The following is a 461,373-nucleotide window of genomic DNA, read 5'->3' as shown; positions in this document are numbered from 1 at the left end:
AGCTGATCTTTCTTCAAATGGAACGATAGAGTTGAGAAAAGAAGAAGCGAAGGTCGCAGCTCGTATAATGGGAGTAAAAACGAGGCTGAATTTAGCGATGCCAGACCGTGGTTTGTATATGAAAGAAGAGTATATACGTGAAATTGTCAAGGTGATCCGTACATATAAACCAAAACTAGTTTTTGCGCCGTACTATGAAGATCGCCATCCAGATCATGCAAATTGTGCAAAGCTTGTGGAAGAGGCTATTTTTTCAGCAGGAATCCGTAAATATATGCCGGAACTTTCACCACATCGTGTGGAGTCTTTTTATAATTATATGATTAATGGTTTTCATAAACCGAATTTTTGTATAGATATAAGTGAGTACCTCTCTATAAAGGTGGAAGCATTAGAAGCGTATGAAAGTCAGTTTTCAACAGGGAGTGATGGTGTTAAGACACCGTTAACAGAAGGTTACGTTGAAACTGTGATTGCTCGTGAGAAGATGTTTGGAAAAGAAGTTGGAGTCTTGTATGCCGAGGGATTTATGAGTAAGAAACCGGTTTTATTACATGCTGATTTATTAGGGGGATGTAAATGAAATTAAAAATAGGTATTACATGTTATCCTTCTGTAGGTGGTTCTGGAGTTGTTGGAACAGAATTAGGAAAGCAATTGGCGGAACGTGGGCATGAAATTCACTTTATTACATCGGGTTTACCATTCCGGTTAAATAAAGTATATCCAAACATTTATTTTCATGAAGTGACGGTAAATCAATACTCTGTATTTCAATATCCACCATACGATTTAGCGTTAGCAAGTAAAATGGCCGAGGTTGCACAAAGAGAAAACTTAGACATTTTACATGTGCATTACGCAATACCACATGCAATTTGTGCATATTTAGCAAAACAAATGATCGGAGAGCGTATTAAAATTGTTACAACCTTACATGGAACAGATATTACTGTGTTAGGTTCCGACCCTTCGTTAAATAATTTAATTCGTTTTGGTATTGAGCAATCGGATGTTGTTACTGCTGTCTCGCATTCATTAATTAACGAAACACATGAGCTTGTAAAACCAAGTAAAGAAATTCAAACGGTATATAACTTTATAGACGAACGTGTATATTTCAAGCGTAATATGTCTCAATTAAAGAAAGAATATGGTATAAGTGAGAGTGAAAAAGTACTTATTCATATTTCGAATTTCCGTAAAGTGAAACGTGTGCAGGATGTTGTTCAGGCATTTGCTAAAATTGTTAAAGAAGTAGATGCGAAGTTGCTTCTTGTTGGAGACGGACCAGAATTCTGTACGATTTTACAGATAGTGAAGAATTTACATATTGAAGATCGCGTTTTATTCCTAGGGAAGCAAGATAATGTTGCAGAACTACTTGCGATGAGTGATTTAATGTTGCTTCTATCAGAGAAGGAAAGTTTTGGTCTTGTTTTATTAGAAGCAATGGCGTGTGGTGTACCTTGTATCGGAACACGGGTTGGAGGTATTCCAGAGGTTATTCAACACGGGGAAACAGGATATTTATGTGAAGTTGGCGATACAACAGGAGTGGCAAATCAAGCTATTCAGCTATTAAAGGACGAGGAACTTCACCGTAATATGGGAGAACGAGCAAGAGAAAGTGTTTATGAGCAATTTCGCTCAGAAAAAATTGTTTCACAATATGAAACGATTTACTATGACGTACTAAGGGATGACAAAAATGGAAAGATTTAAAAAAGCTAGTTCTATTATTGAGACATTAAAGCAACAAGGACATGAGGCTTACTTTGTTGGTGGGAGCGTACGAGATCTTATTATCGATAGGCCGATTGGAGATATTGATATTGCGACATCTGCTCTACCAGAAGAAGTGATGGCTATATTCCCAAGAAATGTTCCTGTTGGTCTTGAGCATGGAACTGTAATTGTTGTAGAAAATGGTGAGCCCTATGAGGTAACTACTTTTCGAACAGAAAGCGAATATGAAGATTTTCGAAGACCTAGTAGTGTTCAATTTGTTCGTTCATTAGAAGAGGATTTAAAACGTCGTGATTTCACGATGAATGCAATTGCTATGACAGAAGAAGGCAAAATGGTCGATTTATTTGCTGGACAGGAAGCCATTCAACAGAGAGAAATTGTGACAGTTGGAAATGCTGCGGATCGTTTTCAAGAAGATGCCCTGCGAATGATGCGTGGTATTCGGTTTGTAAGCACGTTAGGTTTTTCATTAGAAATGAAAACGAAGCAAGCGATTGAAACGTATGGGCATTTGCTAGAACATATAGCAATTGAGCGTATTACAGTAGAGTTTGAGAAACTGTTAACTGGTACATATTGTGTGAAAGGTCTCAAAGAATTAGTAGAGACGAAGCTATTTTCTCATTTGCCATATTTACAAATGTCAGAAGAGAGACTGTTAAAAGCTACGCAGTATAAATGGGATTCTTTCGAAACGGATATTGAGGCGTGGGCATTTTTCTTATATTGTATCGGAGAAGAACATCCATCTGTCTTTTTACGTCAATGGAAGTTTTCGAATAAAAAAATAAAAGATATTGTTGGAGTTTTATTGACAATCCGTACTAGAAAGGAGAAGGATTGGGATACAGTCCTTCTTTATAAAACGGGAATTCATATCGCTGAAATGGCAGAGAGAGTATATGAAGCGATGATTGAACGCTATGACCCTACATCTGTTGAACGAGTACAATCAATGTTTCATGCATTGCCAATCCAGGAGCGTCAAGAAATGAATGTGACTGGTAATGATTTATTAAACTGGGCAAACAAAAAGCCTGGTCCGTGGGTTGCTGAGATGCTTCAGAAAATCGAAGAAGCAATCGTACAAGGAAACGTAGTTAATGAGAAAGAGCGTATAAGGGAGTGGCTACAAGGATGCAATCTACTATAAGAAAGCAGTTATTGCAAGTTTTTTCTGAAGCGGATGGCGAGTTTGTATCCGGCCAAACAATTAGTGATAAACTTGGTTGTTCAAGAACTGCTGTGTGGAAACATATGGAGGATCTGCGGAGTGAGGGATATGAACTTGAAGCTGTGCGTCGATTAGGTTACCGAATTGCAAGTAAGCCAGACAAAGTGACCGCTAATGAAATTCAGTTAGGGCTACAAACGAAGCGGATTGGTAGAACAGTGTATTTTGAAGAAACTGTTGAATCAACGCAGCACATTGCAGCAAAACTTGCTTATGAAGGTGCAGAAGAAGGAACAGTCGTTGTAGCAGAAGAACAAACAGCGGGAAGAGGTCGTTTAAGCAGAAAATGGCATTCACCAAAAGGAACAGGGATTTGGATGAGTATTATTTTACGCCCATCAATCCCAGTTCATCATGCACCGCAACTTACTTTGTTAGCGGCCGTTAGTGTTGCACAGGCAATTGAAAAATGCACGGGTGTAAACGTAGGAATAAAATGGCCAAATGATATTTTAATTCAAGGTAAAAAGGCTGTAGGTATATTAACAGAAATGCAAGCGGATCCTGATAAAATTAATGCTGTCATTATGGGCATCGGTATTAATGCGAATCAAAAGCAAGAACATTTTGATGAAGAAATTCAGCACATTGCTACTTCATTAGCGATTGAATCAGGTAAGCCGATTGTTCGTGCAGAACTTATGCAACAAATCTATTTACAACTAGAAAAATTATATGAAGAGTATTTACAAAATGGTTTCTCTGTCATTAAAATTCTTTGGGAAAGTTACGCTGTGAGCATCGGGAAAGAAATTACCGCTCGAACGATGAGAGAGACAATTACGGGGTTAGCAAAAGGAATCACAGAGGATGGTGTATTACTTCTGGAGGATCATGAGGGGAAAGTACATCATATTCATTCTGCAGATATTGAAATTAAGTAAAAGAAGTTCCTCTTTTGGAACTTCTTTTTATTTCAATAGTTTTGAGTTGAATTTGTAACATGATAATAAATTTTTTTCATATTTAAAGTTCATTTCAAAATATCTTCCGCCTAATTGGCAGGGCATGTTATTTGACGATTACTTTGCCTGCCATTCCTTTAAGAAGATGGTATCGACATATTAATTCATATGTACCAGTATTTTTAGGTTTCACGGTAATATTCTTTTCTTTTCCTGACTCGATTACGACGTCAATGCCGAGTTTTTTCACTGTAAAGGTGTGCTCGTTTTTACCTTTATTTTTCAATAGTAATGTTGTTGATCCTGCAAGCGGAATCGTGATAACATTTGGATTAAAGTAATCATCATTTAGTTCAACCTCAATCACTTTCGTTAAATCGGTGGGGGGTGTTACGACAGTAACTGAGGCAAATACATGGGAGGATCCTAAAGACATCCACCATACAATCATTACAAGCAAACTGCTGAATCGAAATAACCACCTGTTCATAGACATCTGCAATTCTCCTTTGTTAAGTACTTTCCTCAATTAACCTGCATCATTAGTTTAAGAGTTATACTATACAGTTAAATGGATTACAGAAAAAATTAACTTGGACTTTTTTAGCATGCGTTGAAAAAACATGTATCTTTTCAGGATAGAATTCTCCATAAAAACTGTATAGCATATATACTCTCGTGTTAAATTTCATATACCGTAATAAGAATAAAAAATTATTTTTTCAAAAAAATGTAGTAATTCCTTTTTGTAGTTTGCTATAATTAGTTCGAATGTGGGCAGTATCAGAGCGAACTGCACCATGATTCGAAGTCATACGAAAAATAATAACTTGGATTCTGCCTTGATCCAATAACGGACTGGGACAGAGGGATGAATAATGCCGACTAACACACAACCCTTCTGCCCTTTTATGGTCAGAGGGGTTTTTTATATGATTTCGGCCATCTCCTCTCTCCTGCATAAAGGAGGAGTAGTTTTTGAAAACAAAAACAGATTTTTTGAAGATGAAAGAGCAAGGTGAGCCGATTACAATGCTAACGGCGTATGATTATCCATCTGCTAAATTAGCAGAAGAAGCTGAAGTTGATATGATTCTAGTTGGAGATTCTCTTGGAATGGTTGTACTCGGATACGATTCAACAGTACCTGTAACAGTAGAGGATATGATTCATCATACGAAAGCTGTACGCCGTGGAGCGAAAGAGACGTTTATTGTAACTGATATGCCATTTATGTCGTATCACGTATCATTACAAGAAACGATGGTGAATGCACGTCGCATCGTTCAAGAGAGCGGGGCACACGCACTGAAGGTAGAAGGTGCTGGAGAAGTTATATCGACGATTCAATATTTGACGAACGCAGGAATTCCTGTTGTAGCGCATTTAGGTTTAACCCCTCAATCGGTAGGAGTGTTGGGTGGATATAAAGTGCAAGGAAAAGATGCGGAGAGTGCAAAAAAATTAATAGAAGATGCAAAGAAATGTGAAGAAGCTGGTGCAATAGCGCTTGTGTTAGAATGTGTACCAATGCAGTTAGCAGAACTTATTTCAGAGCAACTAACAATACCAACAATTGGGATTGGTGCAGGACAAAAAGTAGATGGACAAGTGCTTGTTTATCATGATCTTATCTCATACGGCGTAAATCGTGTTCCGAAATTTGTGAAGCAATATACGTCTGTTCAAGAGGAGATTGTGCGTGGGATTTCACAATATGTTACTGAAGTAAAGACAAGGCAATTTCCTGAAGAAAAACATTCGTTCACAATGAAAGAGGAAGAATGCTTAGCGTTATACGGAGGAAAACAATAATGAAAATCGTAACTACAGTGCAAGAGATGCAGCAAATTACAAGCGAACTTCGTGCAAGTGGAAAGAGTATTGGTTTTGTTCCAACAATGGGTTATTTACATGAAGGCCATGCTACTTTATTACGTAAGGCAAGAGAAGAAAATAAAATTGTAGTTTTAAGTGTATTTGTAAACCCGCTACAATTCGGCCCAAATGAAGATTTAGATCGATATCCTCGTGATATTGATAGAGATGAAAATGTAGCAAAAGAAAACGGTGTAGATTATTTATTTTATCCGAGTGTAGAAGAAATGTATCCAGCAGAACAAACAACAACAGTAGAAGTTGTGAAGCGCACGGACGTATTATGCGGTCAACAAAGACCTGGTCATTTCGCTGGTGTTGCAACTGTACTGATGAAACTATTTAATATTACGGTGCCAACGCGTGCTTATTTCGGTATGAAAGATGCTCAACAAGTTGCAGTAATTGAAGGATTTGTAACTGATTTCAATATTCCAGTTACAATCGTACCAGTTGATATTGTAAGGGAAGAAGATGGTTTAGCGAAAAGTTCTCGTAACGTGTACCTATCACAAGATGAACGTGAAGAAGCTCTTCATTTATACCGCAGCCTATGTATAGCGAAAGAAAGAATTGAGGCAGGTGAACGTAATCCGGAAATCATTACAAATCTTGTGAAAGATTATATTGAGACGCATACGAAAGGCACTGTAGATTATGCGGATTTATATGCATATCCGTCATTAACAATGGTAGAGAAAGTCGAAGGAAGAATCATTTTAGCTATTGCAGTTAAGTTTGAAAATGTAAGATTAATTGACAATATAACATTAACGGTTAAATAAGGGGGAGCATCTATGTTTCGCACAATGATGAGAGCAAAGTTACATCGTGCAACTGTAACGGAGGCAAATTTAAATTATGTAGGTAGTATTACAATTGATGAAGACTTAATGGATGCAGTAAATATTGTAGAAAACGAAAAAGTCCAAATTGTAAATAATAATAATGGTGCTCGCTTAGAGACATACGTTATTAAAGGGGAACGCGGTAGTGGTGTTGTTTGTTTAAACGGTGCTGCGGCAAGACTTGTACAACCAGGGGACAAAGTAATTATTATTTGTTATGGGCTAGTTACGGAAGAAGAGATTCATACACAAGAACCAAAAATTGCAGTACTAGACGATAATAATCAAATTATTGAAATGTTAGGTGCTGAAAAAGCGGGTACGATATTATAAGTAGAAAGGCTATCTCCATTGCGGAGATAGCTTTTTTGTGCATCTTTTCATTAAGATGAGATAAAACGTGGTATAGTAACATTATATAAATTATTGTTGTTTGAAAGGTAAGAAATTGAGGTGTTACATATATGAGTAAGCGTTATGTCGTTGTTGATTTAGAGACGACAGGGAACTCCTGGAAAGATGGGAAGGATAAAATTACCCAAATTGCAGCTGTTGTAGTAGAAGATGGAGAGATATTGGAGATTTTTTCGTCTTTTGTTAATCCAAAGAGAGAGATCCCACCATTTATTACAGAATTAACAGGGATTGATGAAAGTCTTGTAAAACAAGCCCCGTTATTTCAAGATGTAGCCCCGATGATTGTTGAGCTATTACAAGGTGCGGCTTTCGTTGCGCATAATGTTCACTTTGATTGGAATTTTTTAAATGAAGAATTAAGGCAAGCTGGATATACAGAAATACATTGTCCGAAAATCGACACGGTTGAATTGGCTCAAATTCTTTTGCCGACAGCCGATAGTTATAAATTACGTGATTTAGCTAAGAAGCATGAACTAGAGCACGATCAACCACATCGTGCGGATAGTGATGCTCTTGCAACAGCGGAATTATTTTTACAATTTTTAAATGAAATTGAAAAGTTACCACTTGTCACGTTGCAATCGCTTTATGAATTAAGTGATGTGTTCCAAAGCGATATAGCTGATGTGCTTTCTGAAAATATTTTAAAGAAAGTAATGCACGGTAAAGAAGATATAGCGGAGTATGAAATACATCGAAATATTGCGCTGAAAAAGCGGAACTATTCCTTAAACCTTGGAGAAACGTGTTCATCAAAGTTTGATGCTTTCTTGAATAAAACGATGGATAAATTGGAATCACATATGCCAAAGTTTGAAAGAAGAGAAAGTCAACAACTGATGATGAAAGAGATATATACGGCGTTAAGAGATTCTCGTTTTTCACTAATTGAAGCCGGTACAGGAACAGGAAAGACTCTCGCTTATTTGCTTCCTAGTCTTTATTTTGCAAAGAGAAAAGAAGAACCTGTCATTATAAGTACACAAACGGTACAACTCCAACAACAAATATTAGAAAAAGAAATTCCGTTATTACAAAAAATAATGCCATTTTCATTTGAGGTAGCTCTTCTAAAAGGAAGAAAGCATTATTTATGCTTACATAAATTTGAGTATGCTTTGCAAGAGGAAGAAAAAAATTATGATATGGCACTTACAAAGGCGAAGATTTTAGTTTGGCTATTGCAAACTGAAACAGGTGATCGAGACGAATTAAATATTCCTGAGGGCGGAAAGTTACTTTGGAATCGTATTTGTAGCGATGCGTATAGTCCAGGCGGTATGCAAAGTAATTGGTTTAGTCGTTGTTTTTACCAGCGAGCGAAGAATAAAGCTTTATTTGCAGATATCGTTATTACAAATCATGCGTTATTATTTCAAGATTTTTCAAGTGAAGAACCGTTGTTTGCTTCATGCGAACATATTATTTTTGATGAAGCTCACCATATTGAAGAAGCCGCGAGTAGAACATTGGGTGAACAGTTCTCTTGTATGTATTTTCAATTGGTTATATCTCGTCTTGGGACACTAGAAACAGAAGATGTACTCTCCAAAGTATATAAAATGATGAAAAAATCAGAGCAAGCATCTCGTTCAACTTTCCGTATGATAAGTTATAGTTTGAAGGAACTTAAGTTTGATGCGGATGAACTCTTCCAAATGTTACGTACTTTTATATTTAAACAAACAAAGCAAGAGCAAGGAACGAATAATATGCCGCTCATCTATAGGTATAACGCAGAACTAGAAAAAGGTAAGTTGTGGGATAGTATCGTCGAATTAACAAATCGTTTTATATATGAATTAAGAAGGGTAGTAACTGCTCTTGAGAAGCAAGTGGATATATTGCAAAGTAAGTTAGAATGGGAGATGCATGTTGTAACAGGTGAATTTATGCATTTAATTGAGTTGCTGAGAAAGATGGCAGAATCATTACAGTTACTCGTATTAGAAAAGAATTCGTATGTAACTTGGATGGAGACTGAAACGAAAGGGACGATTCATTCAACAGTTCTATATGCACAGCCTGTTCATATTGGTGAAAGATTTGCTGATGAATTTTTAACAGAAAAAAAGAGTGTTATTTTTACATCCGCAACACTAACAGTTAACGATACGTTTGATTATATAAAAGAGGAACTTGGTTTACATGATTTCGCTCCAAATACTTTAAAGGTTCCGTCGCCATTTCGTTATGATGAACAGATGAAATTAATGGTGTCAACGGATGTACCTTTTATTAAGCAAGTAAGTAATGAGCGATATATTGAATCTATATCGGAACATATTGCAAAGATAGCGAAAGCCACAAAAGGCAGAATGCTCGTTTTATTCACTTCGTATGAAATGTTAAAAGAAGCGTATGCGAATTTAAAAAATAATGATGAATTAGAGGGTTATTTATTACTCACCCAAAGTGTGAATAATAGAAGTCGAAGCCGCTTAATTCGAAAGTTTCAAGAGTTCGACAAATCAATTTTATTAGGGACGAGCAGTTTCTGGGAAGGAATAGATATTCCTGGAGATGCCTTAAGTTGTCTTGTTATAGTCCGTCTACCATTTACACCTCCTCATCAGCCGATGATGGAAGCGAAAGGTGAGTGGCTAAAAAATCAAGGTGAAGATGTATTCGCTAAATTAGCGCTCCCACAAGCAATATTACGTTTCAAACAAGGATTCGGCCGCTTAATTCGAACGAATACAGATACAGGAACGGTAGTAGTGTTAGATCGTCGTTTGACGAGTTCTTCCTATGGAAAACGATTTCTACAATCGATTCCTAACGTACCTCTTTATGAAGGACCATTAGAAGAATTGTTAGTACAATTAGAAGAACCATCAAATGAATAAAAATGGAAGAAAAATACGCCTGAAGTACTTATAAACTTCAGGCGTAAAAAATGTGGGTAGGAGGAATTTTATTTTTCTTACTTCTTGTATACAAAATGTGTTGGTTTTCGACTTGAAACCTTTTTTTGCTGTACATGTCCTGCTATAATAGATGGGTGATGAAGCAGGGGTTGTAAAGAATGTACTCTTATTGTAACCGCATTGCGTTCTTCTATAATTAGAAATTTTTGTGTAACGGAGGAGTTTTTTCATGGATAAGAAAATCGAAGTACTATCAACGACGCGTATTAAATATTCGTCGGATTTGTATAAAATTGTTGATAGTTTAAATCGTACGTTAAAAGAGCAGGACCTCATGTTCGGACTAGCATTAGACGAAAAAGATAAAGAAACAGCTGTATTTACGATTTACAGAACGTAGTGATACAATGAAAAAGTGGATCTTTGCAATCATTATTGTTATCGTTGCTAGCGGAATATATGGGGCGTATGTTTATAATAAAGCGATGGGAAAGAAAATTCCAAAAGAGTCGAAATTTGTAGAAATTGCTAAAGAAAAAGCAAAGCTTACAAAGGTGAAATCTGTTGATTATTACAACGGAAAATCTGCATATATAGTCGTGCAAGGTACAGATGAAAAGGGAGAACAACTTATCGTTTGGGTGCCTGAGAAAAAAGGGGATACTGTAGTAAGGAAAAAGAGCGAAGGTATTTCTGAAAAAGAGGCTATACAAAGAACAATAGAGCAAGTCGGCAATGAAAGTAAGGAATCAAAAAGTAAGCCGAAAGAGATTATGAAAGTGAAATTAGGCTTTGAAAATGATGTACCACTATGGGAAGTTACATATATTGATGATGACAATCGTTATAGTTATTACTATCTTGAATTTAAAGATGGAAAATTTTTAAGACGATATAGCATTGAAAAATAGATGTAGGGGGAACTACAAATGAAATTAGCAAAGCGAGTAGCTGCTTTAACACCGTCTTCAACTTTAGAAATTACAGCAAAGGCACAAGCATTAAAAGCAGAGGGTCATGATGTAATTGGATTAGGGGCAGGGGAACCTGACTTTAATACACCAGAGCATATTATGGATGCTGCACATAAAGCGATGTTAGAAGGGCATACGAAGTATACACCAACAGGTGGATTACAATCGTTAAAACAAGAAATTGTGAAGAAATTTACTCGCGATCAAGGTATTGCGTATGATCCATCTGAAATTATTGTATGTAATGGTGCAAAGCATGCATTATATACATTATTCCAAGTATTACTTGATGAGGGAGATGAAGTTATCATCCCAACTCCTTACTGGGTAAGCTATCCAGAGCAAGTAAAGCTTGCTGGCGGTAAGCCGGTTTATGTAGAAGGTTTAGAAGACAATGAGTACAAAATTACAGCAAAGCAGCTGCGTGAGGCAATTACAGAGAAAACGAAAGCAGTTATTATTAATTCACCGAGCAATCCAACAGGAATGATTTATAGCAAAGAAGAATTACAACAGCTTGGAGAAGTATGTTTAGAACATGATATTTTAATCGTTTCTGATGAAATTTATGAAAAATTAATTTATGGTGGCGTAGAATATACTTCAATTGCCCAGCTTTCTAATGCATTAAAAGAACAAACACTTATTATTAATGGTGTATCTAAATCTCATTCTATGACAGGATGGCGTATTGGATATGCTGCAGGAAATAAGCAGCTTATTAAAGCAATGACGAATTTAGCGAGTCATAGTACGTCAAACCCTACTTCAATCGCTCAATACGGCGCAATTGCGGCATATGCAGGCTCACAAGAACCTGTGGAAACAATGCGTCAAGCCTTTGAAGAGAGATTAAACATCATTTATGATAAATTAATTCAAATCCCTGGCTTTACTTGTATTAAACCGCAAGGGGCATTTTACTTATTCCCTAACGTAAAAGAAGCTGTAGCTTTATCAGGATATGCAACAGTTGATGATTGGGCAAAAGCTCTATTAGAAGAGGAAAAAGTGGCTCTTGTACCAGGTACAGGATTTGGTGCTCCAAATAATGTTCGTTTATCATATGCGACATCTCTTGAACAAGTAGAGAAAGCATTAGAGCGCATCCATACATTTATGAAAAGTAAAGTGCAAGCTTAATTTTATATTTCATTCATGTAATATAAAAAACCTCCCTATTAATGGGGAGGTTTTTTTGACGGATTGTGGCAAAAAGAAATAGCTAAAGGTGTGTTATACTAGAGAGCGAGGTGTTTGGTGATGAAAAAGAAAATGATGTTACAGTGGTTTGAGCAGGGAAGCATTGCAATTCCAAAATTACTTATGATGCATTATAAAAAATTAGGTTTAAATGAGACGGAATTTATGGTTGTACTTCATGTACACACATTTTTAGAATCAGGTAATTCGTTTCCGACTCCTTCAGAGATTTCTGAACGGATGACGATAACGGAAATGAAATGTATGGAAGTAATTCAGACGTTGATTCAAAAAGGTTTTTTATCACTAGAAGGTGGACAAAGATCAGAAGCGATGATGTGCGAAAGTTATTCTTTACAACCGTTATGGGAAAAAATATTACATTTCTTAATGGATGAATCAATAGAGGAAGAGCAAAAAGAAAAAAAACAGCTACAAGTAAATTTATATACAGTATTTGAAAAAGAATTTGGAAGACCACTTTCGCCGTTCGAATGTGAAACGTTAGGGATGTGGGAGGACCAAGATCAACATCATCCAAATTTAATTCAAGCGGCTCTTAGAGAAGCTGTAATGAGTGGAAAACTAAATTTCCGATATATTGATCGTATTTTATTTGAGTGGAAAAAGAATGGAATTAAAACGGTAGATCAGGCTCAAAATCAAGGTCAAAAATTTAGAGCGAATCAACAAAGGGCACAACAAATGACAAAACAAGAGACGAAATTTACTGGAAAAGTGCCTTTTTATAATTGGTTGGAGCAGTAATATAGGAGGAAAAATATGCTTAACAAAACGCAAATCCGTTATTGTTTAGACACAATGGCGGATATGTATCCAGAAGCACATTGTGAATTGGTTCATGATAATCCATTTGAACTTGTAATCGCGGTGGCGTTATCTGCACAATGTACGGATGTACTTGTAAATAAAGTGACAAGAAATTTATTTCAAAAATATAAAACACCAGAAGATTATTTAAGTGTTTCTCTAGAAGAATTACAACAAGATATACGCTCTATCGGATTGTATAGAAATAAAGCAAAAAACATTCAAAAATTATGCCGAATGTTATTAGATGACTATAATGGAGAAGTACCGAACGATCGAGATGAACTTACGAAATTACCAGGTGTAGGAAGGAAAACAGCGAATGTTGTAGTTTCCGTAGCGTTTGGAATTCCGGCAATTGCTGTTGATACACATGTGGAGCGAGTGAGTAAACGATTAGCTATGTGTAGATGGAAAGACTCTGTGTTAGAAGTAGAAAAAACATTAATGAAGAAAGTACCAATGGATGAGTGGGGAGTTACACATCATCGTATGATTTTCTTTGGACGTTATCATTGTAAAGCACAACGACCGCAATGTGAGGAATGCAGACTGTTAGAAGTATGTCGTGAAGGAAAGAAGCGAATGAAGGTGAAATAAAGGATGGAACGAGTTATAGAAATACCGAAAGAATTTCACTGTTTACCATTTTTTAAAGAAAGTGTAAATTTAATTAAGTATCATACAGACAATTCTTTTGAAGAGATAATACAAAATACTTACTTTATATTTGATATTGAAAGACAGTATGAGCCATGGAAGGAAATTGAAAACAGCATTCCAGTGATGTTGAATGTATGGAAAAATAAGCATGAAGACATTGCTATACTGTTTCGAAATAGAAATAAGCAAGAGGCTGAGGGACCAATGATTCTTTTTGCAGCTCACTTGTTATCGGTTGTCTATTGGCTAAATGAACAACCTGTTCATAGTTTGAATGAAATGCAAATAAATACGAATAAATTAAAAGTGCAACCTGTTAATTTTATGGAAAGATATTCATTCATTATAAAGAAACCGAGTAATTATCATTCTTATATTCAATTAGCGCAGTTGTATATCGAAATAGAAAAGCTGTATGTAAAGAAAATGATAACAAAAAAGAAGTCCGCTTCTCGTTAAGAGAAACGGACTTCTTTTTTTGTATATTAGGACTCTGTTGTAACAACAGCACCGTCTGCGTGAGGTGTATCTCCTCCGGGATTTTGGTGTTGCTGTTCTTGTTGTTTCTTAGCCTCTTCTTCAGCTTTTTTCTTGGCCTCTTCTTCAGCTTTCTTCTTAGCTTCTTCTTCAGCTTTTTTCTTAGCTTCTTCTTCAGCTTTTCTTCTAGCTTCCTCATCAGCTTTCTTTTGAGCTTCTTCTTGCTGTTTACGTTGTTGTTCTTGCTGTTGTTCTTGTTGTTTCTTAGCCTCTTCTTCAGCCTTTTTCTTAGCTTCGTCTTGTTTTACTTTATCTTCATTAGCCTTTTTCTGGGCTTCCTCATCAGCTTTTTTCTTAGCTTCTTCATCGGCCTTTTTCTTAGCCTCTTCTTCAGCTTTTTTTGCATCTGGAGTTCCGCCAGGCGCAGTGAAGGATGCACCAACTGCTGGGCTTGTGCCAGTACCTTTTTTCGCTACTACAGAGAAGCTGTAAGTAACACCTGGTTTAATACCACCAAGAGTAGCTGTCGTACCACTTATTGATAGGCTACCACTTGAACCGTCAGTTGCTTTATAGCTGGCTGCATATGCATCAACTTCTGCTGGTCCAGACCAGTTTAGTGTAACTGTGCTAGCGCCATCAAAAGTGACATTCAGACCACTAGGGGCATCTACTTTAATTTGTTTAATTGCATCTTTTTTCGCACCTTTTACGTATAACTCTCCGTTTATTTCTTGTACAGAAGAAGGACGTTCAAAGCGTGATTTATCTGTAGCGAATTTGCTCATCATTACTTGGAACATTTGCTGTGCAATTCTAGTGGAGCGATCGCTAACATAATTTTTTGGACCATCTTTTTCGTAACCGGTCCAAACAGCCATTGTGTATTGTGGCGTATATCCAGCAAACCAGCTATCTCTGTTTGCATCAGCTGGGATGTCATATTTTTGAAGAACTGATTCATCAAAGTTTTGTGTTCCTGTTTTACCTGCTACGTCAACACCTGAAACGTATGCTGTTGGACCTGTACCACCAGAACCAGGTTTTACTACGTCACGAAGAACGTCAGTAACCATATAAGCTGTATAGTCTTGCATTGCGCGATGTTCTTTCGGTTTAAAGCTTTTCTTTTTCCCGTCCGGGAAGGTTACTTCTTTTACGAAGTGTGGTTTATTATAGTTACCACTATTACCAAAGGTTGCATATGCACCTGCTACTTCTAATGGAGAACTATCGTTACTACCGATTGCTGTTGATTCGTAGACTTTTCCTTCTTTAAAGGTCATGCCTAAACCTTCAGCAAATTCTTTTGACTTATTAAGACCAACTGTTTGTGCTGTCTTTAAAGCTGGAATGTTTAATGACTTTTTCAAAGCTTCACGTAGTGAAACGTCACCTTTGTAACTCTTTGTTGCATTTTGTATTTTCTTACCATTGGAATACGTATACTCTGAGTCGTTTAATTGATGGTATGTAGACCATTGTAAATTTTCAATTGCCGGACCGTAGTCGAAAATTGGTTTCATTGTTGAACCAACTTGGCGTTTTAAATCAGTTGCCATATTATGACCTTTGAAAGTAGACTTACTTTCTTTACGTCCAGCACCAATTGCTCGAACTTCTCCAGACTGTGTATCCATAAATACGAATGACCCTTGGAATTGATCGTCCGGATACTTAATAAGATTGCCATCCATAATTTTGTCGGCGTAATCTTGAGCATCTTGATCAAGTGTTGTATGAATCGTTAAACCATCTGAACCGATATTTACATCAGGATATTCTTTTTCAACTTCTTTTACAACCGCATCTAAAAATGCTTGATACTTCATCTCAGTTACTTCTGAAGACGGTTGAAGGCCCTCAGTTACTGGAATCTTAACGGCGTTATTCATTTCTTCTTTTGTTATATAACCATGTCGATTCATTAATGATAATACGACATTACGACGATTTGTTGCTCGTTCAACATTTTCCTTTTTTGTTGGATCATAAATGTTTGGACCTTGGGGTAAACCAGCGAGCATAGCAGCTTCATGTAATTGCAAGTCTTTTAAATCTTTACCATAATATTTTTGCGCTGCTGTCGCAATACCGTATGAACGGTTACCTAAATTAATCTTATTTAAGTACATTTCTAAAATCTCATGTTTAGAGTATTGTTGCTCTAATTTGTAAGATAAGTACCATTCTTGTACTTTTCTTTTAGCAGTTTTGTCCATCGTTAGAAAGTAGTTTTTAACGACTTGCTGTGTAATCGTACTACCACCTTGGGAACCGAAACCACCAGTGACATTTTCCATAACTGCTTTTGTAGTTCGTTTAAAATCAATTCCATTATGATCATAGAAACGCGAATCCTCAGTTGCAAGGAATGCATTTTCAACTACTTTTGGAATTTGATCATAAGTAACGTGTGTTCGTTTTTCAGCACCGTATTCATAGAAGAAATTCCCGTTTTTATCAAGAAACTTTGTTGATAAAGGATTAACAAGTTTGGCTTTGTCTAATTTTGGAGCATCCTTTACCATAACAAAGAAAGCGGAAACGCCGGCTACAAGACCAACGATACCAAGAAGTAGACAACCTATAAGAAATTTCTTGAAAAAGGAGCCTTTTTTCTTTGGTTTTTCTTCTTTATGTGTTTTTTTCTCTTGATTTTTCACATGATTTCGTTCTGTACGAGAACGATAATTATCTGACATTATACTTTCTCCTACCTTTCATTCTCTCCCCCAAAAGTCGAAAAAAGAGCCTTAGTGATGACTCTATCACGAAAAATAAACCATGTCTAGTACACGGATATAGTCAATCCGAGGGTGATAACCGCATGATAATAAGGATCCATGCTCTTCTATTTCTTCTTTCGTAATCGACTTGCGTCCACCAGTATTTTGACGATTCCAAAATGCAATAATATGTTTTGCATCTAGTAAATAAAATTCATCAAAAAGTGTAAATTTAATAATAACAAATGCAATTCCATTATGAGCAACCACTTGCTTCATATGTTCAATTTGATGAAGGTGGAAGTTTTGAAGTGGGAAACTAGTTTTATTTTTTGTTTCCTTTGCTTCAAAATCGATGTATTTCCCTTTGTATACACCGTTGTAATCTGTTGTAGAAGGTTGTTTAAAATACGCTTCTTTTACCACTGCAGCACTTCGAGCGGGGTAATCTACTTTTACAATTTGAAGAGGTGTAGGCTTTTTATGTACACATGCAATATTATGGGTTAAGTAATATTGATTTGTTTCATTCAATTCCTCTTCAAGGGACATACCTCTATTACTATAAGTATGTGTTTTTATAGGTGTTTTTTGAGGTTGTGAAGCTTGATTATACCTTTTTCCATTTGGGTAACGAATGGTCATAGTGTGTCCACCCCCAACTTGCTAAGAATTACTTACAAAGGTGATTATATCAAAAAATGAAAAAAGATGTGACCTTTTTGATGAAAGGTATGATGACTTATTTATGTTTACATGGAATGATTATATGAAAATGAAACAAAATCGAGAAAAAAATTTTTGTACAGAGGAAGAAAAAGCAATCATTCACAATATTAAAAAGAAAACAGAAATAGCTAATGTGGACAATATTTCTCGGACACAATCTTATCAAGAATATTATTTAAGAAATAGTGAAATCAGGTGGGCCTTTTTAGCGAGTATGGTTTCGAGAAATGCGGGCTGGAATATGACTGATTTAGAAGGGAGATATTATGCTACTGTTTTACCTAGAACGGTAAAAAAACATTTATTTATTCTGTACGAACAGGCTAATTGGATTATTTTTTTAGATGCATTTCCTCAGCTATTATTGTATGAGGAAAGTAAGAAGAGACGTGCACCTCTCTTTCATTTGTTGCAATATTTCAACGTATCAATTTTTATGGAAAAAGAATGGTTACTTTTCTGGGAAAGAAGAGATATGAATAGGCTTATGACAGCGCTTATTATAAATGAACAAAATAAAATTCAAAAACCAGTCATTGAGAACACATATTTTAAAAAACATGTATTCCATACTGCACTTTTTAAAGTACAAGAAAGACTTCATATTAGTGCAGTTATCTTCCCAACAATTGAAGGGAGAATGTATGGATTTTCGGTTTATCAATTTGAAACGTTACAACAGCGCATAGAACTAGGAAAAAAATTAGCATGGTTATTGTTTCATCCAATTTATAATGGTTCGTTTTATAAGTTTGCATTGCAAACTACACATACTGGGTCTAGAGAAGATTATGAAGTTTACGCAAAGGAAACTCGAAAGTCTTATACGCCAACACTTAGAGATATTTATCCTGTTATTTTACATGAAGAAATAAAAATGAGAGATTGGTTTTGTGCAAATATGAAAATGAATGTGCTATTTGTACCTGAAGAACCTAAAGGGGAAGTTAATATAACAGAATGGTATAGAAGAAAGAGAGAACAAATCTATAGGCTATCTATCGCAAATCGTTTTGCTAAAAGGATGGATGAGTTCATGATATAATAAAAAAGAAGTCCCGTCTTCCATTTTGAAGACGGGACTTCTTAATTTGAAACAATCCTGCTATGTGTGCTACAACTTTAATCTCAAAACGTAATGCTAGTAGGAGATTAAGGGTGACTTGAAATTTAACTGTTCGTAATAAAGTCTCGCTTTATGTAGCAGGGAAGTTTGGACCATCTAGCTTTGGATTGCCAGTCTCGGGTTTATTTTGTTGTTTGTTTTGGTTTTTCTTTTTTTCATTTTTGTTCTTTGCCATTGTAATACACCTCCTTTTTGTATTGTTACCATTTCTATAAATGACATACGAAATGATTTCTTTGACGAATAACAACTAGTTTTGTCATGTGGGCAGGAGTGGTGAATCATTCGGCGAAATTACATGACAAAGGAAAAGCAAAGAAGGAGGCGTTTTGTATATGGCGATGGTTCAGAAGGAAGATGTAATGAAAAAAATGGATCAAATGTTAAGTTCTCTCGATTTGCTGGAAATGAATATAGGGATTAGAATGAATCATGCATTAAAGGATGCGAGTGAAAAAATATGCAATAAGATAGAAATAACAGAAATGCATATTGAACATATGGAAAATAAATTAGTGCATCACGAAGAGAAAGGGAATTGGGTAAAGACATTTCAAAACGTCGTAGTGAGTGCATAATAAGGTGGGAAAGAAATGAAGAATGAAGCATTAATACAGTCTTCAGAAAAACTCATGCAGTATAATAATGAAGCGAATGTAAAAAAGAGAGAACTAACCGAATACGACTTTTATAAGGATATGAAACCGTTTGTAGATATGGTAGATGAGGAATTAAAGAAGTGGAAAGAATTAGCTTATAAGTGGATTAAAGAAGAAAAGCCAAAATATATACATGTACAGCAAATTGATCAAGTATATGATAATTTACAAACGAATGTGTTGCAATGCTTTGTAAATAAAGGTAAAGGTAAACGATTCTTTGAAACACACCAAGCCATTTCGTATACTTTGCAAAATATAGTTGAGCAATGTAAATAACAAGAGGGAGAGCCCTCTTGTTATTTTTATGCTTCTGTCATTGTTGTAGGTTTTGTTGCGCCGTTTATTTCTAATTCTTTTATTAATGTTCGATAATCTGATATGCATATTTTTCCTTCGAGATACCAATGTCTCGCAAAGTCTAATAATTCATTTGCATTCTCTGTGCAATACCCCTTTTTTTGAGAAAACGCTTGTTTTAAATCCCCTAATACCATGTTGATTCCTCCCCCATGAGAATCTTCTTCTTCATTATCATAGCATGGAAGGGTTTTCTTTTTTAATTTTTTAAAAATTTAAACTTCCGACAAAAATAGACAGATACTCCATCACACATATTATTTTATAGGTACATATTATATATGTAGAAACTTATGTGAAGGAGGAGAGAATGCATGTTTCAACAACCTAACTTATATCAGCAAACGAATCCATATGCACAGCAAAATATGTACCAATATAATACGGATACATATTTACGGTATAATATGTATCCTTTCGAGCCTTATTATGGAAATCAAAAATATTATCAACCGTTTGAAGTGTCCTTTATGAATCAAGCTCAACAACCACAACAGCAGCAGCAACCTTATGTGAATCAAGCTCAACAACCACAACAGCAGCAACCTTATGTGAATCAAGCTCAACAATCACAAGCTCAGCAACCATACATGAATCAACCACAGCAGCAGCCTTATATGAATTCGCAATATTATATGCCACCACCATCTCCGTATGCTAATCAACAAGCGATGTTTTATCCACCAAAACAACCGTACCCGACGCAGGGTAAGCAAAAGCAACAACAGCCAAGCCAGTTTTCTAGTTTTGTTTCTCAATTTAAAACATCAGATGGTAACTATGATGTAAATAAAATGATGAATACAGCTGGACAAATGATGAATGCGATGAATCAAGTGACAGGTATTGTAAAGCAAGTTGGAGGCTTTTTTGGTAAGTGATGTTGAAGGATTGTCTATAAAAACAATGTAAATGAAATAAAGGACTAGACAAATTTCCTTGTAATAAATGGGTATATATAACAAACGGCTTTCTCTCTTTTCTCATACTGTAAAGTGTAATCAGATTTTTTTAACGAGAGAGGAGAGAAAAAACTATGCATCATTGTCATCCTTGCTTTGGAGGGCATAAGCCTACAGGACCTATTTGTACGACTGCTCCTGTCATTCATCCGACGAAACAATGCGTAACACACTCTTTTTCAACAACGGTGGTGCCACACATTTTCCCAACACATACAACACATGTACATCATCAACAAATTAAAAACCAAAACTTCTTCCCGCAAACAAATTCAAATGTAAATGTTGTGGACCCAATCGACCCAGGATTCGGTGGCGGATGTGGACCGTGTGGCCATGGTCATCATCATCATCACCACGGTCATCAAATATCTCCATTTGGGCCAGGACCGAATGTATCACCGTTTGGACCAGGACCAAATGTATCACCGTTTTTACCAAACAATGTATCACCAGTAGGTCCAAATATCGGACCAAACGTTGGTGGAATATTTAAAAAGTAAATGATATGTTAGAACTAGCGAAATGCTAGTTCTTTTTTTGTAATTGGAGTGTTGATATGAAAGTTATTGCAGTAACAGGATATAAGCCATTTGAACTTGGAATATTTAAAAATGATCATCCAGGAGTGGAGTGTATAAAGAAAGCATTACACCGTAAATTAATCACTTTTGTAGAAGATGGTTTAGAATGGGTTATAATAAGCGGCCAATTAGGTGTAGAATTATGGGCTGCTGAAGTTGTTTTTGAAATGCAAGTAGAATATCCTGATTTAAAATTAGCGGTATTCACTCCGTTTTTAGAACAAGAAGAAAATTGGAAAGAAGATAATCGTGAATATTACGAATTTATTCTTTCTCAAGCAGACCATGTTGATAGTATCACGAAACGGAAGTATGAAAGCCCAGAGCAATTTAAATTAAAAAATCAATTTTTTATTGAAAAAAGTGATGCGCTTTTAGCGGTATACGATGAAGAAAAACCAGGAAGTCCCAAATATATTGTAGAATCAGCAAAGAAAAAAGGAGAAATAGAAAATTATCACAGTTATTTCATTCTTTTTTCTGATTTACAAGATATAATAGAAGAGGAACAGTGGAATAATGCAGAGTAATATGTAATATAGTACTCGTATATATGATTGACAAAAAGCATTGTTTCTGAAAAAATTTAGTTAATGAAAGTTTTGGTAAAAATTTGAGGTGAAGAAAATGATTTCGGATAAAATTAAATTAACAGCGAAAGATATTTTAGAAAAAGAATTTAAAACAGGTATGAGAGGTTATCAGCAAGAAGAAGTAGACAAGTTTCTTGATATGATCATTAAAGACTATGAAGCTTTCCACAAAGAGTTTGAGCAATTAAAGCAACAAAATGCTCGTTTAAAGCGTGAATTAGAGGAACAAAAACTAGCAGTAACGCAAGTTCCACAACAACCTGTACAAACACCAGTTGCACAACCGGTTTATAACAACACGAATACGGATATTTTAAAACGCTTATCTAACTTAGAAAAAGCTGTATTTGGAAGTAAGTTATACGAATGATGTAAGGTGGGAAAAGGTTTAAGCATTTTACATAGAAAAAAACGTTGCAAAATCTTTTTGTTTCCACTATACTAATGGATGTCATAACGTTTGGGTAATCGCTGCAACGCCAACGTTGTAGAGGAAAGTCCATGCTCGCACGGCCTGAGATGGCTGTAGTGTTCGTGCCTAGCCAATTCATAAGCTAGGGTATTCTGGCTGTAAGGCTGGTTTAACGGCAGGGAAAAAACCTAAGTCCTTTCGGATATGGTTTGACTACCTTTAAAGTGCCACAGTGACGAAGTCCTTGAAGAAATGATAGGAGTGGAACGAGGTAAACCCCACGAGCGAGAAACCCAAATAATGGTAGGGGAATCTTTTCCAAGGAAATGAACGACGGGAAAGGACAGGTTTTATAACCTGTAGATAGATGATTGCCACCGGAGTACGAGGCGTGGGCCGTTTGTAGTACAAAGGAACAGAACATGGCTTACAGAACGTTATGAACCAACTATGAAATAACTCAGCTCTCCTTTGTTAGAGGAGGGCTTTTTATTTGTATGAAGTTATAAAGTATGAGTTAAAATGGTTAATGAGAAAATTTTTCGTAAAATGTAATAATTAATAGGACCAATTGCTATTAATTATTGTTTGAATATACATAAGAGGTGAATGCAAATGGGAAAAGTTACTTTAATTGCAACAGCGGCAATGGGTATTGAAGCGTTAGTTGCCCGAGAAGTTCGCGATCTTGGTTATGAATGTCAAGTAGAAAACAGCAAAGTAACATTTGAAGCAGATGAAAAGGCGATTTGTCGTACGAACTTATGGTTACGTACTGCGGACCGTGTAAAAATTAAAGTTGGCGAATTTAAAGCAACGACATTTGATGAGCTATTTGAAAAAACAAAAGCATTAAACTGGGGAGATTATATTCCAGAGAATGGTGAATTCCCTGTTATCGGTAAATCTTTAAAATCTGAATTATTCAGTGTTTCGGATTGCCAACGTATCGTTAAAAAAGCTGTCGTTGAAAAATTAAAAACAACATATAAACGTACAACTTGGTTTGAAGAAGATGGTCCGTTATTCCGTATCGAGATTGCAATGCTCAAGGATATTGCAACATTAACAATTGATGCGAGCGGTGTTGGGCTTCATAAACGTGGATACCGTATGGATCAAGGGGAAGCTCCGTTAAAAGAAACATTAGCTGCGTCTTTAATTAAATTAACAAACTGGAAGCCAGATCGTCCATTTGTTGATCCATTCTGTGGATCAGGTACAATTCCGATTGAAGCAGCATTAATTGGACAAAACATTGCACCAGGATTTAACCGTGGTTTCGCATCTGACGAGTGGGGCTGGGTAGGGAAACAAAACTGGCGTGAAGCTCGTCAAGAAGCTGAAGATTTAGCGAACTATGATCAACGATTACAAATCATTGGATCAGATATTGATCATCGTATGATTCGAGTTGCTCAAGATAACGCAGAAGAAGTAGGCTTAGGCGATTTAATTACATTTAAACAAATGCAAGTAAAAGATTTCACAACAAAAGAGGATTATGGCTACGTTGTAACGAATCCTCCATACGGAGAACGTTTAAGTGAAAAAGCACTTGTTGAACAACTGTATAAAGAAATGGGACAAGTATTCCGCCCATTAGATACATGGTCAGCGTATGTATTAACAAGCTACGAAGCATTTGAGAAGTGTTACGGAAAAGATGCGTCGAAGAAGCGTAAGCTGTTTAACGGATTTATCCGTACAGATTACTACCAATACTTCGGAAAACGTCCACCGCGTAATTCATAGTATAAAACTCCTCTAGCGCGCATATACTGGCTATTATGTAATGCGTAAAGGAGGAAGTCATATGGATAATTTTCAATTATCAATGATTCAAAAAGCTATTCACCGTACGTATGATGAGCTCGGAAAAGAAGTGGATAGTCAAGGTGCGATTGTAGATGAAATACAAAAAGCACAAGAAGAATATTTGTCAGCTCTTTCACATGAAACAGCGATTGATAAACGGTATTTAAAGTCATTAATATAGAAGAAAATTTTCCTTTTTCGAAAGGAAAATTTTTTTTCGTGAATTTCTATGTATTGCAACAGGGGAAAGTGGCTGCACACATATGCGTAGCAGTTGCTATTATCTTTTTATAGAAAAACTTTTTGGTTGGAGGCTAAGGATGTTTACTGAGAAGAGATTACCATTTGAAGTAGGAAAACAAGATAATTTTTATGATAAGTTGAATGAGTGGATTGGAGATGTGTTTTACGACATCCTTCCGGAAAAAGGCTTTGAAGAGCGTGATGAACAAATTTTTATGGCGTTTCAGTTAGAACGCGCTTTCCAAGAAAAGAAAGTTATGTTCGCAGAAGCTGGTGTAGGAACAGGGAAAACAATTGTATATCTTCTATATGCAATTTGTTACGCGCGTTATACTGGGAAACCAGCTATTATTGCTTGTGCAGATGAAACGTTAATTGAGCAGCTTGTGAAAGAAGAAGGGGACATCGCTAAGTTATCTGAAGTATTAGGGCTATCTGTTGATGTAAGGCTTGCAAAATCAATGGATAATTATTTATGCTTACGTAAACTTGAAGATGTTATGAGTGGACGAGCTCCAGAAGTAATTGAAGACGTATATTACGAGTTACCACAGTTTGTATTCGATCATGGTACGATGCAAAACTTTACTCACTATGGTGACAGAAAAGAATTTCCACTTTTAAATGACGAAGAATGGTCAAAAGTAAATTGGGATTACTTCCAAGATTGCTTTACTTGTGATTCTCGTCATCGTTGTGGACAAACTCTTTCTCGTGAACATTATCGTAAAGCAGCAGATTTAATTATTTGTTCTCAAGATTTCTATATGGATCATATTTGGACGTACGATGCTCGTAAGCGTGAAGGGCAAATTCCATTATTACCAGAAAGTAGCTGCGTTGTATTCGATGAAGGACATCTTGTAGAATATGCAGCTCAAAAAGCTTTAACATACCGTTTAAAGCAAACGATGATGGAGCAACTATTAACGAGATTGCTACAAAACGATATTCGTGAGGAGTTTGCACATTTAGTAGAAGAAACAATTTGGCAAACTGAACGATTCTTTGATGTGTTACAAGAGAATAAAAAGGAAATTGCCGGTTCTGATCGTCTAGAAATTACTGTGACAGAAAAAGTAACAGCTGAAGCGAAACGACTTTATGCAAAAATCGGTGAAGTTGGAGATGCATTAGTATTCGAAAGTGAAATGCATACAGTAAACACGTATGATTTAAATATTGTTGATGAGCATTTAGATGTATTAGAACATTCACTTCGTCTGTTCATGCACGAGAAAAATGTAATTACTTGGGGTGAAGAAGGTGATGGTGCCTTCACGTTAGTTATTATGCCGCGTGCAGTTGAAGAAGTGTTACAAGAGAAAGTATTCTCGAAGAAAATACCGTATATTTTCTCTTCTGCGACATTATCGAACAACGATTCATTCGCTTTCACAGCTAATAGCCTAGGGGTAAAAGATTACTTGTCATTCTCAGTTGCTTCACCGTTTGATTACGAAGAGCAAATGACAGTAAACTTACTATCACATACGAAAGAAAATGAATGGGAAAGAAAGTGTCAATATACACTTGAAAATATACAAAAAACAAATGGACGTACGCTTGTATTATTCCGTACAACGCAAGAGCTTGCAGCGTTCAAAGAGTATGTAAGTAAAGAGCAAATGTCGGTTCCGTTCTTATATGAAGGAGATCAGGAAATTAGCCAGCTCGTTTCTCGTTTCCAAAATGAAGAAGAGACTGTACTTTGTGCGGTTCATTTATGGGAAGGTTTAGATATTCCTGGTTCATCATTATCGCACGTTATTATTTGGTCTTTACCATTCCCTCCAAACGATCCTGTGTTTGAAGCGAAACGTAAGCACGTAAATGATCCATTCTGGGATGTAGATGTACCATATATGATTTTACGACTTCGTCAAGGAATTGGGCGTTTAATTCGTACAAGTGAAGATAAAGGTGCTATATCAATTTTCTTATCTGATTCAGAAGATGAGAAAGTAGTTGCAGCTGTGAAAAATGTACTGCCAGTAGAAGGTAAAGAATTATAAGGAGAAAGCTTGGCGCTTGCCAAGCTTTTTTTCTATTATAAAAGGAATTTATGTTTCTGTGTCGAATTAAATTTGAGGTAGAAAAAGGAGGCTTTTATACGATGACAGTTGCTACATATGAAGTAGAAAAACAATTTTTAACATACGTGAAGAAGATACAAAATTACGGAGAAGCATTAAGTTTAATGTTTTGGGATTTAAGAACAGGTGCACCCAAAAAAGGTGTAGATCAGCGTTCAGAAGTAATTGGTATGCTTTCGTCAGAAGTGTTTGCTATGTCGACTTCAGATGAGATGGGAAACTATTTAACAGAGCTTGAAGCTTTAATACGTGAAGATAAACTTTCTGAAACAACGAAGAAAATGGTTGAAGAGTGTCGGAAAGAATATGATAGAAATAAAAAAATTCCACAAGCTGAATATGAGGCTTATGTGAAATTAGAAGCGAAAGCAGAGAGTGTGTGGGAAGAAGCTCGTGAAAAATCTGATTTCGAAATGTTCCGCCCATACTTAGAAAAAATTGTTGAATTTAAAAAGAAATTTATTACATATTGGGGTTATGAAACATATAAATACAATACATTATTAGACATGTATGAGCCAGGTATTACAGTAGAAGTTTTAGATCACGTATTTGGTCAACTTCGTGAGCGTATCGTGCCGCTTGTAAAAGAAATCTCTGAGTCTAAAAAAGGATTAAAAACAAGTGCTTTATCGGAACAGTTTTCAAAAGAAAAACAAAAGAACTTTACATTAGAACTATTAAAGCAATTGAATTATGACTTTGAAGCAGGTCGTCTTGATGAAACAGTACATCCTTTCGAAATTACATTAAATAGAGGGGATGTTCGTATTACGACACGCTATGATGAAAAAGATTTTCGTATGGCTGTTTTTGGAACGATTCATGAATGTGGTCATGCAGTATATGAACAAAATATTGCAGAACAATTTGAAGGTACACCACTTTGCAGTGGTACATCTATGGGTATTCACGAATCACAATCATTATTCTTTGAGAACTTTATCGGCCGTAATAAATCATTCTGGAAGAAAAATTATGATTTATTAAAAGAGTATAGCGATGGTCAATTTGATGATATGTCAGTCGATGAATTTTATGATGCAATTAACGAATCGAAGCCGTCATTCATTCGTATAGAAGCAGATGAGCTTACATACCCGCTTCATGTTATGGTGCGTTATGAATTAGAGAAAGAATTATTTGATGGTACATTACAAGTGAAGGACTTACCAGCAGCTTGGAATGATAAGATGGAAGCATATTTAGGAATTCGTCCGGAAAATGATGCGCAAGGTGTATTGCAAGATGTTCACTGGGCTGGTGGCTCATTTGGATACTTCCCATCTTATGCACTTGGTTATATGTATGCAGCGCAATTTAAGCAAAGAATGTTAAAAGACATTCCGAACTTTGATGCATTATTAGAAGAAGGAAACGTAACACCAATTCGTGAATGGTTAACAGAAAACATTCACCAATACGGTAAAACGAAAAAGCCACTTGAAATTTTAGAAGATGTAACAGGTGAAGGCTTAAATGCAAACTACTTAGCCGATTATTTAGAAGCGAAATATAAAGAGATTTATGAGTTGTAAAAAAAGAGCTGCTTAATTGCAGCTCTTTTTTAAAGGGGGATGGGAGAATGGACTATACATATAAAGTAATGACGCAAGAAGAAGCAGAAGAAATTGCATACAACTGGCATTATGAAGGGAAATATTCCTTTTACGATATAGAGGCAGATGAAGAAGATTTAGTTGAATTTTTACATGATGAAAGTAGAGGGAATCATACATTTTCTGTGAAGGAAAATGGCACTCTCATTGGTTATTTTACTGTTTGTAAAATAAATGACGGAACGGTTGATATTGGTCTTGGAATGAGACCTAATATAACTGGGAACGGATTTGGTTTACAGTTCTTAAACGCTATACTAGCTTTTAGTAAAGAAAAATATGGATGCAAGTATATAACACTATCAGTAGCTATATTTAATGAGAGAGCGATTAAAGTGTATAAAAGGGCAGGGTTTGAAGTAGTTGGAACGTTTATACAGAAAACAAATGGTAGTTGTTTTGAGTTTTTGAAAATGAATTATATATGTAAAAATGATTAAAAAACAGAAGAATCTCCTTCTGTTTTTTTATGCAGAAATAAATCATACTTTTTGTAATTGGAAGTTTTGAAATTTTGGAAGAGGATGTGTATGATTGAAGTTTAATAGTAAATAGCAAGTTTAGTAAGGAGAGACAGCATGAGTATAATTAAAACGAAAAATGAAATAGAGTTAATGCATGAATCTGGAAAATTACTTGCTTCATGTCATAGAGGAATTGCGAAGATGATGAAACCAGGTATTACTACAAAAGAAATTAATACGTTTGTTGAAGCATATTTAGAACAGCATGGTGCAACGTCTGAGCAGAAAGGGTACAACGGATATCCATATGCGATATGTGCATCTGTAAACGATGAAATGTGTCATGCGTTTCCGGCCGATGTTCCTTTAACTGAGGGTGATATTGTAACAATTGACACGGTAGTAAACTTAAATGGGGGTCTTTCAGATTCTGCTTGGACGTATAGAGTTGGAAAAGTTTCTGATGAAGCAGAAAAGTTGTTGTTAGTAGCTGAGAATGCTTTGTATAAAGGAATTGACCAGGCGATAATCGATAACCATGTAGGAGATATTGGCTATGCAATTGAAAGTTATGTAACAAATGAAGGTTTTTCTGTTGCAAGAGACTTTACGGGACATGGAATCGGTAAAGAGATTCATGAAGAACCAGCAATTTTTCATTTTGGGAAACAAGGACAAGGACCTCAGTTACAAGAAGGAATGGTAATTACAATTGAACCGATTGTAAATATAGGTATGCGATATTCTAAAGTAGATTTAAATGGGTGGACTGCACGAACGATGGACAGGAAATTATCAGCTCAATATGAGCATACAATTGCGATTACAAAAGATGGGCCAATCATTTTAACGAAGTTGTAATTGGAAATGAAAGAGTTTGCAAAACTCGAACAAAAATAGTAGTTTTTAAAAATTTGTACGTGTTTTTTCGATAAATGCTTTTCAAAGCATAAAAAGTACGTTATAATCCTTCTATAAAATAAATAGTTAGCTACACTCATATAATCGCGGGGATATGGCCTGCAAGTTTCTACCGAAGTACCGTAAATACTTTGACTATGAGTGAGGACGAATATAATTGCTTGTTTAGCATTCTTTTTTTGCGAAACTCCAAAAGCGCGTCTCTCACTTGTAACGAGTGGTGGCGGCTTTTGGAGTTTTTTTATTGCATAAGAGGGGGAACAAACATGAAAGTATTACAAGAAAAGATTTTGAACGAAGGAAAGGTTTTATCTGGTGACGTATTAAAGGTAGATGCTTTTTTAAATCATCAAATTGATCCAGTACTTATGCAAGAAATCGGAAAAGAATTTGTTAAACGTTTTAAAGAAGAGAACATTACAAAAATCGTGACGATTGAATCTTCAGGCATTGCACCAGCAGTTATGGCTGCATTAGAGCTTGGTGTAAAAGTAATTTTTGCACGAAAACGTAAATCGTTAACGTTACAAGATAATATGTACGTTGCAAACGTATATTCATTTACAAAACAAGAAACAAATGAAATTTCATTATCTCGAAATCATATCGATGAAAATGATCGTGTATTAATCATCGATGACTTTTTAGCAAACGGTCAGGCTGCTTTAGGTTTAATGAGTTTAGTAGAGCAAGCTGGAGCGAGTATTGCAGGAATTGGAATTGTTATTGAAAAAGCATTTCAAGATGGAGGAAAGAAGCTTCGTGAACAAGGCGTTCGTGTTGAATCACTAGCAGAAATTGCATCACTTGATAACGGCACAGTTACATTTGTACAGCAAGAAACTGCGGAGGTGAAATAAACGATGAAGCAGCATCCATTTAAAATTGCATCGCTTGGTATGCAGCATATGCTTGCAATGTATGCTGGAGCAATTATCGTTCCGCTTATTGTGGGCGGTGGACTTGGTTTAAATCAAAAAGAGTTAACATATTTAGTCTCAATTGATTTATTAATGTGCGGCGTTGCGACAATTTTACAAGCATTATCAAATCGCTTTTTCGGTATAGGACTTCCCGTTGTACTTGGTTGTACATTTACAGCCGTTGGACCGATGATTGCGATTGGAAAACAATACGGTGTGTCTTCAATTTATGGAGCAATTATTGCTGCTGGGTTATTCGTTGTTATTTTTGCGAAATTATTTGGAAAACTTGTAAAACTGTTTCCACCTGTTGTAACAGGATCTGTTGTTACTGTAATTGGAGTTACACTTGTTCCAGCAGCAATTAATGATATGGCTGGAGGAGTAGGAAGTAAGGATTTCGGTAGTCTTGAAAATTTAGCATTAGCATTTGGTGTGTTATTATTTATCATCATTATGTATCGTTTCTTTGATGGATTTATTCGTTCAATCTCTATTTTACTAGGTCTATTGTTCGGTACTATCGTTGCAGCGTTTATGGGGAAAGTAAGTTTGCAAGCGGTTGGAGAGGCGGATTGGTTCCACGGTATTCAACCATTTTACTTTGGTACACCAACATTTGAATTAACACCAATTATTACGATGATTCTCGTTGCTTGTGTAGGGATTGTAGAAGCAACGGGTGTATACTTTGCATTATCTGATATTTGCAATAAAAAAATCGGTGAAAAAGAATTAACAAAAGGCTATCGCGCAGAAGGATTAGCGATGGTGTTAGGTGGCATTTTCAACGCGTTCCCATATACAACATACTCTCAAAACGTAGGACTTGTTCAATTAACTGGAGTAAGAAATCGCGTTATTATTTATACTTGCGGTGGTATGTTAATCGTACTTGGTTTCATTCCTAAAATCGCAGCTATTACAACAATTATTCCGAAATCAGTACTGGGCGGTGCGATGTTAGCGATGTTCGGTATGGTTATGGCATATGGTATTAAAATGTTAAGTAGCGTTGACTTCGGAAGACAAGAAAACTTATTAATCGTTGCATGTTCTGTCGGAATTGGGCTTGGCGTAACAGTCGTTCCTACATTATTTTCACAACTTCCAGAAAGCATTCGTATTTTAACAGATAACGGAATTGTACTTGGAAGTGCGTCAGCAGTACTTTTAAATATCGTATTTAATATGGTGCCGCAGCGCAAAGTGAAAGTAGAAGAAGAGCCAGTATCTATGCAAAATGCAGTAAGAGAAGCGTAAAAAAGCAAGGTCTCGTTATGAGACCTTGCTTTTCTTTTTAAGTGGCATCATTTTCCCGTAAGTACCAAGACGCCAAATGTACTCAAGTGGCCCGTATTGGTAATGTGAAAGCCACCAGCGGCTAATAAAGATTTGTAACGTGTAGAAACTAATGCAGAATATTGGTCCAACCCATAATGGAGCAGGATAATAATTTTTAAGAAATAGACCAAATACAAGTAATGTAACAATTGTATGCGAGATGTAATTTGTTAATGCCATTCGTCCAACGTATTGGAATGGACGTAATAACGTTTGCCATTTTTCTTTTTGTAATAAACGCATTAGTGTGAAAATGTAGAATATGAATAACGTTTTTCCGCTAAACATTGTAAAGACCTGCATATAAATTGGTTCATAAAATGGTTTTGATAAGAAGTAACGAACCATGAAGAACCACATTGGTAATGTAAAAAGGAACATAATAATTTGCCATTTTTTAAGCTTTGGATCTAACTCTTTCGCGCGGCGGAAAATATCCTTTTTGCCGGCGTATAAACCAAGTAAAAACAGCCCAACTGTTTCTGGGAGCATAAGTAAATTTAATCCAATTCCATCAGCGTAAAATGCATGGAAACGATTTTGTATTTGTGACAGCCAGTCTTCTAATGGCATGATAGGTAAGGAAAAACCTAGCTCTTCCTTTGGTACCAATGCAACCGTAATACCAGCCATTAGCATAATGAATTGAAAAATACTCAATAAAACGATAGCCCATATTAAAATAGTACGAGGTTCTCTCTTATAAAATAAAAATAAGAAAAATCCAGCAATTGCATAAGTATGTAAAATGTCTCCGTCCCATAAAAGAACGTAATGTAAGAAACCGAATAATAATAAAATAAGTAAGCGGCGAACAAATAAAATTTTTGGATGATCTGTTTTCGCTTCAGCACGACTCATAAAAATATAAAAACCTAATCCGAATAAAAACGAAAAAATTGTATAAAATTTCGTTTGAATAAACATATCGTAAAATAGGCGAATGTAGCTGTCTATCCCTTCGTAAATTCCTGAAAGATCACGTGAGTCAACCCCGGCGATAACAGGCCAATTCACAAGAAAAATACCTAGTACAGCTATTCCTCTAATAATATCAATGGAGTGTATCCTCTCGCCTTGTGTGAGATTTTGTGTCATTTTTTTCCTCCTTGTTAAGTAATTCCCTTTTATTATACAAAATGTAAGGTGGAGGGGATAGGGGATATTTCCATTTTTTTAAACTGTTAAGTTATGTAGGATGAGATATAATAAGAGTGCACAACAAGTTTTAACCTTTTTCAAAACAGGCAGTAAAGCTCCTTCTTATAAGGAGCTTTCTTTATGAAAAGTGTTGATAATGATTCTCTTTAATGATAAACTGTATTCAAAAGTGATAATCATTATCAAAAAAGGTTGGTGCGTAAGTATGGTATATGCATTAGTAGCAGGTACAGTCGCTGTATATGCAGTTATTGCGAAGTATGTTTTAAATGGAGTAGGAACAGCAAAATGAGTGATATGACATAAAATCCCTTTCATTTGTAAAAAGAATGAAAGGGATTTTTTATTTTTAATGAGAATATGCTGAAAATTTAGTATGATAGTAAAGTGAAACTGTAATCAATGGGTAGGTGTAACTCTCACTGGTTATGAGCTCGCAAATAGCGGGGAAAAGTATATACATCTTGGATAAAGGGGAACAAGGGGATGACAAACATAGTACAGACAAACGGTATGAAAAAACTTGTTTGTTTTTATGAAGAGTGGCAAAAACACGGCGATGCAGAGAATAGTTTAAAGTTGTTTGAGGTAATTCAAAAATATAAACAAGAACAGCTTATGATAGCGTTCTGCGGTCACTTCTCTGCAGGGAAATCAACGATGATGAATCATCTATATAAAGCGCAGTTGTTACCGACAAGTCCAATTCCGACAAGCGCTAACGTTGTCAAAATTGAAAAAGGAATGGATCGTGTTGTTGTAACGGTTAAATCTGGAGAGCAGTACGAATATGACGGTGCATATTCAGCAGAAGAATTAAAACAAATTTGTAAAGACGGCGATGAAGTAATTGGTGTTCATATTTATCGAAACGACGCGCCGATTCCTGAAGGGGTTATGTTAGTTGATACACCAGGGATTGATTCAACAGATGATGCCCATCAATTAGCGACAGAGTCGACACTTCATCTGGCAGATGTCATTTTTTATATGATGGATTATAATCACGTCCAATCGGAAGTGAATTTACAATTTGTTAAAGAATTGAAACAACGTAATAAAACGGTTTATCTCGTTGTAAATCAAATAGATAAACATAAAGAAAATGAATTATCGTTTGAGAATTATAAAGATAGTGTAAAACAATCATTCTCTAACTGGGATATTGAAGTAGATGGTGTTTATTATACGTCATTACGAATGATGAACCATCCACATAATGAAATTAGAAGCTTAGAAGCGTTAATTACTTCTATTATGAAAGAAAAAGAGCAGTATGTAAGGACTGGAATGGAGCGAGAAACAGAATATTTAATGGGAGAACATTTCTCGTTTATTGTTTCTGAAAATGAAAAAGCTCTCTTGAAATATGAGGAAGAGTTAGCATCACCACTTTCTATTTCAGAGGTAGTTGAAAAGAAGGAAGAGTTAACGGAAGCGAAAAATCGTGAGGCAAGTAAAGAATCTCATGTGAGAAACGAATTTATAAAAGGTTTACAAGCTATATTAGATAACGCTTATTTAATGCCATTTGAAATGAGAGAATTGGCAAATGCATATTTAGAAACGAAATTAACAAAATTTAAGGTCGGTTTGCTATTTTCGAAAGGAAAGACGGAGCAAGAAAAACAAAGACGTGTAGAGGCGTTTTATTCTGCCCTTCAAAAGACTGTTGAAACGCAGCTTGATTTTCATGTGAAGGAATTTATTGTAGCCTTCTTAAAAGAAGAAGGATTGTTCACGGAGGAAATTGGGAAAGACATATATGGGTTAGAAATTGCTTTCGGACCAGAAATGTTGGCCGAAGTAATTAAACAAGGTGCAGGTTTCACAGGTGATTACTTACTTCTTTATACAGCGGATGTAGCGAATGAACTGAAGAAACGTTATTTTATAAAAGCACAGCAAATTTTTGATAAAAGTGCGGTCGTTTTAAAGCAAAAGGTGAGGGAAGCAGTTGCTCGTATTGAAGAAGAGATTGAAACATATACGATGTTGCAAACGGCGAAAGAAACACAATTACAATACAGTAACAATTTGGAGGCATATGAAGACTATTTACGAAATGTTTGGCACGATCATGTTGCTACGCCTGAAGGGCTGCAAATAGATGAGATATTGCAAAGGGAAAAGCAAATTGTTAGTGAGAAATTTACACTACAAGAGCAGGAAATCGTAAGCGATAACGTAGCGGTTCATGAAGAAGAGCTGAAAGGAACGGCGGCTTTAAATATTCAGCGGATATTAGAGAAAGTGAAAAAAGCTGAAACGATATTAGAGCCATTGCCAGCGCTGAAACATGTACAGCAAGAGGTAATAGAGAAAAGAAGACGTGTGGAAACAAAACAATTTACAGTAGCGTTATTCGGGGCATTTAGTGCTGGAAAATCATCATTTGCCAATGCCTTACTCGGTGAGAAAGTACTTCCTGTATCACCAAACCCGACGACGGCAACGATTAATCAAATTTTGCCGGTTACAGAGGAAAAACCACACGGAACAGTAATTGTTCAGTTTAAATCAAAGCAAGCGTTATTAGAAGATATGAAAGCTGTTTATAAGCTGTTTCATTATGAGATTGCTACGTTAGATGAAGCGTTAGCACAAATTGATAAAGTTATGAAATATCCTTCACCAACTGGGAAGCAAAAAACAACATTTAGCTTTTTACGAGCGGTACAAAAAGGATATGATGCAGTTTCTACTTATTTAGGAGAACAAGTACAAGTTACATTAGAAGAGTTCTCTGATTATGTAGCGAATGAAGAGAAATCATGCTTCGTTGAGTATATGGAACTTTATTATGATTGTGCTTTAACAAGGCAGGGAGTAGCGCTTGTAGACACACCTGGAGCGGATTCTATTAATGCTCGCCATACGGATGTTGCATTCCAGTATATTAAAAACGCAGATGCTATTTTATTTGTAACATATTATAATCATGTATTCTCTCGTGCTGACCGTGAATTTTTAATTCAGCTTGGTCGTGTAAAGGATACTTTTGCCCTTGATAAAATGTTCTTCTTAATTAATGCGGCGGATTTAGCAGAGTCTGAAGAAGAACTTGAAATGGTAAAAGGTTATATCGCAGATCAGCTGCTGCAATACGGTATTAGAAATCCGCGTTTATTTGCAATTTCAAGTTTATGTGCACTTGAAGAGAAACAAGGAAAGAATGTTGAAAAAGAGAAGTATGGTATTTTACAAAACTCTGGGATTACGAAGTTTGAGGAATCATTTACGTCCTTTATGATGAGAGATTTAATGCTTGTTTCTGTGCATGCTCTATATGGTGCTTTGCAAGGGGCAGATCAGCTTTTAGTAAACATGATAAAGGGTGCAAAACAGGGGAATGAAGAGAAAGAGAAGCAAACGAAAAAATATGAAGCAGAGCGTGATCAACTACTTCATATCATTTCATCATATAGTGTACTTGCTGAAGAACAGGCGATGCAAAATGAAGTGAAAGAGTTGCTTTATTACGTGCAACAGCGTCTATTCCTGCGCTATAACGATGTGTTTACTGAATTTATTAATCCGGCGTCACTTCGAACGGATGGAAATGTGAAAACACAATTGCAACAGTGTGTTATGGAATTAGTAGCATTTATTCAGCATGATTTATTGCAAGAAATGCGTGCGACATCATTACGCCTTGAAAAATGGATAGACGAAGCGATGAAGCGTGCAAAGGACGAAATTGTAGTGAACTGTAAAGTAGAAAATGAATCAATTTCTATGAATGGAATAGTGGAGTATGAATATAAAGATATTACACATAAAGAACCGTTCCCTTCAGTTGAAATAAAAGATTTCAAAAAAGCACTGGCACATTTTAAAAATGAGAAAAGCTTTTTTGAAAAGAATGACAAAGCTTTTATGCAAGAAGACGCTAAATCTGTATTAGAACCGTTCGTATCAAACTATGTAGCTGATGAAAAAGATTTATTTGTTCATCATTATAAGCAAGAGTGGGATATGAAGTGGAACTTATTCCAAAAAGTGATGCAGCAAGATGTGATGAACTATTATGAAAGTATATTGTTTGCATTGGCTGAAACGATCGATGTATCTCTATATGAACAAAGTAAAGAACAATTGCAAAAGCAGTTAGTAGAGATTGAAAAAGAAATTTATGTTATATAGTCGTTATGAGAAAAAGATTCGTTCAATTTTCTTTTGCAGTACAGTATCTAAAGATTTTACAAATCCAGCAAATTCATCGGTAGAAATCATATGAGTAAGAACGAGTCGTCTGCCATCTGGTGTTTCACCGCATAAGACGAATGAAGAAAATTCATATGTTTTGTTTTCAACTACTAATTTTGGATAGGAATACGTGTCGCTTTTCTTCTTCTTTCCATCAATAGAGATGACGTTGCATTTTTTCTCATTGTTGTCCATGGTGAATCCCTCCTTTCTATTACTTATGGTAGACAAGGAGGGTTTAGAACAATAGAGAAGGGGGAATTTTTTATGTCTGTTGTAATAGAACGTATTCCAAAAGAGGCTATACCGAAGTCTTTATTGCTACTTGCTGATCCAAGTGAACGGCAAATAGCTACATATGTACAAAGAGGATTAACATACGTAGCTAAGCAGGGGGGGAGCGTTATCGGTGTATATGTTCTTTTGGAAACAAGGCCAAAGACGATGGAAATCATGAATATTGCGGTTGCAGAGCATTTACAAGGAAAAGGGATTGGGAAGAAGCTATTAAGGCATGCTGTAGAAACTGCTAAAGGATATGGTATGTCAAAACTTGAAGTTGGTACAGGCAATTCTAGTGTTTCACAACTTGCTTTATATCAAAAATGTGGATTTCGTATTTTTTCTATTGATTTTGATTACTTTTCGAAGCATTATGAAGAAGAGATTATTGAAAATGGGATTGTATGTCGTGATATGATCCGGCTTGCAATGGAATTGAATAAAAACGTATAACTATTTAGGGGGAAGAGAAGATGGAAGTACATAAAGCAATTACAGCACATTCTCGTAAACAAAATGAAAGTGTAAAAGCATGTTTACAATTAGATGCACAGCGTGAAGCAGCTATTGAAGCTGCCGTATCTCTTGCGTCAAATGGGAAAGAATTTTCGGTTGATGTCATTAATGTTGTAACGAAGCAAATTAATGATCTTGCAAAAAATGGTGTTACCTTGCAGCGTAAATATGTTACAGAAGAAATGGTTATGGAGTATGTAAGTCGTTTGAAAAAGAAAGAAGGTCGTTAAAGATGATAGTTACAGTCGAATGGTTACGTGAGCATATAGAAGATGAGAATGTCCGTATAATCGATTGTCGTTTTGATTTAGCGAATCCTAATTGGGGTAGAGAAAAGTATGAAGAAGGACATATTCCTCATGCGTTATATTTTGATTTGAATTTAGATTTATCAAGTCCTATAGCAGAACATGGTGGCCGCCATCCTTTACCAAATATTGAGGAGTTTGCAGACAAGCTTTCGGAGGCTGGTATTGATGAGCATACGACAGTAATTGCGTATGACAGTCAAGCCGGTGCAAATGCTGCTCGTTTATGGTGGTTATGTAACTATGTAGGACATGAGAAAGTATATATATTAGATGGTGGTTTCCCGGCTTGGAAAGAGAATGGACTACCGACAACAACGGAAATTCCTGTTGTTATACGAAAAACATTCAAAACAAACATACAAGATCATATGCTTGTAACGATGGAAACGGTCAGAGAGAATATCCGTGCAGGTGCGGATGTTACATTAATTGATTCTAGAGAGCCAAAGCGTTATGCTGGTGTCGAGGAACTTGTCGATCATAAAGCAGGTCATATTCCGACAGCGGTAAACCATTTTTGGAAGGATGGAATGTTGCAATCAGGACAATTTAAGAATGGAGCTGGGCAACAAGAACGCTTCCAAAATCTTTCGAAAGATAAGGAAACCATTGTATATTGTGGTTCTGGTGTTACAGCGTGCCCAAATATCGTTGCATTAAAATTAGCTGGATTCCAAAATGTTAAATTGTATGCAGGTAGCTGGAGTGATTGGATTTCTTATCCAGAAAATCAAATTGCAAAAGAAGAAGATTAATCACTTGCATGCAAAAATAATTTGTATTAAAATAAGGTCACAAGCAAGAGATTGCTCGAAAAACTTTGTATTTTACACATTGGAAACAATGTGATAATATAACGACAAGTAAATAATACATCCTGCGGTGTACGTAACTTATTTATGTCTAAAACCGATGTTAGTTATACGGAAGCTCAATATTTAGCGACCATCATCAAGCCTTCCTTGTGGAGGAAGATGTACGGTAACTGTGAGGGCATCCACCTGCGAGTAGCGGGTTTTTGGACATTTACGAGGAGCGGCACGTGCGGGGGTCTTATTTCAACTAACCTTATATAAAATTCCTACGGTGTACGTAGCTTATGCATGTCTTAAACCAATAAGTTTAATATGGAAGTTCAATATTTAAATGTAGCTAACATGCCATCTTTTTAAGAAGGAAGTTACAAACATTTGTGAGAGCATCCACCTGTGAGAGCAGGTTTATGGACATCTAGAGAGAACGGCATATGTGGGGCTATATAAAAACCTTACGTTTTATACGTAAGGTTTTTTTGTTGCATAGATATATCAATATTATCTTGATTCACCTGTGAAGTTTCCGTAATAAATGTAGCACTTTCTGTCTTCATCAATCTCTCTTGAATCTAAGGAGAACTCCATAGACATGCCGTCTCGCTGAATATATATAATATCTGAATGAAGAGATGGTAAAATTTCTTCATAGTTCCATACATCTTGACTATCTACTATGTTTGAACTCGTTTCACTTAGTTCTCTAATTTCAAAACCGATGTAGGAGTATGTAGGGTCTGAAGGGTCATTTGCGAAAACTTCTTTTTGAATATAAATAACTGCTGTTCCGTCTGGATCAACCGAAGTTGCAGTAACAACATAAGTATTTTTCTCTTTAATAAAATATTCACAAGTCATGCGTGCGATAATTTCAGAATTAGAAATATTGGCGTAGTTCCATAAAGCAGGATACCCTTTCGTTTCATCATTAAGTCGATATTCTAAGCGCATTTAATCCCTCTTCTTCCTTTTTCTTCTACTTTATCATGCCATCCTATATAATAGGAATAGAATTTAAAAAGGGGAGTGCGAAGGTGACAAAAACGAAATGGCTAGTAGGTGGTGTCGTAACGTCTTTAATGACTGGCACTTTATTTGGTTGCGCACAAGATCTTCCCCCAAAACCAAATGATAATAGTTGTTCTGATTGGGATTGGGATGATGAACTTGGGGTATGGCAGTGTGATGATAGTAGTTCAGGTTATCGTGGGCATTATTTCTATGGTGGGCGATACTATCAAAATAAATCCACTTTTAAAAATTCATCGGCGTTTAAATCGTATCAATCGTCTGCTGAATTTAAAGGTGGAATTGGAAGCGGTTCAAAGGGAGGATTTGGGGGCTAAAATATGTCGCAATACATAAGGGATCGAAAAGAATTTTATTTAAAATATCCGGATTTTTGGTCGGATTTATATGAATGTGAGTATAGTTTGTTTCATGTTTTTTCTATAACAAATCAGACTTTGGACCAATTACACTTAGCGACTGAACGAATGGGGAAAATATTTTTTAAGACTGCTAGACTGCTGCGTAATTTAAGTGACGAACAGCTTCTAGATCTTGGCTTTCCATCCGCGAGTTTATCTTTCATTAGAATGAAAGGGCTCTATCCTGAATCTGTAATTTCGCGATTTGATTTTGCTGTAACAGAGGATAACAAAATCAAAATGCTTGAGTTTAATAGTGATACACCAACTTTTATTGTGGAATGTTTTCAAATGAATGGGAAAGTATGTGGAAATCTAGGCTATGATGATCCAAACTCGGATCAAGAACGATTGCTATCTTCTGGTGTAACGAAAGCAGTAATGGAAGCGACAAAGGGATTAGATAATCCAAATGTTGTTTTTACAGCACATCATGAACATATCGAGGATTGGAATACCACTATGTATTTAAGTCAGCTATGCCATGTTGAAAATAAAGTAGTGCCAATGTCAGAACTTAGAATTACAAAGGATGCTCTAGTCGATAAAGATGGGGCGAAGATTGATGTTTTATATCGCCAAACATATCCGATAGAAGATTTAATTGAGGATCAAGATCCTGAAACAGGAGATTTGGTAGGTGTGGAATTGTTACAACTTGTAAAAGCCGGAAAGCTTTTTATAATAAATCCTTTGTCAGCATTTTTACTTCAGCCAAAATCAATTCAGTGTCTTATTTGGGGGTTAGCAGAAGAAGAGGCCTTTTATACAAATGAGGAACAACAGTGGATTAAAGAATATATGTTACCTACATATTTAGAACCAGATTTATTTTTAGGAAAAGGTTCTTTCGTTCAAAAACCTTCATTTGGGAGAGAAGGAGATACAATTACGATTCGCGATAAAGACGAAAATATTATGCTTCAAAATGCACACCAAACATATAAAGCGTCACTGCCGATATTTCAAAAGTATATCGAACTGCCAGTCGTATCCTTGGAAACAGAAAAAGGGATCGAGAAACTGTCATATGTGTTTGGTTCGTTTTTAATTGCTGGAAAAGCGAGTAGTATCGGTATTCGTGCGGGAGAAAAGATTACAGGAAATGAATCGTACTATTTACCGGTAGGTATAAAAAGGAGGGGAAAAAATGATTAATTTTTTATTATATTTAGTAGTAACACTCGGCCTTTTATGTATAGGTCTGTTCTTGATGGAAGTGACAACGAAAGTAAAGGAATTTAAGTTAATGGCTCAAGGAAATAAGGCGGTAAGCTATGTGCTTGGAGGACGATTACTTGGGTTAGCTGTTGTTTTATATTCGACAGCAGCTAATTCAATTTCACTTCTTGATATGATTTCGTGGGGAGCAGTTGGGATTTTGGCTCAAATTATCGTCTTTTATTTAGCTGAGTGGCTTACACCACGCTTTAATATAAACAAAAGTCTCGAAGAAGATAATCAAGCAGTCGGTCTTTTTCTTATGTTTTTATCAATTTCAATTGGGATTGTAATTGCTGGTTGTATAACTTATTAAAAACTTTACGTTTAAACGTAAAGTTTTTTATTTTATCCCGTAAAAGCCCGATTGGTGAGGGCTAATAATCAGTGGGGGATGAACAAAACCTCCACTGATTAAAGTTACACTTTATATATGTTAGTTTGCCATACCTTTTGAAAAAATTGTAGGCTACGGTTGACATCTATTTTAAATAAGAGTAACATTTTCAATGTAATGAAAATAAGTCTCTGTTAGGTGAGGCTCCTGTATAGAGAAATGCTACTGCCCAAAAATGTCGAGAGACGCCAATGGGTCAACAGGAATGATCGAATTAAGGTTTTTCTTAACGTAGCTGGTAATGTACCTATGCTATACAGTGCTAAAACTCGGTGAGGGAGAGGTCCGTAGATTTCTAATTATATTAGAAATCGTTTATTTGTGTATGTAATGGCCGCTACTCTCTTAAGGGTAGGGGCCTTTTTTGTTACCAAGCTATGAGTAATTTCATAGTATAAACTATAAAATTAAACGAGGAGGTGAGGAGCATGTCAAATTCTGACTCGGTTCCGTTACCCATATACTTCAAATCAAAAATATATGATGTAGGCAGGAAACGATTTGTTCCTCCCTCTATATTTATCATAATGTAGCGTTTATAAAACGCGAGACACTTTCACAGTAAAGTGGATAAATTGAGAAACAAAGCGTTTCTTCCTATGTTGTAAAGGAGGAGACGATAATATGTTATATGCAAACAAAACTGTGGGTAACACGTCATATAAACTAAGTAAAAAATCAATAAAAGAACAAACAATGCTCCAAAAAAATAAAGATTTATTAATTGAAATTGCAACAAGAGATGTAAAATCTGTATTTGCATATTTTAAAACAACAAGAGACGGACTATCAATGAAAGAGGCGCAAAAACGTATTCAAGTATATGGCCGAAATGAACTAACTTCAAAAAGAGCACTTCTCGCAGAAGTAATGATGAAGCTTGGTGGCATGATTCCAGGTTTTTCAAAACAACGTGTGTGTGATGAATTACAACGTGAAACGATTACTGTATCTAGAGTAGAATGTTCTAGTAGTACAGGGTTAAATAGTGAACTGAAAATGATGGAGATACCAGTGCAAGAACTTGTACCTGGAGATATGATTTTTCTTTCGGCTGGAGATGCTGTGCCAGCTGATGTACGTATTATTTATGCAGATGATTTATTAGTGAATGAGTCTGTGTTAACGGGAAACGAAGCGAATATAGAGAAGTTTGAGAGCTGCTATCACCTTGAACGTAAACGATTTATTCCATTAAAACGGATGAAAGATTATAATCCACTTGAGCTTGAAAATGTATGTTTTAAAGGTTCGCATATCGTTAGTGGAAATGCAAAAGCTATCGTTGTTTCTACTGGAAAAAATACGTATTCAGGCATATTGCATACTTGTTGTAGTAGAACGTCTTAATGTGTTAATGGTGCTAAATATACAAAAACAATGTATAATAGACAAAGTTGAGCAAAAACGTAGAATGGTAATCTATTTATATAACCTTACGTGATAACGTGAGGTTATTATTTTTTTAATAGGAGAGGAATTATGAAAAAAGTACTATTAGTTGATGGTATGGCACTATTATTTCGTGCTTTTTACGCAACAAGTGTCTACGGACAATTTATGAAACGACAAGATGGAACCCCTACGAACGGGATTCATGGTTATATGAAACACTTGTTAACAGCTACGCAAGCGATCGAACCAACACATATCGTTACATGCTGGGATATGGGAAGTACGACATTTAGAACAGAATCGTTCTCGAATTATAAAGCAAATCGTGCAGCGCCACCAGAAGAATTAATTCCTCAATTTGATTTAGTGCAAGAAATGACTGCGAAATTATCCATTCCAGTTATCGGTATGAAAGGCTACGAAGCGGACGATTGTATCGGTACGCTTGCAAAACAATACTGCAATGAAGCTGAAGTTTATATTTTAACTGGTGATACAGATTTACTTCAACTTGTTGATAAGAACGTTACAGTTATGCTTCTGCGTAAAGGAATTGGAAATTACGAATATTACACACCGGAGAGAATCATGGAAGAAAAAGGTGTAGAGCCGTGGCAAATCGTCCATGCAAAAGCTTTCATGGGAGATACAAGTGATAATTATCCAGGTGTAAAAGGTATCGGTGAAAAAACAGCGTATAAGCTTATTCAAGAGCACGGAACAGTATCCGCTGTACTAGAAAATGTAGAATCATTAACAAAAGCGCAGCGTACGAAGATTGAAAGTGATTTAGAGAACTTAAATATTTCGTTGCAATTAGCACAAATTCACTGTGAAGTTCCAATTTCATGTTTACTAGAAGAGGGATTACACACAATGGATGAAGAAAAACTTAGATTTGTTTGTGAAGAAATGAATTGGGGAAGACCTGAAATATTAATAAATATGCTATAAATAGTTTGGAAAGAGGGATGTTGCATAAGTCGAACTTTGACTTGGTGACACCTTCTTTTTGTTTTTGTAAACAGTATGATAGTAAATAAAATTATGTCGAACTCAATTTTAAATATATAAATGTTTCGACAAGATATAATGATAAAAGTTGATGAAAATAGTAATTTTTATAATGAAGTGAATTAATTTCAACATAGTTTTAGAGAGTCTTTTTTTTCGTGTTCACAAAGTTGTCAGAAAATAAACGGAATTTTCATATGAAGTTCAAATAGAATTCACAACAATCAATTATTATAAGGACACACAGATAATTCTTTATCTTTTATATAAACCATCCCCCAAGGAGGACAATGAAAATGAGAAAAAAAGTGAGAAAATCTTTTAAACAATTATTAATTGAAAATAAACAATCACTATTAAATAATAAAGAAAATATGAAAGAAATTGAAGAGAGAATTGAGAAACGACATGTAGCATATAGTGGTGCTAGTAATTAAATAAAATAAAAAAGATAGCCTATGCAGGCTATCTTTTTTATTTTATATTGAAAAAACGCTATTCATCTCTTTAATTTATGTAAATTTGCAAGATATTTTTATAGCGTTTTTCTATCAATATTACTCATTTTTCGAGGTTGAAATTGGTATATACCAATTTTTGAGATTCGCTATTCATAATATTACAAAAAATGTTACAATACACTCAAATTTATACTATAAAATCATTTTAATATGAAAAATTGGAATGAAAAGAAAGGAGAGGAATATGAATAAAGATGTCGCTTTGAAATGATTATTATCATTTCATTAGGAGTTGATGTAAAAAGATGAAGAGATACGAGGAATTGGATTCTATAAGAGGGATTTCTTCATTAATAGTAATGATCGGTCATCATTTAATGATTTTTTCAGCATTTCAAAATTACAGTTATGAAGATAATAAACCATTTGTTGTGTATCTATTAAAAGAAACGCCTGCTCGTCTAATTTTTAGTAGTGGTAATGAATCTGTTATTATTTTTTTTGTTTTGAGCGGATTTGTTTTGTATGAATCTATTCAAAAAACCTATAGTAGTTATGGATCATACCTTTTAAAACGTATATGCAGAATATACATTCCCTATATTGTAGCACTAATTATAGCTATTATATGCCAGACTACAATTAGTGGATATGGTATTTCTTATTTAAGTGAATGGTTTAATCGCTCGTGGACGATTGAAAGTTCTTCAAGTTTAATAGCGCAACATATTTTATTGGTTGGGAAATATAATACAGATGCATATAACGGTGTGATTTGGTCACTTGTCCATGAAATGCGAATATCAATAATTTTTCCGCTAATTTTGATGATTTGCTTACGAAAAACGTTGAGGTGTTCATTACTATTATTGTTTAGTCTTAGTATATGTTCTGTCGTAATATTATTTTTGTTTCGCTCGGGCTTAACATTAACAAGCTATGCATTAACGTTGCATTATACGGTGCTGTTTTTACTAGGGGCACTAATTGCGAAGTATAAAAATAAATTAATAGTTTTTTATAGTAATTGTACTAAAAACACGAAAATTGCATGGTTTTTATTTGCGATTTTACTTTTTATGTACGAAGGACTTATTGGAGAAATGAAAGTGCTCAATAATTTCATATTTCGAGACTACGTAGTGGCGATAAGTGCAAGTCTATTTGTCATATTAAGCTTGTCAATATCAACTTTGTCGTCCTTGCTACGCAATAAATACTTGTTATATTTGGGGAAGATTTCTTACAGTCTTTATTTATACCATATTATATCGTTGTTTTCCCTTATATACATGCTCCATGAAATATTACCGTTGCCTATTATTTTAATTTTTTCACTTGTTTTTTCGTTTATACTTGCAATACTTTCGTATATATATGTAGAAAAATTTGCATTCAGAGTCGGAAAGTATGTAACAAAACAAGTGGATAGAAAGAAGAGAGGGGTATCTGTAAAGAGTGACTTGCAGGATGTTATTCAGAAAAGGGCGGTGAAATAATTGAAGCAAGAAATGAGTATAAAAGATTTTCAACAATTATTGAAAAGAAGATTCGTAACGATTATTTTAACGATGTGTTGTTTAACCGCTTCTTTAGTTCTTATCTCTATGTATGTTTTAAAGCCGTCATATCAATATTCAACGCAAATTCTTGTTGGGAATTTAGATGAGTTTAATAAGGAAAATTCAACAAATAAAACACAAGAAAATAAGCAACTAGTAACATCGTATGTTGATATTTTAAAAAGCCCATTAATTATATCAACAGTCAAAAAAACTTTGAAATTAGAGCAATCAAGTTATGAATTAGCACAAAAAATCTCGGTGGTGAATACAGACAACTCACAAATTGTAACTGTTACAGTAAAAGATTCCAATCCGAAAGTCGTGAAAGACATTGTAAAGACATTGGCAGAGCAATCACAACAAAGTTTTCAACAGTACACAAATGTACAAGGTGTGAAAGTGTTGACGGATCCTGAGTTACAGGAACAGGCTGAAAAAATGTTTCCAAAATTTCAACTGATCATTCCTATTTCTTTAATTGTTAGTTTTTTTGTTGGGATAGGTTTAGCTGTATTTCAAGATTATTTTGATGAACGTATATACACGGAACAAGATTTAGAGAAAATAACAACAGTCTCTGTTATTGGTCACATAAATATGAAACCGAATAGAAAAAAGAAACCTACAGAGGTTGATAAACAATCATCTATATATCGAGGTGAACATGTCGATGTTTAGGACAAAGAAACAGCTGCCATCCGATTTGCATGATGATCTGATGAAAGAGCAGTTTTATACGGTGTATCACGAGCTGAAAAAATCTGGGAAACAACTGTTCACAGTTAGTTCAACGAAGGACAGAGGGGTTGTTGCCTCGCTTATAGTAAATATGGGTCTAGTGTTTGCGGAAATGAAGAAAAAGGTGTTACTTATTGATGTGAATTTTTCTGACCCTCAATTACATGTATTATTGCAAAGTGATCACATGATAACCGTAAACGATATAATAAGCTCTTCCCCCTGCAATTATGAATCTTTTTCTAGTAATTTGTCTAAATACTTATATTGTATTCCTGCAAAAAAAACAGTACACACAGGGACGCCCTTAGTTGCTATGGATGAATTTGATAATGCGATTGCTAAGTGGAAAGAAGATTTTGATTACATTTTCTTTTATTCTTCTGAAGTATTTGATCTTCCTGCTACGCACATTATTGCAGAGAAATGCGATGGAGTGGTGTTAGCAGTTAAAAAGCGACAAGATTCACTACGTACAGTGCAAAAAGTAATAGTGGATATAAATAGGAAAGAATGTGAATTAATAGGTATAATTTTATATTCTTGAATGTGGGGGTAACGATCCATGATTCGTGAAACAAATCAAGCCAAGTTGTATACGATTCCGGCTCAAGAAAAGCCTAGCATATTGAATCGAAGTGTAAAACGCTTGTTTGATATTATATTTTCACTCATATTGTTACTATTAACGATACCAATTATGTTGTTCTTTTGTATTATGATTACTTTAGAAACATCAGGGGCTCCAATTTACTTTCAAGAACGTTTAGGTATAAACGGGAAGAAGTTTAATGTATTTAAATTAAGATCAATGGTAAAGGATGCTGAAATAAATGGCCCACAATGGGCAAAAGAACATGATTCAAGAATTACAAAAGTTGGATTGTTTATAAGAAAAACGAGAATTGATGAATTACCACAACTTTTAAATATTTTAAGAGGAGATATGTCTTTTGTAGGTCCTAGACCAGAGAGAGAGTTTTTTTATAATGAATTTGATGCGTATATTCCAGAATTTAAGGAACGTTTAATAGTAAAACCAGGATTAACAGGATGGGCACAAATAAATGGAGGGTATAATCTTGATCCAAAGGAAAAGTTGAGGCTTGACATGGAGTATATTGAAATGAAAACATTTCGGATGGACATCCGTATTTTATGTAAAACCGTTTTAATTGTATTGAACGGTAATGGTGCAAGATAAATATGTAAGTAGGTTACTTGCAAAGGAGAACTTGTATGGATAGATCTATTCTAAACAATATTATCCATCTATTTTATAGTACAATTTTAGCTAACCTTCTTCAGGCCGTCAGTTTAATTGTTTTAGCAAACTTTTTTAACGCACAACATTATGGGATGTTTAGTGTTGCCATAGCAGTGACGTTTGTTATGTTATTCTTTACAGACTTAGGACTTAGTAATACGTTTCTTCGAGAAGGGGCAAAGGATGGAGCAGATTTAGAGCAGATTTTATCATCGTATATAAAAATAAGGATGATTCTACTTATTTTTATTTCTATCATCGGTTATATTGCTATTCATTATATGTATGCGGATAAAAATTTAATTTATATGATGATAAACGTAATGTTTTTCATGTTAATAGGATTAACTTGGCAAAACATAGGGATTGCCTATTTTCAACTGACGGAACGTATGAAGTATATAGCGCTCATAAAAGTTGTATCAGCATCAGTTGTCATTATAATTACATGTTTTTGTATTTTCGGAGAGTTACCGGTGTATGTAACAGCTCGCTTATATGCTTTTGGGTATATGATCGGTGGTTTATTCAGTATATATATCATGAGAAAAAAGACGAAAATGAATATGAAAGTCGTAATTCATAAAGCGTTATTTTGGCAATTAACTCCCTTTATTATTAGCGGTTTTTTAATAATGAGTACGCCACAATTAGCACCTATCTTGCTTAACTATACATTGCCATTAAGTATGGTAGGTGTTTTTGCAGTGGCGTACCGGATGCCGGCAGCTTTATATCAAGTACCAGGGGTAATTGCAGGTGCATTTTTTCCAGTGCTCTTTAAGCATTATAACCAGAATAATATAGAAGAGCATACGAAATTAAATTTACTTCAAATTAAATCAATGGCGATTGTAGGAATATGTATGACGATCGGTTTATATCATTTAGCACCATACTTTATGTCTATATTTTTTCATGAAGAATGGAGCAATGCAGTAGAGCCACTCCAAATATTATCATTTCTTATTGTGCTACAAAGTTTAAATATTGCCATTGCTGACGGTTTAACGACGAGTGGATGTCAAAATAAGAGAACTGTTGTGCAGTGTGTAGCATTGGTGATAGGTGGGGTTATGCTGTATAGCTTTAGTAGTCTTGGTGGAGTGATAGGAGCGGCATACGCTATGGTTTTATTTGAAATAGTCGCTTTAGTGGGATATATAGCAGTGAGTGTAGTGAAGAAAAAAATTGTATTCCAAATTGTAATACCGTATACAATTTATTTTGGTGTAACCTTTATTGGAGTGCAATATATATTGCATACATATCATTTAATTGCGCTTGTTCTTAATATACTAATTGTACTAGCTGCCATATTCCTATATGATTATGAGCTAAAAAAACTTCTTCTTTCTTTTATAAGAAAAATACGCAAAAAGGATTATATTACGAAACAGGGGATATAGCCTATGGAAAATAATATGAAAGTATCGATGGGATGGATTATTCTTCTAATATTATTTGTTATGTTAAGTAAATACAATTTATATATTGGATTTTCATTGAAGATATATATGATTTTTTTAGTCATATATTTTTGTTTAACAATTAAAGACTTTCATATTCAAAAATTATATTTTCATGAAGTTATATTTTTACTGTTTTATTTCATTTATTGTTTAAGTGGAATTATTTCTATGTATTTAAATGCTAGTATTCGTATGATTTTTGGCGTGCTACTCGTTTTAGGATGCTATTTTATAATGAGGAATTTATTGGGGAATACTGAAATAGTGGTACTTGAATCATCTATTGCTTATGTAGGAGTAGTATTTAATGTTGTAAGTCTAATACTCTATATAATCGGTTTACAATACTTTAGTTTATACGGTGGAGAAGAGAGAGAAATTTTTGCTGGTTTATTAGTGGATAGAGGATATCCACGGTTAATTGGATTGCTAGATGATCCTAACATCTTTATTTTCTATAATACAATATTTTTTATGTACTATATGACGAATTTACAAAATATCACTAACATTCTAGGGTTAATTTTATGTGTTACGACGAGTTTATTAACTTTTTCAAGGGGTGGTATACTAGCGCTTGTGCTTGTCGTTTTTGTATATATATGTATGTCTAGTTTCGCTAAAAAAATAAAAATAATTATAAGTTTAGTATTGTTTAGTGTAGTTATTTTTAGTTTATCGAATAGTGTAATGGGGGGGCAATTAGATGACATATTAAATAAACGAATTTCTGATTTTTCCCATGATAATGGAAGTGGTAGATTTACATTATGGGAAGCTGCTTTTAAATATTATTTATCCAATCCATATATCGGAATCGGTGCTTTTAACTTTTCGAATTATTATGAGTATCAATTTAATGAAAAATTATATGTACACAATACATTTTTAGAAATCTTGTCTGAATCGGGTACAATTGGTTTTCTTCTATATAGCGCGTTTTTATTCATATTAATGTTCAAGCTAGCGCAGCATACTTTGTTTCGTGAAAAACCATATCTTCTATTGACTATGATTGCATTTATATTTCAGATGATGTCATTGTCACTCATTATTAACGAAGCCTTCTTTTTATTTTTAGCAGTTGTTGTGAAGTATATTTCAATATATGAAGGAAGGGGAAAGATAGATGGTAAAATGTCTATCAGCACATAACGAGCCGCCTTATGTTTCTGTAATAACACCTTCTTATAATAGTATACGATTTATAGGTGAGACAATTTTATCTGTACAGAATCAATCGTATGAAAACTGGGAAATGCTTATCGTTGATGACGGTTCAACCGACCAATCTGCCACAAAAATTAAAGATATAATAGAAGGAGACTCACGTATTAGGTTATTATCATTAAAACAAAATGTTGGTGCTGCTAAAGCTCGGAATTTAGCGATCCAAGAGGCGAGAGGAAGGTACATTGCCTTTTTAGATAGCGATGATATATGGTTGCCGCATAAATTGAAGACACAATTGTTATTTATGGAAGAAATGAATATTGCTTTTTCATATGCGTCGTATAGTTTAATTGATGAAAACGGTAATGAATTAAATCGTGAAGTGAGTGCACCAAAATCTGTTGACTATCATTATTTAGTAGGAAATACAATTATCGGTTGTTTAACAGTGATGATTGATCGTGAAAAAATTCCATATGTCGAAATGCCTAGTATACAGCCGGAAGATACGGCGTTATGGCTGAACTTATTACATGAAGGGTATGAAGCAAAAGGGATACAGCAAGTGTTAGCAAAATATAGAATTGTTACAAATTCTGTTTCTAGAAATAAAATTAGAGCAGCTTTCCGGTATTGGAAATTGTTAAGGGAACAAGAACGACTGAATTCGGTGCAAATTTTTTACTATTTTAGTAAGTATGCTTATCATGCTTATAAAAAAAATAAAATCAATGTAGTTGGGAAGACGCAATTATGAATATACTGTTGATGACAGATAAATTGATAACTGGCGGAGCCGAGAGCTATTTTTGTAAATTGGAAAGTAATTTGCGTTATGATGATTTTAAGATTTATACAGCTGCAGGTGATGGAGAACTATATGAATCTCTTACTAGAAAAGAAAATTTTATATTACTTAGTCGATGGAATCATTTGAGAAATATTTATTATTTACGAAACGAAATTTGTAAACGAAAGATAGAGCTTATTCATGCAAATAGTTTGCGAATGGTATTATATGCTTTTCTAATTCAAAAGTTTATTAAAAAAAAGATGAAAATTGTTTATACGAAACATAATGTAACGATATTAGAAAAGAAAATGCCAACGCTTTTTCGTTATTTCATGAATAAATATGTGAACAATATTATTACAGTAAGTGAGTTTGAGAAGAATAATTTAATTTCAATTCATGTAGCAGAAGAAAAAATAAATACAATTTATAACGGTGTCGATATTGAAAAGTTTTTATTCCAGCAGAAAAAGAAAGAATCTACATATAAAATAGGGATATTAGCTAGATTATCCAAAGAGAAAAACCATCAACTATTTGTCAAAATTGCAAATGTGTTGAAAAAGAGAAATGATTTTATGTTTTATATTGCTGGTGATGGACCAGAGAAAGAATCGATTATGAAAGAAATAGAAAAATATGGATTACAGCAAAGGGTGAAGATGCTAGGGAATATTTCAGAGCCGCATGAGTTTATAGGGAATATGGATGCTTTACTTTTATTATCTTTTCGTGAAGTGTTTCCAATGGTAGTAATTGAAGCGATGGCTACAGGGACACCAATTGTTTCAATAGATGTTGGTGGAATACATGAAGCGGTAATAGATGGAGAATCAGGTGTTTTAATATCTGAATATTGCGAATCCGAATTCGCAAGTGCACTTGAAGAACTACAAGGGGATGAACAAAGGGTAAATGATATTAGATTGAAAGCACGAGAGAAAGCAGTGAGGTATTTCTCGTTAGCTAAAATGATAGAAGAAACGAAAAATATATATGAGTTAAACAAATGACCGGGTAGGTCGTTTGTTTTTTTAATTATAGAAACTTTTAAGAGAGAACTCACATATTATATGAAAAAAGGTAATATGAGGAGTGAATTTATTTTGTCAGAATATATTTCTTCCCAAGAAGATTGTGCGCCAGAAAGTAGCGTTCACATTGATTGTTTTGGCGCAGTTCCAAACTCGGGAAATGATAGCTCATTAGCAATTCAGCAAGCTATTGATTATTGTGTAGCGAATCGAATTTCGACGGTTAGAATTACAGGGGTAAATACGTACAAAATTGTAAAGCCGATTGTTATTAAATCAAACGTAAGATTAGAGTTAGATCCTACCGTAACGCTGCAAATTGATGGGGATTTTAATGCATTTGAGCTACAAAGTAACGCTTCGATAGTTGGTGGTACTATTCAAGTTATAAATTCGTTGTTTCAATCGGCTGTCATTTATGTTTCTGGTTCACAACAAATCGAAGTACCTAATCAATCTGTTATATCAAATATAAATATAATAAATACAACTCCATCGTATAAAGGAAAAGCTATACATTTTTATTGTCAAAAGGCATGGGATTATATTAGTTTCTTTCAAGTTAAATTTATTCAAATTAAAAACTTTCAAACTGCAATATATTTGAAAACAGAGTATATAGATGATATCAATACACCTTGCTGGATTAATGCCAATGTATTTCAATCAATATTTATTGATGGATGTGTGTATGGGATTGAAGTAGATGGAAATAGTGATTTGCCAAATGAAAGTTCAGGAAATACGTTTCATGATATTCAAGTGCAATGTAGACAACAAACGAAAAAAGCAATTCGTTGCTCAGGTGCGTATAATACATTTGATTGTATGATTTGGGATACGTACCGGATGAGTAGTGAACAAATTGTCATTGAATTTTCTTCTAATTCGCATCGTAACTACCTTTTTTCAAATTTACTTTCTACAACTATTGTAGATAAAGGACAATACAATGTTTGTAAGTCTACCTATGAAGAATCTCTTCGAATTCAGTTACCGATTACGTTAAATAAACCACATTTAATAGGGAATCAAGATGATATTTTAGTAAATGCTCAGCAGAAGTATACGATTAAGCAAGTAAGTGGGAAAGTGCCTTACGGGGGGAATCTCGCAAATTGCTTTAATTTAATAGATGAACAAAGTGTAAACTATATTGACGTTCCAGATAGTAATCCAGTTGTAATTGAACTGGATTTTACGAAAAAACCAATACAAATGTTAAATTGCTTTGGAATGTATTTTGGGTGGGGAGAGAGCCCAAAGAAAATTAAAATTGAATATGCATTAAGCGCAACTGGAAGTTGGGTTATCGCGTTGGATGTTCCATTAAATGTTGGCGATACAATTATATCGAATATGAAGGCGAGTCAGTTATATAAAGTTAGAATTACATTAAGTGGTTATTCTCAAGATCATAAGCGTTTTCGAATTAATCGTATTTTTGCAAGGTCTTCTATGGAAAATGGGAACGCTTGGTTAGCGACAACTGGCGGAAGAATGTTTGGAGATATTGAAATAGAGGCAAGTAAAGGTATAATCATGAAGACTGCTAGTGGAGTGAAATGGAAAGTTACTATTAATGAAGCTGGCCAACTTATTACGACTAAGATAACTTGAGATGTTGTTTAATTGTATATCCTTGGACGAGTTACAACGTAGTGGGATATAGGTAATGAAAAAGAGATTGTAATTTGGTTTCAACCAAACTACAATCTCTTTTTTGTTTCAATTACTTCCACCAAATCCAAGTCCAAAGGTAATTTCGTACATTTCGAGGAGTAATGCGAATGAAGCGTTCACCGTCAAAGAAGCAATTTAAATTTGGAAGTGTTTCATCTGGATTTTCTGGAACAAAAGTGACGATGTTTTCGTTACTTGTAACGGTTACTGTAATTGGTGGGTCGGTAGGCGAGACTTGAAGTTGTAACGAAATATTGGCCGTATTTTTAAATTCATTATTAACAGGTGGACTTATTACTTGTACTGTGAATAATACGATAATTGTTTCGTTTGGTTCCAAATTAGTGGCAACTAGGAAACCGATATTCGGATTCGCTAGTGGAGAGCGTTCACCGTTAATAAAGACAGTGCCGTTTATAAATTGTAAACCTGCTGGAATGGTATCTTGTAAAGAAATATTTGAGAGTGAAATTTTGGAAGTATTTGTAATACGTACCGTGTAATCAAAATATTGATTTAAATAAGCTGAGCTGACGGAAGCATTTTTCGTGACTGTTGCAGTTATAAATTGAATTGGTATACGAACAATATTTGAATTAACAATGAAAGTAATAATTGGATCCTGTGGTGTCAATTGAAAGGCAGCGGTAACTGTTGCAGAATTTATAATTGTACTGTTTGAAGGAATAGAAGTTACGAGCACTTGAAATGTTATAGTTGCTACTGAATCTGCAGGTAAAGAGCCGATATTAATACCAGTGTCTGGACGAACATTTGTAACGGGAGTACCGTTAATTGTTACGCTGTTTTCTATAAATGTTGTACCAGCTGGAATGCTGTCTATAACAGAAGTACTGATTGTCGGAATGGGGGAGTGATTAAATACCGCTAATGTAAATGTAATGATATCTCCTATAACGACAATAGATTTGTCAGCTGTTTTTTCAATGTCAACCATCGGATCAACGACTGTCGTTGTAACGGTATTTGTTTGCTTTGTAACTGTATTCATTTGCTTTGTAATCGTAATAGGTGGTTGGATTGGACCGACAATAGGCGTATAGGAAATAGTAGCATCGTTATTGATTGTAGATTGAAGAGTAGAAGAAGAAATTGTCACTTGGAATGTAATAATAACAGATTCATTTGGAGCAAGATTTCCTAACGTAATACCATTTTCCGGATTCGCATTAGGTTGATTGATTCCGTTAATCGTAACACTACCAATAACAAATGTCGTATCTGCTGGTGCTGTGTCTACTAAAAGAAGGTCTTCGATAATGATATTACCATTATTAGTAATCGTGATGGTATACGTTAAAGTTTGACCGGGTAAGGCACTTGTGAAATCAACAGCTTTTATCGCAATGACATTATCATTTTGGACAGTAGTTGTGACGGTGTTTGTTGTAGTCGTATTTGTAACAGGTGCGTTATTTGGGTTGACTATATAGTTAAAAGTAGTAATTGCGTTGTTGTTTAGTTCATTTGGTGTTGGAATAGAAGTCACAGTTACTTGGAATGAAACGATAGCATCTTCACCAATAGTTATAGTACCAATTGGTATGCCGCTTACTGGATTCACTCCTGGAAGAGTTTCTCCGTTTACAATGACGCTATTTTCTATAAACGTAGTACCTTGAGGAATAATATCTTGAATAATTACATCATTTACTGCAACATTACCGGTTTGATTTAGTGTAATCGTATACGTTAACGTATCACCAACCGTTGCAAATGCAAGGTCAACAGCTTTATTACTATTCAAATTTGCGTGATTAATTTCTGTTGCGGCAGCTGATGAAATAATAGTTTCGGTAATAGGTGGTCGATCTGGTAACGTGTATTCATATTCAATTGTACTCGTGTTAGAGATTGGATTTGTTTGTGGAATCGAAGTAACCCTTACTTGGAATAGAATAGTTGCTGTCGTATTAGGTGGAATGGTATCAATTTGTATACCGTTAAGAGGATTGTCATTTGGCCGAGCGTTGCCGTTCACGATAACACTATTCTCTATAAAGCTCGTATTTGCTGGGATAATATCTGTAACAATAATGTTTTCGACTTGTATATTTCCGTTATTTATGATGGAAATTGTATAAGGGATGATAGTTTGTAAGTCAGCATATTGGATAGGTGTTGTTTTTGTCGCAATTACATTAGCGGAAATAACTTCAGTGAAGGTAATATTGCTAGTCGATATTTGTTCTTCCACGTTAATTGTATAACGAGAAGTTGATTGATTTTGAACATGACCGCTAGCAGGAAGAGCTACGACGGTAACAGAAAATGTGACTGGGATAGAAATGTTAGGAGCAATCGTTCCTACAAGTATACCTACACTTGGATTGGCGTTAAGCTGAGGAATGTTATTTACTAAAACGCTACCGTCAATAAAGGTTGTTCCATCAGGTATATTGTCTGTAAATACAACAGCAGTGGCATCCGTATTCCCTGTATTCGTTAAAGTTGTTGTATAAGTTAAAATGTCACCAATCGTTACAGAGGTTAAATCAACGGTTTTAAGTGAAACGATATCAGCATCATTAATTTGAACGAAAGTAGTATTGGAAGTAGTAGATTTTTGAATTGGTGCAAAGTCAAGATTGAAAATAAAGTCGTAGACAATGTTTGCAGTATTAGGTGTTGGATTTACAGTAGGTAAATTCGTAACGGAAACTTGGAATGTTATTGTAGTCATTTGACCTGCTGCGACATTAGGAATGGAAAAGCCGATATTCGGATCTGCTGCAGGAAGTACAGTATTATTAACTATTACACTTCCTGGAATAAATACTGTTCCATCTGCTATAGTATCTGTAAAAAAGATGGAGTTAGTTGTAGCCGATCCATTATTTTGAATGAATACTGTATATTCAATGGTTTCATCAATAGTAGCTAATACAGTATTAGCAGATTTTGTAGCAATAAGAATAGCATCAATAAATTGTATGTTTGTAGCATTGGAAGAGGTCGTTTCTGAAATTGGTGGTGTGCTTGGGTCTGGTCGATACTCATAGTGAATGACGGCGATATTATTAATGTTATTTTGTGGCGGTATAGAAACTACGCTTACTTGGAACGTAACAATAATCGTATTATTTGGAAGAATTATATCAAGATTGATACCGGTAATTGGATTTTCGTTAGGTCTTGGTACGCCATCTACAAGAATGCTATTTGGAACGAATGTGGTGCCAGAAGCAATTACGTCAAGTAGGAGAGTATTTGTAATAGGTATGGTACCGGCGTTTGTAACTGCGACTGTATATGTGATGATTTGACCGATACGTGTAATGGATCTGTTAGCGGATTTAATTGCACTAACATTTGCCGTTCGCACTTCAGTATTTACTGCATTTGATAACGATCTACGCTGAATAATTGGAGAACTAGGGTCAATTTGGTATTCGTACGAAGCGTCTGAAATATTAATGACTGTATTGCCCTCTGATATATTTGTAAGTTGTACTTGGAATGAAATAGTGACTGTTTCATTTGGTTGTATCGTGCCGAGAGTTACTCCGTTTTCAGGATTCACGCCAGGCTGAATTACATTATTTATTGCTAAGCTATCTTCAATGAATATAGTACCTTCTGGAATGTTATCAATGAACACGATATTGTTAGCCGGAACGGTTCCTATATTTTGAAGTGTATTTGTGTAGGTAATCATTTGCCCGATTGATACGAAATTTACATCCGCACTTTTAACAGATATAATATTTGCATTTTGAAGTGATGTTGTAACAATGTTAGAATTTGCAGAGCGATTTACTGGTGGGGCTGTAGGAATACTTACATATTGGTAAGTTGCTAAAGATTGATTTACAATTTCAGTTTCATTCGGTGGATTATTTGTTTGCACTTGAAATAGTATCGTTTTGGAACTGTTTGCTGGAATTGTTCCAATCGGTATACCGTTTTCAGGATTTACATCTGGCTGAAGGACACCGTTAATTGTGACACTATCGGGAACGAATGTAGTCCCAGCTGGGATAGAATCTGTGAAATTAATATTTATTGCGTCAACATTACCGATATTTTTCACTTCAGAAATATAAAGTATAGTTCCACCGATATCTACAGTTGTTGGATTGGATGTTTTTGTAATTGTCAATTGTGCTTGCACGAAATTTGTAATGACGATATTACTAGTAGATGTTTCAGTAATAGGTGGTTGCCCTGGGTCTGGTTGGAGTGTATATGTTGTATTGGATTGATTTGTAATCGATTCTTGCGAGAATGAATCGTTAATAAGAATTTGGAACGAAATAAGGTGAGTAGCATTTGCTGCTAAGGTAGGTAAAGTAACACCTACATTTGGATTGGCATCAAGTATAGTTGTTCCGTTAAGTGTAAAACTATTTTCTACGAATGTAGTATCTTGGGGGATCGTATCTGAAAATATGAGATTCGTAGCTGGAATATTTCCGGTATTTTCTAGTGTTATTGTGTAAGTCAAAATATCACCTGTTGTTGCTTGCGGTGCATTGACTGCTTTTAAAGAAAGGATAGTCGCATCCGAAATTTGTGTGAAAGCAGGATTAGACGTAATTGTTCGAGAGATGATAGGAGCAGTTGGATCGGCGATAAAAGTATAGTCAATACGGGCTGTATTAGAAATTGGGTTTACGCTTGGAATAGATTGAACGATAACCTGGAATGTTACAGTGACGATTTCTGACGGTGTGATGGAGTTTAATGGTATTCCTACGTTAGGATCAGCATCTGGAACGGAAACGCTATTAATAGTTACGCTATTCGGAATAAAGGCAGTTCCTTCGGGGACCAAATCTGTTAAAGTAACTGTATTTGCAGTAGTATTTCCGTTATTTTGAACGACTACTGTGTAAGTGATTGTACCGTCAGTAGATTGTACGAGAGAATCTGTACTTTTAATTACGGATAACGATGCATCAACAACAGCTGTATTAACCGTATTAGACGAGGATGTTGCTGTAACAGGAGGTTGACTTGGATCGACAATATACGTGTAACTTGTAAGTGCTTGATTTATAATTGCTCCTTGTGGTGGAATAGAACTTGCAAGAAATTGGAACGTAATAGTAGCGGAATCACCTGGTGCGATAATACCAACGGGAATACCGAGAGTTGGACTTGCATCTGGAAGTGAAATCCCGTTGAGCGTAACACTATTTGGAACAAATAATGCTCCTTCAGGAACTCCATTAATGAGTAATACAGAGTTTGCAGGGAAGTTTCCAGTATTCGTTAATGTTGCTGTATACGTAATTATATCCCCGATAGACACAATTGAACGATTTGCTTGTAAAACAGTTGTAACAGTCGCGTTATTAATTTGTGTAGAAGCGCTATTAGAATTTATCGTGCCTGTAACAGGAGGAGAGGCCGGATCAACGATGAATGTGTATTGAATAGATGCTACGTTTGTAATCGGATTTGAAGGTGGAGTTGATGTAACTATGACTTGGAAAGTAACGGTTAAGGAACTATCCGAGCTAATTGTTCCGATATTCACTCCGTTATTTGGATTTGCACCTGGAATGGTACTTCCATTTACAGCAAAACTATTTTCAACAAAGGTTGTTCCTGCTGGAACTGGGTCTGAGAAATTTATATTCGTAGCGTTTGTATTGCCGCTATTTTGAATCAAAACTGTATAAGTGATCGTATCTCCAATATTTGCAAAGGCTGTATTAGCAGTTTTTACAGCTGAAAGTATTGCTGTATTAATAGAAGTAACGAAGACATTCGTTTCCACATTGCCAGGTTGAGCCAGTAATGCATTGCCTACGTTATATTGGAAGTTAACAAATCCTAAGTTTTGGAGTTCAGGTGTGAACGTTGTTGGATTACTTACGATTTGTACTTGGAATATGATTGTAACAGTTTGATTTGGATTGATTGTATTTATGCCAACACCGTTAATAATCGAAGCGGATGGTAATGGAGTGCCATCAACAATAACTGATCCTGCAACAAATTGTGTCCACGATGGTAAAGGGTCTGAGAATATAGCGTTGTTAGCAGGAATATTGCCTGTGTTCGTAATAGTCGTTGTATACGTAATCGTATCACCAATCGTTGCAAAAGTTTTATCTCCTATTTTAATAGTATTTAAAATAGCACTTTCAATTTTTGTTGTAACGTTGTTAGAAATAATATTTTTTGAAACTGGGGGATTAGCTGGATTAACGATATGTTGAAAGCTAACGCTAGCTTGATTAGTAATTGGATTTATAGGCGGAATTTCATTGGCGATAATGTTAAATGCTACGATGACAGATTCGTTTGGCGCGATATCACCGATTGGAACGCCTGTAATGATATCTGCATTTGGGATGCTAGTTCCGTTCAGTGTAAAGCTATTCGGTTCAAAGGAAGTTCCGTCTGGAATAAGGTCGGTAAAAATAACATTCGTTGCACTTACATTTCCGCTATTTGTAATTGTAACGGTGTAGGTAATATCCTGCCCGATATCTACCGTAGATACATTTGAATTTTTTTGTGCAGTAAGGATAGCGCTATTAATTTGTGTTGTCGTTGTATTAGATTGATTGGAAGTTGTAATAAGTGGCTGGCTAGGATCAACGACATAATGATATGTGGTAGAAGCAGAGTTAGAAATGGGATTAAGTGTTGGAAGTGTAATAACAGTTGCTTGGAATGTAACGATTGCCGTATTACCACCATTAATGGAACCAATATTTACACCAGTTGATAAATCGGCGTTTGGAATGGTTTGCCCATTAGCTGTGAAACTATTTGGAACGAAACTTAAATTGCTATCAAGAATATCGATAATAGTTACATCAGTTGCGGTCACATTTCCGGTATTAGGAAGGTTAAGTGTAAATGTTATTGTATTACCAACATCCGCAAAAGTAAGATCTGCTGTTTTGGTGCTAATAATAGTTGCGTTGTTTATTTGAAGGAGTGTAGTGTTGGAAGTAGCTGCACTTGAAACGGGAGGATTAACAGGATCAACAGTAAATTCATACGTCGTTGATACTGTATTTGGTGCTGGGTTACTAAGGGGAATATTGTTTACTGTAACTTGAAAGACGATACTATATATTTCATTTGGTGGAAGTGTTGCAAGTAATACACCTGTATTTGGATCCGCGTTAGGTTGTAAAACGCCATCGATAGTTAATGTGTTAGGAACAAATGTGAGTCCACTTGGTAATGCATCTGTGAATACAATATTAGTTGCATCGGTATTGCCTACATTGGTAATAGAAGTAGTATAAAAAGCAGTTTGCCCGATATCTGCAAAGGATACACTTTCATTTTTCGTCATAGACAATATTGCTTCGTTAATTTGGGTTGAAACAGGATTACTAATTGAAGTTTCTGCATCAGGCGGTGAGACTAATTGATACGATGTTGATGAGAAATTTACAATTGGGTTTTGGGTTGGTAATGATGTTACAGTAACTTGGAACGAAACTGTTACTGTAGTCCCGGCTGTTATTGTCCCAATATTCACACCGTTCGATGGATCCGCCCCACTTTGAGGAACTCCATTAATAGAAAATGTGTTTGCAATAAATGTAGTGACGCTTGGCACTGTATCTGTAAATATAACATTTTGTGCAGATGAGTTTCCATTGTTTGTTAAAACGACAGTATAAGTGAGTATGTCTCCAATACGACTAAAGGATTTATCGACTTGTTTTAATGAAAGAATGTTAGCTGTATTAATCGTAGTAAACACTGTGTTTGAAGTAACGTTTCTTGAAACAATCGGTGCATTTGGATCAGCGATAAATGTGTAAGAAGCAGTAGCGGAATTGGCTACAGGATTTTGGTTTGGTGTAGAAGTAGCAGTAACTTGAAATGCGATAGATATTGAGTTGTTAGGAGCAATTGATCCGATTGTTATACCTGTATTAGGATCGAGTTCGATGTGTGTACTGCCATTGATTGTGACACTATTCGGAATGAACGTTGTGCCGTCTGGAATAAGATCAGTGAAAGTAATATTCGTTGCATTTGTATTGCCATTATTCGTTAGAATGGTTGTATAGGTAATGGTATCACCTAGTGTTACAATTGTTTGATCGACCGATTTTACCATCGTTATCATAGCATCTAGTACCGGGTTTGTAACAATATTCGTTGAAGTAGAAGTTGTAATAGGAGTTCCGTTTGGATCGACAGTATAAGAATATAAAATTGTGTCATTACCCATAATCGAACTTGAAGGGGGAACAGAAAGAACATTTGCTTGGAAAGTAACGGTTACTGTTTCACCAGGAGCGATATTTGGTATAGTTACTCCAAGTGCTGGTTGCGCACCAGATTGCTGAACCCCATTTATTTTGACTGAGTTTGGTATAAAGGTAGTGTTAGCTGGAATTGCGCTCGTGAACGTTATATTCGTTGCAGTCGTATTTCCTGTATTTGTAATAGTTGTTGTATACGTAATCGTATCTCCAACAGAAATGATAGATTTATCAACGCTTTTTTGGGTCGTTAATATTGCACTATTAATTGTTGTCGAAACAGCATTAGATACGTTCGTTTGTGTTACGGCAGGTTGGCTAGGATCAACTACATGTGCAAATTGTACAGAACTAAAATTAGAAATTGGATTTATACTTGGAATGTTTGTAACAAGTACGTTGAGAGTAATCACGGCCGTTCCATTTGGGTTTATATTTCCAATCTGAATCCCGTTAGATGGATTTCCGATTTGCTGTGTACCAGAATCGTTTGTAAGAGTGCCAGATATGAATGTCGTCCCATCAGGTAAAGTATCCGTGAAAATTATATTTTGTGAAGTGACATTTCCAGGGTTACTTAATGTAATTGTATAAGAAATTGTATCACCAATCGTTGCGAAAGTTTTATCTACAGATTTGATTGCCACAATTTCCCCAGAATTTATTTGTGTCGAAACAGAATTAGATGTCGTATTTCGTGAAACAAGTGGTAAATTAGGTCCCATAAATTTATAATCAATAGAAGCGCCGTTTACAACCGGTGAGTTTGGTCCGCCTGGTCCAATTGTGAAAATTGGATTTGGAATGCTAACTACTTGCACACGGAAGGTAACATTTATAAAATCTCCTGCAATAATATCTCCAATTGGTATCCCGTTAGCTGGATTTACTCCAGGTAATAAAACTCCGCCTACTCGAACGCTATCTTCTATAAATACTGTGTTATTTGGAATCGGATCTGTAAAAATGATATTCGTAGCAGTTGTGTTTCCTACATTTTCTAATAAAACTGTATACGTTAAAAATGAATTTCCAGGTGCTATGTCAGAAAATAGCCGATCCACACTTTTCGTTGCTTGAATAATCGCTTCGTTAATTTGAACTAAAGTTGGATTACTTGTAGCTGTTTCTGTCACCGGCGGCTGGGTAGGATCAACAATGATCGAGTATGTCGTGCTAGACTGGTTCAAAGTTGGATTTGTAACTGGTATTGAGCCAACGATAGCTTGAAAGCTAATTGTTGTCGTTCCTCCAACTGGAATTGAGTCTAAAGAAATCCCGCTATCTGGTCTAAATCCAAGTTGTGGGATGGTATTAATTTGTACGCTATCAGGAACGAATGAAAGTTCAGGTGGTAATATATCGATAAAAACAGGTGTGTTTGCGGCAGTATTTCCGCTATTGGTGAGGGTAGTTGTATACGTAATTGTATCTCCAACAGCAGCAAAAGCACTGCTTGCAGTTTTTGTTGCGATAACAGAAGCAGTATTTACTTGTGTAAAGGTTTTATTAGATTGAACTGTTCGTGAAACTGGCGGTTCATTTATATCTACAATAAAGCTATATTGAAGCGATGATTTATTCGGGATTGGATTAGGGTTTGGAAGTGTTGTAATGTTTACTTGAAAACTGAGTGTAGCAGATGCATTTGAATTTAAGTTACCAATATTGATACCGTTTTGTGGATTTGCATTCGGAACGGTTACACCATTTATCTTAAAGCTATTTGGGATAAAGGTAGTACCGTTTGGAATTGTATCAGTAAAAATAATGTTGTTCGCAGTAGTATTTCCGTTGTTTGTAACAGCTGAAGTGAATGTAATTGTATCACCAATTGTAGCGAAAGTTGTACTAGCGCTTTTATTTATTACTAAAGTAGCGTCAATAATTGGTGTAACTGTTGTATTTGTTACAGTGCTACCAACAGCAGGAGATTGGTTTGGATTTACGGTATATTCATAATTTACAAGAGCATTATTTGTTAATGTGCCACTAGGTGGTATCGCTAAAATTTGTGCTTGAAAAGTAATGAATACAGTATCTCCTGGCGAAATATCTGCCAAGTGAACACCAAGTGATGGATCTAATCCTGGTTGTGGAACATTATTGATCGTTACGGAGTTTTGGATAAATGAAGCTCCTGCGCCAAGCCCATCTGTTAAAACAGTTGCACTAGCAGGGATATTACCTGTATTTGTTACTGCAATCGTATAAGTAACAATATCACCAATTGCAGCTGTCGGTGTATTCACAGACTTAGTAGCGACAATAGTAGCGTTATTAATTTGAGTTGTTATTACGTTACTTAACGTATTGGCGGATGCTGGAGGTAAGTTAGGATCTACGACATACTGGTACGTTGTATTATTTTGGTTCGGGATTGGATTTGGATTCGGGATAGAATTTACTTGTACTTGGAATGAGATGATTGTATATGCATTCGGATTTATTGGGTCGATTGCAATTCCGCTTGCTGGATTGACATTAGGCAGTGTATTCCCATTTACAGTAACACTATTAGGAATAAACGATGTTCCGTTTGGAATTACATCTGTAAATATTACATTTGATGCAAGTGTGTTCCCGTTATTCGTTAAAGTAGTCGTGTACGTAATAATATCATTTACGTTAGCAAACTGTTTATCTGCAGATTTAGTAGCGGCAATTGAGGCGTTATTAATAGTTGTCTGTACAGTGTTAGAAGCAACCATCTGCATCACAGCAGGTTTGGATGGATCATACGTATATTGGAATGTTGTGCTTGATTGATTTGTAATTGGGTTTACAGCAGGGATAGTTGGTACAAAAACTTGAAATGCAACGGTGCGTGATGAATTCGCTCCTATCGTACCAATTGAAATGCCAGTGGCAGGATTTGCGTTAGCTACAGGGACATTATTAATCGTTACAGTATTAGGAATGAAGAGGGTACCCGCTGGAATGATATCTGTAAACGTTACATTAGCAGCAGAGATATTCCCGTTATTTGTTAAAATAGTTGCATATAGTATGACATCACCAACATCAGCGAAGTTTGTGCTTGTGAGTTTTGTAGCAACGATGTTAGCAGTATTAATTTGTGTAGTTACTATATTGCTAGCAGTGTTTCTAACGAGAGCAGGTAAGTTTGGATCAGCGATAAAGCTATATTGAAGTGAAGCGCTGTTTTGAATTGGGTTTGGTGAAGGTAGCCCATTTGCACTTATTTGAAAAACAATCGTTGTAAAACCACCTGAAGGAATGGAGCCGACTTGAAGACCGGTACTAGGGTCTGCACTTTGTTGTAAAGTACCACCTATAAAAATACTATTTGGTACGATAGTGGAGCCATTAGGGATTATATCGGTAACAATAACATTATTTGCTGTAGTATTGCCAAGATTAGCTAAAGAAATTGTATATGTGATTGGTTGCCCGACATCGGCGATAGTTAAATCTACTTCTTTGACAATCACTACATTTGCTAAATTAATTTGTGTACTTACAGTATTACTTACAGATGTTTCTATAGTTGGTGGATCGCCCGGATTTAGAATAAAGCTATACTGTGTACTAGATGAATTTAATGTTGGGTTTTGTGTTGGTAAAGAGGTGACGGTTACTTGATAAGAGACAGTAAGTGAGCCATTAGCAGCAATGGAAGGTAGTGGAACACCTATATTTGGATCTGCGTTATTTTGGAGTACACCATTAATAAGAAAAGTGTTTGGGATAAAGGTAGTACCGTCTGGATTCGTATCTACGAAAGTAGGACTATCAGCAGAAACACTTCCTGCATTCGTCAAAGTAACAGTATAAGTTAATATATCCCCTACGGTAGCGAACGCTCGGTCCACTGTTTTGGCTGAAATGACATTTGCATCGTTTACTTGAGTAAATGTAGTAGTTGAAGTAGTGTTCTTACTTACAGGTGAAGCGTTTGGATCAACGATAAAGTTATAGGAGATGGAAGCGCTATTTGAAATAGGGTTTGGATTTGGAATGCTAGTTATTACTACTTGGAATGAAGCTGTAATTGTAGTATTAGCATTGATGCTACCAATATTGATGCTAGCTGGTGTAACGCCTGGCTGAGTAACACTGTTAACTATAACGCTGTTTGGGACAAAGGCGGTTCCATTCGCAATTGAATCAGATAGTAATACATTGTTTGCTGCAACATTCCCATCGTTCGTAAGAGCGAAGGTGTAAGTTAATACATCGCCAACTTCCGCAAACGTTTTATCTACAGATTTATTAGCACGGAGATTTGCTAGTCTAATTGTTGATGTAACAGAATTAGAATTTGCTGTTTTTGAAGTCGGTGGCAAACTTGGATTTACAGTATATAGATAAGAAGCGAAGGCGTTATTAATGATAGGATTTTGGGTCGTAATATTGATGACTGTTACTTGGAAAGAAAGGGTAACAGTAGCCCCACCAGGAATTGTGCCGATAGGTAAAGCAACGAGAGAATCTACATTTTGTAAAACTCCGTTTAGTGTTACAGTACCAGGAGTCAATATCGTTCCGTTTGGAAGTGGATCTGTTAGTTGCACGTTATTAGCGGCTGTATTTCCACTGTTTGTAATAAGGATTGTATAACTTATTGTTTCGCCAATTGTAGCAAATTGTTTATTTGTTGATTTTGTTAATGTTACATTCGCATTGTTAATTTGAGTGGAAACGAGATTCGAAGAAATATTTTTTGTAACAGGTGATTGGCTAGGATTGACAGTGTATTGATAAGAAGCGCTTGATCCGTTAGATACGACATTTGACGTGGGTATTGTGTTTACTACTACTTGAAATGCAACATTTTTTGTTGTGCCGCTTGTTATGGATCCAATGTTCACGCCGGTAGCGGGATTTGCACCCACTTGTGTCGTGCCATCTATTGTTAAACTGTTTAGAACGAAAGTTGTTCCAGTAGGGATGACATCTGTAAAAATAACATTGTTCGCATTTGTATTACCTGTACCTGTAAAGGAAACGGTGTACGTTAGTGTATCACCAATATCTGCAAAATTTTTATCTACTGCTTTCGTCATTGTTACAGTAGCATTATTCACTTGAGTGGAGACAATATTTGTCGTATCAGTCCCACTTACTGCTGGTTGATTAGGTACAGGAATGTATTGATATGTTGTTGTTCCACTATTTAATATTGGGTTTGTTTGAGGGATAGAAGGAACGAGCACTTGGAATGAAATAGTAGTAGTGGAATTTGCGGCAATTGAACCAATTGTTATACCATTAGCGGGATTTGCGCCAGCTTGAGTAACTCCGTTCACAGTTACACTCCCTGGAATGAAAGTAGTCCCGCTAGGAATCGGATCCGTATATATCACATTCGTTGCAGCGATATTTCCTATATTAGCTAAGGCAATACTGTAAGTTAATGTTTCACCAATATCGGTAAAAAGTTTGTTAACTGATTTTGTTCCATTAATATCTGCAAGGTTAATTTGTGTTCCAGCAGAGTTACTTGTTGCAAGACCATTAAAAGTTGTTCCTCCGGCGATTGGTGTATATTGAAATGTAATATTAGCAGTGTTAGAGATAGGATTTTGACTTGGAAGAGAAACGACAGTAGCTTGGAAAGTTACTATACGAGAAGCACCATTATTAATTGTTCCAAGAGATATACCAGCCGCAGGATTTGCATTTGTTTGTGGTACGTTATCTACTGTTACAGTGCCGGGTATAAAAGAAGTACCATTAGGGAGACTATCTATAAAAATAGCGTTATTGGCAGGAAGAAGCCCGGTGTTAGGGATAGTAACTGTATAAGTGAGAATATCTCCAATTGCAGCAACACTTTTATTTACGCTTTTCGTTGCTTGTATATTTGGGGAGTTTATATTAATTTGTAAGCCGACTGTATTTAACATATATGCATCTCCGTTAGTAGTTAAACGGATTGCAGCGGATACTTGTGAGTTTGTTAAATAAGGAGAAATATCAATAGAAGTAATATCCCAGCCCTGTCTTCCTGCGGAAATGTTTGTACCTGTAGAAGCACTTTGATTTCGCGTTCCAAATGTCCCAGTTGTATCTAAGTTTCCTGCAGCATTATTAACTTGAGAACCGAAGAAATTATTTATGGCATTATTTGGTCCAGATAAAGCATTTAATGAACTGAAATTTGGTCCAAATAAAGCTTGATCCCCGGTTAAATCTGCATCTCCTTCGGTAGAACTTAAAAATAATCTCCCACTTACTGGTCCTCCTGAAGGTGTTAAAAATCCAGAAACAAATACATCGGCACTACCAGTTTCTGCAGAAACACGGTTACCAGCTACATAAATGGTTAAGTTTCTTGCTGGCAATGTCCCGTTTTGATAAGCGACGATAAGCGTCCATCCAGCCGAATTAATTGTTCCATTAGAAGCATCTATAGGATCTACAAGTCCAGGAACCGCTCCTGTAGTATAGGAACCAGCACCTCCCGCTTGAATAAGAGTTGTTACGTCTGCTGAACGAGTGTAAAAGCCAAATGTAATAGAGTTTGAAACGAAAGTTTGATTTGAAGCCGTAACAGCTGAAGGAGTAATCGAGTATGTTGAAACAGGTGTTGTAAAAGAAACTGGGTTTCCTAATACACTCGTAATGTTTTGATCACGAGATAAATAGTTTCCACCCCAAACGAGTTCTGCGTAAAGAATAGTACTACCAGCAGGGATATTTAAAATAGCGGTAGAACTATTTTGTGTATAGTTTAATGTTGTACCAGCAGGAAAAGTAGTTACTTGTAAAGCAGTATTCGTAGTTGCGAATGCACCAATTGCCCCGATTGTACCAGCACGGTTTTGATTGCTGATTTTACTTAAGCCTAAAGTATTACCTGTAATAGCGAGTGCGCCGTTAGTGGTGGTAGAAAATCGATTCGTAATGGGCATGTTGTCACCTCATTTACAATATAGTCTTGGTCAAAATAACATATGTGTGTGACAAATAAAGGGAAACATGTACAAGTTGATTTCGTAATAATGATTTAAATGTCTAGATAAGGGGATGGAGTATGATTGAATTGGAAATTAGAGTGGAGCGTCTTCGGAAAGAACAAATAAGCGACATTGTAGCGCTATCTTCTTATATTGGTTGGGATTATAACAGAGAAGAAATTGAGACTATTTTTAACGCAGGGATTGTATACGGTGTTTGGAATGAGAAAGAGGAACTAATTGCTAGCGCAGCAATAATATTATATGGGGAGAAATTAGCATCTATCGGAATGGTGATTGTACATCCAGATTATAAGGGGAGAGGGATTGGAAAGATAATAACGGAAGCGTGCGTTAAAAGCGTATCAGCTCATACTCCAATTATGCTTATTGCTACGGATGAAGGGAAACCTTTATATGAAAAGTTAGGATTTAGGGCAGTAAGTTATGTTTCTAAATACATATGTAACTCATACAATGCGAAACATTATTGTGTAAGAAATGAAGATTATGTGATGAATTATGAAGAGGGTGATTTAGAAAAAATAATAAAAATAGATGAATATGCGTTTGGAACAAATAGAAAAGAGTTTTTAAAGAAAAGAATTATGCAAAGTGAACAGTGTATCGTTGTAAAGGACAAGGAACAAAATGTATTAGGTTACGGTTTAAGCATACAAACACCAGAAAATAAGATAATAGGGCCGGTTGTTGCTAAAAATGATGAGATGGCAATGAGAATTGTACATGATTTAGCAAAAGGGCATAATGGTAAATTAAGAATTGATGTACTAGAAGGAAAGAAAGATTTCATGAAAGTATTAGAGATTGCTGGTTTTAAAAAGGTGAATACACCACCAATTATGATGAAAAATAGCGATCAATTATTAAAAAGGAATAATGAGTTATATAGCATTGCAGCACAAATTTTTGGGTGAAAAAGAATCCTTCTGAATGAAGGATTCTTTTTCGCTAATCACGATATTGATCATGAGTCGGCTGAAAGAGGTCTTCTTCGATATCTCTCACCATAGAAAAATGATCAACGTTATAATGACCGTGTAAAGTTTTATTGTGATGACCAATAATTTGTTCTGCAGACAATACGTTAGAATCAGTTGTTGAATGCCCGTTTTTAATTAATGTAACGTCAAATCCTTGTACAGTTGCTGTCCTAACGGCAGTGTCAATACAATGTTCTGTTTTACATCCGCCTATAACAATATGATTAATGTTTTCTTCTTTTAAAAGTTCAAGTAAAGAAGTGCCGTAGAATGAATTGGTTGCTGCTTTATTAATAAGGATTGCAGACTGGGGTACTTGAATTTGATTATGTACTTCAAATCCTTCGCCACTACCAGAAGCAACATCGATATCTCTTACGAAAACAATAAGAGCATTTGAATCTATTGCTTTCTGCAGTGCTATATTTAGTGTAGATAATAGCTCGGTTTTACGAAAAACTTCATTTTCTTGCTCATTTCCATCAATTAATTCTTGTTGAGCGTCGATAATTAATAGTGCTTGTTTCATCGTGTCTCCCCTTTAATATGAAATAAGTTCCACTTTACATATTCCTTCAGATTGTTAGAAAATCCTCCATTGTAAGCGAAGTAGAAGATTGATTTACAAAGTTGTCAAAGAAATTTCATTCTCATAGCGTGTAAAAACATGTATGATAGGAGATGGAGAATTTTTGAGTAGGTGGGAATAACATGCAAACAGTAGAAGATTATCTTTCATTCTTACATACGAAAGGATTTAAATTATCAGAGGAAGCACAGGGGTTTATTATGTTTGGACAAGGATATACTGGTGCGTCTGATGGGATTGTGAACGCAGCAATAGAAGCGACAATTAAACATCAATTGCAGTTTGATGGTAGTTATTTCGTTGCGTTATTAGAACGATTGAAAGAAGAAGAAATTACAGATAAAAAAAGCGCTAAGGCTTTTATGCGGAAGTTACAAGCGTAACTTCACGCAGCCTGCGCTTCTTTTTTTGTTTTGGAAGGTAATTCAACAAAAATCATGCCTAGGAAAATACATAGACATCCGATAATAGCAGAAATAGAAAGTTGTTCATTTGCAACGAGAACGCCTGTTAAGGCAGCAAAAACGGGCTCCATTGCGAAAATAATTGCTACTCTCGTTGGAGAAGTGTGTTTTTGTGCCGATGTTTGAATGAAAAAAGCAATAGATGTTGCAAACAGAGCAGTTAGAAAGAGTGCGAATAAAAAGGATTGATTCGTCCATAGTGATACTGAAAATAACTTTTCCCAATCTTCAAACAAGAAAGCGCAAATAGAAGAAAATATACCAACAGCTAATACTTGAGATGTGCTTAATAATAAAGGTGATATTTTTTTAGAAAAGAAGCCGTTAATAAGAATATGGGCAGCGAAAGCGACTGCACAACCAAGAACAAGTATATCTCCTATATTTAATTGGAAAGAATCAGCAGCTGTTAATAAGTACAAACCTGTTGTAGCTACAGCAATACCAAGTACGATGAAAATGGTGGCTTTTTGTTTTAAAAAGATAAATGATAAGATTGGGACCATAACAATGCTTAGCCCAGTTAAGAAACCTGCTTTTGAAGAAGTTGTATAAAGTAAGCCAAATGTTTGTAATAAATAGCCGACAAATAAGAAGAACCCAACCATTAATCCAGCTAAACTACTATGTTTTAATTCTTGTTTTGAAGTTTTCTGTGAGAAAATAATTTGAACGAATAATAAAATAATTCCAGCGAATAAAAAGCGAATACCATTAAACGTAAATGGACCAACGAAAGACATAGCGTTTTGAACGACAACAAACGTAGCTCCCCAAATAAAAGAGACAAATAATAAAGCAAGAGGAGCAATCCACTCTTTTTTCACACTCATACCCCCGTTAATTTTGTAAGATAGCTTTTCTAGCTAATTCATCAGCTACTTTATTTTGACTACTTGGAATCCACTTAATAAAAAAGAGATCGAAGTTTTTTATGTACTGCAGTGCTTCATCTAAAAGAGGTGCAAATATTTTATTTTTTGCGTATTCCTTTTCAACAGCCCGCTCAACAAGCTGCGAATCTGTACGAAAAGAGACAGTGCTATAATTATGCTCGATGCAATATTTTAATGCTAAAAGTAAAGCGCGGTATTCTGCTTCATGATTGGACATTGTTCCAAGTGGTACTGATAATTGTACAGGTGGCTGAACGCCTTTAATAAACACTCCTGCACCAGAAGGACCAGGATTTCCTTTTGATGCACCATCAATATATACTTCAATCAAAATGAGAAACCTCCAAATTATAAGATGATCCCCTACTTAAATATTTTTTTGAAGTAGGGGATAGAGTAGTTATCCGATTGTGATGCTGTAACGACATGTAAATGTTTCATTCGCTTGTAAAGATTGAATTCCCTTTTTGTTCTTGAAATCTTTTGCTGGATTTACTTCATCAGCGATGCCATACCAAGGTTCAATACATAAGAAAGGTGCGTTATCCCCTGGTGTCCATACGCCAACAAATGGGAATCCATCAAATTCTACTTTTACAAATTTATTATGTTTATGAGAACGAATCGAAATTTCATTCGTATTCATATGTTCAAAAATAAGTGCATCATTTTTGAATAAATCATATGTAAGTGGCAATTCAGTCGTATTTTCAGCGATTAATTGCTTTTTGTTTGAAAGATAAGGTCCTTCTAATACGCTTGTTTCTAAGCGTTCCGAACCATTAAACGATAAGTGATAATCTGTAAATGATTCACCGTCCAATAAAGGGAAGTTGAATCCAGGATGTGCTCCGATTGAGAAGAACATCTCTTTTGAAGTAGGATTGTTTACTTCATATGTTATATGAACGCTTTGTCCATTTAGCTCATAAGAAACGAGTAATTCGAATTCGTATGGGTATTTTTTTAATGTTTCTTCATTACTAGTAACGATATAAGTGATTTTTGTTTCGCTTTGTTCTTTCACAGAGAAAGTAAGATCACGAGCGAAACCGTGTTGTGTTAATGAATATGGTTTACCGTCTACGTAGTATGTATTATCTACTAATCGGCCGACAATTGGGAACAAAATTGGTGCACGGCGTCCCCAATAAGTAGAATCACCTTGCCATAAATATTCTGTGTTGTCTTCTTTTAAGCGAACGCTCTGTAATTCTGCACCTTTGTCAGAAATGGAAACGATCACTTTTTCATTTTGAATTGTTGCTGTCATGAAGTGAAACCTCCTAAATCTTTCATATGTTTCATTATACGTTGTCTAAAAGGAAAAAGGTAGTTTATGATAGGAATCTATTGACGAAAGAGGGGCTACCACGTAAAATATAATCTTGTTGCTTAAAAAACGAATAACGTGGTTCGAAACCATCCCACGTAAAAAAACTAAGGAGATTTTGTCATGAATATTAGAACTTTAGTCGGTAATGGTATTTTAGCGGCATTATATATTGCTGTTTCTATGCTTATTCAGCCATTTGGCTTTACGAATGTACAATTTCGTATTTCAGAGATGTTTAATCATCTCGTTGTATTTAACAAGAAAGCAATTTACGGAATTGTATTAGGTGTATTTTTAACGAATCTCTTTTTCTCACCTATGATCGCTTACGATTTAGTATTTGGAGTAGGGCAATCTATTCTTGCGTTAGTTGCAACGATTATTTCTATGCGATTTATTAAAGGTGTTTGGGCTCGTATGATTTTTAATACAGTTATCTTTACAATTACAATGTTTATGATTGCAATTGAACTTCATCTTGCATTGGGTTTACCATTTATGTTGTCTTGGTTAACTTGTGCAATTGGTGAATTTGTTGTCATGGCGATCGGTATGCCTGTAATGTACTGGATTAATAAGCGAGTACAATTTGAAAGATTTATGTAATAGATGAAAGAGCTATTCCTATAGGGATAGCTCTTTTTGTATGTAATCATATTGAATATAATGCTGTGACTCTAGATAAAATATAATAAAATAAAGTGAGGCTTCAATTAGCCGGATATATATAAGAAGTCTTACATAAGGGGAATGTAGTATGAAATATAAAATTCATTGGTTGTATAAAACGAAGCGTGGATTGCAGACGGAATTAACAACAGAGTATATGAACATAGAAGAAGTACTTCAATTTGCAGAGGATTTTGAGAAAACAGGAAGAGCTAAGGAACTTTTATTTTACGATGAAATGGACGCAGAATGGTCATTAAAAGAGATGAAAAAGTTAAGTAAGCAAGTAGAGGAAGAGCCCCAAGAAATACTCGTTTATTTTGATGGGGGGTATGATGTGCAAACGAAAGAAGCTGGCGTTGGTATATGTGTGTATTATAAAAAAGGAAATACAAACTACCGCATTCGCCGCAATGCATATATAGAAGGTATATATGATAATAATGAAGCGGAATATGCATCATTATTATACGGTATGAATATACTCGAGGAACTAGGGATTAAGTATGAAGCAGTTACACTTCGCGGAGACTCACAAGTGGTACTGCAGCAATTAGCCGGAGAATGGCCTTGTTATGATGAACATTTAAATCATTATTTAGACCAAATTGAGCAAAAGGCGAAGCAAATGAAATTAAAACTTATATGTGAGTCGATATCTAGAAAACAAAATAAAGAAGCACATCAATTAGCTACGCAAGCATTAGAAGGAACAAGTATTGATAGTCATAAAGAAATAACCGAATAGAGAGGTGCAAAGGTGGATAAAAAGCAACTCATTACAGAGGTAAATGACTTATTAGAAACGTATTGTGAAGGATGTTTTTTGCGAGAACATAATCGAAAGACAAATAGTAAGTATTACGCTCATTCATTTTGTATAAGGCAATGTACAGTGGGAGAAACATTGAAAAAGTATGGGGAACAGTTGTCATGAAAAAACATCCAGAGAAAATTCTCTGGATGTTTTTTAGTGTCTTGCTTCGTTTAGTTGATGCTCACATTTATTTAATTTTTTTTCCTCATTCATTAAAAATGGCTCATCTAAATCAGTTGCAACAGATTTCATAATTTCAAGCTGAGAGCGAGCTGCTTCTACAGCAGTAGTAGCATGTTCTAATGTATCTGGATCCATTGAAATTGTTGCTGATCCTACCATTTTTTGTGCTGTTTCTACACGGAATTTCACTTCTTCAAAATCATTTACTTCTGATCCCATTAATAATTCCTCCTTTGTATAGTGCGCATTTCACATAGTTTTTGCTCTGTAAAACGGAAATATACAAAGGAATAACAAAGGAGGTTACCAAGTAAGGTAACCTCCTGTTATATGTTGGATTAAAGTTTTACTACGTTAGCAGCTTGAGGTCCGCGGTTACCTTCAGTAATGTCGAAAGATACTTCTTGACCTTCTTCTAAAGCTTTGTAGCCGTCGCCTTGAATAGCAGAGAAATGTACGAATACATCGTCAGCGCCTTCCATTTCGATAAATCCAAAACCTTTTTCGTTGTTAAACCATTTTACTTTTCCTTGCATGTTACAATTCCTCCTAAAAGCGTTTACTATTTTCATTTAGTGAAATTCATTTTAAAAAAATAATATAAACTAAAAATGCTATATTCTTGAATATTCTGCTAAATGATTAATTTAAATATACACGAATTGGGAGAATTTAGTCAAGTAAGCGATTTTATTTTTTTGTATTTTTAAATAATTTTTCAGTCAAATTTTTAAATAGGTATAGGACAGGCTGAGTATATAATATTCTTAATTGAATGCTATACATAATGAGGTGAAAGAATGAATAAGTCTTACTTATTAGATAATGAAGGAATGAGAACGAGAACCGACATACCGGATTGGGTTGCAAAAGAATTTGAGATTTTTTCAAATGTTGTGTTAGAACCAACTTTTCCATGTTATTTCGGTTTAACAGCTTTGAAAAAGAATGAACTTCGTTATTCATTTCTTTCTCATAATGATTGGAGTCATTTACCACATACAATGTTATCTTTTTTAGAGTTAATGAAAGAGAGGCCGATTGTAAGAAGGGGCTTTTTCCTTTTTGTAGAACCGGAATGTGAAGAACAGCCACTCGAATATTACCGTGATTCCTTTTGGAAAGTGTTACAGTATTTACATGAAAACGATAATCAAGCATGGCCAAAGCAAATTCCTGAAGATCCAGACCATTATTTATGGGAATTTTCATTTGGTGGTGAGCCAATATTCGCATTTGGAAATGCGCCAGCTTATAAACAACGAAAAACTAGACATTTAGGGAATTCTCTCGTTATTGGGTTTCAGCCACGCACTATTTTTGATGGATTAGAGGGAGATCGTCCTAAAGGAGCATATTCAAGACAAATGGTTCGTGAGCGAGTTGAAAAGTGGGATCAATTGCCGAAACATCCTAACATTAGTCATTATGGTGACCCAGAGCATCGTGAATGGAAACAATATTTCATAGGAGACGATGTAGAGCCAATAAAAGGGAAATGTCCTTTTCTTCATAGGATAGAAAAGTAAGAGCCATCACCTAGATGGCTCTTTTGTATATTTTGGATAAAAAAGGGTATTTTATTATGAAAGCTAGTCTATTTTTTCAAATTACATCATTAACTAGTAGTAAAGAGAGTAGAAAGGATAGAGCGATGTTTGGAGCAATTATACAGCAAATCGTATTAGGTATATCATTAGCTGCGCCAGTAGGGCCGATTAATATTGAAATGTTAAAACGAGGAATTGAACGTGGGTTTTGGCACGCTTGGGTTGTTGGAATTGGTGGAATGACTGCAGATGTTTTATTTATGCTTCTCATTTATTTCGGTTTATCTTCTGTGTTTATGTATACATATGTACAAGCCTTCATGTATTGCACGGGTTTTTTCTTGTTATTTTATTTAGGATTTCAAAGTGTAAAACAAGGAATTTTCGACTCGAATATGGAATATAAAAAAGAAGAGGTAGGTGGCCTTAAGCAATCGTTTATGGCAGGATTTTTAATTGCGATATCCAATCCATTAAATCTTGTTTTTTGGTTTGGTATATACGGAAGTACACTTAGCTCATTACTTACGAAGGTAACGAAACAAGAAGCTTTTTTGTACAGTCTTTGCATTATTGTTGGTATTATTTTATGGAATTTAAATATTGCTTTTTCTGTACATTTTGGAAGAACTTTATTAAAACCAAAAGCGCTTGGCTACATAACAGCCGGAGCAGGTATTATTTTAGTAGGTTACTCTATACATTTTGCATACAAAGCTTTACAGTTGTTCACATAAGATTGAAGGGGAGATTTTTATGTATCGAACCACTATTGACGGAAAAGAAATTATAATTACGTTAGCGCCAAAAATCCGAAAAGAAATTACTGATAGAAATCCACTATATGAAGCGGTATTTCATAATGCTGCAAGATTGTTACAAACAAAGCAACCGACGTTTGCAGTAAATCATGAAATATTTGGGCTCATTATTGGAGAAGTGCAAAGAGGAGAAGTAACAGTGTTTGCAGTGGAACATATTATTCCGAAGCAAAATATATTTGGACCAAACAATTTTTTCTCGACAATAGAACAGCAGGCAAATTTGTAAAGTGAATAGAATAAGAATAGAAAAGAAATAGTCGTAACGATATGTTGCGGCTGTTTTTTTGGAAAAGGGGGAAACAAGATGAAGAAAGTGGGGAAAGAGTTCTTTTTACAACATGATATCGTTATTATGTATAGCATTCTATTTGTTTTCATTATTATTTTAAAAATGCAATTTTTTACGTGGTTTGGCATGTTAGCATGTATGTTTGGGATTGTTTTCTATACACTTAATGAATATATGACACATCGTTTTTTATTCCATATAAAGCCACCTAAAAATACATTTCTATTAAAAATGTTAAGAAGATTGCATTATGATCACCACGTATATCCAGATGATTTAAAACTTTTGTTTTTACCTGTATGGTTTAGTATACCTAGTTTTACTATATATTTACTTATAGCATATGGTATTACAAAAAGTGTTACTATTACACTTTCATTTGGAATCGGAATGATTATTATGCTGCTCGTTTACGAATGGAAACATTATATTGCTCATAGACCGATTCGTCCCGTCACTAAGTTTGGAAGATGGCTAAAAAAACAACATATATTACACCATTATAAAAATGAAAAGTTTTGGTTTGGTGTTTCAAATCCAGTATTCGATTTTATATTTGGAACACTGAAAGACGGAAAAGATGTTGAGCTAAGCGAAACAGCTCGTAATTTAGAAAAGGAAAAAAAGACAAAAGTAGTGCGTTAAGCACTGCTTTTGTCTTAATGAGGATAAATAAGTAAAGTGTCACTTTATTTTGAAAAAGTATATTAAAAATTTAGGGGAAATTGCCGAAAAATGTCTATCAAAAAATCTTTGCATGAATGCATGGATTGTCTAAAATGAATATAAGTTTCTGAATATTTATAAAATTTAGTCTTTAGGTATGCAAGGGGGAAGTGTATTTCAAGTAAGAGAGGGGATCGGTTAATGAAACGAGACGATACGTCAGCACGTAAGTTGCAAAATGAGGTGAATTATACAGAGGTCGTTCAGTCGGAAGAATTTCAATTGTTATTAAATACGAAAAAGAAGTTTATCATTCCAATGAGTATTTTCTTTTTTAGTTTTTTTATCGCATTACCTATTCTAACATCGTATTCAAAGGTGCTTAATACACCTGCATTTGGAGACGTTACATGGGCGTGGGTATTTGCTTTTTCCCAATTTATCATGACATGGGCACTATGTATGATTTATAGCAAAAAAGCAGAATCATTTGATGAAATCTCCCGAAAAATTCTGCAAGATATGCAAAAAGGGAGGGGCTGAACTTGAATACTACTGCATTTGCACTATTTTTAATTATTGTTCTTGGTACGCTCGTCATAACCTATTTTGCATCGAAAAAAACGAAAAATGCGAGTGAATTTTATACGGCTGGAGGGGGATTAACTGGTTGGCAAAATGGTCTGGCCATTGCTGGAGATTACATGTCTGCTGCTTCATTTCTTGGTATAGCTGGAGCAATCGCATTAACTGGGTTTGATGGATTCTTTTATAGTATCGGTTTTTTAGTTGCTTATCTAGTTGTACTATATCTTGTTGCAGAACCGCTTAGAAATTTAGGAAAGTACACTTTGGCGGATATGATTGCAGCACGCTTTGATGCGAAAAAAGTTCGCGGAGTTGCAGCTCTTAATACGATGACGATTTCTATCTTTTATATGATTGCACAATTAGTTGGCGCGGGTGCACTTATTAAATTATTATTAGGGATTGAATATACGACATCTGTATTAATCGTTGGAACACTTATGACGGTGTATGTTATTTTTGGAGGTATGACAGCAACGAGCTGGGTACAAATCGTAAAGGCTGTATTACTTATGGCTGGTACGTTTATTATTTCTGTTATCGTTTTCGCAAAATTCAACTTCAGCGTGACTGAAATGTTCGCTCAAATGAAAACAGCTACACCTTTAAAAGATTCATTTTTAAATCCAGGTGTAAAGTATAAGGATGGTCTTGATACACTTTCTTTAAATTTAGGACTAGTACTTGGTACAGCTGGATTACCACATATACTTGTCCGCTTTTTTACAGTACGTGATGCAAAAACTGCACGTCAATCTGTCGTATATGCGACGTGGTTAATTGGTGCATTTTATATTATGACGATTTTCTTAGGATTTGGTGCGGCAGCGTTTGTAGGAAATGAAGCGATTATTAAAGCAAACCCAGCTGGTAATATGGCGGCACCTTTATTAGCCAAAGCGTTAGGTGGAGACTTCTTATTTGCTTTCGTATCAGCAATTGCTTTTGCAACGATTTTGGCTGTAGTGGCAGGTCTTGTATTAACAGCAGCATCAGCATTCGCTCATGATTTTTATAATGAAATCATTCGTAAAGGAAAATCAACGGAAAAAGAGCAAGTATCCATGGCTCGTTATGCATCTATTGGAGTAGCGATACTATCTATCATACTTGCATTATTTGCCCAAACATTAAACGTTGCATTTTTAGTATCATTAGCATTTGCAGTTGCAGCGAGTGCAAATCTACCAGTAATTTTATTTACAATATATTGGAAGCGTTTTAATACAACGGGTGCTATTTCGGGTATGATTGTAGGTCTCGTATCAGCAATTGTTCTCGTAGCGTTGAGTCCGAATGTTTGGAACCCTGTAGCTGGAAAAGCTATTTTTGTTGGGGAAGCGTTATTCCCATATACGACACCAGGAATTATTTCAATTCCACTCGGATTTCTTGCAGCATATTTAGGAACGGTTTTATCTAGTAAGAAAGAAGATGAAGCGAAATTTGATGAAATTCTAGTGAAATCTAATACTGGTCATGGCATTAGCGATGCGTCTTCACATTAAATAAAAGAGGAGCTTTTCGATAGATAAGAAAAGCTCTTTTTTCTTTTGTCATTTTCTTGTAAATATTACTGATTTGTAAGTAGGATTTGTCTTAATTTTGTGGAATGAAAATAGCAGGGAGAAATTTAAGTCATCATGGCACCAGCGCAGCTTTTGTGAAAAATAAGTTGTTATGGAAGGTGGAAGTAATGATGAAAACGAAGCAAACTGATGAATTATTAGCAAAAGATGAGCAATATGTTTGGCACGGAATGCGTCCCTTTAGTCCAAATAGTACAATGGTAGGGGCAAAAGCTGAAGGGTGCTGGGTTGAAGATATACAAGGAAAAAGATATTTAGATGGTATGAGTGGCCTTTGGTGTGTCAATAGTGGATATGGAAGAAAAGAGCTCGCAGAAGCGGCTTATAAGCAATTACAAACATTATCATACTTTCCAATGTCACAATCCCATGAGCCAGCTATAAAGCTTGCTGAAAAGTTAAATGAGTGGCTTGGGGGAGAGTATGTTATTTTCTTCTCAAATAGTGGTTCAGAAGCGAACGAAACAGCTTTTAAAATAGCAAGGCAATACTATGCTCAAAAAGGTGAACCACATCGTTATAAATTTATGTCACGTTACCGTGGGTATCACGGGAATACAATGGCGACAATGGCAGCGACGGGACAAGCGCAGCGTAGATATCAGTATGAGCCGTTTGCTTCAGGTTTTTTACACGTAACACCACCGGATTGTTACCGTATGCCTGAAATTGAAGGGCAGCATATTTATGATGTAGAATGTGTGAAAGAAGTCGATCGTGTTATGACGTGGGAATTAAGTGAAACAATTGCCGCTTTTATTATGGAACCAATTATTACAGGCGGGGGCATATTAATGCCACCACAAGACTATATGAAAGCTGTTCATGAGACGTGTCAAAAACACGGTGCCTTGCTTATTAGTGATGAAGTAATTTGCGGTTTCGGTCGTACAGGAAAAGCATTTGGGTTTATGAATTATGATGTGAAGCCAGATATTATTACAATGGCAAAGGGCATTACGAGCGCATATTTACCATTATCTGCAACAGCTGTGAAAAAAGAAATATATGAGGCTTTTAAAGGTAAAGGAGAATATGAATTCTTCCGCCATATTAATACATTTGGTGGAAATCCAGCAGCTTGTGCATTAGCACTTAAAAACTTAGAGATTATGGAAAATGAAAATTTAATCGAGCGATCTGCGCAAATGGGTTCCCTTTTATTAGAGCAACTAAAAGATGAAATTGGGGAACATCCGCTTGTTGGGAATATTAGAGGAAAAGGTCTATTAGTTGGAATTGAATTAGTAAATGATAAAGAGACGAAAGAGCCAATTGATAACGACAAAATTGCAAGTGTTGTAAATGCTTGTAAAGAAAAGGGCTTAATTATAGGACGAAACGGTATGACAACAGCAGGATATAATAACGTTTTAACATTAGCGCCGCCTCTTGTTATTTCAAGTGAAGAGATTGCTTTCGTTGTTGGAACGTTGAAGACAGCGATGGAGCGTATTTAATAAATAGAGAGAGGAGCGAGCTGTAATATAAGGCTCGCTCTTGTTTAGTAGGAGGGGACTTTTAATGGAGAAATATGATCCTAACAAACATTATCACATCGGATATTATGAAGACGGATATGATTTAGAAGTGACGGCGTACAAAAGAATAAATGAACCAGTTTGGGATGCTTATATTCCGCACTATGAGGCAGACGATTTTTATAAGAAAGTGGAGGGAATGAAGCTAGGTAAATATATAGATGATTATGGCATTATGGTGTATTCATTTGGGAATGATATTGATGATGATGAAGCACGAATTATTTTTGAAAAATGGTTAAAAAAGAACGGGATTGTTTAAAGATAAAACAAAAAGGAGATTGCTATCTTATAAAATGGCAATCTCCTTTTATTATAGTAAATTTATTTACTTGCTTTCATTGCTTTATCTTTTGCACCAAAAGTGTATTTTAACATTGGTGGTGTAATCATTGTAGTTAAAATAACGACAATAACGATTGCTGTAAAGTAATCTTGTGCCAATAGACCTGAAGAAAGTCCTGTTCCTGCAATGATAAGTGCAACTTCACCACGAGAAACCATTCCAGCACCGATAATTGCAGAAGACTTAGCGTCAAATCCAGTCATTCGTGCACCGAATCCACAGCCGATTAATTTCGTTAATACAGCGATAACAGTTAATGCTAAGATGAACCAAATTTGATTGCCGATACCGTCAAATGTAATATTCATACCGATACTAACGAAGAATACGGGAACGAACATAGCGTAAGCAATTGGTTCTACTTTCTTTTCTACTTCATGTTTGTAGTTTGTTTGAGAAATTGCAATACCAGCAGCGAAAGCACCGATAATACCAGCAATTCCTAATAATTCGCCAAAATATGCGAATGAGAAACAGATGATAAGAGCCGCGCTTACGATAGACTCAGATACGCGCAGTGGTGATAACCAGCGCATAATCGCAGGAACACCTTTCCATCCGATTAAAATAATAGAAGCGAAGAATACTACTTTCTTCAAGATAACCATTGTTAAGTTAACATCATCAGTACCTAAGAAGCTCATTGCAAATGCTAATAAAATAACAACAAGAATGTCATCAAATACAGCGGCTCCAAGCATCGTCGTACTTTCACGTGTTTTCATTTTACCTAAATCACGAAGTGTTTGTACGGAAATACTAACACTTGTCGCACATAGAAGTAATCCTAAGAATACAGCGTTTCCTTGTTCCATTCCCATCACAAGACCGGAAACGTAACCACCTACGAATGGAAGAATGATACCTCCGAGTGCAATTGCTAAAGAAGAATTACGATTTGCGTTTAATTCTTCTAAGTCTGTTTCAAGTCCAGCCATAAACATTAAAAGAATAACCCCGACATTACTTAATTGAGTTAGAAGCTCTGAATTTTCAATCCAACCTAATACAGCTGGACCGATAACGATACCGACAATTAATTTACCTAGTACAGAAGGTTGACCTAATCTAACACTAAGATCACCAGCAAGCTTTGTACTTAATAAAATAAGTGCAATTTGAAAGAAAAATTCGAATTCCATCTGATCCTCTCCTCGTCATTTTTAATTTTATCATACGATTTCTCGGAATTTGCCTAATGAAAATATGTAAAACCCATTAAACAAAAGGGTCTGATTACAAGTTCTTTTGAACTTGTAATTTGAACCTGTAATTAATATATAATAGATTTTATAAAAAATCAATGAAAAAATGGGAGCTTTTTGAGGAAGAAGCTGCCTTATTGGGATATAGGTGTAAGAGTAGTGTGTGAATTTTATATGTATAAAATAGTATGAAGTCCTTTTTCATTACAAATAATAAATTCTACATACTATTTCACGAACTATAACTGTGAAAGGGAGGATTTATAATTTGAAGGCATTAAAAAATAACTTGTCTATTGTTGCTTTAGGTGGAGTAAATGAAATAGGAAAAAATATGTATGCTATCCAATATGAAAATGATATTGTCGTCATTGATTGTGGATCTAAATTTCCAGATGAAAGTTTATTAGGGATTGATTTAATAATTCCAGACGTCACATATTTGCAAGAAAATAAAGAAAAAATTCGCGGTTTAATAGTAACGCACGGGCATGAGGACCATATTGGCGGAATACCATATTTTTTAAAACAACTAAATGTACCAATCTATGCAACAAAGTTAACGATAGGTTTAATTGAAATTAAATTAAAGGAACACAATCTTCAAAATGATACGGAATTAATCGTTATTCATTCAGAATCAGAAATTGATTGTGGTTCTATTAAGGCAACTTTTTTTAAAACGAACCACAGTATTCCGGATTGTCTCGGTATTGTTTTTCATACACCAGAAGGTACTGTAGTACATACAGGTGATTTTAAATTTGATTTAACACCAGTAAATAATCAACATCCTGATATTCATAAAATGGCTAAAATAGGAAGTGAAGGTGTACTAGCTTTATTATCTGAAAGCACAAATGCAGAACGCCCAGGTTTTACTCCATCAGAAAGGTCAGTAGGAGAACGGATAGAGGAAATATTTATGAAAGCAAATAGAAAAGTAGTTATTTCTACGTTTGCTTCTAATGTGAATCGTGTTCAGCAAATAGTTGAAGCATGTATAAAAACAAATCGAAAACTAGCTTTGCTAGGGAGAAGTATGGTAAATGTAGTAGAGGTTGCTCTAGAGAAAGGTTATTTACATATTCCAGAAGGTATGTTAATTGAAGCAAATGAGGTAAATCGTTTAGATCCAAAGCAGGTTGCAATACTTTGTACAGGAAGTCAAGGAGAACCAATGGCAGCTTTAGCGCGTTTAGCTAGTGGAAACTATAGACAAGTGGATATTTTACCAGAAGATACGGTTATTATAGCCGCGACCCCTATCCCAGGAAATGAACGTAACGTTTCTCGAATTATCGATAATTTATTTGCATTAGGAGCAAAGGTGATTTACGGATCAGGTAGTTCTACTGGAGTGCATGTATCCGGTCATGCATATCAAGAAGAGTTGAAGTTAATGCTTACATTAATGAAGCCAAAATATTTTATTCCAATTCATGGAGAGTTTAGAATGCTACACCACCATAGTTTGTTAGCAGAATCAATTGGTATTGAAAAGGAAAATATCTTTATTGTACGTAATGGAGATGTTGTAGATATAAGTAATGAAGTGGCAATTCAATCTAGAAGAATACAGGCAGGAAATATATATGTAGATGGATTAGGAATTGGAGATGTTGGAAATGCATTATTACGTGATCGTAAACAACTTTCAGAAGATGGAATGCTCGTTATAGTTATTACTTTTAATAAAGTGGATGGAGAAATAATTTCAGGTCCAGATATTATTTCTCGTGGATTTGTCTATGTCCGTGATTCAGAAGAATTTCTAAGAGAATTAAATAAATTAGCTGTTATTACGATTAATAATTTAAAGAAAGAGAATGTGAATAGCTGGGGTATTTTGAAAAGGGAGGTAAGAGAAGCATTAGGGAAGTATATATATACAAATACAAAACGAAAGCCGATGATTCTTCCTATAATAATAGAGGTTTAATAGTAAAAAAGAATTCTCGTATGGGAATTCTTTTTTGTTTTGAAGAGAAAATGAACATATAATGAAATAAATAGAAATGGAAGGAAATAAAAGATGTTATTAAATAAACGTTTTACAATTGGAGAAATGGCGAAAATGCATAATATCGCAGAATCTACATTAAGGTATTATGATGAAAAAGGAATTTTTCATCCGTCCATTGTGGATCCTCAAACGAATTATCGTTATTATACAATCGATCAATTTTCACTGTTAGATACGATTAAATTTTTACGCCAGTTAAATATTCCGTTAAAGGAAATTAAGAAATATATTGATGAAAGAAATCCAGCATACGCACTCAATTTACTGGAAAAACAACAAGAGATGATGCTGAAGAAACAAAGAGAAATTGAGTATGCTTTGGCGAAAATGGAGCATAGAATTCATTTAATTAAGAAAGCAACAAAAGCAAAAGCTGAACAAATGGTAATTAAAGAGATTCCGCAGCGAAAAATTACAGCAATTGCGGTTGCTCCAAATACGACGGATGATATGTTTGAGTACTACATTCATTCGTTACAAAAAAATATGAGGCAAATGGATGATAGTTTATTTTCTGGAGATATTGGTGTAACTGTTGCGAAAAAAGGATTAATGCAAAATGAGTTTCAAGCATATAGCAGTGTATTTATTCTTTTGGATTATATGCCGTATGAAGTGCATACTTCAGATGAAATTAAAGAAGGTTTATATGCTTGCTCTTATCATCATGGACCGTATGAAGAAACAGATGCAACGTACAAGGAGTTACTTACATACATTGATAAAGAAGGTTACGAAGTACATGGAGATTCGATTGAGATTGGATTGATTGATTGGTCTGTAACAGAAAATCCAGAGGAGCAAGTAACAGAAATTCAAATTCCTGTAGTAAAAAAATAAGATGAACACCTTTGAATGGATTACAAATTTACATTCATTAGTATAAGTCAGTTACCTGTTTTTTTAATTCTCTCTTGACCTTCAAGTTACTTGAAGGTTTAAACTAAGAAAAGAGAGTTGAAAAAAAGGAGCATATTAGAGTATGGAAGCAACAGAAAAATTAAGAGAAAAACCGATAAAAAGCTTATTTATTTCTTATTTAATACCAGCCGTTCTTGGAATGGTATTAATGTCAGTGAATATTGTAATTGACGCGGTCATGATTAGTAGAGGAGTTGGGGCGAACGGTTTAGCAGGAGTGAACGTGGCTATTCCAGCATTTTCGATTTTCTTCTCTATTTCATTATGGATCGGAATGGGCGGGGCAACGTTATACTCCATTGCATTAGGCGAAAATAAACGAGAAAGAGCAAGGTCTATTTTTACTCAATCCATGACGGTAGCAGTTGTTATCGTAGGGATTTTAGCAGCGATTTGCTTATGGAGAATAGAAGATTTAGCATACTTATTTGGTGCAAATGAAGTGATTCTACCATATGCGTTAGACTATTTACACGTATTATTAACATTTGGAATGATATACGTTTTAGAAAATATTTTAAGTACATTCATACGAAATGATGGAAATCCTAATTTAGCAATGGCTGGTCTTGTTGTAACAGCTGTATTAAATATAGTGTTTGACTATATCTTTATTTTTATCTTTGGATGGGGCGTAACAGGTGCTGCTTCAGCGACTATTCTTTCGGCAGCGATTGGTTTCCTTGTATTATTAACTCATTTCTTTAGAAAAAGTAGTATTTTAAAGTGGACGAAATTCCATTTTGAATGGGATACTGTCAAACAAATTATGGTGATTGGTTTCCCAAGTTTTACAGCAGAAAGTACGGTTGCAATCGTAACGATTGGTTTTAATATCGCATTCGTCCAATATGCAGGAGAAGTAGGAGTAGCTTCCTATGCGATGGTGAATAGTATTCATGCAATGACATTACTATTATTCTTTGGTGTTGGAGCAGCATTACAGCCAATTGCTAGTTTCCATTATGGGGCAAATTTATCAGAGAGACTTCGTGAAGGATTGAAGTTTGCTGTGAAAATTGCAGTTGTCCTCGGAGGCATTGCGATAATTGTCGGATTATTCTTCGGGAAATATATCATTGGTTTATTTGATGTTCAATCTCCAGAATTATTGGAGTTAACCTTAACAGGTATTAGCTTATTCTTTATCCAATACGTATTTTTAGGTTATAACATTGTGTATGGAGAGTATTTCCAATCAGTGCGACAAACGAAGAAATCAGTACTTATTATAATGAGCCGAGGATTACTATTTATTATTCCATTGTTATGGATTATGCCGAAATTATTTGGGATAAACGGAATTTGGCTCGTTATGCCAGTTGCAGAAGTAATGACAGCGATTATCGTATTTACGATGAATCGTATGAAACATCCTGTTCCATTAAATATGGCAGGAGAGAAAGAAGCGATATGATGAAGAAAATCCCCTTAAGCAATTAAGGGGATTTTTTTTATTCCTTTAAACTAATCGCAAAAGATCCATCCGTTTCTTGAACAGAAGCAAAGGCAACGTTTTTAATATTTGTAATTCCTTTTTCCTTTAATTCTTTATATAACCATTTTTCATCTTTATGTATTAACTTTAAGTTATCATATTGAATTTGTGAATCGACGATAAGTGCAATTGGTAATCCAGCATACTTAACTTCTATGTTTAAATCTTTTGGAGTTAATGGTACAAGTTCTCTTTTTGGTAAAATACTAATAGCGCCGTTCGCTTCTAAAATAGCGTATTCAATTTCATGAACACTTGGATATCCTGCAACGCGAAGGTTAGAAAGTAATTCAGCAATTGGATATCTACTTTTTTGTAAATTCTCAAAAATAATGTCACCATGTTTAATTAAAATAATAGGGTGCCCGAGAATAAAACGATTTAGTTTGTTGAATAGGCTTAATTTTGTAAGGATTAAATGTAAACATGTAATTACAAGCATACCGAGAAATGCTTGCAAAGCACCAGAGACGGGTATGGCCTGGAAAGCTAAATAAGATAAAAAGATTATAGCCCCAAAATCATGAGGAGTTAGTTGTGCTAACGCGGATTTACCGAGTAACTTAAGCGATAGTAAAAATAAGATAAAAAAGAACGACACGTTACATAAAAAGAGAAGCAATAGAGACACTCCTTCGTGTAAAGTTGTACTTACTATTCCCGAAAGTAATATAAATATTACCTTTCAGAGGATAAATTAGGGTTTATTGGAATCTGTCTGTATACAAACAAATAAATGGATATTATCATGAAGGAAGTAAAAGAAAATAGGAGTATATGAATATGAGAAAGAAGAAAATAATGAAGGGCATTTTAGTTGTTATAATGATTTGCGCCGTGTATGCGGGGTTTTTACAATATCACATTTATAAGCATGGGCATATGAATGCAACCTACGATGCTGATTACATAATTGTACTAGGATCGAAAGTAAATGGGACGAAACCATCTTATTCATTGCAATATCGTATTGATAAAGCAGCTGAATATTTAAAATCACATGAGAAAACAATCGCTATCGTATCTGGAGGACAAGGAAAAGGCGAAGACATTTCAGAAGCATTAGCAATGAAACAAGGACTAATAAAACAAAATATCGCAGAAGATCGCATTATAATGGAGGACAAATCTACGAGTACAGATGAGAATATTACATTCTCAAAACCGTTAATTCCAGCCGATATGAAAAAAGGTATGATTGTAACAAACGATTTTCACATGTTTAGAGCGAAAAAAATAGCGGCAAAACAAGGTTTACAATTAGAAGGTCTTCCGGCAAAAACACCGAAACCAATCATCATTCCATCGAATGTACGAGAATATTTAGCAATCACACAGTACTGGTTTATGAATCGAATATAGTGAAAGTGATCCCGGCTGAAACTTCAGGCGGGATTTAGTTTGAGGAAAATCTTACAAATATGTCACGTTCGTGAAAGGTAAAGCGATAGTTTCTAGAATGATTTCCTGACATAATGAAGGTAACAAAAACTATTTAGAGGTGAATCGGATGAAAGGAAATAATATTTTATCTTCGTTATGTTACTTTAGTATCTTTTTTGCACCATTTTTACTACCAATTATCGTGTACTTTGTTGCAGAAGATGAAGTGAAGTATCACGCGAAAAAAGCATTTTGGTCACATGTTTTCCCATACGCAATCTTATTTGGAGGACTAGCAGTATCAGGTATGTACGGTTTAGGTTTCAATCAATCTGACAGTGCTGGAATTGGAATGGCTATCACATATGCAGTGTTCATTCTTGTAGGAATTTACTACTTCATTTGGAATATCGTAAAAGGTATTAAAGTTTTGAAAACGGCGTAATATGATAAGTATAATTTCATTTACCGTATCGATAAACGTTTTAAAAAAGAGCAGTTCAAAAAGAATTGCTCTTTTTGTGCTTATAAGTTGTGAAAATTGAAAAAGATATGTTAATTTTTCATTATGAAGAGAAAAAAGGAGTGATTTTCATGAATGAGATCATACATAAGATGGAGCAACATGTTTCAGTTCGTAAATATAAAGAAGAATCAATTCCGAAAGATGTAGTAGAAAAGATGGTGCACGCTGCGCAACATGCAGCTTCATCACATTTTGTACAGGCGTATTCTGTTATATATGTAACAGATCAGGAATTAAAGGCTAAACTAGCAGAGCTATCCGGAAATCGTCATGTGAAGGACTGTGCAGCATTTTTTGTTTGTTGTGCAGATTTAAAACGACTTGAAATTGCATGTGAAAAACATAGTACAGAGATAAAGCATGAGGGAGTAGAAGACTTTATCGTTGCGACGGTAGATGCTTCACTTTTTGCGCAAAACTTAGCACTAGCAGCAGAATCGTTAGGATACGGTATTTGTTATATTGGTGGTATTCGTAATAATCCGAGAGAAGTGAGTGAACTGCTTCATTTACCTGATAAAGTATATCCTGTATTCGGAATGACAGTCGGCGTACCAGATGAAGATCATGGAGTGAAACCACGTTTACCGGTAGCAGCAGTTCTTCATGAAAATGGATATGATGAACAAAAATATGATGAATTACTAAACGAATATGATGAAACGATGAACGCGTATTATAAAGAAAGATCATCAAACAAGAAAAACGTAACATGGACGGAATCAATGAGTTCGTTTATGTCTAAAGAAAAAAGAATGCATATGAAAGAGTTCTTAAGTGAAAAAGGATTAAATAAGAAGTGAGTAAAGAGGCAAACCTGTGATGTAGGTTTGTCTTTTTGGGAAGGAGAAATACCTAAGGCCAGAAAGTTGTTTATTCTTTCTGAACTTAGGTATTTTGTTTGTTATCATATACATAGAAATAAAAATTAATAACTTTTTACAAAAGTGATAGAAAATGAGAATGAAATGCCAATAGTAAGTAAAAGCGGCATAATAGCCGCTTTTTATCGTTTTATTTAGTATTTGATTTGAAATGTTTATCTTATGAAAGAAAGATTATTGCTAATTGTAAACTGTCAATAAAGTTATTTAAGTTTTGATATGGAATACCCTGCCGGAAAATAAAGCAATAATTTTGTTTGAACATATCTGTTATGGCACAATCTAAAGCATCTTCTATAACAAGTTCAAACTTTCAATAAGAAGATAACCCCCTGTACAACTTAAAAGAATGTACGTAAATATTTTAAAAATCCGTTGATTAAGCCATTTAAAAATAATTTGACCTATAAACAAACCTAAAAATACAATTGGAATGGCATAAAAACTTGATTCCCAAATGGTTTTGTTTGTGCCAGTAAAGAGTATTTGAGTTACTAGGCTAATGAAATATATAAACAAATAAAAAGCTAATGTAGTTGCTCTTAACTTCTCTTTTTCAGTATCAGTTCCTGTAAAATAAAGTAACAGGGGTGGACCGGGCATACCGATACTTGTCGTTAAAAGACCAGATAATCCACCAACTATGAAATCTCTAGATTGTGTTGATCTAACCTTAACGTTGCATATTAGCAATAATGTTAATAGTAAGAGTAGGATGCTAACTGCTAATTTAAAAGTGTTTATGTTAACGGAAATGAAAATTAAAATGCCAAAAGGAACACCAACTATACTTCCAAAAATAAACCTTTTCAGTAGAACAAAATCAACGTCCATTCTTATTTTCCAAATGAGTGAAATGGAAATAATTAAAGATAAAATAATGTTTATTTGTATAGCTTCTTGTGGTAGAAATAACATAAGTAAGAAAGGGGTTGCCATTATGGAAAAGCCAAAACCTGTACTTGCTTGCAGAATAGAAGCCACTAATATAATACATACGAAAATGAATGTGATACCCAAAACAGCCCTCCTATTTAATCAAGTTTAACTAGTTAAAGTCTATTATTTAAGTGCAATATTTCACAAACTCATTTGTATTTTAACATAAATATCTAGTTTTTTCTCAAATAGTATTGCCATATAAGGCTCTTTAACTAAAAAATCCGACTTACATTTTGAAACAATTTTATTATGGGGAAACAAATAATGAATGGGATCAAAATGTATTGATTATCATTAAATTATTCACTGAGATCCCCGCGATAAAACAAGAACAGCCATATAAAACTTACAAAAATACAGCATGTAGCTAATAAACTGCCAATCATTTGAGGAGAAAGAATTTCTAACAGCCCTCCTGTAAAAAACATCGATAACTGAATAAGAGATCCGTAAATAGAATAATGGAATGAAAAAACTTTACCTATCATATTTTCGTGTGTGTAAGTTTGAAGTAATGTCGTATCAAGTGGAACGATGATTCCTCCTGCTATACGCATACAGAATAAAGTAATGATACCGATAATAAGTTGATCGGATAGAATGAATCCGAGAAAGAAAATTCCTTGTAATAAGTAGGCCCAACCGAATACTTTTTTCATTTTTTCTTTATTATGGGATATATAAAGATTAACGAGAAGGCTTCCTATCATAAGCCCAGCCCCTTGAACCGTATATAAAATCCCAATGTTCGTATGGGAAATTTTTTCGGCATAGATCGTTAGAAGTAGTTGATAAGCGCCTCCAATAATGCCCCATGAAATGCCGACAAGAATTAATGTTAAAATGATTTTTGTTTGTAATATGTATGTATAACCACCTTTTATATCAGTGAAAAATGTTTCTTATTCCATAGTAAACAATATGTTGTTAGTTGAAATCGCAAATAAGAGGGATATAAATTCATACGAAAGTATGAAAAAAACAGCTCAAATATGAGCTGTTTTTTTATAGTTTTTCGTTCATTTGTCAAGGGTAGGATATATTAATATCCGTATCCGCCGCCACCCCAACAGCTACATCCGATGATGATTAGAAGGATGAATAGTACGATAAGCAAAGCAAATCCACCGCCGAAACCAGCGCAACTTCCACCATAACTCATATGTTTTCCTCCTTTTTAGTAAGTTAATCTATATGGTTCATGGACTACTATATACAGTATGTTTTTTGTATAGAAAACGAGCCAGTCTCATTTATAATTAGACAAATGCCTGTAGATTCATTAGGATTGCATGTTAGTGATTTGTAAATAAACCTTTACGTAATTCATAATTTAGGCATAAAAAATAAAAAATTGTAAAAAAAACCATTTTCTTATTTTTTTATGAGAGAATATGTACTATAATTTTACAAGTAATATTATGGGAAAAGGGAGTTTTAGTATAGAGATGGAGATGGGACAATTAAAAAATAAAATAGAAAACAAAAAGAAAGAGTTAATTCAACTTGTTGCGAGACACGGATTGGATCATGATAAAGTTTTGTTATTTAGTCGTGATTTAGATATACTTATTAATAAGTTTATGAACATAAAAGACAAAGTGCATAAATAAAAAATTTATAGTTTTTTATATTAAGATGTTTCACAGAAAGGAGAGGACAGTAATTGGAACATTTACAGGAAGAATTGTATAAACAAATAAAAGAAGAAAAAGGTACAGTTACAATTTTCTTAAAGAGTGGCGTTAGAATAATAGGAGAAGTTGTTGGAGTGGATAAATTTACACTTTTAATCTTAGTGGATGGAAAACAACAGCTTATTTATAAGCAGGCTATATCAACAATAATGAAATAAGACACTCTTGTTGAGTGTCTTATTTCATTATTGCTTGCATGCCTCAACATCAATGCCGGCAGCAATTAACTTCTTTTCTCCATCTTGTTCAATGATTTTTTGTAATTTAGATAGGAAAGAATCAAAGTTTGTATGCTTTGCTACTTGGAATGTCATTTTATGTTCAATTGGTAGCCACGTATCAATATCAGCTTCGTTATGCTGGATTTTCACCTCAAGTTTATCGAGTGCATTAGCAACTTTTGCTTCGTACGTTTCTTTCGCTTCAAACTCCATCCATAAGTCATATAATTCCTCACCGAGAGAACCTGTTAATGTTTGTTTAATATTTAAAATAGCTTCTAGTTCATTTTTTTGTTTTTGTAGCTGTAAGTCATGACTATTCATTGTATCAAATGCAGGGATATCACCAGCTTCGGCTTCGACTAGATCGTGAATAATAACCATTTTAAGTAATTTCTCAATACTTACTTTTTGATCCAAATAAGGTTCAACTAAAATGGCCATTAGAGACATGCGCCATGTATGTTCGGCAACACTTTCTTGACGTCCGTTGGAAAGCCAGCTATGTCGCATTTCATATTTTAGTTTTTCTGCTAATGCAATGACTTGTAAAATGTTGTGTTCCATCGTGATCCTCCTCATTTATTCATACCATAATTCTAATATAGAAATGAAATGTGTCAATTTCATGAGTATATTGCGATAAACAGATGATAAGCGTATAATACATGTTATATGTGAAAACGTATTATTAAAATAAAAAAATGTTATATAAAAATGGAAAGGAAAGGGCAGAAATATGGGAGAGAAAAATCAAGTATTAGCTAGACCACAAAGAAGAAAAAGGAAGTTTGATATTTCTAGCCCAGTGGGCATTATAGTAGGTTTCATTATAGTGATAGCGGCAATTATGCTTGGCGGCGGTGGAATAAAAGCTTTCAAAAACTTTTTAGATGTTTCATCTATTTTAATTGTCATAGGGGGAACAACAGCGACAATTGTTGTGGCATATCGATTTGGAGAAATAAAAAAATATACGAAAAGCATTTTTACTGTTTTACATAGAAGAGAAGAAGATTTAGAACAGTTAACGGATTTGTTTGTTGATTTTTCGAAAAAGTCTAAAAAGCACGGCTTGCTTTCTTTAGAGGTAGATGGAGAGCAAGTGGATAATCCTTTTATTCAAAAAGGAATTCGATTAATGTTAAGCGGTTACGATGAAGATGAATTAAAAGAAGTGTTATTGAAAGATATTGAAACGGAAGTGTATGAGTTAAGAAAAGGAGCAGCATTATTAGATAAAATTGGTGATTTTGCTCCAGCTTGGGGCATGATAGGGACTTTAATTGGTCTTATCATTATGCTCCAAAACTTACAAGATACATCGCAAATTGGTACAGGGATGGCAGTTGCGATGTTAACGACATTATATGGGTCTGTACTTGCGAATATGATTGCAATCCCTCTTGCGGAAAAAGTATATCGTGGTACTGAAGATTTATATACAGAGAAGAAGTTTGTAATAGAAGCAATTTCAGAATTGTATCGTGGACAAATCCCTTCTAAATTAAAGTTGAAACTGGATACATACGTATACGAAACAAAGGTAAAAAAGGTAAAAGGAGCAGCCTAATATTTCAAGGAGTGGTATGATGAGTAAAGGACCGCAAAAGGGATCGCCTCGTTGGATGACGACTTTTACAGATTTAACGATGTTATTATTAACTTTCTTTGTATTACTAGTTGCTACATCAAAGCAAGATGCAGTAAAATTGTCAAAGATGCTTGAAAAGTTTAGTGATACGGGGCAAGTAGATGCAAAAGTAATGGAAAATACAATACCAGATATTTCACATGAAAAAAATGATGAAAAAATGATCTCAAAAAAGAGAATGGATGAATTATATAAGAAGTTAAAAGCGTATGTAGATAATAACGGTATTAGTCAAGTGAATGTATATCGGGAGGATACAGGGGTAAGCGTCGTTATAGTAGATAATTTAATATTTGATACAGGCGATGCAAACGTTAAGCCCGAAGCCAAAGGGATAATAAGTCAATTAGTTGGATTTTTTCAATCCGTACCTAACCCAATTGTTGTAGAGGGACATACAGATAGTAGACCTATTCATAACGAGAAATTCCCTTCTAATTGGGAGTTATCTTCAGCACGAGCGGCAAATATGATTCACCATTTAATTGAAGTGTATAATGTGGATGATAAAAGGCTAGCTGCGGTAGGATATGCAGACACAAAGCCAATTGTACCAAATGATTCACCGCAAAACTGGGAAAAAAACCGTCGCGTTGTTATTTATATAAAAGAGTAGTATATTATTATTTTAATAATAAAATAATAAAAATACGAAAATTCTTTTAAAAAAATATTAAATTTTATCATTTTATTTTGTATAATGAGTGAGAATGATAAGGTGAAATATTAAGATATATTTATACATAGAAGGAGAGAATTAAAAAGAATGGCACATAAAATTTTAGTAGTAGACGATGCGATGTTTATGCGAACGATGATTAAAAACTTATTAAAAAGTAATGCTGAATTTGAAGTTATTGGCGAAGCAGAGAATGGGGTAGAAGCAATTCAAAAGTATAAAGAACTTCAACCTGATATTGTAACATTAGATATTACTATGCCAGAAATGGATGGGCTTGAAGCATTAAAAGAAATTATTAAAATTGATTCAAGTGCAAAGGTTGTTATTTGTTCTGCAATGGGACAACAAGGTATGGTATTAGATGCAATTAAGGGCGGGGCAAAAGACTTTATTGTAAAGCCATTCCAAGCGGATCGTGTAATTGAAGCTTTAACAAAAGTAGCAAATAGTTAATATAGAAGGGGTGCCACAAGGAATCAAAACAGTGATAGCGGATCGACGTGTGGCCCCCTTTTTTCTCATTATAAAACACTAAATTGTTATACATAAATGAAATGTTTGTTAGACAGGTAGGGGATAAAAATGCAAACAGATCTATTAAATATATTTTTCGAAGAGTCAGAAGAACATTTACAGTCGCTAAATGAAAATGTGCTAGTGTTAGAACAAAATCCTGCTGATATGGATGTTGTAGGAGAAATATTCCGATCCGCTCATACATTCAAAGGTATGTCTGCGAGCATGGAATTTACGGAAATGGCTGATTTAACGCATAAGATGGAAAATGTGTTAGATGAAATTCGTCATGGAAATATAGTTGTAAATGCGGATATTATTGATGTGATTTTTGAGTGCATTGATAATTTGGAGAAGATGGTTGCAGATGTGCAACAAGGTGGAATGGGCAATATTGATGTAGCCTCAACTAAACAGAAATTAGAAGCATTATTGAACGGCAATGTAGAAACTCCTACGGAACATATAGAGCAAAATCATATAGACACCGATGATGGAGTTTCGCATGAAGTGCATATAACAGTTGAACAGCAAGCGATTTTAAAAGCAGTACGTGCCATTATGTGTATTGAAGCATTGCAAAATGTAGGGAATATACAAAAAACAGCTCCGAGTATTGAAGAAATTGAAGCAGATGCTTTCGGATTTGAATTTACAGTATTTATGGATACGGATTGTAGTATAGAAGAGTTGAAACAAGTAGTACTTCATGTTTCTGAAATTGAGAAAGTGGAAGTAAAGCAAGGAGAACCTATATCGAAGGAAGTAGCTTCTAAAAAAGTCGTGACACAAGAAGTTGTGCAAGTAGAAGAAAAGCTACAACCTGCTGTGGTTACGCAGGTAGAATCACCGATAGAGGCAACGAATCAACCTTCAAGTACTATGCCAGCTAAAAGTACTACAAAAACGAAAAATGCTAAAGTGGAGAATCGTTCAATTCGTGTTCAATTAGAGAAAATCGAAAGATTAATGAATATGTTTGAAGAAAGTGTAATTGAACGTGGGCGCATTGATGAATTGGCTCAAACAATTCAAAACAAGGAGCTAATTGAACATTTAAATCGATTAGGCGATATTTCAAAAGATATTCAAAATGTACTATTAAATATGCGTATGGTGCCGATTGAAACTGTGTTCAATCGTTTCCCGCGTATGGTACGTATGTTAGCGAAAGATTTAGGGAAAAAAATCGATTTACAAATTACAGGTGAAGATACTGAAGTAGATAAAATTGTTATTGATGAAATCGGTGATCCGCTCGTTCATTTAATTCGAAATGCAATCGATCACGGTGTTGAAACTGTTGAAAAACGACGTGATGCAGGTAAAAATGAGACAGGTACGATTAAATTAGAAGCCTTTCATAGTGGAAATCATGTCGTTATTCAAATTACGGATGATGGAAACGGTATTAATAAAGGGAAAGTATTAGAAAAAGCGATTAAAAATGGCGTTGTAACTGAAGCGGATGCGAATAGATTAACAGATCGTGAAGTGTTTGATCTTATTTTCCAACCAGGATTTAGTACAGCTGAAGTTGTATCAGATCTTTCTGGACGCGGTGTCGGATTAGATGTTGTAAAACATACGATTCATAGTTTAGGTGGACATTTAATTATTGATTCTGAGGAAGGAAAGGGAAGTACATTTAGAATTGAACTTCCATTAACGTTGTCTATTATTCAATCTATGCTTGTTCAAACGAATGATAAGCGTTATGCTTTACCTCTTGGAAATATCGTTGAAGCAATTCGAATTAAGAGAGAAGACATCCAATCCTTACAAGGGAAAGATGTGTTAAATTATCGTAATCAAATTATTGAAGTGAAACATTTAAGTACTGTATTTGGTGAAAAAACAGTAGATGAGGCGTTTGCGTCATATGATGGTCAAATGGTTCCTGTGTTAATTGTTCGTAATACACATCGCAGCTATGGACTTATTGTAAACACAATTATCGGTCAAAGAGAAATAGTCTTAAAGTCATTAGGTGACTTCTTTGCAGAGAGTTCTAACTATTTCTCTGGTGCGACGATTCTCGGTGATGGACGAGTGGTCCTCATTTTAAACCCAGAAGGTTTATAATAGGAATGAAGGAAAGCTCCCCACTTGTATACAATTGGGGAGCTTTTTGGCTAATTGCTACGAATCTAATAATGGGATACATAGTAACGTTTTATACTAATGAGTTTGCTAAAATAAAATAAGAGTTTATATTATTTGATAGAAAAACAGAAATGAGGAGGCAGGGAAAATGCCTGAGCAACACACAAAAGGGGATACAAGCACGATTGTGCTAGAAAAAGAAAATGAGCATTTAACGCCTCAAGAATGCGATATTCTTGGCGAAATTGCAAATATATCATTTGGTTCAGCTTCGACTGTATTATCAACAATTTTAAATAGGCAAGTAAGCATTACTGCTCCTCGCATAGAGTTGGTAGATTTATATGATTCAAGAGATGTCGAAGTTCCACATGTTGTATTAAACATTCATTTTACAAAAGGATTAGATATGGAAAACCTTCTTGTCCTTAAGCAAGATGTTGCATTATCCATTGCTGATTTAATGATGATGGGAACAGGTGAAGTGGAGGACGGAAAAGAACTTGGTGAATTAGAGCTAAGTGCTGTACAAGAAGCGATGAATCAAATGATGGGATTCGCAGCTACATCTATGTCGGAATTCTTCCAAGATACAGTAGATATGTCTCCGCCGACGATTAAAGTTGTAAAGTTATCAGAAGAAATGGAGAAAATCTCTGAAATCGATGGGAATCATACGATTGTTAAAGTGTCGTTTGATTTAAAGATAGATAATCTTGTAAACTCTAAACTTGTACAAATTGTTTCAGTTGAGCATGCGAAACAAATGGTAAATAAATTAATGCAATTATCTGGTGAAGTAGAAGAAACAGTCGAACCATCAGAAGTAGTGGAAACTGAGATTGTAGAAGAACAAGTTGAAAAAGAGCATTTAACACAAGAAGAGAAAGATGTGCTTGGTGAAATTGCAAATATTTCAATTGGTTCCGCTTCAACAGTATTGTCAACGCTTTTAAATCAGCCAGTTACAATTAGTACACCAAATGTGGAAGCAATTAATGTTCGTCATTATGATGGAGTACCAGTGCCATTTGTTATTTTAAATGTCGACTTTGTTGAAGGGCTAAAGAATGAGAATGTATTCGTATTTACGAAAGATGTCGCCTTAACAATGGTAGATTTAATGATGATGGGAACAGGGGAAGTTGATCCGGAAAAAGAGCTTACTGAATTAGAACTGAGCGGTATTAAAGAAATTATGAACCAAATGATGGGTCATGCTGCTACGGCGATGTCAGAAATGTTCCAAGAAAAAATGGACATGACGCCGCCAAATGTTAAATTTGTAACGTTAAAAGAAGAAATGGAGTATTTGGGAGAGTCAATGGAAGTGGACGAACTCGTTCAAATTACGTTCAATCTTGAAATTGGTGATCTGCTTCAATCGAAAATGTATCAAATTTTGCCAATTTCTGAAGCGAAAGAAATGGTAAGGCGACTTCTGTATCCGATGGTGGAAGAAGAAGAGATTGCCACAGAAGAAATTGAAGAAGAAAAAATTGTAGAACCAGTTGTGCAACCTATTGAATTTAAAGAAGTAAAACAAATGGAACCAGTATATATGGACACGTCCATTCTACAAAATGTAGAAATGAACGTGAAATTTGTATTTGGAAGTACAGTGAAAACGATTCAAGATATATTAAGTTTACAAGAAAATGAAGCAGTTGTGCTAGATGAGGATATTGATGAACCAATTCGTATTTATGTAAATGATGTATTAGTGGCGTATGGTGAACTTGTAAATGTAGATGGATTTTTCGGAGTAAAAGTGACGAAATCACTATAAGGCATTGAAATAGGAGTTTGAACTAGTAGATGAAAAACGTAAAGTTTTTTCTAATGAGTTGGCTATGCATACATGTATGCTTGTTCTTCCCCTTGCAAAGTCAGGCTGAGGAACAAATTGAGTCAGATCAAAAAATAAATGAAGTGAATGTACAAGAAGAAAATAAGGAATCTCAAGAATCGTCAGAGCAAGTGGAAACGAAGCAAGATGAAGAGAAACAAAAAGAAGCAGAACAACAAGAAGTAGTAAATAAACAATTGAGTGAAAGAAAGATAGAAACAGAACAGGGAATTATTACAGTAAATAAGCCGGAGCTTAAAGTTGGCGAAGAGGTGCGAATTGCTGTAGAACCAAATGGGAAAAACATTCAAAGTATGAAAGGTATATTGCAGTTACAAAAAAATGGGGAGCAATATGCGCAAGAAAGAATGTTATCTTTTGAGTATGATGAAGAAACGAAGAGCTGGGTTGCTAACTATAAAGCAGGGGATTTTGATTTGCAAGGTGATTGGAATCTTCAGCTCGTTCAAAGTTACAAAGAGAATGAGAAAGAAGAGCTCATAAAAAATGAAGTGAAAGTCCCGCTCATTCGTATTAAAAATGAAACGCCAACTATAGATAAAGAATTGCCAAAGTTACAGAAAGTTACTATTGATGAAGTAAAAGAGAACTTAGTTGAACGAAAACAGGGAGATTCTATACATATACGAGTAAAAGCATCAGATATAGAATCGGTTGTAAAAGAAGTGCGCGTTACATTAAAAGGGAAAGAAAATAAAGAGCTTTCGTTTTTATTAGACTACAACAAGCATGATATGGATTGGCAAAAAGTATTTGAAATAACAGAAGCATTGCCGGCTGGGCCATACGAATTACTTGTAGAGATAATAGATGCAGCAGGTAATAAACTTGTTGAGGAAAGTGAATATACCATTTCTGTTTTGGTGCCAAAAAATGAAGATGATAAAAAGATAGAAGAGAAAGAAGATAAATTAGATAATAAACTAGAAAATGAATTAGAAGATAAGAAAGAAAATGAGAAGCAAGAAGATTCCAAAGTCAAAAACCCGGTTCCAGAAGAAAATTTGCCAGTTGTTCAAATTCCGAAGCGAGATGAGAAAGTAAATAAGTTTATAAAAGAACCGTTGGAAGAGAAAGAGGAATTTACTTACGTTATAAAAGAGCCGTTCGAAGACAACAAGGAAGTACATAAGGCGAAGGACCAAAAAGAGAAAAATAACAAACAAGTTGCCTCTAAAAAGAAAGAACAAAAAGAAGAACCGAAAGACAAGAAAGAAGAAAAAGGTGAACAGGGAGTGCAAGCTTCTGATGTGTTTACTATCATGTCAGGTTTATTCGTACTGTTTTTAGTTTTAAAGAGTAATAAAGAATGGGGCTAATTATTTCATAGTAGTGGAGGCGCTTAAATGGAGATTAAACGTACGACAATTGAAGATAAGGCGTTACAACCATTAAAACAGCCTGCAGCTATTTCGGAGCATGAAATCCAGAAAGAACGAAAGCGTAGCAATTTAGTGTTTACTGGACAGTCTAAAATTATTTCGAAAAATAATGAAATAGGTATTTTACTTGCAAGTTTAAGTGATGGAAAGATTATGAAGGAAATGCTTTCTAAAGAGATGGATACAGTGTTACAACTTTTTAAAAAGTTACATACGTTATCTGGAGAAGGTAAGCAAACAGAAAAAATATTTGAACAAGTAATTAGAAGCCTACAAGGGCTTGTTAAGCAGGCTCATATAAAAGAACTTCCTTTGTTAGATGGAACATATGATTTCGCTGAAGTACAACTATCATTTGGTAGAAAAGTACATATTCCGTTACTAGATGTGAGTGCACTTATCTCTAGAGTGGAAAGTGATTCTTCAGAAGGAAATATAAATTTGATGGTAACGGTTATTACTGCTTATATAACGAAATTGTCTAACGAAACGATTTTAATTAGTGTTACAGACCGCATTGCTAAAGATCGGGATGTAAGTGTATGGAGAGCGCTTGCGGAAATGAACATGACACAATTATCACAGGCATTGAAACAAACGATGCAAGAACATAAATGGTCTATGACGCTTCTTTTTCTCTTTATATGGATTGTCGGTATTATTTTAATTCGAGTTATGTAAAAAGGTCGTCACTCCATTGTGACGACCTCTTTTATATTTTTTCGTAGAAGAATGTATCAAATCGCTGAAGATTGTAACGCTCGGGTGTTAAAATTTGTTCCGTACTACCAACAAATAGTACACCGCCTTTTCGTAAAGAACGACTAAATTTTTCGTAAAGTTTTACTCTTGCTTCTTCTGTGAAATATATCATTACATTGCGACAAATAATCAAATCATAATTTGTATCGAATGACTGCATTAAAAGGTCATGTTGTTTAAACGAGACGTTTTGTTTAATGTTTTGATGCAATGAATATAGATCATTCTCTTTTGTGAAATGACGTTCTTTCAAATCATTAGGTAATTCCTTTAACGAACGTTCTGTATATTGACCGCGTTTTGCGGTTTCTAAAATATGAAAATCAAGATCTGTTGCTTGAATTTCAAAACGAAATGGAGCAAGATGCTTCGATAAAATTAAAGAGAGTGTATACGGTTCTTCACCAGCAGCGCAAGCGGCACTCCATACCTTTAATTTTCCGCTATTTTGTTCGAGTAATTTTGGTAGTGCTTTCGACTCTAAAGTTTGCCATCGTTCTTTATTTCTAAAAAACTCTGAAACGTTAATTGTAATATAGTCAATAAAATTTAAAAATAAATTTTGATCAGCGCGTAATTTGTTTAAAAAATTAGTGTAGTTTTCGAAGCCTTTTCTCGAAATGAAAGCATCGATTCTACGGCGCATTCTATCTTGTTTATATGAAGCGATGTCCATATTGAATTGTTGTTTAAAACTCGCGATAAAATGATCATAATCTTGTTCAATTATCATATTTACAATGGGCACAATAATGATATTGTGCCTCCCCCTTTACATCATACGAATTTTTTGTTCAAAGCTTTTTTTCATTTGCTTTTCATGTAATCCTGGTAAATCATAAATGACAGCATCAATACCTGCTTCTTTTGCAACATCGACAGGGATGACAGATGTATGTTTGTCCCCATTATAAAAACAGAGAACTAAATCAGTGTCTTCAATAATTTGTTTAACAAAAAACATATAATCTGATCGGTAAATGGAGTCAGAAGGATGATCAAAAGCAACATATTCGGCTCCGTGTTTTTTTAAGTAATCAACGACTTCTTGAAATTCATCTGTAATTGCTTGCAATGGTTGCAGCGTGTAAAGGCATAAATTTTGAGCGAGTCTTTCATTCTCAACGAAAAAACGAAGAACCTCATTTTCAATAGATTTATAACATAATATGTAAATTTTATGTTTGTGAGCATAGTCAGTTAAAAATTTTTTAATTTCTTCTTGATCTAATGCTGTTAATTGATTTGAACCACAAAGGAAAATATTCATAGAATTGTGCCACCTCATGCTAAATTGTAACATATCTTTTATAAAAAATAACTGCAAAATATTACTGTTCAGAGTATAATTATAAATAACTGGATTTTACGATTAAGTTTAGGAAGAAATAAAAAAATAAATAGGTGATATATATGCTACGTTCTATCTCGCATAATCCAATTTTATCGCATATACCGCCTGCTACTCAAATGCCGAAAGAAGCAAATGTCAGGACAGGACTTGCATTTTCGGATAATTTGCATGCAGATCCGAAAAAAGATAAATTACTAGAACAAATGGAAGCGTTTGTCGATAATATTGGAGAAATTAAAGAGAAAATTGAAATGGAATTAACGCTTGATAATGTAATGGAATACAAAAATACAGTAAAATCATTTTTGAATTTTTACGTTGATAATGTATTGCAGTATAAAGATGTCATGTCTCGTCACCCGCGTTACGGATATTCACAGAAAATGACGATTGTGAAACAGGCAGAAATGGGATTGAATGAATTAGAAGATGTTATGAATTTAATTAATACGAAAACAGGACATTTAGAAATGTTAAATCAAATTGGAGAAATCCATGGCTTAATTGTAAATTTAGTCTTGTAAAAGGAAGGAAGCTATATGTACATACAATTATATGAAAAGCTTGTTATTATACAAAAAGCGTATGAAAATATTCAAGCGCTTGGAGAGCAAATATATGAGAATTTAAAAAATAAAAATGTAAATGCAGTTCAAAAGTTACAAGTAGAGCAATTGCAGTACATTGATGGTTTAAAAGGGTTATCAAGCTCATTTGAAGAAATGGTTGTTCAGTTCTGTAAAGAACAAGGAGTTGAATCGTTTCGTGTAAGTGCGTTATTTTCGTATTTTTCTCAAGAAGAAATTGAAAAAATGGAAGAATTACAAAAAAACGTAACTGAATTAGAAGAGAATGTAAAAATGATTCTTTTGAAAAATCAATATTACTTAAACGTACTATTAAAAACTACAGAAAGTATTGTGGATTCTGTTTCTGAATACAACTTAGAGCGAAACAATAATTCGCAAATCTTTATGAACGAACTATTGTAAAGGAGAAGTGAAGCTTTATGAGATTATCTGATTATAATACACCGCTATCGGGTATGTTAGCGGCTCAAATGGGGTTACAAACAACGAAACAAAACTTGTCTAACATTCATACACCGGGTTATGTGCGTCAAATGGTGAATTACGGATCTGTTGGAGCAAGCAATGGTCATACGCCAGAACAGAGGATTGGTTACGGTGTACAAACGCTAGGTGTTGACCGTATTACTGATGAGGTAAAGACGAAGCAGTTTAATGATCAATTATCTCAACTCTCTTACTATAACTACATGAATTCGACTTTATCACGTGTAGAGTCTATGGTTGGAACGACAGGAAAGAATTCATTATCTAGTTTAATGGACGGTTTCTTTAATGCCTTTCGTGAAGTGGCAAAAAATCCAGAACAACCAAACTACTACGATACATTAATTTCTGAAACTGGGAAGTTCACAAGTCAAGTGAATCGTCTTGCGAAAAACTTAGATACAGTGGAAGCACAGACAGCAGAAGATATTGAGGCGCATGTTAATGAATTTAATCGTCTTGCTGCTAGTTTAGCAGAAGCGAATCATAAAATTGGACAAGCAGGTACACAAGTGCCGAATCAACTTTTAGACGAACGAGATCGCATCGTTACAGAGATGTCTAAGTATGCAAACATCGAAGTATCTTATGAATCTATGAATCCTAATATCGCGAGTGTTAGAATGAATGGTATTTTAACAGTAAATGGACAAGATACATATCCACTTCAATTAAATAAAGAAAAAGACCCAATGTCAGTTGAGATTTACGGTTCAGAGATCTCTGTAACTAGCGGGGCGATAAAATCAGCGATTGATACGAAAGCGAAGATTGTTAATTATAAAAAAAATCTCGAAGACTTAATGAGTTCGATGAAAAATCAAGTAAATACAGTGATGGGAAAAGATTTCTTCGTTGGAGATTATGCGAAGGATATGAAGTTAAATCCAGAATTCCAAAAAGATGTTTCGAAAATGAAAATGTCTGCTGAAACAGCAAATAAACTAGCAGCAGTTACAGATGACGATTATAAAGAAGGTCTTTCTTATAAACAAGCATTAGACCAATTTATAGTTCGTGTTGCATCTGATAAAAGTGCAGTAAATGGTTATCAAAAAATTCATGGCGACTTACTAGAAGGTATTCAACAAGAAAAAATGAGCGTTGAAGGTGTAAATATGGAAGAGGAAATGGTAAATTTAATGGCCTTCCAAAAATATTTCGTCGCAAACTCTAAAGCTATTACTACGATGAATGAAGTGTTTGATAGTCTATTTTCGATTATTCGATAAGTGATAATAATTGATTGGAAATATATAAGGAGGAGATAGAAATGAGAGTATCTACATTTCAAAATGCAAACTGGGCAAAGAATCAGTTAATGGATTTGAATGTGCAACAACAATACCATAGAAACCAAGTAACTTCAGGGAAGAAAAATCTTCTTATGAGTGAAGATCCACTTGCAGCGAGTAAATCATTTGCGATTCAACATTCATTGGCGAATATTGAACAAATGCAAAAAGATTTAGCTGACTCAAAAAATGTATTAACACAAACTGAGAATACTTTACAAGGTATTTTTAAATCTTTAACGAGAGCAGATCAATTAACGGTACAAGCATTAAATGAGCCAAATGGTGAAAAAGAATTGAAAGCCATCGGTGCAGAGATTGATCAAATTTTAAAACAAGTTGTATATTTAGCGAATACGAAAGAGCAAGGTCGTTATATTTTCGGTGGTGATAGTGCAGAAAAGTCACCATTTACAGAAGATGGTACGTACCAGGGCGGAAAAAATGATGTGAACTGGCAATTAAATGATGGTTATGAATTAAAGGCATTTCGTAACGGAGAAGCATTATTATCCCCGGTTATAAAAACGTTAAAACAGATGAGCGAAGCGATGCAAAAAGGTGACCAAAAAGCGTTACAACCGTTATTAGGAGAAAATAAGAAAAACTTAGATGGCATCATTAACCGTACAACTGAAGTTGGTTCAACAATGAACACAATGGAGACGTTTAAAACAATTTTAAGTGAGCAAAATTTAGCGCTTCAAGAAAACCGTAAAGAAATTGAGGATGTTGATTTAGCGGTCGCAATTTCTGACTTGGCATATATAAATGCAACGTATGAAGCGACGCTTAAAGCGGTTAGTACGATGAGTAAAACGAGTATTTTAGACTACATGTAATCTATAAGGAGTGAGAAAAATGGCAGGAACAACGATGACAGGTATTGGTGGTAGACAACAAATTTGGAACCTCGGAAATAATATGATCGATACTTCTAACTTCGTCGAATTAGAAATGAATGCTTTAGATATGAGGAAAACACCATATACGAAAGAAAAGAATGACCTTACAAATGATAAACTACTATATACAAGTTTAAAATCAGAATTTAGTTCTTTTACACAAACTTTTAAAAACTTAGCGGCTTTTAAAGGAAATGAGAAAAAAGTAACGACAACACAAGACGGTTATATTAATGTAAAAGCTGATGGTGGTGCGATTGCAGGAACTTTTAATATGACGATTACACAGCTTGCACAGCGTCATCAAATAGCTTCAAATGAAATTAAAGATATAAATGCAAAGCTTCCTAAAGATGAAACATTAAAACTAGGTGGTAAAGAACTAAAAGTAACAACTGATATGACATATAAAGATTTAATTAATAAGATTAATGATGGAGATTATGGCGTATCAGCTTATACACTTGGAAATAAAATTTTCATGACCTCGAAAAAAGAGGGAACAGATGGACAGATTAAGTTTGAGGCGAACACATCTACACTATTTCAAGATATGGGTTTAGCTAAGGCGGATGGCACAGCGCTCAATACAATCAATGAAGCACAAAATGCTATGTATACTATTAATGGTATCAAAGGGGAAGGTTCTACTAATACAATTGAAGCTCTTCCTGGTGTGAAAATTGAGTTGTTAAAGGTAACTGAGCCGAAAGTAGAAGGAGCGCCAGATGCTGGTACAACAACAGATCCAAAAGCAAAAGGTATAGATCTGAAATTTACAGTAAGTGATTCAAACGTAACAGATGCATCGAATGTTATTAAAAAAATGGTAGCTGATTATAATAAAGCTGTTTCTACAGTAGATATCTTTGCTGGAAAAGGTGGAGCTTTCCAAGGTCAAGCTATTATGCAAAGTGTACGTCAGGCAATGAACAATGTCGTAACATTTTCTCAAGATGGCAATTATTTATTCACATTTGGTATTCAATTAAAGCAAGATGGAACGATGGAAGTTAATGATGAAAAATTAACACAAGCATTAAAAGAAAAACCCGATGCAGCGAAGCAATTTTTCTTTAGTTCTAACGGTTTAGGAAAAATGATGGAAGAACCGCTTGATAAACTATTCGGTGATAAAGGTGTGGTCGGCGAGAGAGTTAAAAACATTGACTCACGTGTAAGTGATTTAGATAAAAAGATTAAAGATATTGAGACGCAAAACTTGCAAAAGCAAGATGAAATTGTGAAGAAGTATCAAAAGCTAGAGAGTACATTGGCGGCGCTTGATAGCCAACTAAAAACAATTAAAGCAATGACAAAACAAAAAAGTGATGATTAATGAAAGTTGAGGAAGTGATCGTATGCAAGCATGGCAACGTTATATGCAAAATGATATTATGACGAGTAATCCGATTAAAAATACAATTTTTATTTATGAAAGATGTATTGTAGAGTTTCGTAATTTAGAAGAACTTTTACATACTTTTAAACTACAAGAAGGGGACGCACTTCTTGAAAAATTAGAACGTATTTTTGAAGAACTAAAACTTCAATTAAATCCTGAAATTACGAAAGATTTATATGATAGTCTCTATGGTTTATATGATTGGATTAGCATTCAAATTCAAACGATGAAAGTAACTCGTGAAGCGAAAGATATTGATGCAATTGTGAAAGTGTTACAAGATTTAATAGACGGTTACCGCGGAGCACTTGAAAATGAACAATGATATTTATCGGACGTTTGTCAGCTGTTTTAATGAAATCGGTGAATTGCAAGTGTCAGACAGAGAGTTTGCTGAGAAGAGTGAGATGTTAAATCGCTGGATGATGACATTGGATGAAGAAACGCGTGCGCAAGTTGCAGCAGAAGTAAGCCCGTTCATTATTAAGGCAGCTCAGCATATTCGGGATAAGCAAAAGATTTTGGAAGAAATGATTATGACAAATGATGGGCGAATGAAGGCTAATTCATTTTACGGTAAATATTAATAATAACGTTTGGAAACAGATTCCCCTTTTAAAAGGGGGTCTATTCCTTCGTTTACATAAAGAACTCCGCTGATTGAGGTTTCATTTTATGACTGTGATGAAAAAATAATAGTAATCTAAATAATAGAAAAATGGACTTTAGTTTGTAGTTTATATATTGAAATGTTCTATAGATTACTATGTGTATACAGTTTTTTGCATTCTTTTTTATATTTTTGTATTTTTCTAAAGACAACAATGAAAAAATGGAATAAAATATGTAAGGGTACATAATAGTAAATATTTTAATAAACGCATATAAGAAAATAAATAATGAAGTGAAACTTCTATCAGTGGATCATTACGTTAGAAAAGGAAGGGTGTGGAATATGCCAGATTTAGTGAGTGATGTAAGCCATTATATGAATTATTTAGTGACGAAACGAAATACTGTTTCTAGTAATATTGCAAATGCGAATACACCTGGCTATAAAGCACAAGATGTAACATTTGCTGAGCAGATGAATAAAAGTAGTGCCTTATATAAAAATAATGCGGCTGATTTAAAGAGCAATCCAGATTTATATCAAACGAATGAAATGCACTTACCGACAGTAAATACGAAAAATACATATGCAAAGATTCAAACAAAATCAATGCAAACGAATAAAGACGGAAATAGTGTGGATGTAACGACAGAAATGCTAGATTTAATGAAAGCAAATCAGTTATACGGTATTTCAATAAACGCAATTAATACACAATATGCAATTAACCAAGCGGCACGCGGACGTTAAAAGTAGAAGGAGAGACAACGGATGTTTCAGGCAATTAATGCAAGTGGCTCAGGGCTAACGACAGCGAGAAAGTGGATGGAAGTTACTTCTAACAATATTGTAAATGCAAATACGACGGCGGCTCCGGGGGCAGATTTATATGAGCGTCGTAGTGTGGTGTTAGAATCAAACAATAGTTTTGCAAGTATGTTAGATGGGGCTCCTACTAATGGAGTAAAAATAAAAAGTATTGAAGCAGACAAAACGGAAAATTTAGTGTATGATCCGACGCATCCGCACGCAAATGAAGAAGGATATGTACGTTATCCAAATATTGATGTAACTGCTGAAATGACGAATGTAATGGTTGCTCAAAAAATGTATGAAGCGAATACGAGTGTATTAAATGCGAATAAAAAAATGCTTGATAAAGATTTAGAAATCGGCCGAGGATAAGGGGGAAAATCGTAATATGAAAATTCAACCAATGTTACATACACAACCATTTGGAGCAATTCAGTCAATTGGTGCACCGAAAACTTCTCAAACATCGGTAGCTCCGGAGAAAAAGTTTATTGATTTATTGGAAGATATGAATCAAACGCAAAACAATGCGCAAACAGCAGTATATGATTTACTAACTAAAGGGGTAGGAGAAACACATGACGTTTTAATTCAGCAAAAGAAAGCTGAGTCTCAAATGAAAACGGCTGCTCTCGTACGTGATAATCTTATTGAAAATTATAAGTCACTAATTAATATGCAAATTTAGGAAAGTGGACGGGTGTGTTTAAATGGAAAAGATGAAAAATGTTATCCAATCGTTAAAAACGTGGCATAAGTTAGTAATCGGTGCTGCGCTTTTAGCGATTGTAACAGGAGCACTTTTATACTTCACCTTGCCAGATAAATATGTTGTTGTATATCAAAATTTAAATGATGCAGATAAACAAGAGATTACAGCAGAATTATCGAAGTTAGGTGTCGATTACCAATTAGCGGCCGATGGTTCAATTCGTGTGCAAAAGAATGATGCTCCATGGGTTCGAAAAGAAATGAATGGGATGGGCTTACCGTTTAATTCGAAAAGCGGTGAAGAAATTTTATTAGAAAGCTCTCTCGGTTCAAGTGAACAAGATAAAAAAATGAAGCAAATTGTCGGTACGAAGAAGCAATTGGAACAAGATATTGTAAGAAACTTTGCGACAGTTGAAACGGCAAATGTTCAAATTACATTGCCTGAAAAAGAGACAATTTTTGATGAAGAAAAAGCGAAAGGAACAGCGGCGATTACGGTTGGAGTGAAACGTGGACAATTGTTAACAGCTGATCAAGTTGCAGGTATACAGCAAATGATTAGTGCAGCGGTTCCTGGTGTGAAAGCAGAAGAAGTAAGTGTTATTGATAGTAAAAAAGGTGTTATCTCAAAAGGAGCAGATGAAGCACATTCTAGTAGTTCCTCTTCTTATGAGAAAGAAGTAGAGATGCAGCACCAACTTGAAGGTAAATTAAAGCAAGATATTGATGCAACGTTAATGACGATGTTTAAACCGAATGAATATAAAGTGAATACGAAAGTATCTGTAAACTACGATGAAGTTACACGTCAGTCAGAGAAGTATGGTGATAAAGGTGTACTTCGTAGTAAACAAGAGCAAGAAGAAAGCTCTACTGCGCAAGAAGGGGCAGATACGAAGCAAGGTGCTGGTATTACAGCGAACGGTGAAGTGCCAAACTACGGTACGAACAATAATCAAAATGGTAAAGTTGTCTACGATAATAAAAATGGCAACAAAATCGAAAACTATGAAATAGATAAAACAGTTGAAACAATTAAGAAACACCCAGAATTAACGAAAACAAATGTTGTTGTATGGGTAGATAATGATACGTTAGTAAAACGAAGAATTGATATGACTACTTTCAAAGAAGCAATTGGAACAGCGGCAGGACTTCAAGCTGATCCGAACGGTAACTTTATAAATGGTCAAGTTAACGTTGTAACTGTTCAGTTCGATCAGCCGAAAGCTGAAAAAGAGAAAGAGCCAGAAAAAAGTGGTATGAACTGGTGGTTATTCGGTGGAATTACAGCTGGCTTATTAGCAATCGGTGGTCTAGTATGGTTCTTATTAGCAAGACGTAAGAGAAAGAAAGAAGAAGAGGAATATGAAGAATACTTAGCAGAAGATGAAATTGCTGCAAGTAATGAAAGTATCTTGGAAATTCCTGAAGAAAAAATAGTGCCAGAGCCAAAACCTGAACCAGAAGAACCGAAAGAACCAACGTTAGATGAACAAGTGCAGGATGCTACGAAAGAACATGTAGAAGGTACTGCAAAAGTAATTAAAAAATGGTTAAACGGACAGTAAGGGAGGAACAACGATGTTAGATGAAATCTCCTCCAAAGAAAAAGCTGCCATCCTCATTCGTACATTAGACGAAGGGGTGGCAGCAAAAGTCATTGAATATATGACAGCTGAGGAAAAAGAAGTATTACTTCGTGAAATTGCGAAGTTTCGTGTATATAAACCAGAAACGTTAGAGAATGTACTAGGAGAGTTCTTATATGAACTAAATGTAAAAGAATTGAACTTAGTCACTCCAGATAAAGAGTATATTCGTCGTATATTTAAAAACATGCCAGAAGACGAACTGGAAAAATTATTGGAAGACCTTTGGTATAACAAAGATAATCCATTTGAATTCTTAAATTCACTTACAGATTTAGAACCACTTCTTACAGTGCTTAATGATGAGTCACCACAAACAATTGCAATTATCGCTTCTTATATTAAACCGCAACTTGCGTCTCAATTAATTGAGAGATTGCCAGATCATAAGCGAGTAGAAACGGTAATGGGTATTGCGAAACTAGAACAAGTTGATGGTGAATTAATTAATCAAATTGGTGAGTTGTTAAAAACGAAATTAAATAATATGGCATTTAGTGCAATTAATAAAACTGATGGCTTGAAAACAATCGTAAACATTTTAAATAATGTTTCACGAGGTGTTGAAAAAACAGTCTTTCAAAAACTGGATGAAGTCGATTATGAGTTATCTGAGAAAATTAAAGAAAATATGTTTGTCTTTGAAGACTTACTTGGTCTTGAAGATCTTGCGCTTCGCCGTGTATTAGAAGAAATTACAGATAACGGTGTTCTTGCGAAAGCACTTAAAATTGCAAAAGAAGAAATTAAAGAGAAATTATTTACATGTATGTCTTCAAACCGTAAAGAGATGATTCTAGAAGAATTAGATGGCTTAGGACCGCTTAAGATGACGGATGCTGAAAAAGCGCAGCAAACGATCACTGGTACAGTGAAAAAGCTAGAGAAAGAAGGAAGAATTATCGTTCAAAGAGGTGAAGAGGATGTCCTTATTTAAAAACAGAATTCCGAAGAATTCTGTTTCTTTTTCTGAAGAAACGTATGAATTACAATTTCCAAAACCAGCTTCAGTCCAAATAGAAGAGGAAGAATTACAAGCAGATCATGCAGAGCTTCGCGCCCAGCAAGAATCATTACATATGGAAATGAATCAGCTAAGGCAAGAGCAGCAAATGCTAGAACGAGAGCGTCAGCAGTTATTACAAGATAAAGAACAATTTCAAATGCATATTCATGAACAAATGGAACAGATGGAAGCAGCGCGTGTGCAGTTTCAAAAAGAACAACAAGAAATAGCATATGAATGGACAGAGTTATTATGGGATCAATCATTTCATTTAGCAGAAAAAATCGTGAATCAAGCGGTAGATTCACGATTGCTTGATGTGCTACCTATTTTAACTGGCATCGTGCAAACATTGCCAACTTCGTTTGAAAAATTAATCATTACAGTACATCCAGAAACGTTTGAACGTATTCAAGAAGAGAAGGAGAATACGAAAGAATATTGGTTACTACAATTAGTAGAATGGAAATATGATTTCTCCCTGCAGTTTGGTGAATTTGTTCTGGAAGAAGAGAAAGAGTTCTTTGAATTTAAATTTGCACCTATATTTGCGAAACTTCGTCAGAAATGGGAAGAAGAGAAGTTATTTGAGGAGCAAAATGTATGAGCCGCCTGTTAATGAATGAGAACGAAAAATGGAATAAGTTCATTGAAACACCGCTGTATACGAAAGTAGGCAAAGTTCATAGTGTACAAGAACAGTTTTTCGTAGCAAAAGGGCCGAAAGCGAAGATCGGAGATGTTTGCTTCGTTGGAGAACATAACGTCTTATGTGAAGTGATTGCTATTGAAAAAGAAAATAATATGCTACTTCCATTTGAACAGACAGAAAAAGTATGTTATGGAGATTCAGTGACACTAGTTTCAGAAGATGTTGTTGTACCACGTGGTAATCACTTGCTCGGAAAAGTGTTAAGTGCAAATGGTGAAGTGTTAAATGAGAAAGCTGAAAACATTCCATTACAGAAAATAAAACTAGATGCACCGCCTATACATGCATTTGAACGTGAAGAGATTACCGATGTATTTGAAACAGGAATAAAATCAATTGATTCTATGCTAACAATTGGTATCGGTCAAAAGATTGGTATTTTTGCTGGGTCAGGTGTTGGTAAATCTACTTTACTTGGAATGATAGCAAAAAATGCAAAAGCTGATATAAACGTTATTAGTTTAGTAGGAGAACGTGGCCGGGAAGTAAAAGACTTTATTCGAAAAGAGTTAGGCGAGGAAGGTATGCGAAAAAGCGTCGTTGTTGTAGCGACGTCAGATGAAAGTCATCTTATGCAACTTCGTGCAGCGAAACTCGCAACGTCTATTGCTGAATACTTCCGTGATCAAGGTAATAACGTATTACTTATGATGGACTCTGTTACTCGTTTTGCCGATGCACGAAGAAGTGTTGATATTGCTGTTAAAGAGTTACCGATTGGTGGTAAAACACTATTAATGGAAAGTTATATGAAGAAGCTGTTAGAGCGGTCCGGTAAAACACAAAAGGGATCTATAACAGGTATTTATACGGTGCTTGTTGATGGGGACGATTTAAATGGTCCTGTACCAGATTTAGCACGTGGTATTTTAGATGGACATATCGTATTAAAGCGTGAGCTTGCAACGCTTAGTCATTATCCTGCAATTTCAGTATTAGATTCAGTAAGTAGGATTATGGAAGAAATCGTTTCACCACATCATTGGCAACTTGCAAATGAAATGAGAAAGATTTTATCAATTTATAAAGAAAATGAATTGTATTTTAAGTTAGGAACGATTCAAGAAAATGAAGAAAATGCTTATATTTTTGAATGTAAAAATAAAGTAGAAGGCATAAATACATTTTTAAAGCAAGGCCGATCGGATAGTTTCCCATTTGATGATATCGTTGAAGCGATACACCATATAGTATAAGGCCTCTGCCCAAGAGGTCTTATTTTTTTGTTTTTTAATATTTCACAGATTTTTTTGGAAAAAAACTATATAATAGAAAAAGAGAACGTTATAATAGGAAGGGGCTATGAAAACAGGTGGATAAACAGCAGTACGACACAATAAAATTGCAAATAAATCAAGAAAAAGAGCATATTTTAAAAGAAGTGTATGAATTAACAGCTGAAAAAAGAAAAATAGAACAAAAAAAAGAATATGATTTATATGTTGTGAAATCGCGTAGTAAAGTCGTACAAACTGGGCAACGTATTATGGCTGGCATGCTTTCTTCACATACGTTTTCACCTGAAAGAATAGAAGAATGGAATCGAAAAATTAAAAAAACAGAAGGTTTTATTCAAAAAAATGAAAGCCTTTTAGAGCAAGTAAAAGAAAAAGAACGTGTCATTGATGAGATGTATCAAGAAGATTGCAGAAAGCTTGCGAAAGCACAAGAAAAGCTGGAAGAAAAAATGCTTCTGGATTTGAAAATGTGTATGAATGGATGAGGTGAATGTAGTGATACAGTCTGTATTACCGGTGCAACAAAGTTTACCTCCGCAAAAAGAAAAAGGGCTAGAAGTACAATCGAAAAATGAAGATTCTTCATTCGATCGTACGATGAGAATCGAAAATAAAAAGCAGCCGAAAACGGAGAAAACGAAACGAGAAGAAGCACCAAAAGAAGAGAAAAAAGAATATAACCTTTCTAAACCATCGGTAACGAAAGAAGAACCAATTGTAAAGAAAGAAGAAAAAAAAGAGACAGAACAGTTGTTATTAGCTGTATCTGAGCAAATGGTTGCAATTGAGCAATTACATGTGCAGCCGGAATTGTTATATCAATACATACAAAAAATACAAGAGCTATATAAAGAATATGGCAATATTAAACTTAATGAATTACCTGCAGCTGAATTACAACAATTACAAGAACTTCTTTCAAATATGAATATCAAAAATGCTATATGTTTAGAAGATACAATGCAAATGGTATTAGACAAAATGAAGATGCCAGAGCAAACGATGCAAGCATTGAAGGTTGTAGAAACAGAAACTTGTAATATTGCAAAGGAACAAGAAGAGTCTAAAGAGGTAGATCTTCCGAAACTTGAGAGCGATGATGCAAAGGTAGAGTTGCCAGAAGTTGATGCATTAAACGATTCGAGCTCTGCAGGTGCAGAATTATTAAATAAAACGACGAGTACCGAACAAGTAGGGAAATCAAATAGTGGTGCTGAGAAAGTTTCATTACCTGACTTAGGAAAGAAAATGGAAGCGCAAGTAGAAGCGCTGCAAAAATTTGTAGTGAAACAAGAACGTGTTTTATTCCAGTTAAATCCAGAAAAACTTGGTACATTAACAGTGTTTATGAAAAAACACGGAGATCAAATTGACGTTCACGTAGAAATGGAAAAACACGATGCGAAAAAACGTGTTGAAATCATTTTTGATGAATTGAGATTAAAGTTAAAAGAAAAAGAAATCAATATTCAAATTAGCTATTCAGATAAAGATGAAAATCGTAAAGAACAGCGAGAACAAGAGCAAAGGCAAAAACAAAAATTAGCAAATACAAATCATGAAAAACAACAATCAACAGAATTTGCGGGATTATTGGAGGAATAAAGCGTGCCAACAGTTGGATTAAATACAACGAGTACAAATCATATTCCGTTACAAGCAGGAGCGCAAAAAAGTAATGTACCTGTTAATGGTGTACAATCGCCAGTGCAACAAAGTAATGGAGTTTCGGCAGGAGCGCAAAAGACTCCTGGGGTAATGGGGAAAGATGATTTCCTAAAATTATTTTTATCAAGTTTCCAACATCAAGATCCATTTAATGCGATGGATATGAATCAAATGATGAATCAGACAGCGCAGTTATCTCTTATGGAACAAGTACAGAATATGACGAAAGCAGTAGATAAGCTGCAATCAACGATGTATTCAACAGCACTTGATGGTGGAATGAAGTTTTTAGGGAAATACGTAAGAGGTGTTGACGGCGAAGGAAACAAAGTAACTGGTCAAGTAGAGACGGTTCGCCTTGCAGAAAATAACGATGTGCAGCTCGTTATTAATAATAAAGTTGTATCTCTTCGTTTCGTTGAGAGAGTGTCTGATAAACCGATTGGAGAAACGAATCCAGAAGACGCAAAGAAAGACGATCAAAAAGTAACTGAAGAAGTAAAAACTACAAATTCATAAGGAGTGTCCATACGTTATGATTAAAGCGTTATATACAAGTATCACAGGAATGAATGCAACACAAAATGCATTAAGTGTAACTTCAAATAATATTGCCAATGCACAAACAGTAGGTTATAAAAAACAAAAAGCAATGTTTGATGATTTATTATATAACAATTCGATTGGTGCAAAAGGTGACGGTAAATACGCCGGAACAAATCCGAAAAGTATTGGTAACGGTGTGAAAATGAGTGGTACGGTTACGGATTATAGTGATGGTACAATTACGTTAACAGGTGGTAAAACACAAGCGGCAATGGAAGGTAATGGTTTCTTCGTTGTAGGTGATTCAAAAGGCGGAAATATGGAATTTACTCGTAAAGGTACGTTTGGGATATCTTCAGATTACTATATTACGAATACTGAAGGTCAATACGTATTTGCATACCCTGCAAATGAGGCAACTGGTGAAGTTGATTTATCTGGAATTCCAGGACCGTTGCAAATTCCAATGGGAACAGCAATTGGTGGTATTCGAACATCGAAAGGGACAATTAAAGGGAATATTCCAACTGGTGAAAAACAAATTACACAAGATTTACCTGTATATGATAATGCGGGGAATACATGGACAATGCGTGTAGAGTTTAAACAAACGAGTGAACATAACTATACATATAAAGTACAAATGCGCAATGACTCGAAAAAAGAAACAGAGTTTAAAGATGTTCCAGGTGCAGGTGGTAATATGACATTTGATGCTGTTGGAAATCCAAATCCGAAAGAGCAAGGAGCCAATATTCCATTTGATGGCGGCTCTATAAAATTAGACTTAAGTCATTTAACAAACCATCCAACAGATAAAACATTATCAGTAACAGACGTAGATGGTAGAGCAGCAGCGACGGTTAAAGATTGCTTCATTGCTGATGGTGGATATGTGATGGTAAAATATTCTGATGGAAGTATGAAATCTGCAGGTCAATTAGCTGTTGCGATGTTCCCGAACGAAGGCGGACTAATGAAAACAGGTAATGGTAACTATACAGCAACGAATACAACAGGTATTTTAGCTCTTGGTGCATCTGGTCAAAACGGTGCAGGTAAAGTACGTGGTGGTGCACAAGAAGGTGCAAACGTAGATTTATCTGTAGAATTCGTTGACTTAATGTTATACCAACGCGGATTCCAAGGAAATGCGAAAGTAATTAAAGTTTCAGATGAAGTATTAAATGAAGTTGTAAACTTAATTCGATAATATATCGTAAGGAAAAAATGTAATGGAGTAGAAAGGGTTTTTTATTCGTATGACAAGACAAGAGCGAATTTTACAATTGCCTTTTTTCGAAAATAAACGTGAACTTGCCGAGCAAGTATTAAAAATAGAACGAGAAGAGCATGTATATTTACCAGATCAATTTGAAATTAAGCAAGTGCCTCCGTATTCATTTGGTGAAAAACAAGCAATCATTGGCCGTATCCATGAGTTTTATTTCATAAGTGTTGGTAGCGATAGCGTTTGGAAGTATCAACTGTTTAAGGATGAGATGAAGTGTCGTGAGTTTTTTGTTATGTTGCCAAATATTACGGATCAGCAAATAGCGTTTTGGTTTAATAACATAGAGTTATTGAAAGGTTCTTAAAAGCACTTTTTAGGTTTTGAGAGAGGACCTGGCGATGTTTTGGAGCGGTTAGTGCCTAATAGAGTCCCGACCGATGTGTAAGACCAGAGATATGTAGCGTTACTAGAGTAGTGTGGTAGTGTAAGAAGTGGTAATATAAAATAGTTTTAAGTTAATTTAAGGTAGTTGTATATACAATTAGACTGAATTTCTATAAAAGGAGAGGTGAGGAGGATGGCGCAAAATAAGTATCGCGTTACATTCATTTCGCCGAGTGAGGTTGAGCAGCGGACTGTAATGGCGGCGAATAGTTTGCCAGATTTAATTCGTAAAGTAGAGAGTATTATCGCAGATCCAAACGGTTATTTTGTGAATGATAAAAAAAATAATTGTTATTTTAAAGTGATTAAAGAAAATGTTACGTTTATTCAATATGAGTTACTATTTTCGGATAAGGAAATTCATATTGAAAAATTAAAACATATAGCACCGGTAGTATTAAAGCGATTATTCGAAAAAATAAATGACCCGGAATTATATGCACTCGCGCTACTTGATGTTGATATAGCAACGAAAGAATATGTGCTAGCAGAAATGAATTCTGAGCTGAGAATAAGAGTAGAGACAGAGCTTTCGAAAAAATGGGAAGCAATGCCGACGGAAATTGTAGGAGCACAAGAAGTGTTATTAGAGGCACTTGCTGCGTTTATACAAGATTAATTGTTTTTTAATAAAATGAATCGTTCGACTATCTATATTTTTTATATAGGTAGTTGACTTTTTCTCTTTTATAAAGCTTAATAATTAGATATACGGAATTAATGGAAGGGGAGCGACACCTTTATGTCACAAGCACAAAGTATTTTATTAGAAAGCGGAACAAATGAATTAGAGATTGTTACGTACACTGTTGGTGAAAACCTATTTAGTATTAATGTAATGAAAGTACGTGAAATCATTAATCCATTTCCTGTTACAACTGTGCCAGAATCTCATCATGCAGTTGAAGGTGTTGTTCAAGTACGTGGTGAAATTTTACCTGTTATTAACTTGGCAATGGCTCTTAATTTAAAGTCAACAAAGCCACTTGATCAAACGAAATTTATCATCTCAGAATTAAACCAAATGAAAGTTATTTTCCGCGTTGATGAAGTGCATCGTATTCAACGTATTTCGTGGGAACAAATTGATGAACCAGCTTCATTATCTATGGGACTAGAAGAAACGACATCTGGTATTGTAAAACTAGATGGAAAAATCATCTTATTATTAGATTATGAAAAAATTGTATGTGAAATTAGCGGCACTGGTTATGACAATAAATCAATTGCAGGGTTAGAACAAAAAACAGATCGAGCTGAAAAAGTAATTTATATTGCAGAAGATTCAGCGATGCTTCGTCAAATATTAGAAGAAACATTATCATCAGCTGGATATACGAAAATGAACTTCTTCAGCAATGGTGCAGAAGCGTTAGCGCAAATTGAAAAATTAGCGAAAGAGCAAGGAGAGAAAATGTTTGAACATATTCACTTGCTAATTACCGATATTGAAATGCCAAAAATGGATGGACATCATTTAACGAAAGTGGTTAAGGATAGTGAAGTAATGAATCGTTTACCAGTCATTATTTTCTCTTCATTAATTACAAATGAATTATTCCATAAAGGTGAAGCTGTAGGAGCAAATGCTCAAGTAAGTAAGCCAGATATTCAAGAGCTAATTGGTTTAGTTGATAAGTTAGTACTTTAAAAGTTTCTATTTAGCCGGAATAGAAGCTCTAGCCAAGTGTTGAGCGGTCAGTGCTTAATAGAGCCCTATGCGATGTTGAGATATAGGTAACTAGAAGAGCTGGTGTATAACATTTTTCTATTTAGTAGGAATAGAGGAACTACTTATGTAAGGAAGTTTTCAGTGCTTAATAGAGTCTCATGCGATGTGAGTTCAGAGGTATGAAGTAGTTTTAGGTAAGAAGAAGTGAGACTTCGATTGAGGATTTGAAGACTGGGTTTATAACTCTATTCTGTTAGAGAGAGGAAGGAATTAGCCAATGCTACATATGGCTAATTCCTTTTTAGTATTCTATACTTTAAGCTGGTAGAAAAATGAAAGGTTTCTGGGGTGTTTGGTGCTGTATGTATGAAAATTCTTCATTTGAAGATTTTTGATTTAAAAATATAAGCAAACGTATTTTCAATGGTTATTTTATTAATATTTCGTGGTAACGCAAATTTTTTCGGTGAAAAAATATTCAAAATACCATATAATATAATTAAATGTAATTAATATGCAATTTTGCATATTAATAAAAAAACATTTTCCAAATTTTTATACTTTCTATACATTTTTGTATGTTTATTATTTGACAGATAATTTCGAACTGTTATAATATGGATATGTAAAAATTGCTATTTTCTTAAAAGACATGGGAGTCAGATGAGAATTGTGAAAGGATGAGGGGGAGTGGCACAGATTATGTATCACCACACAGCAATTAATGTATTAGGTCTTTTACAAAACATGTCAAATAATAAAATGAACGATATGCAACTAGAGGTGGAATTTAAAAAAATAGAAAAAGAATTCCAGGTAAAGTATGAAGAATTAGTTGATTTACATAATAGAATGGTATTATTTCAAATAGATATAGAAAAAAATGGCGGGATGCGAGCATATGAAAAATCAGCAATTACATGGCTGAAGTCTGAACTAGAGCTACTGTATGAAGTGTATCAATTTTGTCAACGTCACGGTTTAAACATTTTAAATATTTCAAAATACGTAAGTAAAAATGAACTAAATCTTTTTCCAAAAACAGAAAGTCAATTGCAAAATACGTATTATAAATTGAAAAAACGTGAAATACCGTTTGAAAATATTGAAAAACAAAAACCAGGACGAAAGCGAAAATATATACCAGTAAAAGAGACAGTCATTGCAAGAAAACAAAAAAATGAGTACGAATTAAAAGAAGAAATCCAGCATAAAGAGGATGAAAAAAATCTTGTAACAGTTATATCTGGTATCGTTGATAACTTTGAAACAATTAATCAATGTAGTGAAAGGAAAGAAGACGAACTACATCAGTTTATGGAAGGTATTTATAAGCTTTCTAGCATGGCAGCAGGGCGTTCTAGAGAAGCAAAGAATACACGTAGCTTAGAAGGTGAATTGCAGTCGTTACAACTAGAAAATGAAAGGCTAAAACGAGAGAAAGAAGAGCTTGTACAAGATATTAAAGGTATGACGCAGCTTTTAATTCATTTCATTACAAGTTCTGATATCGATCAAATTCGTAAATTACCAACTTTCGTACAAGATTGTAAAATGGAATTACATAAACTAGGGCTATATAATGCACAAGACGGTAAAATGAAAATAATGGTTGATCGTAGTGGACAAGTTATGACCGTAACACAGTAATAAAATTTGGGTACAAAATAAAAGGGAAATACATAGTTTATATGTATTTCCCTTTTATTTTGTATGGAATCGTTCCAAAGAAGGAAGATTCATTTTTATGATTGTAGTAGTTTAGAAACCATTTGCGGAATTTGATTGGCTTGTGAAACCATACTAAGCGCAACTTCAGTTAATAATTTGAACTTTAAAAAATCACTCATTTCCTGCGCCATATCTGCGTCTTCAATTCGAGATGCAGCATCTGTTAACGCCATACTTTGGCTATTTAAATTTTCAATATTAAACTGTAAACGATTTATCATTGCACCAAGGTCGGCACGATGAATTGACACACTTTGCAAAGCCTCTTCAATTTTACAGATTGCCGCTCTTGCTTCTTGTTCTGTTGAAATCTTGATGTCATGTTGTGTAGGGGAAGGGGGAATAGATTTTGATATATGTACCGTATGACCGATATCGTCTAATGTAATAGGGCGGTTTTGACCGTCAAATACGGATAAATCATTAAATTCAGTTGTCTCGCTAATATAGCCAATTTGTTCTGTTAAAGACTGAAACTCTCTATTCAGCGAATCACGGTTTTTATTTGAATTCGTACCATTTGCAGATTGAACGGCTAAGTCACGCATACGCTGTAAAATATTTGTCACAGTTTGAAGGGCAGCTTCCGCCGTGCGAAGCATCGATATCGCATCCTCATTATTACGAATCGCCACACGCATACCACTCGCTCTCGCATGCATACGAGTCACAATTGCAATATTAGCGGGATTATCAGAAGCGTTGTTCAACTTCTTACCAGTCGCCAAATGCTCCATCGCAACATTCATACGCTTCTCATTCTCATACAACGACTGCCTAGCATTCATACTCAAAACATTCGTACCAATACGCATAATAGACACTCCTTATAGATTGATATAGTCAGTGTTCTAAAGCTAATAAACGGTTATGAAGAGAAAAAGAGACTTATGCTCACTTTATCTTTTTGTTTTCATACACGGAACGAGAATAAAATAGGCCCTGACCGCTACTAAATATGGCTAGAGCTTCTCTTTAAGCTAAAAAAATCTTTCAATCTATCTATATAGAAAAAATAAACCTCTCTGCAAGCAGAGAGGTTTATTCAGGAAACTAACTCAAATGGCTTATTGTAATAATTTAGAAACCATTTGTGGAGTTTGGTTTGCTTGAGAAAGCATGCTGATACCAGCTTCGTTCAAGATTTTGAACTTAGTCATTTCAGACATTTCTTTCGCCATGTCAGCGTCTTCGATTTGAGAAGCAGCTGCAGCCATAGAAGAAGACTGGCTCTTCAGGTTATTTACGTTAAAGTCAAGACGGTTTAATGTAGCACCAAGAGTTGCACGGTTAGAAGCAATTGACTCAAGAGCTGAATCAATTGCTTTGATAGCTCCAGAAGCATTTTGTACTCCTTTTTCAATTTCGTCTCCTGCTTTAGGAGCAACAAATGCTGTACCAATTGCCTTAGCTTTGTCTATATCTGTTGGAGCTTTAACAGATTCTGCAATTGCTGCTTCAACGGCTTCAACATTTGCCTTAGACATTAAAGGTCTAACTTTATCAAATGCACCTTTAAATGTTTCAACTGCTTTAGCAATTTCTTCTTTAGAAGAAGCAGTAACTGGAGGTGTTGCTGAACCGTCTGCAGCTTTTAGTTCTGAGAATGCCTTAGTTGCTGCAGTAATATCCGCTTGAACAGCCTTGATATCATCATCAGTAAGTTTAACTTTAGTAGTTTCTGTTGTGCTTAACCCAGAAATTGTAATTTCGTCAATTTTTAATGCTTTAGTAGAAGAATCAGATAAATTGATGTTAATTTGTTTAGTTGTGTCTGCATTATCTAGAGTTTGAATAGCAATAGTTTTGTTTTCGCCATTTAATAATTTTTTGTCATTAAACTCTGTGTTTTTAGAAATGTAATCGATTTGTTCTTTTAATGCAGAAAATTCTTTGTCTAATGCTTTTTGGTTGTCAGCAGTATTCGTACCATTTGCAGATTGGTTAGCAAGGTCACGCATACGAAGTAAGATGTTAGATACTGAGTTCATTGCTGAGTCAGCTGTACGGATTAATGACATACCGTCTTGTGTGTTGTTAGCTGCAACTCCTAATCCGCTTTCACGAGCACGCATACGAGTTGCGATTGCAAGACCTGCTGCATCGTCAGAAGCGTTGTTGATACGTTTACCGCTTGATAAACGGTCCATAGCGTTGCTCATTTTAGCTTGGTTTTGGCGCATGTACTCTTGAGTACGCATGCTGTTAATGTTTGTATTAATTCTCATGTTAAGAAACCCCCATTTTTTTATATTGACTTTTCTGCAAATTGAAAAACGGTAATATGCGAAAAAATCAATTTCGAGATTTATTGTAATCCTTGCCACAACGGGTGTCAACTAAAAATTCGAATTAATAAATATAAAAAAATAACAGTTTAACAATATATTCATTTTTTTTATTACATAATTATTAAAAGGATTATTGCAAACTTTAAAAAAAAACTCTAATATTAGATTATCTTTGTTTACCGAAAAGGTGATATTATGATAGTTGGAAATATAGTAAAAGAAGTGCTTGCATATAAAAAAGGACAAATTCAGCAAAAGCTAAGTAGTCCACAAGCATTTGTTAGTAGTCGTTTTCAAGAGAAATTGCAGAGTGAACCTGCGAAGGAGACGAAAGAAACTACGCAGCCGGCAAAAGTAGAAGATATGAGTCAGCCGGTACAATCTACGAAAATAGAAGCGGTTGTTAATAAACCGGCAGAAACTATTAATAAAGTAGAGGAAGCGAGTAAGCCTGAAGAAAAGGCTGAAACGAAGAAAGCAGATGAAGTGCAAGTTGCGCAAAAAGAGTTTGAACGACGTTTCCCAGAAACGAAAAATGAGGCCGCTGATACGTGGGGATTAACGAAGAAGTATAATATTCAAAAAATACGTTCTTCCAATGAAGGGAAGTATGAGGATATTATTGATCGAGTAAGTCGTACATATGGAATTCCAAAAACGTTAATTCAAAAAATGATTGAAGTAGAGTCTAATTTTAATCCGAAAACGGTGTCACATGCCGGTGCGATGGGTCTTATGCAGCTTATGCCAGCGAATGTGAAGGAGATGGGTGTGAAGAATCCCTTTTCACCAGCTGAAAGTATTGAAGGTGGCGTGAAAGAGTTAAGCGGTTATTTAAAGAAAAATAACGGCGACTTAGTATTGGCGCTTGCTTCTTATAATGCTGGTCCTGGTAATGTGAGAAAGTACGGAGGCGTACCGCCATTTAAAGAAACGCAAGGATATATTAAAAAAATATTAAATATCGACGTTTCAAAATAAGAAGTTTCATATATAGAGAGAACATGAAATTTTCGTGAACATGATATGGGAGTTGGCTAGATTTGAAATTACAAGATGATATTCCGTTAACAATTTATTTTGAAATCGGAAATACGAAAAAGAAAATTGAAGATCTGCTTCATATTACGAAAGGTACATTGTATCGTCTTGAAAATTCAACGAAAAATACGGTGCGTCTTATGCTTGAGAATGAAGAGATTGGAACCGGAAAGATTTTGACGAAGAATGGAAAGATGTACGTTGAAATCGTTGAATTGAAAAGGTAGGGAAGGGGATTGTCATGAGTGGCGAAAAATTAAGCCAAGAGCAAATTGATGCCCTGCTGAAGGCGGTAAATGAAGGCGAGGAAATGCCAGCTTTCGCACAAGAAGCAGGAAAGCAAGAGAAATTTCAAGAGTATGATTTTAATAGACCAGAGAAGTTCGGTGTTGAGCATTTACGTAGTTTGCAAGCGATTGCTTCTACGTTTGGAAAGCAGACGTCACAGACGTTATCAGCGCGTATGCGTATTCCGATTGAACTAGAACCTTCAACAGTTGAGCAAGTTCCATTTACGAGTGAGTATGTGGAGAAGATGCCGAAAGATTATTATTTATATTGCGTAATTGATCTCGGTTTACCAGAGCTTGGAGAAATTGTTATTGAGATTGATTTAGCATTCGTTATTTATATTCATGAATGTTGGCTTGGCGGAGATAGTAAACGTAACTTTACGATGCGTAGACCGTTAACAGCGTTTGAGTTTTTAACGCTTGATAATATATTCTTGCTTCTTTGTAAAAATTTAGAGCAATCATTTGAAAGTGTTGTTGCGATTGAACCGAAATTTGTAACGACAGAAACAGATCCGAATGCACTAAAGATTACGACAGCGAGCGATATTATTTCATTACTTAACGTAAATATGAAAACAGATTTTTGGAATACGACGGTGCGTATCGGAATTCCATTCTTATCTGTTGAAGAAATTATGGATAAGTTAACGTCTGAAAATATTGTCGAACATTCTTCAGATAAACGTAAAAAGTATACGTCTGAAGTGGAAGTGAAAGTAAATCAAGTGTACAAACCTGTTCACGTTGCAATTGGTGAGCAGAAAATGACAATGAGTGAGATTGAACAAATTGAAGAAGGCGATATTATTCCGCTTCATACGAAAGTTTCGGATGAATTACTTGGTTATGTAGATGGAAAGCATAAATTTAATTGTTTTATTGGAAAAGATGGAACGCGTAAGGCGCTCCTATTTAAAAGTTTTGTAGAGTAGGAGGATCCATATGAAGCATGAAGTATCTCCCGTGTCATTAATGGGATTAGAAGATTTTGCAGGAAAGCGAAATGAAGCAGGTAAGGCACATATTGATACTGTTTCAGATATTTCGATTGAACTCGGTGTAAAGCTTGGAAAGGCATCTATTACACTTGGTGATGTAAAGCAGTTAAAAGTTGGCGATGTTCTGGAAGTAGAGAAAAACTTAGGACATAAAGTAGATGTGTATTTAAGTAATATGAAAGTCGGCATCGGTGAAGCAATCGTAATGGACGAGAAATTCGGTATTATCATTTCTGAAATTGAAGCTGATAAGAAACAAGCGGCGCTTATGAAAGCCCAAAGTCAAATGCAAGATAAAGAGTAGAGGAGGAGTCATATGTCGTATATGACGACCTTATTTCAAGTCGTTTTACTGTTTGGTGCGCTCGGTTACGGTGCATATTATATGACGAAAAAGACGCGCAAACAGCAGTTTTTTAAGCAGGGTGAAAATGGCCATATTCAAGTAAAAGACGGCGTGTATTTAAATCATCAAACGAGTGCCTTTTTATTTGAAGTGGACGGAAAGCAAGTGTTCACTGTTATTAGTAATAACGGTGTGCAGTCTGTGCAATTAACCGGAACAGGAAATCAGTTTCAACAAGCACTAGAAGACGCGGTGAAGACTGAAACGAAAAAAGTAGAGGATCCATCATGAGAATAAAGAAACAGTTATCATTATTAGCCGTTATTTTCGTATTTTCTATCGTTTTTTCAATTATTTTTGTAAATCCAGCGTATGCGGCCCCGAACGGTTTTATTAATTTCGAAAATGGAAAAGAGTTTACGAGTAATTCAAGTGTACAACTATTTGCGCTCGTTACCCTTTTATCATTATCTTCTTCTATCGTTCTATTATTTACACATTTTACTTATTTTATGATCGTTCTTGGGATTACACGTCAAGGACTTGGGGTAATGAATTTACCACCAAACCAAGTGCTTGTTGGACTTGCATTATTTTTATCACTCTTTACGATGCAGCCTGTACTCGGGCAACTGAAGAGCGATGTGTGGGATCCGATGACGAAAGAGAAAATAACAGTAAGCCAAGCTGCGGAAACGACAGCTCCTATTATGAAAGAATATATGTCAAAGCATACGTATAAGCATGATTTGAAAATGATGCTGAAAGTACGCGGAGAAGAGTTGCCGAAAGATTTGAAAGATCTTTCCTTATTTACACTTGTACCATCCTTTACGTTAACGCAAATTCAAAAAGGTTTACTAACAGGGATGTTCATTTATTTAGCGTTTGTATTTATAGATTTGATTATTAGTACACTTTTAATGTACCTCGGGATGATGATGGTACCGCCGATGATTTTAAGTTTACCGTTTAAAATACTCGTTTTCGTATATTTAGGTGGATATACAAAAATTGTCGATATTATGTTTAAGACGGTCGCCTGAAGCGTTTGATGCTATGTGATAGGAGTCATATAAATGAATACGTCACCAATTATAGATATTTTCCAAACCTTTTTTTATAAAGGGGTTATGATTTTAATGCCGATTGCCGTTGTAAGTCTGATTGTCGTTATTATTATCGCGGTTATTATGGCAATGATGCAAATTCAAGAACAAACGCTGACGTTTTTACCGAAAATGGCGAGTATTGTGCTCGTTATTATCATTTTAGGTCCGTGGATGTTCCAAGAGTTAACGATGCTTATTTTAGATTTATTTGATAAAATCCCATCGCTATTGCGTTCGTACTAAGATAGGTGAACTGAAATGAATATGGAATTATGGGCGGCAACGTTTTTTGCGTTTTGTCGCATTACTTCATTTTTATATTTTTTACCGTTTTTCTCAGGCCGATCCATTCCAGCAATGGCGAAGGTTACTGTTGGACTTGCTCTTTCAATTACAGTGGCTGATCAAGTGGATGTCTCTCACATCAAGACAGTTTGGGACGTTGCAGCTTATGCAGGAACGCAAATTGTAATTGGATTATCACTTTCAAAAATTGTAGAAATGCTGTGGAACATTCCGAAAATGGCCGGGCATATTTTAGACTTTGATATCGGTTTATCACAAGCAAGTTTGTTTGATGTAAATGCGGGCTCACAGTCTACTTTACTATCAACCATTTTTGATATATTTTTTCTCATTATTTTTATTTCACTTGGCGGCATTAATTATTTCGTTGCCACGATTTTAAAGTCGTTTCAATATACAGAGGCGATTTCAAAATTGCTGACGACTAGTTTCTTAGATAGTCTACTCGCAACGCTATTATTTGCGATCACATCAGCGGTTGAAATTGCTCTTCCGCTTATGGGAAGTTTATTCATCATTAACTTTGTTCTAATTTTAATTGCAAAAAACGCTCCGCAATTAAACGTTTTTATGAATGCATACGTAATTAAAATTACATGTGGGATTTTGTTTATTGCGATGAGTGTACCGATGCTCGGTTATGTGTTTAAAAATATGACGGATGTATTACTTGAAGAATATACGAAACTATTTAACTTTTTCTTAACGAAGTAGGGGGACGCGCATGGCAAAGGATAATAAAACAGAAAAGGCCACCCCGCAGAAGCGTAAAAAATCGCGTGAAGAAGGGAATATTGCCCGGAGTAAAGATTTAAATAATTTATTTTCCATTCTCGTATTAGCAGTTGTCGTTTATTTCTTCGGAGATTGGCTAGGGTATGAGATTGCAAATTCCGTAGCGGTGCTGTTTGATCAAATTGGAAAAAATACAGATTCAACCGAGTATTTTTATTTAATGGGGATTTTATTACTGAAAGTATCAGCTCCGATATTAATACTCGTATACGCTTTTCATTTATTCAATTATATGATTCAAGTCGGCTTCCTATTTTCTTCTAAAGTCATTAAACCGAAAGCGTCACGTATTAATCCGAAAAACTATTTTACGAGACTGTTTAGTCGTAAAAGTTTAGTAGATATTTTGAAATCACTGTTTTATATGGGATTAATCGGTTACGTCGCTTACGTTCTCTTTAAAAAGAATTTAGAGAAAATTGTCAGTATGATTGGATTTAACTGGACTGCATCACTTACTGAAATTATTAGGGAAATTAAATTTATTTTCTTAGCAATTTTAATTATTTTAATCGTTCTTTCTATTATTGATTTCATTTATCAAAAATGGGAGTACGAGCAAGATATTAAGATGAAAAAAGAAGAAGTGAAACAAGAGCATAAAGATAATGAAGGGGACCCGCAAGTTAAAGGGAAACGAAAAAACTTTATGCATGCAATCTTGCAAGGAACAATTGCGAAGAAGATGGATGGCGCAACGTTTATTGTAAACAACCCGACTCATATTTCGGTCGTACTTCGTTACAATAAACACGTTGATGCAGCACCAATTGTCGTTGCAAAAGGGGAAGATGAGCTCGCATTATATATACGAACGCTTGCCCGTGAACAAGAAATACCAATGGTGGAAAACCGTCCACTTGCTCGTTCTTTATATTATCAAGTCGAGGAAGATATGGCGATTCCAGAAGATTTATACGTAGCTGTAATTGAAGTTATGCGCTATTTAATTCAGACGAACGAACTTGAAGTATAATAGCGCGTTTGGAGGAGATCTCTTTGTTTAAGATAGATTCTGCAAGAACCTATTTTTCTATCTTTTTAGCAGCGTCATTCGTAGTGGCGCTCTTAATTCCACTTCCACCATTTATACTTGATATCATTATCGTTTTTCTACTAAGTATGTCAGTACTTATTTATATGCGAGCGACAAGTATTAACGAGTGGGATGAATTAAAGTCATTTCCGACGATGTTGTTATTAATCGGGATTTTCCGCGTATCGATTAACGTTTCGACGACGCGAGCGATTTTGACAGACGGAAATGCCGGTCATGTTATTGAAGAGTTCGGCCAGTTCGTAATTGGCGGAAACTTATTAATTGGTATCGTTATTTTTACAGTATTAATCATATTCCAGTTTATCGTTGCAAACGGTGCATCGCGTACAGCTGAAGTAGCAGCTCGTTTTACACTTGATTCTTTACCAGGGAAACAAATGTCTATCGATGCTGATTTAAACCAGCGTATTATTTCAGAAAAAGATGCACAAGCAAAACGAAAAAAATTAAATATGGAAACAGAGTTTTACGGAGCGATGGATGGTGCCGGGAAGTTCATTAAAGGGGACGTTATTTTCGGGATTGTCATTTTATTCGTAAACATTATTTTCGGTTTAATTGTCGGAATGATGCAGCAAGGAATGAGCTTTGCAGATGCGGCTCTTCATTATACACAGTTAACTGTCGGTGACGGAATCGTAAACCAAATTGGATCGCTTATGCTTGCGATTTCAACAGGTATTATCGTAACGCGTGTATTTGATGGTTCACCGGATACGGTAACGGAAGGAATCTTTAAAGAGTTATTAGCACATGAAGTTGTTGTATATGCGCTCGGTGGTTTGTTTATCGCAATGGGTATTTTTACTCCGCTACCGTTTCTACCATTCGCACTTGTTGGCGGAACGATTATCTTCTTGGGCATTCGTAATAAAAATCGAATAAAGAAAGAAAAAGAAGACGAGCTTCAAAAAGAAATAGAAATGATTCAAGGCGAAGATGAGCAACTGCAACAAGTGGAAGATTCATTTGGAGTATTTACGGATAAATATCCAATTATAGTAGAACTCGGTTTAGATTTAGCAGCACTTGTAAAGCAGAAAATTAACGGGGAAACAGCGCGTGATAAAGTTGTTCTTATGAGGAAGTCAATTATTACTGACCTTGGTATTAACGTTCCTGGAATTAACTTTAAAGATAATACGAGTTTTAGACCACGCGGACGTTACATTATTCGAATTAAAGGTGCGAAGGCGGCTGAGGGTGTTTTAAAATCAGGTTATTTATTAGCATTGAAAACGCCAAACGTAATGGCTGATTTAGATGCAGAGCCAGCGAAAGATCCAATTTTCGGTGAAGATGGATATTGGATTTTAGAGCATATGGTGCAAGATGCACAAATGAAAGGCTATCAAGTGTTAGAGCCACTTAGCATATTAATTACACATTTAGATGTTGTCGTTAGACGTAATCTTCACGAATTAATTCAGCGCCAACATGTAAAAGATTTAATTAATTCGCTTGAAAATGATAATGGCGTTCTATTAGAAGAGATTAAGAAGAAAGAAATTGATTTATCACTCGTTCAAAATGTTATTAAACAACTTCTAAAAGAAGGTATTTCTATTCGTGATTTACCAACAATTATTGAAGGTATTATTGACGGCAAAGAAATTTATCAAAACCACGTTGACGGTGTGACATCATTTGTTCGTGAATGTATTTCAAAAGTTATTTGTGAAAATGCGAAAAATCCAGACGGAAAAATATATGCAGCGCTCTTCTCTGATTCAATCGAGTTAGATGCGGATGTTGTGAATAATTCATATCAAGGTTACTTATTAAACTGGGATTTAGATTTAGAAACACGTGTCGTTGAGCAAGTGCAGCGCGTCTTTAAACAAGCACGTTTAATGGGAAGAGAACCAGTGTTATTAACACGTAGAAAAGATTTTAGATTTGCGATTGTAAGACTGCTAGAACGTTATCAAGTGGAAGCACAAGTACTTTGTATTAGCGAATTAGCACCAGAAATTGTTGTGGATCAAATTGCCTATATTGAATAGTAGGGGGTGAAGTAATGGAAAGTACAGAAAAGAAAGAAGCGTTAATGCGAATAAAAGCAGCTTCGAAAAATGAATTGTATCGAAAGTTATTTGACCAATATGGTACAGATTATTATTACGTTGTCGATGAAAGTGTAAAACGAAATATACCGTTTTTTTGGAAAAAGGATTATGAAATGTTAGTTGCTTTTCCAGAAGAAAAACAGGAAGAAGTGAATGAAGGTACAGCTCAATTTCATGAACAGTTAATGGATGTTGTGAATGATCCTTCAGAACAAATTGTGAAGGCGAATGGAATTCAATCAGTACTGCACAATTTAGAAAACGTAACGACTTCTATGTCATATGCGGCGATGCAAACAGGAAATAGTGAAGAATGGGCAAGAAAAAAAGAGAAACTATTAAAGCTGTTTGAAAAAGGAATCGTCGTTGTGAAACCGATGAAAGAAACGGAAGTAACGAAAAAGAAAAAAGTTGTGAAACAAGTCGTTCCGGTAAAGAAAGAAGAAGTAGTTCCAAAGAAAGAAAATCAAGAATCTGTACCGTTTATTATTCAAAAAGTAATTCGGATGCTAGAACAAAACGATGTGGAACAATATTTCATTCATGCATATGCTGAAAAGTTAAAAATAAAGTTTGAAAATGCAACGATGATTACGGAAGAAGAAGTTATCAGGTACATATTGGAAGATATGAAATCTCATTTTAATACGGAAAACGTCTTTGAAAAAGAAGTACAAACAATTGCATTAATAGGTCCAACTGGCGTTGGTAAAACGACGACACTTGCGAAAATGGCATGGCAATTTCACGGTAAGAAAAAAACAGTTGGTTTTATAACGACCGATCATTCGCGCATAGGGACAGTGCAGCAATTGCAAGATAACGTAAAGACAATTGGATCTGAAGTAATTGCTGTGCGTGATGAAGCTGCAATGACAAGAGCGCTTACGTATTTTAAAGAAGAAGCACGCGTTGATTATATTTTAATTGATACAGCAGGGAAAAATTATCGTACGTCAGAAACAGTGGAAGAAATGATTGAAACGATGGGACAAGTAGAACCAGATTATATTTGTTTAACGTTATCAGCTTCAATGAAAAGTAAAGATATGATTGAAATTATTACAAACTTTAAAGATATTCATATAGATGGTATTGTGTTTACGAAATTTGATGAAACAGCAAGTAGTGGCGAATTGTTGAAAATTCCAGCAGTATCATCAGCTCCTATTGTATTAATGACAGATGGCCAAGACATAAAGAAAAATATACATATCGCTACAGCTGAACATTTAGCAAAACAAATGTTACAAACATCGTAGAAAAGAGGTGAAGAATAAGGCGCTTGCCTTATTCAAACGAATATGAACGGTCTTTATATAGGTTCTATGGGCATGATGAATTACATGCAGCGCATTAATGTTCATTCGAATAACGTTGCAAATGCTCAAACGACAGGATTTAAAGCAGAAAATATGACGTCTAAAGTATTTGATGTACAAGACACATATCGCCGCGGAGATGGGGCGGTAACAAATATCGGTTCGGTCGATTACGCTGTAGTACCAGCTGCAACGCATGTGAATTTAGTACAAGGAAATATACAAATGACAAATAGCGCTACAGATTTCTTTTTAGATGACGGCGCGGCCGGCACAACATCATTTTTTGTTACTTCTAAAAATGATGAAACGTTTTTAACGAGAGATGGTAGTTTCACATTAAATAGTGATCGATATTTACAAACATCTTCAGGTGCTTTCGTAATGGGAGAGAATAATGAGCGTATTCGTATTCCAGAAGGAGCAAAGGTTGCTGTACAAGCAGACGGTACATTATATGATGAAGTAACACAAAATAATATTGGTCGTTTGCAAACAAAAACAGTAGATGCAGAAACGAATGCACGTCTCGTGCAACGTGAAAACAAAAGCTTTACACTAGCAGAAGGAAACATTGCTAATTTACCGAACGGAACAGGAATAGTAAAAAATCATATGCTAGAAAATTCAAATGTAGATATGACGAAAGAGATGGCAGATCTTATGACAGATCAAAAGATGATTCAAGCATCACAGCGCGTTATGACGTCATTTGATAAAATTTATGAAAAAGAAGCAAATGAAATATTGAGATAGTGGACTCCTAATAAAGGAGTCTTTTATTAATTTTAAATTTCAGAATTATCAATTGACTTTGTGGAGCTTCTTTTTTATATTAGTAGGTATAACTATAACTACTAAAGAGGTGAGAGTATGACAACGGCATTATATTTAGAAGATGCATACAAAACGAGTTGCGAAACAGAAGTGATAAAAGTAGAAGGGAATAAAGTATTTGTAAAGGAAACAGTTTTTTATCCAACTGGTGGAGGGCAAGAATGTGATACGGGTGTCATTGTACAAGATGGGTCTGTATTTGAAGTTGAAAAAGTAAAGAAGGAGCAAGGAGAAATAGTTCACTATATAAAAGATGAAGCTCAAGTAAAATTAGGTCCAGTTAAATTAGAGATAAATTGGGAAAGACGTCATAATTTAATGCGTCATCACTCTTTACTGCATCTTATCGGAGCTGTTGTTTATGAAAAGTATGGAGCTCTATGCACCGGAAATCAAATTTATCCTGATAAAGCACGTATCGATTTTAATGAGTTACAAGAGTTATCGAGCGTGGAAGTAGAAGAAATTGTTGAGGAAGTGAATAAACTTATTAAGCAAAATAAAGAAATTTCCACTCGTTATATGAGCCGCGAAGAAGCAGAAAATGCTGTAGGAATGATTAAAACAGCAATAAATCTCCTGCCAACTACTATCCAAGAAATCCGCATTGTTACAATTGAAAATTTAGACGAACAAGCTTGTGGAGGCACACATGTGAAAAATACGAGTGAAATAGGAACACTTGTTATTGATAAAGTAAAAAGTAAAGGGAAGCAAAATCGTCGTTTTGAAGTAAGGGCGATTTAGATTGTGAGGGGTTACCGATGGATGAAATTATAAAGGAGTTACAAAAGTTGGGATTTTCCCAGTATGAATGTAAAGCGTATATTGGATTGTTAAAACATTCCCCAGTAACAGGCTATGAAGTGAGTAAACAAACAGGAGTACCTCGTTCTATGATTTACGAGGTACTCGGTAAGTTAATGGATAAAGGAGCGGTGCATATTGTACCTTCTGAACCAGTTAAATATGTACCAGTACCAGCTACCGAATTAATGAATCGAATGCGAAAAGACTTTGAAAAATCCTTTGAATTTTTAGATGAGAAACTAAATTGTTTAGAACAAGAGCGACAAATAGATGTAATTTCGCATATTCGCTCAAATGATCGTGTTTTAAAAGAAATATGCAATATAATTAATAGGGCAAAGGAAGAATTATGGATTTCTGTATGGGAAGATCAAGTGCATGAAATTGAGCCATACATTCATCAAAAGGAAGAGGAAGGCGTGAATATATTCTCAATCTTATTTGGAGCTCCAGAAACAAAAATAGGAGCGACATTTCACCATAATTATATGACGCCCCACGTTGTTGAAAAGAGAATGGGTGGTCATTTAACTGTTATTGCTCGTGATGGAGAGGAAGTATTAATTGCGAACTTCTCAAATGATAGCACTTCATGGGCCGTTACAACGTATGACCCAGCGCTAGTTCTCGTTGCTACAGAGTATGTGCGGCACGATATTATGGTTGAAGAAATCACAAAGGAATTTGGAGCTGATAAGTTAGATACGTTATGGCGTGAAAATATAGATTTAGTTCATGTCGTAACAGGAAAACGAACTTTAGAAGGAATGGAGGATGATAGAGATGAGTAAAGCTCAGGCACATGTAGCTTTGCAGAGCGATGATACATTTCAGCAAGGAGTAAAAGATTGTTTACCAACTGTATTTGGTTATTTGAGCATCGGTATAGCAGCTGGTGTAATTGCAAAAACAGCAGGTTTTTCTATCATTGAAATTGCATTTATGTCCACTTTAATTTATGCAGGTTCTGCCCAATTTATATTAGCTGGTATGTATGCAGCCGGTGCTCCTGCTTCCGCAATTATTTTTACTGTATTTTTTGTTAATTTACGCCATTTATTAATGAGTGCTGCCCTCGCACCGCACTTTACGAAACTACCTCTATTAAAAAACGTCATTATCGGTTCTCAAATTACAGATGAAACTTTCGGCGTTGCAGTGCAGCATGCAGCGCAAAAAGGATATTTAGGCGAAAGATGGATGATTGGGCTAAATGTAACGGCTTATTTAAACTGGATTCTTGCTACTATCATTGGCGGGCTATTTGGTGAGTGGATACCAGATCCACATACATACGGGATGGATTATGCATTACCAGCGATGTTTATCGGATTATTTGTACTTCAGCTCATAAGTAGTAAACCAAAGCTAGCAATTCATTTAAGTGTTGCAATTGTAGCGATTATACTTGCATACGTTTCACACCTATTTATGCCAGATAGTATAGCGGTTATTATCGCAACCTTACTAGCTGCGACGATTGGAGTGGTGATTGAAAAATGGAAATGAGGTTAGATGTATTATTACTTTTACTAGCAGCAGGAGCTGTTACACTCGTGCCACGTATTTTACCTCTACTCGTATTTAGCAAACTACAAATTCCAGACTGGGGTTTAAAATGGTTAAATTACATACCAATTGCAATATTAGCAGCACTTTTAGCACAAGTATTATTTATGCATGAGACGGTGCAATGGGATTACCTGATCGCAGCAATTCCAACATTTCTTGTAGCCATATATACTCGTAGTTTATTAGGTACAGTATTAACAGGAGTGGTTGTGATTATTTTGTTACGTTTCTTTTTCTAAAAAGGATTACGCTCATATAATAGCGAAAGGTGTAATAACATGAAAATATAGGGGTGGTGTTATGATACTTTTAACGATAGGAGCAATTTTGTTAACGTTGTTTATTTTCTTTATTATCGGTTTCGTTACGTTTATGATGTTTGTTGATAAGGCGACACCTCAAATATATTATACACCTTGTGAATCAGTGACAGTGAAAACTAAAGGTAAACATAGAAGGAAGAAAAGTTGAAAGTTGGCTTTTCTTCCTTCTTCTATTACATCCCCAAAAGAACTAACAACAATAACCCAAATAAAAAACTAATAAAGGAAAGAAGAACGATACATATGGAAAATACACGATTATTTCTCCATTCGCGCCAGAAAGTTATAAAACCTAAAATACAAAGGAAAAACCAAATGGGTAGGAATAGGAACTCACTAATTTTTTCGGGAAGTAACGAATAAAAAGTTGTTACATATAAGGTCCAATTAGTAAAAAATAAAAGGCAAACGATAATAGATTGTAAGTAGGGGCGGTTGAAAAATAGCCCTTTTTTTACGGTTTTAAAAATGATAGTTAGCGCTGAGATAAAGGCAATGAGTATGAAAACAAGTAAGAGTAATGTCAGCGTCATTTTGAGTCTCCTGTATAAGATTGTTTTTATCACGCATGGGCAGTAAGACCCACACCTTAAAACTCAACGTAAGAAAAGAGATTAGGTGGGGGATGCCCCCCCACTGATTGAAGTTTCACTTTACAAGAAATGAATCTATTAAATTGTATGCTTCTTTTGTAGAGTGCCCGTTATATTTTTCAGTGTACGGATTTAGAAATCCATGTTCACCGTGTAGTTGTTTTATTTCTAATAAAGGATTCTTTTGTTGCTGCAATGTTTGAATGAAAGAGGATACTGAAAAACTAGCTTCTTTTTCAGGGAATATAAGTAATGTAGCGCATGTAGGCTTTATGTGAACATAGTCGCGTATACGAGAACCGTAACATCCGATAATAAAATCTATTTTCGGATTGTTACTACATAGCCATGAGATGGTAGCTCCAACACTAAAGCCGATAAGTCCAATATGTGTATAACTACTAGAAAGATGAGAAATGAATTCTTCAATTTGCTTTTTTCCATCATCAAATCCAATATGATTTACAAAATGTTCATATGCTTTTTCTTCATCACTGTAATGAAATGCATGTTGTAAGTGTAGAAGATTAGGACAGAATACATCTATATGAGATGAAGTAAAGTGCTGGGTAACGTGATGCATATGGTCGTTCACACCATATATTTCATGAACAATAACGAGAGCTAATTTTTCCTTCATAGTTATAAAGTACCTCTATGAAACTTAAATTCTTTCTCAACAAGACAAATACGCAGGTGGAAGTTTTCATACCATTGCTCACGACCTCTTTTTTTCGCTTCTTTATGTAAGGTGTTCTTCTTCCAATTTTCAATCGCATCAAGTGATTCCCAATAAGAAATTGTTATTCCGAGTCCAGAATTACCTCGTGCACTTTCTACACCTAAAAATCCAGGTTGTTGCTTTGCAAGTTTCTCCATTTCTTCGGCAACGGTATTATAGTCAGTTGTATTATTTGATAAATTAGAAGTGAATATAACTGCATAATAAGGCTTGTTTTTTTCTAAAGTAGATGCCATTATTTTTCCTCCTTAATGTATAGTACGAATAATTAATCCATAGTTTGTATTTTAGCAGGTCACAAAAAGAAAAGAAGTAGAAAATTCTTATTTTTTCAGCTCATGTAAAATAAAGGGTTGAAGAAATTTATAGTAAGTAATCTGAAAGAAGAAAAATGCCACTTCAAAAGAGAAGTGGCATTTCTTATATTTCCTCTAAGCTATTAACTGGAACAGTTAATTCGCGTTCTGGGTTTTTTACTTCATATATGCGGGCGGTTTCATTGCTTTCATCGACGTGTTGAATCATAACAGGCATGCCTTGAAAACTGACATTGGCTTGCTCTGCTGACACAGAAAGCTCTATTGCACGTTGTATATTCATTTATATTCCTCCCATCATTATTATCTTTGCTAAAAAAGAGGAATAATATACCATTTAGAGACATTCTTAAAGTTTTTGTATTATTTGTAATGTTTCTTTAATAAATGAAGTGAAGATGGAATCAGGATAGGACTGTACGATTTCATATGCTTCTGTTACTTCTTCAAGAGCTCTTTTTTTATCATTAAGTTTCACATAACAAAGAGCGCGATATGCCCCAGCTGTTGTAAGTCGTGCGTGATCAAGTGGATGGTTTATATAATCTGGTATGATAGCGCGTTGCAATGTTTTTAAAGCTTCTTCGTATTGTTTTAAACCATACAAAGCTTTTCCTTTTTCAAGATAATATGATCCATCATCTTGAAAAATTGGCTCATCTTTTAATTTTTCTCGAAATTGTTCTAAATGTTCTAATGCAACTGTATATTCATTAGCAATTGTGTTGTAGTAGAAAGCTTTTAAAAGATCAATAACCGCCGCAGAGAAATTATCTTCTGTAAAAATGGCGAATTGCTCTGATTTTTTTATGTAATGTAAATATTGTTCTTTATCAGCCGTGATTACTTTTTGATAAGATAAAATACGATAAAATTCATCTGTTTTATAATACACTTGATGCTTTTTTGAAAATGCAAGTGCATCTAAAATGACACTTTCACATTGTTCGTAATCACCACATGCAAGAAAAATAATTGCTTCATATAAATATAATTCGATATGTATAATGAGATCCATTTCTAAATGTTTCTCTTCATAGTCATTTCGGATACTAGCTATAAGTTGTAAACATTCAGCATATTTTTTACGTGTGAATATCGTAAAGGATAATTTTAATTTTGTTTCCGTACTATCCCGGTATAACGTATATTTCTCAAAAATAGAAGTAGCCTTTTCAACGTAATATTCAATATTGTAATCTTTCATTTTAGCCGCAGCTGTTACAAACTGTTTATATAAACGAGCAGTATTCAAAGTGGGAGGTAGCTCTTTTTGAACGATCGGTAGTAAAACCTCATATACTTCATCGTACTTGTTTGCTTTTATTAGTTTCTCCGTTTGTTGAATGAGTTCTACAATTTCTACATCATCATCTTCTAATAAAAAACTTGTTTCACATTCAAGTTTGTCAGCGATATATTGTAGTGTTTTCATAGAAGGTGTAGCTTTTCCATTTTCAATTTGACTTAGCATACTTTTTGTGAGTTCTGAACCTGCTAGATCAGTTTGAGTAAGCTTTTTTTCTTTTCGTAACGTTTTAATTTTTTCACCGAGAGTAGCCATATAATTGCTCCTTTATAGTTAGAAAGTTAAATGTCATTAAACTTTTTGTTGTAAAAATTGGAAAGTTAATTATATAATAAGTTTAACACAATTTAACTTTTAAGGGGAGAGTGTCAAAAATGGGGGATATAAGTATAGGACAACATGATTCAAGAATGAAGATTGCAACGAGAAATATTATTTTAATGATGATTGGGAAAATGACGTCTTTGCTAGGAGCCGGTATTTATACGTTTGCAATGGGATTATACGTATTAAAGACTACGGGTTCAGGAATGGGGTTTGCAACTACGCTTATTTGTGGATCGATTCCAAGGCTAATCTGTGGACCGATTGCTGGTGCTGTAGCTGACCGCGTCAATCGAAAATGGCTTGTTATTGGCACTGATTTATTAAGTAGCTTAACGATGCTTATTATGTTTATTCTTGCTACTATATTTGGACCGTCACTTCTTTTTATTTATATTTCAGCAGCATTATTATCAATTTGTGCGAGTTTTTACTCTGTTTCATTAACTTCATCTATTCCAAGTTTAGTAGATGAAGGACGTATTCAAAAAGCGAGTGCTTTGAACCAGACGGCAGCTTCTTTATCAAATATTTTAGGGCCGATTATTGGCGGAGTTGTATTTGGTTTCTTTTCAATTCAGTCGTTCTTTTTGTTAAATAGCATTACATTCTTTTTAGCGGTTGTTGTGCAATTATTTATCGTATTTGATTTATACAAAAAAGAAATGGCTGAAAGTAAAGAGCATTTCTTGACGAGTATAAAAGAAGGGTTTTCATATGTAAAAAGACAGCATGAAATATATGGTTTAATGAAAATTGCAGTAGGGGTAAACTTTTTTGCGAGTGCACTTTTCGTTTCACTTCCATATATTATTGTTCAAAATTTGCATCTATCTTCGAAGCAACTCGGTGTTGTAGAGGGAATGTTAGCAGTTGGGATGTTAATTGGTGCAATTGCGTTATCAGTACGTAAAGAAGTGAATAATCCGTTTCGTTCTGTTTATATTGGGTTGCTTTTATTTGCGGGCTTGAGTTTATGTACAGTGTTTCCATTAGTAGTCACCATCCCGAAAGTAGCAAGTTTTATTTACTATATCGCTTTTATGATGTTAACTGGTATATCAATGATGGTTGTAAATATCCCGATGCAAGTACATTTGCAAAAGACGACAGATCCAAGTTATTTAGGACGCGTTTTCGGCTTACTTGAAACAATTTCTACTGCAATCGCACCGCTCGGTATGATTGTGTATGGATTATTATTAGATATGTTGCCAACTAGCATTGTTATGATGACATTAGGCGGAGGTTTATTGTTAGTTGTATTAGTAGGAATAAAGAAGCATGTAATGAAAAAGCAAGTGGATGTGTCTGTCTAAAAGGCAATTTGACTTAATAAAATAAAAATGACCGAATTAGTATTTTAGTTTTTGAAACTCTTTTTCATGTATGTTACAGTATAGTGAGCAGGCAAAGAAAAGGAGACAACAGCATGAAAAAATTAAGTTTTGTTATGCTTTTTCTATTAGTCGTAATGGCTGGATGTAGCAATTATGACACATATATTGAAACAGGTATGCAATCATTGAAAGATGAAAAGTATAGTGATGCAACAATGTGGTTCGAAAAAGCAGAAAAAGAGAAATCAGGAAATGAAGCGAAATCATATAAAGAAGTTGCTGAGAGAATGGATCACGGAGCAACAGCATTAAAAGACGGTAAGTATTTAGAAGCGAAAGACATTGCAAATGAAGTGTTACAAAAGAAAAAAGATGATGAACTTGAAAAAGCTGTAACATCAAATGCAGAGAATATGCTTCAAAAAGCAAAAGATGTGGAAGAGAAAGTAAATGAAAGAGTGGCAAAGCGTAGAAAGGTAGAAGAAGAAGGAATCGATAAACTTATTAAAGCTGTCGATAGTATAGATGAAGTGAAAGAAAAAGAGAAGAAAGTATCAGAAGCATTAGATAAGGCTGAAGAGGCGCAAGCAAAAATTGAGGCAAAGAAAAATAAATAGATTTATAGTTTAAAAGGCTGTCGTGCATAACGACAGCCTTTTAATTTTTTGTTGTAAATGAAGTGATGCTTTGTAGTAAAAAAGAAATGATTTTAGAATTCCATCTGTCCTCATGATGAATCGTATAAATATTACGCTGAAATTCAAATTCAGGGATTGGTATATAGCATAGCTCATTTCGTTGTATTTCTTGCTCGATAGCAAGTTTAGAAATAAAGGCAATTCCATTACCATATTTTAAAATTTGTTTCATCGTTTCTAATGAGTCTAATTCAATTTCAGATTGGAATGTAATGTTGTGCGCCAACGTCCATTGTGTAAGTAAATCTCTCGTTGTAGATGGATTACGATGCAATAGTATGCGTTCCTTTTCGATATTTTGTAACGATACATTGTCTTTCTTTGAAAAATGATGTTCTTTGGAAAAGGCAAGAACAAGTGTATCGGGCATTATATTCGTTTGTTTTAAAAGTGGTTCATCAAATGGAGCAGCGGAAATTATCCCAAGATCGATTTCGTGATTTTGTAGCATCATTCGAATTTCAGGGGCTGTTTTCACTAGTAGCGTTATTTTTATATTGGGAAATTCGCATTGAAATTGATGAACGACTTCTGGCAAAAGATAAGTCGCTGGTACATAACTAGCGCCGATTGTTATAGCACCTTTATGAAAATCTTTAAACTCTTGCGTGACACGTCTAGCTTCTTTCATAAGCGCATCTATTTTACAAGCATAATGGTGCAAAGCCTCACCAGCCTCTGTTAAGAAATACCTTCCAGAACGTAATTCAAATAAAGACACACCGAGTTCTTCTTCTAAGCTTTTTATATGAAATGTAATAGTTGGTTGTTTAACGCCAAGTTTTTCTGCAACGATTGTAAGCTTTTTGTATTTCTTAATAAGTACTACAATTTCTAATTTTAAGAGATTCATTATGAATTGCCGCCTTTTTTATTTTAACTATAGAAAAAATCTATAGAAATAAATAGTTTATTAGAAGTTTTTTAATTTAATCTTTACAGTACATTAACATTGAGTATAAATCTTCCATATAGAATGAAAGCAGGTTAAGAATGAGGGGAGAGAGGTGAAGCAATGGATATTACAATTAGTGGATTAGAAAAGACATTTGGAAAAATACAGGCGTTAAAGCCGTTGCAGATTGTAATGAAACAAGGGGAATTCACTACACTTTTAGGACCTTCGGGGTGTGGGAAAACGACTTTGCTTAGAATGATAGCAGGACTTGAAGAACCGGATAAAGGAGAAATATATTTTGGAGACCAGTGCATGTATTCTGCTACAAAAAAGATAAAGACATCTCCTCATGAACGGAATATCGGTATGGTATTTCAAGATTTTGCTTTATGGCCGCACATGACTGTTTTTGAAAATGTTGCATTTGGTTTAAGGGCTACAAAGCAAACGAATCATTTACGAGAAAAAGTAGAAGATGCGATAAAGCGAGTTCGCCTGCAAGGTATGGAGAAACGGTATCCACACGAACTTTCTGGTGGACAGCAACAACGTGTCGCATTCGCTAGAGCAATTGTAACAAAACCTCACTTTATTTTGTTTGATGAACCGCTAAGTGCACTCGATGCAATTTTGCGAGAAGAAATGAGAATAGAGCTTATGGATATCGTTCATTCCATTGGTTTAACTGCACTGTATGTCACTCACGATCAAATAGAAGCAATGTCAATGTCAGACCAAATTATTGTCATGAAACAAGGAGAAGTATTACAAAAAGGAACACCGGAAGATATTTATGTGAAACCGTCTCATGAATTTGTTGCCAAATTTGTTGGTAAGGCGAATTGGCTTGTAGAGGGTGAAAAAATGATTCGTCCAGAGCATGTGAGTTGGACAAAAAATGATGTGTGCGAAATGTATACAGGTGAAATTCAGCACGTTACATATGTAGGAGAACGTTATGAAGTGAAAGTAAATATGGGGACTTTAGGCATCTGGACAGCCTATCACAATAGTAAGCTAAGCATCGGTAAACCAGTATCGTTATATGTGCCAAAAAAATGTATTCATCATATAGGGGGAGAATCGTATGAAGAAATTCAGTTCGCTTAAGTCTTTATTTGTATGTACTTTATTATTTTCGGCTGTAGTAACAGGGTGTAGTTCAAAGACAGGTAATGCAGATGCAAAAAGTAAAAATACGAATGAAAAGAAAATTGTTGTATATAGTGCAGGACCAAAAGGGTTAGCAGAAAAAATTCAAAAAGACTTTGAAAAGAAAACTGGTATAAAGGTGGAAATGTTTCAAGGGACAACTGGTAAAATTTTAGCGAGAATGGAAGCTGAAAAGAAAAATCCAGTCGTTGATGTAGTCGTACTTGCATCATTACCAGCGATGGAAGGATTAAAGAAAGAGGGTCAAACGTTAGCTTATAAAGAAGCGAAACAAGCTGATAAGCTGCGTTCTGAATGGTCAGATGATAAAGGACATTATTTCGGGTATAGTGCTTCAGCATTAGGGATTGTGTACAATACAAAAAATGTGAAGACAGCGCCTGAAGATTGGAGCGATATAACGAAAGGAGAATGGAAAGGGAAAGTGAATCATCCAGATCCAGCACTTTCAGGTTCAGCTTTAGACTTTGTAACAGGATACGTGAAAAAGAATGGACAAGATGGATGGAATTTATTTGAGCAGCTTAAGAAAAATGAAGTTACAGTAGCAGGAGCAAATCAGGAAGCGTTAGACCCAGTTGTAACAGGTGCGAAAGATATGGTCATTGCGGGTGTTGATTATATGACGTATAGCGCAAAAGCAAAGGGTGAACCTGTTGATATTGTATATCCAAAAAGCGGAACAGTTATTAGCCCACGTGCAGCTGGGATTATGAAGGATAGTAAAAATGTTGAAGGTGCAAAAGAGTTTATTGATTATTTATTATCCGATGATGTACAAAAACAAGTTTCTAAAGCGTATTTATTGCCTGGTAGAACAGATATAAAAGCTGAAAATAGACCAAATGTAGAAGAGATTCCAGTATTAAATATTGATTGGAAAACAGTTGAGAAAGAGCAAGATGAAATAGGAAAACAATTTAAGAAAGTATTTCAATAAGATGGTGATTCCATGGTAAATCGATTCGTATCAGTAAGACAAGTTGGAATGACGGTAGCGTTATTACTTGTGGCGATGTTAATCGTCATTCCACTTTTTCTTATTTTATTTTCTAGTGTATATGAAAATAGTAGTTGGAACTTTTTAAAGCCTTTTGAAGTGATGCAGAGTGGTGGATTAGCGGGGATTTTTCTAAATTCGATGCTTCTAGGTGTACTCGTTGTAATAGGTGCTACAATATTTGCATTTCCATTGGCATTTATTATGAGCAAAACAGATGTAGGAAAGTATAGTAAGTTAGATATTGTTTTTATGATTCCATTTATGACACCGCCGTATATTGGATCGATGGGCTGGATTTTGTTCATGCAACCTAACGGCTATTTTGAACAATTTTTCCCGATGCTAAAGACAGTTTCATCATCGTTTTTTAGTTTAGGAGGTATGGTATTAATTATGAGTCTGCATTTATTCCCATTCCTTTATTTCATGCTGAAAAACACGTTACTTCAGATTGGGAGTAGTAAAGAAGAAGCTGCAGCAGTTCATGGAGGAAGTTTTTTCTATCGTTTAAGAAAAATAATATTGCCGTTATTAGTATCAAGTTATGTAATGGGTGCTTTACTCATTTTCGTAAAGACGATTGCTGAATTTGGAACACCGGCTACATTCGGACGTAGAATAGGATTCCACGTGTTAACATCAGAAATCCATAAATTTATTTCGAGTTGGCCAATTGATTTTAGTAGTGCAACAGCATTATCTTCTTTATTACTTAGTGCTTGTATGCTCATTTGGTATATGCAAAATGTATTGAATCGAAAGTATTCATATGCAATAGTTAGTGGAAAAGGTGTGAAATCTAAAAGATATACTTTGTCTATATTTACGCGCGTTGTAGCATGGATGTATGTAATTGGTTTATTAATCGTATCAATTGGAATTCCATACTTTTCTATACTTATTGCTTCTTTTTCAAAATTAAGAGGCGGCGGTTTACATGTAAATAACTTTACAACAAGTCATTATGAAGCATTGTTTACAATGGGGTCTCCGGGATTAGAGGCTTTATGGAATAGTTTTCTTTTTTCACTCGTAACAGCGATTATTGCGGTAATGATTGGAGTCTTTTTGGCACTTATGATTCGAAAGGGGAAAAAAACCTCTGAAAAATGGCTTGATATGTGCGGTATGTTACCGAATATGGTACCAGGAATCGTTATGGTTGTAGGTCTTATTCTATTTTGGAATTCACCATATATGCCTATGTCAATTTACAATACACCAGTCATGGTTATCGTAACGTATGTTGTGCTGTTTTTACCTTACACGGTGCAATATGTAAAATCATCACTCGGACAAATTGATGATTCTCTCATGCAGGCAGGAAGTGTTTTTTCTGGAAATTATATTTATATTTTTAGAAAAATAATATTGCCTCTTATTATCCCAGGTATTCTTGCTGGATGGGCGATGACATTTACAATTTCGATAAGAGAGTTAGTAGCATCGCTTCTCGTATTACCTCCATCAGTAGAAACGTCAGCAACGTTTATTTTTGCTCAATTTGAACAGGGTGAAGTATCTATAGGCATGGCGATGGCTGTTGTTTCTGTTGGACTTACAACAATATGCTTATTACTGCTACAACATATGGAGCAAAAGCGAAAAGGGGTAGTATGATGAGGGTAGAAGTATGGGGAGGAGCAGGAGAGTACGGTCGCTCCTGCTATTTTGTAAAAAATAAAGAGACGAAAATAGTATTTGATTGTGGTATTAATCGATCTTATGAGGATGGTTATCCAAAAATAGAGAGAGAAGCTGCTCCATTTTTAGATGCGGTATTTTTATCACATATTCATGAAGATCATACGATGGGTTTACCTTTATTAGCGAAGTATGGATATAAGAAAAAAATTTGGACGACTCGTTATACGAAGGAGCAACTGCCGTTATATTATGAAAAATGGAGAAACTATAATGTGATGCAAGGGTGGAATTTACCTTATAGCGACCAACACATAAAAGATTTAAATTATGTATGTATTGATGAGATTAGCAATCCAAATGAATGGGTACAAATTACTCCTACATTGCGGTTTCAATGGGGATATAGTGGGCATGTATTAGGAGCTGTTTGGTTTTTAGTTGATATGTGTAATACATACGTATTTTATTCAGGCGACTATTCAGCAGAGTCTAATATACTACGAGCTAATTTACCTGAGAAATTGGGCCACAATATAAAAGTTGCAATTGTAGATGCCGCTTATCACACAGAGGATGTTTCGCAAAATGAAAGATTAGACAATCTATGTGCAGAAATTGAACGAGTTATGCAAAATAAAGGAATAGCATTATTACCGCTGCCACAACTTGGTAGGGCACAAGATATAGTATTGTATTTATATGAACGATATAAAGAATTTCCGCTTATAGTAGATAAAGAAATTTTGGCTGGATTTGAAGAGATGTTCGTATATAAAGATTGGATAAAAAATAATGAAGAACTTAAATGGGTTATGGAGAGTTTAAAAAGAAACATAATAGTGATGGATAATGATATTAGTATGCAAAATAGTTACGGAATAGTTGTAATGAGTGATGCGAATATGCAAACGAAACGAGCGCAGTTATATTATGAACAACTTCGGAATGAAAAACGGAATGCCGTTATTTTTACTGGGCATATTGCGAAAGGGAGTTTTGCAGAAAAAGTTATGAAAGAGCATGTAAGGAATACATGTAGGGTGAATCGAGTTGCGTATAAAGTTCACCAAAGTATAAGAGACGTTAAAGAGATGTTAAATACATTATTACCAGAACATACGGTGCTAGTGCACGCTTTGAAAGAGGATACGGATCGATTACAACAAAAGCTAAGTACAGCAGGATATGAAAATGTATATTCACTTGCAATGGAACGTATAGAAGTCATTTGAAATGTAAAGGGGATAGGTATATGAAAAAAGTATTTGTATTCGTAAGCATTTTCTTTTGTTGTTTCCTTTATAACGTTAAGGAAGGGTTTGCAGCTAGTCCAATGAAACCTAGTTTTGAAGTGAAGTTATTATTGAAGCCAGAACAAGTATTAGGTGATAACAAAGAGATGAAGCAAGAGGTACTAGAACATTTCCAGGCTGGTACAAAATATGAAAGAATACAAGTGCAATTTTTAGATACTGCGAATAAAAGTTTAAGCGAGGAAGGTTGGTTTGCTAGAATTCGAAAGAAAGAATTTAGTAAAGATTTTGAACTAACATATAAAAAAAGATATCCTATTCCAAATGGTATAATTCAAGATGCACTAGAAGTAGCTAAAAAAGAAGGATTCGATAGTAATACGGATAGTTATGAGGCGGAAATAGATTGGGGATTTGAGAAGAAAACATTAAGCATTTCAAATAAGAAAAGTTACAGTGCTAAAGGATATGGAATACTTGATTTACCAAATAAACAAGCTGCTCAAAACATGTTAATAGAAAAATTACCAGGGAAAATGAACAAATGGTTGTATACAAATTGGGGAGAAGAGATGTTAAAGAATTCCCGTATTTACGGTCCTGTATTAATGAAACGATATACAGGAGAGTTTGAAAACATAAAAGCAAATATTGAAATTTGGCCATTAAGTAATACAGGAAAATTAGAAGATGACTTCGTAATAGAAGTGTCATTTAAAACAAATGAAGAAAGTATTGCGACAAAACAAAGGGAATTATTAATGGCGAGTTTAGAGAAAAAAGGCTGGTTGTTACCGAAAGATAGTTTGAAGACAGAGCTTATTTTTCAGTAAATAGTAAAAAGGAATCCATATGCCATGGATTCCTTTTTATATATGAGTATTAAGCTAAATCAGCTGACACAAACATATCACTATTTTGAAGGTTTTTAGAGCGTAAACTATAAGCAACTACCTTCTTTTTATATTGTTTTACAACATCAACATGCTCTTCATGACTATAAATATAAAATGTAAAATCTTTTTTACCACGTTTTGCATGGATAATTAAAGGAGTGCCTTCATTATGGGGTGGTGCATAATAGCGATCTAAAAATAAACCTTCGTTAAAATCATGAATAATTTTTGATTTCTGTTCGCCTACTAAGTTATTTCCGTTCATTGTAACAGTCACATTCTCTTCTTCGAGTTGTGGATGTGTTTCAAAGCGACTAATAATGGATTCAATAACAGAGTTAGGAAGGCTAGAAACGATAATTTTAAATGCTCCAAATACAACTAACATTACAATAAACCAAGTCGTCATAGTATATCATCCCCTTTATTCTATTTAATAATATAACTCATATGGTAATAGTACATATGGTGAAGTTTTGTATAATTTGTGAAAAATATGCCATTTTCACGAACGAAATGTTAGAAAAATCAATTTTGTTACAAAAAGTTGAAATCGAAGTATTTTAAAAGAAAAAGGTTTATAATAAAAATATAACTAATAACCACATTACTAATTATAAGGAAGTGTAACTATGAGTACTGTAGCAATCGTATATGGTATTATTCTTTCCACAATTATTGTTTTGTTTTTTGTTGGGGTTTCACGTTATATTCATAAATGGAAAGAAGGCGTTGCGAAATTAAATCACATTGAAGAAGAACTTAGTGATTTAATGTTACATCATGGTAAGTAAACATTTATTTTTTAACTAAAAAATGTGAAGGATATCACAAAGCATGCTTTCCTAATGAAGGCATGTTTTTTTGTTGTTTAAGAAAAGAAGTGTTTTTGTATAAATAATCTAATTATTACTTAAAAAGGGAAATTTATTTAGTATAATATATAATATGTTTATTTTAGGGGGAGTATCATGAGGGGATTAAAAGTTGTTGGAATTATAGCTGGAATTACTATAGTAGGCTGTATAGCTTTCTTTTCAGTGAAGGAATATGTCAATTCCAAAGAAGACTCTAATTATGTGCTAAATTACATAAAAGAACATAAGGATGATAAAACAACTTCTTTAATTGTTAAAAGAAATGGTGAAACATTGACATCAATAAATGAAAAAGAAAAACTACCGCTAGCAAGTATGTCGAAAATCATTATAGCAATTGAATATGCTAAGCAAGTAGCTGAAGGGAAAATAAGAAAAGACGAGCAAATTTCATTGAAAGAATTAGAAAAATACTATGTGAAAAATACTGATGGTGGTGCACACCCTGCATGGCTAGATGATGTAAAAGTTAAAGAGTTAGTGAAGGGTGGTCAAACTTCTTTAGAAGAAGTAGTGAAAGGAATGATCCATTATAGTTCGAATGCGAATGCATCATATTTATTAGACAAGCTTGGAGCAGCGCGGATAAATGAAAGTTTGAAAGAGTTAGGCTTAAATAGTCACGATGAATTTTATCCAACGTATACAGGGGCATTATATATGAGGGGCTATGTTGAAAAAGAACTGCATATTCCTCAAAATAAAGCATTGGACAAGCTACGTAATATGTCTAATGATGAATATGTTAAGCATGTATGGCAAATACATGAATGGATGAAAGACGAGAAAGAATGGACAAAACGCGAGATATCTTTAAAAGCCGATATGGACTTTCAGCGTATTTGGTCAGATCGGTTTATAGGTGCAAATGCGAAGGATTACATGAGTTTACTGGAAAAGATAAATAGCAGAAATTATTTTACATCACAAATGCAAGGTGAGATTGAGAATATATTTAAAGGAACCGTAGGAGAGGGTATGTTCGAATTTGCTGGACAGAAAGGTGGTTCTACTGCATTTGTATTAACAAATAGTTTCTATGGTACTGATAAAAAAGGGAATAAGATTGAGATTGTCTTTATGATGAACAATTTGAGTGAAAAAGCATTTGAAAAGCTTCTAAGTAATATGGATTACTTTATTCGAGATATTGTCATAAGTGAGGAATTCAGAAATAAATTATAATGAAATAATTTTATTATGTAAACAAAGGGGCACTTATGAAAAGTGCTTTTTTGTAATACAGGATTTTCCAATCTTATTATTGAATATAAATTGAAAATAAGAAAGGAGGTTGAAAAATGACAACAATATATTTCGTTCGCCATGCCCATTCTACATATACAAAAGAAGAACGGGAACGACCTTTATCTGAAAAAGGGCACTGTGATGCAGAGAATGTAACACATTTATTAAAAGATAAACATATTGATGTTGTTATTTCTAGTCCGTACAAAAGAGCAATCCAAACTGTACAAGGAATTGCGAATACATATAAATTATCAATACAAACAGAAGAAGATTTGCGTGAAAGATTATTGAGCACAGAGCCAGTATCAAATTTTAATGATGCTATGCAGAATGTGTGGGAAGATTGGAGTTTTGCATACGAAGGCGGAGAATCGAATGATATCGCACAAAGGCGCGCTGTAATATGTATGCAAAATATATTAAAACAATATGAAGGTAAGAATATTGTAATAGGTACGCATGGAAATATTATGGTATTACTCATGAATTATTTTAATTCGAAATATGATTTTGAGTTTTGGAAAACACTTCATATGCCTGATGTGTATAAATTAAATTTTGATAAAAATCGTTTCATTTCTGCTGAAAGAATAGAGAAAACAGGTCATCGGTTAAATATTTTGTAAAAGTTTATCAAAAAAAGAGGAAAGAGAGAAGTTATTGTAGAAGTATGACTTTGTAACATAAAAAATATATGTTAAAGGAGGCTGTTTACATGTTTGAGAAAGAGAAAGAAGGGCTTATTGAAGTTCAAAACGTATATGAAATTGCACCAGAAGATGGAACAATCATTGGTATGGCAACGGAAGAAGAAATGGAAATTGCTGCTGAACTAGAGTTACAGTACTATGCCCATTCTCGTTTGTTAGAAGCAAATATTCAGTTAGACGGTTCCTCCTACAAAGAGTTACTTCAGGAGTTCCAGGAGTACGAAAGAAAATCAATGAGCTTTTGGCGAGCGATACATAAACGTTTAGCTGTGCCATGGGCGTGGGTACTACGTATTGATGTTGCGAATGGCCCTATATATGTAAGTAATGGAAGTTCATATTACGAAGAAATCGATGATGAAGAAGATTATGAATAGATAAGTAAGGAAGCAGCTTTAGTTGCTTCCTTTTTTTATTTGTAAGAAATGAATCGCCTCAATAATAATATCTGGTCGATCATTTTCTATACCGTGACTAGCATGTTCGGCAAGAATATATTGGCTGTTAGTTGAGAGGTGTAATTGTTCGTGAATTAGTTCTTGCCACATTGCTTCAAGTTGTGTTGCTTCCTCTTTTGGCATGCCACCATTAGTCAATTGAGTAATAGAATATTGAGGATCTCTACCGATAACGATTAATGGTATTTCTAATGTTTTACATAGCTCTTTTAGTGAGAGAGCACAGTTTTTCCACTCCGATAGTTCAGAAGCTGTCGCTTTATATAATGAAGGCGAGGTAGAGAATTCAATTTGCTGTTTTGATTGATCGGTGAGAATAGGTTTTAGTTCGTTATAAAGTATGTCTACATCCATTTTTGAATACATATTATATTTTTGAAACCAAACATCATCAGAATCAGTTTGATCAGAAATTGGTAAATGAAGTTCATCTAAACGGTGTAAGTTCATCGAAGTAGAATCAACTAAAATAAGTGCTTGCAGCTTATCTTCATGTAACATCGCAAAATGTTGTGCACATAATCCTCCATAGGAATGACCGATTAGAATAAATGGTTCTTGAATAGCTAGTTTGTTTAGTAACATATGTAGCTCTTTTGTAACTTGCCTTATTGTACGCGGCTGATTGCCTAAATCACTTTTTCCGTAACCTGGGCGATGGTATGAAACAACTGTAAAGTGCTCTGAAAGCTTTTCTATAATAGGAAACCAATCATAAAATGAGCAAGTCATTCCGGTTTGAATGACTACAGTTTGTTTACCATCTCCTTTTATATGTACTTCTATATTTTGCCCCATTATTTCTACAAATTTATGAATGTTAATTCCTCCTAAGCTTGAAATAATTTTTGACAAGCAAAAACGATACACCAAACACCTATACCAAGTAGGACAGATGTACTAAGTGTAAATGAATTTTTTAAACCAATATAGACAATAAATAATAGTAGTGCTGATGCGGGGAATCCATATAATACCCCTAAAGCAAATTGACTCAATTCTTGTTTATTTCCGCCTTCGAATGAAATCCAAAATAAACTAAGTAAACTCACGAGAGGAAGGGCAGCAATAAAGCCACCTATCGTACTGTAATGTTTAGCGACTTCAGTGATAACGCCGATAATAAGTGCCGAAACGATTATTTTAACGAGGAAATGCATATTTTGCCTCCTTCGCTAATAAGGAAAATGCTTTTTCAATTAATTGTTGTTCTTCTGTTGATAACTGTGATTCTAATATTTTTATCTTTTCTTTATCTAGTAAAATATGTTTTTCTAATACTTCAATTCCTTCAATTGTTAATGTAAGGTTTACCACTCTTTCATCTTTTTTATTTCTCTCTTTAACGATGAAACCCTTTTGAATAAGGCGTTTTATATGTTCAGATGCTGTGTTATGAGAAAGACTAAGCTCAGTAGCGACTTTTCCAATTGTTATATCTTTCTCACGAGAAACGATTTGTAAAATACGAATTGCTTGGTGGGAAAGGTTGTCCTCGTATTCGTATCGTAAGTGATAATAAATGCTCTCCCAATGTTGATTAATGTTGTACATAATAATAAATCTCCTTTTTATATCGTATAGTAAGATATATTCGTGATTTCAGAAATAAAACCCTTTTATTTGGATAAAAAATGTTGAAAAAGTTTATTTTTATTGAAATATAAGGTAATCTATGTGTAAAGGTATACATTTAGCAAGAGAGAGGATGATAGCTGTGAATACATTCAAATGGATTAGTCATGAACAGATGTATGTAGATGAAATACATGTTGAAAAATGTGGTCCTCTTTCAGTCGGCGTATATGGGGGAAATCAAGAGAGTGATGCATATGAACGAGGAGATGCGGTGCTGGCTTGGTGGGATCCTGAATTACAATTTGAATTTGTTATGATTTTTGATACACATCACAAAACAAAAAATATAGATTATATAATAGAAGCGATTTCGGAAAGAAAAGAAAAACTAAAAGAGTTATTCTCATATCCAATACATTTAGCTTTCCATCATACACATATGTACTTATTAGCGTTATTTACAGATGAGTTATTTATTAAAAAGTGTGATCAAGATGATGAGGAACTCGCTTGCTTAATTTGTTTACGAAAAGGCGAATTTTTATATTGGTTATCAGTTGGTGATTGTTTCGCGTATTTATTCCATTCTGAGAAAACGAGAAATGGAAAAGGACGATTAAATAAACGGAAGAATTACGAATATATTGGCAGGAAAAATATTTTTGCAGCAAATACACCTTGCTTTACGTCAGGTGTAAGAGGATTAGAAAAAGGAATGAATCACATTGTAATGGCAACGGACGGTATTTTAGAGTGTGACAAACGAAGGTTTGATGATGATCAATCTTTAGTAGAAATATTACACGACGGAAATAGCTTGCAGATTGAGCCCGTATTAACAAATGTACTGCAGTGGAAAGGTAGAGACTGTGCCACGATTATTGGATGGTCTATTGATACTGATAATAAACAATGTGCTAATTAATATAAAAGGAGTTCAAGGTTTTTATCCTTGAACTCCTTTTTGTTAAGCAATATGGATGTGATATGTTTTTAACCATTCATTTACTTGTAGCATATACTCCATGGCACTTCTTGCTTCAAAATTGTTAATCTCTTTATTACTTTGATCAGCAATTGAAAGTAAGATGGAATGGTTAATAAGTGAGAAAATAGGATTGTTTTTATTGCTACACATATCAAGTGTTAAATTACGGATTGTTTGTAAGTAGTGTGGATCTTGTGAAGTTGGATAAGCGCTTTTTCTTCTATTACGTACATCGTCAGGTAAAGCTGGTTGTAGTGCTCTACGTAAAATGCCTTTTTCAATATTATCAATACTTTTTATGTTGAAAGGAACATTCCATAAATATTCAACTAATCTATAATCGCAAAACGGTACACGAACTTCAAATCCAACAGCCATACTCATACGATCTTTACGGTCAAGTAAGAAAGGAAGGAATCGTGTTAAAAATAAATAAAACATTTGGCGTTGTTTCGCGGATTTTTTACTTTCCCCTTCAAGAGTAGGTACTTCAAGTATCGCTTCTTGGAATCGTGTATCAATATAGTTTTCTAGATTACATTGGTTACTTACTTCATTTAGTAGAAGAGGAGATGTATTTTTCCAATTTGTTAGCCAAGGAAACTTATCTACATATAGTAATTCTTCTTGATGAAACCAAGGGTATCCACCGAATACTTCATCAGCCGATTCACCGGATAAAGCTACGGTCGCATCTTTTTTCATTTCGCAAAATAGTAAATATAGTGAAGTTTCCATTTCACCAGCACTCGGTAAATCTTTCGCATGAAGGGGAACGAATAAGTGATTTGCTAATTCTTCAGCATTCACAATAATATCATGATGCGCTGTCCCTACATGTTCAGAAACGCGTTTTACCCAAGGAGCGTCTAAACCAGTGCGAGCAAATGTCAGCTCGAAATCTTTTGCACTATTTACAAAGTCAACGGAATACGTATGAAGTGTTTTATTTTCCGCAGCAAATTCTTTACCCGCAAGTGCAGTAATACCGCTAGAGTCTAATCCGCCTGATAACATACAAACGAGAGGAACATCGGCAATTAATTGTCTTTTTACTGTATCTTGTAAAATAGATAAAATATGCGAAGATGTATCTTCTATAGAGTCTGTATGGAACTTACTTTCTAAATTCCAATACTTCGTAACTACTTTTTTATGACGTGTAAATGTTATAGAATGTCCAGCACGTACTTCTTTAATATGTTTAAAGACGCCACATCCTGGAGTGCGAAATAAGCCTAATCCAAATATTTCATTTATTCCACCCGCATCAAGTTCAGCAGGGACAGATGGATGCGCTAATAATGCTTTAATTTCAGAGCCGAAAATAATACTGTGATTTCTTTCTGTGTAAAAGAGTGGTTTTACACCTAAATGATCTCGTGCTAAAAACAATTGTTGCTTCTGAACATCCCATAAGGCAAAAGCGAAAATTCCGTTTAAATATCGCACGCAGTCTTCTTTCCATTCTAAATAAGCATGTAGTAATACTTCTGTATCTGAATGGGTTTCAAATGCATGCCCACATTTTTGAAGCTGCTCTTTAAGTTCACGGAAATTATAAATTTCTCCATTATAGGTAAGAGCATACGTATAATCACCAGCACGGAATGTCTTCGGCTGTGTCCCGCCTTCTGGATCAATTACAATTAAACGCCGGTGTGCAAAGGCCGCATGAGGTGAAAACCAAAATCCTTCAGCATCTGGACCACGATGCTCAATACTATTTGCCATCTTTTTTAAAATAACATGTTGATTTGAAAGGTCTTCCTTCCAATCTACCCAACCTGTAATTCCACACATACACATCTCATCTCCTAAATTAAAATAGTAGATTAACGAAATAAAATGTACACTAAGTTAAAAAGTGACTATATAAATAGTGTACTACATGAATTAAATTACAGACTTGAGAAAATTTTCTTTGAACGCATAGTTATGTGAGACAATGGCTAAGGGAAAGTATTCCATTACATACAAAAAATAAAAAGATGAGAGAAAAAATTTTCTCAGACGTTATATAGGGTGTAAAAGCTTTTACAAAACAATAAGGGGAATCGCTACATGAAATCAAATGAGAAAAATTTTATAAAAAGATTACAGCGGCAAAAAGAAGACGCGTTAGAATTTGTTGTCGATACATACTTACCACTCATAAAGGGGATCACGCATAAAGTTCTACTTCCCATTCAAAATGATGGACTCATAGAGGAATGTATAAACGATATATTTCTTTCCATTTGGAATAACGCAAATAAATTTCATGGAGAGCCGAGTGATTTTAAAAAGTGGATTGCAGCGATTGCAAAGTTTAAAGCAATTGATTATTACCGGAAATCGACTAAAACGGTAGAAATCATTTCAGATGAGTTTCATATCAGTACAGAAAAATCAGCAGAAGACGAATTAATCGTTATGGAAGATAGGGAAGAATTATTGAAGCTCATTAATCAATTAGAACCGCTAGATCAAAAGGTGTTCATTATGAAATATTTACTTGGTATGAAGACAGAGGAAATAGGTGACAAGTTAGGATTAACTCGGGCAGCAATTGATAATCGAGTGTACCGTGGGAAAAAGAAACTACAACAAAATGCTACGAATATTAGTTTTGGAGGTAGTGCAATATGAAAGACATTTATGAACTATTAAATGATATTGATATAGACGAAAAAGAACTAGAAGAAATTGAGGCTTCTGAAATTGAAAAGGAAAAAGTAAAACGAAATGTAAAACAATCGATACGTACGAAGAAAAAGATGAAAAGTTGGAAAAAAGGTGTGGCTGCTGCATCTATTTTAGTAGGATTATCAGTTGCAACACTCGGTATCGGATTTCCTACATATGCGGGGGGATTGCCAATTGTCGGTGACATATTCCGATTATTAGATAATGGTAGAACAGGGTTATATGAAAATTATAAAGAATTTTCAACTGAGTTGAATATGACGAGAGAGAGTAATGGAGTTAAGGTTACACTCAATGATGCTGTTTTTAATGGAAGAACTGTAACGATAACATATTCTATTGAAAGTGATAAGGATTTAGGAGAAAATCCAAATGTAATAGAATTTTTACAAATTGCCGGATTTAATGGTACGACTGGTAGTTCTAAAATTACAAAAGTGGATGACAAGAAATACGTAGGTATGAGTACAGCAACTGATGTTGATGGTATAAAAATGGATGCTGCAAATGTCAAGTGGGAGATAGATAAGATAGAAACAGTAGATGGAACACAATCAATTAAAGGGAACTGGAATTTTGCGCTTTCTTTAAATGCGATGGACAGTAAAGAAGTGAAACTTAAAGGAAGTTCTGAAAATAAATTAATAAAAGTAAATATAGACAAAATGGAAGTAACCTCGATGTCCTTTATCGTTTTTTATAATCAAGAAGAATCTAAGGCGTTAAGAAGTATATGGGATAGCGCTGATGTGGAATTAGAAATAAAAGATAATTTGGGAAATCGATATGCAGGTCAAGGCAATGGTGGAAGTAGTACAGTAGCAGAACCGCACAAAAGTAGTTGGAGTTCTACATTCCAAAAGTTAAACGAAAATGCAACAAAGCTTATCGTTACACCTCGTGTGCACTTGCGAGTACATACACCTGAAAATCATGGTGGAGTAGAGTATGTGAATGGGAAAGAGAAGAAAATAGAAGTGCCGAAAAAAGAAGCGAAGAGTCAAGATATTGTGTTAGATGATATTGTCATTGATTTAAAGAAATAAAAGAGAGACTGCCTAAAACCATTTAGGCAGTCTCTTTTTCGTTAAGAACTAGTAACGAGCAATGCATGCGGATGCTGCGTTTTATATTCATCTTTCCACGGAATGTTTAGTTGTTCCCACGATTCGCCGCTATCATTGGATTGAAAGACGCCATTGTTATTTAACGTGTAAAACGTATGTGGTTCAGCCTTGTTTGTCGCAAACATCGAAATGACTGTACCGATTGCAGATGGTAGTCCTTGTTGTACTTGCTGGAACGGAGTATCTTTCGTTTTTCGATAAATATAAGATTCATAAGGGATACGGTGATGAGCCAGATCAGCACTCGGTGCAGCTGAAACGAGAATCGTATTGCAATCAGCTGGATCAATTGCCAGGCTGTATAAATAATGATGTTCAAGTCCTTCACTGCATGAGATCCAGCTGTTTCCATTGTTATAACTTTCAAGATAAGCACGATCAGGTCCGCCCATAAATCCGTCACCACATGATGCATAAAGACGATTTGGTGCTTCAGGGTGCATAAGTAATTGATGAGCATCGATAGGAGCACCGAATTTTTTATCAATCCATGTATGCCCTTTATCATTACTTTGAATAACAGCACCAGCTTCGATTGAAACGTGTATTGTATTAGGGTTGTTTGGATCAACTGTAATCCAGCGTACGTGATGGGTAAAAGGTCTAGGCGGGAAAGCCCACGTATAAGAAGATAATAATGATTTCATATTTTTAAGTTCAGTCCACGTTTCACCACCATTTTCAGAGCGAAATAAAGCGCTCGGTTCTGTGCCGACATAAACGACCCCATATCCGTTCACTTGTTCATTTGAGCTTATTGTTATGGAAGTGATAGAGGAGTGTAAAATACCATCTTCTTTAGGGAAATCAAAGTAACGATAAGAATCTCCAATTGGTCTCCATGAATCCCCGCTATCGTCGCTTAACCATAGACCTCGTCCGAATGTTCCGCAATATACACGGTTTGGGCGGAACGGATCAACAGCGATACAGGTAGGTTGCATATTTTGTAAGTGGTAAGTCGTTTCATAGTTATCATATTGTTCTTTCACTACAACAAGTTCACGTTCCATACAGAGAAATAAACGTTTCATTTTAGTAACCTCCTTAAAAAGTCTTTCATTAGTAAACAATATGGAAATAAAAAAGAAGTAGTCTTGTTTTTATTTGAGAAAAAGGGATTGTCTAAAAAGTAGCGAAGTGTGTATACAGAGGAAGCGGGCGTTTACAATCAGTTGATTCGGGATAAAGATGGGGAGTTTGTTTCATACTAACATACAGATATTGTACTTAAAGGAGTATAAGTATGGGACATTCGCATGATCATGGTCATTCAAAAAATAAAAAGGCATTACTAATTGCCTTCCTACTAACAACAAGTTTTATGATTGCAGAAGTTGTTGGTGGATTTGTAACAAATAGCTTAGCACTACTATCTGACGCGGGGCATATGCTAAGTGATGCAGTATCTTTAGCTTTAAGTTTACTTGCGTTTAAGCTCGGAGAAAAAACAGCAACAACTGCGAAAACATACGGGTATAAGCGAGTCGAAATGTTAGCAGCATTATGTAACGGTGTCGTTCTTATTGTCATTTCGGTATACATTTTTATTGAAGCAATCCGTCGTTTTAAAGAACCAGTTGAGATTGCTAGTAATGGGATGCTCATTATTGCAGTCCTTGGTCTGCTTATTAATATTTTATCAGCTTGGATATTAATGAGAGGCGGAGATGTGAAAGGTAATTTGAATTTAAGAAGTGCTTTCCTGCACGTACTAGGCCATCTATTGGGTTCCGTCGGAGCGATCATTGCTGCGTTACTTATTAAATTTTTCGGATGGACTGCTGCAGATGCGATTGCTAGTATTCTTGTGTCTATTTTAGTCATTATTAGTGGATGGCGTGTAACACGTGATACGGTTCATATATTAATGGAAGGTGCACCACAGCACATAAATGTTGAAGAGGTAAAAAGTACGTTATTAAATATTCCGATTGTCAAAGAAGTTCATGATTTGCACATATGGTCTGTCACATCAGATTTTCAAGTATTAACATGTCATCTTATTATTAAAGGGAATGAAACGCAAAGTGTATTAAAAGAGGCTACGTATGTATTAAAGGAGAAATTTCATGTAGAACATGTCACCATTCAAGTAGAAATAGATGGTGAATTTCATCACGATGAGACAACTTGCAAAGTATGAAAGAAAAAGGATAAGAAAAAGTGTCATAACATTTTTCGCACGGCATACATATATATAATGTGGCCACAAATACTTTGCAAGGTAAATATTTCATGAAATTACTTTACTTATAAAGAGTCATCTTTTATAATCAAAAGTGGTAATTGATAAAGATTATCATTTTCAATGATCGTAGAAAGGAGTTTTTTAAAAGATGAGTAGTCAACTCCGTTTTGCTGTTGAAAATCGTAAGAGGCATTTAATTGATGAGTTAATTGGAGCAGGTGTGTTTAAGATTCGCGACCGACAATTATACGAGCTGTCTTTAGAGGAATTGGAAAAAGAGTACGAAGATATGGAAGATTATGCAAATGTTCAGGCATAGCTATATAGATTAGTCAAAGGAGAGCTGGTTACGATTTTGTGTAACCAGCTCTCCTTTTATTTCGTAGAAATTATTTTTTGTATTTCTTTCATGGGACGGAGCCAGTTTTGGGTCATTATTTGTTCCATTTGTTTTTCGTCCTGCTTCTGTAATGCTTGAATGATAGAGTGATGTTCTTCAATAGATTGACTTGCTGGAACAAAGTTTTGGAAAAACAAATATTCAAGACGTAAAACGTGAAGTTGCATATTTTCTAGAAAGGGTTCAATATATTGGTTTTTAGCAATAGAAGAAATTGTATTGTGGAATTGTATATCTAATTTTAAAGCTTGTTTTGCGTTTTTTTTCTCTATAGAGTGCTGAAAATGATCATTTATTTCAGAAAGTAGTTGAATATCAGCGTCTGTAATGTTTTGAAGAGCTTGCTTTCCTATAATAGAGTGAAGACCAGCCATCGTTTCATAAATGATAGATACGTCGTCTAACTTAATAGGAGCAATTTTTGTTTTTTGCCCTGGTACCATTTCCACTAATCCAGAAAGCTCTAATATTTGAAGTGCTTCTCTTACAGGTGTTCTGCTTACTCCTAGTGCCTCAGCCAATTCCCCATCATTAATTTTTTCATTGGGCTTCAGTACACCTTCAATAATCCAATTTTGTAGTTGATTTAAAACGAGTGATTTTGCTGAAATTCTTCCTGGTTTTTTATAATTTTGAGGGACAGGCATAGTGAATTCAATCCTTTCATTGTATATTTTCCTTTTTTGCATGAACAAGCTTTAATTTTTGTTTCCCTTCATCTGGCTTTTGGCTTAAGATGAGCACCATTACAATGACACAAAAAGCGCCTAATAACTGAAAAGATTGAAATGGCACGTGCAATATAAGTACAGAAGAAATAATAGCTGCGAGTGGTTCTGTGCAACCAAATAATGTTGTTTCTTTCGGAGTCAGGTATCGTATGCTGTCTAAGTATAAATAAAAGGCAATAAGTGTCCCGAAAATGACGACAAATGTGATGAGCGGTAGGGTACTTAGTTTTACATATTTCATAGTTGATAATAAAATGAATTCGTTTGTAGAAATAAAGTGTACAATCGTTACACCAATACCCCCAATAATCATGCCCCATCCAACGATAACGGAGGAAGACCATTTTTCTAACAATTCCTTTGAATATAAACTATAAAAAGCGAGAGATAATCCAGATAAAATACCCCAAATAATAGCTGGTGTAGAAACAGCCAAGTTATGAACAGACCCGTTTGTTAGTAAGAGAAAAGTGCCTGCTAATGAAAGGGTAATTGAAATGAAATCAATTTTTGATGGACGAACGTTCCATTTGAAAAGTAAGTATACAGTGATGAATATAGGAGCTAAATATTGTAATAATGTTGCCACGGCAGCATTTCCCTCTTTAATTGAAGCGAAATACGTATACTGTACAGCAAGCATACCGAATAGACCAAACAAAATCATTTTAATAGCATCAGATTTTTGTTTCCAAATGCCAAATATCTCTTTTTTTCTCGTTCCGAATGAGGAAATAATGAGCAAAATAATTCCAGATATAAGTAAACGGATCGTAACTAACCATTCGGTTGAAACATTGTCATATTGAAAAAGCTGTTGTGCAGCTGTACCAGACAAGCCCCATAAACAAGCACCGATTATGACCATTATAATTCCTTTTAATCGATTTGAATCCATATGATTTAAAATTCTCCTTTCTAAAAATATAAATTGAATACAATATGCAATATATCACAGAATAACTCGTTAATAAACTGAAATTTCTAATTTTATTTTTTTATGTATAGTAAAATATTGTAGAGGAGGGGGAGTATATGTTAGCTGGATTTTTAGTTTGTTTATTTGTTGGGTTACTTATCATTTTTTTAGGGTATCAAATACATGTGAAAAAGAGGTTGTTTTTGTTAGTAGGATATCAAGAAGAAACGTTTGTTGGAGATAAAAATAAATTAGCGAAGCTTTCAGGAGCATTTTCTTATATAGTTGGAGTTGCTACTATAATATTACCGCTTGGCTTAGAAAAAATAGGGGATGTAGTTGGTATCGTATATGCTATATTAATTGTTTTAGGTACAATTGTATTTATAATTAAAGCAAACCTATTAAATAAGAGTGCTATAAAGTAAAAAGGCTTCATTCTACTGAAGCCTTTTATTAATTATTATGAAGTATAAGTAAAAGCCGGGATAGGATCAATAAATGTATTCCATTTTTGTTGCATTTCTTTCTCTGTTAATAGACAACTATCTAATGATTGTTCAATTAAAGAACGGTTCATATCAATTCCGATAAATACGAGTTCGGTTATTCGATCTCCATATTGTTTATCCCAGTTTTTCAATACTTCTGGTTCTTCTGTAATCATTTGATTTCTTTCAGTTTCAGGTAATGCGGCTATCCATTCACCGGCTCCCTGAATTGTAATAGAGGAACCTGCTTGAGATAGAAGCCCTATCATATTATTACGAGATGCCAGCCAGAAGAATCCTTTCGCTCTTACAACATCTAAAGGCCATTTTTCTAGCCAATTCATAAGGCGCTCGGGATGGAAAGGATATTTGCGGCGGTAAACAAAGGAATTGATACCGTATTCTTCCGTTTCCGGTGTATGATAGTCACTATTTAATTCTTGTATCCAGCCGGCCGATTGACTGGCTTCTTCATAATTAAATAGATTTGTGTTTAAAATTTCTTGTAATGGTACTTTGCTAAACGAAGATTCAAGAACTTTTGCATTAGGATTTAATTTTTTTAGTAAATGATGAAGCTCTATCACATCTTCTTTTTCTAGCAAATCTATCTTATTAAGAATAATTACGTTTGCAAACTCAATTTGATCTATTAATAAATCAATAACTTCCCGGGTATCATTCTCATCGATTGCTTGTTTTCGGTCTAATAAACTTTCTCCATCTGCAAAATCATCCCAAAATCTGTTTGCATCTACAACTGTAACCATCGTATCGAGGCGACAATTTTTCGTTAAATCAATGTTAAGAACTTCGTCTGTATAAGTAAACGTTTGAGCAACTGGAATAGGCTCACTTATACCAGAAGATTCAATAATAATATAGTCAATATCACCATTTTCCACAAGACGATTCACTTCTATCATTAAATCTTCTCGTAGTGTACAACAAATACAACCATTTTGAATTTCTACTAGTTTTTCCTCCGTACGTGAAAAACCACCCTTTTTTATAAGAGATGCATCAATGTTTACTTCGCTCATATCATTAACGATGACAGCTACTTTTAAGTTATTCTTATTAGTCAAAATGTGATGTAGTAAGGTAGTTTTTCCAGATCCTAAAAAACCACTTAATACAGTGATAGGTACTTTTTTCATGAAATGATCTCTCCTTTAAATCGTAATGATTACGTTTTATGTTAAACGATAGGAAAAGAAAAATCAAGAATAAATCATAATGATTACGATTTAAGAATAGAAATAGACTATAAAATTTGTGCTGTAGTATGGAGCATTTGGACAAGCACATGTTTACATATAAATAAAATGGAGGCGAGAAGCTTGGTCTTTAATAGAGTTTCAAAAGAATTAGTAGGCATAGCTCTTATCGCTATGTTTCTCTTTTTATTATTTTTTGTAGATTTTACAAGTCTAGCAAATTTGCACAAAAATATGCCACAGGAATGGTTGAATGTGAATACAGTATTTTTAAGTATCATTTTTGAAGCAATACCCTTTATTTTATTAGGGGTAATTGTTTCTTCATGTATTCAAGTGTTTGTGACGGAAGATATGATTCAAAAAGTAATGCCGAAATCTCCGATTGTTGCAATGATTCCGGCAGTATTTGTGGGAGTTCTTTTTCCAATGTGTGAATGTGTCATTATACCAATTGTAAGAAGGCTCATTCAAAAGGGGTTACCACTTCATGTAGGCATTGTTATTTTACTGAGTGCACCCATTATGAATCCAGTTGTTCTTTTATCTACTGTATATGCGTTTCCAAAAAATGATTACGTTGTATATGCACGCTTTGGGATAACAATTTTAGTTGCTCTATTCATAGGTCTAATTGTGTATTATTGCTATCGCGAAAGAAATGTTTTAAAAGATGTAGAGGTTTCAGTTCAAACAAGCAATAAAAAGAGTTGGAAAGATGTTATGAATCATATTGTAGATGAGTTTTTTGATACTGGTAAGTATTTATTGATTGGTGCTTTTTTAGCAAGTGTATTTCAAACGTTTTTTGATCGGAATGTACTGGATGCAGTAGCACATAACGAAGTAATTGCCCCCTTTATTATGATGGGATTTGGTTATGTTTTATCAATTTGCTCTGCAGCCGATGCTTTTATAGCGGCATCTTTTGGACATGTTTTCTCGGTAAAGGCACTTCTCGCATTTCTTGTGTTTGGGCCTATGCTTGATATGAAAAATACGTTAATGCTATTTGCATATTTTCAAAAGAGATTTGTATTCTTTTTGATAGGAATTGTCATTATATCTGTGTATACCATCCTGCAAATCATAATGTTATAGGAGGTGAGAAAGAATGGGGAAAGAGGAGCAGAAGGCATATCATTGCTATATTCGTGGCATTATTTTAATTGGTTTAGCAATGCTCTTATTTAAACTACTTGTAACAGGTAATATTTATAATTTTATCGCTCCAAAAATGATCAAATTTACGTATATAGCTTTTGTAGTAATTTTAATTTTTGGTACTGTACAAGTTTGGGGAGATGGAAGAGAGAAACAGCATGATTGTAATTGTTGTAAACATCATACAACATCAAAATCAGGGATAAAAAGTTTCTTTGTATATGTTTTATTTGTCGTTCCGATAGTTAGTGCTTTTCTCTTTGGAAGTGTAACAATTGATGGAAGTTTAGCAGAAAAAAGGGGTATGAATCAAAGTGTACAGTCGAGAAGTCTGGAAAGGAATGAAAAAGAGGGGGAACAGGCTAATTTTGATGGGCGAGAAGTATCCGTGGATCCAGAAGAAACATCAAATTTATCAACGACTTATAAAACGGAAGAGCAAGTAGTAAAAAGTATGTTAGGACAGCGTAAACTACAAGTAAAGGATAAGGATTATGTTCAAACAATGAATGTAATTGGTCAAAATGTCAATTGGTTTAAAGGGAAAGAAATTACATTCTTAGGGTTTATATATAAGGATAAAGATGTGACGGGTAATAAAGCAGTAGTGGCTCGATATGGTATAACTTGTTGTATTGCGGATGCATCAGTCTGGGGGATGGTTGTTACCGGGAAAAATATTGAAAAAATTCCAGAAGAAACATGGGTGAAAATAACAGGATTATTAGATGAAACGACATATAAAGGAACAGTCTTTCCACTTGTAAAAGTAAACAAAATCGAGAAAATTAATAAGCCAACTGACCCATATGTATATGATGCTTTACCTCAATAGAAAAGAATAAATTCTTCATATTTTCATGAAATAGAATCATAATCATGGCAATAAAAAAATAAAGATAAGAGTAATTTGGTTTGTTAAAAATATGTGCAGAAGGAGTTATGCGATGAACTGGGTTACTCATAAACCATCATTTGAATTTGAAACATTTAGTCCTATTATTCGGTCACAATCTGCGTGGAGTGGACATTTAGATTTTGCATATGACTTAGTACGATTTGAAAAACCGGAAACTTTAGTTGAGTTAGGTACACATCTAGGTGCTTCTTTCTTCAGTTTTTGTCAAGGAGTAAAAGATGGAGGGTTATCGACTAAATGCTTTGCAGTAGATACTTGGGCTGGAGATGGGCATACAGGTCCATATGGAGAAGGGGTTTTTCAAATAGTAGAAAAAGTAGTGAGCGATAACTACCTTAATATAGGAAATTTAATTCGATCTACTTTTGATGATGCTGTAGACCGGTTTCAAGATGAAACGATAAATCTGTTGCATATTGATGGCTATCATACGTATGAAGCTGTTTCTCACGATTATAATACATGGCTACCGAAAGTCGCGAAAAACGGTATTGTATTATTTCATGATATTGAAGTTAGAAGTGGTGATTTCGGCGTGTATAAGTTTTGGGATGAGGTAAAAGCGAAGTGCCCTCATTTTCAATTTGCGCATTCATATGGACTGGGAGTGTTATTTCCGAAGGGTTGTAGTGATAAGTTTGAGGAAATACTTAAAAATAAAGAAGAAATACAAAATATGTATAAATAAAGATAGGGCATACATCATTTTAAGGATGTGTGCCCTATTTTTTGCGTAGAAAATAATGGTGTGAATTAAAAAGTGAAGATAGTTGTAAAAAGTTTTGTTGCAGCAAATATTAAAAAAGTTAGTATGGGATTGTTCCTTGTAAATAAAGTGAAGCTTTAATATGTTCATATCGATTCGGAATTTTACAGTAGTTAATTTCTTACCCAAGTGCTTTGCACTTACTGAATTTTAAGGCGGAGGTCTTATTGGCCGAAAATATCGGGATAAATAAAAATACAACATTTTTTATATTTTTCATTGCGAAAAACGTAATCTACTTTTACAATAGAAAGGGTTGTGAATATATTATACTGGAAAAATAAATCGAAATAATATGAAAATTTTGTTTTGTCTTCGCTAATTGTATATTACATACATGTAAGACGACATACGTCATGTTATCGACTTGTAAGGAGAGAAAAAAATGAAAAGTGTAAGATTACCATCGATGCTAGAAATCATAGTTCTTTTATTACTATTTCTTGCTGTTGTCTTTTCCTTCCAAACGATTTTTGATCTCCCAATTCAATTAGCGCTATTTATTTCATGGTTTTTAGTAATTGCGCTTGGATTAAGATTAGGATTTCGTTATCAAGAATTGCAAGATGCAATTACGAAAGGGATTTCTAACGGATTAGAAGCAATACTGATTTTAGTTGCAGTAGGTGCTTTAATTGGAACGTGGATTGCTGGTGGGGTAGTACCAACATTAATCTATTATGGATTAGAATTTATTCACCCTAGCATATTCCTATTAGCAACATTAATTATTTGTTCTATAACTTCTATCGCAACAGGAACGTCTTGGGGAACAGTGGGAACAGCAGGTATTGCTATGATGGCGATTGGTGAAGGACTTGGTTTACCACTTCCGCTTGTTGCTGGTGCAGTTCTTTCAGGAGCTTATTTCGGCGACAAATTATCACCACTTTCTGATAGCACAGTTCTTGCAGCTTCTATGGCGAAAGTAGATGTTATTGCTCACGTTCGAGCTATGCTCGTATTAGATGTTCCGGCTTATATTATTACTAGTATTATGTTTACTGTAGCTGGTTGGATGTATGGCGGCGATAATGTAGATTTGAATCGAGTAGAATTTTTAAAAGAAGCTTTATTAAAGCAATTTGATATTAAAATATGGATGCTTGTTCCGGCGGTCATTGTTATCGTTCTATTAGCGATGAAGAAACCGTCTATGCCAACAATTGCAATGGGAGCTTTAATTGGTGCAATTTGGGCAACTCTTTTCCAAGGGATGAACTTTGGAGAGGCGATTGGAACAGCTTATAACGGATTCTCAATTCAATCTGGTGTTGAGTTTGTTGACAAGTTATTAAACCGTGGTGGAATTAACGGCATGCTTGGCTCAGTAGCCGTTATTATTTTCGGTTTAGGATTTGGTGGATTACTTGAAAAACTAGGTGTTTTAAAAGTAATCGTATCAAAATTTGAGAAGAAATTAAATTCTGCAGGTAATGTAACATTGTCTACATTAATCGTGGCATTCTTAGCTAATATATTTGGTTGTGCGATGTATGTATCACTAATTTTAACACCAAAAATTATGGAAGATAGCTATGATAAATTAAAAATAGACCGTCGTGTATTAGCGCGTAACTCAGAAGTAGGTGGAACGTTAACTTCAGGTATGGTTCCATGGTCTGATAATGGTATTTTTATGGCTGGTATTTTAGGTGTAGCAACGTTCTCATACGTTCCGTTTATGTGGTTAAGCTTCGTATCGTTAATTTTAGCAGTTATTTACGGATATACAGGCAAATTCATCTGGTATGTAGATGATGCAGATAAAGGAAAGCAAGCATCATAAAATAAAAATCACCTTCCACAATATGTAGAAGGTGATTTTTTTATTTTTTAATAGCATTTGCTGAAGTTATTTCATTCTCATATTTAGCAATTTTTTGTTGTATCTTTTTTAAGTTTTTTTCAGTGTCTTGCATGAGCTGTAAGACATTGGTCTCCTGTTGTTTCATTAATGCTAACCTTTGAAGGATGGTAGATTCTCCTTCCATAGACCAGTCGATAAATTGTTTTATTTTTTGAATTGGCATACTGGTGTTTTTTAAACACAAAATCATTTCTAAATATTTCAGTGCTTCTTCATCAAAAACTCGATCTCCTTTTTCGTTTCTTTGCAGAAAAGGAAACAGTCCTTGTTTATCGTAATAACGTATTTGAGAAATAGTTAAATGTTGCATTTTGGCGACTTGCCCAATTGTATAATACATATCATTCATCCTTTTATTACCAAGGTATAATGCCATCTTTGTTAAGTATTTTACCATTATAGTTTGTTTCACTTAATGCATATTTAATAATAATTTTAGCACTTTCAGTGGTTGTATGGCCACCAGGGGAATTTCCATTAAGATCCGTAGTTGTAAAACCAGGAGTTACCCCAAATACTTCTGGACCGTTAGTGGCAAATTCTTTACTAAAAGCTAATGTTAAAGCATTAATAGCTGTTTTGGAAGAATTATATCCTAGTGTATTAATTGGATGTGTTTCACCATTAGCAAACATTGTTAGTGAGGCCATGTCAGTTGTTACATTTATGATTTTACTGTTGCTTGAATTCTTTAATAATGGTAAAAAGGCTTGCATCATTTGGAAAGTTCCAAAAAAATTAACTTCAAATCCTTGGCGTAAAGTTTCAATATTTAATTCACTAGGTAGTGTATTGAAGTCTAGCGCTATGCCTGCGTTATTAATTAATAAATGTAAGTGGTCAGTCATTTCGTAAATTTTCTTTATTGCTTCTTGAATGGATTGTGAATTTGAAATATCTACTTGAATATAGGAAACGTTTGAAACATTTAAAGATTCTACGGCTTGTTGTCCAAGTTGTTCATTACGAGCACCTAAAAATACGTGATAATCTTTTTCTGCTAATTGACGAACAAGTTCATATCCAATTCCTTTATTTGCACCTGTTATAAAAGCATATTTTTTCATATTGAATTCCTCCAGTAGTGTTATAGTAGGTTACAATGGAAAGGATACAGCCTAAACTTAGGTTTAGGTCAAGAGGAATTTTTTAAAATAAATATAGAATATCTATATATAAGAGTGAGAATTCTTATCATTTAAGAGAAAGTCTGTTATTATAAGAGATGTAGGTATTATATTTTCAAGGGGATGAAAACATGGAGTACAGAATTGAAAGAGATACATTAGGAGAAATAAAAGTTCCAGCTGATAAATTATGGGCAGCACAAACACAACGTAGTAAAGAAAACTTTCCAATTGGAACAGAGCAAATGCCACTTGAAATTGTAAAAGCATTTGCAATTTTAAAGAAGAGTGCAGCGCTTAGCAATCAAAAATTAGGAAAGCTATCAGAAGAAAAAGCAGAAGCAATTGTAGAAGCTGCGGATGAAGTGATTGCAGGGAAATGGAATGAACATTTTCCGCTTGTCGTATGGCAAACAGGTAGTGGTACACAGTCAAACATGAATGTGAATGAAGTAATTGCAAATCGTGGGAATCAAATTTTGAAAGAGAAGGGATCTGACGTACATATTCATCCGAATGATGATGTGAACATGTCACAAAGTTCAAATGATACATTTCCAACGGCGCTTCATGTAGCTTGTGTAATCGCAGTAGAAAATCACGTATTACCAGCAATTACGAAATTAAAAGAAACTTTAGCAGAAAAAGTAACTGCATTTGAACATATTATAAAAATTGGTCGTACACATTTACAAGATGCAACGCCGTTAACTTTAGGGCAAGAAATTAGCGGATGGCACCGTATGCTTGAAAAAACAGAGCGTATGATTGCAGAGAGCAATACATATATGAAAGAGTTAGCAATTGGTGGAACTGCGGTTGGAACAGGTATCAATGCTCATCCTAAATTTGGTGAGATGGTATCAGAGGAAATTAGTCAATTTACAGGTAAACAATTTGTTTCTGCACCAAATAAGTTCCATGCATTAACGAGCCATGATGAAGTTGTATATACTCACGGTGCATTAAAAGCATTAGCTGCGGATTTAATGAAAATCGCTAACGATGTACGTTGGCTTGCAAGTGGTCCACGTAGTGGTCTTGGAGAAATTATTATTCCAGCAAATGAACCGGGAAGCTCTATTATGCCAGGGAAAGTAAATCCAACGCAAAGTGAAGCATTAACGATGGTTGTAGCGCAAGTGATGGGGAATGATGCAACAATCGGATTTGCTGCGAGCCAAGGTAACTTTGAGTTAAATGTATTTAAACCTGTTATTGCTTATAACTTCTTACAATCAGCTCACTTATTAGCGGATGCAATTGTTTCGTTTAATGACAATTGTGCAGTTGGTATTGAAGCAGATGAAGAAGTAATTAATGAAAATGTGAATCGTTCACTAATGCTTGTAACAGCGCTAAACCCACATATCGGATATGAAAATGCAGCGAAAATTGCGAAGCATGCTCATAAAGAAGGGTTAACTTTAAAAGAAGCAGCATTGCAATCTGGGCTACTAACAGAAGAGCAATTTGATGAAATTGTAGATCCAAAGAAAATGATTGCTCCAAAAGAGTAATAGAGAAAGCCAAGGTTCTTAGTATAGAATCTTGGCTTTTTTGATGTTCATTTTTATGTTTCATCTACTTGCAATACTACAAGCTTCAAAATATATTATTTGTTAGCAGGCGTATTCATTACTTTCATCTGTGGGCAGTTCTCTTTTAAGAGTGAAATGAATTTTTCTTCTTCTAGTGGTACGAAAGTGGTCACTGAGTCAAATAAATTGTAATGGATTTCTAATTGTTGTCTAGTCCATTTTTTTGAATGAAGTTTTTTACCAGAGTATTTAACGTGACGAATATCTTCAAATGGAATTTCAGTATGAAAAATGAAACCGTGTTTTACAACAAGAGATGATTCCGTTATGTTGTAGTGAGAGAAATAGAATGAAGAAAGATTCACGATATTTAATAGCATCATGAGAGTGAAAAAAATAGAATTTTCATTTTGGAAGAATAACGAAACGAAAAAAATAATTATAAATAATGTAATGAAAATGACGTGGAATGGATTTTTTTTCGCTTTAAATTTCAATTTAGTCACCTCGGTATACTTGTTCTTTAACTAAATTAAATCATAACATTGTGATAAAACGTGTGAATATGCAGAATTGCATATTCGCGCGTTTTATTATTCATGTAAAATTTCTTGATGGGATAAATTCAAAAGAAGTTTTGTAATAGTGGAGTGGCATAAAGTGACTTACAAGAATAGAAAGATAGCGTTAGTCATAATTAGTTGTATGATCATTATGAGTAGTTGTGCTAATAAATTTGTTGAAGATAGAAATCGAAAGCATACATTTGTACAAGCAAGTAAGGTTTTAGTAGAGACTGTAAATAGAATATATAAAAAGTAAAGGATGTTTTCTTATACGAAAACATCTTTTTTGTAGTTAAAATTGAATACTGAAGTTTTGGAATGAGTGAATACCAGTTCCATATTCACTAATCGCATATGTATTCTGTGCAATTTGTTTAACGGTAAACTAAGGGTCTTGAAGAATATTTATGTTCTATTTCACATCCTATAAAATGAATTTGTATAAACATATTCGCTTTTCGTTGTATTAAACCCTTTTGTTAGATGTTTTTATAAAAGTTTATAAAATGGGCAAACGAAACGTTGAAATGTTTGTTTGCGTTGTGATAAGATGATGAAGTGATAATAAACGATATATTGATTTGTTTGGTTTTAAATAAACATTTTGAAGGAGTGTTTAGTATGAGCGATATTTCAGAGAAGTTTTGGGATGCGTCAATAGAGGAATTAAAGAAAGGGTATGTGTTTGATGAAGAAAAAGAGGAGTACATTTGCTTAGCTTGTGGTGAAACATTTATTAAAGGTGTTATTTATCAAGATAACCAAATTTTGTATGAAGCAGAGAAGTTCGTCCAATTGCATATTCAAAATGAGCATACGTCTATGTTTGATTATTTGTTAAATATGGATAAGAAATTTACTGGTTTAACGGATTTACAAAAGAAAATGGTTCAGTTTTTCCATATGGGACTGAATGATAAAGAAATTGTAAAAGAGATGGATGGCGGAAGTACATCAACAATTCGTAATCATCGATTTACACTGCGAGAGAAAATGAAGCAAGCAAAAGTATTTTTAGCGCTAATGGAATTATCAGAAGAAAAATCAAAAGTACAAACGAAATTTGTGCCAATTCATAGAACAGCAACGATGGTGGATGATCGATACAATATTACGGAAGAAGAAAATGATGAAGTATTAAAAGCTCATTTTACAGAAGGATTAGATGGACCTCTCTCTAAATTTCCGAAGAAACAAAAGCGTAAATTAATTATATTGCGCCATTTAGTGAAGAAGTTTGATAGTAATAAAAAGTATACTGAAAAAGAAGTAAATACAGTGATAGAAAATGTATACCCTGATTTTGTAACTTTAAGAAGATATTTAATCGAATATGGATTTTTAGATCGAACAGCCGATGGAAGTCAATATTGGGTGAAGTTATAATCATACGAAAAGAAAATGAATAGAAGCACAGTATTATAACAACTATACAAAGAGATAGAGATTGAAAATAGATGTTTAATAAAAGGAGAAATGAAATTTGAAACCACCTGCAGATAACAATAAAGAAGGTGCGGAGTCACATAAGTTGGAAAGTGAGAGTAAACCGATTTGGAAATCGATGTCGATGTTTTTAGTACCGTTATTATTAAGTAATGTACTACAATCAGTTGGACAATTATTTGGTATGGTAGTAGTAGGAAGATGGCTTGGAGTTAATGATTTAGCGGCTATATCAGCATTCTTCCCATTATTTTTCTTGCTCGTTTCATTTGTAATTGGTATCGGTTCAGGAAGCTCTATTTTAATTGGTCAGGCGTTTGGTGCTAAAAACGAAGATCGTTTAAAAGCTATCGTTGGTACGACGTTGACGTTTACCTTTATTATTGGAGTTGTGTTGGCGATAATAGGCAGTATTTTTGCGATGGATATTATGCGTCTAATGGGAACGCCAGAAAATATTATTGAAATAAGTGTACATTATGCACGGATTTTATTTATATCGATGCCAGTATTATTTTTATATTTCGCATATACAACATTTATGAGAGGTACAGGAGATTCTAAAACGCCATTTTACTTTTTAATTGTAAGTACAGCGCTAAATATGATCTTATTACCGATTCTTATTTTTGGATGGTTAGGAGCTCCGAAATTAGATGTGTATGGAGCGGCCTATGCATCTGTTATATCTACAGTTATTACGTTTATTGTCATGCTTGTGTATTTAAAGAAGAAAAATCACCCATTACAACTAGATGGAACGGTTAGAAAATACCTTCGAATGGATGGGGAGTTATTAAAGCTATTACTAAGGCTCGGTATTCCAGCGAGTATTAATATGATATTAGTTTCATTATCTGAAATTGCCGTAATCGCATTTGTAAATCGTTACGGTTCGGATGCAACAGCTGCTTACGGCGTTGTGAATCAAGTTGCAAGTTATGTACAAATGCCAGCAGTTAGCCTTGGTATTACAGTTTCCATTTTTGCGGCACAATCGATTGGTGCGAATCAATTTGATCGATTACAGAAAGTTGTGAAGGCCGGAATTATTATGAACTACGTCATCGGTGGTGTGTTAATATCTCTTATTTACGTATTCTCAAGAGACATTTTATCACTATTTTTAACGAGTCAAACTACAATTGAAATTGCTCATAGCTTAGTTATGATTACATTATGGAGTTATTTAATTTTCGGTCATGCACAAATTATTAGTGCAACAATGCGAGCGAGCGGTACAGTACTTTGGCCAACTGTTATTGGAGTTGTTTCAATTTGGCTTGTAGAAGTACCCGTAGCATATTATCTTTCTTACCATACAAGTCTTGGAATAGAAGGCATTTGGATCGGGTATCCAGCAGCATTTATTGTCAGCTTAATATTACAGTATGCATATTATAAGCTTTCATGGCAAAAGAAACGAATTACACGATTAGTTAGTTAAATAGAAAAATGTCCCTAAGTTATTAGACTTAGGGACATTTTTTCGTAAGTTCAGGTTTATAAATAGCTTTTTAAAGTTATATCAAAATGTTGTCTAATGAGTGTTTTATCACTCATATAAAACTCCCACGCTTTTTCCGGTTCACCGATAATCTCAAAGGATTCCTCTGTAATATATAAAGCGCAATTATCCTCCAGTGCAATTCCTTCTATATTCCCTTGATGATTTTGTAAAAAGGAATGGAAGGCGTTCATTCTGTTTAATTGATTATAATGTGGACAAAATCTTTTATTAACAATACCCCATCCGTTACTCTCTATATAACCAGAACCTTCATAATCTGATCGGATACTAGACGTGAACCAACACATAGCACCAGCGCTATAACCAGCAATAAGTGTTCCTTGCTGCAGAGCCAATAATAATTTTTCATCGAGTCTATGTTCTTTCCATTGCGTAAGCATGTGAATATAGTTCCCGCCACCTAAATAAATTAAATCGGCTGAATGAATCATCTCGTCTATTTCATACTTTGAAGGTGAATCTGTTGTAGTACGTAAAATTTGTACTTCACAATGTAATTGTTTTTCAAAAGTGTCTAAAAATAATTTTATATAGCTTTCATCATCATGACTAGCCGTTGGAATAAACAATATTTTTGGGTACTGTTTATTTGTTAATTCTATAAGGCGTTCATTAATAGGCAAGTGATTTGAATCTTGTAAATCACCGCCACCAATGACAGCTAATTTCATAGTAAAGCACCACCTAATTATTTTTGTTATATAAAAATTCGATAGAAGAGAGTTACATTCCTTCCGTAATGTAATCAATAATTAGAAAATGTAGCTTAAGTATATCGGAATAGTAAAGAAACTGCTGACTATATATACCAATGCATTAGAAACCATACATTGATATATAATATTTCATACTAATGTTTCAAAATATGGAAAAAATATGTTTAAATAGATATAATGACGTATTGATTCATATTGAATTTATACTTATATTTTAAAAGGGTATCGGAAATAATAGCGATTTTTTAAAACAGTTTTTACTTTTAATAGGAAGTTGTATTACAATATGTTAAAATTATTTCAATATATTTATTTAATATGAAATACAAAGAAGGAGCGTGAAAAAAGTGGATTTTCGATTTGAATTTACAACGAAGCTGAAAGAATACTTAGACGATGAGAAGGATGAAAAAATAATAAAAGATGGACACAGAGATGTAATTTTTCACTATTTATATGCGTTAGAGACTGAAATTGGCGTTGTTAAAAATCCTAATTTTACTTTTTTTGCATCAGGAAGACGTTCACATATAGTGTTAGAAAACGTTGAATTTAAAACAGAAGTAAATGTAAAAAGTAATATAATTGAAATTACAAAAATAGTGGATAATGTAGCTATTCCGTTAGATACTATCGTAGCGAAAGATCGGGAATTATTTGCACTTGGACGTAATGAGAAGTTTAGTGTACAAATATTAGAGCAGTATCTTTTTGATACATTTGGAGAAAAATTAGGTTTAAAATGAATGGAATAGCCTATGTATTTATGGGTAGTTAATTTTCATATATATCATTTACGTTTGACCTTTCATTTAATTTATACTACAATTCGTAGTGTGAAAGGAGTTGTACAATGTTTACTCAAAACTATAAGTTAAATGAGCACGGGTTAAATCATTTCTTTGGACCGCTTGAAGCGAAAATTATGGAGATTGTTTGGTCTAGCGATGGTATTACTATTAAAGAAGTGCAGCAGAAATTAAGTGAAGAATCACCTGTGAATTTTAACACTGTTATGACAGTTATGAACAGGTTAGTAGAGAAATTACACTTAGAAAAACAGACTGTGAAAAGAAGTGGTATATATCGTGCTGTACAAACAAAAGAAGAATTCTTATCCAATCAAACGAAGAAAATGACACAGGAATTGATGGGGGAATTTGGAGATTTAGTTGTAAATCATATGTTAGATGAGTTAGAGCAGGCTGATCCGACTTTAATAAAAAAGTTAGAAGACAAATTGAGTCAGTTAAAAAGAGAGGATTAATGAAATGAAATGGCAAATGCGTAAAATCGTATTGTTAGCAGTAATTGTTAGTATCCTCTTTTTCAGTATGTTAGTGTATTACGTTACATATCCATTTCTGTTTCAAAATAAGATGTTCCTTCTTTCAAATTTTTGCTTGTTCCAGTTAGAAAAACATATGAAAGAATTATCGCTGATTCGTATTATAATCGCTGGATTATTACTACTTACTGTATTAATCGTGTGCAAAAGAATTTGGCGACAATTTTTCTATAGTAAAAAATTACAAAAAGTACTTATCCCTTTCGTCCGAAAAGGAAAACAAATATATATATTGCCGACTACGGAAGTTGCGGCATATACAATTGGGCTATTTCGTCCGAAAGTTGTCATGTCAGAAGGGATGCTTCAAACATTTTCAGATGAAGAAATAGATGCAATTATTTTCCATGAAGAATATCATCAAAAGAATTGGGATCCGCTAAAATTATTTTGTTTTACGCTATTAGCAGAAGGAATGATGTACATACCGATATTAAAAGGGTTGTTACAGCGATATCATACGTATCAGGAGCTAGCTGCTGATAAATATGCGATGCAAAAAATGGAATCTTCATTTGAGTTAGGTAGCGCGTTATTAAAATTAATTAAAATAAAGACAATGGAAAATCGATGTGTTACAGCTTCATTTGCAAAAACAGCAATAAATTTACGAATCGAGCAAGTGTTAAATGAAAAGGTTGTTAAGCTTACTATTCCGTTACATACGAATTCGGTATATGTAACAGTAGGTTTATTCTGTATGTCGGTTGTACTTATTGTCGGAGAGTGCATATAGCCTCTTTTTTTAAGAATAAACACTACTCATTGTAGTGTTTAAGGGGGAATAAAATGAATGCAGCAGATTTAACAATTTGGCTTGTGGCTGGGGCGGGAGTATTGTCATTTATATCACCGTGCTCTTTACCGCTATATCCATCTTATTTATCTTATATTACCGGTGTGTCTATCCAAGATTTAAAAGAAAATCGTGGAATTATGCAAAAATCAGCGATTATACATACAGTATTTTTTATGATCGGATTTTCGGTTATATTTTACGCGTTAGGTTTATCGGTAAGCTGGATTGGAATAACATTTTCATCTAACCAAAAATTGATTCAACAAATTGGTGGGATTTTTATTGTTTTAATGGGGCTATTTATGACGGGCTTGTTTCAGCCTAAGTGGCTTATGGCAGAGAAAAAGGTGCAGTATAGAAGTAAATCGACTGGATATATTCGCTCGATTTTAGTCGGTATGACATATGCAGCAGGTTGGACGCCATGTGTTGGACCGATATTTTCAGCTGTACTCATGCTTGGCGCGACGAATCCTGAAGGGGCGCTTCTTTATATTACAGCGTATACTCTTGGGTTTGCGGTTCCATTTTTCGTGATGGCATTCTTTATTGGGAAGGTAAAATGGATTGTTACATATGCCAATGTCATGATGAAAATTGGCGGTGGAATGATGATTGTAACAGGTATTTTATTGTATACAAATCAAATGACGAAAATTACAGCATTCTTTATTCGTCTATTCGGTGGATTTACAGGTTTTTAAAAATGAGGAGGAAGAAAAGTGAAGAAACTAATTGCTATTATACTAGTAGGTGCTCTCGCTTGGGCGGGGGTTAACTTTTATAATTCAAAGAAAGAAGAAAAGGAAAGAAAAGCAAAGCAAGCAGAGTTACAGGAGAAAGAAGTATTACCACAAGTCGGTTTTAAAGCACCTAGCATCACATTAAAAGGATTAGACGGAAAGTTACAGTCGTTAAATGATGCAAAGGGAAAACCGTATATTATTAATTTTTGGGCATCATGGTGTGGGCCGTGTGAAATGGAGGCACCTGACTTAGTTCATATGTATGATAAATATAAAAAGGATGTTGAAATTTTTGCGGTGAATGCAACTGTTAGTGACCCAGTACAAGAAGCAAGCGCATTTGCTAATCGTTATGGTTTTGAGTTTCCTGTTCTACTAGATATGGACGGAGTAGCTGGACTAGATTATAAAGTATTCTCTTTACCGACGACATTTTTTGTTAATAAAGATGGAATTATAGTAGATCATGTACGAGGTGTATTACCACCAGATCAATTAGAAAAGAAATTTAAGAAATTGATTGAGAATTAAAAGGAGATTTGGTGACGATGGAGTGGATTGTGAGGTTACAACCCATATCTCTTATAATTGGAAGTCTATTTGGTTTTATGTTGATGAAACGAAAGATGAAGTATCAAAATGTATCATATGAAAAAATGATGGATGCCGTAACAAATGCTTTTCTTATCATCGTATTTGTATGGAAGTTTGCACCAGCAATTTTAAATCCTGTATGGGCTTTTGGGGCACCAGTGCAAGCAATATTAGCTATTGGAAGTATACAACATATTGTAGTAGGATGCGTAATTGCGAGTGTATACATTGTTTGGAAAAGTAAAAAGGAACAATTTTTGCTTCGTATTTTACTTGATGTACTCCCTTTTGGATTGTGTGTGTGCATTATCTTTTATTTTCTATTCCATCATGAAGTAGGTGTACAAACGACACTACCATGGGGAATGAATATATATGAATCTAAATTTTTATATCATCCTATTTTCGTATATGAGATCATCCTTGCTCTTTGTATAATGGGCTTGTTATGGATGAAAAATGAAAGGCTCGGAAATGGAAAGAATATAAGTGTTTTTCTAATTATTGAGGGGTTTGCTCATATTATTATTTCGCTTGTTAGTGAACAAAATTCGGTTCTGTTTGGTCTATCAGCAGAGCAAATAATGAGCTTTTGTATTATTAGTTTAGGGATTTTGTTGGTGCCGAAAAAATAAAAGATAGCCATGTACAGAGAGTATCTGTATGGCTATCTTTTATAAGCATATTTCTTCATCATATGCTAAATCATTATATTGTAGAAATCTAAAAACCCCTTTATTAGGGGTTTTTAGGTTTCTATAGGTCTGCATGTGTTTCTTGTTTATCTGTATCCCATTTTGGAAGTTGTTTTGCTTGTTGACTTTCAGTAAAATTATTAAATCCAAAAGCAAGTATGCATGTAAAGGTTAAAATAGCTAAACTAATCTTTTTCATTATCTTAGTGCCTCCTTAGTTAATAATTTTTGTTTTGCTTCGTAAGTTTTGAAAAAATATTTTTGAGATTTCTCTATTTTATTCACTTTATGAAATTCTACTGCTAATAATTCGTAATATTCTTGTACATAATCGTATAATTCTTTACTGTTAAAATATGTAGTGCCTGCAATGATTGCGTTTTCTAAGTCGTCTAGAATACCAGTGTGTTGTGTTTTTAAGATAGTGAAATGGTGTTTATATTCTTGATTATTTAATTCATTACAAATTTCTAAGCCTTTTTGAACCCAATCGTTTGCAAGTTCTTTTTCATTTAAACTAAAATGTTCTTTGGCTTGTAGAAAATTGGCTTTTAGGTGTTTAGGTAATTTGTTTGTAACTATTGTAAGATGTCTAATAGCAAGGGTTGATAGATTTTGAGAAGAGTAGAGCCAACCTAAGTTATTTCGAACTTTTAAGATTAGTGTATCGTCTTTCAGCTTTTGTAAAATATTGATTGCTGAATTATAGTTCTCTTCGGCTTGTTCGAATTGTTTTAAATAAACAGAACATGAGCCTAAAATGTTTTCGCATAGAGCTATTTTAATTTCATAACGTGGATATTTTGAGAAAATCTCTTTAGCTTGATTTGCATAATTGATTGCTGTAAGTGGTTTGTTTGTATGGTGATTAAATATAGCAAATTTATATTTATATTCAGCTTCTTCTAGTTCGCCTGGTACATGTTTTAAAAGGGATTCAGCTTTTTCGTATTCTTTTTTTGCTTCATCATAATTTCCAATAATGGTAGCATGTTCAGCTTTAAAAAAGTGATAATAATAAGTAATAAAGTCTTCAGTTATTGGATTGTCTAAACGAACAATTTGACTAAAAGTATCATACTTAATGTTTGTCCAATCGGTTAGGACCTTATATTTAAAGTTTAGTAGGGAGTAGTAAAGCGATAGAGTTTGATCAGCTTCAATTTTATTAATCTGTTTCTCTATTTTTTCTTTTAATTGTTTCGCTTCAATTAATTGCTCCGCTACCATTACTTGATATAAAATGTTTAATTCGTTGACAATCTGTTCATGCCCTTTTAATAACACACTCATTATATATTCCCCCATTCGATAAAAGTATCCTAATTTAATTATTTCTATAATAGCAAAATAGAAGAAGTATAAGAGTGATTTTACCATATTTTTCAACAAAATTCTGAAAAATTAATTAATTTTTACATATTTCTTATTTTTATGTGAATATTATAAGTGCCTCTGGTAGTGGTGGGATGAATCTGACTCATGATACGTTAGCATCAATGGGAGGGATAGTTTTACTTGTAAATATGTTTTTAGGAGGATTGTTCGGATTGGGTCCAACTGTTAAGTTTTTAACAAAAATTTCACTTTCTTATTTAATAAAAACAGGATAATCCTCACTTTATAAGAATCATCCTGTTTTTATTGATATATTAAAAAATCGGCGGAGTAACAGAAAATAAGACTATCGCGTTTTTTTCAAAATGATTCACCCATTTATGCTTTAAATAAGCAGGTATTTTTACACTGTCGCCAGTTTCTAATACGTATTCTTCCTCATTTAAATATAATGTGATTTTCCCATCTAAGACAAATGCTAATTCTTCTCCTTTATGTTCTAGCACATTTTCTGATGAAGCTGTATTAGGCGGGACGGTCATAATTGCTGTTGCTAAATTTCCAGTGAAATCAGGTGAAAGCATTTCATATGATAAATTATCAATAATCATTTTCTTTCGTTTATGGGAACGTACAATTAAATCGTCTGTATTTGTATCTTCAAGTAAAAAGCTAAATGTTGGCACATCAAGAGCTTTAGCAAGCACTTTTAATGTTTGGATAGAAGGGTTAGCGGACCCGCGCTCAATTTGACTTAACATTGATGGTGTAATATCGGCCATCTTTGCTAGTTCTTTACTAGTTAAACCTTTTTCTTTTCTTTGTTTTTCAATTTTTTTACCAATATCTATATTTTCCATAATGAAAATCTCCTTAATGATTATTAAATTATATTTAAGTAAATTAAATTAAAATTAACTTAATAGGATTATTTGTGTTAAACTATATTAAAATTAATTTAATTATAATTTATTGTATGGTGAGCTACAAGGATATAAGGAGGAAACAAAATGAAAGAAATAGGGGCATTACAAGCAGAATATCCATTAGTGAATAAGCTTATTGCAACAGAAGAAGTATTTTGGATAAATCCAAACATAGAAAAGTATGAAACAGCAATAAAAGATTCACCACTTAATGAAGAGAATGTAAAAGATGCGGAAGAGAGATTAAAGCGTTTTGCACCATATATTGCGAAAGTTTTTCCTGAAACGAAAGGGGCGAACGGCATAATCGAATCACCTTTAGTGAAAATACCTTCTATGAAAGAAGCTTTAGAGAGAAAATATGAGCAACCTATTTTAGGAGAATTATTATTAAAATGTGATAGTCATCTTCCAATATCAGGATCAATTAAAGCTAGGGGCGGTATTTATGAAGTGTTGAAACATGCTGAGCAACTAGCATTGCAGCACGGAATGGTAACAGAAGAAGATAATTATTCCGTTTTAGATAGTGATACATGTAGAGAGTTTTTCTCGAAATATTCAATTGCAGTAGGTTCTACAGGGAATTTAGGACTTAGCATAGGGATTATGAGTGCGAATCTAGGTTTTAATGTAACTGTTCATATGTCAGCAGACGCAAAAGAATGGAAGAAAGATTTATTAAGAAGTAAAGGTGTAAACGTTATTGAATATGAAGATGATTATAGCAAAGCAGTAGAAGAAGGAAGAAGACAAGCGGATGCGGATCCTAGCTGTTATTTTGTAGACGATGAAAACTCGCATGATTTATTTTTAGGATACGCAGTAGCAGCATCACGATTACAAAAGCAATTAGAAGAGTTAGAGGTTGTAGTAGATGAAAATCATCCTTTATTTGTTTATCTTCCGTGCGGAGTAGGAGGAGGACCTGGCGGAGTAGCATTCGGTTTAAAGTTATTGTATAAAGATAATGTTCATTGTTACTTTGCAGAGCCAACACATTCTCCTTGTATGTTACTCGGCTTAATGACAGGCCTTCATGACAAAATTTCCGTTCAAGATATCGGAATTGATAATGTAACAGATGCGGATGGACTTGCGGTAGGAAGGCCATCTGGATTTGTCGGTAAAACGATGGAACCATTTTTGAGTGGGAATTACACAGTAAGCGATGAAGAGTTATATAGATTGTTAAAAGAGCTAGCTGATACGGAGAATATTTATTTAGAGCCTTCTGCACTAGCAGGTATGATAGGGCCAGTGAAAGTATGTAAAGAAGATGAGTATTTACAAAAGCTACAGTTAACAGAGAAGGTGAAAAAAGGTACTCATATTGTGTGGGGAACGGGTGGAAGTATGGTTCCAAACGATATAATGGATGAATATTATAGGAAAGGTTTGGAATTAACGATATAAGAAAAATGAGGCTAGTTGTAGCCTCATTTTTTCATGTACATAAAAATCTTTGTTATTTTCACAATAGTTCTTTATAGTATATATAAAGGATAACTAATATTGAATAAATACAACAAAAAGCTTTATTTTACATAATAAGAGGATGTGTATACGATGTCATTACAGACTAAATATATAGCGGGTATTTCGCTTGGGGTTATGGGTGTCGGCTTTGCGGCTTCTATCCCTTTTCAAGGAACGATAGCTGGAGAGATTATACAAGGGGGATTTGAAGCTGGGTTAGTTGGCGGGCTTGCAGATTGGTTCGCAGTTACAGCATTATTCCGTCACCCGATGGGAATACCAATTCCGCATACAGCTTTGTTACCTAAAAATCGTAAACGAGTAACGAAAGGGCTCATCAATACGTTAGAAAATGAATGGCTGACGAAAGAAAGTATTACGAATAAAGTAAAAGAGATGCAGTTAGCACAAATGGTACTGCAAATTGCTGAGAGAGAAATGCAGTCTGATGCTGTGAAAAAGGGGATTGTAACGATTGCAGAGAAAGCAATTGTTACAATAGATACAGAAAAGTTAGCTGTTATTATTGAAAAAGAATTAAAAACATATTTGCATACAATTAATACAAGTAACATTTTACAAGTGCTTGTTGATCAATTAGTTGTGCAAGAATATGATGAAAAGACACTTGATTACATTTTAGTAAAAGTGAAAGATTGGACAGCGCAAGATGAAGCACGCTACCAGCTTGGAAGTTTAGGTATGAAGGCGATGGAAAATATAAAAGTAGATGGATTCTTGCAGTTTACTTTGAAATCATTTATGAATATTGTAGATGAAGATAAAATTGGCGGCATTTTGCAGAAGTTTATCATTAGTAATATTAACAGCTTACAAGAGGCTGATAATAGCACAAGACAACTTATATTAGCGAAGATTCGTCAAGAAATTATCAATGTAAAAGAAAATGAAGCCTTATTACAGGAATTAGAAAATTGGAAAGAAAAGTGGATTGCGAATTGGAATGCTACTGACAAAATAAAAGAGATGCTAGAGCAAGTACAACAAAGAGCAGTTGCTTTTGTAAATAATGAAGAATTTGCTGATAAATATGTTATTCCATTTTTACAAAAACAAATGAACAAAATAAAAGAAGATGAACAAACTGTTCAAAAAATAGAGGAGTGGTTACAAAAGCAAGTTGTTACACTTGTGGAAAAAAACCATTCCAAAATCGGTAAGCTTGTACAAGAAAATCTTGATAAGTTAGATGATAAAACGTTAATCGAAATGATTGAAAATAATGTCGGTAAAGATTTGCAGTGGATCCGAGTGAACGGGGCGGTTTGCGGATTTATGATTGGATTAGTGTTAGAAGGAATTAAAGCGATTATATGAGAAAAACCTTCCGCAATTGCGGAAGGTTTTTTATTTCTCGAGAACACTCATATTCAAATTATAAGCTTTCTCAATATTTAACTTGTACGTGCCATTTCCAGTTTTAATCGAATTTTTATACCAATGTTCTTGGTTGTTTAATTCTGGATGTTCTTCTGAAGAAGTATTTTCTTTTTTCGTTAAATCTTCTACTTGTTCCCAAGGTGTGCTTCCATGTGTTTCTTTTTGATTTGTTACTGCTGTTAAAGATACATCACTCTCTTTTGCAAGATGGACAGATACTCTTGAGCTTTCCTGTACAAACCAATTATTTTGTAATTGACCTGGATAAAGAGATAGTTCGTTATTTGAAGCACGGATTTCCACATTTTTATTTTGCGGAAGAACAAGCGTTGGTTTCACCTGTGGTGCTGAATTAAATAACGTATGCTGAACAGGTAATGATTTTAAAGTGATATACATCGTTTCTCCAGCCGTTTGAACTGAAAGGAAATCATCTTGTTTTAAATTGAGTTTTTCATTTGCTTTCGTCGTCATTTCATAAGTTCCCAAAAGGTGAATTTGATTTGTATTATTTCCCTCTATCGTTAGAGGCTGATGGCCTGCATCTACTACGATTTTTTTAATAGATTCAGGTATATCAAATTGTCCGTCTGGAATATTACTCGTTTGCCTCGTTGTGTTAATAGAGTGACGAACTTCTTCTAGTAATCCAGTTGATAATAAACAGTAAAAAGCAATTCCGACGCTTCCTAAAACACCGATAAAGAAAATACTAAAAATATCATATTTAATAAATGATTGTTCCTTCTTAGAAAATAGAAGGTATAGTAAAACTTCAGCTCCAAGTATGATAAGTAAAACTGGCCACCATGCAGTTAGTGTATCTAATACTTGAATTCCTTTTACGACTGAAAATAGTAAAAAGCACCCTAACGATATAATAGAAAGCCCCATTGAGAATGTTCCAACACGCCAAGTCCTCATTCGCTTGTCCCACCTTTGTTTTCTTTATTTCCAAGTAACAATTTAAAGCCGCCGCCAATTAAAAGGAGCGCAACGATAGATGTTTGGAAATAGCGATAATATAGTTCACTAAGATGAATATTAAATATAGTTGCAAAATAATCATTCAAAATAGGAAGGACTGTTTGATTTAATAAATAATAACCACCGAGTGTAATTAATCCGATACCGATCCATCTTTGATGATTTATAAAATAATCGATAATGGGTTCGTCTTGAACTCGTTCTTTTCCGTATTTTGCTGTTTGCTGTAACGCATCAAAAAAGCTATAGAACCAAATGATTGGTACTAAAAATAAAAACGCAGAAAGTCTTAATAAGTCGAGTAAATAAATAGATAGTAAGAAGGCTGCCATAAGCTGAAGACCACGGCGTTGTAAGCCTAAATACATATGACCTGCTCCAGGGAACATCGCTAAAATAGAAGCAAATGTTTTACTTTTCTTTCCCTGCTCTTGATGTTCTTCAAAATCTTCGAAAATAGTACGGTCAATTAATTGCTCGTCGCGTTCTTTTTTCTGTAGTTGCTGAACAACGTCAAAGAAATTATAAATCCATAAAACAGGTAACGTAATAAGGAAGATAAGGAAACTTCCTTGAGATGTTAATAAAGTCACAAATATAATCATGCTGCCTAAGCCAGCGCAAGCGACTAAAAACGTAAGACCGCGTTGCATAAGTCCTAATTGGAAATGGCCAAGTCCAGGGATGATAGATAGGAGAATGATATAAAATCGTTCGCTCTCTTTAGAGGAATTTATCAATTCTCCAGCTTCTTGTTTTTTCGTTTGTTTTATAATGGTGATAACTAAATCTAGTAAGTTAATTGCCCATAGAACGGCTAGTAAAAATAGAGAAAGAAAAGCAATATCACGTTCTCTTACTACTATGGTACAAAATACTGCAAAGGAGAATAGAAATAAAGACCCTCCGCTATATAAAATAAACCGTCCTAGCTTTTTTAAGTATAAATGTCCAAGCCCAGGAATTAGCCCTAATACAAGTGCTAAAAAGGGGTTTTTATTCATGCTTTAAACCTCCGTCCTTTTTTGATGTATCTATCGATTTGTTTACAATTTGTTGTGAGATAGAAGACTCGTTATGTTTTGAAGATTTCTCGAAATTTGATGTCGCTGTAAAAATATATTGGAATAAACCACTTACCATAAAAATAATTGTAGCTGCAGTCGCAATTATGTAGTGAATAATTGTGCGTTTTAGTGAGTTTGTTTTTATATTTTCATTAGGTTGTAGCGTTTCAAAATTAATTTGCGTCATAACTTCGTTCGTAAATGAATCATCATTTATCATTGGAAGGTTTTCATGTTGTTCATTAATACTTTCCATATAAAGTGTTAAACAATGATCACATTCGTAAAGATGTTCTTCCATAGATTCACGTTTATTGTTTTCTATAAAATCTAATGTATAATTGCGCCAATCTTCTTTTGAATAATGCATCATAGAAACTCTTCCTCCTTCCAATGTTTTTTAATCCATTTTCGTGCCCGATACAGTTTCATTTCGACTGTTTTTACTTCGATGTTTTCCTGTAAAGCAATTTCTTGATAACTTTTTTCTTCTAAGTAATGTGCGAGAACGACGTCACGGTAATTTTCGGGAAGTTCTCTCAGTTTTTGAGCAATGAGTAATTTCTGCTCTTTCGTCAATAATAAAGCCTCAATATTATGAGAGGACTTTATATTTTCCTCAGCTTCTTTACATAAGGAGAGTTCTTCACTTTCTCTAGCTTTCTTCCTCTTATAATCAATAGCGTGATTGGTGGCAATACGCGCCATCCACGTTTTTAATCCGCGAAATTGATAATTTGGGAGAGAGGTGTGAATTTTTACGAATACTTCTTGTGTAACATCTTTCGCATCTTCTTCATGTCTTAAAATAGAAAAGATAACTTGAAAAATATAATGACGATATGTTTGTACAAGGATACGAAAAGCATGCTCGCTTCCTTGCTGTGCTTTTTCAATTAATTGTTTTTCCTCAATGGGTCTCTCCCTCCTTTTTGACGCATTCTATTATATAGACGTAAAGAATGATAAGTCACCCTACACATATTGTAAAAAAAGAATAATATATTTTTTGCAGGAGAGCTAGATGAAAAAAGGTGTGAAAAAATGGTAAAGAGAAGTATATAATGAGCAAGTAGGAAATGTTACACGGAGAAAGGATGTGAATGTTAGTAGGGGAAGGGCCATACTAACAAACATGAAAATTAAAATATTAATAGCGGATGATAACTCTTTTATTAGAGAGGGCATGAAAATTATTTTAAATACATACGAAGAGTTCGAAGTAGTAGATACTGTAAATGATGGGGAAGAAGCTGTAGCATATTGTAAAAAGCATGAAGTTGATATTGCTCTTTTAGATGTTCGCATGCCAAATATGAACGGGGTAGAGGCGACGAAGTTCATTTGTGAAGAGACGAAAACAAAACCGCTTATTTTAACGACGTTTGATGATGATGAATATATTTTGGATGCAGTAAAAAACGGAGCGAAAGGTTATTTGTTAAAAAATAACGATCCGGAGCGTATTCGTGATGCGATAAAAGGAGTATATAACGGTCAAACTGTTATGCAAGATGTTGTCCTCGATAAAATTAAGTCTAATTTAATGGAAAGTAAAGAGGAAGAATGTAAAATTGATAAGAGCCTTTTCACAGAAAGGGAGCTTAGTATTATCGCATTAATTGCAAAAGGTTTCTCGAATAAAGAAATTTCGAAACAGCTTTTTATATCTGAAGGAACAATTGCAAATTATATTACGTCAGTTTTAGGGAAAACTGGACTTGAACATCGCACACAAATTGCGATTTATTACTTAACAGGGAAAGTAGATTAGTGATATGGAATTTTGGCTAACTGTAAGTAAATTAATTGTCTTTTTATATATTGTGTTTAGTTATATTTACGCAAATGTAGTAAATTTACCTTGGGTTATATTTACTTTACTTATTTACCTCTCTGTAAACGTAATGATTTCTATATTTAAAAAAGATACGTATAAAAAATTATTAATCTGTATGTCAATTGGCATAATTATGTTATTTACATGGAGGGTTCATCCATTTTTTATTTTGTTTTTACCTTTGAACTTATACGAAATTACATTCCATTACATAGAAAAGAATTGGCCACGCTTTGTTGTTATGATGCTCCCAATTACGATTGCAGATGAAAGTATTCGAATGACTTATGGATTAATTGTTGCATTTTCTTTTCTCGTTTTAACTATAGCAGATCGATATATATCGCGTGTAGTAAAGCTTGAATCGCAAAATGATAAGATGCGAAAAGATATGCAACGACTTACGAAAAGCTTACATGAAAATAAAGAGTACATAAGACAATCTGAATACACATTTAAGCTAGAAGAGAGAAATCGGTTATCGCAAGAAATTCATGATAAAATTGGTCACTCGATGACGGGTGCACTTATTCAAATGGAAGCAGCAAAAAGGTTAATGGAAATAGATAAAGAAAAATCTGCGGAGTTATTACAAAATGCAATTCACATTTCAAAAGATGGAATTGAAAGTATTCGCATTACATTAAAAAATATGAAGCCTCCAACTGAGCAAATTGGCATTCATCGTATGAAATTATTCATAGAGGAATTTGCCGGTAAGAATGATGTGAATATTCCTTTTGTATACAAAGGGAACTTAGATATGATTTCTCCCATTCAGTGGAAAATTATCGGTGAGAATGTTACAGAAGCACTAACAAATGCAATGAAATATGCTGATGCGACAGTTATTTCTATAGATATTCATGTACTTAACAAGATGGTTAAGGTGCAAGTGAAGGATAACGGAAAAGGGGTAGCTCTTGTTAAAAAAGGTCTCGGTATTATGGGGATGGAGGAGCGAACAGCGTCTGTAAACGGAAAAATTATTGTAGATGGGACAAGTGGTTTTTCAGTAACGATGTTGTTGCCAATATAAAGAGAATGGTACGAGGATGAACCATCTCATATGAAAAAAGTGAATATTCTCATGTGAAAAGAATGAACTTCTGCACTGAGCAGGTTCATTCTTTTTGTTTATACTAAAAGCAGAGAAACCGAAATAGGGGTGAAAATGATGAATACATTAGAAATTAAAAATTTAACGAAAAAATTTGGTGATTTCATCGCAGTTGATAATATGTCTTTATCTATTAAAGAAGGAGAAATATTTGGCTTTTTAGGATCAAATGGTGCTGGTAAGAGTACAACGATAAATATGATTGCTGGTTTGTTAAGAAGTAATGAAGGTGAGATTAGCATACTAGGAAAAAATATAAAGAAACATAATCGATTTGCGAAAATGAATATCGGTATTGTTCCGCAAGATATTGCGATTTATGAAGAGTTAACTGCCTATGAAAATGTGAAATTCTTTGCTGGATTGTACGGGTTACGAGGAGCCGAATTAAAAGCTAGGGTAGAGGAAGCTCTTAAATTTGTAGGACTTAGTGATAAACAGAAAAGCTATCCGAAGAACTTTTCTGGTGGGATGAAGCGAAGACTGAATATCGCTTGTGCAATTGCTCATAGACCGAAGTTAATTATTATGGATGAGCCGACAGTTGGAATTGATCCACAGTCAAGAAACTACATTTTGCAGTCAGTACGTAAATTAAATGAAATGGGAAGTACAATTATTTATACGAGTCACTACATGGAAGAGGTAGAAGAGATTTGTACGAAAATAGCGATAGTAGATCACGGTAAAGTAATTGCAGAAGGTACGAAAGAACAGTTAAAAGCAATTATTACTGACACGAAAGATATTTGGATTGAAGTGAAATCGGTAGAGAATTTAGATGTAGAAAAATTAAAAGAGATAAACGGTGTGAAAGCAGTTCAAATTGAAGAAAACGTAATTAAAGTGAATTCTGATGCGGGATTAAATAATTTAAATAAAATCATTCAACACTGTATCAATCATGATATTGAAATTCGTTCATTAGAGGAGCAGGCTCCCAACTTAGAAACAGTATTTCTTACCTTAACCGGAAGAAACTTACGAGATAAATAAAAGGTAAATGAAGAAAAGGTAAAGGGAGGTTCATCAATTGAACATCTTCAATATTGCAATTATGCACATTAAAAGAGAATTTAGAGACGTAAGAACTTTAGTTTTTATGTTAGCATTTCCGATTGTACTTATGCTTGTGTTAGGAACAGCGTTAAGTAATGCATTTAATAGCGATAGTCATACTATTAAAGATATACAAGTGATATACAAAGATGAAGCAAATGGTACGTTTTCTCAATCATTTGAAGCATTTGCAAAAGAAGTAAGTAAATCTGGTATTCACTTTAAGAAAGTTTCTGAAGAGGTAGATGGAAAAGAAAAAGTAAAACAAAACAAATACGCTGCGTATGTAGAATTGAATAAGGACGGGGTAAAGTTTTACGGAAGTGATAGAAGTAGTATTGAAAGTAGCATAGTTGAAGGAATGATGACTACATTTGTTGATAAGTACAATGTAGTAGTTGAGATTGAGAAAGTAGACCCTAGTAAAATTAGCACAATAATTCCGAATGGAGAACGTAATGAGTATATTAAAGAAACGGCATTACAAGCGGCTAAAAAACCAGGTTCTATGGATTACTATGCAATTGTAATGACAACGATGGTTGCTTTGTATGGTGCGATGGGAGCAAGTAATTTAATTAGAGGCGAACGAATACGTAAAACAGGAGATCGTCTCATTGCTGCACCTATAACGAAAGCGGAAATTTTTATCGGGAAAATATTGGGTAATATGGTGGCGAATGCACTGTGCATACTACTTGTCGTTTTATTTAGTAAATTTGTTTTTCAAGCTAACTGGGGCGATCATCTTGGAGTTGTCTTACTTATTTTACTAACAGAAGTCCTTTTAGCAACTAGCTTCGGCCTCGGCATCGGATATATTACAAAAACAGGTGAAGCATCTAGAGCAATTATTTTAGTTATCGTACAACTAGCTTCTATTTTTGGCGGGGCATACTTCGTAGTAGAAGAAAATTTCGTTACGAATTTATCACCATTAACGTGGGCAAACACTGCCGTTATGAAAATTATTTATGCAAATGATGTAGGGGCGGCACTACCAGTCATCTCTTTAAATATCGGAATCTCAGCACTCTTTTTATTCATATCGATTATCGCATTACGCAGACGGGAGGGGCTATAGTATGAAAGATATTTTATGGCTTATGCAAAAAACATTATCAGTCCTTTTGAAAAATAAAAAAGGGTTACTCATTATTATTAGCTTGCCGATAATAGGAACGTTAATCTCCTTTTCAATATATGGAAATGCGGGGCAAGGGACGTTAAATATCGGAGTTATAAATAAAGAAAATGAGTCGATAGCAAATGATACGGTGAAATTTTTAGAAGAAATCAATCATGTAAAAGTAAGTAAAGTGAAAGAATCTGAAGTAGAAGATAAACTCACTTCAAAAAAACTTGATGGAGTGATTACGTTACAGTCTGGTTTTTCAGAAAGTGTCCGAGAAGGAAAACCAAGCAATATTGAAATTTCATCGATTAAAGGTGATCAAGTAACAGCGTTTATTAAGTCATATTTGTACAATTATATTGATAATGTAGCAGCGATAAGTAAAGTAGCAGGAACAGATCAAAGTGCATTTGATACGATGTACGCAGGATATCAAAAAAGTTCATTTAAAGTGAAGACTGAGACGTTAGAAGATACTTCGAAAAATAAAGATATGACGAACCAAACCATGGGTTATCTTATTATGTTTATGTTATTTTCAGCAGTGAACTTATCAGGCTATATTTTAAAAGAAAAAGAGAATAGAACGTACTTTAGATTATTATCCACGCCGATAGATGGAAAGAAATTTATATTATCTAACGTCGGGGTAAATATGATTATATTAACAGTACAAATTATGATTACAATCCTATTCTTAACGAATGTTTTTCATACGAATATCAATATGCCCTTCATCGTTATGGTTGGTGTACTGATGATATTTGCTTTAATAGCGATTGGAATGTCGTTAGTAATTGTTGCTTTTTCAAAAAACTCATCATCGGCAAATGCGATGCAAAACATGGTCATTGTACCAACATGCTTACTAGCGGGTTGTTATTTCCCATATGACATTATGCCAAGTGCAGTACAAAAAGTAGCTAATTTTCTTCCACAGCGCTGGTTGTTAGACACAGTATCGAAACTACAACAAGGAATACCATTCTCGGAGTTGTATTTAAACATTTTAATTTTATTCGCTTTCGCAATTGCATTCTTCTTAATTGCTATTTATAAGTTTGGAAGAAATAATGATGCGAGAAATTTTGTTTAATGTGAAAAGGATGTGACGTTAAGTCACATCCTTTTTTGTATGAAGCATGAAATCTAAATTTGAATGACAAAATAGAAAGGTGGAAAGAAAATGATCGGAAGGAAATCAAAATGATTAAAAAAATATTGCGAGTTACTTCTATTGTTATTGCTATTTTCGTTTTTATTTTAATATGGATGCATATCGATGTTACCTTAGGTAGGAAAATGGAAGCTGGGAAAAACATGCCGACAGAGTATGCGCCTCATTATAGTGACTTTCAATTATATGTAGAAGGGAAGTCTTTTTATAAACAATTATTTACTGATATAAGAGAAGCGAAAAGCTCCATTTACACGTATTTCTTCATTTTGTCGGATGATAAAAGTAGCCATACTTTTTTAAACTTATTAAAAGAGAAGGCAAAAGAAGGAGTAAACGTCTATTTATCCGTTGATCGCATTAATGATTTATCATTTGAAAGAAAGATGAAAAATGAATTGCAGGAAAATGGTGTGCATTTTACATATAGTAGAAAACCTGAATTACCATTCGGCTTTTATTCTCTTCATCATCGTAATCATCGCCGTATTACGACGATTGATGGGGAGATTGGCTATACAGGCGGATTTAATATAGGAGATGAGTACTTAGGGAAAGATAAGCGATTTGGATATTGGCGTGATTATCATGTACGGCTTAAAGGAGAAGGAGCAAAAGATTTAGAAGAGCAGTTTGCTTTAGATTGGAAACGAGATACGAAAGAAGAGATAAAGAGGAGTACGAATAAAGCTAGTGAAGGGAATACATTACATACTATGACTAGTTACAATGGGCATTACGTTGCTGAAAAATATATAGAGCTCATAAAACAAGCTCAGCACTCCATTGTAATTGCAACGCCGTATTTTATAGCAAAAAATAAAGAATCCATGAATGCTTTAATCGCAGCACAAAAGCGTGGTGTTACAGTAAAAATACTTTGGTCATATAAACCAGATCTACCTCTTATAAAAGAAGCGGCGTATCCATACATACGTCAAGCTGTTAATAATGGGATTACTGTATATGGGTATAAAAAAGGAATGTTCCATGGCAAATTAATGCTTATTGATAATGAATTAACCGTTATTGGTACAACAAACTTTACTTCGCGTAGCTTCAATATAAATGATGAAATGAATTTTTATATTTATGGTGGTCCTATTGTAGGACAAGTTAATAAGGCGTTAACAGAGGATTTTCATGATTCGAAAGAAATGACGAAAGAGTTTTTTGAAAAGTTATCTTTTTGGGAGCGTTGTAAGGAGAAAGTGGCGGGATTGGTTGACTTCTATTTGTGATGATGAATTAGGAAAGGGTGCCTACAAAAGGCACCCTTTTTTGGTGGGAAATCATTATTTTTCATGCACCAACATCGTAACATCATCATTAATCAACGTCCCCACATGTTCGCCTAAACATATTTTTTTCATGACTCCAGGCTCATCAAAGTTAAAGACATGTGCTGGTAAATTGTAGTCCCGGGCAAGCAGTAATGCCGCTTGATCCATAACTTGTATATTTTGTCTAACGACATCATTATAGTTTAGTTTGCTGTACATTTTTGCTGATTTGTTATGCTTTGGATCACTTGTAAAAACACCGTCGACACCTTGTTTTGCGACTAATATGGCATCGCTATTCATTTCAATAGCTCTTTGTACGCTTGGATAATCTGTCGTCACGAACGGTTGCCCGTTTCCGCCTCCAAAGATAACGATATAGCCGTTATCTAAATGGTGGACTGCACGCAAGCGAATGTATGGTTCAGCTACTGCATTAAACGGGATGGAAGTCATAACGCGTACTTCTCTATTTGTTTTACTTGTTAAAACACCGCGAAGCATTAAGCTGTTAATGATTGTACCTAACGTACCGATATTATCAGCTTCTACTCGATCGATTCCCCATTCTTCAGCTAGATGCCCCCTAAAAATGTTACCGCCACCAATGACGATGGATACTTCGATACCTAAATCAACAATGGATAAAATTTCGTTTGCGATATGTTCTAATCGTTTGGAGTTAAAGCTATTTCCAGTTTGATCGGCAAGTGCACCGCCGCTTAATTTAATTAAGACACGTTTATATGGTCTCATAACAATTCCCCCTATATAGATCGCAATAAAAAAGGAACAAAGGCGAATGCCTTTGTTCCTTTTTAAGAAAATGAAAAAGAAAAGAAGAAGATAGGACGAATTGCTTTGTATAGTTTTTCATAACATCCACTCCTTTTCATTTTGATTTGTTTTAAGTATATATCTTTTTGATTATACGAAACAATCTGATTACTTATCAAGTTTATTTTATCGTTTTTTAACAAAATGGTGTCAATGAAAAAAAGAAGAAAAATATTTGAATTTTTTGTGACGAACTTGTAGGTTTTTGTATGATTTTGTAGGTTCGCTTATAAGATGTGTGAGTAGCTTTTATAAATTCAAATTGAAAGCGTTCGCATGAAGGGGATGAACATAAATGAAAAAATTCGGATTGGCAACACAAATTTTTGTCGCGCTTGTTTTAGGGATTGTAGTAGGGGCAGTCTTTTATGGCAATAAAACGGCGATTTCTTATATCACACCAATTGGGGATATATTTATTCACTTAATTAAAATGATTGTAGTACCAATTGTTATTTCAGCATTAATTGTTGCAGTAGCTGGTGTAGGAGATATGAAAAAGCTTGGGAAACTAGGCGGTAAGACAATTCTTTATTTCGAAATTATTACGACGATTGCTATTTTAATGGGATTACTTGCAGCGAATATATTCCAACCAGGTACTGGCGTTGATATGAGTAATTTACAGCAAAGTGATATTTCTTCTTATAAACAAACTGCAGATGCAACAGAGAAGAAAGGTTTTGCTGAGACAATTGTTCATATTGTACCGAAAAACGTATTTGAATCGATTGCACAAGGTGACCTATTACCGATTATATTCTTCTCAGTACTATTCGGCTTAGGAGTTGCAGCAATTGGAGAAAAAGGAAAGCCAGTCTTTAACTTCTTTGAAGGTGTACTCGAAGCCATGTTTTGGGTTACAAATCAAGTTATGAAATTTGCACCATTTGGTGTATTCGCATTAATTGCCGTTACGGTTGCAAAATTTGGTGTAGCAACATTACTTCCGCTAGGAAAACTAGTGCTAGCTGTATACGTAACTGTTATACTATTCGTTGTGATTGTATTAGGTATTAATGCACGAATGGTTGGAGTAAACATTTTTACATTAATGAAAATTTTAAAAGAAGAACTGATTCTTTCGTTTACGACAGCAAGTTCAGAAGCTGTTTTACCTAATATAATGAGAAAAATGGAAGAGTTCGGTTGTCCAAAGGCAGTTGCCTCTTTCGTAATTCCGACAGGTTATACATTTAACTTGACTGGATCGGCTATTTATCAAGCGTTAGCGGCATTATTTGTTGCACAAATGTACGGTGTGCACATGTCACTAACGGAGCAAATAACGTTATTATTCGTTCTCATGTTAACATCCAAAGGTATGGCGGGAGTTCCAGGTGCATCATTCGTTGTTGTATTAGCAACGCTAGGTTCGATGGGGCTACCACTAGAAGGTATCGCGTTAATTGCGGGAATTGACCGCATTTTAGATATGATTCGCTCATCTGTCAATGTATTAGGAAATGCATTAGCGGCCATTGTTATGTCGAAGTGGGAAGGCGAATTCGATAATGAGAAAGCAAAACAATATGTAGAAACAGTCAAAGAAACAAAAGCAGCATAAGAAATCGTTAAGGAGTGAATAATCATGGCAACATTAACTGAAGTTAAAAATGGTGTTCGAATTGAAAAAGATTTTTTAGGTGAAAAAGAAGTACCAAACTATGCATACTACGGCGTACAAACAATGCGTGCAGTTGAAAACTTCCCAATTACAGGATACAAAATCCATGAAGGCTTAATTAGAGCGTTCGCAATTGTAAAAAAAGCAGCAGCGCTTGCGAATACAGATGTAGGAAGATTGGAATTGAACAAGGGCGGTGCGATCGCAGAGGCTGCTCAAGAAATTCTTGATGGAAAATGGCATGATCATTTCATCGTAGATCCAATCCAAGGCGGAGCGGGTACTTCAATGAACATGAATGCAAATGAAGTCATTGCCAATCGTGCTCTTGAATTATTAGGGATGGAAAAGGGAGACTATCATTATATTAGTCCAAATAGTCATGTAAACATGGCGCAATCAACAAACGATGCATTCCCAACAGCGATTCATATCGCTACATTAAACGCATTAGAAGGTTTATTACAAACGATGGGTTATATGCACGATGTATTTGAATTAAAAGCAGAACAGTTCGATCATGTGATTAAAATGGGTCGTACACATTTACAAGACGCTGTGCCAATTCGCCTTGGACAAGAATTTAAGGCGTACTCTCGTGTACTTGAACGTGATATGAAACGAATTCAGCAATCACGTCAACACTTATATGAAGTGAACATGGGAGCAACTGCAGTTGGTACAGGCTTAAATGCAGACCCAGAATATATTGAAGCAGTTGTAAAACATTTAGCTGCAATTAGTGAACTACCACTAGTTGGTGCAGAAGACTTAGTAGATGCAACGCAAAATACAGATGCATACACAGAAGTATCTGCAGCACTGAAAGTATGTATGATGAATATGTCTAAAATTGCGAATGACCTTCGCTTAATGGCATCAGGTCCACGTGTTGGTTTAGCAGAGATTATGTTACCAGCTCGTCAACCAGGTTCATCTATTATGCCAGGGAAAGTAAACCCTGTTATGCCAGAAGTTATTAATCAAATTGCGTTCCAAGTAATAGGTAATGATCATACAATTTGCCTTGCTTCAGAAGCAGGACAATTAGAATTAAACGTGATGGAACCAGTACTTGTTTTCAACTTACTGCAATCGATTAGCATTATGAATAACGGTTTCCGTGCCTTTACAGATAATTGCTTAAAAGGAATTGAAGCGAATGAAGATCGCTTAAAAGAGTATGTTGAGAAAAGTGTAGGAATTATTACAGCCGTGAACCCTCATATCGGTTATGAAGCAGCAGCTCGCGTTGCGAAAGAAGCAATTGCAACAGGCCAATCCGTTCGAGAACTTTGTGTGAAAAATGGTGTATTGTCACAAGAAGACTTAGAGTTAATTCTAGATCCATTCGAAATGACACACCCAGGGATTGCAGGAGCAACTCTTTTAAAGAAAAATTAAAAGAAGAGGGGGACAATCCCCTCTTTTTTGTTTACAATATAGAAATGCTATATATGAATAGAGGTAGGGATGTTATGAGCAAGTTTACAGTAGCTTCTAATGGTGCATTAGAAACAACATTAAGAGGAGCAGAAGTATTATCAACACCACTTTTAAATAAAGGGGTAGCTTTCACACAAAATGAAAGAGAAGAGTTAGGTTTAAAAGGGTTATTACCGCCAGCGGTTTTAACGTTAGAAGAACAGGCACGCCGAGCATACGAACAATTTAGTTCTCAGCCGGATGATTTATTAAAGAATGTATACTTAACTGCGTTACATGATCGAAATGAAGTATTATTTTATCGTATATTAACAGATCATTTACGTGAAATGTTACCGATTGTATATACACCAACTGTCGGTGTAGCAATTCAAAGATATAGTCATGAATATCGTAAACCACGTGGTGTTTATTTATCAATTAACGATCCATCAGGTATCGAAGAAGCATTCACGAATATCGGTGCAACAGCTGAGAACATTGATTTAGTCGTTGTAACAGATGGAGAAGGCATATTAGGAATTGGTGACTGGGGCGTTGGTGGTATTAACATCGCAATCGGAAAGCTAGCTGTTTATACGGCCGCAGTTGGAATCGATCCTAGCCGTGTATTACCGGTAATTTTAGATGTAGGTACAAACCGTGAGGAGCTATTAAACAATCCATTTTATATTGGAAATCGTCACCCTCGTATAACAGGTGAAGCTTACGATGAATTTATTGATACGTTTGTACAAGCGGTAAACAAACAATTCCCGAAAGCACTTTTACATTGGGAAGACTTTAGTTCTCGTAACGCACGAAAAATTTTAGATAAATACCGTCATGATGTTTGTACGTTTAATGATGATATTCAAGGTACAGGTGCAGTTTCACTTGCGGCAGTATTATCGGCAGTGAAAGCTTCTGGTGTACCGCTAAGTGAACACCGCGTTGTTGTATTTGGTGCTGGTACGGCTGGAATCGGTATCGCAGATCAAGTTAGAGATGCGATGGTCCGCGTAGGCGTATCTGAAGAAGAATCATATAAGCGTTTCTGGTGTATTGATCGTAACGGGTTAGTTACAGATAATATGGAAGATCTTCTTGATTTCCAAATTCCGTACGCAAGAAAAGAAGCAGAAGTAAGTGGGTGGAAGCAAAATGATGTGATCGGACTTGCTGAAGTTGTGAAACATGTAAAACCGACAATTTTAATTGGTACATCTACTGTTGCAGGTGCATTTAAAGAAGCGATTATTAAAGAAATGGCTTCTCACGTAGAAAGACCAATTATTTTACCAATGTCGAATCCGACGCCACTTGCTGAAGCAAAACCAGCAGATTTAATCGAGTGGACAGAAGGAAGAGCGTTAGTTGCAACAGGAAGTCCATTTGAACCAGTTACATATAACGGTGTAACGTATGTGATTGGACAATCAAATAATGCACTTATTTTCCCAGGGCTTGGTCTTGGAACAATTGTAGTACGAGCAAGCGTCATGACGGATGGAATGTTCGCAGCGGCTGCTGAAGCAGTTGCAAGTATGGTAGATACAAGTCAGCCAGGAGCACCTATTTTACCAGAGGTCGAAGAATTACGTAATATCTCAGAAATGGTTGCAATTGAAGTAGCGAAAGTTGCAGTTGCCGAAGGTGTTGCAAGAGTGAACTTAAGTGATAACGATATCAAGATGGCAGTGCAAGAAGCAATGTGGAAGCCAGAGTATCGCCAAATAAAAGCGGTAGAAAAGGTTAGAATATAGAAAAAAAGCCCGTTTATAACAATAAGCGGGCTTTCACTTTTACTACTGAAAAAAAGTATAGGAAGTGTCACCTTTGAATTGGAATCAATTATGGAAGAAAGATATGTCCCTTTTAATTATATTAATGGTCGTTGTTCCGATTGCTGGGGAGCTGAACTTTCATCCCTTTAATGATACGTTTCGAGTTAGCTTCGGTACACCGCTATTCTTCTTTTTATTATTATTTTTAAGAAGAGTACCAGCAGGAGTTGCAGGTATTCTTGTTGGTATATCTGTAGTCTTATTCCGAGTATGTCTTGACTGGATCATGCAAGGTTCATTTCATATGACAGAATCATTTTATTTGCGTTATCCTGTGTTCTTCTATTATTTTATTTATGGCAGTTTTTTTTCGCTTTGTAGGGTAAATAAGTTCCATCAGAAACCAATCATTATTGGATGCCTTGGAATTTCAATTGAAATTGTTGCAAGTATGTCAGAACTTGCGTTTTATCACATGTTAGTACTAGGTACAACAATAACGATTTCTGAAGTGAATAAACTTATTATTATTGCTATTTTTCGTAGTTTCTTTGCACTTGGTTTTTTAAATATGATGAATTTATATGAAACGAAATTAAAAGAATCGCAAGTTCGAAAAGAAAATGAAAATATGTTAATGCATCTTTCTAATTTATATGTGGAATCTGTTCATTTGAAAAAGACGTTACAAAATGCGGAGTTAATTACACAAGAAGCATATCAACTATATCGAAATTTACAAGTAAGCGCTGATTCAAGTAGTAAAACAGCATTGAAAATAGCGGGGGAAGTGCATGAAATAAAAAAGGATAATCAAAGGATATTTGCAGGATTATCTAAACTGTTATTAGATAAAAATGTGGCTGAATATGTAGAAGGACATGAGTTAGCAGAGATGATTGTTAGAATAAACGAGAAGTATGCTGAAATGCTAGAAAAGGATATACGTTTTTCTAAACATATAGAAGGTGAGCATGCTGCATACCACGTGTATACAGTGCTATCAATTTTTAATAACTTAGTTGCAAATGCAGTTGAAGCAATTGAAGATAAAGGTTTCGTTATTATTAAGCTATATAAAAGAAATCAGCATATATTTTTTGAAGTAATTGACGATGGGCCTGGTATTACACAAAAGTATAAGAAATTAGTATTTAAGCCAGGATTTACTTCCAAGTATGATCAAACGGGAACACCGTCAACTGGTATTGGGCTTTCTTACATAAATGAAATGGTAACAGAGCTAGGCGGAGAAGTGAAATTAGAAGACCGAGAAAATAAAAGAGGATGTAAGTTTATCGTTTGTTTACCAGAGGATAGTTTAAAGCAGGAAGGGGAATAGATTTGTTTTATTATATCGTAGACGATGATGAAGTTTTCCGTTCGATGCTTTCGCAAATTATTGAAGATGGAGATCTTGGAGAAGTAATTGGTGAGGCGGATGACGGAGCTTTTATTGAAGCGGATCAACTAAATTTTAAAAAAGTAGATATTTTATTTATTGATTTGTTGATGCCGATGAGGGACGGAATTGAAACAGTTCGTCACATTGCGTCAACTTTCACGGGGAAAATCATTATGATTTCTCAAGTGGAATCGAAGCAGCTTATAGGTGAGGCATATACACTTGGTGTAGAATATTATATTACAAAACCATTAAACAAAATCGAAGTTGTATCTGTTGTACGCAAAGTGATGGAGCGTATTAGATTGGAGCGTTCTATACATGATATTCAAAAATCATTGAATAACGTGTTTCAGTGGGAAAAGCCGCAATTGCGTACTGAACCAGTGCAAGAAGGAAAAAAGATAGGGGATTTAGGACGCTTTTTACTATCAGAACTCGGTATTGCGGGAGAGAATGGAAGTAAAGATTTACTTAGTATGCTGGAATATTTATATGGTCAAGAAAAGGCACAGACATTTGAGTTTGGCTTTCCTGCGTTAAAAGAAATTTTTCATCATATTACGATAAGGAAATTAGGGGATCTAGCTTTAGAGGCGGATATTGATAAAGAGAAAAAAGCGTCTGAACAAAGAGTACGTCGAGCTATTTATCAGTCGTTAAATCATTTGGCTTCTTTAGGATTAACAGACTTTTCAAATCCAAAATTTGAAAGCTATGCTCCAAAATTTTTCGATTTTACCGTAGTTAGAAAACGGATGACAGAAATGACGAAAGATGAACTCGCATCTTCTGGTCATACGCGAATTAATACGAAGAAGTTTATTCAAGTGTTGTATTTTGAGGCGAAGAGGTTGATGGAGATAGAGTGAAGAAGATGCTTATAAATAAGCATCTTCTTTTGTTAAATCAACATTTTATATTTTCTCGTGGAGCATGTAAAATGTTAAGTAAGAGAAAATGGTTTTATATTAAGGAAGTGTCAAAGCGATGAGTTTCACATTGAATAAATCGATTATTAAAGAAGTGTGCGGAGAGACCTCATATAAAAGAGGTGAAGCCTATTATAAATCAAATAAAGTGATAATAGATCATTACGATGAAAATAAAGAAATTTGTGAGGCGACAGTAAAAGGGAACGAGGATTTCCATGTTACAGTAGCAAAAGCCAAAAAGGGTGATGTTGTTGCAAAATGTAGTTGTCCTTCATTAGCGTCTTTTCAAACGTACTGTCAACATGTTGCAGCAGTATTAATACAAATAAACTATAATCAACAAACAGGTGGAATGAGCTCCACTAGTAGCAGAAATGATCAATTGACAAGTGGTATGTTTCAGCTGTTTGCAGACAAACCACTGAGGCCAAAAAGTAAACAACACCGTTTTGATACACGTGAAATATTAGATATTGAGTTTATATGTACACCAGTTGCTACGAGAAGTGGTGGGGCTCTTCTTGGAATTCAATTGAAACTTGCCAAAGTGTATTTCATAAATCATATTAGAGAATTTCTTTCTAAGGTGGAGAAAAGAGAGTCTTTGCATTGTTCAAATGAATTTACATATACACCAGATGTACATAGTTTTAAACAAGAAACGGATGCGATTATTCAGCAGCTCATTAAAATGTATCATAACGAAAAAATGTATGAAGATACGCTAGAAGTACACGCGAAACAAGATGAAAGTATGATATTTATACCACCAGCTTCATGGAAAGATATGCTCTTTTCACTTTCTAAAGCTGAATATGTACAGCTGAAACAAAATGAACAACTGTTTCAGGGATTACAAGTTTCAAAAGGGTTGTTGCCGTTACACTTTGAATTTACGAAGGGAAATAATGGCGGATTTACACTTCATATAGAGGGTTTAAATCGTGTACAAGTTATGGATATGTATAACAATGCACTTTACGATGGGAAATTATATCACTTACACATTGAAGATTGTATGCGACTTATTGAATTACAAAAGATGATGAGTCGCTCAAATAGTAATCAGTTTTATATTCCAGAAAGTAAGATGGAACATTTCGTCACGAAAGTTGTACCAGGATTAATGAAGCTCGGAACTGTACACATTGATGAAGTAATATCGGATCGTGTTGAAACACCTTCGCTAAAAGCGAAATTGTATTTAGACCGCGTGAAAAATCGCTTATTAGCAGGTCTTGAATTTCACTATGGGAACGTCATGATTAATCCGCTAGAAGAGGATGGACAGCCGTCTGTTTTTAATCGTGATGAGAAAAAGGAAAAAGAGATTTTAGACATTATGAGTGAAAGTGCTTTTGCAAAAACAGAAGGCGGTTACTTTATGCATAATGAAGAAGCTGAGTATAATTTTTTATATCACGTTGTGCCAACATTAAAAGGTTTAGTTGATATTTATGCGACTACAGCAATCAAATTGCGAATTAGTAAAGGGGATGCAGTTCCTCTTATTAGAGTGAGAAGAAAAGAAAGAATTGATTGGTTGTCATTTCGTTTTGATATAAAAGGAATACCAGAAGCAGAAATTAAAGGTGTATTAGCGGCCCTTGAAGAGAAACGTAAATATTATCGATTGGCGAATGGTTCGTTTTTATCGCTAGAGAGTAAAGAGTTTAATGAAATTAATCAGTTTATAAAAGAATCAGGTATTCGGAAAGAATTTTTACATGGAGAAGAGGTAAATGTTCCGCTTATTCGAAGTGTAAAATGGATGAACGGACTTCATGAAGGCAATGTTTTAAGTTTGGATGATTCTGTTCAAGAGTTAGTAGAAAACATTCAAAACCCGAAAAAATTAAAGTTTGCTGTGCCAAATACTTTAAATGCAGAAATGAGAAAGTATCAAGTATATGGGTTCGAATGGATGAAAACACTTGCTCATTACCGTTTTGGCGGTATTTTAGCAGATGATATGGGACTTGGAAAAACGTTGCAAAGCATTGCTTTTATAGATTCTGTTTTGACTGAGATTCGAGAAAAGAAACTGCCAATATTAGTCGTTTCACCATCATCTCTTGTTTATAATTGGTTTAGTGAATTGAAAAAATTCGCCCCGCATATTAGAGCAGTTATTGCAGATGGAAACCAAGCAGAGCGCCGGAAAATTTTGAAAGATATAACGGAATTTGATGTCGTAATCACGTCATATCCATTACTGAGAAGAGATATAAGATTATATGCAAGACCATTTCATACACTATTTCTTGATGAAGCACAGGCGTTTAAAAACCCTACAACGCAAACGGCAAGAGCTGTGAAAACAATTCAAGCTGAATACCGTTTCGGACTAACTGGTACACCTGTAGAAAATTCATTAGAAGAGCTATGGTCTATCTTCCATGTCGTCTTCCCGGAATTATTACCAGGAAGAAAAGAGTTCGGTGATTTAAGGCGTGAAGATATAGCGAAGCGAGTGAAACCATTCGTATTAAGACGATTAAAAGGGGACGTATTAAATGAGTTGCCAGAGAAAATAGAGCACTTACAATCATCGGAGCTATTACCCGATCAAAAGAGTCTTTATGCTGCTTATTTAGCGAAGCTAAGGGAAGAAACGTTAAAGCATTTAGACAAAGATACGTTACGTAAAAATAAAATTAGAATTTTAGCTGGTTTAACGAGATTGCGACAAATTTGTTGCCATCCTGCTTTATTTGTTGATGATTACAAAGGAAGTTCAGCTAAATTTGAACAACTGTTAGAGATTTTAGAGGAATGTAGAAGTACAGGGAAGAGAATATTAATTTTTTCTCAATTTACGAAGATGCTTTCCATTATTGGTCGTGAGTTAAATCGACAAGCAATTCCATACTTTTATTTAGACGGGAGTACACCAGCGCAGGATCGTGTAGAGCTGTGCGATCGGTTTAACGAAGGAGAAGGAGATCTATTTCTCATTTCTTTAAAAGCTGGTGGTACCGGACTTAATTTAACTGGTGCAGATACAGTAATATTATATGATTTATGGTGGAATCCAGCTGTTGAACAACAAGCGGCCGATAGGGCGTATCGAATGGGACAAAAAAATACAGTGCAAGTTATAAAGCTAGTAGCTCAGGGAACAATTGAGGAGAAAATGCATGAACTGCAAGAAAGTAAGAAAAATTTAATCGCTGAAGTGATTGAGCCGGGAGAAGAGAAATTGTCCTCAATCACAGAGGAAGAAATTCGAGATATTTTAATGATTTAATATGAAAAAGCTATGCTTTCACATGTGAAAGCATAGCTTTTTGTTGTAATAATTATATTTTGTTTTGTGCAAAGTAAAGAAATCAAATGTTATTTAAATTACTTCTTTGTACCTTTACTTTTGTAGGGTTTGGCAGCTGCTTTTTTCTTTGCACTTGATTGCCAACGGTTCCATCCTTTACTTCCTGTACCTTGTCCTACACCTTTTTTCGGTTTTGCTTTCGTTTTACTCATATGATCACTCCGTTACATAAAAATCTTATTTGATAATAGTCAATGATTTAGAAAATACTCTTTATAAATGACTATGATTGCTTTAAGTAAAAATAAACTGCTTGAATGCTATAGTATAACATGAATTTGCAAGTAAACTGAAAGGAATTATAAAGAAAATGAAAATAATAAGAAATACTGCAGATTCTATATTCCGAACGATCACATTAATTGTTGTGTATACGTTAGTTTCGGTCAGTGAAACATTTTTGGGATTGACGAGGCAGAAAAAGTAAAGATGTTAAATTAACAACAATCAATAAAGCCGTAAAATAAAGAATTGAAAAATATTTTAAAACTTTTTGTTGACTTTCTTTATTTTTTGTATAGAATAATCATTAATAAAATGTTTCAGAGATGTGACAACAAAACGACTATGAAAGGACGAGTAGTAGTAGGACGTAGTTTAAGCGAGTCAGGGGTGGTGTGAGCCTGATACGAAGCCTATTATGAAGAACCTCCTGGAGTTGCTAACCGAAATCCTTTATAGGAAAGTAGACTTAGCCGGGAACTTCGCCGTTACAAGAAGAACAGTATCGAGATATTTCATCTCCGTATTGTATAAGTGAGCAACCTCTGTTGCTAATTTGGGTGGTACCGCGGAACCAAAGCCTTTCGTCCCAGTTTTTTGGGAAAGAAGGGCTTTTTTTGTTGGCTTCTTTTTACAACATCCAAACATTTTAGGAGGAAACCACCATGTATCAATCATTAATGACAGTAAGAGAGACTCAAATCGCAATTAAGGACGTTAAAACATTTTTCGAGGACCAATTAGCAAAACGCCTTGAACTATTCCGCGTATCTGCACCATTATTCGTAACGAAAAAATCAGGATTAAACGATCACCTAAACGGTGTAGAACGTCCAATTGAATTTGATATGTTACATTCAGGAGAAGAATTAGAAATTGTTCATTCACTAGCGAAATGGAAACGATTTGCATTACATGAATACGGATATGAAGCTGGTGAAGGTTTATATACAAACATGAACGCGATTCGTCGTGATGAAGAACTTGATGCAACGCATTCCATTTATGTTGACCAATGGGATTGGGAAAAAATCGTTCAAAAAGAATGGCGTACTGTTGAATACTTACAAAAAACAGTACAAACAATTTATGGAATATTCAAAGATTTAGAGGATCACTTATTTGAAAAATATCCGTTCCTTGGAAAGTATTTACCGGAAGAAATTGTTTTCGTTACTTCTCAGGAATTAGAAGATAAATATCCAGAATTAACACCGAAAGATCGTGAACATGCAATTGCAAAAGAACACGGTGCAGTCTTCATTATCGGAATTGGTGATGCACTTCGTTCAGGTGAAAAGCATGACGGACGCGCAGCTGATTATGACGATTGGAAATTAAACGGTGACATTTTATTCTGGCACCCAGTACTACAATCTTCATTTGAGTTATCATCAATGGGAATTCGTGTTGATAGTAAATCACTTGATGAGCAGTTAACGAAAACTGGTGAAGACTTCAAACGTGAGTATGATTTCCATAAAGGTATACTAGAAGACGTACTACCATTAACAATCGGCGGTGGCATTGGACAATCAAGAATGTGCATGTACTTCTTACGTAAAGCACATATCGGTGAAGTTCAATCTTCTGTATGGCCTGACGATTTACGTGAAGCTTGCAAGAAAGAAAACATTCATCTGTTTTAATAGAAGTGAGGGAATAGCTTAAATATAGAGCTATTCCCTCTTTTTTATAAAACATTACTTATTTATTACCGAGTTCTTCCGCTAAACCGATTAAAATTCCTTCGACTCCACGAATGTAGCAGAGACGATACGAGTTCTCGTACTGAACTACTTCGCCAACGAGCTCTGCACCATGCTTAGTGAGTCTAGATACCATTTCGTCAATATCTTGAACGGTGAACATGACGCGTAGATAACCGAGGGCGTTTACAGGAGCTGTTCGGTGATCTGCTATAGTAGGAGGGGTGAGAAATCGCGAAAGTTCAATTCGGCTGTGGCCATCTGGAGTGACCATCATAGCGATTTCTACGCACTGAGAACCGAGTCCAGTTACGCGACCAGCCCATTCACCTTCGACATTTGCTCGACCTTCGAGATTCAAGCCAATCTCCTCAAAGAAAGAGATTGCGTTATCAAGGGATTCTACAACGATGCTGACATTGTCCATTCGTAGTAATTTGTTTTTTGCCATAGTCTTATCTCCTTATGTATAAAAGTTTATTATTTAATTATCCTCATAATTATACTACTAAGTAGTTACAAATTCCTTTCAGTCAAAAACACCTTGTCACAGTATAGGAAAATGTGACAAGGTGTTTTTTAATATATCATATAGCATCTTGTTAACGAATAGCTTTTTATTTAATAGGAAGGAAGTAGATTAATATGTTTTTTTTATAAGCGTTACTAAACATATCAAATTAGCTCATTTGCACGAAAGGCTCAATTTTCGCCATAAATGATTGATGCAGCGCCTCAACGCCTGTTACTAAATGAAGGCGGTCAATAACGACAGACACTTTAATTTCTGATGTACTTACCATTTTAATATGAATATCTTCTTCTTTTAAAGTAGTGAACATATTTGCAGCGACACCTGGGTTAGATACCATGCCAGATCCTACGATTGATACTTTTGCTAAGTGATTTTCATGTTCTACAGATTCATAGTGAAGAGTTTCTTGATTTTGTTCCAAAACTTCTAAAGTTTCTCTTAAATCATTCGAGTGAATGGAGAAGGAGAGATGTACAGTTCCTTCATTTGTAATACTTTGAATGATGATATCTACATTAATGTGTGCTGCTGCTAATGTAGAGAAAACTGTTGAAAGCGAGCCTTGTTCTAGTCCTTTAATTGTGACACGTGTAATATTATCCTCAAATGCAATACCTTTAACGATTGATTGTTGTTCCATGTTACATTCTCCTTTTACAATTGTTCCGTTTTCTTGTTCCATACTTGAGCGAACTTCTAAAACTACGTTATGATTTTTAGCAAACTCAACGGCGCGCGGGTGTAATACGCCAGCACCGAGATTAGCAAGCTCTAACATTTCGTCATAAGAAATTTCGTCTAATTTGTAAGCATCTTTTACAACTCGTGGATCCGTCGTATATACGCCTGTAACATCCGTATAAATATCACATTTTTTTGCTTTAAGTGCAGCGGCTAATGCGACAGCAGTTGTATCAGAACCGCCTCGTCCAAGCGTTGTAATTTCAAAATCTTCACTGACTCCTTGGAAACCAGCTACAATAACAATCGTACCTTCAGCAAGATAAGATTGAATACGATCTGTATGAATGTCAGTAATCCGTGCACTACTATGTACAGATTCTGTCGTAATACCTGCTTGCCACCCTGTTAATGAAATTGCATGATAGCCTTTTGCTTGCAGTGCCATTGTTAATAATGAAATAGTTACTTGTTCTCCTGTAGATAGAAGCATATCCATTTCACGTTTACTTGGATTTTCTGTGATAACGTTAGCGAGTGCGACAAGTTCATCTGTGCTTTTTCCCATTGCTGAAACGACAGAGACAATGCTATGACCTCGTTCATATTCTTCAATAATTAAATTTGCTACATGTTGAATGCGTTCGACGCTTCCGACAGAAGTGCCACCAAATTTTTGAACAATTGTTTCCATTACAAATTCCTTCTTTCGTCTATTTTTAAGAATAGATTAGGAAATATATCAATCCCAATACTCCTGTAGTTACCAGAAAGACAAACAAAAAACACCATCTCAAATAAGTGAGGATGGTGCTGTTACAGGAAAAGGGAAACAGAAAACGGAGCTAATAAAAAAACCGCCAAAAAAGGAATATCATAAAAAATGATATCTCTTTTTTGTAGATAGCTCTTCATACGTACACGTCTGTACATATGACAGTTCTGTTTCTATTCGAAAACAGCCCCAATTGATAAATGCAGAGAAATTTATCAATTTCGGCAATACTTCCTTTCATCTAAGTTCATAGACATCTCTGTGTCTCCATTAGAATACTCATAAGTATCGCAACCTCTATCTCACGTTTTAGGCGAGAGTGTTTGATTTATGAAGTTGTTGGTAACATTTGTTTTATAATAATTTAAATTTTTCGGGGAATCAAGTGTTTTATATATATTTTAAAAATTCTTTCTTTTTTCCGAGGAAGTTTGTGAAAAATGTAGCAAAATAAATTCATTGCATGTACATTAAACTTATAGTGCATAGGAGGTGGGGAGAATGAAAAGGAAACAGCCTATTTATGTTGCGACAAAAATGAACACGACGATGGAAAAATTATGGGAATATACGCAAGAACCACATATACATACAGTGTGGGATGCTCGCTTTACTGAAATTTCGTATTTAGAGAAAAAAGAAGGAGAACCACAGAAGTTTTTGTATAAAACAAAGATTGGATTTGGGCTTGAAATAGCTGGAGAAGGGGAATCAATAGGTGAAATAAGAAAAGAAACTGGTGAAAGAATTTCTTCTTTAAAATTTTGGACGGATAATACATTATCTCTTATTCAAATAGGACGTGGTTATTGGAAGTATACGCCAAATAAAGAATACATCCATTTTGAGACACAATATGATTATGATACAAGATTTGGTCGTGTAGGGAATGTAATAGATTGCTATATATTTCGGCCGTTATTAGGTTGGGCGACTGCTTGGAGTTTTGATGCTTTAAAATTATGGTTAGAAAAGGGGCTTCATCCTAGGTTACTAATTAGAAGAACAATGACGTATTGGCTCGTATGTTTTTTATTTGCTTTTGTATGGATATATCAAGGGATAGTGCCAAAACTACTGTTTACTCATTTAGAAGAAGTAAAGATGCTTTCTGTATTAATCGGTTCAAATGAAAGTAGTATATGTATACTTAAAATAATTGGGATGTTAGAAATAATTTTCGGCGTCGTATGGCTGTTGCCAATAATAAAACGAAAATTATTTATACTGCATATTATTGTATTACTAGTTTTAACGTTAGCAGCAGGATTTACGAATATTGCAAGCTTTACAGGGCCGTTTAATCCGATTACATTAAATGTTCTTCTAATGGGGTTATCAATTGTCGGTTATATAAATAGTTTCGATTTACCAAGCGCGAAAAATTGCAAGAGGGCGAGAAAGGGATAAGTGTATGGCTAATATGTATGAACGATTATTAGGGGATACCTATAAAAATCTTCATCCTGAATTGCAGAAGCGTTATGCGATTACAGAAGAGAATAGTTTTACAGGGGAAGGAAAAATGGATGAAATTTACGGTGGCTCTTTTTTCGTGAAATTTATATTGAAAATTACATCGAAGTTTCGAATGTTTTTCTCGGAACGAGGAGAGGAAATTCCATTTACGATACAAAACATAGCTGAGCGAGATGAATATGGACGAGAATTAGTAAGGTGGAATCGTACTTTTTATTTCCATAATAAGAAAAGATATTTTAATGCAGTTATGCAATTGGATGAAAACGAAAATGAAATTGTAGATTATTTTGGTGAACCACATTTACTCGTTTCTACACTGCATTTTCATTTCGATGAGTTAGGGGCAATGCATATTTCTTCAAAGAAACAATGGTTTTATATGTTTGGAAGAAAAATGCCGTTACCAAAATTTTTGTATGGTGAGGCAAAAATTGTTGAAAGTTATGATGAAACACTACAATGTTTTCGAATTCATGTACAAGTACGAAACCCGTTAATTGGTTCGCTTTTTTCATATAAGGGAACATTTGTGGAAAGGGAATAGACGATATGAAAAATATAATATTTGGGCTTGCTTGCTATGTTGTTTTTCTAATATGTGAGTGGTCGAATATAAATCCTGTTGAAGCAATTATATTATTATCTGTTTTATTATTTATACCAATGTCATTTTGTATTATTGATAAAAGAAAAAGAGATGGATCGCAATTATTATTTTATAAATCCGTATCATTTTTATATCCAATCGCAGCAATTTGTGCAATGCTAGCTTTCGTCACAAATCACTATTTATTTGCGCTAGTTTGGTTTGTATATACAGGAATTGTTGCGTTATTTGGTGTAAGTAGATTGCTAGAAAGAGGATGGAAGCCGTTAGAAGAGATCGCCATAGATAGTGCGTTTATTTATTTGTTTTTAGGTGGTTTTTGGTTTTCTGCTTCAGTAGCAAAACTTTCAATTATGCATTTTAGCTTTGACATTGTTTTACTCACAGCTGCACATTTTCATTATTCGGCGTTTCTATTGCCATTATCAGCTGGTTTAATAGGGAGAAAAAGAGAAAAGAGAAGTAAAGTGTATGATGCTATTATGTTTATCATCATGATTTCACCTATGACAGTTGCAATAGGAATTACATACTCAAGAATATTTGAATTTTTTGCAGTGTTCCTATATTTATGTGCAATTTATGGGTATGGATTTTACGTTTGGAGAGCAAAATTTAATGCTATCAGTGCAAAGATTCTTCTAATCGTTTCGTCTAGTACACTCATGGTTACAATTATGTTCTCACTTATATATTCATACGGGAATTTGAAGCATGTCTTGACGATTACAATTGCTCAAATGGTTTGGATTCATGGTGTTGTCAACGGAATTGGAGTAGCGTTACCGGCATTTATCGGCTGGGTGATTGAAAAGAGTGTTCCGAATTATAAATACTATGGGAAACCAATGAGTAAGTTAAGAGGAAATGTGGCAATTGGTGAGGCTTATTTATATAGCAACAATTTAGTAGACAGTAAGGAATACAACGGTTTAGTCGATAAAGTAAATGACTTTCATAGTGAGGCATTTGATGTGACGAAGGTTCCTTTAAGTATGATTCATTTTTATGAAAATACAACAGAGTATGAGTTGCAATCAAATATTAAATGGACTCGTTGGTTCCGTCCGTTCGCACTTTGCTATGAGAAAATGAGTAAGCGTGTAGAACAAATACATTTAGGTATGGGCGGCAATTGGGAAACGATGCATGGCTCTATCATTAGTGTAATAGATGAGAAAGACGGAAGAGAGAATGTAAGGGCTTGGATAAGGAAAAATGAAGCAGGTGAATCTATTTTTGTAGCTCTTTATTCAAAGCATACAAATAAGAATGAGACATATATGAATATCGCCTTACCTTTACCTTATTCGAATATGACTGGTATTTTGAGGCTATGTAATGATAATCATGATTTAATCATTACTAGTAAGTTAAGAGAAAATGGCCAGGGAGATGAGGGGATTTATTTACATACTCGGTTCTTAACAATCCGTTTACCGTTAGCAGAGACTTTCATCATTACAGAGGGTAAGGATAAAATGTTAACAGCTCATCATAGCATGTGGCTATTTGGACTTGAATTTTTACATATTCATTATAAGATTGAAAAAATTGCACAGAAGTAAGAAAGGCTTGGATGGGTTTCCAAGCTTTTTTATGTATGGGTAATTGTCATAGAAATTTGTTTATTTAGCTCATTATCCCAAACACGTTGAATTTCAAAAGTGCCTGTTTCAAAAAATAATGGGAATCTTTCTTTAAACCAAGTTTGCATAGGTAGCTTTAGTGCTGTATCAATTGGCATCCATAATAATTCACCCTCAGGAGGGTTCAAAAGAAGTTCACCTTCAAATGAGTCTGTCCAATAGTTGAATACCATGTACCGAACATTCCCTTTCGGATTTACATATTCATCTAATCCCTTAAAATTTAAATCCGAAACAAGTAATCCGGTTTCTTCTTTTACTTCCCTTATAGCGGCTTGAACGATACTTTCGGGAAAATCTACTTTGCCGCCAGGAGCTATGTAGCCAGGGAAACCTCGATGATTGGGTCGTTTTATGAGTAAAACTTCATTGTTACGTTGGATCATACACATTGTATAGATCTGGTGTTCGATGTTATGTGAATTTAGAGGCAGAATGATGTATTCTCCTTTATATTTTTTTGATAATTTTACCATAACATAATTGTTTCTTATATAATTAGAAATATAATATTATAAATTTTCAGTCATATATTATGTATTCTATAGTCATTTGAAAAGAGGAGAGAGACATGCAAGGGGGAATACAAAAGGAGAAAAGTTTAGGTTATATTGGAAAATTATTATTACCAGTTAAAGTATCAACGCACTTTAAGTTTTTATGGATTGGACAATTACTCTCGGCCTTAGGTAGTTCGATAACTATGGTCATACTTCCAGTTGTTGTGTATTCATTAACTGGTTCAACAGTTGTAATGGGGATGACGATGGCAATGTACATGCTACCTAATATTCTTGCTTTACCGTTTGCGGGTTTAATTGTAGACCGAATTGATCGGGTTAGGTTAATGTTATTTACGGATATAATCCGCTGTATATTAATGCTATTACTTGCATCGCTTATATTTATGGATTTATTAACAATTACGATTTTATATATTCTCGTTGCCATATACGGACTTATGGAAGGGATATTCCAACCAGCATATTCTGCTGTAAGGGCGAAAGTATTCGTCCCTGAAATTCGTAATGCAGCTAACGCACTCACTCAAATGAGTAATCAAGGTATACGATTAATTGGGCCAGCACTTGGTGGATTAATCGTATCGGTTGCATCTGCAGGGATAGGTTTCGGACTAGATGCAGCAACGTACTTATTATCATTTTTATGTTTATTATTTTTAAAAGAAATTAAGTTTAAAAAAGTAAAACCCATTGAAAAGAGTAAGCTTAATTACAAACAAGAGTTTATGGAAGGTGTTTTAGTTTTAAAAAGTCATCCGTGGCTGTGGATTACAATTTTAGTTTTTTCTTTTATAAATATTTGTTATGCCGGCATTATCGTCGTATTAATTCCATGGTTATTTAATGTTCATCATCATTTTGAAGCTTACGTGTATGGGCTTGGCATGGCCTTTTCTGGTGGTGGGGCTGTAATTGCCGCATTAATATTTGGTGGGAAAGAGCTGTGGCATAAGAGAGGATTACTGGCTTATGGAGGTGTTTTAATGAGTGGCATTGCTTTATTAATTATGCCATTCATTTCTTGGGCACCCGCTTTAATATTCTTAATGGCAATTGAAGGATTTGGCATGATGATATTTGGACTCATTTGGGAAACGAGTTTACAGGAGCTTGTACCAGAAGAAGCATTCGGAAGAGTGGCAAGCCTTGATATGTTGGGTTCTTTTGCTTTATTGCCAGTAGGATACGTAGTTGTAGGCTGGTTAGCTACTGTCATAGGTGGCGAGATAACTATTATAACACTAGCTAGTTTAGTAATTTTAACAATTGGAATCGCATTGTCTGTACCGAGTATTCGTCGATTTAATTGATTATATGGGAAAAGAGGGCGATATGCATGACTATAGAAAACTTGAAAGATATAGTAACAAGGCAATTAGAGAGTAAATATATTTTGGAAGAAAAGGTCTTTGAAGCGAAAAATTTTACAGTCTATATCGCTACCCAAATAGAAAATAACTTAGCATATAATCAATTAGTATTAATAAAACATCTTTGTAATGAAAAACCGTCCATACATATTTGGCACAAAAAGATTAGTATGGAAGCAACAAAATTAGAAATCACAAAAGAAGTGACGGAAGCGATACAAGCAGATTTCAAAAATGAAGAATAAGCCCTAAAGAAATTAGGACTTATTCTTCATTAAATACAAATGTTTGTTTCATTTTCTTACCTTCATTTACCGGATGGCCGTTATAAGAGAAATTCTTTTCTTCCCAAGTGATCACAACTTTAAAATTATGACTATTAAAGTCTAATGGGAATACCATGTAGTCAAAGCTTGTATGACTTTTAGAAATATTTTCATTAGGTGTAGTAGGTTTAAAGGTAGCTTTAGAGGTAGGGTTGTTATCAAGTATTTCCACAGATACATTTGATACATCATGACCGATGTTTTTTACGAGTAAACTATACGTATCAAATACACCTTGTTTTGGCTGAATTGCTTGCTTGTTTGAGTTATGAGATTTATCAATTTCGACATACCATTGTTTAGACTTTGACGCAATCGGCAGTGACTGAAATGTGTAAGCATTAGCTTGCATTGGTAGTGCTAAACATATAAGCGTAAAGAGAGTTAATATTTTTCGTTTCATTTTTTAGAGCTCCCATTCTTTAATGGATTTACTTGTTATTATCTTCTTTTTACGAGTAAATATACCATATAATGTAAGGCGGTTGTTGTGAGTGGTGAATCAATATCTTATTCACTACTCTTATAGCTAGCATCATTACGTATGTAGTAGGAAAGAATAAATTTGTTTTTTCTATACTTAGATTGCTGCCCTTTTTAAAAGGGTTATTTTTACGTTTTAATAAAAAAAATGCTAAGAGTTCCGTATAAATTATTTATTTTAATGTAGTTAAATGTGCTTGTATATGTGAAATTAGAGAAGGAAGCTGTGTAGAGATGTTTCTACACAGCTATTTAGGATATGAAAAAATTACCAAAAATATGTTAAAATAACATTGTCATACAACAAGGGGGATTTGTTTTATGGAAAATGGACATCTTGCTAAAGTAGACTTAACGAAAAAAATTGAATCAAAATCTAAGTACAATAAGAAATTAGAAAAATATCAAAGGCGCTTATTAGCATTACAGCAAATTTTGAAAGAAGAAAAAATCGCGGTTATGCTTGTTATGGAAGGATGGGATGCGGCTGGTAAAGGTGGGGCAATTAAGCGGGTGACGGAACATCTTGACCCGCGTGGGTTCCAAGTAAATCCAATTGGAGCGCCTGCACCTCATGAGAAACGTTACCATTATTTGCAACGTTTCTGGCGCAAAATTCCACAGTACGGGCAAATCACCATTTTTGATCGCTCATGGTACGGTCGTGTGTTAGTTGAGCGTGTTGAAGGATTTGCTACAAAGGAAGAGTGGATGAGAGCATATGATGAGATTAATGATTTTGAAAAACTACTAACAGATGACCATTACATAATAGGGAAGTTCTTCTACCATATAAGTAAAGAGGAACAGTTAAAGAGATTTAAAGATAGAGAGAAAAATCCTTTGAAAAGATGGAAAATTACAGACGAAGATTGGCGTAATCGTGAAAAATGGGATGAGTATGTTGAAGCAATGGAAGACATGTTTGAAAAAACAAGTAAGCCAAATGCAAAGTGGCATATTATTGAAAGTAACGATAAATTGTATGCTCGTGTGAAAACGTTAAAAATTATTATTTCATTCATTGAGGATTATTTCTTAGAACATGGTATAGAATTGCCTTCTTATTATTATGAAATGAAAGAGGATATTGAAGTTTTGCAAGGTGTAGGTGTGAAAGAGTAAATAAGAAAATGGCCCTGTGAATTGGTGAAACCAAATTATGGGGCTTTTTTATTTAGAAACATTTTACAATTAACAGAATAAGGTATATAATCAATAATCATATTAACAATGTTAATATGATTATTGATTATATACTATGTGGGGGTTTTACTTTGAAGGGAAGAGATGTTGTTTTAGGTTTATTAATGGAAAAGGAATTGTCTGGTTACGATATTAAAATTGTGTTTGAAGACGTATTTACTCATTTTTTTGATGGAAGTTTTGGAATGATTTATCCAACATTACGGCAATTGGAGAATGAAGGGAAAATAAAAAAAGAGGTTGTCATGCAAGAGGGAAAACCGAATAAGAAAATGTACTTTATTACAGATGAGGGGCGTGAAGAATTTTATCAATACATGCAGACGCCTATAGAGAAGGATGTTTTACGTTCGGATTTTTTAATGAGAATGTATTTTGGCAACTATAGTGATGATGTAACAATAAAAAAATGGATTAAAGATGAAATTGAAAGAAAAGAAGCGTACATTGCAGATCTTCGATTGAAATATGAAAAGTGGAGAATAGGTATTACTTTCGTCGAAGAAATTTCACTAGATGTAGGTATTGCATCGTATAGTGCACAAGTGGAGACTTTGAAGAAAAAATTAGAAGAGTTAGAGGCGAAAGAAAACAATAAAACAGAAGAATGAAAAACGCATTCACAATAAATAAAGGGGTATATAAAGATGGAGCAATCAAAGGGTATTAAGATTGTCTTTTTAATGTGTCTAGGTATCTTTCTTTGTATGATTGATACGACAATTATGAATATAGCTTTACCGGCAATACAATCGAGTGTAAATACTTCATTAGAAAAGATGTCTTGGGTATTAAATGTTTATACAATGACGATTGCAGTACTTGCCATTCCGTTAGGGCGGATAGCTGATATCTTTGGAAAAGCAAAGATGTATATTTTTGGTCTGGTGATTTTTGGGGGTGGATCGGTACTTTGCGCTTTTGCTAATACAGGTGATTTTCTTATTTTTTCTCGTTTTATACAAAGTATTGGGGCAGCAATTTTATTTCCAACAAGTATGGTAATTGGTGTATCAGCTATGCCGTTAGCTAAAAGGCATGTTGCACTTGCAATTTTAGGAGTAACACAAGGATTGTCAGCTGCTATGGGGCCAGTAATAGGTGGAATTATTACGCAAAATTTAGGATGGAGATGGGTGTTCTTCGTTAATGTTCCGGTTTGTATACTAGGAATCGTGTTATGTTGCATCATGCTACAAATAAAAAATGAAGAACGTATTATCTCAAAAATAGATTGGATAGGACTACTATTAAGTAGCACAGCAATTTTTTCATTTACTCTCATATTAGTAAAAGGTAATACATGGGGATGGCAAAGTAATATTGCTTTGTCTTGTTATGCAATTAGCACTATTTCTCTTATTCTATTTATTTTAGTAGAACGAAAGATTCATAACCCAATGGTGAATTTAAAGTTATTTCAAGATCGAATGTTTGTCGGAGCGTCAATCGTTGTTATATTGAGTAATTTATTTTTAATTGGAGTTACTGTATTGCTTCCAACGTTCTTGACGAAACTACAAGGTCGAACGGAAATTGAAGCGGCTTTTTTAGTGACACCTATTTCAGCGATGATATTTTTTGTCTCACCAGTTGCAGCAACTTTAATTAAAAAACTCGGAAAAGTAACTATTATTTTGTCAGGATTTCTTGTTATGGGGCTTTCCTACTATTGGTTGCAAATGATTGATGTTCATTCAACAAATATAGAAATTATTATTCCATGTATGATATTAGGTGTTGGATATGGTTTAGTAGTGGGGCCAATTACAGTTTTAAGTGCGTCTTCGTTTGAAGGAGAATTGTTAACTGCTTCTCAAAGTGTTGTATCAATGTTACGACAAGTTGGAATTGTATTGGCAGTCGCAATATTTGTCTCTAACTTAACTCACAATTTAACTGTAAATAAAGAAAAAGTATATCGTTATGCAGAAGAAAAGGTGCGTACTATTCATGTGAATAGTACTGAGCAAACTGAAATTTTACAAATGACTAAAGAGAAAATAGAGAATCAAAGTTTAGAGTCGAATATAAATAAGAAACAAAATGCAATGACAATGGGATTAAGTAAAGAGAAAAAGGAAGAATTGATTCGCGACAAGACGGATGAAATATTAAGAAAAGTTCCAGTAGAATATAGAGATGTAAAAAGAGAAGAAGTTATGAGGAAAGTGACAAAAGAAGTTGAAAAACAAGGGGAAAGTATAAAGAAAGAGGTACTCACATTTTCAAATGATGTGAATCATTATGCCAAGAATCAGATGGCTATGAGTTTTACAGATTTATATAAAGCAAGTGTGCCAATTATTTTAATTTGTGCTTTCGTAAGTTTGTTGTTTTGGGAAGGGAAAGCTTTGAGTAAAAAGAGAAAGGGAAGGATAGTAGAAGAAGCGTAAAGGAAAACAGGCTGCTATTAGCCTGTTTTCCTTACGTTAGTATGAAAAATCTGGATTTAATTCTTTAAATTTATGACTATAATGCCTTTTATTATTAAAACCAACAAAATCAATTCCGACGCAAGATTCTAAATTTCCGTCTACAATCGTAGAATCCACGAAGCTTAAATGTTTTAATTTTTGTAGTTCTTTAATGAATTGTAGATTTCGTATGTTACCACAACTTGATAAGATGAGAGTTTCTAATTCCGTTAAATAGCGCAAATATTCGTGGTTTTTAAGCTTACTGCAATGGTCGAATTCGATGTGTTTTAAAGTTGAAGCATTGTTTTCAATTTCATCAATATGCTCTAAATTTCTTAAATAATTGAGTTCTAAATGCTTTAATTTAGGTAATGACCTACATCCTTTTAATGAATTAATGTTCCCTTGTGTAATGCTTAGTTTTTCAATTTTTTGTAAAGACATTAATTCTTCAAGGTTCTTTTGTTTCGGTTTGTATTTCCAAATGTATAGTTCTTTTAAGTTAGGACAAGATTCGAAGCCTTTAATGTTTTTATTACACTTTATGTGAAGTTCCTCTAAATTTGTAAAGCTTTCTAACTCTGTTAAGTTTAGTGGAACTTGTGGTTCTTCTAGTGATAAAGATTTTAAGTTTTTTAATTTATATAGGGCTGAATAATCAGTAATATATATACTACTAATGTGTAAGCTTTCAATTTGCGGGCAGTGTTCAAGAAAATTAATATGGTGCAAACTATACCTAAGATCATTAATGTAAACATCAGTAAAGTTGTTTGTATTAATGAAGTCTACGTATTCATCCAGTCTGTTTTCATGGATTTGTACTGTGCCATCCATAACTAAAAAGTTTTGTGGTTTCTTTTTGATAGATATTTGTAAAGGATTCATGTATTGAAATATTTCTGTCTTGTTTTCTAAAATAGTTTCAACACTTCTTTTGACAGTTGGAACATTGTCTCTTTGTTTGTAAGCTATTAAGGTTGACTTTATTTCTGACGGATCTGCTAATAAAATTTTTGGAGCCATTTCATATAGTACATCTTCATTTGCAGGTATACAGCTAACCATTGCATCAAGTGCTATTAAACTTAAAGGGTGTCCTTTTGTTAGCCAAGACTTAATTCGTCTCCAAGTTAGTTGTGATACTGCAGCTAATCGCGCCCAATCGTTATGAAATGATACTGCATGTTCCTCTATCCAATCTAATGTTTCTGAGGATTGAAAAGAATGCAGACAAATGAAGGAAGTGGTCGGAAGCTCACTTTTTAATACTGTTTTTAGCCTTTCTATTACTAAAGGAAAGGCTTCTTCAAATGGTAAACAATAAGCTGCAGCGTGAGAAAGAGGTGCAAGTAAATCTTCATCAAATGCCTTCCACAGTTTTCTTATCCAATCTGAGGCGAATTCTCCTAGTATACATATAACAATCTCAAGTAATCTAGTTTTAATTACACCATTCATTGTGTTTGAAAAGCGGTTTATAACAGCATCTAGTACTTCGTTTTGATCGTACCTATTAAGAGCTTCAATTTCTGCTTCTTGAAGAAACCATCTAGTCATGGTGTAATCAAGTAATTCCTCTAAACTAGAGCGAACTTCTTCTAAAGTGGGCACGGGTGTAAGTTTGTGCTCATTCATCTCTAATTTTGGTTGCTTCGCTTTACCATCTTCTTCATAAAAACTATCATGCAAATAATATTTATAAGGTGAGTGAATCATTACAAGGTGGTACCATTCTTTAGGATGTAAAGATAACGAAATAAGACGCTCATGACATTGGTTACATAATTTATAAGGTTGATTTGCTTGATCGGATTCTTCTATTTTATATACTGGATCATGTTTGCAAGCTTCACATAATTCTACTGTTTTTTTCATTGTTTCCTCCTTGCCTATTGTGAATAGTAGTATTTTTAATATAGCATGGGATAAGTCGAGTATGATCAGAAAGTTTTTTAGAATGAAAGGAAGGAATGGAAAATGCCATTGAATATGTAACGTTATACATAGTACATTAACAAGAGGGATTAATTTTAAAAGGAGGATGGGGAATTGCTAGATAAGGCAGGGGCTTTAATAGATAATCATGTGTACACAGAAGAAGAGCAACAAAAACTATACAAACGAACGTTAATAATCGTCAGCATTTCACAAATGTTTGGCGGTGCAGGACTAGCTGCTGGTATTACAGTGGGAGCACTTCTTGCGCAGCAAATGCTTGGAACAGATGCATTTGCAGGATTACCAACTGCTATGTTTACATTAGGATCGGCATTAGCAGCTTTCATAGTAGGGAAGCTTTCGCAACGATATGGACGCCGAATAGGTCTTGCAACAGGGTTTATAGTAGGCGGATTTGGAGCAATTGGTGTTGTAATGGCAGCTTTAACAAATAGTATTATTCTTTTACTTATTTCTTTACTCATATATGGTGCCGGTACAGCCACGAATCTACAAGCTCGTTATGCAGGTACAGATTTAGCAGATAAGAAGCAGAGAGCAACGGCTGTTAGTATTACGATGGTAATGACGACTTTCGGTGCAGTTGCAGGACCAAATTTAGTAGGGGTAATGGGAAGTTTTGCTCATTCAATTGGAGTTCCTAAACTTGCAGGTCCGTTCATACTATCGGCAGCAGCATTTATACTGGCGGGTCTAGTTCTTTTTGTTATGCTTCGTCCAGATCCTTTGATTATTGCTAACATAATAGAAGGATATAAACAGGAACATACATATAAAGGACAACCAATAACAGAAGAAGCGAAAGAAAATAAACGAGGTATTACAGTTGGAGCAATCGTAATGATACTTACGCAAATAGTGATGGTTGCGATTATGACGATGACGCCAGTTCATATGGGACAACACGGTCACGGTTTAAGTGCAGTAGGACTTGTGATAGGTTTTCATGTAGGTGCAATGTATCTTCCATCTCTCGTTACAGGAATGTTAATTGATAAAATTGGCCGAACTACAATGAGCATAGCTGGTGGAGTGATTTTACTTGCAGCGGGTGTCATAGCTGCGATAGCGCCAAGTGATTCTTTATTATTATTAATCGTTGCTCTGTCTTTACTTGGGCTAGGATGGAACCTCGGATTGATAAGTGGTACAGCACAAATCGTTGATTCCACAACACCGTCTACACGTGCTAAAACACAAGGGGAAATAGATGTTTTTATTGCGCTAGCTGGAGCTTCTGGTGGAGCAATGTCAGGTATGGTAGTAGCGAATTCAAGTTATGCGGCATTGTCATTGGCTGGAGGCGTGTTAGCGTTATTACTTATTCCTGTTGTGATATGGTCTCGAAAAGGGGCAAGAAATTAAATGAAAAAGAGGTTCTAGTTACTGGCTAGAGCCTCTTTTTATACACTTAAATTAAATTCCACTCTACAATAAGCCCTAAATGCGTAAGTCCGCCACCAAATCCGTATAGTAAAAGTGTGTCTCCGTTATTTAATTTCCCTTCTTTTATAGCTAAATTTAAAGCGAGTGGAATGGTGACTGAAGAGGTATTCCCCATATATTCCACGCTCGTTAATGTTTTTTGTATTGGAATTTGAGACTTTTCGCAAATAGATTCGATCATTCGTAAGTTAGCGCTGTGGGGTATGAACCAGTCTATATCATCTACTTGCATATTTACGGTATGTAATAAATTTTTTATGCCTTTTGGTACTGTGCGTGTTGCCCATTTATATACTTCTCTTCCATTTTGAACGATTTTTTCATTTGTTTGCAGTGGTGTGCCATTCATAGTAGTAGATAAGTTTGTTCTATATAGATGAATGCCGCCATCACCGTTTGTTCCCATGTGAGCAGCGATAAAGCTTGGGGTGTTTTCATCTCTTTCTAATAAAATAGCTCCAGCACCATCACCGAATAAAATACAGGTCGTTCTATCGGTATAATCAGTAACTTTAGATAATGTCTCTGTCGCTACGACAAGTACTTTTTCATGTGATCCAGAAGTGATTAAGCTATTACCGACGTGTAGTCCATATGTAAAACCAGCACAAGTTGCATTTAAATCAAAAGCTAGTGTATGAAGTATGTTGAAGTATTGTTGTATTTGGCAAGCAACACTAGGGAAAACGTAATCAGCAGTAGTAGTAGCGACAATGATACAGTCGACATCTTCTAAGTTTTTCTTATATGTTGTACATAAATTTTCAATTGCTTTAATGGCTAAGTTTGAGGAGTATTCTTCGCCGCTAGCGATTCTTCTTTCCTTCATTCCTGTTCTTTGTACAATCCATTCATCATTCGTATGGACCATCTTTTCTAAATCGTTATTAGACAATATTTGATCTGGAACATAAGTACCAATTGCAGTAATACGAGATTTAGAATGCATAGGAACATCTCCTAACTTTTATTTTTATAACCTGATACTAATATTAGGTTATAAAAATGTCAATAAAGATTTTTGTTGTATTAAAACGATAATACTTAACTTACTATGAAGGAATTTGGCGAGTGCTGTAAAAATAATATACGAGAAGTTTCTAAATTTGATAATTGCTTTTGTTATTTTTATTGTGAGAAAAACTCGCAAAAAATGACGATTAAAGTAAAAATATAAAGATTTTCTTTCGTGTGATATAGGTTGTTAAACCTTGTGAAAGCGAATTACTTATGCTACACTTTATGTAACTTAAAATGAACGGAGGGGCTTCCTTTGATCTTAATCAGATTACGTCTCAATACTTTGTGCCAATAATTGAATAGCGCTCAAAGGCTCTGTCTGTGTACAGAGTGAACGGGATTGGTCTGCCTATTTTAAAGGAACCCTTTATTAAGCTTATATGTGAAAAAGAGGGAGGGACGAATACGCCCTCTTTTTGTTTTGCCTTTATAAATAGAATGGGATTGTATAAGTGAACACTTACTGTGGATACGTATACAATCTTGGGACTTTTTGACTATAAAATAGGATGAAAGCATAGCTTTCTTCTATTTCTTTGGTGAACCCTTATCCGTTTACGAAAACACAGGCAGCGACCTGTGTTTTTTATTTTACGTAATCGAAATGGAGGAATAAATATATGGAAGAAGTATTACAAAGAGCAGTTTTAGTTGGAGTAAATGTAGGTAATGAAGATGATTTTGCATATTCGATGGAAGAGTTAACAAATCTTGCGGAAGCTTGTGATGTAGAGGTAATTGGGCAAGTAACGCAAAATTTACAACGAGTAAATCCATCGCATTATATCGGAAAAGGAAAGATTGAAGAAGTTGCAGCGTATGTACAAGAAATAGATGCCAATATGGTTATCTTTAATGATGAATTATCTCCTTCACAAATTCGAAATTTAGAAGAGGATTTAGATTGTAAGGTAATTGATCGTACCATTTTAATTTTAGATATTTTTGCGCAACGTGCGAAAACGAAAGAAGCACAGCTACAAGTAGAAGTAGCACACCTTCAGTATATGATGCCTCGTTTAATCGGTCTTCGTGAATCGTTAGGGAGACAGAGCGGCGGCGTTGGTACGAAAAATAAAGGTGTCGGTGAAAAGAAGTTAGAGTTAGACCGTCGTAAAATTGAAGAACAAATTTCAGTTTTGAATAAAGATTTAGAAGCGCTCGTTGCTCAGCGTCAAACGCAGCGAAAGCAGCGTAAGAAAAATGAAATACCTGTTGTAGCATTAGTAGGTTATACGAATGCAGGAAAGTCAACGACGATGAATGCAATGCTTGAAATTTATAATGGTACAGAAGAAAAGCAAGTATTTGAAAAAGATATGTTATTCGCGACGTTAGAAACATCTGTACGAAATATTGATTTGCCAGATAATAAATCATTTTTATTAACAGATACAGTTGGATTTGTAAGTAAATTACCACATCATCTTGTGAAGGCGTTCCGTTCAACGTTAGAAGAAGTAGCGGAAGCAGACCTACTTATTCACGTTGTAGATTACGCAAATCCAAATTATGAACAATTAATTGATATTACAAATGAAACGTTAAAGAAAATTGGAGTAGAAAATATTCCAACGATCTATGCTTATAATAAATCAGATATGGTAGATGTTGAAATTCCGAAAGTGCAAGAAGATCGCGTTTATTTATCAGCGAAGAAACATGTTGGAATGGAAGAACTTGTAGAAATGATTCGCTCACACATCTATAAAGAATATACGAAGTGTGAAATGTTAATTCCATATGATCAAGGACAGGTAGTTTCGTATTTCAATAATCATGCACACGTTTTATCTACGAGTTACGAAAACGAAGGTACCAAATTACAAATAGAATGTAAGACGAGTGATTACGAGAAGTATAAGCATTTTGCAATTTAATGTAAGAGGCAACCCAGTATGTGATTGGGTTGTCTTTTTTTTTGTACTGTTTTACCGCTGAAAGTTACAAGGATGCAAGCCAATGACGGGAGTTAAGTTATATTTCTGGAAAAAGAAATGAAAGCAGTATAGAATAGAAATGTTTCAAAAGTCAGAATTTATTACACCTACTGTAATAAATATATTTTTTGTACAGAAAGGAGCGATTCACATATGCAGGCAGTTTCGCAAAAAAACACAGTAGAAACACCGACAATATATCGAATATTATTTGCGATTAGCTTTGGACATTTTTTAAATGATTCGATGCAAGCAGTTGTGCCGGCGTTGTTTCCTATTTTGGAAAAAACGATGAATTTATCCTATATGCAAGTAGGGTGGATTGCGTTTGCGTTAAATATGACGTCATCGATTATGCAACCGGTGTTTGGTATGTATTCAGATAAGAAGCCGTCACCATTTTTATTACCACTCGGCATGTTTTCAAGTATGCTTGGAATGATTGGACTCGCGTTTGCACCAAACTTTATTATTGTTATTATTTCTGTTTTATTTATTGGTTTAGGTTCCGCAGTCTTTCATCCAGAAGGCGCTCGTGTTGCGTATATGGCGGCAGGTGCAAAACGAGGGTTAGCGCAAGCGATTTATCAAGTTGGGGGAAACACGGGGAATTCTTTAGCTCCTATTTTTACAGCGCTAATTTTCGTTCCACTCGGTCAAATTGGTTCATTAGGTTTTACAGCATTTGCAGCAGTAGGAATTGCATTATTAATTTTCGTATCGAATTGGTACAAAAATGAATTAGCAACCGGTGCTGTAAGAAGGAAGAAGAGGGCTGCACTTGAGGCGGAAAATGCAATTGTAAGTACACACATTAAATTCGTTATTATACTTCTTGTTTTTCTTACTTTTGTACGCTCTTGGTACGGTGCTGGTATCGGGAATTTCTATCAATTTTACTTAATAGAGCATTACGGTTTATCTATAAAAAATGCCCAGTATTTCGTATTCGCATTTATGATTGCTGGTGTGTTAGGCACTTTCTTCGGAGGACCGTTAGCAGATCGATTTGGTAAGAAAAATATCATCGTATTTTCAATGTTAGGTTCAGCGCCACTTGCACTGTTATTACCACATGTCTCACTTGTGTGGGTCGTACCGTTATTTTTATGTATCGGTTTTATTAGTTCAAGTAGTTTTAGTGTAATTGTTGTATATGCACAAGAGCTTGTGCCTGGAAAAGTGGGAATGGTGTCAGGATTAATCGTAGGTCTTGCATTTGGACTTGGAGCATTAGGTGCTGTAGTTCTGGGGAAATTAGCAGATATATATAGCCTGCAATTTATTATGCTATTATGTAGTTGTCTACCATTAATTGGACTCACTTCATGGTTACTGCCAAGTGATAAGAAAACGATAGAATAGGGGATGCGCTATGAAATTGTGTGAAAACGTTACGGAATTAATAGGAGATACACCTGTCGTCCGATTATCTAAATTTATTCCGGAAGACGCAGCAGATGTGTATGTGAAACTAGAAATGTTTAATCCATCGCGCAGTGTGAAAGACCGTGCTGCTTATAATTTACTTCACGTTGCAGAAGAAAATGGTCTCATCAAACCAGGAGATACAATTATTGAACCGACAAGCGGGAATACAGGGATTGGTTTAGCGATGAATGCAGCAGCTAAAGGGTATAAAGCGATTTTAATTATGCCAGATAATATGTCAAAAGAGCGTATTAATTTATTGAAAGCATACGGAGCAGAAGTAGTTTTAACACCAGCAGAACAAAGAATGCCAGGAGCAATTGCGAAGGCGTTAGAACTGCAAAAACAAATACCGAATAGTTTTATCCCGCAACAATTTGAAAATCCAGCTAATCCGAATATTCACCGTTATACGACTGCACTTGAAATTTACGAACAAATGGATGGAGAGCTTGATGCTTTTGTTGCAACAGCAGGAACAGGCGGAACGATTACAGGGACTGGTGAAACGTTAAAAGAGAAATTGCCAAACTTATATATTGCAGTAGTGGAACCGAAAGGATCTCCCGTTTTATCCGGTGGTGTACCAGGTCCTCATAAACTAGTAGGAACAAGCCCAGGATTTATTCCGAAAAACTTAAATACAGAAGTGTATAACGAAATTATTCAAATTGCAGATGAAGAGGCTTTAACGACAATGAGAAACTTAGCTAGACAAGAAGGATTATTAGTTGGGCCATCTTCTGGAGCATCTGTTTACGCTGCAATCATGATAGCGAAACGCCTAGGCGTTGGTAAAAAAGTTTTATGTATTGCGCCTGATACAGGTGAACGTTATTTAAGCATGGGGTTATTTGAATAAAAAGGATAGAAACACCTTAATAGTGAGTAGCTGCTATTAAGGTGTTTGTTTTATGGAATGAAGAGGGGGAGAAGAACAATGAAACTATTAAAACCAATCCATGAATATAGTGAGCATATTACGGCGTATAGACAAGCGTTTTTACACTCAGGGGAACAACCACATGGAAGTAGTTCTTTACAAAACTTTGATTCTCTTGATGAATGGTTTGAAAAAGTGAGTAAACAAGAACTAGGAGAAAATTTACTAGCTAATCGAGTGCCATCTAGTCAGTTTTTAAGTTTTGAAAAAGGGGAACTTATAGGTTTTGTGAATATTAGACATAGATTAAATCCAGAATTATTACGGGAAAGCGGTCATATTGGATATAGTGTCCATCCGAATAAACGTCGCCACGGTTACGCTACGAAACAACTACAACTTGCATTAGCTGAAGCGCAAAAATTAGGATTGCAGAAAGTATTAATAACTTGCGATAAATCCAATATCGGTTCTGCTAAAACGATTCAAAAGGTTGGAGGTGTGTTAGAAAATGAAGTAGTTTCTTCTCGTACTGGTGAAGTTATTCAGCGCTATTGGATACAAATATGATTAAGTAGGAATTTGAAAAGGTAATGCAAGCTGTAATATCGAAATAGATAAATGAAATATAGGGGATTACTGCAATTTTAGGGGGAAATGAAATGGGATTAAAAGAGAAAGCGATAGAGATGTCAGAGATTTATAGGAAAAATCCGAAAGTAGAAGCTATTATTTTAGCGGGTTCAGTAGCTAGAAAGCTTGAAGATGAACATTCAGATATAGAATTACATATTTTATGGTCAACACCGCCAGAAGATGAGGATCGTAGGGCCCCTATTCATCATATTGATGGGACAATATTATCGTATCATCCGTATGAGGAAGAAGAATGGTCGGAAACGTATTTAACGAAAGAGGGAATTAAATTAGAGATTAGTAACTTTTTAACAGAGACAGTAGAGAAAGTGATTTCGGATGTGGTGGATCAATATGATATAAGTTATGAAAAACAATGTATTGTATCATCCATTCATGATGGTGTTAGTTTGTATGGAGAAGGGAAAGTGAATGAATTAAAAGAAAAAGTAGCGGCATATTCAGATGAACTAGCAAAACGGATGATTTCAGAAAATCTATGGTTAAGTAATCGTTGGCACAATCGAAAGGCGCTTTTAAAACGGAAAGATTGGCTTATGCTTTATGACGTTATTTGCGAAGTACAAAGGAACATATTCGGTGTTTTATTTGGTTTGAATAAAATGTACGTACATCATCCAGCGTTTAAATGGATGCCTAATAATGTGGAACGAATGACTATTAAACCTGAAAAATTATATGAACGTATGGCGGACACATTAATAGGGAATCCAGAAAAAAGTGTGCAGGAGTTAGAGTTGCTAATAGAAGAAGTGTTGCAACAAGTTCATACATACGCGCCAGGAGTAAATGTGGATGAGCAAGAAAAATCTATTTTTTATTTTGTGAAATAGAAAATAGTAATAAGGGGGAAGTTATGGGGTTTTTTAATAGGTTTTTTAAAAAAGTTGAAAAAGTAAATGAGCAAGAAGCTACTCTTCATGAATTAAGTGAAGAATTGTATGTTGAATCACCGGTAGAGGAAGCGACTAGTTACTGGGTATCAATGGCACAAAATATAATTGTTAATGCTGTAAAAGCGGCTGACAATGATGTGGAACGTGCCTTCGTGTTATTGAATTTGAAGAAAGGTGAGGCTTCATTTGATATTTTTTATCAAATAAATGGGCAATTGTATTTCTGGGATCAGCTAGAAAATGAGACGATAAGAAATAGAATTCAGAACGAGTTGTTACCGCAAGCTCCAGAAGTTTCAAATGCAGTAAATGAGCAATTTCGTGGAGCTGATCACCCTATAATTTCGTTCGCACAATTGCAGTTTGAATGGGAAACGAAAGCCTGGTTCTCACATATAATTTGGGAAGATAGCCTTGCTGCTCAATTGCCCAAAAATCAAATTCTAAATGAATGGTTTCGTGTAATTAAAGAAGAAACGAAAAATAGACCACTGGATAGTGATGCGAAATTTTCTTGGTATCCATCAAACTCTTAAAAAATGAATACAGAGAGACAGGTTATGTTTCTAGATGATTTGTATTATTGAATAAGTATCAATAATACGTAATTCTTTTTCTATTGCCTGTTAGAATTCGTTATGTACTAAGCTACTTGTTTTCTAAACTAAAACTTATATTTCGAATTTTTAAATAGATTGTAATACATAAAAATTCGAAATATAAGTTGACACTATTTTTAATGTGTGATAAAAATGATAGTAATCAATTCGGAAAATAATATTTGGGCAATGAAAGGGTATAGTAGTGAATATCTCCCTATTTCAGAGAGCTGATGGTTGGTGTGAATCAGTATATAGATTATTCATGAAGTTCGTCCTGGAGCATCTTTCATAAATCTCATATTTTGAGGAAATGAAAGACGGTAGTTTATACCGTTATCAAATAAAGTGGTGAAGATTTTTTCACAACTAGGGTGGTACCGCGATATTTATCGTCCCTACGTATTTACGTAGGGACGTTTTTTATTTAGGTCCTAACTTTGGTGTGGCTTCATAACTAGGGTGGTACCGCGATATTTTATCGTCCCTACGTTTTTGCGTAGGGGCGTTTTTATTTAGGTGGTTTCTTAGTGTTCTTCACAACTAGGGTGGTACCGCGATAATTTTGTCGTCCCTACGTATTTACGTAGGGGCGTTTTTTTATTATTAGGGAGGAAGTGAACGTATTAGAAAAGAGTATTGATAGAACAATATAAATACCGAATTGTAACAAAGAAAAAGAGATAGAGAGGAGATTAACAAATGAATTCACAGCAATGGACATCGAAATTAGGTTTCGTATTAGCTGCAGCAGGTTCGGCAATTGGTCTTGGGGCGATTTGGAAATTCCCATATATGGCCGGCATTGGAGGAGGCGGAGCGTTCTTCCTAATTTTCATCGGTTTCACATTATTAATTGGTTTACCGCTATTATTAGCTGAATTTGTTATTGGAAGAAGTACACAAAAAGAGGCTGTCGATGCATATAGAGAGATTGCTCCTAAAACGTTATGGCCTTGGTTAGGTAAATTAGGAATTGTAACATGTTTCATATTACTTTCTTTCTACAGTGTTGTAGGAGGCTGGATTTTATTATATTTATGGAATGCAATTACAGGTAGACTATGGGAAGGAAATGGAGCATACGAAGCTACGTTTGGTGAAATCATTTCCAATCCATATTTAGCAGTTGGATCACAGCTATTATTCATCCTTATTACTATTTTCATCGTAAGTAAAGGTGTACAAAATGGTGTTGAAAAAGTAAATAAATATTTCATGCCAGCACTATTCGTTTTATTCTTTGTATTAATCGTTCGTGCACTTACGTTAGATGGTGCTGGAGAAGGCGTTCGTTTCTTCTTACAACCTGATTTCTCACATGTAACATCAGAAGTTATTTTATACGCAATGGGGCAATCGTTCTTCTCATTATCTGTTGGGGTAGCCGTTATGGTAACGTATAGCTCATACTTACCGAAAGAAGAAAGCTTACCACGTTCAGCATTTTCTATCGTAGCCTTAACTCTTGTTATTACATTACTTGCAGGACTTGCAATTTTCCCAGTTGTGTTCGCATTTGGGATGGAACCATCTCAAGGACCAGGACTATTATTTATCGTATTGCCAGCTATTTTCAGTAAAATGGCATTCGGAAAATTATTCTTCATCGTTTTCTTATTACTATTCTTCTTCGCTACGATTACATCAGCAATTTCGATGTTAGAAATTAGTGTTGCATCGTTAACATCAAAAGGTAAAGGGAAACGTGAAAAAATGGCCTTAATCGTAGGGTTATTAATCTTCGTTGTTGGGGTACCATCAGCATTATCATTCGGTATATTAAGTGATCTGAAGATTTTCGGGAAGACAGTCTTTGATTTAGCGGACTATGCAGTAAGTAACGTATTAATGCCACTTGGTGTATTATTAGTTTCTATCTTTGTTCCTTTAAAAATGAAGAAAGATGTATTAATGAAAGAGCTAGGTGTAAGTAAAAATAAAGGTTATAAACTATTCGTATTATGGTTATTCTTACTTCGTTATATCGCACCAATTGCGATTATTATCGTATTCTTAAATGTACTTGGCATTATATAAAAAGAAAGGTAGCGTATCATACAAAGATACGCTACCTTTTTATTTTGCTCTTTTTTGCAATTCATTTACTGTTACGAACTGATAGCCCTTCTTAGATAAAGAATCTAAAATACCTTCAATCGTTTGTAAATTTTCATTTGACTCATCATACATAGAGTGCAGTAAAATGATAGAACCTGGTTTTACATTTTTATTAACGTATTTAATTTTATCAGCCGCAGATTTATAAAAAGTATCGGGCTCAAGATCCCATGTGATTGTTTCGATATTGTTTTTATTTAAATAATATGGCAGCCCTATTAACTTCTTACCGTTAGGGGGCCTAAAATCAATTTCGTCTGTAAATCCTGTTTGGTGGATTAATGAATTCGTTTTTTCTATTTCATCTTTAATAAAAGAAGGTGTTTTGAAAACCATTCTATTATGAGAATATGTATGGTTTCCGAGTTGGTGCCCAGATTGCGCGATAGCTTCTCCTAACGATAAATTTTGCTCTAATTCATTTCCAATTAAAAAGAAAGTAGCTTTAGCGTTGTATTTATCTAGTAGCGGTAATATTTGTTTTACATTGTTAGTAGGGCCATCATCAAAAGTTAAAGCAATCACTTTTTCATTTGTTTCTACGCGTTGTGTTAAATCTCCAAATAATTGAAAGCTTCTTGCGTTCATCAATTTGTATGTTCCGAATAATGCCGTGATAATAAAGAATAGTGTAACGATTGTAATGATAATTTTTTTCTTCATAATGTAACCTCACAATGATTTTTAATTCAGTTAAAAAGTATTATATCAAACTAAGTAATTTCGTGCTTTAAGAAGGGTGTGGATGCAAGGAGAAGGAATTTATCATATAATAAAATGCAAAAGGTATATTAGGAGGTGTTTATATGGCGATTATAATTCAATTGCCAGACACTGCAACGTCTCATGCAAAGCCAAGTATGGAAATGGCGATACTTTGCGTGAGGTAGACAAGTAATATACAATCGCCTATATGAGCTCGTATCATTTTTTATATTTGGCTTTGCACCTTATTGAAATGAACCATAAAAAATAAGGGGCGAGCAGAAATGAAATACGTAAAAGCTAATGCTGTTTTACCAGAGAGTTTAATTACTGAAATTCAAAAGTATATACAAGGTGAAACAATTTACATTCCGAAACAAGAAACGAAACATTATAAATGGGGTACACGATCTGGCGGAAGAAAACAACTAGATGAAAGAAATAAAGCAATTAAAGAAGCGTTTAAAAGTGGGATTGCTATTCATCAACTTGCAGAAGAATATTTTCTTTCTGGGGAAACGATTAAAAAGATTGTGTATTCTAAATAAGAGGAAAAGAGTCTGATTCATATATTACTTTGAATCAGACTCTTTTTGTTTTATGTGTATTGGATATATGAGGCGTGAACGGGCATGATAATAGAAAAAATGTGCCGTTTTTTTATTAAATGGTATACAGAGCACTTGAAAAGTAGAAAGGTGAACATATATGAATCATATTGGACAAATAACGATAGAGCTTTTAGTTGGTTTTTTTGTTCTATTAATTGCTACAAAAATATTAGGGAAAACACAAATATCTCAGCTAACGCCATTTGATTTTATTTCTGCAATCGTCCTAGGTGAGCTCGTTGGAAATTCAATATATGATCCTAAAATTAAAGTATGGTCTATTTTATATTCAGTATTTGTTTGGGTAATTTTAATTTATACTATAGAAGTGATAACACAAAAAGTAAGAGGAACAAGAAGGTTTTTTGAAGGGTATCCTTCAATTATTATTCGTAACGGAAAGATTGATCGTGAACAATTAAGCGTAAATCATTTGGATATAAACCAATTACAACAAATGCTTAGGCAACAAAAAGATATATTTTCAATCCGAGAAGTTGAATATATGATATTGGAACCGAACGGAAACATAAGCGTTCTGAAAAAAAGTAAATACGAATCTCCTACTATAAATGATTTAAGTTTAAAACATAAGCCTGTATACTTACCAATTTCATTAATTAGTGATGGAAAAGTAGTTAAGGATAATTTGAGGGAAGCGGGATTTGATGAAGGATGGCTTTATAAACAAATAAAGCAAAAAGGAATTACTAAATTTGAAGACGTATTATATGCGGAATGGAAAACAGATGATGGCTTCTTTTGTCAGGAAATGCAGCGGTAGAGAATAAGTGATATATGTAATGTTTGTTTCTAAGTTATCTTTTACATATCAAAAAATGTAATCATTGTATACAATAAAACTAGATCAACAATTTGTATGGAGTGATAAAGATGGAAGCGTTTATTAGAAGTGATCAATATAATTTTATAAAATCACAAGCTTATATTTTAGCAAACGGGCATGCAACGGCAAATGATAGAGGTGTAATTCAAGCGTTAAAATCGCTTGCGATTGAAAAGATAATACATGTATTTGAGAATTTAACGGATGAACAGAAAGAGTTAATTGATACGGTATTAACAGTTCAAAATAGAGAAGATGCAGAATCATTTTTAATGAAAATAAATCCGTATGTAATTCCGTTTCAAGAAGTTACAGCACAAACATTAAAAAAATTATTTCCTAAAGCGAAAAAGTTAAAACTTCCTGATATGGAAGAAATGGATATGAAAGAAATATCTTATTTAAGCTGGATTGATAAGGGGTCAAGCAGGAAATTTATTATAGCGAAAAATGATAAAAATAAATTTGTTGGTCTGCAAGGAACGTTCCAAAGTTTAAATAAAAAAAGCATTTGTTCGTTATGTCATGGACATGAAGAAGTAGGAATGTTTTTAGTTGAAATTAAAGGCGATGTACCAGGAACTTTCGTTAAAAAGGGAAACTACATTTGCAAAGATGGTGTAGCTTGCAATCAGAATATGAAGTCACTTGATAAATTACATGATTTTATTGAGCGATTGAAGAAATAAAATGGAAGACCTCTAGTGCTTGAACTGGAGGTCTTTTATTTTGAAAATGGTAATAGATTTCCTTTTTGGAAGATATAATTTATAAATAAAACATAAGAGAGGTGAAGTATTGTTTAAAAATTTTTTGATTTTGTTACCGGATGTTTTACTTATATGTATCGTTCTCTACATAATGTACACAAATTCTTTTAGTTTTGGACAGATGCTAGTAATTTCCATTGCAATCGGAATTATTGGTGGTCTTGCTATTAGAATTTGTAAGGATGTATTCACGTATATAAGATGGACAATTAAACAAAGAAAAAATTGAATATGTTTAATAGTTATTAGGAGGGAATGAAATGACTAAGAAAAAGAATAGAGTGAAAAACGAGATAGTACTTTGGTCACTAACAGCAATTGTTCTGTTAATTGTATGGTACTTTTATCAAAAATAAAAACGCAACGTACTAAAAAAGCACGATGCGTTTTTATTATTTTTTTTGCCAATTTTCTTTTATAAAGTCTTCACGCCCAGATTCTTTTTGCTCAGTAGCATATTTCTCTGGATTCTTTTTATAGAAATGTTGGTGGTATTCCTCTGCTTCGTAAAAAGGTGCAGTAGGACGAATTTCAGTCACGATTGGATCTTTAAACATACCGCTTTCTGCAAGAGCTTGTTTTGATTTTTCAGCAAGCCCTTTTTGTGTTTCGTTATGATAAAAAATAGCGGTACGATAAGATGGACCACGGTCAAAAAATTGTCCGCCATCATCAGTTGGATCGATTTGTGGCCAATATAAGTCTAGTAATTTCTGATAAGGAAAAATAGAAGGATCGAATGTAATTTGAACAACTTCTAAATGTCCAGATGTTCCAGCTTTTACTTGTTCATATGTTGGGTTTTCTACATGACCTCCTGCATAGCCAGAAAGTACTTTATGAATACCAGGAAGTTCATCAAATGGTTTTACCATGCACCAAAAGCAACCGCCTGCGAAGGTTGCGAGTTCGTATGTTTTTTCGGACATTGCTGTAATCCTCCTAAATGTATATGTTTTATATAGTATTATATAAATTGTTTTATTGCGCAATAAAAAAGATTTTAAAATATATGTTTTTTACAAACAAGATCCTCCGCTCACATCAATTAATTGTCCAGTAACCCAGCGGCTGTCTGGAGAAGCAAGGAATGCAGCAGTATCGGCAATGTCTTCTACTTCACCTAAGCGATTGAAAGCGGAAATAGTAGTAGCGTACTGCTTCATCATCGGGTCGCTCAAGAGTTCTGCATTCATATCTGTTTTAATAAATCCTGGAAGTATTGCATTCACCGTTATTCCTCGTGCTCCAAGCTGTTTTGCTAGCGTAAAAGTCATTGTATTAATAGCGCCTTTCGTCATACTATATGCAACAAAATCAGGTAAAGAAATGCGGGTGGCAGCGGATGAAATATTAATAATTCGGCTATTGTCACGTAAACGTGGTAGTGCTAGTTGAATGATAAAGAATGGAGCTTTTGCATTTACTGAAACCATTCTATCAAAAAACTGTTCAGTCGTTTCTTCAATAAAAGCACCAGGACCAATGCCAGCATTGTTTATTAAAATATCAAATTGTGTTTCACCAGTGCGCTTTTGTAATTCAGTATCTAAAGCGTTATAAAGGTTTTCTACACCGTGTAAGGATTCTAGATTTGCGCCGATAGAAAAAGCTTGGCCACCATCTGATCGAATTTCATGAACAGTTTCTTCAGCGTCATCTTTTCGACTACCGTAATGAACAGCAACTAATGCACCGTCATTTGCTAAACGTTTAGCGATCGCTCGTCCAATTCCTCGGCTTGCTCCTGTAACTAACGCTACTTTCCCTTTTAACATAGTTTCCTCATCTCCTCATAAACTTTATAAGTTTTTCTTTATGTAGTAATGCAAACATACTTAAGTAATATATGAGTGTATGTAAGTAATGCATTCCAATTTTGATTTGAGAAAAAATAAATAGAATGAATTTTGATTTTTTTGAAAAAACATATTGACAACGAAAAGAACAACGTCCTATAATACGTGTAACAAATAAAAGTTAATTAAGAATTTTCTAACTTTATATGTTGTATATGCAAAGAAGAGGAAAGTAGATGATTATGATCGTTTCAGAGAGCTACTCCAAGGCTGTGAGGGTAGTAACAATCGAATCATTGAAGATCACCTCGGAGCATCGCTTGCGAAAGGGAAACTGAGTAGAGGGCGGCGGCATCGTCTCCGGTAAAAGGACGGAGGTCTGATTGGACCTACAAAGCTTATATTTCGTGAGAAGTATAAGGAAGCTGAGTGGTAACGCGAAACTCTCGCCTCAGCAATCAAAGCTACTAAATTGTAGTAGTTGATTGCTGAGGCGAGAGTTTTTATTTTTAAAAATAGAAGAAGAGAATGCGTAGAAGAGGAGAGTAAATGATAAAGATTGTTTCAGAGAGCTGCCCCGAGGCTGTGAGGGTGGTAACAATTCACTCATTGAAAATCACCTTGGAGCACTACTTTTGAAAACTAGTAAAAAGTAGCGGGGTTGTTCCCGATAGAAAAACAAAAGTCTAATTGGACTTGCAGAGCTTATATTTCGTGAGAAGTATAAGGAAGCTGAGTGGTACCACGATTCCCTCGTCTCAGCAATGGATTGCTACAAGTATGTAAGTAATCGATTGTTGAGACGAGTATATTTTTAAGGTTTATATACTGAATATTCTGTTAAAAATACTCATCTCAGCAATCGATGTAGAAATAGATTGCAAAAAAATAGAGAAAAAAAGAGGAGCGATGTGAGATGGGAAACCAGTACATTTACATGAATGGGGAATTTGTAGAAAAAGAAAAGGCAGTTGTTTCAGTATATGATCACGGTTTTTTATACGGAGACGGTGTATTTGAAGGGATTCGTAGTTACGGAGGAAATGTATTTTGTTTAAAAGAACATGTGAAACGATTGTATGAATCAGCGAAATCTATTTTACTAACAATTCCAATGACGGTAGAAGAAATGGAAGAAGCAGTTTTACATACACTCCAAAAAAACGAATATACTGATGCTTACATTCGCTTAATTGTCTCAAGAGGAAAAGGTGACTTAGGGCTCGATCCGAGAAGTTGTGTGAAGCCGAGCGTAATTATCATTGCAGAACAATTAAAGTTATTCCCACAAGAATTTTATGATAATGGGCTAAGCGTTGTATCGGTTGCATCAAGACGTAATACGCCAGATGCGTTAGATCCACGTATTAAGTCAATGAATTATTTAAATAACGTACTTGTAAAAATTGAAGCAGCACAAGCAGGAGTGTTAGAGGCTCTTATGTTAAATCAACAAGGATATGTTTGTGAAGGTTCTGGTGATAATGTTTTCGTTGTGAAAGATGGAAAAGTATTAACCCCGCCATCCTATTTAGGAGCATTAGAAGGTATTACGAGAAATAGTGTTATCGAGCTATGTGAGCGACTGAGTATTCCGTGTGAGGAAAGACCGTTCACTCGCCATGATGTATATGTAGCGGATGAAGTATTTTTAACAGGAACAGCAGCGGAGTTAATTCCAGTTGTAAAAGTTGATTCCAGAGAAATTGGAGATGGGAAACCAGGAAGTGTAACGAAACAATTGACCGAAGAATTTAAAAAATTAACGAGAGAAAGAGGAGTACGTGTTCCCGGGCTGACGGAAAGCTTAGCGTAAATAAGGAGAGGAGTTAATGGAAATGAAGCAGCAGTATACAGCGTATGAGAAATTACAGTATGAAGAAATGACAGGCGCTGGGCACGTGATTCAATGTTTGAAGAAATTGGGTGTAACGACCGTTTTCGGCTATCCAGGCGGAGCGATTTTACCAGTATACGATGCGTTATACGAAAGTGGTTTGAAACATGTTTTAACTCGTCATGAACAAGCTGCCATTCATGCGGCTGAAGGATATGCGAGGGCTTCTGGAAAGGTTGGGGTAGTCTTTGCTACCTCTGGCCCAGGGGCGACAAATTTAGTTACGGGTTTAGCAGACGCTTATATGGATTCGATTCCTTTAGTTGTCATTACCGGGCAAGTTGCAACGCCTTTAATTGGTAAAGATGGATTTCAAGAAGCGGATGTTGTCGGAATTACAGTACCTGTTACGAAGCATAATTACCAGGTTCGTGATGTGAATCATGTATCACGAATTGTGCAAGAAGCTTTTTATATCGCCAAAAGCGGGCGCCCGGGACCAGTATTAATTGATATTCCAAAAGATGTTCAAAATGCAAAAGTCACCAGTTTCTTTAATGAAGAAGTTGATATTCCGGGGTACAAACCAGAACTTGTACCAGACAACATGAAACTTAGAGAGGTGGCTAAAGCAATTTCAAAATCTAAGCGTCCACTTCTTTATATTGGAGGAGGTGTCATTCATTCAGGTGGATCCGATGAACTCTTCGAATTCGCAAGGGAGAACCGTATTCCAGTCGTTTCAACTTTAATGGGGCTTGGTGCATATCCACCGGATGATCCATTGTTTCTAGGGATGCTTGGTATGCATGGGACATACGCTGCTAATATGGCGGTAACAGATTGTGATTTACTACTTGCATTAGGTGTTCGCTTCGATGATCGTGTAACAGGAAAATTAGAACTTTTTTCTCCGCACTCGAAAAAAGTACATATTGATATTGATTCTTCTGAGTTTCATAAAAATGTAACTGTAGAACATCCGATTGTTGGTGATGTAAAAAAAGCGTTACACATGCTGTTACATATGTCTATTTATACACAAACAGACGAATGGCTTCAGAAAGTAAAGACATGGAAAGAAGAATATCCACTTTCTTATAAGCAAAAAGAATCTGAGTTAAAACCACAGCATGTAATCAACTTAGTAAGTGAATTAACGAATGGTGAAGCGATTGTCACAACAGAAGTAGGTCAGCATCAAATGTGGGCTGCTCACTTCTATAAAGCAAGAAAACCTCGGACGTTCCTTACCTCTGGAGGATTAGGAACAATGGGGTTTGGTTTTCCAGCAGCAATTGGTGCTCAGCTAGCTAAAAAAGAAGAACTTGTCATTTGTATTGCAGGTGACGCTTCTTTTCAAATGAACATTCAAGAACTACAAACAATTGCTGAAAATAACATCCCTGTAAAAGTATTTATCATAAATAACAAATTTTTAGGGATGGTAAGGCAATGGCAAGAAATGTTTTATGAAAATCGTTTATCAGAATCAAAAATTGGATCACCAGATTTTGTGAAAGTAGCAGAAGCTTATGGAGTAAAGGGATTAAGAGCAACAAATTCAACCGAGGCAAAACAAGTGATGTTAGAAGCATTTGCTCACGAAGGTCCTGTCGTAGTTGATTTTTGTGTAGAAGAAGGTGAAAACGTATTTCCGATGGTTCCGCCAAACAAAGGGAATAACGAAATGATTATGAAGAGGTGGGAAGAATGAGTCATACTTTTTCACTCGTTATTCATAACGAGCCAAGCGTCTTATTACGTATAAGTGGGATTTTTGCTCGGCGTGGTTATTATATTTCTTCTTTACATTTAAAAGAAAGAGATACTAGTGGTGTTTCTGAAATGAAACTCACAGCAGTTTGTACTGAAAATGAAGCGACATTACTTGTTAGTCAGTTGAAAAAATTAATTGATGTTCTGCAAGTAAATAAATTATAAGGAGTGTATGGAATATGAAAACATATTATGAAAAAGATGCAAATGTAGAGTTATTACAAGGAAAAACTGTTGCAGTAGTTGGTTATGGATCACAAGGTCATGCGCAAGCAAAAAATTTACGTGATTCTGGTGTAGAGGTTGTAGTTGGTGTTCGTCCTGGTAAGTCGTATGAAGTAGCGAAAGCGGATGGATTTGAAGTAATGTCTGTTTCAGAAGCGGTTCGAACCGCACAAGTTGTACAAATGTTATTGCCAGATGAACAGCAAGCTCATGTGTATAAAGCAGAGGTAGAAGAGAATCTTCGTGAAGGACAAATGTTACTTTTCTCACATGGATTTAACATTCACTTCGGACAAATTAATCCGCCAAGTTACGTAGATGTAGCGATGGTCGCGCCAAAAAGTCCAGGTCATCTCGTTCGCCGTGTATTTCAAGAAGGAAATGGTGTTCCAGCATTAGTCGCAGTGCATCAAGATGCGACGGGAACAGCGCTACATGTAGCACTGGCGTATGCAAAAGGTGTAGGGTGTACACGTGCGGGGGTAATTGAAACGACATTCCAAGAAGAAACCGAAACGGATTTATTCGGTGAGCAAGCTGTACTTTGCGGCGGGGTAACTGCACTTGTGAAGGCCGGGTTCGAAACGTTAACGGAAGGTGGATATCGTCCTGAAATTGCATACTTTGAATGTTTGCATGAATTAAAGCTAATTGTTGACTTAATGTACGAAGGTGGATTAACGACTATGCGCCATTCTATTTCAGATACGGCAGAGTTTGGAGATTATGTAACAGGATCGAGAATTGTTACAGATGAAACGAAGAAGGAAATGAAGCGTGTTCTGACAGAAATTCAGCAAGGTGAATTTGCGAAGAAATGGATTTTAGAAAATCAAGCAGGGCGTCCGACGTATAACGCAATGAAAAAAGCAGAACAAAATCATCAATTAGAAAAAGTGGGAGCAGAGCTTCGTGAAATGATGAGCTGGATTCATGCACCGAAAGAATTAGTAAAGAAATAGAGTAAGAGAGTATAAATGAAAAATATGTAAGAGGGGATTTGACAAGATGAGAAGTGACATGATTAAAAAAGGTTTTGATAAAGCACCGCACCGTAGTTTATTAAAAGCAACTGGTTTGAAAGATGAAGATTTTGATAAACCTTTCATAGCGATTTGTAATTCTTTTATTGAAATTATTCCAGGGCATAAACACTTGAACGAGTTTGGGAAACTTGTAAAAGAGGCAGTTCGCGCGGCAGGTATGGTACCATTCGAATTCAATACAATTGGAGTTGACGATGGTATTGCGATGGGACATATCGGTATGCGTTATTCTCTTCCGAGTCGTGAAATTATTGCAGATTCAGTAGAAACGGTTGTAAATGCACACTGGTTTGACGGCATGATTTGTATCCCAAACTGTGACAAAATTACACCAGGTATGATGATGGCTGCACTACGTATTAATATTCCGACTGTGTTTGTTTCAGGCGGCCCGATGGCGGCTGGAAAAACGTCAAAAGGAGAAGTTGTTGATTTAAGCTCTGTTTTTGAAGGGGTAGGAGCTTATCAATCTGGGAAAATTTCAGAAGAAGAATTAAAAGATATTGAAGATCATGGCTGTCCATCTTGTGGCTCTTGTTCGGGTATGTTTACCGCGAACTCTATGAATTGTTTATGTGAAGTATTAGGTTTAGCTCTTCCTGGTAACGGGAGTATTTTAGCAATTGATCCAAGACGTGAAGAGTTAATTAAACAAGCAGCAGAGAAATTGAAAATTTTAATTGAAAGAGATATTAAGCCGCGTGATATTGTAACAGAAGAAGCAATTGACGATGCTTTTGCACTTGATATGGCGATGGGTGGATCAACGAATACAGTATTACATACGCTAGCACTCGCACAAGAGGCAGGACTAGATTATGATATGAACCGTATTGATGCAGTTTCAAGACGTGTACCTCATTTATGTAAAGTAAGTCCAGCCTCAAATTGGCATATGGAAGATATTGATCGTGCGGGCGGGATTAGTGCAATTTTGAAAGAGATGAGCCGGAAAGAAGGAGTACTTCATCTTGATCGAATAACTGCTACTGGGCAAACATTAAGAGAAAATATCGCTGAGGCAGAGATTAAAGATAAGGAGGTTATTCACTCTCTCGAAAACCCTCATAGTGAAGAGGGGGGCTTACGTATATTAAAAGGAAATCTTGCTAAAGATGGAGCGGTTATTAAAAGCGGTGCAACAGAGGTAAAGCGTTTTGAAGGGCCTTGCGTTATTTTTAATTCACAAGATGAGGCACTTGCGGGCATTATGCTTGGGAAAGTGAAGAAAGGAGATGTAGTTGTCATTCGTTATGAAGGACCAAGAGGTGGCCCTGGTATGCCAGAAATGTTAGCCCCAACATCAGCAATTGCTGGAATGGGATTAGGTGCTGAGGTTGCATTATTAACAGATGGACGTTTTTCTGGAGCTTCACGTGGAATTTCAGTAGGACATATTTCACCAGAGGCAGCAGCGGGCGGGATGATTGCACTTCTTGAACAAGGGGATATTGTATGTATTGATGTTGAAGAACGCTTACTAGAAGTAAGAGTGAGTGATGAAGAATTAGAAAAGCGTAAAAAAGAATGGAAACGACCAGAACCGAAAGTAAAAACTGGCTGGCTCGGACGTTATGCACAAATGGTAACATCGGCGAATACAGGGGCTGTCCTGAAAATCCCACATTTTGATTGAGCCAATTTAAAAGAGATAAGGATGATATATAATGGTGCAAAAGGTAAAGGAGAGAGTGAAAATTGAAGATATCTTAATGGCTCATAATTGCCTGAAAGATATCGTTATTAAAACACCGTTACAACGTGATACAGTTTTATCTGAGAAATATGATTGTGACGTTTATGTAAAACGAGAAGACTTACAATTAATTCGCTCTTTCAAAATTCGTGGTGCATACAATTTGATTCAAAGTTTACCGAAAGAAAAGTTACAAAACGGTGTTGTTTGTGCAAGTGCTGGTAATCATGCGCAAGGAGTTGCTTATACGTGTAATTTATTGAAGATTCCGTCAAAAATATTTATGCCCACAACAACACCGAAACAAAAAGTATCACAAGTACAATTTTTCGGTGGTGATTTCGCAGAGATTGTATTAGTTGGTGATACATTCGATAGCTCTTTCCAAGAAGCACAGTGTTATTGTGAAGAAAATAGAATGACATTTGTTCATCCGTTTGATGATCCGTATGTAGTTGCTGGTCAAGGGACAGTGGCAGTTGAAATTATGCATGATATGGAGAAACCGGTTGATTATATCTTTACAGCAATCGGTGGTGGTGGATTAGCATCAGGAGTTGGTACATATGTAAAAGGTGTTAGTCCTACTACAAAGGTTATTGGTGTAGAGCCAATGGGAGCTGCATCTATGAAAGAGGCTTTTCTTCAAAATGAAAATGTAGCATTGGAGAAAATAGATAGCTTTGTTGATGGGGCAGCTGTTAAAAAAGTAGGAAAGTTAACATTTGAAACTTGTAAAGATGTAATTGACGATATTATTTTAGTACCAGAGGGGAAAGTTTGTACGACGATTTTAGAACTGTATAAGAAAAATGCGATTGTAGCTGAACCGGCTGGTGCACTCTCTATTGCAGCGCTTGATTTATATAGAGATGAAATAAAAGGTAAAACAGTTGTATGTACGCTAAGTGGTGGAAATAATGATATTGATAGAATGCAAGAAATGAAAGAGCGTTCGCTCATTTATGAAGGACTGAAACATTACTTTATCATTGAATTTCCGCAGCGTTCAGGTGCGCTAAGAGAATTTCTTGATAAAGGATTAGGACCAGAAGATGACATTACGCGCTTTGAGTATATTAAGAAACATAATAAAGAAAATGGTCCAGCATTAGTCGGCGTAGAATTAAAACATAAAGAAGATTATGAGCAATTAATTACTCGCTTTAAAGAAAATAATATTCAATTTATGGAACTTAATAAAAACCCTGTTTTGTTTGATTTGCTTATTTAATAGAAGGAAAGAGTTAGAATGTAAATAAAAAAGATAGATACAAGCGAGGGAATATAGTGCTTGTTCTATCTTTTTTATAGTTAAACTAGGTACTCATTAAATTCAAGAAGAATAAAGCTAGCTAACCAAAAGAGTATCGCAATACGAATGATTACATACATTGTAAATTCAAAAGGAGTAAGGTTTCTCTCTCGCTTTATTTTTTTAAATAGTCTCACAGAATAAAAGGAACATAAAAGCAGGATTGCTATAGACATTTTATAGATGTTTTCTAAGAGGTTTATATTTTCTAATAACTCTTTCAGCATGTTTATCACCTATTCTGTAAAGTATATTACAGAGAAATAGATCTTGAGCTGTCTAGTTTCGTTTGTTTTTTATTTTCCCTGTATCATCAATTTCTACATCAGTTGAAATTGTTTGTAAATATTGAAGAGCTTTTTTCTTTTCTCCTTCATTTACAGGGGAAACTTGGTTGTTGCGAATGATATAAGGATTGAATGACATTTGGACATCCTTTCCTTTAAAAGTTAAAGTTAATACGCCAGTTTCAGCGCTTTTCCCATTCACATAACTCGGGAATAAAAAGTTACCTAATGAGTAAGCGATAGGAACTTTATTATAATACTCAAACCCTTGTAACCAATGTGGATGGCTCCCGACAATTGCGTTAGCTCCTGCTTCAACCATTTTAGGTACATATTGCTTTTGGTATTCTACCGGACGATTTGATTTTTCAACGCCCCAATGCATATAGACGATTAAATAGTCTGCATCTTTCTTTTGTTCTTTAATTGTTTTTGTTACAAGATTTAAATCATAGCCATTCGCAACGCCAGGTTTATTCTCACCAGCTACCCAATTAGAATCAGGCATAAATCGAACGAAGGAAAGAAATTTAAACTTTTTCCCTTTTACGGTCATTTCTCGTGCTGTATATGCATCTTTCGCATTTTTTCCGGCTCCAATGTAAGGGAACTTTAATTTTTCTACGTGAGAAATCGTATCTAATAATCCATCTTGCCCATAATCAAGTGTGTGGTTATTCCCAATATTTACGATGTCATATCCAGTGTTTTTAATAGCTTGTAGTGTAGATGGATCACTTTTAATCCAAAACAGTTGCCCAGGTGCTTTCTTTTCTTTCGTTGTAAATGCCGACTCTAAATTCACAAAAGAAATATCAGCTTTTTTTATTTCTTCTTTTACATGTTGGAATGGGTAATCAGCCCCATTCTTTTCGATTATAGGACGTAATTGCCAATCAAACATTGTATCACCAGAGAAGGTGAGTGTGATTTCTTGGTCTTCTATTTTCTTTTCGCTTTTTGAAGCGGTTTTACTAGATTTGTTTTGCAAATCGGGTTTGTCTTTTGCTTTTGAAATAAAAGAGTAATTGATTAATAAAACAATCGGTGTAATGAAAAAGGCTATTAACAAAAATCGTTTTAGTAAAGTTTTCATATATACCTTCCCTTTTAATATTATCCCGCAATTAAATTAACACTGAATCTATTAAAGGTAATTAAAGTTACAAAAAATAGCGGGTTATGTAGTGGAAAACATTTGTTAATATTCTCAATATTAAGTTAACATATAGATAACCTGTAAATCAATGTATAAACCAAAATATAGAAATAAAGAATTCGAAGGGTGAAGAATGAGAAATGGTTATATTAGGAGCAGTTGTAAATGGAATTTGTATTATATTTGGTACTTTACTTGGTAAATTATTTAGTAGGATTCCAGAAAGTATGAAAGGGACGATAATGCACGCAATCGGTTTAGCGGTTACTGTGCTTGGGCTTCAAATGGCATTAAAAAGTGAAAACTTTCTTGTTGTCATACTGAGTTTAGTGATTGGTACGGTAATTGGAGAATGGTTACAATTAGAAGAAAAGTTAAAACATTTAGGGGATTGGCTAGAAAATAAAGTTGGATCGAAAGGGAAAGGTAGCATATCAGAAGGTTTTGTAACAGCTACTTTAATTTTTGCAATTGGCGCGATGGGGATACTTGGTGCACTTGACAGTGGGATTCGCGGAAATCATGATATTTTATTTACAAAGGCGATTATCGATGGATTTATTTCTATTATATTAACGACAACTCTAGGAATTGGCGTAGTATTTTCGGCGATTCCAGTTGTTTTATATGAAGGTGGTATTGCAGTTTTTGCAACACAAATTAATAGTTTTGTCCCGAAAGAATTAATGAACCAATTTATAGTGGAGATGACGGCTACGGGCGGCATTATGATATCTGCTATTGGATTGAACTTGCTTAGTATTATTAAAATCAAGGTGGCAAATTTACTTCCAGGTATATTGGTAGTGGGTGTAATTGTTTCAATTATTTATGGTTACGGTTTGTTAGTAAATTAGTAGAGGATGGAAACACATATGGAGGAATTTCAATTTACAAAACGTTTGCATAAAATATTGGAGATTGCAGCAAAAGAGAGTGAGTATAACATAATTCACCCAGTCCATCTGTTTATAGGTATGTGTAAAGAAGGTACAGGAGTTTGCGCTGAGTTATTTATGTATTTGTTTCACAAAGTCGGTCCAGATTTTTTAGAAAAACTTTCGTTACGAAAACAATACGATTTACATAATCAAGAGTATAAAAAAATAGGGCAATATAAACTATCTTATAAGGCGATAGAAATTTTACAAATAGCGAAGAAACGTATGGAACGCTTTCAGCAAGTAGTAGTAAATGAAGGACATGTTATGTATGCATTATTTCGTGTAGATACAAATATTGGTGGATTTATACATACACAAATGCAAGAAGATATATTACGTATTACAGCTGCACCGAGAGACTTAGCGGTTGATTTAAATAGTTTTAAATCTATTTATAATACATTATTTTGTCATGTAAGAAGAGTTAGTCCTTCTGATTTTGATAAGTTATCACGATTTGTAGTGGATGAATTTGGTGAACGGTGGTTACAGTCGGTTGATTATGGATTTCGGACATATAACGAAAAGTTACCTATCTATATTGCACAGCAGGAGGAAGTAATAGTTGGTTTCGCCTGTTACGATGTAGTGAGAGGAAAGAAAGGCTTGTTTGGTCCAATGGGCATAGCGAAACAAAATCGTGTGAAAGGTGTAGAAAAGAATTATTGCATCATTGTTTATATAATATGAAGCAAGATGGATATGAATATGCGATTATTGGACAAGCAGGTCCCATTGAGTTTTACGAGAGAAATTGTAATGCTCGTTTAATACCGATAGATAATAAGTAACCAACTTCATATAGAGGAGTTGGTTTTATTATGAAAATGATGTAGAGATGTAGTGTTTTTTACTAGAAAATAGCGGGTTTTGTAGTAAATCTTGCATATAAAGCAAATTACTAAACTTTTTACAAGAAAGGGTGTAGAATGGGTATCTAAAGAAAGAAGGTGTGAAAATGGCCAGCTGGAAACGGAATTTAATGATTTGTTGGCTAGGTTGTTTTACCACTGCAGCCGGTATGAGTTTAGTAATTCCTTTCTTATCTTTTTATATTGAGGAATTAGGAGTAACTGGCACTTCAAGCATTGCACAGTGGTCGGGACTTGCATTTGGTGTAACATTTTTAATGGGTGCGATCGTATCGCCAATATGGGGAAAGCTTGGTGATATACATGGACGGAAATTGATGCTTATTCGTGCTAGCCTCGGTATGGCGATTATTATGACGCTTATGGGGTTTGTAACGGATGTGTATCAACTAGTCGCACTAAGATTTTTAATGGGAGCAGTATCTGGTTTCCTTTCAACAGCGATGACATTTATTGCAGCAGAAACTCCGAAAGAACATTCAGGTTGGGCGATTTCCACAATTTCAACTGGTGGTGTGAGCGGTTCGTTACTTGGCCCGTTACTTGGCGGTTATTTGTCTGAGTTAATTGGAATGCGTCATGTCTTTCTTGTTACGGGAGCTTTTTTATTCCTTTCCTTTCTCATCGTTTTTTTCTTCCTGCATGAAGAAAATCACTCTGCTCAAGCAAAAAAAACACAGCCGAAAAAAGTATGGACGATGGTCCCAGCGAAGCATTTAATTATTAGTTTATTTGTAACAACATTTATTATTCAACTTGCTAATATGTCAGTTCAACCAATTGTTACATTGTACGTGAAAAATTTAGTAGGTCCTCATACTGCACATATTGAAACAATTGCGGGTGCAGTTATGTCAGCGACAGGATTAGCAGTTATTTTGGCAGCACCAAGACTAGGAAGATTATCAGATCATATCGGTCCTCAAAAAACGTTAGTTGTAGCGTTATTTGCTGCAGGAATTATTTTTATCCCGCAAGCATTTGTAACGTCAGCTTGGCAACTATTAATTCTTCGATTTTTATTAGGTATCGCACAAGCAGGATTATTACCTTCCGTACAAACTCTACTAAAACAACATACACCAACCCATGTTACGGGACGAATATTTGGATATAATCAATCATTTCAGTTTTTAGGAAATATGATTGGTCCAGTGCTCGGGGGACAAATTGCAGCGCATGCAGGTTTCCAATATGTTTTCCTCTCTACATCTTCACTATTATTTATTGCGTGTATTTGGGTTTATTTTCATAATAAGAACGAAGAGGTATCAGAGAAACGACATTTGGAAGTTAGTTAACTAAGTGAATGAAAAAGAAAAAGGATGAAGCAGCATGTGCTTCATCCTTTTCTTTAAAATCGAAGACAAAGATAACTTAATGTACCAAGCTCGTAACTACGGTGAATGACTTCACCGCTATTTTCACCACTTCCCATAGCGATAAATAAAGGAACAAAATGTTCTGCTCTTGGTACTGCTAATTGTGCATGAGGAGCATTTTTCTCCCAATTAAACAATGCATCTTTATCGTTATTCTGCATATGTTTAATAATCCAATCATCAAATTCAATTGCCCATTTTTCAGGTGTAGTTTGATTCCATTTCAGTGCTCGTAAATTATGAACGGTAACGCCACTCCCGATTACTAAAATATCTTCTTGTCCGAGTCCTTTAAGTGCTTCTCCAATTTCAAATTGTTCTGTTGCAGAAAGGAATGGATTGACTGATATTTGCACGACAGGAATATTTGCTTCTGGATACATGCGGTGCAGGAGTGTCCATGAACCATGATCTAAACCTCTCGTCATATTATGATGGACTGAAATACCTTTGTTCTTAAATTTTGTTTCTAAAATAGATGCAATATGAGAAGAGCCTTTCGCACGATATTTGATTTCGTATAACTCAGGGGGAAAACCTCCAAAATCATAAATTGTTTCATACTCGTTATCTGATGAGGAAATCGTTAATACTTCACTTTCCCAATGAGCAGTGAAAATAACAATTGCTTTCGGTTTATATGTTTCTCCAAGTGTTTTTAAAAATCGTGTATAGTCTGTATCTTGAATAGCGAGCATAGGCGAACCATGTGCTAAAAATAATGATGGCATCATAATAGTAGGAACCTCCTAAAAATTATATAATTACTTTATGTAAGTAACTATATAATTTTATTTTGGATTCGTCAAGAAATTAGTTTAAAAGCAAGTCTGAAAAATACATCATTTGTCATAATGAAAGCAATTACATATAATATAAAATAAGAAAAGTGAATGGATATTCATTTTCTTAAAGCTATACATAATAGAGTTGGGGGCTGACGAAATGAATGTACAGGAAAGTTTCGTTACGGCATTGGATGGATCGGAAATTTATTTGCGTAAGTGGTTACCAGAAGGAGATCCGAGAGGAATTATTCAAATTGCACATGGCATGACAGAGCATGCAGGGGTGTATACAGAATTTGTAGATGCTTTATTGGAAGCAGGGTATGGTGTTTATGCGCATGATCATAAAGGACATGGGAAAACAGTAAAAAAAGAAGAAGATTATGGTCATTTTGAACCAAATATAGGGTGGAATCAAGTTGTATCGGATGTTATCTTTGTTTCAGAAAAGATAAAAGAAGAGCAGTCAAGTCCTTTGTTTTTACTTGGACATAGTATGGGTTCTTTTTTATCAAGACGTGCTGTACAACTTAGAGGCGAATTATATGATGGATTTCTGATTTCAGGAACAGGTGGAAATCCAGGGCTTTTAGGAGCTATTGGTCATAAAGTAGCAACAATCGAAATGAAATTGCGTGGGGCAAAAACGAAAAGTCCAATGTTAAACTTTTTATCTTTCGGAAACTTCAATTCGAACTTTAAGCCAAATCGTACAAAATTTGATTGGTTATCTTCAGATAATAATCAAGTTGATAAATATATTTCGGATCCGTTATGTGGTTTCATTTGTACGACGAGTTTTTACCGAGAATTATTTTCTGGTGTATTAGAAGTAAATAAACTAGAAGAATACAAGAAGACGCCAAAGAATCTTCCAATACATATATTCTCTGGTGATCGTGATCCTGTTGGCGATATGGGGAAAGGTGTAAAAGAAGTATATGAAAACTATAAAAAATGTGGTGTGAAAGACGTGACACTACGTTTATATGAAAATGGTAGACATGAAATGTTTCATGAAGTAAATAAGGATGAAGTATTTAAAGATTTAATTTCGTGGTTAGATGCGCATAATAAATGAGAAAGATAATCCCAAACTGTTTGTAGTTTGGGATTATTTATTATACAGAAATAGGGGCAATAAATTCTTAAATTCACTTTACTTAATAAAAAATAAAAAAATATTGTATGAGAGGAAACCTCACTTTTCTGAAGTGAGGTTTTTTGTAGTAACGAAGTAATAGTGAATAAAACTAATTTTAAAAGTAATTTAAAATTAAACTTTTTATAAAGCAACAGATGCTCGTTCATAATAGTAGTATAATAGTGAATGAGGTGTTAATAGAATGGAAGATAGAACGTTAGGTTTATTACTAGATGTTGTTGGGGAACTATTTTCAGATGAAATTTCAATTGCTGTTTCGAATACGAAAGAATATATTTACTATCGGCCAAGTAAACGAATTGATTTAAAGATTAGTGTCGGGGATCCTATAAAGGAAGGAACGATTGCTCATAAAGCGATGGTGATGAATCAAAAAACCTCTGAGTTTATGAATCGGGATGTTTTTGGTATTCCTTATCATGGAATGGCTGTACCATTTTCAAACAATGGAAAGCTTGAAGGGTGCGTGACGGCAATTTATCCAGCTTTAACGGATGGAAAGTCAGTTGTTACTTTAAAAACAACAGACGGCTGGATTCCGGTTCCTTTTTCAAAGGTTATGTATTTAGAGGCTAAAGATAAAAAGACGTATGTGAATTCAGAAGAGTTATCAGGAACACATAAATACTCTCTGCAAGAATTCGAATACTTGCTTCCGAAAGATTCATTTATTAGATGTCACCGTTCGTTTATTGTAAATGTTAATCATATTAAAGCAATTTATCCTGATACCCATTCTACTTTTGTACTTTCGATGGATAATGGTGAGAGAGTACCAGTTAGTCAATCATACGCTAGTTATTTCCGTAAACTTCTAGGATTCTAAATTTTTCTGCTTTAGAACCTAGATTTGCTGTTCTGTCTGAATTTTCGGCATTGTATACTAAAATCCCTATTTTGATAGTGTTAATGTGTAAAATAATTATGAATATTCAATGAGAGAGGGATTACATATGGAGAACAATTTAGATAGAATCAGAGATCAACGTCTAAAAGATCGGGTAGTTACACCTGAAGAAGCTGCTTCCTGGATTCAAAGTGGAATGACTTTAGGCTTAAGTGGGTTTACACGTGCAGGTGATGTAAAAGCAGTCCCATTTGCGCTTGTAAACCGAGTTAAGAATGATGAATCTTTTAAAGTAAATGTTTATACTGGGGCTTCTTTAGGATCGGATGTAGACAAATTATTTGCTGAGGCAGGAATTTTAGGGAAAAGATTACCTTTCCAAGCTGACGCTACTATGCGAAAAGGAATTAATAACGGAGACTTTTTATTTGTGGATCAACACTTGTCTCATACAGCAGAGTTACTCCGTGCTGACGTTCTGGATATAGATTTCGCTATTTTGGAAGCGGTTGCGATTACAGAGGACGGAATGATTATTCCAACCACTTCAATTGGAAATTCCTTAGCGTTTTCCTTAAATGCTAAGTCTATTATTATTGAAATGAATATGGCTCAATCCGCGCAATTAGAGGGGCTACATGATCTATATGAACCAGGTAAACAAGGGGAGAGGCTTCCAATTCCGCTTGTGAAAACAGATGACCGAATTGGAACAATCGGTATTCCAATTAATCCTGAAAAAGTAAAGGGAATTGTGTTTACGAATCAATTGGATTCGCCATCGACAATTGTTCCTCCGGATGAAGAAACTGTTATTATGGCACAGCATTTAATAGAATTCCTTCGAGAAGAAGTCAAAGTAGGCCGATTAACAAATCGTTTAGCGCCGTTACAATCAGGAATTGGTTCAGTGGCTAACGCCGTATTGCATGGAATGTTAGATTCAGAATTTGAAGATTTAGAAGTATATTCCGAGGTTTTACAAGATGCAGTTTTTGATCTTATGGATGCTGGAAAAGTCAATTTTGCTTCTTGTTGTTCTATCACGCTTTCTGAAGAGAAAATGCAACAAGTATTTTCTAACTTTGAAAAATATCGTGACAAATTAATGATGCGTCCACAAGAGATTTCCAATCATCCTGAAATCATTCGTCGCCTTGGATTAATCTCAATTAATACTGCATTAGAATTAGATATATACGGAAATGTTAACTCTACTCACGTTTTAGGTACAAAAATGATGAATGGTATTGGTGGGTCTGGTGATTTTGCAAGAAATGCTCGCCTAGCTATTTTTGTTACTAAATCAATTGCGAAAGGTGGTAACATTTCAAGTATCGTTCCTTTCGTTTCTCATGTAGACCATACTGAACATGATGTAGATGTTATCGTCACTGAACAGGGATATGCCGACTTAAGGGGACTTGCGCCAAGAGAAAGAGTGGAACTTATTATTGAGAATTGCGCACATCCAATGTATCGTGAACAGCTACGAGCTTATTACGAAGAAGCAAAAATAAGAGGTGGACAAACTCCTCATATTTTAGAAAAAGCTTTTTCTTGGCATACGAACTATGCTAAAAATGGAACAATGCTTGAAGCGGTAGTAGAAACTGTATAGGTTTGTATCGTACGAAATAGTAAAACGAATGAGTGAGCTTGAAGATTAAATTTTAGAAAAAGAGAACGCCAACTTTTAGGGATGGCGTTCTTTTTCTTTAAAAAAATTGTTGAAAATCGTACTGATTATAATAAAGATTTATAAAATCAATTTCTATTTTATGGAAATTAAAGGTTTTTTTGAAGTGCTTTCCGAATCAATTTAGTAGTGTACATATTGAAAGTGAGGAAAAAGAATCATGAAGATAAGAGAAGCATTATTAAGTGAAGCAAATGAATTAAGTGAACTCGCACTACATTCAAAAGCAACGTGGAATTATAGTGAAGAATTCATACTTGCTTGTAAGGAAGATTTAACAATTACGGAAGAGTACATAAAAAATAATTTTGTATATGTTTTAGTAAACGATAATGCGAAGATTGGTTTTTTCTCATTTTTACGTAATGATAAAGCTCTCGATTTCTTGTACATTCATCCTCATTACAAAGGAAAAGGTTACGGGAAAATACTTTGGGAGTATGTAATAGAAAAAGCCAATGAACTAGGATTAAAAAGTTTTACAATTGATAGTGATCCGAATGCAAAAGGATATTACTTGAAAATGGGAGCACAGTTAATAGGAGAGACACCATCAACTATCTTTAAGGGGCGTGTACTGCCTCTTTTGAAATATGATGTGTAAAACTATTAATAGTAGGGGAAGATTAGAATGGATGATGTAAAGGAAAAAAGAATATATGAAGCACTAATAAAATCGTGGTCGATTGAAACGAGTTCAAAGTGGACAATTGAAAACCCAGCAAAGGGACAATGTGGTGTTACAGCTCTTGTCGTTCAAGACATATACGGAGGAGAAATTAAAAAGACAAAAGTAAGAGAGGTATGGCACTTTTATAACTTTATAGATGGGCAGAGATTTGATTTTACAGAGACTCAATTCAATGGGAAATTGAATTATATGGATGAAAAGTCAAATCGGGAAGAAGCATTTGCAGATACAAATGAAAAGCAATATAACATTTTGAAGGGAAAAATAACGAAAGAATTAAAATTATCTTTTGACTCTTAATCTTTAATAAGTTACTATAATGGTGGTAACTTATTAAAGGGAACTTCATAGAGTTGAAAGGGGAAATACTTTTGAAAACAACTTATGTAAACGCTACAATTGTAACGATGAATGAACAAAACGAAGTGATAGAAAATGGATATATCATTGTAGAGAATGATCAAATTATAGATGTAAAGAGCGGAGAATTCGCTAATGAATTTGAAGTAGATGAAGTAATTGACATGAAAGGAAAGTGGGTTTTACCAGGGCTTGTAAATACACATACACACGTTGTAATGAGTCTCCTAAGAGGTATTGGAGATGATATGTTATTACAGCCATGGCTTGAGACGAGAATTTGGCCACTGGAAAGTCAATTTACTCCCCAAATTGCGGTCGCTAGTACGGAATTAGGATTACTTGAGATGGTGAAAAGTGGTACAACATCATTCTCTGACATGTTTAATCCAATTGGAGTAGATCAAGACGCAATTATGGAAACGGTATCAAGGAGCGGGATGCGAGCTGCTGTTTCAAGAACTTTATTTAGCTTCGGAACGAAAGACGATGAAAAGAAAGCGATTGAAGAAGCTGAGAAATATGTGAAGCGTTACTATAACGAAAGTGACATGTTAACTACGATGGTTGCACCACATAGTCCATATACATGTAGTACAGAATTGTTAGAAGAGTGCGCACGGATTGCAGTAGAGAATCAAACGATGGTTCATATCCATCTTTCTGAAACAGAGCGTGAAGTACGTGATATTGAAGCACAATATGGAAAACGTCCAGTAGAATATGCAGCGAGCTGCGGATTGTTTAAACGCCCAACAGTTATTGCACACGGTGTAGTATTAAATGATGATGAGCGTGCATTTTTAGCAGAACATGATGTTCGAGTAGCACATAACCCAAATAGTAATTTAAAACTAGGTTCTGGTATAGCGAATGTAAAAGCGATGCTAGAAGCAGGAATAAAAGTAGGAATTGCAACAGATAGTGTTGCATCTAACAATAATTTAGACATGTTTGAAGAAATGCGCATAGCGACTTTATTACAAAAAGGTATTCACCAAGATGCAACAGCATTACCAGTTGAAACAGCTCTTTCTCTTGCGACAAAAGGAGCTGCGGAAGTAATCGGGATGAAACAAACAGGGTCACTAGAAGCTGGTAAGTGTGCTGATTTTATTACGATTGACCCGTCTAATAAGCCGCATTTACAACCAGCGGATGAAGTGTTATCACACCTTGTATATGCTGCTAGTGGAAAAGATATAAGCGATGTAATTATTAACGGAAAACATGTCGTTTGGAATGGCGAATGTAAAACGTTAGATGAAGAGCGTATTATATTTGAAGCAAGTCGTTATAAACGAGGTTTGCAAAGATAGATAATTATGTGGCAGTTGAAAAAGCTATCCTTTTAAAAGGATAGCTTTTTTCTTGAACGAATAAATATTCAAAAGAATGTCGCATCTTTCTGTTAGTATTTCTGCTATAATATATTACGCTTTATAATATTTTATATTTAAGGAGAACAACTCATGAAGCGAAAAAAGAGCCATTTAATGGTAATGGCACTTGTTACATCTTTATTATTAACAGCTTGTAATAATAAAGCGAATAAAAGTGATACAGAGGTTAAAAAACAAGTGTTAAATGTAACAGTATCAGAAGAAATTCCTTCTCTGGACACTGCGAAAACAATGGATGGTACATCAGCCCACGTTATGCAGAATATATTTGAGGGGTTATATGTATTAAATGATCAAGATCAGCCTATTCCAGCAGTAGCAAGATCGTTTAAAAGAAGTGAAGATGGTAAGAAATATACATTTGATTTGCGTAAAGATGCAAAATGGTCAAATGGAGACAGTGTGACAGCAAATGATTTTATATTTGCATGGAAACGTGCAATTAATCCTGAAACGGCATCTCAATATGCATACATGCTCTTTTATGTGAAAAATGCGAAAGAGATTAATAAGGGAACAATGCCTCTTGATGCACTTGGGGTTAAAGCAATAAATAATTATACGTTAGAAGTTGAACTCGAACAGCCAGTTCCGTATTTTTTACAGTTGTTAGCACTACCTATATACTTACCACAGCATGAATCATTTTTGAACGAACAAGGAAACAATTATGCATTGGAACCTAGTAATCTCATATATAACGGTCCATTTGTATTAGAAAAATGGAAGCATGAACAAGAGTTTCAATTAAAGAAGAATGCTACATATTGGGATCGAAAGAAAGTGAAATTAGACGAAATAAACTTTCATATCGTAAAGGATACAATGACAGCTGTAAATTTATATGAAGCCGGAGATTTAGATCGAGTACCTATTAATTCGCAAGTTGTAGACAAGTATAAAGGGAATAAGGAATTACATATGTCGAGTGATCCTGGAATTGCTATGCTTCGTTTTAATGAAAAAAATAACGCGTTAGCAAATAAAAAGGTGCGTCAATCTATTTCATTAGCGTTAAATAAAGATGATTTCGTTGCTCACTTTATTAATAACGGAGCAAAACCTGCAAGTGGACTTGTACCAGTTGGTCATGTAAATGAAGTGACTGGTAAAGATTTTAGAAAAGAAAATGGAGATATTTCCTCATATGATTTGCAAAATGCGAAAAAACTTTGGGAAGAAGCGAAAAAAGAGCTTGGGGTAGAACAAGTAAACCTAGAGTTCTTAACGTTCGAACAAGATAACGCAATACGTATGGCAGAATATATAAAAGGTGATTTAGAGAAGAATTTGCAAGGGTTAACGATACAAATTAAACAACAGCCATTTAAGCAAAAATTACAGTTAGAACAAATAGGTGATTACGATATAACTATGGCAAATTGGGGACCTGACTATAAAGACCCAATTAGTTATTTAGAGTTATTTACGACAGGGAATCCGAATAATAAAATGAATTATTCTAATGTTCGTTACGATGAATTAATAAAGAAAGCGAAAACGGATTTTGTACTAGATACGGAAAATCGATGGAAAGCGTTGCGAGAAGCCGAGCAGGTATTATTAGAAGATGCTGCGGTGGCGCCGCTTTATCATATTGGCTCAGCATATGTACAAAAGGATTATGTAAAAGGAATTGAAAAGCATCAATTTGGTGGTATTTATACTTATAAGAATGCTTATATTGCTAATGAATAAATACAAAAAACCTTACTTTTTAAAAGTAAGGTTTTTTACACATGAATTCTATTAAACCGATTTTAATAAAGCGTAAAAATTCGTATCATATGGGATATCATCTTGATACATATAATTTTTTAGAACTCCTTCTTTTTCAAAACCTAGTTTTAATAGCACTTTATTGGAAGCTTCATTTTCAAGAAATACAATTGCCCCAATCCGCTTTAAATGAATCGTATGGAAACCGTATGATATAACCTCAGAAACAGCTTCAGTCGCATATCCTTTTCCCCAGTGTTCAGGCAAAAAGGCATAACTTATATTGGCTCGTTTATGCTCAGAAGACCAATCGTGAAAACCAATGGTACCGATGAGTTCTTTCTTGTCTTTTAATTCGATTCCCCATTTTATACCGTTTCTTGCATTGTAACTCAACTTAAAGTTATGAATGATTTGTTTCACTTGATCAACATCTTGTAACGGTTTTTGGCCATAATAGCGCAGTACATTAGTATTAGAAAAGCATTGTAGTATACGCGGTGCATCTTCTTCGGTAAGTTCTCTTAAAATAAGTCTTTCAGTTTTTAATAAAGGAAACATATTTTCGCTCCTTTTCACATGAAAATAGAATGTATTTGTTATTATATAATTTAATCTGAAAATAAAGATTATTCAAGGTGTAAGGGTAGATTTGATTTATGATAAACTTAGATGTGGAATATATTTCAAAAAAGAGGTTTGGAAATGGAAAAAAATTCGATATTAATTGTAGATGACGATAAAGATATTATTCAATTTATTAATGTGAATTTAAAACAAGAAGGTTTTAAAGTTTTTAGTGCTCATAACGGAGAAGAGGCTTTAGAAATAATAAATAATAACAGTATTCAACTTGCTATTTTGGATATTATGATGCCTCAAATGGATGGTATAGAACTTTGTAGAAGGATTAGAGAGAAACATAGTTTACCAATTATGTTTTTAAGCGCGAAATCATCGGATGTAGATAAGGTAATTGGATTTAGTACTGGGGCAGATGATTATATTGTGAAGCCGTTCAGTACAATTGAATTTATCGCAAGAGTGAAAGCTCAATTAAGAAGGTATACATATTTCAATCAAAATGCTCCCCAAGTAATGGAAAAGAAAATAAATATTAGAGGTTTAGAAATAGATGAAGTGTCGAGAACAGTAATGTTATATGGAGAAAGAATCAATCTTACGAAAACTGAATATGATATTTTACACTTAATGGCAGCTGCAAGGAATCGTGTGTTCACAATTGAAGAAATATATGAGAGCGTTTGGAACGAAAGAGCCTATGAAAGTAATAATACAGTAATGGTTCATATTGCAAGATTGAGAAATAAAATTGAAGAGAATCCAAAAGAACCGAAGTTTATTCAAAATGTTTGGGGAGTCGGATATAAAATTGAAGATTAAATCATTACAAGGCATTAGAGCTAAGTTTTTTATCGCATTCATATGTAGCATCTTGTTAGCGACTGTAAGTATAATAGTGTTTCAAATTTTAGTTGGAAATATATATAGTCAGGTTAATGTTTTAGAGGAAAAATATTCATTTTTATATTTTATAGTTTTTTTGATTTTTACTACAACATACTTTGCATGTATGACAAAAACACTGATGAAAAGGTTGTCTCAAATTAACAAGAACCTGAAGGAAATAAGTGACGGTAATTTTGAAATACATATACCTATTTTGAAAAATGACGAGATTGGTGAACTAGCGGCAAATGTTAATAGAATGGCGAAAAGCTTAAAAGAGTCTATCGAGAATGAAAAAAAATCACAGGAAATGAAAAATGAAATGATTAGTAATATTTCTCATGATTTACGAACGCCAGTAACATCTTTAATCGGTTATGCGGACCTGTTAGGAAATAAACTTCATTCGAATGGAGAGGAATGTGAACAGTATGTAAGTATATTAAAGCGAAAAAGTTATGAATTAAAACATCAAATAGATGATTTATTAGAATACTGTCAAATAAATTATAGAGAGATTGAATTACATAAAGATGAAGTAGATATGAAAGCATTAATTGAACAAATCATGATTGACTTTGTACCACAATTAGATGATGCTAATATGAGCTTTTATATTAAAAGTGATGAAGTGTTGCATGTAGAAGTTGATGTAGCACTTATAGTGAGACTATTTGAAAATGTAATAGGTAATAGTATTATGTATGGAAAAGATGGAAAGGAAATTGCAATTGAAATTTCCAATAAAACAATGAATGTTGAAGTAGAAATTAAAAATTTTGGACAATGCATTCCGAAAGAGGACCTTCCTTACGTTTTTGAGAAATTTTATCGTAGTGAAAAATCACGTAGTTCTCATACGGGCGGGAAAGGAATAGGACTTGCAATTTCAAAAAGTATAGCCGATCTCCATCAAGGGGATATCACTGTACGTAGTAACGATAAAGAAACAGTTTTTACTGTGAAATTACCGCAGTATAAAAAAGTAAGAAAGTCGTAAGTATTTCTTTTATATGTCGTAATTTTTACTTTGTATCATTGAGAAAAAGGATATGAGAGTAGGGACGCGACATGTGGAAGGCATTTTTATTAGTAATTATAGTTTCTTTTTTAATTATAAGTTGGATCTTAGTTTATGTAGCTAATGGTGTTACATCAGTTTTTGTTTGGTGGAGTATACAGGCTTTTAGTTTTATTTCAGTTTTCCTCTTGGTAGGATCAGTAATAATATTTTTTTGGAAAGGCATTTTTAGAAAGCGGATAGATAGAACGCTATTTTTAATCATTCTGTTTTCTATCATTGGAGCTTGGCCTGTCGGTTGGTTTGCTAATATAGGTAGAATTGCTTATCCAGCAGATATACAATCTATGAGTCCTAAAGCAGTAGTTCGTTTTCCTTTGAATGAGCGAGCATTAATAGGTTGGGGTGGTGATCGGTTAGAAATGAACTATCACGTTATAAAACCAAATGAAAGGTGGGCATATGATATTCTCATTCCACCTGCTGAAGTGAAAAGTAGTAAGTTAGAGGATTACGGAATATATGGAGCGAAAGTAATGGCACCAGCTTCTGGGACGGTTGTATCAATTAATAATAATGAACAAGATTTAGTTCCGGGATCGGATAATTTTCAGTCAATGGCTGGGAATCATATTTATTTACGACTAGATGAAACGGGCACATTTTTAATTCTTGCCCATTTAAAGAAAGGATCAATTAATGTGAGAGAAGGACAACATGTAAATGAAGGAGAATTTCTTGCTCAAGTCGGTAACTCAGGAAGTTCAAGTGAGCCGCATTTACATATTCATCATCAAAGGCAAGATCCGTCCAAGGTAAGTATGTTTTTTGCGGAAGGATTGCCACTTTACTTTCGAACTGAAAATGGTGTCATGATGCCGGAAAGAGGGACATACACAAGTGGTAACTAGAAGAAAATCATTTCATCCAAAAAGGGTACTCCAAATTAAAATTGGAATACCCTTTTTTCATTACCCTACAAATGTTTGATACAGTAAGAAGATATTTAAAACGATAACGAGTGCTGCAATTATCCAAGCGATAAATGTTGTTATACGGTGGTTAACGAGTGTACCCATAATCTTTTTGTTACTTGTAAACATAATAAGTGGCACTAGTGCAAATGCAATACCGAATGATAAGACGACTTGGCTCATGACTAGAGCGTAAGTTGGATTTACACCTAAAGCGATAATAACTAATGGTGGAATCATTGTAATAAATCGGCGTAAGTATAACGGAATATGCATGCGAATGAAACCTTGCATAATAATATCACCCGACATTGTACCGACAGAAGAGCTAGATAGTCCTGCTGATAAGAGCCCAATTCCAAACAAAGCAGCTGATACAGGACCTACTAAGTTGGTAAATTGAGTGTAAGCAACATCTAAATCTTCAACGTGCAAGCCGTTTTTAAAGAATAGTGCAGCAGCAACAATTAACATACTTGCATTAATTGCTCCAGCAATAACCATTGCAATAATAATATCGATAAATTCGAAACGAAAAATCTTTTTCTTTTGTTCGTCAGTTGTTCCGACCACACGGCGTTGTGTTAATGCAGAATGCAAGTATATTGCATGCGGCATAACTGTCGCACCTAAAATCCCTGCTGCAAGTAATATACTGTCTACACCTTGGAATTTTGGAATAAATAGTCCTGAAAGAAGGGGACTTAATTCTGGTTTTGCATAAAAAACTTGAATCCCAAAAGCAATTACTACAATGAAAATCATTCCTGTAATAATAGCTTCTAGTGGACGAAATCCTCTACGTTGAAATTCAAGGATAATAAATGATCCGGCTGCTGTAATTAAAGCGGCAGGTAGCATCGGGATTCCAAATAGTAAGTAAAGCCCCAATGCAGCTCCAATAAATTCCGCTAAATCTGTAGCCATAATAACTAGTTCACCTTGTATCCATAAACCGATAGACACAGGCTTTGGAAAGTTTTCACGAGCTATTTCGGGTAAATTGTTTCCTGTAGCAATTCCTAATTTAGCTGATAAAGTTTGGATTAATACAGCCATTAAGTTAGAGGCGAGTATAACCCATAATAGTAAATATCCATATTGTGAACCAGCTGCGATATTTGTAGCAAAGTTGCCAGGATCAATATAAGCAACGGACGCTATAAAAGCGGGTCCTAAAAATGGTAACAGTCTTTTCCAGCCTTTTGTTTCTCCACTTAAAGCTAAGTGAGCTGATTGTACGGTTGTACTTTCAGAAGGGAGATGTTCATCTTTTGTTATATCTTTATTCATAGTAGTTTTCCCCTTTAAAATGTTAACTTGATGAAATTATTGTATTTATTCTTACTCATTATTTCAATACATTTAGATATGTTATATGATAATTTCATTTGAACACGAAAGTTTCCTTAATGCAAATTATATGCCTTTATGCAATGGATGGTGTGATAACGTAAAATAAATTGGGAGTTTATGGTGTGATGACGTGGGGAAACATAATAAATTAAAGGGTCAATTTTGAAATTTATGTGAACATAAAGCCGATAATCCAGCATATTAATTGATGGAATTGCATTTGTATGATATATAATATATTGGGATTACAACATAACCATAGTGTTTTGATGTGTAATCTTGTTTTTTATTTTTGTTAACTGATAGAAAATAGTATAAAGAAAAGAAAATGGGATTCATTTTCTTATTATATATGTTTTGATATGAACGTTAACTTATACATGATTTTAAAAATTAGATAGGTGGTAGAAATACATTGGCAACTACAAAACCATACAGAGTATTACTATATTACATGTACACAACAATTGAAAACCCAGAAGAATTCGCGGCAGAGCATTTAGAATTTTGTAATTCACTTGAATTAAAAGGAAGAATTCTTGTAGCGAAAGAAGGTATTAACGGAACTTGTTCTGGAACTGTAGAACAAACAGAGAAATACATGGAAGCAATGAACAATGATCCACGTTTTGACGGTATCGTATTTAAAATAGATGAAGCTGATGGTCATGCATTCAAGAAAATGCACGTGCGTCCTCGTCCAGAGTTAGTTACACTTCGTCTAGAAGATGACATTAACCCACACGAAATAACTGGGAAGTATTTAGAGCCAAAAGATTTTTATGAAGCAATGAAACAAGAAGATACAGTTATCATTGATGCACGAAATGATTATGAATTTGATTTAGGTCACTTCAAAGGTGCGATTAAACCTGATATCGAATCATTCCGTGAATTACCAGATTGGATTCGTGAAAACAAAGAAGTACTTGAAGGTAAAAAGATTTTAACTTATTGTACAGGCGGAATTCGTTGTGAGAAGTTTTCTGGTTGGTTAGTTCGCGAAGGCTATGAAGATGTAAGTCAGCTTCACGGCGGAATTGTAACGTACGGAAAAGACCCAGAGGTACAAGGTGAGCTTTGGGATGGACAATGTTACGTGTTCGATGAGCGTATTGCTGTACCAGTAAACCAAAAAGAACATGTTATCGTTGGTAAAGACCACTTTACAGGTGAACCTTGTGAGCGCTATGTAAACTGTTCAAATCCAGAATGTAATAAGAAAATTTTATGTTCTGAAGAAAACGAAGCGAAATATTTACGTGCATGTTCTCATGAATGTCGTGTAAGTCCACGTAACCGCTACGTAATACAACATGAATTAACGGAAGAGCAAGTAGCTGCTGCATTAGAGCAAATCGAAGCAGGGAAGTAAACTGAATTCGTATAATAAAAGGGGTACTCCAAGTTTTATTTTGGAGCACCCTTTTTTTATTATCCGGTCCTGTCATTTGTCGGTAAGTCGATATATTAAAAAAATCGCTGATATATTTCGAGTTGCGCCGATATAATCGGAAAATCGCTCATAAAAATTTCACCTACTGCAGCGCGCCAAGAATTTGAAAATAACCTTTTTTAATTTTTATCTTCTTTCTCTTTAACGGCAGAAAGTACAGTTTGTTTTACCCAAGCTTTTCTTCGTTTATGTTGTAGACCCCATTGGTATAAACTTTGGGCTCCTAAAATAAGTGAAATGACAATGCCGCTAATCGCAATTAATAGAGCGAAAAATTCAAGAGGTGACGATATTTTGTTTGAATCGGTGTTTCTTAAAAGGTCAATCATAGTAAACCCTAACATTTGGCCCACTACAGAGTAGAGCGTTAAAATTAATAATAAGAGGCTATCTTTTTTAGAGGCGACATTTTCTTGATATTTAAACAAACTATCAAGATTTTGTTTCGCGTTCGAGTATAGAACCTCAATATTAAAAAGTTTTCTTAAACGAAAGAAAATATCTTCACTTTGTGATTGGGATACTAATTCTAAAGAAAAATAATTAGCAGTGAACGAATTGATCGAATAAATTAATTTCTCTATTTCATTAGTATCTTGTTCAATGTTTAGCTCAGCATAGGCGTTAGCCATTTTTAATAAAACAATTTTATGGAATAGGTTTAATAATAAAGCGTAATAAAATTCTCCGTACATTTGACTAGCAAGTTTAGCGATTTTACGTTCTCCTTCATTTGTTACACATGTAAAAATATGTTCTTCCATTATGAAATAACGATTTGGAGCCCATCTCTGGTAAGCGTGTTTTTTTAAATAGTCATGAATGTAAGGAAGGTTATTTGCGCTCACATATGGCTTACCATCACTTGTTAATCCGGAAAGACTAGAAGTACGATAAACATCCACTTCATTAAGCTCCATACCTTCTTTTAGTGACAATAAAGTTTGGACGTACATTCTTTGGTCTTCGAAGAAAGGGAAGGTTTGAAAGTATGAACTTCTTAATCTCTTCTTTTCAAAGAAATCAGTTACACCATGAAATAAATAACCAAAAATGAATTTTTCAACTTGGGAATACTTTTTTCCGTTACATTCAATACAAATAGTCTCATTTGTATCATTTTTAGTTTCAAGTACACGGAAGCGAGCAGCGAATTCGATTGCTTCAGATAAAGTCATGTTTGGAGCAGTGTTTACTTCTGTTCGAATTGTTAAGAAGCCAAGTTCATAAGGACAAAGTGTGACATCAATAGAGTGTATCTTGAATGGAATTGAAATAAGGTTTGTTGTTAAATGTCCAGTTAAGTTAAGGTCCTTTGAATAACGTTGCAAGCCCTTTTGATGCTCTGAGTGAGGAAAGAGAATTTTATTTGTAAATGAAAGATAGTATGCTTCCATATTTTGATGTGAAACTTTAAACTCCCCATAATATGTATTTTCATCATCGAGATGATCGAGCCGAAAAGGACGAAAATCGTTTTTTTGTAAGAAAGGGAACATCTCTTGTTCATATCCAGCTTTAAACGAAAACGGGAATATAAATTGAAATATAGCTGTTGCTACACCTTTTTCCTCAATTGATTGTATTGCCTCCATCTACATTGTGTCCTTTCCATATATGCTATAGAAACAACATGCCCAAATTTATTTGAAAATAACCACTCTTTTATACTCAATTGAGAGTGAAAATTCAGCTTATTTAGCAGGGAACATGTATAATGTTATGTATACTAAAAGTTATAAAATTGTATTTTGAAAAGGGGGATGCTGTATGCGGATTTTAGTATTAGGCGCTGGTGGAGTCGGAGGATTTTTTGGTGGCAGATTAGTCGAGAAGGGAGAAGATGTCACGTTTCTTGTTCGTAGTAAACGGAAAAAACAATTAGAGGAAAGAGGACTTGTAATCCGAAGTGTTAACGGGGATTTTTCCTTCCGACCGAAATTAATAACGAAAGAAGAGCGAACTTCTCCATTTGATGTTATTTTATTTTCAACAAAAGCGTATCACTTAAACGAGGCAATTCAAGATTTGAAGCCGTTTGTTGGCGAAAATACTGTAATCATTCCATTGTTAAATGGTATCGCTCATTTATCGCTATTACAAAAAGAATTCGGCGAAGAAAAAGTAATTGGCGGTTTATGCTTTATCGAGACGACGTTAAACGATCAAGGAGAAATTGTACAAACCAGCGCTGCCAACAGACTTGTGTTTGGAGAAATTAAGTCTCAAAATTCAGAGAGAGTAAAGCATATTTCTAAAGCATTTTCAGGTACGAAATCTAGTTTTGTTTTAAGTGAAAATATTACGCAAGATATGTGGCATAAATATTTATTTATTACTGTAATGTCAGGTGTGACAACGTTAATGCGTGCACCAATTGGACCAATCCGTGAAAGTGAAGGCGGCCGTGATTTTATCCGTAATGTGTTTGAGGAATCTGTACAAATCATGAGAGTATTAGGAGCTCCAGTAAAGGCTAATATTGCCCAGGAACATATGAAAACGATTGATAAAATTTCGTATGATATGAAGTCATCAATGCAACGTGATATGGAAAAGGGTTCGTTTATTGAAGGGAAGCACTTGCAAGGATATTTACTGGATGTAGCAGAGAAATTTTCTATAGCGGCACCATTATTAGAATCTATATATCAAAATTTAAAGGTGTATGAAGAGATGACCTTTAACAAATCTGTAATAGAATTAGATGTATGAAAAAATAAAAAAGATAGCAATATATAAGTGTATTGCTATCTTTTTTATTTTTTTGTATGACAAATTATTTATTTCTTTTCGTTCTATCTGTCAAATTTATTTCCTGTTCACGTTTACCATATAACTGATTAATTTCATTTGCTACTGCATCTAAATATGAATCGGAAAAAATAGGCTTCTTTTCTTTAGACATATGGGTCTCCTTTGCGGATTTTTAATATTCATTATGTATATTTCTCAGCGGATTATGCGCAATCATTTTAATTTTTTTCTTATTAAAAATTTTTGTTTACTTTTTGAAAATAAAGGAGTATTATAATCCACAGTTTCAATTTTCTAAATCGCTGAAACCGCATGGTACGGGGGACCCGTTTTTACGGATTAGTACATAATCCGATGGGGTGAATCCTTGAAAAAGGTAGGGCTACTCATAGGCCCGAATCCGACAGCTAACCTCGTAAGCGTTATATTGAGAAGGAAGGTGGAGCTTGTGCGACAAAAAAAATAATGTCTACAAGTCTATTTCGCTATGGCTTGTAGACATTTTTTGTTTTCTGAAGAAATCGTTTACTGGCTGTAACAAGCAGAAAAGTTCGTACAAAATTATTGGAGAGTGGACAGCATTGGTTTCATCTATTAAAAGATTTTTAATTGGAAGACCGTTAAAATCAACAGAGCTTGGAGAACAAAAGCTTAATAAAACGAAAGCTTTAGCTATTTTATCTTCTGACGCATTGTCATCAGTTGCTTACGGTCCAGAACAAATTTTAATTGCTTTAGCAGGTGTGGGAGCGATCGCTTATTGGTATTCCATTCCGATCGCTGTTGGGGTATTAGTATTATTGACAGCCCTTATTTTATCTTATCGTCAAATTATTTTTGCTTATCCGCATGGCGGGGGAGCGTATGTTGTATCAAAAGAAAATTTAGGGATGAATCCAGGCTTAATTGCTGGAGGATCTTTATTAGTCGACTATATTTTAACTGTTGCGGTAAGTGTATCTGCAGGTACAGATGCGCTAACATCTGCTTTTCCTAGTTTACATGCACATAATGTAATCATTGCGATTATATTTGTTATATTTATTACGATCTTAAATTTAAGAGGAGTAACGGAATCAGCTTCTGTTTTAGCATATCCTGTTTATTTATTTGTTTTAGCCCTATTTATATTAATTGGTGTAGGCATATATAATATTTTGACTGGTCACGTTTCACCAACTTTACACACGCCGATCGGAACGCCGGTTGCGGGTATTAGTTTGTTTTTACTGTTAAGAGCATTTGCATCAGGTAGTTCTGCTTTAACAGGTGTTGAAGCAATTTCAAACGCAATTCCGAACTTTAAAGATCCTGCGCCAAGCAATGCTGCAAAAACATTGCTTGCAATGGGTGCATTACTTGCTGTGTTATTTTCAGGAATTGTATTTTTAGCTTATTATTACGGAGTAACGCCGAGTAAAGAAGTAACAGTTGTTTCTCAAATTGCTGAACAAACATTTGGACGTAATTTCATGTACTATTTCATACAAGGTACAACAGCTTTAATATTAATTCTCGCAGCTAATACAGGCTATTCTGCATTTCCTTTATTAGCGGTTAACCTCGCAAAAGATAAATTCATACCGAGAATGTTTACGATTAGAGGAGACCGTCTAGGTTACTCAAACGGTATTATAATACTTGGAGTTGCTTCGATTATTTTAATTGTAGCTTTCCAAGGACAAACAGAACATTTAATTCCGTTATATGCAGTAGGGGTATTTATTCCATTTACACTTTCTCAAACAGGGATGGTATTAAAGTGGCTTCGCGAAAAACCTGAAGGATGGGTTTTAAAATTAACGGTTAATTTAATTGGTGCAGTTATTAGTTTTATCGTAATGAGCATGTTCTTTTTAACTAAATTTGCACAAGTTTGGTCGATTCTTATTTTCTTACCTGCTATTATCTTCTTGTTTCATCGAATTAAGAAGCATTATGATGCAGTGGGTGATCAATTAAGTTTAAAAACTTGTGAACCTCTTATTCCAATTGAGGGGAATGTAATTGTCGTTCCTGTAGCAGGTATGACGCATGTAGTAGAAAATTCATTGAACTATGCGAAATCACTTTCTGCAGATCAAGTTATCGCTGTATATGTTGCTTTTGACAGAGAAGAGGAAAAGAAATTTGAAGAGAAATGGAAGGTGTGGCAACCTGAAGTAAGGCTTGTTACATTACATTCTCATTATAGAAGTATTATTCAGCCGTTAACGAAGTTCATTGATACAGTGCAATATAAGGCAAGTGAATCGAATTACCGCGTTACGGTCGTTATACCACAGTTCATTCCGAAAAAAGGTTGGCATAACATTCTTCATAATCAATCCAGTTTACTCATACGTGCGTATTTACTTTATAAAAGAAATGTTGTTATTACGACAGTTCCATATCATTTGAAAAAATAAGAAGATTTTTGAAGGATAGCTTCGTGAAAATGAAGCTATCCTTTTTGTGTATATGCTATGCATAATTGCATGTGAGCTTAAAAATTATATCGATATAATTTTATCGGTTATTTGCAAGTAGTGTTTTCTGTTGTGATATGTAGATATTTCAATCAATAAAGTGAATCGGATTATATTTTGAAATAAGGACATGAAAGCTTGAAAATAAAGGGAATGAAAATACTTCTTTACGTTATATAAACAGCTGTGTTTAAATGACCTTACAGTACAAAACATATATGAAAACAAAACGAAATTTCATATTTACGCATGTTGTTTAGTTTGAAATGAATAATATTTTTACGTAATATATTCACTATGTGAATGTGGGAATTTCTATAAAATAGAAAATTTATACAATGTTATTCATACTAAACACATATGAAAAATAATAAAATGTTTTGTGACGATAAGTAAGTACTGTAGCAATACGAGAGAGGTGGTTCATACATGGATCACGGTGAGAACGTTCTCTATTTTAATCATCTCAAATTATGGGCAAGAAAATAGAATAATAAAATGCGATAGTAATAGTTGCTAATACATAGGAGGAGTTAAAGTGAAAAAGACTTTAATTACAGGGTTATTGGTTACAGCAGTATCTACGAGTTGCTTCATTCCTGTAAGCGCTTACGCTAAGGAGGGGCAAACAGAAGTGAAAACAGTATATGCGCAAAATGTAATTGCTCCAAATACATTATCCAATTCAATTAGAATGTTAGGATCACAATCACCGCTTATTCAAGCATACGGATTAATTATCTTGCAACAGCCAGACATTAAGGTAAATGCGATGAGTAGCTTAACGAATCATCAAAAGTTTGCAAAGGCGAATGTACGAGAATGGATTGATGAATATAATCCGAAGCTAATTGACTTAAATCAAGAAATGATGAGATACAGCACTAGATTTAATAGCTATTATAGTAAGCTCTATGAACTAGCAGGAAACGTAAATGAAGATCAGCAAGCAAAAGCAGATTTTATGAGTGCATATGGAAAATTACAATTGCAAGTACAAAGCATCCAAGAGAGTATGGAGCAAGATTTATTAGAGTTAAATCGATTTAAAACAGTATTAGACAAAGATAGTAACAACTTATCAATTAAAGCCGATGAAGCAATAAAAACACTGCAAGGATCAAGTGGAGATATTGTGAAATTAAGAGAAGATATTAAAAGAATTCAAGGGGAAATTCAAGCTGAACTAACTACTATTTTGAATAGACCTCAAGAAATCATTAAAGGTTCTATTAATATCGGTAAACAAGTATTTACAATCACAAATCAAACTGCACAAACGAAAACAATCGATTTTGTTTCTATCGGTACTTTAAGTAATGAAATTGTAAATGCTGCAGATAGTCAAACGAGAGAAGCAGCTCTTCGCATTCAACAAAAGCAAAAAGAGTTATTACCACTTATTCAAAAGTTATCACAAACTGAAGCAGAGGCGACTCAAATTACATTCGTTGAAGATCAAGTAAATAGCTTTACAGAATTAATTGATCGTCAAATTACAACTTTAGAAACGTTATTAACGGATTGGAAAGTTTTAAATAATAATATGATTCAAATTCAAACAAATGTTGAAGAAGGTACGTATACAGACAGTAGTTTACTTCAAAAACATTTCAATCAAATTAAAAAAGTAAGTGATGAAATGAATAAGCAAACAAATCAATTTGAAGATTACGTTACAAACGTTGAAGTACATTAAACAGAAAAATAATTAGCGATATAGGGAGAGAAGAAAAATGACAAAAAAACCTTATAAAGTAATGGCTCTATCAGCACTGATGGCAGTATTTGCAGCAGGAAATATTATGCCGGCTCATACGTATGCAGCTGAAAGTACAGTGAAACAAGCTCCAGTTCATGCGGTAGCAAAAGCTTATAATGACTATGAAGAATACTCATTAGGACCAGAAGGCTTGAAAGATGCAATGGAAAGAACAGGTTCAAATGCTTTAGTAATGGATCTGTACGCTTTAACAATTATTAAACAAGGTAATGTTAACTTTGGAAATGTATCGTCTGTTGATGCGGCTTTAAAAGGGAAAGTAATTCAGCACCAAGATACAGCTAGAGGAAATGCGAAGCAATGGTTAGATGTATTAAAACCACAGCTTATTTCAACGAATCAAAATATCATTAACTACAATACGAAATTCCAAAACTATTATGATACTTTAGTTGCTGCAGTTGATGCAAAGGATAAAGCGACTCTTACGAAAGGCTTAACTAGATTATCAAGTAGTATTAATGAAAATAAAGCGCAAGTGGATCAGTTAGTAGAAGACTTGAAGAAATTCCGAAATAAAATGACTTCGGATACGCAAAACTTCAAGGGTGATGCAAATCAAATTACATCTATATTAGCTAGTCAAGATGCAGGAATTCCGCTTCTGCAAAATCAAATTACAACGTACAATGAAGCGATTAGTAAATATAATGCAATTATTATCGGTTCATCTGTTGCGACAGCTCTAGGACCAATTGCAATTATCGGTGGTGCAGTAGTTATTGCTACGGGTGCAGGAACACCGCTAGGAGTAGCATTAATTGCAGGTGGTGCAGCAGCTGTAGGCGGTGGTACAGCTGGAATCGTATTAGCGAAGAAAGAGCTTGATAATGCACAAGCAGAAATTCAAAAGATAACAGGACAAGTTACAACTGCGCAATTAGAAGTAGCAGGATTAACGAACATTAAAACACAAACAGAGTATTTAACAAATACAATTGATACTGCAATTACAGCGTTACAAAATATTTCAAACCAATGGTACACAATGGGATCAAAATACAATTCTTTACTTCAAAATGTGGATTCAATTAGTCCAAACGATCTTGTTTTCATTAAAGAAGATTTAAACATTGCGAAAGATAGCTGGAAAAACATTAAAGACTATGCAGAAAAGATTTATGCTGAAGATATTAAAATAGTAGATACGAAAAAAGCATAATCGAATACGAATCGTTAGGGCGTTAAGTGTTGATGAATGATTTGAAGCTCCTGTTCAGTTGTGAGCAGGAGCTTTTGATATCCTTATAAAGAGAATAGGTGAAAAATATGCAGAAACGATTTTATAAAAAATGTCTTTTAGCGGTAATGATTGCTGGGGTGGCAACGAGTAACGCATTTCCTTTACATCCTTTTGCAGCAGAACAAAATGTAACGGTGCTACAAGAAAATGTGAAAAACTATTCTCTTGGACCAGCAGGATTCCAAGATGTAATGGCACAAACGACATCAAGCATATTTGCAATGGATTCATATGCAAAATTAATTCAAAATCAACAAGAGACGGATTTAAGTAAAATAAGTTCGATTAATAGTGAATTTAAAGGAAATATGATTCAGCATCAAAGAGATGCAAAAATTAATGCAGCATATTGGTTAAATAATATGAAGCCTCAAATTATGAAAACAGATCAAAATATTATAAATTACAATAATACTTTTCAATCGTATTATAATGACATGTTAATAGCGATTGATCAAAAGGATAGCGGAAAATTAAAAGCGGATTTAGAAAAGTTGTATGCAGATATTGTAAAGAATCAAAATGAGTTAGATGGATTATTAGGAAATTTGAAAGCTTTTCGCAATAGAATGGCGAAAGATACAAATAGTTTCAAAGAAGATACAAATCAGTTAACAGCGATATTGGCAAGTACGAATGCTGGTATTCCAGCTCTAGAGCAACAAATAAATACATATAACGATTCGATTAAAAAGAGTAATGATATGGTCATTGCTGGTGGCGTACTTTGTGTAGCATTAATAACATGTCTTGCTGGCGGGCCGATGATCGCGGTTGCGAAAAAAGATATCGCAAATGCAGAAAGAGAAATCGCTAATTTAAAAGATAGAATTTCAGGAGCGCAAGCAGAAGTCTTAATTTTGACTGATGTAAAAAATAAAACAACAAATATGACAGAAACAATTGATGCAGCAATTACAGCACTACAAAACATATCAAATCAATGGTATACAGTAGGTGCAAAATATAATAATTTACTACAAAACGTAAAAGGAATTAGTCCGGAAGAGTTTACGTTTATAAAAGAAGATTTACATACAGCGAAAGATAGCTGGAAAGATGTAAAGGATTATACAGAAAAATTACATGAAGGCGTGGCGAAGTAAACAGTGGACTAGTTCTGCTGTTTATTTTTTTATCCTGTTTTTTGTGAGAGTTGAACTTGCAATTATATATAAGTTTGTCATGTGTTTTATCCATGTGTGTATAAAAATCTTTTCGTTATCGCTCCCTTTGATAGAATCTATTTTTATATGGTTTTTTACCGAATTTTTTAAAAATTAAATTTTATGGCTTGATAATTCATTTAAAATGATTTAATCTTATGTCAAATGATATGTTTATCTATCAAAAATGCTTTTGTAAAGATAAAGGAGTGATTGAGAATGTTAAACGCCCCATTGATGGTAAGTCTTTAGGTACAGCAGCATTGAAAAGATTGGGAAGAAATGAGTGAGCTTTCACAATAAAGAACTCTATAACTTTATGTAGTGTTTGATACCCTTCGATTAGATTTTTTGAAAAACAAATCAATATTAATTGAATCAAAGTTTAGAAATTAAATATATGAGTAGTAGAAAAAATCCATTAGTTGTTATCATGTTCTAATAAAAAATGGGAAATGGAAATTCTGAGAAAACCTGTTCAGAAAGTAAGTTAGTGAGGGGAATTCAAAACCAATTTAATAAAAGCGAGGTAAATAATATGACTTTTGAAGAAAAATTACAAGCATATGCAGAACTTACGGTGAAAATCGGTGTCAATATTCAACCAGGGCAATACTTATTAGTCAATACATCAGTGGATGCATTGGATTTCGCCCGTATAGTTGTGAAAGAGGCTTATAAGGCTGGGGCAGGGCGTGTTCATGTTAATTTTTCGGATGAAGAAATGGAACGTGCTTACTTTGATTATGCCTCAGATGAAGAATTTAATCGCTTCCCAGAGTGGATAGTCAAAATGAATGATGAGCTGATCGAACGTAAAGGAGCACTATTAATGATAGATGCTACAGATCCTGATAAATTTACAGGTATTTCATCTGATCGTCTAGCTACCTATCAAAAGGTAGCAGGAGCTGCTCTGAGAAACAATCGCAACGCCGTAATGAAGGATTCAATAGCTTGGTCGATGGTAGCAGTTCCTTCACCAAAGTGGGCATCGAAGGTGTTCCCGGATTTAGCAGCAGAGGATCAAGTACCAGCATTATGGGAGGCTATTTTTAAAGCTGTTCGTATTGGTGAAGGCAGTACTATTGAAAAATGGCGTGAACATGTAACAAATTTAGAATCTCGTGCGGTCCTACTGAACGATAAAAAATATATGAAGCTTCACTATACAGCGCCAGGTACTGATTTAACAATTGCATTAGCACCACAGCATAAATGGGTTACTGGAGGTGGTAAAACTCCTGATGATACTATCTTTATGGCTAATATGCCGACAGAAGAGGTTTATACGTTACCGATGAAACAAGGTGTAAATGGCTATGTAAGCAATACAAAACCATTAGTTTATCAAGGGAATATTATCGATGGCTTTAAACTGACATTTGAAGAAGGAAAAATTGTTAAAGCTGAAGCACAGGTAGGACATGATTTATTACAAGAGCTTATTAATGTGGATGAAGGCTCTTGCTATTTAGGTGAAGTAGCACTTGTACCACATGAATCACCAATTTCAGCATCGGGAATTTTATATTTTAATACATTGTTTGATGAAAATGCATCGAACCATTTAGCGATTGGTAAAGCTTATCCAACTTGCTTAGAGGGTGGAAGAGATTTAGAAAACGATCAGCTTGAAACGTTAGGGGCAAATATTTCAGTAACACATGAGGACTTTATGATTGGCAGCAGTGAGATGGACATCGACGGTATTCTACCAGATGGAACTGTAGAACCAATTTTCTGTAAAGGTAGCTGGGCATTTTAAGTTTTTAATTTGAATAAAGGAGTAGAGTGGATGAAACGGTTACTAAGCATAATTAGTGCAACTATATAGGTGTTTCATCTGCTTTTGCTTAGGCTGAAAACTACCTCTTTAATTAGAAATAAAATGCATGCAAAGGAGATAGGCCAATGAATTTCTGGGAAGTTGTTTTGATAGTAGTGAATTTTAGTCTATTGAGTTGGATACTGTTAATAGGCAGAGAAACGAAAAAGTGGTCTAAATTAGCTACTTTGATTGCCGTTGTAATGGTTACAGTTCAGTTATTGGCAGAAGGTTTTAGGTGGCAGATGATTCCGGCATATGTATCCCCAGTTATCTTAATTTTATGCTATTTATTAGCTGGGCGGAAAAAGGGCTTTAGAAGTTCGGGTATATTCATAGTTAAGACTTCGTTACTATGTATCTATTTGTCTGTAGCAGTTGCGTTACCCTTACTTATGCCAGTATTTTCATTTGAAGAACCAACTGGTCCACATAGGGTCGGTACGAAGCTATATCATTGGGTTGATCATCAGAGAAATGAACCATATTCAAAAAATCCAAACGATCGGCGCGAACTGATGGTGCAAATTTGGTATCCTGCAGCTGAAAAAAGCAAGGGGGATCCAGAACCTTATATTCGTAACATAAATGAGCTCTCCAAGGGATTGGAAAAAACATTGTCTATTCCTGCATTTGCATTCAGCCACATGGAATTGGTAAAGTCTCATTCGTTTATGGATTTACAACTCTCAGACTCAGAGAATCACTATCCCATATTACTCTTCTCTCATGGTTTTAATGGTTTTCGTAATCAAAACACGTTTCAAGTTGAGGAGTTGGCTAGTCAAGGATATATTGTTCTAAGTATCGATCATACCTTTGATGCTGCAGCTACCGTCTTTCCAGGTGGTCGAACTGCTTACGTACAGCCCATCAATTTAACTGATGAAGGAGATAGTCACATAAAATTATGGGAGGAAGATGTCAGCTTTGTCCTTAATCAGATAGAGAAACTTAACGAAAACGATGAGACCGGTTTCTTTACAGGAAGACTGGATACCTCGCGAATTGGAATGTTTGGCCACTCTTACGGTGGAGCTACCGCAGCACAAATACTTGCAAAAGATTCTCGTGTCAAAGCAGCTATCAATATGGATGGTACATTGTATGGTGAAATCTTGCCTGAAAGTGGCATTGGAAAACCATTTCTGCTCATGAATGCAGAAGAGCCTGATGAAGCAGATCCCTTTGAAGTGAGGGAGCGATACGGACGCGGGTTAGCTGGCGGTGGTATGTCAATGGTCATTCCTCATACGGATCATACAAGCTTTACCGATTTACATTTGTTCTCACCTCTGTTGCAGAGCCCAGGTGAAAATCCAAAGGAAGTTCATCGTATTATTAACGAATTCAGCCTGGCATTTTTTGACCAGTATGTAAAACAGAAGGATGACGGCTCAACCCTTAAAAGGCTGATAACCCAATACCCGGAAGTGAATTTTAAAATAAACCGATAACTTTATGCAGAAAGTAACTCGTACCATTTCCTTTGGCTCTTGTATTTATTACATTAAAGAATTTAATTTCTTCATCGTTATCTAAATAATGAAATACTAAAAATGAAACATTCAAAGTACTATCAGTTTCAGGAATATAATTCTTTTTGAAAAGCTACATTCAGCAGCTGGACACTTTATTTGAGATTGTTTATTATAATATCAAATGATATATTTATCTATCAAAAATGACGACTTTATATAGAAAAAGGGAGAGATTGACGATGAAGAAAGACTTGTCAGCGTTGAAGGAAGCGAGATTTAATGCAATTCTTGATTCAGCTACTATATTGCTTGTTGAAAATCCTACTGCTTCGATGAATGAAATTGCGGAATATGCGGGAATTGGAATTGCTACACTCCATCGCTACGTCGAAAGCAGGGAGAAATTGATGCTGTTCTTGGGCCATCGGGCTATACAACTGGTAAGTGATACTGTAAACCAGATTCCACTGGATGAGGAAAGAAGCGAAAACTATATCCCGGAACTCATTGAAGCGTTAATCCCTTTAGGTGACAAAATCTATTTTCTAGGTCATGATGCATCTGTATTTAACAACAAAGAATTAGGTGAAGCAGAAGAGAAGCTGAGGGAACCCTTAAGACGCGTTATTGAATTGCTACAACAAAGAGGTTACTTTCAGCAAACAGTTAGCAGTGAATGGATTTTGAATACGCTTTATGCTCTGCTTTTCCATACCTGGGAACAGGTACATGAAGGAAATGTGGCTAAAAAATCTGCTGCAGAGCTTGTTTTAAATACATTTTATTATGGTTTCAAAGCTAAGGATGAATTGAGAGGGAAGTGAACTGATTCAAATTCAAATCCATGATAATTAATATTAATAATATAGAAAGTGAAAAGGAGCAATAGGATAATGAATAAAATCTCTATTGTAAAGGCTGTTCATCAATCCATGGTCGGCGCCCAGCTAAATGTAATGGCATTGGAATACATGGCGTTTCCACTTGCAGGATCTGAGGAGAAGAACACAGTCGATTGGACATTTTGTAAGCTATGGCGGCAGGAGAACAACCGTTTTAGTCATCAATACGCCTATGAAGCTCAAATGGACGGGAAAACTTTAGGGATGATTACTTGCTATCCCATACCCGTTTTAAATCGTCTTGCCTGGCCCACTTTTAAACAGCTGCTTTCGTTCCGAAAGCTGGGTTTTGTTGTTTATAACATTCTGAATATCAAAATGCTTTATTCCATGTTTACCTTGAGGGAGGGAGAAGATGACGAGTTTCACATCGGAACAATTGCCTTACTGCCCGAAAGTCGAGGACTAGGGATAGGTACCAGATTAATTGAGTTTGCTGAGGAACAAGCTTCGCTGCAAGGCTTTGCCAAATGCTCTCTAACGGTAAAGAAAGAGAACCAACTTGCCATTAAATTGTATCAGAGGATAGGCTACCAGATTACAGGTGAAATCAATAAACCAAAGTTATCGTTGTACAGAATGGTCAAAAACGTAGAACCTTACAACCATTTATAAAAAATTTGTACAGTATTAGAGGGTACCAGCACATGCCCATAAGCTTAAGGATTCAAAATTACCCCAAAGTAAAAAATGTACATTTTTTATAAGTTAACACAAAATTTTAGCTTGATAGTGATGGGATGAGGCTTCTATATAAAAAAACACAGTTTACACTCAAACTGTGTTTTTTCGACGTATAATGCTTTATCAACATCTCTTTTTATTCTTTAAAATCTGCAACAGAACCAGGCCCCTCCTCAAAGTATAAATTCCAAGGGAGGAACCGTTTTTTTATTTACTTATATACGTACAGCTGTACCACTGACAGCAACCATTAACATTCCATCACGTACAACTTCGTAATCTACGTCAATGCCGACGATAGCGTTCGCACCTTTTTGTTTTGCAAGTTCTTTCATTTCGTCCATTGCAATATCACGAGCGTCTTTTAGCTTACTTTCATAAGCACCAGCACGGCCACCGACAACATCACGAACTGAAGCGAATAAATCGCGGACAATGTTTGCACCCATAATAGCTTCACCATTTACAATATCAATATACTCAATAATTTCTTTACCTTGAATTCCAGAAGTTGTTGTTACAATCATGACTGACACTCTCCTAATAAGTTGTAGTTTTGATAAGATTTCTTATGCCTTAGAAAAAGTGGTTCTGGTGCCAAAAATACTCGATAGAAACATAGAGTATTTTTGCATCAAAACCTTCAATTACATATGTCTTGTTATGACATATGCAATTAAATAAAAGGAATAAAATTGTTTAACATATGTATCGCTATAACATATGCAAGGGATCTATTAGAAATAAGATAAGCCGCAGTAAGCATCACTGTGCCAGGTAAATATATAGCAAGATCCGAAAGTTGATTTGAATGAAGACCTGCAAAAATTATAATCGAAACGATGGATGCAATAGCAGTACCAACATATTCCGAAAAACGATTTACTAATATATGACGAAATATAATTTCTTCAATTATTGGTCCTATAATCCCAAATAGAAGTAATGTGAATATAATAGGCATCTCTGCGCCATTTGTAAGGATCTGTTCTTGGTTCTCTGGCTGACCTGTATTTAGAAAATGCATAATAGAATTTTCCACAATTATCATAAGTAAAACTACCATAGGAATGCTTACTATTTTCAAAATTGTTTTCTCTTTAAAATAAGTAAAACTTTCAATAATTTCTTTCCTAAAGAAAATGATTCCTACAATAGCAGGTACAGTCAAACCGATGGCACTAAGAGCAAATTCTGATTCAACTAAGTTGCTGTTAGTTAAAAGGGAGATGCCAAATAATATGAACAAGCCAATTTGAAGTAGTGCAAACAGTATATAAACTATTAGCATAACAAGTTCTTTTGTATTCATTTTTATAAAGCTCACTTTATTACCTCCATAATGAAATTACTTAGAATCTTTGATTTTTCTTGTTGCATTAGGTTCTCCTTCTAAAATATATTTATTTAATACCGAACCGGACCGTTCGGTTCGGAAACTAATGATACTATAAGTTTCTAGTTTTTTAAACCCCTTTTATAAATTATTAATAAAATAAAAATGGTAAATAACAAATATATTTATATCTCAGTTGCTTATTTACAAGCAAATTTCAGTACTCATTAATTTTTGACAATTAGCTTTTTATAGAATGAAGTGATAAGGCTTTTAACTGCAAGGACTGCGGGAGATATCCTAATATACGAAGTGAAAGTGGGAGTAGTTCAAACACTTTAGCTAAACATATTAATAAAAATTATATATAATAATCATAGTCTATACGTTAAAATTAACTATATATTTTTACACCTTCTACGATTGTAGGTGAAATTAGTTGTATAACAGGACTGAATTAAATAATTGGACATGTTAATTTTGACAGAAAATTCATTTTAATGATATAGGTAATACAATTTGATTACCTCTTTTCAAACTGTATGGTTTGAGGTTCACATAATATAGGGATGGATAATATATTTTTGTTCCAAACTTATTTATACTTACAAAAAAATTCAAGAAAATAGATGGTAAATATCACCTGGAATATTAAGCTCGTTTTTATTAGGAGGATTACAAAGTATGACTAAAGTTGATAAGATTAAAGAAAAAATTATTGAAACATCTTTATATTTATTTAATACTAATGGGATAACTCGCACATCCATACAGGATATAATGACAGCTACTGAACTACCTAAAGGATCTATTTATCGTAGATTCAAAAGTAAAGAAGAAATTGTCCTTGCTGCCTATGACAAAAGTGGTGAGATTATGTGGAGTCATTTTCATAAAGCAATGGAAAATAAAAAGACAGCAATCGATAAAATTCTTGCAATTTTCCTTGTATATCAAGATGCAGCTAATAATCCTCCTATTGCTGGAGGCTGTCCATTACTTAATAGCGCAATTGAAAGTACTGGAGTATTTCCAGAATTACAAAAAGCAGCAGCAAAAGGTTATGATGATACAGTAATGTTAATGGCTTCTCTCATAAAAGAAGGAATAGAGAAACAAGAACTTAAAGAAGATATAGATATTATATCGCTCGCTTCTTTTCTTGCATCTTCAATGGAGGGAGCTATTATGGCAAGTCGCGTATCTAACGATAATATACACCATCATTATTTTATTGAACAAATAAAACATCATCTTTTCTCTTATTCTAAATAAGTGAGAACTTGCAGTGTTTCCATCCGATTTTTATAAACTTAAATTGAATACATACCCCTTATGAACAGTATCTTTTGTTTATGAGGGGTATTTGAATAGCTTTTAGACGATGTTTCATGTTTCTTATTGAACGGCTTTGTTATCGTTACTACAGGAAAAGCAATAAAGAATGAATTACATATAAACTGATTTATATGTTGTAAGTGTTTCTATATTGGGTTTGTAAATCTACACAATAAGGTTTCATTGTATATAATAAGTGGAATAGAAGTTCAGTTAGATAAAATTCGGTAGTCGAATTTTTTTGCATAAAGCTGTATAATGCTTGTAACGAAAGGGAAATACAGGAAGGGATTTGTAATGAGTTACTATGGAAAAAGATAAACAACAATTAAGCGTTGAAGTTGCAAGATTATATTATCAATCAGATTATAGTCAGCAAGAAATTGCTAACAAATTAAATATTTCAAGACCGACGATTTCTAGATTGTTAAAGTACGCGAAAGAAAAAGGGTTTGTTCAAATTAGCATCGCCGATCCATTTGCGGATTTAGATAACGTTGGGAATTTACTGAAAGAAAAGTACAACTTGTTAGAGGCACATGTTGTGTTTTCTCCAGTACCGGAATATGCAACGATTACAGAGTATATAAGTAAATATGCTGCTGAGTATATGGAAAAGACGGTTAAAAACGGTGATATTGTTGGTGTAAGCTGGGGAATGACGATGTATGAAATCGCTAGAAAAATCGTACCGCAACATGTAAAAGGGGTAGAGGTTGTCCAGCTAAAAGGTGGTATTAGTCATTCAAGTGTAAATACATATGCGAATGAGACGATAGCTTTATTTGCAGATGCTTTTCAAACGACGCCAAGAAATCTACCTCTTCCAGTTATATTTGATAATGCAGTGACAAAAGAATTAGTGGAGCAGGATCGACATATTCATCACATTATCGAAATGGGAAAACAAGCGAATATTGCAATTTTTACTGTAGGAACAGTGCGAGACGAAGCGTTATTATTCCGATTAGGTTATTTCGATAAGGATGAAACAAATTTACTCAAAAAACAATCGGTCGGTGACATTTGTTCACGTTTCTTTGATGGAGACGGAAATATTAGTAGCGAAGAAATCAATAAGCGTACCATTGGAATTGAGTTAGAGGAACTGAAATTAAAGAAACGCTCTATTTTAGTTGCAGGTGGTAATAGAAAAATAAAAGCAATTGATGGTGCGTTACGTGGCGGGTATGCGAATGTATTAATTATCGATCAGCATACAGCAAAAGAACTGTTACATTATCAAAAAGGTTAGAAATAAAAGGAGTTCTCAAAATTAACATATTGAGAACTCCTTTTATTTTGTTATGTATGAATGATAGGAGTCTTTTTTGAACACAAATTGCTTTTTTAAAAATAATTATGGATATGGAGATACATACTACCATTGTTAACATAGAAAATTTGATTATATATGAAGTGTTCTTTGTTAGAATGCGCTTTATTTACTACAAGAAAATGCCTTTTAAAAAAGAATGAACAAAATTTCAAAAGTGTATTTACATTTGTTCAACTAAGAGTTAGAATGAAGTTGTTAAAAGATATGAGGAGTGAAGATAATGAACATTGCAAAGTTAATTGACCATACAATTTTAAAAGCTAATACTACTAAAGAAGATGTTATGAAAGTAATCGAAGAAGCAAAGGAATATAAATTCGCTTCTGTTTGTATTAACCCAACATGGGTAAAATTAGCGGCTGATGAACTAGCTGGACATGATGTAGACGTTTGTACTGTAATCGGTTTCCCATTAGGAGCAAGCACTACTGAAACAAAAGCATTTGAAACAAAAGATGCTATCGCAAAAGGTGCAACTGAAGTTGATATGGTAATCAACGTAGGCGCTTTAAAAGATGGCGATAACGAATTTGTTGAAAAAGACATTTATGAAGTAGTACAAGCAGCAAAAGGAAAAGCTCTTGTAAAAGTAATCATTGAAACTTGCCTATTAACAGATGAAGAGAAAGTACGTGCTTGTGAATTATCAGTAAAAGCTGGTGCTGATTTCGTAAAAACTTCAACTGGATTCTCAACTGGCGGAGCAACTGCTGAAGATATCGCATTAATGCGTAAAACAGTAGGACCAAACGTTGGTGTAAAAGCATCTGGCGGTGTTCGTACACGTGAAGATGCAGACAAAATGGTAGCTGCTGGAGCTTCTCGCGTTGGAGCAAGTGCTAGTGTTGCAATCGTATTAAATGATGCAAAAGGTGCTACAGATAACTACTAATCGATAAAAGCTTAAAGCAATAGATATACGTTTAAAGTATATCTATTGCTTTAATAATTGAAAAAAATGTAAGCGGATACGAATGGGAGGAAACGGCTTATGAAATACTTAATCGGTGTTTTTGGCCTCGTATTGATTTTAGGTATCGCTTGGCTTGCTAGTAATGATAGAAAGAAAGTCAAATATCGTCCAATCATAACGATGGTTATATTACAATTCATTTTGGGGTTTCTATTATTAAATACAAGTGTAGGGAATATATTAATTAGCGGAATAGCAGATGGTTTTGGAGAGCTATTAAAATATGCCGCTGACGGTGTGAATTTCGTATTTGGTGGATTAGTAAATCAAAAAGAGTTTTCGTTCTTTTTAAGTGTATTAATGCCAATCGTATTTATATCAGCCTTAATAGGTATTTTGCAACATATTAAAGTATTACCTATTATTGTGAAATCTATCGGTCTAGCATTAAGTAAAGTAAATGGAATGGGGAAACTAGAATCATATAACGCTGTTGCATCTGCGATTTTAGGACAATCTGAAGTATTTATTTCAGTTAAGAAACAACTAGGGTTATTGCCAGAGAAAAGAATGTATACATTATGTGCATCAGCAATGTCTACAGTTTCTATGTCTATCGTTGGATCATATATGGTGTTATTAAAACCACAATATGTTGTAACCGCTTTAGTGCTTAACTTATTCGGTGGTTTCATCATTGCTTCTATCATTAACCCATATGAAGTTACTGAGGAAGAAGATATGTTAGAAGTACAAGAAGAAGAGAAGAAGACCTTCTTTGAAGTATTAGGGGAATACATTATTGATGGATTTAAAGTTGCGATTACAGTAGCAGCTATGTTAGTCGGTTTCGTTGCTCTTATCGCATTCATTAATGCAGTATTTAAAGGTGTAATCGGTATTTCATTCCAAGAAATTCTTGGTTATGCATTTGCACCATTTGCATTTATTATGGGTGTACCTTGGCATGAAGCAGTTAATGCCGGAAATATTATGGCAACAAAATTAGTATCAAATGAATTTGTCGCTATGACAGATTTAGCACAAGGAAACTTTAATTTCTCAGATAGAACGACAGCGATTATCTCTGTATTCTTAGTTTCATTTGCAAACTTCTCTTCAATTGGGATTATTGCAGGGGCAGTTAAGAGCTTAAATGAAAAGCAAGGGAATGTAGTCGCAAGATTTGGTTTGAAATTACTATTCGGTGCAACATTAGTAAGTTTCTTATCAGCAACAATCGTTGGCTTATTATTTTAATAGATTTATATAATATAAAAAGGAATGGTGATTGTAATGAGAATGGTAGATATTATTGCAAAAAAACGTGACGGCAAAGAATTAACGACTGAAGAAATCAAATTCTTTATTAATGGATATACAGACGGAAGTATTCCTGATTATCAAGTGAGTGCGCTTGCAATGGCAATCTTCTTTAAAGATATGACAGATCGCGAACGTGCAGATTTAACGATGGCGATGGTTGAGTCTGGAGAAACGATCGACTTATCAGCAATTGAAGGAATTAAAGTAGACAAACATTCAACTGGCGGTGTTGGTGATACAACAACATTAGTATTAGGACCGTTAGTAGCTGCTTTAGATGTACCAGTAGCAAAAATGTCTGGTCGTGGTTTAGGACATACAGGCGGAACAATTGATAAATTAGAAGCGGTAGAAGGATTCCACGTTGAAATTACGAAAGAACAATTCATTGATATTGTAAACCGTGACAAAGTAGCTGTTATTGGACAAACAGGAAACTTAACACCTGCAGATAAAAAGATTTATGCATTACGCGACGTAACAGGAACTGTTAACTCAATTCCTTTAATCGCAAGTTCAATTATGAGTAAAAAAATTGCAGCTGGTGCTGACGCAATCGTACTTGATGTAAAAACAGGTGCTGGTGCATTTATGAAAACAGAAGAAGATGCAAAAGAATTAGCACATGCAATGGTACGTATCGGAAATAACGTAGGACGTCAAACAATGGCAGTTATTTCAGATATGTCACAACCTCTTGGATTTGCGATTGGTAATGCTCTAGAAGTGAAAGAAGCAATTGATACGTTAAAAGGTGAAGGTCCAGAAGATTTAACAGAATTAGTACTTGTATTAGGAAGTCAAATGGTCGTACTTGCGAAAAAAGCAAATACGTTAGAAGAAGCTCGTGAAATGCTAATTGAAGTGATGAAAAACGGAAAAGCAACTGCGAAATTTAAAGAGTTCTTAAGCAATCAAGGCGGAGATAGCTCAATTGTAGACAATCCAGAAAAAATGCCACAAGCGAAGTATGTAATTGATGTACCTGCAAAAACTTCAGGTGTTATTTCTAACATTGTTGCAGATGAGATTGGTATTGCAGCTATGTTACTTGGTGCAGGTCGTGCAACGAAGGAAGATGAAATCGATTTAGCAGTAGGATTAATGTTACGTAAAAAAGTTGGCGATGCAGTAAAAGAAGGCGAGCCGTTCGTAACAATCTACGCAAACCGTGAAAATGTAGAAGATGTAAAAGCAAAAATTTATGAGAACATCTCTATCGCTGAAACAGCAGTGGCTCCTAAATTAGTTCATACAGTTATTACTGACTAATGATCATTTCATTTACTTTGAGGGGGAAATAATATGGATAAGAAAAAATATATTGAAGAAGCAAACAAGATGTTATCGAAAGCGTATATTCCGTATTCTAAATTTCCTGTTGGCGCAGCGTTAGTTACGAAAGAAGGGAAAGTCTATACTGGTTGTAATATAGAAAATGCTTCTTACGGTTTATGTAACTGTGCAGAAAGAACAGCAATATTTAAAGCGGTATCAGAAGGGGAGCGCGATTTTAGTTACTTAGTTATTACAGGAGAAACTGATGGACCGATTTCACCATGTGGTGCGTGTAGACAAGTAATTGCTGAATTCTGTGATCCGAAAATGCCTGTATTACTAACGAATGTAAAAGGTGATGAAAAAGAAGTGACTGTTGAGCAATTACTTCCAGGTGCTTTCACAATTGACGATTTAAAATAAGTTAAAAAGCCATTTTGCAATTATTAATTGCAGAATGGCTTTTTTGTTCATATTCCGTTCATAAACTTTGCGTAAAATGATTGCAGCGAATATGGAAAGTTTACAGCAGGAGGAATATAATGAAGAAATTCTATAATGTGGCATGTAGTTACTTATTGGTTTATGATTTTGTTAAAAAAGTCATTTAAATAGATAGGAGTGGAAAGTATGATAGCACTTTTATCAAGTGTCGTAGCAGTTTGTATGGCTGTTGGGGTAATGTTTCTACGTTTTAAAGCAGCGAAAAAGCCGGTAACGAAAAAGAAAATTATATTGCCGCCAATTTTTATGAGTACAGGCGCAATGATGTACTTTTTACCAGAGTTTCGATTAACATCGTTAGAAATAGTCGAGGCAATTAGTATAGGGCTTATTTTCTCTATTTTTCTTATTAAAACAACTAAGTTCGAAATAAAAGGCGAACATATATTTATGAAACCGTCAAAAGCATTCATATTTATTTTAGTAGGCTTATTAGCTGTACGCGTGGCATTAAAGTCATATTTAAGCCAATCAATTGATTTGGCAGAGTTAAGCGGAATGTTTTTCTTACTTGCATTTGCGATGATTGTGTCGTGGAGAATTGCGATGTATCGCTCGTTTACTAAATTAAAAAAGACAATAAAAAGAGCTGGAATTTCTATATAGGAAATCCAGCTCTTTTTATGTTTTATTAGAATTCTTTAGCTCGGAACTCATTTGCTTAATTTTAAACGTATTTGAGCATCTTGTAATGCAGCAGGTGTAACGTTAAGACCATTTTGATCAACAATTTTTGTGTTTAATAAAATGGAATCTAGGCTTCCACGAAATGTTTCTGTATAGTTTTGACGTAACATTTGTTGTTCTTGTTTTTCATCAACTGTTAATCCAGTTGCTTTTTCTTTTTTTGACAATTCGTTAATACGGAATAAAATGTTTTTCATTTGATTCACCTCTAGTTAGATTTAATTATATTAGTTACTTACTAATATATAGTTATTTTAACGCTTAATTTTTATTATGTCAACACCATCTAAAAGGTTAAAAATTGACGAAAAATTATAACAATAATAAAATGAATAACAGAGGACAATTAGCTTTACAAGCATACATAGAACACTAGGGGGATTATTATGAAATCAACATTTTTTGCTCAAAATAGAGAAAGACTAACGAAAACATTACCTGATGAATCCGTTACGATTTTATTTGCGGGACAAGCACCGCATATGTCAGCTGATGCACATTATAAATTTGTACCGAATCGTAATTTTTACTACTTAACGGGAATCGATGAACCAAATGTTATTTTTATGCTGAAAAAGTTTGGGAATAGTGTAGAAGAAACACTTTTCATTGAAAAATCAGATCCAGTAATGGAAAAATGGGTTGGGAAGACAGTTTCTAGCGAAGAAGCAGAGGGAATTTCAGGTATAAAGAAAGTTGTATATTTAGATAGCTTTGAAAAGACAATGTCAAATATACTTTTTACAGAAAATGCGAAGCATCTATATTTAGATATAGAACGTCGTGATTGGAATGGTACGGAGACAAAAACATTAGCATTTGCTAAACATGTAAGAGAAAAATACCCACACGTAACAATTGGTAATGTATATCCGAACATTTGTGAATTACGAGTATTTAAAACAGAGGAAGAAATTGAAATTATTAAAGAAGCGATTGCTGTAACGAAAGATGGTATTTACAATGTGTTAAAAAATGCAAAAGCAGGCATGATGGAGTATGAATTAGAAGCTCAATTTGATTTTACACTGAAATCATCTGGCATTAAGCACCATGCGTTCAATACAATTTTGGCGAGTGGGAAAAATGCTACAGTTCTTCATTATGAAGATAATGATGCACAAATTCAAAATGGTGACTTAGTATTACTAGATTTAGGTGCTCAAAAAGACTACTATAACGCTGATATTAGTTATACATTCCCGGCAAATGGAACATTCTCTAGTCGTCAAAAACAAATTTATAATATTGTATTAAAAGCATTAAAAGAAACAACAGCGCTTATTAAGCCAGGATTAAAGTTCGCTGCATTAAATGAGCATACAAAAAAGGTACTGGCAGAAGAGTGTAAAGCAATTGGTTTAATTCAAGAAGATGAAGAGTTATCAAAATACTATTATCATGGTGTCAGCCATTTCCTTGGTTTAGATACACATGATGTAGGAACATATAAAGATAGAGTGTTAGAAGAAGGTATGGTTATAACAATTGAACCTGGTCTTTATATTGAAGGAGAATCAATTGGAATTCGTATTGAAGATGACATTCTTGTAACGAAAGACGGGTATGAAAACTTGTCAAAAGATATCATTAGGGAAGTTGAAGAAATTGAAGAATTTATGAGTGTAAATAATGAACATGTAAAAGGAAACCAAGCTGTAGTTAAATAATAAAAGAGTCATCACTAATTTATTTGAACTTTATCTCGAACCGTGGACAATTAAAAAATCCATGATTCGGGATAGGGTTCTTTTCTTCGAAATACTAATCTTTAATTATTAATCCTAATAAAGTAGCAAACTGAACAGCTTGATATGTTGATACTTTACATCCTCTTAAATCGTTCACTGAAACTGTAAGTGTATCAAAGGTAGAAGAACTAATATCTATCCCCTTCAGTGATGTCTGATCAAAATTAGCTTCATCAAGACTACATAATTGGAATTCAACTTTTTTAAGTTTACAGTCAAAAAAATCTGCATTATTTAATGAAGTTTCATTGAAGATGATTTTTTCTAGTTTGGAATTTCCAAATGCCGCTAAATTCAAAATTGAATTCTCAAATTTAACATTTCCTAAGCTAGATTCTGTGAAATTTACTCCGATTAATTTACTGTTTTTAAATTCGACTCTGTGAACAGAAGAATTGCTTAAATTAACATTTGATAAATCACAGTTTTCAAAACAAACATCTGTAATATCAATATTGCTAAAGTCTGTATTAGTAAACTTACAGTTTTTTATCACCGCATCATATAATCGCACTCTATCTACAGATTCATTTTCGAAAGTGGAGTCTATAATTTCACACACTTCCAATGTTGGATCTTCTTCATAAAAAATATCTTGAAAATTCTTTGAAGATAACTCTGGTGAAATTTTTGGTCTATCAATTTTCATCGTATATCAATCCTCTTCTATTTGATATATTTGTGTAATTTGAGTCTATTGTCTTCTTGTAAGGAACATTAGTTCTTATTATACAAAAATGTAAGTTCTTTTGTGAAGAGCATTTTAGCTACATTTTTCTTATTTAATAATAGCAGTGTTATTGTTTCTTAAGAAATAACGTCAAAACAAATACGAGAACGGCTAGTATAGTCGCTACAAGGAAAATATTTTGTATTACTAAAATATTCGCCTCTTGTAATGTCTCCGCTTTTAGTAATCTTCCAATTAGCTTACGTAAGATCTAATTACATCTCCTTATTTTCTTGAAAATCAACTTCTATAATGATTTTGAAAAAGAAAAAGGAGGGATTTTCCATGAAGCGATTTGTATTAACAGCCGTTACAGTCTCTGTAATATTTTTAATTGCTGCCTGTTCTGTGACGACAAATATAACAAATGATCATAAAAATATGAATGATAAAAAAACACTACAGACTGAAACAGCTACAACACCATTGAAAGTTGAAAAAGGACCAGAAGTTACTTTAATAGCGAAAGAAGAAAAGCAAAAATTAAGTAACGGTGTTATTGTTCCAGTCTGGACATTTAATGGCTCATCTCCTGGTTCAGAAATTCGGGTGAAAAAAGGTGAAAAGGTGAAAGTGACATTAAAAAATGAATTATCTGCACCAGTATCTATTCATTGGCATGGATATCCTATCCCAAATAACATGGATGGAATTCCAGGCGTGACACAAGATGCAGTTGAACCAGGAAAAAGTTTCACTTACGAATTTGAAGCGAACGTACCAGGAACGTACTGGTATCACTCGCATCAAGATTCTGTAAATCAATTAGATAGAGGTTTGTATGGAGCGCTCATTGTAGAAGATACAAAGGAAAAATATGATAAAGATTACACATTAATGTTGGATGAATGGGTTACAGATAAAGAAGAAATGAATAAGCAGTTAAAAGAAATGACAAAAGGACAAATAGGTAATAAATCTAAAGGTAATGAAAATGGGGAAAAGAATGATGATAAGAACGGCATGGCTCATTCTGATATGAACATGGGCAGTGATAAAAAAGACTCTAGTAATATGGAAGGAATGGACCATGGAAATATGAAGATGGAAGGTCATGATATGAGTATGTACGATTTATTCACAATCAATGGAAAAAGCGGTGATTTAGTAGCGCCATTAAAAGTGAATAAGGGAGATAACGTTCGTCTTAGACTCGTCAATGCTGGTTATCTATCACATGATATACATGTTCATGGCCATGATATAAAAGTAATTGCGACAGATGGTCAACCAATAAACGATCCAAAAGTTATAAAGGATAAAGTAATTTCAATCGCACCGGGTGAACGTTATGATATTGAATTTACTGCTAATAATCCTGGGAAATGGTATGTTGAAGACCATTCGAAAAATAAAGGTGCAAAAGGAATGAAAGCTGTTATTGAGTATGATGGCAGCAAAGAGATGAAAGATAAAACAGACGAAAAAGAAAAATTACCGAAAGTAGATATAATGAAATATGGTACTAAAAAATTAGGTAGTTTCACGTTAAATCAAGAGTATACTGCCACATATAATATGGACTTAAATACGCAAATGAATGGAAATGAAATGGTATATACAATTAACGGAAAGGTATTTCCAGATATTGACCCAATTCAAGTAAAAAAGGGTGATTTAGTAAAAGTAAAATTAGTAAATGGTTCTAAAATGGACGATCATCCAATGCATTTACATGGTCACTTCTTCCAGTTATTGAGTAAAGATGGAAAACCGATAGAAGGTTCTCCAATTGTGAAAGATACATTGAACTTAAAACCGGGAGAAGAATATGAAGTAGCCTTTGTAGCAGATAATCCGGGCGATTGGATGTTCCACTGTCATGATTTACACCATGCTTCAGCTGGGATGGTAACAGAAGTAAAATATACAGATTACAAATCGGATTATGTTCCAAACCGAAACATTCCTAATAAGCCAGAGTAATATTAAGCAGTTATCCTATGGATAACTGCTTATTCATTTTTGTTGCAAGTACTAATGTATGTGTTGATCATGCCCGGATGTAGGTGAGGGAGTATGATCTGGGAATGTCGCGAATACGGCAACGATAATTACTACACTAATTGAAAGTAATGACAAAAAACGCTGTTGGATAAAAGTAGAAAAGTTCTCCGATAATAATTGAATCACACAGGACATAGTAATCGTTATAGTAAGTAAAAGGCTAATGAACAATATACTATGAGCTTGTTGAGCGTTTAACATTTCTGTAATCATTGCTCCCATCATACTTGCCATTAATCCAGAGAACATTCCTTCTAAAGCGGTATATAGGTGAAAACGTAGACCGATTAAAAAGCCGATAAAACCACTAATTGAAATAGCAAGCAAAGTAGAATATAGTAATTCCTCCTTAAAGAGAATGCCTAAGTAAAAACCAATACTTAAACCGATACTCATACTAAAAGACATAATAAATACCATATACTCCATTAGGGTACCCTTACGTTTGGAAATATAGGATGTAATAAGAATCGAAGTACAGCAAAGTGTTAAGGTAGTTAACGTATAAGCAAACATTATGATACCTCCTTGTCCTATCGTTCATTTCATCATATGTTTATATGGAGGGTACTTATGCTTATTAATATCTGCATATTATCTGCACAATTTCATAGATGTAGGCAAAGAGACGTTTGATTTTTTAGGGCGTCTTTTTTAATTATAAGCATGTGAAAGAAATTGTTATATTATGAGTTTCTATTGTGAAGCCATAAAGAATAAGCGTATAATATTATAGGTCTCACATTTGCGAGACAAACCGCGAATGATAAATAAGATTGTTGTTTTATCATCGCTTCTAAACATATAGACAATGAAAGTAACACTGGAATACAGATAGGGAGTTATAAAATGAAATTAATTATTGCCGAGAAACCAGATCAAGGGTTGGCTCTTGTTTCACAGTTTAAATATCGCCGGAAAGATGGATATTTAGAGGTAGAAGCGAATGAGTTATTTCCAAATGGAGCGTACTGTACATGGGCAATTGGTCATTTGACGCAGTTATGTAATCCAGAGCATTATCACGCAGAGTGGAAAAAATGGTCACTTAATACGTTACCGATGATTCCAGAGCGTTTTCAATTTGAAGTAACAAAGTCGAAGTATAAACAGTTTAACGTTGTGAAACAGCTGTTACATAATCCACAGGTAACAGAAATTATTCACGCAGGCGATGCTGGGCGTGAAGGGGAACTGATCGTACGAAATATTATTAATCTTTGTAACGTGCAAAAGCCGATGAAGCGTCTATGGATTTCGTCTTTAACGAAGCAAGCTATTTACCAAGGGTTTAAAAATCTACTTGATGAATCAGATACAATTAATACGTATTACGAAGCATACACAAGATCTTGTGCTGACTGGGTTGTTGGTATGAATGCATCACGTGTCTTTAGTATTTTGCTAAAGAAAAAAGGAATGAATGATATATTTTCTGCTGGTCGTGTCCAGACACCAACGTTAGCATTGATTGTAAAGCGAGAGAAAGAAATTGAAAACTTTAAGTCAGAGCCTTTCTGGGAAGTGTTTGCAACCTTTAATATAGAAGGAAAGAAATATGACGGAAAATGGGAAAAGGATAATGAATCCCGCTTAAAAGACCCTGATATGGCGAATAAAATTGCGGCATTTTGCCAAGGGAAACCGGCTGTTGTGAAGGAAATGAAAACGGAGCGTAAAGAGTTTCAGCCGCCACTTTTATTTAACTTATCATCACTGCAAGCAACGGCAAATAAAGCCTTTAAGTTTTCACCGAAAAAGACGCTTGATATAACGCAAGCACTCTATCAAAAAGGGATTGTTTCTTATCCACGTTCAGATTCTAACTATGTTACACAAGGAGAAGCAGCGACGTTCCCTGATATTTTACAGAAGTTAAGTCAGTTTGATGAATATAAAGGCTTATTACCGGCTCCGGTTGAATCCATTATGAATAACAAGCGTTATGTAAATGAAAAGAAAGTAACAGATCACTACGCAATTATTCCGACAGAGCAAGTTACAAACCCAAGCAGACTATCAGGTGATGAAAAGAAAATATACGATATGATCGTAAGAAGGCTTATTGCAGCTCATTATGAAGTTGCAATCTTTGACTATACAACGATTGTAACGCTTGTAGATGAACGTGCTGAATTCATTTCAAAAGGAAAACAGCAAATTCAAGAAGGTTGGCGTAAAGTTATTTTCCAAGACGATAAAGATGACGAAACCATTCTTCCAATTGTAGCTGAAGGCGAAGAAGGAAAAGTTGTAAAGGTGAAAGTGAAAGAAGGAAAAACACAGCCACCGAAGCGCTATACAGAAGGACAACTTATTACGTTAATGAAAACAGCTGGTAAGTATTTAGAGAATGAAGAGCTGGAGAAAGTATTAAAGAAAACAGAAGGTTTAGGTACGGAAGCGACTCGCGCAGGTATTATTACGATGCTGAAAGACCGTAAGTATATAGATGTAAAGAAAAACCAAGTGTATGCGACTGATAAAGGAAAAGTATTAATTACCGCAATTGGTGATAAAATACTAGCTTCACCAGAAATGACTGCGAAATGGGAACAACGTCTTGCGGAAATTGGTGAAGGTACAGCTTCACCAGCTACATTTATGGAACAGACGAAAAAGCTATCAGCTAAAATTATTGAAGATGCAGTGGAAATGTCTGAGAAGTGGGATTTCACTGGACTACATGTTGAATCGATTGAACGAAAAGGATCGAAATTTACAACGGGTAAAAAGGTTGGTAGCTGTAAAAAATGTGATGGCGATGTAATTGATAAGTCAACGTTTTACGGTTGTTCTAACTATAATACAACGCAATGTGATTTCACCATTTCAAAGAAGATATTAAGTAAAACAATTTCGCAAAAGAATATGACAAAGCTCTTAAAAGGTGAAAAGACGGATTTAATTAAAGGCTTTAAAAAGGGCGAGAAAACGTTTGATGCGAAATTAGAGTGGAAAGATAATAAGATTAACTTTGTATTTGAGAATTAATTTGTTAAAAGAGCATGACATAAAATTGTCATGCTCTTTTGTTTTTCTTTAATATAAAATTTAACGATAAAAAAAAGTCTTTAAATGATATTTTTTTATTGTAAAACGATAAAACTTGTATTAAAATCAAAATCATAATAAATGAGTGAGGTGCTTTTGTTAAAAGGTAACAACCTTATTTTTAAAATTAGAGGAGGTATAACTATGAACATTAACAATTTGATTGTTAAAAATATGGATAACCCCCATGAGTTGGAGAAGATGTATAGAAAAGATCCGAAAGCTTTTAAAAAAGCATTCTCACAAGCATGGGACCAAAACCCTGATTCTCAAGTTCTAGGTGCTTGGTATGAAAGGTTGCATTTCAAGGAGAAAGTAAATAAAGAAAAAACATCTTTGTTTCAAAAAGGTTTCTTATTCATGGGCCTTTTAGCTATTCTGGCCGGCATAAGCACCAGGATCATTTTCCACTTTGTTGAGCAGGAAGCAATTGCTCCAATTAACTTGGCTTTTGGTGTAATTCCCTTTATTGCTGCTTATTTTGTTTACAATAATACTCCGAAAAAAAGTATTATTTATTCCCTTGCAGCGTTGTTCCTAATTTCCGGGTATTATCTTAATACGCTGCCAGTAAATTATAAAGACAGTACCATACTTGCGTATTTACATCTTCCTATATTTTTATGGGTCTTAGTAGGGCTTGCATTTACAGGAAATGAATATTCAAAAGGCAGTACAAGATTAGCCTATATTAAATTTAATTTAGAATATTGTCTTCTCTACGGGAGCATGGCAGTGAGCGGAATGATACTTGCGGTATTCACCATGCGTTTATTTAGCTTTGTTGACTTAGATATAGGAGAATTCTATTTTAGTAATGTTGTTTTATTTGGAGCAGCGGCTCTCGCTATTGTGACTGCATACTTAGTATCAATGAATCTTAAGCTTGCTAAAAATATTACACCATACATATCTAAAATTTTTAGTCCTCTCGTCCTGATTACCTTGCTTATCTATCTTATAACGGTAATTTGGGTCGGGAAAAATCCATTCTTGGATCGCAATTTCCTAATGGCCTTCAACGGAATACTGCTTGTCGTATTGGCTGTTACTATATTTTCTATCGTTGAGAGTGACTCGGACGAGAAAAAGAACATTTCAGATTATATAAATTTTTCCTTAATTGTTCTGGCGCTTATTATTGACACTGTCGCATTGTCAGCCATAGTATTCAGACTTTCTTCTTACGGGATTACACCTAATAGACTTGCTGTTTTAGGAGTAAACATACTGATTTGGGCAAATCTCATTTGGATTATGTTTGCCTATATGCGTTTCTTGCAAAATAAATCAGGACTAAAAGCTATCCAAGATGCCGTTACGAAGTATTTGCCAATATACGGACTTTGGGCAGCTTTCGTTATATTTACGTTTCCTATCATTTTTAATTAGAAAGGATCTGTTAATGCGGGAGTGGTGAGGGCTAATAATCATTGGGGGATGAACAAAACCCCCAATGATTAAAGTTTCACTTTATTACAATTGGTATTATTACGTTTGTAGTTTCGGTAATTTCATTTGTATTGATAAATAAGAAGCAAGTGTTGTATGTAATCTTTCCATAATAAAAACCGTCCCAAAATGGGACGGTTTTTATTATGCGTATTGCCGTTTTTTCTTAATAAGCAACAAAACTTGTGAAACAAAAGCTAGTACCGGTAACTCAATCAACGGTCCAATAACGAGTGCAAGTGCGATAAGAGGCTTGTCTGGAAAAGCTGTTACAGCGATAGCGAGTGCAACAGGTGAGTTTCTTGCTAACGTTGTTAAGCTTAGACTTACTGTATCTTTGTAAGATAAATGCATGATGCGCCCGATAAATTGTCCTAGTAAGAAATTAATGATGAAGAACAATAGAACAGGAACGAGTAATAATAAAACGACATTCATATTTTGCAGTAAATATTTACCTTGTGATGCAAACATCGCTACTATTGCTAAACTTAAAAATACAATTTGAGCAGAGCTGAAAAACGGAATGAGTTTATTCTCGAGAGTTTCAGCTTTTTTCATTTTATTCATAATGAACTTTGTAGCGTGTGCAAGTATAAATGGTAAGACGATTACGATAACAATACTTTCTACTAAAACAGAAATCGCTACAGTTTTCATGACACCAGCAAATAAAAATAAATAAATGGGAAGGAGCAGTACTTGCAAAATTAAATTTACAGGTAAAATTGCAGTAGAAAGTGCTACATTACCTTTCGCTATTTCAGTAAAGATTAAGTACCAATCTGTACATGGAGTAACCATTAACATTATAAATCCAACCCAAAGTGCTGGATGATCGGAAAGAAATAGTGCTCCTAACCCCCAAGCGAGTAAAGGTGTCCATAAGAAGTTAATAGTAAGACTTGTTCCAGCAAATTTTAAATTGCGAAATCCGTTTTTTATTTCTTTTAATGGAATGCTGAGGAATAATCCATATAGCATGAAAAATAAGAAGGGGACAATAAATTTGTCTGAATACGTATGTATCATATTAAATTGTCCGAGTACGATGCCGCATGTAACAGCAAAAAGAATAATAAAAGTTTGAATCTTTTCTATAGTGCTCATGAATAAATCCTTTCTATATATGAATTTTCCTCTCAAAGTTTATTATACAAGTAATAAAGATGTATTTGGTGTTCAATTGTATTTTAGTTAATATTTTTAATTTGAGATTTTATTTTTTATTAAAAGTTACTTGACTAAAGTAAGTGACTATATTACAATCACTTACATAAGGTAATTAAATAACAAAAAGTTGTGATAGCGTAACTTAAGGTATCTATTGGAACTTTTTCTTAGAATAAGAATTTTTATGATGATGAATAATGAATATGAAAAGAAAGATTAGGTGAAGAAAATGGGACTATTTAGCTCATTATTTGGTAAAAAAGAAGAAAATACGAATGTAGAGGGGAATAAAAAAATGTCAAAAGTATTATTTGTAAAAGCAAACGATCGTCCAGCGGAGCAAGCAGTTAGTTCAAAAATGTATGAAACATTTGTAAGTACTTATAAAGAAGCAAATCCAAATACAGAAATTACGGAATTAGATTTATTTGCATTAGATCTTCCTTATTACGGAAATATCGCGATTTCAGGTGGATATAAACGTAGCCAAGGCATGGAGTTAACTGCTGAAGAAGAGAAGGCAGTTGCTACAGTAGATCAATATTTAAATCAGTTTTTAGAAGCTGATAAGGTTGTATTTGCATTCCCATTATGGAACTTTACAGTACCAGCGCCATTAATCACATATATTTCATACTTATCTCAAGCTGGAAAAACGTTTAAATATACAGCAAATGGCCCAGAAGGTTTAGTTGGTGGTAAAAAAGTAGTTGTGTTAGGTGCTCGTGGTTCAGATTACTCTTCAGAGCAAATGGCTCCTATGGAAATGGCAGTTAATTACGTAACAACGGTACTTGGATTCTGGGGAATTACAAATCCAGAGACAGTTGTAATTGAAGGACACAATCAATATCCAGATCGTTCACAACAAATTGTTGAAGAAGGTCTAGAAAACGTTAAAAAAGTAGCAGCAAAATTTTAATTCATGATAGTAAATGGAAAAACCAACATGGATGACCATGTTGGTTTTTTAGTCTATTTTTCATGTTAAAAAATGTATATTTATAAAATAAAAGAAAAGTTCGAAAATAGTATTGCAAAATATTATATAGCAAACTATAATGAGTTCAAGAATAGTTGATACTTAAATTAAATATTCAGAAAATTCAATTAGTTAAAATTGGAAAATGAGATAAGGAAACTTGAATGGGGGTTATATTATGGCGAATAAAGTACCGTTTTCGTTCATAGTAGTTATTGGATTAATGTTATTTGCACTATTTTTTGGAGCGGGAAATTTAATTTTCCCAGCGATGCTTGGTCAATCAGCAGGAGAGAATGTATGGATTGCTAACGCTGGATTTTTAGTAACTGGTGTTGGATTACCATTACTAGGTGTGCTAGCATTTGGTTTTTCAGGTAAAGATGATTTGCAGTCGTTAGCTAGTCGTGCTCACCCAGTGTTTGGGATTGTGTTTACAACAGTTTTATACTTAGCGATTGGTCCGTTATTTGCAATACCGAGAACAGGAAATGTTTCTTATGAAATTGGTCTTAAACCGTTTATGCCAGAAGGAGTAGGTTCTACACCTTTAATTCTTTTCACAATTATATTCTTTAGTATCACTTGTTTTTTTTCGCTAAATCCCGCGAAAATTGTCGATATTGTTGGAAAAATCTTAACACCAATTAAGTTGACTTTCATCGGTATTTTAGTAATCGTTGCTTTTATACATCCGATTGGAGATATGCAAGCACCAGTGGAAGCTTATACATCACATGCATTCTTTAAAGGATTCCAAGAAGGATACTTAACGATGGATACGCTTGCATCATTCGTATTCGGGATTATCATTATCAATGCTATTAAAGAAAAAGGTGCGAAAACGAAAACACAAATTATGGTCGTTTGTGCAAAAGCGACAATTATTGCAGCATCTATTTTAGCAATTATCTATACAGCACTTTCTTATATGGGTGCTTCAAGTGTTGCAAAGCTTGGACATTTAGAGAACGGCGGAGAAGTATTAGCGAAAGTTTCTAACTACTATTTCGGATCATATGGCGGAGTATTATTAGGATTAATGATTACAGTAGCTTGTTTAACAACTAGTGTGGGACTTGTATCAGCATGTTCTTCATTCTTCCATAAGTTATTCCCAAATGTTCCTTACAAAGCAATTGCAATCACGCTATGTGTATTTAGTGCAATTGTTGCAAATGTAGGATTAACACAGTTAATCGCAGTTTCTGTTCCAGTATTAACAGCAATTTATCCACTAGCAATCGTATTGATTTTCTTAACATTCTTCCATTCATTATTCAAAGGAAGAGCTGAAGTTTATCAAGTGAGCTTAATCGTAACATTTATCATCAGCTTATTCGATGGATTAAGTGCAGCTGGAGTTAACATTGAAGTAGTAAGCCAAGTGTTCACTAAATTCCTTCCGATGCAGGAAGTAGGATTAGGCTGGATCTTCCCAGCGATTATCGGTGGATTTATCGGATATGGACTTAGCATTTTAAAAGTGAAAAACCAAGTTCAACCAGCAACTAGAGCGGATAAGAAAATAGGTTAAATAAAAAAAGTTATAGAACTTGTTTCTATAGCTTTTTTTGTTACTATTAATAATGAGAAAAAATAAAGTAGTAGGGGAAATAAAATGAAAAAAACAATTGATCATATCGGAATCGCAGTTCGTGATATAGATAGTACGATACGTTTTTATGAAAATGTGTTACTAGGAACTTTAATAGATCGTTACGTAAGTGAAGCTCCTGGTGTGGAAAGCGAAGTAGCCATTCTTGAAGTGGATGGAGATAGAATTGAATTACTTGCACCGACGAATAATACGACATCTCCAATTGCCCGTTTTATTAAACAAAAAGGTAAAGGTGTTCATCACGTTGCGTATCGTGTCGATGATTTAGATGTGGCTCTAGAAGAGTTAAAAGAACAAGGTATTCGGACATTAGAGCATACACTACGCATTAATAAGCACGGTAGAAGGTTAATTTATCTTAACCCAGCGGATACTGAAGGAACGATTATCGAGTATTGTGATTATCCGGAAGAGAAATAGAAGAGGGATATTTTTTTAAAGGTGTTACGTAATAACGTAATACCTTTTTATTTATGTATTTCACATTTTCTTCACAAATGATTCACGATAACTTTTCTTCTTTGATAACTTACATAAATATATTTTATGATATAATAACAATCGGCTTTAAAAATGTAAGTTGTATCTATCATAATAGTTACTATTATATTGGAAGTTTAGAGGTGGAAGAGAAATAAAGAGTTATACTTTCTAGAAGTTTATATTTAATCAGGTTAATATTTTGCCCAGAATCAAACTTTGGAAGTTAAAGTAATGAAAATAGAGCAATGAGGAAGAAAGAAGTGAAATGAGTGTGAAAGTAATGAAAAGGTTAGGGACATTGTTATTACTTGTGTGTGTGCTTATCATATTGATCCCGCAAAGTGCATCTGCTCATGCGTACGTTGTGAAATCAAACCCTACTGAAAATGAAACATTGAAGAAAGCACCATCTGTTGTAAAAATCGAATTCGATGAGGACATACAAGTTTCACGTTTTAATACATTGTACGTGAGAGATACATCAGGTAAAAGGGTCGATTTAAAAGATGCTCATATTGATAAAAAAAATAAAAAACTATTAGAAGCCGGATTAAAAGAAAACCTCAAAAATGGTCTCTACTCTATTCAGTGGAAAGCTATTTCAGCTGATGGACATCCAATTCAAGGGGTTATTCCATTCCGTATTGGATTAGCGGAAGCGGAAACAGACGATGTACAAGTGGAAGAGATGGGGTATGTTCCGCAAATTGATATGATCATGGAACGTGGAATTTTATATACAAGTTTCTCACTATTTATAGGAGTGCTATTCTTTAATCTTATTATGTATAAAGGGAATGCAACCTCGGTTCGATCAAGGAGTAAGAACATAATATGGATTTCCTTATTAGGGATATTTACTAGCTTGTTATTCAATCTACCACTGCAAGCGAAAATAAATGCTGATGTTTCATGGCTAGAAGCATTCAATCCTTTACTATTAAAAGAAACGTTACAGCTTTCTGTTTTTAGTTATGTTTGGATTACTCAAATGGTTCTCATTAGTTCGCTTATAATCGTTACGTATTTTGCGATGAGGCGTGAGAAGCTATCGTCTTTTAAAGTATGGAGTATTCCAATAGTGCTGTTTATTGGAATACTTGTTATGAAAGCATTTAATAGTCACGCATATGGTTTAAAGTTTAAAGATATTGCTGTTGTTATGGATTTTTTACATTTATTCGCAGCTTCATTATGGATTGGTGGTTTATCGTCTATTATTCTTCTGTTACGTAAAGAGGATAACAAATGGAAAATGTATTGGGATATGATTAAGCGTTTTTCACCGTGGGCAACATGCGCTGTCATTGTGATTTTAATAACAGGTCTTTTTAACAGTACATTTTTTATTCCAACAATCCACTCGTTATTTGATACGAAGTATGGATTAGCTTTACTAGCAAAGATACTTTTATTCGTTTTCATGGGGATATTGGGAATTATTCATTATGTGAAAGGGAAAATGAGAGCGGAGCAAGGATTAGGTGCTACGGTGAAAGTAGAGTTTATCATTGGAATTATCATTTTCGTCATCGTAGCTTTTATGACAAACGTACAAACACCACCGATGCCTCCTACTGGACCTTTTACAGAGAGTAAACAATTAGATAATGGATATGAAATGACGCTAAATGTAAGTCCTAATAGAGTAGGACAAAATATATTCCATATTACTTTAAAGGATGAGAACGGACAACCCGTTACTGATATGGAACAAATTATATTAACGACTCAATCGTTAGATATGAATATGGGAAAAGGATCATTTAAAGTTTCGGCAGTTTCACCGGGAGAATATGAAGCAGAAGGTATGTATATTAACATGACAGGAAACTGGAATATACAAGTACATGGATTAACGAAATCGCTTGATAGCTTCGATACGGATTATAAATTTATTGTAGGTGGCAGATAAAGTGAAACTTTAAGCAGCCCTCATCAATTGGGCTACCCGGCGAATAGCGGGATAAAGAGTAGGTATAGATAAAAAGGAGCTAATTGAAATTGGAACGTATAAAAAAATTAGGAACAACAATGATCGCAACAGCAATTACAATGGGAATGTTTTCGTTACCTGTTAGTGCGCACGTTACTGTGAAGCCAGCAACTTCTGACATCGGTTCTTGGGAGACTTACACGATAAAAGTACCAGTTGAAAAGAATATAGCAACAACAAAAGTTACACTGAAAATACCGTCTGGTGTGGAATTCCAACAGTATGAACCAGTGCCAGGGTGGAAAATGGAAGAGCAGAAAGATAATGCCGGAAAAGTGAAAACTGTAGTATGGGAAGCAATAGGAGAAGGGATTTTACCCGGTCAGTTCCAGCGATTTACTTTCGTCGCTAAAAATCCGGATAAAGAACAAAAAATAGCTTGGGATGCATATCAACAATATAAAGATGGAGAAATTGTTGAATGGACAGGCGATGAGAAAGCTGAAAAACCGCATTCACTTACTACAATTGCAAAAGGTACGTCATTAACAGGAGAACATGGTGAAGTATCTAATGTAGAAAAGAATGAAGGTACTAGTAATATGCAGTTGATAGCAATTGTTTTATCTATTTTGGCAATTGTATCTTCGGTAGGTGCGTGTGTTTTTGTAGTGCGTCGTAAAAAATAAGATATAAAAAAGAGCCTACAAATAGTAGGCTCTTTCTCATATTTATTTCACTTCAACCTGCTGCCTTACAGCAAGTGTTTTCGGCTTTATATTTACAAAACAAATGCTCACAACAATAAATAATAGGCCAATAAATAAGCTCATTGTAATGGCTTCATGTAAGAAGATTGAACTTACAATAATAGCGATAAGGGGAATAAGGAATGTATAAGCCCCTACTTTACTCGCTTCACCAGCTCCAACGAGTGTGAAGTATGCAAGCCACCCCATTGCAATAACAAAGAATGAAATAAAGAGTAGTACACTAACAAATGGCATACTCCAAGCAATACTAGACCAACTTTCAAATTCTGAGCCAAATCCGATTAAACAAAGACCACCGATAAGAAGCTGAATTGTTACCATCCAAATGGCATTCACACGGTGACCAGTCTTCTTAATGAATACTGTGCCAAGTGCCCAGCCAATAGCGCATCCTAACGCGAGAAGGATTCCAATAACAGAAATATGTCCTGTTAAACTGCTTGAGCTAATAACACCTACACCAATAAATCCGAGAACAAGCCCGAAAATTTTCAAGCCGTACATTGATTCTTCAAGCCATATCCACGAGAAAATACCGAGTAAAACTGGTTGTAGAAATACAATGGCGGAAAATAACCCAGCAGGCATATATTGAAGACCAACAGTTTGTAACCCGTAAAATATAATGATGTTAAGTAAAGAAGAAATAACGTATAAATGCCACGTTTCTTTTAAATGTAATTCTTTATATTTGGGTAGAGCGAAAAGGAGTAAAATGAATCCTCCAATTAAAGTTCGAACGCCTGCAAATAAAACGGGTGGTGTATAATGCAGGGCAAACTTAGATAAAGGCCAATTGATTCCCCACATGAAAACGAGAAAGGTAAGGATTATGGCCGTCTTAGTTCGAGAAAGCTGTGTCACGGTAAGACCTCCTTGTTATTATTCATTTCACTATGATATGATATCGAATGTAATAAATAAAATGAATCTTTTTTATAAGGAGTATAAGTGATTAGTTATGACTATTACACAACTGCAAGTATTAATAAAAACTATTGAGTTAGGTAGTTTTACGAAGGCTGCCAGGGTGTTAAATATGACGCAGCCAGCTGTAAGTCATGCCATTTCAAGTATTGAGTCAGAGTTAGGAGTTACGATTCTTATACGTGATAAACGACAAGGATTACTCGTTACGGATGTAGGAAACAGAATTCTTGTACATATTAGAGAGATTTTGAACGGTGTAGAGAAGATTGAACAAGAAGTTGCGATGGAGAAAGGACACGAAGTGGGGACGATTCGAATTGGGAGTTTTCCGAGTGCTTCTGCACATTTCTTACCGAAAATGATAAACCATTTTAAGGAGAAGTATCCGAGCTTAGAGGTCGTTCTTTGTGAAGGAACAATTAAAGAAGTTGAAGATTGGTTAATATCGAGGGTTGTTGATATAGGAATTGTTATTTTGCCTAATAAAGAGATGGAGATTGTCCCGTTAACGAAGGGAAAAATGGTTGCTATCTTAAGAGAGGATCATCCTCTTTGTAAGAAGGACTCTATTACAATTCGTGATTTGGAGAATGAACCGATCATATTATGTAAGGGCGGATACGAACCACCCATCATTGATATGTTTAAACAAGCCAACGTACCACTTCGGGCTGAGTATGTAATTTCTACCGTTACTACAGCTTTAAATATGATTCAAGAAGGATTAGGCATTGCAATATTAGCTGAATTATCTTTAACGAATTTACCACAGAATGTGCAAACGAGAGAATTGGAACCGCAAGTATGGAGAGAAATTGCTTTAGCTGTTCCTTCATTAAAGGATTCTTCAATCGCTGTACAGCTATTTATTGAAGAATTTCAAGCGCTATTTGCAGAATAAAAAGGGGTGTCTCATATATCATAATGGGGCACTTTTTAATTTACTTATAAAAAATCTATGAAAAGGATTGACTTATTTTTTAGTTGTAACTATAATGATTACATCGAGGTGGTGATTACGATGAAAATTAGTAGCCGCTTTTCCATAGCTGTTCATATTTTATCTATTTTGAAAAACAATCCATCTTCACTTTGTACTTCAGACTATATGGCTGAGAGTGTTAATACAAATCCAGTAGTCATTCGTAAAATCATGTCGTACTTGAAACAAGCTGGCTTTGTTTACGTAAATCGTGGACCGGGTGGCGCGGGATTACTAAAGGATTTACATGAAATCACATTGTTAGATGTGTATCATGCAGTGAACGTAGTCGAAGAAGACAAGCTATTTCATATTCACGAGCAACCGAATCCAGATTGTCCAATTGGGGCGAATATTCAAGCGGTGTTAGAAATTATTTTAATTCAAGCACAATCCGCGATGGAAGAAGTTTTGAGAAATATTACGATGGGGCAGTTGTTTGAAACTTTGCAAGAAAAAATGAATGCTTAAATAATATTTATATTTTTTTATCATTAATGTAACTGATTTGATTACAACGATAAGGTAAGGTGTAAAAGTTATGACTGTAAAAATGAAAGTATACTCAGATTTTATATGTCCGTTTTGTTTTTTAGCAAAAGGTCCATTAGATGAGGTAGCGAAAGAGAAAGATGTAGAGATTGAATGGATGCCATTTGAATTACGTCCAAGTCCATATTCAAAAATAGATCCATGGAATGAACCAGAAAAATTAGGTTCATGGGATGCTTTCATTCTTCCGACAGCGAAGAAGTTAGGAATTGATATGCGCTTGCCACGTGTTTCACCACATCCATATACACATTTAGCTTTCGAAGGATGTCAATTTGCGAAAGAACGTGGACTAGGTAATGAGTATCATCACCGCGTATTCACAGCATTTTTCCAAGAAGAGCAAAACATTGAAGATATTGATGTGTTAACAAAATTAGCGGTAGAAGTAGGACTTCCTGAGGCGGAATTTAAAGATGCTTTAGTAACTCGTAAATATAAAGAAAAGCATCAAGAAGCAATTCAACACGCATATGATGAAGCGAATATTATGGCTGTTCCAACTGTCATGATTGGAGATGAAGTCATTCAAGGGCTTGCTAGTAAAGAAACACTAGAAAGGGTCATTGATAAAGAAATTGAAAAGGATAAAACAAATTCATTTGAAGGTATGCAATGTAATACCGATGGATATTGCTAATTCGCTTGTTATGAAATAACAAAATAAATTATAAAACAAACATTTGGAGGAATTAAAATGTCAGCAACTACAACAAACTTAAAAGAAGCAATCGTGAACCGCCGTTCAATTCGTAAAGTAACAAAAAACGATGCAATTACGAAAGAAAGAATTGAAGAAGTGTTAAAAACAGCTTTACACGCACCAACATCTTTCAATATGCAAAGTGGTCGTATGGTTGTATTAATGGATGGAGAGCATGAAAAGTTTTGGGATATCGTTAAAGAAACACTAAGAGCACGCGTACCAGCAGAAAACTTTGAAGCGACTGTAGAAAGACTAAAAGGCTTCCATGCAGGTGTAGGAACAGTTCTATTCTTTGAAGATCAAGCAACTGTAGAAAAAATGCAAGAAAATGCCCCATTATACAAAGATCAGTTTCCATTCTGGTCTCATCAAGGAAATGCGATGTTACAACATACTGTGTGGATGCTATTATCTGCTGAAGGAATTGGGGCGTCATTACAACATTACAACCCAATCGTAGATGCTGAAGTGAAAGAAACTTGGAACATTCCGGCAGAGTGGAGCTTAGTAGGTCAAATGCCATTTGGTGAACCAAACGAACAACCAGCAGAAAGAACGTTCTTGCCTACTGAAGATGTAGTGAAATTTTATTAAGAAATACAATATGTAACGAGAAGGAAGCTGTGCTTAAAAACAGCTTCCTTTTTTGTAGTGGTGTTAATTTATGCGCATTTAGGGAAGAAATATAAGAAATAATACGGTGAGAAGGGAATTAGAAAAATGAATGATGAGAAAAAATATACAGTGGTAGGTACTGATGTTGAGGAAGTAAAGCGTTTAAATAAAAATTCAGGATTAACGTATAATCAAGTGAAAGAAATGTTAGCAAAGCAAATGCAAAAAAAGAAGTAATTAGATTGAAATCTTTCATTTTTTCATTTAGCATTTTGATTGGAGAGAGTTAAGTAAAAGGTAACTCTCTTTTTTGTATAGCTAAGCATCTTATAGAGTGGAGGAAGCAACATGAAGAAATGGGTAAAGGTAACGCTGTCTATCACTGGAGGCATTGTCTTATTAGCGTGTGCCGGCGGATATTACGTGTATAAAAATTATTTTCCAAAGGAACCTGAGCGTATTGTATATGATAAAGAAAGAGTGCTACAACCGATACATAATCAGCTTAAAGGAATCAATATAAAAAATGTAAAGATAAAAGAAAGAGAAGTCGTAAATGCGACTGTAGATGAGCTTCAAAAAATGATTGATGATGGAAAGTTGTCATATGAAGAATTAACGAGTATTTATCTCTTTAGAATACAAGAACATGATCAAAATGGAATAACATTAAATTCTGTTACAGAGATAAATCCTAATGCGATGGAAGAAGCAAGAGAGTTAGATCAAGAGCGGGGTAGAAACAAAAATTCGAATTTATATGGTATTCCTGTCGTTGTAAAAGATAATGTACAGACGGAAAAAGTGATGCCGACTAGTGCAGGAACTTATGTATTAAAAGATTGGATTGCAGATCAAGACGCAACAATTGTGAAGCAGTTGAAAGAAGAAGGAGCATTTGTTTTAGGAAAAGCGAATATGTCTGAGTGGGCGAACTATTTATCTTTTACAATGCCAAGCGGGTATAGCGGGAAGAAAGGACAAAATTTAAACCCGTACGGTCCGATTACATTCGATACTTCAGGATCAAGTTCAGGATCTGCTACAGTAGTTGCAGCAGATTTTGCGCCGCTTGCAATTGGAACAGAAACGACGGGATCGATTGTTGCACCAGCGGCGCAGCAATCAGTAGTTGGGTTACGTCCATCTTTAGGTATGGTAAGTAGAACAGGAATTATTCCATTAGCTGAAACTCTTGATACAGCAGGACCTATGGCAAGAACAGTAAAAGATGTAGCAACGTTATTTAATGCAATGATAGGTTATGACGAAAAAGATGTTATGACAGAAAAAATGAAAGATAAAGAAAGAATTGATTATACAAAGGATTTATCAATAGATGGATTAAAAGGGAAAAAGATAGGGCTTCTTTTTTCTGTAGACCAACAAGATGAAAATAGAAAAGTAGTAGTAGAAAAAATTAGAAAAGACCTTCAAGATGCAGGTGCGATATTAACTGATAATATCCAGTTAAGTGCTGAGGGTGTAGATAATTTGCAAACATTAGAATATGAGTTCAAGCATAATGTAAACGACTATCTTTCACAGCAAAAGAATGTACCGGTAAAATCGTTAGAAGAGATTATAGCGTTTAATAAAAAGGATAGTAAAAGACGAATAAAATACGGACAAACATTAATTGAAGGGTCTGAAAAATCTGCTATAACGAAAGAAGAGTTTGAAAACGTAGTGCAAACGAGTCAAGAAAATGCAAGAAAAGAGCTAGATAGGTATTTAGTAGAAAAAGGTTTGGATGCTCTAGTTATGATTAATAACGATGAAGTCCTTCTATCAGCTGTAGCTGGTTATCCGGAATTAGCGGTTCCTGCTGGATATGATAAAAATGGAGAACCAATCGGTGTAGTGTTTGTAGGGAAACAGTTTGGTGAAAAAGAGCTTTTCAATATTGGATATGCGTATGAACAGCAGTCTAAAAATAGAAAATCACCTAGTTTATAAAAGATTATATGAAAAATAACTGCCACCGAAATTATGTTGGTGGATTCCAGTTAAACGAATCTAACAATATGAAAAGAAAAAAAGGATTCTTCTCAATTAGTAAGAAAGATTGTCTATAGGAGTTCATAAAATGTAATATATTCAATTTCCATCCATTGAAGGGGGGGTTAATTCTTAATGAATGAAGTAAAGAGTTTTTTTCGAAGTAGAGGGTTTCAACGGTTTCTCGTTTTAATAATAGTAGCGCTTGTATTATACGCATTAAAAAGTATGATTAATTTAATATTAATTACGTTTATACTGACGTTTTTAATGGATCGATTTCAACGTTTTATTTCAAGAAAATTGAAAGTAAACCGGAAAATTGTTATTGCATGTTTATATATAATACTAGTTTCCTTTATAGGCACAACATTATATAAATATTTACCTGTGCTGACGATACAAATTTCACAATTAATTTATCAATTTAAACTGTTTTTTCAAAATCCACCTGATAATGAAATCGTTAAATATGCACTTTCGACAATTAATGGGATGGAAGTATCAAAATATATAGAACAAGGTGTAGACGTCATATATCAATCAATAGCAAATATAGGAAAGGTAAGTTTACAAATATTATTATCTCTAATTTTAAGCTTATTTTTCTTATTAGAAAAAGAGCGTATTATTACATTTACATCAAAGTTTAAAGATAGTAAGTTAAAAATCTTTTATGGAGAAATTGCATATTTTGGTGAAAGATTTGCAAGATCGTTCGGCAAAGTAATTGAGGCTCAGTTTTTAATTGCCGTTGTAAATTGTATTCTTACTGTCATTGCATTAATCGTTTTAGGATTTCCACAGCTACTTGTATTAGCTGTTATGATTTTCTTACTAGGGTTGATTCCTGTTGCAGGTGTGATTATTTCTTTGTTTCCACTTTGTATCATTGCTTACAACGTAGGCGGAGTTATGTACGTAGTATACATACTCGTATTCATAACAGTAATCCATGCTCTTGAAAGTTATTTTTTAAATCCGAAGTTTATGTCTGCAAAAACAAATTTACCAATATTCTACACATTTATGATTCTTATCTTCTCAGAGCATTTCCTTGGAATATGGGGGCTTATTATCGGGATACCAATCTTTATCTTTTTATTAGATGTACTTGATATAAATAATGAGGATGCGACTAAAAAATAAGAAATGATAGAAAATCACTAAAAAGTCATAGGAGATAATGAAAATAAAAAGCAATCCAAAATAAATTGGATTGCTTTTTATCTTAATTAAAGAACCGGAGCCATTGTTTCTTTCAATACTTGAACAGAGTGGTCGAATTTTAATTCTTCATCTTCACTTAATTCAACCTCTAAAATTTCACGAACACCGCCGCGATTTAAAACAGCAGGTACCCCGATATAAACATCTTTTTGACCGTATTGACCTTCTAAGTAAGCTGATACAGTTAATACACTATTTTCGTCGTTTAAAATTGCTTTTGTAACACGTAGAAGTGACATACCGATACCATAATAAGTTGCGCCTTTACGCTCAATAATATGGTAAGCTGCATCACGGACGTTTATGAAAATTTTGTCTAAATCTTCTTGATTATACGTGTTGTCTTTTTCAAGCAGTGTTTGTAGTTTTTGGATACCAACGGAAACATGGCTCCAAACTGGAAGTTCAGTATCGCCGTGTTCTCCGATAATATAAGCGTGAATGTTGTGTGGACCAATATCGAAGTACTCACCTAACATATAGCGGAAACGAGCAGAATCAAGCGTTGTACCAGAACCGATTACACGTTCTTTCGGTAAACCAGATTCTTTCCAAGTTACGTAAGTTAAAATATCTACAGGGTTTGTTGCGATTAAGAAGATGCCATCAAATCCGCTATCCATAATACTGCGAACGATTTGTTTGAAGATTTTAGCGTTTTTCTCAACTAAATCTAAACGTGTTTCGCCTGGTTTTTGTGGTAATCCAGCTGTAATAACTACAAGGTCAGCATCTTTACAATCTTCGTAGCTGCCTTTCCATACTCTAGTTGGAGCTGGTGCGAATGGAACAGCATGACTTAAGTCCATTGCTTCCCCTTCAGCTTTTGCCTCATTTACATCGACTAAAACAAATTCTTCAGCTACAGCCTGGTTAATCATGCAGTAAGCATAACTACATCCAACTGCTCCTGTTCCTACTAATACAACACGGTTAATACCTTTTTTCATTTCAAAATTCCTCGCAATTTCATTGATTTTATTATGTAAGATAATACGTCTTACTTCTATAGAGTCATATCTAGTTTATTACATTTTATAAAAGATATTCAAGTATTTGAAAATGTATCCGTGCAAATCCGCGAACAAAACATAGGAATTCAGTGAACCGAATATAATTCAGTAAAATCCTTTGTAAAAGGGGAAATGGCATGGGGAATCCATTAGCAATGGAAGAAATGCTTCATATTATTCATGCAGGGCTTGTTAAAAAGAATAACCCAAAACGGATTACGATTGCAGGTGCAGGGATTTCTGGATTAGTTGCAGGTTCTTTATTAAAAGAGGCTGGGCACGAAGTAACGATTATAGAAGCAAATAACAGAATAGGTGGCAGAGTGTATACGATTCGGGAACCATTTAGTGTGGGTTTATATTTTAATGCGGGACCGATGAGAATCCCTGACACCCATAAGTTAACCTTAGCGTATATTCATAAATTTAAACTACCTTTAAACCTTTTTATAAATAAAACTTTTGCAGATATCATTTATACGAATAACATTCAAACGAGATTGAATGTGTTTGAAAATGATCCAAGTGTACTTGAATATCCAGTTTTGGATAAAGAAAGAGGAAAAACGGCAGAAGAGCTAATGATTGAAGTATTAGAACCAATACTAAATTACATTAAGAAGGATCCTGATAAAAACTGGCTTATCGTTGAAAAAAAGTATAAAACGTATTCGCTTGGTTCATTTTTAATGGAGTATTATTCAGATGGTGCGATAGATATGATTGGGGTACTTCTTGATATGGAAGCTTATATGGGAATGTCCTTAATTGAAGTATTACGTGAAATGATTTTCTTTACTTCAACAACGAAATATTATGAAATAACTGGTGGAATGGATAAGTTATCGAATGCATTCTTACCACAATTAAGGGGACATATTTTAATGCCGTATAAGGTTGATAAAATTATACAAGAAGATAATAAAGTAATGTTACAAGGAAATCATGAACAAACGTTAGAGCAATTTACAATAACAAGTGATTTTGCTATTATTACAATTCCATTTTCAGCGTTAAGATTTGTAGAAGTTCAGCCATACTATTTATTCTCTTATTTTAAAAAAAGAGCAATTCGTGAATTAAATTATATTGCTGCAACTAAAATTGCAATAGAGTTTAAAAGTAGATTTTGGGAGAAAGCGGGACAGTGTGGCGGTAAATCTATTACTGATTTACCGATACGGTTTACATACTATCCGAGTTATGGCATTCATACTCCAGGACCAGCTATCGTTATAGCAAGTTATACGTGGGCAGATGAGGCGTTAACATGGGATAGTCTCCCGCAAAGAGATCGTATTCGGTACGCATTAAAAAATTTAGCGGAAATATACGGTGACATCGTCTATAGTGAGTTTGTCACTGGAACATCTTTTAGCTGGAGTGAAAATCCGTATTCTTGCGGTGCATTTACAGCTTTCGAACCAGGCCAAGAGCTCGAGTTATTTCCGTATATTACACCACCATCTGGAAAAGTACATTTTGCAGGAGAGCATACGACATTAACACATGGATGGATGCAAGGGGCAATTGAGTCTGGAGTTAGAGTTGCATATGAAGTAAATGAACAGTGAATCTCTTATATTTACAAATGGTCATTCTTTTAATAAAATGATAAATATAAATCGTAATTATTACGCTTTGAATACATTTGAAGTAAAGAAATGGATGGTCGGTTGAATGAATAAAGTGGAGATTCATATATTAGGTGGTTTTTTAGGTAGTGGAAAATCAACATTATTACAAAATTTATTGTTAGCAGAGAAAAAGAAGAATAGAAAAGTTGCAGTATTAATGAATGAAATTGGTGAATACTCAGTAGATACAGATATTATTGGAAAAGAGAATGTTTTAAGAGAACTTCTTAAAGGATGTATTTGTTGTACGTTAAAAGAAGAGCTTGAAATACAATTACATTCGTTATACCAACAAGAAAGACCAGATGTAATTTATATAGAAACGACAGGTGTTGCGCATCCAATTGAAGTGTTAGACGCGTGTGTCTCGCCAATTTTAGCTCCTTTTCTGGAAGTGAAATCAATTGTAGTCGTTTTAGATGCAGTAAGGTGGTTAAATCGAAGTATATTAAGTGCAAATGTACAACAGCTATTGCATGAGCAACTGAAATTTGGTAGTCACATTCTTGTTAATAAAGCAGATTTACTAACAGATGAAGATAAGAATACAGTATTTGAAGAAGTAAAGGCAATAAATGATCATGCGAAAATGTATGAGACAAAGTATTGTAATATATCTTTAAAAGATATAGAAGAAGCAGAATTTCCAAATGATGAGGAACACGAGACACTACATGTCAAACAGCATTTACATATACAAACAATGACATATCAATTTACGAAACCGATTGATCAAGACAAATTATATGAATGGCTTTCGAATTTACCAGATAGTATTTATCGAGTGAAAGGTTTTGTGAAATTCCATGGAGATAAATACCCTCACCTATTCCAATATTCGTTCGGAGTACCAACTTTATTAGAACAAGACTTCGGTTTCCCGACAAACTTAGTAGTAATAGGAGAAGGACTAGATAAGAAACAATTGGCTGAAGGGTTAGAGAAAGTAGAACTTAACTCTAATTAAGGGGAAAAGACTAACTTAAAAATAAGTTAGTCTTTTTGTATGGTCATTACTGAAATGAAACAGTATTTTCAATTGGATTGCAGAATATATATTGATTGTATGTCCGTTTCCATTACATAGGAAGGTGATTATATATTTGTGCCGAATGTAGAGGGTACTACAAGAGTTTTCCATTATCTATCGAATTAGTTAGTCATGATTACGGACAGGGGATTTTGGCGTGTTTGATTCTATCAGAAAGTAAAGTATGGGGAGGATCACAATGTCGATGAAAAAACGTAAGTGGCTAAAAACAATGTTTACTGGTTGTGTTTTAGGTTCGTTATTAATAACGGCAGCTTGTTCAGGAAAGAAAACAAGTACAGAGGATGAAAAAACGATTAAGGTAGGAGTCCTTGCTTCTTTAACAGGACCGCTAGAATCGTATGGAAAACAAACAGTGAACGGATTTGAATTAGGGTTAGATTATGCAACTGGTGGAACTGGGAAAGTAGATGGGAAAAAGATTAAGTTTGTTGTAGAAGATACAGAAACGAAAGCGGATGTAGCAGTTAAAAAAGCTACGAAGTTATTAGAAGAAGAGAAAGTTGATTTTTTAGTTGGATCGTCTAGTTCAAGTGATACGTTAGCGGTTTTACCACTGGCTGAAGAATATGAAAAGATTATGGTTGTAGAACCGGCAGTTGCGGATAGTATTACCGGGAAGAACTGGAATAAATATATTTTTAGAACTGGAAGAAGTTCCTCACAAGATGCGATTGCAGGAGCAGCAGCAATTGCGAAAAAAGATGTAAAGATTGCAACATTTGCCCCAGATAACGCTTTTGGTCGTGAAGGGATTGCTGCATTTAAAGCGGGTGCGAAAAAATTAGGTGCGAACATTGTGAATGAGCAATACGCGGATACAAATTCAACAGATTTTACAGCGAATATTCAAAATATCATTAGTTCAAAACCAGATTATTTATTTATCGTTTGGGCAGGGGCAAATTCACCTTGGAAACAGTTGAAAGATATGAATGTGGAAGCGCAAGGTATTAAAATTTCTACAGGTGCGCCAGATATACCAGCATTAAAAACAATGGATGCATTAGTAGGTATGCAAGGTTTTTCTGTATATTATCACACACTTCCAAAAAATAAAGTGAATGATTGGCTAGTTGAAGAGCATAAAAAACGTTTTAATGGTGCAGTGCCAGATTTGTTTACAGCAGGAGGAATGTCAGCAGCAATTTCTATTGTAGAAGCCTTAAAGAAAACAAAAGGTGATACAGATGTAGATACCTTGATTAAGAAAATGGAAGGAATGGAATTTGATACACCGAAAGGAAAGATGAAGTTTAGAGAGAAGGACCACCAAGCGATGCAGACACTGTATTCTATCACATTGAAAAAGCAAGACGGTGTTGATTATCCGGTGCCAGTGTTAGAGCGAGAATTAACGATGAAAGAAACAGAACCACCAGTTCAAAATAAATAGACTGAATTTTCTGTTGTTTTTGTATAAAGAGGGGGGACCCTCTTTATACATATTTCTTTCATACTCACGGCTTTAAAGGGAGGGATTTCGTGACACATTTGCTAGAGACGAAAAATCTTAGTGTATCTTTTGGTGAACATCAAGTTATTAAAGATGTAAATTTAACTGTCCAAAAAGGAAAGCTCATTTCTATTATTGGGCCAAATGGTGCGGGGAAGACAACGTTATTTAATTTACTAAGTGGACAGATTTCACCCACAACAGGTGAAGTGTATTTTAAAGGGCAAGATATTACAAAACTATCGATTTCAGATCGAACACGCTTAGGAATCGGTCGCTCTTTTCAGCTTACAAACATATTCCCAGAATTAACGGTACTTGAAAATGTCCGTTTAAGTGTTCAATCATTCGTACAAGATTACTATAGTTTTTTCCCGAGTTCAGCAAAATTAAAGCAACAAGTTGGAGAGGCGAGACGTTTCTTAAAAACAGTATTACTTCATGAAAAAGAGAACGTATTAGCGAAAGATTTGGCACATGGAGAGAAAAGGAAGCTAGAACTTGCGATGTTATTAGCTTTAAAAACGGATGTGTTATTACTTGATGAGCCGACGGCAGGTATTTCGGTTGAGGAAGTCCCTGCTATATTACAAGTGATTGAAAATATTAAGAAACATCCAGAGAGCACAATTGTACTTATCGAACACAAAATGGATATGATACTAGGTTTGTCAGATCATCTTATCGTTTTATTTCATGGAGAGTTATTGGCTGAAGGATTGCCAGAAGAAATTATGAAAGATGAGCGTGTACAAAGTGCTTATTTAGGGGGATTATATAGTGGCACTATTACAAGTGAATAATATAGAAACGTATTTAGATCAGTTTCATATTTTGCAAGGAGTATCTCTTACTGTTGAGAAAGGGACGATTACTGTACTGTTTGGTAGAAACGGGGCAGGGAAAACAACGACATTACGTTCAGTGATGGGGTTTCACCGCATTGCAGATGGTGAAATTTATTATGATAGTGCAAAAGTAAGTGGATTACCTACACATTTAATTTCAAGGAAAGGAATAGGATATGTACCAGAAAATCAAGGTATTTTTCATGATTTGACAGTAGAAGAAACTTTCGCTCTTGCTAGGGGGAAAGGTGAAGAAGTAGAAGGGAAAATAGAGTGGATGCTAGAACTATTTCCGGATTTAAAGCAGTTTTGGAATAAGAAAAGTGGGCTCTTGAGCGGAGGGCAAAAGCAAATGTTGGCTATTTCAAGAGCGTTTATTAATAGTGATGGATTATTACTTATTGATGAACCGAGCAAAGGGCTATCCCCGATAATGGTGGAGAAATTAATGGTAGCTATTTTGAAGATGAAAGAGAAAACAACAGTTTTACTTGTTGAGCAAAATTTTATGATGGCTAGTCAAATTGGCGATTATTTTTACATTATGGATAACGGACGAATTGTTCATAACGGTTTTATGAATGAATTAAAAAAGGATAAGGAAATGTGTCATAAATATTTAGGAATCTCTTAACATGAATCCGAGGTGAAAAGGATGGATGTGTTAATCAATTTATTTGTAAATGGGATTTCAACAGGGATGCTCATTTTTTTGTTAGCATCAGGTCTTTCACTTATTTTCGGTTTAATGAGCGTTTTAAACTTTGCACACGGTGGTTTATTTGCATGGGGAGCATTTACAGGTGTTTGGTTATTTAATGTGACAGGAAGTTATATATTAGCTTTAGTTGGAGCAGTAGCCATGGGAATGTTCCTAGGATTTATTTTAGAAAGGTTTCTTATTAGGCCGGTATATGGAAATCATGTTCGACAGCTGCTCGTTACGCTTGGAGGAATGCTCGTTCTTAGTGAGTGTATTAAAATATTTTGGGGGCCAAACCCTATTAGTGCAAAATTACCGTTATGGTTACAAGGAAGTTTTACATTCGGAGGTATTATATTAATTAAATATCGTCTATTTGTTATTTTGATTGGGATAATTATTTACATTGCACTACTACTATTACTCAAAAAGACGAAGATAGGTCTTATGATCCGTGCAGGTGTAATGGATAAAGAAATGGTTCAAGCGCTTGGTATTAATGTAAAAGCGATATTTTCTTTCGTCTTTTTATTAGGGGCAGGGATGGCAGCTTTGGGAGGATTCTTATTAGCACCGTATTCGGGCGTTATTTTCGCCGAGATGGGCATGCAGTATGCAATTTTAGCTTTTATAGTAGTAATTATCGGTGGATTAGGAAGCGTTCAAGGTTCAGCTATTGCTTCTTTAATTGTCGGGTTAGCTGGTGCTTTTACAGCGTATTTTATACCAGATTTATCACTTGCAATTAATATGTTAATGTTACTATTTTTCTTAATAGTGAAGCCAACTGGACTTGTTGGTGAAAAGGGGTGAAATGGTGAACAACACATCGGACCGAATTAAAGTATACTTCGGAGTATGTATGCTCATTTGTTTAAGTGTATTTCCGTTCGTAAATGATTCACGGAGCCTGTTAATTTTGTTCACTCAAATCTTCATCTTTGCTATTTTTGCAATGAGTTTTGATGTATTACTTGGGTATACAGGAATTGTATCGTTCGGTCATTGTATGTTCTTTGGGATAGGAGCATATGGGGTAGCGCTTTTATTTGATCGACAAGGCGTATCAATAACGAACTTTTTAATTGGAATAGTAGCTGCAATTATCATTTCAGCAATCGTTAGTTATATAATTGGTTTACTTTCTTTACGATTGAAAAGTCATTTTTATGCAATGTTAACACTTGCTATTTCACAGTTGTTTTTAGTACTTGCTGAAAAATGGCGTGGGCTTACTCACGGAGGAGATGGTTTTACATTTGGGGTACCAGAAATATTCCGTGATCGTTTTACTTTTTATTATGTATCACTTGTATGTTTATGCTTCATTTTTATTCTATTACGTCTTTTTACAAAGTCTTCTATTGGGAAAGTATTAAAGGCAATTTCACAAAATGAACAACGTGTTGAAGCACTTGGATATAAAGTGCTTCATTATAAAATTATTGCTAGCATTGTTGCAGGAGTAGTAGCTGCGATTAGCGGTGGTTTATTTGTTATTACATTACGCTTTGTCAATACGACTGTATTTTCAATTGAAATGACACTAAATGCACTCTTAATGACAATGATTGGAGGAGTGGGAACATTAATTGGAGCTATTGCTGGGTCTGGGATTATTGAATCACTAAAATATTATTTATCAGAACTAGCGACGGAATATCCGATTTTTGAAAGATGGACGATTATTCTAGGTTTATTGTATATTATCGTGCTACTCGTTTTTCCGAAAGGATTGGTTGGGACGGTTAAGAAATTGAAGAGTTTTAAAAGGAATAAAAAGGAGAAAAGTACAGAAGTGGAGCAAAACGTGTGAAAAATCAATTGTATACAAAATAAAAATCCCTCTTTTATATTCGTTAAAGAGGGATTTTTATTTTGAAAAAAGTTTGTAATCAAAGTCATTTTATTAATCAAATAGTTCATCAGGGATATGCTTTATAAAGGTTTGATTCGTAAAAAAATGAACAGCTAAATTCTCAAGGGGAACATCTTCAATTATTACTAATGTATCATTTTTAATCGGTAAAAAAGCTATTCCTTTTCCATCAGCAATAAACTCTTCCATAAGCGAATAAGAATCCAACTGTTGAAGTTGTCGCTGAGATAGATTGTTTTCTTTTAGAAATTGTATTGTCTTATTCCTAAAAGGGCACTTTTTGTCATTGCTAACGAAGAAAATTTCTTTTGAATAATCAATGGTACATTTTTCTTTCGCTTTTAATAAGCCTACAGAAATTGAGGTTGTGAACACTTTTTTAAACGATGCGTCAGGATAATCCTCATAAGTTAAGACCATATCAACTTTTTGTTGCTGCAGTAATTTTTGCAAATGACTACTACTTTCTACATATATTTGATAATTTCTGAAATTTACTTTAATACGCTTACTTAAATAATTTGTCAAAATAGATTGTGACGTCGCTATTATATAAGAAGAACCACTCGTTTTAATTTCATCTTTTACTTCTTCTAATAGAGTTAATATTTTATTCGTGTAATCTAATAAAATGTCACCAGCAGGTAACAAGGAAACACCTTTGTTATCTCTATGTAGTAAAGGCGTTTCTAATTCTTGTTCTAATTTTTTGATTCGCTCAGTTACGTTCGGTTGAACATATCCTAACTCTTTAGCAGCTTTACTAATAGAACCCTCACTGGCCACAGTTTTGAATATAATAAGATCATTTATTTCCATGTATCTCAGCCCCTTATGCACTATCATTATAAATGATACCAAACATAATTTATACCTATTTTACGTTAGCCGCTTATCGATTTATCATAATGTATATAAGATTGAAAGCGAGTGATAAACATGATTGGAATGCAATATAAGGTCATTCTTCCAAAGGATTATGACATGGAAATTATTAAGAAAAGGGTAAAGGATAATGGCTATAAAACTGATGGTTTCCAAGAACTAAATTTTAAAGCTTATTTAATTACGGAAACGGAGAAAGACGGGAATTTTTATAACTGCTATGCACCTTTATATATTTGGAATGGTCATGAAGGGATGAATAAATTTATCTTTGAAGGGTATTACGATAACATTTTACAATCTTTTGGATGGCAACAAATACATATAGGTGTTCCATTAGTGGTTAATCTAAGTGATGGATTTAAGAAAAGTAGATATGTTGTTGAATACGTGGGGAGTATTTCTCAAAAGAATTCATTGATTGAAACTCAATTTAACTTTTTTAATAAGAATGTCCAGAATACAGAAAATTGTAAAGGGAATGTAATAGTGTATAACCCAGATAAGTGGGGATATAGTCAGTTTGAATTTTATGAAGTAAAGCCTGAAATTGAAGAGATAGAGGATATTACATTATATGAGGTTTTACACATTTCACAGTAGATGCGGAATTGAAATAGAAATAAATTATTTATAAAAAGTCCATTTTGATTCAAGTAATAATGTTCAAAATGGACTTTTCTTAATTATCTTATGTATATTCAAAACAAATTACTGCTTTTCTTAATTCTTTATTAAAGAATAAGTAAATACGATCGGCACCATAAGCTTGAAAATAATATCCTGTAACAAATCCAACATATGTAAAGGGATGTCCATATTCATCTTTTGGTACATATAGAAGATTCGTAAAGTCAAAAATTTCGTCTTCGTTATCGCAGTCTTCTAATAATTCTTCACCTTCTTCTGTCATAAAACGAACATCATCTAGGATACCATTTACCACAGGATAATTTAATCCCCAGCCATTTGTTTGTTTTTCAACAAACTCTTGTTCTAATACTTCTACAGATGTTATTTCTTTTCCTAAGCTAGAATAAGGATAAATTTTTTGATTACGTTGAAAATACTCTTTACGGATTTGATAATCTCTTTTATTACTCTCATAGGCTTGTTCTATTATGTCAGAATTATTTTGTTCGATTTCGAAATAATTCCAATCCGCTTCAAATTTATATTTTCCATTAATGACATCGAATCCTAATGTATCTGCTTTCGTAAAATTTGTGTGAAATGGTTTGGTGAAATCACCCACGCAACCATCATGGATTTCTTTTGCTGACACAATATGTACCCATTCGTCCAATTCCGGTTCAATACATTGTAAGTTTATAGAACAAATGGGTAAAAAGTGCTTTTTATGTTGTTCCAAATCATCATAAAATATGTCTTCATATTCAGGGAATGGTTTTATAAATTGTTTAGAAATATGCATGTTCTGCCCACCTTTATATTAGTGATTTGTTTAATTTTATCATTTTATTTTAAATTTTTCTTATTTAAAAATTTATGATACACATAGTTATGGGAATAAAGAGTTCGTAAGTAAGGTGGATGTCTTATTGTTAAAATTTTATCATATGTCGAACAGTTGAGAGATGAAGCAAAGTAAGACTTCATACTTATACATAGCCTTATTACATTCGACACATAACGACAATATGCTGTTCATTTATCTGTTAGTATAATATATAGTTTTTGGGGATTTTTATCATTTTTACATTGGGGGAAGGGAATTTATGTTTAAAAAAATCGCGACAGTCACTTTAGCAGGGACGTTAGCTTTCAGTTTATCGGCATGTGATGAGAAGAAAGAAGTAGCTAAAACTGTATCAAATAATAAGAAGGAAGAGCAAAGTAGTGCCAAAAAAGAAAATACGAAGAATGAAGATACAAGAGAATATAATGTTGAAAAAACTACTCAAATTAGAAATCAAAAATTAACAGTCCATAAAGTACAAATAGCACAAGTGGCAGAATATGATAAGCTGGAAAAAGGTAATGAGTTTGTTATTGTTCATGTTACAGTAGAGAATATTGGTAATCAAAAAGTTAGAATTAATCCATTAGATTTTTACCTTGAAAGAGGAGATGGAAGTATCGTGGACCATACATTTTCAACTAGTAATAAAAACGTTTTTAAAATTAAAGATGTAGATCCAAACGGTAAGATAACAGGAGCCATAACGTTTGAAGCGAAAAAAGGTGATTCTAATCTTGAATTAATTTATAGACCTGATGTTATGTCTAAAGAGGAAGTAAAGGTAGAACTTAAATGATATATCCTGTAAAAGCCCAATTGGTGTAAACAAGGGTTTTTTATGCAAACTTATACAGGTTTTACATGAAGACGGTATGCTCAAATGAATTTACGTTACGATAAAAGAAAATAATAGATTAGATGGTGTGAATTTCAAACATACTGTTTTGAAAACAAAAAATAAATGCATGATAAGGATTGGCGTTGGAGCTTAATCCTTTTTTTATGAAGATGTAGAGAATGGCAAGTAGACCTAATACTACACGAGTGATGCCTTTAGTTAAGTAAAAGTAAGTTGAGTTATATAAAAAATGTGATTTTCTCTTGCATTACTATCACTTGAGTGGTAAAGTGATAGTAAGATTCACGATAGGAAGTGATCAAACATGCGTGATAATACGATAGGATCATTAATATGGTTACGTTTAATACGATTTACGAACCAAAGTAATCAAATGTCAAATGAGTTTTTAAAACGTTTTGATTTAACGACAGCTCAATTTGATGTGCTTTTGCAAATACGTACGTATCAACCACTAACACAAATGGAGTTAGCTGAAAAGGTAACTGTTACACAAGGTGGCATTTCTCGAATGTTAACTCGTCTTGAAAAAGAAGGATATATTGTACGAAAACAAGATTGGAAAACGAAAACAATTAGTCTTACAGAGCAAGGAGAAGCAGCTTTAGAGAGAGCATTGCCAGAGCAACTTGCATTTCAATCTTCGTTTTTTGATGATGTATTAAATGAAGAAGAGCAGAAAATATTATATGAGCTGATGACGAAAGTTCATAAGCATAGTGAAAAAAAAGAATTACCGCAAGAGTAATTTTTTTTACACCATCAATTGACTAATCAAGTGATGGTGTAGGTAATACGGAGATAAACTTGACTTACCAACGTTTTTAGAAAAAAACTAATACTACTTTATTAAAGGGGAGAGTAACTATGGAAAAATACCGTATAGATACAAGAAAAGGAATTGAGTTTGGATTATATTCAATTGGTGATCATGTTTTAAATCCACATAATGGGGAGAAAATTAGTACGGAACAAAGAATTCATGAATTAATTGAAACAGCTAAGTTAGCAGATGAGGTAGGGCTTGATGTGTTTGCTGTAGGTGAAAGTCATCAAACGCATTTTACAACGCAAGCTCATACAGTTATTTTAGGAGCTATTGCACAAGCTACGAAAAATATAAAAATTGCAAGTTCAGCAACGATAATAAGTACATCTGATCCGGTACGAGTATATGAGGATTTTGCTACAATTGACTTGATTTCTAATGGACGTGCAGAAATTGTGGCTGGTCGTGGATCTCGTATTGGAGGATATAGTTTACTTGGTTATGACGTGAATGATTATGAAGAATTATTCGAAGAGAAGATGGATCTTTTATTAAAAATTAATAACGAGGAACATGTAACATGGAATGGACAGTTTAGAGCACCACTCGCACATGCATCGGTGATTCCAAGAGCGAAAAATAATAACTTACCAATTTGGCGTGCAGTTGGAGGTCCACCAGCTAGTGCAATTAAAGCAGGACGTGCAGGTGTGCCAATGATGATAACAACACTTGGTGGTCCAGCAATTAACTTTAAAGTGTCAGTAGATGCTTACCGCGAGGCTGCTCAGCAAAGCGGATTTGATCCAGCTAGTTTACCAGTTGCGACAACGAGTTTATTTTATACGGCAAAAAATTCACAAGATGCACTTAGTGAATATTACCCTCACATTAATGCTGGTATGCTTACACTGCGCGGTGATGGGTATCCGAAACAGCAATTTACAAATGCAATAGATTACCGTGATGCTTTAATGGTTGGTAGCCCACAACAAATCATTGAGAAAATGCTTTACCAATATGAATTGTTTGGCCAACAACGCTTTATGGCACAAATTGATTTTGGCGGTGTACCATTTGATAAAATTGAGAAAAATATTGAATTAATTGCTACTGAAATTTTACCAGCCGTTAGAAAACATACAGCAAAATAAATAAAAAAACTGAGAGTTTAATCGACTCTCAGTTTTTTTATTTGTTCTGGAAAAATGAACTTTTAGTCGAGGAAGAGGGAAGTTGTTTTCTATTTTTGAATAACATTATTTCGAGTTTGAATTTTGAAAATACATTTTTCTCTTGACAAAAAATAAGCATTTATCGTGGGTGCTTTCGAGGACATTTTTCCGAGTAAAAGTCAAGCGTATGAAGAAAAAACGATTGTTTTATAGATATAAAAGTAAGAAGTATATTGAAAAAACACATTTTGCTAATGAGAAAAATCTGATTCAAAAAAATGACAAAAGACATATTTCAGACAAAATGATGTCAATAATACGTCAAAAATAACCTGAATTTACTATGCAGGTATATTATACAATTCGATTAACAAATAAAACACTACAGAAATAGTGAAAAGGTAAAAAATAGCATTACAATAGTTTGAAAAACTGAAACTTCATATTTTTCGACAATACATACAAAATGTTTTTGTCTTTTCGTATTTCTTAATAATTGAGTTTGATAAGATTGCTCAATTAACTTTTATTATAAAAACTATGAAGGAAGTGATTTTAGTATGGAAACGCTCGAATTGGCACGAATACAGTTCGCATCAACAACGATTTTCCATTACTTTTTTGTTCCGCTGTCAATTGGTTTAGCTTTTATTATTGCGATCATGCAAACGTTGTATGTGGTAAAAGGGCAAGAGGTATATAAGAAGATGGCAAAGTTTTGGACGCAATTATTCCTTATTAACTTTGCAGTAGGTGTAGTAACAGGTATTTTACAAGAATTTCAGTTTGGTATGAACTGGTCAACGTATTCACGTTTTGTAGGTGATGTATTTGGTCCCTCGCTTGCAATTGAAGGATTACTGGCATTTTTCATTGAGTCTACATTCCTAGGTTTATGGGTATTCGGTGAGGACAAATTACCGAAGCGAATTCACTTAATGTGTATTTGGCTCCTTTCAATTGGAACGATGTTATCAGCATTCTGGATTTTAACTGCAAGTGCATTTATGCAGTCACCTGTCGGGTATGAAATGGCAGCTGATGGTCGTGCGCAAATGAATGATTTCTTAGCCATTATTCAAAACCCACAACTATGGGTACAATTCCCGCATACAATTACAGCGGCAATTGCAACAGGTGCATTCTTTATTGCTGGTGTAAGTGCATGGAAAATTACAAAAGGACAAGAAACTGTAGTATTTAAAAAATCTTTCCGAATTTCTATCATTGTTGGAACAATTACAACGGCGCTTGTATTGTTCTTTGGTCATGCACAAGCGCAACAATTAATTAAGACACATCCAATGAAGATGGCGGCAGCTGAAGCGCTATGGAATACAAGTGAGGATCCAGCACCATTTACAGTATTTTCGAAAATTGATACAGAGAAGAAAGAAAATTCGTTTGAAATTCAAATCCCTTATATGCTAAGTCTATTATCGTATGATAAGTTTAGCGGTCAAGTTGAAGGGATGAATCAAATTCAAAAACAATATGAGGAAAAATATGGACCTGGAGATTATATTCCTCCAGTGCATACAATGTTTTGGAGTTTTAGAGCGATGGTAATGAGTGGAACATTCATGCTTCTTCTAGGAGCTTACGGATGGTTCTTATCAAGAAAAGATCGTTTAGCTGAAAAAACGTGGTATTTAAAATTAATGGTGTATGCAATTTCTCTTCCATTCATCGGTAATACAGTAGGGTGGATTATGACTGAAATGGGTCGTCAACCTTGGGTAGTATTTGGTGTAATGAAAACAGAAGATGCTGTATCACCAAATGTAACATTCGGTGAAGTATTATTCTCACTTATTTCATTCACATCAATGTATTTAATTATGGGTGGAATTTGTGTGTACTTATTTGTTCGTACCATTAAGGGCCACACGAATAAGAAAACGAAAAAGGATTATCAAAGCCATGATCCATTTGATAAGGAGGAAGAGTATGTTATCTCTTAATGAGTTGTGGTTTTTAGTTATTGCAATCTTGTTTGTTGGATTCTTCGTACTGGAAGGTTTCGATTTTGGTGTAGGAATGGTTTCGAGGTTTTTAGGAAAGAATGATTTTGAAAAACGAGTTTACTTAAATACAATAGGACCGTTCTGGCACGCGAATGAAGTATGGCTTGTTTGTGCTGGTGGAGCCATGTTTGCGGCATTTCCGCACTGGTATGCAACTTTATTTAGTGGTTTTTATATTCCATTTGTATTTATGCTTCTTGCTTTAATTTTAAGAGGTGTTTCCTTTAAATTTCGTGCGAAAATAGATAATCATAAATGGAAGAGTGCATGGGATTGGGGGATGTTTATTGGAAGTATGTTACCTCCTATCCTTTGGGGAGTTGCGATTGCAAACTTTATGGTAGGTGTACCTATTGATGAGAGTAAAAATGTTGTAGGTGGATTCTTGCAATTACTTCATCCATTTGCGTTACTTGGAGGAGTAATGTTTCTCCTACTATGTATTGTTCACGGATTACAATTTCTTACGATACGTACAACTGGTAAATTGAGAGAACGTGCACGAATTGCTGCAATAAAAATTGCACCATTTTCATTACTTACACTTCTTGTTTTTGCTGGTGTGGGGTTATGGAAAACCGACATTTTCACTGCTCATGGAACAGAATGGATTATGGTACCAATCGGAGCTTTTGTAGCACTATTAGTGTCCACTTTATTAAATAAAAGAAGAAGAGATGGTTGGGCTTTCTTTATGACGAGTTTAACAATCATTTTACTAAGTGCGAGTGTATTTATCGGTATGTTCCCACGTGTTATGATTAGCTCTTTAGGAGCAATGAATGATTTGACAATTTACAACGCAGCATCAGGAGCTTATGCATTAAAACTTATGACTTACTTTGCGATTGCTATTTTGCCTTTCGTTATCGGAAGTCAAATATGGAGTTATTATGTATTTAGACAACCTGTTAAGTCAGACAACGATTTGGAGTACTAATGAAAAGAAAAAGAGGACTTCCGTCTTATCCCGGTAGCCGTATTTTATATGTAGCGTTAACGATTATTAGTATTTTAGAAGCTTTTAGTATTATTGCGCAAACAATCTTTTTAGCACGAGCTATTACGTTTTTATTTCATGGAGAGACAGTACAAACAATATTAAGTGAAGTTGTTTATTTTGGTATCGCGTTTGCAGCGCGTAACATAGTAGTTCGAACATCACAAATATTAGTGGAACGTTTTGCTGAAAAAACAGGGTCGTTACTAAGAAAACAATTGATAGAGGCATATTTCACATTAGGTCCAAGGTATGTTCAAACTGTTGGAACTGGTCATCTGGTTACCTTATCAATTGAGGGGATTGAGAAATTTAAAACATATATTGAATTAACGATTCCTAAAATGATTAGAAGTAGTATCGTTCCAGGTCTAATTGTACTATATGTTTTTACGCTAGATATTGAGTCTGGAATCATTTTAGTTGTAACGATTCCTATCGTGATCATATTTATGATTCTTCTCGGATTAGCAGCGCAAAAAATGGCAGATAGTCAGTATGAGATATATCGTGTACTTTCGAATCATTTTGTAGATACGTTAAAAGGTTTAGAAACATTAAAGTATTTAGGGAAAAGTGAACAGCACGAAGGAAAGATTGAAAAAGTAAGTAAAAGATATAGAAAAGCAACGATGCGTACTTTGCGAGTTGCTTTTCTTTCTTCTTTTGCATTAGATTTCTTTACGAGTTTATCAATTGCGTTTGTGGCAGTTGGATTAGGGATACGTTTAATAGATGGAACGATTATACTATTACCAGCCCTTACAATTTTGATTTTAGCTCCGGAATATTTTCTGCCGATTAAACAAGTGGGAGCAAATTATCATGCGACATTAGATGGACAAATTGCGATGGAGCAAATAGAAGAGATTTTGCAACAACAAAAAGGAATACAAAAGAAAGATTTAAAGGAAGATATAGTATGGAATGCCTCTAGTAGCTTGAAATTACAAGATATCAAAGTTAATAATACTGAATCTGAAAAGGCTATATTAGAAGGAATTAATTTTACTTGGGAAGGTAACGGTGCTATTGGTGTTATTGGTGAAAGTGGTGCAGGGAAATCGACGTTAATCGACGTATTAGCAGGTTTTTTATCTCCTTCGAGTGGGAAGATGTTAGTAAATGGTCTAGAAGTTGATGGATCTACTCGTGAAGATTGGCAAAAAAATATTGCTTATATTCCGCAGCAACCTTATATTTTTCCGCTTTCATTAAAGGATAACATTCGTTTTTATGAAACAAATGCAACAGATGAAGAAGTTGAAAGAGTTATTAATGAAGTCGGCCTTCGTTCACTCGTTACATCACTTCCAAATGGGATACACGAAAGAATTGGAGAAGGTGGACGTATGCTAAGTGGCGGACAAGAACAGCGTGTTGCTATGGCGCGTGCGCTTTTAAGTAAAAAACCAATCATTTTATTAGATGAGCCTACGGCACATCTTGATATTGAAACCGAATTTGAAATAAAGCAAGCGATGTTACGTTTATTTAATGGAAAGTTAGTATTTTTAGCAACTCACCGTCTACATTGGATGAAACAAATGGACCATATCCTTATTTTAAATAAAGGGGAAATGAAAGAAAGTGGGACGTATGAAGAACTTTTAGAGAATGAGACATTACATTTTCATAGGGAAGAGAGGGGAGAGAAATGAGTAACTGGGTTAAACCTTATATAAAACAAAATAAAGGTAGAATGACTTTAACTATTTTCCTTGGTCTTCTTGGAGTTAGTTCAGGAGCGATGTTACTTTTTATTTCAGGTTATTTGATCTCAAAATCTGCCCTTAGACCAGAAAATGTAATGGCTGTATATGTTCCTATTGTTGCAACAAGAGCGTTTAGTATAGGGCAAGCTGTATTTCATTATATAGAGCGCCTAGTCGGGCATGATGTCGTACTACGTATATTAGAAAAAATGAGAACGAGGCTATATAGAATAGTAGAACCACAGGCGTTATTTTTCCGTTCTCGATTTCAAACGGGTGATATGTTAGGAGTGTTATCCGAAGATATAGAGCATTTGCAAAACCTATATTTACGTACAATATTTCCTAGCATATTAGCGTTAGTTGTTTATAGTATCTTCGTACTTGTTATCGGTGCATTTGATTTTGTTTTTGCACTTATTGTAGGTTGTATGTTAGCTATTATCGTTTTTCTTCTTCCGTTTGTATCATTATTTTTGATGAAGAAACATCATGTTACTTTAAAGCAAGGAAGAAACCGTTTGTATCAACAACTGACAGATGCTGTTTTTGGATTATCTGATTGGCAAGCAAGTGGTCGTAAAGATGAATTTATTAATGAGTATGTAAAACAAAATGATCAGTTGTTAAAAATCGAAAAGAGAGTGAAACGCTGGTATCATATTCGGGACAGTATCATTCAATTAGTAGTAGGTATTGTAGTTATTTCGATGATCATATGGACTGGGAATGAAGCGGCAAGTGAACAAATTGCTCCTACAGTTATCGCAGCTTTCGTATTAATGACTTTATCTGTAACAAACGCGCTTATTCCTATTGCAGATGCCATCGATCGAATACCGTCGTATGTAGAATCTACCCATCGTCTTAATGGCGTAGAAAGTGATAGTGTTTTACATGATGAAACGGATTTGCATGGAGAGAAAGATTATATTGAACCAAAACATGTAGATATTGAACTGAATCACGTATCGTATAGTTATCCAGATAGTAATGAGATTGTATTAAAAGATGTATCATTACAAATAAAAGCAGGGAAGAAAATTGCTATTTTAGGGAGAAGTGGGACAGGGAAATCTACTTTACTAAAATTGTTAACAGGGGCGTTAAGCCCAGTAAATGGCCAAGTTGTATTGAATGGTGAACGAGCTCATACGAATCTTTTATCTAAATATATTTCTGTATTAAATCAAAAGCCGCATTTGTTTGATACGACAATTGGAAATAATGTACGAATTGGCAAACCGGAGGCGACGGATGAAGAGATATGGAAAGCTTTAGAGAAAGCACAATTAGCTTCACATGTTACTTCTCTTCCAGACGGATTACAAACAAAAATGCATGAAATGGGAAAGCGGTTTTCTGGTGGGGAAAGACAAAGGGTTGCTTTTGCTAGAACTCTTATGCAAGAAACACCAATTATTGTACTTGATGAACCGACTATCGGTTTAGATCCAAAAACAGAATTGTCTTTAATCGAAACAATGTTTTCTGCAACGGAAGAAAAGACGGTTATTTGGATTACGCACCATCTTGTAGGAATAGAACATGTAGACGAAGTTATATTCCTTGATCGTGGCCAAATTGTCATGCAAGGTAGTCATAAACAACTTCTGAAAGAAAATGAAAAGTATCGTAAACTTTATGAGTTAGATAAAGGAATATAATTTGAATAAGCAATAATTGTAAAAATAGCTACGCCTAATGGTGGAGCTATTTTTTTTGTTAGATTGCAGGTGTATATGATTGTTACGAATTAAAAATGAATTTCATATTATACATATAATGGAGGGGATGTACATGAAGGAGCAATATAAAATCATTGTTTTAAGTGATGAGTTATCAGGGGAGAGGATTCGAAATACGTTAGACAAAAATAAATGTAAAACAATAGTTCATGTTGTAGACGTTTCAGATGTTGTTCGTATAGAAAGTTCTTTTCAATATATAGTCATTTGGAGAGGGGACGCAGAAAAACTTACAAATGACTTGATAAATAGGGGCGTGCAAAGTTCAAAAATTATTAATTTAACAAAATACATGTATGAATGGAAGGATAAATTAATTTCTATCTATCAAATAAATCCGGATCTTATGTCTTTATACATTTCTATGAAAAAAGCAAAGAGTGATCCGACGTATGAATTGTTTGCTACCGGTTTGTCTTATCCACATTGTGGCATAAGTACGGAGCTTCTCTCAAAAAAGTCAATAAAATTAACACTTCCATCGCAAGATCTATACTATGATTATTTAATAGCGTCACAACTTTTATCAAACAATCATTCATTTCAATATTGTTTAATAGGAATAGCCTATTTCTCGTTTTACTTTGATATGTCGTTATCATCTGAATCATATAGAATTCACAAAGTATATTATCCATTGTTTCAAGATGGTCATCATACTGTAGTTCACTCTCTTCTACCCACTGATGGATTCTCACATCTAAATACTCCGAAACCACTTCTTTCTATTTTTAATTTGCATTTTGAATATATTTTATTAGACGAACTAAAAGATGAATCATTAACGCTGCCTTGGATAAATGCTGAATGGAATACTACTTCTCTTCATATTCCTTTTGAAGAACACGGGAAAATAAGAGCAGCTTCACATGCTAAATTGGCGTATCCTCATACTTTAGTTGAAAATAAAATGATTTTTAAGAAATATTTAGAATTACTGTTGAAAAATGATATAAAGCCATTAATTGTTGTGTTCCCTGTTACTTCACATTATTTCAATTGTAGTAGTAAGAAATTAAAAGAAGATTTTTATAAAGTTATAAATGATTTTCAAACTCAATATTCTTTTCAAATTATAGATCTATTTGATTCGCCATTATTTTGTGACGATGATTTTTATGATAGTGATCATATGAATAAAAAAGGTGCAAATAAAATGTCCGCATTATTAAATATGTTCATTCAGGAACGAAAAGTATGATATTTTGTTTCCTGTTTGCATAAAAGTATATAGGCTCCATACAGTTAAAGTAATGTGATTTTTGTGTCGCGTATATAAATAATATGCGAAGAGGTGAGAGAGTTAAAATGAGAACTCGTATTGAAAGAACTGAAGAAATGGTAGAGCAACTTCCGTTGGTAAGTGTATTAATTCCTACATATAATCGTCCTAGTTACTTTGAAAAGGCGTTATGTAGTGTGTTAGAACAAACGTACCCTAATATAGAAATTATAGTTGGAGATGACAGCACGAATGATGAAACAGAAAAATTGTTACAAAAATACTTATGTGATCATTCAAATATTATTTATATAAAAAATAGGTCAACTCTCGGACAATTTGAAAATGCGTTAATGTTATTTAATGAAGCGAACGGTGAGTATATAAATTTTTTAATGGATGATGATGTATTTCATGTGAATAAAATTGAAAAAATGATGAAGTATTTTTTCAATGATTTAGATAATGAAATTAAGCTTGTAACATCTCATCGTCAAGTAATTGATGATAAAGGGAAAGAACTGCGACATATTTATTCGACTGTCCGTTTATTTGAAGAGGATACCATTATAGAGGGAACTGAATTAGGAAATAAGGTAATTGTGGATCAAAAAAATTACATTGGAGAACCGACAACAGTTTTATTTCGTAAAAATGATTTACAAGAACCATATGGGATTTTTGATAAGAGGCGGTATTTATGTAACGTAGATATAGCTTCATGGTTATCTTTATTAAGTAAAGGAAAAGCAGTATATATAGCAGAGACACTTAGTTACTTTCGATTACATCCAGATCAACAGTTAAATGAATCTAATAAAATGATGGATGGGTTAGAAGATTTTTCACACAGTATTATAGCAGGAGAACAATATGGTTTCTTATCCACCGAAAAAGAGTTAGACAAAGCGATAACTAATTTTCTAGATTATGCAAGAAGGATAGTTCCATCATCAATATTATATACATTAGACTATTACCAAAAAATTAGAGCGAAGAAAATAAACATAGAAAAGAAAAAACAACATATAAATAATAATTCTTCATTACCGAAAGTAAGTATACTTATTCCTGCATACAATAGACCTTATTACTTGGAATTAGCACTCAACAGCGCTTTGAATCAAACATATGAAAATATTGAAATTATTATTTCTGACGATAGTACAAATAATGAAGTCAATGCTATGATTCAACCGTACTTACGTGAATATGAGTGTATTACATATGTTAAAAATGAAACGCCGTTAGTTGCCGAAAACTTTAATAAGTGTGTAGAACTTGCGAATGGGGACTATATAAACTTTTTATTAGATGATGATTTATTTCATCATGAAAAGATCGAGAGAATGATGAAATACTTTTTGACGTTAGAAAATATTTCATTTGTGACGTCATATCGTGAACTGATTGATGAGAATGGAGAGATATTACCACCTTCAACATTAAATATGAAAATCGCGAAAGAAACTACACTTTTTGAAGGAAAAGAATTAGGAAATTATATGTTAAAAAACTTAAAAAATGTAGTTGGTGAGCCGACAACTGTTTTGTTTAATCGGGATTTGTTTGACGGGAAGTTTGGATATTTTAAAGGAAAGGCTTATTCTGCTATTAATGACATTGCAACTTGGCTAGATATGATGAGGAAAGGAAAAGTAGTTTATATGCAAGAACCTCTTAGTTATTTTAGACAACATAGTGGACAAAATCAAAAACAAATGCATTTTATTTTAATGACAATTGAAGAGTGGATTGAATTAATTATAGATGCATATAATAGTGGATTTTTAAGCTCCGAAAGTGAGTATAAAGAGAGTTTATCTTATTGTTTAGAAAATGCGGGATTTATAGTTAAGGATGCAGTAAGAAATGGCGAACTAGATCAAATTTATAATGAAAAGATAAAAAAAGGGTTAAACAAGTTAGTTGCTCATATGTTTGAGAAAGAATCTTGTTATTGTCAATATTGCAATCAACAATTTGAAAAATTTTCACCTTGGCCAGCGCATTATGATTTTCCGAAATATAAATTTGAGATGTGGAATAAAGATACAGGGATATGTCCAGTTTGCAATTCGATGGATCGTGAAAGATTGTATCGTGCGTACATTGAAACGGAAACGGACTTGTTAAATAGAAACTATACAATGCTTCATATTGCACCTGAAGCGAAGTTAAGAGATTGGTTTAACGAGTATAAAAATATTACGTATGTATGTGGTGACTTAGAACCAAAGGATCCATTAATGAAGGAAATTGATGTTACAAGGATTACATATGATAGTAATACTTTTGATGTAATATTATGTAGCCATGTGTTAGAACACGTTCCTGATGATGACAAAGCAATGCGAGAGTTATATAGAGTGTTAAAGCCAAATGGATGGGGAATTATTCAAGTACCGATCGTAATGAATGTAGATTTTATTATAGAGAATGAATTAATTGTAACACCACAATTGAGGAAATTAGCTTTTGGTCAAGAAGATCATGTGAGAATTTACAATAAATCGGGATTTATTCAACGATTAATGAATGCAGGATTTAAGGTAGAATTATATAACATAGCGGAAAAACAAGGAATGAAAGGTGCTAGGAAATTTGGATTATCTGAAACAGATATGCTCTATATTGTCCGAAAATGATAGGAAGGAATAGATAGATATGGAGAATATTCCTTTTTTACGTGCTTCAACTGTACCTGTAAGTGAGTATTTGGACGAATTGAAGGAAATTGATACATCTCACATATATACGAATTATGGACCTATAAATCAACGTTTTGAGGAAACAATTATGTCGTCATTTTTTCAAAACAGGGGAGCTGTTACAACAGTAGCAAACGCAACGTTAGGGTTAATGGCGGCTATTCAACTAAAGAAAAGAAGAAAGGGAAAGTATGCTCTCATGCCTAGTTTTACATTCCCTGCGACTGCCTTAGCCGCTATTTGGTGTGGACTGGAACCTTACTTTATTGATATTTCAATAGATGATTGGTATATGGATAAAACCGTACTTTTGGATAAGATAGAAGAATTAAAAGAAGAGGTTGCGATTGTTGTCCCGTACGCCACTTTTGGATCATGGATGAACTTAGAAAAATATGAAGAATTAGAGAAGAAGGGGATTCCGGTTGTCGTAGATGCGGCGCCGGGATTTGGTTTAATGAATGGAGGGATGCATTACGGTCAAGATTTTAGTGGAATGATCGTATATAGCTTTCATGCAACAAAGCCTTTCGGAATTGGTGAAGGAGGGCTCATATATAGTAAAAACGAAGAAGATATACAACGTATTAAAAGAATGGGGAATTTCGGATTTGATAAAAATCGTGAATGTACGATGATGGGGTTTAATTGTAAAATGTCTGAATACGCAGCAGCTATTGGGATAGCGACTATAAAAAAGTGGGATCAAAAATTAAAAGAACGCAGCCGTATTTCTGAATGGTATAAACAGTTGTTACAAAATACTGGGTTAATGAAAAAAGGGTGGAAAGTCCAAAAGACAGAAGCGGTTATTCACCAATTTATGCCTATCATTTGTCCAGAAGAAGTTCGCAACATACAAGTAATAGAAGAACTGAAAAAACAGAAAATAGAAGCTAGATTATACTTTTCACCATCTTGCCACCAACAAGTTCTTTTTAAAAACTATAAGTCTACAGATTTAACAAAGACGAATAAAATAGCAAAACGAATCGTAAGTTTACCTTTATGGGAAGGAATGACGAAAGAACTAGTAGAGCAAATTGTAATCTGTTTAGAGCAGAAGGTGGTGTCGGTAGATGAATAGTTTTTATAGTCAAGAAGAACTAAAGAAAGTTGGATTTTTATCTGTTGGGAAAAATGTATTGGTTAGTAAAAAAGCAAGTATATATAATCCGAGTGCTATATCAGTTGGCAATCATGTAAGAATTGATGATTTTTGCATTTTAAGTGGTAAAATCACAATTGGAAGTTATTCGCACATATCAGCGTATACAGCGTTATATGGAGGAGAAGTTGGGATTGAAATGCATGATTTTGCAAACATCTCAGCTAAAACAATCGTATATGCAGTACTTGATGATTTCAGTGGAAATACATTAATGGGGCCAACCGTCCCGAATCAATATAGGAATGTGAAAGCAGAAAAAGTTATTTTAAAAAAACATGTGATTATTGGTGCTAATTCTATTATTTTTCCAAATGTAACGGTAGGAGAAGGTACGGCAGTCGGTGCGATGAGTATGGTAAAAGAGAGTTTAGATGATTGGTATATTTACGCTGGAGTTCCCGTAAGAAAAGTAAAACCTCGTCAAAAAAAGATGCTAGAGTTAGAAATTGATTTTTTAAAAAGCATTCATTCTTAACAAAAAAGAATGAATGTTTTTTATTTTTATCTCGCTATTTGCCGGGCAGTAAGACCCTACCTCAAAATTCAGCGGAAGTAAAGAAGTTAGGTGGGGATCGGGCTGATAGCCAGTGGGGGATGAACAAAATCCTCACTGATTAAACTTTCACTTTATGATAGAGCAGAGAGTATCTTAACTTATTGTGTTTTAAATTTTGCTGACCAAGGCAATACTGAGCCATAGTGAATGTAAAGTTGGAGGGCGAGCGTATATGTTTGATGAAGATGGGATTGTTTTAATTATGGAACCAGCTGATGAAAGAAACTTGAGGAGATTTATTTTTTCAGTGCCAAAGTCAGTGTATGAAAAGAAGGGGCTTACATTACACTATGGAACAGCTATAGGACAAGGCTATATGGATATAATTGAAGATATTATAAGCGTACATATAGAAATAGATGTTGTAACGATAATAGGGCATGTAAGAGGATAAATAGCTATTTGAAAAAGGTTATAAACAATTTAGCTAGAAGTTATGTATAGAGAAAATTACAGACAATGATAAAGACGAAGGGAGTCTAAAATGAAAATAAAATCAATTTTATTAGTATTTATAGTTTCAATTGGTTTAATGGGATGTTCAATAGTGGAAGAAGGAAAGAACTCCATAGATTATGCTCAAAAGGCGACAGACTATGTAAATGAAATAAGTGCATTTGCAAATGATGCACCAGCATTAGCAGAAAAGGCCGTTAATGATAGCGAGGCTCGAAAAGAATTAGAAACGAAGCTTAGTGAAATTAAACAAGATATACCCGCATTCAATGAATTAACGCCACCTGATGTAGCAAAGGATATTCATCAACAAATCGTCGGATATAACGAAAAGTTAAATACGTTAATTGATACGGCGATGACAAAGATAGAAGAAGGAAAAGTGGATGTAGAGCAATTTAAAAACTCTGAGCTTATGCAGACGGTAGATCAAGTTCGAGATTTGAAAGATAAAGTGCAAAATTTAGGTCAATAGTAAAAAGCTCCGTTTGTGATAAACGGAGCTTTTTACTATTGGATACAATAAACGATTACACCAACGATAATAATCATGTTGCCGATGAGTTTACGTTTCGTTATTTTTTCTCCTAGGAAATACCAACCAAAAATTAATATGATGATATAACTTAAGGATTCTAATGCTGATGCTTGTTTTAATGCCATGCCCTTCATGGCGATAACATTTAATCCGGCGTTAATTACAAATAAAGAGTAGCCGATAATAACATAAGGATTCACATATTCTTTTATTCTAGAATCGTATTGTTGCAAAGTAGCTTTTTTTAATAATATTTGTGAGTAATTAGCTAAAATTATCCCGAAAATAAATAATAACATATAACTATTCATCTTTTGTCACCACCACAATCCCGACGATAATAATAGCTGCACCAAGTAAATGATTCCACTGAATAGTATCTCCAAATAGAAATACTGACCAAAGCATTGACCACAGTATAATAATTCCGCGATGTGAATATGCTTTTGAAATTTCGAAATGTTTAATTACTTGTTGCCATAAAATTGCATATCCGAATAAAAGTATAACTAGTCCGAAATAAGCAACAAAAAATGAGATGGAAGCAATGGGGAATTTAGCTGCCCATTTCATGTAAACCATAATGATAGAATATATCAAAAAAGCTACATGTAAAAATACGTAATTTTTAATAGTTGGTTTCATTTATTCACTCTCTTTTGCATATAAATATATATTTATACCTAATTTTTCTAATGATATATATTGGAACGTATTTTGTTTAATCTTTCACATTCCAAATTATATAGTATCATGGCTTTTATTGTAAAACAATAGAAGCTATGCATTCATTTTTTCCAAGGTTCTACAATATGTATCGTTTTATTTGTTGCATCCAACTCTACTTGAACACCGATAGGCATGGTAATCATGGGATGTGTATGACAACAATCGAAGTCAGCTAGAAAAGGAATTCTTTGATTTTGAAGTACTTCTAATAGTATTTCAAAAGGTTTTCGATTTGTACCACAATCATCAAATTGCTCATGTTTTCCAAGAATGATACCTGAAATTTTATCGAATACACCGTTAATTTTAAGTAATGAAAAGCTTCTTTCAATAGTAGCTGCATCTTTTGAACTGTCCTCAATGAAGAGAATGTCGCCTTCTTGAATATGTGGCATATAGGGGCTACCCCAAATTCCTTGTATCGTGTTTAAATTCCCGCCAATAATACGCCCAGTAGCTTTTCCATCAATTACTGAAATCCAATCGTTTGGTCGAAGTTCTTTCTCCTTTGTCTTTTCTTCCCAATTAATAAATTCATCTGACCAAAATAATGGTTGTTTTATATGATAAGGAAGAGAATGATCATGTAGTAAAGTTTCAGCAAAATATTTGTATGTGCAATCAACAAAAGGTTCAAATTCGCCAAAGGAAGGGACGAGAGCTGGTCCATAAAATGTAGGGATTCCTGTTTTGGTGTAAATTGCTAGTAATAAAGCAGTTGCATCTGAATATCCAATCATTATTTTAGGGTTCTTTAGAAAAGCATCATAATCAATATAAGGTAATATTGAATTTGAATTCATCCCACCAATTGTTGACATAATACAAGAAATATTAGGATTTCTTATTAAGACATTTAGCTCCTCGGCCCGCTCTTGTATACTACCAGAACGATAAAAATCATATCGACCTGTTAATGAACCTTCTAATATATGAAACCCTTTCTGTTGTAAGTAAGATTTTGCTCGTTCAAATCTCTTTGGTGAAGTGTAGGTTACTGGTGAAGAAGGGGAGTAAATCCCAACTGTGTCTCCGTATTTTAATGATTTTGGAAGTAGCATTTGTATGAATCCCTTCTATTAAATAGTTTATCTCGCTATTTGACGGGTAGCCTGATTGGTGGGGCTGATTAAAGTTTCGCTTTATTTACGAGATTTTATTATTAAATTTTCTTACGTTTCAATATTGTAAGTTTAACATAAATAAATTAAAATAATCATTGCTGTACTATGAATAAATATACCTTTTACCTTGACTGTATAAAGGAATTGTTGATAAGGTTAAATGTGAGTGTATAAAAGGTTTGCTAAAGGAGTTTTGAAATGAATCGGTTAAAATGGGGAAGGATGACAGTCCTATTAGTCATTATTTTAGGGATATGTTGGTTCTTATTCCAAGGAAATCAAAAGAGCATAGCGAATGTAGAGGGACAACCTTTGCAAGTGGCAGAACTACCTAAAGCAGGATTTACTGAAAAAGTAGTCCCGCCAAAGTACATCCCACCAGAAATTAACGCAAAAGCAGCTATGATTATCGATGCGAGTGATGGAGATATTATTTATCAATATAATGAAAATGAAGCTTTTGCACCGGCTAGTATGTCTAAGATGATGACAGCGTATCTCTTACTAGAGAGTATACATAACGGGAAAGTTCGCTGGGAAGATCCAGTAAAAATGAGTGCGAAGGCGGCACAAACAGAGGGAGCGAGAATCCCAGTACAAGTTAATGATACATTAACTGTTAAAGATTTATATCATGCATTAATGATTGAGTCAGCTAATAATTCAGCTGTGGCTTTAGCAGAACATATGGCAAAATCGGAGAAAGATTTCGTTCAGCTTATGGATGCAAAAGCGAAACAGTTAAAAATGTCGGAACATGCTAAATTTGCAAATGCTTCTGGATTACAAGAGCCAGATGGAAGTGAAACAAAAATGACGGCTGCTGATGTAGCGCAATTGGCATATCATCTTATAAAAGATTATCCGGAAATATTAGAAGTGACTCACTTACGCCAAAGTCAGCTAGCATTTAATAATATTAATGTTATAAGCACAAACGACATGTTAAATAAAAATAATAAAAGTTTATATATAGAAGGAATGGACGGACTAAAGACTGGATTTACAGATAGTGCAGGATACTGTTTTACTGGGACTGCAAAGCAAGGTGATAATCGAATTATTACAGTGGTCATGGGGACATCAAGTAAAACAAAACGTTTTACAGAGACAAATAAGTTAATGTCGTATGCATTTGGATTAGTTAATTAAGTAAGTAAAATACGAATCTAGATCGCTACATAAGTAAGACTGTTTGTTGTTACTAATTTTAGATAACAACAAACAGTCTTTTTATTTTTATTTTAAAAAGGAAAAAGCTTCTAAATACAAGTGTTATCATTTGAGTTTATTTGTTGCTGTGATATTATAAAGTTATAAGCTTATTAATAATAAGTTTGAGGGGCGTAATATGATATATACATATGAAATAGCCTCAATTGAAAATTGGAGGGAATTATGATGGCAAAAGATTTTTACTCAGCAATTGAAGACAGAAGATCTATTTATGCAATTAGTAAAGAGCAAGTAGTTTCTGATGAGAAAATTCAAGAAGTGATTTATCATGCTGTAAAACATACACCTTCAGCTTTTAATTCTCAAAGTGCTCGCGTTGTTGTTTTATTAGGAGAACAACATGATAAATTATGGGATATTACGAAAGAAACGTTACGAAAAATTGTACCTGAAAATAACTTTGCACCTACTGAAGAAAAAATGAATGCATTTAAAAGTGGTTATGGAACGGTTTTATATTTTGAAGACAGTGAAGTAGTGGAAAGCCTTCAAGCAAACTTTGCATTATATAAAGATAATTTCCCAACTTGGTCTCAGCAATCATCAGGAATGTTACAATTTGCAATTTGGACAGCTTTAGAAATTGAAGGGTTTGGTGCTACGTTACAGCATTACAATCCGCTAATTGATGAAGAAGTGAGAAAAGAGTGGGATGTTCCAGAGAATTGGAAACTTATTGCGCAAATGCCATTTGGTAAACCGGTAGTACATGCTGGTGAAAAAGAATTCCAACCGCTAGAGGACCGTGTGAAAATTTATAAATAATTTAAAAAGGTGAACAGGAATATAACCTGTTCACCTTTTTTTATACGTAATAAGGGTTTTTTTGTCCGGCATTTTTCATCTGATTTTTTAATTCGTTTTTACGTGTTTCAATAGCTGATACTTTTTGTAATGTTATCATTGAAACGAATTGAATAAAAGCATAGTATAGCTCTATGTTTTTTTGTATTGGATCATCTATTATATTTCTCACAAATATGCCTCCTCTTTTTATTCCAATAAAACTCCGCATTAATGGGCAGCCCGAGTGGTGAGGGTTAATAATTAGCGGAGGATGTATAAAACCCTTCCTGATTAAAGTTTCATTTTATAAGGGAATGAAACTTTAATCAATTCGCTAAAATTCTTGTTTATTAAGATATGTATATAATACTATAAATATCCTATAAATTCCATTATAAGAAAAAAAGAACAGTTGATATAGTGTGTGTTTTCTTTAAAGGAGAAATGGCTTTTGTGAAATAAATCTTACAATTCGTCAAATTATTTCAAAATTGTAGATAGTATAGAAATTTAGTTTTCTAAAAATATTATACTATTGATAAATAGAGTGATTTTTGTCATGATGAAAGTATACTTCATGTAAGGAGCTTTATAAGGAAATACATACTTGAGTTTGTATTAGGTTAATAGAATTTTTTATAATAGATAGAAAAGGGATATTTTATATTAAAATATTAAATAGAATGTCGAATTTTCATGCGATATATAAGAAATTTGAAAAAACCATTGCAAAAACACTGTGTTTAATGATAAAGTTCACATGAAGTTCACACGGATTTCACTTTGTTCATTTAAAATGAACTCTGTGTGAAAAATAAAACTCTTGCTAAAAAATGGAACTGGATGAATATTTTACTTTGATAATATTGTAAAGTATTAAAGTTTTAGTTTTTTTTAAGAGGATAGTAGGGAAAGGAAGTAAAGACAACTTATGAAAAAAGTAATTGCAGGTTTAGCAGCAGCTTCTGTAGCTGGCGTTGCAGTTCCAGGAATGGATTCTGCTCATGCACAAGTTTCAAATGAAGCGCTAAAAGAAATTAATGGACAAACTCAAACTCAAACTCAAACGACTGTAACTGAAACAAAAACTGTAGAAACAACTTCTGAATTAAAATACACAGTAACTGCTGATGTATTAAATGTTCGTTCAGGTGCTGGTACAGGACATAACGTTATTTCTAAAGTAAAATCAGGCCAAGTGCTACAAGTAGTTGGACAAGAAAATGGTTGGTTCAAAGTAAACGTAAATGGTCAAACAGGTTATGTAAGTGGTGACTTCGTAACGACTGGTGGCAAAACAGGAACGACTGTTCAACAAGGAACAGGTACTTACACAGTAAACGTTTCTTCACTTAACGTACGTACAGGCCCAAGTACATCTCATACAGTATTAGGTTCTGTAAACAAAGGTAAAACAGTACAAGTTGTAGGTGAAGTACAAGATTGGTTTAAAATCAACTTCAATGGTGGAACTGGATACGTAAGCAAAGACTTCGTAACAAAAGGTGGTTCTGCTGTATCTAACGAAACACAACAACCAACTACAAACAACAATACTACAACAGTTCAAACTGGTGGTTCTTATGTTGTTAACACTGGTGCTTTAAAAGTACGTACAGGCCCAGCTACATACAACGCTGTAATCGGTGGAGTAACAAATGGTAAAGTATTAAACGTTACTGGTGCTGAAAATGGTTGGTACAAAATTAACCATAACGGCCGCACAGGTTACGTAAGTGCAGACTTCGTTAAGTTTGTAAAAGGCGGAGTAAACAACGTTACAAATAACAATAATGTTACAAATAACGTTCAACAACCAGGTAAAGACGTACAAAAACCAACAACAGGTGGAGATACATCTTCAATCGCTGGATTCGCTAGATCTTTAAATGGTTCACCATACAGAACTGCTGGTACAACACCTGCTGGTTTTGACTGCAGTGGATTCATTCACTACGTATTAAATCAAACTGGTCATAAAGGCGCTCGTCAAACAGTTGCTGGATACTGGAGCTCTAAAACAAAAACTAGCAATCCACAACCAGGTGATTTAGTATACTTCCAAAATACTTATAAATCAGGTCCTTCTCACATGGGTGTTTACTTAGGAAACGGTCAGTTCATTAGTGCAGAAACAGATGCAACTGGTGTACGTATTAGTTCTGTAAGTAACTCTTACTGGAGCAAGCACCTATTAGGTTACACAAAAGCATACTAAGAAAAAGTAGTTTTATATACTTTTCGTATAGAGAAAAGGCTTTCCAAGGAAACTTGGGAAGCCTTTTTATAGTTGAATAAATTGGAAGTTTAATAGTTTTTATTTTAACTTTCCATTTAAAAATCGATCATATAAGTCATGGAAATAGTTAGGACGAAATAAGTTCGCTGCATGTCCCGCTAACGGTATTTCCTTATATAGAACGTTAGGCAAAATAGATTTCAAATCAAATAGACAAGATTTATAGAGATGATCATGCTCTCCCATTACCCATAGTATAGGGTGAGGAAGTGATTTTAATTTAGATTTTAAATCGAATTCTAACCGATGTCGTAATGACTGGGCAATTATGGATGAATGTAATTGTAATCCGAAACGGTAGTAAATATTTCTTGAAATGACTGCGAACGGATTTGCTTTTAATATACCGCTTGGAAAAATAGTATTTGCGTATTGAGAGAGCCATTTAGAGTATTCATCTCCTCGCTTCTCCCAAAAATTTTGAAATACATTATATAAACGAGAAGGGTTATTGTAATGTCCTCCAATATGACAAATACTTAATACTTTTTCTGGATGCATTTGTGCAAAAATTGTAGAGATGTAACAGCCGTAACTTAGCGCACAAATATGTGCTTTTTTAATACCTTCTTGTTCATATAAGTTTAATAATTGATCTACGAGGCGCTGTAATGAAAAGTCGATTGCTTCTCCTTTATCATCACCGTGACCTAATAAGTCATAAGTTATAATGTTGTAGGAGGCAGAAAATCGTTTTTGCTCTTTTTTGAAGGCACGACGATTGCCAACTAATCCATGAATAAAAATAATTGTTTCCTTTTCAGAATGTATATTTGTTTGCAAAAAGGATACTCCTTTCACTAACTGGAGATTTATATCGTGTTTTAAATTATTTATCTATAATTTACATAGAATAATATTAAGTACCAGGTAATAATATCAGATGTTTATATCTGTTGTAAAGATGAGTTTTTATGTATATTTTGTAAAAATAGAAAAAGTGTGTTTACATTCAGTTTACATTTGTATCGTATTCTAATTTTAGAAAGAACAGTTTTGTTTAACATGAGGAGATGAACAGGAATGGAAGTTAGAAATGAAATAAAGAAAAAAGGGAGTTGGAGGCAGTTTTTACGCCTTATTCAAGATACAAATCCTCCGAAAGGAATTTTAGTTTTTGCGTTGTTAATGAGTTTGCTTTCTACGGGAGCGAGTTTATTTATTCCTATGCTGACAAAAGGATTAGTAGATAATTTTTCGCTTTCTTCAATTAGTGTAGGACAAATTGTTGGGTTAATTGCTTTCTTTGTAATGCAAACTATTGCGGCAGGGTTGTCTATATATTTACTAAATTATATTGGGCAGAAGATTGTAGCGGGACTAAGAGAACGTTTGTGGAAAAAGGTACTTATCTTGCCGGTATCTTATTACGATCAAAATAGAACAGGTGATACGATTAGCCGTATGACGAATGATACAGGTGTTGTGAAAACGTTAATTTCTGAGCATTTGTCAAACTTATTAACAGGTGGTATTTCAATTGTTGGATCGTTAATTGTATTATTTGTTTTAGATTGGAAAATGACTGCGTTACTTTTAACGGTTATTCCGTTGTCTGTGTTAATTTTAGTTCCACTTGGACGAAAAATGTATAAGATTTCAAAAGCGCTTCAAGATGAAACTGCATCTTTTACAAGTGTGTTAACGCAAGTGTTATCAGAAATTCGTTTAGTGAAATCTTCAAATACAGAAAAGAAAGAATATGAAACGGGTAATACAGGTATACAAAAGTTATTACAATTTGGTTTGAAAGAAGGAAAAGTGCAAGCATTAATTTCGCCAGTTATGTCGTTTGTTTTAATGGCACTACTTGTTATTATCGTAGGGTATGGCGGGATGCGAGTTTCTAGCGGTGCATTAACAACCGGTGAACTTGTAGCGTTTATTTTGTATTTAGTTCAAATTGTAATGCCAATGAGTCAATTATCTATGTTCTTTACACAATTCCAAAAGGCAATTGGTGCAACGGAAAGAATTAGTACGATTTTAGAATATGAAGTAGAAGATCATGAAACTGGTGTGAAAGTGACAAATGCTAAGCAACCGATCGTTCTTGAAAATGTACATTTTGAGTATAACGAAGAAGAGCAAGTTTTGAAAAATATTGATTTCACAATTGAATCTGGAAAAGTGACAGCAATTGTAGGACCAAGTGGTAGTGGGAAAACAACGTTATTCTCATTACTGGAACGTTTTTATGAGCCAACTAGTGGTGCCATTAAATTAGGAAAAGAATTAATTACGAGTTATTCATTAGAGTCATGGCGACGTCAAATCGGTTACGTATCACAAGATAGTCCGTTAATTGATGGAACGATTCGTGATAATATTTGTTACGGCGTTGAGGGCGAAGTAACAGATGAAGAAATTGAAAAAGTAGCAGCAATGGCATATGTTGATGCATTTATTCATGACTTACCAAACGGTTATGCAACAGAAGTTGGAGAACGCGGTGTGAAGCTTTCTGGGGGACAAAGACAGCGAATTGCCATTGCCCGAGCGTTGCTTCGAAATCCGCAAATTCTTATGCTAGATGAGGCGACTTCAAGCTTAGATAGTAAATCTGAGTCTGTCGTTCAAAAAGCGTTAAATAACTTAATGAAAGGCAGAACAACGTTAGTGATTGCGCATAGACTTTCTACTGTTGTAGATGCAGATAAAATTGTCTTTATTGAAAAAGGGAATCTTACAGGTAGTGGTACGCATGATGAATTATTACAGACGCATGATATGTATCGTGAGTTTGCAACGCAACAATTGAAAATTAAAGAGGGTGCATTATAAAATGAATCATCAGCGGGAAGTTTACTCCACTGATGATTCATTTTTAAAAAATATATTAGATGCTAAGTAGAAAGGAAATGGTTCCTTTGATACCTAAAATTTTAATAGTAGATGACGATCCACACATTAGAGAACTCGTTTCGGTATTTTTAGAACGAGAAGGTTTTCAAACATATGAGGCAATTGATGGAGTAGATGCACTTCAGAAAATGGATGACGTAAAAGTCGATATGGTTATTCTTGATATCATGATGCCAAATATGGATGGATTTGATGTATGTTTTGAATTAAGAAAATACTATGATATCCCGGTTCTGATGCTAACTGCCAAAGGGGAAACATCACAAAAAGTAAAAGGATTTCACCTTGGGACAGATGATTATCTTGTAAAACCATTTGACCCTATAGAATTAGTAGTGAGAGTAAAGGCATTATTGAAACGTTACCAAATTACAGTTTCCCAATCGATTCAAGTTGGAAATGTATTATTAAATCGTAAAACATTCGAAGTTATATCTGGAGAACAAACGGTTACATTACCGTTAAAAGAATTTGAGCTGCTCTTTACTTTAGGGTCTAAATCGGGAAGAACTTGTTCGAGAGAGCAATTAATTGAAGAAATATGGGGATATGATTTTGAAGGGAATGAACGTACACTAGACGTTCATATTAATCGGTTACGTGAGAAGTTTCAAGAAGAGCAGTCGAAATTTAGTATTAAAACAATAAGAGGATTAGGGTATCGCTTAGAGGTAAGTAAATGAGAAAAAGAAAACGAATGAGTAAGTTGAAGATGCTGAAAGTATTTGGAGCGGTATTAGCGCTCTTTTCTTTTCTTACTATCATTTGGTCTATCGCATTTTATGTAGCAACTAGTATATTGAATGCTTTTGACGTAAACGTATCGCCGTTTGTTGCTTTTCTAATTAGTGATATGGTCGGTTTTGTCTTTATTATTCTTATTTGGACATTGATTGGAATATTAATGAGACCAAAACGAGAGGCGATGATTTGGACTATTATTGAACCGATACAAAAAATTGCAAAAGGAGACTTCTCCGTAAAAATAAGAAATGAAGAAAAGTATGATGGTGAAATTGGCGTGCTCGTAAAAAGTATAAATGATATGACAGATGAACTGAATACGATGGAGAAAATGAGACAAGAGTTTGTATCGAATGTTTCTCATGAAATACAGTCACCGTTAACTTCTATAAAAGGATTTGCTAGAGCACTACAAGACGATAATCTTTCTGAGGAAAAAAGAAAGCATTATCTTACCATTATTGAAACTGAAACAACGAGATTATCTAAACTAAGTCAAAATTTACTAAAGCTAACTCTTTTAGAATCAGAAGAGTATACACCAGAAAGAGTGAGCTATCGATTAGATCAACAATTAAAGCAAATTGTGTTAAATAGTGAACCACTCTGGGCTGAAAAAGAAATTGAGTTAGAACTAGATTTAGAAAAAGTATATGTTATTGCTGACCAAGAAAGTATGAGTCAAGTGTGGATTAATTTAATTCATAATAGTATTAAATTTACTCCAAGCGGTGGTACGATTACTATTCAGTTAAAGGAACATGAGACAGTAGTGGAAGTGCGTATCCGTGATTCAGGAATTGGTATATCAGAAGAACAGAAACAACATATTTTTGAGCGTTTTTATAAAGCGGATTCTTCACGAAATCGTGCCTATGGAGGAAGTGGCTTAGGTTTAGCTATTGTAAAGAAAGTACTCGACCTTCATCAAGGAGAGATAAAAGTGGAGAGTGAGGAAGGAAAAGGTACTGAATTTATTGTGCGTATGCCGAATCATGAAGAGAAATAGTGTTAGAAGGAGAACCTTCTAACACTATTTCTCTTTAAAAATGCATTTACCGTTACTGCAATTATATTGATAAGCTTTTCCTTCGCTATTCATACGATATGAGTAATCGGATTCTTTATCTTTCTTAAAGTCAACGTATGCTTCCGCACCGTTTTTATCGTCATCTATATCAATGAATTGAACGTGTCGTATAGAATAATCTTTCTTTTCTCTTAAACCTCTTCCTTGCAAGTTTGTATGAATACCATCTACTAACTGGTCAAACAACGACCAGTTTAAATTAAGATGTTCAAATGACTCAGTGTGTCTTCCTAAAATACCGTTGTCTTGTATTATTTTTTTATTATCATCGTATGTATAAGAGTAGGTGAAATATGGTTTGTCTTTATATACTACTGTTGCATAATAGCCAATATTATAAAGGGGAGTATATTTTCCGGTTATGTTTTGTATTTCTTTTTGCTTATAACCTTTTTTAGTATGGAGATAATGGCTAGTATCTTTTTCTATTACTTTATAATTTAGTGGGTTACCAAATATAAAGTACAGTGCAAACAATATGATACATAGTCCGACTGCAGTTAGTAACAAGAACCATTTTTTTCTTTTCATACTCATACACTCTCCTATGCTGGATTTGTTTTTATTTTACATGAATAATGGTAAAAAAATGAAACTTATAAATAAAAACTTTCTATAGTTACCTACAAGTAACCTACGCACATGAAAGTGCATCATTGCCTTTTTACATAAACATAGATACAATTTTAATATAATACATAACTGAGATGATTAAGGAGTGTTATACTTGGCAGAATTATTACAAGGTAAAAATGCTTTAATTACAGGAGCAGGTAGAGGGATTGGTCGCGCTGTAGCAATCGCATTAGCGAAAGAAGGCGTAAATGTAGGCTTATTAGCTCGTTCAGAAGAAAACTTAAAAGCTGTAGCAAAAGAAGTAGAAGCAGAAGGTGTAAAAGCTGTTATTGCAACTGCTGATGTTTCTTCATATGAAGAAGTAACAACTGCGATTGAAACGTTAAAAAATGGTTTAGGATCTATCGATATTTTAATTAATAACGCTGGTATTTCTAAATTCGGTAAGTTTTTAGAACTAGACGTTGCTGATTGGGAAAAAATCATTCAAGTAAACTTAATGGGTGTATACTATGCAACTCGTGCAGCTTTACCGAGCATGATTGAACAACAATCTGGTGATATCATTAACATTTCATCTACAGCAGGACAAAAAGGTGCACCTGTAACAAGTGCATATAGTGCTTCTAAATTTGGTGTCCTTGGCTTAACAGAATCGTTAGCGATGGAAGTTCGCAAACATAACATTCGTGTAACAGCTTTAACTCCAAGTACAGTAGCAACTGATATGGCTGTAGATTTAGGATTAACTGATGGAAACCCTGATAAAGTAATGCAAGCAGAAGATATTGCAGAATTTATCGTAGCGCAGCTGAAATTAAATAAACGTACATTTATTAAATCTGCTGGGCTTTGGTCTACTAATCCATAGGAATTAAATTTAACTTTAAAAGAAGGGATATCTATTCTGTAAGGGGTAGATGTCCTTTCTTTATTTTTTGTATTCGAGACAGAATTTTCGGTATAATTAAAAGTGAATGGTAGAAAGCATTGGGAAATTGAAAGGGATGGCAGTTGTAAAAGAGTGATGTAAGGAGGAACAAGGGATGAAAAAGAAGTTTCAAAAATTATAACATGTATCGTGTATAACGAGATTAGCTCGTGGACCTCCAATATACATAACACTATATTATATATTAAAAAATTGGAGGATATAAATAGATGAGAACTGAAAAAGAAATGTTAGACGTAATTATAAATATAGCAAAAGAGGATGAAAGAATTCGAGCAGTTATCATGAATGGATCGCGTGTAAATCCAAATGTGAAAAGAGATTGTTTTCAAGACTATGATATTATGTATGTTGTAAATGATATACAATCTTTTACGTCTAATCATAATTGGGTTCATAGATTTGGAGAAATAATGATAGTACAAATGCCAGAAGAAATGTCGTTAGTTCAACCAGATGAAGATGGGAAGTTTCCATATTTAATGCAGTTCATGGATGGGAATCGGATTGATTTAACGATAGTTCCAGTTGAGTTAATAAAAAAGTTCGTTGGACAAGATAGTTTAAGTAAACTGCTTCTTGATAAAGATAATTGTATGGAAGGATTCCCGCCAGCAAGCGATAAGGATTACTTAATAAAAAAGCCTACAGAAAAAGAGTTTTTGGATTGCTGTAATGAATTTTGGTGGTGTAGTACAAATGTGGCAAAAGGGTTATGGAGAGAGGAACTTTCTTATGCAAAAGGAATGCTTGAAGGACCAGTGCGAGATATGTTCATCGTAATGCTAGAATGGCATATTGGTATGAAAACAGACTTTACAGTTAATACAGGGAAGTTTGGAAAGCATTTCGAGCAATATATTGAAGAAGATATGTGGGAGCAATTTAAAAGGACATTTTCTAATGCTGAATATGAAAACATATGGGAGTCATTCTTTGTCATGAGTGATTTATTTAGGGAAGTGGCGAACGAAATCGCTAACACGTATGAATATCAATATCCGCAAGAAGATGATGATAAAGTGACGAACTATTTAAAACATGTGAAAGCTTTGCCAAAAGATAGTACATCAATTTATTAATAATATAAAGTAGTAAGACTGTCCTAATTAAGGACAGTCTTATTTTTGTTTATGAATAACAATTTCTCTAACAAAGTGCAGATGAATCACATATGAAAATTTAGGGAGGTTTTTTATCATGTATTATTTTTATTCGCCAGAAATGTTTGCTCCATATCAATGGGGACTAGAACGAGATGTTTCGTATGCTTATATGCCATATAACTCATTTTATTATGGAGATTATATAAGCGCATTGCCATACGCATATATCCCTCAAAGCTATGAAGTACAAATGAAAGCAGATGATCGTGGATCGTGGACACCATTTACATGGGTTGAAAAATATGCGTACGCATTTTCAGGACCGTATAATAAAGCGGAAGTAGCTCTTACATTTGATGATGGACCAGATTCAGAATTCACGCCAAAAATATTAGATAAGTTAAAACAACATAATGTAAAAGCTACTTTTTTCTTACTTGGTGAAAACGCAGAAAAATTTCCGAATGTAGTAAAGCGTATTGCAAATGAAGGGCATGTAATTGGTAATCATACGTACAGTCATCCGAATTTAGCGAAAGTAAATGACGCTGAGTACCGTAATCAAATTATAAAAACGGAAGAAATATTAAAACGTTTAGCCGGCTATGCCCCTAAATTTATACGTCCACCGTATGGTGAAATACTTGAAAATCAATTGAATTGGGCAACTGAGCAAAATTTTATGATTGTACAGTGGAGTGTTGATACAGTTGATTGGAAAGGTGTAAGTGCCGATACGATTACAAATAATGTGTTAGGGAATTCATTTCCAGGTAGTGTCATACTGCAGCATTCTACTCCAGGTGGGCATTTACAAGGATCTGTTGATGCACTAGACAAAATCATTCCGCAGTTAAAAACGAAAGGGGCACGTTTTGTAACACTTCCAAGTATGTTCCAGACATCAAAAGAAAGAAAGTGAATGTGTTATAAATTGGAAAAATAAGGGTTGTGTCGTATAATGAAAGTGTAAGTTAGGGGGGGATATAATTGATTGATGCACTAGTAAACATAGGAATAAGCATATTGATTGGTATTATTTTTATACTTGCGGCAATTATTCTTCAAAAAAATCCACCGACCGATATTAATGCGGCATATGGTTATCGTACGAAACGATCTATGAAAAATAAGGAATTATGGGATGCGGGTAACAGGTATAGTGCAGAAGTGATGAAGCAAAACGGATTTATCATGATGTTAATTGGAAGTGTTATTAGTATACTGTTTAGATATCCACATACAATAATAGTGATTATAGTGGTTATGCTGTTATTAATGATTCGTTTATTTATACAAGTAGAGAGTAGATTAAAAATCCTTGAACAATAATAAAAAATAGGACTCTACGCAATATTATGCTAGGAGTCCTATTTTATTTATAAACTATTATTTTTTAATAATTCTTTTCCTTGCTCTATAACAAATTCATAGTATGCAAGATCATACGGATAAATATCTTCAAATGTTATCGTAATCGGTGTATTGTTTAAGACTGAAATAGTCGTTAAAGATGAAATCTCTCCTTTTAATAGTTGTAGAAAAGAAGTTGCATGTACTTTCATCACATCGTCTACTTCTTCACCTGGTGCGAATGGAAGTGGATTGATGACGTTGTGAAAATACATATGACAAAACTCGCGATCAGTAAGATTTGAAATTTCATAATCTATTTTAAAGATTCCCTTGTATGTTAAATCATTAGTTTGAAAGGAAAGCCCTAATTCTTCCTCAATTTCACGAAGACCACCAATTTGTACATCTTCATCATGCATAATATGTCCAGCTGAAGTAATATCCCATATACATGGAGCTTCTTTTTTATTTTTAGAGCGTAATTGGAAATATAAAAACATATCTTCATTATCTTTTTCTACAAACCAGCAATGAAATGTTTCGTGCCAATCGCCGTCACGATGCACTTCATCACGTAATTTCTTCCCAAGTGTATTTCTTTCAGGATCAAATATTGTTAACCACTCTGTCATTTTAATTCCCCTTTCCTCAAATTTTATTATACAATATTTGTATTGAATTTTGGGAAAATAAAGAAAAAGGAGTGGTTATAAGTGGGGATAGAGCGTACGGAAATAAAATCGATTATTTCAACAGAGGAAGAGTTACGGAAAATATTGGGGCAACCAAGTGAGCGAGCGTTGAAAAAAGTCATTTCATCATTAGACCACCATTGCGTAGATTTTCTTTCTAAATCTCCTTTTCTAGTATTATCCACTGGAAATAAGTTGGGGGAGTGTGACGCCTCGCCGCGAGGAGATGCACCTGGATTTGTATACGTACTCAATAATAATAAAATTATCATTCCAGAAAGACCAGGAAATCGTCGTATAGACTCCATTTTGAATATTATTTCAAATCCACGTGTAGGACTAATCTTTTTTATTCCAGGTCTTGGGGAGACACTCAGAATAAATGGCCGAGCGTATATTACAAACGACGAAGAAATTTTGAAAGAAATGCAGGCGAATGGACGCAATCCGTTGCTTGGAATTGTTGTTGAAATAGAAGAGTGTTATATTCATTGTGCAAAAGCGTTTATTCGTTCTAAGATGTGGGATCCAGAATCTTGGTTAAATAAAAAAGAGTTACCATCAGCAGCAAAAATGTTGCTGGAGCATGCGAAAGTGAATACTTCAGAAGAAGATGTTGCACGTTCTTTAGAAGAAAGTTATACAAAAAGATTGTATTAAAAATTTTATTAATATAGTTTTGTAGAGCGGATATGTACGGTTTTTAGAATGGGGAATTTATCCCGCATTAACGGGCAGTAAGACCCCTACCTCAAAATTCAGCGAAAACAAAGAAGTCAGGTGGGGATCAACTGCCCGTAAAAGCCCGATTGGTGAAGGCTAATAATCAGTGGGGATGAACAAAATCCCCACTGATTAAAGTTTCACTTTATATATGAACCGTTGATTTATAAACTGGAGAAATAACAAAATAGGTAAATTGAGTGGCGGTTGCATAATGATATTGTGAAATATAATAAAAAAAATTCTTGAAAATAGTTAGTAAAAATAGGCTTGCTTTTTAAAAAGTTGATAACTATAATGAATTAACAAATAGACATGAACGAAAAAGTAACGATAAGGACAAGAAATCATTTTTACGGTTTACAGAGAGGGAAGCCAAGGGTGTGAGCTTCCTAACACGAGAAATGATTTTACCACCTTTGAACTTCAATAGTGAACGAGTAATCTAGTAATTATTGACGGTATCAGCCGTTATCTGAACTTGAGCAATCTAGGGAGAAATACGTCTAGATTGGAACAAGGGTGGAACCACGAAAACACATTCGTCCCTTTCCTAGGGATGAGTGTGTTTTTTTACGGATTTAGAGATTGAAAATTTAAAATAATTTAAAAATAGTATTGATTTTGTTTTTTATGCGAGTATAATGAGTTAACAAATAAACATGAACGAAAAAGTAACGATAAGGACAAGAAATCATTTTTACGGTTTACAGAGAGGGAAGCCAAGGGTGTGAGCTTCCTAACACGAGAAATGATTTTACCACCTTTGAACTTCAATAGTGAACGAGTAATCTAGTAATTATTGACGGTATCAGCCGTTATCTGAACTTGAGCAATCTAGGGAGAAATACGTCTAGATTGGAACAAGGGTGGAACCACGAAAACACATTCGTCCCTTTCCTAGGGATGGGTGTGTTTTTTTTATTACTTTGAAGGGAGGTGCGGTAACATGAAACGATTTATAAGTACGGAAATAACCACCACCTGCATGACAAAAAAGCAGAATAAGGTGATTTATAGGTGTAACAATTAAACTTTTAGGAGGAGATTAGAAGATGAATAACGTTATAAATGTTGGAGTATTAGGTTTAGGTACGGTCGGAAGTGGTGTTGTTCATATTTTGAAAGAACATTATAAAAAAATCGCTCTTGATACAGGATACGAAGTGAAAGTGAAAACAGTCGTTGTACGTGATTTGGAAAAAGAACGCGATGTTTGTATTGACGGGATTGCAGTAACAAGTCATGCAGATGAAGTTCTAAATGATTCGAATATTGATATTGTAGTAGAGGTAATGGGCGGAATTGAAGAAGCGAAGCAGCATATTGTTAAGGCTTTACGAAATAAGAAACATGTCGTGACAGCAAATAAAGATTTAATGGCTGTATACGGTGCAGAGCTTCTTCAACTGGCGAACGATAATGATTGTGATTTATGTTATGAAGCGAGCGTAGCAGGCGGTATTCCAGTGTTAAGAGGACTAACTGACGGGCTAGCATCAGATCAAATTGAAAAAATAATGGGAATTGTAAATGGTACAACAAATTATATGTTAACAAAAATGAGTCAAAATGGGTGGTCTTATGAAGAGGCTTTACAGGAAGCGCAAAAATTAGGTTTTGCAGAATCGGATCCGACAGCAGATGTAGATGGACTAGATGCGGCGAGAAAGGTAGCAATTCTTGCAAACTTAGGTTTTTCGATGAATGTTTCATTAGATGATGTGCAAGTAAGAGGGATTCGAAAGGTCGAAAAAGAAGATTTACAAATGGCTGAAAAGTTAGGATTTACTATGAAGTTAATTGGTAAAGCTGAAAAACAAGGACCAGCCATTCATTTAAGTGTAGAACCGACGCTTTTACCGAGCCAGCATCCATTATCAAATGTGAATAATGAATTTAATGCGGTGTATGTCCATGGCCAAGCGGTAGGAGAAGTGATGTTTTATGGACCCGGAGCTGGGAAGTTACCGACTGGTTCTGCTGTAGTAAGTGATATTATTTCAATCGTTAAAAATATGAATCAAGTTCCGAAAAATAAAAGTGCGTTAAAAGAACCAGTTCCTTATGAATTACAAGGTGATGAAGAAGTAGTTTCGAAATATTTCTTACGCATTTCATTACAAGATGAGCCTGGGATGTTACAAAAAATAACAGAATGTTTCGTTAATTATTCTGTAAGTTTAAAAGAGGTTATTCAATTACCTTTAAACCGTGAACTGGCAGAAGTCGTTGTTGTGACACACCGAACTTCCAAGTATCAATTTGAACGAGTTTTAGAAGCGATAGAAGCTGTCGCAAGTGAAATAAACAGTTACTACATTATTGAGGAGGAAAAACAATATGTATAAAGGACTATTAAAACAATATGCGTCTTATTTACCGGTGAATGAAAATACACCTGATGTCAGCTTAATGGAAGGAAACACACCACTTATTCCATTATTAAATATATCAAAACAATTAGGGATTCAGCTATATGGTAAGTACGAAGGAGCGAATCCGACAGGTTCTTTTAAAGATCGTGGTATGGTCATGGCAGTTGCTAAGGCGAAAGAAGAAGGTTCAGAAGCAATCATTTGTGCATCAACAGGTAATACATCAGCGTCAGCTGCAGCATATGCGGCACGTCTTGGGATGAAATGCATTATCGTAATACCAGAAGGAAAGATTGCACATGGAAAATTAGCGCAAGCGGTCGCTTATGGAGCTGAAATTATTTCAATAGAAGGGAATTTCGATGATGCACTTAAGGCTGTAAGAAATATTGCTGCAGAAGAGCCGATTACGTTAGTAAACTCAGTAAATCCTTATCGAATTGAAGGGCAAAAAACAGCAGCGTTTGAAATTTGTGACCAATTGCAAAATGCACCAGATGTTCTAGCTATCCCTGTTGGGAATGCAGGGAATATTACAGCGTATTGGAAAGGCTTCTGTGAATATGAGAAAGAAAAAGGTTATAAAAAGCCAAGAATTCATGGCTTTGAAGCGGAAGGAGCAGCTGCAATTGTAAAAGGGCATGTAATTGAAGAGCCTGAAACAATTGCAACAGCGATTCGCATCGGTAACCCAGCAAGTTGGTCGTATGCAGTAGAGGCTGCCGAGCAGTCTCGTGGTGAAATAGATATGGTATCAGATGAAGAAATTTTACATGCGTATAGGTTATTAGCAAAAACTGAAGGAGTTTTCGCTGAACCAGGATCAAATGCTTCATTAGCCGGCGTAATTAAACATGTTCAATCTGGGAAAATCAAAAAGGGAGAAACAGTTGTTGCAGTATTAACTGGAAATGGTTTGAAGGATCCTGATACCGCTATTTCTTCAAATCAACTAGACATCGCAAGTGTGTCAAATGATATAGAACAAATTAAAGATCATATTAAAGGGGTGATTATGTCGTGATACCATTTAGCGTTCGTGTCCCTGCTAGTACGGCGAATGTTGGTCCTGGATTTGATTCAGTTGGAATAGCTTTGTCATTGTATTTAGGTGTGGTGGTTAAAGAAAAAGCTGATAAATGGCAAGTAATCCATTCCTTTGAAGAATCAATTCCGACAGACGATAAAAATTTAATCGTTAGCACGGCATGTAAAGTATGTCCTTCTATATCACCCCATATAATAGAAGTTACTAGTAATATCCCATTAACGAGAGGGCTAGGAAGTAGTGCATCAGCGATTGTAGCTGGGATAGAGCTTGCGAATCAACTAGGCAATTTGAACTTAACTGCTGATCAAAAAGTTCAAATTGCTACAAATTTTGAAGGACATCCTGATAATGTTGCTGCTTCTATATTAGGTGGAACTGTAATTGGAGCACTTGATGGAAAGGATGTTTCCGTCGTAAGAATTGAGAGCAAGGAATTGGGTGTAATTTCTCTCATTCCGAATGCAGAATTAAATACAGATGAAAGTCGATCTGTATTACCAAAGATGTTTCCGTTTCATGAGGCAGTTAAAGCTAGTGCGATAAGTAACGTATTAGTAGCTGCATTATGTCAAAAGCGGTGGGAAGTTGTAGGTGAAATGATGGAGAGAGACCATTTTCACGAACCATATCGTTTAGAACTCGTACCGTTATTACCATCTATTCGTAAATGCGCAAAAGAATTTGGTGCGTACGGTACAGCACTTAGCGGTGCGGGACCATCTATTTTTATATTAACGCCATATGAGAAACGTCAAGAAATCGCTGAGCAATTAGCGAGAGTATTTACAGATATGAAAGTATGTGAGCTTGAAATCGACCATAAAGGTATTATTGTAAATAAGGAAGAGCATATTGGATCGTAAAGAAAGCTGGCATGGCTAGCTTTCTTTACGTTGCAAACCTATTTTAAATTAGGTTTTTTTCGGAAAAAAATATAAAACAAATGTTGATTTTGAATAATGTAAGTAAAGAGTGCATTCATTTTGGAGGTGATTAAATGAATAAAGAGTCACCAGAAGAAAAAAGAGAGCGTATGAGACAAAGTGAATTAAAAAGTAATCCTACGGGTTCTTTACATGACGGACTCAATAGAGCGGAAACAGGTAGTCCAGTTGATATAGCAGGCGGTATGAATTGGAAAGGCACAGGAATAATCATTTTAGTACTATTTTTAGGATACATTGTATACACTTATTTTTTCAGTTGAAGAATGCTTGTTAAAATTTTGATTTGTTTAGTTTCATAATTATTGAGAAAAAAACGCAGTTACTGTATTACATATCTTCTAAGCAAGTTATAGTTGTTCATATCAACTTTTAATAATCCAAATAGAGCTAGCAAAATGCTAGCTCTATTATTTTTTGCCACATTCCTGTAACAAACCACCTGTATATTCATTGGTGGAGGTGCAGAGGATGAAAAAAATGATAGCGATATGTCTTCTAACAACTATGCCATTTTCGACTTTAGTCGGTTGTGACGTAAAAGGTAGTAATGCTGTACAAGAGTCTAAAATAAAGAAATCGACGTATAAAGATTTTACTTATGATGTAAATCCAGAAACATTCACATTAACTGTAGAACATGAGGGGGTAAAGGAACAGGCATCACGACCCCTACCGAAAATGAAGGTATCGAATGTAAAAAAAGAAAAGGATCGTACATCGTGGGAATATCCAGATCAAAAAGTAAAAATAAAATTAGAAAAGAAAAAAGACCACTTAAACATTGAAGTGGAATCGACTGGTGCAGAAAGCTTTACATGGCCGAAAGTAGAAGCTGAAAATTATATACTTCCGTTATGGGAGGGTAAGCAAATTCCGAGCAATGATGAGAATTGGAAGAAGTTTTTAAAGGATGATGCATATTCATTTGCTGAATCATTTTCTATGAAGTTTTTCGCATTAAATGGTTCGAAATATTCAATTGTATATATTGCAAACAATATGTTTAATAATGAATTGAAATTTCATTCGGATCCGAAAATAGGATTTGATTTTACACATGAATTTCCGAGCATAAATAAAAATAAAACATATGGATTTCAATTATATGTGACAAATAATGATGCGGTAAGCATTGCTAAACTGTATAAGGATGATATTGTTCGAAAAGGTGAATTTAAAACATTACAAGAAAAGGCTAGAAAAAATAAAGAAATCGAAAAGTTATATGGAGCGGCGCATTTTTATTTTTGGAATCAAAATGGTTTATCAGAAAATAATATAAATTGGCCAAAACTAAGGGAGCAAATAAATAGCCCGCTGTTTAGTCATATAAAAGAACTTATTCAAAAGAATAGTTCAGAGCCTGGGGAACTGAATGTATTAGATCAAGTAAGTAAACAAGATTTCATTGATAAGTATCAAAAAAATGTTATTTTACGTTATATAAACGAAGTATTATCCATGAAGGAATTTTATAAAGAGGATATTTTTCAAAACGTTGATCAGGAAGCTAGTGTGCTATTAAAGAAAGGTGTAGGTCACTTAACGAACACAGAATTGTATAGCTTAAATAAGCATTTATTAAAGTCGCTACTTGGTGATGCGGTTGAAGAGGTAAGTAAATGGGGTAATGCAGATGGAACGGACATACTAAAGGAAATGAAAGAGGTAGGAATAGAAAAAGCGTGGATTGGTCTGCCGAACTGGGAACAAGGATTTATGCAACCTAATTTCGTGACAAAAGCGAAGGAAATGGGGTATTTAGTTGGTCCGTATGATTCATATCATTCCATTCACGAAAAAAGTGATAAAAATTGGAACACAGCATCCTTTAATGACCCATCATTATATGAAGAGGCTACTGTAACGAAGAAAAACGGAGAAAAGGTGCAAGGCTTTTTAGGCAGAGGTCGCAAGTTAAACCCGACTTTATCGCTGCCTAGTGTAAAGGAACGCATGAATGATATATTACAAAATGGTCCTAAATATAATTCATGGTTTATTGATTGTGATGCGACAGGTGAAATTTACGATGACTATTCAGCGAAACATATAACGACACAAGAGCAAGATTTAAAAGCACGTTTAAAACGAATGGACTACATTGCGCAAGAAAAGGGTATGGTCGTTGGTTCTGAAGGTGGAAATGATTTTGCTAGTAGTACGATTGCATTTGCACACGGAATTGAAACACCTGTTATTAAATGGGACGATGAAGATATGCGGAAAAATAAAACAAGTCCGTATTATGTCGGTGGATATTGGTCACCAAATCAAAATGTTCCCGAAAAATATGCAAAACAAGTACCATTGAAAGAAGAATATAAACAAGTGTATTTAAACCCAGTATATTCGGTACCATTATATAAATTAGTATACAATGATTCCGTTATTACAACGCACCATTGGGAATGGGGAAGTTTAAAGGTAAAAGATGAAGTTGGAAATCGAATGCTGTCTGAATTATTGTATAATGTTCCTCCGTTGTACCATTTAGATGAAGTAGAGTGGAATAAACATAAAAAAGAAATTACAGAGCATCTAAAAGTTTGGAATGAAGTTCATGAAAAAGCAGTAAAAGAAGAGATGACGAATTTTGCGTATTTGTCAGAAGATAAGCTAGTACAATCTGTTTCTTATGGAAAAAATATTAAAATCATTGTGAACTTCTCGAATGAAGACATGGAAGTAGAAAAAACGAAAATAAAAGCAAAGTCGGCTTTTATTGATAATCAGGGGAAGAAAAGCATGTATACGCCGTTTGAGAAATAATAACGTGAAATATACTGTATTCATAGAGGTTTTATCATTAGCTGGACTCTTTATTCATATCGTTTATCTGGAAAAAGATATCCTAATTTAAAATGAAAGAGTTAATGAATTTATAAATTTGCATGTTGTGAAGTGCTAAATTTTTGAAATTGGTAAATAGTGACTTGCCAAAAATAAGTACGAGAGTATAATGTGAAATGGAATACATATTGGGTTTTAGTAGTAACCTTACAAAATTGTAAGGTTAATGAAAGGAAATTCAATATGAAGATAAATAGACTTACATTATACTTGGTAAAGAGAAAGAGAGGCGAATGGGTATGAGCTCTGAATTAGAACAAAATACGAGAAGTAATAAAAAGCGTTCTAAAAGAAAGTCAATAAAATGGTTCATATTAATTCCATTTTTCCTACTTATTTTTGGAGGAGTAGGATATGGTTCGTTTATATATAATAAAGCAAAAGCTGTTGTAAATGATGCGTATGCGAAAATTGAAAAGTCATCAAAGCGTGATAAAGAAGTTGAACCTTTAAAGGATAATATTTCAATATTAATCATGGGTGTAGATGGAAGTGAAATGAGAAAAAGCCAATATGGCGAAGCAGTTCGAACAGATGCACTTTTATTAGCAACAATTAATAAAGATGATAAGTCTGTTAAGCTAGTAAGTATTCCACGTGATTCACGTGTTTATATTCCAACTAGAAAAAAATTAGATAAAATTACTCATGCTCACGTATTTGGTGGCGTAGAAAGCACACGCGATACGGTGGAAAGATTCTTAAATGTCCCTGTTGATTATTATGTGAAGTTTAACTTTGAATCATTCGTACAAATTGTCGATTCAATTGGTGGTATTGATATTGATGTACCAGTTACTTTCACTGAGCAAGATAGTAAAGACCAAGCTGGTATGATCCATTTAGAAAAAGGTTACCAACATTTAAATGGAGAACAAGCACTTGCACTTGCAAGAACGCGTAAAATTGATAGTGACGCAATGCGTGGACAGAGACAGCAACTTGTAATAGAAGCAATTGCTAAAAAAGCGATGTCTGTTCAATCAATTAGCAAAATGGGCTCTTTACTAGATGCGGTTGATAAAAATATGAAAACGAACTTAACATTTGACGATATGATTGCCATTACAAAAAATATGGCAGGATCTAATTTGGAAATGGAAAAATTGCAAATAGAAGGCACAGATAAACGTATCGGTGGTATTTATTATTACATTCCAAATGAAAAAAATGTAAAAGATATTTCAAAAAAATTAAATGATCATTTAGGTGTAACGCCAAAATCAGTCCGAAATGAATAATAAAAAAAGATTGGCTTTTGCCAATCTTTTTTTTTGGAATGTATTTGTAACTTTTCTGTAACGATTTTTTAGTTTAGAAAAATTATACTCATATGTATGAGTATAATGGATAGGTAAAAAAGTAAAAGGACATATTCAAAATTTGTGGTAAGGAAAGATATCATATGCAGAAATGGTTAAGCATGATGGGAATTATCTTTATATTGACTGGATGTAAAATGTCTGAAGCTCCAACAAGTCTAATGGAAGCTCCTACAAATGAAAAATGGATTAATGAATTAAAGGAACAAATTGATAAAGATTTACCTGTTAATTATCGCTTACTTACTCCAATGTCTAACAAAGATAAACAGATGATTTGGTCAATGAATTTTAAACAAGATAATAAGAAAGAAGCCATCTTATTTTATAAATTGCCGAATGAAGATCATAGCGTATATTTAGCCGTATATGAAGAAATCGGAAATGGCTGGAGAATAAAGTCCACACATAAATTTGATGGTGGAGATGTAGATATCGTTGAAGTCGGTGATTTTACAGGGAACGGGAAGAGAGAGTTGTTAATCGGAATCTCTGTAAATCGTGAATCGTTAGAACATGTTATGTATGTTTTTTCGGAAGAAAATGAAGAGATGAAGGAAATATATAATCGAAGTTATACGAAGTTATTCATAGAGGATCTAAATGAAAATGGACTGAAAGATATAAGCCTTGTTACATTTGAAAAAGATGAGAAGCTGACAGTTGAGTTCATGGAACAATTTAAGACTTTATCTGAAGTGTCATACGATCCATTTATAAATAGTATTCAAAGAATACAAATGGGTCGTATATCTAAATCACTAAAGGCGGTAGTAATTGATGCAGGAGTTGGCGCTCATTCAGGTATAACTTATGTAGCAAAATTTGATCAGGATCATTATGAAGTATTACCTATAGGTGGGAAAGAAGATTTATTTAATGAATATGTTGTAGAAAGTAAAGATGTTAATGAAGACGGCATTATTGAATTTGTTCGTACTGTACGTCCAAAAGGTTGGGAGGATAAATCACATGGTGATAGTCCGCTTTTTGAACGTTACATACAGTGGAGTGAATCTGGAATTAAACCAATTGAAGAACGATATATAGATATAGAAAAAGGGTATTATGTGAAAATTCCTAAAGAGTTAATAGGGAAAATTACAATACCAGATCAGCAAAAAGAATCAAATTCTCAAAAGTTTTTGGATACAAGAACAAATAAAATATGGCTTGAAGTTCATATTTTTAAGCGGAAAGAATGGTTCAATATAAAAGGCTACAGCGCAGCAATTAAAACGGCTTCTCACGTATATGCAGTACCGAAGCAATCGGAATTTGAAAAAGTGAAAGCATATATAAAACCGCTAGCGGATTATCAACAAGAGTAGGAGGTGGGAATTATGTCAAAAATTTTAGTTTTAGAAGATGAATTAACGATCCGTAGCTTTATTGTTTTAAATTTAAAACGTGCTGGATTTTATGTAATAGAAGCTACTACTGGAGAAGAAGCGTTACAGATTTTGAGTGAACAAACTGTTGATATAGCACTGCTGGATGTAATGTTACCGGGGATTGATGGTTTAGAAGTTTGTAAGGCTATCAGGAAAGAAAATAAAAAAATGGGTATTATTATGTTAACCGCACGTGTACAAGATGAAGATAAGGTGCAAGGACTAGGAATAGGTGCAGATGATTATATTGCAAAACCGTTTAGTCCAGTAGTATTAACTGCACGTATACAGTCTTTATTAAGAAGAATAGAAGTACATGAAGAAAAAACGAATATTGTTACGTCAGGTCCATTTTCGTTAAATATTATAGAAGAAAGATTGTATAAAGATGGACAATTAGTCGATTTAACACCTACAGAGTATATGATATTACAGTATTTAATGAATCAGGCTTCAAAGCCAGTTTCGCGTGATGAAATTTTAAATATGATTTGGGGAACCAATTACGTAGGTGAGACGAAAGTAGTAGATGTAAATATGAGACGGTTACGTCAAAAGATAGAATGTAATCCATCAGAACCTCAATTTATTCTTACGGTGTGGGGAAAAGGATATGTGTGGAAGGAAAGTATGAGATGAAACGGAAAGTGACTTTATATTTTATGACGGTCATTACACTTATGCTTGTATTATTTGAAGTTGTATTTTCAGTCTCAATTTATCGATACTATTATAATGGTATTGTGCAATATATAGAGTCTCATGCGAAAACGAGTACACGTTTTTTTTCAGAATACAATTCACTATACTTTATTCGATTACAAGAATATAGTGGTGACATAATTAGTAGCTTTCAATTAGAAGGAACAGAATTACAGTTAATCGATCGTCACGGCTCGGTTATACAATCTTCAAGTGGTGAAAAGGTAGAAGGTAAAGTGAATATTCCACAATCATTATTAGAAGGTGAAATGTATAATCAAGTTACTACGAAAGGTAATAAAAAACAACTAGAGGTGCTAAGCCCACTTATACATCAAGGACAAACTATTGGTGTTTTAAAATATACGACTGTTTTAACAAATGTAAATAAAAAGATTATTGAAATTATTACGTTTACTATTTCTGTAGGTATTGTTATTTCGGGAGTCGTCTTCTTAATTAGTAGACGTTTGGCAAATTCATTTGTTGAGCCAATTGAATCCATTATTCAAGCCTCTTCACAAATTGCAGAAGGCACATTAAAGCAAAAAATTAAAGAAGATTATCCTGGAGAATTAGGTGACTTGGCACATAGTTTAAATTATATGGCCTATAAAATAGATAAGGCTGAGCAGATGAAAAATGAATTCATTGCTTCTATTTCGCACGAAATACGAACGCCTTTAACAGGAATTAAAGGTTGGAGTGAGACGTTAAAAACAGTAGATCATTTAACAGAAGAAGAAATAAAGCAAGGTATGGGCATTATTTCAGGTGAGACAGATAGATTGATTCATTTAGTAGAAGAATTGCTAGATTTTTCAAGATTACAATCAAATCATTTTAATTTATATAAACAAAAGGTTCAATTGTACGATATACTAGAGGAGACGATTTGGCAATTAACTCCTAAATCGGAAGAGAAGGAAATTCAATTTATTACTACTATAGACCGAATTGAATTGATGGGAGATCGAAATAGGCTAAAGCAAGTTTTCTTGAATATTGTTCAAAATGCAATTAAGTATTCACATAAAAAAAGTACAATACACATTGAAGCGACTAAAATAGAAGGACAAGCAGTGATTAAGGTAAGAGACGAAGGGATTGGAATTGCTAAAGAACATTTACCATATATTGAGCAATCATTTTACCAAATTAATAATCATGCTGCAGGTGCAGGTATTGGTTTAGCTATCGTTAAAAAAATGGTGGAGCTTCATGGCGGTGCGCTTAGTGTTACAAGTAAAGAAGGAATAGGAACAACAATTTTGATAAAACTCCCATTATAATACAAATAAAATCTATTTATATGGTGAAATAAAAATAAATAGATGTATAATTATATTGGGCGATTTATATATAAGATTAATAGGGAGAGGAATTCGATAGAATGGAAAAAGCTTTAAAAATTAAACAAATAGTAGTCGTTTTAATAGCGATTGCCGCAGTAGCTATTGGGTATTACATGTTTCAATCAATTACTTCACCAGCAAAAGCTGTTGCGAAACAAGAAAATGTAGTGCAACTTGCAAGTGAACAGCCGAAAGTTGAAATGAATAAAACGGCACCAAGTCGTTTTAATGGAAAAGAAAGAAAAGTTGCTTATCTTACATTTGACGATGGGCCAGGGAAATATACGGCTGAATTATTAAATACGCTAAAACAACATGATGCGAAGGCGACGTTCTTTTTAATTGGAGCGAATGTAAAAGAATTTCCTGATTTAGTGAAACGTGAAAATGCTGAGGGTCATTATGTAGGCATGCATAGTATGACACATAATTTCGCAAAGTTATATAAAAATGGCGAGTATGTAAATGAGATGAAAGAAGATCAAGGTTTAATCGCTAATATTATTGGGAAATCACCTAAATTAACACGTCCTCCATATGGTTCGATGCCTGGATTGAATGAAGGTCTTCGAAATAAAGTGGTAGAAGGCGGATTTAAAGTATGGGATTGGACAATTGATTCATTAGATTGGAGATACAATAAAATTCCAGTTGATGCAGCTGCAGCACAAATTGCTCAAAACGTATTAACAAACGCAACAAAACCACAAGAAGTAATTTTAATGCATGATATTCACCCGCAATCAGTTGCTGCTGTGCCAGCAATTTTAAAGGGACTAAAAGAAAAAGGTTATGAGTTTGAAGCTTATCATGAAGAGAGTCACTTCCCAGTGAACTTCTGGCATGATAACCGTATGTAATGGAGGAATGAACGTTGAAGTATGGAAAAGTAGCAGTAGTTGGAGCATTATCAGTAGGACTTTTAACAGGTTGTTTCGGTGAAAAGCCAGAAGAAAATCTATATACAGCTTTTGAAACAGCAGCAACACAAGAAAAATCTTTAGTGGATGAAGCAAAAAAATTAGAGCAATTAGAGAAACAAGGGCAAGAATTATATGCTCAAATTTTGCAAGAAGGTAAAGAACATAATGAAGCAGTTGTGAAGAAAATAGAGCAAGCTACTGCAAATGTAGACGATCGTGAAAAAGTATTGAAAAGTGAGAAAGAAATGCTAGAAAAAGCACAGAAGGAAACGAAGTCTGTTCAAAGTAATATAGAGAAGATTGAAGATAAGAAGTTACAAAAACAAGCAAAAGCAGTAGAAGAGTCGTATAAGAATCGTTATGATGCATTCCAAAAGATGAATGAAAATTACACGAAAGTGTTAGCGACTGAAAAAGAACTGTATGAAAAATTAAAAGTAAAAGAAACGAAATTAAAAGAAATCGGTGAAAAAGTTAAAACTGTTAATGAATTAAATGTGGAAGCACAAAAGTCGAAAGAGCAGTTTAACAAATTTACAAAAGAGTATAATGACAGTAAATTAGCATTCTACAAAGGTGCAGAAATTAAGATTAAAGATCAGAAATAAAGAAGAATCTAAAGTGTAATAAAAAGCCGGAGAAACATAGTTATAAATGTTTTTTCGGTTTTTTACGTTAAATGAATAGAAAAGACTGGAATTGATATCATAAAAGAGTTATAGTGAGTTATTCTAAGGGAAACATTGTAAAGTAAGGAGAATGGGAATATGTCATATGAATTTTTACTCAAATTAGGTTTAGCACTCTTTTTAGGATTATTCATCGGGATAGATAGGCAGCTAAAGAATAAACCACTTGGTGTGAAAACAAGTATGGTTATTTCTGTAGCAAGTTGTTTAATTACGATGGTTTCAATTGAATCTGTGCATGTATATTCTGTTCCAGGACATACAAATATGGATCCGATGCGACTGGCCGCTCAAATTGTTAGTGGAATTGGTTTTCTTGGCGCAGGTGTCATTTTACGAAGAAGTAATGACGTTATTTCTGGATTAACAACAGCTTCTATGGTGTGGGCTGCTTCAGCTTTAGGAATCGCAATTGGTGCGGGATTTTATTTACAAGCGACAGTTGCTATGGTTTTAATTATTTTAGCGATTAATGTACTTCCGCAACTTGTGAAAATTGCAGGACCGTATTCATTAAGACAAAAGGATTTATCTATAAAAATTACTGTTAAAGAGCATCATGAGTTAGATGGTATATTTAAGCAAATTAAAAATTTAGGCATGCATGTGAAACGCGTGAAAATTAAAGATATAGATAGTGGAGCATTTCAGCAACTAGAGATGGTTATTTTAGCTCCAGAAGATTTATATACAACAGAGTTATATAGTTCCCTGAAAGAGATAGATCGAGTAGTTTCAGTTGAAGTGGAAAGTAGATAATTGTGATAAAAAAGAGTGAAGTGAATTCACTCTTTTTTATTTGGATTCTTAAGGAATGAAATTGATATAATGATGAGTAACAAGGAGGGAGAAATGATGGGAATACATATTAGAAGAGCAATAAAGGATGATATACAAGGTATAGCAAAGGTGCATGTTGATAGTTGGAAAACAACGTATAAAGGGATATTTGCTGACGAAATTCTAGATAATGTAGCATATGAGAAACGAGAAAAACAATGGGAAGATATTTTTCAAAAAGAAGGTAATCATCAATTTAGATTTGTAGCAGAGAATTTAAATGGAGAAATAGTTGGATTCATCGATGGGGGAGTAGAAAGAACTGGTACATATAATTGTGATGGAGAATTATATGCAATCTACCTTTTACAAGAGTATCAAGGAATGAAAATAGGACAAAAGTTATTTCAAGCTTTATTATCGGATTGTATAAATAATGATATGCAATCACTTTTAGTTTGGGTCGTTACGAAAAATCCTTCTAAAAAGTTTTATGAAAAATTTAACCCTGAAAAAATTGATACGAAATTTTTAGAGAGAGTAAGGGTAGAAGAAACAGCGTATTGTTGGAGAGATTTGAATTTGTTATACAAACAGTTATATAGATTTGCTTAAATAATATTATTATGTAAACTTTATGTTTGAAAGAGGTATACCAATTAAGGTATACCTCTTTTGTTTAACCATTTTGGATAGATTACTAATGAAAAATAGTAAGTATGTAGTTTGAAACTGAGTATTTTTTTCGTGTACTTTTAACTAGATTAAAGAAAAGAAAGAAAAAAAGAAAAATTTAATTTGATAAAAAAATTCTGAAATATACCCTTGAATTGAATATCATTATCAATTAGAATCATAATTGATAACGACATTCAATTATCGTTTATTATATAAAATTTCGATAGCTTTAATATAAAGAGGAGGACCAACATGCAGCATGCGAAACAAATCGCAGAACATGCAACATTACAAAGCTTTTTAAACTGTTATTTAAGAGAAACAGGGAGTGGAGAATGGATTACAGAGGATGAAAGAATGAAGATTATCTTCAGTAATACGTTGAATAGAGATACAGTCCCCACATATTTATGTTGTCGGCTATCGGCACAAAACGTTACTTTGTATGGAGAAGTTATATATAAATCATCAACAGATCGTCATTTGTTTGGAGAACAATTTTATTATCAAATTGGAGATAGTAATTCTGTTATTAAAGCAGATTACATTACAGTTATTACATTTTTAATAAAAGAGATGTCTATCAACTACGGAGAAGGGACGAATCCTGCGGAACTTATGCTTCGAGTTATCCGTAGTTGTCAAAATATTGAGGAATTTACAAAAGAGAGAATAGAAGATACATCCGCATTATACGGTTTCCATACAACTTTTATAGAAGCGGAGCAGTCTTTATTATTTGGGCATTTAACTCATCCTACACCAAAGAGTAGACAGGGGATATTGGATTGGAAAAGTGCAATGTATTCTCCAGAATTAAAAGGAGAATGTCAGCTTCATTATTTTCGGGCACATAAAAGTATAGTAAATGAAAAATCATTATTATCAGATTCTACAACAATGATTATAAAAGAAGAATTAAGTAATGATGAGATGGTTAGTAAAGAATTTATAACGAAGTACTGTAAGGAAGATCAATATGCATTAATTCCAATTCATCCGCTTCAGGCAGAATGGCTCTTGCATCAAGCTTACGTACAAGATTGGATAGTTCAAGAATTGCTTGAGTATATTGGCCCTGTAGGTAAGTATTATATGGCAACCTCCTCACTAAGGACGCTATATCATCCCGATTCGAAGTATATGCTTAAGTTTTCATTTCCGGTGAAAGTAACGAATTCAATGCGTATTAATAAACTGAAAGAACTTGAGAGTGGTCTTGAAGGGAAGGAAATGTTAAATACGGCTATTGGTGAAGTACGAGAAAGATTTCCAGGATTTGATTTTATTTGTGATCCAGCCTTTATTACATTAAATTATGGAACACAAGAATCTGGATTTGAAGTGATTATTCGCGAGAACCCTTTTTATAGTGAACATGCAAACGACGCAACATTAATTGCTGGGCTAGTTCAAGACGCTATACCTGGAGAGCGTACGCGGTTATCGAATATTATTCATCGCCTAGCAGATTTAGAAAGTAAAAGCTGTGAAGAAGTAAGCTTAGAGTGGTTTAGACGATATATGAATATTTCTTTAAAGCCAATGGTATGGATGTATTTACAGTATGGTGTTGCGTTAGAAGCTCATCAGCAAAATAGTGTTGTTCAGCTAAAAGATGGTTATCCGGTCAAATATTATTTCCGTGATAATCAAGGATTTTATTTCTGTAATTCAATGAAAGAGATGCTTAATAATGAATTAGCTGGTATTGGAGAACGTACTGGAAATTTATATGACGACTATATTGTGGATGAGAGATTTCGTTACTACTTAATTTTCAATCATATGTTTGGCCTCATTAATGGTTTTGGCACAGCAGGATTAATTAAGGAGGAAATTCTTCTCTCGGAATTAAGGTCTGTACTTGAATCATTCCTTCCATATAACCGGGAACCTTCTACATTTTTAAGAGAATTATTGGACGAAGATAAGTTAGCGTGTAAAGCAAATTTACTAACGAGATTTTTCGATGTCGATGAGTTAAGTAATCCATTGGAGCAAGCAATTTATGTGCAAGTACATAATCCGCTCGTTAGAGAAGTGGCTGTTCGTTCATAAATAGCGTTAAAATTTCACGTAATACAAATAATGGTATTTTGTCATAAGGTGGAGGGTTTTATGAGAGTGGACATGTATCATACGAAAGTATTGAAGGCGCTCGAATCAGAAGATTACATTTCAGTACGAAGAAGAGTGCTACGTCAATTAGTAGAATCGTTAATTTATGAGGGGATTATTACGCCGGTTCGCATAGAAAAAGAAGAACAAATTCTTTTTCTAATACAAGGACTTGATGAAGAAGACAAAAGTGTCACGTACAAATGCTATGGCAGGGAACGGATGACATTTGGACGTATTTCTTTAGACTCATTAATAGTAAGAGTCCAAGATGAACAGCAAGAAATACAGTCTGTCTCGCAATTTCTAGAAGAAGTTTTTCGGGTTACTAGTGTAGAACAAGCTAAATTAGATTCTTTTATGCACGAATTAGAACAAACAATATTTAAAGACACGATTGCACAATATGAAAGAAATAATAAGAGAGAATATACTCAAAAATCTTACGATGAGTTTGAAAGCCAATTAATAGATGGCCATCCATATCATCCTAGTTATAAAGCACGTGTTGGATTTCAATATCGTGACAATTTTCAATATGGTTATGAATTTATGCAGCCAATAAAACTCATATGGATTGCAGCACATAAGAATTATGCGACTGTAGGTTATGAGAATGAAGTGATGTATAACAACATTTTAAAAGAGGAGATTGGCGATCGTAAATTAGAAGAGTTTATGGAACGAATTCGTAATAAGGGATGTAATCCAAAACAGTACGTGTTTATACCTGTTCACCCATGGCAGTGGGAGAATTTCATCATTTCAAATTATGCGGATCATATACAGGGTAAATTTATTATTTATTTAGGAACATCAGAGGACGATTATTGCGCGCAACAGTCAATGAGAACGTTAAGAAATATTACGAGTCCAAAGAAACCGTACGTTAAATTATCGATGAATTTACTCAACACTTCAACACTTCGTACGCTGAAACCATACTCTGTTGTAAGTGCACCAGTAATATCAAATTGGTTAAATGATGTTGTAAGTAATGACGCCTATTTAATGGATGAAGCACGTTTAATCTTGTTAAGTGAGTTTTCAAGTGTAACGTATGACACGAATAAGAAAGCTATATATGGTTCATTAGGATGCATTTGGCGCGAAAGCGTTCACAAGTATTTAGATGCACAAGAGGATGCAATTCCTTTTAATGGTTTATACGCTAAAGAGAAAGATGGTACACCAATTATTGATGCGTGGTTGAATAAATATGGAATGAAGGATTGGCTACAATTACTTATTCAAAAAGCGATAATACCAGTTATACATCTTGTTGTAGAGCATGGCATCGCACTGGAATCACATGGACAAAATATGATTCTAGTCCATAAAGAAGGGGTGCCTGTTCGTATTGCGTTAAAGGATTTTCATGAAGGGCTTGAGTTTTATCGTCCATATTTGAAAGAAGTTGACAAATGTCCCGACTTTACTAAAATGCATAAAACATATGCGAATGAAAAAATGAATGATTTCTTTGAAATGGATCGCATTGAATGTTTGCAAGAGATGGTGTTAGATGCACTATTTCTGTTTAATTTAGGAGAATTAGCATTCGTACTTGCGGATGAGTATGGATTGAAAGAAGAACATTTTTGGATGATGGTTGTTGAAGAAATTGAAAATCATTTAAGAATATATCCACATTTGAAAGATAGATTTGAAAATATTCAATTATATGCACCTACATTCTATGCTGAACAATTAACGAAACGTCGATTATATATGGATGTGGAATCGCTTGTTCATGAAGTTCCAAATCCATTGTATAGAGTAAGACAACTTATGAAACAAAAATCAGCTGTTACAGGGGGAAATTATGCTAATCGTTAATAAACAAGAGTATAGCAAAAGTGATTTTGAATTGAGATTACAAGTTTATGAGGAAATGGAACAATTTCAAAAAGCAGAAGGAAATAGATTTGCACTTTGTCTGAAAGATCCATTCGATATTATTACGCTTGTGTTTTTCTTAAAAGAAAAGAAATCATCAGTATTACTTATACATGAAGATACGCCAAAAGAAACGGCTATTGAAATGGCAAAGCGTGCGAATTGTGTAGGGATTTTATATGGAGAATATGGCGATTTTACAAAATTAGAAGTAGGGAACTTTTTACTAGAAGAGCCTTCTTTATTGCAATATAGTTCGGGAACTACGGGAGAACCGAAACTGATTCGTAGAGCATGGACGGAAGTTGATACAGAAATTACTGCCTATAATGAAGCTTTAAACTGTGAAGTAGATGAAGTGCCAATCGTTATGGCTCCTGTTTCACATTCATACGGACTAATATGTGGTACGTTATCAGCAATTACGAGGGGGAGCAAGCCTGTAATCATTACGAACAAAAATCCTAAATTCGCATTAAATATAGTTCGCAATACAGAAAAACATATTATATATGCAGTACCACTTATGTTACACATTATGGGGAGTTTTCCATTAGGAACGTTCCAGTTTCATAAAATTATGACATCAGGATCGCCTTTGCCAGAAGCACTATTTTATAAACTAAAAAAAATGACAACATATATGATGCAGCAATACGGTTGTTCTGAAGCAGGTTGTATTAGTATATGTCATGATATGAAAAGCCATTTAGATTTAGGAAACCCTCTACCTCATGCAAGTATAAGCATAGGTTCAGATGAAAATGCACCGGAAGAAATCGTCGTGAAAATGAATGATAAGGAAATTTTCACGAAGGATTTAGGGTATAAATCTGAGCGTGGCATTCATTTTATGGGGCGTATGGACGATGTAATTAATGTCTCAGGATTAAAAGTCTTTCCTATAGAGGTAGAAGAAACGATGCTTCGATTGGAAGGTGTGCAAGAGGCAATTGTATATCGGGGGAAACATCCTGTGATGGGCGAAATAGTTAAAGCGAAAGTGATCTCTCATGTTGATCCAGTGAAAATAAGAGAATGGTGTATTCAGCACTTACCTTCTTATAAAGTTCCGCATGAAATTGAAAGTGTAAATGAAATTCCTAAAAATAAAACTGGAAAAGTAAGTAGAAAGTTACTAGAGATGGGAGAGGTTACAACATGAGACGGGAAGCGTTAAAGAATGCCGTGTTAAAAATTATGATAGAAAAAATGGAACTGAAAAATGTAACGCATTTAGAAGAAACGATGCGCTTAAATCAAGATTTATATATAGATTCGGTAATGATGTTACAGCTTATTGTATACATAGAAATGGATGTAAAGCTATGCGTTCCAGAGGATGAGGTAGACCCAAAGGCATTTCTTACTGTAGGATCTTTGCTTGATTTTATGGAAGAGTTAGAGCCGTTACAGGAAGTAAATGTGAATAACTAACTTTTAGGAAAGTGGATGAGAGTATGACTTCAATTAAAGTGCACTGTTTAGTGAGTTGTTTTTGTGAAATTATAAAAAGGCGTAGCGACATTGATTTTCGTCCATTTTATTTTGGACTATGGGATGGAGATTTTGATATAACACAAGGCGGAATTATTTCATATCACTCTGAAAACATTAACCATGATCATTATTTACTTTGGTTTGAAAAATTGTACGGTATTAAAGTAAACGAATGGTATGATCATGCAAAAGATAAAGATAGCAATGTAGAAACGTTTTTAGAATTAGTAGAAAACAGGCCGGAAAATCGTTATGTCATTGTAATGGTTGATATGTCTCTATTACCAGAGAGGGAAAATAAATTTCATCAAAAACCGTTTCCACATTATTTAATGATATCAAAAACAGAGAAAGAAGAAGAGTGGTTCATGCTAGATCCTGATTTTCGTTGGGAAGGAAATATGGAAAGAGAAAAAGTACTTCACTCTATTCAAGATAACCCATTTGGTGGAGGTTATTTCATTGATATAGAAGGAATTGGGGAGCCAACGCAAGAAACAGTAGCTAGTTATTTCACAGAAACATTCAAAAAGAACGAAAATGAACTGACTATGGAACTGAAAAATTTAATTGTAAAAATGGCAAATGAGGAAGAAGGATATGCGCTTTCTGGACTTGTAGCAGCAGTAAAACAAATACCAGTACTTGCAATTCGTAAATATAGTTATGAGCATGCCTTTGCATACTTCCGTGAAACGTTGCAATATTCGGAGCAAGAATTTGATTATTGGTGTGATCGGGTAGAGGATATTGTACAAGGATTTACAAATGTACAGTATCGTGCAATTAAAATGGCAATGACGAATAATAAAGGTATGCTAGTATCGATTATTGAAAAACTGGATGAAATGAATGCAATTGAACTGCAAATTAAGAAGGAATTAGAGAGACAGTTTCTATCATGGAAAGGTATGAAAACAAATCAATCTGTCGCAACTCTTTAATAAGCTAACTGAATTTAAGATAGGGGAGTTTAATACTATGAAATATTCGCTATGTACCATTTCATTTCGTCATCAATTAATTTCATTTACTGATATTGTTCAATTTGCATATGAAAACGGTTTTGAAGGAATTGAATTATGGGGGACGCATGCACAAAATTTGTACATGCAAGAACGTGAAACGACAGAACGAGAATTGAATTTTCTAAAGGATAAAAACTTAGAAATTACGATGATAAGTGATTACTTAGATATATCATTATCAGCAGATTTTGAAAAAACGATAGAGAAAAGTGAACAACTTGTAGTACTAGCTAATTGGTTTAATACGAATAAAATTCGCACGTTTGCTGGGCAAAAAGGGAGCAAGGACTTCTCGGAACAAGAGAGAAAAGAGTATGTGAAGCGAATACGTAAGATTTGTGATGTGTTTGCTCAGAACAATATGTATGTGCTGTTAGAAACACATCCCAATACACTAACGGACACATTGCCTTCTACTATAGAGTTATTAGAAGAAGTAAACCATCCGAATTTAAAAATAAATCTTGATTTTCTTCATATATGGGAGTCTGGCGCAGATCCAATAGACAGTTTCCATCGATTAAAGCCGTGGACACTACATTACCATTTTAAGAATATATCTTCAGCGGATTATTTGCATGTGTTTGAACCTAATAATGTATATGCTGCAGCAGGAAGTCGTATTGGTATGGTTCCGTTATTTGAAGGTATTGTAAATTATGATGAGATTATTCAGGAAGTGAGAGGTACGGATCTTTTTGCTTCCTTAGAATGGTTTGGACATAATTCAAAAGAGATATTAAAAGAAGAAATGAAAGTATTAATAAATAGAAAATTAGAAGTAGTAAGTTCGTAATGTGAAATGATGTGAGAGTCTCGTTTTAGAGGCTCTTTTTTTATGGTAAAAAATAACCGAAAATTTCCATGTATTTTAATTTGAATTTAACACAATTTATATATAAATAAGGAGGTGATTGGTAATGGCTAGAAATCGTAATTCTAATCAATTAGCATCACATGGAGCACAAGCAGCTTTAGATCAAATGAAGTATGAAATTGCACAAGAGTTCGGTGTACAACTTGGAGCTGATACTTCTTCACGTGCAAACGGTTCTGTAGGCGGTGAAATCACAAAACGCCTAGTAGCGATGGCAGAACAACAGCTTGGTGGCGGATATACTCGCTAAATGTATAAGGTTATAGGAGAAAGGAAGGATTCTTCCTTTCTTTTTTTTCAATTAATTGGTATGGATATATAGTGAACAGAATTCAAAGAATAGAAGTAATACTATATTTTACCCAATTTCTTTTGTTGTGAATGGGAAGTATTAAAGATGTAATAGCCCTGGTGGAATGAAAATTATGTTCCAGCAGGGCTATTATATGGTAAGAAATATATGATGAAAGGTTCTGAAATCAACATGTTAAAAAAAGAAAACTGTTGTTTAATTGCGCTTGCATCAGTTCCACTTGTCATGACATTAGGGAATTCAATGCTCATTCCAATCTTGCCGACAATTGAAAAGAAATTACATATTTCATCGTTTCAAGTATCCATGATTATTACAATTTACTCTATTGTAGCCATTTTACTTATACCGATTGCTGGTTATTTATCAGATAGATGGGGACGAAAGATGGTAATGGTTCCGAGTTTGCTGATTGCGGCTATAGGAGGAGCGATAACTGGTTGGGTATCTTGGAAAGTTGATAATCCCTACACTTGGATATTAATCGGTAGAGCGATTCAAGGTATTGGTGCTGCTGGGGCAATGCCGGTTGTTATACCGTGTGTTGGTGATTTATACAAAGACGAAAAACAAGTTAGTACAGGCCTGGGAATTATTGAGACATCCAATACATTTGGAAAAGTGCTGAGCCCTATTTTAGGATCTGCTCTTGCTGCCATTGTATGGTTCTTACCATTTTGGGCGATTCCAGTTTTATGTATCATATCAATTGTTTTGTTACTTGTTCTAGTAAAGGCAAAGAAACAAGAAGGAGAAGTACCACCACTTAAAGAGTTTATAAAATCTATTCTGTCTACGTTTCGAGAAAAAGGAAGATGGTTAATTGCCATTTTTGCATTAGGTGCAATTATTATGCTTATTTTATTCGGAATTCTCTTTTATTTGTCGACTATACTGGAATCAAAGTATGACATTCATGGTATATGGAAAGGGTGTGTGCTTGCTATTCCGTTACTTGTACTGTCACTTAGTTCATATATGGCCGGTAAAAAAATTGGAGATAATCAAAATGTTATGAAGAAGTGTATTTATATTGGTTTTTTAATGGCAGCTGCATCAGTCATCATTCCTTTATTTATAAAAGGGATTTATTTACTACTTCTTTGTCTCGTTATTATGGGGATAGGGATTGGTATGGCACTCCCATGTTTAGATGCCCTCATTACACAAGGAATTGAAAAGGAGCAAAGGGGAACGGTTACGTCATTTTATAGTTCAATGCGATTTATCGGTGTAGCAGCTGGACCACCTTTATATTCTTTTTTCATGAAAGGGGCGGACCATGAAGTGTTTTATTTGACAAGTATTTTCGCTGCCATTGGTGCTGTCATAGCAATCATTTGGATTAAACCAGCAAAGGATGCAAAGACGGTAAAACAGAAACCAGAGCCTACTTCATAATTTGTAAGAGAATTGCATGATGTTTTGAGTAACATGCAATTCTCTTTCGTTCATTAAGAATAAATAACTTGTTTTAACATATAAAGGGCGACACCCCATATGATGAGACCAGAAAATTTATTTAATAATAAAATTGTCTTTCCGGTTGAGTCTAGTCTTTTTAGAAATTTCCCCGCTAACGCTAAGCTTATAAACCAAATCCAAGAAACGATAATAGTTGCAAGTGTAAAAGCCCATTTTTCACTTCCTATGTATTGAATAGAATTTGTTCCAATTACACCGATTGTGTCTAAAATTGCATGTGGATTTAATAACGAAACGGATGCTGCGAAAAGGATTTGCTTTTTTAAGGGCATACTTTTTTCTTGTTTTACATCGTTGGAAGGGTTACTTCTCCAAATAACAAAGCCCATGTATAGGAGAAAGAAAAATCCAACTATATATAACGAGTTAGTTAGCCAAGAAAAAGTAAGGAGTACAAGGGAGACACCTTGCACTGCAATCAATATGAGTAACGTATCACATATAGAGGCAGTTAATATTACGGGGGCTGCCCTCCAAATGTTTGGTTGGCTCGCACCTTGGTTAAAGACAAAAACATTTTGTACACCTAATGGAATGATAAGTCCAAATGCAAGAATGATACCATGAATAATTGCTTCACTCATCATATTACCTCCTATTTTAATTCATTATGATAGTGTATATTGTATAGAAGAAATGAAAATTTGTATCCATCCATATGGTTGGGGAGGTTACCAACCAAAAAGAATATAAGGTGATATAATGGAAAGATTCGTTTGGAAACCGAATATGTCTCTAGCGACTCCTCTGTATAAACAAATAGAAACGTATATAAAAGAAAGGATCGTTAATGGAGAATGGACCGTTGGAACGAAATTACCTTCACAAAGAGATTTGGCACATACATTTGGTGTGAATCGAAGCACAATTGTAATGGCTTTCGATGAACTAGTTGCAAAGGGATACATTGAAGGGAATGGCAGGAAAGGAACAATTGTTGTAAATAATAATGAGAATGCTTCAACTTACGCACCCCCGCCTAATTGGCAGTCTTATGTAGAAACAGGACTTCATTATCCGAATCTCCCAGCTATTCAGGAGATTAATCAAGCTGAATTTTATCCACATGTAATTCGATTAGGAACAGGTGAGCTCGCGCCAAGTCTCTTACCTGAGAAAAAGATGAAAGAAATTATGAATAAGCTTTTAAAGTCAAATGTGAAGCTTGGGTATGAAGAGCCGAAAGGAAATTTTTATTTAAGGGAAAAGATTTCCGAATACTTAAAGGGGCATGGTATATGTGTATCTCCTGACTCTATATTAATTGTTTCAGGAGCAATTCAAGCGCTGCAACTTATCTCTATGGGGCTTCTTCCAAAAGGGGCATCCATCTTATTAGAGAAACCATCCTATTTATACTCGCTTAATGTTTTTCAATCCGCAGGAATGCGTTTCATTGGAATACCAATGGATGAGAACGGTTTAAATACATCATATATTACAAAATATAAGAAGCAATTTAATGCATCTATTTTATATACAATCCCGTCTTTTCATAATCCAACGAACTTTAGTATGAATGCGAAGAAACGAATAGAAGTGATGGAAATATGTAATGAAATTGGATTACCTATTATAGAGGACGCAGTGTATCAAGACTTATGGTTTGATGCACCTTGTTCGAAACCTTTAAAAGCCTATGATAAAAATGGAATCGTACTACATATTGGAAGCATGTCCAAAGTAATTAGTCCAGGGTTAAGAATTGGATGGATTGTTGGACCTGAGCCAGTAATTCAAAGATTGTCAGACATAAAAATGCAAACAGATTATGGTTCAAGCACTATATCCCAGCAAATTGCAGCAGAGTGGTTTACAAATGGTCTATATGATGAGTATTTGCGCTTTGTAAGAAGTGAATTGAAAAAACGAAGAGATTTTATGTTACTAATGTTAGATAAATATCTTCGTGAAATAGCAACTTGGCATGAACCAACAGGGGGATTTTATATATGGGTACATATAAAAGTACCCATTTCATATCGCAGTTTATTTGATAAAACTCTGCAAGAAAAGGTTTTATTAAACCCAGGTACTTTATATGATAGAAGTGCAAATCAATTTTTGCGCCTATCGTATTCATACGCAACGTTAGAAGAAATTGAAATAGGTATAAAAAAACTTGCACAACTAATGAAAAAGTAAGAGGAGAAAGTAATGAAACAATATGTAATTTGCCAAATGATCAATGGAGAAAAATATTTAGCTGCTTATGCAGAGACGAAGCAAGAAGCGATTGAAAAAGCAGAACTGTTAGGATTAAGAACGGGAAATCGTTACATAGTTATTACTGCAGAGGAAGCCGAAGGGTTAACGTATCCTTAAACAATGTACGAGATTATATAATAATAAATAAGTCTAGTAATATAAGAAATTACTAGGCTTATTTATTATTAAGTTGTTAAACGTTCTCGTATTTATAAGCAAAGTAATAATATTATGAGTCAAGTTGACGAAAAAATCGATTTGTCTTTCGGTCTTGATTTCCTTTTCTATATTCATCGATATATTGCCTAAAGTTCCAAGCTTGTAAAAATTTATTAGCAGAGTTATAACCAGAATTGTAAAGCCATTCTTTTTCTTCCTTTGTCAGTTCAAAATTAGTACTTGTAATCGTTCCTGTTGGAATTGTAATCGTTCTTGCTTTTGATTCCTTATCTAAATGACGTAAATCATGAGCTTGCATCATTGTTTTAAATAGTCCTTTTAACATGGAAATAGGCTCGTTATAGTGAGCAGGATCAGCTTGAATCTCATCTTTTACAAAATGAAATCCGAAAGTCGGCCAGCGAGGAGCGGTAGGTGAATCGAAGATCCAAATTGGATAATTACTTAGAATTCCTCCATCAACCATATAACAAGGCTGTTTCCATTTTGGAGTTCTCCATTTTACCGGTTCAAAGAAGAAGGGGATTGTACTACTCATTCTTACCGCTTTAGCGATAGAGAAGCGATAATTTAAAAATCCGTAGTTTGGTAAGTCGTCAGGAAAGACAACCATTTTACCATTACTAATATCAGAGGCGATGATTTTGAGTTTGTTTAGATCCGGTAAATCAGTAAATAAATGAACACCTTTTTTTCGAAGTAATTCTTCAATCCATTCTTCTATAAATACATTAGAATATATACCTAGAGTAGTCCATGCACTGAGTCCCTTGCCGATAAAAGGAATTCTATCAATAAAAGTTCTTTTCGTAAATTTATTATAATCAATATCAGTTATAATCGTTTTTAACTCTGAACAAGAATATCCTGCCGCTAGGAGCGCTGCAATAATCGAACCAGCCGATGTACCAGCTACACGTTCCCATTCATAACCTTTTTCGGCTAACGCGCAAATTGCCCCGACATGCGCAATACCGCGCACACCGCCTCCTTCAAAAACACCATCAATCTTCATTAAACATACTTCCTTTCGAATGAAAGATTTAGAAATGGCAAAAAAGCACGTATTGTACGTGCTTTTTTACAATAGTTTTTTAGTTTACTAGCAGCCTACAAAGCCGCCCCAACAGCTAGCTCCGATGATGATTAGAAGGATAAATAAAACGATTAATAAAGCGAAACCTCCGTAACCACAACCGCCGCCACCGTATCCGTAACCACAGCAACTATATCCGTAACCCATGTGGAATTCCTCCTTATATTTAAAAATGAACGAGGGGAAAATGTACTGGAAGAACTAAAGAATTATCATGTTTGTAGGAACAATGTATAGTATGCTTTTTTAAACTTGTTCGCGTACGAAGGATAAGCCCGTTTTTGGGAGGCTTGTTGATTTTGTAAAGAATGAAGTATAATCTTTGTACTATGATATAAATAAGTATGTAAATGTAAGGAGAATTTATGAATAAAAAAATTGAAGTATTAATTGATAAATATGAACTAACACACTTGAAAGAAGAACTTATTAATACTGTATTTCCTTGTATAAAAGTTGTGCCAAAGCAGCAGGGAACTGTTGCGATAGGTAGTTCGAAAATGGGAGGAGTTCCTGATCTACCAGCTTTATTTGAATATCCAAAGCATAAAGGAAATCCACTACAATTTATCGCGCAATTTAACTTAAGTGATTTACAAAACGTTGGTATGGATCACAATCTTCCTAAGACGGGGATGCTGTATTTCTTTTGCATTGAAAATTATTTTGAAGAAAATGTGAATCTAACAGAAGCTGGGCGTGTACTTTATTATGATGTTCCTGTAGAGCAATTACGAAGAGAAAATGAAATACAAGCGAAATATAACCAGTGTGCAATTACTTTTGAACTGACATACAAATTACCAGAACTTTTTATTGAAGATGAGGCTGATTCAGATCGTTTCTTGCAATTACTTGAAGAGCTAATTCCAGATAACTACGATAACCATCAAATGTTTGGTGAGCCATTCTCTGTACAAGAAGAAGTGTTATATGAGACAGGAGAATATATGGGAGTAGACCCGCAGCAAATGACTCTTTTATTCCAAATTGATTCAGATCATAAAAATTGTAATATGGTTTGGGGAGAACTAGGGATGCTATATTTCTGTATTAGTAATGAAGATTTGAAAAATCAACGTTTTGAAAATACATGCTGTGTATTACAAACATGCTAATGAAAAAAGGTTGTTCTTTTAAAAAGAACAACCTTTTTATGTGAATTAGTTAATATGCATAATCTCATATGACCTATACGAAAAAGTATTGTATACTCTGAAACTATACGATACTTTTTCGTATAGTTATAGAATATAAGGAGTGACAAGATGGGAAAGACAAGTAAGTATGTGACAGCTGCCGCACTTTGTTCAACTATAGTAATGGGAGGCTTACAAGCGTCATCTGTATCTTATGCAGCTACAAATCCGACTACAGTGACAGCACAATCAGATGTAAAGTTATTAGATGATTTCAGAAAAGAATTAAAAAAACAGATTGATAATCGAGAAGAAAATATTACAATCACATATAAAACAAAAGATAGAAATGCTAGAAATATTATGGATCAATTGTATGGTGAGTTTAATAAAATTGTAGATGCTGATGAGTATGTAAAATATAATGTAGCGTCTACTAGATATTCTATTAAAGGAATGCCAGGGGACTATACGTTTACACTGCAAGTAAAATACCGTGAATCAAAAGAACAAACTCAATATGTAAAAGCTCAGGTGAAATCAATTGTTGGATCAATTGTAAAACCAGGGATGGATGAGCATGAGAAAGTAAAAGCTATTCACGATTACGTTGTTAAGCATGTGTCTTATGATACGTCTTATCAAGCGTATACAGCATATGAAGCATTAGCGAATCGTTCTGCCGTTTGCCAAGGATATACATTATTAACGTATGAGTTGTTAAAAGAGGCAGGTATTCAAAACCATATTGTAACAGGCACAGGAAACGGACAAGCTCACGCGTGGAATTTAGTGAACATTGAAAACAAATGGTATCACCTAGATACTACATTTGATGATCCAGTACCAGATAAAGCAGGGCGTGTAACTTACTCATATTTTAACATGTCTGACGAACAGTTAAGTAAAGATCACGACTGGGATCGTAGTAAATATCCAGCAGCAACTACAAGTTATTTTGGTGAATTAACAAACAAAATAAAAGCTGGTAGCTCAAAAACTGTCGTATATGAGCAGATGTTAAAAGAAACAAATTTACAATACTTATCTGCAGAATACGGAGCAGAAAATTATAATGAATTTAAGCAAAAGTTGCAGCAACAGTTTGCAGCCAAACCAGAAAAAGTAGAAGTGCGATATAAGCAGTCCATGGATGGGACGATGCAAGATATAAAGAAAGTATTAAATGAAATAAATTGGCCAAAAGGTGCAAAGCGTGTGTCTTATCAAGTAGCGCCTTATAGTGCATTGGCTGGTTATTCATTGGCGACAATTACATTTACGTATTAAGCAATGAGAAAGAGCATCTGTAAAAGATGCTCTTTTTATATTTGTTGATCACTTTAAAATATTGGGAATTATGTGATAAAATAAAAAGGAGAGGATATGAATGCTGAATGAACTTGTTCGAAAGTAATATTTTCACATTGATATATACTTGTTTAGTAATCGGACTTATCGTTTTGTTTTTCATATCATTTACTTTGTTTATTAGAAGAGTATTACAAAGCAGCGTTGCAAAGAAACACCACGTGATTAATATGAACCAGAAGCTAGATCGAATCATTGAATTGCTTGAAAAAGATAAAAAATAGCGATAGAAGAAGTATGAAAAGGGGAAAGAGAATGGCGAATTATATAAAAGAATTACGTGAAAAAGTAGGACATGATTATGTTTTCTTAAACTTTGCCGGTGGTTGTGTATTTAATAAAGATGGAGAAGTATTACTGCAAAAAAGAGGAGACTTTAACGCTTGGGGATTTCCAGGTGGTGCAATGGAGATAGGAGAATCAGCTGCGGAAACTGCAATCCGGGAAATAAAAGAAGAAACCGGGTATGATGTAGAAATAAATGAGCTTATTGGAGTGTATACAAAATATTTTCAATCATATCCAAATGGAGACAAGGCCCAGTCAATTGTGATGTTCTTTTCATTCTCAATAGTTGGAGGTGACAAAAAAGTAGATGGTGATGAAACGTTGGATTTGAAGTTTTTCCCGTTAGACGACATGCCACCGTTATTTTGTAAACAACATGAAGATTGCTTGCAAGATTTATTGGAGAAAAGAGTAGGGGTATATCGTTAACATATAAAAAAGAAGCTAAATGAAGATTAGCTTCTTTTTTATGTTTTATTTATTTCCACCAATCATCAAACATTGACGCTGGTACTTGTCTTTTATGCTCACTCACTGTGTAACGTTTTTCAATTTTCTCTGCAACGTCAGCTGGAACTGCTTTACCTTCTAAATAATCATCTAATTGATCATAAGTAATACCTAACTCTGTTTCGTCAGCTTGACCTGGTTTTTCATCTAATAAATCAGCTGTTGGCATTTTTAAGTAAAGTCGCTCGTCTGCACCTAACTCTTGTAATAATGCACGTCCTTGGCGCTTCGTTAATCCTGTTAATGGTAATAAATCTGCACCACCATCTCCGAATTTTGTAAAGAACCCTGTTACAGCTTCTGCAGCGTGATCTGTTCCGATAACAAGTAACCCTTTTTGTCCACCAATTGCATATTGAGTAACCATACGGATACGTGCTTTCACGTTACCTTTATTGAAATCTGTTAATGATTCACCCAATAAGTTTTCATATTGATTTGAAAAAGCATCAACAGTTGAAGCAATATCAAATGCAACAGATTGATCTGCTTGAATGAATTGTAATGCTAATTGTGCATCATCTTCATCTTTTTGTACTTTATAAGGAAGACGCACGGCGATAAACGTTACATTACCACCTTCGTTACGAATTTCTTCAACTGCAAGTTGTGCTAAGCGTCCTGCTAATGTAGAGTCTTGGCCGCCGCTAATACCAAGTACAAATCCTTTTGCGCCTGTTTTTTTTACATAATCCTTTAAGAAATCAACTCGTTTACGAATTTCAACTTTTGGATCAATTACAGGCTGAACATGTAATGCTTTCATAATCTGTTCTTGTAATGTCATTATGTTTTCCTCCTATTCATATTAAAGCGGTAAATAAGTTTATATGTATAATGGTACATACTTCTATCCTTTATTATTTCGCAAACCTAACGAATATACAATAGGATGTGTGTATGAATATGAATGTAGTCATTATAAATAAAGTACTACGTATAAGCAATTTTTTAAACCTTTCAAAAATGTAAGGTTTTTGTCATTTGAATCGATGGAAGGTATTTCCGCACTTTACTAATATAAAAACATAGATAGTAGAAGGGCGGAGAAGTAATATGAACATTAGAGAACTAGCATATCGGAATGTAACCCGAAATAGACGGACATACTCAGCCTATTTTTTGAGTAGTGCATTTGCAATTATGGCCTTTTTTGTGTATTCATTTTTTGCGTTTCATCCGGCATTAAGTGCAGGAGAATTAGGTCAGTACGTATTCGTAAGTATGTCTTTTGCACAGTCTATTATTTACTTATTTACATTCTTCTTTATTTTATATTCGATGGGAATGTTTTTAAAAACGAGAAAGCGTGAACTAGGAATTTTAATGATGCTAGGTATGACGAAATATCAATTAAAGCGTCTGATCTTTTTTGAAAATATTATGATTGGAATAGGGGCAATTATTTTTGGTATTCTTTCAGGTATGTTATTTTCAGGGGTATTACTATTTGTCGCTCCGATGATATTGAAACTAGATATCTCCTTATCCTATTACATACCGATGAAAGCAATTGTTGTAACGGGTATTATGTTTTTTATTTTATTTATGATCATATCATTGTTTAGTGCAGGAATGATTCGTAAAAATAAGATTATGAAGTTGTTTAGAGGATCAGCAGAGGCGAAACCGGAACCGAAAGCATCAATCATTTCTTCAATATTAGCAGTAGTATTGCTTAGTGCTGGCTATGTAGGAGCTCTTCTATCACATGGAGCAATGGTATTTATTATGATGATTCCTGTTACAACGGTAGTTATTATTGGGACGTATTTGTTGTACAAGCAGCTGAGTGTCTTTATTATTCGATTATGTAAAAAAAGTAAACGTTTCTATTGGACACAGACTAATATTATTACGTTATCAGATTTAGCGTATCGTATGAGAGATAACGCAAGAATGTTCTTTATTGTAACCATTATTTCTACTGTAGCATTTTCCGCAATAGGGACATTAGTCGGCTTCGCATCCATGACGAAAGGGATAATGGAGAGACCAATTGCGTTTCATTACCATTCTAAGCAAGGGAATAGTAACGAATCACAACATATACAAATGATTGACAAAGGATTAAAGAAACATAATATAGCAGCTTCAAAAACTAATATTTCGACAAAGAAAACGGAGGAACAGTCGTTAAGAAGCGCCACTTTTATAAAAGAATCAGACTATAAGGAATATGCAAAGTTAACGGGAGAACCATTTAATACTGTAGCAAATAAAGAGGTTGTATTTTTGTCAGCTGATATACCAGGGCCAGCGATGAAAGAAAGAAAAGAAATTACTTTACCTAATATGAATGAAAGTTTAAAGGTGAAAAAAGTTACTTCATCTTCATTGGGGAAAATATTAAGAGGAAATGTTTATGTAATCTCTAATGATCAATATGATTCATTACAAGATGGATTTATAGAGACAAAAGATTATATGTATAAAACTGAAAGAACGAAAGATGAGATTGAAATTGGTAAAGAGCTTACTCATCAAATTAAACCGTATCAAGAATATTCAACGTTTAGTGCGGAAGAGTACGAGCAGAACCAAAGTTTACAAATTGCAGGACCGATTTTATTTGTAGGTTTCTTTATTGGTATAGTATTTTTCGTTTGCGCAGGAAGTTTCCTTTACTTCCGTTTATTCTCCGATTTGGAGGATGATGTTCGCTTGTTCGAAATGATTCGAAAAGTTGGATTGACAAGTAGGGAATTATCGAAGGTAGTTACAATTCGATTGGCGCTTTTATTCTTCGTTCCAATTGGTGTTGCAACATTACATGGGGCAGTAGCCTTAACGGCGTTAGGGCAAATGTTTGAGTACTCATTGTTTAAAGAAAATACAGTTGTATTAAGTATTTTCATAGGTATTCAAGTTGTATACTTCTTACTTATAAGATCCCGTTATGTAAAACAATTGAAAGAGAGATTACGTATGCATTAAATGTGTTTTTTTAACTCGAGTACAAAATTTTCTAAAAAGAGGCAAGTATTGTCAAAAAGTGATAAAATGGAAAAAGCGAGGTGAAAAAAATTAATAGAGAGAAAGGGGGGGAGAAATATGAAAGCAACAGGAGTTATTCGAAAAGTAGACGAATTAGGACGAATTGTTATCCCTAAAGAATTACGCGATGTATTGGGAATACAAATCAAATCACCGCTTGAAATTTTTGTAGAAGCAGATAAAATCATTTTACAAAAATATCAACCTTACAATGCTTGCCAAATCACAGGTGATGTTTCAGAGCAGAACATATCATTAGCAAATGGAAATATTACTGTTGGGATAGAGGGAGCGGAATATTTAGTAAAAGAAATAGAAAAGTTTTTAAACAAGAGTGAGGTTTAGTCTTAATTTATATTATTTTTCAAATTACATATCATTCTTTTAAAAGACTGTAAGAGGACCATTAATTGGTCCTTTTATTTTGGTTATTAGTTGAATGACCCAGGCTGTTATTTCCTATAAATCATAGGGGAAATACAAAAGTAGTATAGAGTTAGTAAATGATGTTGAGAAATATTTGAAAAGAAGGAAAACAAAAAGAATAAAACGAATGTTACATTTACACGTATTCAAAAGTGGTCTGAAATGAAAATAATACATTTTCAGGAGGGATTACGATGAGTAGTACAGTGAATAAACAAAAAGGTATACAATTGATTCCATTTATCGTAAATAAAGTTGTAGAACAAGTAAATGAAATTCCACCAGGTGTACAACTGATTCACGCTCCGCAAGTATGGGAAAAGAGTGTGAAGGGGCAAGATGTAGTCGTTGCCGTATTAGATACAGGGTGTGATACTAATCATATAGATTTAAAAGATCGTATTATCGGCGGAAGAAATTTCACAAAAGATTATGAAGCTGATCCAAATGTGTATCTTGATAATAACGGACATGGTACTCATGTCGCGGGGACGATTGCAGCAACTGAAAATGGTGTCGGTGTATTAGGAGTTGCACCACTTGCTAAAATGTTAGTATTAAAAGTTTTAGCGGGAGATGGTTCTGGAAGTTACGAGCAAATTATTGAGGCAATTCATTATGCTGTAAATTGGAGAGGGCCGAATCAAGAGAAAGTGAGAATTATTTCAATGTCACTTGGTGGTCCGCAAGATGTTCCAGAATTACATGAAGCAATTCAAAATGCGGTAAAGCAGGATGTTCTCGTCGTATGTGCTGCTGGGAATAATGGAGATTGTAATGATAATACAGAGGAACTAGATTACCCAGGTGCTTACTCGGAAGTAATTGAAGTCGGCGCTGTCAATTTAGAACGGAAAATCACATGTTTTAGTAATTCAAATCAAGAAATTGATCTAGTAGCGCCAGGTGATGAAATATTATCTACGTATCCAGATGGGAAATATGCAGTGTTAAGTGGAACTTCCATGGCGACGCCGCATGTTGCTGGAGCGCTTGCCTTGCTCATTAAACAGTGTGAGAAAGAATACGGTCGAAAGTTATCAGAGCCGGAAATATATGCACAACTTATTAAAAGAACTGTACCTTTAGGGTATGAACGTACATCCGAAGGTAATGGATTATTAGATTTATTAAAAGAATAGCCATATTAAAAAAACATCTCATATGAATATGAGATGTTTTTTTAATATGGCTCTGTCGCATGTAATACAACTTGTAATAAACCTGGGAATCTAGCATTTAAATCTTCTTCACGAATTGAAATGAAACGTTGTGTTCCTTCAAGGCGCGTGTACATAACACCTGACTCACGTAAAACTTTGAAATGGTGAGATAAAGTTGATTTTGCAACAGGGATGTTTAAAGCACCACAAGATTGTTCATTTTTCTCTAGTAACATATTTACAATTTGTAAACGAATTTGATCGCTAAGTGCATATAAGACAGAAGAAAATTGAATTTCTTCTCGATTTGGATGATAGAGTGTACGCATATTTCACCTACTTGTATAAGTTAAGATATTTGCACTATAACATATAAAGTGGTATATTTCTATTGTTCGAATATATTCGAACAATAGAAATATAGGGGGAGAAAAAATGAAGTATACAAAATTGCAAAAGGCAGGATTAAATATTTCAAAGTTGGGTTTAGGTACAAATGCAGTAGGGGGACATAATTTATATGCTGATGTGAATGAAGAAGAAGGAAAGCGATTAGTAGAAGAAGCTATTCAGCAAGGGATTACATTTTTTGATACAGCAGATTCATATGGTTTCGGTAGATCAGAGGAATTAGTAGGAGAAGTATTAAAGGGAAAACGTCATGAGTTTATACTTGCTACAAAAGGTGGAATTCAACCGTTGTTAAATGGAGAAACTTATATTAACAATGAACCAAGTTACTTAAGGAATGCTGTGGAAAATAGCTTAAGAAGATTACAGACTGAATATATTGATTTATATTATTTACACTTTACAAATCCTGAAACAAGTTATATAGATTCAATCGGAGAGCTTACTCATTTAAAAGAAGAAGGGAAAATTCGTTCAATTGGAATATCGAATGTAAACATAGAACAATTAAAAGAGGCGAATCAACATGGTCATATAGATGTTGTACAATCGCCATACAATATGTTAGAACGTACAGCTGAGGAAGAACTGTTGCCGTATTGTATAGAAGCGGGTATTTCATTTATTCCATATGGGCCTCTTGCTTTTGGAATATTAGGTGGAAAATATACAGAAGATTTTAAATTAAATGAAGTCGATTGGCGTCAAAATGTAAATCTATTTGAAGAAAATACATATAAGAGTAATTTTAAGAAAGTGAATAAGTTAAAAGGGCTAGCTAAAGAAAATGATATTGAAGTGTCTCATTTAGCGTTAGCATGGTTATTAAATAAAGAAGGAATTGATACTGTTATACCTGGTGGAAAGCGGGCAGAGCAGGTAAGAGAAAGTGTGAAAGCGGTAGACGTTGCATTGAATGAAAGAGTCATGAAAGAAATCCAATCTATTTTAGAAGATTAGTTAAACAAAGGGAGAGTACCCTCTGTTTATATAAGGAGAAGGTCTAAATGAACAGAGTACTAGCTGTATTTTTTATGATAATGTTTATGATCGGTACAGATACTTTCTTAATTTCACCACTGTTGCCGACATTGCAACAGGTGTATCATGTTTCAACTGAGTTGTCAGGATGGATGGTGAGTTCGTATGCTTTAGGGTATGCTGGATTTGCGCTTATTGCTGGTCCTATATCAGATAGATTAAACAGAAAAAAAGTGATGGTACTAGGTATGAGTTTTTTTGCAATAAGTACGTTTTTGTGTGGAATTGCACCGAGTTTTTTATGGATGCTAACATTTAGATTTTTAGCAGGTGTAAGTGCAGCTTTTGTATCTCCACAAGTGTGGGCATCTATTCCGCTCCTTATAGAGAAGAAGCAAAGTGTGAAAGCAATTGGGGTTGCAACAGCAGGGTTATCAATCTCTCAAATTTTAGGGCTGCCACTGGGAGCTTATTTAGCAACGATACATTATACAATCCCATTCTATTTCATTGGTATATTATCAGCACTACTTGTCATTCTTATTTATGTTGTATTACCAGAAATACAGTCGGTTCATATAGGTGGAAATAAAAAAGCGATTTTACAGCGTTATAAACAATTACTTACAGATTCAAAGGTTTCACTTTCTTATTTTGCATACTTTGTTTTTCAAACCGGAAATTTTGCTGCATTTTCATTTTTGGGTGTATGGCTTTCCATTCAATTTGGCTTACAAGTTCATGAAGTAGGTACAGCTATGCTCGTATTAGGGTTAGGAAATTTAACTGGTAATATTTTTGGTCCTAGAATCGTAAATAAAATTGGTTATAACCTTTCTTTCTATGGTGGAATTATATTTACAGCAGTGCTATATGTATTACTTCCACATGTAAAGAACATTGTATTGGTGGAGTTATCGTTCTTTGCTTTGTTTTTTTGGACAGGAATTTTGTTTGTATTAATGATGAGGCACTTACAAAACATATCTAGTGTAGCAAGAGGAACAGGAGCCGCGCTTGCAAATGCTTCTATGTACATTGGTCAAATGATTGGTGCGGCAATAGCTGGAATGTTATTTGCAATATCTCACAATTTTATCCTTATAGGTAGTTTTACAGCGTTACTATATATAGGAGCTTTATTTTTGTTTAGAAAAAGTGAAAAACTTACTGAAAATAGTGAAACAGGAATCGCATCATAAAGCTTGTATAAATATTTCGCAAATCAGAATTAATAAGAGTGTGAATACATGAATGTGCTTTTAATTAAAGTGGTTACTAAAAGTATAGAAATAGTAGAAGAAATGTATTGTAACAAAGTTATGAGGAATCAAAAAATAAAAATCCCTATAAAGATAGGGATTTATATATCGGCATATAGTTCCTTGGAAAAGGATATACTTAGTTTAGCATATCGGACTACTTATATTTGTGAAATAGATGTGAAAGTAATGTGAAAAATGCCGAAGGAAAAAACTATTTAAATAGAGGGCAATTTAGATGGGAATATGGATTTTACATAAATATTGTGTTATATTTCTACTTATCTGTTAATAATTACATATTTTAATTTTATTGGGATAAAAGGGAGAGGTTTAAATGCAATGGTATTTGAAAGCTCTAAAGAATTATGGGAATTTTAGTGGTAGAGCTACGCGAAAAGAGTACTGGATTTTTAGTTTATCCAATATCGTAATTTTTTGGCTACTGTTATTTTTATCATCATTTTCAGAGGTGTTAGTTGCTATTATTGCGTTGCTATTTATGTTAGTAATGATTATACCAAGTTTTTCGGTTGGTGCACGACGATTACATGATATTGGGAAAATGGGATGGTGGCAACTATTAAATTTTGTACCGTTTGGTAGCGTTGTTTTACTTGTATTTTTTATCATTGAAAGTGAAGAAAATGACAATCAATACGGACCAAATCCGCATTCAGATTTAAAAGAAGCGATTTAATAAACTTATTTAGTTTGTAGCATTACTAGTTCAATTATTTTATCTATTATTAAAATGGTTTGCGTGGGCTAATATTATTAGTTTGATCTTTAGGTCTAGATGACTTTTGAAACTGTAAAAATGGGAAGTATAAAGGCGGAGAGAATATAGCATGGAAAGAAAAAAATTCTAAATAAAAAGCACTGTTTTAGCTAATGTAGCTAAAACAGTGCTTTTCTCTTTGATTGAACAGTTGCAGCATTTTCATCATGTATACCTGCATCTTTAATAATTCGTTGTTTTGCTTTATTTAATAGATGGTTTACTGCTTCGCCAAAATAGTTAGCTTCGCTTTTTGTGCGGGCTTCTCGTAAACATTTATAGTTTTCTAGCAGTTCCTCTTTTTCGGAGTTTGTTAAGAAATCTTCTATTTTCTTTTTTGTCATACGAAACACCCTTTCTCCTGACAAACGACGCAATAGAAAATATTTATTTCTCATTATAACAATAATTTTAAAAGAAAGTATACACTAACGTCGCAATAATTTGTCAATTTCTTGAATCTTCTCATCAGCTTTCCCAATTTGCGTATTTTTAGCCTGTTCGCCACCAAGAGCTTGATGTAGTAAGAAAGTTTGGCCAGAAATAGCAGTTACAATGGATACTTTTATAATTTCTTTTATCGCGGTGACATCGAATAAAACGAGCCCAAGAAGTGCGGCTAGGCTACCAGTAAAAATATCAGTTAAAAATCCAAAATGAAAAAATGTTTTCAAACGGCGTGGAAGCAATAACTTACCTTGGTTATTGATTAGATGGGAAACGAAGCCGGTAATGCCACCAACGAGAACAGCGGTTAGCCATTGATACATTTCCATCGAATCCACTCCTTTTAGTGAATAAGATTCGATTATTTTATATTGATTCCTTTTAATATTTCATATAAGCATATTGAGAAAGTTTGTTTGGATATATTTTGTATTCAATTTAATTATAACAGAAAATTTAGATATATTTCAGTCTATTATATGAATCATTTTTACAATAATATGAATGCAGAAAGGGGTGCGTGATATGAATATAGATTATCGAATAAGAAGTGTAGTTGGTTATACAAAAAAATAGGGGAATTAGTAAGCCTGCTTGAGCATACGAGAGCTGTAACATTAGGCGAAGTAAAAAATTTATTAGTTGAGCAATTAGATTTAATTATGCAGAGCAGCGGAAATTCAATTGGCGCCTTATTAAAGCATATAGCAGCTATTGAAAAAGTTCATCAGCTTATTTCATTTCAAAATCGTGACTTTACAAAAGAAGAATTAGAAATATGGGAAGATGCACTGTATTTAGGGGAAGCAGGTAGAGCGATCCGTGGTCATGAAATACAGTATTATGTACAACTTCTACAAAGTGTTCGAGAAGAATCTCTGAAGTATTTAAGTGAACAAAGTGATGAGTGGCTCATGTCAGAAAGAAAGTGGCCTAACGGTGTAATATATAACCAGCACTATCTTTGGTATCATGTGCTAGAAGATGAAATTAGTCACCGAGGACAAATTAGAATGCTCAAAAGAAAGTTGTTTGAAAATTACGTTAAATAATGTAGCTTTTTATAGGAGAATTCCATATAATGAGAGTAATTAAAAGAAGAACGGGGTGATGTATTATGGCGAAAATAACTTATATGAATAATAAACCAAATACAAAGGTGGATGGAAAGGGCGAGACTATATAAGTGAGCGCACGATCCTTCCGCTTAGCTTACACTAGGGAGGATATCAATTTGAATCAAAATATTTTAGAATCGTTCGGCTGGGATTCTTTTTTTGAGGAACAAGCTGTTGAGAACTTTGAAGTAGGACGAATTTTACTCGAGCATAAGCATATATATCGAATTATTTGTAATGATGGTGAGTATATGGCAGAACTGTCTGGGAAGTTTCGGCATGAAGCAGTTACGAAAGGCGATTATCCAGCAGTTGGTGATTGGGTGTATATAAAGAAAATAGAAGATGAAAAGAAAGCGATTATTCATCGTATTTTCCAGCGAAGAAGCTCTTTCTCAAGACAAGAGGCTGGAACAAGAACAGAAGAACAGATTATAGCAGCAAATGTAGATTATTTATTTTTAGTGAATGCACTTAATCATGATTTTAATGTTAGAAGGATGGAACGTTATTTATTATTAGCGTATGAAAGTGGCGCTATGCCAGTTATTGTTTTAACAAAGAGTAGTATATGTAATGATATAGAACAAAAAATTGTAGAAACGGAAGCTATAGCAATTGGTGTTCCTATTTTTGTTGTTGATAGTTTAGAGCATACAGGTATTGATTCGTTGAAACAATTCGTTTCTTCAGGGAAAACAATTGCTTTAGTTGGGTCATCAGGGGTAGGAAAGTCAACTTTGTTAAATGCGCTAATAGGAATTGAGGTAGCAAAAACGGGAGATATACGTGAGGAGGATAGTAGGGGAAGGCATACGACAACGCATCGAGAGTTATTCCAATTGCCAAGTGGCGCTCTCGTAATTGATACTCCCGGTATGAGGGAATTGCAACTTTGGGAAGGAAGCGAAGCGATTCAAACAACATTCTCTGATATTGAAGAACTTGCGACAACATGCCGTTTCCGTGATTGTAAGCATGAGAATGAACCAGGGTGCGCGGTGTATAGTGCAATTGAAAACGGACTTATTACGATAAATCGTTTGAAAAGCTATAAAAAATTACAAAGAGAACTGGCGTATTTTATAAGAAAACAAGATGCAATCCTTGCCAGAGCAGAGCGTGATAAGTGGAAAAAGCTTTCTAAACAACATAAAAAAATGTAAAAACCAAAGGGGCACCCTTTGGTTTTTTCTATTTGTAAATTTTATAATAATATTATTTATATATATAGACAAAGGGAAGTTAATTGTTTAAACTTTACAAAGTATTCATCATAATAGGTTATGAAAATAATAATTAGGGATTGGGAAATATTCATAATTAACTCAATTTAACTTTTAAATTTGAAAATTAGGAGGTTCATAATGGGTAAACTATTAAATTTGTTTCGTGATATGAAAGTAGCAAAAAAGCTATTAATTTCATTCTTTGTAATTTTAATTGCGGCTGTGTCTATTATCGGAGGCATGTCTTATCAAACAGCCAAAAAGAATTTTGAATCGCAAATTAAGAGTAGTGCCAACGACAATATAAAAATACTGGATAATTTAATCAATCAAATGATTGATGCAAAATTTAATGATGTGAATAATTTTGCACGGGTGATTCAAGGGAATATGTATCAAGGAGATAATCAGGATGAATTAAGAAAAATGTTATCTCAATATATAAATTTAAATAAAGATATTGAACAAGTGTATGTTGCCGGAAATGATAAAAAATTTGTACAAGAACCAAATATACAAATGGCAGCAGACTATGATCCAACAGAGCGTTCTTGGTATAAAGATGCGGTTGCAAAACAAGGTGGTATTGTTGTTACTGAGCCATATAAGGCAAAAGGAACTGGACATATTGTCGTAACAATCGCAAAACAAACAGAAGATAAAAATGGGGTTGTTGCGCTAGATTTAAGTTTAGATAATTTATTAAAAACATCAAAGTTAATTAATATTGGTAAAAAAGGATATGCCTTCATTTTAGATGGAAAGCAAAAAATAATTGCTCATCCACAAGAAAAATCAGGGGAAAAAGCGGCTGATTCTTGGGCAAAGAAAATTTATGAAGATAATCACGGTGCTTTTTCATATTCTTATGGCGGTAGTGAAAAGAATATGGTATTTGCTACAAATGTAAAAACAGGTTGGAAAATTGGTGGGACGATGTACTCAAGTGAAGTAATTGAAGCTGCTCAACCTGTATTTTATAATATGTTAATTGTTATGCTTATCTCATTAGTAGTAGGCGGGGCACTTATTTATTTTGTAACACTTTCAATTACGAAGCCTTTAAAGAGATTAGTTGTTACCTCTAAAGAAATAAGCGAAGGGGATTTAACGCAAACAATTGAAATTCATTCTAATGATGAAATCGGCCAACTTGCTAAAGGTTTTAATGAGATGACGAATTCGTTACGGACGTTAATTGGAAGAATTAACGATTCAGCTGGGCATGTTGCAGCGGCATCAGAAGAGTTAACTGCAAGTGTAAGGCAAGCAAGTGAAGCGACTGAGCAAATCACAATCGCAATGGATGAAATATCAAGTGGGGCAACGACGCAAACAACAAGCGTAGAAAATGGCGCTATGTTACTGTTTGATGTAACGGAAGGAATTCAACATGTAGCAAATAGTTCATCATCTATTAATACGGCTTCTGCACATACTCGTGAAAAAGCAGAAGATGGTGGGAAACTAGTAGGAAGAACAGTAAACCAGATGCAGTCTATTGCAGAATCGGTTTCACAATCAGATGCAGTTATACAATTACTAAATAATAAATCAAAACAAATTGGTGATATTTTAGAAGTAATTCAAAATATTGCAGATCAAACAAACCTTCTAGCTCTAAATGCGGCGATTGAAGCCGCAAGAGCCGGTGAGCATGGAAGAGGTTTCGCAATTGTTGCAGATGAAGTGCGTAAATTGGCAGAGCAGTCTAGCGTATCTTCTAGTGAAATTAGTAAATTAATATGTGAAATACAAGATGATATGGGTAAGACAGTCAAATCTATGAATCATGTAAATGAGGAAGTTCAATCTGGACTTGTTATCGCAAATGAAACGAAGCAAAACTTTGCTGAAATCTTACAATCTACAAATGAAATAGCTAATCAAATTAAGACGATGGTTGAAACGGCTAATGGAATGTCAAAAGGGGCAAATGAAGTATCTATTTCGGTAGGACAAATTGCAATGACAGCACAAAATAATGCGACAAGCACACAAAATGTTGCGGCTTCAGCTGAAGAACAGCTAGCTTCGATGGAGGAAATTGGATCTGCAGCAGGCACGTTATCTCAAATGGCTGAAGAGTTGCAAGGACTAATTGACAGATTTAAAGTCTAATAGAGAACAGACTATCCCCTAGTAGCATTATGCCAATAGAGGGTAGTCTGTTTTATTGTGTAAAATCAAATGGAGATGTAAACTTCCTTTATGACGTTTAAAATGGTATTTTGCATAATGTTTGTCGAAAAATAGAGGTATTTGTTAGCTTTGTGTATAATTATTAACGTATAGAATACAAATAAAAGGAGAGTATTATGGGAGTGTATTGGGGGACAAAAAGACATTCTTGGCTTAGTTACGTCTCATTTTGGCTAAGTATTTCATTTTTTATTGTTTTTCTAATTGAAGTGTTTATATTAAAAACACTTTCGAATAGCTCGGTGCAAATTGTTAAATATTTTTATTTTATATTTGTACCAGTAAATATTTTTCTTAGTTTAAAGTTACTATTTAAGAAGAATGAAAAGAAAGCGTTACCTATTTTTAGTTTCATTGTCTCATTATTATTTGCAATTTTAATAATCGTATTAGTTTTAGCAGCTATAGGGAAGGTCTTTTGAGGGGAGTGGTATAAGTCACTCTCCTTTTTTATTTGTGGTAGTCTTACTATATATAAAAGTGTGAATGCTGTGAGCTAATAAAAGCAGAGAGTAGACAATATTTGCATGGATTAAAGTCTGTCGTTATTTGAACTTGTAAGAGTGTATGGAGTAATGAGGTAATATACATAATAATGGAGATAGAATTAGTTATTTTATAAGTATGTATGAAGCAAATGAATACGGTAAGAACGTTGATATATGGTACAATAGCTATGGATAGTGATAGAGATAAAGGGTATATAAAATACTCATCGTTTTTTAGTAAGAGAGGGGTTATCTTATGCTATACGAGGATTTGGAGACATTATTTCAAACAGCTCCGAAAGAAGATAGAGGCGGATGGAAATATATAATCCAAGAACAAAATAATACATTTAAAATTGTTGATGAAATACTGAAAAATCAAATGAGTGTCGAATTATATTTTAATGAATACGATGAGGTGAAAATCACTTTATATAAAGATGGAATTCCCATTACGACTATGCAAAGAATTGCGATTTCAAAAGTTGAATTAGACGAAGATGAAGAAGGTATTCAATTTGTTTTAGAGCGCATGCCTAGTCGAATGATTCGGTTGCAGTTAAAGCCATATTTGGCATTAGAAATGGGACCGTACTGGGAAGTATGTGATGATTGTGAATGAGCATAAAAAAGCATCCAATAACATGGATGCTTTTTTATGTTTTTTGAAGTTGTTTAAACGCAATGATTGGCAGTATAACAATACTTACCCATCCGATGATAGGATATAGAATGTGAAGTAAGTCACTGTAACCGATGTAGCTAAAGCAATAACTAATTAGTAAAATGAAGAAAATAATATTGTTATTTTTCCACCCAGTAATAGATTGCATCTGTTTTGTCATTCCGAACACATTACCAACTAAAGTTGTGAAAACTTCACCGAAAATAATGAGAACGAAAAAGAAGTGAAAAGTTGCATTAAATCTTCTTATGACTTCAGCCATTGGGATGTTATATTGGTAAAATTGATCGACTGATAAGATTGCTAAATGGCTGCATAATAAAATTAAAGAAAGTCCAGCACCACCTAAAATCCCACCCCAAAAAATAGCTTTTCGGTCCTTTACTTCACTGGCTAATGGGACGAGAACACTTTGGGCGAGAGAAAGATTTAAGGCGACATATGTAATAGGGCTAGTAATCCATTTCATATTCCAGTTCTCTGCAGGAATAGTGTTATTAATGGAAGGTGTACCGTGAAAAAAGGTTGTAATAGCAAGTCCGATAATAAAAATCATCATAATAGGTACGACAAGTGTATTTACTTCAAAAACACCTTGTAATCCGCGGCTACTTATAATAAGACAAGCGATAACTGTAATAAGAATACCGAGTTGTCTTGGTAAGCGAAGTTGCTCTTCAAATACTGCACCAGCCCCTGATAACATAACGCTCGTTACGCCGAATAAAACGAGTAATAATAATGTGTTTACAACATTCCCAAATACATCCCCAAATAAATATTTGTTAAATTCTTGCGCTGAAAATGCCCCGATTTGTGATGAAAGTAACATCATCTTTGTGCCAAGCCAAATAAAAAAAAATCCACTTACACATATGCCAATTGTCCCGTATAATCCATTCACTGTGAAAAATTCAACAATTTCTCGTCCAGTAGCAAATCCAGCTCCAACGACAGTTCCGATATAAGTAGCGGCTACTTTCTTTGCTACTTGCCATTGTTGATTGTCCATGTTATCCCTCTTTCTACTATGATGAGCTTGATGTACTATTATGCATATGTATGAGCTTGGACAATTAGACGTATGAAGTGTTTGAAAAAATACATGAATTTAATGATATTAGGGAAGCATTAAAGGTGTTAAAACTTTGTTACATATAAGCCAATTGTTCGAAAGGAAAGGGAATGTATGGTAAAATGTAATTGGGTTATTAAAAGATAAACATTACAAAATGATAAGAGGAGTGATTGTATGAGTACGAAAACAAATGTTGTTGAAGTATTAAACAAGCAGGTAGCAAACTGGAATGTGTTATATGTTAAACTACATAATTATCACTGGTATGTGACAGGGCCACACTTCTTTACATTACATGAGAAATTTGAAGAGTTTTATAATGAGGCTGGAACGTATATTGATGAGTTAGCAGAACGTATTTTAGCTTTAGAAGGTAAACCATTAGCGACAATGAAAGAATATCTCGCAACATCTAGTGTCAGCGAAGGGACAAGCAAAGAATCTGCAGAAGAAATGGTGCAAACATTAGTGAATGATTATTCTGCACTTATTCAAGAATTAAAAGAAGGTATGGAAGTTGCAGGTGAAGCTGGTGATGAAACATCAGCTGACATGCTGTTAGCAATTCATACAACATTAGAACAGCATGTATGGATGCTAAGTGCATTCTTAAAATAACGATAAATATAATAGAAACCCATTGAAAAATTATTTCAATGGGTTTTTTTATGATTTTTCAGTTTTCTTTTATGCTATAATATAGTAAAAAGGAGGCGATGCGATGTTTCGCTTTTTCAGAACTGGAAAAGAAGAGCGGGAAATTACGAAAGATGAATTAGAACAAGCGATGGCTCAGTTTTTAGAAACGAATGCTAATATCGTTTATACAGTATTAGTAAATGAAGATTATACAGTAAATTATGATTTGTTAAAACCGTATTTACCTGCATTTCCAACAAATGATTTTCTCATAACGAAGGAAACGCTTGAGGTATTTGAACATACAGCAGAAAATTTAAGCCTAGTGAAAGAAATTGATGTCGTACAAAAAGCAGTAGACCAATACGTAACAGAAAAAGAAATGTTCCCAATTGTTGAAGGTAGCGAAGATCGCCTCATATGCGGAATGAAGCTAGGACCTTACTTAAATCGTAGCTTAAAAAGAGACTTATATATTTCAGAAAAACATTATTTAGTTTCAAGTAAACCAGATAGAAAAAAACAAAAGAGCGGGTAGATGTAATGAAAACAACAATACATATATTGTTGTCTTTTTTTGTTTTTTAAAATATTGATTTTTCAGTCTATTATTATTTATACTAAATGTATTGGACAGGGAAGAGTAACTATTAAGCATCATTTTGAGAATAAGGTATTGTTAGCGTGGGTTATACAAAGTGGTATAAAGATTCGCAAAAAATATTATAAAAGGTTTCGGGGGAATTGGTACATGAAAAATAGCATGACTTACATTCAATTATTAAATGAAACGTTACGTTGTTATGCAAATAAAGGAAGTTTTGAAGCGTACAATTATATAATGGAAAACGCTACAGGTGTAATAGGGAATGAGGCGCAAATATATAATTTCAAGTATGCACTCGCAAGTGCATCGGGACTTGAAAAAGAAGCATTACATTTAATGAGAGAGGCCATTATAGAAAAGGGATTCTGGTATGGAAATGAGTATTTAATTTCCGACGAAGATTTAAAATCACTACATAAATTTGAAGAATTTCATACAATGGTGCAATTATGTAATGAAAGAGAAGAATTAGCACATAAAAAGGAAAGACCAGATGTGAAATATATATACAGCAAGAAAGAAGGAAATCTACTACTTACATTGCACGGTGACCAAGAAAATATTCAAATAGTAGAGCCATATTGGAAATCAGTTTTGACACAAGATTACACGTTAGCTTTACCACAGTCTTCACAAATTCAGTTTTCAGATGGATTTGTTTGGGATGATATAGAGAGAGGGAAAGAAGAATTAAAAGGGCATTACAATAAGTTTATAGAAAACCATACAGTAGAAAATGTAATCATTGGTGGTTTTTCTGCAGGGGCAAGAGTAGCTTTATATACGATTTTGCAAAAAGATATAGAGGTTGATGGTTTTGTTTTTATGGCACCATGGCTTCCCGAGATTGAAGAATGGGATGAGTTGCTAAGAGTGCTGCAGGATAAACATATAAAAGGATATATAGTATGCGGGGATCAAGATGAAGATTGTTTCGAATCCACGCAGCAATTTGTACAACTATTAAGAGAGAAGAATATAGAACATAAGTATAAAGTTGTCCCTGACTTAGATCATGATTATCCTATTAACTTTGAAGAGCTATTAAAAGAAGCTATTGAATATATAGGAAATGAAAACAATAAGTAGTAAGAAAAAGAGATGCATCATATGTGATGCATCTCTTTTTAGAATTATAAATTAAAAGCATTTGCTAATAAGCGATAAGACTTTAATTTATGTTCAAATTGATGAGTAATCGTGACAATCATAAATTCGTCAGTATTGTATGCTTTGCTTAAGTTTATTATTTTTTCTTTTACAGAAGACGGATCACCAACAATCATACGTTGACGATTTTCTTTTATACGGAATAAATCATAAGCGCTGTATGAATAATTTTGAGCAGTTTCAATAGAAGGTGTACCAGTAGTTCGTTTTCCTTGCTCTAATAATAAGATTGATAAATCTAAACTAGAAGCAATTTTTTCCGCTTCTTCATTTGTTTCTCCGCATATAACAAAAATGGCAACGATTGAATTAGGCTTATCTCCTAAAAATGAAGGCTGATATTGTTCTTGGTAAGCCCTCATAACTTCAGGGCCTCCAAAGCCATTAATAAATTGCGCAAATGCGAAAGAAGCTCCGTTGTTTGCAGCAATTTTAGCGCTCTCTCCGCTAGAACCGAGCATCCACATTTCAGGAGATGTTGGGATAACTGGAGTGGCTTTTAAGTTTGCATAGTGATGGTTTTCTGGTACTTGATCATGTAAGTACATTGCAACGTCTGCAATTTGTTCTGGATATTGATCAAGTGAGACCATTTTCCCTTCTTGAAGTGCGCGAGTTGCTATTGGCATACCACCAGGAGCTCTACCAACACCGAGATCGATGCGGTTCGGATACAGTGCTTCTAGAACACGGAAATTCTCAGCAACTTTATATGGGCTATAATGCGGTAACATAACACCACCTGAACCGACTCTAATACGGTCTGTTTTTGCGGCAATATGAGAAATAAGTATTTCTGGACTTGAACCAGCTAAGCTTACGGAATTATGATGTTCGGATACCCAAAAACGTGTAAAGCCGAGTTTTTCAATTTCTTGTGCAAGCGTAACTGTATGTGAAAAAGCTTGGGCTGCTGTGCTACCATCTGAAATAGGTGATTGGTCTAATACACTTAACTTGATCATAGAATATACCTCTCAATCTTAATGTACATCCTATTATATATTTACTTATGAAAAATGCGTAGTGAAATGCTCAAAATGAAAAGCGGATAATCCTATTTCCGCTTTTAATGAGAAAATCCGCGTTCATAATGATTCATTTCAACCAGATTTAAAATATATTCATAGTTGTCAATTTCACATTTTAGCTGTTCACGTTCTTTTTCAGATAGTGTCATATTGCTAAGTTTTTTACATAAGTTTTGTTTCTTTAATTCTAAATGCTTTTTTGTAGCATGGTAGTCATAAGTATGTTTCATTTTTAACCACTCCTTCTTTGCAGTTGCTATATTATACGAAGTATAAAGAAATGTGAGATCTGTCTCTTATGTACTTTTAGTGAATATTCAAATTGCAATGGTGTTATGTTTATGGGGATGTATGAATAAAATGCACTAAACCACTAACGTCCATTTGATGAAGTAAGGGGTGGAATTGTGCAGAAAGATATAATGTATAACACTGAAATGGATGAAGCGTTAAAAGTTATAGATAAAGGATTGAAGAAGACGACAAATCCAAAACAAATTATTGTAGTGGGAGCTGGTATGGCTGGATTAGTTTCAGCATCTTTATTAAAGGCTGCAGGACATGATGTGAAAATTTTTGAAGCAAATAACCGGGTAGGTGGCCGTATAGAAACGGTTAGAATGGAAGATACCGGATTATATTTAGATGTTGGAGCAATGAGGATTCCATATTCGCATACATTAACGATGACATATATAAGAAAATTTGGGCTACAGGTGAGACCTTTTATTAATAGAAATGAGACGGATATTATATACGTAAATGGACGGAAAACGACGTTAAAACAATATGAAAAAGATCCAAGTATTCTAAGATATCCTGTGGAAATGAATGAAGTTGGAAAAACGTCAGAGGAATTATTATTGTTAGCGGTACAGCCCATTATAAATTTTATAAAAAAGAACCCAGAAAAAAATTGGGACGTTGTAGTAAAGGATTTTGGAAGATACTCTACTGGGCAATTTTTAAAGTATCATCCTTATCAGTATAATACTTACTTTTCGCCAGTAACAATTGAGATGATCGGTGTTCTATTAGATTTAGAAGGTTTTTTGGAACGATCGTTTGTAGAGACTTTACGCTTTCTATACATTATGCAAGAGGAGAGCGGATTTTGTGAAATTGTGGGCGGGAACGATAGATTGCCAAAGTCATTTTTACCGCAATTAGAAGAGAATATTATATATAATCAAAAATTAATGAAGCTACATCAACACGATAATGGTGTGACAGCTTTCTATCGGAACGAGGAAACTTTTGAATATAGTAGTATTACAGGAGATTTAGTTATTGTTACCATTCCGTTTTCGACAATGCGTTTTGTAGAAGTAGATCCGTTTGATTCTATATCTCATGAAAAATGGAAAGCAATTCGTGAATTACATTATATGCCTGCGACGAAAATAGGAATTCAATTTAAAAGCCGATTTTGGGAAGAACAAGGACAATTAGGCGGCAGAATTATAACAGATTTGCCAATTCGTTATGCCTATTATCCAAGCTATGGAATTGGGGAGAAAGGACCGGCTATGATGTTAGGTAGCTATACATGGTCTTATGACGCGTTGTTATGGGATGGTTTATCAAAAGGTGATCGTATTTATTACGCATTACACAACTTAGCAACAATATTAGGTGGTCAAGTGTATGATGAGTTTATATCTGGAATATCAAAAAGCTGGACATTGGATCCGTATGCGCTTGGAGGATTTGCACTTTTTCAAGCAGGTCAAGAATCTGAGCTGCAACCAGCGATTGTCAAACCAGAGGGGAGAATATTCTTCGCTGGAGATCATACAACGCTATATCACGGATGGATTCAAGGTGCGATTGAATCTGGAATTCGTGTAGCGGCGGAAGTGAATGAGTAAAAGGTTTTTAATTCAGAAAATTCTTTACTATATAACTTGAGATGGATATTATTATATATAAAAGAATTATGGGGAGTGTTTACAGTGAATCCGTTATTATTCGATTTTCCTTCTGAATTTTATACTGACAGGCTTTTTATTCGAATGCCGAAACCAGGAGATGGTAAAGTTGTATATGATGCAATTCAGGCTTCAATACAAGAACTGAAACCTTGGATGGTGTTTGCACAAAAAGAGCAAACAGAGCAAGAAATAGAAGAAAGTATTAGAAAATCACATATTCAATTTTTGCAACGTGAGGATTTAAGATTACTAGTATTTTCGAAAGAAACAGGTGAATTTATTGCTTCAGCCGGATTACATCGTATTAATTGGGATATACCTCAATTTGAAATCGGATATTGGATTGATACAAGGTTTAGCGGAAAAGGCTATATGGTAGAGGCTGCGAAAGGTATAACGGATTACGCTTTTTCTGAATTGAAAGCAAACCGTGTAGAAATTCGTTGTGATTCTTTAAATAAGAAGAGTAGAGCGATACCTGAGAAATTAGGTTTTAAGTTAGAAGGTACGTTAGAAAGTGCGAGTGTTGCGGTAGATGGAAATGGATTAAGGGATATGTGTGTATTTGCAATGACGAGAAATACATATAAAAAAGAAGAGCTGTAAAGAAACAGCTCTTCTTTTTGTGTATTATGGTACAGGATGTCCATTAGAGCTTTCGAAAATTGTAAACCATTGTTGACGATCTAAGTTAACGTTTGTAGCAAGAGCGGCCGTTTTTACGCGATCTAATTTACCAGAGCCAACGATTGGCATCATATTAGCTGGATGAGCAAGTAACCAAGCATACATAACCGTATCGATACTAGAAACACCTAGCTCAGTAGCAACTTTTTGCATAGTTTCGCGTACACGTACGGCACGTTCGGATTGACCAGTAAAAATTTCCCCACCAGCAAGAGGTGACCAAATCATTGGATTGATTCGTTTTTCTTGGCATAAATCAATTGTCCCTTTTTCAAAATGCTCAAGCTGCAATGCAGAAACTTCAATTTGGTTCGTAATAAGTGGAAAATCTAAGTACGAACTTAACATATTAAATTGTGAAGGTAAGAAGTTAGATACACCGAAGTGACGAACTTTTCCTTCTTGTTTTAATTGTGAAAAGGCTTTTGCCACTTCATTTGGATCCATAAAAGGATCGGGACGATGAATAAGTAATACGTCAATATAATCTGTATGTAAATTGTTAAGTGATGCTTCTACACTTTGCATAATATGCTCTGCACTAGTATTGTAGTGAGCAACATATCGCTCTGGAAATTTCGGTGATGGGGGAGCGATTCCACACTTTGTAATAATTTGCATGTTTTCTCGTAAGGAAGGCTTTAATTGTAAAGCTTCTCCAAACAATCCTTCACACGTATATCCGCCGTAAATGTCAGCGTGATCAAAAGTAGTAATTCCCATATCCATACAATCTTCAATGAAAGAAAGTAATTCTTGTTTCGTCATATTCCATTCTGCTAAACGCCAAAATCCTTGAATAATACGAGAGAATTCTAGCGTTTCATTCATTTGAACTCGTTCCATTATAAGTACCCCCTTGATGAATAATTATTATTTTGAAAAGGCTTTCTTACTACGTATTATTATATAGTTTGGGGGGTGTACATACAATAAATATGTTTTGCTAAAAAAATGATTTTCTCTATATGCTATAATGTAGAAACATATAGCTAGAAGGAGATGTACGAAATGATTCCAGTAACAATATTAACTGGTTTTCTTGGATCGGGGAAAACGACATTATTAAATCGTATTTTATCAGAAAATCACGGTAAGAAATTAGCGGTGATTGTAAATGAAATAGGGCAAATTGGCATTGATAATCAGTTGATTATGAATGTGGAAGAAGAAATTATGGAAATGACAAATGGCTGTTTATGCTGTACTGTACGTGAAGATTTACTCGTTGCTTTAAAACAGTTATTGGACGTAAAAGCAGAAGGGAAAATGGATTTTGATGGTTTAGTAATTGAAACGACTGGCCTTGCAAATCCAGGCCCGATTATTCAAACATTCTTTTTAGATCCAGTCATCCAATCTGCTTACCAAATTAACGGTGTTGTAACGGTGGTAGATAGTTATCATATACATAAACATTTTGAAAAAGGATTAGAAGCAAAAGAGCAAATTGCGTTTGCTGATGTTGTTTTAGTAAATAAATTAGATTTAATTGAAGAGAATGAGAAAGAAAATCTCTTGCATGAAATTCAAGGAATTAACCCGACTGCAAAGTTAATTGAGGCGACTAACTGTGAGGTAGATATACCATCTTTATTACAAATCCAAACGTTTAAAACGAAAGATACGTTGCAAATTTACCCTCATAAAGAACATAACCACTTAGAAGGTGTGAAATCATTTGTATTACGTGAAGAACGTCCGCTGGATTTACAAAAGCTTAATGAGTGGATGTCAGCTGTCGTGCAAGAGCTAGGGGAATATTTATATCGTTACAAAGGAATTTTATCGATAGATGGAGTAGATAAACGTATCGTTTTCCAAGGTGTACATACGTTATTTGCTGCTTCGTACGATAGAGAGTGGCAAGAGGGAGAAGAGCGAGTAAGTGAAGTAGTTTTTATCGGAAGAGATATTAATAAAGAGTGGTTCCAAGAACATTTCGAGGAGTGTGTGAAATAAGTCTGCGTAAATTGTAGGCTTATTTTTTATGAGCACTCTATTAGATTGTAAAACAGAATTAAATAAGGGAAAGAAACTAAAAATTGATAACTGTATAATAAAAAGCCTGTTTTCACAGGCTTGTATTTTCGTCTATTAGTAACTCCATTACAACACCTACAACTGGACCTTCATCATCAATATCCCCATTTAAGCGGAAACCAAATGATTCATACAGTCCCATTGCAAGTTTGTTGTCTGGATGTAAACTTAAGTAAATTATTTTACATTCAAATTTTTCTTGTAAGAATTGAATGAGTAAGCGAAGGAAACGTTTTGCGTATCCTTTTCCTTGATATTGTTGGTCAATCATAAAGCGATCGAGCCATACACTTTTATGTTTTACTGAATACCATCCATACATTGCGTATCCTACAAGTGTTTCGCCATCATATAAACCTACTGACGTTCCGTTTCCTTCATATAATGATTCTGCTAAAGAAAACGCGTTACTTTCAATAAATTGTTGCTGGTCTTTTGCGACGTCTAAAGCAACTACTGAACGCCAATTTTTTGCTGTTACTTCACAAATGTGAAGATTCATAATTCCAACTCACCTTCTAAATTAATATAGCTTTCAAGCTAATATGGATAATTTTACTTGTTATTTTGGTCAAGTCAAGGATAAATACATAAAAAGGCAGCTGAATAACAGATTCAGCTGCCTAGAAAATATAATGGATTAGTTTGTTGCTTCTTTCAATGTATTTACGTTTTCTTCCATTAAAGTGAAGTAATCTTTATTATTTTTTGCATCATCTTCAGAAATAGTAGCTAAGTGATTTAAGCGTAAAACTTTTGTACCAGTTTCTTTTTGAATTACGGATGCTACTTTTGGAGTAGAGAACGTTTCGAATAAAATATATTTTAGATTATGTTCTTTTACTGTTTTTGTAATGTCAGCAAGCTGCTTTTGAGATGGTTCATCAGAAGCTGAAATTCCAGCGATAGGAATTTGTTTTAGGCCGTATCGTTGTTCCCAGTAACCATAGGCAGCATGAGAAACTAAAATTTCTTTCGTTTTTGCGTTCGCTACAGCTGCCTTAAATCCATCGTCTAAATCAGTAAATTTAGTTTGAAGTGCTGCAAAGTTTTTTTCGAATTCTTTTTTATGTTCAGGTTGTAATTCTACAAGTGCATTTTTAATTTTTTCTGCTTGTTTCATTGCTAGAGTAGGATCTAACCAAACATGTGGGTCTTTATCGTGATGATGTTCATCTTCTTTATGGCCATCTCCATGATCATGATGCTCTTCTTCAGTAGAAGCACGAAGCTCAATACCTTTAGATGCATTTACAATTTTAACATTTTCTTTTTGTAATGTTTTTTCCATTTTTTCAGCAAATGGTTCTAATTCAGCGCCGTTATAAACAAATAAATCGGCTTTTGCAACTTGTACTGTTTGTTTTTGACTTGGTTCAAATGTATGTGAATCTGCACCAGGTGGGTAAATTGCTTCAACATTTACATAGTCGCCACCAATTTTCTTTGCGAAATCAGCAAGTGGGAAAATCGTTGTATAAACTGTTAGCTTTCCATCTTTCTTGGCATTACTTTCTTTTTTATTTGAGCAGCCAGCGAAAATTAAGGTAAAAATAAGTAAGAATGAAAATATAGTCAATCTTTTAGGCATGAAGTTCTCCTCTTTTCTTTTTTACGGATATATTTTCCCCAATTATAGAAGAAAAATATCATTTTAATACAAAACGGAATAATTACGTTTTAGTTTGCGAACTTAGTATAATACATCTTTAATAAAGTTGCAATAAATAATAATCATTCCGATTTGTTTTTGTTATAAAGTTGTCAAATATAGGTGTATTATTTTTGCAAATGCATGCATATGTGACAACGCTGTTTTCATATATTGAAAAGGAGGTAAAGAGGGGGATGAGCGCTTGGGTTACTTAATGGAAGCTATTTTATTAATATTAGCGGTAGTATTGCCATTATCTTTCGTATTAATTTTTTTAAGAAGATTAATAAGTAATTTAGGGGACGCTACAACAATAACGAAATTACAAGAGAGAGATGAGAAAAAAGAGTGAGTAAAGCACTATGCGTACGCATAGTGTTTTACTTGTGGTAAAATAAGAGCAGGAAACTCCTAAAGGTTGTATTTTACTGAAGGAGAGAAAAGTAAAATAAGAGGTATATGCATATATGAATAAGCGAACAGCGTTAATACTTGGTGCAAGTGGTTTAGTTGGACAAGAGATAACGCGTCTATTACTTGAATCAGATTACTACGATTCGGTTACTATTTTTGTAAGAGAGCCAATGCAATTGCAACATGAGAAGTTACAGCAGAAACAAGTTGATTTTTCGGTATTAGAGGAATATAAAGAGTTCTTTGCTGTGGATGATGTTTTTAGTTGCTTAGGAACAACAATAAAAAAAGCAAAAACAAAAGCAAATTTTAAAAAAGTAGATTATGAATATACGTTACGAGCTGCTTGTTTAGCTGAAAAACAAGGGGTACAAAATTTCCTTGTCGTGTCTTCTATGGGAGCGAATCCTAAATCATTTTTCTTTTATTCACAAGTAAAAGGGAAAATGGAAGAAGAATTGCAAAAGTTAGTGATCGGTGGTATTCACATTTTTAGACCATCATTATTAGTAGGAAATCGACAAGAATTTCGTTTCGGCGAACAAATGGCTGAAAAGTTATCTCGTATTATTCCTTTTATTTTTAAAGGGGCTTTCAAAAAGTATAAACCAATTTCAGCTAAAGATGTGGCGAAAGGTATGTATATAACCGCGCTGCGAGAAGAATCGGGTATCCATACTTATAATTCAAATGAAATTACAACGATAGAATAAATAAAACCGAGAAGAATGACTTCTCGGTTTTATTTATTCGTATGAATTTTTCCTGGTGCTCGCTTATATTGGTGAGGTTCTTGCAATTCAAAGCCAAGTTCATTGGCCGCTATTCTTGGGAAGTACGGATTGCGAAGTAACTCACGTCCGATAAAAATTAAATCTGCTTCGTTATTATTTAAAATTTGCTCTGCTTGTGACCCAGTCGTAATCAATCCCACTGCACCAGTTGCAATGTTAGTATGCTCTTTAATATGTTTGGCGTATTGTACTTGGTAACCAGGATACACATCAATATGTGCTGGTACAACTGCACCAGAACTACAATCGATTAAATCTATTCCCTGTTCTTTCATCCACTTTGTATACTGAACGTAATCTTGAACCGTTAGCCCGTCAGGGTGATAATCATTTGCTGAAATACGAACGAATATTGGTCCGTCCCAAACTTCATTTACAGAGTCGATAATTTCGCGTAAGAAACGATAGCGGTTTTCAGGTGAGCCGCCGTATTTATCCGTTCGTTTATTAGTAAGTGGTGATAGGAATTCATTGATAAGGTAACCGTGAGCGCCATGTAATTCGATAACATCAAATCCGGCTTGTTTTGAACGTAACGCGGCCCTCTGAAAAGCTAATATAGTCTCTTTGATTTGCTGTATATTCATTTCTACTGGTATCTTCATCTTATCATTAAAAGGAATTGCAGAAGGAGCGAAAGCATTCGTATCTAATTCAGCTTTTCTTCCGGCGTGAGCGAGTTGAATGGCAGCTTTTGCGCCGTTATCATGTATAAAAGTAGTCGTTTTATGTAAGCCTTCAATTAGGTTGTCATCCCAAATACCTAAGTCTTTGTTAGAAATTCGTCCTTCAGCTAACACCGCAGTTGCTTCAACCATAACTAAACCTACTTGGCCAGCAGCGCGAGTTCCATAATGAATGAGATGAAAATTCGTAACGCGGCCATCCTCATTCCCCGATGAATACATACACATAGGCGACATAACGATACGATTTTTTAGTGTAACGTTCTTAATTGTATAAGGTGAAAAAAGCTTGGAATTCATCAAATAGCCTCCTTGATTGAATTTTCTTATATTTTACCATTCTCTTTTTTGTTTCTCTAATAAAACGCTTATACGAAAAATTTTGTATATTCGTGTTACAATGACTAATATGAACTGAATTGGAGGATGGCATATGTACCAGGCTTATTATGAAAGCGAAGTAGGTTTGCTTGAAATTACAGCGAATCAAGAAGGAATTACGTCTGTTATATTTGTTGATGAACGACAAGAAGAAAATAAAAATGAAATGATAGAACAATGTATAAATGAGTTAGATGAATATTTTAAAGGGAAAAGAAAAGAGTTTACGGTCCCGCTGTCTGCGGAGGGAACAGCATTTCAAAAAAATGTATGGGATGCACTTTATACTATTCCATACGGCGTAAGTGCTTCATATTTAGATATTGCAGAGAAAGTTGGAAATATAAAAGCTGTACGGGCAATAGGAGGGGCAAATAGTCGGAATCCAATTTCAATAATTGTTCCATGTCACCGTGTAATAGGAAAGAGTGGAAAGCTTGTTGGATATGCTGGTGGTTTATGGAGGAAAGAGTGGTTATTAAAACACGAAGGTATTTTGAAATGACGTATGGATGGGAAGAGGGATTGTTTTGAAATGTATAAATTGTGGGCAACCTTGCGAGGAGGAACAGTTAAATTGTGCAAGTTGTCAGCGAAACTTGGATAATGAACAAGAGGAAGGTAGCTCGTTAATAGATAAAGAACTGGAAGTATATGTAGGGAGACAATATCCGTATTACAAAAGGAAATGGGATCTTGAGAATAAGCGGATTGCTAGGTGGAGCTGGAATGGTTGGGCTGCTATTTTCAATATAGGCTGGCTAGGATATCGTAAGTATTATGTACCAGCTGCTTTATTTATGTTGTTATTAGTAGCGTGTGATGCATTTTCGTATTATATGGGATTTAATGTAGCGTTGCCAATCATTAATATGGTGCCTCTTACGTTTTTATTACTCATTTTTATTCTGTTTGGAATGGGGATTTTTGCAAATGGATTATACTATCAATTTGTGGAAAGACGTATATACCGAATAAAAGCAAGAGAAATAAAAGATAAATCAGTTGAAAACTATCTAATCAATGATAGCGGCGGAACGAGCAAAATGGGAGCGACAATTGTTACTATTTTAGCAGTTGCTAGCATATTTTTTAGCCATTTCTTTTTTCCGACTGATCGAGACGTTATTCAAAAGGTTCGTACAAGCTCGCTTTATGAATATCCTTTCTTTTCAATAGGTGAATCTTTTGAAAATTATTTTCAAAATTCAGGTTGGATATATTATCGTGGAACGGAAGGGTTAGAATTAGTAGAATTCCAAGGGTATAACACCGGAACGCCAAGACAAAAGGTGAAGATTCAATTTGTTGTCGATTATAAATTAGGTGAAGTGGAACCATACTCACTTATGGTTAATGGTGAATCTAAAACTGAAGAAGAGTTTTTGAAGCTGATGGAAGAAATATTTAAAGTTCAAAATCCATTTGATATAGAGGATGGATTACAAGTAAATGCTATTCAAGAAAGCGGCTGGAAAGAAATTTCCGATCGCTTTTTTCTATGTTTGTTAAAATAAATATTTAAAATAATCAGAATCTTTTGTATAATGAAATATATTATATAGGATTTAACTTATACATATAGATTGGGGGAAGGAAGAATGAAGAGAAAGACAACAACAATTGCTGCACTTGCGTTAACGACGAGTGTATTGGTTGCAGGATGTGGGAATGGTGAGAAGGCTTCGACAACGAAGAAAGAATCGAATAAGGGAATGGCCGATAAACAAGTTTTAAATTTGCTAGAAACAGCTGAAATTCCTTCAATGGATACATCTAAATCAACAGATTCTGTATCTTTCCGTGTATTTGTAAATGCAATGGAAGGTTTATATCGTCTAGATAAAGATAATAAACCAACACCAGGTATGGCAAAAGATGTGAAGATTAGTGAAGATAAAAAGACATATACATTTGAATTACGTGATGCGAAATGGTCAAATGGTGATCCAGTTCGAGCACAAGATTTTGTATATGCATGGCAACGTACATTAGATAAAGCATTAGCGGCAGAATATGCATTCATTTTATTTGATGTGAAAAATGCACAGAAAGTAAATAAAGGTGAATTACCAGCAGATCAATTGGGTGTTAAAGCGAAGGATGATAAAACGTTGGTAGTAGAATTAGAGCAACCAGCACCTTATTTTCTTGAGCTTACGTCGTTCCCTACATTTTTCCCATTAAATGAAAAATATGTGAAAGAGCAAGGAGATAAATACGGATTAGAAGCAGATAAATTAGTATATAATGGACCATTTACAATGAGTCAATGGAAACATGAACAAAATTATCAGTTGAAGAAAAATCCTAATTATTGGGATAAAGATACTGTAAAATTAGACGAAATTAATGTAAGTATTGTGAAGGAAACAAGCACGGGAGTAAATTTATATGATAGTGATCAAGCAGATCGAGTTATTTTAACTTCTGAATTTGTTGATAAATATAAAAAGAATAAGCCAGATGAATTTAAAACGAAGTTAGATCCACGCATATATTTCTTGCGTTTTAACCAAAAAAATGCAACATTTAAAAACCAAAAAGTACGTGAAGCGATTGATTTAGCATACGATAAAAAAGGAATTGCTGATGTCATTTTAAATGACGGTTCATTGCCAGCATATTTCTTAGTACCTGAAAAATTCACGACAGGTCCGGATGGAAAAGATTTCCGCTCTGTAAATAAAAACTTCCGTGATAGTAAAGATAATGCAGAGAAAGCAAAAAAATTATGGGAAGAAGCGAAGAAAGAGCTTGGTCAAGATACAATTACGGTTGAATTACTAAACGATGATAACGGTAGCCGTAAAAAAGTAGGCGACTTTATTAAGGAAGAACTAGAGAAAAACTTGCCTGGTATTAAAGTAAATTTGAAACAGCAACCATACAAGCAAAAGCTAGATTTAGAAAAGAAATTCCAATACGAATTCTCATTATCTGCATGGAGCCCTGATTATCCGGATCCAATGACTTATATTGATATGTTTGTTACTGGAAGCTCATTTAATGAAATGGATTATTCTAATCCGAAGTATGATGATTTAGTAGCGAAATCAAAAGGAGAGCTATTAAAAGATGATAAAGCACGCTGGAATGCACTTGCGGAAGCTGAAAAAATCTTAATTGGTCAAGACGCAGCAATTTCTCCTACGTACCAACAAAGTACAGCTTATTTAGAGAAGCCGTTTGTAAAAGGCATTGCTAACCATACGTTTGGCGGGGACTTCAGTTATAAATGGGCATATATTACAAAAAAATAGTATAATGAAAGGTGAGTGAATTTTCGCTCATCTTTTATTTGTATAAGGAGGAATTATAGTTGTTAAGGGGAATCAATCATATTTGTTTTTCGGTATCTAATTTAGAAAACTCTATTATGTTTTATGAAAAAGTATTAGAAGGAGAATTATTAGTTAAAGGAAGAAAATTGGCTTATTTTAACATATGTGGAGTATGGATAGCGCTTAATGAAGAGACGCATATTCCGAGAAATGAGATTCATCAATCTTATACGCACATTGCATTTTCTGTTGAACAAGAAGACTTTAAATGTCTAATACAGCGATTAGAAGAAAATGATGTTCATATTTTACAAGGAAGAGAACGTGATGTAAGAGATTGCGAATCTATATACTTTGTTGATCCTGACGGTCATAAATTTGAGTTTCACTCAGGGACACTGCAAGACCGTTTAAATTATTATAGAGATGAGAAACCTCATATGACATTTTATTAGGGAGGGATAGCATTTGCATGCACTTGTAATTGGTGGAACAGGAATGCTAAAGAAAGTTTCTATGTGGCTTTGTGAGAAAGGATTTTATGTTTCTATTATCGGGCGAGATGAAGTGAAATTAGAAAATGTTAAGCGAATGAGTTCTGCACCAGAAAATATTACATGCCTTTCGTTAGATTATCATAATGATGAAGATGTAAAGCTAGCTATTAAAAGTACAATTAAGAAAAATGGCCCAATCACATTAGTTGTTGCATGGGTACACACAAGTGCAAAGCATGCACTATCAAATATTTGTAAAGAACTAGATTTGTCGTCTAAAACATATAGTTTATTTCATATTTTAGGTAGTAAAGCATCACGTATGCCTGCACAAAAAATAGGGAGTACGCGATGTATTTATCATAGAATTATTTTAGGTTTTATTTTAGAAGATACATATGGAAGATGGCTTACTCATGAAGAGATAGCTGATGGAGTTATAAAAGGGATTGAAAGTAAACGAGCGGAGTGGATTGTAGGGAGAGTTGAACCGTGGGAATTACGACCAACATGGTGAGGGGGAGTAAGAAATGAAAACAACTATATATGTAACAAGGCATGGTGAAACAGAGTGGAATGTAGCGAAGCGAATGCAGGGACGGAAAAATTCTGCTTTAACTGAAAATGGTATAGTTCAGGCGAAACAATTAGGGAATCGAATGAAAGATTTACCAATCCATGCGATCTATAGTAGTCCGAGCGAAAGAACACTTCATACGGCAGAGTTAATAAAGGGGGAACGTGATATACCCATTATAGCGGATGAGCATTTCTATGAAATCAACATGGGTATATGGGAAGGACAAACAATCGCGGATATAGAAAAGCAATTTCCAGAAGAAGTACATCTGTTTTGGAATGAGCCACATCTTTTTCAGTCAACATCAGGCGAAAATTTTGAGGCCGTTTATGAAAGAGTAATTGAAGGGATGCAGCTTCTTTTAGAGAAGCATAAAGGACAAAACATATTGATTGTTTCTCATGCGGCAGCAGCAAAATTACTTGTAGGGCATTTCGCGGGAATTGAAATAGAAAATGTGTGGGATGATCCATTTATGCATAGTGCCAGTTTGAGCATAATAGAATTTGAAGAGGGTATTGGTAAAGTGAAACAATTTGCAGATATAAGTCACTTTCAATAAATGTAAAAAAGGCCGCAAAACGGCCTTTTTTGGGTGGTATAAAAACTAGCAGTTACGTTTTTTATACCAGAAGTGATCGAATTTCTTATTTTTGCAAGATGGGAATTTATGTCCGCCTTTGCAATCATTCCATTTGTGTCCGCTATCGTGACAGTCTTTACCATGATCACATGAATCATCGCAAGAGTGACCGTGTCTGTTAGGGAAGAATTCGCATTTTTTACAGAAACTTCGTTTTGTCCAGAAAAATTTCTTTTCAAAGCGTATGCATTTTGTAATGAATGTACAATGTTTTCTGCGAGTACGTTTTGTAACTAATACGCATTCTTTTCTACGCGTTACTTTCGTAACGAACGTCCATTTTTGAACACGTACACGTGTACATTTCGTAACAAATGTCCATTTTTTTACGTGCGTACATTTTGTAACGAACGTACAATGTTTCACGCGAGTACATCTTGTTCTTGGACATTTACCCCCAGTTGTACATTTACATCCAGTTGTACAATGATGATGAGTGAATTTATCATCATCGCATTCAAAAGTACTTGGATCTTGGTGTAAGAAATCCTCCATCCCAGCACTTTTGATTTCTTCGACAGCTTTTCTAATATCACGTTTCATAGAAATCCTCCTTATCATGTATTAAAGTGAAAAGGTATTCTTTTTCCTTAACATGATATGTATGTAGGCATCTTTCTGAACAGGACAAGAGTGTAATTTTATATAAATAGATGATTGCGGATGTATGGACAAGAAAAGGCGCATACATTGAAGGAAGAGAACTGAGAAGGGATGAGAAAACATGCTGCCTTCATATGATTTTTTTGTTCATCCAATGTACTTAGTGGAATTGAAAAAGGACATTTGGTCAGATAGTCCAGTGCCAGCAAAATTAACTTATGGAAAAAAGAAGTATGATATTGATATCGTATACCGAGGAGCTCATATTCGCGAATTTGAGAAAAAGTCTTATCATGTTATGTTTTATAAGCCTAAAAAATTTCAAGGTGCGAAAGAGTTTCATTTGAATTCGGAGTTTATGGATCCGTCTCTCATACGAAATAAATTATCTTTAGATTTTTTTCATGATATTGGTGTACTTTCGCCAAAATCACAACATGTATTTATAAAAATTAATGGTCAAATTCAAGGTGTGTATTTACAGTTAGAATCGGTTGATGAAAATTTTTTGAAAAATAGAGGATTACCGAGTGGTTCTATTTATTATGCGATAGATGATGATGCGAATTTTTCATTAATGAGTGAACGAGATAAAGATGTTAAGAAAGAGCTCTTTGCGGGTTATGAATTTAAATATTCGAATAAAAATAGTGAAGAACAACTGAGTGAATTTGTATTTCAAGCGAATACTTTGACGAGGGAAGCCTATGAAAAAGAAATTGGGAAGTTTCTACATGTAGATAAATATTTACGATGGTTAGCAGGAGTTATTTTTACGCAAAACTTTGATGGTTTCGTTCATAACTATGCACTATATCATAACGATGAAACAAATTTATTTGAAGTTATACCGTGGGATTATGATGCGACTTGGGGGCGAGATGTACAAGGGAGACCACTTAATCATGAATATATTCGCATTCAAGGGTATAATACGTTAAGTGCAAGATTGCTAGACATACCTGTATTTAGAAAGCAGTATCGAAGTATTTTGGAAGAAATATTAGAAAATCAATTCACAGTTTCGTTTATGAGGCCGAAAGTAGAAGGGTTGTGTGAATTGATTCGCCCATATTTACTACAAGATCCATACATGAAAGAAAAATTAGAAACATTTGATCAAGAGGCTGATATGATTTATGAATATATAAATAAAAGAAGAAAGTATATACAAGACCACTTACATGAATTGGATTAATTTTGAAAGAGATTGAAACGTTATCAATCTCTTTTTTTTGTATAATAAAGATGTATCAATAAAAATGAAGTAATATATTTGATAGAGAATGGGGATGCGGATATATGACGATTAAATGGATTGATTGGGTAAAACAAATACAATCTATAGCTCAAGCGGGTTTAACGTATTCTAAGGATGTGTATGATATTGAGCGTTTCCAGCAATTACGAGATATTTCTATTTCAATGATGTCACATTACACGAAAACAGATTGGGAAGTCGTAGAGAAATTATTTGCAAGTGAGACAGGCTATCAAACACCTAAAGTTGATATAAGAGCGGTTGTTTTTCAAAATGAAAAGTTATTATTTGTGAAAGAAAAAAGCGATGGGAAATGGGCATTGCCAGGTGGATGGGCTGATGTCGGTTATACGCCAACCGAAGTTGCAGCAAAAGAAGTTTTCGAAGAGACTGGTTATGAGGTAGATCATTTTAAGTTACTAGCTATATTTGATAAAGAAAAACATCAACCATCTCCATCGGCGACGCATGTATATAAGATTTTCATTGGATGCGAGATTATTGGTGGAGAAAAGAAAACTAGTATTGAAACAGAAGAGGTGGAGTTTTTTGGTGAAAATGAATTGCCTAATTTATCAATTGCTAGAAATACAGAAGACCAAATTAAAGAGATGTTTGCCTACATGAAAGACCCGCAGAAAGAGAAATTAATAGATTAATCCTGCTTGAATTGTACATATTGTTAAAATGAAGATATTGGCAGATTGCAGCCTTTATGTAATAATGGGATGGTATGTGAAGAAAAAAGGAGATAAAAAAGAACATGTTAGCAAACATAATAGATCAGTTATTGCAATTTTTTGCAAGCTTAGGTTACTTTGGAGTAGCTCTTGCTTTAATGATTGAAGTAATCCCGAGTGAAATTGTACTTTCGTATGCTGGCTTTTTAGTAGCGAATGGTAAAATTAGTTTTGTGGGTGCAGTTATCGCCGGAACGATTGGTGGTACTTTAGCGCAAATCTTTTTATACTGGCTTGGATACTACGGAGGGCGTCCGGTTGTAGAGAAATATGGGAAATATCTACTTATTAATAAACATCATTTAGACATAGCGGAAGGTTGGTTTAAGCGTTATGGAGCAGGCGTAATATTTTCTGCGCGCTTTATCCCAGTAGTACGTCATGCGATCTCTATTCCAGCAGGACTAGCTAAGATGCCATTAAAACTATTTACACTTTATACGGTTGTAGCGATCATTCCATGGTCAATTCTATTTATATACTTAGGTGAAAAACTTGGTGGGAATTGGCGACAAATTAAAGAGTATGCATCTGATTACACACATTACATAATTATAGGAGCTGTTCTTTTTATTGCTCTATACCTTGGTTTAAAGTATTTCAAAAAGAAAAAAGCAGCGCGTTAAAGTCAATGATTTTTCATTGGCTTTTTTTGTTTGTTTCGGTTCTAAAGAAAAGGAGTTGTCCATAATGTGTAATAATAAAGCGTAGCGGAGGAATGTGATGAAAGGGTCACCGTTTATACGTGGAACGATATTTTTAACGATGGCAACGATGATATCAAAAATGTTAGGGTTTATATATGTTATACCATTTACAGCGATGGTCGGTACGAGTGGTTACGTTCTATACACATATGCATATCGTCCTTATACCATCATGCTCAGTATAGCAACAATGGGATTACCACTTGCAGTTTCAAAGATGGTATCAAAATATGATCAACTGAATGATTATCATACGGTTAAGAGAGTGTTGAAAAGTGGAATCGTGTTTATGTTTATAATGGGAGTCATTTCGTGTTTTACGTTATATATGCTAGCTCCGCATTTAGCTAAGCTTGTCATCGATGGGAATGATCAAACGGGGAATAGTGTAGGAGCGGTTACTACTAATATTCGAATTGTAAGTTTTGCGTTAATACTTGTGCCAGTAATGAGTTTATTAAGGGGCTTCTTTCAAGGATTCCAATCGATGGGGCCTTCTGCATTAAGTGTAGTTGTAGAGCAATTTTTTCGGGTTTTAACCATTTTAATAGGAAGCTTTGTCGTTTTATATGTTTTAAAAGCTTCTGTTTCGCTAGCGGTTGGTATTTCAACGTTCGGTGCATTTATGGGAGCTGTAGGTGGATTAACTGTTTTAAGTGCGTATTATATAAGAAGGAGAAGGCACTTAAAGAAAAAAGAGATGGAAAGTATACCACAAACAACGAAATCTTTTTTCTCATTGTATAAGGAGCTCTTTACATATTCTATTCCTTTTGTTGTGGTGGGCTTAGCAATTCCGTTGTATCAGACGATTGATACATTTACAATTAATAAACTACTTATACAAATAGGGTATATGCAAGGAGAAGCGGAAAAAATTAATGCGATAATTGGTCTTGTTCAAATGGTTGTGCTTATCCCGGTATCCGTTGCGACAGCTTTTAGTATGTCTCTCGTACCAGAGATGACGAAAGCTTACACAGCAGGAAATACGAAGCTATTGTACAAACATTTTACGAGAACAAATGTATTAGTAGTAGCAATTACGGTACCGGCGGCAATTGGAATGATGGTGTTAGCCAAACCTGTATATACTCTTTTATTCGGTGCTGGAAATGATCCAGAGATGGGGAGAATCATTTTACAGTATTATGCTCCTGCTTGCATACTATTTTCTCTTTTTACAGTAACGGCTGCTATGCTACAAGGAATCAATCAACAGCAGAAGACGGTGCTAGGACTAGTGATTGGAATTATTGTGAAGATAGTTTTAAATATTGTATTGCTTCCGTATTTCGATTATGTAAGTTTTATCATTTCAACATACGCGGGCTATACGATTTCAGTCGGGTTTAACTTGTGGATGCTTTCTAAATATGTTATAAAGGCAACATAAGCTTTTAAGGCAGAGAGCACTCTGTCTTTTTCTATGTTTATCCCGCTTTAACGGGCAGTGAGACCCTCACCGCACAATTCAGCGAAAGAAAAGAAGTTTGGTTGGGGGCGGATAACCCGTAAAAGCCCGATTTGTAAGGGCTAATAATTAGTGAGGATGAAGCCCCCCACTGATTAAAGTTTCACTTTATAATATTTTTCTTATAAAAACGTTTTCAAAATAATTTTTCTATTGAAATTTAAACGTATGTTTCATATGCTGAGAATGGCGGTTTAAAAACTGTGATTTAAGAGAGGTAGATTCCTACATGTAAAAAGAATCGGGGTGATAGTATGTTAAATATATATTTAACAGACCGAAACGGAAAACTACAAGAGATTGAGGAAATGCAAAAGGGGTGCTGGATTAATGTACTTCATCCAACAGAAGAAGAAATTCAATATCTAGTACAAACTTTAAATGTAGACTTAGATTTCATTAAAGACCCTTTGGATGATGAAGAACGCTCTCGTATTGAAAAGGAAGACAATAATACTTTAATTATCGTGGATATTCCGACAGTTAGACATGATGAAGAAGGAAATTCGATTTATGACACGATTCCAATAGGTATGATTGTGATGCCGGATTGTTTTGTTACAATCTGCTTAGAAGAGAATCCAATTTTTGAACGTTTTATTAATCAACGTATTAAAGAATTTTATACGTTTAAGAAGACGCGCTTTGCACTTCAGCTCTTATATACGATTTCTACTTATTATTTAAGATACTTAAAGCAAATAAATCGAAAAACAATTGATTTAGAGCATCAATTAAATCAGTCAATGAAAAATAAAGAGATTTTCACATTGTTAGGCCTTGAGAAAAGTTTAGTATACTTTACAACGTCATTAAAGGCTAATAAAATTGTAATTCAAAAGTTAATGCGTAATAGTACATTTTTAAAAATGTATGAAGACGATCAAGATTTATTAGAAGATGTATTAATTGAAAATAAACAGGCTATTGAAATGGCGGAAATATATAGTCACATTTTAAGTGGAATGATGAATACTTTTAGCTCCGTTATATCAAATAATTTAAATAGTGTTATGAAACTGTTAACGTCAATTACGATCATTTTATCTTTACCGACGATGGTTTCTAGTTTCTTTGGAATGAACGTAAAGGTTCCGTTTGAAGGGGAAGCCCACGGTTTTGTAATTGTACTCATCATATGTGTAACACTATCTTTCACGTTAGCTTTTGTTTTTTGGAAGAAACGTTACTTTTAACGATAAGAAAGCTGCTCTAGCATAGTTATATAACTACGCTAGAGCAGCTTTTTTGCTATGAAATCTCAAATTTTGAATAGAATATAACTTGTACAATGTAATGTATATAAAGGGTATGTATGCCATATAAACCTTGTTCAATTAATGAAATGGGGTTAAAATTACATATTGTTAATGAAAAGTTGGAGGAAATACATCATGGAATTGTTTCAATTACCGAAAGCATTCCTGCAAATGAATACAATTTTTATCTCCATATTGATCGAAGCACTTCCTTTCGTGCTCATTGGTGTATTTATTTCAGGATTCATTCAAATGTTCGTGACAGAAGATATGGTGGCAAAATGGATGCCGAAGAACCGATTTCTGTCTGTTTTATTAGCTACTTTTTTAGGTATGTTGTTTCCAGGTTGTGAATGTGGAATTGTTCCGATTGTAAGACGATTAATTGGAAAAGGCGTTCCACCATACGCAGGGATTGCATTTATGTTAACTGGACCTATTATTAATCCAGTTGTATTATTTGCTACTTATGTTGCCTTTGGGAGTAGTATGCACATGGTATGGTATCGTTCTATTGTAGCGATTATCGTAGCCATTATCGTTGGAATTATATTATCCTTTATGTTTAAAGAACATCAATTAAGAGATGATCACTTCCCAGAAGTGAATAATAAGCGTCCACTGCGTAAAAAAATGTGGGATGTATGTACACACGCTGTTGAGGAATTCTTCTCAATGGGAAAATATTTAGTACTAGGTGCGTTAATTGCAGCAGCGGTACAAACGTTTGTACAAACTTCAACACTTCTTGCTATTGGACAAGGTCCGTTTTCTTCATCAGCTGTTATGATGGGACTTGCTTATATATTATCACTTTGTTCAGAGGCAGATGCATTTATCGCTTCTTCGTTCCAAAGTACGTTTTCAACAGCTTCACTTGTCGCGTTCCTCGTTTACGGACCGATGGTGGATATTAAAAATATGTTTATGATGCTTGCGACATTTAAAACTAAATTTGTAATTGTTGTTATAGTTACAGTTACTCTTGTTGTTTATGCAAGCTCACTACTCATTTATGCGATGGGGTGGTAGGTTATGTTTCGAGCATATATATTATTAGGTTTTACAATATTAATTGCGCAGCTTCATATTTCCGGTAACATTACGAAGTATATCAATATGAAGTATGCCTATTTATCAACAACAGCAGCAATTATTTTAGGTTTCTTAACGATTATACAAATTATCGTCGTTTTCCAAAAAGAGCACCAAAAGGAAAAAGAGAAAAATGATTGCAGTTGTGACCATAGCCATTGCGGGCATGATCATTCAAAAGATGAGAATACATGGTGGAAAAAAGCATTTTCGTACTCCTTGTTTTGTTTTCCAATTATCTCAGGGTTATTTTTCCCAATTGCGACGTTAGATTCGGATATTGTTAAAGCGAAAGGATTTCACTTTCCTGTTGCACAAGCAGAAAGTAAGGATCCATTTATGACAAGACAATTTCTAAGACCTGATACGAGCATTTATTACGGGAAAGAAGGATACCGTGGTGTAATGGAAAAAGGGAAGAAAGAGTTTGTTACGAAAGACAATATTAATTTGAAAGATGAAGACTTCCTAAAGGGTATGGAAACAATTTATAATTATCCTGGCGAGTTTACTGGGAAAAAATTATCTTTTAAAGGGTTTGTTTTTAGGGATGATTCTTCTAAAAAAGAACAATACTTCTTATTCCGTTTCGGTATTATACATTGCGTAGCAGATTCTGGTGTGTATGGTATGTTAGTGAAAAAGCCAGAAGGCGTAGAGTGGAATAATGATGACTGGATTCAAGTAGAAGGAGAGATAACTACTGAGTTTTATCAGCCGTTTCATGCGAATATTCCTGTATTAGAAGTAACAAAATGGAATAAAGTTGAACAGCCGAAAGAACAATATGTATTTAGAGGAGCCGATTGATAAAATCGGTTCTTTTTTGTGGACTAAAAGTTCTGAATGTTGTTAATATTAAACGTGTAGTTCATTTAGTATAGTGATTATTGAAATATTAGGGATAAATCATTAAAGGGGTGATAACAATGACAGAAGTAAAGGGGAAAACAGCCAATGAGTCAAGGGTGTTCAAAACGAGCCGAGTATTCCCAACAGATTTAAATGATCATAACACGCTATTTGGTGGGAAGATATTAGCGGAGATGGATATGGTTGCTTCTATTTCAGCATCCAGACATTCGAGAAAGGAATGTGTCACAGCATCTATGGACTGGGTCGATTTCTTACATCCTGTTCGTTCTTCAGATTGTGTTAGTTATGAATCTTTCGTAATTTGGACGGGAAGAACTTCGATGGAAGTGTTTGTGAAGGTAGTAGCTGAAGATTTAATTTCAGGTGAGAAGCGTATAGCGGCAACGTCATTCGTTACTTTTGTGGCACTTAGTAAGGAAAATAATCCAGTTCCAGTACCGCGTGTTATCCCTGAAACAGAAGAAGAGAAAGAATTACATCGTATTGCTGTGTTACGTGCAGAACAGCGTCATATACGTAAGGCAGAGAGTAAGAAAGTAGCCACATTGTTAACCTTTTGAGATGAATATTTAGCCATTTAAGTTACTATAGCAGTCGGAAATGGTTTTAAAATGAAAAGCGGACACCTAAAAATAGGTGTCCGCTTTTATAGTTTTTTCATCCACATATCATATGACAGTAGCTACTTAGCAGAAGCAAGCAGCACCGACGATGATTAAGAGGATAAATAATACGACTAATAGCGCAAATCCATTACCATGTGCGAAGCCCATTGTTATTTCCTCCTTTTATTTTAAGATACAACATACAATATGCAAATGAGCTATTGTTTGATATGGACATATATCATGCAATGACATATTTTCTTGAATGATAATGTAATAAAAAAGGGAAGATATAGAAATAACAGTAAGTGGAGAAAGGAATTTATCCATGAAGCACTTTTTCGCTATAATCCTTTGTTTAATAGGTGTATTCATTTGGATGAACATCGATGTGGAAATGGGGAAGGAAATGGCTAGTGAATATGAATTAGGACAAGTTCGATTAGGTGAATTTCAATTATATACGAACGGTGAAGAGTTATATAGAAAATTATTTGAGGATATAAACGATGCAGAAAAGTATATATATATCCATTTTTATATTGTAGGAAAAGATGAAATAAGCCAAGAGTTTTTACAGTTATTAGAGAAAAAAGCATCTAGCGGAGTAGAAGTAAAATTGTCAGTCGATCGGATAGGTGGATATAAGCTGAAGAAAAAGGTAATTAGCCGATTAAAGGAAAACGGTGTGAAGTTTACATTTAGTAAAAAACCGAAACTGAAAAATGTGTTCTATTCTTTGCATCAACGGAATCATAGACGTATTGTTACGATAGATGGAAAGGTATCATACGTCGGTGGTTTTAATATCGGAAAGGAGTACCTTGGACAAAATCCAAAGTTTGGGCCATGGCGTGATTATCACGTGCGCATCAATGGTGAGGGTGCAGCGGATATGGAAAGAAAGTTCGCCGAAGATTGGAAAGAAGATACAGGAGAAAAAATGCCTATACATGAAAGTATACCTACATTAGGGAATGTGAAATATCAATATTTATTTTCAAATGGAAAAGGCTTATGGGAAAAGTATGGGGCACTTTTAAAAAAGGCTAAAAAATCTTTAATTATCGCTACACCATATTTTGTACCAAGTAAAGAAATGGTGAAAGAGTTAAAAGCTGCATTAAATCGTGGTGTTAATGTGAAAATTCTCGTGCCATTTAAAAGTGATGCCATATTGTTAAAACAAGCTGCCTATCCATATTTGAAAGATATGTTACATGCTGGAGCGGAGATTTATCAATATCGAAATGGATTTTTTCATGGGAAAGTAACAATTATTGATGGAGAAATTGTTGATATTGGGACAGCGAATTTTGATAATAGAAGTTTTTATTTAAATTGTGAGTCTAACTGTATCATATATGATAAAACAGTTGTTGATGAAGTATGGAGTCGATTACAGGTAGACTTTCATAAATCAAAACGATTTTCTGAAGAAGATTTTGAGAAAATTAGTAGATGGGATTGGTTTTTAGCGAGAATAGCGAATGTTTTAGCATCATATTTATAGTATATGGACAAAAGAGAAGGGAGGCGCTTTAATGGACTGTATGAAAGAATTAATGAAATATAGTTATATGCTAATATACAAGGTTGGAGAGTATGCTGGAAAGGTCAGAGACGAAGAATTAAAAAATCTATTACAGCACCATTTACCATATATGTTACAAGCATATAATGAACAAGTAAATTTTCAAGAAGGAGAGAATGTGCAGCATATAACCTGTGAAACAATGGAGTTTGATTTGCATGAAATGGGAAAGGAAACAGTTAGTAAATATACAGGGGATATTCATATTGCAACCAGTTATATTGCGCATTTGAAACGATTAGCTTTAAAGTTTGCTCAAGTTGCAGTGGAAGTTGCTAACCCAGAGTTTCGCTCATTTTTGGAAAATTGTTTCCTGAAAATGAACCGTTACGCTTATAGTGTGTGGCAATATGTTATGAAGAAGGAATATAAGATTACACATCTATATGAAAATGAAAAATTTGCATGAGAAACTAAGGCGAAATGGTATGCGCCTTAGTTTTTTTACGTCCATTGAGAGAAAAAACTAGTTTTATTGTGTATCGATTGGAAATGAAATATATAAATTAAAATTAGGTTTTGTTATCGGAAAATTTACAAAAATTTACCGTATATTTACTGTTTTTCAATCTCTCCTTTAAAAATAGAGAGTAATATGAGGTTGTACATATTCTATCACAAGGAGGAAACGCAAATGAACAAATGGGTTAAATCATTAACTGCTATGGCACTTGCAAGTTCTTTATTAATGGTAGGTTGTAGTAAAGGTGAGGACAAGAAGAAAGAAGACGACACAACAACACAACAAGAGGACAAAAAGGATAAAGAAACAAGCGGAACCGAGAAGTCTACTGATTCTAAAGAAAAGAAATAAAGTAATAATAAAGCTTCCTCTTATATATGAGGAAGTTTTTTTGTTGTAAATTGACTGAGATTATTGAAAAATAGAAAGAGAATGAAAGAGGGGGGAAAACAAATGAAAGTATGTATATTGGGAGCAACAGGACGAGTAGGTTCAAACATAATTAATTTAGCATTAAAGGATTCAGCTGAAGTGACTGCATTAGCGCGTGATTTAAATAGAATAGAAATACAACATGAAAGGTTAAGAGTGATAGAAGGGAATGTATTGAACGAAAATGATATAAAGAAAGCGATAAAAGGAAGTGATATAGTAATTAGTGCACTTGGAACGGATCAAAATGGAACATTAGCGAAGAGTATGCCACAAATTATAAAGAAAATGGAAGAAGATGGGGTTCGTAGGATCATAACAATAGGAACAGCTGGTATTTTACAAGCAAGAACAGATCTAAATTTATATCGTTTTCAATCAACGGAATCAAAAAGGAAAACGACAACGGCAGCGGAAGATCATTTGGCTGCATATAAGGTACTAAGTAATAGTAATAATTTATGTTGGACAGTTGTTTGTCCGACACATTTAATAGATGGTGAGGCGACAGAGGTATATCGAACTGAAAAAGATATATTGCCAGAGGGTGGATCAAAAATTACAGTGGGTGATACAGCACACTTTGCATGGGATCTATGTAAGAAAAATATATATGAAAATAGTCGAGTAGGTATTGCATATTAAAAAACCATCCCGAAGTCGGGATGGTTAAAAGATGATATAACACAAGAAGATGATAATCATAATGATTTGGAGAATTGCTTTCGCTACTGTACTGCTTAAAAAACCAACTACAGTAGCGACTCCAACTAGAAAAGCATCTTTTGGCGATTTTTTATGTACTAGTTCTGTTATAAATACTGATAAGAACGGTATGATAATAAGTCCGAATGGTGGAAAGAAGAACGAGCCGACAATGATAGAAATCATTCCGACACGTTCGCCCCATTTAGAACTACCGTATTTTTTTAAGAAATATCCATTTGCAATAAAATCAGCAACGAAAATGAAAAGAGTGAAAATGACTTGAATAATCCAAAAAGAAGTTGTTAATTCGCCTCCATTTATACCGAAATGGTAAATCAAATATCCAGCCCAGACAGCTAGTATGCCAGGGATAATTGGATAAATAAAGGCGAGAAATGAAACAACGAAACAGGCAATGATACAAATTGTTAATAAAACAGTCACTTTATAGCTCCTTTTTAATATCTAGTTTATGTACAGCAACTTTTTTGACTTGATGTCCATCAAGTTCTAATACTTTAAATTGAAAACCAGCATATTCAATGGAATAGCCAGCTTCAATATTTAAGTCAACTGCTTGAGAGAGAAGCCATCCTCCGATTGTATCTAAATCACTATCATCAATATGTAGGCCAAACATATCATTTACTTCAGAAATAAGCACCTTTCCATCTAAAACAGTAAGCTTAGGTGTACGCTTTTCAATCATAGGTGATTCATCAGCATCGAATTCATCTTGAATTTCTCCAATGATTTCTTCAAGAATATCTTCCATCGTTAAAAGTCCGGCAGTACCACCATATTCATCCATAACGATTGCCATCTGAACGCGATTTTTTTGAAGGTGGACTAACGTTTTACGAATTGGAACTGTTTCAAATACAGTTAGAACAGGATGTATATAAGATTCAAGTGGTTTATAAATACCTTTCGTTTGATCATGGAATACTTCTTTCGTATTGATCATCCCGATGATATCATCTTTATCTTTTTCAATGATTGGATAGCGTGTATATTTTTCAGTAGCGACGATATCCATATTTTCTTCTAACGTATTTTCAGTAGACAAGCAAATCATTTCGGTACGAGGAACCATAATTTCTTTCGCAACTCGATCATCAAATTCAAAAATGTTATTTACATATTTATATTCGGTTTGGTTTATTTCACCGCTTTTAAAACTTTCACCTAAAATGAGTCGCAATTCCTCTTCAGAATGAGCAAGTTCACTTTCCTTCGCAGGTTCTAATCCGAGTAGTTTTGTGAAAAATATAGCTGTACTATTGAGTAGCCAAATGAATGGATACATAATTTTATCAAATAAAATAAGCGGTCTTGCAAATTTGAGTGTGATTGCTTCTGCTTTTTGAATTGCGAAAGACTTTGGAACTAATTCACCTAATACAACGTGGAAAAATGTAATAACACTAAAAGCAATAACAAAAGATAAAGTGTTAGCCATTGTTCCAGTAATATTAATTTTTTCAAAGAGCGGTCGTAGTATATGTTCCACAGTCGGTTCACCAAGCCAACCAAGCCCTAAAGAAGTGATTGTAATTCCGAGCTGACAAGCTGATAAATAAACATCTAAATTAGATAGGACGCTTCTTGCAGCTAAAGCTTGTTTATTACCTTCATTTGCAAGTTGGTCAATTCGACTTTTTCGTACTTTTACAACAGCGAATTCTGATGCAACGAAAAAGCCAGAAATAAGAATAAGTACAAAGATGAGAAAAATATTTAATATGTCCAAGCGTGTTCTCCATTCCAAGGTCTGGAATAAAGATGTCACCTCCTGCAATTATGTTATACTTTTATAATAAATCCAAATGAAAAGAATAGTCAAAGGAAAAGGGTAAATATTGGTATGTTTCTGTAATAGTTTTTGAATTTGCTGTTATTTTGTCCGCTATACAAAAGGAATAACCCCCTACTTTTAGATTATAGAGGGTTATTTTAAATTAAGGTTTTGGAACACTTCTCGTTAAAGTGTATGACTGTTGCTTGGAGTAGTTTGTGGTCCATAGTGTTTGAAGGAAAGAAAGTATGCTATATGGGATATAGAGTAGTAATAAGCCGATTGTAACAATTATAGGTGAATTTCCGCCAAATTGAACGATGAATTGTAACAGTCCATTTGCATGAAAAACGCATTCCATAAAAACGAATGAAAGAATAATGGAACCTAAAATTGATTTATGATTCGAAGTAAGCGCCAAAAACAATGTATCCACAAGAAAAGAATCATATTTTATTTCATATTCATTTGTGTTTTTTAAGAAAGGAATCCATTTTTTTACTGCTTGCATAACGATAATCATGGCAGTACTACATACGATGATAAATGATGAGTAGTAAGGAAGGTTTATAAATTGTGCGATGTATAGAAGTAGTAATAAGACTGAACATTGTAATACTACAGTGCAAAAAGAGTAAGGTATCCATTTCAATACAGTAGTAAACTTTTTAAACGAGTTAGGTGCTTTGAAAAATAAATGGCCGATACCCAAACTTATGAAAAATCCGATCGCAAGGGTAAAAGTAAAACGAACAATCGATATAAAATATATTTCCCATATGTAAGGGAATAATGGTGTTGAATGATTAGAAGTATGTATCATTTGGTTTGCTGAGAAAAAAATAGATTCATGCATCCAATCAACCTTTGGAATTGATATAGAAGAAAGCTGTGCGAAGTTTTGAAAAATGCTAATAAATCCATTTTGATAAGAGTAATTGTGTGTAATAAAAAGAGCTGGAATAGGACTTATGGCAAAAATAACAATAACACCAATTATAAATTTACATATATGTGAGCGTAATAAGGACATATAACCACCTACTCTTAGAATATTCAGAAAATTCTTATTCTTATTTTAGCTTTTTTTGAAAGAAGTTACAATATATTTTTCATTTAGTAATTCAGAGAGAAGATTTGATAGCAAAAATATACAAGTGAAGGATTCATGAATAAATTATGACAAGAAAATGAATAATTTTCAGAAAAATAAAATAAATCGTTTATTTTTTTCAGAAAATATAATATAGTTATGGCACAGAAAGTATTTTAACATAAGGAGGCTTTTTATGAGGATTAAAGGGAATTACGTGCCGAAAAGGGAAGTTTTACTGTGCTCAAGTTCGATTACGATTGGGGAAGCGTTAGAGCATTTAAATAAAACGGGGTATCGTTGTGTACCAGTTTTAGATGAAAAAAAAGAGAAATTTTTAGGGAATATATATAAAGTAGATATTTTAGAATATAAAGGATCACTTGATGAGAGTGTAATACAATTATTAAACGATAAAGAAGGATTTGTGAGAGAAGATTCATCTTTCTTTAAAGTATTTTTTACAATAAAAAAATTGCCTTATTTATCAGTAGTTGATGAAAAAGGGGTTTTCCTTGGAATTTTAACGCATAAAAAAGTTTTTGAGTTATTAGAGGATGCATGGGGCGTTCACTCTAGTAAATACTCTGTCATGATTGGAACGCAAGACTATAATGGAGCAATCCAAAAATTATCGACAGTTTTAAAGAAATACACTGGTATTCAAAGTTTGATGACTTTTGATAATGATGCCTTATTAGTTCGTAGAATTATGTTTACATTAGGAGAAGAGTTTAACGACGGTGAATTAGAGACATTATTGAAAGATTTAGAAGATCACGGATTTAGAGTTGTGTATGTGGAAGAGATGAAAAATCCACGTGAAGTTGAAACGATAGAGTAACATACAAAAGCCATCTAATTATATATTAGATGGCTTTTGTATGTTACGTGTATAAAGTTATTTGAAAATAACAATCGAATAATAGGTGAGATTGTAACAATATTTGTGTAAGAGAATAAAAAATGTAGATAATTTCGATTTTCAAAAAAATCAATTTGAAAATATGTTTTTATTTTGCAACTAAATATGTTACTATATGTGTGATAAAAACAAAGAGGTCTGACATCTACACTCCACGTAATAACACTCTAATGATTTAAAAATTCAAAAAAATCAAAATTCAAAATAATAATTGTATTAATGATTAGAGTAAAAATAAGGGGAATGGAGAAATTATGGAGAAAGACACTGCTTTGTAAGGGGCATATTTTATCATCTTGAGCAGAGAGGAGGATGCATAGCATATTGTAAAATATAGAGATAAACAATGAAAAAGTGCTATGCAAATGAAGAGCATGAAAGGACGTTTAAGGCCAGGTGATACGGTAGCAATTGGTTTAATGCTATTTGCATTATTTTTAGGAGCAGGAAATTTAATTTTTCCGCCAGTTTTAGGTCAACAAGCAGGAGAGAATGTTTGGATTGCTACAATAGGATTCCTTGTAACGGGAGTCGGATTACCCCTACTAGCTGTAACAGCTGTCGCGTTTGTAGAGGGGGACTTGAAAGCGCTATCTTCTAGAGTCCACCCTATATTTGCGTTTATTTTCCCATTGATTAGTTATTTAGCAATTGGACCATTTTTCGCGATTCCTCGTACTGGAGCTGTTTCGTTTGAAATGGGTATGAAGCCGTTTTTATCAGAGGCAATGGTTTCAGAGTGGTACATGCTATTTCTTTTCACGATAGTTTTCTTCGGAATAACGTGGTATTTATCATTAAATCCATCTAAATTAGTGGATTGGTTCGGAAAGTTTCTTACACCATTATTAGTATTAATTGTCGCTGTTATTGTCGGAAAGGCAATTATTGATCCAATTGGAGAGCCAGCTGCGCCGTTAGCTGCTTACAAAGAAAATGCTTTCTTTGGTGGATTTATTCAAGGATATTTAACGATGGATGCAATTAGCGCGCTCGTATTCGGAATTGTCGTTGTACAAGTTATCCGCTCTAAAGGGATAAAAGAGAGTAGTCAAATTGCAAAAATAACAGTAGTATCAGGTATTATTGCTGTACTTGGTTTAACGTTAATTTATTTATCACTTGCTTATCTTGGTTCAACAAGTACATCACTTGGTATCTCAGAAAACGGTGGCCTTATTTTAACGAATGTTGTAAATGAGCTATATGGGACGAGTGGTAAAATTTTATTAGGGCTTGTTATTATACTCGCTTGTTTAACAACTTCTGTTGGGTTAACATCTGCGTGTGCAGGTTTCTTTACAAACTTATTCCCAAAACTTTCGCATAAAACGATTGTAACAATGGTATGTGTATTTAGTTTAATTGTATCTAACCTAGGTTTAACACAATTAATCGCAGTAACATTACCTGTGTTAATGATCATTTATCCAGTTGCAATTGTATTAATCGTACTTTCGTATTTCCATAAGTGGATTGGGAAGCGTAATACAATTTATATTGGAGCTATTTTAGGTGCATTGTTAATTAGTTTCTTTAACGGTTTAGAAAGTGCGAAAATTAAAATTGACGCGATTTCTAATGTACTACAAATGTTACCGTTATATAACGAAGGAATCGGATGGTTAATTCCATCATGTATTGGCGGGATTCTTGGTTTCTTCTTCTATAAATCAAATGAATCAAGTGAATTACAAAAGAAAGGTGCTTAGGCACCTTTCTTTTTTTGAAGGGGATTTTTGTATTTTGTCTAAGTAATAATTGGGGGGAATGATAAATGGCTAATTTTGAAGATTTTTTAAATTTGGATTTGAGAATTGGAACTGTAATACATGCAGAGGAATTTAAAGAAGCGAGAGTACCAGCGATTAAACTAGCAATAGATTTTGGAGAAATCGGGATAAAGCAGTCAAGTGCTCAAATTACGAAAAGGTATATTCCAGAAGATTTAATCGGTCAACAAATCGTTGCTGTTGTAAACTTTCCACCAAAGCGTGTAGCTGGATTCAAATCAGAAGTGCTTGTGCTTGGTGGTGTTCCTGAAGCTGATGATGTTGTGTTACTTCAGCCTAATATGGAATTGCCAAATGGAACAAAAATTAGCTAGGGTGAAGGTAGGGACTAATATGGATATCGGACGAGAATATTTGCAATGTGCGATTTCGAACTTTAAAGCAACAAAGAAACAAGGGGAACGGGCACTTTCTCAATTATCATATGAACAAATACAATGGTCCTCTCATGAAGAAACAAATAGTATAGCGATTATTATTAAGCATCTGCACGGTAATATGCGTTCTAGATGGACGGATTTTTTAACGTCTGATGGTGAAAAAACAGATCGTAATCGAGATGGTGAATTTGAAGGATGCTATCATTCAAAAGAAGAAACCCTTATAGCTTGGCAAGAAGGATGGAAATATGTTTTTAATACGATGAATACTTTAACGCCGGAACACTTATTGAAGACGGTATACATTCGCGGTGAAGCACATACTGTCATGCAAGCAATTGAAAGGCAAATTTCTCATTATGCATTGCATATTGGTCAGATTATTTACATTGGGAAGATGTTAAAAGAAAATGAGTGGGAATGTTTAAGTATTCCGAGAGGTCAGTCTGCGCGTTATGCAGAGAAAAAACGTTCAACATAATAATAAGAAAGCAACCGATAAAAAATAGGAAAAAAGAAAGTCAGCCAAATAATAGATGGTTCTGTAATCATAAGAATACTGCCAAAAATAAGTCCATATATAATAAGAAAGAAATTGAAAAGTGTATTCACAGGGAGAAATCGTGAGATAAACACTTGCTGTCGTTTAAAACAATCACTGTGAAATAAATAAAAGCGGAAGTACCATGTGGCTGTAATAAGGTCTTTCTTTCTCACAATTCTTTTTTTGCATGTATGACAGATAAATGGTGGTTGCATTTCATTACGCTCCATTTTTTATTTTCATAATAATGTGAGACAAAAGTAGGTACAAAGTGTATGTTCCTATATACGCTCCTGCAATAAGGAAAAATGGATTCAGTAAAATTCCATGAATGCTCGTCATGAAAACTAAATCTTGTATTAAAACATCGTATATATTAATGGAAATAATTGTACCAAGTACATATAGTGCCAAGTACGCAGAAATATGTAGCACAATAGAGATTTTTGGTTGCTTAGCGGACAAATAAAAAATGAATGATAGAGCGATTGGTAATATTCCTATTAATAGCTTCAATTCATTTCACCTCATTAACAATATAGCCGAAATTTTAACGGTCTATTCTCTAGGGCTTGTACATAACTTGAAATAGAGAGGTGATAGTATGAATCGGGGCTTTTTTTTTATGAAGTTTACAAATATGCGTAAGTTAGTTTTATTTGTTATTACTACAGTGCTAGCGACTTTTTTTCTTATTAGTCTGATGGTAACCTCTATGAAAGAGACAAAGTCAACGTATTTATATAATTGGTTAAATGAGTTATCGATGAATGGTTACATGTATGTACTTGGAAAAGAGAATCATTATTTTACACAGGAGTATCGAAATTTGAATCAAGATTTTTCAATTTCTTCTTTTCTCTTTTCTATGGCTACAAATATTCGCTTTAATGATGTACGCAGTTTTGTCGGGAAAGAGCTCCCGGGATTTGGTAAGTACGATACAGAAATTGTTATTGCGGGTGAGGGTACAAATTATTCTAACTTACCGATAGAGTCGAGTGTTCCTCTTGAAGAAGTAGTGAAGGAACGGACTAGTGGAACTGGACAAGCACCTAAACAAGATACGAATAAAGAGAAAAAACAGCCGTCCCAAACGACTGGGAAGAGACAAGTTGCGTTTATTTATCATACACATAGCTGGGAATCTTATTTACCTTTACTTAACTTAACGAATGACCCGAATCCGAATAAAGCAACGAGTTCTGTGTCGAATATTTCTATATTAGGAGATCGTTTCCGTGAACAACTAGAAGGTGAAGGGATTGGAGCTACTAACGATAAGAGTGATGTTGGTCAAAAGTTAATAAGTAAAGGTTTAAACAGTAATAGTTCGTATAAAATGTCACGAGAAATTGTGCAGCAAGCTATGGCTGGAAATAAAGATCTTCAATACTTTTTTGATTTGCATCGTGATAGTGCCCGAAAGAATGTAACGACAAAAACAATTGGAGATAAATCATATGCAAAGCTTGCATTTGTAGTAGGGAAAGGAAATAAAAACTATGAAAAAAACTTACAATTAGCGACAGCTTTACATGAGGCGATTAATAAGAAATATCCAGGAGTGAGCCGTGGGGTCATTCAAAAAGGGTTTCAGACAGGAAATGGAATCTATAATCAAGACCTATCAGGACAAGCGATATTAATAGAAGTTGGCGGTGTAGATAATACAGAGGAAGAATTGAATCGATCAATTGATGCACTTGCTAAAGCATTTGGTGAATATTTTTGGCAGGCAGAAAAAGTGAATGGATAAAGTGAAATTTAAATTGGTGAGAGACCTCACCTGATGAGGAGGAATTCACAGTATTTTTGAAAAAACGTAAGTGTAATGCTTGCGTTTTTTCTTTGTAATGATGAGACGTCACAGAATAGACATAATTTGTCGTTGTTATAGTAATATCGAAATTTGTCAATTTATAGTAGGAGATTTACAAAGGGATTTTCAGGAAAGTAGAGAAAATCTTTTTATAAGGAAAACTTTTTATTATGAAACTGGTAGGGTGATTGAAGTGATTAGGGAGATCGAAATAGAAGATGCATCATCATTTTTGCAATTAAGTAAGCAATTAGATGAAGAAACGAAGTTTATGTTATATGAACCAGGAGAAAGAAAAACTACAGCTGAGCAACAAGAAAAAATGATCCATCGCTTTATAGAAAATGAATATGCAACAATATTTGTAGCAGTTGAAGATGAGAGGATAGTAGGTTTTATATTAGTGAATGGAAATAACATTCAAAGAAAGAGGCATGTGGCAACCATTGTAATTGGTATTTTGCAAGAGTATAACGGGCGAGGTATTGGGACGAGATTGTTTAAAGAGGTTGAGAAGTGGGCAAAATTACATGATGTATGGCGTTTAGAATTAACAGTAATGGCCCACAATACAAGAGCTCAAGCACTATATAAAAAAGTTGGATTTGAGAAAGAAGGTGTCAAAAAAGCTGCTCTTATTATCGATGGAAAGGGCATCGATGAGTATGAAATGGCCAAATTATTAAAATAAGAGGTCGTTATATGAAAAAAAGATGGGCACTACTTGGTATTGTAGCTGCAATAATTATTATTGGAGTAGCAGGAATCAATTATAAAATGTATAAGGATAAGCAGGCGCGGGAAGTAAGTGTAAATAGCATATTTCCGAAAGCGAAAGAAACGATTGCTAATATGGATGGGGATATTGCGGTAATTAATAATCCGAATTCAATGCTTGTACTTGTAAATAAAAGTAGGCGTTTACCAGATGGGTATAGACCGCCAGATTTAGTTATTCCGAAAGTGCGCTACTCTAGTGAAGGTGATCAAGAAAAGAAAAAGATGAGAAAAGAGGCAGCGAGGGCGCTTGAGGATATGTTTCAGCAGGCTGACAACGAGCGTATTTTTCTTTTTGCAGTTTCTGGATTTAGATCTTTTGATCGACAAAAAGCATTAAATACGATGTATAAAAAACAAGACGGGGAAGCAAAAACAGCAATGTCTAGCGCGGTTCCTGGCACAAGTGAGCATCAAACTGGACTAGCTATGGATATTACGTCTCAATCTGCTAAATTTCAGTTAGAGACAGTTTTTGGGGAAACGAAAGAAGGTCAGTGGCTTTCTGAAAATGCCCATAAATTTGGTTTTGTGGTTCGATACACAAAAGCGAAAGAAACGATTACGGGCTATCGGTATGAACCATGGCACGTAAGGTATGTGGGAAATCCACAAGCTACATATTTGTATGATAATCAACTGACACTTGAAGAAGTAACAGAGTGAACAATTGAGGGGAGAGACGTACAATGACGAGGTTATATAAGAAAAAAGTACATGCATATATTACAAGAGAACAAGAGGGGGTTATGCAATTACTTGTTTTTAAACATCGTGATATACATGAAGCTGGTATTCAAGTGCCAGGGGGAACGGTTGATGAAGGTGAAACGTTAGAAGCTGCTATATTGCGTGAAGTACAGGAAGAATCCGGATTGCGTCATTTATGCATAGAGCGTTTTTTAGCAGATTACATTATACATATGAAAGAAAAACAGGAGTATGAAAAACGCCACTTTTTCCATGTAACTTTACTAACAGATGTAAAGGATACTTGGGAACATATTGTAAGTGCTGGTGAGGAAGATAAAGGATTAGTATTTTGCTACGAATGGGTTGATATTGTAAAATGCCCTGAATTAGCTGGAAAACAAGGTGAGTTTTTACATTTATTAGATGAAGTATACGCACAGTAATGTAAGAGTCTGAAGCGAAGATTAATCTGTTTCAGACTTTTTTTATTTTTCGGGAAATTAAAGGTGTTTAAATAAGAGTATTGAATTTCTTTAAAGGGATATTAATTAAATTAGCTTATGCTTTTGAACAAGCGACAAAGCATAGAAAAATCCCCAACTTATCATGAATAGAATAAACAAAGAGGACAGGAATCCCTGTCCTCTTTGTTTTAGTGATTAAATTGAAATATCGTTCTGCTCTGTCTTATGATATTTTAATAAACTAAAAGATAAACAAGCGGAACATAAAATAAGAATAGAAGCGATGATATAAATTGTACGAACACCGAACATATCAGTAATAATGCCAATGCTAAGCATAGATAGTCCAGAGGCTGTTGAAAGAAGTGCGCCATGTGCTGTATACATTTTTGATAATAAAGAAGGGGCGACACTTGATTGTAAAACAGTCGTTTGGGAAATATCTCTAATTTGATAACAGGGTCCCATTAGAACACATAGAAAAAGCGCAATAAATCCGCTGCTTGTCATACCATATAAAAATGTAAGAATGCTAAATATAAGAGAGCCAATCGACATAGATCGTATTAAATTGTTTTGAATATAGGAACTCATTTTCCAGGCTAATAGACCACCGATTAACGTGCCAACATAATAACTTGTATTAATATATCCCCACCATTCTTCGCCCTTATGAAGGATAGTCGTAACGTATGCCATCGTAATAGCACCAATCCATATTGTCCCTGCGAAAGTTTCGATTAAGTCCATATATGTAACGGTACGGAGAGAAGGATTTTGAAATAGGAGTTTCCAACCTTCCAATAAAACAGTACTTTTGGAAGAGGGAGAATCTGCTATTCTTTCAGTATGTATGGAACGTAATGAAAAATGTAATGCAATGCATCCGAAAATCATTAAAATGTTATTAATCATGAGTGTAGAAGTAGCGCCAATGAGAAGAACGACAATACTCGTAAATGAATAAGCAACGGCTTGCACAATTTGTGTTGAAAAGGAAAAGATACTATTTACTTTTACTAATTTTTCTTTCGGTGTAAGGCGCGGAAGAATACCGTATAATAATGGAGCACTCCACCCGCTACATAATGAAATGACAAAAATAAAAGTTAATAGAGCTATAATGTTTGTGGATAAGACCGGGAACAAAATCATTAATAATAGTAAAAAGACTGTTTTCAACCATTGGAGCGTATATAACAGCGTATAAGATGGAAAACGATTTATCATAAGTGGTGCAGAGATGTTAGCAATTAGATTTGTGATAACTTGTAATAATGGAAAAAGAGCAGTAATAGTAGCTGATTTAGTTGCTATATAAATATGAGTTGTAATAATCATTACATATACGATGTCAGCGAGAGTAATGCATATTTTGGAACCTAAATAGTAGATTAGTGACAGGTTTCTCAATAAGAATATCACCTCTATAAAAAATAGTATTTAGTAATTGTAATAATTGTAATTTAAAAATTAAAATTTTTAAAGAATTTAATTTTTTGTCACTTTTTGAAAGGGATTTTCATGTATAATGAAGAATATATTGATATAGTATTATATTAATGATCATTGTAACAGTGAATATGTACAATAGCTTGTAGCAAACGCCCAAGTGTAAGAAAGGGCGGATAAACCATTCTTTTCTTCATATACATATAGAAAATGAGAAAGAAAGTGAGGGTTGCATATGGCTGCTTGGGTAATTTGGTTTATAATAGCTGGTATTTTATTTATCGCGGAAATGTTGGCGATTACATTTTACATGCTTTGGCTTGGAATTGGAGCTGTTGTCGGAGGTCTTATTGCTTTGTTTGCTCCTGATGCACTACTGTTACAAGTTACTGTTGGTGCAATTGTAAGTTTAACTTTGACATTCTTTACGAAAAGAATTTCAAAAAACTTTCGAGAAGCAAAAGGTTTTACTGATACAGTAGATATGCTTGTTGGTAAAAGAGGGATTGTTATGCAAGCGATTACAAATGAAGCGAATGGTATTGTGAAGGTGGATGGAGATACTTGGACAGCTATTGCAGATTCTTCAATTGATGCTGGAGAAAAAGTCGTTGTTATAAAGAGGCATAGTACTATATTACAAGTGAAAAAGGAGAGTGAATAAATATGGTAGCATTAACGTTAACGATTATATTGGCACTAATTGTAGTTACATTTATCGCATTAACAATTAAAATTATTCCTCAGCAAAAAGTTGGGGTTGTTGAAAGATTTGGTAAGTTTCAACGTATAATGCACCCAGGGTTAAATATTTTAATACCAATTGTAGATCGTGTTCGTGTATATCATGACTTACGCATTCAACAAACGAATGTACCACCGCAAAAGGTAATTACGAAAGATAATGTTCAAGTAGAAATTGATACAATTATTTTCTATCAAATTGTTGAACCAGAACTTGCGACATATGGTATTTCAAACTATGAATATGGTGTTCGTAATATTACGTCAGCAACGATGCGTCAAATCATCGGTAAAATGGAACTGGATGAAACGTTATCTGGTCGTGAAAAAATTTCAACAGAAATCCGCTTAGCGCTTGATGAAGCAACAGAAAAATGGGGCGTACGTATTGAACGTGTCGAAGTTGTTGATATTAACCCGCCAAAAGATGTGCAAGCATCAATGGAAAAACAAATGAAGGCTGAGCGTAATAAACGTGCGATTATTTTAGAAGCTGAAGCAGCAAAACAAGATAAAGTCCTTCGCGCTGAAGGGGAAAAGCAAAGTAAAATCTTGATGGCTGAAGGGGATAAAGAAGCGCGTATTCGCGAAGCTGAAGGTATAAAAGAAGCAAAAGAATTAGAAGCACAAGGGGAAGCACGAGCAATTGAAGAAATTGCAAAAGCAGAACAAAATCGTATTGAATTGCTTCGTGAAGCGAATTTGGATGAGCGTATACTTGCTTACAAATCATTTGAATCATTAGCTGAAGTTGCAAAAGGACCAGCAAATAAAGTCTTTATTCCGTCTAATGCAATTGAAACACTTGGTACTCTTGGGGCAATTGGAGAAATATTTAAAGAAAAACAAGCGAAGAAACTACCTTCAAATGATACAGGAAAAGAACAATAAAAGTGAGGAAGAGAAATGGTATACCATTTCTCTTTTTTGTGCGTATATTCTGAAAAGTTTGTACATATCCATGTATAAAGAAGGTGATGCAGTGAAAAAGTATGCAACTCGAATACATGGGAAGAAGCTGATTTCGTTACTCCTTTTATATGCGCTAATAGTAATTATGATAGCGTCGATTTTGACGTCATTTTTACATACAATGAAATCGAATTATGCAAATCAATGGTTTGGAAAAGTATCGATGCAAGGTTTTGTTCAAATGATAGAAAGTGAGAATCGCTATTACGGATTTGATTATTTTAAGAAGAATAAAAGAGAGTCAGTTGGGAATTTAATGTTCTCTATCGCGACAGATTTGAAAATTAAAGATTTAAGAACATTCGTCGGTAAAGAAGTACCTGGTATGTCAAAGTATTATTCTAATATTATCGTAGCTGGGGAAGGGACAAACTTGACAAATATCCCAAATGAATCTAGTGTACCGATTGAAGAAGTAACGAAAGAACGGGAAATAGCAAAAGATAAAGTTACAGAAGCGGAAAAGAATAATCCGGTTCAGAAAAAGAACGGAGCGAAAAAAGGTGAAAGTGCAGTATATATTTATCATACACATAGCTGGGAATCCTTCTTTCCATTATTACCAGGGGCAACTGATCCATCTAGCCCAGATGTAAATGTGTCTTTACTAGGGAAACGTATGAAAGAGCAACTTGAAGGACAAGGAATTCCGGTAGTTCATGATAAAACGAATATGGGTGATTTATTAGCGAGTAAAAAGTGGGTATGGTATCAGTCATATAAAGCGTCTCATGAATATGTAAAAGAAGCATTAGCACAAAATAATAAAATTGCGTTTCCGATTGATATACACCGTGACGATCAGCGTAAGAAAGTAACAACAAAAGTAATTAACGGAAAATCGTATGCAAGATTATATTTTATAATTGGGATGGAAAATGAAGGCCGTGCTGAAAATGAAAAAATTGCAAGAGCAATCAATAGTTATTTAGATGAAAACTATTACGGATTAAGTAGAGGGATTTTTCCAAAGTATAAAAAAGATGGAAATGGCGTTTATAACCAAGATTTATCGAAAAATGCGATGTTAATTGAAGTTGGTGGTGTTGATAATACGTTAGATGAATTATATAACACAATTGATGTGTTAACAGAAGCGTTTAGTAAATATTATTGGAATGATGCGGAAAAAGTGAATGGATGAGGGACGGGAGACCGTTCCTTTTTTATTTTGGAATCTTAAAATGTGATATAATTGAATTTTATGAATATTAAATGAAGGGAGAGAGAAACATGCAAATACTACTAATACGCCACGGAGAATCAGAAGCTGATATTTTACATGTGCATGAAGGTCGAGCTGATTTTGAGTTAACTGACAAAGGGAGACAACAAGTACAAAGACTTGTACAGAAAGTGAAAAAAGATTTTGCACCAGATTTCATTTGGGCAAGCACATTAAAACGCGCTCGTGAAACGGGTGAAACATTAGCAGAAGCAATTGGTTGTCCAATTCAATTAGAAGAGGAATTAATGGAGTTTAATAATGGAGTGCAAGCAGGCTTATCATTTGAAGAAGCAAAGAAATATCCAGAGCCAAAGTTTCTTCATGATCGTTTTGAAAACGGGGAATCGTTTATTGAGTTTCGAATGAGAATAGAAGGAATCTTTTCTAAAATCTTGACAGAGAATACATATGACCGAATTGCAATTGTTGCCCATGGGGGCGTAATTAATAGTCTATTACGTGCATTTTTCAAAATGCCAATTTCAATGGACTACTATTTCAAAATGGGAGATAGGGAATAAGTTTAATTGAAATTGAGGGTGAACAAAAAACGGTGCATTTCATTAATGATACGAATCATTTGGACGGGATGTAAAGACTTATGTACAAAGTTGTATTTTTCGATGTTGACGGTACGTTATTAAGTGAGATTGATAGAAGCATGCACGAAAGTACAAAAGAAGCGGTACAAAGATTAATAGATAAAGGAATTCACGTAGTTGTTACAACTGGAAGACCATATAGTTTATGCTCACAATTTAAGGAACTAGGTATAAATACGTTTATTTCAGCAAATGGTGCACATATAAAATGTGGGAAAGAAGTTATACATAAATCAGTACTTTCAAGCGAAATCGTTCATGATATTTCAAATTTTGCTGAATTACATGGTCACAGTGTTTCTTACTTTACAGAAGAATTTGCAATGAATAATATTGCTTCCAAAGATGAACGTGTCATGCGAGCGTTAAATGAAACCTTAAATTTAGAGCAGTATCCTGACAAAGTTAGAAACTTATCAGATGAGATGTATTGCATATGTCTGTATGCTGATGATACAGAAGCTCAAAAATTCATTGAAAGATATCCAGCACTTACATTTGAGCGTTTTCATGGTTACGTTATAAATGTATTGGAAGATAGTAAAGTATCGAAGCTAACTGCAATTCAAAAAGTATTGGAACATTTAAACATTAGTAAATTAGAAGCCATTGCTTTTGGCGATGGTGGAAATGATATTGAGATGTTGCAGTATGTAGGATTAGGAGTTGCGATGGGAAATGGTGGAGAGGAGTTGAAGAGAAGGGCTGATTTCGTTACAACGAAGGCGAGTGAAGGCGGAATTTCTTATGCCTTAAAGAAGTTGCGCATTATTTAAAACTAATAGTTAGTCAGTGTGAAAAATCCTGTTTTATTAATGGCTTTTGTTAATATGTATACTGTTTTAGGGAATTATTTGAGCTCTCCTACTTACAATTTAACTGCAGAACAAATCCTTTATTTTCGCTTAGCAGGGCTGTTTGGTATGTTGCTCTCACCACTTGCAGGTCGTTTAACAAAGAGGTTTGAAGTAAGGAAAGTTCTTTAAGGAGGATTGTTGATTGCTATTTTTAGTCTAAGTTCAATAGGCCTTGTTTCGTATCTATCTCTACTTGTAATGATGAGTGTCTGTTTTGTAATAGGTATTGTTATATCCGTTCCGTCTTTAGTTTCTCTTGTAGGTCAATTAGGAGGGAAAGCAAGGGGAATAGCAGTATCTATTTATACTTTTATTTTATTTTATTTTTAGGTACTAGTATAGGACCTATCATTTCTATTTATCTTATGAAAATAGGAGGTTATGCTCAAACATTTATTTTATTAGGAATGATACTTTTTATTGGTTTTGTAGCTTCTCTATTTATAATTAATGAATGAATGGAAAATCACTCAAATAAAGGAATGCGAGGATCGTTCATATGCTCGCATAATAAAATATGAATTTGTCCACGATGATGATAAAAGTGTGCAACGATTTCAAGTAACCATTCAAAGCGCGAATAAGAAATACCCCAATAGGCAGTCATAACTTCTGCTAATTCTATTTGGGAGTAGGAAAGAAATGTTTTAGAGAGAAGGTTGTAACCTTCAATCATCGTTTGTTGCATGTGAGCAACTGTTACGGGGGTACGTTCTATATAAAAGGTATGTAATTCTTTTTCTGGAATACCATTTAAAATGAGTAAATCAGCATGACAAATAAGAGAAAGATGTGCACACATTTCAAATAATGATCGTTTTGAGTGAATCGGTTGTATTTTTAAATCGTTTTCACTATATTGGTTAAGCATATCAATAGAAGTATCAATAGCAACTTTTAGTTGATGCAATGCAGATTGAACAAACATTGTAATTCTCCTCGTCTCCGTATATAATAGTTTCTTGAGGATATTATATCATACTCAAAATTCCGAAAATTCTAGTAGTTTGACTAGCATAATGAAAAGTATTATATTGTAAAAGGTCATATGAAACGTGAAATAGAATGGAATGCAATTATTGAGTTAGGAGTTAGACCAATGAGTTTGAAATATGGAAGAGATACAATTGTAGAAATTGACTTAAATGCTGTAAAACATAATGTAAAAGAATTTAAAAAACATGTAAATGATGAAGAAATTAAGATGATGGCTGCTGTAAAAGCGAATGGGTATGGCCATGGGGCAGTTGAAGTTGCCAAAGCTGCAATTGAAGCAGGAATACATCAACTTGCAGTTGCATTTGTAGATGAAGCAATAGAATTAAGAGAAGCAGGAATTACTGTGCCGATTTTAATTTTAGGATACACACCAGTAGCGGCTGTAGAAGATGTAATTCAATATGACGTTATGATGACTGTTTATAGAGTAGAAGATTTACATGGTATAAATGAAATTGCAAACCGTCTTCAAAAGAAAGTACAAATTCAAGTGAAAATTGATACAGGAATGAGTCGTATCGGTTTACAAGAAGAAGAAGTTAAACCATTTTTAGAAGAATTAAACCGTATGGAGTATGTAGAGGTAGTAGGGATATTTACGCATTACTCTACGGCAGATGAAATCGATAAATCATATACGAATATGCAAACAAGTTTATTTGAAAAAGCTGTTAATACAGCGAAAGAATTAGGAATTCAAATACCATATATTCATAGTTCAAATAGTGCGGGATCAATGGAATTAAGTAACACATTTCAAAATATGGTACGCGTTGGAATAGGAGTGTACGGTATGTATCCGTCAAAAGAAGTGGATCATTCAGTCGTTTCTTTACAGCCTGCGTTGTCGTTAAAATCAAAAGTAGCTCATATTAAACATGCGAAGAAGAATCGTGGTGTAAGTTATGGGAATACGTATGTAACAACTGGTGAAGAATGGATTGCGACTGTACCAATTGGTTATGCTGATGGTTATAATCGTCAATTATCTAATAAAGGCTATGCGTTAATTAACGGGGTTCGAGTACCTGTTATTGGCCGTGTTTGTATGGACCAGTTAATGTTGGATGTTTCAAAAGCGATGCCAGTACAAGTAGGAGACGAAGTAGTATTCTACGGTAAACAAGGTGAAGAAAATATCGCAGTAGAAGAAATAGCGGATATGTTAGGTACAATAAACTATGAAGTTACATGTATGCTAGATAGAAGAATTCCGCGTGTCTATAAAGAAAATGACGAAACAACTGCAGTTGTAAATATATTAAGAAAAAACTGAATCATTTCGATTCAGTTTTTTTATTCATATCAAATGCGAATATACCCTCGTTATGTAATACGGAGTAAACTTTGTGAAACACACTTTTTAGTTCATCTAAATTAAACTATCACCGGCAGAGATGACCAGTCCCGCAACAAAGATCTAATATACGAGAGTAGGGAAGAGCATCTTGTAAAACGAGGCTGGGTAGGAGTATTAAACAAAATGTCTCCAATGTTTATTATAGATGTTTGCTAAAATATCATAACTAGAATAAATTGTTTTTTTAACATATGTATTCACCTAAAAATTCATTAAATTATAATAGTCATGCCTCGTTTTAATTTCAAAACCACATTGTGTATATAGTTTTAAAGCGTGGATATTTTTTGTTTCGACGTCTAATTCAATTGTTGAAACTCCTTCTGTAATAAGGGTATGTACTATATTACAAAGAATATCTTTTCCGTATCCTTTACCTTGATAAGAAGGATGAACGGCGAATCCTGATAGTGTAGTAGATTGCTCTTGTTTAGAAACTGTAATTGTTCCTATCACTTTTTCAGCAATAAGGGCACTGTAAACTTGATGGGAAGATGAATTCATCATTTTTTGTAACCATGTAGTCGTATTTTCTACTGAATCACCAAAAGCTTTACTAGAAATTTTAATAAGATCAAGAAGTGATTCTGAAGTTGCAAGAGTAAGCTGTATATTATTATCTGTTGTTTTTTGAATTTCGTTTGTTTTGCACTCCATACTATATTCACTATATAAATATGGTAACTTCATATGTTTTACAAATTCATTCCCAGAAATAGAATCCCCATTAATAATAAGAAGAGCTTCATCTGTTTCTCTATTTTGTATTTCTTTCATTGCAGTTTGTAAAAGGATAGTTCCGAAACGTTGTTTTCTAAAATGAGGATGTACAAAGCCTATTAGTTCAAGCTTTGTTGGTCTTTCGAAATCATACATATTTAAAGCGCCAATTAATTGAGTACCGTTATAAAGAAGAAAATCGTTTATATAATCTTCATTTCGATTTTTTAAAAAGTTGATATGTAAATCTGAAGAGTAATTAAGATTGTCTTGTTGCCCACAAATATAAGCCAAATCCTTCATTTGCTGTATTTCACTTTCTGTTACAGAACGCTTTTTCTGAATATCCATTGTATACTCCCTCTCATTCGTATTTAAAAATAGGATGGGTGACTTAACCATTTTTTAAATTCCACATTACCTTGCACAGATAACAGTCGGTATAAATAACGATAAGGCTGTCTATATTCTTCTAAGTGAGGAATAGACATAATTGTTTCGTAACCACTTTTAAAGGCATGTACTTCTTTTTCGGTAAGTACATATTCTAGTCCGATAAAATCAAGCTCTCGCGGAGCAACAGCGTAAGCTTCAGTATCTACTAAACCCGTAATAGTTGTACCGTCAGATAAAAATTGAGTAGGATCCATATCAATTAAGACGAGTGTAGATTCCTTTGGTACGGACAGGGAAGAAAGTTGTGATTCAAAAGTAGGGAATGCATTTTGTATGCTTTCATCATCGGAATAAAACATATTCACAAGCTCTTTACTCACGTTTAAAATATGTGATTGGAATTCATCTAGTGGAATTTGGAACGTGCCTGACGGATTTCCTATGAAATCGGCTTTAAACTTATGTATTTCTGCAAGTCCTTTTCCTAGGCTGAATAAAATAGAATCTGGTTGCTCGATAAAAGATTGAACTGTGTTACCTACTAACTTTTCGACCACCACAAATTCACGGCTATTTAAAACATGTTTTTCTAATATTGTTGGGATAGGAAGATTCGTATGTTCTTGCAGCAATGTATGTACCGTTTCTAAATGATGGACGTTCCTTGGATCAATTCCAAATAGATTTTTACATCCCCACCAAAAATCATTATTTGGTTCTTCATTCATTTTAGAAGCACGAACGATAACTTCTGTATCTTCTGTTTGAACGAGAAAAACATCACTTGCATGATCTTCATAACCCGGGTGCAAGGCTTGAACGGATAGAATAGGTGAATTGAATAGTTGTTGTAACATGAAAAGACTCCTTTTTCTGTAAATTCCATAAATTCATTATATAACAGATGATGTGTTATGAGGATAAAGATAAAAAGATAGACAGCATACTTACATTTATAGTGAAAACTCATTAAAAATATTATATTTCTCTATTTTTGTATGAATTGTCTAAAAATAATATTGGTAATACTTGAATGTAAGACTCGTATCTTTAAATCTATGAAGAGTAAAAGTAAAATTAAGCATTCATTTATAAGATTGTGAATCACAATAATGTAGACTATAGAAAATATTTCTCAATAATAAAATGAAGAGAAAAGCATGAAGAAGTAGAATGCATTCATTTATAATAGACTTAAATTAATTAATATAATTAATTGTTAATTTTATTATATTAATTGGATAGGAGAGAATGTTATGGCAAATGTACTCGTAATAAATTTTCCTGGGGAAGGTCATATTAATCCGACTTTAGCTGTTGTAAGTGAGTTAATTCAGCGAGGGGAAACAGTTGTTTCTTATTGTATTGAAGATTATAGAAAGAAGGTTGAAGCAACAGGTGCGGAATTCCGAGTGTTTGAGAATTTTCTCTCTCAAATTAATATTATGGAACGAGTAAATGAAGGTGGGAGCCCTTTGACGATGCTATCTCATATGATTGAAGCATCAGAGCGTATTGTTACTCAAATTGTAGAAGAAACAAAAGAGGAAAAATATGATTATTTAATATATGATAATCATTTTCCAGTAGGACGTATTATAGCGAATATTTTACAATTACCAAGCGTTTCATCCTGTACAACGTTTGCTGTTAATCAGTACATTAATTTTCATGATGGGCAAGAATCGAGACAAGTAGACGAAATGAATCCATTATATCAATCTTGTTTAGCGGGAATGGAAAGATGGAATAAGCAGTATGGAATGAAATGTAATAGTATGTATGATATTATGAACCATCCTGGTGATATTACGATTGTATATACTTCAAAAGAATATCAGCCGCGTTCAGATGTATTTGATGAATCGTATAAATTTGTAGGTCCATCAATTGCTACTCGAAAAGAAGTGGGGAGTTTTCCTACCGAAGATTTAAAAAATGAAAAAGTGATTTTCATTTCTATGGGAACAGTTTTTAATGAACAACCTGCTTTGTATGAAAAATGTTTTGAAGCGTTTAAAGATGTAGATGCGACAGTCGTATTAGTCGTTGGCAAGAAGATAAATATAAGTCAATTTGAAAATATCCCGAAAAACTTTAAATTGTATAATTATGTCCCGCAATTAGAAGTTTTACAGCATGCTGATGTATTCGTGACACATGGTGGTATGAATAGTTCGAGTGAAGCGTTATATTACGGTGTTCCATTAGTTGTAATTCCGGTAACAGGAGATCAGCCATTCGTTGCAAAACGATTGACTGAAGTAGGGGCAGGCATAACACTTAATCGTAACGAGTTAACTTCTGAATTGTTACGTGAGACTGTAAAGAAAGTAATGGATGATGTGACGTTTAAGGAGAATAGTCGTAAAGTGGGAGAATCGCTTAGAAATGCTGGTGGATATCAAAGGGCAGTTGAGGAAATATTTAAATTAAAAATGAAGCCGTACGTAAAGATTAAATAGATGTTAAAAACACACTTACTTTTAATTTGTAAGTGTGTTTTTAGTATTACGCGTTACATGTGTTACATAAAAATAGCGATAAAGGAGAAACTTTTCTGTATATAAATCGATACCTTTGAATTAGTAGTAAAATTACGTTAAAATAATACTAAGAAAATATATAAGTTTTGGGGGTAATGAATGAAGAAAGTATTTGAATACGTATTATTAACAATTGGCTCAATTATAGTAGCAGGTTCATTAGAGCTTATTTTAGCACCTAATGGATTAGTAGATGGCGGGGTAACGGCTATTGCAATTATGGCAAATAAAGTCGCAGGATTGCCGCTTTATGGTGTGTTCTTAGGAATTAATATCCCAATTTTATTATTTACTGCAAAAGTAATGGGAAAGAAATTTTTTATCCGTACATCTTATGCGAATGTAGTTACAACACTCGGATTAATTTATTTAAAACCATTTCCAGCAATTACGACTTCTGAGTTATTAATTGTACTTTATGGTGGAGTACTGTTCGGAATTGGTGTTGGGATTGTTGTTAAAATGGGTGGAGCAATTGACGGTTCGGAAATGTTAGCAGTTTGGATGAATAAACACTTTAATGTACCGATTAGTACATTTTTACTTGCAGTAAATGCAGTTATTTTCATTTTTGTTGCCATTTTATTTTCAATCGAACAAGCGATGTTCTCGTTAGCAATTTTCTATATTGTTACGAAGATGATTGATTTTATACTAGATGGTATTAATCAAGGTAAGAGCGTTATGATTATTTCTGGTAAGAATAAAGAAATAGGCGATTTACTTATGAAAGAATTGCAACTATCTGTTACGTATCTACATGGAGAAGGTGGTTTTTTAGGGGAGCATAAGAGAATCATTTATTGCATTACAAACCGATTCATTTATCCGAAAATGAAAGATCTCGTTCTCTCTGTAGATCCAACCGCTATAATCGAAGCTTCCTATTCAACAGAAACGACTGGTGTGAAACGTCCGGGAAGGAAAGCTAGGTCAGGTGAATAACTAGAAGAAGGCTGTCCAAAAAGTTATTTTGGACAGCCTTCTTTTTTATTTTGTTGAATTGTTAACATGTTACAAGTTAAACCCACTGTTAACAAGTTTCCTTGCAACTAGGAAACCAAGCGTCTTTTAATAATGTAGCCAACGTTTCAATTTTATTTTCTGGAATACTACCAAAGCCGAGTAATACGTATGATTCCTTACGTAAATCATTCACGAAATCATATGGAGAAAGTGGGTATAATTTAACGCTTTGTTTTTTAGCGGATTCAATCAGTTCATTTTCATTCATACTGTTATGGACACATAAAACAATATGAAGTCCGGACTGTTCGCCAAGAATTTGAACATTAGCCCCCATTTCTTTCATAATGGATTTTACTAACGCATGATGTTTTCTTTTATATAGTGTACGACTCCGATTAAGGTGACGTTCCCAATTCCCGCTTTGTATAAAGTTAGCAAAAGCAAGTTGTTGTATTGTAGCGACTGTTTGTTTGAAAATTCCATGCAGTTCTTGATATGTTTTTAAAAGGTGTGGTGGTAAAACAACATATCCCATTCGTAAAGAAGGTAAAAAAGATTTTGAGAAAGTTCCCATATAAATAACGCGTTCATTTGAATCAAGACTTTGTAAAGAAGGAATCGGCTTACCAGCGTAGCGAAACTCTCCGTCATAGTCATCTTCAATAATGTATCCGCTGCAATCATTAGCCCACTTTAACAATTCTAATCTTCTAGATAAAGGCATAATAATCCCGAGCGGAAATTGGTGTGATGGTGTAACGTATGCGACATTGGAATTTGTATTGTATAAACTAGAAATATCAATCCCTTTTTCATCCAATGGTATGGGATGAATTTGTCTATCACAGCTTTTAATGATTGCGTGTATACGGTGAAATCCAGGGTTTTCAATGCCGTATTCTTTTGTAGGGCCAAGCAGTTGAAGTAGTAGCCAGAGAAGTGGCTGCGTTCCGGCGCCAATCACAATTTGATCAGGTGAAGAATGGACACCGCGAGAATGATATAAATATGTTGATATATGCTCTCGAAGAGCGAATTCACCTTGAGGGTCTTCTTTGGCAAATAGTGCATTTTCGTATGTAAGTATGGATTCTTGTAATGCTCGTTTCCAATTTGTAATCGGAAATGTATTTTGATCAATAAGTCCTTGGCTACAATCATATTCAAATTTTTCGTCTATCAAATTGCTCGTCTTCTTTGCTGCATTTCGCTTTTTATTTGGGATAACGTCAATATCGAAATTTGCTACAAAAATACCACGTTTCGGTTTACTTTCTACATAACCTTCAGCTAATAATTGTTGATAAGCTGATTCAATAGTAATGCGGCTAATATTAAGTTGTGATGCTAAATTTCTGTGTGAGGGTAGACGTGTGCCAACAGAAATAGTCCCTTGTATAATTTCAGCTTTTATATATTCGTAAATTTGCAAGTAAATAGGTGTGTTACTTTGTAATTGCAATGGGATAGTAAAATCCATATAAAACTCTCCTTTAAAACTGGCCGTATAAAAAACACTTAAACTGCCACTTAAGTAAAGGGCAGTTGCTTTCTATAATAATGATATAACATTTAGAAAATTATTTAAATAGTTAAGGGAGAGTTAAAAATGAATGTTAAAGAAGTAGTAACAGAAGAGCAATTACATGAAGTATTACCTGTTTTACAGCAATTAAGAACGAAACTTTCAAAAGAGGAAACAAGCTCTTTATTTCGAAATATGAAAGAAGAAAATTATAAACTATTTTCGTTGCGTAATGAGGATGATGAAGTTGTTAGCCTTGCAGGTGTAGCAATTTGTACGAACTTTTATAATAAGAAACACGTTTTCGTATATGACCTTGTAACAGCAGAAGCACATCGTTCAAAAAGACATGGGAAAGTATTACTTTCGTATATAGAGAACTGGGGAAAGGAAAACGAATGTGAGTCTATCGTCCTCACGTCAGCATTTTCAAGAATTGATGCTCATCGTTTTTATGAAAGAGAAGGGTATGATAAGGTGAGTTATTCTTTTCATAAAGAATTATAAAAAATAAGAAGAAGTTGTCCCGCAAAAATTGGGAACAGCTTCTTCTTATTTTTTAAGTTATTATTAAACCGTAAATAGGTTGTAAGTTATGGTATATGTATTTGAAAAGGTTATATAGTGTATTTTGTCGAATTGTTTTAATTTAATAAAGAGAATGATTGGAGCGCTTATACTTGAAAAAAATAAAGAAACTATCAATCCCTAATGATGCTAGAGTTATCGTCATATCTGATATTCATGGAGAATTAAATCTTTTAAAAGAAGCACTACATAAAGTTAACTTTAAAGATGAAGATTATTTAATTATTAATGGAGATCTTTGCGAGAAAGGACGAGATAGCGTAGGCGTAGTAAACTACGTTATGAATCTTGTAAAGAACAATTCAAAGGTTCACGTTGTTGAAGGGAATTGTGAAGTTTTAGTTGATGCTCTTCTAAATGAAAATCCTGATCTTATTAATTATTTATGTATGAGAAAGCACTCGATTTTTAATGAATGGCTAGAGCAATTAGGTTTTTCAGTTCATGAGGGCACTTCAATTCGTGAAGTGAAAGAAGCATTGTTAAGTGAATTTTCACAAGAACTATATTGGCTAACAGAGTTGCCAACAGCGATTGAAACAGAAGATTATATTTTTGTGCATGCCGGTCTAGAAGATAGAGTAGATTGGAAAGAAACAGAGCGCAAAAATGCGATAGCAATGCCACAGTTTTTTAATAAATCACATAAAGCAAATAAGTATGTAATAGTTGGTCATTGGCCTGTCGTGAACTATTCTGAAGAAGCACCGTCTAACAATCCAGTTATTGATAAGGAGAAAAAAATTATTGCAATTGATGGAGGAAATGCAATTAAAGAAGCAGGGCAATTAAACGTATTTATTATTCAGAGGAAACAAACCGGCGATACGTTTTCTTATACATATGTAGACTATTTTCCAGAGTACGAAGTAATAGCGGATTTTAATGCGAATTCAGAAATGCAGGGCGGAGTGACATATCCGTATTATTACATAGAGCCTATCGAGAAGATGCAAGATTACACCGTATGTAAACAAAAGGAAACGAATAATTTACTCACTGTAAAAAATGAATATATGAAACAACTTGAGTCAGGTGAATATACAGTGAAAACCGATATTTCTTGTGCGCAAATAAGCGTTAGGAAGGGAGATATCGTTTCTCTCATTGATGATAGCTGTTCAGGATATGATTTAATTAAAAAAGATGGCGTAGAGGGTTGGATAGGGAAAGGGATTTTAGTTGAGATAGAAAAAGTGAAAAATAAAACATTAAGCTGAAATAGGAGGGGTATAACCTCCTATTTTTTTAAAGGAGTAGATTGCTTGCTGTCTTTAATAAGTAAATAAATCGTACTCGGCAGAATGATAAGCGTCATTCCTAAAAGAATTGCTAGTATAGCATAACCTCTATAGGGAGCAGAAATGATAAAAGGAAGTATCGCTAAAAAAATACCTGCTATCATCATTGAAATACTACTAATATTTGAAGCTCTTTTTTCAAGGTGCTTATCATTCCATTCTAATGAAACGGTTGATTTAGTCGTATCAATTTTGGAACTGAAATAACCTATTAATATAAATAAAAGCCCTAATGCTAAAAATATGAAATGATCAAGAGGAAGTGAAAAGCCAAGAGCGATGAGGGCGATGACAATATCGACAAAAAATAAGAATAGTAACATTGTGTTACCGATCCAATGGAGAAATTTCTGGTTACTCGCTGCTTTAGATAAAGCTAAAAATACAAAGAATAAGAAGGAACATATAATTATATTTACGATTACAAAAGTGCTTTTATCCATTGTTGATGTAGGCGTTCCATTAAAGTCCCATTTCGTAACAATACTTAATGGTAAAAAGAAATAGAGAATAATATTTGTCATAATAATAGTAAGAAATAAAGCAATACTAAATCGATTATTCACTGAATCACCAGCTTTCTAAATCAATAATTGGTATCTAATAACAAAATTATACAATATAATATATGATATTAGTTTTGATTTTTCTGAAAAAATATTATAATTATATATGAAATAAAGAGGAATGCAGGAGGGAATTATGCAAAACGTTGTATTAAAGGGGAAGAAAGTTACAATTCGTACAATAGAAGAATCAGATATAAAAACATTATGGAATATCATATTTAAAGAAGAAAGTCCAGAATGGAAGAAATGGGATGCGCCATATTTCCCGTTCTCAATGCAAGAATACTCTTCCTATAAAGAGAAGATGCAAACTCGTTTGCAAGAAGAACCACTGTCAAATTTAATTATAGAAAATAACGGTCAAATCATTGGGACAGTCGGGTTTTATTGGGAATATAAACCGACGCGTTGGTTAGAGATGGGGCTTGTGATTTATGACTCAACATACTGGAATGGTGGATACGGTACAGAAGCATTGACATTATATAGAGATTTGCTATTTGAAAAAATGGAGATTGGTAGAGTAGGAATCACGACTTGGTCTGGCAATGAACGAATGATGAAAGTAGCGGAGAAAATAGGAATGAGCTTAGAAGGTAGAATGCGAAAGTGTCGTTATTATAACGGAACATACTATGATTCTATTCGAATGGGCATGATTCGTGAAGAATGGGAAGCGCTATGTGTAACGAAGGGGTGAGAAAGATTGTACGCTATTATTGCTACATTTGATCGTGTGTTTACTCATAAAATTACAGAACTGCAAAATGAATTAACAAATGTAATTGGAACAAATCAACTAGCTGGAGTAGAACCTCATATTACGTTAGCTGATTATAATGAGTTAGATGTCCATTTGTATACGGAGAAACTAGGGGAGTTTGTAGCTATTCAAGAAAATATGGATGCAGTAACTTTTCCTTCTATTGGAATTTTTCCTACTAATGGAACGGTCTTTCTAGCACCGACTGTTACCGATGAATTGTTAAAACTTCATCATTCTTATCATGATTATTTTAAAACTTTTCATGACAACCCAAATTCATATTACGTACCGGGAAAATGGGTACCGCATTGTACAATTGCAAATAGATTACAGACAAAGCAGTTTTTAAGTGTAATGGAATATATTTATGAGAAATTTGATTTTGTAACAGCTTCAATTGAGAAATTAAAATTAATTAAGGTGAATTATGAAAATGGTTCTGCCATTTCTTCTAGTATATTAGCAGAATATAATTTAAAGAGAATGGAGACATCGAGATGACATATATAATTAGAGAAATGAAGCAAGAAGATATTCATGCTGTACAATCAGTAGCAAAAATAGCTTGGCATGATACATATGAAGGTATTATTCCAAGAGAAATTCAAGACAGTTTTTTAGACGAGGCATATTCTGATGAAAAAATGAAATATCGTCTTAAAAATACGCATTTATTCGTTGCGGAAGAAGAGGGTGAAGTAATAGGGTTTGCAAACTTTTCACCTGTTAGACTACAAAACGAAGCAGAATTAGGTGCGATTTATTTGTTACCAGATCAGCAAGGAAAAGGGATCGGAAGTGCTTTATTACAAAGAGGGATTAAAGCATTAAACGGGATACGGAAATTGTACATACATGTAGAAGCAGCAAATGAAAAAGGAAAACGCTTTTATGAAGCGAAAGGTTTTGCTGAATTAGAGCAATTTGAAGAAGACTTTGAAGGACATATGATGCAGACAGTAAGGATGGTTTTATACGTATAAGGAGGACTAGTAATGAAAATTTTTGATTTTAGTGAAAAAGTAGGAAAACACCTATCAGTATTTCAATCTAATTTCATCATGTCAAAAATATTAAACCATCAAGGAAATATACATATCGGTGCTATGCATTTACACGAGAATGGAATCATCGGTAATCATGAAGCAGTTGTATCTCAACTGCTTCTTATTGTGGACGGGACAGGATATGTATGTGGAGTAAATAAAGAAAAGATAAAGATAGAGGCGGGACAAGCTGTGTTTTGGGAAAAGGGAGAGCTCCATGAAACAAGTACAGAACACGGATTAACGGCAATTGTTATGGAAGCGGAGAATCTTGAACAAGCGATAGTAATGCCTATTATTCAAGGGGAGTTGTGAAAAATGATAATTAAGGCGAATCAAGAAGATACCAATGAAATATTAAAATATGCGGCTCAATCGCTTTTTGAAGGGACGAGAGGGAATTGTCAATTAAGTACCGAGAAAGCAATTGAGATTACAAAGCCGATTGTAGAAAAAGGAGCA

464 protein-coding genes, 3 other RNA genes, 7 pseudogenes, 5 riboswitches and 5 other annotated features (2 of these 484 only partly in view) are annotated in these 461,373 nt (G+C 34.4%); of the genes and pseudogenes, 360 read left to right on the top strand and 114 right to left on the bottom strand.

The genetic code is table 11. The features are described 5' to 3' along the window. The 4 genes in view from bshB1 to ACTFR3_RS08915 are tightly spaced (each overlapping or abutting the next) and all read left to right on the top strand, a layout consistent with a single transcriptional unit that may run on beyond the window. Positions 1 to 583, top strand: the 3' portion of a protein-coding gene (gene bshB1, locus ACTFR3_RS08930) for a bacillithiol biosynthesis deacetylase BshB1 (protein WP_000015673.1). It extends 122 nt beyond the left edge of the window; only the last 583 of its 705 coding nucleotides appear in the window; its start codon lies off the left edge, out of view; its stop codon occupies positions 581 to 583. Beyond that, on the top strand, positions 580 to 1,725 hold the full coding sequence (gene bshA / locus ACTFR3_RS08925; RefSeq protein ID WP_000768305.1) for an N-acetyl-alpha-D-glucosaminyl L-malate synthase BshA: 1,146 nt from the start codon (positions 580 to 582) through the stop codon (positions 1,723 to 1,725). Before bshB1 ends, bshA begins: the two co-directional genes overlap by 4 nt. Continuing rightward, a complete protein-coding gene (locus tag ACTFR3_RS08920; protein ID WP_440044364.1) occupies positions 1,712 to 2,905 on the top strand; it encodes a CCA tRNA nucleotidyltransferase in 1,194 nt (397 codons plus the stop codon). The genes bshA and ACTFR3_RS08920 overlap by 14 nt, the downstream gene beginning before the upstream one ends. Further along, the gene (locus ACTFR3_RS08915) at positions 2,890 to 3,870 is read left to right on the top strand and encodes a biotin--[acetyl-CoA-carboxylase] ligase (RefSeq protein WP_001192063.1); all 981 of its coding nucleotides are present in this window, start codon (positions 2,890 to 2,892) and stop codon (positions 3,868 to 3,870) included. The genes ACTFR3_RS08920 and ACTFR3_RS08915 overlap by 16 nt, the downstream gene beginning before the upstream one ends. A gap of 127 nt (positions 3,871 to 3,997) precedes the next feature. On the opposite strand, the gene ACTFR3_RS08910 is transcribed toward ACTFR3_RS08915, so the two are convergent. After that, the gene (locus ACTFR3_RS08910; RefSeq protein WP_000062387.1) at positions 3,998 to 4,387 is read right to left on the bottom strand and encodes a cupredoxin domain-containing protein; all 390 of its coding nucleotides are present in this window, start codon (positions 4,385 to 4,387) and stop codon (positions 3,998 to 4,000) included. 482 nt (positions 4,388 to 4,869) lie between these two features. Between ACTFR3_RS08910 and panB the strand changes: the two genes are divergently transcribed. From panB to ACTFR3_RS08860, 10 genes are all read left to right on the top strand, one after another. Continuing rightward, complete coding sequence (gene panB / locus ACTFR3_RS08905; protein ID WP_000851108.1) at positions 4,870 to 5,706, top strand: 3-methyl-2-oxobutanoate hydroxymethyltransferase; 837 nt, start codon at positions 4,870 to 4,872, stop codon at positions 5,704 to 5,706. Further along, on the top strand, positions 5,706 to 6,554 hold the full coding sequence (gene panC / locus ACTFR3_RS08900) for a pantoate--beta-alanine ligase (protein ID WP_000707029.1): 849 nt from the start codon (positions 5,706 to 5,708) through the stop codon (positions 6,552 to 6,554). The genes panB and panC overlap by 1 nt, the downstream gene beginning before the upstream one ends. 12 nt (positions 6,555 to 6,566) lie before the next feature. Then, positions 6,567 to 6,950 (top strand): aspartate 1-decarboxylase, encoded by a 384-nt coding sequence (panD, locus tag ACTFR3_RS08895; RefSeq protein ID WP_000490184.1) that lies wholly within the window; start codon positions 6,567 to 6,569, stop codon positions 6,948 to 6,950. A 131-nt stretch (positions 6,951 to 7,081) separates the two neighbouring features. Continuing rightward, positions 7,082 to 9,886, top strand: coding sequence for an ATP-dependent DNA helicase DinG (gene dinG, locus ACTFR3_RS08890; protein WP_000044960.1), 2,805 nt, complete (start codon positions 7,082 to 7,084; stop codon positions 9,884 to 9,886). 250 nt (positions 9,887 to 10,136) lie between these two features. Then, positions 10,137 to 10,307 (top strand): YpmA family protein, encoded by a 171-nt coding sequence (locus tag ACTFR3_RS08885; protein WP_000358352.1) that lies wholly within the window; start codon positions 10,137 to 10,139, stop codon positions 10,305 to 10,307. 7 nt (positions 10,308 to 10,314) lie between these two features. Then, a complete protein-coding gene (locus ACTFR3_RS08880; RefSeq protein ID WP_000758739.1) occupies positions 10,315 to 10,818 on the top strand; it encodes a cell wall elongation regulator TseB-like domain-containing protein in 504 nt (167 codons plus the stop codon). Between the two features lie 18 nt (positions 10,819 to 10,836). Further along, the gene (aspB, locus tag ACTFR3_RS08875) at positions 10,837 to 12,024 is read left to right on the top strand and encodes an aspartate transaminase AspB (protein ID WP_000761571.1); all 1,188 of its coding nucleotides are present in this window, start codon (positions 10,837 to 10,839) and stop codon (positions 12,022 to 12,024) included. Between the two features lie 120 nt (positions 12,025 to 12,144). Then, a complete protein-coding gene (gene dnaD / locus ACTFR3_RS08870; RefSeq protein WP_000728552.1) occupies positions 12,145 to 12,852 on the top strand; it encodes a DNA replication protein DnaD in 708 nt (235 codons plus the stop codon). A 15-nt stretch (positions 12,853 to 12,867) separates the two neighbouring features. Beyond that, a complete protein-coding gene (nth, locus tag ACTFR3_RS08865; RefSeq protein WP_000933034.1) occupies positions 12,868 to 13,515 on the top strand; it encodes an endonuclease III in 648 nt (215 codons plus the stop codon). A 3-nt stretch (positions 13,516 to 13,518) separates the two neighbouring features. Next, the gene (locus ACTFR3_RS08860) at positions 13,519 to 14,037 is read left to right on the top strand and encodes a YpoC family protein (RefSeq protein ID WP_000442652.1); all 519 of its coding nucleotides are present in this window, start codon (positions 13,519 to 13,521) and stop codon (positions 14,035 to 14,037) included. A gap of 26 nt (positions 14,038 to 14,063) precedes the next feature. On the opposite strand, the gene ACTFR3_RS08855 is transcribed toward ACTFR3_RS08860, so the two are convergent. Beyond that, positions 14,064 to 16,760: a PBP1A family penicillin-binding protein gene (locus ACTFR3_RS08855; RefSeq protein WP_001283086.1), complete on the bottom strand. Its 2,697-nt coding sequence runs from the start codon at positions 16,758 to 16,760 to the stop codon at positions 14,064 to 14,066. 66 nt (positions 16,761 to 16,826) lie between these two features. Further along, entirely contained in the window at positions 16,827 to 17,429 is a 603-nt protein-coding gene (gene recU, locus ACTFR3_RS08850) for a Holliday junction resolvase RecU (RefSeq protein WP_000155598.1), read from the bottom strand. A 103-nt stretch (positions 17,430 to 17,532) separates the two neighbouring features. On the opposite strand from recU, the gene ACTFR3_RS08845 reads away from it, so the two are divergent. Continuing rightward, positions 17,533 to 18,558, top strand: coding sequence for a DUF2515 domain-containing protein (locus ACTFR3_RS08845; RefSeq protein WP_000495658.1), 1,026 nt, complete (start codon positions 17,533 to 17,535; stop codon positions 18,556 to 18,558). 151 nt (positions 18,559 to 18,709) lie between these two features. Here the strand turns inward: ACTFR3_RS08845 and ACTFR3_RS08840 are convergent, their stop codons facing one another. Beyond that, the gene (locus ACTFR3_RS08840; protein ID WP_001987054.1) at positions 18,710 to 18,889 is read right to left on the bottom strand and encodes a hypothetical protein; all 180 of its coding nucleotides are present in this window, start codon (positions 18,887 to 18,889) and stop codon (positions 18,710 to 18,712) included. A gap of 85 nt (positions 18,890 to 18,974) precedes the next feature. Between ACTFR3_RS08840 and ACTFR3_RS08835 the strand changes: the two genes are divergently transcribed. Continuing rightward, positions 18,975 to 19,217, top strand: a complete 243-nt coding sequence (locus ACTFR3_RS08835; RefSeq protein ID WP_001252036.1) for a hypothetical protein — start codon at positions 18,975 to 18,977, stop codon at positions 19,215 to 19,217. 15 nt (positions 19,218 to 19,232) lie between these two features. Beyond that, positions 19,233 to 19,577 (top strand): YppE family protein, encoded by a 345-nt coding sequence (locus ACTFR3_RS08830; RefSeq protein WP_000786939.1) that lies wholly within the window; start codon positions 19,233 to 19,235, stop codon positions 19,575 to 19,577. 26 nt (positions 19,578 to 19,603) lie between these two features. Here the strand turns inward: ACTFR3_RS08830 and ACTFR3_RS08825 are convergent, their stop codons facing one another. Further along, a complete protein-coding gene (locus ACTFR3_RS08825) occupies positions 19,604 to 19,795 on the bottom strand; it encodes a YppF family protein (RefSeq protein ID WP_000242652.1) in 192 nt (63 codons plus the stop codon). A 177-nt stretch (positions 19,796 to 19,972) separates the two neighbouring features. On the opposite strand from ACTFR3_RS08825, the gene ACTFR3_RS08820 reads away from it, so the two are divergent. From ACTFR3_RS08820 to pbuX, 13 genes are all read left to right on the top strand, one after another. Next, complete coding sequence (locus ACTFR3_RS08820; protein WP_440044363.1) at positions 19,973 to 20,539, top strand: YppG family protein; 567 nt, start codon at positions 19,973 to 19,975, stop codon at positions 20,537 to 20,539. Between the two features lie 155 nt (positions 20,540 to 20,694). After that, positions 20,695 to 21,123, top strand: coding sequence for a CotD family spore coat protein (locus ACTFR3_RS08815; RefSeq protein WP_000546270.1), 429 nt, complete (start codon positions 20,695 to 20,697; stop codon positions 21,121 to 21,123). Between the two features lie 56 nt (positions 21,124 to 21,179). Continuing rightward, complete coding sequence (locus tag ACTFR3_RS08810) at positions 21,180 to 21,734, top strand: DUF1273 domain-containing protein (RefSeq protein WP_000862908.1); 555 nt, start codon at positions 21,180 to 21,182, stop codon at positions 21,732 to 21,734. 97 nt (positions 21,735 to 21,831) lie between these two features. Next, on the top strand, positions 21,832 to 22,167 hold the full coding sequence (gpsB, locus tag ACTFR3_RS08805) for a cell division regulator GpsB (RefSeq protein WP_000622431.1): 336 nt from the start codon (positions 21,832 to 21,834) through the stop codon (positions 22,165 to 22,167). A gap of 86 nt (positions 22,168 to 22,253) precedes the next feature. Next, an RNA gene (gene rnpB / locus ACTFR3_RS08800) (RNase P RNA component class B) lies at positions 22,254 to 22,644 on the top strand. A 180-nt stretch (positions 22,645 to 22,824) separates the two neighbouring features. After that, positions 22,825 to 23,964, top strand: coding sequence for a THUMP domain-containing class I SAM-dependent RNA methyltransferase (locus tag ACTFR3_RS08795; RefSeq protein ID WP_000521224.1), 1,140 nt, complete (start codon positions 22,825 to 22,827; stop codon positions 23,962 to 23,964). Positions 23,965 to 24,025: 61 nt separating this feature from the next. Then, complete coding sequence (locus tag ACTFR3_RS08790; protein WP_000368570.1) at positions 24,026 to 24,208, top strand: DUF3921 domain-containing protein; 183 nt, start codon at positions 24,026 to 24,028, stop codon at positions 24,206 to 24,208. 139 nt (positions 24,209 to 24,347) lie between these two features. Beyond that, on the top strand, positions 24,348 to 26,285 hold the full coding sequence (locus tag ACTFR3_RS08785; protein WP_440044362.1) for an ATP-dependent DNA helicase: 1,938 nt from the start codon (positions 24,348 to 24,350) through the stop codon (positions 26,283 to 26,285). Positions 26,286 to 26,386: 101 nt separating this feature from the next. Then, complete coding sequence (gene ypwA / locus ACTFR3_RS08780) at positions 26,387 to 27,904, top strand: carboxypeptidase (protein WP_000215074.1); 1,518 nt, start codon at positions 26,387 to 26,389, stop codon at positions 27,902 to 27,904. Positions 27,905 to 27,951: 47 nt separating this feature from the next. Continuing rightward, entirely contained in the window at positions 27,952 to 28,425 is a 474-nt protein-coding gene (locus ACTFR3_RS08775; protein ID WP_440044361.1) for a GNAT family N-acetyltransferase, read from the top strand. A gap of 138 nt (positions 28,426 to 28,563) precedes the next feature. Next, positions 28,564 to 29,310 (top strand): type I methionyl aminopeptidase, encoded by a 747-nt coding sequence (locus ACTFR3_RS08770; RefSeq protein ID WP_440044360.1) that lies wholly within the window; start codon positions 28,564 to 28,566, stop codon positions 29,308 to 29,310. A 116-nt stretch (positions 29,311 to 29,426) separates the two neighbouring features. Continuing rightward, positions 29,427 to 29,528, top strand: a riboswitch (purine riboswitch). 108 nt (positions 29,529 to 29,636) lie between these two features. After that, the gene (locus tag ACTFR3_RS08765) at positions 29,637 to 30,230 is read left to right on the top strand and encodes a xanthine phosphoribosyltransferase (protein WP_440044358.1); all 594 of its coding nucleotides are present in this window, start codon (positions 29,637 to 29,639) and stop codon (positions 30,228 to 30,230) included. A 3-nt stretch (positions 30,231 to 30,233) separates the two neighbouring features. Continuing rightward, complete coding sequence (pbuX, locus tag ACTFR3_RS08760) at positions 30,234 to 31,556, top strand: xanthine permease PbuX (RefSeq protein ID WP_000809224.1); 1,323 nt, start codon at positions 30,234 to 30,236, stop codon at positions 31,554 to 31,556. Positions 31,557 to 31,571: 15 nt separating this feature from the next. Here pbuX and ACTFR3_RS08755 read toward each other — a convergent pair whose 3' ends face one another. Further along, on the bottom strand, positions 31,572 to 32,735 hold the full coding sequence (locus ACTFR3_RS08755) for a DUF418 domain-containing protein (protein WP_000193190.1): 1,164 nt from the start codon (positions 32,733 to 32,735) through the stop codon (positions 31,572 to 31,574). A 190-nt stretch (positions 32,736 to 32,925) separates the two neighbouring features. Here ACTFR3_RS08755 and ACTFR3_RS08750 point away from each other — a divergent pair, with 190 nt between their 5' ends. Beyond that, positions 32,926 to 33,090, top strand: coding sequence for a hypothetical protein (locus ACTFR3_RS08750; RefSeq protein WP_002182615.1), 165 nt, complete (start codon positions 32,926 to 32,928; stop codon positions 33,088 to 33,090). 194 nt (positions 33,091 to 33,284) lie between these two features. Beyond that, positions 33,285 to 36,944, top strand: coding sequence for a dynamin family protein (locus tag ACTFR3_RS08745; protein WP_000182135.1), 3,660 nt, complete (start codon positions 33,285 to 33,287; stop codon positions 36,942 to 36,944). Positions 36,945 to 36,947: 3 nt separating this feature from the next. Here ACTFR3_RS08745 and ACTFR3_RS08740 read toward each other — a convergent pair whose 3' ends face one another. Continuing rightward, complete coding sequence (locus tag ACTFR3_RS08740) at positions 36,948 to 37,202, bottom strand: DUF3931 domain-containing protein (RefSeq protein ID WP_000369740.1); 255 nt, start codon at positions 37,200 to 37,202, stop codon at positions 36,948 to 36,950. Positions 37,203 to 37,274: 72 nt separating this feature from the next. Here ACTFR3_RS08740 and ACTFR3_RS08735 point away from each other — a divergent pair, with 72 nt between their 5' ends. From ACTFR3_RS08735 to ssrS (ACTFR3_RS08715), 5 genes are all read left to right on the top strand, one after another. Continuing rightward, the gene (locus tag ACTFR3_RS08735) at positions 37,275 to 37,742 is read left to right on the top strand and encodes a GNAT family N-acetyltransferase (RefSeq protein WP_000117689.1); all 468 of its coding nucleotides are present in this window, start codon (positions 37,275 to 37,277) and stop codon (positions 37,740 to 37,742) included. 20 nt (positions 37,743 to 37,762) lie between these two features. Further along, complete coding sequence (locus tag ACTFR3_RS08730) at positions 37,763 to 38,035, top strand: YpbS family protein (protein ID WP_000451819.1); 273 nt, start codon at positions 37,763 to 37,765, stop codon at positions 38,033 to 38,035. Between the two features lie 2 nt (positions 38,036 to 38,037). Next, positions 38,038 to 38,871: a sulfurtransferase gene (locus ACTFR3_RS08725; protein WP_000637560.1), complete on the top strand. Its 834-nt coding sequence runs from the start codon at positions 38,038 to 38,040 to the stop codon at positions 38,869 to 38,871. A gap of 116 nt (positions 38,872 to 38,987) precedes the next feature. Continuing rightward, a non-coding RNA gene (gene ssrS / locus ACTFR3_RS08720) (6S RNA) lies at positions 38,988 to 39,170 on the top strand. Between the two features lie 21 nt (positions 39,171 to 39,191). Beyond that, positions 39,192 to 39,375, top strand: a non-coding RNA gene (gene ssrS / locus ACTFR3_RS08715) — 6S RNA. A 54-nt stretch (positions 39,376 to 39,429) separates the two neighbouring features. On the opposite strand, the gene ACTFR3_RS08710 is transcribed toward ssrS (ACTFR3_RS08715), so the two are convergent. Next, positions 39,430 to 39,879 (bottom strand): hypothetical protein, encoded by a 450-nt coding sequence (locus ACTFR3_RS08710; protein ID WP_001235523.1) that lies wholly within the window; start codon positions 39,877 to 39,879, stop codon positions 39,430 to 39,432. An 83-nt stretch (positions 39,880 to 39,962) separates the two neighbouring features. Between ACTFR3_RS08710 and ACTFR3_RS08705 the strand changes: the two genes are divergently transcribed. The 15 genes from ACTFR3_RS08705 to ACTFR3_RS08635 all read left to right on the top strand — a co-directional run bounded on the left by ACTFR3_RS08705 (position 39,963) and on the right by ACTFR3_RS08635 (position 54,508). Continuing rightward, a complete protein-coding gene (locus ACTFR3_RS08705) occupies positions 39,963 to 40,274 on the top strand; it encodes a hypothetical protein (RefSeq protein ID WP_000169030.1) in 312 nt (103 codons plus the stop codon). A gap of 3 nt (positions 40,275 to 40,277) precedes the next feature. Beyond that, positions 40,278 to 41,516, top strand: coding sequence for a glutathionylspermidine synthase family protein (locus tag ACTFR3_RS08700; protein ID WP_000084933.1), 1,239 nt, complete (start codon positions 40,278 to 40,280; stop codon positions 41,514 to 41,516). After that, on the top strand, positions 41,509 to 41,895 hold the full coding sequence (locus ACTFR3_RS08695) for a DUF350 domain-containing protein (protein WP_000606868.1): 387 nt from the start codon (positions 41,509 to 41,511) through the stop codon (positions 41,893 to 41,895). The genes ACTFR3_RS08700 and ACTFR3_RS08695 overlap by 8 nt, the downstream gene beginning before the upstream one ends. 204 nt (positions 41,896 to 42,099) lie before the next feature. Next, positions 42,100 to 42,265: riboswitch (M-box (ykoK) riboswitch) on the top strand. A 335-nt stretch (positions 42,266 to 42,600) separates the two neighbouring features. Then, positions 42,601 to 43,326, top strand: coding sequence for a P-type ATPase (locus ACTFR3_RS08690; protein WP_000964949.1), 726 nt, complete (start codon positions 42,601 to 42,603; stop codon positions 43,324 to 43,326). A 132-nt stretch (positions 43,327 to 43,458) separates the two neighbouring features. Beyond that, positions 43,459 to 44,325, top strand: a complete 867-nt coding sequence (locus ACTFR3_RS08685; protein WP_000757073.1) for a 5'-3' exonuclease — start codon at positions 43,459 to 43,461, stop codon at positions 44,323 to 44,325. 356 nt (positions 44,326 to 44,681) lie between these two features. Further along, entirely contained in the window at positions 44,682 to 44,822 is a 141-nt protein-coding gene (locus ACTFR3_RS08680; RefSeq protein WP_001228048.1) for an FbpB family small basic protein, read from the top strand. Positions 44,823 to 45,151: 329 nt separating this feature from the next. Then, positions 45,152 to 46,345, top strand: a complete 1,194-nt coding sequence (locus tag ACTFR3_RS08675) for an acyltransferase family protein (protein WP_000833045.1) — start codon at positions 45,152 to 45,154, stop codon at positions 46,343 to 46,345. Next, a complete protein-coding gene (locus ACTFR3_RS08670) occupies positions 46,346 to 47,089 on the top strand; it encodes a YveK family protein (protein WP_000807063.1) in 744 nt (247 codons plus the stop codon). After that, positions 47,076 to 47,696, top strand: coding sequence for a CpsD/CapB family tyrosine-protein kinase (locus ACTFR3_RS08665; protein ID WP_002164585.1), 621 nt, complete (start codon positions 47,076 to 47,078; stop codon positions 47,694 to 47,696). The genes ACTFR3_RS08670 and ACTFR3_RS08665 overlap by 14 nt, the downstream gene beginning before the upstream one ends. Positions 47,697 to 47,714: 18 nt before the next feature. Continuing rightward, entirely contained in the window at positions 47,715 to 48,353 is a 639-nt protein-coding gene (locus ACTFR3_RS08660) for a sugar transferase (RefSeq protein WP_000617653.1), read from the top strand. 35 nt (positions 48,354 to 48,388) lie between these two features. Next, on the top strand, positions 48,389 to 49,825 hold the full coding sequence (locus ACTFR3_RS08655) for an oligosaccharide flippase family protein (RefSeq protein WP_440044357.1): 1,437 nt from the start codon (positions 48,389 to 48,391) through the stop codon (positions 49,823 to 49,825). A 3-nt stretch (positions 49,826 to 49,828) separates the two neighbouring features. After that, a complete protein-coding gene (locus ACTFR3_RS08650) occupies positions 49,829 to 51,043 on the top strand; it encodes an O-antigen ligase family protein (RefSeq protein WP_440044356.1) in 1,215 nt (404 codons plus the stop codon). After that, positions 51,018 to 51,818 carry a glycosyltransferase family 2 protein gene (locus ACTFR3_RS08645; RefSeq protein WP_000237682.1) on the top strand — a complete coding sequence of 267 codons (801 nt, stop codon included), beginning with the start codon at positions 51,018 to 51,020 and terminating at the stop codon, positions 51,816 to 51,818. The genes ACTFR3_RS08650 and ACTFR3_RS08645 overlap by 26 nt, the downstream gene beginning before the upstream one ends. Beyond that, on the top strand, positions 51,815 to 52,867 hold the full coding sequence (locus ACTFR3_RS08640) for a glycosyltransferase family 4 protein (RefSeq protein WP_001023704.1): 1,053 nt from the start codon (positions 51,815 to 51,817) through the stop codon (positions 52,865 to 52,867). The genes ACTFR3_RS08645 and ACTFR3_RS08640 overlap by 4 nt, the downstream gene beginning before the upstream one ends. A 93-nt stretch (positions 52,868 to 52,960) precedes the next feature. Then, positions 52,961 to 54,508 carry a hypothetical protein gene (locus tag ACTFR3_RS08635; RefSeq protein ID WP_000006060.1) on the top strand — a complete coding sequence of 516 codons (1,548 nt, stop codon included), beginning with the start codon at positions 52,961 to 52,963 and terminating at the stop codon, positions 54,506 to 54,508. Positions 54,509 to 54,620: 112 nt separating this feature from the next. Here ACTFR3_RS08635 and ACTFR3_RS08630 read toward each other — a convergent pair whose 3' ends face one another. Then, entirely contained in the window at positions 54,621 to 69,671 is a 15,051-nt protein-coding gene (locus ACTFR3_RS08630; RefSeq protein ID WP_440044355.1) for a DUF7507 domain-containing protein, read from the bottom strand. A 122-nt stretch (positions 69,672 to 69,793) separates the two neighbouring features. Here ACTFR3_RS08630 and ACTFR3_RS08625 point away from each other — a divergent pair, with 122 nt between their 5' ends. Next, positions 69,794 to 70,654, top strand: a complete 861-nt coding sequence (locus ACTFR3_RS08625; RefSeq protein ID WP_074554079.1) for a GNAT family N-acetyltransferase — start codon at positions 69,794 to 69,796, stop codon at positions 70,652 to 70,654. A gap of 34 nt (positions 70,655 to 70,688) precedes the next feature. On the opposite strand, the gene ACTFR3_RS08620 is transcribed toward ACTFR3_RS08625, so the two are convergent. Beyond that, complete coding sequence (locus ACTFR3_RS08620; RefSeq protein WP_000806322.1) at positions 70,689 to 71,249, bottom strand: cysteine hydrolase family protein; 561 nt, start codon at positions 71,247 to 71,249, stop codon at positions 70,689 to 70,691. A gap of 182 nt (positions 71,250 to 71,431) precedes the next feature. On the opposite strand from ACTFR3_RS08620, the gene ACTFR3_RS08615 reads away from it, so the two are divergent. Next, positions 71,432 to 71,692, top strand: coding sequence for a DUF6123 family protein (locus tag ACTFR3_RS08615; protein WP_001195212.1), 261 nt, complete (start codon positions 71,432 to 71,434; stop codon positions 71,690 to 71,692). A gap of 2 nt (positions 71,693 to 71,694) precedes the next feature. Here the strand turns inward: ACTFR3_RS08615 and ACTFR3_RS08610 are convergent, their stop codons facing one another. From ACTFR3_RS08610 to ACTFR3_RS08600, 3 genes are all read right to left on the bottom strand, one after another. Next, positions 71,695 to 72,600, bottom strand: a complete 906-nt coding sequence (locus ACTFR3_RS08610; RefSeq protein ID WP_140335646.1) for a DMT family transporter — start codon at positions 72,598 to 72,600, stop codon at positions 71,695 to 71,697. A 13-nt stretch (positions 72,601 to 72,613) separates the two neighbouring features. Next, positions 72,614 to 73,000 carry a reverse transcriptase-like protein gene (locus ACTFR3_RS08605; RefSeq protein WP_000573880.1) on the bottom strand — a complete coding sequence of 129 codons (387 nt, stop codon included), beginning with the start codon at positions 72,998 to 73,000 and terminating at the stop codon, positions 72,614 to 72,616. 69 nt (positions 73,001 to 73,069) lie between these two features. Further along, entirely contained in the window at positions 73,070 to 73,942 is an 873-nt protein-coding gene (locus ACTFR3_RS08600; protein WP_000127417.1) for an aldose 1-epimerase family protein, read from the bottom strand. A gap of 132 nt (positions 73,943 to 74,074) precedes the next feature. Continuing rightward, a riboswitch (PreQ1 riboswitch) is annotated at positions 74,075 to 74,119 on the top strand. A gap of 6 nt (positions 74,120 to 74,125) precedes the next feature. Between ACTFR3_RS08600 and ACTFR3_RS08595 the strand changes: the two genes are divergently transcribed. The 3 genes from ACTFR3_RS08595 to ACTFR3_RS08585 all read left to right on the top strand — a co-directional run bounded on the left by ACTFR3_RS08595 (position 74,126) and on the right by ACTFR3_RS08585 (position 75,611). Further along, entirely contained in the window at positions 74,126 to 74,611 is a 486-nt protein-coding gene (locus tag ACTFR3_RS08595) for a QueT transporter family protein (RefSeq protein WP_001026474.1), read from the top strand. A 151-nt stretch (positions 74,612 to 74,762) separates the two neighbouring features. Continuing rightward, a complete protein-coding gene (locus ACTFR3_RS08590) occupies positions 74,763 to 75,422 on the top strand; it encodes a ribonuclease H family protein (protein ID WP_440044353.1) in 660 nt (219 codons plus the stop codon). A 12-nt stretch (positions 75,423 to 75,434) separates the two neighbouring features. Continuing rightward, positions 75,435 to 75,611: a zinc-finger domain-containing protein gene (locus tag ACTFR3_RS08585; RefSeq protein WP_000358801.1), complete on the top strand. Its 177-nt coding sequence runs from the start codon at positions 75,435 to 75,437 to the stop codon at positions 75,609 to 75,611. 33 nt (positions 75,612 to 75,644) lie between these two features. Here ACTFR3_RS08585 and ACTFR3_RS08580 read toward each other — a convergent pair whose 3' ends face one another. Both ACTFR3_RS08580 and cspB read right to left on the bottom strand, forming a co-directional pair. Continuing rightward, the gene (locus ACTFR3_RS08580; RefSeq protein ID WP_000534392.1) at positions 75,645 to 75,893 is read right to left on the bottom strand and encodes a DUF2564 family protein; all 249 of its coding nucleotides are present in this window, start codon (positions 75,891 to 75,893) and stop codon (positions 75,645 to 75,647) included. A 119-nt stretch (positions 75,894 to 76,012) separates the two neighbouring features. After that, positions 76,013 to 76,210: a cold shock-like protein CspB gene (gene cspB / locus ACTFR3_RS08575; protein ID WP_001161731.1), complete on the bottom strand. Its 198-nt coding sequence runs from the start codon at positions 76,208 to 76,210 to the stop codon at positions 76,013 to 76,015. 264 nt (positions 76,211 to 76,474) lie between these two features. On the opposite strand from cspB, the gene ACTFR3_RS08570 reads away from it, so the two are divergent. The 8 genes from ACTFR3_RS08570 (at position 76,475) to ACTFR3_RS08535 (ending at position 82,983) form a co-directional block, all read left to right on the top strand. Further along, positions 76,475 to 77,203 carry a YqcI/YcgG family protein gene (locus ACTFR3_RS08570; RefSeq protein WP_001043767.1) on the top strand — a complete coding sequence of 243 codons (729 nt, stop codon included), beginning with the start codon at positions 76,475 to 76,477 and terminating at the stop codon, positions 77,201 to 77,203. 14 nt (positions 77,204 to 77,217) lie between these two features. Further along, on the top strand, positions 77,218 to 77,961 hold the full coding sequence (locus ACTFR3_RS08565) for a LysE family transporter (protein ID WP_001196841.1): 744 nt from the start codon (positions 77,218 to 77,220) through the stop codon (positions 77,959 to 77,961). Positions 77,962 to 77,980: 19 nt separating this feature from the next. Then, positions 77,981 to 78,274: a hypothetical protein gene (locus tag ACTFR3_RS08560; protein ID WP_000286361.1), complete on the top strand. Its 294-nt coding sequence runs from the start codon at positions 77,981 to 77,983 to the stop codon at positions 78,272 to 78,274. Between the two features lie 78 nt (positions 78,275 to 78,352). Beyond that, positions 78,353 to 78,982, top strand: coding sequence for a sterol desaturase family protein (locus tag ACTFR3_RS08555; protein WP_000755401.1), 630 nt, complete (start codon positions 78,353 to 78,355; stop codon positions 78,980 to 78,982). A 222-nt stretch (positions 78,983 to 79,204) separates the two neighbouring features. Then, positions 79,205 to 79,546 carry a DUF485 domain-containing protein gene (locus ACTFR3_RS08550; protein ID WP_000817366.1) on the top strand — a complete coding sequence of 114 codons (342 nt, stop codon included), beginning with the start codon at positions 79,205 to 79,207 and terminating at the stop codon, positions 79,544 to 79,546. Positions 79,547 to 79,548: 2 nt separating this feature from the next. Beyond that, a complete protein-coding gene (locus ACTFR3_RS08545; protein ID WP_001098240.1) occupies positions 79,549 to 81,099 on the top strand; it encodes a solute symporter family protein in 1,551 nt (516 codons plus the stop codon). A 191-nt stretch (positions 81,100 to 81,290) separates the two neighbouring features. Beyond that, a complete protein-coding gene (locus ACTFR3_RS08540) occupies positions 81,291 to 82,640 on the top strand; it encodes an aspartate aminotransferase family protein (protein WP_000850962.1) in 1,350 nt (449 codons plus the stop codon). A 64-nt stretch (positions 82,641 to 82,704) separates the two neighbouring features. Further along, positions 82,705 to 82,983, top strand: coding sequence for a DUF3986 family protein (locus ACTFR3_RS08535; protein WP_000417068.1), 279 nt, complete (start codon positions 82,705 to 82,707; stop codon positions 82,981 to 82,983). A 62-nt stretch (positions 82,984 to 83,045) separates the two neighbouring features. Here ACTFR3_RS08535 and ACTFR3_RS08530 read toward each other — a convergent pair whose 3' ends face one another. Further along, a complete protein-coding gene (locus tag ACTFR3_RS08530) occupies positions 83,046 to 84,209 on the bottom strand; it encodes a cation:proton antiporter (protein WP_088298619.1) in 1,164 nt (387 codons plus the stop codon). A 331-nt stretch (positions 84,210 to 84,540) separates the two neighbouring features. On the opposite strand from ACTFR3_RS08530, the gene ACTFR3_RS08525 reads away from it, so the two are divergent. The 3 genes from ACTFR3_RS08525 (at position 84,541) to ACTFR3_RS08515 (ending at position 88,636) form a co-directional block, all read left to right on the top strand. Then, positions 84,541 to 86,214, top strand: coding sequence for a ribonuclease J (locus ACTFR3_RS08525; RefSeq protein ID WP_440044352.1), 1,674 nt, complete (start codon positions 84,541 to 84,543; stop codon positions 86,212 to 86,214). A gap of 93 nt (positions 86,215 to 86,307) precedes the next feature. Further along, positions 86,308 to 87,138 carry a MerR family transcriptional regulator gene (locus ACTFR3_RS08520; RefSeq protein ID WP_000925935.1) on the top strand — a complete coding sequence of 277 codons (831 nt, stop codon included), beginning with the start codon at positions 86,308 to 86,310 and terminating at the stop codon, positions 87,136 to 87,138. Positions 87,139 to 87,280: 142 nt separating this feature from the next. Next, positions 87,281 to 88,636, top strand: a complete 1,356-nt coding sequence (locus ACTFR3_RS08515) for an MATE family efflux transporter (protein WP_000388389.1) — start codon at positions 87,281 to 87,283, stop codon at positions 88,634 to 88,636. Between the two features lie 37 nt (positions 88,637 to 88,673). Here the strand turns inward: ACTFR3_RS08515 and ACTFR3_RS08510 are convergent, their stop codons facing one another. Beyond that, positions 88,674 to 89,339 carry a DUF421 domain-containing protein gene (locus tag ACTFR3_RS08510; RefSeq protein WP_322368929.1) on the bottom strand — a complete coding sequence of 222 codons (666 nt, stop codon included), beginning with the start codon at positions 89,337 to 89,339 and terminating at the stop codon, positions 88,674 to 88,676. A gap of 161 nt (positions 89,340 to 89,500) precedes the next feature. Here ACTFR3_RS08510 and ACTFR3_RS08505 point away from each other — a divergent pair, with 161 nt between their 5' ends. The 3 genes from ACTFR3_RS08505 (at position 89,501) to nfsA (ending at position 91,429) form a co-directional block, all read left to right on the top strand. Next, positions 89,501 to 90,079: a YdcF family protein gene (locus ACTFR3_RS08505; protein WP_001227676.1), complete on the top strand. Its 579-nt coding sequence runs from the start codon at positions 89,501 to 89,503 to the stop codon at positions 90,077 to 90,079. A 148-nt stretch (positions 90,080 to 90,227) separates the two neighbouring features. Continuing rightward, positions 90,228 to 90,545: a DUF4870 domain-containing protein gene (locus tag ACTFR3_RS08500; protein WP_440044351.1), complete on the top strand. Its 318-nt coding sequence runs from the start codon at positions 90,228 to 90,230 to the stop codon at positions 90,543 to 90,545. Between the two features lie 149 nt (positions 90,546 to 90,694). After that, complete coding sequence (nfsA, locus tag ACTFR3_RS08495) at positions 90,695 to 91,429, top strand: oxygen-insensitive NADPH nitroreductase (RefSeq protein ID WP_088322029.1); 735 nt, start codon at positions 90,695 to 90,697, stop codon at positions 91,427 to 91,429. A gap of 375 nt (positions 91,430 to 91,804) precedes the next feature. On the opposite strand, the gene ACTFR3_RS08490 is transcribed toward nfsA, so the two are convergent. The 3 genes and pseudogenes from ACTFR3_RS08490 to ACTFR3_RS08480 all read right to left on the bottom strand — a co-directional run bounded on the left by ACTFR3_RS08490 (position 91,805) and on the right by ACTFR3_RS08480 (position 93,614). Next, entirely contained in the window at positions 91,805 to 92,530 is a 726-nt protein-coding gene (locus ACTFR3_RS08490; RefSeq protein ID WP_046392533.1) for a sulfite exporter TauE/SafE family protein, read from the bottom strand. Positions 92,531 to 92,751: 221 nt separating this feature from the next. Next, positions 92,752 to 93,354 (bottom strand): annotated as a pseudogene (locus ACTFR3_RS08485) (MFS transporter); the annotation flags it as partial. A gap of 140 nt (positions 93,355 to 93,494) precedes the next feature. Continuing rightward, positions 93,495 to 93,614 carry a YjcZ family sporulation protein gene (locus ACTFR3_RS08480; RefSeq protein ID WP_000120179.1) on the bottom strand — a complete coding sequence of 40 codons (120 nt, stop codon included), beginning with the start codon at positions 93,612 to 93,614 and terminating at the stop codon, positions 93,495 to 93,497. Positions 93,615 to 93,846: 232 nt separating this feature from the next. Between ACTFR3_RS08480 and ACTFR3_RS08475 the strand changes: the two genes are divergently transcribed. Together ACTFR3_RS08475 and hfq are read left to right on the top strand one after the other, a co-directional pair. Further along, the gene (locus tag ACTFR3_RS08475) at positions 93,847 to 94,065 is read left to right on the top strand and encodes an aspartyl-phosphate phosphatase Spo0E family protein (RefSeq protein WP_000291688.1); all 219 of its coding nucleotides are present in this window, start codon (positions 93,847 to 93,849) and stop codon (positions 94,063 to 94,065) included. Positions 94,066 to 94,118: 53 nt separating this feature from the next. Then, positions 94,119 to 94,307 carry an RNA chaperone Hfq gene (hfq, locus tag ACTFR3_RS08470; protein ID WP_000400663.1) on the top strand — a complete coding sequence of 63 codons (189 nt, stop codon included), beginning with the start codon at positions 94,119 to 94,121 and terminating at the stop codon, positions 94,305 to 94,307. Between the two features lie 27 nt (positions 94,308 to 94,334). Here hfq and ACTFR3_RS08465 read toward each other — a convergent pair whose 3' ends face one another. Beyond that, positions 94,335 to 94,937 (bottom strand): HD domain-containing protein, encoded by a 603-nt coding sequence (locus tag ACTFR3_RS08465; protein ID WP_000400779.1) that lies wholly within the window; start codon positions 94,935 to 94,937, stop codon positions 94,335 to 94,337. A 172-nt stretch (positions 94,938 to 95,109) separates the two neighbouring features. Here ACTFR3_RS08465 and ACTFR3_RS08460 point away from each other — a divergent pair, with 172 nt between their 5' ends. The 7 genes from ACTFR3_RS08460 to ACTFR3_RS08430 all read left to right on the top strand — a co-directional run bounded on the left by ACTFR3_RS08460 (position 95,110) and on the right by ACTFR3_RS08430 (position 103,261). Next, the gene (locus tag ACTFR3_RS08460) at positions 95,110 to 95,943 is read left to right on the top strand and encodes a flagellar motor protein MotP (protein WP_440044350.1); all 834 of its coding nucleotides are present in this window, start codon (positions 95,110 to 95,112) and stop codon (positions 95,941 to 95,943) included. Between the two features lie 19 nt (positions 95,944 to 95,962). Next, positions 95,963 to 96,640, top strand: a complete 678-nt coding sequence (locus ACTFR3_RS08455) for an OmpA family protein (protein ID WP_000033627.1) — start codon at positions 95,963 to 95,965, stop codon at positions 96,638 to 96,640. A gap of 150 nt (positions 96,641 to 96,790) precedes the next feature. Then, the gene (locus ACTFR3_RS08450; RefSeq protein WP_000940568.1) at positions 96,791 to 97,159 is read left to right on the top strand and encodes a response regulator; all 369 of its coding nucleotides are present in this window, start codon (positions 96,791 to 96,793) and stop codon (positions 97,157 to 97,159) included. A gap of 129 nt (positions 97,160 to 97,288) precedes the next feature. Beyond that, positions 97,289 to 99,307, top strand: a complete 2,019-nt coding sequence (locus ACTFR3_RS08445; RefSeq protein ID WP_440044349.1) for a chemotaxis protein CheW — start codon at positions 97,289 to 97,291, stop codon at positions 99,305 to 99,307. Positions 99,308 to 99,476: 169 nt separating this feature from the next. Continuing rightward, a complete protein-coding gene (locus ACTFR3_RS08440; RefSeq protein WP_001115005.1) occupies positions 99,477 to 101,117 on the top strand; it encodes a flagellar motor switch protein in 1,641 nt (546 codons plus the stop codon). 29 nt (positions 101,118 to 101,146) lie between these two features. Continuing rightward, entirely contained in the window at positions 101,147 to 102,517 is a 1,371-nt protein-coding gene (locus ACTFR3_RS08435; protein ID WP_071739876.1) for a transglycosylase, read from the top strand. A 27-nt stretch (positions 102,518 to 102,544) separates the two neighbouring features. Beyond that, positions 102,545 to 103,261, top strand: a complete 717-nt coding sequence (locus tag ACTFR3_RS08430) for a hypothetical protein (RefSeq protein ID WP_000403950.1) — start codon at positions 102,545 to 102,547, stop codon at positions 103,259 to 103,261. Positions 103,262 to 103,292: 31 nt separating this feature from the next. Here ACTFR3_RS08430 and cheR read toward each other — a convergent pair whose 3' ends face one another. Both cheR and ACTFR3_RS08420 read right to left on the bottom strand, forming a co-directional pair. Then, positions 103,293 to 104,075, bottom strand: coding sequence for a protein-glutamate O-methyltransferase CheR (cheR, locus tag ACTFR3_RS08425; protein WP_000582876.1), 783 nt, complete (start codon positions 104,073 to 104,075; stop codon positions 103,293 to 103,295). Positions 104,076 to 104,114: 39 nt separating this feature from the next. Then, positions 104,115 to 104,612, bottom strand: coding sequence for a flagellar motor switch protein FliG (locus ACTFR3_RS08420; protein WP_001020110.1), 498 nt, complete (start codon positions 104,610 to 104,612; stop codon positions 104,115 to 104,117). A gap of 143 nt (positions 104,613 to 104,755) precedes the next feature. On the opposite strand from ACTFR3_RS08420, the gene ACTFR3_RS08415 reads away from it, so the two are divergent. From ACTFR3_RS08415 to ACTFR3_RS08310, 22 genes are all read left to right on the top strand, one after another. Then, complete coding sequence (locus ACTFR3_RS08415) at positions 104,756 to 105,220, top strand: YaaR family protein (protein ID WP_000946323.1); 465 nt, start codon at positions 104,756 to 104,758, stop codon at positions 105,218 to 105,220. A gap of 15 nt (positions 105,221 to 105,235) precedes the next feature. Then, on the top strand, positions 105,236 to 105,688 hold the full coding sequence (locus ACTFR3_RS08410; protein ID WP_000275878.1) for a hypothetical protein: 453 nt from the start codon (positions 105,236 to 105,238) through the stop codon (positions 105,686 to 105,688). 17 nt (positions 105,689 to 105,705) lie between these two features. Then, positions 105,706 to 107,004, top strand: a complete 1,299-nt coding sequence (gene flgK, locus ACTFR3_RS08405; protein ID WP_414764423.1) for a flagellar hook-associated protein FlgK — start codon at positions 105,706 to 105,708, stop codon at positions 107,002 to 107,004. A gap of 41 nt (positions 107,005 to 107,045) precedes the next feature. Further along, on the top strand, positions 107,046 to 107,909 hold the full coding sequence (locus ACTFR3_RS08400; RefSeq protein WP_001266403.1) for a flagellar hook-associated protein 3: 864 nt from the start codon (positions 107,046 to 107,048) through the stop codon (positions 107,907 to 107,909). 19 nt (positions 107,910 to 107,928) lie between these two features. After that, on the top strand, positions 107,929 to 109,311 hold the full coding sequence (locus ACTFR3_RS08395; protein WP_059303962.1) for a flagellar hook-associated protein 2: 1,383 nt from the start codon (positions 107,929 to 107,931) through the stop codon (positions 109,309 to 109,311). A 22-nt stretch (positions 109,312 to 109,333) separates the two neighbouring features. Beyond that, entirely contained in the window at positions 109,334 to 109,702 is a 369-nt protein-coding gene (locus ACTFR3_RS08390; RefSeq protein WP_001149516.1) for a flagellar export chaperone FliS, read from the top strand. Further along, positions 109,692 to 109,964 carry a hypothetical protein gene (locus tag ACTFR3_RS08385; RefSeq protein WP_001058088.1) on the top strand — a complete coding sequence of 91 codons (273 nt, stop codon included), beginning with the start codon at positions 109,692 to 109,694 and terminating at the stop codon, positions 109,962 to 109,964. The genes ACTFR3_RS08390 and ACTFR3_RS08385 overlap by 11 nt, the downstream gene beginning before the upstream one ends. A 317-nt stretch (positions 109,965 to 110,281) precedes the next feature. Further along, entirely contained in the window at positions 110,282 to 110,740 is a 459-nt protein-coding gene (gene flgB, locus ACTFR3_RS08380) for a flagellar basal body rod protein FlgB (RefSeq protein WP_370445031.1), read from the top strand. 21 nt (positions 110,741 to 110,761) lie between these two features. Continuing rightward, positions 110,762 to 111,175, top strand: a complete 414-nt coding sequence (gene flgC, locus ACTFR3_RS08375) for a flagellar basal body rod protein FlgC (protein ID WP_000484680.1) — start codon at positions 110,762 to 110,764, stop codon at positions 111,173 to 111,175. A 16-nt stretch (positions 111,176 to 111,191) separates the two neighbouring features. Then, a complete protein-coding gene (gene fliE, locus ACTFR3_RS08370; protein WP_000701670.1) occupies positions 111,192 to 111,491 on the top strand; it encodes a flagellar hook-basal body complex protein FliE in 300 nt (99 codons plus the stop codon). A 22-nt stretch (positions 111,492 to 111,513) separates the two neighbouring features. Beyond that, on the top strand, positions 111,514 to 113,088 hold the full coding sequence (locus ACTFR3_RS08365; RefSeq protein ID WP_000413931.1) for a flagellar M-ring protein FliF C-terminal domain-containing protein: 1,575 nt from the start codon (positions 111,514 to 111,516) through the stop codon (positions 113,086 to 113,088). Positions 113,089 to 113,101: 13 nt separating this feature from the next. Beyond that, on the top strand, positions 113,102 to 114,106 hold the full coding sequence (gene fliG / locus ACTFR3_RS08360; RefSeq protein ID WP_000883356.1) for a flagellar motor switch protein FliG: 1,005 nt from the start codon (positions 113,102 to 113,104) through the stop codon (positions 114,104 to 114,106). Beyond that, entirely contained in the window at positions 114,093 to 114,782 is a 690-nt protein-coding gene (locus tag ACTFR3_RS08355; protein WP_000051695.1) for a FliH/SctL family protein, read from the top strand. The genes fliG and ACTFR3_RS08355 overlap by 14 nt, the downstream gene beginning before the upstream one ends. Beyond that, positions 114,779 to 116,083 (top strand): flagellar protein export ATPase FliI, encoded by a 1,305-nt coding sequence (gene fliI, locus ACTFR3_RS08350; RefSeq protein WP_017672970.1) that lies wholly within the window; start codon positions 114,779 to 114,781, stop codon positions 116,081 to 116,083. Before ACTFR3_RS08355 ends, fliI begins: the two co-directional genes overlap by 4 nt. Positions 116,084 to 116,199: 116 nt before the next feature. Beyond that, the gene (locus ACTFR3_RS08345) at positions 116,200 to 116,610 is read left to right on the top strand and encodes a hypothetical protein (RefSeq protein ID WP_000360859.1); all 411 of its coding nucleotides are present in this window, start codon (positions 116,200 to 116,202) and stop codon (positions 116,608 to 116,610) included. A gap of 10 nt (positions 116,611 to 116,620) precedes the next feature. Next, entirely contained in the window at positions 116,621 to 117,730 is a 1,110-nt protein-coding gene (locus ACTFR3_RS08340) for a flagellar hook-length control protein FliK (protein WP_000616450.1), read from the top strand. Positions 117,731 to 117,733: 3 nt separating this feature from the next. Beyond that, a complete protein-coding gene (locus ACTFR3_RS08335) occupies positions 117,734 to 118,312 on the top strand; it encodes a flagellar hook assembly protein FlgD (RefSeq protein ID WP_001143463.1) in 579 nt (192 codons plus the stop codon). A gap of 16 nt (positions 118,313 to 118,328) precedes the next feature. After that, positions 118,329 to 119,552: a flagellar hook protein FlgE gene (locus ACTFR3_RS08330; RefSeq protein WP_000588320.1), complete on the top strand. Its 1,224-nt coding sequence runs from the start codon at positions 118,329 to 118,331 to the stop codon at positions 119,550 to 119,552. Between the two features lie 49 nt (positions 119,553 to 119,601). After that, positions 119,602 to 119,937 (top strand): DUF3964 family protein, encoded by a 336-nt coding sequence (locus ACTFR3_RS08325; protein WP_000198166.1) that lies wholly within the window; start codon positions 119,602 to 119,604, stop codon positions 119,935 to 119,937. 213 nt (positions 119,938 to 120,150) lie between these two features. Next, complete coding sequence (locus tag ACTFR3_RS08320; protein WP_121868181.1) at positions 120,151 to 120,636, top strand: LysR family transcriptional regulator; 486 nt, start codon at positions 120,151 to 120,153, stop codon at positions 120,634 to 120,636. Positions 120,637 to 120,759: 123 nt separating this feature from the next. Beyond that, complete coding sequence (locus tag ACTFR3_RS08315; protein ID WP_000075943.1) at positions 120,760 to 121,668, top strand: chemotaxis protein; 909 nt, start codon at positions 120,760 to 120,762, stop codon at positions 121,666 to 121,668. A gap of 723 nt (positions 121,669 to 122,391) precedes the next feature. Beyond that, positions 122,392 to 123,339, top strand: coding sequence for a DNA-binding domain-containing protein (locus tag ACTFR3_RS08310; RefSeq protein WP_144640423.1), 948 nt, complete (start codon positions 122,392 to 122,394; stop codon positions 123,337 to 123,339). A 95-nt stretch (positions 123,340 to 123,434) separates the two neighbouring features. Here ACTFR3_RS08310 and ACTFR3_RS08305 read toward each other — a convergent pair whose 3' ends face one another. Together ACTFR3_RS08305 and ACTFR3_RS08300 are read right to left on the bottom strand one after the other, a co-directional pair. Further along, positions 123,435 to 124,235: a flagellin N-terminal helical domain-containing protein gene (locus ACTFR3_RS08305; protein WP_224201308.1), complete on the bottom strand. Its 801-nt coding sequence runs from the start codon at positions 124,233 to 124,235 to the stop codon at positions 123,435 to 123,437. Positions 124,236 to 124,487: 252 nt separating this feature from the next. Beyond that, on the bottom strand, positions 124,488 to 125,648 hold the full coding sequence (locus ACTFR3_RS08300; RefSeq protein WP_224201309.1) for a flagellin N-terminal helical domain-containing protein: 1,161 nt from the start codon (positions 125,646 to 125,648) through the stop codon (positions 124,488 to 124,490). A gap of 258 nt (positions 125,649 to 125,906) precedes the next feature. Here ACTFR3_RS08300 and ACTFR3_RS08295 point away from each other — a divergent pair, with 258 nt between their 5' ends. The 17 genes from ACTFR3_RS08295 to ACTFR3_RS08215 all read left to right on the top strand — a co-directional run bounded on the left by ACTFR3_RS08295 (position 125,907) and on the right by ACTFR3_RS08215 (position 138,746). Continuing rightward, a complete protein-coding gene (locus ACTFR3_RS08295; protein WP_098771276.1) occupies positions 125,907 to 126,692 on the top strand; it encodes a lytic transglycosylase domain-containing protein in 786 nt (261 codons plus the stop codon). A gap of 62 nt (positions 126,693 to 126,754) precedes the next feature. Next, positions 126,755 to 126,979, top strand: a complete 225-nt coding sequence (locus ACTFR3_RS08290) for a flagellar motor switch protein FliN (protein ID WP_000775712.1) — start codon at positions 126,755 to 126,757, stop codon at positions 126,977 to 126,979. A gap of 14 nt (positions 126,980 to 126,993) precedes the next feature. Beyond that, positions 126,994 to 127,980: a flagellar motor switch protein FliM gene (gene fliM, locus ACTFR3_RS08285; RefSeq protein ID WP_000012360.1), complete on the top strand. Its 987-nt coding sequence runs from the start codon at positions 126,994 to 126,996 to the stop codon at positions 127,978 to 127,980. Positions 127,981 to 127,990: 10 nt separating this feature from the next. Further along, positions 127,991 to 128,350: a flagellar motor switch protein FliN gene (gene fliN, locus ACTFR3_RS08280; RefSeq protein WP_064449843.1), complete on the top strand. Its 360-nt coding sequence runs from the start codon at positions 127,991 to 127,993 to the stop codon at positions 128,348 to 128,350. A gap of 12 nt (positions 128,351 to 128,362) precedes the next feature. Beyond that, entirely contained in the window at positions 128,363 to 128,683 is a 321-nt protein-coding gene (locus tag ACTFR3_RS08275; protein ID WP_000121178.1) for a hypothetical protein, read from the top strand. Next, complete coding sequence (locus tag ACTFR3_RS08270) at positions 128,680 to 129,438, top strand: flagellar type III secretion system pore protein FliP (protein WP_001220582.1); 759 nt, start codon at positions 128,680 to 128,682, stop codon at positions 129,436 to 129,438. Before ACTFR3_RS08275 ends, ACTFR3_RS08270 begins: the two co-directional genes overlap by 4 nt. Positions 129,439 to 129,471: 33 nt before the next feature. Then, positions 129,472 to 129,747, top strand: a complete 276-nt coding sequence (locus ACTFR3_RS08265) for a flagellar biosynthetic protein FliQ (protein ID WP_001098080.1) — start codon at positions 129,472 to 129,474, stop codon at positions 129,745 to 129,747. 15 nt (positions 129,748 to 129,762) lie between these two features. Further along, positions 129,763 to 130,524, top strand: coding sequence for a flagellar biosynthetic protein FliR (locus ACTFR3_RS08260; protein ID WP_001055718.1), 762 nt, complete (start codon positions 129,763 to 129,765; stop codon positions 130,522 to 130,524). Between the two features lie 10 nt (positions 130,525 to 130,534). Beyond that, a complete protein-coding gene (flhB, locus tag ACTFR3_RS08255; RefSeq protein WP_001040112.1) occupies positions 130,535 to 131,581 on the top strand; it encodes a flagellar type III secretion system protein FlhB in 1,047 nt (348 codons plus the stop codon). A 23-nt stretch (positions 131,582 to 131,604) separates the two neighbouring features. Beyond that, positions 131,605 to 133,671, top strand: coding sequence for a flagellar biosynthesis protein FlhA (gene flhA / locus ACTFR3_RS08250; protein ID WP_000472534.1), 2,067 nt, complete (start codon positions 131,605 to 131,607; stop codon positions 133,669 to 133,671). Between the two features lie 14 nt (positions 133,672 to 133,685). Next, the gene (gene flhF, locus ACTFR3_RS08245) at positions 133,686 to 134,996 is read left to right on the top strand and encodes a flagellar biosynthesis protein FlhF (RefSeq protein ID WP_025967105.1); all 1,311 of its coding nucleotides are present in this window, start codon (positions 133,686 to 133,688) and stop codon (positions 134,994 to 134,996) included. Positions 134,997 to 135,038: 42 nt separating this feature from the next. Further along, a complete protein-coding gene (locus tag ACTFR3_RS08240; protein WP_001013935.1) occupies positions 135,039 to 135,812 on the top strand; it encodes a flagellar basal-body rod protein FlgG in 774 nt (257 codons plus the stop codon). Positions 135,813 to 135,929: 117 nt separating this feature from the next. Beyond that, a complete protein-coding gene (locus tag ACTFR3_RS08235) occupies positions 135,930 to 136,640 on the top strand; it encodes an alanyl-tRNA editing protein (RefSeq protein ID WP_000205380.1) in 711 nt (236 codons plus the stop codon). A 17-nt stretch (positions 136,641 to 136,657) separates the two neighbouring features. After that, positions 136,658 to 137,494 (top strand): TrmB family transcriptional regulator, encoded by an 837-nt coding sequence (locus ACTFR3_RS08230; protein ID WP_000343354.1) that lies wholly within the window; start codon positions 136,658 to 136,660, stop codon positions 137,492 to 137,494. After that, a complete protein-coding gene (locus ACTFR3_RS08225; protein ID WP_440044348.1) occupies positions 137,487 to 138,212 on the top strand; it encodes an AzlC family ABC transporter permease in 726 nt (241 codons plus the stop codon). Before ACTFR3_RS08230 ends, ACTFR3_RS08225 begins: the two co-directional genes overlap by 8 nt. Next, the gene (locus tag ACTFR3_RS08220) at positions 138,203 to 138,514 is read left to right on the top strand and encodes an AzlD domain-containing protein (protein ID WP_000425946.1); all 312 of its coding nucleotides are present in this window, start codon (positions 138,203 to 138,205) and stop codon (positions 138,512 to 138,514) included. Before ACTFR3_RS08225 ends, ACTFR3_RS08220 begins: the two co-directional genes overlap by 10 nt. 61 nt (positions 138,515 to 138,575) lie before the next feature. Continuing rightward, positions 138,576 to 138,746, top strand: coding sequence for a DUF3951 domain-containing protein (locus tag ACTFR3_RS08215; RefSeq protein ID WP_000602244.1), 171 nt, complete (start codon positions 138,576 to 138,578; stop codon positions 138,744 to 138,746). A gap of 25 nt (positions 138,747 to 138,771) precedes the next feature. On the opposite strand, the gene ACTFR3_RS08210 is transcribed toward ACTFR3_RS08215, so the two are convergent. The 5 genes from ACTFR3_RS08210 to ACTFR3_RS08190 form a co-directional block, all read right to left on the bottom strand. Beyond that, a complete protein-coding gene (locus ACTFR3_RS08210; RefSeq protein ID WP_322373283.1) occupies positions 138,772 to 139,131 on the bottom strand; it encodes a hypothetical protein in 360 nt (119 codons plus the stop codon). 115 nt (positions 139,132 to 139,246) lie between these two features. Beyond that, positions 139,247 to 139,831: a dienelactone hydrolase family protein gene (locus ACTFR3_RS08205; RefSeq protein ID WP_000660119.1), complete on the bottom strand. Its 585-nt coding sequence runs from the start codon at positions 139,829 to 139,831 to the stop codon at positions 139,247 to 139,249. A gap of 2 nt (positions 139,832 to 139,833) precedes the next feature. Further along, positions 139,834 to 140,169, bottom strand: a complete 336-nt coding sequence (locus tag ACTFR3_RS08200; protein ID WP_000168855.1) for an antibiotic biosynthesis monooxygenase family protein — start codon at positions 140,167 to 140,169, stop codon at positions 139,834 to 139,836. A gap of 184 nt (positions 140,170 to 140,353) precedes the next feature. Further along, a complete protein-coding gene (locus ACTFR3_RS08195; protein ID WP_001025733.1) occupies positions 140,354 to 140,533 on the bottom strand; it encodes an H-type small acid-soluble spore protein in 180 nt (59 codons plus the stop codon). Positions 140,534 to 140,599: 66 nt separating this feature from the next. After that, on the bottom strand, positions 140,600 to 141,814 hold the full coding sequence (locus tag ACTFR3_RS08190; protein WP_000212380.1) for a transcriptional regulator: 1,215 nt from the start codon (positions 141,812 to 141,814) through the stop codon (positions 140,600 to 140,602). A gap of 119 nt (positions 141,815 to 141,933) precedes the next feature. On the opposite strand from ACTFR3_RS08190, the gene ACTFR3_RS08185 reads away from it, so the two are divergent. Next, complete coding sequence (locus ACTFR3_RS08185) at positions 141,934 to 143,202, top strand: MFS transporter (RefSeq protein ID WP_440044347.1); 1,269 nt, start codon at positions 141,934 to 141,936, stop codon at positions 143,200 to 143,202. Between the two features lie 113 nt (positions 143,203 to 143,315). Continuing rightward, positions 143,316 to 143,840: a DUF4398 domain-containing protein gene (locus ACTFR3_RS08180; RefSeq protein WP_000736443.1), complete on the top strand. Its 525-nt coding sequence runs from the start codon at positions 143,316 to 143,318 to the stop codon at positions 143,838 to 143,840. 40 nt (positions 143,841 to 143,880) lie between these two features. Here ACTFR3_RS08180 and ACTFR3_RS08175 read toward each other — a convergent pair whose 3' ends face one another. Next, on the bottom strand, positions 143,881 to 144,774 hold the full coding sequence (locus tag ACTFR3_RS08175; protein WP_001050612.1) for a LysR family transcriptional regulator: 894 nt from the start codon (positions 144,772 to 144,774) through the stop codon (positions 143,881 to 143,883). A 162-nt stretch (positions 144,775 to 144,936) separates the two neighbouring features. On the opposite strand from ACTFR3_RS08175, the gene ACTFR3_RS08170 reads away from it, so the two are divergent. From ACTFR3_RS08170 to ACTFR3_RS08150, 5 genes are read left to right on the top strand one after another with little or no spacing between them, the layout of a single operon-like run. Further along, a complete protein-coding gene (locus ACTFR3_RS08170; protein WP_000355540.1) occupies positions 144,937 to 145,929 on the top strand; it encodes an ABC transporter ATP-binding protein in 993 nt (330 codons plus the stop codon). Further along, positions 145,907 to 146,932 carry an ABC transporter substrate-binding protein gene (locus ACTFR3_RS08165; protein ID WP_071739718.1) on the top strand — a complete coding sequence of 342 codons (1,026 nt, stop codon included), beginning with the start codon at positions 145,907 to 145,909 and terminating at the stop codon, positions 146,930 to 146,932. The genes ACTFR3_RS08170 and ACTFR3_RS08165 overlap by 23 nt, the downstream gene beginning before the upstream one ends. 12 nt (positions 146,933 to 146,944) lie before the next feature. Next, positions 146,945 to 148,615, top strand: a complete 1,671-nt coding sequence (locus tag ACTFR3_RS08160) for an ABC transporter permease (protein ID WP_000248165.1) — start codon at positions 146,945 to 146,947, stop codon at positions 148,613 to 148,615. Beyond that, positions 148,612 to 149,874 (top strand): MBL fold metallo-hydrolase, encoded by a 1,263-nt coding sequence (locus ACTFR3_RS08155; RefSeq protein WP_033689189.1) that lies wholly within the window; start codon positions 148,612 to 148,614, stop codon positions 149,872 to 149,874. The genes ACTFR3_RS08160 and ACTFR3_RS08155 overlap by 4 nt, the downstream gene beginning before the upstream one ends. A gap of 20 nt (positions 149,875 to 149,894) precedes the next feature. Then, on the top strand, positions 149,895 to 150,728 hold the full coding sequence (locus tag ACTFR3_RS08150; protein ID WP_440044346.1) for a hypothetical protein: 834 nt from the start codon (positions 149,895 to 149,897) through the stop codon (positions 150,726 to 150,728). 49 nt (positions 150,729 to 150,777) lie between these two features. Here the strand turns inward: ACTFR3_RS08150 and ACTFR3_RS08145 are convergent, their stop codons facing one another. Further along, positions 150,778 to 151,200, bottom strand: a complete 423-nt coding sequence (locus ACTFR3_RS08145) for a YfmQ family protein (protein WP_000214580.1) — start codon at positions 151,198 to 151,200, stop codon at positions 150,778 to 150,780. Between the two features lie 41 nt (positions 151,201 to 151,241). On the opposite strand from ACTFR3_RS08145, the gene ACTFR3_RS08140 reads away from it, so the two are divergent. From ACTFR3_RS08140 to ACTFR3_RS08120, 5 genes are all read left to right on the top strand, one after another. Further along, positions 151,242 to 151,358 (top strand): hypothetical protein, encoded by a 117-nt coding sequence (locus ACTFR3_RS08140; protein WP_001987133.1) that lies wholly within the window; start codon positions 151,242 to 151,244, stop codon positions 151,356 to 151,358. A 65-nt stretch (positions 151,359 to 151,423) separates the two neighbouring features. Then, the gene (locus ACTFR3_RS08135; RefSeq protein ID WP_000108701.1) at positions 151,424 to 151,585 is read left to right on the top strand and encodes a hypothetical protein; all 162 of its coding nucleotides are present in this window, start codon (positions 151,424 to 151,426) and stop codon (positions 151,583 to 151,585) included. A gap of 177 nt (positions 151,586 to 151,762) precedes the next feature. Continuing rightward, positions 151,763 to 152,854, top strand: a complete 1,092-nt coding sequence (locus ACTFR3_RS08130; RefSeq protein ID WP_440044345.1) for a serine hydrolase — start codon at positions 151,763 to 151,765, stop codon at positions 152,852 to 152,854. Between the two features lie 116 nt (positions 152,855 to 152,970). Continuing rightward, positions 152,971 to 153,546 carry a histidine phosphatase family protein gene (locus ACTFR3_RS08125; RefSeq protein WP_000208265.1) on the top strand — a complete coding sequence of 192 codons (576 nt, stop codon included), beginning with the start codon at positions 152,971 to 152,973 and terminating at the stop codon, positions 153,544 to 153,546. 89 nt (positions 153,547 to 153,635) lie between these two features. Next, complete coding sequence (locus ACTFR3_RS08120) at positions 153,636 to 154,007, top strand: hypothetical protein (protein ID WP_000461779.1); 372 nt, start codon at positions 153,636 to 153,638, stop codon at positions 154,005 to 154,007. Positions 154,008 to 154,025: 18 nt separating this feature from the next. Here the strand turns inward: ACTFR3_RS08120 and ACTFR3_RS08115 are convergent, their stop codons facing one another. From ACTFR3_RS08115 to ACTFR3_RS08105, 3 genes are read right to left on the bottom strand one after another with little or no spacing between them, the layout of a single operon-like run. Further along, positions 154,026 to 154,958, bottom strand: coding sequence for an alpha/beta fold hydrolase (locus ACTFR3_RS08115; RefSeq protein ID WP_060852253.1), 933 nt, complete (start codon positions 154,956 to 154,958; stop codon positions 154,026 to 154,028). Continuing rightward, entirely contained in the window at positions 154,919 to 155,248 is a 330-nt protein-coding gene (locus ACTFR3_RS08110; protein ID WP_000545608.1) for a DUF3147 family protein, read from the bottom strand. The genes ACTFR3_RS08115 and ACTFR3_RS08110 overlap by 40 nt, the downstream gene beginning before the upstream one ends. Further along, on the bottom strand, positions 155,232 to 155,642 hold the full coding sequence (locus ACTFR3_RS08105; RefSeq protein WP_000282375.1) for a MarR family winged helix-turn-helix transcriptional regulator: 411 nt from the start codon (positions 155,640 to 155,642) through the stop codon (positions 155,232 to 155,234). Before ACTFR3_RS08105 ends, ACTFR3_RS08110 begins: the two co-directional genes overlap by 17 nt. A gap of 121 nt (positions 155,643 to 155,763) precedes the next feature. Here ACTFR3_RS08105 and ACTFR3_RS08100 point away from each other — a divergent pair, with 121 nt between their 5' ends. Beyond that, positions 155,764 to 156,591: a protein phosphatase 2C domain-containing protein gene (locus ACTFR3_RS08100; RefSeq protein ID WP_440044344.1), complete on the top strand. Its 828-nt coding sequence runs from the start codon at positions 155,764 to 155,766 to the stop codon at positions 156,589 to 156,591. A 42-nt stretch (positions 156,592 to 156,633) separates the two neighbouring features. Here ACTFR3_RS08100 and asnB read toward each other — a convergent pair whose 3' ends face one another. Then, a complete protein-coding gene (asnB, locus tag ACTFR3_RS08095) occupies positions 156,634 to 158,457 on the bottom strand; it encodes an asparagine synthase (glutamine-hydrolyzing) (RefSeq protein ID WP_440044343.1) in 1,824 nt (607 codons plus the stop codon). Between the two features lie 261 nt (positions 158,458 to 158,718). Here asnB and ACTFR3_RS08090 point away from each other — a divergent pair, with 261 nt between their 5' ends. Both ACTFR3_RS08090 and ACTFR3_RS08085 read left to right on the top strand, forming a co-directional pair. Next, positions 158,719 to 159,285, top strand: coding sequence for a sigma-70 family RNA polymerase sigma factor (locus ACTFR3_RS08090; RefSeq protein ID WP_000840007.1), 567 nt, complete (start codon positions 158,719 to 158,721; stop codon positions 159,283 to 159,285). Continuing rightward, complete coding sequence (locus ACTFR3_RS08085) at positions 159,282 to 160,388, top strand: DUF4179 domain-containing protein (RefSeq protein ID WP_440044342.1); 1,107 nt, start codon at positions 159,282 to 159,284, stop codon at positions 160,386 to 160,388. The genes ACTFR3_RS08090 and ACTFR3_RS08085 overlap by 4 nt, the downstream gene beginning before the upstream one ends. A gap of 41 nt (positions 160,389 to 160,429) precedes the next feature. Here ACTFR3_RS08085 and ACTFR3_RS08080 read toward each other — a convergent pair whose 3' ends face one another. Beyond that, complete coding sequence (locus ACTFR3_RS08080; RefSeq protein ID WP_440044341.1) at positions 160,430 to 161,503, bottom strand: WD40/YVTN/BNR-like repeat-containing protein; 1,074 nt, start codon at positions 161,501 to 161,503, stop codon at positions 160,430 to 160,432. A gap of 212 nt (positions 161,504 to 161,715) precedes the next feature. Here ACTFR3_RS08080 and ACTFR3_RS08075 point away from each other — a divergent pair, with 212 nt between their 5' ends. Together ACTFR3_RS08075 and fbpA are read left to right on the top strand one after the other, a co-directional pair. Next, the gene (locus ACTFR3_RS08075) at positions 161,716 to 162,615 is read left to right on the top strand and encodes a cation diffusion facilitator family transporter (RefSeq protein WP_440044340.1); all 900 of its coding nucleotides are present in this window, start codon (positions 161,716 to 161,718) and stop codon (positions 162,613 to 162,615) included. A 193-nt stretch (positions 162,616 to 162,808) separates the two neighbouring features. Then, positions 162,809 to 162,979 carry a Fur-regulated basic protein FbpA gene (gene fbpA, locus ACTFR3_RS08070; protein ID WP_000098303.1) on the top strand — a complete coding sequence of 57 codons (171 nt, stop codon included), beginning with the start codon at positions 162,809 to 162,811 and terminating at the stop codon, positions 162,977 to 162,979. A gap of 56 nt (positions 162,980 to 163,035) precedes the next feature. Here fbpA and ACTFR3_RS08065 read toward each other — a convergent pair whose 3' ends face one another. Together ACTFR3_RS08065 and ACTFR3_RS08060 are read right to left on the bottom strand one after the other, a co-directional pair. Then, positions 163,036 to 163,707 (bottom strand): GntR family transcriptional regulator, encoded by a 672-nt coding sequence (locus tag ACTFR3_RS08065; RefSeq protein WP_088338813.1) that lies wholly within the window; start codon positions 163,705 to 163,707, stop codon positions 163,036 to 163,038. A 16-nt stretch (positions 163,708 to 163,723) separates the two neighbouring features. Continuing rightward, positions 163,724 to 164,689 carry a DMT family transporter gene (locus tag ACTFR3_RS08060; protein ID WP_033696015.1) on the bottom strand — a complete coding sequence of 322 codons (966 nt, stop codon included), beginning with the start codon at positions 164,687 to 164,689 and terminating at the stop codon, positions 163,724 to 163,726. Positions 164,690 to 164,826: 137 nt separating this feature from the next. On the opposite strand from ACTFR3_RS08060, the gene ACTFR3_RS08055 reads away from it, so the two are divergent. Further along, the gene (locus ACTFR3_RS08055) at positions 164,827 to 165,138 is read left to right on the top strand and encodes a DUF3784 domain-containing protein (RefSeq protein ID WP_065381969.1); all 312 of its coding nucleotides are present in this window, start codon (positions 164,827 to 164,829) and stop codon (positions 165,136 to 165,138) included. 35 nt (positions 165,139 to 165,173) lie between these two features. Here ACTFR3_RS08055 and ACTFR3_RS08050 read toward each other — a convergent pair whose 3' ends face one another. After that, positions 165,174 to 166,361, bottom strand: coding sequence for a GTP-binding protein (locus ACTFR3_RS08050; RefSeq protein WP_440044339.1), 1,188 nt, complete (start codon positions 166,359 to 166,361; stop codon positions 165,174 to 165,176). Positions 166,362 to 166,529: 168 nt separating this feature from the next. Between ACTFR3_RS08050 and ACTFR3_RS08045 the strand changes: the two genes are divergently transcribed. The 4 genes from ACTFR3_RS08045 (at position 166,530) to nhaC (ending at position 171,059) form a co-directional block, all read left to right on the top strand. Beyond that, complete coding sequence (locus ACTFR3_RS08045; RefSeq protein WP_171053853.1) at positions 166,530 to 167,522, top strand: permease; 993 nt, start codon at positions 166,530 to 166,532, stop codon at positions 167,520 to 167,522. Positions 167,523 to 167,535: 13 nt separating this feature from the next. Next, positions 167,536 to 168,420, top strand: a complete 885-nt coding sequence (locus tag ACTFR3_RS08040; RefSeq protein ID WP_440044338.1) for a TIGR03943 family putative permease subunit — start codon at positions 167,536 to 167,538, stop codon at positions 168,418 to 168,420. Positions 168,421 to 168,532: 112 nt separating this feature from the next. Next, positions 168,533 to 169,192, top strand: a complete 660-nt coding sequence (locus ACTFR3_RS08035) for a class I SAM-dependent methyltransferase (protein WP_001104669.1) — start codon at positions 168,533 to 168,535, stop codon at positions 169,190 to 169,192. Positions 169,193 to 169,655: 463 nt separating this feature from the next. Then, positions 169,656 to 171,059: a Na+/H+ antiporter NhaC gene (nhaC, locus tag ACTFR3_RS08030; protein ID WP_000843992.1), complete on the top strand. Its 1,404-nt coding sequence runs from the start codon at positions 169,656 to 169,658 to the stop codon at positions 171,057 to 171,059. Positions 171,060 to 171,099: 40 nt separating this feature from the next. Here nhaC and ACTFR3_RS08025 read toward each other — a convergent pair whose 3' ends face one another. Together ACTFR3_RS08025 and ACTFR3_RS08020 are read right to left on the bottom strand one after the other, a co-directional pair. Beyond that, positions 171,100 to 171,480: a MerR family transcriptional regulator gene (locus ACTFR3_RS08025; RefSeq protein WP_000291863.1), complete on the bottom strand. Its 381-nt coding sequence runs from the start codon at positions 171,478 to 171,480 to the stop codon at positions 171,100 to 171,102. 16 nt (positions 171,481 to 171,496) lie between these two features. Beyond that, the gene (locus tag ACTFR3_RS08020) at positions 171,497 to 172,207 is read right to left on the bottom strand and encodes an SDR family NAD(P)-dependent oxidoreductase (protein ID WP_000759544.1); all 711 of its coding nucleotides are present in this window, start codon (positions 172,205 to 172,207) and stop codon (positions 171,497 to 171,499) included. 191 nt (positions 172,208 to 172,398) lie between these two features. On the opposite strand from ACTFR3_RS08020, the gene fumC reads away from it, so the two are divergent. After that, positions 172,399 to 173,787 (top strand): class II fumarate hydratase, encoded by a 1,389-nt coding sequence (fumC, locus tag ACTFR3_RS08015; RefSeq protein ID WP_000456608.1) that lies wholly within the window; start codon positions 172,399 to 172,401, stop codon positions 173,785 to 173,787. Between the two features lie 95 nt (positions 173,788 to 173,882). Here the strand turns inward: fumC and ACTFR3_RS08010 are convergent, their stop codons facing one another. Next, positions 173,883 to 174,305 (bottom strand): PH domain-containing protein, encoded by a 423-nt coding sequence (locus ACTFR3_RS08010; RefSeq protein WP_000669069.1) that lies wholly within the window; start codon positions 174,303 to 174,305, stop codon positions 173,883 to 173,885. Between the two features lie 690 nt (positions 174,306 to 174,995). On the opposite strand from ACTFR3_RS08010, the gene ACTFR3_RS08005 reads away from it, so the two are divergent. Continuing rightward, entirely contained in the window at positions 174,996 to 175,760 is a 765-nt protein-coding gene (locus ACTFR3_RS08005) for a DUF2087 domain-containing protein (RefSeq protein ID WP_001280271.1), read from the top strand. A 97-nt stretch (positions 175,761 to 175,857) separates the two neighbouring features. Then, positions 175,858 to 177,267, top strand: coding sequence for an MATE family efflux transporter (locus ACTFR3_RS08000; RefSeq protein WP_000804124.1), 1,410 nt, complete (start codon positions 175,858 to 175,860; stop codon positions 177,265 to 177,267). 56 nt (positions 177,268 to 177,323) lie between these two features. Here the strand turns inward: ACTFR3_RS08000 and ACTFR3_RS07995 are convergent, their stop codons facing one another. Then, positions 177,324 to 178,022, bottom strand: coding sequence for a peptidase E (locus tag ACTFR3_RS07995; protein WP_000762116.1), 699 nt, complete (start codon positions 178,020 to 178,022; stop codon positions 177,324 to 177,326). 392 nt (positions 178,023 to 178,414) lie between these two features. Between ACTFR3_RS07995 and ACTFR3_RS07990 the strand changes: the two genes are divergently transcribed. The 6 genes from ACTFR3_RS07990 to ACTFR3_RS07965 all read left to right on the top strand — a co-directional run bounded on the left by ACTFR3_RS07990 (position 178,415) and on the right by ACTFR3_RS07965 (position 182,189). Further along, complete coding sequence (locus tag ACTFR3_RS07990) at positions 178,415 to 178,813, top strand: DUF3942 family protein (protein ID WP_000347525.1); 399 nt, start codon at positions 178,415 to 178,417, stop codon at positions 178,811 to 178,813. 107 nt (positions 178,814 to 178,920) lie between these two features. After that, entirely contained in the window at positions 178,921 to 179,334 is a 414-nt protein-coding gene (locus ACTFR3_RS07985; RefSeq protein WP_000495053.1) for a BlaI/MecI/CopY family transcriptional regulator, read from the top strand. A gap of 4 nt (positions 179,335 to 179,338) precedes the next feature. Continuing rightward, positions 179,339 to 180,151, top strand: a complete 813-nt coding sequence (locus tag ACTFR3_RS07980; RefSeq protein ID WP_000871937.1) for a M56 family metallopeptidase — start codon at positions 179,339 to 179,341, stop codon at positions 180,149 to 180,151. Between the two features lie 53 nt (positions 180,152 to 180,204). Continuing rightward, on the top strand, positions 180,205 to 180,918 hold the full coding sequence (gene ccdA / locus ACTFR3_RS07975) for a cytochrome c-type biogenesis protein CcdA (protein ID WP_000990443.1): 714 nt from the start codon (positions 180,205 to 180,207) through the stop codon (positions 180,916 to 180,918). 18 nt (positions 180,919 to 180,936) lie between these two features. After that, positions 180,937 to 181,491, top strand: coding sequence for a TlpA family protein disulfide reductase (locus ACTFR3_RS07970; protein ID WP_000733176.1), 555 nt, complete (start codon positions 180,937 to 180,939; stop codon positions 181,489 to 181,491). A gap of 17 nt (positions 181,492 to 181,508) precedes the next feature. Beyond that, on the top strand, positions 181,509 to 182,189 hold the full coding sequence (locus ACTFR3_RS07965; protein WP_000454844.1) for a prolipoprotein diacylglyceryl transferase family protein: 681 nt from the start codon (positions 181,509 to 181,511) through the stop codon (positions 182,187 to 182,189). A gap of 121 nt (positions 182,190 to 182,310) precedes the next feature. Here the strand turns inward: ACTFR3_RS07965 and ACTFR3_RS07960 are convergent, their stop codons facing one another. Both ACTFR3_RS07960 and ACTFR3_RS07955 read right to left on the bottom strand, forming a co-directional pair. Further along, a complete protein-coding gene (locus tag ACTFR3_RS07960; RefSeq protein ID WP_000724012.1) occupies positions 182,311 to 182,448 on the bottom strand; it encodes a hypothetical protein in 138 nt (45 codons plus the stop codon). After that, positions 182,448 to 183,542, bottom strand: a complete 1,095-nt coding sequence (locus tag ACTFR3_RS07955) for a tetratricopeptide repeat protein (RefSeq protein WP_000114849.1) — start codon at positions 183,540 to 183,542, stop codon at positions 182,448 to 182,450. Before ACTFR3_RS07955 ends, ACTFR3_RS07960 begins: the two co-directional genes overlap by 1 nt. Positions 183,543 to 183,685: 143 nt before the next feature. Here ACTFR3_RS07955 and ACTFR3_RS07950 point away from each other — a divergent pair, with 143 nt between their 5' ends. Then, on the top strand, positions 183,686 to 183,862 hold the full coding sequence (locus tag ACTFR3_RS07950) for an ATPase (RefSeq protein WP_440044337.1): 177 nt from the start codon (positions 183,686 to 183,688) through the stop codon (positions 183,860 to 183,862). A 39-nt stretch (positions 183,863 to 183,901) separates the two neighbouring features. On the opposite strand, the gene ACTFR3_RS07945 is transcribed toward ACTFR3_RS07950, so the two are convergent. Beyond that, positions 183,902 to 184,447 (bottom strand): helix-turn-helix domain-containing protein, encoded by a 546-nt coding sequence (locus ACTFR3_RS07945; protein ID WP_000427637.1) that lies wholly within the window; start codon positions 184,445 to 184,447, stop codon positions 183,902 to 183,904. Between the two features lie 150 nt (positions 184,448 to 184,597). On the opposite strand from ACTFR3_RS07945, the gene ACTFR3_RS07940 reads away from it, so the two are divergent. Together ACTFR3_RS07940 and ACTFR3_RS07935 are read left to right on the top strand one after the other, a co-directional pair. Next, a complete protein-coding gene (locus ACTFR3_RS07940; RefSeq protein WP_000658538.1) occupies positions 184,598 to 185,929 on the top strand; it encodes a D-serine ammonia-lyase in 1,332 nt (443 codons plus the stop codon). Positions 185,930 to 186,082: 153 nt separating this feature from the next. Beyond that, the gene (locus tag ACTFR3_RS07935; RefSeq protein ID WP_151640083.1) at positions 186,083 to 187,330 is read left to right on the top strand and encodes a DUF445 domain-containing protein; all 1,248 of its coding nucleotides are present in this window, start codon (positions 186,083 to 186,085) and stop codon (positions 187,328 to 187,330) included. A gap of 30 nt (positions 187,331 to 187,360) precedes the next feature. On the opposite strand, the gene exsE is transcribed toward ACTFR3_RS07935, so the two are convergent. From exsE to ACTFR3_RS07915, 4 genes are read right to left on the bottom strand one after another with little or no spacing between them, the layout of a single operon-like run. Continuing rightward, positions 187,361 to 188,317: an exosporium protein ExsE gene (gene exsE, locus ACTFR3_RS07930; protein ID WP_440044336.1), complete on the bottom strand. Its 957-nt coding sequence runs from the start codon at positions 188,315 to 188,317 to the stop codon at positions 187,361 to 187,363. Beyond that, entirely contained in the window at positions 188,314 to 189,384 is a 1,071-nt protein-coding gene (locus ACTFR3_RS07925; protein ID WP_001039112.1) for a hypothetical protein, read from the bottom strand. Before ACTFR3_RS07925 ends, exsE begins: the two co-directional genes overlap by 4 nt. Further along, positions 189,377 to 189,820, bottom strand: coding sequence for a hypothetical protein (locus tag ACTFR3_RS07920; RefSeq protein ID WP_440044335.1), 444 nt, complete (start codon positions 189,818 to 189,820; stop codon positions 189,377 to 189,379). Before ACTFR3_RS07920 ends, ACTFR3_RS07925 begins: the two co-directional genes overlap by 8 nt. Beyond that, positions 189,817 to 190,305, bottom strand: a complete 489-nt coding sequence (locus ACTFR3_RS07915; protein WP_071740389.1) for an RNA polymerase sigma factor — start codon at positions 190,303 to 190,305, stop codon at positions 189,817 to 189,819. The genes ACTFR3_RS07920 and ACTFR3_RS07915 overlap by 4 nt, the downstream gene beginning before the upstream one ends. Positions 190,306 to 190,582: 277 nt before the next feature. Between ACTFR3_RS07915 and ACTFR3_RS07910 the strand changes: the two genes are divergently transcribed. From ACTFR3_RS07910 to ACTFR3_RS07885, 6 genes are all read left to right on the top strand, one after another. Further along, positions 190,583 to 191,221, top strand: coding sequence for a response regulator transcription factor (locus tag ACTFR3_RS07910; RefSeq protein WP_000694093.1), 639 nt, complete (start codon positions 190,583 to 190,585; stop codon positions 191,219 to 191,221). A gap of 4 nt (positions 191,222 to 191,225) precedes the next feature. Further along, complete coding sequence (locus ACTFR3_RS07905; protein WP_000397690.1) at positions 191,226 to 192,326, top strand: sensor histidine kinase; 1,101 nt, start codon at positions 191,226 to 191,228, stop codon at positions 192,324 to 192,326. A 138-nt stretch (positions 192,327 to 192,464) separates the two neighbouring features. Then, a complete protein-coding gene (locus ACTFR3_RS07900) occupies positions 192,465 to 193,403 on the top strand; it encodes an ABC transporter ATP-binding protein (RefSeq protein WP_001093804.1) in 939 nt (312 codons plus the stop codon). Between the two features lie 37 nt (positions 193,404 to 193,440). Next, positions 193,441 to 194,550: an ABC transporter permease gene (locus ACTFR3_RS07895; protein ID WP_001020161.1), complete on the top strand. Its 1,110-nt coding sequence runs from the start codon at positions 193,441 to 193,443 to the stop codon at positions 194,548 to 194,550. A gap of 1 nt (position 194,551) precedes the next feature. Then, positions 194,552 to 195,697: an ABC transporter permease gene (locus tag ACTFR3_RS07890; RefSeq protein WP_000651904.1), complete on the top strand. Its 1,146-nt coding sequence runs from the start codon at positions 194,552 to 194,554 to the stop codon at positions 195,695 to 195,697. Positions 195,698 to 195,807: 110 nt separating this feature from the next. Further along, positions 195,808 to 197,019 (top strand): phospholipase D-like domain-containing protein, encoded by a 1,212-nt coding sequence (locus tag ACTFR3_RS07885; protein WP_259590655.1) that lies wholly within the window; start codon positions 195,808 to 195,810, stop codon positions 197,017 to 197,019. Between the two features lie 54 nt (positions 197,020 to 197,073). On the opposite strand, the gene pyrH is transcribed toward ACTFR3_RS07885, so the two are convergent. Beyond that, positions 197,074 to 197,817: a UMP kinase gene (gene pyrH / locus ACTFR3_RS07880; protein ID WP_001248059.1), complete on the bottom strand. Its 744-nt coding sequence runs from the start codon at positions 197,815 to 197,817 to the stop codon at positions 197,074 to 197,076. A 376-nt stretch (positions 197,818 to 198,193) separates the two neighbouring features. Here pyrH and ACTFR3_RS07875 point away from each other — a divergent pair, with 376 nt between their 5' ends. The 6 genes from ACTFR3_RS07875 to ACTFR3_RS07850 all read left to right on the top strand — a co-directional run bounded on the left by ACTFR3_RS07875 (position 198,194) and on the right by ACTFR3_RS07850 (position 208,327). Next, entirely contained in the window at positions 198,194 to 199,465 is a 1,272-nt protein-coding gene (locus tag ACTFR3_RS07875) for a cation:dicarboxylate symporter family transporter (protein WP_000713293.1), read from the top strand. A gap of 24 nt (positions 199,466 to 199,489) precedes the next feature. Further along, a complete protein-coding gene (gene aspA / locus ACTFR3_RS07870; RefSeq protein WP_000224194.1) occupies positions 199,490 to 200,929 on the top strand; it encodes an aspartate ammonia-lyase in 1,440 nt (479 codons plus the stop codon). 74 nt (positions 200,930 to 201,003) lie between these two features. Continuing rightward, positions 201,004 to 202,716: an oxaloacetate-decarboxylating malate dehydrogenase gene (gene malS, locus ACTFR3_RS07865; protein ID WP_141096661.1), complete on the top strand. Its 1,713-nt coding sequence runs from the start codon at positions 201,004 to 201,006 to the stop codon at positions 202,714 to 202,716. Between the two features lie 64 nt (positions 202,717 to 202,780). Beyond that, entirely contained in the window at positions 202,781 to 204,079 is a 1,299-nt protein-coding gene (locus ACTFR3_RS07860) for a sensor histidine kinase (RefSeq protein ID WP_002023846.1), read from the top strand. Between the two features lie 2 nt (positions 204,080 to 204,081). Next, the gene (locus tag ACTFR3_RS07855; protein ID WP_000500302.1) at positions 204,082 to 205,014 is read left to right on the top strand and encodes a response regulator; all 933 of its coding nucleotides are present in this window, start codon (positions 204,082 to 204,084) and stop codon (positions 205,012 to 205,014) included. 118 nt (positions 205,015 to 205,132) lie between these two features. Further along, on the top strand, positions 205,133 to 208,327 hold the full coding sequence (locus tag ACTFR3_RS07850) for a DEAD/DEAH box helicase (RefSeq protein ID WP_086692830.1): 3,195 nt from the start codon (positions 205,133 to 205,135) through the stop codon (positions 208,325 to 208,327). Between the two features lie 98 nt (positions 208,328 to 208,425). Here the strand turns inward: ACTFR3_RS07850 and ACTFR3_RS07845 are convergent, their stop codons facing one another. After that, positions 208,426 to 208,560: a DUF3934 domain-containing protein gene (locus ACTFR3_RS07845; protein ID WP_000047588.1), complete on the bottom strand. Its 135-nt coding sequence runs from the start codon at positions 208,558 to 208,560 to the stop codon at positions 208,426 to 208,428. 406 nt (positions 208,561 to 208,966) lie between these two features. Further along, positions 208,967 to 209,225: a binding site (T-box leader), on the top strand. 70 nt (positions 209,226 to 209,295) lie between these two features. On the opposite strand from ACTFR3_RS07845, the gene asnA reads away from it, so the two are divergent. Next, positions 209,296 to 210,279 carry an aspartate--ammonia ligase gene (asnA, locus tag ACTFR3_RS07840; RefSeq protein WP_440044333.1) on the top strand — a complete coding sequence of 328 codons (984 nt, stop codon included), beginning with the start codon at positions 209,296 to 209,298 and terminating at the stop codon, positions 210,277 to 210,279. A 58-nt stretch (positions 210,280 to 210,337) separates the two neighbouring features. On the opposite strand, the gene ACTFR3_RS07835 is transcribed toward asnA, so the two are convergent. Next, complete coding sequence (locus ACTFR3_RS07835) at positions 210,338 to 210,790, bottom strand: VOC family protein (RefSeq protein WP_048657255.1); 453 nt, start codon at positions 210,788 to 210,790, stop codon at positions 210,338 to 210,340. A 229-nt stretch (positions 210,791 to 211,019) separates the two neighbouring features. After that, positions 211,020 to 212,249: an aspartate kinase gene (locus ACTFR3_RS07830; RefSeq protein WP_016124379.1), complete on the bottom strand. Its 1,230-nt coding sequence runs from the start codon at positions 212,247 to 212,249 to the stop codon at positions 211,020 to 211,022. Between the two features lie 202 nt (positions 212,250 to 212,451). After that, a riboswitch (Lysine riboswitch) is annotated at positions 212,452 to 212,638 on the bottom strand. Between the two features lie 193 nt (positions 212,639 to 212,831). Here ACTFR3_RS07830 and ACTFR3_RS07825 point away from each other — a divergent pair. Genes ACTFR3_RS07825 through ACTFR3_RS07815 form a run of 3 tightly spaced genes read left to right on the top strand, consistent with a single transcriptional unit; the run spans position 212,832 to position 215,987 of the window. After that, positions 212,832 to 213,740, top strand: a complete 909-nt coding sequence (locus ACTFR3_RS07825) for a DoxX-like family protein (RefSeq protein WP_000823951.1) — start codon at positions 212,832 to 212,834, stop codon at positions 213,738 to 213,740. A gap of 4 nt (positions 213,741 to 213,744) precedes the next feature. Then, on the top strand, positions 213,745 to 214,356 hold the full coding sequence (locus ACTFR3_RS07820) for a DUF4166 domain-containing protein (protein ID WP_440044332.1): 612 nt from the start codon (positions 213,745 to 213,747) through the stop codon (positions 214,354 to 214,356). 5 nt (positions 214,357 to 214,361) lie between these two features. Then, entirely contained in the window at positions 214,362 to 215,987 is a 1,626-nt protein-coding gene (locus ACTFR3_RS07815; protein ID WP_000789369.1) for a YndJ family protein, read from the top strand. A 29-nt stretch (positions 215,988 to 216,016) separates the two neighbouring features. Here ACTFR3_RS07815 and ACTFR3_RS07810 read toward each other — a convergent pair whose 3' ends face one another. Then, on the bottom strand, positions 216,017 to 216,502 hold the full coding sequence (locus ACTFR3_RS07810) for an 8-oxo-dGTP diphosphatase (protein ID WP_440044385.1): 486 nt from the start codon (positions 216,500 to 216,502) through the stop codon (positions 216,017 to 216,019). A 137-nt stretch (positions 216,503 to 216,639) separates the two neighbouring features. Here ACTFR3_RS07810 and ACTFR3_RS07805 point away from each other — a divergent pair, with 137 nt between their 5' ends. After that, positions 216,640 to 217,902, top strand: a complete 1,263-nt coding sequence (locus ACTFR3_RS07805) for an MFS transporter (RefSeq protein WP_266001565.1) — start codon at positions 216,640 to 216,642, stop codon at positions 217,900 to 217,902. Between the two features lie 26 nt (positions 217,903 to 217,928). Further along, on the top strand, positions 217,929 to 218,207 hold the full coding sequence (locus ACTFR3_RS07800) for a hypothetical protein (protein WP_240835145.1): 279 nt from the start codon (positions 217,929 to 217,931) through the stop codon (positions 218,205 to 218,207). 19 nt (positions 218,208 to 218,226) lie between these two features. On the opposite strand, the gene ACTFR3_RS07795 is transcribed toward ACTFR3_RS07800, so the two are convergent. Continuing rightward, positions 218,227 to 218,691, bottom strand: coding sequence for a hypothetical protein (locus ACTFR3_RS07795; protein ID WP_049107139.1), 465 nt, complete (start codon positions 218,689 to 218,691; stop codon positions 218,227 to 218,229). A 401-nt stretch (positions 218,692 to 219,092) separates the two neighbouring features. On the opposite strand from ACTFR3_RS07795, the gene ACTFR3_RS07790 reads away from it, so the two are divergent. The 3 genes from ACTFR3_RS07790 to ACTFR3_RS07780 all read left to right on the top strand — a co-directional run bounded on the left by ACTFR3_RS07790 (position 219,093) and on the right by ACTFR3_RS07780 (position 222,373). After that, positions 219,093 to 219,896, top strand: a complete 804-nt coding sequence (locus ACTFR3_RS07790) for a polyphosphate kinase 2 family protein (protein ID WP_000427320.1) — start codon at positions 219,093 to 219,095, stop codon at positions 219,894 to 219,896. A 152-nt stretch (positions 219,897 to 220,048) separates the two neighbouring features. Next, on the top strand, positions 220,049 to 220,588 hold the full coding sequence (locus tag ACTFR3_RS07785) for a PadR family transcriptional regulator (RefSeq protein WP_000678329.1): 540 nt from the start codon (positions 220,049 to 220,051) through the stop codon (positions 220,586 to 220,588). A 36-nt stretch (positions 220,589 to 220,624) separates the two neighbouring features. Further along, positions 220,625 to 222,373 carry an MFS transporter gene (locus ACTFR3_RS07780; protein WP_440044331.1) on the top strand — a complete coding sequence of 583 codons (1,749 nt, stop codon included), beginning with the start codon at positions 220,625 to 220,627 and terminating at the stop codon, positions 222,371 to 222,373. A 36-nt stretch (positions 222,374 to 222,409) separates the two neighbouring features. On the opposite strand, the gene ACTFR3_RS07775 is transcribed toward ACTFR3_RS07780, so the two are convergent. After that, positions 222,410 to 224,275, bottom strand: a complete 1,866-nt coding sequence (locus ACTFR3_RS07775) for a hypothetical protein (RefSeq protein WP_048538209.1) — start codon at positions 224,273 to 224,275, stop codon at positions 222,410 to 222,412. 174 nt (positions 224,276 to 224,449) lie between these two features. Here ACTFR3_RS07775 and ACTFR3_RS07770 point away from each other — a divergent pair, with 174 nt between their 5' ends. Beyond that, entirely contained in the window at positions 224,450 to 225,724 is a 1,275-nt protein-coding gene (locus ACTFR3_RS07770; protein WP_440044330.1) for an MFS transporter, read from the top strand. Between the two features lie 46 nt (positions 225,725 to 225,770). Here the strand turns inward: ACTFR3_RS07770 and ACTFR3_RS07765 are convergent, their stop codons facing one another. Then, on the bottom strand, positions 225,771 to 226,754 hold the full coding sequence (locus ACTFR3_RS07765; protein WP_000555759.1) for a ketoacyl-ACP synthase III: 984 nt from the start codon (positions 226,752 to 226,754) through the stop codon (positions 225,771 to 225,773). A 691-nt stretch (positions 226,755 to 227,445) separates the two neighbouring features. Between ACTFR3_RS07765 and hflX the strand changes: the two genes are divergently transcribed. The 7 genes from hflX (at position 227,446) to ACTFR3_RS07730 (ending at position 235,271) form a co-directional block, all read left to right on the top strand. Next, positions 227,446 to 228,705, top strand: coding sequence for a GTPase HflX (hflX, locus tag ACTFR3_RS07760; RefSeq protein ID WP_000393285.1), 1,260 nt, complete (start codon positions 227,446 to 227,448; stop codon positions 228,703 to 228,705). 213 nt (positions 228,706 to 228,918) lie between these two features. Further along, entirely contained in the window at positions 228,919 to 230,130 is a 1,212-nt protein-coding gene (locus tag ACTFR3_RS07755; RefSeq protein ID WP_001149412.1) for an MFS transporter, read from the top strand. A 10-nt stretch (positions 230,131 to 230,140) separates the two neighbouring features. Next, positions 230,141 to 231,058, top strand: a complete 918-nt coding sequence (cysK, locus tag ACTFR3_RS07750; protein ID WP_000762273.1) for a cysteine synthase A — start codon at positions 230,141 to 230,143, stop codon at positions 231,056 to 231,058. A gap of 78 nt (positions 231,059 to 231,136) precedes the next feature. Then, on the top strand, positions 231,137 to 231,649 hold the full coding sequence (locus ACTFR3_RS07745) for a GNAT family N-acetyltransferase (protein WP_000771271.1): 513 nt from the start codon (positions 231,137 to 231,139) through the stop codon (positions 231,647 to 231,649). A gap of 92 nt (positions 231,650 to 231,741) precedes the next feature. After that, entirely contained in the window at positions 231,742 to 232,569 is an 828-nt protein-coding gene (locus ACTFR3_RS07740; RefSeq protein ID WP_000523174.1) for a DUF4037 domain-containing protein, read from the top strand. A gap of 23 nt (positions 232,570 to 232,592) precedes the next feature. Then, on the top strand, positions 232,593 to 233,168 hold the full coding sequence (locus ACTFR3_RS07735) for a hypothetical protein (RefSeq protein WP_000505543.1): 576 nt from the start codon (positions 232,593 to 232,595) through the stop codon (positions 233,166 to 233,168). Between the two features lie 243 nt (positions 233,169 to 233,411). Next, positions 233,412 to 233,634, top strand: a binding site (T-box leader). 299 nt (positions 233,635 to 233,933) lie between these two features. Beyond that, a complete protein-coding gene (locus tag ACTFR3_RS07730; protein WP_001088187.1) occupies positions 233,934 to 235,271 on the top strand; it encodes a sodium-dependent transporter in 1,338 nt (445 codons plus the stop codon). 39 nt (positions 235,272 to 235,310) lie between these two features. Here the strand turns inward: ACTFR3_RS07730 and ACTFR3_RS07725 are convergent, their stop codons facing one another. Beyond that, positions 235,311 to 236,015, bottom strand: coding sequence for a polysaccharide deacetylase family protein (locus ACTFR3_RS07725; RefSeq protein WP_000726857.1), 705 nt, complete (start codon positions 236,013 to 236,015; stop codon positions 235,311 to 235,313). A 326-nt stretch (positions 236,016 to 236,341) separates the two neighbouring features. Between ACTFR3_RS07725 and ACTFR3_RS07720 the strand changes: the two genes are divergently transcribed. The 4 genes from ACTFR3_RS07720 (at position 236,342) to ACTFR3_RS07705 (ending at position 238,514) form a co-directional block, all read left to right on the top strand. Further along, positions 236,342 to 236,605: a CD3324 family protein gene (locus ACTFR3_RS07720; RefSeq protein WP_000878325.1), complete on the top strand. Its 264-nt coding sequence runs from the start codon at positions 236,342 to 236,344 to the stop codon at positions 236,603 to 236,605. A gap of 160 nt (positions 236,606 to 236,765) precedes the next feature. Then, positions 236,766 to 237,452 carry a DUF421 domain-containing protein gene (locus ACTFR3_RS07715; protein ID WP_001015543.1) on the top strand — a complete coding sequence of 229 codons (687 nt, stop codon included), beginning with the start codon at positions 236,766 to 236,768 and terminating at the stop codon, positions 237,450 to 237,452. Between the two features lie 110 nt (positions 237,453 to 237,562). Next, a complete protein-coding gene (locus tag ACTFR3_RS07710) occupies positions 237,563 to 238,204 on the top strand; it encodes a FusB/FusC family EF-G-binding protein (protein ID WP_000387072.1) in 642 nt (213 codons plus the stop codon). Between the two features lie 109 nt (positions 238,205 to 238,313). Continuing rightward, entirely contained in the window at positions 238,314 to 238,514 is a 201-nt protein-coding gene (locus ACTFR3_RS07705) for a hypothetical protein (protein ID WP_440044329.1), read from the top strand. A 163-nt stretch (positions 238,515 to 238,677) separates the two neighbouring features. Here the strand turns inward: ACTFR3_RS07705 and msrA are convergent, their stop codons facing one another. Together msrA and ACTFR3_RS07695 are read right to left on the bottom strand one after the other, a co-directional pair. Then, positions 238,678 to 239,214, bottom strand: a complete 537-nt coding sequence (gene msrA, locus ACTFR3_RS07700) for a peptide-methionine (S)-S-oxide reductase MsrA (protein WP_017657927.1) — start codon at positions 239,212 to 239,214, stop codon at positions 238,678 to 238,680. A gap of 90 nt (positions 239,215 to 239,304) precedes the next feature. Continuing rightward, positions 239,305 to 240,063 (bottom strand): SDR family oxidoreductase, encoded by a 759-nt coding sequence (locus tag ACTFR3_RS07695; protein WP_000911822.1) that lies wholly within the window; start codon positions 240,061 to 240,063, stop codon positions 239,305 to 239,307. Positions 240,064 to 240,608: 545 nt separating this feature from the next. Next, positions 240,609 to 240,848, top strand: a binding site (T-box leader). 152 nt (positions 240,849 to 241,000) lie between these two features. Between ACTFR3_RS07695 and ilvE the strand changes: the two genes are divergently transcribed. From ilvE to ilvA, 6 genes are read left to right on the top strand one after another with little or no spacing between them, the layout of a single operon-like run. Continuing rightward, a complete protein-coding gene (ilvE, locus tag ACTFR3_RS07690; protein ID WP_000528161.1) occupies positions 241,001 to 241,900 on the top strand; it encodes a branched-chain-amino-acid transaminase in 900 nt (299 codons plus the stop codon). Positions 241,901 to 241,922: 22 nt separating this feature from the next. After that, positions 241,923 to 243,638: an acetolactate synthase large subunit gene (ilvB, locus tag ACTFR3_RS07685; protein WP_053565516.1), complete on the top strand. Its 1,716-nt coding sequence runs from the start codon at positions 241,923 to 241,925 to the stop codon at positions 243,636 to 243,638. After that, positions 243,635 to 243,865, top strand: coding sequence for an ACT domain-containing protein (locus ACTFR3_RS07680; protein WP_000019909.1), 231 nt, complete (start codon positions 243,635 to 243,637; stop codon positions 243,863 to 243,865). The genes ilvB and ACTFR3_RS07680 overlap by 4 nt, the downstream gene beginning before the upstream one ends. Before the next feature lie 14 nt (positions 243,866 to 243,879). Next, positions 243,880 to 244,887 carry a ketol-acid reductoisomerase gene (ilvC, locus tag ACTFR3_RS07675; RefSeq protein ID WP_259590637.1) on the top strand — a complete coding sequence of 336 codons (1,008 nt, stop codon included), beginning with the start codon at positions 243,880 to 243,882 and terminating at the stop codon, positions 244,885 to 244,887. Between the two features lie 46 nt (positions 244,888 to 244,933). After that, positions 244,934 to 246,607, top strand: coding sequence for a dihydroxy-acid dehydratase (ilvD, locus tag ACTFR3_RS07670; protein WP_001255814.1), 1,674 nt, complete (start codon positions 244,934 to 244,936; stop codon positions 246,605 to 246,607). Between the two features lie 31 nt (positions 246,608 to 246,638). Continuing rightward, positions 246,639 to 247,901, top strand: coding sequence for a threonine ammonia-lyase IlvA (gene ilvA, locus ACTFR3_RS07665; protein WP_000250317.1), 1,263 nt, complete (start codon positions 246,639 to 246,641; stop codon positions 247,899 to 247,901). Positions 247,902 to 247,981: 80 nt separating this feature from the next. Here ilvA and ACTFR3_RS07660 read toward each other — a convergent pair whose 3' ends face one another. Together ACTFR3_RS07660 and ACTFR3_RS07655 are read right to left on the bottom strand one after the other, a co-directional pair. Beyond that, positions 247,982 to 248,209, bottom strand: a complete 228-nt coding sequence (locus ACTFR3_RS07660; RefSeq protein ID WP_000910604.1) for a hypothetical protein — start codon at positions 248,207 to 248,209, stop codon at positions 247,982 to 247,984. Positions 248,210 to 248,261: 52 nt separating this feature from the next. Beyond that, positions 248,262 to 249,365, bottom strand: a complete 1,104-nt coding sequence (locus ACTFR3_RS07655; protein ID WP_000854536.1) for a CapA family protein — start codon at positions 249,363 to 249,365, stop codon at positions 248,262 to 248,264. A 203-nt stretch (positions 249,366 to 249,568) separates the two neighbouring features. On the opposite strand from ACTFR3_RS07655, the gene ACTFR3_RS07650 reads away from it, so the two are divergent. From ACTFR3_RS07650 to ACTFR3_RS07640, 3 genes and pseudogenes are all read left to right on the top strand, one after another. Beyond that, positions 249,569 to 250,285, top strand: coding sequence for a DUF554 domain-containing protein (locus tag ACTFR3_RS07650; protein ID WP_000236030.1), 717 nt, complete (start codon positions 249,569 to 249,571; stop codon positions 250,283 to 250,285). A gap of 18 nt (positions 250,286 to 250,303) precedes the next feature. Beyond that, positions 250,304 to 251,163 (top strand): annotated as a pseudogene (locus tag ACTFR3_RS07645) (GNAT family N-acetyltransferase). A 167-nt stretch (positions 251,164 to 251,330) separates the two neighbouring features. After that, entirely contained in the window at positions 251,331 to 252,545 is a 1,215-nt protein-coding gene (locus tag ACTFR3_RS07640; RefSeq protein WP_000179303.1) for a multidrug efflux MFS transporter, read from the top strand. A 53-nt stretch (positions 252,546 to 252,598) separates the two neighbouring features. On the opposite strand, the gene ACTFR3_RS07635 is transcribed toward ACTFR3_RS07640, so the two are convergent. Next, the gene (locus ACTFR3_RS07635; protein WP_259590634.1) at positions 252,599 to 253,360 is read right to left on the bottom strand and encodes a DODA-type extradiol aromatic ring-opening family dioxygenase; all 762 of its coding nucleotides are present in this window, start codon (positions 253,358 to 253,360) and stop codon (positions 252,599 to 252,601) included. A gap of 211 nt (positions 253,361 to 253,571) precedes the next feature. Here ACTFR3_RS07635 and ACTFR3_RS07630 point away from each other — a divergent pair, with 211 nt between their 5' ends. The 7 genes from ACTFR3_RS07630 to ACTFR3_RS07600 all read left to right on the top strand — a co-directional run bounded on the left by ACTFR3_RS07630 (position 253,572) and on the right by ACTFR3_RS07600 (position 261,277). Then, entirely contained in the window at positions 253,572 to 254,495 is a 924-nt protein-coding gene (locus ACTFR3_RS07630; protein ID WP_259590632.1) for an alpha/beta fold hydrolase, read from the top strand. 265 nt (positions 254,496 to 254,760) lie between these two features. Next, on the top strand, positions 254,761 to 255,405 hold the full coding sequence (locus tag ACTFR3_RS07625; RefSeq protein WP_000390211.1) for a LytTR family DNA-binding domain-containing protein: 645 nt from the start codon (positions 254,761 to 254,763) through the stop codon (positions 255,403 to 255,405). Positions 255,406 to 255,532: 127 nt separating this feature from the next. Further along, positions 255,533 to 257,047, top strand: a complete 1,515-nt coding sequence (locus ACTFR3_RS07620; protein WP_440044328.1) for an acetyl-CoA hydrolase/transferase family protein — start codon at positions 255,533 to 255,535, stop codon at positions 257,045 to 257,047. 238 nt (positions 257,048 to 257,285) lie between these two features. After that, complete coding sequence (locus ACTFR3_RS07615) at positions 257,286 to 257,729, top strand: GNAT family N-acetyltransferase (RefSeq protein WP_063219840.1); 444 nt, start codon at positions 257,286 to 257,288, stop codon at positions 257,727 to 257,729. 27 nt (positions 257,730 to 257,756) lie between these two features. Further along, positions 257,757 to 258,116 (top strand): YunG family protein, encoded by a 360-nt coding sequence (locus tag ACTFR3_RS07610; RefSeq protein ID WP_000342907.1) that lies wholly within the window; start codon positions 257,757 to 257,759, stop codon positions 258,114 to 258,116. A 53-nt stretch (positions 258,117 to 258,169) separates the two neighbouring features. After that, positions 258,170 to 259,495, top strand: a complete 1,326-nt coding sequence (locus tag ACTFR3_RS07605; RefSeq protein WP_002025625.1) for a bifunctional S-methyl-5'-thioadenosine deaminase/S-adenosylhomocysteine deaminase — start codon at positions 258,170 to 258,172, stop codon at positions 259,493 to 259,495. Between the two features lie 153 nt (positions 259,496 to 259,648). Continuing rightward, positions 259,649 to 261,277, top strand: coding sequence for a peptide ABC transporter substrate-binding protein (locus ACTFR3_RS07600; protein ID WP_000823515.1), 1,629 nt, complete (start codon positions 259,649 to 259,651; stop codon positions 261,275 to 261,277). Positions 261,278 to 261,328: 51 nt separating this feature from the next. Here the strand turns inward: ACTFR3_RS07600 and ACTFR3_RS07595 are convergent, their stop codons facing one another. Further along, entirely contained in the window at positions 261,329 to 261,859 is a 531-nt protein-coding gene (locus ACTFR3_RS07595; RefSeq protein ID WP_000484220.1) for a GNAT family N-acetyltransferase, read from the bottom strand. Positions 261,860 to 262,003: 144 nt separating this feature from the next. Here ACTFR3_RS07595 and ACTFR3_RS07590 point away from each other — a divergent pair, with 144 nt between their 5' ends. The 3 genes from ACTFR3_RS07590 (at position 262,004) to ACTFR3_RS07580 (ending at position 264,700) form a co-directional block, all read left to right on the top strand. Then, positions 262,004 to 262,702, top strand: coding sequence for a response regulator transcription factor (locus ACTFR3_RS07590; protein WP_000414517.1), 699 nt, complete (start codon positions 262,004 to 262,006; stop codon positions 262,700 to 262,702). Further along, positions 262,668 to 263,768 carry a HAMP domain-containing sensor histidine kinase gene (locus tag ACTFR3_RS07585; protein ID WP_162837403.1) on the top strand — a complete coding sequence of 367 codons (1,101 nt, stop codon included), beginning with the start codon at positions 262,668 to 262,670 and terminating at the stop codon, positions 263,766 to 263,768. Before ACTFR3_RS07590 ends, ACTFR3_RS07585 begins: the two co-directional genes overlap by 35 nt. A gap of 71 nt (positions 263,769 to 263,839) precedes the next feature. Further along, the gene (locus tag ACTFR3_RS07580; RefSeq protein WP_000265298.1) at positions 263,840 to 264,700 is read left to right on the top strand and encodes a M23 family metallopeptidase; all 861 of its coding nucleotides are present in this window, start codon (positions 263,840 to 263,842) and stop codon (positions 264,698 to 264,700) included. Between the two features lie 60 nt (positions 264,701 to 264,760). Here ACTFR3_RS07580 and ACTFR3_RS07575 read toward each other — a convergent pair whose 3' ends face one another. Beyond that, complete coding sequence (locus ACTFR3_RS07575) at positions 264,761 to 266,056, bottom strand: Nramp family divalent metal transporter (RefSeq protein WP_440044327.1); 1,296 nt, start codon at positions 266,054 to 266,056, stop codon at positions 264,761 to 264,763. A 478-nt stretch (positions 266,057 to 266,534) separates the two neighbouring features. Between ACTFR3_RS07575 and trhO the strand changes: the two genes are divergently transcribed. Continuing rightward, positions 266,535 to 267,494 (top strand): oxygen-dependent tRNA uridine(34) hydroxylase TrhO, encoded by a 960-nt coding sequence (gene trhO / locus ACTFR3_RS07570; RefSeq protein WP_000246231.1) that lies wholly within the window; start codon positions 266,535 to 266,537, stop codon positions 267,492 to 267,494. A gap of 200 nt (positions 267,495 to 267,694) precedes the next feature. Here trhO and ACTFR3_RS07565 read toward each other — a convergent pair whose 3' ends face one another. Then, positions 267,695 to 269,170 carry a hypothetical protein gene (locus ACTFR3_RS07565; RefSeq protein WP_025710134.1) on the bottom strand — a complete coding sequence of 492 codons (1,476 nt, stop codon included), beginning with the start codon at positions 269,168 to 269,170 and terminating at the stop codon, positions 267,695 to 267,697. 175 nt (positions 269,171 to 269,345) lie between these two features. On the opposite strand from ACTFR3_RS07565, the gene panE reads away from it, so the two are divergent. Further along, a complete protein-coding gene (gene panE, locus ACTFR3_RS07560) occupies positions 269,346 to 270,290 on the top strand; it encodes a 2-dehydropantoate 2-reductase (protein ID WP_001221912.1) in 945 nt (314 codons plus the stop codon). 64 nt (positions 270,291 to 270,354) lie between these two features. Here panE and ACTFR3_RS07555 read toward each other — a convergent pair whose 3' ends face one another. Next, positions 270,355 to 270,483 (bottom strand): hypothetical protein, encoded by a 129-nt coding sequence (locus ACTFR3_RS07555; RefSeq protein WP_000031873.1) that lies wholly within the window; start codon positions 270,481 to 270,483, stop codon positions 270,355 to 270,357. A gap of 139 nt (positions 270,484 to 270,622) precedes the next feature. After that, positions 270,623 to 270,769, top strand: a riboswitch (cyclic di-AMP (ydaO/yuaA leader). A gap of 144 nt (positions 270,770 to 270,913) precedes the next feature. Between ACTFR3_RS07555 and ACTFR3_RS07550 the strand changes: the two genes are divergently transcribed. The 8 genes from ACTFR3_RS07550 (at position 270,914) to ACTFR3_RS07515 (ending at position 281,818) form a co-directional block, all read left to right on the top strand. Then, a complete protein-coding gene (locus tag ACTFR3_RS07550; RefSeq protein ID WP_440044384.1) occupies positions 270,914 to 272,740 on the top strand; it encodes an APC family permease in 1,827 nt (608 codons plus the stop codon). 598 nt (positions 272,741 to 273,338) lie between these two features. Continuing rightward, positions 273,339 to 274,499, top strand: coding sequence for a non-hemolytic enterotoxin NHE subunit A (gene nheA, locus ACTFR3_RS07545; RefSeq protein WP_000751828.1), 1,161 nt, complete (start codon positions 273,339 to 273,341; stop codon positions 274,497 to 274,499). A gap of 37 nt (positions 274,500 to 274,536) precedes the next feature. Next, a complete protein-coding gene (gene nheB, locus ACTFR3_RS07540) occupies positions 274,537 to 275,745 on the top strand; it encodes a non-hemolytic enterotoxin NHE subunit B (protein ID WP_255913579.1) in 1,209 nt (402 codons plus the stop codon). A gap of 107 nt (positions 275,746 to 275,852) precedes the next feature. After that, entirely contained in the window at positions 275,853 to 276,932 is a 1,080-nt protein-coding gene (gene nheC, locus ACTFR3_RS07535; protein ID WP_440044326.1) for a non-hemolytic enterotoxin subunit C, read from the top strand. 598 nt (positions 276,933 to 277,530) lie between these two features. Next, the gene (locus ACTFR3_RS07530) at positions 277,531 to 278,760 is read left to right on the top strand and encodes an aminopeptidase (protein ID WP_088362310.1); all 1,230 of its coding nucleotides are present in this window, start codon (positions 277,531 to 277,533) and stop codon (positions 278,758 to 278,760) included. A 146-nt stretch (positions 278,761 to 278,906) separates the two neighbouring features. Further along, positions 278,907 to 280,277, top strand: a complete 1,371-nt coding sequence (locus tag ACTFR3_RS07525) for an alpha/beta hydrolase family protein (RefSeq protein WP_001012297.1) — start codon at positions 278,907 to 278,909, stop codon at positions 280,275 to 280,277. A 263-nt stretch (positions 280,278 to 280,540) separates the two neighbouring features. Beyond that, positions 280,541 to 281,125, top strand: a complete 585-nt coding sequence (locus tag ACTFR3_RS07520; RefSeq protein WP_000710981.1) for a TetR/AcrR family transcriptional regulator — start codon at positions 280,541 to 280,543, stop codon at positions 281,123 to 281,125. Between the two features lie 69 nt (positions 281,126 to 281,194). Next, positions 281,195 to 281,818: a GNAT family N-acetyltransferase gene (locus ACTFR3_RS07515; protein ID WP_001033857.1), complete on the top strand. Its 624-nt coding sequence runs from the start codon at positions 281,195 to 281,197 to the stop codon at positions 281,816 to 281,818. 284 nt (positions 281,819 to 282,102) lie between these two features. Here the strand turns inward: ACTFR3_RS07515 and ACTFR3_RS07510 are convergent, their stop codons facing one another. Then, positions 282,103 to 282,414 (bottom strand): heavy metal-binding domain-containing protein, encoded by a 312-nt coding sequence (locus ACTFR3_RS07510; protein WP_000637505.1) that lies wholly within the window; start codon positions 282,412 to 282,414, stop codon positions 282,103 to 282,105. 149 nt (positions 282,415 to 282,563) lie between these two features. Then, positions 282,564 to 283,214, bottom strand: a complete 651-nt coding sequence (locus ACTFR3_RS07505) for a CPBP family glutamic-type intramembrane protease (protein WP_000008141.1) — start codon at positions 283,212 to 283,214, stop codon at positions 282,564 to 282,566. A 693-nt stretch (positions 283,215 to 283,907) separates the two neighbouring features. Between ACTFR3_RS07505 and ACTFR3_RS07500 the strand changes: the two genes are divergently transcribed. The 7 genes from ACTFR3_RS07500 to ACTFR3_RS07470 all read left to right on the top strand — a co-directional run bounded on the left by ACTFR3_RS07500 (position 283,908) and on the right by ACTFR3_RS07470 (position 290,527). After that, complete coding sequence (locus tag ACTFR3_RS07500; protein ID WP_000169640.1) at positions 283,908 to 284,498, top strand: TetR/AcrR family transcriptional regulator; 591 nt, start codon at positions 283,908 to 283,910, stop codon at positions 284,496 to 284,498. A gap of 370 nt (positions 284,499 to 284,868) precedes the next feature. After that, the gene (locus ACTFR3_RS07495; RefSeq protein WP_000409781.1) at positions 284,869 to 285,816 is read left to right on the top strand and encodes a sugar-binding transcriptional regulator; all 948 of its coding nucleotides are present in this window, start codon (positions 284,869 to 284,871) and stop codon (positions 285,814 to 285,816) included. Between the two features lie 304 nt (positions 285,817 to 286,120). Next, positions 286,121 to 286,792, top strand: a complete 672-nt coding sequence (deoC, locus tag ACTFR3_RS07490; protein WP_001017440.1) for a deoxyribose-phosphate aldolase — start codon at positions 286,121 to 286,123, stop codon at positions 286,790 to 286,792. Between the two features lie 99 nt (positions 286,793 to 286,891). After that, positions 286,892 to 288,073, top strand: coding sequence for a NupC/NupG family nucleoside CNT transporter (locus ACTFR3_RS07485; protein WP_000876188.1), 1,182 nt, complete (start codon positions 286,892 to 286,894; stop codon positions 288,071 to 288,073). 36 nt (positions 288,074 to 288,109) lie between these two features. Further along, positions 288,110 to 289,411, top strand: coding sequence for a pyrimidine-nucleoside phosphorylase (locus tag ACTFR3_RS07480; protein ID WP_002093946.1), 1,302 nt, complete (start codon positions 288,110 to 288,112; stop codon positions 289,409 to 289,411). A gap of 33 nt (positions 289,412 to 289,444) precedes the next feature. Continuing rightward, on the top strand, positions 289,445 to 289,840 hold the full coding sequence (locus ACTFR3_RS07475; protein WP_000358545.1) for a cytidine deaminase: 396 nt from the start codon (positions 289,445 to 289,447) through the stop codon (positions 289,838 to 289,840). Between the two features lie 207 nt (positions 289,841 to 290,047). Further along, positions 290,048 to 290,527 (top strand): CcdC family protein, encoded by a 480-nt coding sequence (locus ACTFR3_RS07470; protein ID WP_000561075.1) that lies wholly within the window; start codon positions 290,048 to 290,050, stop codon positions 290,525 to 290,527. 47 nt (positions 290,528 to 290,574) lie between these two features. Here ACTFR3_RS07470 and ACTFR3_RS07465 read toward each other — a convergent pair whose 3' ends face one another. Then, complete coding sequence (locus ACTFR3_RS07465) at positions 290,575 to 290,805, bottom strand: DUF896 domain-containing protein (protein WP_000789782.1); 231 nt, start codon at positions 290,803 to 290,805, stop codon at positions 290,575 to 290,577. 189 nt (positions 290,806 to 290,994) lie between these two features. On the opposite strand from ACTFR3_RS07465, the gene ACTFR3_RS07460 reads away from it, so the two are divergent. Next, the gene (locus tag ACTFR3_RS07460; RefSeq protein WP_000842981.1) at positions 290,995 to 292,278 is read left to right on the top strand and encodes an aminopeptidase P family protein; all 1,284 of its coding nucleotides are present in this window, start codon (positions 290,995 to 290,997) and stop codon (positions 292,276 to 292,278) included. Between the two features lie 94 nt (positions 292,279 to 292,372). Here the strand turns inward: ACTFR3_RS07460 and ACTFR3_RS07455 are convergent, their stop codons facing one another. Beyond that, on the bottom strand, positions 292,373 to 293,008 hold the full coding sequence (locus ACTFR3_RS07455) for a pentapeptide repeat-containing protein (RefSeq protein ID WP_000687270.1): 636 nt from the start codon (positions 293,006 to 293,008) through the stop codon (positions 292,373 to 292,375). A 366-nt stretch (positions 293,009 to 293,374) separates the two neighbouring features. Between ACTFR3_RS07455 and ACTFR3_RS07450 the strand changes: the two genes are divergently transcribed. Further along, a complete protein-coding gene (locus ACTFR3_RS07450) occupies positions 293,375 to 295,015 on the top strand; it encodes a multicopper oxidase family protein (protein ID WP_440044324.1) in 1,641 nt (546 codons plus the stop codon). 51 nt (positions 295,016 to 295,066) lie between these two features. Here the strand turns inward: ACTFR3_RS07450 and ACTFR3_RS07445 are convergent, their stop codons facing one another. Then, the gene (locus ACTFR3_RS07445) at positions 295,067 to 295,612 is read right to left on the bottom strand and encodes a hypothetical protein (RefSeq protein ID WP_000458537.1); all 546 of its coding nucleotides are present in this window, start codon (positions 295,610 to 295,612) and stop codon (positions 295,067 to 295,069) included. 333 nt (positions 295,613 to 295,945) lie between these two features. Here ACTFR3_RS07445 and topB point away from each other — a divergent pair, with 333 nt between their 5' ends. Continuing rightward, positions 295,946 to 298,090, top strand: coding sequence for a DNA topoisomerase III (gene topB / locus ACTFR3_RS07440; RefSeq protein WP_440044323.1), 2,145 nt, complete (start codon positions 295,946 to 295,948; stop codon positions 298,088 to 298,090). Between the two features lie 204 nt (positions 298,091 to 298,294). Next, positions 298,295 to 299,542 carry a DUF4153 domain-containing protein gene (locus ACTFR3_RS07435; RefSeq protein ID WP_440044322.1) on the top strand — a complete coding sequence of 416 codons (1,248 nt, stop codon included), beginning with the start codon at positions 298,295 to 298,297 and terminating at the stop codon, positions 299,540 to 299,542. 204 nt (positions 299,543 to 299,746) lie between these two features. On the opposite strand, the gene ACTFR3_RS07430 is transcribed toward ACTFR3_RS07435, so the two are convergent. Next, positions 299,747 to 300,712, bottom strand: coding sequence for an arsenic resistance protein (locus ACTFR3_RS07430; RefSeq protein ID WP_414208948.1), 966 nt, complete (start codon positions 300,710 to 300,712; stop codon positions 299,747 to 299,749). Between the two features lie 292 nt (positions 300,713 to 301,004). Here ACTFR3_RS07430 and ACTFR3_RS07425 point away from each other — a divergent pair, with 292 nt between their 5' ends. The 5 genes from ACTFR3_RS07425 to ACTFR3_RS07405 all read left to right on the top strand — a co-directional run bounded on the left by ACTFR3_RS07425 (position 301,005) and on the right by ACTFR3_RS07405 (position 306,486). Beyond that, the gene (locus ACTFR3_RS07425; RefSeq protein WP_000522528.1) at positions 301,005 to 301,697 is read left to right on the top strand and encodes an FMN-dependent NADH-azoreductase; all 693 of its coding nucleotides are present in this window, start codon (positions 301,005 to 301,007) and stop codon (positions 301,695 to 301,697) included. Between the two features lie 238 nt (positions 301,698 to 301,935). After that, positions 301,936 to 303,294: a branched-chain amino acid transport system II carrier protein gene (gene brnQ / locus ACTFR3_RS07420; RefSeq protein WP_001284786.1), complete on the top strand. Its 1,359-nt coding sequence runs from the start codon at positions 301,936 to 301,938 to the stop codon at positions 303,292 to 303,294. Positions 303,295 to 303,378: 84 nt separating this feature from the next. After that, positions 303,379 to 303,798, top strand: a complete 420-nt coding sequence (locus ACTFR3_RS07415) for a VOC family protein (protein ID WP_000750850.1) — start codon at positions 303,379 to 303,381, stop codon at positions 303,796 to 303,798. A gap of 328 nt (positions 303,799 to 304,126) precedes the next feature. Further along, the gene (locus tag ACTFR3_RS07410; protein ID WP_440044321.1) at positions 304,127 to 305,776 is read left to right on the top strand and encodes a copper resistance CopC/CopD family protein; all 1,650 of its coding nucleotides are present in this window, start codon (positions 304,127 to 304,129) and stop codon (positions 305,774 to 305,776) included. Between the two features lie 89 nt (positions 305,777 to 305,865). Next, positions 305,866 to 306,486 carry a YcnI family copper-binding membrane protein gene (locus tag ACTFR3_RS07405; protein WP_000439685.1) on the top strand — a complete coding sequence of 207 codons (621 nt, stop codon included), beginning with the start codon at positions 305,866 to 305,868 and terminating at the stop codon, positions 306,484 to 306,486. A gap of 42 nt (positions 306,487 to 306,528) precedes the next feature. Here the strand turns inward: ACTFR3_RS07405 and ACTFR3_RS07400 are convergent, their stop codons facing one another. Further along, entirely contained in the window at positions 306,529 to 307,434 is a 906-nt protein-coding gene (locus ACTFR3_RS07400) for a DMT family transporter (protein ID WP_000192812.1), read from the bottom strand. Between the two features lie 97 nt (positions 307,435 to 307,531). Between ACTFR3_RS07400 and ACTFR3_RS07395 the strand changes: the two genes are divergently transcribed. The 7 genes from ACTFR3_RS07395 to ACTFR3_RS07365 all read left to right on the top strand — a co-directional run bounded on the left by ACTFR3_RS07395 (position 307,532) and on the right by ACTFR3_RS07365 (position 313,505). Then, positions 307,532 to 308,401, top strand: a complete 870-nt coding sequence (locus ACTFR3_RS07395) for a LysR family transcriptional regulator (RefSeq protein ID WP_000156743.1) — start codon at positions 307,532 to 307,534, stop codon at positions 308,399 to 308,401. A 120-nt stretch (positions 308,402 to 308,521) separates the two neighbouring features. Then, on the top strand, positions 308,522 to 308,953 hold the full coding sequence (locus ACTFR3_RS07390; RefSeq protein WP_000704073.1) for an Rrf2 family transcriptional regulator: 432 nt from the start codon (positions 308,522 to 308,524) through the stop codon (positions 308,951 to 308,953). Between the two features lie 70 nt (positions 308,954 to 309,023). Beyond that, complete coding sequence (locus ACTFR3_RS07385) at positions 309,024 to 309,674, top strand: DsbA family oxidoreductase (RefSeq protein ID WP_000216673.1); 651 nt, start codon at positions 309,024 to 309,026, stop codon at positions 309,672 to 309,674. 57 nt (positions 309,675 to 309,731) lie between these two features. After that, positions 309,732 to 310,334 carry a nitroreductase family protein gene (locus ACTFR3_RS07380; protein WP_001277021.1) on the top strand — a complete coding sequence of 201 codons (603 nt, stop codon included), beginning with the start codon at positions 309,732 to 309,734 and terminating at the stop codon, positions 310,332 to 310,334. 126 nt (positions 310,335 to 310,460) lie between these two features. Continuing rightward, on the top strand, positions 310,461 to 310,592 hold the full coding sequence (locus ACTFR3_RS07375; protein WP_000997344.1) for a hypothetical protein: 132 nt from the start codon (positions 310,461 to 310,463) through the stop codon (positions 310,590 to 310,592). A 111-nt stretch (positions 310,593 to 310,703) separates the two neighbouring features. Next, positions 310,704 to 312,314: an amidase family protein gene (locus tag ACTFR3_RS07370; protein WP_440044320.1), complete on the top strand. Its 1,611-nt coding sequence runs from the start codon at positions 310,704 to 310,706 to the stop codon at positions 312,312 to 312,314. Positions 312,315 to 312,491: 177 nt separating this feature from the next. Further along, positions 312,492 to 313,505: an AI-2E family transporter gene (locus ACTFR3_RS07365; protein ID WP_048518828.1), complete on the top strand. Its 1,014-nt coding sequence runs from the start codon at positions 312,492 to 312,494 to the stop codon at positions 313,503 to 313,505. An 86-nt stretch (positions 313,506 to 313,591) separates the two neighbouring features. On the opposite strand, the gene ACTFR3_RS07360 is transcribed toward ACTFR3_RS07365, so the two are convergent. Beyond that, positions 313,592 to 314,536: an L-lactate dehydrogenase gene (locus ACTFR3_RS07360; protein WP_000715321.1), complete on the bottom strand. Its 945-nt coding sequence runs from the start codon at positions 314,534 to 314,536 to the stop codon at positions 313,592 to 313,594. Between the two features lie 200 nt (positions 314,537 to 314,736). On the opposite strand from ACTFR3_RS07360, the gene ACTFR3_RS07355 reads away from it, so the two are divergent. The 7 genes from ACTFR3_RS07355 (at position 314,737) to ACTFR3_RS07325 (ending at position 322,110) form a co-directional block, all read left to right on the top strand. Continuing rightward, the gene (locus ACTFR3_RS07355; protein ID WP_440044319.1) at positions 314,737 to 316,173 is read left to right on the top strand and encodes a flavin monoamine oxidase family protein; all 1,437 of its coding nucleotides are present in this window, start codon (positions 314,737 to 314,739) and stop codon (positions 316,171 to 316,173) included. A gap of 106 nt (positions 316,174 to 316,279) precedes the next feature. Beyond that, positions 316,280 to 317,203 (top strand): CobW family GTP-binding protein, encoded by a 924-nt coding sequence (locus ACTFR3_RS07350; RefSeq protein WP_001044939.1) that lies wholly within the window; start codon positions 316,280 to 316,282, stop codon positions 317,201 to 317,203. A 262-nt stretch (positions 317,204 to 317,465) separates the two neighbouring features. After that, complete coding sequence (locus tag ACTFR3_RS07345; RefSeq protein WP_000061996.1) at positions 317,466 to 318,683, top strand: substrate-binding domain-containing protein; 1,218 nt, start codon at positions 317,466 to 317,468, stop codon at positions 318,681 to 318,683. Positions 318,684 to 318,772: 89 nt separating this feature from the next. After that, positions 318,773 to 319,546 carry an ABC transporter ATP-binding protein gene (locus ACTFR3_RS07340; RefSeq protein WP_000149338.1) on the top strand — a complete coding sequence of 258 codons (774 nt, stop codon included), beginning with the start codon at positions 318,773 to 318,775 and terminating at the stop codon, positions 319,544 to 319,546. Further along, positions 319,524 to 320,225, top strand: coding sequence for an ABC transporter ATP-binding protein (locus tag ACTFR3_RS07335; RefSeq protein ID WP_001196709.1), 702 nt, complete (start codon positions 319,524 to 319,526; stop codon positions 320,223 to 320,225). The genes ACTFR3_RS07340 and ACTFR3_RS07335 overlap by 23 nt, the downstream gene beginning before the upstream one ends. A gap of 21 nt (positions 320,226 to 320,246) precedes the next feature. Beyond that, positions 320,247 to 321,107: a branched-chain amino acid ABC transporter permease gene (locus ACTFR3_RS07330; RefSeq protein WP_000382805.1), complete on the top strand. Its 861-nt coding sequence runs from the start codon at positions 320,247 to 320,249 to the stop codon at positions 321,105 to 321,107. A 49-nt stretch (positions 321,108 to 321,156) separates the two neighbouring features. Then, on the top strand, positions 321,157 to 322,110 hold the full coding sequence (locus ACTFR3_RS07325) for a branched-chain amino acid ABC transporter permease (RefSeq protein ID WP_440044383.1): 954 nt from the start codon (positions 321,157 to 321,159) through the stop codon (positions 322,108 to 322,110). A gap of 93 nt (positions 322,111 to 322,203) precedes the next feature. Here the strand turns inward: ACTFR3_RS07325 and ACTFR3_RS07320 are convergent, their stop codons facing one another. Beyond that, a complete protein-coding gene (locus ACTFR3_RS07320) occupies positions 322,204 to 322,992 on the bottom strand; it encodes a LysR family transcriptional regulator (RefSeq protein ID WP_074553826.1) in 789 nt (262 codons plus the stop codon). A 120-nt stretch (positions 322,993 to 323,112) separates the two neighbouring features. Between ACTFR3_RS07320 and ACTFR3_RS07315 the strand changes: the two genes are divergently transcribed. Next, positions 323,113 to 323,661: a DUF4865 family protein gene (locus ACTFR3_RS07315; protein WP_074553828.1), complete on the top strand. Its 549-nt coding sequence runs from the start codon at positions 323,113 to 323,115 to the stop codon at positions 323,659 to 323,661. A gap of 88 nt (positions 323,662 to 323,749) precedes the next feature. Here the strand turns inward: ACTFR3_RS07315 and ACTFR3_RS07310 are convergent, their stop codons facing one another. Next, on the bottom strand, positions 323,750 to 324,493 hold the full coding sequence (locus tag ACTFR3_RS07310) for a hypothetical protein (RefSeq protein WP_000548215.1): 744 nt from the start codon (positions 324,491 to 324,493) through the stop codon (positions 323,750 to 323,752). A gap of 304 nt (positions 324,494 to 324,797) precedes the next feature. Between ACTFR3_RS07310 and ACTFR3_RS07305 the strand changes: the two genes are divergently transcribed. From ACTFR3_RS07305 to ACTFR3_RS07245, 13 genes are all read left to right on the top strand, one after another. Further along, entirely contained in the window at positions 324,798 to 325,337 is a 540-nt protein-coding gene (locus tag ACTFR3_RS07305) for a DUF4352 domain-containing protein (RefSeq protein ID WP_000473156.1), read from the top strand. A gap of 367 nt (positions 325,338 to 325,704) precedes the next feature. Next, a complete protein-coding gene (locus tag ACTFR3_RS07300) occupies positions 325,705 to 326,148 on the top strand; it encodes a MarR family winged helix-turn-helix transcriptional regulator (RefSeq protein ID WP_001205523.1) in 444 nt (147 codons plus the stop codon). Positions 326,149 to 326,267: 119 nt separating this feature from the next. Beyond that, positions 326,268 to 327,323 (top strand): LLM class flavin-dependent oxidoreductase, encoded by a 1,056-nt coding sequence (locus ACTFR3_RS07295; protein WP_074553830.1) that lies wholly within the window; start codon positions 326,268 to 326,270, stop codon positions 327,321 to 327,323. Positions 327,324 to 327,904: 581 nt separating this feature from the next. Continuing rightward, positions 327,905 to 329,308, top strand: a complete 1,404-nt coding sequence (cydA, locus tag ACTFR3_RS07290) for a cytochrome ubiquinol oxidase subunit I (RefSeq protein WP_000448870.1) — start codon at positions 327,905 to 327,907, stop codon at positions 329,306 to 329,308. After that, complete coding sequence (cydB, locus tag ACTFR3_RS07285; protein WP_000950085.1) at positions 329,295 to 330,311, top strand: cytochrome d ubiquinol oxidase subunit II; 1,017 nt, start codon at positions 329,295 to 329,297, stop codon at positions 330,309 to 330,311. Before cydA ends, cydB begins: the two co-directional genes overlap by 14 nt. Continuing rightward, a complete protein-coding gene (gene cydD, locus ACTFR3_RS07280; protein WP_440044318.1) occupies positions 330,311 to 332,032 on the top strand; it encodes a thiol reductant ABC exporter subunit CydD in 1,722 nt (573 codons plus the stop codon). Before cydB ends, cydD begins: the two co-directional genes overlap by 1 nt. Beyond that, complete coding sequence (gene cydC / locus ACTFR3_RS07275; RefSeq protein WP_211478014.1) at positions 332,029 to 333,753, top strand: thiol reductant ABC exporter subunit CydC; 1,725 nt, start codon at positions 332,029 to 332,031, stop codon at positions 333,751 to 333,753. The genes cydD and cydC overlap by 4 nt, the downstream gene beginning before the upstream one ends. Positions 333,754 to 333,886: 133 nt before the next feature. After that, complete coding sequence (locus ACTFR3_RS07270) at positions 333,887 to 335,035, top strand: hypothetical protein (protein WP_130055396.1); 1,149 nt, start codon at positions 333,887 to 333,889, stop codon at positions 335,033 to 335,035. 107 nt (positions 335,036 to 335,142) lie between these two features. Beyond that, entirely contained in the window at positions 335,143 to 337,704 is a 2,562-nt protein-coding gene (locus ACTFR3_RS07265) for a glycosyltransferase (RefSeq protein WP_440044317.1), read from the top strand. A 19-nt stretch (positions 337,705 to 337,723) separates the two neighbouring features. Continuing rightward, the gene (locus ACTFR3_RS07260; protein WP_074553838.1) at positions 337,724 to 338,854 is read left to right on the top strand and encodes a DegT/DnrJ/EryC1/StrS aminotransferase family protein; all 1,131 of its coding nucleotides are present in this window, start codon (positions 337,724 to 337,726) and stop codon (positions 338,852 to 338,854) included. After that, positions 338,847 to 339,413 (top strand): acyltransferase, encoded by a 567-nt coding sequence (locus tag ACTFR3_RS07255; protein ID WP_074553840.1) that lies wholly within the window; start codon positions 338,847 to 338,849, stop codon positions 339,411 to 339,413. Before ACTFR3_RS07260 ends, ACTFR3_RS07255 begins: the two co-directional genes overlap by 8 nt. Before the next feature lie 253 nt (positions 339,414 to 339,666). Further along, a complete protein-coding gene (locus ACTFR3_RS07250) occupies positions 339,667 to 339,888 on the top strand; it encodes a hypothetical protein (protein ID WP_000459099.1) in 222 nt (73 codons plus the stop codon). Between the two features lie 90 nt (positions 339,889 to 339,978). After that, positions 339,979 to 340,425: a DUF6376 family protein gene (locus ACTFR3_RS07245; protein ID WP_000695202.1), complete on the top strand. Its 447-nt coding sequence runs from the start codon at positions 339,979 to 339,981 to the stop codon at positions 340,423 to 340,425. Positions 340,426 to 340,460: 35 nt separating this feature from the next. Here ACTFR3_RS07245 and ACTFR3_RS07240 read toward each other — a convergent pair whose 3' ends face one another. From ACTFR3_RS07240 to ACTFR3_RS07230, 3 genes are all read right to left on the bottom strand, one after another. After that, positions 340,461 to 340,799, bottom strand: a complete 339-nt coding sequence (locus tag ACTFR3_RS07240) for an EamA family transporter (RefSeq protein WP_001089868.1) — start codon at positions 340,797 to 340,799, stop codon at positions 340,461 to 340,463. After that, positions 340,792 to 341,133: an EamA family transporter gene (locus ACTFR3_RS07235; protein WP_000805125.1), complete on the bottom strand. Its 342-nt coding sequence runs from the start codon at positions 341,131 to 341,133 to the stop codon at positions 340,792 to 340,794. Before ACTFR3_RS07235 ends, ACTFR3_RS07240 begins: the two co-directional genes overlap by 8 nt. A gap of 143 nt (positions 341,134 to 341,276) precedes the next feature. Beyond that, a complete protein-coding gene (locus tag ACTFR3_RS07230) occupies positions 341,277 to 342,278 on the bottom strand; it encodes a S66 family peptidase (protein WP_000926333.1) in 1,002 nt (333 codons plus the stop codon). A 261-nt stretch (positions 342,279 to 342,539) separates the two neighbouring features. Here ACTFR3_RS07230 and ACTFR3_RS07225 point away from each other — a divergent pair, with 261 nt between their 5' ends. Further along, positions 342,540 to 343,493 (top strand): D-alanyl-D-alanine carboxypeptidase family protein, encoded by a 954-nt coding sequence (locus tag ACTFR3_RS07225; protein WP_001080870.1) that lies wholly within the window; start codon positions 342,540 to 342,542, stop codon positions 343,491 to 343,493. 246 nt (positions 343,494 to 343,739) lie between these two features. Then, positions 343,740 to 344,342, top strand: a complete 603-nt coding sequence (locus tag ACTFR3_RS07220; protein ID WP_001987122.1) for a nitroreductase family protein — start codon at positions 343,740 to 343,742, stop codon at positions 344,340 to 344,342. Positions 344,343 to 344,382: 40 nt separating this feature from the next. Here the strand turns inward: ACTFR3_RS07220 and ACTFR3_RS07215 are convergent, their stop codons facing one another. After that, a complete protein-coding gene (locus ACTFR3_RS07215) occupies positions 344,383 to 344,553 on the bottom strand; it encodes a hypothetical protein (protein ID WP_001244279.1) in 171 nt (56 codons plus the stop codon). A gap of 741 nt (positions 344,554 to 345,294) precedes the next feature. Here ACTFR3_RS07215 and entFM point away from each other — a divergent pair. Further along, on the top strand, positions 345,295 to 346,581 hold the full coding sequence (gene entFM / locus ACTFR3_RS07210; protein WP_000755513.1) for an enterotoxin EntFM: 1,287 nt from the start codon (positions 345,295 to 345,297) through the stop codon (positions 346,579 to 346,581). 99 nt (positions 346,582 to 346,680) lie between these two features. Here the strand turns inward: entFM and ACTFR3_RS07205 are convergent, their stop codons facing one another. After that, a complete protein-coding gene (locus ACTFR3_RS07205) occupies positions 346,681 to 347,445 on the bottom strand; it encodes an alpha/beta fold hydrolase (protein WP_001194306.1) in 765 nt (254 codons plus the stop codon). Positions 347,446 to 347,685: 240 nt separating this feature from the next. Here ACTFR3_RS07205 and ACTFR3_RS07200 point away from each other — a divergent pair, with 240 nt between their 5' ends. The 3 genes from ACTFR3_RS07200 to hitS all read left to right on the top strand — a co-directional run bounded on the left by ACTFR3_RS07200 (position 347,686) and on the right by hitS (position 351,280). Next, complete coding sequence (locus tag ACTFR3_RS07200; protein ID WP_000453869.1) at positions 347,686 to 349,446, top strand: ABC transporter ATP-binding protein; 1,761 nt, start codon at positions 347,686 to 347,688, stop codon at positions 349,444 to 349,446. An 86-nt stretch (positions 349,447 to 349,532) separates the two neighbouring features. Continuing rightward, the gene (hitR, locus tag ACTFR3_RS07195; protein WP_000612412.1) at positions 349,533 to 350,210 is read left to right on the top strand and encodes an envelope stress response regulator transcription factor HitR; all 678 of its coding nucleotides are present in this window, start codon (positions 349,533 to 349,535) and stop codon (positions 350,208 to 350,210) included. After that, positions 350,207 to 351,280 carry an envelope stress sensor histidine kinase HitS gene (gene hitS, locus ACTFR3_RS07190; protein ID WP_001231621.1) on the top strand — a complete coding sequence of 358 codons (1,074 nt, stop codon included), beginning with the start codon at positions 350,207 to 350,209 and terminating at the stop codon, positions 351,278 to 351,280. The genes hitR and hitS overlap by 4 nt, the downstream gene beginning before the upstream one ends. 24 nt (positions 351,281 to 351,304) lie before the next feature. Here the strand turns inward: hitS and ACTFR3_RS07185 are convergent, their stop codons facing one another. Beyond that, complete coding sequence (locus ACTFR3_RS07185; RefSeq protein WP_000823542.1) at positions 351,305 to 351,892, bottom strand: DUF3139 domain-containing protein; 588 nt, start codon at positions 351,890 to 351,892, stop codon at positions 351,305 to 351,307. Between the two features lie 196 nt (positions 351,893 to 352,088). Between ACTFR3_RS07185 and ACTFR3_RS07180 the strand changes: the two genes are divergently transcribed. The 4 genes from ACTFR3_RS07180 to ACTFR3_RS07165 all read left to right on the top strand — a co-directional run bounded on the left by ACTFR3_RS07180 (position 352,089) and on the right by ACTFR3_RS07165 (position 355,327). After that, positions 352,089 to 352,808 carry a 3-ketoacyl-ACP reductase gene (locus ACTFR3_RS07180; protein WP_000818985.1) on the top strand — a complete coding sequence of 240 codons (720 nt, stop codon included), beginning with the start codon at positions 352,089 to 352,091 and terminating at the stop codon, positions 352,806 to 352,808. A gap of 290 nt (positions 352,809 to 353,098) precedes the next feature. After that, positions 353,099 to 353,971, top strand: coding sequence for an aminoglycoside 6-adenylyltransferase (locus ACTFR3_RS07175; protein WP_440044314.1), 873 nt, complete (start codon positions 353,099 to 353,101; stop codon positions 353,969 to 353,971). A gap of 118 nt (positions 353,972 to 354,089) precedes the next feature. Further along, the gene (locus tag ACTFR3_RS07170) at positions 354,090 to 354,917 is read left to right on the top strand and encodes a peptidoglycan-N-acetylglucosamine deacetylase (protein ID WP_000291203.1); all 828 of its coding nucleotides are present in this window, start codon (positions 354,090 to 354,092) and stop codon (positions 354,915 to 354,917) included. 71 nt (positions 354,918 to 354,988) lie between these two features. Next, a complete protein-coding gene (locus ACTFR3_RS07165) occupies positions 354,989 to 355,327 on the top strand; it encodes an SdpI family protein (protein WP_025687792.1) in 339 nt (112 codons plus the stop codon). A 47-nt stretch (positions 355,328 to 355,374) separates the two neighbouring features. Here the strand turns inward: ACTFR3_RS07165 and ACTFR3_RS07160 are convergent, their stop codons facing one another. Continuing rightward, positions 355,375 to 355,983 carry an NUDIX hydrolase gene (locus ACTFR3_RS07160; RefSeq protein WP_000141352.1) on the bottom strand — a complete coding sequence of 203 codons (609 nt, stop codon included), beginning with the start codon at positions 355,981 to 355,983 and terminating at the stop codon, positions 355,375 to 355,377. A gap of 81 nt (positions 355,984 to 356,064) precedes the next feature. Here ACTFR3_RS07160 and ACTFR3_RS07155 point away from each other — a divergent pair, with 81 nt between their 5' ends. The 22 genes from ACTFR3_RS07155 (at position 356,065) to ACTFR3_RS07050 (ending at position 380,977) form a co-directional block, all read left to right on the top strand. Beyond that, positions 356,065 to 356,703, top strand: coding sequence for a pyridoxamine 5'-phosphate oxidase family protein (locus ACTFR3_RS07155; protein WP_000510728.1), 639 nt, complete (start codon positions 356,065 to 356,067; stop codon positions 356,701 to 356,703). 384 nt (positions 356,704 to 357,087) lie between these two features. After that, positions 357,088 to 357,319: a binding site (T-box leader), on the top strand. Positions 357,320 to 357,434: 115 nt separating this feature from the next. Further along, positions 357,435 to 357,666 (top strand) — a binding site (T-box leader). 155 nt (positions 357,667 to 357,821) lie between these two features. Beyond that, the gene (locus tag ACTFR3_RS07150) at positions 357,822 to 359,117 is read left to right on the top strand and encodes a homoserine dehydrogenase (RefSeq protein ID WP_001066899.1); all 1,296 of its coding nucleotides are present in this window, start codon (positions 357,822 to 357,824) and stop codon (positions 359,115 to 359,117) included. Next, complete coding sequence (gene thrC, locus ACTFR3_RS07145) at positions 359,110 to 360,168, top strand: threonine synthase (protein WP_074553849.1); 1,059 nt, start codon at positions 359,110 to 359,112, stop codon at positions 360,166 to 360,168. Before ACTFR3_RS07150 ends, thrC begins: the two co-directional genes overlap by 8 nt. Beyond that, positions 360,165 to 361,058 (top strand): homoserine kinase, encoded by an 894-nt coding sequence (gene thrB / locus ACTFR3_RS07140; protein WP_000612105.1) that lies wholly within the window; start codon positions 360,165 to 360,167, stop codon positions 361,056 to 361,058. Before thrC ends, thrB begins: the two co-directional genes overlap by 4 nt. Positions 361,059 to 361,192: 134 nt before the next feature. Then, positions 361,193 to 361,402 (top strand): DUF6366 family protein, encoded by a 210-nt coding sequence (locus ACTFR3_RS07135; protein ID WP_001031478.1) that lies wholly within the window; start codon positions 361,193 to 361,195, stop codon positions 361,400 to 361,402. Between the two features lie 208 nt (positions 361,403 to 361,610). After that, complete coding sequence (locus tag ACTFR3_RS07130) at positions 361,611 to 363,914, top strand: glycoside hydrolase (protein ID WP_134208686.1); 2,304 nt, start codon at positions 361,611 to 361,613, stop codon at positions 363,912 to 363,914. 320 nt (positions 363,915 to 364,234) lie between these two features. After that, positions 364,235 to 365,236, top strand: a complete 1,002-nt coding sequence (locus ACTFR3_RS07125; RefSeq protein ID WP_440044313.1) for an LCP family protein — start codon at positions 364,235 to 364,237, stop codon at positions 365,234 to 365,236. 164 nt (positions 365,237 to 365,400) lie between these two features. Beyond that, entirely contained in the window at positions 365,401 to 366,648 is a 1,248-nt protein-coding gene (locus ACTFR3_RS07120; protein WP_001174867.1) for a hypothetical protein, read from the top strand. Positions 366,649 to 366,660: 12 nt separating this feature from the next. Beyond that, positions 366,661 to 367,350, top strand: coding sequence for a response regulator transcription factor (locus tag ACTFR3_RS07115; protein WP_000036072.1), 690 nt, complete (start codon positions 366,661 to 366,663; stop codon positions 367,348 to 367,350). Continuing rightward, on the top strand, positions 367,347 to 368,705 hold the full coding sequence (locus ACTFR3_RS07110) for a sensor histidine kinase (protein WP_000824534.1): 1,359 nt from the start codon (positions 367,347 to 367,349) through the stop codon (positions 368,703 to 368,705). Before ACTFR3_RS07115 ends, ACTFR3_RS07110 begins: the two co-directional genes overlap by 4 nt. Before the next feature lie 101 nt (positions 368,706 to 368,806). After that, positions 368,807 to 369,628 carry a peptidoglycan-N-acetylglucosamine deacetylase gene (locus tag ACTFR3_RS07105; protein WP_078439153.1) on the top strand — a complete coding sequence of 274 codons (822 nt, stop codon included), beginning with the start codon at positions 368,807 to 368,809 and terminating at the stop codon, positions 369,626 to 369,628. A 14-nt stretch (positions 369,629 to 369,642) separates the two neighbouring features. Next, positions 369,643 to 370,299, top strand: a complete 657-nt coding sequence (locus ACTFR3_RS07100) for a YkyA family protein (RefSeq protein ID WP_000873571.1) — start codon at positions 369,643 to 369,645, stop codon at positions 370,297 to 370,299. Between the two features lie 159 nt (positions 370,300 to 370,458). Further along, the gene (locus ACTFR3_RS07095; protein WP_000119510.1) at positions 370,459 to 371,139 is read left to right on the top strand and encodes an MgtC/SapB family protein; all 681 of its coding nucleotides are present in this window, start codon (positions 370,459 to 370,461) and stop codon (positions 371,137 to 371,139) included. A gap of 93 nt (positions 371,140 to 371,232) precedes the next feature. Then, positions 371,233 to 371,775 (top strand): GNAT family N-acetyltransferase, encoded by a 543-nt coding sequence (locus tag ACTFR3_RS07090; protein WP_324656324.1) that lies wholly within the window; start codon positions 371,233 to 371,235, stop codon positions 371,773 to 371,775. Between the two features lie 315 nt (positions 371,776 to 372,090). Continuing rightward, on the top strand, positions 372,091 to 373,899 hold the full coding sequence (locus ACTFR3_RS07085) for an IucA/IucC family protein (protein ID WP_440044312.1): 1,809 nt from the start codon (positions 372,091 to 372,093) through the stop codon (positions 373,897 to 373,899). 60 nt (positions 373,900 to 373,959) lie between these two features. Continuing rightward, positions 373,960 to 375,798 (top strand): IucA/IucC family protein, encoded by a 1,839-nt coding sequence (locus tag ACTFR3_RS07080; RefSeq protein ID WP_440044311.1) that lies wholly within the window; start codon positions 373,960 to 373,962, stop codon positions 375,796 to 375,798. After that, a complete protein-coding gene (locus ACTFR3_RS07075; protein WP_000909573.1) occupies positions 375,785 to 377,023 on the top strand; it encodes an AMP-binding protein in 1,239 nt (412 codons plus the stop codon). The genes ACTFR3_RS07080 and ACTFR3_RS07075 overlap by 14 nt, the downstream gene beginning before the upstream one ends. Further along, the gene (gene asbD, locus ACTFR3_RS07070; RefSeq protein ID WP_001250560.1) at positions 377,020 to 377,295 is read left to right on the top strand and encodes a petrobactin biosynthesis protein AsbD; all 276 of its coding nucleotides are present in this window, start codon (positions 377,020 to 377,022) and stop codon (positions 377,293 to 377,295) included. The genes ACTFR3_RS07075 and asbD overlap by 4 nt, the downstream gene beginning before the upstream one ends. A 23-nt stretch (positions 377,296 to 377,318) precedes the next feature. Further along, positions 377,319 to 378,302: a DUF6005 family protein gene (locus ACTFR3_RS07065; protein WP_440044310.1), complete on the top strand. Its 984-nt coding sequence runs from the start codon at positions 377,319 to 377,321 to the stop codon at positions 378,300 to 378,302. 37 nt (positions 378,303 to 378,339) lie between these two features. After that, positions 378,340 to 379,182 (top strand): sugar phosphate isomerase/epimerase family protein, encoded by an 843-nt coding sequence (locus ACTFR3_RS07060; RefSeq protein ID WP_000877685.1) that lies wholly within the window; start codon positions 378,340 to 378,342, stop codon positions 379,180 to 379,182. Positions 379,183 to 379,306: 124 nt separating this feature from the next. Continuing rightward, the gene (locus tag ACTFR3_RS07055; RefSeq protein WP_000113545.1) at positions 379,307 to 379,513 is read left to right on the top strand and encodes an alpha/beta-type small acid-soluble spore protein; all 207 of its coding nucleotides are present in this window, start codon (positions 379,307 to 379,309) and stop codon (positions 379,511 to 379,513) included. A gap of 234 nt (positions 379,514 to 379,747) precedes the next feature. Continuing rightward, complete coding sequence (locus tag ACTFR3_RS07050; protein ID WP_142343353.1) at positions 379,748 to 380,977, top strand: MFS transporter; 1,230 nt, start codon at positions 379,748 to 379,750, stop codon at positions 380,975 to 380,977. A gap of 53 nt (positions 380,978 to 381,030) precedes the next feature. Here the strand turns inward: ACTFR3_RS07050 and ACTFR3_RS07045 are convergent, their stop codons facing one another. Next, positions 381,031 to 381,645 carry a LysE/ArgO family amino acid transporter gene (locus ACTFR3_RS07045; protein WP_001287291.1) on the bottom strand — a complete coding sequence of 205 codons (615 nt, stop codon included), beginning with the start codon at positions 381,643 to 381,645 and terminating at the stop codon, positions 381,031 to 381,033. A 118-nt stretch (positions 381,646 to 381,763) separates the two neighbouring features. Here ACTFR3_RS07045 and ACTFR3_RS07040 point away from each other — a divergent pair, with 118 nt between their 5' ends. Together ACTFR3_RS07040 and ACTFR3_RS07035 are read left to right on the top strand one after the other, a co-directional pair. After that, a complete protein-coding gene (locus ACTFR3_RS07040; protein WP_440044309.1) occupies positions 381,764 to 383,206 on the top strand; it encodes a PLP-dependent aminotransferase family protein in 1,443 nt (480 codons plus the stop codon). A gap of 12 nt (positions 383,207 to 383,218) precedes the next feature. After that, positions 383,219 to 383,386 (top strand): DUF3933 family protein, encoded by a 168-nt coding sequence (locus ACTFR3_RS07035; protein ID WP_000816389.1) that lies wholly within the window; start codon positions 383,219 to 383,221, stop codon positions 383,384 to 383,386. Between the two features lie 112 nt (positions 383,387 to 383,498). On the opposite strand, the gene ACTFR3_RS07030 is transcribed toward ACTFR3_RS07035, so the two are convergent. Together ACTFR3_RS07030 and ACTFR3_RS07025 are read right to left on the bottom strand one after the other, a co-directional pair. Then, on the bottom strand, positions 383,499 to 384,464 hold the full coding sequence (locus tag ACTFR3_RS07030) for a patatin-like phospholipase family protein (protein WP_000686808.1): 966 nt from the start codon (positions 384,462 to 384,464) through the stop codon (positions 383,499 to 383,501). An 87-nt stretch (positions 384,465 to 384,551) separates the two neighbouring features. Further along, positions 384,552 to 384,692 (bottom strand): YjcZ family sporulation protein, encoded by a 141-nt coding sequence (locus ACTFR3_RS07025; protein WP_000540419.1) that lies wholly within the window; start codon positions 384,690 to 384,692, stop codon positions 384,552 to 384,554. Between the two features lie 218 nt (positions 384,693 to 384,910). Between ACTFR3_RS07025 and ACTFR3_RS07020 the strand changes: the two genes are divergently transcribed. The 4 genes from ACTFR3_RS07020 (at position 384,911) to ACTFR3_RS07005 (ending at position 387,772) form a co-directional block, all read left to right on the top strand. Further along, a complete protein-coding gene (locus ACTFR3_RS07020; RefSeq protein WP_001034844.1) occupies positions 384,911 to 385,663 on the top strand; it encodes a YwqG family protein in 753 nt (250 codons plus the stop codon). A 150-nt stretch (positions 385,664 to 385,813) separates the two neighbouring features. Next, complete coding sequence (locus ACTFR3_RS07015) at positions 385,814 to 386,974, top strand: transglutaminase domain-containing protein (protein ID WP_000520867.1); 1,161 nt, start codon at positions 385,814 to 385,816, stop codon at positions 386,972 to 386,974. Between the two features lie 107 nt (positions 386,975 to 387,081). Continuing rightward, positions 387,082 to 387,279 carry a DUF4083 domain-containing protein gene (locus ACTFR3_RS07010; protein WP_001048104.1) on the top strand — a complete coding sequence of 66 codons (198 nt, stop codon included), beginning with the start codon at positions 387,082 to 387,084 and terminating at the stop codon, positions 387,277 to 387,279. A gap of 31 nt (positions 387,280 to 387,310) precedes the next feature. Beyond that, complete coding sequence (locus tag ACTFR3_RS07005; protein WP_000024992.1) at positions 387,311 to 387,772, top strand: NUDIX hydrolase; 462 nt, start codon at positions 387,311 to 387,313, stop codon at positions 387,770 to 387,772. A gap of 49 nt (positions 387,773 to 387,821) precedes the next feature. On the opposite strand, the gene nadE is transcribed toward ACTFR3_RS07005, so the two are convergent. After that, a complete protein-coding gene (gene nadE, locus ACTFR3_RS07000) occupies positions 387,822 to 388,640 on the bottom strand; it encodes an ammonia-dependent NAD(+) synthetase (RefSeq protein WP_000174904.1) in 819 nt (272 codons plus the stop codon). Positions 388,641 to 388,909: 269 nt separating this feature from the next. On the opposite strand from nadE, the gene ACTFR3_RS06995 reads away from it, so the two are divergent. From ACTFR3_RS06995 to ACTFR3_RS06985, 3 genes are all read left to right on the top strand, one after another. After that, positions 388,910 to 390,790, top strand: a complete 1,881-nt coding sequence (locus tag ACTFR3_RS06995; RefSeq protein ID WP_001025988.1) for an FtsX-like permease family protein — start codon at positions 388,910 to 388,912, stop codon at positions 390,788 to 390,790. A gap of 117 nt (positions 390,791 to 390,907) precedes the next feature. Further along, positions 390,908 to 391,195, top strand: a complete 288-nt coding sequence (locus ACTFR3_RS06990; RefSeq protein WP_000648324.1) for an AbrB/MazE/SpoVT family DNA-binding domain-containing protein — start codon at positions 390,908 to 390,910, stop codon at positions 391,193 to 391,195. A gap of 275 nt (positions 391,196 to 391,470) precedes the next feature. Next, on the top strand, positions 391,471 to 392,418 hold the full coding sequence (locus tag ACTFR3_RS06985; RefSeq protein ID WP_000099748.1) for a serine protease: 948 nt from the start codon (positions 391,471 to 391,473) through the stop codon (positions 392,416 to 392,418). Positions 392,419 to 392,459: 41 nt separating this feature from the next. On the opposite strand, the gene ACTFR3_RS06980 is transcribed toward ACTFR3_RS06985, so the two are convergent. Further along, a complete protein-coding gene (locus ACTFR3_RS06980; protein ID WP_001259906.1) occupies positions 392,460 to 392,768 on the bottom strand; it encodes an ArsR/SmtB family transcription factor in 309 nt (102 codons plus the stop codon). 106 nt (positions 392,769 to 392,874) lie between these two features. Between ACTFR3_RS06980 and ACTFR3_RS06975 the strand changes: the two genes are divergently transcribed. The 4 genes from ACTFR3_RS06975 (at position 392,875) to ACTFR3_RS06960 (ending at position 395,793) form a co-directional block, all read left to right on the top strand. After that, positions 392,875 to 393,810, top strand: a complete 936-nt coding sequence (locus ACTFR3_RS06975) for an aldo/keto reductase (RefSeq protein ID WP_000877965.1) — start codon at positions 392,875 to 392,877, stop codon at positions 393,808 to 393,810. Positions 393,811 to 393,857: 47 nt separating this feature from the next. Further along, on the top strand, positions 393,858 to 395,033 hold the full coding sequence (locus ACTFR3_RS06970; protein ID WP_440044308.1) for an MFS transporter: 1,176 nt from the start codon (positions 393,858 to 393,860) through the stop codon (positions 395,031 to 395,033). A 48-nt stretch (positions 395,034 to 395,081) separates the two neighbouring features. Then, a complete protein-coding gene (locus ACTFR3_RS06965; protein WP_001101741.1) occupies positions 395,082 to 395,288 on the top strand; it encodes a hypothetical protein in 207 nt (68 codons plus the stop codon). A gap of 142 nt (positions 395,289 to 395,430) precedes the next feature. Beyond that, complete coding sequence (locus ACTFR3_RS06960; RefSeq protein ID WP_440044307.1) at positions 395,431 to 395,793, top strand: DUF805 domain-containing protein; 363 nt, start codon at positions 395,431 to 395,433, stop codon at positions 395,791 to 395,793. Positions 395,794 to 395,993: 200 nt separating this feature from the next. Here the strand turns inward: ACTFR3_RS06960 and ACTFR3_RS06955 are convergent, their stop codons facing one another. Both ACTFR3_RS06955 and ACTFR3_RS06950 read right to left on the bottom strand, forming a co-directional pair. After that, positions 395,994 to 396,218 carry a hypothetical protein gene (locus ACTFR3_RS06955; RefSeq protein WP_000162602.1) on the bottom strand — a complete coding sequence of 75 codons (225 nt, stop codon included), beginning with the start codon at positions 396,216 to 396,218 and terminating at the stop codon, positions 395,994 to 395,996. Positions 396,219 to 396,302: 84 nt separating this feature from the next. Then, positions 396,303 to 396,650, bottom strand: coding sequence for a DUF4257 domain-containing protein (locus tag ACTFR3_RS06950; RefSeq protein ID WP_000426317.1), 348 nt, complete (start codon positions 396,648 to 396,650; stop codon positions 396,303 to 396,305). Positions 396,651 to 396,846: 196 nt separating this feature from the next. Between ACTFR3_RS06950 and ACTFR3_RS06945 the strand changes: the two are divergent. The 6 genes and pseudogenes from ACTFR3_RS06945 to ACTFR3_RS06920 all read left to right on the top strand — a co-directional run bounded on the left by ACTFR3_RS06945 (position 396,847) and on the right by ACTFR3_RS06920 (position 401,980). Beyond that, positions 396,847 to 397,373 (top strand): annotated as a pseudogene (locus ACTFR3_RS06945) (DinB family protein). Positions 397,374 to 397,555: 182 nt separating this feature from the next. After that, positions 397,556 to 398,605, top strand: a complete 1,050-nt coding sequence (gene rsgA, locus ACTFR3_RS06940) for a ribosome small subunit-dependent GTPase A (protein ID WP_001073051.1) — start codon at positions 397,556 to 397,558, stop codon at positions 398,603 to 398,605. Between the two features lie 201 nt (positions 398,606 to 398,806). After that, positions 398,807 to 399,847, top strand: a pseudogene (locus ACTFR3_RS06935) (HAMP domain-containing protein); the annotation flags it as partial. Continuing rightward, positions 399,842 to 400,789 carry a methyl-accepting chemotaxis protein gene (locus tag ACTFR3_RS06930; RefSeq protein ID WP_406566133.1) on the top strand — a complete coding sequence of 316 codons (948 nt, stop codon included), beginning with the start codon at positions 399,842 to 399,844 and terminating at the stop codon, positions 400,787 to 400,789. The pseudogene ACTFR3_RS06935 and the gene ACTFR3_RS06930, both read left to right, overlap by 6 nt. Before the next feature lie 197 nt (positions 400,790 to 400,986). Beyond that, positions 400,987 to 401,292 carry a hypothetical protein gene (locus ACTFR3_RS06925; protein ID WP_000539569.1) on the top strand — a complete coding sequence of 102 codons (306 nt, stop codon included), beginning with the start codon at positions 400,987 to 400,989 and terminating at the stop codon, positions 401,290 to 401,292. Positions 401,293 to 401,614: 322 nt separating this feature from the next. Beyond that, positions 401,615 to 401,980: a DUF3979 family protein gene (locus ACTFR3_RS06920; protein WP_000965068.1), complete on the top strand. Its 366-nt coding sequence runs from the start codon at positions 401,615 to 401,617 to the stop codon at positions 401,978 to 401,980. A 34-nt stretch (positions 401,981 to 402,014) separates the two neighbouring features. On the opposite strand, the gene ACTFR3_RS06915 is transcribed toward ACTFR3_RS06920, so the two are convergent. Further along, complete coding sequence (locus tag ACTFR3_RS06915) at positions 402,015 to 403,055, bottom strand: YkvI family membrane protein (RefSeq protein ID WP_000370204.1); 1,041 nt, start codon at positions 403,053 to 403,055, stop codon at positions 402,015 to 402,017. Positions 403,056 to 403,295: 240 nt separating this feature from the next. Here ACTFR3_RS06915 and ACTFR3_RS06910 point away from each other — a divergent pair, with 240 nt between their 5' ends. From ACTFR3_RS06910 to ACTFR3_RS06900, 3 genes are all read left to right on the top strand, one after another. Continuing rightward, a complete protein-coding gene (locus tag ACTFR3_RS06910; protein ID WP_000105199.1) occupies positions 403,296 to 403,739 on the top strand; it encodes a Dps family protein in 444 nt (147 codons plus the stop codon). Positions 403,740 to 403,842: 103 nt separating this feature from the next. Continuing rightward, the gene (locus ACTFR3_RS06905) at positions 403,843 to 404,298 is read left to right on the top strand and encodes a DUF3939 domain-containing protein (RefSeq protein WP_000488210.1); all 456 of its coding nucleotides are present in this window, start codon (positions 403,843 to 403,845) and stop codon (positions 404,296 to 404,298) included. 213 nt (positions 404,299 to 404,511) lie between these two features. Next, entirely contained in the window at positions 404,512 to 405,456 is a 945-nt protein-coding gene (locus tag ACTFR3_RS06900; protein WP_000798324.1) for an alpha/beta hydrolase, read from the top strand. A gap of 44 nt (positions 405,457 to 405,500) precedes the next feature. Here the strand turns inward: ACTFR3_RS06900 and ACTFR3_RS06895 are convergent, their stop codons facing one another. Both ACTFR3_RS06895 and ACTFR3_RS06890 read right to left on the bottom strand, forming a co-directional pair. Beyond that, positions 405,501 to 406,502, bottom strand: a complete 1,002-nt coding sequence (locus ACTFR3_RS06895) for an LLM class flavin-dependent oxidoreductase (protein WP_000594029.1) — start codon at positions 406,500 to 406,502, stop codon at positions 405,501 to 405,503. Positions 406,503 to 406,606: 104 nt separating this feature from the next. After that, positions 406,607 to 406,798 carry a DUF3896 family protein gene (locus ACTFR3_RS06890; protein WP_000683364.1) on the bottom strand — a complete coding sequence of 64 codons (192 nt, stop codon included), beginning with the start codon at positions 406,796 to 406,798 and terminating at the stop codon, positions 406,607 to 406,609. A gap of 177 nt (positions 406,799 to 406,975) precedes the next feature. Between ACTFR3_RS06890 and ACTFR3_RS06885 the strand changes: the two genes are divergently transcribed. Together ACTFR3_RS06885 and ACTFR3_RS06880 are read left to right on the top strand one after the other, a co-directional pair. Further along, positions 406,976 to 408,439, top strand: coding sequence for a flavin monoamine oxidase family protein (locus ACTFR3_RS06885; protein WP_001168128.1), 1,464 nt, complete (start codon positions 406,976 to 406,978; stop codon positions 408,437 to 408,439). Between the two features lie 84 nt (positions 408,440 to 408,523). Then, entirely contained in the window at positions 408,524 to 409,108 is a 585-nt protein-coding gene (locus ACTFR3_RS06880) for a GNAT family N-acetyltransferase (protein WP_001068745.1), read from the top strand. Between the two features lie 24 nt (positions 409,109 to 409,132). Here the strand turns inward: ACTFR3_RS06880 and ACTFR3_RS06875 are convergent, their stop codons facing one another. Then, positions 409,133 to 410,035, bottom strand: a complete 903-nt coding sequence (locus ACTFR3_RS06875; protein WP_000442824.1) for an aldo/keto reductase — start codon at positions 410,033 to 410,035, stop codon at positions 409,133 to 409,135. 165 nt (positions 410,036 to 410,200) lie between these two features. Between ACTFR3_RS06875 and ACTFR3_RS06870 the strand changes: the two genes are divergently transcribed. Further along, a complete protein-coding gene (locus ACTFR3_RS06870) occupies positions 410,201 to 411,151 on the top strand; it encodes a CobW family GTP-binding protein (RefSeq protein WP_000613422.1) in 951 nt (316 codons plus the stop codon). A 112-nt stretch (positions 411,152 to 411,263) separates the two neighbouring features. On the opposite strand, the gene ACTFR3_RS06865 is transcribed toward ACTFR3_RS06870, so the two are convergent. Both ACTFR3_RS06865 and ACTFR3_RS06860 read right to left on the bottom strand, forming a co-directional pair. Beyond that, positions 411,264 to 411,734 (bottom strand): GNAT family N-acetyltransferase, encoded by a 471-nt coding sequence (locus ACTFR3_RS06865; protein ID WP_001048677.1) that lies wholly within the window; start codon positions 411,732 to 411,734, stop codon positions 411,264 to 411,266. 138 nt (positions 411,735 to 411,872) lie between these two features. Next, a complete protein-coding gene (locus ACTFR3_RS06860) occupies positions 411,873 to 412,823 on the bottom strand; it encodes a metal ABC transporter substrate-binding protein (protein WP_001126148.1) in 951 nt (316 codons plus the stop codon). Between the two features lie 265 nt (positions 412,824 to 413,088). Between ACTFR3_RS06860 and ACTFR3_RS06855 the strand changes: the two genes are divergently transcribed. Beyond that, positions 413,089 to 413,238 carry a hypothetical protein gene (locus ACTFR3_RS06855; RefSeq protein WP_000540932.1) on the top strand — a complete coding sequence of 50 codons (150 nt, stop codon included), beginning with the start codon at positions 413,089 to 413,091 and terminating at the stop codon, positions 413,236 to 413,238. A 115-nt stretch (positions 413,239 to 413,353) separates the two neighbouring features. After that, the gene (locus ACTFR3_RS06850; RefSeq protein WP_001042735.1) at positions 413,354 to 414,013 is read left to right on the top strand and encodes an oxidoreductase; all 660 of its coding nucleotides are present in this window, start codon (positions 413,354 to 413,356) and stop codon (positions 414,011 to 414,013) included. A gap of 29 nt (positions 414,014 to 414,042) precedes the next feature. Here the strand turns inward: ACTFR3_RS06850 and namA are convergent, their stop codons facing one another. Next, positions 414,043 to 415,080, bottom strand: coding sequence for an NADPH dehydrogenase NamA (gene namA / locus ACTFR3_RS06845; protein ID WP_001086168.1), 1,038 nt, complete (start codon positions 415,078 to 415,080; stop codon positions 414,043 to 414,045). 133 nt (positions 415,081 to 415,213) lie between these two features. Here namA and ACTFR3_RS06840 point away from each other — a divergent pair, with 133 nt between their 5' ends. The 6 genes from ACTFR3_RS06840 (at position 415,214) to ACTFR3_RS06815 (ending at position 420,084) form a co-directional block, all read left to right on the top strand. Continuing rightward, a complete protein-coding gene (locus ACTFR3_RS06840; protein WP_000283912.1) occupies positions 415,214 to 415,666 on the top strand; it encodes a methylated-DNA--[protein]-cysteine S-methyltransferase in 453 nt (150 codons plus the stop codon). 7 nt (positions 415,667 to 415,673) lie between these two features. Next, positions 415,674 to 416,678, top strand: a complete 1,005-nt coding sequence (locus ACTFR3_RS06835; protein ID WP_002195426.1) for a DUF2628 domain-containing protein — start codon at positions 415,674 to 415,676, stop codon at positions 416,676 to 416,678. A gap of 84 nt (positions 416,679 to 416,762) precedes the next feature. Next, positions 416,763 to 418,424, top strand: coding sequence for a peptide ABC transporter substrate-binding protein (locus ACTFR3_RS06830; RefSeq protein ID WP_000824278.1), 1,662 nt, complete (start codon positions 416,763 to 416,765; stop codon positions 418,422 to 418,424). Between the two features lie 59 nt (positions 418,425 to 418,483). Further along, positions 418,484 to 418,900: a FosBx1 family fosfomycin resistance bacillithiol transferase gene (gene fosB, locus ACTFR3_RS06825; protein ID WP_000943769.1), complete on the top strand. Its 417-nt coding sequence runs from the start codon at positions 418,484 to 418,486 to the stop codon at positions 418,898 to 418,900. Between the two features lie 13 nt (positions 418,901 to 418,913). Continuing rightward, complete coding sequence (locus ACTFR3_RS06820) at positions 418,914 to 419,459, top strand: short-chain dehydrogenase (protein ID WP_000543118.1); 546 nt, start codon at positions 418,914 to 418,916, stop codon at positions 419,457 to 419,459. Between the two features lie 13 nt (positions 419,460 to 419,472). Next, positions 419,473 to 420,084, top strand: a complete 612-nt coding sequence (locus tag ACTFR3_RS06815) for a phosphoserine phosphatase 1 (RefSeq protein ID WP_000858827.1) — start codon at positions 419,473 to 419,475, stop codon at positions 420,082 to 420,084. A 45-nt stretch (positions 420,085 to 420,129) separates the two neighbouring features. Here the strand turns inward: ACTFR3_RS06815 and exsB are convergent, their stop codons facing one another. After that, positions 420,130 to 420,708, bottom strand: coding sequence for an exosporium protein ExsB (gene exsB / locus ACTFR3_RS06810; protein WP_000817498.1), 579 nt, complete (start codon positions 420,706 to 420,708; stop codon positions 420,130 to 420,132). Positions 420,709 to 420,889: 181 nt separating this feature from the next. Here exsB and cotH point away from each other — a divergent pair, with 181 nt between their 5' ends. From cotH to ACTFR3_RS06770, 8 genes are all read left to right on the top strand, one after another. After that, positions 420,890 to 421,966 (top strand): spore coat protein CotH, encoded by a 1,077-nt coding sequence (gene cotH / locus ACTFR3_RS06805; RefSeq protein WP_017656823.1) that lies wholly within the window; start codon positions 420,890 to 420,892, stop codon positions 421,964 to 421,966. Positions 421,967 to 422,070: 104 nt separating this feature from the next. After that, the gene (locus ACTFR3_RS06800) at positions 422,071 to 422,688 is read left to right on the top strand and encodes an NUDIX hydrolase N-terminal domain-containing protein (protein WP_000153584.1); all 618 of its coding nucleotides are present in this window, start codon (positions 422,071 to 422,073) and stop codon (positions 422,686 to 422,688) included. Between the two features lie 104 nt (positions 422,689 to 422,792). After that, positions 422,793 to 423,395, top strand: coding sequence for a DedA family protein (locus tag ACTFR3_RS06795; RefSeq protein ID WP_440044305.1), 603 nt, complete (start codon positions 422,793 to 422,795; stop codon positions 423,393 to 423,395). Positions 423,396 to 423,492: 97 nt separating this feature from the next. After that, positions 423,493 to 424,872, top strand: a complete 1,380-nt coding sequence (locus ACTFR3_RS06790) for a putative polysaccharide biosynthesis protein (RefSeq protein WP_000678845.1) — start codon at positions 423,493 to 423,495, stop codon at positions 424,870 to 424,872. Positions 424,873 to 425,204: 332 nt separating this feature from the next. Next, complete coding sequence (locus ACTFR3_RS06785) at positions 425,205 to 426,146, top strand: magnesium transporter CorA family protein (protein ID WP_000932389.1); 942 nt, start codon at positions 425,205 to 425,207, stop codon at positions 426,144 to 426,146. Positions 426,147 to 426,344: 198 nt separating this feature from the next. Continuing rightward, positions 426,345 to 427,241 carry a permease gene (locus tag ACTFR3_RS06780; RefSeq protein WP_000418716.1) on the top strand — a complete coding sequence of 299 codons (897 nt, stop codon included), beginning with the start codon at positions 426,345 to 426,347 and terminating at the stop codon, positions 427,239 to 427,241. A gap of 3 nt (positions 427,242 to 427,244) precedes the next feature. Next, positions 427,245 to 428,114 carry a TIGR03943 family putative permease subunit gene (locus ACTFR3_RS06775; RefSeq protein WP_000488043.1) on the top strand — a complete coding sequence of 290 codons (870 nt, stop codon included), beginning with the start codon at positions 427,245 to 427,247 and terminating at the stop codon, positions 428,112 to 428,114. A gap of 119 nt (positions 428,115 to 428,233) precedes the next feature. After that, positions 428,234 to 428,740 carry an acyl-CoA thioesterase gene (locus ACTFR3_RS06770; protein WP_000141164.1) on the top strand — a complete coding sequence of 169 codons (507 nt, stop codon included), beginning with the start codon at positions 428,234 to 428,236 and terminating at the stop codon, positions 428,738 to 428,740. A 126-nt stretch (positions 428,741 to 428,866) separates the two neighbouring features. Here ACTFR3_RS06770 and ACTFR3_RS06765 read toward each other — a convergent pair whose 3' ends face one another. Further along, entirely contained in the window at positions 428,867 to 428,953 is an 87-nt protein-coding gene (locus ACTFR3_RS06765; RefSeq protein ID WP_000505094.1) for a YjcZ family sporulation protein, read from the bottom strand. A gap of 160 nt (positions 428,954 to 429,113) precedes the next feature. On the opposite strand from ACTFR3_RS06765, the gene cls reads away from it, so the two are divergent. The 4 genes from cls to ACTFR3_RS06745 all read left to right on the top strand — a co-directional run bounded on the left by cls (position 429,114) and on the right by ACTFR3_RS06745 (position 431,919). Continuing rightward, on the top strand, positions 429,114 to 430,298 hold the full coding sequence (cls, locus tag ACTFR3_RS06760; protein WP_440044304.1) for a cardiolipin synthase: 1,185 nt from the start codon (positions 429,114 to 429,116) through the stop codon (positions 430,296 to 430,298). 31 nt (positions 430,299 to 430,329) lie between these two features. Next, a complete protein-coding gene (locus ACTFR3_RS06755; protein WP_000340527.1) occupies positions 430,330 to 430,788 on the top strand; it encodes a spore coat protein in 459 nt (152 codons plus the stop codon). A gap of 225 nt (positions 430,789 to 431,013) precedes the next feature. After that, the gene (locus tag ACTFR3_RS06750; RefSeq protein WP_001045960.1) at positions 431,014 to 431,193 is read left to right on the top strand and encodes a hypothetical protein; all 180 of its coding nucleotides are present in this window, start codon (positions 431,014 to 431,016) and stop codon (positions 431,191 to 431,193) included. Between the two features lie 102 nt (positions 431,194 to 431,295). After that, complete coding sequence (locus ACTFR3_RS06745; RefSeq protein WP_440044303.1) at positions 431,296 to 431,919, top strand: NAD(P)-dependent oxidoreductase; 624 nt, start codon at positions 431,296 to 431,298, stop codon at positions 431,917 to 431,919. Between the two features lie 24 nt (positions 431,920 to 431,943). Here ACTFR3_RS06745 and ACTFR3_RS06740 read toward each other — a convergent pair whose 3' ends face one another. The 3 genes from ACTFR3_RS06740 to ACTFR3_RS06730 all read right to left on the bottom strand — a co-directional run bounded on the left by ACTFR3_RS06740 (position 431,944) and on the right by ACTFR3_RS06730 (position 434,813). After that, positions 431,944 to 432,426 (bottom strand): DUF456 domain-containing protein, encoded by a 483-nt coding sequence (locus tag ACTFR3_RS06740; RefSeq protein ID WP_000217339.1) that lies wholly within the window; start codon positions 432,424 to 432,426, stop codon positions 431,944 to 431,946. Between the two features lies 1 nt (position 432,427). Beyond that, positions 432,428 to 433,735, bottom strand: a complete 1,308-nt coding sequence (locus tag ACTFR3_RS06735) for a hemolysin family protein (RefSeq protein ID WP_000353738.1) — start codon at positions 433,733 to 433,735, stop codon at positions 432,428 to 432,430. Between the two features lie 208 nt (positions 433,736 to 433,943). Then, a complete protein-coding gene (locus ACTFR3_RS06730; protein ID WP_440044302.1) occupies positions 433,944 to 434,813 on the bottom strand; it encodes a hypothetical protein in 870 nt (289 codons plus the stop codon). Positions 434,814 to 435,069: 256 nt separating this feature from the next. Here ACTFR3_RS06730 and cbpA point away from each other — a divergent pair, with 256 nt between their 5' ends. From cbpA to ACTFR3_RS06710, 4 genes are all read left to right on the top strand, one after another. After that, on the top strand, positions 435,070 to 435,717 hold the full coding sequence (cbpA, locus tag ACTFR3_RS06725) for a cyclic di-AMP binding protein CbpA (RefSeq protein WP_001220526.1): 648 nt from the start codon (positions 435,070 to 435,072) through the stop codon (positions 435,715 to 435,717). A gap of 455 nt (positions 435,718 to 436,172) precedes the next feature. Beyond that, positions 436,173 to 437,510 (top strand): branched-chain amino acid transport system II carrier protein BrnQ4, encoded by a 1,338-nt coding sequence (brnQ4, locus tag ACTFR3_RS06720; RefSeq protein WP_011110049.1) that lies wholly within the window; start codon positions 436,173 to 436,175, stop codon positions 437,508 to 437,510. Positions 437,511 to 437,575: 65 nt separating this feature from the next. Next, positions 437,576 to 437,905 (top strand): chaperone CsaA, encoded by a 330-nt coding sequence (csaA, locus tag ACTFR3_RS06715; RefSeq protein WP_001263013.1) that lies wholly within the window; start codon positions 437,576 to 437,578, stop codon positions 437,903 to 437,905. Beyond that, positions 437,886 to 438,452 carry a DUF1572 domain-containing protein gene (locus tag ACTFR3_RS06710; protein ID WP_440044301.1) on the top strand — a complete coding sequence of 189 codons (567 nt, stop codon included), beginning with the start codon at positions 437,886 to 437,888 and terminating at the stop codon, positions 438,450 to 438,452. Before csaA ends, ACTFR3_RS06710 begins: the two co-directional genes overlap by 20 nt. Here the strand turns inward: ACTFR3_RS06710 and ACTFR3_RS06705 are convergent. Then, on the bottom strand, positions 438,425 to 438,730 hold the full coding sequence (locus ACTFR3_RS06705) for a permease (protein ID WP_440044300.1): 306 nt from the start codon (positions 438,728 to 438,730) through the stop codon (positions 438,425 to 438,427). The genes ACTFR3_RS06710 and ACTFR3_RS06705 overlap by 28 nt on opposite strands. 4 nt (positions 438,731 to 438,734) lie before the next feature. Then, positions 438,735 to 439,031: a hypothetical protein gene (locus ACTFR3_RS06700; protein WP_000770738.1), complete on the bottom strand. Its 297-nt coding sequence runs from the start codon at positions 439,029 to 439,031 to the stop codon at positions 438,735 to 438,737. An 88-nt stretch (positions 439,032 to 439,119) separates the two neighbouring features. On the opposite strand from ACTFR3_RS06700, the gene spoIIP (ACTFR3_RS06695) reads away from it, so the two are divergent. The 4 genes from spoIIP (ACTFR3_RS06695) (at position 439,120) to ACTFR3_RS06680 (ending at position 442,250) form a co-directional block, all read left to right on the top strand. Further along, complete coding sequence (gene spoIIP / locus ACTFR3_RS06695; protein WP_001079278.1) at positions 439,120 to 440,274, top strand: stage II sporulation protein P; 1,155 nt, start codon at positions 439,120 to 439,122, stop codon at positions 440,272 to 440,274. A 256-nt stretch (positions 440,275 to 440,530) separates the two neighbouring features. Then, entirely contained in the window at positions 440,531 to 441,028 is a 498-nt protein-coding gene (locus ACTFR3_RS06690) for an N-acetyltransferase family protein (RefSeq protein WP_440044299.1), read from the top strand. 11 nt (positions 441,029 to 441,039) lie between these two features. Further along, on the top strand, positions 441,040 to 441,780 hold the full coding sequence (locus tag ACTFR3_RS06685; protein WP_000747647.1) for a M15 family metallopeptidase: 741 nt from the start codon (positions 441,040 to 441,042) through the stop codon (positions 441,778 to 441,780). 23 nt (positions 441,781 to 441,803) lie between these two features. Beyond that, positions 441,804 to 442,250: an NUDIX hydrolase gene (locus tag ACTFR3_RS06680; RefSeq protein WP_440044298.1), complete on the top strand. Its 447-nt coding sequence runs from the start codon at positions 441,804 to 441,806 to the stop codon at positions 442,248 to 442,250. A 216-nt stretch (positions 442,251 to 442,466) separates the two neighbouring features. Here ACTFR3_RS06680 and ACTFR3_RS06675 read toward each other — a convergent pair whose 3' ends face one another. Further along, entirely contained in the window at positions 442,467 to 443,684 is a 1,218-nt protein-coding gene (locus tag ACTFR3_RS06675; protein ID WP_440044297.1) for an MFS transporter, read from the bottom strand. A gap of 274 nt (positions 443,685 to 443,958) precedes the next feature. Between ACTFR3_RS06675 and ACTFR3_RS06670 the strand changes: the two genes are divergently transcribed. The 6 genes and pseudogenes from ACTFR3_RS06670 to ACTFR3_RS06645 form a co-directional block, all read left to right on the top strand. Next, positions 443,959 to 444,387, top strand: coding sequence for an NfeD family protein (locus tag ACTFR3_RS06670; protein ID WP_440044296.1), 429 nt, complete (start codon positions 443,959 to 443,961; stop codon positions 444,385 to 444,387). Between the two features lie 2 nt (positions 444,388 to 444,389). Further along, positions 444,390 to 445,358: an SPFH domain-containing protein gene (locus ACTFR3_RS06665; protein WP_440044295.1), complete on the top strand. Its 969-nt coding sequence runs from the start codon at positions 444,390 to 444,392 to the stop codon at positions 445,356 to 445,358. Next, a complete protein-coding gene (spoIIP, locus tag ACTFR3_RS06660) occupies positions 445,336 to 446,583 on the top strand; it encodes a stage II sporulation protein P (protein WP_312037232.1) in 1,248 nt (415 codons plus the stop codon). Before ACTFR3_RS06665 ends, spoIIP (ACTFR3_RS06660) begins: the two co-directional genes overlap by 23 nt. Before the next feature lie 89 nt (positions 446,584 to 446,672). Next, positions 446,673 to 447,262 (top strand): annotated as a pseudogene (locus ACTFR3_RS06655) (histidine phosphatase family protein). Positions 447,263 to 447,268: 6 nt separating this feature from the next. Then, the gene (locus ACTFR3_RS06650; RefSeq protein ID WP_000278973.1) at positions 447,269 to 448,045 is read left to right on the top strand and encodes a Cof-type HAD-IIB family hydrolase; all 777 of its coding nucleotides are present in this window, start codon (positions 447,269 to 447,271) and stop codon (positions 448,043 to 448,045) included. A gap of 30 nt (positions 448,046 to 448,075) precedes the next feature. Then, positions 448,076 to 448,584 (top strand): annotated as a pseudogene (locus ACTFR3_RS06645) (MFS transporter); the annotation flags it as partial. A gap of 8 nt (positions 448,585 to 448,592) precedes the next feature. Here ACTFR3_RS06645 and ACTFR3_RS06640 read toward each other — a convergent pair. Further along, on the bottom strand, positions 448,593 to 449,054 hold the full coding sequence (locus ACTFR3_RS06640) for a DinB family protein (RefSeq protein ID WP_000497991.1): 462 nt from the start codon (positions 449,052 to 449,054) through the stop codon (positions 448,593 to 448,595). Between the two features lie 171 nt (positions 449,055 to 449,225). Here ACTFR3_RS06640 and alr point away from each other — a divergent pair, with 171 nt between their 5' ends. Next, the gene (gene alr, locus ACTFR3_RS06635) at positions 449,226 to 450,401 is read left to right on the top strand and encodes an alanine racemase (protein ID WP_002182683.1); all 1,176 of its coding nucleotides are present in this window, start codon (positions 449,226 to 449,228) and stop codon (positions 450,399 to 450,401) included. Positions 450,402 to 450,423: 22 nt separating this feature from the next. On the opposite strand, the pseudogene ACTFR3_RS06630 reads toward alr, so the two are convergent. The 3 genes and pseudogenes from ACTFR3_RS06630 to ACTFR3_RS06620 form a co-directional block, all read right to left on the bottom strand. Then, positions 450,424 to 450,686 (bottom strand): annotated as a pseudogene (locus ACTFR3_RS06630) (class I SAM-dependent methyltransferase); the annotation flags it as partial. Beyond that, the gene (locus tag ACTFR3_RS06625) at positions 450,687 to 451,556 is read right to left on the bottom strand and encodes a GNAT family N-acetyltransferase (protein ID WP_440044294.1); all 870 of its coding nucleotides are present in this window, start codon (positions 451,554 to 451,556) and stop codon (positions 450,687 to 450,689) included. It abuts the pseudogene before it with no gap. Positions 451,557 to 451,579: 23 nt separating this feature from the next. Next, on the bottom strand, positions 451,580 to 452,458 hold the full coding sequence (locus ACTFR3_RS06620) for a nitrate reductase (protein ID WP_410989713.1): 879 nt from the start codon (positions 452,456 to 452,458) through the stop codon (positions 451,580 to 451,582). A 399-nt stretch (positions 452,459 to 452,857) separates the two neighbouring features. Between ACTFR3_RS06620 and ACTFR3_RS06615 the strand changes: the two genes are divergently transcribed. Both ACTFR3_RS06615 and ACTFR3_RS06610 read left to right on the top strand, forming a co-directional pair. Then, entirely contained in the window at positions 452,858 to 454,066 is a 1,209-nt protein-coding gene (locus tag ACTFR3_RS06615; protein ID WP_060852183.1) for a macrolide family glycosyltransferase, read from the top strand. A 180-nt stretch (positions 454,067 to 454,246) separates the two neighbouring features. Next, positions 454,247 to 455,092, top strand: coding sequence for a YitT family protein (locus ACTFR3_RS06610; protein ID WP_000755126.1), 846 nt, complete (start codon positions 454,247 to 454,249; stop codon positions 455,090 to 455,092). A gap of 88 nt (positions 455,093 to 455,180) precedes the next feature. On the opposite strand, the gene pdxR is transcribed toward ACTFR3_RS06610, so the two are convergent. Further along, entirely contained in the window at positions 455,181 to 456,596 is a 1,416-nt protein-coding gene (gene pdxR, locus ACTFR3_RS06605; RefSeq protein WP_071740424.1) for a MocR-like pyridoxine biosynthesis transcription factor PdxR, read from the bottom strand. Positions 456,597 to 456,725: 129 nt separating this feature from the next. Between pdxR and ACTFR3_RS06600 the strand changes: the two genes are divergently transcribed. Beyond that, positions 456,726 to 457,148 carry a GNAT family N-acetyltransferase gene (locus tag ACTFR3_RS06600; protein WP_001101116.1) on the top strand — a complete coding sequence of 141 codons (423 nt, stop codon included), beginning with the start codon at positions 456,726 to 456,728 and terminating at the stop codon, positions 457,146 to 457,148. A 173-nt stretch (positions 457,149 to 457,321) separates the two neighbouring features. Continuing rightward, positions 457,322 to 458,449, top strand: a complete 1,128-nt coding sequence (locus ACTFR3_RS06595) for a metallophosphoesterase (protein WP_048655643.1) — start codon at positions 457,322 to 457,324, stop codon at positions 458,447 to 458,449. 20 nt (positions 458,450 to 458,469) lie between these two features. On the opposite strand, the gene ACTFR3_RS06590 is transcribed toward ACTFR3_RS06595, so the two are convergent. Further along, entirely contained in the window at positions 458,470 to 459,096 is a 627-nt protein-coding gene (locus ACTFR3_RS06590; protein ID WP_440044292.1) for a DUF1648 domain-containing protein, read from the bottom strand. A gap of 136 nt (positions 459,097 to 459,232) precedes the next feature. Between ACTFR3_RS06590 and ACTFR3_RS06585 the strand changes: the two genes are divergently transcribed. The 5 genes in view from ACTFR3_RS06585 to ACTFR3_RS06565 are tightly spaced (at most 12 nt apart) and all read left to right on the top strand, a layout consistent with a single transcriptional unit that may run on beyond the window. Beyond that, entirely contained in the window at positions 459,233 to 459,799 is a 567-nt protein-coding gene (locus ACTFR3_RS06585; RefSeq protein ID WP_440044291.1) for a GNAT family N-acetyltransferase, read from the top strand. Between the two features lie 6 nt (positions 459,800 to 459,805). After that, the gene (locus ACTFR3_RS06580; protein WP_440044290.1) at positions 459,806 to 460,366 is read left to right on the top strand and encodes a 2'-5' RNA ligase family protein; all 561 of its coding nucleotides are present in this window, start codon (positions 459,806 to 459,808) and stop codon (positions 460,364 to 460,366) included. After that, entirely contained in the window at positions 460,363 to 460,848 is a 486-nt protein-coding gene (locus ACTFR3_RS06575) for a GNAT family N-acetyltransferase (protein WP_000221050.1), read from the top strand. Before ACTFR3_RS06580 ends, ACTFR3_RS06575 begins: the two co-directional genes overlap by 4 nt. A gap of 12 nt (positions 460,849 to 460,860) precedes the next feature. Continuing rightward, a complete protein-coding gene (locus ACTFR3_RS06570; RefSeq protein ID WP_000688072.1) occupies positions 460,861 to 461,226 on the top strand; it encodes a cupin in 366 nt (121 codons plus the stop codon). A gap of 3 nt (positions 461,227 to 461,229) precedes the next feature. Next, positions 461,230 to 461,373, top strand: the 5' portion of a protein-coding gene (locus ACTFR3_RS06565) for a GNAT family N-acetyltransferase (RefSeq protein WP_000584239.1). It continues 285 nt past the right edge of the window; the window shows 144 of its 429 coding nt (coding positions 1-144); its start codon is at positions 461,230 to 461,232; the stop codon falls past the right edge of the window.

It is taken from the genome of Bacillus cereus group sp. MYBK14-1, from assembly GCF_051916885.1.
Taxonomy (GTDB): Bacteria; Bacillota; Bacilli; order Bacillales; family Bacillaceae_G; genus Bacillus_A; species Bacillus_A cereus.
This window is presented reverse-complemented; position numbering and strand designations above follow the sequence as displayed.

What these genes read in the sequence shown, in the direction of transcription:
- ACTFR3_RS07580 (WP_000265298.1), top strand. Translation starts at nt 263,840, where the DNA reads ATGTGGAAGGCATTTTTATTAGTAATTATAGTTTCTTTTTTAATTATA.
- ACTFR3_RS07040 (WP_440044309.1), top strand. Translation starts at nt 381,764, where the DNA reads ATGGAAAGATTCGTTTGGAAACCGAATATGTCTCTAGCGACTCCTCTG.
- asnA (WP_440044333.1), top strand. Translation starts at nt 209,296, where the DNA reads ATGTATCAATCATTAATGACAGTAAGAGAGACTCAAATCGCAATTAAG.
- ACTFR3_RS07740 (WP_000523174.1), top strand. Translation starts at nt 231,742, where the DNA reads ATGGGATTAAAAGAGAAAGCGATAGAGATGTCAGAGATTTATAGGAAA.
- ACTFR3_RS07695 (WP_000911822.1), bottom strand. Translation starts at nt 240,063, where the DNA reads ATGTTAAAAGGGAAAGTAGCGTTAGTTACAGGAGCAAGCCGAGGAATT.
- ACTFR3_RS07120 (WP_001174867.1), top strand. Translation starts at nt 365,401, where the DNA reads ATGCAGAAATGGTTAAGCATGATGGGAATTATCTTTATATTGACTGGA.
- ACTFR3_RS07365 (WP_048518828.1), top strand. Translation starts at nt 312,492, where the DNA reads ATGAATGAAGTAAAGAGTTTTTTTCGAAGTAGAGGGTTTCAACGGTTT.
- ACTFR3_RS07940 (WP_000658538.1), top strand. Translation starts at nt 184,598, where the DNA reads ATGAAAGAAATAGGGGCATTACAAGCAGAATATCCATTAGTGAATAAG.
- ACTFR3_RS07615 (WP_063219840.1), top strand. Translation starts at nt 257,286, where the DNA reads ATGAAGATAAGAGAAGCATTATTAAGTGAAGCAAATGAATTAAGTGAA.
- ACTFR3_RS07320 (WP_074553826.1), bottom strand. Translation starts at nt 322,992, where the DNA reads ATGGAAATAAATGATCTTATTATATTCAAAACTGTGGCCAGTGAGGGT.
- ACTFR3_RS07385 (WP_000216673.1), top strand. Translation starts at nt 309,024, where the DNA reads ATGACTGTAAAAATGAAAGTATACTCAGATTTTATATGTCCGTTTTGT.
- ACTFR3_RS08500 (WP_440044351.1), top strand. Translation starts at nt 90,228, where the DNA reads ATGAAAGGAAATAATATTTTATCTTCGTTATGTTACTTTAGTATCTTT.
- ACTFR3_RS08810 (WP_000862908.1), top strand. Translation starts at nt 21,180, where the DNA reads ATGAAAGTTATTGCAGTAACAGGATATAAGCCATTTGAACTTGGAATA.
- ACTFR3_RS07220 (WP_001987122.1), top strand. Translation starts at nt 343,740, where the DNA reads ATGATGGCAAAAGATTTTTACTCAGCAATTGAAGACAGAAGATCTATT.
- ACTFR3_RS07660 (WP_000910604.1), bottom strand. Translation starts at nt 248,209, where the DNA reads ATGCTGAAAGAGTTATTAGAAAATATAAACCTCTTAGAAAACATCTAT.
- ACTFR3_RS08055 (WP_065381969.1), top strand. Translation starts at nt 164,827, where the DNA reads ATGTTAGCTGGATTTTTAGTTTGTTTATTTGTTGGGTTACTTATCATT.
- ACTFR3_RS07485 (WP_000876188.1), top strand. Translation starts at nt 286,892, where the DNA reads ATGAAATACTTAATCGGTGTTTTTGGCCTCGTATTGATTTTAGGTATC.
- ACTFR3_RS08505 (WP_001227676.1), top strand. Translation starts at nt 89,501, where the DNA reads ATGAGAAAGAAGAAAATAATGAAGGGCATTTTAGTTGTTATAATGATT.
- ACTFR3_RS07590 (WP_000414517.1), top strand. Translation starts at nt 262,004, where the DNA reads ATGGAAAAAAATTCGATATTAATTGTAGATGACGATAAAGATATTATT.
- ACTFR3_RS08090 (WP_000840007.1), top strand. Translation starts at nt 158,719, where the DNA reads ATGAAATCAAATGAGAAAAATTTTATAAAAAGATTACAGCGGCAAAAA.
- ACTFR3_RS07130 (WP_134208686.1), top strand. Translation starts at nt 361,611, where the DNA reads ATGAAAAAAATGATAGCGATATGTCTTCTAACAACTATGCCATTTTCG.
- ACTFR3_RS07355 (WP_440044319.1), top strand. Translation starts at nt 314,737, where the DNA reads ATGGGGAATCCATTAGCAATGGAAGAAATGCTTCATATTATTCATGCA.
- ACTFR3_RS07315 (WP_074553828.1), top strand. Translation starts at nt 323,113, where the DNA reads ATGATTGGAATGCAATATAAGGTCATTCTTCCAAAGGATTATGACATG.
- ACTFR3_RS08910 (WP_000062387.1), bottom strand. Translation starts at nt 4,387, where the DNA reads ATGTCTATGAACAGGTGGTTATTTCGATTCAGCAGTTTGCTTGTAATG.
- dnaD (WP_000728552.1), top strand. Translation starts at nt 12,145, where the DNA reads ATGAAAAAGAAAATGATGTTACAGTGGTTTGAGCAGGGAAGCATTGCA.
- ACTFR3_RS08620 (WP_000806322.1), bottom strand. Translation starts at nt 71,249, where the DNA reads ATGAAACAAGCACTATTAATTATCGACGCTCAACAAGAATTAATTGAT.
- ACTFR3_RS07935 (WP_151640083.1), top strand. Translation starts at nt 186,083, where the DNA reads ATGTCATTACAGACTAAATATATAGCGGGTATTTCGCTTGGGGTTATG.
- ACTFR3_RS07480 (WP_002093946.1), top strand. Translation starts at nt 288,110, where the DNA reads ATGAGAATGGTAGATATTATTGCAAAAAAACGTGACGGCAAAGAATTA.
- ACTFR3_RS08775 (WP_440044361.1), top strand. Translation starts at nt 27,952, where the DNA reads ATGGACTATACATATAAAGTAATGACGCAAGAAGAAGCAGAAGAAATT.
- ACTFR3_RS07125 (WP_440044313.1), top strand. Translation starts at nt 364,235, where the DNA reads ATGAGCTCTGAATTAGAACAAAATACGAGAAGTAATAAAAAGCGTTCT.
- ACTFR3_RS07655 (WP_000854536.1), bottom strand. Translation starts at nt 249,365, where the DNA reads ATGAAAACTTTACTAAAACGATTTTTGTTAATAGCCTTTTTCATTACA.
- ACTFR3_RS07900 (WP_001093804.1), top strand. Translation starts at nt 192,465, where the DNA reads ATGAATACATTAGAAATTAAAAATTTAACGAAAAAATTTGGTGATTTC.
- ACTFR3_RS06795 (WP_440044305.1), top strand. Translation starts at nt 422,793, where the DNA reads ATGTTAGCAAACATAATAGATCAGTTATTGCAATTTTTTGCAAGCTTA.
- ACTFR3_RS07555 (WP_000031873.1), bottom strand. Translation starts at nt 270,483, where the DNA reads ATGTCTAAAGAAAAGAAGCCTATTTTTTCCGATTCATATTTAGATGCA.
- ACTFR3_RS08195 (WP_001025733.1), bottom strand. Translation starts at nt 140,533, where the DNA reads ATGAATATACAACGTGCAATAGAGCTTTCTGTGTCAGCAGAGCAAGCC.
- ACTFR3_RS08795 (WP_000521224.1), top strand. Translation starts at nt 22,825, where the DNA reads ATGGGAAAAGTTACTTTAATTGCAACAGCGGCAATGGGTATTGAAGCG.
- ACTFR3_RS07515 (WP_001033857.1), top strand. Translation starts at nt 281,195, where the DNA reads ATGAATAAAATCTCTATTGTAAAGGCTGTTCATCAATCCATGGTCGGC.
- ACTFR3_RS08300 (WP_224201309.1), bottom strand. Translation starts at nt 125,648, where the DNA reads ATGAGAATTAATACAAACATTAACAGCATGCGTACTCAAGAGTACATG.
- flgK (WP_414764423.1), top strand. Translation starts at nt 105,706, where the DNA reads ATGAGATTATCTGATTATAATACACCGCTATCGGGTATGTTAGCGGCT.
- ACTFR3_RS07075 (WP_000909573.1), top strand. Translation starts at nt 375,785, where the DNA reads ATGCTAATCGTTAATAAACAAGAGTATAGCAAAAGTGATTTTGAATTG.
- ACTFR3_RS07780 (WP_440044331.1), top strand. Translation starts at nt 220,625, where the DNA reads ATGGAGCAATCAAAGGGTATTAAGATTGTCTTTTTAATGTGTCTAGGT.
- ACTFR3_RS08400 (WP_001266403.1), top strand. Translation starts at nt 107,046, where the DNA reads ATGAGAGTATCTACATTTCAAAATGCAAACTGGGCAAAGAATCAGTTA.
- ACTFR3_RS07360 (WP_000715321.1), bottom strand. Translation starts at nt 314,536, where the DNA reads ATGAAAAAAGGTATTAACCGTGTTGTATTAGTAGGAACAGGAGCAGTT.
- ACTFR3_RS07115 (WP_000036072.1), top strand. Translation starts at nt 366,661, where the DNA reads ATGTCAAAAATTTTAGTTTTAGAAGATGAATTAACGATCCGTAGCTTT.
- ACTFR3_RS07325 (WP_440044383.1), top strand. Translation starts at nt 321,157, where the DNA reads ATGCTCATTTGTTTAAGTGTATTTCCGTTCGTAAATGATTCACGGAGC.
- ACTFR3_RS08205 (WP_000660119.1), bottom strand. Translation starts at nt 139,831, where the DNA reads ATGAAGGAAAAATTAGCTCTCGTTATTGTTCATGAAATATATGGTGTG.
- ACTFR3_RS06955 (WP_000162602.1), bottom strand. Translation starts at nt 396,218, where the DNA reads ATGACAAAAAAGAAAATAGAAGATTTCTTAACAAACTCCGAAAAAGAG.
- ACTFR3_RS07610 (WP_000342907.1), top strand. Translation starts at nt 257,757, where the DNA reads ATGGATGATGTAAAGGAAAAAAGAATATATGAAGCACTAATAAAATCG.
- spoIIP (WP_312037232.1), top strand. Translation starts at nt 445,336, where the DNA reads ATGATACAGGAAAAGAACAATAAAAGTGAGGAAGAGAAATGGTATACC.
- ACTFR3_RS07850 (WP_086692830.1), top strand. Translation starts at nt 205,133, where the DNA reads ATGAGTTTCACATTGAATAAATCGATTATTAAAGAAGTGTGCGGAGAG.
- ACTFR3_RS06680 (WP_440044298.1), top strand. Translation starts at nt 441,804, where the DNA reads ATGACGAGGTTATATAAGAAAAAAGTACATGCATATATTACAAGAGAA.
- ACTFR3_RS08630 (WP_440044355.1), bottom strand. Translation starts at nt 69,671, where the DNA reads ATGCCCATTACGAATCGATTTTCTACCACCACTAACGGCGCACTCGCT.
- pyrH (WP_001248059.1), bottom strand. Translation starts at nt 197,817, where the DNA reads ATGAGACCATATAAACGTGTCTTAATTAAATTAAGCGGCGGTGCACTT.
- ACTFR3_RS06830 (WP_000824278.1), top strand. Translation starts at nt 416,763, where the DNA reads ATGAAGAGAAAGACAACAACAATTGCTGCACTTGCGTTAACGACGAGT.
- ACTFR3_RS08260 (WP_001055718.1), top strand. Translation starts at nt 129,763, where the DNA reads ATGAATATGGAATTATGGGCGGCAACGTTTTTTGCGTTTTGTCGCATT.
- ACTFR3_RS06755 (WP_000340527.1), top strand. Translation starts at nt 430,330, where the DNA reads ATGGACTGTATGAAAGAATTAATGAAATATAGTTATATGCTAATATAC.
- ACTFR3_RS07795 (WP_049107139.1), bottom strand. Translation starts at nt 218,691, where the DNA reads ATGAAACGAAAAATATTAACTCTCTTTACGCTTATATGTTTAGCACTA.
- ACTFR3_RS07715 (WP_001015543.1), top strand. Translation starts at nt 236,766, where the DNA reads ATGAATCATATTGGACAAATAACGATAGAGCTTTTAGTTGGTTTTTTT.
- ACTFR3_RS08305 (WP_224201308.1), bottom strand. Translation starts at nt 124,235, where the DNA reads ATGCGTATTGGTACGAATGTTTTGAGTATGAATGCTAGGCAGTCGTTG.
- ACTFR3_RS07250 (WP_000459099.1), top strand. Translation starts at nt 339,667, where the DNA reads ATGTTTGATGAAGATGGGATTGTTTTAATTATGGAACCAGCTGATGAA.
- pbuX (WP_000809224.1), top strand. Translation starts at nt 30,234, where the DNA reads ATGAAGCAGCATCCATTTAAAATTGCATCGCTTGGTATGCAGCATATG.
- ACTFR3_RS07710 (WP_000387072.1), top strand. Translation starts at nt 237,563, where the DNA reads ATGGAAGCGTTTATTAGAAGTGATCAATATAATTTTATAAAATCACAA.
- panD (WP_000490184.1), top strand. Translation starts at nt 6,567, where the DNA reads ATGTTTCGCACAATGATGAGAGCAAAGTTACATCGTGCAACTGTAACG.
- ACTFR3_RS08675 (WP_000833045.1), top strand. Translation starts at nt 45,152, where the DNA reads ATGAAGAGATACGAGGAATTGGATTCTATAAGAGGGATTTCTTCATTA.
- nhaC (WP_000843992.1), top strand. Translation starts at nt 169,656, where the DNA reads ATGAAAAGTGTAAGATTACCATCGATGCTAGAAATCATAGTTCTTTTA.
- ACTFR3_RS06965 (WP_001101741.1), top strand. Translation starts at nt 395,082, where the DNA reads ATGAATGTGCTTTTAATTAAAGTGGTTACTAAAAGTATAGAAATAGTA.
- ACTFR3_RS08355 (WP_000051695.1), top strand. Translation starts at nt 114,093, where the DNA reads ATGTCCTTATTTAAAAACAGAATTCCGAAGAATTCTGTTTCTTTTTCT.
- ACTFR3_RS07800 (WP_240835145.1), top strand. Translation starts at nt 217,929, where the DNA reads ATGACTATAGAAAACTTGAAAGATATAGTAACAAGGCAATTAGAGAGT.
- thrC (WP_074553849.1), top strand. Translation starts at nt 359,110, where the DNA reads ATGTATAAAGGACTATTAAAACAATATGCGTCTTATTTACCGGTGAAT.
- ACTFR3_RS08100 (WP_440044344.1), top strand. Translation starts at nt 155,764, where the DNA reads ATGTGTAAAGGTATACATTTAGCAAGAGAGAGGATGATAGCTGTGAAT.
- ACTFR3_RS08235 (WP_000205380.1), top strand. Translation starts at nt 135,930, where the DNA reads ATGACAACGGCATTATATTTAGAAGATGCATACAAAACGAGTTGCGAA.
- cotH (WP_017656823.1), top strand. Translation starts at nt 420,890, where the DNA reads ATGCTGCCTTCATATGATTTTTTTGTTCATCCAATGTACTTAGTGGAA.
- ACTFR3_RS08450 (WP_000940568.1), top strand. Translation starts at nt 96,791, where the DNA reads ATGGCACATAAAATTTTAGTAGTAGACGATGCGATGTTTATGCGAACG.
- ACTFR3_RS07395 (WP_000156743.1), top strand. Translation starts at nt 307,532, where the DNA reads ATGACTATTACACAACTGCAAGTATTAATAAAAACTATTGAGTTAGGT.
- ACTFR3_RS08020 (WP_000759544.1), bottom strand. Translation starts at nt 172,207, where the DNA reads ATGAAAAAATATGCTTTTATAACAGGTGCAAATAAAGGAATTGGATAT.
- ACTFR3_RS07310 (WP_000548215.1), bottom strand. Translation starts at nt 324,493, where the DNA reads ATGCATATTTCTAAACAATTTATAAAACCATTCCCTGAATATGAAGAC.
- ACTFR3_RS08265 (WP_001098080.1), top strand. Translation starts at nt 129,472, where the DNA reads ATGAATACGTCACCAATTATAGATATTTTCCAAACCTTTTTTTATAAA.
- ilvB (WP_053565516.1), top strand. Translation starts at nt 241,923, where the DNA reads ATGAAGCAGCAGTATACAGCGTATGAGAAATTACAGTATGAAGAAATG.
- ACTFR3_RS07065 (WP_440044310.1), top strand. Translation starts at nt 377,319, where the DNA reads ATGACTTCAATTAAAGTGCACTGTTTAGTGAGTTGTTTTTGTGAAATT.
- ACTFR3_RS06865 (WP_001048677.1), bottom strand. Translation starts at nt 411,734, where the DNA reads ATGAATCTTCACATTTGTGAAGTAACAGCAAAAAATTGGCGTTCAGTA.
- cydB (WP_000950085.1), top strand. Translation starts at nt 329,295, where the DNA reads ATGTTATCTCTTAATGAGTTGTGGTTTTTAGTTATTGCAATCTTGTTT.
- ACTFR3_RS08240 (WP_001013935.1), top strand. Translation starts at nt 135,039, where the DNA reads ATGAACGGTCTTTATATAGGTTCTATGGGCATGATGAATTACATGCAG.
- ACTFR3_RS08210 (WP_322373283.1), bottom strand. Translation starts at nt 139,131, where the DNA reads ATGACGCTGACATTACTCTTACTTGTTTTCATACTCATTGCCTTTATC.
- ACTFR3_RS08645 (WP_000237682.1), top strand. Translation starts at nt 51,018, where the DNA reads ATGGTAAAATGTCTATCAGCACATAACGAGCCGCCTTATGTTTCTGTA.
- ACTFR3_RS06585 (WP_440044291.1), top strand. Translation starts at nt 459,233, where the DNA reads ATGCAAAACGTTGTATTAAAGGGGAAGAAAGTTACAATTCGTACAATA.
- ACTFR3_RS08690 (WP_000964949.1), top strand. Translation starts at nt 42,601, where the DNA reads ATGTTATATGCAAACAAAACTGTGGGTAACACGTCATATAAACTAAGT.
- ACTFR3_RS06650 (WP_000278973.1), top strand. Translation starts at nt 447,269, where the DNA reads ATGTACAAAGTTGTATTTTTCGATGTTGACGGTACGTTATTAAGTGAG.
- ACTFR3_RS07910 (WP_000694093.1), top strand. Translation starts at nt 190,583, where the DNA reads ATGAAAATTAAAATATTAATAGCGGATGATAACTCTTTTATTAGAGAG.
- ACTFR3_RS08320 (WP_121868181.1), top strand. Translation starts at nt 120,151, where the DNA reads ATGGCGCAAAATAAGTATCGCGTTACATTCATTTCGCCGAGTGAGGTT.
- ACTFR3_RS07020 (WP_001034844.1), top strand. Translation starts at nt 384,911, where the DNA reads ATGAATAAAAAAATTGAAGTATTAATTGATAAATATGAACTAACACAC.
- malS (WP_141096661.1), top strand. Translation starts at nt 201,004, where the DNA reads ATGAGCAAGTTTACAGTAGCTTCTAATGGTGCATTAGAAACAACATTA.
- ACTFR3_RS07055 (WP_000113545.1), top strand. Translation starts at nt 379,307, where the DNA reads ATGGCTAGAAATCGTAATTCTAATCAATTAGCATCACATGGAGCACAA.
- ACTFR3_RS08420 (WP_001020110.1), bottom strand. Translation starts at nt 104,612, where the DNA reads ATGAATATTTTCCTTTGTGGTTCAAATCAATTAACAGCATTAGATCAA.
- ACTFR3_RS06790 (WP_000678845.1), top strand. Translation starts at nt 423,493, where the DNA reads ATGAAAGGGTCACCGTTTATACGTGGAACGATATTTTTAACGATGGCA.
- ACTFR3_RS06985 (WP_000099748.1), top strand. Translation starts at nt 391,471, where the DNA reads ATGAGTAGTACAGTGAATAAACAAAAAGGTATACAATTGATTCCATTT.
- ACTFR3_RS08330 (WP_000588320.1), top strand. Translation starts at nt 118,329, where the DNA reads ATGATTAAAGCGTTATATACAAGTATCACAGGAATGAATGCAACACAA.
- ACTFR3_RS07720 (WP_000878325.1), top strand. Translation starts at nt 236,342, where the DNA reads ATGAAATACGTAAAAGCTAATGCTGTTTTACCAGAGAGTTTAATTACT.
- ACTFR3_RS08175 (WP_001050612.1), bottom strand. Translation starts at nt 144,774, where the DNA reads ATGAATCTCTTAAAATTAGAAATTGTAGTACTTATTAAGAAATACAAA.
- spoIIP (WP_001079278.1), top strand. Translation starts at nt 439,120, where the DNA reads ATGAATCGGGGCTTTTTTTTTATGAAGTTTACAAATATGCGTAAGTTA.
- ACTFR3_RS06600 (WP_001101116.1), top strand. Translation starts at nt 456,726, where the DNA reads ATGAATGTTAAAGAAGTAGTAACAGAAGAGCAATTACATGAAGTATTA.
- ACTFR3_RS07530 (WP_088362310.1), top strand. Translation starts at nt 277,531, where the DNA reads ATGACTTTTGAAGAAAAATTACAAGCATATGCAGAACTTACGGTGAAA.
- ACTFR3_RS08035 (WP_001104669.1), top strand. Translation starts at nt 168,533, where the DNA reads ATGAACTGGGTTACTCATAAACCATCATTTGAATTTGAAACATTTAGT.
- hitS (WP_001231621.1), top strand. Translation starts at nt 350,207, where the DNA reads ATGAGAAAAAGAAAACGAATGAGTAAGTTGAAGATGCTGAAAGTATTT.
- aspB (WP_000761571.1), top strand. Translation starts at nt 10,837, where the DNA reads ATGAAATTAGCAAAGCGAGTAGCTGCTTTAACACCGTCTTCAACTTTA.
- ACTFR3_RS07375 (WP_000997344.1), top strand. Translation starts at nt 310,461, where the DNA reads ATGAATGATGAGAAAAAATATACAGTGGTAGGTACTGATGTTGAGGAA.
- ACTFR3_RS06920 (WP_000965068.1), top strand. Translation starts at nt 401,615, where the DNA reads ATGCTATACGAGGATTTGGAGACATTATTTCAAACAGCTCCGAAAGAA.
- ACTFR3_RS06890 (WP_000683364.1), bottom strand. Translation starts at nt 406,798, where the DNA reads ATGAAACATACTTATGACTACCATGCTACAAAAAAGCATTTAGAATTA.
- ACTFR3_RS07920 (WP_440044335.1), bottom strand. Translation starts at nt 189,820, where the DNA reads ATGATGCATTATTCAAAAGAAGATTGGCGCAATTATACATTAGATTTT.
- ACTFR3_RS06815 (WP_000858827.1), top strand. Translation starts at nt 419,473, where the DNA reads ATGAAAACAACTATATATGTAACAAGGCATGGTGAAACAGAGTGGAAT.
- ACTFR3_RS08220 (WP_000425946.1), top strand. Translation starts at nt 138,203, where the DNA reads ATGGAAATGAGGTTAGATGTATTATTACTTTTACTAGCAGCAGGAGCT.
- ACTFR3_RS06705 (WP_440044300.1), bottom strand. Translation starts at nt 438,730, where the DNA reads ATGCAACCACCATTTATCTGTCATACATGCAAAAAAAGAATTGTGAGA.
- ACTFR3_RS08580 (WP_000534392.1), bottom strand. Translation starts at nt 75,893, where the DNA reads ATGGGATCAGAAGTAAATGATTTTGAAGAAGTGAAATTCCGTGTAGAA.
- ypwA (WP_000215074.1), top strand. Translation starts at nt 26,387, where the DNA reads ATGACAGTTGCTACATATGAAGTAGAAAAACAATTTTTAACATACGTG.
- ACTFR3_RS08830 (WP_000786939.1), top strand. Translation starts at nt 19,233, where the DNA reads ATGAAGAATGAAGCATTAATACAGTCTTCAGAAAAACTCATGCAGTAT.
- aspA (WP_000224194.1), top strand. Translation starts at nt 199,490, where the DNA reads ATGGCAACATTAACTGAAGTTAAAAATGGTGTTCGAATTGAAAAAGAT.
- ACTFR3_RS07995 (WP_000762116.1), bottom strand. Translation starts at nt 178,022, where the DNA reads ATGAAATTAGCTGTCATTGGTGGCGGTGATTTACAAGATTCAAATCAC.
- brnQ4 (WP_011110049.1), top strand. Translation starts at nt 436,173, where the DNA reads ATGAAAGGACGTTTAAGGCCAGGTGATACGGTAGCAATTGGTTTAATG.
- ACTFR3_RS08315 (WP_000075943.1), top strand. Translation starts at nt 120,760, where the DNA reads ATGTCACAAGCACAAAGTATTTTATTAGAAAGCGGAACAAATGAATTA.
- ACTFR3_RS08460 (WP_440044350.1), top strand. Translation starts at nt 95,110, where the DNA reads ATGGGAGAGAAAAATCAAGTATTAGCTAGACCACAAAGAAGAAAAAGG.
- ACTFR3_RS08415 (WP_000946323.1), top strand. Translation starts at nt 104,756, where the DNA reads ATGCTACGTTCTATCTCGCATAATCCAATTTTATCGCATATACCGCCT.
- nheC (WP_440044326.1), top strand. Translation starts at nt 275,853, where the DNA reads ATGCAGAAACGATTTTATAAAAAATGTCTTTTAGCGGTAATGATTGCT.
- ACTFR3_RS07965 (WP_000454844.1), top strand. Translation starts at nt 181,509, where the DNA reads ATGGAGTGGATTGTGAGGTTACAACCCATATCTCTTATAATTGGAAGT.
- flhF (WP_025967105.1), top strand. Translation starts at nt 133,686, where the DNA reads ATGGAAAGTACAGAAAAGAAAGAAGCGTTAATGCGAATAAAAGCAGCT.
- ACTFR3_RS07635 (WP_259590634.1), bottom strand. Translation starts at nt 253,360, where the DNA reads ATGATGCCATCATTATTTTTAGCACATGGTTCGCCTATGCTCGCTATT.
- ACTFR3_RS08190 (WP_000212380.1), bottom strand. Translation starts at nt 141,814, where the DNA reads ATGGCTACTCTCGGTGAAAAAATTAAAACGTTACGAAAAGAAAAAAAG.
- ACTFR3_RS07380 (WP_001277021.1), top strand. Translation starts at nt 309,732, where the DNA reads ATGTCAGCAACTACAACAAACTTAAAAGAAGCAATCGTGAACCGCCGT.
- ACTFR3_RS06960 (WP_440044307.1), top strand. Translation starts at nt 395,431, where the DNA reads ATGCAATGGTATTTGAAAGCTCTAAAGAATTATGGGAATTTTAGTGGT.
- ACTFR3_RS08770 (WP_440044360.1), top strand. Translation starts at nt 28,564, where the DNA reads ATGAGTATAATTAAAACGAAAAATGAAATAGAGTTAATGCATGAATCT.
- ACTFR3_RS08065 (WP_088338813.1), bottom strand. Translation starts at nt 163,707, where the DNA reads ATGCCTGTCCCTCAAAATTATAAAAAACCAGGAAGAATTTCAGCAAAA.
- ACTFR3_RS07985 (WP_000495053.1), top strand. Translation starts at nt 178,921, where the DNA reads ATGTTTACTCAAAACTATAAGTTAAATGAGCACGGGTTAAATCATTTC.
- ACTFR3_RS08595 (WP_001026474.1), top strand. Translation starts at nt 74,126, where the DNA reads ATGAATATTAGAACTTTAGTCGGTAATGGTATTTTAGCGGCATTATAT.
- panC (WP_000707029.1), top strand. Translation starts at nt 5,706, where the DNA reads ATGAAAATCGTAACTACAGTGCAAGAGATGCAGCAAATTACAAGCGAA.
- ACTFR3_RS08170 (WP_000355540.1), top strand. Translation starts at nt 144,937, where the DNA reads ATGGATATTACAATTAGTGGATTAGAAAAGACATTTGGAAAAATACAG.
- ACTFR3_RS08835 (WP_001252036.1), top strand. Translation starts at nt 18,975, where the DNA reads ATGGCGATGGTTCAGAAGGAAGATGTAATGAAAAAAATGGATCAAATG.
- ACTFR3_RS08755 (WP_000193190.1), bottom strand. Translation starts at nt 32,735, where the DNA reads ATGACACAAAATCTCACACAAGGCGAGAGGATACACTCCATTGATATT.
- ACTFR3_RS07350 (WP_001044939.1), top strand. Translation starts at nt 316,280, where the DNA reads ATGAATAAAGTGGAGATTCATATATTAGGTGGTTTTTTAGGTAGTGGA.
- ACTFR3_RS08765 (WP_440044358.1), top strand. Translation starts at nt 29,637, where the DNA reads ATGAAAGTATTACAAGAAAAGATTTTGAACGAAGGAAAGGTTTTATCT.
- ACTFR3_RS08625 (WP_074554079.1), top strand. Translation starts at nt 69,794, where the DNA reads ATGATTGAATTGGAAATTAGAGTGGAGCGTCTTCGGAAAGAACAAATA.
- ACTFR3_RS06995 (WP_001025988.1), top strand. Translation starts at nt 388,910, where the DNA reads ATGAACATTAGAGAACTAGCATATCGGAATGTAACCCGAAATAGACGG.
- fumC (WP_000456608.1), top strand. Translation starts at nt 172,399, where the DNA reads ATGGAGTACAGAATTGAAAGAGATACATTAGGAGAAATAAAAGTTCCA.
- nfsA (WP_088322029.1), top strand. Translation starts at nt 90,695, where the DNA reads ATGAATGAGATCATACATAAGATGGAGCAACATGTTTCAGTTCGTAAA.
- ACTFR3_RS06840 (WP_000283912.1), top strand. Translation starts at nt 415,214, where the DNA reads ATGTACCAGGCTTATTATGAAAGCGAAGTAGGTTTGCTTGAAATTACA.
- ACTFR3_RS08395 (WP_059303962.1), top strand. Translation starts at nt 107,929, where the DNA reads ATGGCAGGAACAACGATGACAGGTATTGGTGGTAGACAACAAATTTGG.
- ACTFR3_RS08050 (WP_440044339.1), bottom strand. Translation starts at nt 166,361, where the DNA reads ATGAAAAAAGTACCTATCACTGTATTAAGTGGTTTTTTAGGATCTGGA.
- ACTFR3_RS07790 (WP_000427320.1), top strand. Translation starts at nt 219,093, where the DNA reads ATGGAAAATGGACATCTTGCTAAAGTAGACTTAACGAAAAAAATTGAA.
- ACTFR3_RS06575 (WP_000221050.1), top strand. Translation starts at nt 460,363, where the DNA reads ATGACATATATAATTAGAGAAATGAAGCAAGAAGATATTCATGCTGTA.
- cydC (WP_211478014.1), top strand. Translation starts at nt 332,029, where the DNA reads ATGAGTAACTGGGTTAAACCTTATATAAAACAAAATAAAGGTAGAATG.
- bshA (WP_000768305.1), top strand. Translation starts at nt 580, where the DNA reads ATGAAATTAAAAATAGGTATTACATGTTATCCTTCTGTAGGTGGTTCT.
- ACTFR3_RS07030 (WP_000686808.1), bottom strand. Translation starts at nt 384,464, where the DNA reads ATGAAGATTGATGGTGTTTTTGAAGGAGGCGGTGTGCGCGGTATTGCG.
- ACTFR3_RS08105 (WP_000282375.1), bottom strand. Translation starts at nt 155,642, where the DNA reads ATGTACAACATTAATCAACATTGGGAGAGCATTTATTATCACTTACGA.
- ACTFR3_RS07595 (WP_000484220.1), bottom strand. Translation starts at nt 261,859, where the DNA reads ATGTTTCCTTTATTAAAAACTGAAAGACTTATTTTAAGAGAACTTACC.
- fliN (WP_064449843.1), top strand. Translation starts at nt 127,991, where the DNA reads ATGAAGCATGAAGTATCTCCCGTGTCATTAATGGGATTAGAAGATTTT.
- ACTFR3_RS07960 (WP_000724012.1), bottom strand. Translation starts at nt 182,448, where the DNA reads ATGAAAAAGATTAGTTTAGCTATTTTAACCTTTACATGCATACTTGCT.
- ACTFR3_RS07945 (WP_000427637.1), bottom strand. Translation starts at nt 184,447, where the DNA reads ATGGAAAATATAGATATTGGTAAAAAAATTGAAAAACAAAGAAAAGAA.
- ACTFR3_RS08660 (WP_000617653.1), top strand. Translation starts at nt 47,715, where the DNA reads ATGATTCGTGAAACAAATCAAGCCAAGTTGTATACGATTCCGGCTCAA.
- ACTFR3_RS07015 (WP_000520867.1), top strand. Translation starts at nt 385,814, where the DNA reads ATGGGAAAGACAAGTAAGTATGTGACAGCTGCCGCACTTTGTTCAACT.
- cydA (WP_000448870.1), top strand. Translation starts at nt 327,905, where the DNA reads ATGGAAACGCTCGAATTGGCACGAATACAGTTCGCATCAACAACGATT.
- ACTFR3_RS07510 (WP_000637505.1), bottom strand. Translation starts at nt 282,414, where the DNA reads ATGATTGTAACAACAACTTCTGGAATTCAAGGTAAAGAAATTATTGAG.
- ACTFR3_RS07345 (WP_000061996.1), top strand. Translation starts at nt 317,466, where the DNA reads ATGTCGATGAAAAAACGTAAGTGGCTAAAAACAATGTTTACTGGTTGT.
- exsB (WP_000817498.1), bottom strand. Translation starts at nt 420,708, where the DNA reads ATGAAACGTGATATTAGAAAAGCTGTCGAAGAAATCAAAAGTGCTGGG.
- gpsB (WP_000622431.1), top strand. Translation starts at nt 21,832, where the DNA reads ATGATTTCGGATAAAATTAAATTAACAGCGAAAGATATTTTAGAAAAA.
- ACTFR3_RS07725 (WP_000726857.1), bottom strand. Translation starts at nt 236,015, where the DNA reads ATGAAGAAAAAAATTATCATTACAATCGTTACACTATTCTTTATTATC.
- ACTFR3_RS07135 (WP_001031478.1), top strand. Translation starts at nt 361,193, where the DNA reads ATGAATAAAGAGTCACCAGAAGAAAAAAGAGAGCGTATGAGACAAAGT.
- ACTFR3_RS07240 (WP_001089868.1), bottom strand. Translation starts at nt 340,799, where the DNA reads ATGAATAGTTATATGTTATTATTTATTTTCGGGATAATTTTAGCTAAT.
- ACTFR3_RS06800 (WP_000153584.1), top strand. Translation starts at nt 422,071, where the DNA reads ATGACGATTAAATGGATTGATTGGGTAAAACAAATACAATCTATAGCT.
- ACTFR3_RS08310 (WP_144640423.1), top strand. Translation starts at nt 122,392, where the DNA reads ATGTATCACCACACAGCAATTAATGTATTAGGTCTTTTACAAAACATG.
- ACTFR3_RS07525 (WP_001012297.1), top strand. Translation starts at nt 278,907, where the DNA reads ATGAATTTCTGGGAAGTTGTTTTGATAGTAGTGAATTTTAGTCTATTG.
- ccdA (WP_000990443.1), top strand. Translation starts at nt 180,205, where the DNA reads ATGAATGCAGCAGATTTAACAATTTGGCTTGTGGCTGGGGCGGGAGTA.
- ACTFR3_RS08820 (WP_440044363.1), top strand. Translation starts at nt 19,973, where the DNA reads ATGTTTCAACAACCTAACTTATATCAGCAAACGAATCCATATGCACAG.
- ACTFR3_RS08650 (WP_440044356.1), top strand. Translation starts at nt 49,829, where the DNA reads ATGGAAAATAATATGAAAGTATCGATGGGATGGATTATTCTTCTAATA.
- ACTFR3_RS07475 (WP_000358545.1), top strand. Translation starts at nt 289,445, where the DNA reads ATGGATAAGAAAAAATATATTGAAGAAGCAAACAAGATGTTATCGAAA.
- ACTFR3_RS07825 (WP_000823951.1), top strand. Translation starts at nt 212,832, where the DNA reads ATGAAAAGGAAACAGCCTATTTATGTTGCGACAAAAATGAACACGACG.
- ACTFR3_RS07680 (WP_000019909.1), top strand. Translation starts at nt 243,635, where the DNA reads ATGAGTCATACTTTTTCACTCGTTATTCATAACGAGCCAAGCGTCTTA.
- ACTFR3_RS07080 (WP_440044311.1), top strand. Translation starts at nt 373,960, where the DNA reads ATGAGAGTGGACATGTATCATACGAAAGTATTGAAGGCGCTCGAATCA.
- ACTFR3_RS08540 (WP_000850962.1), top strand. Translation starts at nt 81,291, where the DNA reads ATGAAAACGAAGCAAACTGATGAATTATTAGCAAAAGATGAGCAATAT.
- ACTFR3_RS08695 (WP_000606868.1), top strand. Translation starts at nt 41,509, where the DNA reads ATGATTAATTTTTTATTATATTTAGTAGTAACACTCGGCCTTTTATGT.
- ACTFR3_RS07775 (WP_048538209.1), bottom strand. Translation starts at nt 224,275, where the DNA reads ATGAAAAAAACAGTAGAATTATGTGAAGCTTGCAAACATGATCCAGTA.
- ACTFR3_RS07890 (WP_000651904.1), top strand. Translation starts at nt 194,552, where the DNA reads ATGAAAGATATTTTATGGCTTATGCAAAAAACATTATCAGTCCTTTTG.
- ACTFR3_RS07585 (WP_162837403.1), top strand. Translation starts at nt 262,668, where the DNA reads ATGTTTGGGGAGTCGGATATAAAATTGAAGATTAAATCATTACAAGGC.
- ACTFR3_RS08045 (WP_171053853.1), top strand. Translation starts at nt 166,530, where the DNA reads ATGGAGGCGAGAAGCTTGGTCTTTAATAGAGTTTCAAAAGAATTAGTA.
- cbpA (WP_001220526.1), top strand. Translation starts at nt 435,070, where the DNA reads ATGAGGATTAAAGGGAATTACGTGCCGAAAAGGGAAGTTTTACTGTGC.
- ACTFR3_RS06745 (WP_440044303.1), top strand. Translation starts at nt 431,296, where the DNA reads ATGAAAGTATGTATATTGGGAGCAACAGGACGAGTAGGTTCAAACATA.
- ACTFR3_RS08025 (WP_000291863.1), bottom strand. Translation starts at nt 171,480, where the DNA reads ATGTATTATACAATTGGGCAAGTCGCCAAAATGCAACATTTAACTATT.
- ACTFR3_RS08565 (WP_001196841.1), top strand. Translation starts at nt 77,218, where the DNA reads ATGGCTCTTTTGTATATTTTGGATAAAAAAGGGTATTTTATTATGAAA.
- ACTFR3_RS07805 (WP_266001565.1), top strand. Translation starts at nt 216,640, where the DNA reads ATGCAAGGGGGAATACAAAAGGAGAAAAGTTTAGGTTATATTGGAAAA.
- ACTFR3_RS08615 (WP_001195212.1), top strand. Translation starts at nt 71,432, where the DNA reads ATGCAAACAGTAGAAGATTATCTTTCATTCTTACATACGAAAGGATTT.
- ACTFR3_RS07445 (WP_000458537.1), bottom strand. Translation starts at nt 295,612, where the DNA reads ATGTTTGCTTATACGTTAACTACCTTAACACTTTGCTGTACTTCGATT.
- ACTFR3_RS07735 (WP_000505543.1), top strand. Translation starts at nt 232,593, where the DNA reads ATGGGGTTTTTTAATAGGTTTTTTAAAAAAGTTGAAAAAGTAAATGAG.
- ACTFR3_RS06980 (WP_001259906.1), bottom strand. Translation starts at nt 392,768, where the DNA reads ATGCGTACACTCTATCATCCAAATCGAGAAGAAATTCAATTTTCTTCT.
- ACTFR3_RS07200 (WP_000453869.1), top strand. Translation starts at nt 347,686, where the DNA reads ATGGAAGTTAGAAATGAAATAAAGAAAAAAGGGAGTTGGAGGCAGTTT.
- ACTFR3_RS08120 (WP_000461779.1), top strand. Translation starts at nt 153,636, where the DNA reads ATGTTTGAGAAAGAGAAAGAAGGGCTTATTGAAGTTCAAAACGTATAT.
- ACTFR3_RS08680 (WP_001228048.1), top strand. Translation starts at nt 44,682, where the DNA reads ATGAGAAAAAAAGTGAGAAAATCTTTTAAACAATTATTAATTGAAAAT.
- ACTFR3_RS08860 (WP_000442652.1), top strand. Translation starts at nt 13,519, where the DNA reads ATGGAACGAGTTATAGAAATACCGAAAGAATTTCACTGTTTACCATTT.
- ACTFR3_RS08125 (WP_000208265.1), top strand. Translation starts at nt 152,971, where the DNA reads ATGACAACAATATATTTCGTTCGCCATGCCCATTCTACATATACAAAA.
- ACTFR3_RS08200 (WP_000168855.1), bottom strand. Translation starts at nt 140,169, where the DNA reads ATGGCATCTACTTTAGAAAAAAACAAGCCTTATTATGCAGTTATATTC.
- ACTFR3_RS08155 (WP_033689189.1), top strand. Translation starts at nt 148,612, where the DNA reads ATGATGAGGGTAGAAGTATGGGGAGGAGCAGGAGAGTACGGTCGCTCC.
- ACTFR3_RS08785 (WP_440044362.1), top strand. Translation starts at nt 24,348, where the DNA reads ATGTTTACTGAGAAGAGATTACCATTTGAAGTAGGAAAACAAGATAAT.
- ACTFR3_RS08160 (WP_000248165.1), top strand. Translation starts at nt 146,945, where the DNA reads ATGGTAAATCGATTCGTATCAGTAAGACAAGTTGGAATGACGGTAGCG.
- flgC (WP_000484680.1), top strand. Translation starts at nt 110,762, where the DNA reads ATGTTTCAGGCAATTAATGCAAGTGGCTCAGGGCTAACGACAGCGAGA.
- ACTFR3_RS07815 (WP_000789369.1), top strand. Translation starts at nt 214,362, where the DNA reads ATGAAAAATATAATATTTGGGCTTGCTTGCTATGTTGTTTTTCTAATA.
- ACTFR3_RS08430 (WP_000403950.1), top strand. Translation starts at nt 102,545, where the DNA reads ATGGAGATTAAACGTACGACAATTGAAGATAAGGCGTTACAACCATTA.
- ACTFR3_RS08060 (WP_033696015.1), bottom strand. Translation starts at nt 164,689, where the DNA reads ATGGATTCAAATCGATTAAAAGGAATTATAATGGTCATAATCGGTGCT.
- ACTFR3_RS07625 (WP_000390211.1), top strand. Translation starts at nt 254,761, where the DNA reads ATGGAAGATAGAACGTTAGGTTTATTACTAGATGTTGTTGGGGAACTA.
- dinG (WP_000044960.1), top strand. Translation starts at nt 7,082, where the DNA reads ATGAGTAAGCGTTATGTCGTTGTTGATTTAGAGACGACAGGGAACTCC.
- ACTFR3_RS06670 (WP_440044296.1), top strand. Translation starts at nt 443,959, where the DNA reads ATGGCTGCTTGGGTAATTTGGTTTATAATAGCTGGTATTTTATTTATC.
- ACTFR3_RS07845 (WP_000047588.1), bottom strand. Translation starts at nt 208,560, where the DNA reads ATGAGTAAAACGAAAGCAAAACCGAAAAAAGGTGTAGGACAAGGTACA.
- ACTFR3_RS06900 (WP_000798324.1), top strand. Translation starts at nt 404,512, where the DNA reads ATGAAAAATAGCATGACTTACATTCAATTATTAAATGAAACGTTACGT.
- ACTFR3_RS07160 (WP_000141352.1), bottom strand. Translation starts at nt 355,983, where the DNA reads ATGACAGAGTGGTTAACAATATTTGATCCTGAAAGAAATACACTTGGG.
- ACTFR3_RS08735 (WP_000117689.1), top strand. Translation starts at nt 37,275, where the DNA reads ATGTCTGTTGTAATAGAACGTATTCCAAAAGAGGCTATACCGAAGTCT.
- ACTFR3_RS06875 (WP_000442824.1), bottom strand. Translation starts at nt 410,035, where the DNA reads ATGGAACGAGTTCAAATGAATGAAACGCTAGAATTCTCTCGTATTATT.
- ACTFR3_RS07060 (WP_000877685.1), top strand. Translation starts at nt 378,340, where the DNA reads ATGAAATATTCGCTATGTACCATTTCATTTCGTCATCAATTAATTTCA.
- ACTFR3_RS08825 (WP_000242652.1), bottom strand. Translation starts at nt 19,795, where the DNA reads ATGGTATTAGGGGATTTAAAACAAGCGTTTTCTCAAAAAAAGGGGTAT.
- ACTFR3_RS07170 (WP_000291203.1), top strand. Translation starts at nt 354,090, where the DNA reads ATGTATTATTTTTATTCGCCAGAAATGTTTGCTCCATATCAATGGGGA.
- ilvE (WP_000528161.1), top strand. Translation starts at nt 241,001, where the DNA reads ATGGGAAACCAGTACATTTACATGAATGGGGAATTTGTAGAAAAAGAA.
- ACTFR3_RS07295 (WP_074553830.1), top strand. Translation starts at nt 326,268, where the DNA reads ATGGAAAAATACCGTATAGATACAAGAAAAGGAATTGAGTTTGGATTA.
- ACTFR3_RS08040 (WP_440044338.1), top strand. Translation starts at nt 167,536, where the DNA reads ATGGGGAAAGAGGAGCAGAAGGCATATCATTGCTATATTCGTGGCATT.
- ACTFR3_RS06640 (WP_000497991.1), bottom strand. Translation starts at nt 449,054, where the DNA reads ATGTTTGTTCAATCTGCATTGCATCAACTAAAAGTTGCTATTGATACT.
- ACTFR3_RS07050 (WP_142343353.1), top strand. Translation starts at nt 379,748, where the DNA reads ATGTTAAAAAAAGAAAACTGTTGTTTAATTGCGCTTGCATCAGTTCCA.
- ACTFR3_RS07305 (WP_000473156.1), top strand. Translation starts at nt 324,798, where the DNA reads ATGTTTAAAAAAATCGCGACAGTCACTTTAGCAGGGACGTTAGCTTTC.
- ACTFR3_RS07330 (WP_000382805.1), top strand. Translation starts at nt 320,247, where the DNA reads ATGGATGTGTTAATCAATTTATTTGTAAATGGGATTTCAACAGGGATG.
- ACTFR3_RS06775 (WP_000488043.1), top strand. Translation starts at nt 427,245, where the DNA reads ATGTTTCGAGCATATATATTATTAGGTTTTACAATATTAATTGCGCAG.
- ACTFR3_RS06615 (WP_060852183.1), top strand. Translation starts at nt 452,858, where the DNA reads ATGGCAAATGTACTCGTAATAAATTTTCCTGGGGAAGGTCATATTAAT.
- pdxR (WP_071740424.1), bottom strand. Translation starts at nt 456,596, where the DNA reads ATGGATTTTACTATCCCATTGCAATTACAAAGTAACACACCTATTTAC.
- ACTFR3_RS08005 (WP_001280271.1), top strand. Translation starts at nt 174,996, where the DNA reads ATGAGCGATATTTCAGAGAAGTTTTGGGATGCGTCAATAGAGGAATTA.
- ACTFR3_RS08080 (WP_440044341.1), bottom strand. Translation starts at nt 161,503, where the DNA reads ATGAAACGTTTATTTCTCTGTATGGAACGTGAACTTGTTGTAGTGAAA.
- ACTFR3_RS06925 (WP_000539569.1), top strand. Translation starts at nt 400,987, where the DNA reads ATGGGAGTGTATTGGGGGACAAAAAGACATTCTTGGCTTAGTTACGTC.
- ACTFR3_RS06835 (WP_002195426.1), top strand. Translation starts at nt 415,674, where the DNA reads ATGGGAAGAGGGATTGTTTTGAAATGTATAAATTGTGGGCAACCTTGC.
- ACTFR3_RS08085 (WP_440044342.1), top strand. Translation starts at nt 159,282, where the DNA reads ATGAAAGACATTTATGAACTATTAAATGATATTGATATAGACGAAAAA.
- ACTFR3_RS08855 (WP_001283086.1), bottom strand. Translation starts at nt 16,760, where the DNA reads ATGTCAGATAATTATCGTTCTCGTACAGAACGAAATCATGTGAAAAAT.
- ACTFR3_RS06570 (WP_000688072.1), top strand. Translation starts at nt 460,861, where the DNA reads ATGAAAATTTTTGATTTTAGTGAAAAAGTAGGAAAACACCTATCAGTA.
- ACTFR3_RS08920 (WP_440044364.1), top strand. Translation starts at nt 1,712, where the DNA reads ATGGAAAGATTTAAAAAAGCTAGTTCTATTATTGAGACATTAAAGCAA.
- ACTFR3_RS07730 (WP_001088187.1), top strand. Translation starts at nt 233,934, where the DNA reads ATGAATTCACAGCAATGGACATCGAAATTAGGTTTCGTATTAGCTGCA.
- flhB (WP_001040112.1), top strand. Translation starts at nt 130,535, where the DNA reads ATGGCAAAGGATAATAAAACAGAAAAGGCCACCCCGCAGAAGCGTAAA.
- ACTFR3_RS07575 (WP_440044327.1), bottom strand. Translation starts at nt 266,056, where the DNA reads ATGAATAAAGATATAACAAAAGATGAACATCTCCCTTCTGAAAGTACA.
- ACTFR3_RS07370 (WP_440044320.1), top strand. Translation starts at nt 310,704, where the DNA reads ATGAAGAAATGGGTAAAGGTAACGCTGTCTATCACTGGAGGCATTGTC.
- ACTFR3_RS08710 (WP_001235523.1), bottom strand. Translation starts at nt 39,879, where the DNA reads ATGCGCTTAGAATATCGACTTAATGATGAAACGAAAGGGTATCCTGCT.
- ACTFR3_RS07980 (WP_000871937.1), top strand. Translation starts at nt 179,339, where the DNA reads ATGAAATGGCAAATGCGTAAAATCGTATTGTTAGCAGTAATTGTTAGT.
- entFM (WP_000755513.1), top strand. Translation starts at nt 345,295, where the DNA reads ATGAAAAAAGTAATTGCAGGTTTAGCAGCAGCTTCTGTAGCTGGCGTT.
- ACTFR3_RS07435 (WP_440044322.1), top strand. Translation starts at nt 298,295, where the DNA reads ATGAACATTAACAATTTGATTGTTAAAAATATGGATAACCCCCATGAG.
- ACTFR3_RS08915 (WP_001192063.1), top strand. Translation starts at nt 2,890, where the DNA reads ATGCAATCTACTATAAGAAAGCAGTTATTGCAAGTTTTTTCTGAAGCG.
- ACTFR3_RS06870 (WP_000613422.1), top strand. Translation starts at nt 410,201, where the DNA reads ATGATTCCAGTAACAATATTAACTGGTTTTCTTGGATCGGGGAAAACG.
- ACTFR3_RS07245 (WP_000695202.1), top strand. Translation starts at nt 339,979, where the DNA reads ATGAAAATAAAATCAATTTTATTAGTATTTATAGTTTCAATTGGTTTA.
- ACTFR3_RS07270 (WP_130055396.1), top strand. Translation starts at nt 333,887, where the DNA reads ATGAAGGAGCAATATAAAATCATTGTTTTAAGTGATGAGTTATCAGGG.
- ACTFR3_RS08730 (WP_000451819.1), top strand. Translation starts at nt 37,763, where the DNA reads ATGGAAGTACATAAAGCAATTACAGCACATTCTCGTAAACAAAATGAA.
- fliI (WP_017672970.1), top strand. Translation starts at nt 114,779, where the DNA reads ATGAGCCGCCTGTTAATGAATGAGAACGAAAAATGGAATAAGTTCATT.
- cheR (WP_000582876.1), bottom strand. Translation starts at nt 104,075, where the DNA reads ATGATAATTGAACAAGATTATGATCATTTTATCGCGAGTTTTAAACAA.
- ACTFR3_RS06625 (WP_440044294.1), bottom strand. Translation starts at nt 451,556, where the DNA reads ATGGATATTCAGAAAAAGCGTTCTGTAACAGAAAGTGAAATACAGCAA.
- ACTFR3_RS06710 (WP_440044301.1), top strand. Translation starts at nt 437,886, where the DNA reads ATGGAACAAAAATTAGCTAGGGTGAAGGTAGGGACTAATATGGATATC.
- ACTFR3_RS07410 (WP_440044321.1), top strand. Translation starts at nt 304,127, where the DNA reads ATGAGTGTGAAAGTAATGAAAAGGTTAGGGACATTGTTATTACTTGTG.
- ACTFR3_RS08815 (WP_000546270.1), top strand. Translation starts at nt 20,695, where the DNA reads ATGCATCATTGTCATCCTTGCTTTGGAGGGCATAAGCCTACAGGACCT.
- ilvA (WP_000250317.1), top strand. Translation starts at nt 246,639, where the DNA reads ATGGTGCAAAAGGTAAAGGAGAGAGTGAAAATTGAAGATATCTTAATG.
- ACTFR3_RS08150 (WP_440044346.1), top strand. Translation starts at nt 149,895, where the DNA reads ATGAAAAAAGTATTTGTATTCGTAAGCATTTTCTTTTGTTGTTTCCTT.
- ACTFR3_RS07230 (WP_000926333.1), bottom strand. Translation starts at nt 342,278, where the DNA reads ATGCTACTTCCAAAATCATTAAAATACGGAGACACAGTTGGGATTTAC.
- ACTFR3_RS07450 (WP_440044324.1), top strand. Translation starts at nt 293,375, where the DNA reads ATGAAGCGATTTGTATTAACAGCCGTTACAGTCTCTGTAATATTTTTA.
- hflX (WP_000393285.1), top strand. Translation starts at nt 227,446, where the DNA reads ATGGAAGAAGTATTACAAAGAGCAGTTTTAGTTGGAGTAAATGTAGGT.
- ACTFR3_RS07460 (WP_000842981.1), top strand. Translation starts at nt 290,995, where the DNA reads ATGAAATCAACATTTTTTGCTCAAAATAGAGAAAGACTAACGAAAACA.
- ACTFR3_RS08215 (WP_000602244.1), top strand. Translation starts at nt 138,576, where the DNA reads ATGATACTTTTAACGATAGGAGCAATTTTGTTAACGTTGTTTATTTTC.
- ACTFR3_RS07105 (WP_078439153.1), top strand. Translation starts at nt 368,807, where the DNA reads ATGGAAAAAGCTTTAAAAATTAAACAAATAGTAGTCGTTTTAATAGCG.
- ACTFR3_RS08570 (WP_001043767.1), top strand. Translation starts at nt 76,475, where the DNA reads ATGAATAAGTCTTACTTATTAGATAATGAAGGAATGAGAACGAGAACC.
- ACTFR3_RS06895 (WP_000594029.1), bottom strand. Translation starts at nt 406,502, where the DNA reads ATGATCAAGTTAAGTGTATTAGACCAATCACCTATTTCAGATGGTAGC.
- ACTFR3_RS08455 (WP_000033627.1), top strand. Translation starts at nt 95,963, where the DNA reads ATGAGTAAAGGACCGCAAAAGGGATCGCCTCGTTGGATGACGACTTTT.
- ACTFR3_RS06785 (WP_000932389.1), top strand. Translation starts at nt 425,205, where the DNA reads ATGTTAAATATATATTTAACAGACCGAAACGGAAAACTACAAGAGATT.
- ACTFR3_RS07470 (WP_000561075.1), top strand. Translation starts at nt 290,048, where the DNA reads ATGATAGCACTTTTATCAAGTGTCGTAGCAGTTTGTATGGCTGTTGGG.
- alr (WP_002182683.1), top strand. Translation starts at nt 449,226, where the DNA reads ATGAGTTTGAAATATGGAAGAGATACAATTGTAGAAATTGACTTAAAT.
- ACTFR3_RS07260 (WP_074553838.1), top strand. Translation starts at nt 337,724, where the DNA reads ATGGAGAATATTCCTTTTTTACGTGCTTCAACTGTACCTGTAAGTGAG.
- deoC (WP_001017440.1), top strand. Translation starts at nt 286,121, where the DNA reads ATGAACATTGCAAAGTTAATTGACCATACAATTTTAAAAGCTAATACT.
- ACTFR3_RS08270 (WP_001220582.1), top strand. Translation starts at nt 128,680, where the DNA reads ATGAGAATAAAGAAACAGTTATCATTATTAGCCGTTATTTTCGTATTT.
- ACTFR3_RS06950 (WP_000426317.1), bottom strand. Translation starts at nt 396,650, where the DNA reads ATGGAAATGTATCAATGGCTAACCGCTGTTCTCGTTGGTGGCATTACC.
- ACTFR3_RS07820 (WP_440044332.1), top strand. Translation starts at nt 213,745, where the DNA reads ATGGCTAATATGTATGAACGATTATTAGGGGATACCTATAAAAATCTT.
- ACTFR3_RS08655 (WP_440044357.1), top strand. Translation starts at nt 48,389, where the DNA reads ATGGATAGATCTATTCTAAACAATATTATCCATCTATTTTATAGTACA.
- ACTFR3_RS08275 (WP_000121178.1), top strand. Translation starts at nt 128,363, where the DNA reads ATGTCGTATATGACGACCTTATTTCAAGTCGTTTTACTGTTTGGTGCG.
- ACTFR3_RS07650 (WP_000236030.1), top strand. Translation starts at nt 249,569, where the DNA reads ATGGTTATATTAGGAGCAGTTGTAAATGGAATTTGTATTATATTTGGT.
- ACTFR3_RS06970 (WP_440044308.1), top strand. Translation starts at nt 393,858, where the DNA reads ATGAACAGAGTACTAGCTGTATTTTTTATGATAATGTTTATGATCGGT.
- ACTFR3_RS07025 (WP_000540419.1), bottom strand. Translation starts at nt 384,692, where the DNA reads ATGGGTTACGGATATAGTTGCTGTGGTTACGGATACGGTGGCGGCGGT.
- ACTFR3_RS07455 (WP_000687270.1), bottom strand. Translation starts at nt 293,008, where the DNA reads ATGAAAATTGATAGACCAAAAATTTCACCAGAGTTATCTTCAAAGAAT.
- ACTFR3_RS06975 (WP_000877965.1), top strand. Translation starts at nt 392,875, where the DNA reads ATGAAGTATACAAAATTGCAAAAGGCAGGATTAAATATTTCAAAGTTG.
- ACTFR3_RS08685 (WP_000757073.1), top strand. Translation starts at nt 43,459, where the DNA reads ATGAAAAAAGTACTATTAGTTGATGGTATGGCACTATTATTTCGTGCT.
- ACTFR3_RS07225 (WP_001080870.1), top strand. Translation starts at nt 342,540, where the DNA reads ATGAATCGGTTAAAATGGGGAAGGATGACAGTCCTATTAGTCATTATT.
- ACTFR3_RS06610 (WP_000755126.1), top strand. Translation starts at nt 454,247, where the DNA reads ATGAAGAAAGTATTTGAATACGTATTATTAACAATTGGCTCAATTATA.
- ACTFR3_RS07415 (WP_000750850.1), top strand. Translation starts at nt 303,379, where the DNA reads ATGAAAAAAACAATTGATCATATCGGAATCGCAGTTCGTGATATAGAT.
- cspB (WP_001161731.1), bottom strand. Translation starts at nt 76,210, where the DNA reads ATGCAAGGAAAAGTAAAATGGTTTAACAACGAAAAAGGTTTTGGATTT.
- ACTFR3_RS08740 (WP_000369740.1), bottom strand. Translation starts at nt 37,202, where the DNA reads ATGGACAACAATGAGAAAAAATGCAACGTCATCTCTATTGATGGAAAG.
- ACTFR3_RS07745 (WP_000771271.1), top strand. Translation starts at nt 231,137, where the DNA reads ATGAAACTATTAAAACCAATCCATGAATATAGTGAGCATATTACGGCG.
- ACTFR3_RS08590 (WP_440044353.1), top strand. Translation starts at nt 74,763, where the DNA reads ATGAAATATAAAATTCATTGGTTGTATAAAACGAAGCGTGGATTGCAG.
- ACTFR3_RS07765 (WP_000555759.1), bottom strand. Translation starts at nt 226,754, where the DNA reads ATGCATTCTAAATCTCGTATTACTGCAATTGGTACTTATGTTCCAGAT.
- ACTFR3_RS07425 (WP_000522528.1), top strand. Translation starts at nt 301,005, where the DNA reads ATGGGACTATTTAGCTCATTATTTGGTAAAAAAGAAGAAAATACGAAT.
- ACTFR3_RS07875 (WP_000713293.1), top strand. Translation starts at nt 198,194, where the DNA reads ATGAAAAAATTCGGATTGGCAACACAAATTTTTGTCGCGCTTGTTTTA.
- ACTFR3_RS07185 (WP_000823542.1), bottom strand. Translation starts at nt 351,892, where the DNA reads ATGAAAAGAAAAAAATGGTTCTTGTTACTAACTGCAGTCGGACTATGT.
- ACTFR3_RS08325 (WP_000198166.1), top strand. Translation starts at nt 119,602, where the DNA reads ATGACAAGACAAGAGCGAATTTTACAATTGCCTTTTTTCGAAAATAAA.
- ACTFR3_RS08550 (WP_000817366.1), top strand. Translation starts at nt 79,205, where the DNA reads ATGAAACGAGACGATACGTCAGCACGTAAGTTGCAAAATGAGGTGAAT.
- namA (WP_001086168.1), bottom strand. Translation starts at nt 415,080, where the DNA reads ATGAATTCCAAGCTTTTTTCACCTTATACAATTAAGAACGTTACACTA.
- ACTFR3_RS06685 (WP_000747647.1), top strand. Translation starts at nt 441,040, where the DNA reads ATGAAAAAAAGATGGGCACTACTTGGTATTGTAGCTGCAATAATTATT.
- fliM (WP_000012360.1), top strand. Translation starts at nt 126,994, where the DNA reads ATGAGTGGCGAAAAATTAAGCCAAGAGCAAATTGATGCCCTGCTGAAG.
- fliG (WP_000883356.1), top strand. Translation starts at nt 113,102, where the DNA reads ATGTTAGATGAAATCTCCTCCAAAGAAAAAGCTGCCATCCTCATTCGT.
- recU (WP_000155598.1), bottom strand. Translation starts at nt 17,429, where the DNA reads ATGACCATTCGTTACCCAAATGGAAAAAGGTATAATCAAGCTTCACAA.
- ACTFR3_RS08180 (WP_000736443.1), top strand. Translation starts at nt 143,316, where the DNA reads ATGAAAAAATTAAGTTTTGTTATGCTTTTTCTATTAGTCGTAATGGCT.
- ACTFR3_RS06750 (WP_001045960.1), top strand. Translation starts at nt 431,014, where the DNA reads ATGAACAAATGGGTTAAATCATTAACTGCTATGGCACTTGCAAGTTCT.
- ACTFR3_RS08225 (WP_440044348.1), top strand. Translation starts at nt 137,487, where the DNA reads ATGAGTAAAGCTCAGGCACATGTAGCTTTGCAGAGCGATGATACATTT.
- ACTFR3_RS08145 (WP_000214580.1), bottom strand. Translation starts at nt 151,200, where the DNA reads ATGACGACTTGGTTTATTGTAATGTTAGTTGTATTTGGAGCATTTAAA.
- ACTFR3_RS07520 (WP_000710981.1), top strand. Translation starts at nt 280,541, where the DNA reads ATGAAGAAAGACTTGTCAGCGTTGAAGGAAGCGAGATTTAATGCAATT.
- ACTFR3_RS08700 (WP_000084933.1), top strand. Translation starts at nt 40,278, where the DNA reads ATGTCGCAATACATAAGGGATCGAAAAGAATTTTATTTAAAATATCCG.
- ACTFR3_RS08885 (WP_000358352.1), top strand. Translation starts at nt 10,137, where the DNA reads ATGGATAAGAAAATCGAAGTACTATCAACGACGCGTATTAAATATTCG.
- ACTFR3_RS08140 (WP_001987133.1), top strand. Translation starts at nt 151,242, where the DNA reads ATGGTAATAGTACATATGGTGAAGTTTTGTATAATTTGTGAAAAATAT.
- ACTFR3_RS06770 (WP_000141164.1), top strand. Translation starts at nt 428,234, where the DNA reads ATGACAGAAGTAAAGGGGAAAACAGCCAATGAGTCAAGGGTGTTCAAA.
- ACTFR3_RS08440 (WP_001115005.1), top strand. Translation starts at nt 99,477, where the DNA reads ATGCCTGAGCAACACACAAAAGGGGATACAAGCACGATTGTGCTAGAA.
- ACTFR3_RS07300 (WP_001205523.1), top strand. Translation starts at nt 325,705, where the DNA reads ATGCGTGATAATACGATAGGATCATTAATATGGTTACGTTTAATACGA.
- ACTFR3_RS07010 (WP_001048104.1), top strand. Translation starts at nt 387,082, where the DNA reads ATGAACTTGTTCGAAAGTAATATTTTCACATTGATATATACTTGTTTA.
- ACTFR3_RS08535 (WP_000417068.1), top strand. Translation starts at nt 82,705, where the DNA reads ATGGAGAAATATGATCCTAACAAACATTATCACATCGGATATTATGAA.
- cydD (WP_440044318.1), top strand. Translation starts at nt 330,311, where the DNA reads ATGAAAAGAAAAAGAGGACTTCCGTCTTATCCCGGTAGCCGTATTTTA.
- ACTFR3_RS08845 (WP_000495658.1), top strand. Translation starts at nt 17,533, where the DNA reads ATGTTTACATGGAATGATTATATGAAAATGAAACAAAATCGAGAAAAA.
- ACTFR3_RS07885 (WP_259590655.1), top strand. Translation starts at nt 195,808, where the DNA reads ATGATTAAAAAAATATTGCGAGTTACTTCTATTGTTATTGCTATTTTC.
- ACTFR3_RS08465 (WP_000400779.1), bottom strand. Translation starts at nt 94,937, where the DNA reads ATGGAACACAACATTTTACAAGTCATTGCATTAGCAGAAAAACTAAAA.
- ACTFR3_RS08365 (WP_000413931.1), top strand. Translation starts at nt 111,514, where the DNA reads ATGGAAAAGATGAAAAATGTTATCCAATCGTTAAAAACGTGGCATAAG.
- ACTFR3_RS08745 (WP_000182135.1), top strand. Translation starts at nt 33,285, where the DNA reads ATGACAAACATAGTACAGACAAACGGTATGAAAAAACTTGTTTGTTTT.
- ACTFR3_RS07565 (WP_025710134.1), bottom strand. Translation starts at nt 269,170, where the DNA reads ATGGAGGCAATACAATCAATTGAGGAAAAAGGTGTAGCAACAGCTATA.
- ACTFR3_RS08130 (WP_440044345.1), top strand. Translation starts at nt 151,763, where the DNA reads ATGAGGGGATTAAAAGTTGTTGGAATTATAGCTGGAATTACTATAGTA.
- ACTFR3_RS07175 (WP_440044314.1), top strand. Translation starts at nt 353,099, where the DNA reads ATGAGAACTGAAAAAGAAATGTTAGACGTAATTATAAATATAGCAAAA.
- exsE (WP_440044336.1), bottom strand. Translation starts at nt 188,317, where the DNA reads ATGAGGACTTGGCGTGTTGGAACATTCTCAATGGGGCTTTCTATTATA.
- fliE (WP_000701670.1), top strand. Translation starts at nt 111,192, where the DNA reads ATGAAAATTCAACCAATGTTACATACACAACCATTTGGAGCAATTCAG.
- ACTFR3_RS08555 (WP_000755401.1), top strand. Translation starts at nt 78,353, where the DNA reads ATGAAGAAAGTGGGGAAAGAGTTCTTTTTACAACATGATATCGTTATT.
- ACTFR3_RS07925 (WP_001039112.1), bottom strand. Translation starts at nt 189,384, where the DNA reads ATGAATAAAAACCCCTTTTTAGCACTTGTATTAGGGCTAATTCCTGGG.
- ACTFR3_RS08295 (WP_098771276.1), top strand. Translation starts at nt 125,907, where the DNA reads ATGATAGTTGGAAATATAGTAAAAGAAGTGCTTGCATATAAAAAAGGA.
- ACTFR3_RS07085 (WP_440044312.1), top strand. Translation starts at nt 372,091, where the DNA reads ATGCAGCATGCGAAACAAATCGCAGAACATGCAACATTACAAAGCTTT.
- nadE (WP_000174904.1), bottom strand. Translation starts at nt 388,640, where the DNA reads ATGACATTACAAGAACAGATTATGAAAGCATTACATGTTCAGCCTGTA.
- brnQ (WP_001284786.1), top strand. Translation starts at nt 301,936, where the DNA reads ATGGCGAATAAAGTACCGTTTTCGTTCATAGTAGTTATTGGATTAATG.
- ACTFR3_RS06620 (WP_410989713.1), bottom strand. Translation starts at nt 452,458, where the DNA reads ATGTTACAACAACTATTCAATTCACCTATTCTATCCGTTCAAGCCTTG.
- ACTFR3_RS08445 (WP_440044349.1), top strand. Translation starts at nt 97,289, where the DNA reads ATGCAAACAGATCTATTAAATATATTTTTCGAAGAGTCAGAAGAACAT.
- fbpA (WP_000098303.1), top strand. Translation starts at nt 162,809, where the DNA reads ATGAGTAGTCAACTCCGTTTTGCTGTTGAAAATCGTAAGAGGCATTTA.
- ACTFR3_RS06990 (WP_000648324.1), top strand. Translation starts at nt 390,908, where the DNA reads ATGAAAGCAACAGGAGTTATTCGAAAAGTAGACGAATTAGGACGAATT.
- nth (WP_000933034.1), top strand. Translation starts at nt 12,868, where the DNA reads ATGCTTAACAAAACGCAAATCCGTTATTGTTTAGACACAATGGCGGAT.
- ACTFR3_RS08600 (WP_000127417.1), bottom strand. Translation starts at nt 73,942, where the DNA reads ATGACAGCAACAATTCAAAATGAAAAAGTGATCGTTTCCATTTCTGAC.
- ACTFR3_RS07835 (WP_048657255.1), bottom strand. Translation starts at nt 210,790, where the DNA reads ATGGCAAAAAACAAATTACTACGAATGGACAATGTCAGCATCGTTGTA.
- ACTFR3_RS08640 (WP_001023704.1), top strand. Translation starts at nt 51,815, where the DNA reads ATGAATATACTGTTGATGACAGATAAATTGATAACTGGCGGAGCCGAG.
- ACTFR3_RS07150 (WP_001066899.1), top strand. Translation starts at nt 357,822, where the DNA reads ATGAATAACGTTATAAATGTTGGAGTATTAGGTTTAGGTACGGTCGGA.
- ACTFR3_RS06730 (WP_440044302.1), bottom strand. Translation starts at nt 434,813, where the DNA reads ATGTCCTTATTACGCTCACATATATGTAAATTTATAATTGGTGTTATT.
- msrA (WP_017657927.1), bottom strand. Translation starts at nt 239,214, where the DNA reads ATGTCCGAAAAAACATACGAACTCGCAACCTTCGCAGGCGGTTGCTTT.
- ACTFR3_RS08385 (WP_001058088.1), top strand. Translation starts at nt 109,692, where the DNA reads ATGAACAATGATATTTATCGGACGTTTGTCAGCTGTTTTAATGAAATC.
- ACTFR3_RS08230 (WP_000343354.1), top strand. Translation starts at nt 136,658, where the DNA reads ATGGATGAAATTATAAAGGAGTTACAAAAGTTGGGATTTTCCCAGTAT.
- ACTFR3_RS07495 (WP_000409781.1), top strand. Translation starts at nt 284,869, where the DNA reads ATGGAAAAAGATAAACAACAATTAAGCGTTGAAGTTGCAAGATTATAT.
- ACTFR3_RS07035 (WP_000816389.1), top strand. Translation starts at nt 383,219, where the DNA reads ATGAAACAATATGTAATTTGCCAAATGATCAATGGAGAAAAATATTTA.
- ACTFR3_RS07110 (WP_000824534.1), top strand. Translation starts at nt 367,347, where the DNA reads ATGAAACGGAAAGTGACTTTATATTTTATGACGGTCATTACACTTATG.
- ACTFR3_RS08135 (WP_000108701.1), top strand. Translation starts at nt 151,424, where the DNA reads ATGAGTACTGTAGCAATCGTATATGGTATTATTCTTTCCACAATTATT.
- ACTFR3_RS07465 (WP_000789782.1), bottom strand. Translation starts at nt 290,805, where the DNA reads ATGAAAAACATTTTATTCCGTATTAACGAATTGTCAAAAAAAGAAAAA.
- ACTFR3_RS07955 (WP_000114849.1), bottom strand. Translation starts at nt 183,542, where the DNA reads ATGAGTGTGTTATTAAAAGGGCATGAACAGATTGTCAACGAATTAAAC.
- ACTFR3_RS08185 (WP_440044347.1), top strand. Translation starts at nt 141,934, where the DNA reads ATGGGGGATATAAGTATAGGACAACATGATTCAAGAATGAAGATTGCA.
- asnB (WP_440044343.1), bottom strand. Translation starts at nt 158,457, where the DNA reads ATGTGTGGAATTACAGGTTGGGTAGATTGGAAGGAAGACCTTTCAAAT.
- ACTFR3_RS06910 (WP_000105199.1), top strand. Translation starts at nt 403,296, where the DNA reads ATGAGTACGAAAACAAATGTTGTTGAAGTATTAAACAAGCAGGTAGCA.
- ACTFR3_RS06930 (WP_406566133.1), top strand. Translation starts at nt 399,842, where the DNA reads ATGACGAATTCGTTACGGACGTTAATTGGAAGAATTAACGATTCAGCT.
- ACTFR3_RS06665 (WP_440044295.1), top strand. Translation starts at nt 444,390, where the DNA reads ATGGTAGCATTAACGTTAACGATTATATTGGCACTAATTGTAGTTACA.
- ACTFR3_RS07090 (WP_324656324.1), top strand. Translation starts at nt 371,233, where the DNA reads ATGATGGGAATACATATTAGAAGAGCAATAAAGGATGATATACAAGGT.
- ACTFR3_RS06850 (WP_001042735.1), top strand. Translation starts at nt 413,354, where the DNA reads ATGAATAAGCGAACAGCGTTAATACTTGGTGCAAGTGGTTTAGTTGGA.
- ACTFR3_RS06780 (WP_000418716.1), top strand. Translation starts at nt 426,345, where the DNA reads ATGGAATTGTTTCAATTACCGAAAGCATTCCTGCAAATGAATACAATT.
- ACTFR3_RS08390 (WP_001149516.1), top strand. Translation starts at nt 109,334, where the DNA reads ATGCAAGCATGGCAACGTTATATGCAAAATGATATTATGACGAGTAAT.
- ACTFR3_RS08665 (WP_002164585.1), top strand. Translation starts at nt 47,076, where the DNA reads ATGTCGATGTTTAGGACAAAGAAACAGCTGCCATCCGATTTGCATGAT.
- ACTFR3_RS06915 (WP_000370204.1), bottom strand. Translation starts at nt 403,055, where the DNA reads ATGGACAATCAACAATGGCAAGTAGCAAAGAAAGTAGCCGCTACTTAT.
- ACTFR3_RS07620 (WP_440044328.1), top strand. Translation starts at nt 255,533, where the DNA reads ATGGAGAACAATTTAGATAGAATCAGAGATCAACGTCTAAAAGATCGG.
- ACTFR3_RS08520 (WP_000925935.1), top strand. Translation starts at nt 86,308, where the DNA reads ATGTTATTAAATAAACGTTTTACAATTGGAGAAATGGCGAAAATGCAT.
- nheB (WP_255913579.1), top strand. Translation starts at nt 274,537, where the DNA reads ATGACAAAAAAACCTTATAAAGTAATGGCTCTATCAGCACTGATGGCA.
- ACTFR3_RS08410 (WP_000275878.1), top strand. Translation starts at nt 105,236, where the DNA reads ATGTACATACAATTATATGAAAAGCTTGTTATTATACAAAAAGCGTAT.
- ACTFR3_RS07630 (WP_259590632.1), top strand. Translation starts at nt 253,572, where the DNA reads ATGAATGTACAGGAAAGTTTCGTTACGGCATTGGATGGATCGGAAATT.
- cls (WP_440044304.1), top strand. Translation starts at nt 429,114, where the DNA reads ATGAAGCACTTTTTCGCTATAATCCTTTGTTTAATAGGTGTATTCATT.
- ACTFR3_RS08075 (WP_440044340.1), top strand. Translation starts at nt 161,716, where the DNA reads ATGGGACATTCGCATGATCATGGTCATTCAAAAAATAAAAAGGCATTA.
- ACTFR3_RS08560 (WP_000286361.1), top strand. Translation starts at nt 77,981, where the DNA reads ATGTATCGAACCACTATTGACGGAAAAGAAATTATAATTACGTTAGCG.
- ACTFR3_RS08475 (WP_000291688.1), top strand. Translation starts at nt 93,847, where the DNA reads ATGTACTATAATTTTACAAGTAATATTATGGGAAAAGGGAGTTTTAGT.
- ACTFR3_RS08480 (WP_000120179.1), bottom strand. Translation starts at nt 93,614, where the DNA reads ATGAGTTATGGTGGAAGTTGCGCTGGTTTCGGCGGTGGATTTGCTTTG.
- ACTFR3_RS07045 (WP_001287291.1), bottom strand. Translation starts at nt 381,645, where the DNA reads ATGAGTGAAGCAATTATTCATGGTATCATTCTTGCATTTGGACTTATC.
- ACTFR3_RS07265 (WP_440044317.1), top strand. Translation starts at nt 335,143, where the DNA reads ATGAGAACTCGTATTGAAAGAACTGAAGAAATGGTAGAGCAACTTCCG.
- ACTFR3_RS07095 (WP_000119510.1), top strand. Translation starts at nt 370,459, where the DNA reads ATGTCATATGAATTTTTACTCAAATTAGGTTTAGCACTCTTTTTAGGA.
- ilvD (WP_001255814.1), top strand. Translation starts at nt 244,934, where the DNA reads ATGAGAAGTGACATGATTAAAAAAGGTTTTGATAAAGCACCGCACCGT.
- ACTFR3_RS08725 (WP_000637560.1), top strand. Translation starts at nt 38,038, where the DNA reads ATGATAGTTACAGTCGAATGGTTACGTGAGCATATAGAAGATGAGAAT.
- ACTFR3_RS07600 (WP_000823515.1), top strand. Translation starts at nt 259,649, where the DNA reads ATGAAGCGAAAAAAGAGCCATTTAATGGTAATGGCACTTGTTACATCT.
- ACTFR3_RS06765 (WP_000505094.1), bottom strand. Translation starts at nt 428,953, where the DNA reads ATGGGCTTCGCACATGGTAATGGATTTGCGCTATTAGTCGTATTATTT.
- ACTFR3_RS06905 (WP_000488210.1), top strand. Translation starts at nt 403,843, where the DNA reads ATGTTTCGCTTTTTCAGAACTGGAAAAGAAGAGCGGGAAATTACGAAA.
- ACTFR3_RS07430 (WP_414208948.1), bottom strand. Translation starts at nt 300,712, where the DNA reads ATGAGCACTATAGAAAAGATTCAAACTTTTATTATTCTTTTTGCTGTT.
- panE (WP_001221912.1), top strand. Translation starts at nt 269,346, where the DNA reads ATGCGGATTTTAGTATTAGGCGCTGGTGGAGTCGGAGGATTTTTTGGT.
- ACTFR3_RS08165 (WP_071739718.1), top strand. Translation starts at nt 145,907, where the DNA reads ATGAAGAAATTCAGTTCGCTTAAGTCTTTATTTGTATGTACTTTATTA.
- ilvC (WP_259590637.1), top strand. Translation starts at nt 243,880, where the DNA reads ATGAAAACATATTATGAAAAAGATGCAAATGTAGAGTTATTACAAGGA.
- ACTFR3_RS07005 (WP_000024992.1), top strand. Translation starts at nt 387,311, where the DNA reads ATGGCGAATTATATAAAAGAATTACGTGAAAAAGTAGGACATGATTAT.
- ACTFR3_RS08880 (WP_000758739.1), top strand. Translation starts at nt 10,315, where the DNA reads ATGAAAAAGTGGATCTTTGCAATCATTATTGTTATCGTTGCTAGCGGA.
- ACTFR3_RS07255 (WP_074553840.1), top strand. Translation starts at nt 338,847, where the DNA reads ATGAATAGTTTTTATAGTCAAGAAGAACTAAAGAAAGTTGGATTTTTA.
- asbD (WP_001250560.1), top strand. Translation starts at nt 377,020, where the DNA reads ATGAGACGGGAAGCGTTAAAGAATGCCGTGTTAAAAATTATGATAGAA.
- ACTFR3_RS08110 (WP_000545608.1), bottom strand. Translation starts at nt 155,248, where the DNA reads ATGCATTTCCTCGTTAAAATAATCGTTTCGGCACTTATTATCGGCGTT.
- ACTFR3_RS08515 (WP_000388389.1), top strand. Translation starts at nt 87,281, where the DNA reads ATGGAAGCAACAGAAAAATTAAGAGAAAAACCGATAAAAAGCTTATTT.
- ACTFR3_RS07755 (WP_001149412.1), top strand. Translation starts at nt 228,919, where the DNA reads ATGCAGGCAGTTTCGCAAAAAAACACAGTAGAAACACCGACAATATAT.
- ACTFR3_RS07235 (WP_000805125.1), bottom strand. Translation starts at nt 341,133, where the DNA reads ATGAAACCAACTATTAAAAATTACGTATTTTTACATGTAGCTTTTTTG.
- ACTFR3_RS07905 (WP_000397690.1), top strand. Translation starts at nt 191,226, where the DNA reads ATGGAATTTTGGCTAACTGTAAGTAAATTAATTGTCTTTTTATATATT.
- ACTFR3_RS08790 (WP_000368570.1), top strand. Translation starts at nt 24,026, where the DNA reads ATGGATAATTTTCAATTATCAATGATTCAAAAAGCTATTCACCGTACG.
- ACTFR3_RS07390 (WP_000704073.1), top strand. Translation starts at nt 308,522, where the DNA reads ATGAAAATTAGTAGCCGCTTTTCCATAGCTGTTCATATTTTATCTATT.
- cysK (WP_000762273.1), top strand. Translation starts at nt 230,141, where the DNA reads ATGAAATTGTGTGAAAACGTTACGGAATTAATAGGAGATACACCTGTC.
- csaA (WP_001263013.1), top strand. Translation starts at nt 437,576, where the DNA reads ATGGCTAATTTTGAAGATTTTTTAAATTTGGATTTGAGAATTGGAACT.
- ACTFR3_RS07500 (WP_000169640.1), top strand. Translation starts at nt 283,908, where the DNA reads ATGACTAAAGTTGATAAGATTAAAGAAAAAATTATTGAAACATCTTTA.
- ACTFR3_RS08435 (WP_071739876.1), top strand. Translation starts at nt 101,147, where the DNA reads ATGAAAAACGTAAAGTTTTTTCTAATGAGTTGGCTATGCATACATGTA.
- ACTFR3_RS07640 (WP_000179303.1), top strand. Translation starts at nt 251,331, where the DNA reads ATGGCCAGCTGGAAACGGAATTTAATGATTTGTTGGCTAGGTTGTTTT.
- ACTFR3_RS07830 (WP_016124379.1), bottom strand. Translation starts at nt 212,249, where the DNA reads ATGGAAACAATTGTTCAAAAATTTGGTGGCACTTCTGTCGGAAGCGTC.
- ACTFR3_RS08530 (WP_088298619.1), bottom strand. Translation starts at nt 84,209, where the DNA reads ATGGAATTCGAATTTTTCTTTCAAATTGCACTTATTTTATTAAGTACA.
- ACTFR3_RS06860 (WP_001126148.1), bottom strand. Translation starts at nt 412,823, where the DNA reads ATGCCTAAAAGATTGACTATATTTTCATTCTTACTTATTTTTACCTTA.
- topB (WP_440044323.1), top strand. Translation starts at nt 295,946, where the DNA reads ATGAAATTAATTATTGCCGAGAAACCAGATCAAGGGTTGGCTCTTGTT.